Raw genomic sequence first — 456112 nt, 5'->3', positions numbered from 1 at the left:
ACCGTCTTCAAGCTCTGGCCTAGTTTGGAGGTCCGTCCTCTGGCAGCGGCTGGCCCTCACCATGAAAGGATTCTCTGCAACCACCGCCATCGGAGTGGCCGATGCGCTCATCCATTGGCAAATATTTTTCGTGCTCTGTCAGGCGGCCGCCCTGAGTCAGGCGGCCAGCAACTTTGCGGCGTTCTGCGTAGCTGCTGCGCTCTCTTTCTATCTGAACATGCTTTATATCTTTGAAAGGGAAACGCCGGTATTTCCCTATCTGATGTTCATCGGCCTGATGGGCGGCGTCAGTTTTGGCGTGGGTGTCATCGGGGACGTCTGGCGCTTGTCCGGGCTTGTGACGGTCGCTTCGTTTTCGCTGGTGAATATTGTTTTAGGGTACTGCGTTTTCCGCTTTGTCCTTTTTCCAGGGCGACGGGCATGAACGTCTCTCCGCCTGACGTACTGCCGATGTCAGCGTCCTGCGCTGCTTCAATGCCCTTCGTAGTTGATCTGGACGGTACCCTCGTCAAATCTGATCTGCTGTTCGAATGCGTGATGTCCTTTGTCCGCAGCAAACCATTGCACTGCCTGAAACTCTTTCCCTGGCTCTGGCACGGCAAGGCGTATCTGAAAGATCGACTGGCAATGACATCGGACGTCGATCTCGCGACTTTGCCCTATGATCCCGACGTACTCCGGATGATCGAGGAACAGCGCAACGCCGGTCGGAAAATTGTTCTCGCCACAGCCAGTCATTACACATTGGCAGTGCGGATCGCCGAACATCTGCAGGTGTTTGATGACGTTCTGGGTTCAACCCTCGAGCAGAACCTTTCGGGAACGAACAAACGTGATGCGCTGGTGGCGTTATATGGGGAGAAAAGTTTCGATTACATCGGCAATTCGCTGGACGATCTGCCGATCTGGCTGTCGGCCAGGCAAGCTTATATCGTCAATCCGCTAGCGGGAGTCCAACGTGCCGCCCGGCATCTGGATAACGTAGTCCAGGTGGTTCACTCTCGCGTTACGTATTTCAGAAGTTTGTACAAAGCCTTGCGCATTCATCAATGGATGAAGAATGTGCTGATTTTCGTTCCCCTGCTTGCAGCGCATCAAGTGGCCAACCCGCTGCTATTGGGGCGCGGCTTGCTGGCCTTCATGCTTTTCGGCTTGTGTGCATCCAGCGTCTATCTTCTGAACGACTTGCTCGACCTGAACGATGATCGCAGGCACCCGAGCAAACGCAATCGACCCTTCGCCAATGGTTCGTTATCCATCCAGTCCGGTCTGCTGATTTTCCCCCTGCTGTTGTCAGTGTCGTTCATCGGCGCGTGGTTGTGGCTGCCTCACCCATTCATTGCCGTGCTGGCCTGCTATTACGGCCTGACGCTGGTGTATTCGCTGGTGCTCAAGAGGTTGATGGCGCTGGATGTCATCGCTTTGGCGCTGCTTTACACCTTGCGCATCATTGCCGGTGGCGCCGCTTTCGGGCTCGACCTGACGGGGTGGATGCTGGCTTTTTCCATGTTCATGTTTTTGAGCCTCGCGCTGGTCAAGCGCTATGCCGAGCTGTTGCTGGCGCTGCACGGCGGCATCACCGGTAAGACCGGCGGCCGCGACTACTTTCCTGCGGACCTGGCAATGCTCTCCTCTTTGGGGGCCGCATCCGGTTATCTCGCTGTCCTGGTGCTGGCGCTTTACATCCATGACAGCGCAACTACCGAGTTGTATGCATATCCCCGATGGCTCTGGTTTGCCTGCCCATTGATGCTGTTCTGGATCACTCGTATCTGGCTGCTGACGCATCGCGGCCGCATGAATGAGGATCCGGTGGTTTTCGCACTGCGTGATCGCTTGAGTCTGGTGATGGGAACAGTGTTCTGTCTGATTTTCTGGGTGGCGGCATGATGGCCTCGCTGGCTTCCTGGGGAAACTATCCCTATGCCCCGCAGAGTGGTCGTCCCTGCCACTGGCAAGCGGATATCGGACCGCAGTGGCAGCAGTTGATCGAATCACACGGGACAACTTTGCCGTTTGGCAATGGGCGCAGCTATGGCGATAGCTGCATGGCCGCAAGCGATCATGTGCTGCAATTACGTCCCCTGAACCGCTTCATCGAAGCCGACTGGGAAAAGGGTGAGATCTGCGCTGAGGCCGGCGTGACACTGGGCGAGATTTTACAACTCGCCATTCCCCGTGGCTGGTTTTTGCCCGTCACACCCGGTACGCGGCATGTAACGCTGGGTGGGGCGGTGGCCAATGACGTCCACGGGAAAAATCACCATCGCTGCGGCACGTTTGCCCATTCGCTGGTGTGTTTCGGGCTGCACCGTTCCATGCAATCGCCGATGGTGTGCTCGGCGACGCTAAACCCACAGTGGTTTGCCGCCACCATCGGCGGGCTCGGCCTGACGGGCGTGATTACCTGGGTGCGCATTCGTCTGCGCAAAATCCAGTCCAGCCTGATCGACAGCACACGGGTGCGTTTTGACTGTCTGGATGACTTTTTTGCCCTGTCGGCCGACATGGATGCGCGGCATGAATACAGCGTCGCTTGGATCGATTGCCTGGCCAAGGGCAATGCGCTAGGGCGCGGATGCTTCACGGCTGGGGATCATTGCGAGGCGGGGCCGCTTGAGGTCGCTGCACCACGTTCTCTGTCTGTCCCGATCCGCCCTCCGGTATCGCTGATCAATTCGCTCACCTTGAAACTGTTCAACGATCACTACTGGAAACGGCAGCCAACGAACGGACAACATCAAAAGGTTGGTTACAGCTCGTTCTTCTATCCGTTGGACCGTATCGAAAACTGGAATCGCATCTACGGACGCAGAGGTTTCCAGCAATTTCAGTGCGTATTGCCGGCCTCGGTTGCAGCCGTGGCACTGGCCGAATTACTCAAGTCGATTGCGCGTAGCGGCAGTGGCTCCTTCCTCGCGGTGCTCAAGCGTTGTGGCGACATTCCTTCGCCGGGATGGCTTTCCTTTCCTATGCCCGGTACTTCATTGGCGCTGGACTTTCCACACGACATAGATCTGCCGAAAAAACTTCTGCCGCGTCTCGACGCCATCGTGCGGGAAGCAGGCGGTCGTTTGTATCCAGCCAAGGACGCTCACATGAGCGGCAGCGATTTTCGCCAGGCCTATCCCGCCTGGGAGCAGTTGGAAGCGATGCGCGATCCGACCCTGATGTCCCGTTTCTGGCAGCGAGTCACTCGATGAAAAAAATACTGATTGTGGGCGCCACCTCGGCGATTGCCTGCGCTTGCGCACGATTGTGGGCGGCTGATCGCAGCGAATTGTTCCTGGTCGGCAGGGATGCGCAAAAACTCCAGCAAACCAGCGTCGATCTTCAGGCTCGAGGTGCCAGAGCCGTGACCACGTACGTCATGGACGCCAGTGATATCGCCGCACATCCGGTCATGTACGAGAAATGCCTGGCGACGTTGCAGACGGTGGATATCTGTCTGATTGCCTATGGCTCGCTGCCAGATCAGTACGCGTGCGAAAAACACGTTGAACAGGCTATGGAGCAGTTCGCCAATAACGGCAGTTCAATGATCGCGCTGTTGACGCTGTTGGCAAATCGCATGGTTGTCCAGCAGCACGGCACGCTGGCGGTCATTTCCTCGGTGGCCGGGGATCGAGGACGACCTTCCAATTACCTGTACGGCGCGGCAAAGGCGGCGGTTTCCACGTTCTGCGAAGGCTTGCGGGTACGCTTGTTCAAAGCGGGTGTGCATGTGATCACGATAAAGCCTGGGTTAGTCGACACGCCCATGACGCGAGGGTTGGCGCTGCCCTCCGTGCTTGTAGCGCAACCGGATACGGTTGCCCGGCGAATAGTCAGAGGGATCAATCGACAGGTGGCGGTGCTGTATGTGCCCGGCTTTTGGGCGGTGATCATGTGGCTGATTCGGGTGATGCCGCAGCCGCTGTTCAAGAGGCTGAACCTGTGAATCAGACGCTGATGTTATCCGGGTGGCGTTACCGCGTTTTGATTGGCTCGGTGATCTGCTCCGCCCTCGCTTATCTCGCTGTTTCCCTGTGGGGTGGGTGGTCGGCGGTGAGCGCGGCGGTCAGTCGAGTGGGTTGGTGGCAGTGCGGGCAAATCGTCTGCGTGGTTTTGCTTGGATACGGTCTGCGTTTTTTGCGTTGGCAGGGTTATCTGTCTGCCCTGGGCCACCGGTTGCCCTGGCGGGCGAGCTTGAACATCTACCTGGCCGGATTCGCCCTGACGACTACTCCCGGCAAGGCCGGGGAGGCGTTGCGCGGTGTTTTGCTCAAACGTTTGGAGGTGCCTTACGCACAGAGCTTTGCCGCGCTGTTCAGTGAGCGGCTTGCGGACCTGCTGGCGATGACGGGCCTGGCGTTGTTCGGCTTGAGCGCGCATCCGCAATGGTTGTCGATGGTCGTTGCCAGTCTCGTCCTCCTGGCATGCGGTGCATCGATGATGTTTTCGCCAAGCCTTGCCAGCGCGATTGATCGTCGCACTGAGCAACGGCACGACAGATTCTCGCGGTTGCTGGGGCATGCCGTTCAGGTATTGCGTCAGTCGCGCCGCTGTCATTCCCCTCGTCGCTTCATGGGCGCAACGCTATTGAGCCTGCTGGCCTGGGGGCTTGAAGCATTGGCGTTTTACTGGATTTTGCAGGCGATGGGCGCGGACGTGGGCCTAACGTTGGCGATCTTTATTTATGCGGTGGCCATGTTGGCGGGGGCTCTGAGTTTCATGCCGGGCGGTTTGGGCAGTGCCGAAGCAGCGATGCTAGCGCTGCTGGTTTCAGGCGGAGTCGGGTTGGCAGATGCGATCGCGGCGACGGTTTTGTTACGGCTGGTAACGTTGTGGTTGGCGGTCGGGGTGGGAATGCTTGCACTTTTATGGAAGAGGTCGGTAGCCGGTTTTGATCATGGCTGAGTAACTACTGAGGAGATGACAATGGACACTGCGTCGCGAAAGTACAAATTGGCAATGTACCTGTGTCTGATTGGCGCAATTGGATTTGGCCTGTATGTAAGGTTGCGCAACATCGATGCTACTGGCCTGTGGCTGGATGAGGCCTTCAGTGTATCGGTAAGCGATCCGCAAAATGGATTCTTTGACGTGTATCGAACTACATTGAGTGACGTTCATCCTCCCTTTTATCAGATTTTACTGTGGACTTATTATCAGGCTGTCGGGTTTGGCGAACACACAGGGCGGTATCTCTCTGCGGTAATCGGCGTGCTGTTGATTCCCTCTGTATTCCTCCTCGGGCGCAAATTGTTTGATGAACAAGTAGGGCTCATCGTTGCGTGGTTGGCAGCGGTCAATAGTTTCTTGGTTCAGTATTCGCAAGAGACTCGCTCTTATGCGCTTCTGTCGTTGCTTACCGTTTTGTCTTTTGTGATCTTCTTGCGCTGCTTAAGTCGAGGCAGAGGGCAGGATTTTTTTGCTATTGGCTGACTTCCGCCGCGCTGATAAATACTCATTACTTCGGTTATCTGCCGGTCTTTGCTCAAGTGCTTGTGTTGCTTCACATGATCTTGCGCAGCGAGGTCCACAGCCAAGTTATATACAGGTTCATTTGCGCCGGATTTTTTGCCGCATTAACCGTAATTCCTGGTTTATCGTACGCTGAGAGTAGCTTTTCACGGGATTTCTGGATTCAACCACCCGAAACTGTTTTTTTCTTCAAGGTTTTCCTGTTGTATTTCGGAGATACGTTTCTGGCCGCTTTGCTCGCTGTAATTTTAATTTCAGGGCTGGCGTCGATGGCTCAAAATCCTGAAAGCGCAATTGCTTGCAGGCTGATTGTGTTCTGGGGGGTAGTAGGAATTGTGGTGCCCTATGTCTGTTCTGTTTACTTACGCCCGGTGACAACTCAACGCAATTTTATTTTTCTTCTGCCCGCCGTATTGCTGGTGGCTGCGTACGCAGTTGGCAATATAAGAGATGTGCCAGTAAAAGTGTTAATGCTGGTGGTATTGATGACATTTTCTGCTACGCCTTTATTCAGGGATATCAGTTATCTGAGGGATCCTGAAAATCCGTACTCACGCGAGACGCACATGAGAGATATCGTCATCTCTGTAATGAATAAGTCAAACGTGTTGCCAATCTATTCGCTTGATGCGATTCAGTTTGGTGTCTATTTCAAGTTGCTGGGATCTCCGCTGCTTGTTAGTAATTTAGAGAAGCTGAAAACTGATTTGTCGTTGCCCAGTCACCCGAAAGAATTTTATGTTCTGGAGACGAACTATGGTCCTGGTTTTGCTCAGGGAATCAAAAATCTAGAAAGGTACGAAGCAAAAATTATCGATAAGGAAGAAATAGGTCATGTGCGATTATTCAAGATCCGTACATTTGAACCATGATCGGTAGCGGTGGGCATTCCGAATGGAAATGCACACCTTTGAGCAGTTACGCAGCGACGACCTCGCTCGGCTCAAAACTGTCCGCCCGCGCCATCTGCCACATCCGCGAATAGAACTCGCCATTCACTTCACCGGTGAGCAATTCCCCCGGTTTCAAAAACACGTGCAACTGCGAGAACAGTTTGATCTCGGTCGCCGACATGCGTCGTACCAGATGCTTGGCCGACAGTTGCGAGGGATGCTCAAGGCCTGCTGCAGCGAGCATTTCCGCCAGTGCTTTGAGCGTGCTGCGATGGAAGTTGTAGACGCGCTGGGCTTTGTCCGGTACCACCAGAGCGCGTTGGCGCAAGGCGTCCTGGGTGGCAACGCCGGTCGGGCATTTGTTGGTGTGGCACGACTGCGACTGGATGCAGCCGATGGCGAACATGAAGCCGCGCGCGGAGTTGGCCCAGTCAGCGCCGATGGCCAGCACGCTGGCGATGTCGAAGGCGCTGACGATCTTGCCGCTGGCGCCGAGTTTGATCTTGTCGCGCAGGTTCAGGCCGACCAGCGTGTTGTGCACGAACAGCAGACCTTCGCGCATCGGCACGCCGATGTGGTCGGTGAACTCGACAGGGGCGGCGCCAGTGCCGCCTTCCTTGCCATCGACGACGATGAAATCGGGAAGGATGCCGGTTTCCAGCATGGCCTTGGCAATGCCCATGAACTCCCACGGATGGCCGAGGCAGAATTTGAAGCCCACCGGTTTGCCACCGGACAATTCGCGCAGTTGCTGGATGAACTGCATCATCTCGATCGGCGTTGAAAACGCACTGTGGCGCGACGGCGAGACGCAGTCCTCGCCCATCAGGATGCCGCGTGTTTCCGCAATCTCCCTGGTGACCTTGTGCTTGGGCAAGATCCCGCCATGGCCGGGTTTGGCGCCCTGGCTCATCTTGATTTCGATCATGCGCACTTGCGGATTCTGCGCCTGCACGGCGAAGCGCTCAGGGTCGAAACGGCCGTCGCTGGTGCGGCAGCCGAAGTAGCCGCTGCCCAGCTCCCAGGTCAGATCGCCGCCGTGTTCGCGGTGATACGGGCTGATGCTGCCTTCGCCTGTGTCGTGGGCGAAGTTGCCGAGTTTGGCGCCCTGGTTCAAGGCGCGGATGGCGTTGGCACTGAGCGAGCCGAAGCTCATCGCCGAAATATTGAAGATCGACGCCGAGTAGGGCTGCGTGCACTGCGGACCCCCGACAATGACGCGGAAACCGTTCGGGTCACTCAACGGCGCCGGGCGCATCGAGTGGCCGATGAATTCGAAGCCGGACTGGTAGACGTCGATCAGCGTGCCGAACGGTTTGTCGGCAGTTTCGTTTTTCGCTCGCGAGTACACCAGCGAACGCTGCGCGCGGGAGAAGGGCAGGGCATCGCTGTCGGACTCGAGCAGATACTGGCGAATCTCCGGGCGGATGCCTTCGACCAGATAACGGATGTTGCCCAGAATCGGATAATTGCGGCGCACTGCATGGCGCGTCTGCAACAGGTCGAACACGCCGAGCAGGCTCAGCACAGCGGTGGCGGCGGTGATCGGCCACAGCCAGTCATGTTCGAGAAAGGGCAGGCTGGCGAGGGTGAACATCACACAGACGGCAAAGAAGGCGTAGCGGCTCAGCAGCGACAGGCTCATACGGTTTCCTTGGTTCGGATTGTTTGTGGCTGGCAGGCATATTGCGCCAACGACGGAACCGTGAACAGGCAGATTTCCCTCTCCTCGCCTACATCGGAGCCGTCTCGCTTACGATGCCAGTTGACTTGGCTGTTGAACGCGAGAAGCAGCCATGCAGCAATACTGGTGGGCAAACTTGTGGCATTGACGAACGCCTTCGCGAGCACGCTCGCACAAGGAATTGCAGTGAAAGGTGGAAGCGAACTTGCACGCGAAATCGACGATTGCCTTTTTGTTTATGCCGCGACCGATTCCTGAGGCGTTTGCCGTTTCTGGTCATGTTTGTGCTTGGCCCTGGCCATATCGTTGATGCAGTAATTGATGTGATAGAAGGTGAACAGGACTGAATACAAGCGGTTCATTCGCGGTTCGAAGTTGTGTTTGGTCAGTGTGTAGGCGCGCAAGGCTCTGCGAACTCGAAAGCACCAAGCAATGGCGATGAGCTGGGCAATGACCGTCATCGCATACCCCGTGGCTATGAACCGCGGATCAGATACGGTGAAAAAGATCCCTCCGATACCACAGAGCGCCAGATAAACGACCAGACCGGTCTGGCTCAGTGTCTTGATTTGAGTGACCTCCTCAACCACGGTTGTTGTTTTGTGCAGCCATACAACCGAGTAGAGCCCCATGGTGACTACGGTCAGGAGAATGAAATGGAGCGTCTTGAGATTGTTCTTTTCCTTGAGCGTTGAAATGTCAGACATGCAGCGTTTTCCCTCTTAGGCGATGTAGCGAATGGCTGCCGGGCAGCGATGAATAACGCTACCAAATTCGCGAGTGGGAAATTTCCGAGCCTTTGGGCGGACTTGTCGTCAGAGTCAGGCTGATCACGGATGCTCCTTGTAGGGATCTTCTGATGACGCAGGCGCGTCGGGCGTGGGATCCTGCGATCTTTTCGCACAAGGCATTTTTCGACTCATGACGCCGACATCCGCCGTTTCGCCCTGCATCATCCATATCGCCGCCGCCCTGTTGCTCAACGCCCAAGGCCAGACCCTGCTGGTGCGCAAGCGCGGCACCACGGCCTTCATGCAACCGGGTGGCAAGATCGAAGCCCACGAGTTGCCAGTACACGCATTGGCCCGTGAGCTGGAAGAAGAACTCGGGTTGCAGATCGACCCGGCGCAGGCGATTTTCCTCAACAGTTTTTCCGCCCCCGCCGCCAACGAGCCGGGCTTCATCGTGCACGCGGAGATTTTCCAATTGACCATCGATACTGACGTGTGTCCGGCGGCGGAAATCGAGGAAGTCATATGGGTCGATCCGGCCACTGATCCGGCGCTCGAGCTGGCGCCATTGACACGCGAGCACATCCTGCCGTTTTATCGCCGTTCACTGACTGCACTCGCCTGATCATTCCCGCAAAGGACGTTGCCATGATCCCGTTGCAAGACCTGCTGATCTTCGCCGCCGCCGCGCTGCTGATGGTGCTGACGCCGGGGCCGAACATGATCTACCTGATCTCGCGTTCGATCTGTCAGGGACGCCGCGCGGGGGTGACGTCGCTGCTCGGCGTGGTCGGCGGGTTCTTCGTGCATATGTTCGCTGCGGCGGTCGGTTTGACGGCAGTGTTTCTTGCCGTGCCGATGGCTTATGAAGTGTTGAAATGGGCCGGTGCGCTGTACCTGCTGTGGCTGGCCTGGCAAGCGCTGAAACCCGGCGCGCGTTCACCGTTCGAAGCGCAGCAATTGCCGCCGGACTCGTCGCGCAAGCTGATCACCATGGGCTTTCTCACCAGCGCGCTGAACCCGAAGATCGCCGTGTTCTATCTGTCGGTGTTTCCGCAATTCATCAGCCCTGAGCACGGCTCGGTGTTCACCCAAAGCATCGTCCTCGGGCTCACGCAGATCAGCGTCAGCTTCAGCGTCAATCTGTTGATCGCGCTGTTCGCTGCAGGCATCGCCTCATGGTTTGTGCGCAACCCGACGTGGCTGGCGATGCAGCGTTATTTCATGGGCATGGTGCTCGGCGGCCTCGCCGTACGGCTGATGCTCGAACAACGGCGGACTGCCTGACATGTGGATCGAACGGCTGGACGCCAGCCATGCCCTGGCTTACCGCGAACTGATGCTGCAAGCCTATGACCGTCATCCGCAGGCGTTCACCTCCAGCGTGCGCGAACGCGCGGTGATGCCATTGAGTTGGTGGGAAGGGCGCCTGACCAGCAAGCTCGATGTGGTATTGGGTGCACTCGATGCCGGGACGTTGGCCGGGATTGTCGGCCTGGCCTTTGAACCGCGCGAGAAGGCACGACACAAGGCCACGCTGTTCGGCATGTATGTCTCGGCGGATTTTCGTCGCAAGGGGCTGGGCTTTGATCTGGTGCAGGCGGCACTGGTCGAAGCGCAAAAGCATCCGGCGCTGAAATTGCTGCAGCTCACCGTGACTGCCGGTAATGACGCGGCTTTTCAGTTGTATCAGCGTTGCGGCTTCATTCAGTTCGGCCTCGAGCCACTCGCCGTGCGGGTGGGCGAAGACTACTTCGACAAGATCCACATGTGGCGCCAGCTCTGACCCACCACGACAATCCTTGTGGGAGCGAGCCTGCTCGCGAAGGCGTCCGTCCAGCCGACATCATCGCTGAATCATCCACCGCTTTCGCGAGCAGGCTCGCTCCCACAGGGAGATCTCTTGTTCTGGAGAATCAGCGTACGGCACTGACCCCATCGAGGGTCGAGAACGAGGTGTCCTTGGCGGTCAGCAGGAAATCGCGCATGTACGGCGCGTCGAGCATGTCCGTGCGAATCGCCGCGTACAGCGTCGCGAACAAGCCTTTCTCACCCAACCGTTTGCCCTTCACATAGCCGCGCGAGCTGTATTCATGCAGCGCCCAGTGCGGCATCCCGCAGACGCCACGGCCGCTGGCGACCAGTTGCATCATCATCACCGTCAGTTCCGAAGTGCGCACCTGCGCAGGTTCGATGTCGGCCGGTTCGAGGAAGCGGGTGAAGATGTCCAGGCGATCACGCTCGACCGGGTAGGTGATCAGCGTTTCCGTCAGCAAATCTTCAGGAACGATGTACGGCTTGCTCGCCAGCGCATGCTGATTGGCCACCGCGAGCATGGCTTCGTAAGTGAACAGCGGCACGTAAGTGATGCCGGCAATTTCCAGCGGATCGGAGGTCACCACCAGATCCAGATCGCCACGGGCCAGTGCCGGCAGCGGGGCGAAAGCGAAACCCGAAGCCAGGTCCAGCTCGACTTCCGGCCAGGCATCGCGGAACTGGTCGATGGTCGGCATCAGCCACTGGAAGCAGCTGTGGCATTCGATCGCCATGTGCAGACGCCCGGCGGTGCCACCGGCCAGCCGACCGATGTCCCGTTCAGCGGCGCGCAACAGCGGCAGGGTGGCGTCGGCCAGTTGCAGCAGGCGCAAACCGGCGCTGGTGAAGCGCACCGGTTTGGTCTTGCGCACGAACAACTGCATGCCCATGCGCTCTTCCAGCTCTTTGAATTGATGCGATAGAGCGGATTGCGTCAGATGCAGGCGATCAGCGGCATCCACCAGGCTGTCGGCCTCGCGCAGGGCATGCAGGGTTTTCAGATGTCGGATTTCAAGCACCGGCGGGGCTCCATGAAGAAAACTTGTGACGAATGCGGGGAAGGTGAGTTTGTCTCATGAGGCACGCTTTGTCGATCTGTCGGCGAGGATCCGGCGGGCATTCGACAGACGACCGCTCGGCACTCTTCATCAAACTGTCATGCAACTGTGGCAGCGCGCTCGTACGAACTTCATCAGACTCGCGCTCTACTGGGGTGCTGCGTTTTGGTGTTTTTCATGTTCAAGAGAGTTTTTTCAGTCGCGGCCGCGTTGGCCGCGCTTTTGTTCGGGGCCGGCTCGTTTGCAGCCGGGCGCTGTGATGTCAACATGCCGACCGAGCACGCCGAGCTGGCGCAGGTCAGTCTTGCCTATCAAAGTATCGGCCGTGCATCAGACCCGGCGCTGTTGCTGGTCATGGGCCTGGGTGGGCAGTTGATCCACTGGCCGGACGAAGTCGTGGTCGCGCTGTGTCAGCAGGGTTTCCGGGTGATCCGTTATGACAACCGCGACGTCGGATTGTCGACCTGGCGGCAGGCGCCGATCGAGGCCAACCTGACCTTCGAAGTGCTGCGTTACAAGCTCGGTTTACCGGTGTCGGCACCGTACAGCCTGACTGACATGGCCGACGATGCGCTGGGTTTGATGACGGCGCTGAAGGTTGAGCAATTCCACGTGCTCGGCGCGAGCATGGGCGGGATGATCGCCCAGCGCATGGCGGCGATGGCGCCGCAGCGGGTGGAAAGCCTGACGCTGATCATGACCACTTCCGGCGCTGAAGGCCTGCCGGCACCAAGTGCGGCGCTGGTGCAGTTGCTCTCGCGCCGAGGTGCGCCGAACCGCGAAGTAGCGCTGGAGCAACAGGCCGATCTGCTCGCGGCACTCGGTAGCCCGGCGGTGACGGATGATCGACAGGCCTTGCTGCAACAGGCGGCGGCGTCCTACGACCGCGCGTTCAACCCCGAAGGCGTCAAGCGCCAGATCATGGCAATCCTTGCCGAACCGAGCCGGGTGGCATTGCTCAATCAGCTGCGCGTACCGACCCTGGTGGTGCACGGCACGGCAGATCCGCTGCTGCCGGTGATGCACGGCGTGCATCTGGCGGCGCACATTCAGGGCAGTCAGTTGAAACTGATTCCGGGACTGGCGCATCGCTTTCAGGAGGCGTTCAAGGAGCCGTTGCTGGCGGCGGTGCTGCCGTATTTGCAGGCGCATCGCGAGGACACTTCGCATTGGGCTCGGGTCGATCCGCCGGCGCCGAACAATCTGCTGTAAGAGTGCGCCAGCATCCTGTCGCCAAAAAAATATCAATGTGCCACTATTGTTTGCCGCGTTGTTGCCGATAAGGCGCAGGAACGTTTTCAGACATAGGGACTTGATCCATGATTTTTCGCGCTACACGTCAATGGGCCGCGCTGGCCCTGCTCGCCGTACTGACTCTCACCGGCTGCGCCCATGTGCAACCGCCCGTGGCCCTGGACAAACAGTTCTGGGATGCCAAAGAGCCGACCATCGGTGTGGCCATTACCGTCGTACCGTCGCCGGTGCTGGCGCTGACCGGCAATCAGGGCATCCTCGATTACGCCATCAATGCCGGCGTCAACAGCAAGCTCAGCGCCAACGTCGAGACCTGGCAGGTGCGCGATCTGGAAACCCTGCCCGACGCCATCGTCGCCAAGTTGCAGGCCAAGGGCTACAAGGCCAAGCGCATTGATGAAAAGGTCGATCTGAAGACCTTCAAGGAAGTCGATTTCCGCGAGGGCTACATGACCAAGGACCTGTCGCCGATGAAAGCTGCCCACGGCATCGACCGTCTGTTGCTGGTGTCGATTTATGCCACCGGTGCCACCCGCAGCTACTACAGCATCGTGCCCACCAGCGTGCCGATGGCCCAGGTCGGCGGCCAGGGCATGGTGATCGATCTGTCGGACAACAAACTCTTGTGGTACCAGCCATTCGCCGCTGTGCAAGCCGCGCAAGGTGAGTGGGACGAGCCGTCCTACACCAATCTGTCCAACGCGTTTTATCAGGCGATGGATAACAGCCGTCAGCAAATGATCGCCCCGTTCGCGCAATGAAACGTCTGGCGCTGACCCTCGCGGCGATCTCGCTGCTGGCGTTGCCTGGCTGTGCGCAGAAACCGCCACCCGAGGCCGGTTTCAAGGATCAGGCGGCCATGAGCTATGTGCAGGCACACGGGCTGAAGGTCGACGTGCAACTGCCGGCGGAGTTTGTCGGCGCCAGCACGGTGATCGACAGCAAGGCGGCGGTGAACGCGGCCAATTCCAGTTACACGCTGGTGTCGAGCTCCGGCGCGGGCGCCGGGCTGGCGGGCATTCTGGTGGCCAGCCTGATCAACACGCAAATGGGTTCCGGTGCGTTACAGCGCGATGCCGAAAAAGCCGCGCTGAACGAATCGCGGCCGCTGGCCGACCTGCTCGCCGGCGTGCCGTTGCAGGAGCGCTTGCAACAGCGTTTTCAGGCGGCGTCGCAAGTCTCCGGATTCAAGCAGGGGGCAGGTGCGGTGACGGCACGGTTGCTGATCGAACCGAAGCTGATGCTGACGCCCGATCGCGGCAGTTTCGTGCTGGTCAATCAGGTGCAATTACAGGATATCGCCGGCTCGCCGCTGTACCGCATGCGCATCGAAGTGGCCAGTCAGCCGATTCGTCGTTGCGGCAAGCAATGCATTGATGACGGCGCCCTTGACCTGGCCAAGGTCACCGCCGTGCTGGATGAATGCATTGACGAATCCATGCGCGTGTTGAGCGCCGATCTGATGCAACCGACGCCACCGCCGGCCGCGCAGGAAACCCTGCGTTACGTGCTCGACGGCCAGCGCGTGGTCGAGCGCGGTTATCAACTGGCGCAGAACGGCGACTACTGGCGCTACCGCAATCTCTACGGTGCGGTGAAGTCAGTGCCAGTGCCGTTCGAGGATGCTCTGTCGTCCGCGCAACTGGCCAGAGTCTACGGTCGCTAGAGGCTGATGCACGTGGGTTCAGGCATGCAGCCGGACCCACACGCTCACCAATACCGTTGCCGCCATCAGCCACGCCACCGCCGCCACGGCCAGCGATGCTTCCAGGCGCATGCGGTCGACCATCACATACAGCGTCGCCAGATACACGAAGTAGGGAATGATCGACCACATGCCGAACACGATCGTGGTTTTCAGATCGTCGACCGAGCGGCCCTTGCCGACGATGTAGTGCGCAATCAGGGCAAAGGTCGGGAACAGCGGCACCAGACCGGCGATGTAGTAGTTTCTGGTCTTCGACAGCGCAGCGAGGATCAGCACGACTGCGGCGCCGATGGCGGCTTTGAGAATCAGATCCATCAGTGGCTCAGCCCGTACTTTTTGACTTTATCGAACAGCGTGGTCTTGGCCATGCCCAGTTCCTGGCTGGCCTGGGTCAGGTTGCCGCCGCTGCGTTGCAAGGCGTCGACCAGCAGATTGCGCTCGAACGCTTCCACCGCTTCGGCAAACGCCAGACCCTGGCCGGCGCTGGCTCCGGATTTCTTGAAGGCCGGCAGGCCGAGGGCGAAGCGTTCGGCGACGTTGCGCAGTTCGCGCACGTTGCCCGGCCAGTCGTGGCTCATCAGGTTCGACAGGGTCTGGTTGTCCAGCTCCGGCAGCGCGCGGTCGAAGCGCAGCGCCGATTGCTGGGTGAAATGCTCGAACAGTTGCAGGATGTCTTCGCGGCGTTCGCGCAGCGGTGGCAATTCCAGGGTCACGACGTTGAGGCGGTAGTACAAGTCGCTGCGAAATTCCCCGGCCTTGCTCGACTCATCGAGGTCGGATTTGGTCGCCGCGATCACCCGGCAATCCACCGCCACGCTCTGGTTTGAGCCGAGACGTTCGAGGGTGCGTTCCTGCAGTACGCGCAGCAACTTGATCTGCAACGGCAGCGGCATGCTTTCCACTTCATCGAGGAACAGCGTGCCGCCGTCGGCGTGCTCGATCTTGCCGATGCGCCGTTTGCCGGCGCCGGTGAAGGCGTTGGCTTCGTGGCCGAAGATTTCGCTTTCAAAAAGGTTTTCCGGCAGGCCGCCGCAGTTCAGCGCGACGAACTGTTTGCTGTGGCGCCGACTGAAATCGTGCAGGCAACGAGCGACCAGTTCCTTGCCGGTGCCGGTCTCGCCTTCGATCAAGACGTTGGCCGAGGTGTCGGCGACGTTGGCGATCAGCTCGCGCAGGTTCTGCATCGCCGGTGAGCGGCCGATAATCCGCCCTTCCAGCGAATCGCGTTCAGCCAGTTGCCGGCGTAGCGATGACACTTCACGGGCGAGGCTGCGTTGCTCCAGCGCCCGCCGCGCGACATCGACCAGGCGTTCCGGCGAGAACGGTTTTTCCATGAAATCGTAGGCGCCTTTCTGCATCGCGCCGACGGCCATGGAAATGTCGCCGTGGCCGGTTATCAGCACCACCGGCAGGCTGCGATCACGCTGCTTGAGGCGGGTGAGCAATTCCAGGCCATCGATGCCCGGCAGGCGGATATCGCTGATGACGATGCCGGCAAAGTTGTCGCCGACCTGCGCCAGCGCCTCTTCGGCACTGCCGACGCCGATGCACGGAATGTCTTCGAGGGTCAGCGCCTGTTGGCAGCCGAGCAGCACATGGGGGTCGTCTTCGACAATCAGCACACTGAGTTCGGGGTTCATATTGGCTCGGCAGAAAGAGGGCTTACCAACGGTAAACTGAGGACGAAAGTGGTGCCACCGCCGGCCGGGTGTTCGACACCCAGGTGCCCGCCGGTGGCGGCGGCGAGGCTGGCGGACAGGGTCAGGCCCAGTCCCAGGCCTTGCTCGCCGGGTTTGGTGGTGAAGAACGGTTCGAACAGATGCTTGCGCGCTTCGGCGTCGATGCCGTGGCCGTTGTCACGCACCCGCAAGCGATACTTGCCGTTGAATTCTTCACCCTCCAGCCACAGCTGCGGCTGCGGTTGCGCGTGCATGGCGTCGAGGGCGTTGCCGATCAGGTTGACGAGGATCTGTTCGAGGCGGGTCTGATCGATCAGCAACTGCACATCGGCAAACTGCCGGTGAATCTGCAGCGCGGTGTTTTCCACGCGCGCGCCGAGCACTTGCAACGCGGCGTCGACGGCTTTGCCGAGACTGGCCTGACCCTTGTTGTCACCACGCCGGGCAAACGAACGCAGGCTGGCGGTGATCCGACCCATGCGGTCGATCAGGTCGTTGATGGTCTTGAGGTTGGTGCTGGCGACGTCGAGCTGGCCGCGCTCAAGAAAGCGCACGGTGTTGCCCGACAACGTGCGCATGGCCGCCAGCGGCTGGTTCAATTCATGGGCGATGCTGGTCGACATCTGGCCGATGGCCGCGAGTTTGCCCGCCTGAACCAGTTCATCCTGAGCGCGGCGCAACGTCTCTTCGGCCTGGCGGCGCTCGCGGATCTGACTCTTCAGACGTTCGTTGCTGGCGCGCAGATCGGCGGTGCGTTCGGTAATCCGACGTTCGAGTTGGCTGTTGGCTTCCTGCAATGCTTCGCGGGCGGCGAGGCGGGTGGCGAGGACTTTGCGCCGCTCGTTCCAGGCAATCAGCAGGAAGGCGAACAGGGCAAACGCCACCGCCACCAGAATGCCTTGGTTGATGGCTTCGCGGCGCAGGTCCTGCAATGGCGTGAGCAGGGTGAAATTCCACGGCGTGTCGCTCAGCAGTCGGGTTTGCGCCAGATAACTGATGTCGTCTTCGTCGGGCTGCAATTCGCTGTTGGCGGGGAAGGTCAGTTTCTCCACGCCTTCGGCCAGTGTCTCGCGGGCCAGCGGTTGCAGTTCGTTGAGTGGAAACCAGTAATACTGCAGGCTGCGGGCGAGTTTTTCCTTGATCTCATCGCTGAGCGGGATCACCGATTTCAGCCGCCTGGCAGGATCGCTGGACAGAATGATGATGCCGTTCTCATCGCTGACGAACGCTTCCAGACGCGCCCGTTGCCAGCGCTCTTCCATGGCTTCCAGACGCACCTTGACCACCGCGACACCGATGATCTTGCCGTGCTCTTCGAGGCCGTGGGCGAGGTAGTAACCGGGTTCGCCGTTGGTGCTGCCAATGCCATAGAAGCGCCCGGGCTGGCCGCGCACGGCGTCTTTGAAATAGGCGCGGAAGGACAAGTCTTCACCCAGATAACTGTCGACATCGCGCCAGTTGCTGGTGGCCATGACCCGGCCGGTGGTGTCCATCACGTAGATGGCGCGGCTGCGGCTGCGGCGGTTCAGGCCTTCGAGGTAATCGTTGACCGTCTGCCGGTGCTCCGGGGTCGGATCGGCCAGCAACTGCGGCACACTGGTTTCGAGTTCCAGCAGGCTGGGCAGGTAGGTGTATTTGCTGATCTCGCTTTCGACCGCGCGGGCGTGCAGTTCCAACTGACGCTGACCGTTCTCGCCGAGGCTGCGGATGCCGAAGTGTTCACTGGTCCAGAAGCCGATGAAACCCAGTCCGACCATCAGGGCGATGATCAGCGGCGGCAGGAACAGATGACGGATCAGACGGGGCTTCACGGCAAGTGATGGCTCTGCAGCGCGATAAAGAGTGGGGTCGCATTTCATCACAGATGCCTTGGGTCAACCACAACACTTGTTTGTGCCTGTGGCGAGGGGATTTATCCCCGTTGGGCCGCGAAGCGGCCCCAAAACCATCACTGCGGTTTAACTGAAAGACCGCATGCACAGGGTTTACGACTGCTGCGCAGCCGGACGGGGATAAATCCCCTCGCCACAAGGGATCTCATTGTCAGGCTGCCCGCACCCCACAGACAGGGTGCGGGTGTGTTGCTTTTAGTGCTGCAGGATTTTCTCGAGGAAGTGCTGCGCGCGTTCGGAGCGGGCGCTGATGTCGCCGAAGAATTCCTCTTTCGGGCAGTCTTCGATGATCTTGCCCTGATCCATGAAGATCACCCGGTCGGCCACTTTACGGGCGAAGCCCATTTCGTGGGTCACGCACATCATGGTCATGCCTTCGTGAGCCAGTTGCACCATCACGTCGAGCACTTCGTTGACCATTTCCGGATCGAGCGCCGAGGTCGGTTCGTCGAACAGCATGACGATCGGGTCCATCGCCAGCGCACGGGCAATCGCCACACGCTGTTGCTGCCCGCCGGACAGTTGCCCCGGGTGCTTGTGGGCGTGCGCCGACAGGCCGACGCGCTCAAGCAACTGCAGACCCTTTTTGGTCGCCTCTTCCTTGCTGCGGCCGAGCACCTTGATCTGCGCGATGGTCAGGTTTTCGGTGATGGTCAGGTGCGGGAAAAGCTCGAAATGCTGGAACACCATGCCCACACGCGAACGCAGTTTCGGCAGGTTGGTTTTCGGGTCGGCGATCGACGTGCCGTCAACCACGACATCACCTTTCTGGAACGGCTCCAGGGCGTTGACGCATTTGATCAGCGTCGACTTGCCGGAACCCGACGGGCCGCAGACCACGATCACTTCGCCTTTCTTGACCTCGGTGCTGCAATCAGTCAGCACCTGGAAGTCCCCATACCACTTGTTGATGTTTTTGATAGAGATCATACGGCGAACCTTTTTTGCAGACGCTTGACCAACCGCGAGGCGGCGAAGCTGATGATGAAGTACACGAGACCGGCGAAAATCAGGAACTCATTGGAGCGGCCGATGATGTCGCCGCTGGCACGCGAGGCGTTGAGGAAATCCACCAGGCCCACGGTGTAGACCAGCGAGGTGTCCTGGAACAGGATGATGCTCTGCTGCAGCAGCAGCGGGGTCATCTTGCGGAACGCCTGCGGCAGGATGATCAGGCGCATCATCTGCCCGTAGTTCATGCCCAGTGCCTGAGCAGCACCCATCTGGCCCTTGGAAATCGACTGCACACCGGCCCGGACGATTTCGCAGAAGTACGCCGCTTCGAACATCATGAACGCCACGACGCACGAGGTGAACGCGCCGATCGGCGTGTCTTCGCCGGTGATCCAGCGCAGCACGAACGGCACCGCCAGGTAGAACCAGGTGATCACCAGCAACAGCGGGATCGAGCGGAAATAGTTGACGTAGGCGCCAGCGATGCTCGACAGCAGCTTGTTGTGTGACAGACGGCACAGCGCGAGGATCGTGCCGAGAATCATCCCGCCGATCACGCCCATGGCCATCAGCTTGAGGGTCATCACCATGCCGTTCCACAAACCGGGAATGGCCGGGACGATGCCACTGAAATCGAATTCCATTATTTACCCCCCACGGAGATCAGGCCGGGCACCGCGACTTTTTTCTCGACCAGGCGCATCAGCAGCATCAGGCTCATGTTGAGGGTGAAATAGATCAGGGTCGCCAGGGTGAACGCTTCGAACAGGTTGGCCGAGAACTCGGCGGTCTGTTTGGTCTGCGCCAGCAATTCCATCAAACCGATCAGGGACGCCACGGAGGAGTTCTTGAACACGTTGAGGAATTCCGAGGTGAGCGGTGGAATGATGATCCGGTAGGCCTGGGGCAGCAGCACGTTCCAGTAGATCTGCGGCAGCTTGAAACCCATCGCGCGGGCGGCGGATTCCTGACCACGGGGCAGCGCCTGGATACCGGTGCGCACTTGCTCGCAGACACGGGCAGCGGTGAACAGACCGAGGCAGACGACAACGCTCAGGTAGGCCGAGGTGGTCGGATTGAGGTCCTGCTTGTACCACTCCTGCAGATCCGGCGGCAGCAGATCGGGCACCAGGAAGTACCAGATGAACAGCTGCACCAGCAGCGGCACGTTACGGAACAGCTCGACGTAGCAGGTCGCGATGCCCGATACGATGCGATTCGGCACGGTGCGCATGATGCCCAGCAGCGAGCCGAGCAGCAGGGCGATGATCCACGCCACGACGGCGATGGCGATGGTCCAGCCCAGACCGGAGATGAACCAGTCGAGATAGGTCTCGCTGCCCACGCCGGTGGACTTGAAGAACACGCCCCAGTCCCAGTTGTAATTCATTAGGGTCTCCCCTCGATTCGATCGATGTACAAGTGCCCGCCTGGGGAACTCCGTTCCCTCCCCAGTCTTTTTTCAAAGACCGGGCACACGCGATCGGCTCGACAGCCACCGGTTCGAGTGTTTCCAGAAAAATGCCAGCAGGGAGTGACCATCCCCTGAAAAGGCAGGCGCCTCCTCAGGGGATAAGGTTAGTCAGAAAATCAGGACTTCTTGTCGTCAGCCGCTTTGTCGGTCGGATTGGCGATCAGGGTCTTGAGCTCGTCGCTCATCGGGAAGTTCAGGTTCAGGCCTTTTGGCGGAATCGGCTGCATGAACCACTTCTCGTAGATCTTGTTGATTTCGCCCGAAGCGTAAGTGGCCTTGATCGCGTCATCCACAGCCTTTTTGAACGGCTCGTCGCCTTTGCGCATCATGCAGCCGTAGATTTCGTACGACTGTGGCGTGCCGGTCACTTCCCAATCGGCGGCTTTCTTGGCCTTGGCGGCTTCGCCGGCCAGCAGTGCGTCATCCATCATGAAGGCAACGGCACGGCCCGATTCCAGCATCTGGAAGGACTCGCCGTGGTCTTTGGCGGAGATGACGTTCATGCCCATCTGCTTGTCGGCGTTCATCGCCTTGAGGATGCGCTCGGAGGTGGTGCCGGCGGTGGTTACGACGTTCTTGCCTTTCAGATCGTCGAAATCCTTGTACTTGGAGTCTTTCTTGGACAGCAGACGGGTACCGATTTCGAAGATGCCGACGGAGAAGTCGACCTGCTGCTGACGCTCGACGTTGTTGGTGGTCGAACCGCACTCGACGTCCACGGTGCCGTTCTGCACCAGCGGGATACGGGTCTGCGAGGTGACGAGGTTGTATTTGACTTGCAGGTTCGGCAGGTCGAGGTCTTTCTTGATCGCTTCGACGATCTTCAGCTGGATATCGTGCGAGTAGCCGACCGGCTTGCCGGACGCATCAGCGATATAGGAGAACGGAATGGAGGCGTCACGGTGGCCCAGGGTGATGACACCGGACTCTTTGATCTTCTTCAGGGTGCCGGTGAGTTCGGCGGCGAAAACTGGCGTGCTGATCAGAGCGGCAGCAATGGCTGCGCCCAGGATATGGGGAACGATGCGCATCAAATTTTCCTCGACATTGTTTTTTTTATGGAGCCAGTTTGTCGGCCCTTTTTGTGCTTCGAATGCCTGACGGCTCCTGAAGTGCTGGCACAGCAGGCATTCGTCGAGAGAGTGTAGAGCATGACTCGTGCCAGAGCAGTCGAACTCAGTTAAGCGGTTGTTTTATAACGTTATTAAAGTTTTATGGCGGTAATTTTATGAAGGCATGATCCGGTTAACCGAATCGACTGTGGAGTCGCGTTCGGAAAACCGAACGATCAAAAGCCCCTCACCCTAACCCTCTCCCGGAGGGGAGAGGGGACTGACTGCGGTGGATGGTCGAGTTACGGCGACGTGAGATACCGAGTCGACCTCGGACTTTGGAACCCACAGAGATCGGCTCCCTTTCCCCTCTACCCCTGGGGGAGAGGGCTGGGGTGAGGGGGAAAAGATCCAACTGCCCCAATCAGGTTCAACAAAGTCCACATAACAAAAAGCCCCTGAATCTCACAATTCAGGGGCTTTCGTTCAAGCGATGGGGCGAAGATCAAGCCGCCTCGATCTTCCGGTTCTGCTCAACCTTGCCCAGATACGTCGACAGCGTCTGCTGTTCCTCCGGTGTGGTGAACAAGCCTAGCTTGGTGCGGCGCCACAGGATGTCGTGCGCCGTAGTGGCCCACTCTTCGCTGCACAGGTAATCGACTTCGCGGGTGTAGAGCCCGCCGCCGATGTGCTCACCCATGTCGGCCAGGCTTTCCACGCCTTCAAGCATGCGCCAGGTGCGGCTGCCGTAGGTGACGGCCCAGCGCCGGGCGATTTCGGTCGGGACGAAATCGAACTTGTCGCGAATCCGCGCGCTCAGGGCCTCTGGCGTGGTCATGTCTTCGCCGCCGGGCAGGGTGGCGGTCGCGGTCCAGCTCGGGCGCATCTGGGTGAAGAACGGCATCAACTGCGCCATCGCCGACTCGGCGAGCTTGCGGTAAGTGGTCAGCTTGCCGCCGAACACCGACAGCAGCGGCGCTTCCTCGGCGTTGCCCGACAGCGCCAGGGTGTAATCGCGAGTGACCGCAGACGGGTTGTCGGATTCGTCGTTGCACAGCGGCCGAACGCCCGAGTAGCTGTGCAGGATGTCTTCGCGGCTGAGCTGCTTCTTGAAGTGGGCGTTGACCACTTTCAGCACGTAATCGGTTTCGCCTTCGGTGATCGCTACTTTCGCCGGGTCGCCGGTGTATTCGCGGTCGGTAGTGCCGATCAGAGTGAAGTGGTTCAGGTACGGAATAGTGAAAACGATGCGCTGATCTTCGTTTTGCAGAATATGCGCATGTTCGCCTTCGTACAGTTTCGGCACGATGATGTGGCTGCCCTGGATCAGACGGATGCCATACGGCGATTCCATCTTCAGGTCGTCACGGATGAACTTGGCCACCCATGGGCCGGCGGCGTTGACCAGTGCTTTGGCGGTGATCGAAAACAAACTGCCGTCGGCGCGCTCCAGATGCAGATGCCACAAACCTTTGGTGCGGCGGGCACTGACACAGCGAGTCTGGGTATGCACATGCGCGCCTTTTTCCCGGGCGGCCATGGCGTTCAGGACCACGAGGCGGGCGTCATCGACCCAGCAATCGGAGTATTCGAAGCCTTTCTTGATTTCGCTTTTCAGCGCGCTGTCGGCGCCGAACTTCAGGCTTTTCGAACCTGGCAGCTTTTCACGTTTGCCAAGGTTGTCGTAGAGGAACAGGCCGGCACGAATCATCCACGCCGGACGCAGGTGCGGGCGGTGTGGCAGTACGAAACGCATCGGTTTGACGATGTGCGGCGCCTTGGCCAGCAACACTTCACGCTCGGCGAGCGCTTCACGCACCAGACGGAATTCGTAATGTTCCAGATAGCGCAGGCCACCGTGGATCAGCTTGCTGCTGGCCGACGAGGTGTGGCTGGCCAAGTCGCCTTTTTCGCAAAGGAACACCGAAAGACCGCGACCGGCGGCATCCGCTGCGATCCCCACGCCGTTGATCCCGCCGCCAATCACGGCAATGTCATAGATCTCGGAGAGAGGGGGCGTACGCAAGGTAGAGGTGGACATCGGCTGGCCTCGGTTCTTTTGATTTTGTATTGGAAATCGAACATAAATGTTCATTTGCGAAAATGGTAGCCCATAAACACGCGCGCAGCCAGTCGCGTTCGATTGAAAAAACTCATCGAAGGGCGATTAAAAGAAAATTTTCGAACATGAACGCGCGCAGGGGCGCAGAAGATGTGTTGTTTGATCGATTGTTTTCGCGAGCAGGCTCGCTCCCACATTTTGCAATGCATTCCAAGAGTGGGAGCGAGCCTGCTCGCGAAAGCGTCGGTTCGGTCAGCGAGGGAGAGGAATCAGACGACTTCCAGACGAATCTTGTGCTGACTCAGCAATTGCGCCAGCGCCGGTACCGGCTGCTGATCGGTGACAAGGCAATCGATCAGGCTGATCGGCCCCAGTCGAATCATCGCGTTACGCCCGAACTTGCTTGAGTCCGCCGCGAGAATCACCTGTCGCGCGTTGGCGATGATCGCCTGGCTGACCCGGACTTCCTGATAATCGAAGTCGAGCAGGCTGCCGTCCTCATCGATCCCGCTGATCCCGACCAAGGCGAAATCGACCTTGAACTGATTGATGAAGTCCACACTCGCCTGACCGACCACACCACCGTCGCGGCGCACGTTGCCGCCGGTCAGCAGCACATCGAAATCATCCTTGGCGCTGAGCATCGAGGCGACGTGCAGGTTGTTGGTGATGATCTTCAGGTGACTGTGATTGAGCAGGGCGCGAGCGATCGATTCGGTGGTGGTACCGATATTGATGAACAGCGAGGCGTGATCGGGGATCTGCGCGGCAATGGCTTCACCGATGCGTTGCTTTTCATCACGCATCTGATCGGCACGCATGGCATACGCGGTGTTTTCAACACTGGAATCGTAAGCGGCGCCACCGTGGTAGCGACGCAGCAGATTGGCTTCCGCGAGCTGGTTGATGTCGCGGCGGATTGTTTGCGGGGTGACAACGAACAGCGTGGCCATTTCCTCGATGCTCACATAGCCGCGTTCGCGGACCAGCTCGAGGATTTGCTGCTGACGGGGAGGCAGATTCATGGGGCTTCCTTTGGGCTGCCGTGCAAAATTTGCCCATGATGCCGCAGGAATCCGCTCCCGACCAGTTAGATACCTATGTGTAACTCAAGGCTGGCTTATTCAGCGTCCTCACGCGCCCAGTCACGGGTGCGGCTGACGGCTTTTTTCCAGCCTTTGTAGAGTTTCTCTTTCTCGGTTTCGTCAAGGCTCGGTTCGAACTCGCGCTCGATCACTGCCTTGCCGCGCAGTTCTTCCAGGCTGCCCCAGAAACCGCAGGCCAGGCCGGCCAGATAAGCCGCGCCGAGTGCGGTGGTTTCGCGCATTTGCGGGCGTTCGACCTGGGTGCCGAGGATGTCGGCCTGGAACTGCATGAGGAAGTTGTTCGCCACCGCACCGCCGTCCACGCGCAGGGCTTTGAGGCGTTCGCCGGAATCCTGTTGCATGGCGTCGAGTACGTCGCGGGTCTGGTAGGCGATCGACTCCAGCGCGGCGCGGATGATGTGATCCACGCGGACGCCGCGCGTCAGGCCGAACAGTGCGCCACGGGCATACGGGTCCCAGTACGGCGCGCCGAGACCGGTAAACGCCGGCACCAGATACACACCGTTGCTGTCCTTGACCTTGTTGGCAAAGTATTCGGTGTCGTGGGCGTCGTTGACGATTTTCAGTTCATCACGCAGCCACTGCACGGTCGAACCGCCGTTGAACACGGCACCCTCCAGTGCGTAGGCAACTTCGCCGCGCGGGCCGCAGGCGATGGTGGTGAGCATGCCGTGCTGGGATTTCACCGCTTTGTCGCCGGTGTTCATCAGCAGGAAACAACCGGTGCCGTAGGTGTTTTTCGCCTGGCCCGGCTCGACGCACATCTGCCCGAACAGTGCCGCTTGCTGGTCGCCGGCGATACCGCCGATGGCGATGCCGCTCTTGGTGCGACCGTAGATTTCCGAGGACGCTTTGACTTCCGGGAGCATCTCGCGGGGGATGTCGAGGATCTCCAGCATCTTCGAGTCCCACTCCAGCGAATGGATATTGAAGAGCATGGTGCGCGAGGCGTTGGTGTAGTCGGTGACGTGCACCTTGCCGCCGGTGAATTTCCAGATCAGCCAGCTATCGACGGTGCCGAACAGCAGCTCGCCGTTGCGCGCACGCTCGCGGCTGCCTTCGACGTTGTCGAGGATCCACTTCAGTTTGGTGCCGGAGAAGTACGGGTCGGTGACCAGGCCGGTGGTGTCGCGGATGTAGTCTTCGTGGCCATCGCGCTTGAGCTGCTGGCAGATCTCGGTGCTGCGGCGGCACTGCCAGACGATCGCGTTATACACGGGGCGGCCGGTGGTCTTGTCCCAGACCACGGTGGTTTCACGCTGGTTGGTGATACCGATCGCGGCAACCTGGTCATGGTGCAGGCCGGCCTGGGCCAGCGCTTCAACCATCACCGCGCTCTGGGTGGCGAAGATTTCCATCGGGTCGTGCTCGACCCAACCGGCCTGCGGGTAATGCTGAACGAATTCGCGCTGCGCGGTGCAGACTACGTTCGCGTCGCGGTCGAAGATGATCGCGCGCGAACTGGTCGTACCCTGATCAAGGGCAATGATGTAGTTCTTGTTCTGAATGTCGGTCATGTCGATTGCCTTGGACGAAAAAAACGAGAGTGGGCCGTGGCGCCGGCTCGGATGGGCAGGAGCCGGCGCCGACTGTTTCAAGAAGTTCTTGGTTTGCCGTCAATGGCCGGTTCTGCATCCTTTGTAGCAGGTGTGGCGCCGGTCAGGTGACGGGCGATGAGCCCGCGATACCCGGCAGCGCCGAGGCAGGCACCGACAATCGGTGCAAAAATCGGAATCAGGAAATACGGAATATCACGACCACCGGTGAAGGAAATTTCACCCCAACCGGTAAAGAAAGTCATCAGTTTCGGACCGAAGTCACGCGCAGGGTTCATCGCGAAACCGGTCAACGGACCCATCGCACTGCCGATCACGGCAATCAGCAGACCGATCAGCAGTGGCGCCATGGGGCCGCGTGGCAGGCCGTTGTTGTCATCGGTCAGGGCCATGATTACGCCCATCAGGATCGCGGTGATGATCATCTCGACCAGAAATGCCTGGGCCGTCGACAGCACCGGGTTCGGGTAGGTGGAGAACACCGACGCCAATTCAAGGCTGGCGGCCGAGCCACGAATCATCTGGTGGGTTTGTTCGTAATCGAAGAACAGATTGCTGTAGAGCGTGTAGACCAGCAATGCGCCGCAGAAGGCGCCGGCAATCTGCGAAAGGATGTAGAACGGCAGTTTGCGCTTTTCGAAGTCAGCGAAGATTGCCAGAGCAATGCTCACTGCCGGGTTCAGGTGCGCGCCGGAAACCCCGGCGGTGAGGTAGATCGCCATGCTCACGCCGACGCCCCAGATGATGCTGATCTCCCACAGGCCGAAGCTGGCACCTGCGACTTTGAGCGCGGCGACACAACCGGTGCCGAAGAAGATCAGAAGGGCGGTGCCCAGAAACTCGGCCATGCATTGGCCGGAAAGCGATGGTTGCGGTAAAGCAGCTGTCATTGAAAACCTCGGTTCTTTTTCTTGTGTGGCGCCTTGCCAACGGAGCAGGGCGCGATCTTCACCGGGTCGGAATCCCCATTCGGTTCCCGGGTTACTGCTGGGTACTGCGCGAAGCATGATTCTTACATTATTCAGATTCGAAAAAATATAGACAAGAAACAAACCTGTCAAAGGTCGAAAGTGAACTGTCGGTCACAATAAAACTATTCGCCATGTGAATGATCAGCGCGGCGATCAGCTTGAATGCGGCGCGAAGCCACGGGATTCGCGGCTTGGAATAGAGCCTTTTGCCCAACGATGACCTAGAATCTGCCGCAGGTTTTTCAAAGATTGCCGAACCCGGAGCTGCCATGACCCCAGCGTTGGACTTGTTGAAAAAAGTTCGTGCCGAACATCGCGTGCACAGTTACGAACATGATCCGAAGGCCGCGTCCTATGGGCTGGAGGCGGCGGAGAAGCTCGGGCTCGCACCGGCGCAAGTGTTCAAAACCTTGCTGGCCGCCAGTGAAAAAGGCGAACTGCTGGTGGCTGTGGTGCCGGTCGTCGGAACGCTCGACCTCAAAGGGCTGGCCCATGCCGCTGGAGTGAAGAAAGCCGAAATGGCTGACCCGGCTGCCGCGCAACGTTCAACCGGCTACCTGTTGGGCGGCATCAGCCCGCTCGGGCAGAAGAAACGCCTGCGCACCTTCATCGACAATTCCGCTCAGGGGTTCGCGACTATCTATGTGAGTGCCGGGCGGCGAGGACTGGAAGTGGAATTGGCACCGGCGGTGCTGGGCGAGCACACTCAGGCGCAGTTCGCCGATATCGGCCGGGCTTAAAATGCGCGCCAGCTGTATGAAGAAAAAATTGCGCTTCTGTCACTGGCACTGATCCGGGCCGCCGTTGCATGCTCGGTCGACCAATTCAGGGAGAAAATCATGCAGCTTGCGTTTCATCAGGTCGACGCGTTCAGTGATCGGCCGTTCAGTGGCAACCCGGCGATGGTCTATCGGCTCGACAGCTGGCTGGCCGATGACTTGATGCAGAAAATCGCCGCCGAACACAACCTGGCGGAGACTGCGTTTCTGGTGCGCGAAGGGCAGGCCTGGCATATCCGCTGGTTCACCCCGACCACCGAAGTGCCGCTGTGCGGGCATGCGACCCTGGCCAGCGCGTTTGTACTGTTCGAAATCTATAAGGAAAGCGCCGAGCGCATCGACTTCATCTGCAAGTCCGGGCCGCTGAGTGTCAGCCGCGAAGGCGACCGGCTGTGGCTGGATTTCCCGACCATCGTGCCTTCGGAAATCGGCGTGACGCTGGATGTCGAGCGGGCGCTGGGTGTCGAGGCTGTTGATGTGCTCGGCTCCAACGAACTGTTCGTGGTGCTGGAATCGGAGCAGGCCGTGCTCGACTGCAAACCGGACATGGCGGCGCTGGCGAAACTGCCATGGCTGGGTGCAATCGTCACCGCGCGTGGCAACCAGCATGATTTCGTCTCGCGCTATTTCGCCCCGGCGATCGGTATCAATGAAGATCCGGTGACCGGTTCGACGCATTGCAGCCTGATTCCGTACTGGTCCAAGCGTCTGGGCAAAACGAATCTGACCGCGTGCCAGCGCTCGGCGCGGGGCGGCGAGTTGTTTTGTCGGCTGGAAGGTGAGCGGGTGAAGATTGGCGGCAATGCGACGCTGGTGGCCAGCGGTACCCTGTTTTTAGGCTGAGGCAATACCAACTGTGGGAGCGAGCCTGCTCGCGAAAGCGCTCTTTCAGTCAACATCTTCGGCGACTGAAACACCGCATTCGCGAGCAGGCTCGCTCCCACAATTTTTATCCAGTGCGGATCAAAGGCTGGTGCTGAACCGACGTACGCCGTTTTCCACCGCCGGAATCTGCGCCGCGGTGCTGCCGGATGCCTGGAACAGCACCAGGTGATCCGCCGCTACGCGAATCCCGACCTGCGCGCCAACCAGATGATCGGCGTGGCTGGGGAAGATCGATTCCAGCTGCGCGCCGGTCGGCAGTTGCAGGCGATACAAGGTCGCCGCGCCGAGGAATGTCTTGCCGACAATCTGCGCCTTCAATGGGCTGTCCGGCGCGTAAACAATGTCATCCGGACGCAACAGCACATCCACCGCACCGCCAATCGGCCAGGTGTAAGCACGGTTGCCACGCAGTTCACCGAGTTCGGTCTGCACCGATTCCGGGGTGACGAGCTGGCCGCGAATGAAATAGCCCTGACCGATGAAACTGGCGACATACGGCGTCGCCGGTTCGTGATAGAGGTTATAGGGCGTATCCCACTGTTCCAGCCGACCTTCCTTGAACACGCCAACGTGATCGCTGACGGCGAAGGCTTCTTCCTGATCGTGGGTGACCAGAATCGCACTGGTACCACGGGCCTTGAGGATGTCGCGCACCTCATGGCTGAGCTTGCGACGCAGTTCGCCATCGAGGTTGGAGAACGGCTCGTCGAGCAGCAGCAACTGCGGCTCCGGCGCCAGGGCGCGGGCGAGGGCGACGCGCTGTTGCTGGCCGCCGGACAATTCGTGGGGGAAGCGCTTGCCGAGGTTTTTCAGGTTGACCAGTTCCAGCAGCTCTTCGACCACGCGCGCCTTGTTCGGGTGCTTGCGAATGCCGAAAGCGATGTTGTCGGCCACGCTCAGGTGCGGGAACAGCGCGTAGTCCTGAAACACCATGCCGATCCGGCGTTTCTCCGGTGCCAGGGTGAAACCGGCGCTGGAGAGGGTTTCGCCACCGAGGGTGATTTCGCCTTCATGCACCGGTTCGAAACCGGCGATTGCGCGCAGGGTGGTGGTCTTGCCGCAGCCGGACGAGCCGAGCAGGCAGCCGATGTCGCCGGCGTTGAGGTGCAGATTGAGGTTCTGCACCACGCGTTGATCTTGGTAGCCGCAAGCGAGGTTGCGCAGGTTCAGCAGTAATTCATGGCTCATGCGTGGTGATATGCCGGTTCGACGAGGAACTCGAGCAGGGCCTTCTGTGCGTGGAGACGGTTTTCTGCCTGATCCCAGGCGACGGAGCGCGGGTCATCGAGCAGGTCGAGACTGATTTCTTCGCCACGGTGCGCCGGCAGGCAGTGCATGAACAGCACGTCCTCGGCAGCGAGGTCGAGCAAGGCACGGTTGACCTGAAACGGCGCGAACAGCTTGAGGCGCTTGGCAGTTTCCTCTTCCTGACCCATCGAAGTCCAGACATCGGTGCTGACCAGATGCGCGCCACGCACGGCGTCTTGCGGATCGCGGACAATCGTCACGCGATCGCCAGCCTGAGCGACGAATTCCGGGTTCGGCTCGTAGCCTTCCGGGCAGGCAACGCGCAGCTGGAAGTCGAACTGGATCGCCGCTTCTATATAGCTGTTGCACATGTTGTTGCCGTCACCGATCCAGGCCACGGTCTTGCCCTGGATCGAGCCTCGGTGTTCGAGGAAGGTCTGCATGTCGGCGAGCAACTGGCACGGGTGCAGATCATCGGACAGGCCGTTGATCACCGGCACGCGCGAGTTGGCGGCGAATTCGGTGAGGGTGCTGTGGGCGAAGGTGCGGATCATCACCGCATCGAGCATGCTCGACATGACGATGGCGCAATCGCTGATCGGCTCGCCACGGCCCAGTTGGGTGTCGCGCGGGGACAGGAAGATTGCCTGGCCGCCGAGCTGGATCATGCCGGCCTCGAAGGAGATCCGGGTACGGGTCGAGGATTTTTCGAAAATCATCCCCAGCACGCGGTTTTTCAGAGGCTCGAACAGTACGCCGCGGTTACGCAGGTCCTTGAGCTCAACGCCTCGACGGATCACGCTGACCAGCTCTTCGGGCGTGCAATCCATCAGGGAGAGAAAGTGCCTTGCGCTCATCATTGACTACCTTTTTGCTACAGACCGCAGATGCTCAAAGCCTTGTTTAACGGAACAACGGGCGAGACCTGCGGCGTAAGCCGCACGGGGCGACGAAATAGGGGAAGGCGCGATATTGACACTAAATGTCGCGTTTTTCCAATAGGGTACTTTTTCAGCGGGATTCGGAGCGCGGACCGAGCATTTCGATCACGCATGTTGAAGCCGGATTCAGTACAGCGGTGAGCCTCTTTGTACACTGGCGCCGCCGCGCTTGGCAATGCGCCGCGACGGCAACGCAGCGATCCTGGTCGGTTTGCGAACGCTGCGCCACCGATTCGCTTGGTCGGATGTTCAGACTGAAACATTTGCTAAAGCAAAGTGCTGGGTTATAAATAAGTTTCGAGCGACGCAGGAAGCCTCCGCATGGAATCGAAAGAACAACTGTTAATGGAGCTGCTGGGCCACACGGCTCGCTCTCTGACCCATCTCACCGCGTCAGTCACCTCGATGTCTTTCGAGTTGCTGCGCAGTGACGACGAAGTGGTCAAATCCGCCGGCCGACACATGATCGATCGCATGGCCACCATCAGCGCCGGGCTCGATGAGCACTGGCGGTTGATCGGCGAGCTCACCGGCGTCCACGTCGCCCACGAGCAGATCGAAACCATCCAGGAAATCCAGCTGGCCGCACCGCCGCAGTTGCCTTCGAACTGATCGCGACGGTTTATCGGCTGCCCTGATAACCATCGATTCACGAGACGAACGTCGCTGGCGCCTGCTCCGCGCACGGGCCATAGTTTTGTTCCCGCGGGCGTGATCGCCTGCCCCCGAACAAGACAGAGACTGGCCATGACCAAGACTCTTCACCACCGTGCGTGCCACCTGTGCGAAGCCATTTGCGGGCTGACCATCGAAACTACGGAAACCGATGGCGATGTCGCGATCACCTCGATCAAGGGCGATGCCCTCGACACCTTCAGCCGCGGCCATATCTGCCCGAAAGCCGTGGCCCTGCAAGATATTCAGAACGATCCCGACCGGCTGCGTCAGCCAATGCGCCGCGTCGGCAGCGAATGGCTGCCGATCGAATGGGACGAGGCGTTTGCGCTGGTGGCCGAGAAACTCGCGGCGATTCAGGAACGTCACGGCCAGAACGCCGTTGCGGTGTATCAGGGCAATCCGAGCGTGCACAACTACGGCCTGATGACCCACAGCAATTACTTCCTGGGGTTGCTGAAAACCCGCAATCGTTATTCGGCCACTTCAGTCGATCAATTGCCGCATCACCTCAGCAGCTATCTGATGTACGGCCACGGTCTGCTGTTGCCGATCCCGGACATCGACCACACCGATTTCATGCTGATTCTCGGCGGCAATCCGCTGGCGTCCAACGGCAGCATCATGACCGTGCCGGATGTCGAGAAGCGCCTGAAGACGATTCAGGCGCGCGGCGGCAAAGTGGTGGTAGTCGATCCGCGCCGCAGCGAAACCGCAGCGATGGCTGATCAGCACGTGTTCGTCCGCCCGGGCGGCGATGCGGCGCTGTTGTTCGGCATGCTCAATACGCTGTTCAGCGAAGGCCTGACCCGCGACAGCCATTTGCCGGTCGATGGCCTCGACGAAGTGCGAAACGCCGTGGCGGCGTTCAGCGCCGAAGCCATGAGCCCACTTTGCGCGGTGCCTGCCGAGCAGATTCGGCAGCTCGCCCGCGACTTCGCTGCCGCGCCAAGCGCCGTCTGCTATGGACGCATGGGCGTCTCGACCCAGGCCTTTGGCACCTTGTGTCATTGGGTGGTGCAGTTGATCAACCTGGTCACGGGCAACCTCGACCGCGTTGGCGGTGCCCTGTGCACCGAGCCAGCGGTGGACCTGGTGGCGTCGACCTCGGGCGGGCATTTCAACAAATGGCAGAGCCGGGTTTCCGGGCGTCCTGAATACGGCGGCGAGTTGCCGGTCTCGGCGCTCGCTGAAGAAATGCTCACGGAGGGCGAGGGGCAGATCCGCGCGCTGATCACCGTGGCCGGCAACCCGGTGTTGTCGACACCCAACGGCCGGCAACTGGAACAGGCGCTGGACGGCCTCGACTTCATGCTCAGCATCGACCTGTACATCAACGAAACCACGCGCTATGCCGATCTGATCCTGCCGTCGACCTCGGCGCTGGAAAACGATCACTACGACACCACTTTCAACCTGTTTGCGGTGCGTAACGTGACCCGCTTCAATCGCGCGATCCTCGCCAAGCCCGAGGGTGCGCTGCACGACTGGGAGATCTTCGTCGGTTTGGCCAAGGCCTTCGCCGAGAAAACCGGCAAGGAGCTGAAACCGACGATGCCGCCGGCGAAGATGATCGACATGGGCCTGCGCATGGGCCGCTACGGCGATGCGTCCGAGCACAAGTTGTCGTTGGCGACGCTGTTCGATCATCCGCATGGCGTGGATCTGGGTGCGCTGAAGCCGAATCTGGCATCACGTCTGAAAACGCCGAATCAGCGTATCCAGGCCGCACCGCCGGAAATTCTCGCTGATCTCGCACGCTTTGCCGCGTTGCAGGCGCCGGCTGCCGATGAGTTGTTGATGATCGGCCGCCGCCATGTGCGCAGCAACAATTCGTGGATGCACAACTTCCATCGACTGGTGAAGGGCAAGCCGCGGCATCAGTTGCTGATGCACCCGGATGATCTGGCCAGCCGTGGCCTGGCCGACGGGCAACGGGTTCGGGTGAGTTCGCGGGTCGGGCAGATCGAGGTGGAAGTGCTCGCCAGTCTCGACATGATGAAAGGCGTGGTCAGCCTGCCGCACGGCTGGGGCCATGCGCGCCCGGGCGTGCAGATGGCGATCGCCAGCGGCCAGCCGGGGTCGAGCGCCAACGACCTGACCGACGAGTGTCAGCTTGACGAACTGTCGGGCAACGCGGCGTTGAACGGTGTGCCGGTGACAGTGGCGGCGGCTTGAGCGGGTCTGTCGGGGAGACCGAGCATGGCGCTCGGGATTCCGTTACAATGCGCCACCGTGCCGACCTCTGAGTCGGAAAGTTCAGCCGAGGTGCTCCATGGATATCATCGAAACGATTAAAGAGCAGATTGCCAACAACACCATTCTGCTTTACATGAAAGGCTCGCCGAATGCCCCGCAGTGCGGCTTCTCCGCAAAAGCTGCGCAAGCCGTGATGGCCTGTGGTGAAAAGTTCGCGTACGTGGACATCCTGCAGAACCCGGAAATCCGCGCCAACCTGCCAAAGTACGCCAACTGGCCGACTTTCCCGCAACTGTGGGTCGGCGGTGAGCTGGTCGGCGGCAGCGACATCATGACCGAGATGGCTGCAGACGGTTCGCTGCAAAGCACCATCAAGGCGGCTGTCGAAGCGGCAGCGGCGAACAAGTCCGAAGCCTGATTCTACGTTCATAGAGTTTCGCTCGACGACGCGTCTCCCGTAGGAGCTGTCGAGTGAAACGAGGCTGCGATCTTTTGATCTTCGGCCAGCAAAAAGCCCCGCACCTCGAAAGAGGGCGGGGCTTTTTGTTGGTTATACGAGTTGACTGAGTATCAAGGCTGAAATCGATAAAGATCGCAGCCTCGTTTCACTCGACAGCGCCTACTCTTCGCCCATCTGCGACTGCAGATAGTTTTCCAGACCGATCTTGTCGATCAGGCCGAGCTGGGTTTCCAGCCAGTCGATGTGTTCTTCTTCCGACTCGAGAATGTCTTCGAGCAGTTCACGGCTGCCGAAGTCGCCAACGGTTTCGCAATGGGCGATGGCGGCTTTCAGGTCAGCGTGGCCGGTCTTTTCGATGCGCAGGTCGCATTCGAGCATTTCGCGGGTGTGTTCGCCGATGTGCAGCTTGCCCAGGTCCTGCACATTCGGCAGGCCTTCAAGGAACAGGATGCGCTTGATCAGCTTGTCCGCGTGCTTCATCTCGTCGATGGATTCGTGGTATTCGTGCTTGCCGAGCTTGTTCAGACCCCAATCTTCATACATGCGCGCATGCAGGAAGTACTGATTGATCGCGACCAGCTCATTGGCGAGGATCTTGTTGAGATGCTGGATGACTGTAATGTCGCCTTTCATGATCGGAGTCCTGCCCTGTATTAACCGTATATAAGGCGGAGTTTGAGCTGGGCAGTTATAAGTGTCAAACCTAAGTTATTGAATAATAAATGAAAATTAATCGGAATAAGAATGTTTGTGTTCCGCGTCTGGACGCTAAGCAATTGATTTTCAGGCATAAAAAAACCGGACGCGAAGTCCGGTTCTTTGAAATGGGGGCATTTACGCAGCAGTAAATTCTACAGGGTAAGGGATCGCGGCCTGGGCGGTTTGCAGCTTGGTCAGGGTTTCGCGCACCACTTCCTTGGCAAGGCAGGCGCATTTGCCGCACTGGCTGGCGACGCCGGTGGCCTGGCGAACTTCTTTGTAGCTGCAGCAACCTTCATAGATCGCTTCGCGGATCTGTCCGTCGGTGACGCCAGTGCAGAGGCAAACATACATAAGTAAGAACCGTCGCTGGTTGTGACTCAATTGCGATGGATCTTAATGTTAACGAGAATGATTGTCAAAGTGCTTTCGGAACGCTTCGCAGCCAATTTCCCAGCGACTGACGAACGGTATTTGCCAGGCGCTCCCTTGACCCAATGAATACGCAGTGGATAACCGAACAGGGAAAATCCGTTACGGACAGGCCAAACACGCAGTGTATGATGGTCGTCCCTTGCGAAGAGGGTTCGTGTCACAGGGCTGTCGCCTGAGGGTGACAGGCTGGCCCGGACCCTGAACTTCAAGTTTCTACACCAGGAGATATCAATGAGCGTACTCGTAGGCAAACAAGCCCCAGACTTCACCGTCCCGGCCGTACTCGGCAATGGCGAGATCGTTGACAGCTTCACCCTGTCCTCGGCCATCAAAGGCAAATACGGCCTGGTGTTCTTCTACCCGCTGGACTTCACCTTCGTCTGCCCGTCCGAGCTGATCGCTCTGGACAACCGCATGGCTGACTTCAAGGCGCGCAACGTTGAAGTGATCGCTGTGTCGATCGACTCGCACTTCACCCACAACGCCTGGCGCAACACTCCAGTGAACAATGGCGGCATCGGCCAGGTGAAATACACCATGGCTGCCGACATGAAGCACGACATCGCCAAGGCTTACGACGTTGAATCCGAAGGCGGCGTGGCTTTCCGCGGCGCGTTCCTGATCGACGACAAAGGCGTGGTTCGCTCGCAGATCATCAACGACCTGCCGCTGGGCCGTAACATGGAAGAGCTGATCCGTCTGGTCGACGCGCTGCAATTCCACGAAGAGCACGGCGAAGTCTGCCCGGCCAACTGGAAGAAAGGCGACAAAGGCATGAACGCTTCGCCAGAAGGCGTTGCGGCTTACCTGACCGAAAACGCTGCTGCCCTGTAAGGCGCAACGTCGAGGTAGAAAAAAACCGGCCCATGTGGCCGGTTTTTTTATGCGCGGGATTTGTTCGCCGAGGATCAGTCGTCGAAGTCTTCCCAGCCGCCCATCTGTTTCCAGCGATTGACGATGCCGCAGAACAGCTCAGCGGTCTTTTCGGTGTCGTAGCGCGCCGAGTGCGCCTCACGACCGTCGAAATCGATGCCAGCGGCCTGACAGGCTTTCGCCAGCACGGTCTGACCGTACGCCAGACCCGCCAGGGTCGCGGTGTCGAAACTGGAGAACGGGTGGAACGGGTTGCGCTTCATGTCCAGCCGCGCGACTGCGGCGTTGAGAAAGCCCAGATCGAAGCTGCTGTTGTGCCCGACCAGAATCGCCCGTTTGCAACCGTTGGCTTTGAGGGCCTTGCGGATGCCACGGAAAATATCGGTCAGCGCGGTTTCTTCACTGACGGCCATGCGCAGCGGATGATCAAGCTTGATCCCGGTGAACTCCAGCGCTGCCGCTTCAACGTTCGCACCTTCGAATGGCTCGACGCGGAAGAAGTAGGTGTGATCCGGGTAGACGAAACCCTTTTCATCCATGGCGATGGTGGTCGCGGCAATCTCCAGCAGGGCATCGGTGGCTGCGTTGAAGCCACCGGTTTCTACGTCGACGACAACCGGCAGGTAGCCGCGAAAACGCGCTGCCATCGGGTGACGGGAACCGCCGCCACCACCTTGACCGTCCAGCTCATCGTCGAAATGCTCTTCACTCACGCGTGTTCCTCCAGCAGGCGCCAGCGCAGTTTTTCACCGGCGCGCAGCGGGATAACGGTCAGCTCGCCAAATGGCAGGCTGGTTGGGGCGGTCCATTCTTCGCGAACCAGGGTGATGCGATCGGTGTTTGCCGGCAGGCCGTAGAAACGCGGGCCGTTGAGGCTGGCGAAGGCTTCGAGCTTGTCCAGCGCATTACGCTGTTCAAACGCTTCGGCATACATCTCGATGGCGGCGTAGGCGGTGTAGCAACCGGCGCAACCGCAGGCGGCTTCCTTGGCGTGCAGGGCGTGGGGCGCCGAGTCGGTGCCGAGGAAGAACTTGGCGCTGCCGCTGGTGGCGGCATCGAGCAAGGCTTCCTGATGGGTGTTGCGCTTGAGGATCGGCAAGCAATAGAAGTGTGGCCGAATCCCGCCCACCAGCATGTGGTTACGGTTGTACAACAGGTGGTGCGCGGTGATGGTCGCGCCGACGTTGGCCGAAGCCTCGTTGACGAATTGCACGGCGTCACCGGTGGTGATGTGCTCGAACACCACTTTCAGCGTCGGGAAGCGCTCGACCACGCGGCGCATGTGCTCATCGATGAAGATTTTTTCGCGGTCGAACACATCGACGTCGCCACGGGTGACTTCACCGTGGATCAACAGCGGCATGCCGACTTCGGCCATGGCTTCGAGCGCCGGGAAGATCTTGTCGATGCTGGTCACGCCGGAATCGGAATTGGTGGTCGCGCCGGCCGGGTAAAGCTTGGCGGCGTAGACGAAACCGCTGGCCTTGGCCTGACGAATTTCTTCCGGTTGGGTGCGGTCGGTGAGGTACAGCACCATCAACGGCTCGAACTGACTGCCGGCCGGGCGGGCAGCGAGAATGCGCTGACGATAGCCGTCGGCTTCAGCGGCGTTGCGCACCGGCGGTACCAGGTTCGGCATGATGATCGCGCGCCCGAAGGTGCGGGCCACATCGGCAACGGTATTGGTCAACACGGCACCATCGCGAAGATGAATGTGCCAGTCGTCGGGACGCAGCAGGGTCAGGCGGTCGGACATGAGGGGATTCCAGGCGGGTCAAACTGAGGCGAATGCTACCGGAAAAGACTCTTGCAGGCACCCGCTATCAAGTTTTGCCACAAGCGTCCGATATCCCGAAGGTATGCCGTAAACATTGTGTGAATCGGTGTTTGTGTTTCACAAGCCAATGGAGCCTCCCGTGCGCCAGCGTTATTTAGCCCTGCTCAGTGTGTTTGCCAGCCTTCCCGCGATGGCGCTGACTTACCAGACCCGTCTGGAGAACATTGAGTGGACGGTCGCCGGCGACCAGTTCGAATGCCGCCTGACGCAACCGATCACTGATTTCGGCTCGGGCGAGTTCGTGCGCAAGGCCGGTGAGCAGGCGATCTTTCGCCTGAACGCCTACAACGCCATGCTTGGTGGCGGCTCGGCGACGTTGCTCGCTGCCGCTGCACCGTGGCAGCCGGGGCGCGGCGACATCAATCTGGGCTCGGTACGGCTGGGCAGCGGCAATGTGTTGTTCAACAGCTCGCAATCCCAGGCCGGTGGGCTGATCAGCGGTCTGCTGGACGGCCGCAGCCCGGTAGTTCGCCGTGCGTCTGGCGATGGCCGGGTGTCGGAAGTGCGTTTGCTGCCGGTCAAGTTCAGCAAGGCGTTCAACGACTATCAAGGCTGCGTGGCGAAATTGCTGCCGCAGAATTTCGACCAGATCAAGCAGTCGCAGATCGGCTTTCCCGGCGAGGGCGTCGAGCTGGACCCGGCTGCCAAGGCCAAGCTGCAAGTGATGCTCGAATACATGAAGGCCGACCCGACGGTGAACCACATTGACCTCGACGGCCATTCCGACAACAGCGGCAATCGTCTGACCAACCGCGAATTGTCGCGCCGCCGCGCGCTGGCGGTAGTCGATTTCTTCAAGGCCAACGGCATTCAGGAATCGCAGATCACCGTGCGTTTCCACGGCGAGCAGTATCCGATCGTGCCGAACACCAGCAAGGCCAATCGTGCGAAGAACCGTCGGGTCAACGTGAAACTGTCGCGTGCGGCTCCGACCACAGCTCCTGCGCCAGCGCCGCAAGCGAGTACGCCAGCCACCGCCGCAGCGACTTCCTGACTCGCCGGTCATCGTCGCGCTCTCGACAGATTCTGTCGCTTTGTCGTCTTAAGCTGTCGCGCCTCTGTAAATTATCGCGTTTGAGCGGTAGACTCCCCGGCTTTCCGTAGAACCCCGTGGAGTGATGGCATGGCGGACGTAAACAAGGTCGTTCTGGCGTATTCCGGCGGCCTGGACACTTCGGTGATCCTCAAGTGGCTGCAGGATACTTATAACTGTGAAGTGGTGACTTTCACCGCCGATCTCGGTCAAGGCGAAGAGGTCGAGCCGGCCCGCGCCAAGGCTCAGGCCATGGGCGTCAAAGAAATCTTCATCGACGATCTGCGCGAAGAGTTCGTGCGTGATTTCGTGTTCCCGATGTTCCGCGCCAACACCGTTTACGAAGGCGAGTACCTGCTGGGTACTTCCATCGCCCGTCCGCTGATCGCCAAGCGCCTGATCGAAATCGCCAACGAAACCGGCGCCGACGCCATTTCCCATGGCGCCACCGGCAAGGGCAACGACCAGGTGCGCTTCGAACTGGGCGCCTACGCGCTCAAGCCAGGCGTGAAAGTCATCGCCCCTTGGCGCGAGTGGGACCTGCTGTCGCGCGAGAAGCTGATGGACTACGCCGAGAAGCACGCGATCCCGATCGAACGCCACGGCAAGAAAAAATCTCCGTACTCGATGGACGCCAACCTGCTGCACATCTCCTATGAAGGCGGCGTGCTGGAAGACACCTGGACCGAGCACGAAGAAGACATGTGGCGCTGGACCGTCTCCCCGGAGAAGGCTCCCGACACCCCGCAATACCTGGAACTGACTTACCGCAACGGCGACATCGTCGCGCTGGACGGCGTCGAAATGACCCCGGCCACCGTACTGGCGACGCTGAACAAGATCGGCGGCGAGCACGGCATCGGTCGTCTCGACATCGTCGAAAACCGTTACGTCGGCATGAAGTCCCGTGGCTGCTACGAGACCCCGGGTGGCACCATCATGCTGCGCGCTCACCGCGCCATCGAATCGATCACTCTGGACCGCGAAGTCGCTCACCTCAAAGACGAGCTGATGCCCAAGTACGCCAGCCTGATCTACACCGGCTACTGGTGGAGCCCTGAGCGTCTGATGCTGCAACAGATGATCGACGCTTCGCAGGTCAACGTGAACGGCGTAGTGCGCCTGAAGCTGTACAAGGGCAACGTCATCGTCACCGGCCGCAAGTCCGACGATTCGCTGTTCGACGCCAACATCGCCACCTTCGAAGAAGATGGCGGCGCTTACAACCAAGCCGATGCGGCGGGCTTCATCAAGCTCAACGCGCTGCGCATGCGCATTGCTGCCAACAAGGGCCGCAAGTTGTTCTGAGTGGCTCAGACCGACGCGCAATAAAAAAGGCGGCCTGTTCAGGGCCGCCTTTTTTTCATCTTTTTTTCTGGTTCATCAGGCTCCCTCGTGTATCTGCGCGCAGTCTTGACCCGGTTCAGCTGGTTCGTCCCAGTAATGTCACCGTCTGCGAACACAGGTTATATACGATGCACAGTGTGGCTCCTGAGCCTTTCTTGGCCTGCCTGATCTGCTGCAATGCGGAGTGGGCAAGCGCGTCCGACGCATGATTACAAAGAAATACGAGAACCCGCGCGTGCTTTTTATCGACGCCTTTTAGCGTTTCGAAGATGGCATCGAATTCCTTCGCTGCATCAACTTCTCTTGCGTCAATGATGTTCAGTTCACTTACCCAGGGTGACAGCTTGATATTCTGCATAACCGGATGGGTTGGGTCGCGTGGACCGAGCGGTGGGTCCGGCGCGTTGTGAACTCTGCAGGGAATCGGCACTCGGCCTGGTCCGGTTTTGCCCGACACGATGCAACTGGTCAGCTCAAAAGCACAACGCTCGCCTGCTTCGCGAAAGGATTCGTCCCTCTGGTTATTTTGAGTGGTTTTCAAAAAGCTTTTGTCTTTGCCGAAGTCTGAAGGCGAGTAAAGCGAGCGATGATTGAAGTTGAGAGTGATAAAGAACAGGAATAACAAGTAAAAGGGGAAACTGATCAGGAACCAGACGTAAATTTCCCGGTCCTTGTTATCGAGAAATGGTAACGATACCGCCGCCGAGGTTTCCGAAAGAATTGCAAATATGGCGATGACTGTCATGGGGTTGGTGATTTTGTTTTTTATCTTTAGCATTGTTTTGCTTCTACATGGTTTGTCTAGTTTAAGTTGGTTGTTTCAGCGATAGTAAAGGCGCTTGTGTAAGTGCGCGGCTGTTAACTAAAGTTTTATAGAATCAACGATGTTGTGTCGAACAGGTGGTTGTGTCGGTTCGTTACGTCGTATGTCCCAGTGCTTGCCCAAGGCCAATTTGACAGGTAAATCATCGTGTATGAAGGTTCGTAATTGCGCCTGTTGAAGTTTTCCAACGACCCACCATGGCGTAGGACTCGACTGCATGAAGATCAAACTCCGCCGGTGTATGAAAGATCGGAAGGCGGTTGCAATGGGGCAAGGGCAGCGAATTTGTGGGAATTATCCTCAATGCCTGTAGGGAATGTCTCTGGATGCAAATGCGTGTAAAAGTTGCCATGCCTTGAAGCAAGTGACTGGGATATCGTGCGTGTTCTAAAAATTCGAACAGCGAAAACTGGACTTGCCCATGAATAAAGTGCTGATCGTGGATGACCACCCCGTCATTCGACTTGCGGTACGTATGCTGATGGAACGGCATGGCTACGAAGTCATTGCAGAAACGGATAATGGCGTTGATGCACTACAAATTGCTCGTGAACAAATACCCGATCTTGTCATCCTGGATATTGGAATACCCAAACTCGACGGACTGGAAGTTATTGCGCGCCTGACCTCCACTGCCATGCCGGTGAAAGTGCTGGTGCTGACTTCCCAGGCTCCCGGGCATTTTTCAATGCGTTGCATGCAATCGGGCGCAGCGGGTTACGTGTGCAAACAGCAGGATCTGACCGAATTGCTCAGTGCGATCAAGGCAGTACTGTCCGGCTACAGTTATTTTCCCAATCAGGCGCTGCACACCGTGCGCACCAGTCTGGGCAATGCGAGTGAAGCGGACATGGTTGATCGTCTGTCCGGGCGGGAAATGATGGTGTTGCAGCAGTTGGCGCGCGGCAAGACCAACAAGGAAATCGCCGATGGCATGTTCTTGAGCAACAAGACTGTAAGCACTTACAAGACTCGCCTGTTGCTGAAACTCAATGCGCGTTCTCTGGTTGATCTGATCGAGTTGGCGCAGCGCAACGGCCTGGTTTGAACGATTCGACAGCTGAGAACGTCATGGGCCGATCAAGCTCGGTTGTCGCAGAAAATGAAAAGCCTCCGTCTAGGGAGGCCTTCAGATATCACAGATCATAATCGTAGTCGGCCAATTGCCTTTGCAGTCGGCGCTCCTCAAGCAGGTTGTCGATTGTGCGACGCTTGCTAAGGTTGGTCTTGGCCACTTCAACCACCGGTTCGACCTCATCGGCGTCGGTGGTAATAAGATCCTCTTCTACATCCAGTTGCTCTGTGTCGGTACTCATGAAGTCAACTCCCGGCTAAGACTGCCTTTGGCGCTCCTTATATCGACATTACTGCGGCGGGTAAAAAAGATTTTTTCAATCGATGGATGCGAAAAACCGATGACCGCTCAATCGTCAGAAGTTTTATGTTTGTATTCGCATAGATCTTCGATGCGGCAGCTGCCGCAGCGCGGTTTACGCGCCAGGCAAACATAACGGCCGTGCAAAATCAGCCAGTGATGAGAGTCGAGCAGGAATTCTTTCGGTACAAACTTCATCAACTTCATTTCTACTTCCACCACATTTTTCCCCGGCGCGATGCCGGTGCGATTGCTGACGCGGAAAATGTGCGTGTCGACCGCCATGGTCAATTGGCGGAAAGCGGTGTTGAGCACCACGTTGGCGGTCTTGCGTCCGACGCCCGGCAGGGCTTCCAGTTCTTCCCGGGTTTGCGGGACTTCACCGCCATGATGCTCAACCAGCAAACGGCAGGTTTCAATGACGTTTTTCGCCTTGCTGTTGTAGAGGCCGATGGTCTTGATGTACTCGGACAGCCCCTCGACACCCAGCGCATGAATCGCGGCGGGTGTATTGGCGACGGGAAAGAGTTTGGCGGTCGCCTTGTTGACGCCGACATCGGTGGACTGCGCCGAAAGAATCACCGCAATCAGCAGCTCGAACGGCGAAGAGTAGGCCAGTTCGGTTTTCGGCTCGGGATTGTCTTCGTGCAGTCGGCGAAATATCTCAAGACGTTTTGCAGCATTCATGGGCGATGCGTTTCCTTGATGACAGAATTGTGGCGTGTCCACGCCTGACGGGCGGCGAGAAGCAGGCCCAGTAAAACCAAAGCGCCGGGAACCAGCGTAATCAGACGCAGCCCTTCGGGGAACAAAACCAGACCTGGCCAATGCTCCGAAAGGCCTCGGCCAAGGCTGCCATAACCGATGATCTCGCGGAGCCCGCCGACTACCAGCATGAGCGCGCCGAACATTGCGCAGCGTTTGAAGCTGACAGCGACGGGCTCGCGGAAGGCACCGTGGTATTCAAACACGACGCAGTGCAAGGCGATCAGCCCTATGTAGAGCTCAGACGTCTGCTGCCATGGCAAAAACCAGCGTTGCGCCACAATATCCGCGCAACTGGTCAACGTCGCGGCGATTATCAGGCTGGCGAGCAATGCACGGGTGCCCGTGAGGCGCTCGCGTAGCGGCGACATGCAGACGGCAAATACACCGAGTACCGCGCTGAGCATCAAGGTTATCCCCAGTGCAGCGCTGAATGTTGGTGTGGCGCCCAGTAGCGGCACCAGCATCAATAAATTCACCGTGCGCTTCATGGGCCAGTCCCCAACAGCAGCGCCCGATGCTCATCGAAATAACGCAGTGCGTCATGAATTGCGTCAATGGCGGCACGGGAGGTAATGGTCGCGCCAGCGATCTGATCGAACTGCCCCTGATCCTTTTTCAGCGCCCAGCCGGCGTCTGTCGGCTCAGTACGGGATTTGCCGATGAAGGCCTGAAGCCAGGCATTCGGCCATTCACCGATGTAACCACCCAATCCTGGCGTTTCGCGCTGCTCAAGGGTTTTCACGCCTAAAAGTTTGCCATTAGCATCAATGGCAATCAGCAGTTCCAGAGTACCTGCGTAACCTTCTCTGCGACTGCGCAACAGCACCGCGACTGTCTGACCGGAGCGGGTCGCTCGATAGCCGCCCGACAGCGTGCTATGGCGCAAAGCAGGCTCGGCGAGCGTCAGCGGTTGCTCCAGCGGCTGATTGTCGTAGAGCGCGGCAGGCATGACATCAAGCAATTTTCGGCTGTCGAGCAAGCGCTGCTCGCTGGCAATCTGCGGTGCACTGCTGCGCTGCAACACGTATGTCGCACTCACGCCAACGAGTGCCAGCAGCACCACCGTCGCGACACTCGCTGAGCGATTCACGCGTTCACCTTCGACTGGCGGCTGAGGGCGAAGCGTTCGAGTGCCGGCACCAGAAGATTCATCAGCAATACCGCAAACGCGACGCCGTCCGGGTAACCACCCCACGTGCGAATCAGATAAGTCAGCAGGCCGACGCCAACACCGAACAGCAGGCGGGCAAGGGCGCTTTTCGCGCCGGACACCGGCTCGGTCACAATAAAAAATGCACCGAGCATGGTCGCGCCGCTGAGCAGGTGAAACAGCGGCGAACCATGGGAATCCGACCCAGAGCCGTTCCAGCACAACAGGCTGATGACGAATAGACTGGCGAGCATGCCCACCGGTGCGTGCCAGGAAAAGATCCGCCGCTGCAACAGCCATAGGCCGCCGAGCAGAAACGCCAGATTCACCCATTCCACACCGCGCCCGCCGAAGCGGCCGAAGGCCGGGTTGCTGGCGAACAGCTCCTGCATGGTCAGGCTTTTATTGATGCGCAGACTGTCGAGTGCCGTGGCTTGCACCCACGCGTCCGGCGCCTGCGCTGGACTGAAAACCTGTTGCAGCGCCGCAAGAAAGTCCAGGCCATGAGCGGGCCAATGGGTCATCGCTTGCGGGAACAGCACCATGCTCAGGACAAAGCCAAGCATCGCCGGGTTGAACGGGTTTTTGCCGACGCCGCCATACAGATGTTTGCCGAACAACAGACCTGAAGCGGTCGCAATGACCGTCAGCCACCAAGGGCAATAAGCCGGCAGCGCGGCGGTCAGCAACATCGCACTGACCAGCGCGCTGCCATCAAGCATTGCCGCTTGCACCGCTTGCCGACGCAGACAGGCGACGCCCGCTTCGACGAGCAAAGCACTGACAACCGCCAGGGAAAGGTTGATCAACACGCCCCAGCCATACAGCCAGAATAAAGCGAGCAGACCCGGCACAGCGGCCAGCAGCACGGTGTTCATCGCCTGTTGCAGGCGATCGTCCACTGGCTCAAGGGGCGGCATGGTCTTGCACCCGGCGCTCGGCGTCACTCACGGCTTGCTCCAGTGCTGCGATCTGCTCCGGCGCAGCCTCCGCTGCCTGAGCCTTTTTCAACTCGGCGCGGCGCATGGCCAACTGGATCTTGGCTCGCTTCAGTTCGGCGTCGTTGGTAGTTGCGGGAACGGCGGGAATCACCGTTTGGCTGCTTTCCAGATTCGCCAGCGCCTGCTCGGCGGCTTCGAATTGTTGCTGCAGGACGATCAATTGCGACTGCTGCTCGAACGTCGGCGGGTGACCGAAGGCTTTCAGCGATTTGTGCAGTTGCGCTCGACTCATCGCCACATCGACCTTGGCCTTCTTCAGCGCCGCATCAGCGTTCGCGGCTTTTTGTGCACGCACCCGCTCCAGCGCAGCCTGCACCGGGTCGGCGGTCGATACTTGCGGTTGTGCCGCACGCGCGGCTCGCGCTTCACGTTCAGCCTGCTTTTGCTGTTCTTCATGCAACAAGCGCTGGTTGCGGCGCTCGAAACGCTGGCGCGCATGGTCACGCTTTTCAGCGCGGGCGCGCTGTTCTTCGAGATCGAATGCGAGACCGCCAACCACTGGTATCGTGTTCGCAGGCAAAGGATGCATTTCGATGCAGTCGACAGGGCACGGCGCAACGCACAGATCACAACCGGTGCACTCGTCGATCAGCACCGTGTGCATGAGTTTTGCCGCGCCGACGATGGCGTCGACCGGGCAGGCCTGAATGCACTTGGTGCAGCCGATGCATTCGGCCTCGCGGATAAAGGCGATTTGCGGCGGTGCCGGGCCACGGCTGATGTCCAGTTCCAGGACCGGTATTTTCAACAGCTCGGCCAGGGCGGCGATAGTCTCCTCGCCGCCCGGCGGGCACTTGTTGATCGGCTCGCCGTCAACAATGCCTTGCGCATACGGTTTGCATCCGGGATGGCCGCACTTGCCGCATTGGGTCTGCGGCAGCAGGGCATCGATGCGTTGAATCAGACTCATGTTTTGATCAATCCACTGAATCCGAGAAAAATCACTGCGACCAGTCCGGCGCTGATCAGATCGATCGGCAGGCCGCGAAAGGGCAGGGGAATATCGTTGTCGACCGTGCGCTCGCGCAGGTCGCAGAACACGCTCAGCACCAGCCAGAAACCCAGCCCTGCACCCAGACTCAAAGCTGTCGCGTGCAGCAGGCCATGATCGTTTTGCGCATTGATCAAGGCCAGCCCGAGTACCCCGGCATTGCCCAGCAGCAGCGGCCACAATCCAGCGAACGGCCAATCGGGCAGGCCGCGCGCCAGCAGTTTCAGCAGCGGCGCGATCAACAACACACTCAATGGCAGAAACACGAACAGGCGCAGCGCTTCAAGCTGCAACGGCACCAATATCCACTGCCAGATCGCCTGACCGATAACGCCGACCACCACCATCAGGCACAACGTCGCCAACCCCAGCGCATGGACCTGGCGTCGGCTGCCCGCCAGCAGCGGAGCGACGCCCAGCGGCCAGTGCAACACGAAGTTGTTGAGCAGCGCAGCACTGATCAGCGTTAACACGAGTTCGGTCATGGTTCTGCCAGCGAAACGGGCGGGTGTCTCTTAAGGGTAGGCACTATCGGGCCAGATATGAAAAATCCCACCGGCATGCAGAGCACGTCGGTGGGATCGTTTTACGGCAACCTCTTACTTGATGCGCTGACCCGGCTTGGCGCCGCTGTCCGGGCTCAGCAGGTAGATCTCTTCGCCGCCGGGACCGGCTGCCATCACCATGCCTTCGGAAATACCGAACTTCATTTTCCGTGGCTTGAGGTTGGCAATCATCATGGTCAGGCGACCGTCGAGCTTGGACGGGTCCGGATACGCGCTCTTGATCCCGGAGAACACGTTGCGTTGTTCGTCACCGATGTCGAGGGTCAGGCGCAGCAGCTTGTCGGCGCCTTCGACGTGTTCGGCCTTGACGATCAAAGCAACGCGCAAATCGATGGCGGCAAAGGCGTCGAAATCGATTTCCGGCGACAGCGGATCCTTGGCCAGTTCGCCGTTGCCCGCAGGCTTGGCTTCGCCGGTGTCGGTCTGGCTGGCGGTCAGGTCTTCTTTCGATGCGTCGGTCATGGCTTGCACTTTTACCGGGTCGATGCGGGTCATCAACGGTTTGAATTCGTTGAGCTGGTGATTAGCCAGCAGGGTGGTGTGGTCATTCCAGGTCAGCGGCGCGACGTTGAGGAACGCCTCGGCATCAGCGGCCAGCAGCGGCAGTACCGGTTTGAGGAAGATCACCAACTGGCGGAACAGGTTGATGCCGGTGGCGCAGATCGCCTGGACTTCATCCTGCTTGCCTTCCTGCTTGTTCAGCGACCACGGGGCCTTGTCGGCGATCCACGCGTTGGCGCGGTCAGCCAGGGCCATGGTTTCACGCATGGCGCGGGCAAAATCGCGGGCCTCGTAGGCGTCGGCAATGCTCGGCGCGGCGGCGAGGGAGGCCTCGGTCAGCTCCGGCGCGGCATTGTTGTCGACCAGCAGGCCGCCGTTGCCTTTGTGGATAAACCCGGCGCAACGGCTGGCGATGTTGACCACTTTGCCGACCAGGTCGGAGTTGACCTTCTGCACGAAGTCTTCGAGGTTCAGGTCGAGGTCGTCGACGCCACGGCCAAGCTTGGCCGCGTAGTAGTAGCGCAGGTATTCCGGCGACAGATGATCCAGATAAGTGCGGGCCTTGATGAAGGTGCCGCGCGACTTGGACATTTTCTGGCCGTTGACGGTCAGGTAGCCGTGCACATTGATGCCGGTCGGCTTGCGGTAGCCGGCGCCTTCGAGCATGGCTGGCCAGAACAGCGCGTGGAAATTGACGATGTCCTTGCCGATGAAGTGATACAGCTCGGCGGTCGAGTCCTTGCCCCAGAACGCGTCGAAGTCCAGCTCCGGCGTACGGTTGCAGAGGTTCTTGAAGCTGGCCATGTAACCGATCGGCGCATCCAGCCAGACGTAGAAATACTTGCCCGGCTCGCCCGGGATCTCGAAGCCGAAGTACGGCGCATCGCGCGAGATGTCCCACTGCTGCAGGCCGGCATCCAGCCATTCGGCGATCTTGTTGGCCACGGCGTCCTGCAGGGTGCCGCTGCGGGTCCAGGCCTGAAGCATTTCCTGGAAATCCGGCAGCTTGAAGAAGAAGTGCTGGGAATCCTTGAGCACCGGGGTGGCGCCGGAGATCGCCGACTTCGGATCCTTCAGGTCGGTCGGTGCGTAGGTCGCGCCGCATTTTTCGCAGTTGTCGCCGTACTGGTCTTCGGTGCCGCATTTCGGGCAGGTGCCCTTGATGAAGCGGTCGGCCAGGAACATTTTCTTTTCCGGGTCGAAATACTGGGTGATCGAGCGCTGGGCGATGTGCCCGGCGTCGCGCAGCTTGAGGTAGATCTGGCTCGACAGCTCACGGTTTTCTTCGGCGTGAGTGGAGTGGAAATTGTCGAAATCGACAAGGAAGTCGGCAAAGTCGGCGCTGTGTTCAGCCTGCACGTTGGCGATCAGTTGTTCCGGGGTGATGCCTTCCTTTTCCGCGCGCAGCATGATCGCCGAACCGTGGGCGTCGTCGGCGCAGACATAAATGCATTGGTTGCCGCGATGCTTCTGGAAGCGCACCCACATATCGGTCTGGATGTATTCCAGCATGTGGCCAAGGTGAATCGAACCATTGGCGTAGGGCAGGGCGCTGGTGACGAGGATCTTGCGTGGCTCGGACATGGGGCTTCGCTACTTGATGAAACGGAGGTCGGCCACTATAAAGCGCCGGCGCATATTTTTCACCCCTGCGCCACTGGGTACTTTGAGTGTTCTTGTGGCGAGGGGATTTATCCCCGCTGGGTGGCGAAGCCGCCCGAAAACCGCAAACTTCGATGTATCAGATAGTCCGAGTGCAATGGCTTTACGACTGCTGCGCAGCCGAACGGGGATAAATCCCCTCACCACGGTGGCTTTTCAGCGCAAGTAATCTGTTCGCCTCAAATCGGTGTCCAGCGTACGATAGCCGCCATCTTTTCCAGTCTTGTTATCGGAGTTGCCCATGAGCGCCGTCACTCGCGCAGCGGTGGAAGCCGTCCTCAGCCAATACACCGACCCTTACCTCAACCAGGACCCGGTCAGCGCCGGTTGCGTGAAAAACATCGAGATCATCGGTGACCGCGTCAATGTGCAGCTGGAGATCGGCTACGCCGCCGGACTGTTCAAGAGCGGTTGGGCGCAATTGCTGCAACTGGCCATCGAAAACCTCGACGGCGTGGTCATCGCCCGTGTCGAGGTCACCAGCGTGATCGCCGCGCACAAGGCCCAGGCGCAGATTCCCGGGCTGGCCAACGTCAAGAACGTCGTCGCCGTCGCTTCCGGCAAGGGCGGCGTGGGCAAATCCACCACCGCTGCCAATCTCGCGCTGGCGCTGGCGCGCGAAGGCGCCAAAGTCGGCATCCTCGACGCCGATATCTACGGCCCGAGCCAGGGCATCATGTTCGGCATTCCCGAGCGCACCCGTCCTGAGGTCAAGGATCAGAAGTGGTTTGTGCCGCTCAAGGCCCACGGCGTGGAAGTCATGTCGATGGCCTTCCTGACCGACGACAACACGCCGATGGTCTGGCGCGGGCCGATGGTTTCCGGGGCGCTGCTGCAACTGGTTACGCAAACCGCGTGGGGCGATCTGGATTATCTGGTCATCGACATGCCGCTAGGCACCGGCGACATTCAGCTGACCCTGGCGCAGAAAGTCCCGGTGGCGGGTGCGGTGATCGTCACCACGCCGCAGGATCTGGCACTGCTCGACGCACGCAAAGGCGTGGAAATGTTCCGCAAGGTCAACATTCCGGTGCTGGGCGTGGTGGAAAACATGGCCGTGCACATCTGCTCGAACTGCGGGCATGCCGAGCATCTGTTCGGTGAAGGTGGTGGCGAGAAACTGGCCACCCAGTACGGCGTCGAATTGCTGGCCTCGCTGCCGCTGTCGATGCTGATCCGCGAACAGGCCGATGGCGGCAAGCCAACCGTAATCGCCGAGCCGGACAGCCAGATCGCCATGGTCTATCAGGAACTGGCCCGCCACGTCGGCGCGCGCATTGTCTTGCAGGAAGCGGCCACGCCGGCGATGCCGAATATCACCATCAGCGACGATTGATCCATCGGCAGCGCTGAAAAACCTGTGGGAGCGAGCCTGCTCGCGAAAGCGGTGTGTCATCCAACTCATCAGTTGCCTGATACGACGCCTTCGCGAGCAGGCTCGCTCCCACATTGGCTTGTGTAATGGGACTTAGATACGCAACCCGCCATCCATCTCCAGAATCCGCCCGGTGTAGTAGTCGTTCTCGAAGATATACGCCGCCGAATGGGCGATCTCTTCGGGCTTGCCCATGCGCTTGAGCGGAATGCCCGACGTCATCTTCTCCAGCGCTTCCGGTTTCATGCCCAAAGTCATTTCGGTTTCGATGAAGCCCGGTGCGATGCCCGCCACGCGAATGCCGTAACGCGCCAGCTCCTTCGCCCAGGTCACGGTCGCCGCTGCGACGCCGGCCTTGGCTGCGGAATAGTTGGTCTGCCCGACGTTGCCTGCGCGGGAGATCGACGAAATATTGATGATCGCGCCGCTGTTCTTCAGCTCGACCATCTTCGCCGCGACTTCACGGGTGCAGAGGAACACGCCGGTCAGGTTGACGTCGATCACTGCCTGCCACTGCGCCAGGCTCATCTTGGTCATCTCACCGTCCTTGACCTTCAACAACAGACCATCGCGCAGAATCCCGGCGTTGTTGATCAGGCCGTGGATGGCGCCGAAGTCTGCGGCCACTTGCGCGACCATGTGCTCGACCTGTTCTTCATTGGCGACGTTGCACAGGTAGCTGCGCGCTTCGACACCCTTGGCTTTACAGGCGGCCACGGCGGCGTCGAGTTTTTCCTGATTCAAATCGACCAGGGCCAGCTTCGCGCCCTTGCCGGCGAAATACTCGGCCATGGAACGGCCCAAACCCTGGCAACCGCCGGTGATAATGATTACTTTGTCGTTGAGTTGCATTCGCATGTCCCGCTGGCAGGTCTGAGTTGTTTTTGTTGTCGGCAACGCTCGATCGGCACCGGTCAGGCCTGGTAGCACACGAACATTTGCCCGATGCGCGCCGGTTACTTTTCGCTGCGCGCCTGTCCGTTTTCTAGACGGAACCTAATTAAGGAGTCACAAATTGAGCGCTGAAGTGGCGAAGAATGCCCGAGAATTGCTTCTCAAGGAATACCGAGGAGTGCTGTCGACCCACTCCAAATCGATGCCGGGTTTTCCCTTTGGCTCGGTTGTGCCGTATTGCCTGGACGAGCAGGGCCGGCCGCTGATCCTGATCAGCCGCATCGCCCAGCACACGCATAACCTGCAGAAAGATCCGAAGTGTTCGATGCTGGTGGGCGAGCGCGAGGCCGACGATGTGCAGGCGGTCGGGCGGCTGACTTATCTGGCCGAAGCGCAGAAGCTCGCAGAACCGGCAGCGATTGAGGCTGCCGCCGAACGCTACTACCGCTATTTCCCCGACTCGCAGAATTATCACCAGGCCCACGACTTCGACTTCTGGGTGCTCGATCCGGTGCGCCATCGCTACATCGGCGGCTTTGGTGCGATCCACTGGATCGACGATCTGACCTTGGCCAACCCGTTCGCCGGCAAGGCTGAAATCAGCATGGTCGAGCACATGAACAGCGATCATGCCAAGGCCATCGCCCATTACGTCGAGCTGGCCGGGCTGCCGAACAGTGTGCCGGCGCAACTGGCCGGCATCGACAGCGAGGGCATGCACCTGCGCATCGGTCAGGCCGTCTACTGGTTGCCCTTCGCGGCGCCATGTAATACGCCGACACAAGTGCGCGAGGCCTTGGTTTCTCTGGCTCACGCCCAGTCCTGGCCGAAAAAAGCGCAAAGTTAAGCTTGAATTCACGCAAGGGCGACGTCATCTAGGGCTTACTGCAAGGCATTTCTTGCGTTGAGGAAACTTTGATGCGCCCTTTTCTGTTGCTCTTTCTGCTGTTTCCAGTGCTGGAGCTGTTCGTATTCGTCAAAGTGGCAGGCTCTATCGGGTTCTTCCCGGCCCTGCTGCTGATCATTCTCGGCTCGATGTTCGGTGTGTTCGTGCTGCGCGTCGCCGGTCTGGCCACCGCATTGCGTGCCCGGGAAAGCCTGAATCGCGGCGAGTTGCCCGCGCAGACCATGCTCGAAGGCCTGATGCTGGCGCTGGCTGGTGGCCTGTTGATCATTCCCGGCTTCATCAGTGACGTCGTCGGTCTGGTGATGCTGTTGCCGGTCACCCGTCGTCTGCTGGCGAACAAGATGCGCCAGCGCGCCGAAGATCAGGCCATGCGTCAGCGCGCCTTCGCCGACGACCTGCAACCCCGTGGCGGCCCGGCCCCGCGCGAGCCGCTCGGTCGAGAGCCGAATGTGATCGAAGGCGAGTTCGAACACCGCGACAACAAGTGATATCAGCATCGACACGGCACCCTCGGGTGCCGTGCTCGTTTATGGCGCTTTTTTACGGTGTGGCGATGAAAATTTTTTTCCGCCAGCCCTTGTAATCGGCTTGTACGCCCCTATGTATCGGTCACCGAAAGGTTTCCGGTATTCAAACCGGACAGACTTGCGCGGTTCGCTCGACGGACCGCAACCGGCGCAGGCCGGATTCGTTAAACCCGCCGGGACTACACCGGCCGATGAAAACCACAATTAGGAGAGATCGACAATGAAGCTTCGTCCTCTGCATGACCGCGTCGTCATCCGTCGCAGCGAAGAAGAAAAGAAAACCGCTGGCGGTATCGTCCTGCCAGGTTCGGCTGCTGAAAAAGCCAACCACGGTGTGATTCTCGCTGTAGGCCCGGGCAAAGCTCTGGAAAACGGTGAAGTGCGTGCACTGTCCGTGAAGGAAGGCGACAAGGTTGTGTTCGGTCCTTACTCCGGCAGCAACACTGTGAAAGTCGATGGCGAAGACCTGCTGGTAATGAGCGAGAACGAAATTCTCGCGGTTATCGAAGGCTGATACTCCCGTTCATTTTCCCGTTACTACAAAGTATTTAAGGAATATCGATCATGGCTGCTAAAGAAGTTAAGTTCGGCGATGCCGCCCGCACCAAGATGCTCAAAGGCGTCAACGTTCTGGCTGACGCGGTAAAAGCGACCCTGGGCCCGAAAGGCCGTAACGTGGTTATCGAGAAGAGCTTCGGCGCTCCGACCATCACCAAGGACGGCGTTTCCGTCGCCAAAGAAATCGAACTGGATGACCGCTTCGAAAACATGGGCGCGCAGCTGGTCAAAGACGTTGCCTCCCGTGCCAACGATGACGCTGGTGACGGTACTACCACCGCTACCGTTCTGGCTCAGTCGATCGTCAACGAAGGCCTGAAAGCCGTCGCTGCCGGCATGAACCCGATGGACCTTAAGCGCGGCATCGACAAGGCAACCATCGCCATTGTCAAAGAGCTCAAAGCCCTGTCCAAGCCATGCGCTGACTTCAAAGCCATCGCTCAGGTCGGCACCATCTCGGCCAACTCCGACAACTCCATCGGCGACATCATTGCCGAAGCCATGGAAAAAGTCGGTAAAGAAGGCGTGATCACCGTCGAAGAAGGCTCGGGCCTGGAAAACGAACTGTCGGTTGTAGAAGGCATGCAGTTCGACCGTGGCTACCTGTCGCCATACTTCGTCAACAAGCCGGACACCATGGTTGCCGAGCTCGACGGCCCGCTGATCCTGCTGGTCGACAAGAAGATCTCGAACATCCGCGAAATGCTGCCAGTGCTGGAAGCCGTTGCCAAAGCCGGCCGTCCACTGCTGATCGTGGCCGAAGACGTTGAAGGCGAAGCCCTGGCGACTCTGGTTGTGAACAACATGCGTGGCATCGTCAAAGTCGCTGCCGTCAAGGCACCGGGCTTCGGCGACCGTCGCAAGGCCATGCTGCAGGACATCGCTGTTCTGACCGGCGGTACCGTTATCTCCGAAGAGATCGGTCTGAGCCTGGAAAGCACCACCCTGGAGCACCTGGGTAACGCCAAGCGCGTAACCCTGTCCAAGGAAAACACCATCATCGTTGACGGTGCTGGCGTGCAGGCAGACATCGAAGGCCGTATCGCTCAGATCCGCGCCCAGGTTGCCGAAACTTCCTCGGACTACGACCGTGAAAAACTGCAAGAGCGTCTGGCCAAGCTGTCCGGCGGCGTTGCAGTGATCAAGGTTGGCGCTGGTTCCGAAGTTGAAATGAAAGAGAAGAAAGCCCGCGTTGAAGACGCCCTGCACGCAACCCGCGCAGCCGTTGAAGAAGGCGTGGTACCTGGCGGCGGCGTGGCGCTGATCCGTGCTCTGGAAGCACTGACCGAGCTGACCGGCGACAACGCTGACCAGAACGTTGGTATTGCTGTGCTGCGTCGCGCTGTTGAAGCGCCGCTGCGTCAGATCGCTGCCAACTCCGGTGACGAGCCAAGCGTAGTCGTCAACGAAGTGAAGAACGGCAAAGGTAACTTCGGTTACAACGCTGCTTCCGGCGAATACGGCGACATGATCGAAATGGGCATCCTGGATCCAACCAAGGTAACCCGTTCGGCTCTGCAAGCTGCAGCCTCGATCGGCGGTCTGATCCTGACCACCGAAGCAGCGGTTGCCGACGCACCGAAGAAAGAAGGTGCAGCTGGCGGCGGTATGCCAGACATGGGCGGCATGGGTGGCATGGGCGGCATGATGTAAGCCAGCCCTGGCCCTGTAACGCAAAACCCCGCCTGTGCAAGCAGGCGGGGTTTTTTATTGCCCGGATTCCGGGGTGGGCTACAGACCGAGGTGTGGCCATCGCTGGCAAGCCAGCTCCCACAGGAATCCAAGGTCAGGCACATAGTGTGTGAACACCCTCAGTCCCTGTGGGAGCTGGCTTGCCAGCGATGGCGTCCGATCAAGCGCTGACGGGGAGTGCTTTGACAACCGTCGAAGTCTTGCCAGCCGGGCGATACAGCACCCAGTAATAAGCCCCCAGGCAAATCAGCCAGCAGAAAATCGCCGTCCACACGTTGTGCGAGAAGAAGTGCGCGCCCTGCATCATGCGGCTGATCGAGAACACCGAGCCCAGTGCAAAGGCGAACACAAACGCCTGCCGCGCCAGTCGTGGACGTCGGTCGCGCAGCACGAAGAACAGTGCAAACAGGGTGAACCCGGTCGCCGCATGGCCACCCGGCCAGCAACGTCCCGGCTTGTCCGTGGCGGGGCGATGTTCCATGAGTTTGCTGTAGGTCTCGTGACCGCCGAATTGCTCCAGGCTCCATGGGCACTGCACGGCGGTGACGGCTTTGACTGGAGTAACAAACGAAGTCGCCAGCCCCAGCGACAGCACCAGGCAGCCCAGTTCGCGCTTGAACGGTTTCAGCCGTTCGATGAAAAACGCGCCGATGAAACCCAGAATGGCAAACACCGAGAAGCCGATCACCAACTGTTTTGCCCGGTCATGCAGGATGTCTTCAAGCACATAGCTGTGCCGCCCGATGAAATCCCCCGCGACCGGGTCGTAGAACATCTGCGCCAGAACCATGTCCAGATCGGTCAGTTCGAGCAACAGCAGAATGATCGCCGCCGCTGCGGGAATGCCCAGACACAACCACCAGTTCAGCGGTCTTGAAGCGGGAAGGGCAGAGGTCGACACCATGGCAGGTTCCTTGGTCGATGAACGGAGGAGAGAGCGTAATCGCGCGGAGTCTGCGCGCGCTGGCGTCGGCGATTTGTTAACCGAAAGTGAAAAAAACGTCGTCGCGCGCGCAGTGCAGGTTTATCGAAAAACGCCCCTAGCCCTGAGCCACACTTGGCCGTAAGCTGCGCGGGCCAAGACGGCCGTTACCCCGTTCGGAGGAGATGTCCATGCGAATTCTGCTGGTCGAAGACAACCGTGACATCCTGGCCAATCTGGCCGACTACCTGGGCCTCAAGGGCTATACCGTCGATTGCGCCCAGGATGGTCTGTCCGGTCTGCATCTGGCGGCGACCGAGCATTACGATCTGATCGTGCTCGACATCATGCTGCCCGGCATCGACGGCTACACCTTGTGCAAACGCCTGCGCGAAGACGCCCGGCGTGACACGCCGGTGATCATGCTCACCGCCCGCGATCAACTCGACGACCGGCTGCAAGGCTTCAAGTCCGGCGCCGACGATTACCTGATCAAACCGTTTGCGCTGTCCGAGCTAGCGGCCCGCGTCGAAGCGGTCATGCGCCGTGCTCAGGGCGGCGGTCGCCGGGCGTTGCAGGTCGGTGACCTGAGCTACGACCTCGACACCCTGGAAGTGACCCGCGAAGGCAAGCTGCTCAAGCTCAACCCGGTCGGCCTCAAGCTGCTCGCGGTGTTGATGCAGAAGAGCCCGCACGTGCTGCGTCGGGAGATTCTTGAAGAAGCGCTGTGGGGCGATGACTGCCCGGACAGCGACAGCCTGCGCAGCCATGTCCACCAATTGCGCCAGGTGATCGACAAGCCATTCGCCAAGCCACTGCTGCACACCGTGCACGGTGTCGGTTATCGCTTGGCCGAGGGGCGAGATGGAGTTTAAGCAGAGTCTTTCCCAGCGGATCATCATCGCCTTTGCGCTGATGAGCGCACTGGTCGCCGGCGCTTTCGCCATGGGCATCGTTGCGACGGTGCACCTGGTGGAAGAGAAACTGATTTCCGCAGGGCTGGGCGGCGACCTGCAACGTTTGCTGCTGATGGACAATGTCTCCGACTGGAGCCATCGGCCCGAGCCGGATCAGTTGTTCTACTTCAGTGGCGGGCCGGGGGATTTTGACCTGCCCAAGGATCTGCGTCACCTCGATGCCGGTTTCCATGAGGTCTTTCGCGAGCAGCTGTCCTATCACGCCATGGTCGAAGTGGTGGATGGTCGGCGTTATGTCTTGCTGCAGGACCAGAGCGATTTCGAAGAGCGCGAGCGCGTGCTGTTTGCGGTGGTGCTGGTGGGCTTCGTGCTCAGTCTGGCGCTGGCGGTGTTTCTTGGCTGGGTGCTCGCGCGCAAGGTGATGGCGCCGGTGGTGCGCCTGGCGCGGCAGGTCCGTCATCGCGACCAGCTGCTCGGGCTGGCGCCGCCCTTGGCGCCGGACTACGCGGCGGATGAAGTCGGTGAACTGGCGGTGGCGTTCGATGCCACCTTGGGGCGCTTGCGTCAGGCACTGACCCGCGAACGTCTGTTCACCAGCGACGTCAGCCATGAATTGCGCACGCCGCTGATGGTCCTGGCCAGTTCCTGCGAACTGCTGCTGGAAAACCCCGGAATCGATCAGCGCGGTCGCGCCCAGGTCGAGCGCATTGCCCGGGCCAGCGAGGAGATGCGCGAACTGGTACAGACCTTCCTGATGCTGGCGCGCACGCAGAACGAAGAGGCCGCAGCGGCGCCCCAGCAGAACCTCACACAAGTGGCCGAGAGCCTGCTGTGCCTGTGGCGTGAGCCGATCGAGCGCAAGGGGCTGACACTGATATTCGAGCCGGGCACACCAGCGGATACTCGCTACAACGCGACCTTGCTGAACGCGGTGATGGGTAACCTTCTGCGTAACGCACTGCATTACACCGAACAGGGTTTCATTCGCCTGACGCTCACCGCCAACGGTTTCGTCGTTGAGGATTCGGGCGTGGGCATTCCCGAGGAAAAACGCGAGGCGATGTTCGAGCCCTTTGTGCGCGGCAGCGAGAAGCGTGGCGAAGGGCTGGGCCTGGGTTTGTCGCTTGTGCAGCGTATCTGCGAAAACCAGGGCTGGACGGTCAGCTTGAGCACGATGGACCCCAATGGCTGCCGATTCGAGGTAGATCTTGGCGTGAATGCCAGCAAATAGTGGCTCGAGGCTACTCCCGTACACCTGTCTGAATCCTGTATAACGTTGTAATAATTTACGGATTTACCTGACAGATTTTTCACAATTGGATGACCTGACGCTGACACGCCGCTGTTTAAGGTGGCGTCATCAGAACAGGAGTCCAGATGATGGCCGGCCCGATCAAGCTCGATTTTTCCGAAAAGTACGACGACCAACACGCACAACGATATCTGCGCAAGCACCAGCAAAGCCTTGGTCGCCGCCTGTCGCACTTGCGCGATGAGCAAGTCGGTCGCAAGGCCTTGGCGCTGGCGGGAGATCCCGGGCTGGTGCTGGATCTGCCCTGCGGTGCCGGGCGTTTCTGGCCAATGCTCGCGGAGAAGCCCAACCGGGTGATCATCGGCGCGGACAATTCCGAATCGATGATCAAGACCGCGATGCAGGGACAACCGGCCGAGGTGGTCAAGCGTGTACAACCGCTGCACACCTCGGCATTCGATATCGCTCTGCCGGATAACTCGGTCGACAGCATCTTTTGCATGCGTCTGTTGCACCACATCGGCGAGGCCGAGCACCGTCGGGTGATCCTGCGCGAGTTCGAGCGGGTGACCCGCGACAGCGTGATTGTTTCGTTGTGGGTCGACGGCAATTTCAAGGCCTGGAAGCGCAAGCGTGCCGAGCGGGATCGGCCAAGTCATGATTACCAGAATCGGTTTCTGATTCCGGCGGCGACGATCGAGAAAGAATTTGAACAGGCGGGTTTCCGCATTCAGGAACAACTGGACTTCATACCGCTCTATGCGATGTGGCGAGTTTACGTATTACGCAAGAGGTAGAGGATGGCAGTGCAAGCAGCGGTTGAAGCGGATGTCGCTCCCCAGGATCGTTTCGATTATTACTGGAACCAGCGCGGCGAATGGGTTGAAGAGCCCAATGTGCGCCGTGGTGGCGAAAGCGGGGTGCAGCGCATCGTCGACCGTGACGGTCAACTCTTGTACGCCAAGCGCCAGACCGGGCACATCTATCGCAGTTGGTTGCACCCCTTCGGTCGCCCGACCGTATTGCGCGAACTCGACGCCCTGACTGGCGTTAGCAAACTCGGCGTGCGCGTACCGCAAATCGTCTTTTGTGGCGCTCAGCCTGATCCGCAGCACAAATGGCGCGCACTGCTCGTCACCAAATCCCTCGATGGTTTCCAGGAACTGGAACACTGGCTGGCCGCCGCCGGTGGTCGCGATCAGTGTGGCGACGTGGTTTACGAGAAAGTCCTCAAGGACCTCGCCGAGAACCTGGCGCGCATGCACAAGGGCCGCTGGCAGCACAGCTGCATTTACATCAAGCACGTTTTCGTTCGCGTCACCGGCGAGGGCGAAGCAGCGCAGGTTGAAGTGGCGTTGATCGATCTGGAGAAGTGCCGCCAGCGTCTGACCCCCTATCGCGCCGCGCAGCATGACATGAAGCAACTGCGTCGCCATTCGTCGTTCCGCGATGCCGACTGGAAGAAACTCGTCTACTTTTATGAGACGGCGTTTGGCAGCGCTATCAAAGGTTTATAGCGATGAAACTCGAAATTGCACGAGGTTTGTTCCTGATCGGGGCCTTGGCAGTTGCTTCACTGGCGGTGGCTGCCTGGGAGCAGCCGCGCATGCAGGTCATAGGGGCGTCCGGGAACGACGCTCATTGTTCGGTTCCACGGGTGGCGAAAGCCTCTGTGGCAACCCAGCCCGATCATGATCTGCTGTTGTTCATGTTCGGACTGTCCCAAGGGATGAGGCCAGCCAGTTGACACGATTCAAGCCCAAATAAAAGGCCTCGCAATTGCGAGGCCTTTTTTTGGAATACGGATTGTGTAGGAGCTGCCGAAGGCTGCGATCTTTTGATCTTGCTTGATCGTTCCCACGCTCTGCGTGGGAACGCCTCAAAGGACGCTCCGCGTTCCAATGGGACGCGGAGCGTCCCGAGCTGCATTCCCACGCAGAGCGTGGGAACGATCAATCAAAGATCGCAGCGTTCGGCAACTCCTGCAGGGTCACGTCCTGGCATCCGGTTTCGCCAGGAAGGTATAGACACACGGCAGCACGAACAGCGTAAACAGCGTGCCAATCGACATCCCTGTGGCAATCACCATGCCGATATCAAAACGGCTCACGGCTCCCGCCCCGGTGGCCAGAATCAGCGGCACCATGCCGAACACCATTGCCGCCGTCGTCATCAGCACCGGGCGCAAGCGAATTGCTGCCGCTTCCTCCACCGCGTCACGGGCGCTCAGGCCCTTGTCCTTACGCAACTGGTTGGCGAATTCGACGATCAGGATGCCGTGCTTGCTGATCAGGCCGATCAGCGTCACCAGCCCGACCTGGGTGTAGATGTTCATGCTCGACCAGCCGAGGAACAACGGGATCAGCGCGCCGCAGATCGACAGCGGTACGGTGACCAGAATCACCAGCGGATCGCGGAAGCTTTCAAACTGTGCGGCCAGCACCAGAAAGATGATCGCCAGCGCCAGAGCGAATGTGACCCACAATGCGCTGCCTTCCTGCACGTACTGGCGCGAGGCACCACCGTAATCGAAGGCAAACCCGGCCGGTGCTTCTTCGCGGGCAATCTGCAGCACGGTATCGATGGCTTCGCCCATGCTCACCAGCGGGAAACCGGAAATCTTCGCCGCGTTGAGCTGCTGGAACTGATTGAGCTGGCGCGGCCTTGCGCGGTCGCTGACCTTGATCAGCGTCGACAGCGGCAGCAATTCGCCCTGGGTGTTTTTCACGTAGTAATTGTTCAGCCAGTCCGGGTTGTCGCGGTAGGCCCGTTCGACCTGGGCGATGACCTTGTAGCTGCGCCCGTCGATGGTGAAGCGGTTGATCTCCGCCTCGCCCAGCAAGGTCGCCAGCGTGCTGCCGAGGTCTAGCATCGACACGCCCATCTGCGCAGCCTTGTCGCGGTCGATATCGACCACTACTTCCGGCTTGTCGAACGCCAGATCGAGGTCGACGAAGGCGAACTTGCCTGACTCCATGGCGCGTTTCTCGATGCGCTCGGCGACTTGCAGCAGCAGTTCATAGTCATTGGCGGTGTTGACCACGAATTCGAAGGGCAGGCCTTCACCGGTGCCGGGCAGGGAGGGCAGGTTGAAACCGAAGATCTGCAGGCCGGGAATGCTCTCCAGTTTGCTCTGCACCTCGGGAAGGATTTCCATCTGCGTGCGGCTACGCTCATTCCATGGCTTGAGCAGGAAGCCGCCGATACCGGCCTGCACGCCGTTGTAGCCGTTGATCTGGAACGAGGAGTAGTACTCGGGAAACTCCTTGAAGATGGTGATGAATTCGTCGGTGTAGGTGCTCAGGTAGTCGAGGTTGGTCGGCTGCGGCGCGCTGGCCATCATGAAAATGATGCCCTGGTCTTCGTCCGGGGCCAGTTCCGACTTGGTGAACTTGAGAAACACCGGAATCAGGCACAGCACGATCACCGCAAACACCAGCACCACCGGCCGAGTATTCAGCGTGCCATGCAGCATGCTTTGATAACGGCGCTTGAGGCCTTCAAAGACTCGGTCGAGACGATGGGCCAGGCCGCCGGGATTCTCTTCGTGGCGCAGCAGAAACGCGCACATCATCGGCGACAGCGTCAGGGCGACGACGCCGGAGATCACCACCGCGCCGGCCAGGGTCAGGGCGAACTCCTTGAACAGCGCTCCGGTCAGCCCGGTGAGAAAACCGATCGGCGCATACACCGCCGCCAGGGTGATGGTCATCGACACCACCGGCATCGCAATTTCCCGGGCGCCTTCCAGGGCTGCGTCGAACGGCGTCTTGCCTTCCTCGATGTGCCGGTGGATGTTTTCCACCACGACGATCGCGTCGTCCACCACCAGACCGATGGCCAGCACCATCGCCAGCAGCGTCAGCAGGTTCATCGAGTAACCCATCATCTGCATGAAGAACATCACGCCGATCATCGACAGCGGAATGGTCACCACCGGGATCACCACCGAGCGCAACGCGCCGAGGAACAGGAACACCACGACGATGACGATCAGTACCGCTTCGAACAAGGTCTTCACCACCTCGTCGATCGAGGCCTGAATGAACAGCGTGGCGTCGTAGGCGATCTCGCTTTTCAGATTCGGCGGCAGCTGCGCTTCCAGCTCGGGCATCAGCTTGCGCACTTCCTTGATCACGTCCAGCGGGTTGGCGCCGGGGGTGGCCTTGATGCCGATATACACCGACGGCGTGCCGCCGAACGAGCTGATCGAATCGTAGTTTTCCGCGCCCATTTCCACCCGCGCCACATCACGCAGTAACACGCGGCTGTCACCATCGACCTTAAGCGGAATCGCCGAAAAGGCCTCGGCGGATTTCAGTTCGGTGTTGGCGTTGATGCTGGTGACGGTGTACTCGCCTTTCACTTCGCCGGCGGCGGAGAGGAAGTTGTACTGGCGCACCGCTGCGGTCACGTCGGCGGCGCTGAGGCCGAAGCCGGCGAGTTTCACCGGGTCGAGCCACAGGCGCATGGCGAACACCTGATTGCCGAGAATCTCCGCTTCGGCCATGCCCGGCAGCGTCGCCAGTTTTGGCTGGATGACCCGCGACAGATAGTCAGTAATCTGCGGGTTGCTCAGGTCCTTGCTGAAGAAACTGATGTACATCAGCGCCGAAGCGTCGGCGGATTCCTTGCTCAGCACCGGGTCTTCGGCGTCCTGCGGCAGCTTGTTCTTCACCTCGTTGGCCTTGGCCAGCAGTTCGGTGAACAAGCGGTCGGTGTTGGCACCGATGCGCGCGTAAATCGAAATCACCGAGAAGTTCTGCCGGCTGACCGAGGTCATGTAATCGATGCCTTCGGCGCTGGCCAGGCTCTGTTGCATCGGCTGGGTGATGTAGCCCTGAATGGTTTCGGCGTTGGCCCCGGGATAAGCGGTGGTCACCGTGATCAGGGCGTTTTCCATTTGCGGGTACTGGCGCAGCGGCAGCTTGCTCCAGGCCTGAAAGCCCAGCAGAACAATCAGCAGGCTGACCACGGTGGCGAGCACCGGGCGGCGGATGAACGGATCGGTAAAAGCCATGGGGATTCCTTGATCAGTCGGCGCGAGGCGGACTGTTCTGCTCGCCGAGGGTCTTGTCGTCGCTGATGGCGATAGGGGCACCGTTGTCCAGTTTGATCTGGCCAGCCGTCACCACTTGTTCGCCGCTCTGCACGCCCTTGTTGATCATCACCAGGCCATCGCGGCGTTCGCCGGTCTCGACGAAGCGCCGCTCGGCAATCAGCAGCGGTTGGCCGTTGTCATCCTTGGCGACGCTGCCGTCCTCGGCCTTCTTCTGCCCGACCACGTAAACCGAGTTGCCGTACAGGGTGTAGGTGATCGCGCTTTCCGGCACGACGATGTGGTTCTGGGGATTCGGCAGCAGCACTTCAAGGCTGGCGAACATCCCCGGCAGCAGCTTGCCGTCGGGGTTGGCGAGGGTGGCGCGGACCAGAATATTACGCGTGGTGCTTTCGACGATCGGGTTGATCGCGCTGATCTTGCCAACAAAGTTCTGTCCCGGATAAGCGGCGACAGTGAACTGCACGGGCTGGCCGATAGCGAGTTTCGGCACCGCTTGTTCGGGCACGTAGAAGTCGGCGTAAAGGCTGCTCAAGTCCTGCAACGTGGCGATTTTGGTGCCACTGGCGAGGTAGTCGCCGACGTCGACCTGGCGGATGCCGATAGTGCCGCTGAACGGCGCGAGGATGCGCTTTTTCGCCAGCGATGCGTTGAGCTGATTGACCGTGGCCTTGTTCTTTTGCAGCACGGCGGAGAGGCGGTCGTACTCGCCTTTGGAGATCGCGCGGCTGTCGACCAGTTGCGCGCCACGGCCGAAATCAAGCTGCGCCAGGCCGAGGTCGGCGCGGGCAGTTTCCAGCAGGGCGGATTCGACGGCGCTGTCGAGTTGCAGCAACGGTTGCCCGGCCTTGACCTTCTGCCCGGATTCGAATTTGAGTTCAGTGACGGTGCCGGCGACTTCCAGACTCAAGTCGACACCTTGCAGCGCCTTGAGCGTGCCGACGGTGGGCAGGCGCATCTGCCACGGCTGTTCGCCGGCAGTGGCCACAGCGACGCTGATCGGCGGCTTGGGCTTGGAAAAGCCCTGGATCATCGTGTAGATCGAAAAGGCTTTGTATCCGCCCAGTACCAGGACGATCAGCAAAACAACACCCAACATGATCAGCATGCGGCGACGCAGCATATGTCCAGTTCCTTGGATAAATCATGAGACAGGCGGGCACATTACTCCGAGTCAGGTGGGGATTCCAACTGGCAGTGTTTACAGGTGCAGTGGGACACAATCCTGTGGTGAGGGGATTTATCCCCGTTGGGCTGCGAAGCGGCCCCCTGAATCCTTCAGTCATACCGAAATTGCAGTTTTAAGGGCGGCTGCGCCACCCAACGGGGATAAATCCCCTCGCCACAGGATGGGGGGCCATCTCAAAAATGGGGGGTATCAGGCCATCAAGTGCAGATGGTTGTCCCAGAGCCCCGCCGGCAATTCCAGCGGCTTGGCCAGCAGTTGTTCCTGGCGGCAATCGTAGTAACGGCAACGGCCCTGCCCCGAGGTCACGACAAAGCCATCCTTTACCGCACCAACGCCGGCGCAATCAGGCAAAGGCGCATCGAGGCGCAGTTCGCCGCTGTCCAGATCCCAGATAAAGAAGCGATTGCCGCGCGGCGCCGTCAACGCGACCAGACGCAGATCGCTGTGCACCGCGACGCTGGCGGTGTAGTGCCCCATCGCCTGCAACTGCTGCTCGGCCACCGGGAACGCCACGAACGCTTGTCCCGGTCGCTTGATCGCCAACAGCTCCGAGCGCTCGTGGGACGGCCCCATGAATTGCTGACCGGCGACGATGGTGCCGTCACTGGCGATGCCCAGGTGGCGGACGCTGTTCATCTGCTGGGCGAGGGTTTCCTTGCTCAGCAACGTGCCGTCGCGCTGCATCAACACCAGGCTCGGTTCCATGGCGTTAAGGTTCATGTCGACGCGGCTTTCCGCCTCGGTGCGAATCCCACCGTTGGCCACTACCAGCGTCTCGCCGTCGGGCATCCAGGACACCTGATGCGGGCCGAGACCGTGAGTGGAAATCTCGCCCGTGTGCACCAGCCGTTCGCCTTCGAACTTGTACACGCCGAGCAGGCCACGGCCGGGATCGCTCGTGTCATTCTCGGTGGCGTACAGGTATTCGCCGTCCTTGTGCACCACGGCGTGGCCGTAGAAGTGCCGGTCCGGCTGCGAGGTCACGGTCTGCAGCAGCTTGCCGTCGCGCAGGTCGATCAGGTAACTCTCGGTTCCCGGACGCCGCGCGACGAACAGCGCCAGCGGCTGCGTCGGATGATTGATGATGTCGTGACAACGCTGGCCGACGTGGGTGGCGAACACTCGCGTACCGTCGAGCCGATAGCCGACGGCGTAATGCTTGCCGTCAGTATCGTCGCGCGCCGAGAGCAGCAGCGGGCTCTGATCCTTGCGTTTGAACAGCGTCCAGCCGCCCAGCGTCACTGCTCCCAGCAGTGCACTACCTAAAGTCAGAACCTGACGTCGCAGCATGGCACTCGCCCTCATCAGTCACCGTCGTTGGCGTTGAAGCCCAGTTGGATGCCCAGCGCCTTGGCCAGCTCGCCTTCATGCAGGCGATGGACGACGTTGAGGCTGTCGTAGATATCGTTGAGTTGCTGTCGACCGGCGTCGTCCTCGAGCATTTCGCCGAGCGAACGCTGGGTGCTGTCGAACAGTTTAAGCGAGGCGGCATAAGCAGCGTCGATCTTGTCCGCCAACGGTTTCTGCTCGGCCGGCAGCAGACCGCGCAGGCCTTTGTTGTCGACGCCTTCCCAGACGGTTTTGGCTGCGGCAAGGCTGGCTTCCAACGCCGACAGCGACGACTGGCTGCGCCACGCATCCGCCTGGAATGGCTGCGGCACGCCTTTGCTTTGCCGGCCCATCGGCGTGCCGAGTTTTTTCTTCAGGGTATCCAGTGCCGTCACTTGTACGCGCAGCAGATCGGCGATCGCTTCGTGGGAGTCGGCGTAGCGCTGGTTAGGGAACTTGCTCATCTGCGCGAGCATGCCGTCGGTGTTGTTCCAGCCCTGCAGGATTTCTTCCGCCAGTTGCTTCTGGCGTTCGCCGATGGCGATCAGCAGCGGGCAGTATTTGGCTTTTTGCGCGTCGTTGGCGACGTCAGGCTTGGCGTCGAAGAGGATGTATTCGTAAGCCGACAGGCCCTGCACCACGACGCTGGATTTGGCCAGCGCTGCGGCATCGATCTGCGGCTGGGCCACGACCAGTTGCTCGACCTGACGGCCAACCAGGTTTTTCTTGTCCGGCCAGAACTGCACTTGCCACGAGCGATTGCCCTCGGCCAGCGGCCCGATCAACAGCGGTTGCAACTCGGCCCAGGCTTTCTGCGCGTGAAGGAAGTCGGCACGGGCGGTTTCCAGGGTCTCTTTGCCCTGGCAGTAGGCGAGGGCGCTGACCGCCAGTTGCCGGTCGGCTTCGACCCAGCGAGTGTAGGTCGGCAGGATCACCGATTTGGCGATCGCCGCCGAAGTGACCGCTTGCGGGTCCTGCGGCGAGCAGGCGCCGAGGGCGAGCGCGGCAAGGCTGGTGAACAGTAACTTGGGACGGAACATGTCGGGCTCCCGATGCTTTTACAGTATTTAAAGTGAGTTCAGAAAAGCCAGCAACGCAGCGCGCTGCTCGGCATTGAAAGACAAAACCTGTTGCTGCGCCGCCGTCGCCTCGCCGCCATGCCAGAGCACCGCTTCGAGCAGGTTGCGTGCGCGACCGTCATGCAAAAACTGGGTGTGCCCGCTGACCGCTTGCGTCAGACCAATCCCCCACAACGGCGGCGTGCGCCAGTCGCGGCCGGAGGCCTTGAATTCCGTGCGGTTGTCCGCCAGGCCTTCGCCCATGTCATGCAGCAGCAAGTCGCTGTATGGACGAATCACCTGATTGGCCAATTCCGGTTCGGCGGCATCGGCGGCGGTGGTGTATTTCGGCGTGTGGCACGACTGGCAACCGGCCTGGAAAAACAGATTCTTGCCGGCCAGCACCTGTGGATCGTTGACGCCACGGCGCGCCGGCACTGCGAGATTGCGGCTGTAGAACAGCACCAGCCGCAGGATGTTGTCGCTCACCTCCGGTTCACCGTCCGGGCCATTGCCGTTCGGCGCCTGTTTGCAGGCAGTCTGCGCCTCGGTGCAATCGTCGAACGGCCGCAGGCTGGTGGTCAGGCCCATGTCACCGGAGAACGCGTGAACATTCTGTTGATTGAGATTCGGTTGCCCGGCTTTCCAGCCGAACCGGCCGATGACGGTTTTCTGCAACTGGTCATCCCAGACCTGGTTGGGTCGGCCATTGATGCCGTTGCTCTCTTTCGCCTGGGCGGCGGCGTTGGCGAGGATCGCCTCTTCGGGGATCGCTTCGAGCAGGCCCAGACCAATCATCGGCGGCGCCACCCGCGCGGAAAAACGCGTGTCCGGGTGCATCGACCCGTAACCGAGTTGAGTGATCTGCAAGGTCGGTTTGCGCAGCTCGACTTCAGTGCCGTCCTTGAAGCGTACCGGCACCGGCGTGTAGTCCACCCGCACCTTGCCTTCCGGGGCAACGCCGGGCACGGCCATGTCCTGGAACTGCCCGCCATACACCGGCTCCGGCACTACGCCGAGCTGTTGGATGACTTTGGCGTATTGCGGCGTGTCGGGAATCGACAGGCGCACCAGCATCGACACTGCATTGCTTGCATCAGGTGCCGGCGGATGACCGCGACCGTCCTTGATGTGGCAGTTCTGGCAGGCGTTGGTATTGAACAACGGGCCGAGACCGTCGCGCGCCGTGGTGGTCGACGGCGCGATCACCCACGGGCTGCGAAAGAAACTGTTGCCGACACTGAAGTCCACGCGCCGCGAGGGCGGCAAGTTGGCCGATGGCAGGGAGAAGGCGTTCTGATCGCTCTTGCGCACGGTCGCCGCACCGCCCGAACGCGCTTCCCCCGGCTCGGCCTTGGTGAAACGCGGGGCGTCATCGCAGGCACTCAGGCCCAGGGCCAGCAACAGTGCGGACAAGCGAAGAGGCAGCGAGGGCATCAGACATCCTGCGGACGGGCAAAAATGAAGGCGCAAAGTCTAACAGGGCGGGGGAGTTTGAATAAGAGGAATTATCGTTTGCTTGATACAGCGCAAATCTGCAGAGCGATGCAAACCCCCTGCAGGAGCTGCCGAAGGCTGCGATCTTTTGATTTTGATCTTCAAAAATCAAGATCAACAGATCGCAGCCTTCGGCAGCTCCTACAGGGGACTGTGAACATGGGGTATGAAAAAGGCGACCCGAAGGTCGCCTCTTTTTGACGCGGACGCTGCGATCAGAATTCGTGATCGGCGCTGTCCGGGTTCAGGTCGCTGATGCCCAGTTTGCCCGCAGCGGCTTCGATCGAGCCGGTCTGCTTGACCAGCGCGGCGATGGCGTCGCGAACGACCTGGTTGCCAGCGGTGTTGCCGGCAGCGATCAACTGGTCGTAGTGCTCACCCTTGTTGGCGTGATCGACCATGACCTGGATCTTCGCTTCGGTCGCGGCCAGATCGGCTTTCAGCGCGGTGTCGGCAGCCGGATCGGCCTTGGCCACCAGCGACGACAGGCTGGCGCCGGTCATCTTGGTGCCGTCAACACGGGTGTACTCGCCCAGGTAAACGTTACGCACGCCTTTGGCGTCGTAGAAGTGCGAGTAGTGGGTGTTGTCGCTGAAGCAATCCTGCTCGTCTTCAGGGGAGTTGGCTTCCAGGGAAACCTTCATGCGCTCGCCCGCCAGTTCACCCAGGGACAGGCTGCCCATGCCGAAGAGCATTTTGCGCAGGCCGGTTTCGCCTGGCTCGGCTTCCAGGGTGGCGCGGTAGTTGTCGGCCACGTTCGGCTTCCAGTTGGCGACCATTTCTTCCAGATCGCTGACCAGCAGTTGGGTCACGGCTTTCAGGTAGGCGCGACGACGCTCGTTGTGACCACCGGTGGCGCCGGCGCCTTCCAGGTAGTCCGAGGCCGGACGGTTGCCAGCGCCAGGGCCGGTGCCGTTCAGATCCTGGCCCCAGAGCAGGAATTCGATCGCGTGGTAGCCGGTGGCGACGTTGGCTTCGGAACCGCCCAGCTCGTTGAGGCTGGCGAGTTTTTCCGGGGTGATCTCTTTCACGTCGACTTCGTCTTCGCCGACCTGCACTTCGGTGTTGGCAATGATATTGGCGCTGGCGCCCGGGTTACCCAGTGCGTGCTCGTAGGATTTGTCGACGTAGTCGATCAGGCCTTCGTCCAGCGGCCAGGCGTTAACCTGACCTTCCCAATCGTCAATGATGGTGTTGCCGAAGCGGAACACTTCGCTCTGCAGGTACGGCACGCGCGCGGCAACCCAGGCAGCCTTGGCGGCTTTCAGGGTGTCAGCATTCGGCTTGGCGAGGAACGCGTCGACCGCAGTTTGCAGGGTTTTCGCAGTGGATTCGGCATCGCTGTAAACGGCGAAGACCATGTCGGCATAGTGCGCGACCACGGCCTTGGCGGCAGCATCGTCAACTTTACCGGCAGCAGGAGCCGGTGCAGCGGCAGGGGCTGGAGCAGCGCTGCTGGAAGCCGGAGTCATTTCGGAGGCTTTTTCTTTGTCCTTGCCTTCGCCGCAACCGGCGAGGGAAATAGCGATGGCCAGCAGACTGGCGGTAGCCAGAGGCATACGAATCATGGCGAACATCCTGCTTCGGTAGTTGAATGGACTGGCGCCGGGGGCGCGCAAAACTGCGACATAATGCAAATCTTTCGCATTATGTGTAAAGGCGTGCTTGGAAATATTTCTTATTTGCGCATGAAAATCAAAAGATCGCAGCCTCGTTGCACTCGTCAGCTCCTACAGGGGGAACGCATTTCAAATGTAGGAGCTGCCGAAGGCTGCGATCTTATAAAATAGCCGCGTTGCTGCGTTGCGCCTGCTTGAGGTAAATACCCAGCTCCCGCGCCGGCAGCGGTTTGCTGTAGTGGTAGCCCTGACCCTCGTGGCAACCCTCGGAAATGATGTAGGTTTCCTGCTCGGCGGTTTCCACGCCCTCGGCAATCACCTGCATGCCAAGGCTCTTGCCCAGTTGGATGATCGCGCGAACGATGGTCGCGTCATCGTCGTCATCGAGCAGGTCCTGCACGAAGCTCTTGTCGATCTTGATCTTGTCCAGCGGCAGGCTTTTCAGATAACTGAGGGACGAGTAGCCGGTGCCGAAGTCGTCGATCGCGATCAGCGCACCGGAGCGGCGCAGGCTGAGCAGATGCTGGGCGGCGGTGGTGATGTCTTCCATCAGGCCGGTTTCGGTGACTTCCAGTTCCAGACTGCGCGGCGGCAAACGGTACATCTGCAACAGGTTGTTGACCACCCGTGGCAGCTCGGCGTGGTGCAGTTGCACGGTGGACAGATTGACCGCCATGCGCAAATCGACAAAACCTTGATCGTGCCATTCGCGCAATTGCTTGCAGGCCTGATCGAGCACCCACTCGCCGATGGCGATGATCGTGCCGTTCTGTTCGGCCAGCGGAATGAACAGGTCCGGCGGCACCAGCCCGTGTTCCGGATGTTGCCAGCGAATCAGCGCTTCGACGCCAACCACGCGGTGATCGCGATAACTGATCTGCGGCTGATAGACGAGGTAGAACTGGTCGCGGATCAGCGCATCGCGCAAATCCTTTTCCAGCTCGCGACGACGGCGCATCTCGCTGTCGACGCTGGCGATATAGAACTGATAGCGATTGCGCGAGCGGGTCTTGGCCAGGGTCATGGTCTGCTCGGCTTTCTGCAACAGCTTCTCGGTGCTGTCGCCGTCCTCGGGGAACAGGGTGATGCCGATGGTCGCGCGCAGGCGGATTTCCTGATCGTCGAGGGCGAAGGGCGCCTCGAGGTCATCGAGAATGCTCTGCGCCAGTTCTGCTGCTTCGTAAGGCTGTTCAATGTCGGCCTGCACCAGCGCGAACTGATCGCCGCCCAGGCGAGCGAGGGCGCCCAGGCGACCGCTGTGGGCGCGCAAGCGATCGGCCAGGGCCAGCAGCAATTGGTCGCCGGTCTGGTAGCTGAATTGCTCGTTGATGCCCTTGAAGTCATCCAGGCCGACGCACAACACCGCGACGCGGCGCTGCAGCTTGCCGGCATCCACCAGAATCTTGTCCAGTTGCTGCTGCAATTGCTGGCGGTTCGGCAGGCCGGTGAGGAAGTCGTACTGGGCCATGCGCAGCAGGCTGTTTTCCGCTTCGTGGCGCAGGTGGGTGTTGCGTTCGATGGACTCGAGCAACTGGTTGGCAGTGTTGATCCACAGGCCCAGTTCGTTCTTTTCGTGGCCCTTGATCTGCGGAATCTTGTGCTCGCTGGGACGATCCGGGTTGATTTCGGTGAGGTGCTCGATGATTCGTGACAGCGGTTTGGTCAGCAACCAGTGATAGACCAGATACAGCACCAGCCCCAATGCGAGTGCGCGCAGCACGCCGGAAATGAAAATGATCACTGAGCTGACGATAAACCCTTCGCCATAGGTGGCGGTGTCGAGGGTGATGCTCAGGTCGCCGTAGTATTCGCTGTAGGGGCCGCGGCCGACCAGTTGCGTGGTGAAGGTGCGTTCCTGGCCGAGAATCAGGTCGGTCAGCCAACGGCTATTGGAATGCTGCAGTTCGCGGGATTTCTGCGCGAGCATGGCTTCGTTGGGGTGGCCGATGGAGGCCTGACGCACGGCGTCGTCCTGGAACAGCCCTTCGATCACCTGCATGCCCATTTCCCGGTCCAGGCTGTACACGGCCTGGGTCGATGGATCGCGGAACATGTCGAGGATGCGCTCGGCGTCGCCGGCAACCGCCTGACGGGTCTTGTAGGCATCGAAGACAATCTGCGCGCAGCTCAAGACTACGCCTACGATCAATGCCGACAGGAGCACGACCCGGAGCAACTTCACCGACAAGCTGTTCTTGAGTTCCAGCTTCAAAGGGTTATTCCTTGTTCCGTGCGGGTAGCGTCAAGTTGCCATGAGTATTGGCAATCCCGGGTTGGCAGTCAAAGGGACAATCGGGCACGGGAAAAGTCGCCGTGATCCTGGCCGCAATGTCGTCATTTGAGTAATAGCTCTGAATTAACTGTGTCGGTTGCAATTGCCTTCAACTTGAGCACTGGGCCAAAGATTTTTTCCTGTCTGTGATGGTAGACCGCTGGGGGCTGGCGGCAAACGGCGCGAAGCTGCTTTTACCGTGCGAGAAACGCCATGCGCCGGGCATAAAAAAACCCGGCAGAAGCCGGGTTTTTCATCTGGCGCGCAGCTTAAGCGGTGAAGGTTTTGCCTTCGAACTGCTCGGCCACGAACTTCCAGTTGACCAGGTTCCAGAACGCTTCAACGTACTTCGGACGCAGGTTGCGGTAGTCGATGTAGTAAGCGTGTTCCCAGACGTCGCAGGTCAGCAGCGGGGTGTCGCCGCTGGTCAGCGGGTTGCCGGCGCCGATGGTGCTGGCCAGGGCCAGGGAACCGTCAGCCTTTTTCACCAGCCAGCCCCAGCCGGAACCGAAGGTGCCGATCGAGGTTTTGCTGAATTCTTCCTTGAACTTGTCGAACGAACCGAACGCTGCGTTGATGGCATCTGCCAGGGCGCCGGTTGGTTGACCGCCGGCGTTTGGCGCCAGGCAGTTCCAGTAGAAAGTGTGGTTCCAGACCTGAGCGGCGTTGTTGAAGATGCCGCCCGAAGAAGTCTTGACGATTTCTTCCAGGGTCTTGCCTTCAAACTCGGTGCCCGGCACCAGGTTGTTCAGGTTCACGACGTAGGTGTTGTGGTGCTTGTCGTGGTGGAACTCCAGGGTTTCCTTGGAGATGTGCGGCTGCAGGGCATCGTGTGCGTAAGGCAGCGGCGGCAATTCGAAAGCCATGATGATTCTCCTAATCAGGTCTGTTGCGGTGAGCGCAAGGCCGATCACGGGCGGCCGGAAATGCACCGGCGAGTTTTTACTCTTTGCGGCGCAGGGTTCGGATCATAGCACCGGGGTCGCGCCTTAACCACGCAACAACTGTGTGGGATAGAGGTTCCAGAGCCTTTGGCAATTATTCATCCGGCGATGATCAACTGCGCGGCGACGGCGAACATCATCAACGCCACCACCAGATCGAGAATGCGCCACGTGCTCGGGCGTGCCAGCCATGGTGCCAGCCACGCCGCGCCGAGGGCCAGGGTGAAAAACCACAGCAACGATGCACTCGCCGCACCGACCACATAAGCGCCCGGCACCGATTGCTGCGCGCCCAGCGAGCCGATCAGCAATACCGTATCGAGATAAACGTGGGGGTTGAGCAAGGTCACCGCCAGCGCGCTGAGCATCACTGCACGCAGCGAACGCACGGTCTGGTTTTCGCCTTGCTCAAGGCTCTGCTTCGAACAGGCCCGGCGCAGTGCCTGGCTGCCGTACCAGATCAGAAACGTCGCACCGCCCCAACGGGCGATCGCCAGCAGGGTCGGGTTCTGCGCGAGGATCGTCGCCAGGCCGAACACCCCGGCCGCGACCAGAATTGCGTCACACACCACGCACAATGCCGCCACCGGCAAATGGTGTTCACGGCGCAGGCTTTGCGCCAAGACAAAAGCGTTCTGCGTGCCGATCGCCATGATCAGGCCGAACGCCACCAACAGGCCGTTTACGTAGCTTTGCCACATGGGAGAGATCCTTGAAAGAGAGTGCTTGCTGGCTATTCTCCGGTGTGACGCTGTATAAGAAAAACCAATAGTGCTGATCGCCCATTAGGAAAACTGATGTTCGACTATAAATTGCTTTCCGCGCTCGCCGCTGTGGTCGAGCAGGCCGGATTCGATCGCGCCGCACAGGTGCTCGGCCTGTCGCAGTCGGCGATTTCCCAGCGCATCAAATTGCTTGAAGCGCGGGTCGGCCAGCCAGTGCTGGTGCGCGAAACACCGCCATCGCCGACCGAGATCGGCCGACGCTTGCTCAACCATGTGCAGCAGGTGCGTCTGCTCGAGCGCGACTTGCAATCAGTGGTGCCGGCGCTGGACGAAGAAGGCCTGCCCGATCGCCTGCGCATCGCCCTCAACGCCGACAGCCTCGCCACTTGGTGGGCCGAGGCCGTCGGCGATTTCTGCGCCGAGCAGCATTTGTTGCTCGACCTGATCGTCGAAGACCAGACCGTTGGCCTCAAGCGCATGCGTGCCGGTGAAGTGGCCGCATGCCTGTGTGCCAGCGAGCGGCCGGTGGCGGGAGCCCGCAGCGTATTGCTCGGCGCCATGCGTTATCGGGCGCTGGCCAGTCCAGCCTTCCTCGCTCGGCATTTTCCCGAAGGCGTGCGCGCCGAACAGCTGCCGCGCACCCCGGCGCTGGTGTTCGGTCCGGACGATTTCCTTCAGCATCGCTATCTGGCGCTGTTGGGCGTCGACGGCGCGTTCGAGCACCATTTATGCCCGTCCTCCGAAGGCTTCATCCGCCTGATCGAAGCCGGTCTGGGCTGGGGCCTGGTGCCGGAACTGCAGGTGCGCGAGCAGTTGCAACGCGGGGTGCTGCGCGAATTGCTGCCAGATAAACCGATCGACGTGCCGCTGTACTGGCATCATTGGCGCAATGGCGGCCAGTTGCTGAATCTATTGACCGAACAACTGCTGCGCTCCTCAAAGCAATGGCTAGTGGCTTGAACGCAGCAACAAGCGTCAAGCTGCAAGCGGCAAGAATACGTACCGTTTCAACTTGCAGCTGAAAGCTCGAAGCTTGCAGCTGCTTCCCTGGAGTTTTTGATGAAGATTTTGGTTACCGGCGCCAGTGGCTTTATTGGCGGGCGCTTTGCGCGTTTCGCCCTGGAGCAGGGCCTTGAAGTGCGGGTCAACGGTCGCCGGGCCGAGAGCGTCGAGCATCTGGTGCGCCGGGGCGCGGAGTTCGTGCCGGGCGATCTGAGCGACGCCGATCTGGTGCGCGACCTGTGCCGTGACGTCGAAGCCGTGGTGCATTGCGCCGGTGCGGTTGGCGTGTGGGGGCGTTATCAGGACTTTCATCAGGGCAACGTCGAAGTCACCGAAAACGTCGTCGAAGCCTGCCTCAAGCAGCGGGTGCGGCGGCTGGTGCATCTGTCGTCGCCGTCGATCTATTTCGATGGCCGCGACCATGTCGGTCTGACCGAAGAGCAAGTGCCCAAACGCTTCAAGCATCCCTACGCCGCGACCAAGTATCTGGCCGAGCAGAAAGTCTTCGGTGCCCAGGAATTCGGTCTGGAAACCATCGCCCTGCGCCCGCGTTTCGTCACCGGTGCCGGCGACATGAGCATCTTTCCGCGCCTGCTGAAGATGCAGCGCAAGGGCCGGCTGGCGATCATCGGCAATGGCTTGAACAAGGTCGATTTCACCAGCGTGCAGAACCTCAACGAAGCCATGCTCAGCAGCCTGTTGGCGCAAGGTTCTGCGCTCGGCAAGGCTTACAACATCAGCAACGGTACGCCGGTGCCGCTGTGGGACGTGGTCAATTACGTGATGCGGCGGATGGACGTCGATCAGGTGCGCAAATATCGCTCCTACGGTCTCGCGTACAGCGTCGCGGCGCTCAACGAAGGCGCGTGCATGCTCTGGCCGGGACGCCCGGAGCCGACCCTGTCGCGCCTGGGCATGCAGGTCATGAAGAAAAATTTCACCCTCGACATCAGCCGCGCCCGGCATTATCTCGACTACGATCCGAAAGTCAGCCTCTGGGCTGCCCTCGATGAGTTCTGTGCGTGGTGGAAAGCCCAGGACATCCGTTGAAACGATTCGGCTGGGCGGCAATGAACCGCCTTGCGGGTTGAGGGTCAATGCCTGCGGCTGCGGCGGTTATACTTCGCAGCATTTAGCCATCACCGCGTTTGCCAAAGGTTGCCTCAATGTCCATGCGAAACGATGCCCACGACGACGATTTCGATAACGTGCCAAGCCTGCGCGCTGACCCGTTCGACGACGATGACATCGCGCCCAGCCCCCGTACTTCCGTGCATTCGCGCAGCGCGCCAGTGGTCAAGGTCAGGGCCGCCAGCACCGGGCCGCTGTGGGCGCTGGTCGGTGCGTTGTTTTTCGCCTTCATCGGTCTGGCCTGGTGGAGCTTCCAGCAGATCTCGCTGATGGAACAGCAACTGGTCGCCACCCAGGAAAGCTTCGCCCGCATCAGCGAGGAAGCGGCGGGGCGCCTGCAGGATATTTCCGGCAAGGTCGTCGCCAGCCAGAGCAACGTCAACAGTGACAGCGAAGCGCTGAAGCTCCAGATCAAACAACTCGAAGGCAAGCTGCTCGACCAGAGCAAGCAACAGCAAGGCGTGGCCGGGCAGGCCAGTGAGCTGGACAAGCGGCTGGCGCAAATGACCGCGCAGACCACCGAACAGCAGAACGCCAATACGCAGTTGCAGGCTCAGGTCAAAGCCTTGAGCGCCGAGCTGGCGACCATCAAAAGCACCCCGGCCGATACCAGCAAGGTCGATGCGCAGTTGAAAGCTTTCGACGCCCAGTTCAAAAGCCTCGGTGCCGATATCGCCGCGCTGAAGAAACAGGGCAACCCGAGCGCGGCGATCGATCGTCTGGAGCAGGACATCGTCGTGCTGAAAAGTCAGCAGGACAATCGCCCGGCAGCGCCGCAGGGTGGCGGCAATACCGCCGAGTTCGATGCGTTCCGCGCGCAGATGACCCGCAACCTCAACACCTTGCAGGCGCAGATCCAGAACCTGCAGCAGCAGATCAATTCCCGCCCGTAGCGACTGATCTGTTGTCCGGAGGGCTTTGTCCCCCCACCACAGGGGTCTGTAATCCCCTGCATCATTCTGAATACTCGTACATCAGCCCAAGCCGTCTACGCTCTTGAGACACCAAAAAGAACGAGGGATGCGCTATGGGGTTTTTGCATAAAGTGGCCTGGCTCGGCCTGATTCTGCTGGCCGGTTTCGGCCAGGCCAGCGCCGCCACCGCCGCCAAGGATGACAGTCAGGCGGCCATCGCCCTGCTGGAAAAAGCCTTGGCCTACTACCACGACAATGGCGACAAGGCCTTCGCCGCCTTCAGCCGCCAGGGTGAGTTCGTCGACAAGGATCGCTACGTCTTCGTCCTCGACACCAAAGGCGTCATGCTTGCCAGTGGCGGGCCGTCATCGGCGCTGATCGGCCGTGATGTCAGCGAAGTGCTCGGGCCGGATCTGCAGAAGGCGTTCAAGGATGCGCTGAAAGTGCCGGAAGGCAACGGCATCCAGCAGGCCGAATACCGCTGGCAGAACTGGGCCGACGGCAAGGTCGAGCGCAAGCATGTGTTTTATCAGCGCGTCGGGCAGCGGATTCTCGCGGTGGGTTACTACTTGCCACGGGCCTCGGCTGAGCAGGCCAAGGCCTTGCTGGACAAAGCCGCGACGGATCTGGGCAAGGACGAGAAGGGCACGCTGGTTGCGATCAACTCGCTCAAGGGCGGATACCTGCAGGATGACCTGTATGTCTTCGTGGTCGATCTGAACAACCAGCGTTATGTCGCCCACGGCACCAATCTGCGCTTGATCAACACTGATTTTGGCAAGGTCAAGGACCCGGAAGGCAAGCCAGTGGGCGAGCCGATTCTGGCGCTGATCGGCAAGCAGGATGAAGGCGAATACGAATACCGCTGGAAAAACCCGGTAACCGGCAAGATCGAGGACAAGCATGCCTACCTGAAAAAGGTCGGGCACTTCCTCGTCGCGGTGGGTTACTACAGCCCTTGAGCGAACACCGTTCCCTTGTGGGAGCGAGCCTGCTCGCGAAGCGGTGTGTCATTCAGCTATGTGTCGGCTGACACCGCGCATTCGCGAGCAGGCTCGCTCCCACAGTGGTATTTGTTGCGGCAATTATTTCGCGCCGTGCTCCCGTCCGCGCAGCAGGTTGTTCGGCATGGCAATCGCCGCTGCCAGCCCCAGCAACGACACTGCCGTGCTGACCCAGAGCAAGTGGCGGAAGGTCACCAGCAGCTCCGCGCGCAAAGCGTTCTGCGCTTCGCCGGGTGCGGCGTTCAGGCCATCGAGCAGGACGTTGCCCGAATGCCCTTCGCTGATCAGCGAACTGTTCGTCAGGTGGGCGAAACTGGAATCGTGCAGCAACGCCAGCAGCAGCGCCGACATCAACGCCACGCCCACCGCGCCGCCCAGTGAGCGGAACAGGTTGGTGGTGCTGGTGGCGACGCCGATGTCGCGTTGTTCCACCGAGTTTTGCGTGCCGACCAGCGAGGTCGGGAACTGCATGCCGCCGGCGATGCCGCTGAGCAGCATGAACAGACCGCTGAGCAGCGTTGCTTGTGGCGGACTGAAGGCCATGCCGAGAATCGAGATCGGCATGAGGATCGCCCCGGTGAGAATCTGCGGTTTGTAGCGTCCGGTAATCGAGGTGCGGCGGCCGGCGAAATAGGCACCGATCGGCAAGCCCATCGCCAATGGCAGCAAGTGCAGCGCTGCGCTGTCGGCGCCAGCGCCGGTGACGCTTTGGAAACGCAATGGCATCAGCACGATCAGCGAGATGGCCTGGAAACTGGTGAAGAAGATCGTGCACCAGCACAGCAGCGCGCTGCGATTGGTGAACAAGTGCATCGGCAGCAATGGCTCACGTGCACGGCGTTCATGCCAGACGAACAGCGCCAGCACCACCACGGCGCAGGCGAACAGGCCGAGCACTTCGCCGCTGCGCCATGAATGACCCTGGCCGACTTCGGTGATGCCGAGCAGCAACGCCGTGAGACCAATGATCATCAGCACCGTGCCGAGGTAATCGATCACCGGTTTGCGCTGCGGAATCGGCAAGCCGCGCAGGTTGCGCCGTGCCACCCACCACGCGCCAAGCCCCAGCGGCAGGTTGATCAGAAACACCCAGCGCCACGATAGGTATTCGGTCATGTAGCCGCCGAGCACCGGGCCGGCGACGCTGGCCACGGCGTACATGCTGCTGAAGTAACCCTGATAGCGCCCGCGTTCACGTGGCGGGACGATGTCGCCGATGATCGCCTGACTCACCGAGATCATGCCGCCGGCGCCGATGCCCTGAAGGATCCGCGCCAGCACCAGTTGTTCCATGCTCTGCGCCATGCCGCAGAACAGCGAGGCGAGGGTGAACAGGCCCATGCCGAACAACATCAGTTTGCGCCGCCCGTACAGGTCGCCGAGTTTGCCGTAGATCGGCACCGCCACGGTCATCGCCACCATGTAACCGGAAATCACCCAGGCCAGCAGGCTGACGTCCTTGAATTGCGCGGAGATCGCCGGCATCGACACGGCGACGATGGTCTGGTCCAGCGCACCGAGGAAGATCGCCATCATCAAGGCGACCAGCACGCTGCGAATGGCCGGTTTGGGCGTTTCAGGTTGATTGAGAGTGGTCACGGGCGAGCCTGCGGGCATTGATGGACCCGCGCGGCCATCGCGCGCGGGTGGATGCTCGCAGTGTAAGTCGGTAGGAAGCTATTCGATAGCCTCGTACGGAAGCCCGACGTAATTTTCTGCAATGGTTTTTTGCCCGGCTTGCGAGCTGACAAAATAGTCCAGTTCCGAAGCGCTGATGCGCTGGCTGAACTCATCGTGATCGTCGAAGCGATGCAGCATCGAAGTCATCCACCAGGAAAACCGCTCGGCTTTCCACACCCGGCGCAGGCAGATTTCCGAGTATTTTTCCAGCAGATCAGTGCGGCCTTCGCGATACACCTTCAGCAGAATATTGAACAACGTGCTGACATCGCTGGCCGCCAGGTTCAAGCCCTTGGCGCCAGTGGGCGGGACGATGTGGGCGGCGTCGCCGACCAGGAACATCCGGCCGTATTGCATCGGTTCGACGACAAAACTGCGCAGCGGCGCGATGCTTTTTTCGATCGAAGGGCCGGTCACCAGTTTTTCCGCGAGGGCATCCGGCAGGCGTTTTTTCAGCTCATCCCAGAAACGCTGATCGCTCCAGTCATCGACGTTTTCATCTGCCGGGACTTGCAGGTAATAGCGGGTGCGGGTGGCCGAACGCATGCTGCACAAAGCGAAGCCACGCTCGTGGCGGGCATAGACCAGTTCGTCGTGAACCGGCGGCGTGTCGGCGAGAATGCCCAGCCAGCCGAACGGGTAGACCCGTTCGAAGATCTTCAGGCAATCGGCCGGAATCGACTGCCGCGCGACGCCGTGGAAACCATCGCAACCGGCGATGTAATCGCAATCGACGCGCCAGCTTTCACCGTCCTTTTCGAAGGTGACGAAAGCTTCGTCGCTTTTCATGCCGTGGGGAACGACATTGCTCGCCTGATAAATTGTCGGTGCCCCCGCGTCCCGACGAGCGGCCATCAGGTCGCGGGTGACCTCGGTCTGACCGTAGACCATTACTGTTTTTCCGCCGGTCAGAGCGTGCAGATCGATGTGCACCTGACGCCCGTCCAGCGCCAGATCGAAGCCGCCATGAACCAGACCTTCGGCATCCATTCGCTGACCGACGCCGGCCTGACGCAGCAGCTCTACCATGCCTTGTTCAAGCACACCGGCACGGATGCGCCCAAGAATGTAATCAGGCGTCTGGCGTTCGAGGATCAGGGTTTCGATGCCAGCGTTGTGCAGCAACTGGCCGAGGAGCAGTCCGGAAGGACCGGCGCCGATAATGGCGACTTGGGTTTTCAGGGTTTTCATTGTTTTTATGACTCGCAAGCTTCACGCAGCAACAGCCGGTGAATGATTTTATGGATCGAGTGCTTGCATTTTTCCCTTGCGGGTCTGTCAATTGAAGGTGAAAACTGAGCCGATACCTGTACATTCTGCCAATCGGTGCGATTATCGCCCAAAAACCAGAGGCCTGGATTGAAGTATGAACAAGCCTGCCCTGCCTTCTATTCCGGTGTTCAAGCTCTACGGTGAAAGCCTGGACTGGCCGACCCCGGACTTGCTGCACTGTGAAACCATTTCCTCGCGCAGTCGCGAACATCATTGGGAAATCAAACCTCACCGCCACGCGGATCTGTGCCAGCTGCTGTTCGTTTTCAAAGGTCAGGCGGAGCTCGAAATCGAAGGCCAGCGCACGCAACTCGAGACGCCAGCGATTCAGGTGCTGCCACCGTTATCGGTGCACGGGTTTCGTTTTTCCGAGGATGTTGAAGGCTTCATCGTCACCTTGGCCACGCCGCTGATCAATCATTTGCAGGCGCAATTGGGCGATTCGGTACACGCGCTGGCTCGGGCGGAAAATTACCCGGCCGGCAAGGATGGCGATTATCTCAACAGCCTGTTTTCAGCGTTGCAGGCCGAGTACAACGGCCATCAACCGGCGCGGGAAATGCTCATGCATTCGCTGGTCAGCGTGATCATGGTCTGGGTCAGCCGCCAGGCGATCGTCCGCCACAAGGCCAGCCAACGGCCGCAACGCCAGCGCGAATACCTCAACGGTTTCATTCAGTTGGTGGAAGAGACTTACCGCCAGCACGTCAAGGTCGAAGACCTCGCCCATCGCCTGGGCATCTCCGTGTCGCATCTCAACGGCACCTGCCGTGAACTGGCCGGGCAACCGGCGTTGCAGATCATGCACGAGCGTCAGTTGCTGGAAGCCAAGCGCCTGCTGACCTACACCAGCATGACGATTTACGAGATGTCGGAGTTGCTTGGTTTTTCCGATCCAACCAACTTCACGCGCCTGTTCCGTCGCCGGGTGGGGATTTCGCCAAAGGCATTCCGCGACCGCTTGAAGGCCGAGCAACAATCCTGATGCGCTGATGAGCCCTGTGGGAGCGAGCCTGCTCGCGAATACGGTTTTTCATTCAGCAACTAGGCTGGCTGACACAGCGCATTCGCGAGCAGGCTCGCTCCCACAGCAGTTGCATTCCAGCGCAGGTCTATCAGCGCAATGCGTTCAGCGTGGCATTGTGCGGAATACACCGCTCATAGTTGCAGCTCGCATACTCACGCGGCAGCTGGCGCAACTGCTCGACCCGCCAGGCAGCGGTGCCGTACAGCGCCAGTGTGGCGGCGCAGGTGATGAAGATGGCGGCGTATCTTTTTGTTTTGATGTTCATGGTGTTCGACCTCTGAACGTCTACCTTGCGGTATTACTTTGAGCATAGGTCAGCGGCGCGTACTTGCCAGCGAGTGCGCTTGAGGATTTAGCCGGCCATTCAGCGAATTGATGCCTATGTGGGAGCGAGCCTGCTCGCGAAGGCGGTGGTCCAAGCGACATCAATGTTGAATGTACTGGCCTCTTCGCGAGCAGGCTCGCTCCCACAAGGGATCGGGTTTACAGGCCGGCATCCCAGGCCGGGGCCTCGGGAAAGCGCTGCACAAGAAAGTCGAGCATGCTGCGCAGTGCCGCCGGCATGTGTTTGCGTGAGGCGTACACCGCGTAGATATTCATCTGGCGCGGTTCTGCGTGTGGCAGCAAACGCAGCAGTTCGCCGCTGTGAATATGCACGCCAGCCTGGTAGCTCGGCAGCATCGCCACGCCCGCGCCGGCCAGGGTTGCGCGCAGGAGGGTGCTGGCCTCGTTGGCGCTGATATTGCCCTGCACCGGCACCGAAACCGGTTCGCCATCCTCCTCGAAATGCCACAGGCTCTTGCCGAAATAGGAATGAGTCAGGCAGTTGTGTCGGCTCAGTTCCTCCACCCGCAACGGCGCCGGATGCTCAAGCAGATACGCCGGTGCTGCGCAGACCACCGAGCGGCACACGGTCAGGCGCCGGGCGATCAGATTCGGATCAAGATCATTGCTGGTGCGAATCGCCAGATCGATGCGTTCATCGACCAGATTCACCGTGCGGTCGAGCATTTGCAGATCGATGCTCACGCCGGGGTAAAGCCTGACGTACGCCGCGACCGCATCGGCCAGTTGCGCTTGGCCAAACGAGGTGCTGACGCTGATCCGCAGCAGTCCGCGCGGCGCTTCATGGGGTTCGCTGACGGCGGCCTGCATGTCGTGCGACAGGTCGATCATCTGCCGGCAGCGCGGGAGGATTTCGCTGCCGGCGGCGGTCAGGCTCAATTTGCGCGTGGTGCGGTGCATCAGTCGCGCACCGACCCAGTCTTCCAGCTCCGCCAGATAGCGCGACACCACCGGCCGCGACAGGTCGAGGTGGTCGGCCGCCGCCGACTGGCTGCCCAGGTCCACGACCGTGACGAATACCCGCATTGCTTGAAGCCGATCCATGATTTGCCCGCTTTCAGAAACAAACTATGTCCAAGCATCGCATTTTTTGTACTGAGTCTGGCAACTAAGCTCTGTTGCATCGCCAGACTGGCATTCGCAATCCGGAGCAACACATGATCGGCTTCACCCCCTTCAAACGCGTTCTGCTCGCCGCAGCATTTTTCGGCTTTGCCGCCCATGCATCCGCTGCCGAGCTGAGCCTTGATGTCTACAACCCGGGCACCCAGGCGATTTTCCCGGTCAGCTCGGTGCTGGTCAGCGGTGAGAAAGAAGCGATTCTGGTCGATGCGCAATTCGGCAAATCCCAGGCCGAGCAAGTGGTGGAAAAAATCCGCGCCAGCGGCAAGCAATTGACCACCATCTACATCAGCCATGGCGACCCGGATTACTACTTTGGCCTCGACACCCTGACCAAGGCATTCCCGCAAGCCAAAGTATTGGCTTCGCAGCCGACCGTCGATCACATCAAGCACACCGTCGACGGCAAACTGGCCTACTGGGGGCCGAAAATGGGCGCCGATGTGCCGGCGAAAACCATCGTCCCGGACGTGCTCAAGGGCGACAGCCTGACCCTCGAAGGCAAGCAATTGCAGGTGATCGGCCTCGACGGCAAGCAACCGGATCGCAGCTTCGTATGGATCCCGTCGCTCAAAGCAGTGGTCGGTGGCGTAGTGGTCGCCGAGAACATTCATGTGTGGATGGCCGACACCCAGACCGCGCAATCCCACGCCGATTGGCTGCACACCCTGCACACCATCGAAAGCCTGAAACCGCAAACCGTGGTGCCCGGTCATTACCTGGGTGACAGCAGCCGCTCGCTGGCCAGCGTGAAATTCACCGCCGATTACATCAAGGCCTTCGATGCCGAAACCGCCAAGGCCAAAGACTCCGCTGCACTGATCGCGGCGATGAAAAAACGCTACCCGCAACTCGGCGAGGAAAGTTCGCTGGAACTCAGCGCAAAAGTCGCCAAGGGCGAGATGCAATGGTAAGCCGAACCTGAACATGCAGCCTTTTCAAGCCAACTGGAGAATGTCATGAGCAAGATCGCAATCATTGGCGCCACCGGCCGTGCCGGTAGCCAATTGCTGGAAGAAGCCCTGCGTCGCGGCCACAGCGTCACCGCCATTGCCCGCGATACCTCGAAGATCGGCAGCCGTGCCGGTGTCGTCAGCAAGAGCCTCGACGTACTGGATTCGGCAGCGTTGCAAGCGGCGGTGGCCGGTCACGACGCAGTGATCAGCGCGGCGCATTTCGCCTCCGTCCCGGCCTCGGCGATTGTCGGACCGGTAAAACAGGCGGGCGTGAAGCGCTTGCTGGTGGTCGGCGGCGCCGGTTCGCTGTTGCTGCCGGATGACACGCGGGTGATCGACAGTGCCGGTTTCCCGGCCGAATACAAAGCCGAGGCGAGCGCAGGTGCTGAGTTTCTTGATGCGCTGCGTCAGGAGCAGGAACTGGACTGGACCTTCCTGTCGCCGTCGGCGGAGTTCGTCGAGGGTGAGCGCAGTGGCACATTCCGCGTCGGCAAGGATCATCTATTGGTCAGTGCCGAAGGACGCAGCTGGATCACATTTGCCGATTACGCGATTGCGCTGATTGACGAAGTGGAAACGCCGAAGCATTCGCGGCAGCGTTATACCGTCGGGTATTGAGTCAAGCCTTTTCCCCTCACCCCAGCCCTCTCCCGGGGGAGAGGGAGCCGACCGAGTTGTCTTGCGTCACACATTGACCTGAACGACCGTGTCGATTGTGGATTCGGCGTGGCTGTGTCAGGTCGATGAATTTCTTGAGTATCCCCAATCAGTTCCCTCTCCCTGGGGAGAGGGAGCCGACCGAGTTGTCTTGGGTCACGCATTGACCTGAACGACCGTGTCGATTATGGATTCGGCGTGGCTGTGTCAGGTCGATGAATTTCTTGAGTATCCCCAATCAGTTCCCTCTCCCTGGGGAGAGGGCTAGGGTGAGGGGAGAGGCTTCAGCGCAAATGAGCCTGCTCAACCAGCCAGAGCATCAGTTCCTCAAGTTGCGGCGAGGGTTCGGCTCCAGCAGGCACCACCACGTAATACGCCAACCCCGTCTTCACCTTCAACGTAAACGGCATCACCAGTCGTCCAGCGTTCAGATCATCACCAATCAGCGACCAGTCCCCGATCGCCACCCCCGTGCCGTGCGAGGCCATCGACATCGCCTGATCCAGCGTTTCGAAATGCTGCCCGCTGCCAAGGTTGCCCAGTCGCAATCCCGCCGCGTCGAGCCACACCGACCAGTCCTGAATGTCGTGGGTCGGGTGCAATAACAAGTGTTCCTGCAGGTCCTCTGGTGAATTCAGCGCCGGCGAGCCTTTGAGCAGTTGCGGCGAGCAGACCGGTGTCAGTTGCTCGTCGAACAGATGCAGTGCGCCTGGCGAATTGTCCGGCGGCGGACCGTAGATCACCGCGGCGTCGAATTGCTCGCGCTGGAAATCCACACCGTGTTGCAGTGACGCCGTCAGTTTCACCGGCACGTCCGGGCGTTCCTTCTGCCATTGCAGCAGACGCGGCAGCAGCCAACGCATCACGCAGCTTGGGGCCTTGAGTTGCAACGTCTGGTGTCTGAGCCCGATCTGCTCGGTCGCTTCACTGATCAGCCCGAAAACCTTCTCCACTTGTGGCAGCCATTCGCGGCCTTCGGCCGTCAGCGCCAGACCTCGGGCCAGACGGATGAACAGCGGATAACCGAGCTGTTCTTCCAGCCCGGCGATCTGCCGGCTCACCGCGCCCTGAGTGATGTGTAACTGCTCGGCGGCGCGAGTGAAATTGCAGCATTGCGCGGTGATCCAGAACGTATGCAGAGCGGGCAGGGGTGGCAGGCGTTTCATGGCGATCCGAGGTATGACGTGGCGACATGGCTAGTATGACTTTTAATCGATTGTTGCTGCCAGTTGCGCACCGTTCCAATGGGCACTCCACGGACCCTGTGGGAGCGAGCCTGCTCGCGAAGACGGTTCAAGGTTCGACACGGATGTTGGCTGGACCGCTTATTCGCGAGCAGGCTCGCTCCCACAGGGAGTGTTCAGTGAATGAAAGGGCAATCAACATGGCAACGTGCGGCGAAGTACTGGTCAGGCTGTTGGAAAATTACGGGGTCGAGCAGGTGTTCGGCATTCCCGGTGTGCACACCGTCGAGCTGTACCGAGGCCTCGCGCGTTCAAGCATCAACCACGTCACGCCTCGCCACGAACAGGGCGCCGGGTTCATGGCTGACGGCTACGCGCGTACCAGCGGTAAACCCGGTGTGTGCTTCATCATCACCGGCCCGGGCATGACCAATATCACCACGGCCATGGGCCAGGCTTACGCCGATTCGATTCCGATGCTGGTGATCTCCAGCGTGCAGTCGCGCAGTCAGTTGGGCGGAGGGCGCGGCAAGTTGCATGAGCTGCCGAACCAGAGCGCACTGGTCGGCGGCGTCGCAGCGTTCTCGCACACGCTGATGTCGGCTGCCGAATTGCCGGCGGTGCTGGCACGTGCGTTTGCCTTGTTTCAGGCCGGACGACCACGACCGGTGCACATCGAAATTCCGTTGGACGTGCTGGTGGAAGAGGCCGATGAATTGCTCGCCAGCCTGCCGGTGAATATCGATCGCGCCGGCGCCGCACCGGCTGCCGTGAGCCGCATGAGCGAAATGCTGGCCAGCGCGCAACGTCCACTGATTCTTGCTGGCGGCGGTGCTATCGACGCGGCGCCGGAGCTGACCCGACTCGCCGAACTGCTCGACGCTCCAGTGGCGCTGACCATCAACGCCAAAGGCATGCTGCCGACCAGCCATCCGTTGTTGATCGGTTCGACGCAAAGCCTGGTCGCCACTCGCGCACTGGTCGCTGAAGCCGACGTGGTGCTGGCGATCGGCACGGAGCTGGCCGAGACCGATTACGACGTCACTTTCGCCGGCGGCTTCGAGATTCCCGGCAAGCTGCTGCGCATCGACATCGATGCCGATCAGACCGTGCGCAACTACCCGCCGCACGTCGCACTGGTCGCTGATTCGCGCAACGCCGCGCAAGCCTTGCTCAGCACGCTGACGCAAAAGCCGCTGGCCGAGCGCCGCAATGATTGGGGCCATGTTCGCGCCGCGCGCCTGCGTAATGAATTGGCGGCGAGCTGGGATGCACCGACGCTGGCGCAGACGCGTTTCCTCGAAACCGTGTTGCACGAGCTGCCTGACGCGGTGTTCGTCGGCGATTCCACGCAACCGGTGTACACCGGCAACCTCACTTTCAACCCCGAGCGTCCACGTCGCTGGTTCAACGCATCCACCGGTTACGGCACCCTCGGCTATGCGTTGCCGGCGGCGATCGGTGCGTGGCTCGGTGGACAACTCGATAACGGCGCGCGCCCGCCGGTGGTGTGCCTGATCGGTGACGGCGGCTTGCAATTCACCCTGCCGGAACTGGCCAGCGCCGTTGAAGCACGGGTGCCGGTGATCGTGCTGCTGTGGAATAACCAGGGTTACGAGGAGATCAAAAAGTACATGGTCAACCGCGCCATCGAACCGGTTGGCGTGGACATCTACACCCCGGACTTCGTCGCCGTGGCCAAGGGCCTCGGTTGCGCCGCGCAAGCCATCAGCAGCATCGACGAATTGCGCGCAGCGCTGCGTAAAGCGACGGACCGGCAAGGCCCGACGCTGATTGAAATCGACCAGAACCAGTGGATGCAGGCGGTGGCCCAATGATCAGCTTTCCAACCACACTCGACGGGCTCTACATCAATGGCCAATGGTCGTCGGGCCGCGAACATCTGCGGGTGATCAACCCCGCTACCGAAGCGCTGCTGACCACCGTCAATGGCGGCGACGAACAGGCCGTCGACCAGGCGATCAGCGCGGCGACCGAGGCGTTCAAACACTGGTCGACAACCACCGGCGCCGAACGCGCTGCGATCCTGCGCAACATTGCCAACGGCGTGCGCAACGGTCGCGATCACTTGATGAATCTGCAGTCGAGTAATAACGGTAAACCGCAGTACGAAGCGGCCATCGATGTCGATGACGTGATCGCCACTTTCGACTATTACGCCGAACTCGCCGAAGGCCTCGACGCCGGTCAGGACAGCAACGTGCCGTTGCCCAGCGATGATTTCAGTGCGCGCCTGCGGCGCGAGCCGTGCGGCGTGGTCGGGCTGATCGTGCCGTGGAATTTCCCCATGGTCACCACCGCTTGGAAGCTCGCCCCGGCGCTCGCCGCCGGTTGCTGCGTGGTGCTGAAACCTTCTGAAGTGACGCCGCTGCCGGAGCTGGAACTGGCCGCGATCATCGCTGCATCCGGGCTGCCCGACGGCGTGTTCAATCTGGTCTGCGGCACCGGGCTGGCGGTGGGCGCGCCGTTGTCGGCCGATCCTCGCATCGCCAAGATCTCCTTTACCGGCAGCAACGCTGTGGGTGTGCAGGTGATGCAACGCGCTGCTGAAACCGTGAAGGGTGTGAGCCTGGAGCTGGGTGGCAAATCTTCCTTGCTGGTGCTGGCGGATGCCGATTTGGATCTGGCGGTGGAACTGGCTTGTGGCGGGGCGTTCTTCAACGCCGGGCAGATGTGCTCGGCCACCAGTCGGGTGCTGGTTGCCGAGGAATTGATGGATGAGTTTCTTCAGCGTCTGCAAAAGCGCGCAGAGGAGATTCGAGTGGCCGATCCGTTCGATCCGGACGTGGAGATGGGCGCGCTGGTCAATCAGGCGCAGTACCAACGGGTGCTTGGGCATATTGATCGCGGCCTGAGTGCGGGGGCGCGTTTGCTCTGTGGCGGCAATCGTCCGGCGCATTTGCCGCGCGGTTATTTCCTGCAACCGACGGTGTTCACCGACGTGCCGCTGGACAGCGCGTTATGGCGTGAAGAGATTTTCGGCCCGGTGGTGTGTGTGCGCGGTTTCGGCAGCGAGGCTGAAGCAATTGCCTTGGCCAACGACAGCCAGTTCGGCCTGGTCGCGAGCGTAGTGACACGCGATGCCACCGCAGCAGATCGCGTGGCCAATGCCTTGCAAGCGGGGCTGGTGTGGATCAATGCTCCGCAGGTGATCTTCCCGCAGACGGCTTGGGGCGGTTACAAGCAGAGCAGCGTCGGGCGCGAACTGGGGCCTTGGGGGTTGGCGGCGTTTTTGGAGATCAAGCACGTCGTGCGCGCGGTGTAGAAGCCTGCCCTCACCCCAGCCCTCTCCCGGAGGGAGAGGGCTGGGGTGAGGTGTCTTGCGTTCTCCGTCGACCTGAAAAACCGAGTCGATTATGGATTTGAAGGTCATCAACCCAACGCCGGGTTGGCCTGGCTTGGCTGATTCCGGATTCAGCACCGATATCGCAAGTCGCTGAACCTCTCCAATATCCCCCAATCGGTTCCCTCTCCCTCTGGGAGAGGGCTAGGGTGAGGGGCTTCTATGGAGTCACACCGAAAGCCGCAACCGCGCCAGATCCCGCAACGGCGGCGCACCAAACAGTCGGCTGTACTCGCGGCTGAACTGCGACGGACTTTCATAGCCCACCCGATACCCCGCCGCCGACGCTTCCAGCCCTTCGGTCAACATCAGCCGACGCGCCTCTTGCAGGCGCAACTGTTTTTGATACTGCAACGGACTCATCGCAGTCATCGCCTTGAAACGATGATGCAGAGTCGACACGCTGAGGTTTACTTCCCGCGCCAGATCATCGATGCGCAGCGGTTGCTCGAAATTGCCGTTGAGCCATTTGATGGCCTGGCTGATGCGATGGCTCTGACTGTTGGCAATCGCAATCTCATACAGACGATGGCCCTGTGGGCTGCGCAGCAGGCGATAGAGAATCTCCCGGCGAATCAGCGGCGCGAGCATGGCGATGTCTTTCGGCGCGTCGAGCAGCCGGGCCAGCCGCAGCACTGCGTCGAGCATGGCGCTGTCGATTTTTTCCACGTACAGACCGCGTCCGGTCGGCCGCGTCGGTACGCCCATCGGGCCGGCGTCGGCGATCAGCGCGGTGATTTCGGTCGGATCAATGTCGAGGCGCACGGCGAGGATCGGTTCTTCCGGCGAGACATTGACCACGCGCCCGCTGAGCGGCATCGAAACCGACACCACCAGATAATTCAGCGGGTCGTAGTTGAAGAACTCGTCGGCCAGGCGGACCTCTTTGCGCCCCTGCGCCATGATGCACAGCGCCGGCTGCGCGAGCACCGGGGCAAAGTCATGGGACTGGGTGTGACGCGACATCACCAGTGAGCCGATGGCGGTCTGGTAGCTGCCATCGTCGCTGGTGTTGCGGCGGATGATCGCCGCCAGCTCCGCGCGCTGTTTTTCCATGTCGGCGCTGGGTTCGGCTTGAAAACGATCGAATGACGTCATGCACGGCATCCTCGGCAAGTGAGGGGGAATGCAGCAGAGCATATGTTTGTGCAAGCGGCGGCGGTAGACACATTCTGCCAAATGCTTGCCTGATTCTGCCCGCAGGTGCGCACATGCCTCCCGCCATACGATTCCGTAGGAGCTGCCGAAGGCTGCGATCCGTTGATCTTCGAGGCAAAAGCCAAAGATCGCAGCCTTCGGCAGCTCCTACACAAAACGCGTATGACAGACGTGTTGCGCGGGTTTACAGGTTGTTACAGGTCGTCTGCGCAGTCTCGCAGGATTGTGCAACGCGAAGGCAGGAATCGACTAACGGGGCAGCCGCCCCGGCCCTTAATCTTTGCTTCAGTCGCAGCCCGTCCCCCGGCTGCCACGCGATTTCATGGAGGGTTGATCATGTCCAAGCAAATGCCTGTCAGTCATATGGCCTTCGTTCGTGCCCAGGCCGGGCGCTCGGCGGAACTCGGTGTGCGCCTGAGCGCTTTGATCGAGGTCTCGCGCGCGGCGCCCGGCTGCCTGAGTTTTTCCTTGCAACAATCGCAGTGCGACGCCGACCTGTGGCTGGTCAGCGGCTACTGGAGCAGTCAGCAAATGATGACGGCGTATTTCAACAGTCCGTCGATGGAAGTCTTCGCCGAGCTGGTCCAGGACCTGGTGGTCAACAGCCTCGACTTCCACACCTTCAGGGACGTTTCCGCCGCGCAGGCCCTCGGTCAATGCGCGGCGCCGATACACAAACTCGCCGGTTGAGGGTTTAATGTCCGGCTTATTTGATTGAGCCAGGATCCGCGACATGGCACGTAAAGAGTTTGAACGCTTCGAAGCAGTCTCCGCAGTCGTCCCCGTCGAGCTGGGCGGCAACAAGGGTTATTACGCGGCGATCGCGGTCAAAGCCCTGGTCGATGGCGGCGCCCCACGCTTTCACAAATTGCTCAATGAGCAGGTGTTTCCTGGCGCCATTGCTGCCGATGACGCAGCCATCAACGAACTGGACAAGCTCAAGGGCGTCACTGATGACGCCGAGCTGATCTGGTAATTACTTCTGCGCCCCGGGGCGCCACATTTTGAACAGCGCCTCAGGCCCCAGCTGGAAATAATCCGCCGGCCCGCCGCCGCGCAGAATCGGTTGTGCGGCGGCGGTGTCGTAGATGCCGTCTTTCAGCAGCCATTTGGCGATGTGCACCGCGACCACCTCGCCGAGGATCAGCCAGCTCGGCACGGTTTCGCCATCGGCGCGTTGCAGCTGGATGATCTGCGTGACCTTGCACTCGAAGGACACTGGACTCTCGGCGACCCGGGGGACCGAAATCACCTTTGACGCCACGGTCGTCAGCCCCGCCAGTTCAAACTCGTTGACCTCAGGCGCGACCATCGCGCAGCTCTGGTTCATCTGCTCGGCCAACGGGCGGGTGGCGAGGTTCCAGACGAACTCACCGGTCTGCTCGATGTTGTTCAGACTGTCTTTGCGCCCGACACTGGAAAAACCAATGATCGGCGGCACGTAGTTGAAAGCGTTGAAGAAACTGTACGGCGCGAGATTGAGCCGGCCTTCGGCATCCTGCGAGGAAATCCAGCCGATGGGGCGCGGGCCGACGATGGCGTTGAACGGATCGTGAGGCAGGCCGTGGCCGTTGGCGGGTTCGTAGAAGTGGATGTCATCGGGCATGGGGAGCGGATTCCTGAGCTGCATTCGGATGCAGCCATAGTGCAAGGACCCAGCGCATATTTCCAGCCAGACGCGAGACCCCGTAGGGTTCGTGGCAGGACACAGATTTTGTGGCCTGCCAGCGATGCGGTGCGATCAGTCAGTGACGATCCGCGAGTGCTTCTGGGTATCTTTCATGGTGATGTACACCAGCAGCGACACGGCAATGCACGCGGTGACGTACCAGTAGTAACCGGTTTCCATGCCGATGCTCTTGAACCACAGCGCGATGTATTCGGCAGTGCCGCCGAAGATCGACACGGTCAGCGCGTACGGCAGGCCAACGCCCAGGGCGCGGATTTCGGTCGGAAACAATTCGGCTTTGACCACCGCGTTGATCGAGGTGTAGCCGCTGACGATGATCAGCGCCGCCATGATCAGGAAGAACGCGCCCCACCAGGTCTGGATGGTGTGCAGGGTCATCAGGATCGGCACGGTGAAAATCGTACCGAGCACGCCGAACGCGATCAGGATCGGGCGACGACCGATCTTGTCCGACAGGCCGCCGATGATCGGTTGCAGGCACATGAACAGGAACAGCGTGGCGGCGGAAATGGTGGTCGAGTCGGAGATGCTCATGCCGACCGTGTTCACCAGGTATTTCTGCATGTAGGTGGTGTAGGTGTAGAACGCCAGGGTGCCGCCCATGGTCAGGCCGACCACGGTCAACAGCTCTTTCGGGTGGCGCATCAAGGTGCGCATGGCGCTTTCCTTGGATTTCTCTTTTTTGGTGAACGACTCGGTTTCTTCCATGCCGCGACGCAGGTACAGCGCCACGACCGCACACAGCGCACCGATGGCGAATGGGATGCGCCAGCCCCACGCGTAGAGCTGTTCGGTGGTCAGCATGTTTTGCAGCACGATCAATACGCCAAGGGCGATGAGCTGCCCGGAGATCAGGGTCACGTACTGGAAGCTGGAGAAGAAGCCGCGACGTTCCTTGGTCGCCATCTCGGACAGATAAGTCGCCGAGGTGCCGTACTCGCCGCCGACCGACAGGCCTTGCAGCAGGCGGGCAAACACCAGCAGGATCGGCGCGCCGATGCCGATGGTTTCATAATTCGGGCTCAGGGCGATCAGCAGCGAGCCGAAGCACATCAGGTACACCGAGGCCATCAGCGCTTTCTTGCGCCCGACCTTGTCGGCGTACATGCCCATCAGCCAGCCACCGATCGGACGCATCAGGAAGCCCACGGCGAAGATCGCTGCGGTGTTCATCAGTTGCGCAGTGGTGGAACCGGCGGGGAAAAAGGTTTTCGCGAAGTACAGGGAGAAGGCGGCATACACATACCAGTCGTACCACTCGACCATGTTGCCGACAGAGCCGCTGAAGATCGATTTGATCCGGCTCGCGGTGGTTCTCGGTTTGGCCGGCACGGCAGCCGACCCAAGGGGCAGGGCGTTGGAGTTATCCATTGAAGGATCCTTCGTTTAATTGTTTTTGTGGAGCGCGTCGGAACGCAGCCTGCCAGGGCTATAGCAGGAGGTGTGCCAAGGGGTGAGGGGCCGGTTTAGAGGGGGTGGCGGGGAAGAGTGAGCGGATTTGTGCCGACTGATTGGGCTGAGTGAGCGGATTTCCGCTTACCGCGTGAAGATCAAAAGCCCCTCACCCTAGCCCTCTCCCAGAGGGAGAGGGGACTGACCGAGGTGTTCTGGTGGGTTACATCGACCTGCAACATCGAGTCGAATACAGATTCGGGAAAGCATGGAGATCGGCTCCCTCCCCCCTCGCCCCCCTGGGGGAGAGGGCTGGGGTGAGGGGGATGGATTTCAGCTACACCACAAATCTCTGCCTCACTCCGCCAGAAACATCTCCCGACTCAACCCATGCCGCTGCATCTTTTCATTGAACGTGCGGCGCGGCAGTTGCAGTTCTTCGAGCACGGCTTTGACATCACCTTTGTGCCGGGTCAACGCCGCGCGCAGGCATTGCGCTTCGAACGCTTCCTGCTGCGCCGCCAGCGATTGCCCCGGATCGATTCCGGCGACCGGTTCATCCAGCCCCAATACCTGACGTTCCGCGACGTTGGCCAGTTCGCGCACATTGCCCGGCCAGTCATGGCTGAGCAGATGGCTCAACTGCGCGCCTGTCAGCGGCGGAAATGTTCTGCCCAGACGTTGGGCCGCATTGTGGGCGAAGGTTTCAAACAGCAACGGAATGTCTTCGCGGCGATCGCGCAGCGGCGGCAGGCGCAGTTCGGCGACGTTCAGGCGATACGCCAGGTCCTCACGAAAACGCCCGGCGCGAGCTTCGTCGAGCAGGTCCGGTTTGGTCGCCGCGACAATCCGCAAATCAACGCGAATGCTCTGGTTCGACCCCAGCCGCTCAAGCTTTTGCTCCTGCAAGACCCGCAGCAATTTCACCTGCTGGGCCAGCGGCATGCTTTCGATCTCATCGAGAAACAGCGTGCCGCCATCGGCGTATTCCAGCTTGCCGATGCGCTTGCCCGAGGCGCCGGTAAACGCGCCGCTCTCATGGCCGAACAGCTCGGCCTCGAACAGTTGCTCCGGGATCGCCGCGCAGTTCAGCGCCACGAAAGGTTTGCCGGCGCGCGGGCCGAAATCATGCAGGCAACGCGCGACCAGTTCCTTGCCGCTGCCGGTTTCGCCACGAATCAGCACGTTGACCGGCAACGTCGCCAGATCCAGCACTTGCCGACGCAATGTCTGCAAGCCACGGGACACGCCGAGCAATGTTGCATCGAGCTTCGCGCGATTGTCGGCCAGTTCGTGCAGGGCGCGGTTTTCCAGGACCAGGCGGCGTTTGTCCAGCGCCCGGCGCAGGCTGCCGAGCAGGGTTTCCGGGCTGAACGGTTTTTCCAGAAAGTCGTAGGCGCCGTCGCGCATGGCTTCGACCGCCATCGGCACGTCGCCATGGCCGGTGAGCAGAATCACCGGCAGATCGGCGTCGCGCTTTTGCACTTCGGCGAGCAATTGCAAACCGTCCATGCCGGGCATGCGCACGTCGCTGAGGATCACCCCGGCAAAATGTTCCGGGAGCGCGGCGAGGCATTCTTCGGCGCGGCTGAACAATTGCACCTGAAACCCCGACAGGCTCAGCCACTGTTCAACGGCGTTGCGAATGCTGCTTTCATCGTCGACCACCATCACCGAGTCGAGCATCAGATGTGTGCCTCCAGATCGATTGGCAGGGTCAGGCTGAACACCGCGCCAGTGTCGCCGTTCTCGGCGCTCAGGCGTCCGCCGGATTCATGCACGATGGCGAAGGATACTGCCAGCCCCAGGCCCAGACCGTCACCCACCGGTTTGGTGGTAAAGAACGGATCGAACACCTGGCCGAGATGTTCCTCGGCAATGCCGCCGCCGTTGTCGCTGACGCTCAGCCGCCACAATTGTTCATCAGCCTCCAGACGGATTTCCAGACGCTTGCAGGCTTTACCCTGCATCGCATCCAGCGCGTTGCGCAGCAAATTGATCAACACCTGTTCCAGACGAATCGCATCACCGCGCACCCACGCCGGTCGGGTCAGATGCAGGACCAGACTGACCTGTTCGTCACGCAGTCGCGCATCGAGCAGTTGCAGCGATTGATCGACCACCGTCGCCAGATCCAGACGTTCGCGCAAGCCGCTCGGGCTTTTGCGGGCGAAGGTCTTGAGGTGGCCGGTGAGGGCGGCCATGCGCGTGAGCATGTCGTCCACCGGTTTCAGCGCCTTGTAGGCGTCATCGACGCGGCCATGTTCGAGCAGCAGGCGCAGGGTTGCCAGTTGCATGCGCTGGGCGGTCAGCGGTTGATTGATTTCGTGAGCCAGCGCCGCAGACATCTGCCCCAGCGCGGCGAGTTTGGCCGACTGCACCAGACCTTCCTGCGCGGTACGCAAGTCGCGGGTGCGCTCCTCGACCAAGCGCTCGAGTTCTTCACGATTGCGCTGACGGACCTTGGCCAGCCGCCAGCGCTGATTGAGGAACAACAACAGGAACACCAGCGCCAGCCACACGCCAGCGGCGGCCAGCGCGGCGTTGCGCAAATCCTCGAAGGCCACTTGCGGACGACGCAGCAGGTGCAGGGTCCAGCCTTCGGTCGCCAGCGGCAGTGATTCCCACAGATAGTCCGCCGTGCCTTGTGGACCTTCGACCCGGCGCAGATCGCTGTTGTCATCGAAGCGCCGCAGCGGCAAATGGGTCAGCGGAATCAGCGATTGCTTGTCGTACTGGCGGGTGGTTTTGATCTCGGCCAGATCATCAGCGCTCAACGGCCGCAAGGCGCGATAACGCCAGCCCGGCTGATTGGCGATAAAGATGATCCCGCGTGCATCGCTGACCAGCAGCGTGTCGCTGCCCTGGCTCCATTCGCGCTCCAGTTCGGGAAACTCCAGCTTGACCACCATCGCGCCGAGAAACTCGTCGTTGTCGCCAAGTACGGCGCTGGAAAGGAAATACCCGGGAATGCCGCTGGTCACGCCTACCGCGTAAAAACGCCCGGTGCCTTGGGTGCGGGTCTGGCTGAAATAGGGGCGGAAGCCGTAATTGTGGCCAACGTAACTGCTGGGCAAGCGCCAGTTGCTGGCGGCCACGGCCAGGCCGGTGCGATCGAGCAGTTCAAGGGTCGAGGATTGCGCGGCGCCGTTGATCTTTTCCAGCTTCACATTCAATGCCGCTTGCTGCGCAGCATCGACCGGGCCGGCCAGGGCCGAACGCAATTGCGGATCCAGCGCCAGTACGGCGGGCAGGGCGCGATAGCGGTCGATCAGGGTGTGCAAGGAGTTGGCGTACAACCCCAGTTGCTGATTGGCGCGGGCGGCGTCTTCTTCCAGCGCCTGACGTTCCGCGTGGCGCATCGCGAGCGTCGCGGCAATGACCGTGCCGGCGATGATCAGCAGGGAATACAACGACAGACGCAGGGTACGGGAAGTCGGCAGCATGCTGGATGAAAGGTCGGCAGGACGGGCGGGCACGATAGCATGGGCCGAGGTGGCCGGGCGCACTGTTCGCGCCGGCCGTGTCTGCTAGACAGCTGTCTCCTGTACCTGACGTCGATGCACAAGATTCAACCTCGGCTTCGGCACCGGTCTTGCCTGAGGTTCGGCAGCGAGCGAGCGCTCCAGTTGCTGCAGGCGTTCAGTCACGCCTTGCGCCTCGCTTGGCGCTTCGATAGTCGCCTGGGCGGTTTGCATGACCTTGTCGATGGCTTCGAACGGGTCTACACCATTCCTGGACAGCTTCATGACCTGACGCTGTTTTTCTGCATCCAGTGCGTCCAGTTGGGCGTAGAACATCTTCTGGATGTGCTCGGAGTAGCTGTTGAGGTTATCCGTGAAAGTCTTGATGCTGTCGATAAGCGCAGCACCTCCATCGAGAAGAGCCCTCGCGCCGTCTACGGCTTTTGCAGCGCCGTCGCCCAGCGTTTTCAGCCCGTCCTTGAGCTCTTGGGTGTGCAGTGTCTGCGCTGCTTTCAAACCCTTCTTGAAAAAGTGGTAACGCAATACCGGAAACACTATTGCCCCCGCGATTGCCCCTGCGCCGGAACCGATGGCGTTGCCGATTCCGGGTACCACGGTGCCGATGACACTGCCGATGGCGATGCCTTTGCCGATACCGTAAAAGACCGATTTGATGCCGGCCCGGGAGGTGATGAATTTGCCGAACGTCATGCTTTTGCGCACCTCCTCGATGTTCTGGCCTTCAGGAATCAGGCCATCGAACTCGGTAGTCAGGTTGTGCAATTGCTCCGCCGCAGTTTGCGCTTGATCAAAGATACCCACCGCTTTTCTGATCAGGTCAAACACCACTTTGAAGGCACCGGTCTGGTCGACATGGACGATCGGGTTGTTACCGACAAAACCATACAGATTCAACCCATCCACATCCCCCGCCGGATCAGCACTGACCCAACGCTGCAACCACGGCGCGTAATAACGGGCGCCGTAGTAGTACAAACCGCTGACATCCATTTCCTTGCCGGAATAACGGATAAAGCGGTATTCGATTTCCGATTCCGGCGCCATCCATGCGGTTTCGCCGAACGGGTAATAGCCTTCTGCGCTGGTGACCACAGCGTCTTCATTGAGCTCCATCACGCAAGAGCCTAGGTGGTCTTCGAGGGTGTAGCGCATCTGGTCGTCTATCGGCGCTGAACGTTGCGCCCAATGCAGGCAGCGCGCGTTACCGAGGCTGATGATGTGCAGCTCTTCGCCGTTGTCTTTGCTGCGGATTTCCAGCCCTGGCAGGTAACGCACCTGGTGGAAGTGGCGGACCTTGTCGGTGAACCATTCATGACATTTGAGGACCCGCTGGCCCGCGCTGTACTGGTAATACTCGGCATCGTTATCGCTGTCCTGACGGATAACCAGATCCACGCGCTCCAGTTCATCACGGCTGTTCCAGTGCAATGACGGACCGTGGCGCAGCTTGCGTTGATTGCCGTGCGGGTCGAACCAGATGTCGAAGTCCGGCGGCTCGTCACCTGTTTGCCAACGCACCCCGCGATTGCTTTTGTCGTCGATGCGCATCGTGCGGGTGCAACTGTTGCCGTCGCGCTGATGACGCAACTCGGTCAGATTGCCGCCATCGTCGTAGCTATACGTCTGGGTGTAGTTGAGGCGGTTTCGCTCGTCGGGCGGTCGCGGCAGGCCGGGAATGTCCGGGGGCAGGGCGTCGTCATGACCGGTCGCGCGGATCAGGCGATACAGGGAGTCGTAGCTGAATTCACGGTGGCCGTCGACCCGTTGATTGGCGAACCAGGTTGGCTCGAAGACGTGGTCTTCGATGCGGATGATATTGCCGACGCGATCGTAGAAATATTGCAGATCCTGCAATGCGGGTTGGCCGGGCTTATGGCTGATCCGGGTGCGCAAGCGTCCGTCGGCTGGCTCGTAGGTCCATTCGCTGAGCACGCCGTTGCCGTCCTCTTGCTCGATGAGCTGGCCATTGGCGTTGTAGTGCGCAGCCAGCAATACGTGGTGTCGTTCTGTGCCGCCGATCAGCAGATCTACTGTTTTGAGCTGTCCTGCGACTCCGTAGCGCGATTGCCGACAATGCCCGCCGGCGTCGGTTTGCTCGAGCATGGTACCGAGCGGGCTGAATACCTGATGGCTGGCGAAAGACGCGCCGTCGTGAAACAGGCGGGTCTCTTGCAGTGGTTGGCCGGTGAGAGCGTAGCTGGCAACTTCGAACGAACCGGAGGCATCTGTCCGTTGGATCAACTGGCCACGGAGGTTGTTACCTGTATCGGCAGAACCGTCGGCATAGGTGAAGGTGTCGAGCTGTGTCTTGTCGTTGCCGGTCATCTCGAGCTTCACCACGCGCAGTTGCTCGTCGAACGACGACAGCCAATGCTGGTGGCGGCCGTCCCATCGCTGCACTGGCTCGCCGGCCAACCCGGGCAGCATCAAACGCTGGCCGCTGTCCACGCTGGTGGTGTACAGCGCATCGCCGTTCAGCGCGTAAACGGTGCTGATGTTGGCAACGGCCAGACGCGGATCCTGCTGCAATGCCAGACGGCCGGCCAAATCGTATTGCTGGCGAGTCACGAGGGCTTTGGGGGAGGCGCCGGCCAGGTTGCGCAGGTAATCGATCTGCCGGACAGTTAAGCCTCGACCGTCAGTAGCCGACAAGGACGGCGTGCGCGAGTGCATGGTTTCATCGTCCATTTTTAAACTTGGCAACCAGTGGACTGCCAGGTTTTTCGATGCCAGATGTCGCTGCCTTGCCAAATACTGGTTGTCCGTCGACCCCATCTCTTTGTAATGCGCGAGGCCGGCCTGCGCTTGCGCGATGTTCGCAAGTACAGCCCGGTTCCTTTGCTGCAGGCCGGAACGCGTGATGACCGCCAACGTTTCGCTGGACGTGTTGCTATTCGCATTCGGCAGCACATTGGCGGGCGAAACACTGTCAACGCCCAGTGCATCAAAGGCATTCTCTGCCCATGCAGACCGTTCTTCGATGGCTGCTTTCCACTCGCTGAGCATTTTCTCGATCTTTTCGATTTTCACCGGGTCGAGGCGGTTCTTGATGTCCTGTGCTTCCTGCGCCCGACTTCCCATATTGAGTGCGCCGGGAATGATGGCGATTACCGATCCGAATACTCTGTTCATCAAAAACACTGGGTTGGTGATCGCATTGAGTGCCGGATGGAGCAGCTCCCTCCTGAAGTCTTTCCAGGAGTTGATCTCCCTGACCGATTCCTGAATTCCCAGACTTTGATCAATCGCGCTGACGGACATCTGCGAGGTCTGCGGTATCAAAGGACCGACGCGAAGCCTGACATGGTCAGCCAGTGGTTCGCCGATAGCTGCGGCGACATCTCCACCGATGTTGCCGCCGATCAAGCCTGAGGGTTTCAACACATTCGGCTTTACTTCAAGAGCGGGGATCATGGTGTCAAATTGCGTACCACCGATGGATCCACCCTCATAACCGATAACGCCTCTGAGGGTTTCTCCCGCCAGATTCATTGCCATGCTCAGTGCAACATCCTGATGAATGATGCTGTGCAGCTGTCCCAGGACTTCTTCGGAATGCCCTTCCACGGCGGATGCGAACGCCGAATACAGCATGATCACGCCTTCTGCACGCTTGTTGCCGTCCGGATCGATGAAACGGATCGGGTTATTTCCCACGAATGCATATAAATTCAGGCCGTCCGCCTGCTCGGCGTCAGTACTGACCCAGCGCTGCAACCACGGCGCGTAATAACGGGCGCCGTAGTAGTACAAACCGCTGACATCCATTTCCTTGCCGGAATAACGGATAAAGCGGTATTCGATTTCCGATTCCGGCGCCATCCACGCGGTTTCGCCGAACGGGTAATAGCCTTCTGCGCTGGTGACTACGGCGTCTTCATTGAGCTCCATCACGCAAGAGCCTAGGTGGTCTTCGAGGGTGTAGCGCATCTGGTCGTCTATCGGCGCTGAACGTTGCGTCCAATGCAGGCAGCGCGCGTTACCGAGGCTGATGATGTGCAGCACTTCGCCGTTGTCCTTGCTGCGAATTTCCAGCCCTGGCAGGTAACGCACCTGGTGGAAGTGGCGGACCTTGTCGGTAAACCATTCATGACATTTGAGGACCCGCTGGCCCGCGCTGTACTGGTAATACTCGGCATCGTTATCGCTGTCCTGACGGATAACCAGATCCACGCGCTCCAGCTCGTCACGGCTGTTCCAGTGCAATGACGGACCGTGGCGCAGCTTGCGTTGATTGCCGTGCGGGTCGAACCAGATGTCGAAGTCCGGCGGCTCGTCACCTGTTTGCCAACGCACCCCGCGATTGCTTTTCTGGTCGATGCACATCGTGCGGGTACGACTGTTGCCGTCGCGCTGATGACGCAACTCGGCCAGATTGCCGCCATCGTCGTAGCTATACGTCTGGGTGTAATTGAGGCGGTTTCGCTCGTCGGGCGGTCGCGGCAGACCGGGAATGTCCGGGGGCAGGGCGTCGTCATGACCGGTCGCGCGGATCAGGCGATACAGGGAGTCGTAGCTGAATTCACGGTGGCCGTCGACCCGTTGATTGGCGAACCAGGTGGGCTCGAAGGCGTGGTCTTCGATGCGGATGATATTGCCGACGCGATCGTAGAAATATTGCAGATCCTGCAATGCGGGTTGGCCGGGCTTATGGCTGATCCGGGTGCGCAAGCGTCCGTCGGCTGGATCGTAGGTCCATTCGCTGAGCACACCGTTGCCGTCCTCTTGCTCGATGAGCTGGCCATTGGCGTTGTAGTGCGCATCCTCCAGGACTTGCGTGATGTTTGCCTTCACTTGCAAGTGCATTTGCCTGAGTTGCCCGGCAAGACCATAGCGCGAGGTTCTGCGATGGCCGCCGGCGTCGGTCTGTTCAAGCACGGCGCCAAGCGGACTGAACACCTGATGGCTGGTGAACGCTTGGTGATCATCAAATGTGCGCTTTTCCACCAGTGCCTGTCCGGTGAGGGCATAGCTGGTGATATCCAGCGAACCTGACGGATCTGTCTGCTGGATCAACCGGCCGCGCAGGTTGGAGTCTGCTCCGGCAGAGCCCGGAGCGTAAGTGAAGGTATCGAGCTGATTTTCGCCGTTTCCCGAAACTTCGAGCTGCACCACGCGCAATTGCCCGTCAAAGGTCGATTGCCAGACATGGCCGCGCGCGTCCCAACGGTGTCCGGGCTCCCCGGCCCTGCCCGGCAGCAGCAGGCGCCAGCCGCTATCCCGGCTGCTGGTAAACACGGCGATATCGTTCAGCGAAAACACGGTAGTTGTGTTCGCGATCGGCAGGCGCGGATCCTGTTGCGCGACCAGGCGCCCGGCGACATCGTGGTGCTGGCGGGTCACGAGTGCGCTAGGCGTGTCGCCCGCCACGGTACGCAAATAAGCGACCTGACGGACTGGCAGGCCACGTCCGTCGCTGGCTGTCAGCGAAGGTGTGCGCCAATGTGTGGAGGCGCTCATGCGCCTGACCCTCGCGTAGACACCACCTCTTCAGCGGTGTCGTTGAAGTCTTCGCTGGTGTGATACCAGGGATGATACGTCTCGCGGGAAAAGTCGCCCTTGGCGTTGATCAGCTTGATCGGACGTGCCGTTGCGTCATAGAACAGCTGATCGAAGAGCCCGAGTTGGCGCAGCGATTGATCATTGACGTAGCGGTGCGTGTTGGCGAAAAACGGCCGGTATTGGCGCTGCGGCAGACCTTTGTTGTTGTATTCGACGCGTTCACTGATGCGCCAGCGTGTCTGCGTCGGTTGCTCACCTTCTTCGATCAGCAATTCACCATCCTCACCCACCACATAAGCCAGCCCGGGGTCGACCTTCTGCTGGGTTTGCAGTACCCGACCAAAGCCATCGATGCAGGTTTTGACGATCTGGATCTGTGCCTTGACGGTGTCGTAGGGATAGCGGTCGGCACTGAGCACCACGGTGTGTACCGGCTCTCGGTACGCCAGTTCAATGGCCTCGAGCAATTGCTGGTCTTCAGGCGTCAGATTGAGGCTTTGCGCGAGCCGGCGACGTGCGCTGGCGCGGATCTGCCCGCCGGGCAACAGATCGCCCTGCTTGATTGACAGGGTTTGAAGTGTGGAGGCGGGTATCAGGCCCATCCAGCTGAACAGGTTTTTGTGCAGGGTGCTGGCTGCGTTTTTTACAGTGTCCTCCGGATACTGGATGGCCTGTTCCGGACTGGGGGCCGGCAAGGTCCAGTCATCGGTCAGCTTGTCGAATCCGGCAGGTTGGCCATTCTCGGTACCGTGAAAGCTGATGACCAGCGGCTGACCGGAAGGCTCATGGATGACTTCTTCAGTGTTGTCGTTGGCGTCGGTGATTCGCTTGGGTTTCAGGGCGTGGTAATCGAATTCCGCGACCTGCACGGCACAACCGTCGGGCAACTCCATGCGCATGACCGTCAGCCAGTGTTGATCGTATTCGGCTTTGGTCACGCCATGGCTTGGCGTTTCGTTGAAATCGAGCACTTTATAGAACGCTTGCAAGTCGCCGTACCGAGCCAGATTGAACCGCGATGACCAGAGGTTTGGTTCTTCGCTGGGCGGTGCTTCGAACAGCAGCGGCATGGGTGAGTAACCAATTGCCTCGAGGGCTTCGCGAATGTTCAGGTCGGGCACAATGCTGTAAGCGTCCAGCGCGTTCTTGTCCAGCAAGGCAAGCTCCAGAGAATGCGACAGGGCTTCGAATCCGGCGACGCCGTCCTCCAGTTCAATACCCTCTACGTCCACATAACGCTGTATGGATTGGGAAGTCAGTACCCTTTCCATGGCCCATTCTTGCGTATCCTGCAGCTCTCTCAGTGATTCGAAAGACACCCGTGCCGGGTTCAACTCGCCGGGGAGCGTACCTTTGGCCAATTTCAGCGCATCGCCCCGTTCCAGATACGGCAAGCCCAATCGCCATTGCTGTGGCTCTGGCAGATTGATCAGACGTGCACGGGTTTCACTGATGTAAAAGTATTGCTGCGCCTCGTCGTGAGCGTCGGACCACCATTGATTCAGATGGTCTTCGGTGAAGGGGGCGGGCTCTGGGCGGTCAACCTGCGCGCATAGCTCACCGTAAGTGCGTGGGTCGCGGCGCCATAAGCGTTCCAGCGCAGGGTGACATCGTGGCGGCACAGCGGGTCGTTGATAAAACCGTCGTACTGATAGCTGATGGCTTCGACCTGAAGGGGCAGCAGAACGGCTGCGGCATATGGCCCCTGCGGCCGCACCTCGCGAACCAGATAGCGCTTCTCTTCTACCGAGTACAGTGCGGCTGCACCGGGCGCCTGCGCATCGGCGCGGTAGGGAAAAATTTCTGTTCGAGCGACCGAGCCAACCAGTGCCTGCGCAATCCGATAGCGACTGTCGGAGCCCTCCGGGGTGACGGGCTCATCGATTTCACCTTTGGGGTGGTAACGACTGAACAGGGTTTCGCCCAACGGGCAGGCGTCCACATCCGCGCTGAAATAATCGTCGCGGGAGCGATTGATTTCCTGACCGTTGTGAAACCAGGTGCATGTTTGCACCGGCTCGCTGAAGCCAGGCTCTGAAGGATCGGTTCCAACCTCGCAGTCAAGTTGCTGCAAGTAGCCGAACCCGCGAAATTCCCTCTCCCTGCCGTCGTAGAACCCTTCGCGCCAAGTGAACGACTGGGTCAACCGGTTGCCGGTGATCTCGTCGTGCTGCTCCTGTTTTTTCACCACGGCCAGCGGAAATGGCAGGTGACATACCGGTGCACGCTCAAGTGCCAGCAGCCGCTCCTTTTCATCCAGCCATTCCTGAGCCGAGCTGCGATAAGTCACGCTGCTGGAACAGCCCATGTTGTTGTTACTGTTGACCAGCAGGTAGGGCTTGGCTGCAACAAAATCGTAGCGCCAATGCCGCGGCTGGATATGCGGCACCGTCAGAATCAGGCTGGCGCAACCGAGGCCTTGCAGGTCGGCGAAACTGACCTGGCACAAACGGTCATAACGCACTTCTTCAGGCCACGGCACGCTGACGGGAATCTGCTCCAGGCCGTTGCCGCCCCGGTTCAGGTAAATGTCGAACCCTTCGGATCGCAGATAGATCAGCGCGGGCGCGCCGGAGCCATCGAGATCGGCCAGACGTACTCGCGAGGCGTCGAATTCTTCATGGGTGAAGGGCAGGGCGCTGATCTTGCGACCTTTTCCGAATTTGCCATGACCAAGATTCGGCCAGCAGCGGACCTCGTCATGGCGGATGCGGCACAGCTCGGGCATGTCGCTGCCGAGCAGGTTGCCCAGAAGCACCAGTTCGGTCCGCGAGTTGCTGAACACCGGCAGACGGTCGTCTTCGTATGCATGGGGTATTTCCTGTGCAGCGGCGAAGCCTTTTTCGCGCAGGCTGGCATAGAGCCTCACACGATCGTGGCTGATGCTGGCCGCTGACATCAGGCCGTCCCCGCTGAAATCCCCCATGGTCAAAGTCAGATCCTGGTGTTCCCGGGGAAACGTGTCGAACGCGCTGAACAATTCGAATTGTCGCTGCGCATTCAGCGCATGGAACCCGCAGTAACCCAACCGGGCGATGATCAGGTCCAGGCGCCCATCGCCGGTCAGATCCAGCAGTTGCGCCACGGCGCGGTTACGATCTGCCACCGGGATCTTGTCCAGCAGAGCCCATGGGCCGTAACCGATCAGTTCGGTACCAGGCGCCGCGCGCAGCGGCTCGCGGTAGTACCAGGCGTTGTCATAGCGGCAGAGAAAACCCGGCACGCCCTCGCCATACAGATCGACACATTGGTAGAACCCGCCGTCATCGATGCCCGGTTGAGTTTCGTTTTCCAACAGGCGTGCAGGTGTCTTGTTGATCTCGAAGGGCGAGTATTCGAACTCTAGCGGCGGTGAATGCTCGACATTGCCTTGCGCATCGAAGGCCTGAAAGTGCGCCGCGCTGATCTGGCTGTAGGCCCACGGCGCAGAGTTCTGGATCGGTCGATATTCCAGCAGCAGGCGACGGGCAAGTTTCGCCTCTGTCGCCAGGCCCTCGGGGAAGTGATGAAACATCAACACCTGCTGGCACAGCCTGCGGGTGCTCAGCTCAAAACCCTGGCCATAGGTGGAAAACGGATCCGGTCGCAGTCGCCAGCGGTTCACTTCTTCGTAGCTCGGAATCTCCGTCAGCGAATTGCTGCGTTCGCCGTAATCGAACACCAGTTGAAAATGCCAAGGCAAATCCGTCGGCCGGTCGGTGTCCCAGCTATAGAGACGATCGCTCGCCGTGGCATTGCCATAACACACCCGTCGCAGATAGCGCTGGGCGCGGTAGTCGTGAATCGGATCGTGCTCGTCAGGCTGATCGTCGGGCTTGTACTCGTAGCAGATGTGTTCGCCATGGGCGTTCATGCTTTCACACAGCAGCCAGCTACTGATGCGCGATTCGTCGTCGGGGTCGGCACGGCGTGAGGCGCTGGTTTTGCCGTAGACATGCAACGTACCGTCGGCACCATGTACCAACCAGAACGGGGCTCCACCGTCAGCCGGATGCCAGCATTCGCGCAGGGAAAAATCGCTTTCGATCCGCGCCCGGTAAGACACGACGTTGTGTTCGGGAATGGGGCGGTCTCTGTAGCTGTGTTCCGTGCGTGACTTCAAGTCTCCGGCATCATCGAGCTCCGGCATCCACACCTCGCCGTCATGCCCGATGATTTCATCGTGCTCTGTATAACGTGGAACACCTTTGTTGGTGCGGCGACTGATCTGGCTCAGGCCCAGGTGGCAACCAAGGCCAAACGGACCGTTACCGCTCTGGCTGTTGATTGCCAAGGGTATTTGCGGGTCGTAGCCACGACCGCTCGATAGCGGGATCAGCAATTCGCATCCAGCCGAGGCGGTCGGCCCGACGGCGCTCCAGCTTTTGCCGATGGTGGCGATCGATGAGCTTTTGGCGATGGAAGGAGCTGTGATGCTGAGGTCTTGATCGGCCATGGTCGAGTCCATTCGCGCTACATAGGGCGTATGGATAGACGCTAACAGGAGTGGGCCAGAGATGGACCTGTCAGATCTGACAGGTGCGCAAGATCATTTTCTGTGCTTGGGACATTCTGTTATCGCGATTGGTTTGAACAAGCAAAAACGGCCGGGGCATCTTTGCGGATGCGCCGGCCGTCTTCATGACGCCAGAGGCTTACTGCACTTCTACCGCCAGGCTTTCGCTGATCTTCTGTTGCCAGATCGCCGGGCCAGTGATGTGTACCGACTCACCTTTGCTGTCCACCGCTACGGTGACCGGCATGTCCTTGACCTCGAACTCGTAGATCGCTTCCATGCCCAGCTCGGCAAATGCCAGCACCTTGGACTTCTTGATCGCTTGCGCAACCAGGTACGCAGCGCCGCCGACTGCCATCAGGTACACGGCCTTGTTGTCCTTGATCGCGTCGATCGCGGTCGGGCCGCGCTCGGACTTGCCGATCATGCCCAACAGGCCGGTCTGCTCGAGGATCTGACGGGTGAACTTGTCCATCCGCGTTGCGGTGGTAGGACCCGCCGGGCCAACCACTTCGTCACCGACCGGATCAACCGGGCCGACGTAATAGATGAAACGACCTTTCAGATCCACCGGCAGGGTTTCACCCTTGTTCAGCATCTCGACCATGCGCTTGTGCGCGGCGTCGCGACCGGTGAGCATCTTGCCGTTGAGCAGCACGGTTTCGCCCGGCTTCCAGCTCTGCACGTCTTCCGGGGTCAGGGTGTCGAGGTTGACACGACGCGCCGACGGGCCGGCTTCCCAGACTATTTCCGGGTAGGCGTCCAGCGGTGGCGCTTCCAGCGAGGCCGGGCCGGAACCGTCGAGCACAAAGTGTGCGTGACGGGTGGCGGCGCAGTTGGGGATCATGCACACCGGCAAGGATGCGGCGTGGGTCGGGTAGTCCATGATCTTCACGTCGAGCACGGTGGTCAGGCCACCGAGGCCCTGGGCGCCGATGCCCAACTGGTTGACCTTTTCGAACAGCTCCAGACGCATTTCTTCGATGCGGTTCTGCGGGCCACGGGCCTTGAGCTCATGAATGTCGATGGATTCCATCAACACTTCCTTGGCCATCACCGCGGCTTTCTCGGCGGTGCCGCCGATGCCGATGCCGAGCATGCCCGGCGGACACCAGCCGGCGCCCATGGTCGGCACGGTCTTCAATACCCAGTCGACGATCGAGTCGGACGGGTTGAGCATGGCCATTTTCGACTTGTTCTCGGAACCGCCGCCCTTGGCCGCCACGTCCACTTCCACGGTGTTGCCCGGGACGATGGAGTAGTGGATCACCGCTGGAGTGTTGTCCTTGGTGTTCTTGCGAGCACCCGCCGGGTCGGCGAGGATCGAGGCACGCAGGACGTTTTCCGGCAGGTTGTAGGCGCGACGCACGCCTTCGTTGATCATGTCGTCCAGGCCCATGGTGGCGCCATCCCAGCGCACGTCCATGCCGACACGGACGAACACGGTGACGATACCGGTGTCCTGGCAGATCGGGCGATGGCCGGTGGCACACATGCGCGAGTTGATCAGGATCTGCGCCATCGAATCACGGGCCGCTGGCGATTCTTCGCGCAGGTAGGCTTCGTGCATCGCCTGGATGAAATCCACGGGGTGGTAATAGGAAATGAACTGCAGGGCGTCGGCAACGCTCTGAATCAGGTCATCTTGCTTGATCACGGTCATGAGTCGCGCTCCTCTAAAACACGATGGGGCAGCTACAAGCTTCTAGCTTCGAGCGGCAAGTTAAAGCATTACGCGGACAGCTTGAGCTTGCCGCTTCAGGCTTGCGGCTTGTAGCTGTCCCTTTGTGGCGCGACGCTAAAAAGGCGCGGCAGTATACCGCGCCTCGGTGGTGGGGGCACATTGGCTTTTGGTCGGATGACCCTGTGACGATGGGATTTATCCCCGCTCGGCTGCGCAGCAGTCGTAAAACCTGTGAGCTCAGTGTGATTGACAGGTTGCAAGCGGCAACTTCGCAGCCCATCGAAGATGAATCCCCTCACCACAGGGACCTGGTGCGGGCATCAATGCAGCTCAATCAGGTCATGCATTTGACGTCAATTTTCGAGCCCGAAAATCGGTGGTCATTTAGCGACCGGCCCTCTAAAGTGGCATCCGGTCTGTAGAGTAGGACACTCGGTCAGCCTCCTATCGCACGGTGAGTCAACGATTGACCCATAACGCCATTCAACGCCTTTTGCTCAAACGCTTCGCCCTCGCTGCGGCCACCTACGGATTGGCTCTGCTGCTGCTGTGGCTGGCGTTTTTCACCGGGCATTACCAGCAATCGCTCAGTGGCGTGGCCATCGGCAGCGCGCTGGTAGTGATCAGTCAGGCGAGCCTTTTCGCCATGTTCTGGAGCGGGCGCAACCAGCGCTTCGCCGACCCCAGCCTGACCGAAGCGCAAGTGCTGATGGGCCTGGGCTGGCAGACGTGGCTGATCGCCCATGTCGACGAAGCGCGCGGCGCGTTTCTGGTGTTTTACGTGCTGATCCTGCTGTTCGGCCTGTTCCATCTCACCCGACGAGTATTCATCCGCTGCGCGTTGTTGGTGTTCTTCAGTTTTTCCGCGATTACCCTGTGGGACGCCTACCACTTCCGCTTGGCCGAGCCTGCGCTCGCAGCGTTGCAGGTGTGCATTCTGGCGATGGTCTTGGCGTGGCTGGTGCTTTACGCACGTTTTGTCCAGGTTTCCCGACAACGTCAGCGCCAGCGTCGGTTTGCCTTGCAGGCGCATCAGGACACCCTGCGCGGGATGATGCGCCAGCTTGAAGATCTGGTCGCCACCGACGAACTGACCGGGCTGTTCAATCGCCGGCATTTCCTGCGCATCGCTTCCCGCGAGCTGAACGCGCTGGACAGCGACGTGATGCACGGGCTGGCGCTGATCGATCTGGACCACTTCAAGCGCATCAACGACCTGCACGGCCACGCCGCCGGCGATCAGGTATTGCAGGCGTTTGCCGGGGTGGCGCAAGCCTGTCTGCGCGACGGTGACGTGCTGGCGCGTTATGGTGGCGAGGAATTCGTCGTGCTGGTGCCCGACTGCGATGCCGAACGCCTGACCGCGTGTTGCGAGCGTTTGCGCATCGCCTTCAGTGAGGTGGAATTGATGGGCCTGCAAGTGCGCAACCTGAGCCTGTCGGCGGGCATGACCCTGCTGTCCGTTGGCGATGATCTGGATGAGGCGTTGCAGCGTGCCGATCAGGCGCTGTATCGGGCCAAGCGTGACGGGCGCAATCGTTGTGCCGCCGCGTGGGAGAACATTGATGCCTGAATTGCGCGTCGGTGATCGGCAGTGGACGGTTGAGGCGGGCAGCAACCTGCTCGAGAGTCTCAATCAGAACGGCGTCGCCGTGCCCTACAGCTGCCGCGCCGGCAGTTGCCATGCCTGTCTGGTGCAATGCATCCAGGGCCTGCCCGCCGACAATCGTCCGGATGCCTTGAGTGCCGAGCAACGTCAGGACGGTTGGCGCCTGGCTTGTCAGTGTCAGGTGGTCGAAGACTTGCAGGTACACACCTTCGACCCGATCAGCGACGGCCGCCCGGCCGTGGTCGAAGCGCTGGATTGGCTCAGCGACAGCGTTCTGCGCCTGCGCTTGACCCCGCAGCGGCCATTGCGCTACAGCGCCGGCCAGCATCTGGTGTTGTGGATCGGCCACATCGCCCGCCCTTACTCGCTGGCGAGCCTGCCGCAAGAAGACCGCTTCCTCGAGTTTCACCTCGATTGCCGCCAGCCCGGCGAATTCATCGATGCCGCACGCCAGCTGCAGATCGGCGACTCGATCCGCCTCGGCGAACTGCGCGGCGGTGCCTTGCATTACGATCCGGACTGGCACGCCCGGCCGCTTTGGCTGCTGGCTGCCGGTACTGGTTTGGGTCCGTTGTTCGGGGTGCTGCGTGAGGCCTTGCGTGAGGATCACCAAGGCGCCATCCGCGTCATTCACCTGGCCCATGACGAACGCGAACACTATCTGGCCAAACCCCTTGCCGCACTGGCCGCGCAGCGCGAAAACCTCAGTGTCGAGCTGTGGGCAGCGGCCGACTCGGCCGCCGCTTTGGCGCAACTGCGCCTTGTTTCCCGGCAGACCCTGGCCTTAGTCTGCGGCTCGACGACCAGTGTCGACGCATTCGCCAAGCGTCTGTACCTGGCCGGATTGCCGCGCAATCAACTGCTGGCCGACGTGTTTGTGAGCCGTGGTTGAGCGCTGATTTTCAGACGCGAGACACGCCATGACCGAAGCCATCCTGCTGGAACGCGAACGCGGTTTGCTGACCCTGCGCCTCAACCGCCCGGACAAGAAAAACGCCCTGACGCGCGCCATGTACAGCCGCCTCGCCGAAGCACTGAAACAGGCCGACAGCGACCCCGAAATCAATGCCGTACTGATCAGCGGCAGCGCCGAGTGCTTCACCGCCGGCAATGACATCGCCGACTTCATCGAACAACCGCCGAGCGACCTCGACAGCCCGGTGTTTCACTTCATGCTCAATCTGCTCGAATGCCGCAAACCGGTGATCGCCGCCGTGGCCGGTGCTGCGGTGGGTATCGGCACGACCCTGCTGCTGCATTGCGATCTGGTCTATGTCAGCCGCGACGCCCGGCTGCGCATGCCGTTCGTCAACCTCGGATTGTGCCCGGAATTCGGCTCCAGCCTGATCCTGCCGCGTTTGCTCGGGCAAGCGAAAGCGGCTGAGTTGTTATTGCTCGGCGAAGGCTTTAGCGGCGCACAGGCTGCGCAATGGGGAATTGCCACAGACGCGCTGGACAGTGGCGCGGCTGCGTTGAGCAAGGCCCGGGAAATGGCGCTGCGTTTTGATGAGCTGCCGGCCGAAGCGGTGCACATCAGCAAGCAACTGATGCGAGCGCCCGATCGCGAGCTGCTGCGCAAAGTGATCGAGGAGGAGGGCGCATTGTTTACCCAGCGGCTGCGTTCGCCAGAGGCGGTGGCGGCGTTGAGCGGGTTCTTTCGCTGAGTGTCAAGACGCCTTCGCGAGCAGGCTCGCTCCCACAGGAGATTGCATTTCAAGTGTGGGAGCGAGCCTGCTCGCAAAAGGGCCTTACCAGACAAAATATCTGTTGAATCATAAGCAAAAAAGCCCCGCCATTCACATGGCGGGGCTTTTGCGTTTCAGCTGCCGGTCACTCAGACCTGCGGATCACCGACATGCAGGATCTTCATGCCATTGGTGCCGCCGGTGGTGTGGTAGCTGTCGCCCTTGGTCAGGATGACCCAGTCGCCTTTTTCCACGACGCCGCGCTTGGTCAGCTCGTCGATGGCTTTCTGGCTGACTTCGTGCGGTTCCAGCGAGGCCGGGTCGAACGGGATGGTGTAGACGCCACGGAACATTGCTGCGCGGGCCTGGGCTTCGCGGTGCGGGGTGAACGCGTAGATCGGCACCGAGGAGCGGATACGCGACATGATCAGCGGGGTGAAGCCGCTTTCAGTCAACGCGATGATCGCTTTGACGCCCGGGAAGTGGTTGGCGGTGTACATGGTCGCCAGCGCGATGCTCTCGTCGCAGCGGCTGAATTCCTTGCCGATGCGGTGGCTGGAGGTCTTGCCGGTCGGGTGTTTCTCGGCGCCGACGCAGATGCGCGCCATCGCCTGCACGGCTTCCAGCGGGTAGAGACCAGCGGCGGATTCGGCCGAGAGCATCACGGCGTCGGTGTAGTCGAGCACGGCGTTGGCCACGTCGGATACTTCGGCGCGGGTCGGCATCGGGTTCTGGATCATCGACTCCATCATCTGCGTCGCGACGATCACGGCCTTGTTGTGGCGACGTGCGTGCAGAATGATTTTCTTCTGAATGCCCACCAGTTCGGCATCGCCGATTTCCACACCGAGGTCGCCACGGGCAACCATCACCGCGTCGGAGGCCTTGATCAGGCCGTCGAGGGTTTCGTCGTCGGCCACGGCTTCGGCGCGTTCGATCTTCGCCACCAGCCAGGCAGTGCCGCCGGCCTCGTCACGCAGTTGACGGGCGTATTCCATGTCGGCGGCGTCGCGCGGGAAGGATACGGCGAGGTAGTCGACTTCCATTTCGGCGGCGAGCTTGATGTCGGCCTTGTCTTTTTCAGTCAGGGCCGGCGCGGTCAGACCGCCACCGCGACGGTTGATGCCTTTGTGGTCGGACAGCGGGCCGCCGATGGTCACCACGCAATGCAGTTCAGTGGCGGTGGCGGTTTCAACGCGCATCACCACACGGCCGTCGTCGAGCAGCAGCTCGTCGCCCACGCCGCAGTCCTTGACCAGATCCGGGTAGTCGATGCCGACCACCTGCTGGTTGCCTTCGGTCAACGGATGGCTGGTGGAGAAGGTGAACTTGTCACCGATCTTCAGCTCGATCTTCTTGTTGGCGAATTTGGCGATACGGATTTTCGGGCCTTGCAGGTCACCGAGCAGGGCGACAAAGCGGCCGTGCTTGGCAGCGAGGTCACGCACCAGCTTCGCGCGAGCCTTGTGCTCGTCGGGGGTGCCGTGGGAGAAGTTCAGACGGGCGACGTCCAGACCAGCCAGAATCAGCTGTTCGAGAACTTCCGGCGAGTTACTGGCCGGGCCAAGGGTAGCGACGATTTTGGTACGACGGACGGACATGCAAAGACTCCTGAGTTCAAGCGCAGGCAGAGGCTACTATGCTCGAAGGGTGTAGTCATTGTTCGAATGCACTACTTATCGTTTTCTTTATTGAACGCGGCAACTTTGCGACCAGCGCGTCTGAAGTTTTCCGACCTGGGGTCGATACAGAGCACAAGACAGGAGAACCCCCATGCGATTGTTGCCCATTGCCGCCCTTTCCCTCAGCGTCCTCGCCGCGACGGGCTGCACCCGTTGGTCGATGAACCACCATTTGAACAACGCCTACAGCGCCTATGAACGCGGCAATTGCGAGCAGGTCATGCTCGAACTGTCCAAGGTCGAACGCGCCAGCCGCGCCCGCCCGTACGTGTGGCCGGAAGTGTCGATGATGCGCGGTCAGTGCCTGGAACGACAGAAGCTCTACATCGACGCGGTGCAGACCTACCAGTTCATCATCGCTTCGTACCCCAACAGTGAATACGCCTACCGCGCCCGCGCGCGTCTGGAAACGTTGCAGAGCCTGGGCCATTACCCGACACGCAGCGCCGCTGCGGTGGTTCGGCCGACGCGCTTCTGACGCGGTTTTCGTACAAAATCTGGCCGTCTGTACAAGCTCCGCTATAGTCAAGGAAACCGTTTCGAGCCGTGTCTCGATAACGGCGCAACACCTGCGACTGGCAGTTACAAGGTGACGGCGATTGTCGCGACCGTCACACCGGAAGCGGGGAGAGCGGGCCTGTCGCACAGGTTCGTTCCGAAGCACAGGTGCGGCTCCGTGACGGAGCCCTGCATGGCGAACAGCACATCATGTTTACCGACCGCCGGATCGAACGGCATCAATTGCCGTATTACCTCAGAGTGTTCAACAGCGTCACCGACAAACCCGTCGGCTTTCTCGGCAATGTGTCTGCGGACGGGCTGATGCTGATCAGCCAGTTGCCGATGATGATCGGGGTGGATTTTCAGTTACGCCTCAAGGTCCCCGCCCGCGATGGCAGCCAGCAAGTCATCGATTTCAGCGCCTGTTGCGTGTGGTGCCATGAAGACGCCACGCCGCTGCATTACGACGCCGGTTTCATCCTGCGCCGCGCTCCCCCGGAGTTCGGCCAACTGGTGCTGGCGCTGAAGCAGTATTTCAGTTTTCAGCCGTTGCCCGCTTCTGCCTGAACAGCAAAAGATCGCAGCCTTCGGCAGCTCCTACAGGGGGAGCGCATTCCAAATGTAGGAGCTGCCGAAGGCTGCGATCTTTTGATTTTTACGTCACGCCACCGCGATCGCCCGCTCCTGATCCAGCGCCTTTTCCGCCAGCAATAGGCCCATCTCGCTCAACTGATAGATCGCCATCGCCAGATGTCGCGGCTTGTCCTCGAGGCTGTCCGCCAGGTCGAGCAGCAGAATGCTGACCGAAGAAAAGGTTTCGTAGGTTTGAATGGCCATCGCTTCGGGGTTGATGTCGGGCGCGACCATGAACATCTGCATGCCGCGATCGACGGAATTGCACGACGGCGCAGCGGCGGGTTTTTTCAGGTAGTGATCGAGGGCTTTTTCAGCGGCCTCGTGGAGTCTGGTGGAATCGGGGGAAGCGTAGGGGGAGGTCGAGTCTTCGGTTTCGGGGGGATTGGGTGTTGGTTTGATCATTGTCTGCACACTCATAGTTGGGGCATCCACCTCTTCGCGACTAAACGAAAGGGTGGCGGCTGTAAGCAGGTTAGTCGACCGGGAGTGCACAAACCGGCGCGCCCTGAGGCGCCCTGCGAACAGCCACCATCGAGTGCGGGGATAGGGATTACCCGACTTGATGACGCTTATGCGCAATGCACGACCCGGGCGACTAAACCCGACCACTGATTGGCAGCGGCACGGATCACGTTACGGGGCAGCTTCAAAGCGCACAAGCCGGCGGATTCTGAGTGATGTGTAGGCAACGGCGCAAGCCGATGTAGCCGCGTGTTAATGACTGAAGGACGTCTGCATGTTGCAGCGTGGGAATAGTTACCGCTGATCGGGACTGTCAGGTTTTACAGGTGTCATTTCGTGCTTACGGTTCTTCAATGAGGCACCCAGGTACCGACGGTATAAGGAAGCTCGATCATGTCCGACCATGAGAACCCAGGCTCCAATCCTCCAGAAGATGGCCCGTTTCCTGAGGACCATCGCCCTTCCCAAAAATCCGATGATCCGATTTCCGAAGAGCCGGGAATCCTGGTCGCGGATTTGGAGTATGAGGCCGGCTCCGAGTCACTGTTAGTAGATACCACGATGGACTTCAAGTTTCGTATACCGGTAAACGATGGCCGTTATCACAACGTTCATCTGGATTTTCACGGAGCCGATAATTACTACCGACGTATCACTGAAAGTGCATGGTTGGGGGGCGTCTGGCACAGTATTCGAGTCGAAGACCTTCCCGAGAGTGACCTGCAAGTCAGAGTTGATGGAAGATGGGATTACATTGATCAATGGTCAAGGTGGACACCGCGGACTTTGCTGGTCAGAAAGGCTGCTCGCATTGCCAGCAATCGTACTGTGACTACAACGGTTCCAGGCCTCGCCGGTAAAGGCAGCAAAATCACGCTTGTGCGTCCCAATTCAGGCACTGTACTGAGCACAACGGCCATTACCAATGGCTACGGAAATTGGACTGTCACGCTCCTTGATAATGTCCCTCAGGGTTTACAGGATTTCATTATCCGTGAGGAGTATGGAAATACGCAGGGGCGCTACGCGGGGAAAGCGTCACTGACCGTACTCAAGCCTGTAACGCTCAGTCCGTTGCCGCAGGTTATAAGTACACAAACGCCGCAATTTGCGGGTACAGGCGGTCTGCACCAAGAGTTGACAAGAGTGGATGTTTACATCAAAGACACATCGATCAAAGTATTGGCCTACGCAAAGATCGAAATTGATGGGTCATGGGGTGGTACCAGCACTTATAAGTTTGCGTTCGGCAAAAATTATTCTCTAGTCGCCAGTCAAAGATACGATGGCGCAACATCTGTGCCGTCAGTCCAACGAAATTTTTATGTCATTGACCCCCCCGAATAACGTCTCCAGGATTGACGCAGACGGTGGACATGACATCGACGTTCACAGGCACTGTCGTCGCCGGGATCTCCAGTGCTGTTGCTGTGCGTTCGGAAAACACCCAAGCTCAAATCAGCACCCCAACCGATGCCGCCACAGGCGCATGGTCTGCATCTTTCACGCTGACACCTGGTCCGCATTCAATTGTCGGCACGCATACCTATTTGGGAACGACATCACTGACCAGCCAACCCTTCGGCATACGAGTACGCACGGGCAAGCCGACGGTCACATATACGCAAGCCAATGAAACGATCACATTTTCCGGCACCGGACATTTCGACGAGAAGCTCAGAACCGAAATCGAGTTCACTATCCTCGAAAGTCCAGCCGACCCAATGCCGGTCGCGCCTCCAAATGCACAAGTACAGCGCAACGGCACTTGGAGCACCACCGTAACGGGCTGGAAATTTGGCACCTATAAAATCAACGCCGTCCAGAAGATCAGAGACAACGCCAGCGGCTGGATCGACTCGCTGCCGCTGACCTTCGAAGTAAAGAATGTCCTCCCCGATGTCAGTGATGTGCAATTCACCAACGACTACCAACCGACCTTCAGCGGCAAAGGCTTCAACAGAGCCTTGGTTCAGCCACGCAGGCCCAATAGCCCATATCTTGAAGCGCCTGAAGTGGAGGTCGTCGGCGGGCGGTGGTCCACCCAGGCTTCGAGCGTTTGGGGACCCTCGTTCGAACGTGAAGTACACATAAAGCAATTTCTCGACGGGCACCAGTCGCCAAACTGGTTTGTCCTCAAAGTCACCATCCCGCCGCAGGCCCCTGGCTTGAACGAGCCTGAAGATGACGGACTTTCGCCCAGGTTCAGCGGCACGTGCTGGCCGGGTGCAACCGTGAACATTGAGTACAGCGACGAAACCGGCATTGTGCACAAGGGCATCGTCAGTGCTGACACGTGGCAGTTCAGGCGCGACAAAGAATTTGCCCGGGATATCACACATACCGTCACGGTAACCCAAGTCGCCGCGCAGCAAACTTCGCAGCCGACGTCCACGACCTTCATAGTCAGGAGAGCGATGGTCACGCCAGTGATTACCCAGCCGCCGGACGGCTCGGAAGTCGGTCGTGCTGTAACGGTCGAGGGCACGATGGGGATGGTGGGCGCCACTTTGCAACTGCGCGACAAGCAGTTTGATCGTCCCTTGGGCGATCCGAAAATATTGAGCCAGGATGGCGACTGGTCGATTGACCTGAGCCTCGAGCAATTCAGGCTCTACACGTTTGACGCCCAGCAGACACTGGACGGTCGACCGTCGCTACACAGTGACGAGCATGAATTGACGGTGGTGCTGCTACCGCCAGAATTTCTCCAGCCGATACAACACGGCAAGTTGCCACGAACCGCGTTGCTCAAGGGTACGGGCATGAGGGGCGGGGTTGTCGAAGTCTGTCTGCAAGGGCTTGCCGAACCTCTGCTCAGTGATGTCATTGTGGATTGGGCGGGCAATTGGCAAGCCGAAGTGACGTTGCCGGTGGGCAGCAAAACGATCTGGGCCCGGCAAAGTTTCATGGATGAAAGCGGCAAACTACAAGAGTCGAAAGACAGCGAGCCGCTGCACTTTGACATTGTGCCAGCGGCACCCTTCATTGAAACCCCGATCGAGGGCGATGCCATCGGGCAGCAGGTGGTGGTGTGCGGTTTTGGCGTGCCGGGCGATACGGTTACGGTGACGCTGGTCGGTGCCGCGCGTTCCGAGCCGGCAAGCGCCGTCGTGCAGGAAAATCGCACCTGGTCAGTGATGCTCGATGCAAGTCTGCTCGGCGGGGGGCTTTACCGGCTCGAGGCAGTCGCATCTCTGGACGGGTTCGAATCATTTGAAACCCTGCGCTCGGTCATTCTGGGTACTTTCCGACCTGTGCTCGACGGGCCTGCAGCCGGACGCTGGGTCAGTCATCCAGTGCAGTTCAGCGGCAAGGGCCGTCCGGGCGTGGGCGCCATCGCGAGTTGGTACAACCCGGATGTTCAGTGGCTGGCTCAGGTACCCGTGGTCGATGAGCACTGGCGCGGGGCGGCGACAAGGGCACTGCCTCTGGCGGGCAACTGGTACCGATTCCGGCAGACGCTGACTGACGCGGCGGATGACGCAACGATGTCCGATTGGGCCGACAGTGCGCGTTTTGAAGTCGAAGCCGCGCGACTTATCAGCCATGCCGGGCGGCGTTATTCAGGTGTACAAGCTGGTGGACTCTGAGTGATGTGTGGCAACGACGCAAGCTGATGCAGTCGCGTTTAATGGCTGAAGGACGCAAGGATACTAAGGCGTGGAATAGTTACCGCTGGTCGGGACTGTCAGGTTTTACAGGTGTAGCGATGTGAGGCACCGGTATTCAATGAACTTACCTGTTGCATCAATCAGCCACCTTGCCCTTTCTGAGATCCGGCCATGGAACAAGATGATGGTATTAAAGATCCTTCCGACAGCTTGCCCCCGAAACAAGAGGTAGTCTGCGCTGAGGAGATCGGAACGGATGTGACATTTGTAACCCATGAGCTTCACGCGGAAGAAGACGGTAGGTGGGCGCAGCTTCGAGTGAGCTATGCCTACTCCTACGATGGTTCGACATTTACTTGCATCGTGTCAGCGTACAGAGCAAAAGAGAATCGACGTTATGAAGGGAATGTAAAATTCTATCTTTCTTTGGTTAGCGGTGAAGGTGATGTAAGAGAACTGACGGGCAGTGCTCGCCAGACCGGTGAGTGGATTGATCTTGATGAACCCTATCGAGAAACGATTATCGCCAATCAAAGAAACGTAACAGTGGGGTTTGATTATATTTATGATGTGGGTAACGCAAGTGATCCGGTTCTGAAAACCTACAAGGTTGCCAATTATCGGATGCCCATTCCAACCATCAGTGCAATCCGAAACTTCACATCTTCAACTTTCTCTGTCAAGGGCACGGGAGCAATATACCGTTATACTGTTGTCTTGGATGATGGGCGCGGTACGATTGGGGCAGAAGAGGCTTTCTACGATCCTTGGTCAGTGCCCGTCACCGTGGCAGAAAACAAGAATTCTCTAAGTTTTCAAGCATATCAAATGTATGCCGGTAAGGTTTCCGAGCGGACGGCTTATGTAACAGTCTACCGCGCTCGAATTACTTTCCCGGCAGCTAATGCTTTGGTGTTGGCAAAGGATCTGGTTTGTTTCAGAGGTATGGCTGCGCCGGGTACTGTTATCAGAGTGGTTGGGCATTTGGATCATTATGAAAACTGGAGTGAGGTTATTACTGTCGGAAAGTCCGATACGACTTGGGAGGCTCCGGCAATAAAGGTCTCTGGCAGCGGGACGTTCTCGGTTGTCGCCCAACTTAAATCACCCAATATCAATCATTTTTATACCGATGCCATAACTTTCAGAGTCATGGGGCTGCCGTTAATATCCAAGCCACCTGCGGGAACAGTTTATGAACAAGACTTCCTTCTGACAGGAAGCAACGGCTTGGCTGGGGCGCGATTGAGAGCATTTTTTGATCTGACGAATGATCCTGTTCGTGATTGGGAAGTCGTTAGCAATGCAGACGGGGCGTGGGAGGGGATGATCAACGTGCCGCCAGGGCCGATCAGCCTGGTCGTCGAACAGGATCTGGATGACGTGTCATCCGGACGCAGTGCACCACAAGCCTTCAGGATTCGCCCCCCACTCTGAAACAGCCCAACGTCACCATCTCCGGCACCACGGTGACCTTTGCCGGTAACGGTTATTACGATCGCGATCTCAAATCTGAAATCCAGTTCACCGTCAGCGGGGGCGCGGTGCAAGTTCCCGCGCCTGCAAATGCTGAAGTGATGCCGGGAGGCATCTGGGAAACCGCAGCGCAGTGGCCTTTGGGTACCTACAACGTCTCTGTCATTCAAAAAATTGCCGACAACGCCAGCGGCTGGATCGACTCGCTGCCGCTGACCTTCGAAGTAAAAAATATTCTCCCCGATGTCAGTGATGTGCAATTCACCAACGACTACCAACCGACCTTCAGCGGCAAAGGTTTCAACAGAGCCTTGGTACAGCCACGCAGGCCCAATAGCCCATATCTTGAAGCGCCTGAAGTGGAGGTCGTCGGCGGGCGGTGGTCCACCCAGGCCTCGAGCGTTTGGGGACCCTCTTTCGAACGTGAAGTACACATAAAGCAATATCTCGACGGGCACCAGTCGCCAAACTGGTTTGTCCTCAAAGTCACCATCCCGCCGCAGGCCCCTGGCTTGAACGAGCCTGAAGATGACGGACTTTCGCCCAGGTTCAGCGGAACGTGCTGGCCGGGTGCAACCGTGAACATTGAGTACAGCGACGAAAGCGGCATTGTGCACAAGGGCATCGTCAGTGCTGACACGTGGCAGTTCAGGCGCGACAAAGAATTTGCCCGGGATATCACACATACCGTCACGGTAACCCAAGTCGCCGCGCAGCAAACTTCGCAGCCGACGTCCACGACCTTCATAGTCAGGAGAGCGATGGTCACGCCAGTGATTACCCAGCCGCCGGACGGCTCGGAAGTCGGTCGTGCTGTAACGGTCGAGGGCACGATGGGTATGGTGGGCGCCACTTTGCAACTGCGCGACAAGCAGTTTGATCGTCCCTTGGGCGATCCGAAAATATTGAGCCAGGATGGCGACTGGTCGATTGACCTGAGCCTCGAGCAATTCAGGCTCTACACCTTTGACGCCCAGCAGACACTGGACGGTCGACCGTCGCTACACAGTGACGAGCATGAATTGACGGTGGTGCTGCTACCGCCAGAATTTCTCCAGCCGATACAACACGGCAAGTTGCCACGAACCGCGTTGCTCAAGGGTACGGGCATGAGGGGCGGGGTTGTCGAAGTCTGTCTGCAAGGGCTTGCTGAACCTCTGCTCAGTGATGTCATTGTGGATTGGGCGGGCAATTGGCAAGCCGAAGTGACGTTGCCGGTGGGCAGCAAAACGATCTGGGCCCGGCAAAGTTTCATGGATGAAAGCGGCAAATTGCAGGAGTCGAAAGACAGCGAGCCGCTGCACTTTGACATTGTGCCAGCGGCACCCTTCATTGAAACCCCGATCGAAGGCGATGCCATCGGGCAGCAGGTGGTGGTGTGCGGTTTTGGCGTGCCGGGCGATACGGTCACGGTGACCTTGGTCGGTGCCGCGCGTTCCGAGCCGGCAAGCGCCGTCGTGCAGGAAAATCGCACCTGGTCAGTGATGCTCGATGCAAGTCTGCTTGGCGGAGGGCTTTACCGGCTGGAGGCAGTCGCATCTCTGGACGGGTTCGAATCATTTGAAACCCTGCACTCGGTCATTCTGAGTACTTTCCGACCTGTGCTCGACGGGCCTGCAGCCGGACGCTGGGTCAGTCATCCAGTGCAGTTCAGCGGCAAGGGCCGTCCGGGCGTGGGCGCTATCGTGAGTTGGTACAACCCGGATATTCAGTGGCTGGCTCAGGTACCCGTGGTCGATGAGCACTGGCGCGGGGCGGCGACAAGGGCACTGCCTCTGGCGGGCAACTGGTACCGATTCCGGCAGACGCTGACTGACGCGGCGGATGACGCAACGATGTCCGATTGGGCCGATAGCGCGCGTTTTGAAGTCGAAGCTGCGCGCTTGCCCCACGCCGACTCCTGAAATCCGGCTTCCGACGAACGGCTATCAAAACTGTCAGAACTGACAGTGGACTTGACGGCGTTCGAAGCGCTCAATCGTACTCACTGAATGTGCAGCCTGACGAAGGACGTCAGGTTGCGCGGGCCAGTTGTCGCCTAAAGGAATCTGATCATGGTTGATTCGCGCCGTCCCGCCCTGCAACTGTTCGATGAGTTGTTCAGCGAGGAACAACGAGCACAGAACGTCGGACTGCAGAACCTCGAGACATACCTGCAAAACGGTGGATCAATTTATCCACTGGTTGAAAGGGGTGTTCAATGCATGGTCCGAGAGCATCAGCTCAGCGTTGAGCAAGCGCAACAATATTGGCGCGGCGCCAATAGCATAGCCACGTCTCAGCGGCGCCAATTTATCGAGCAGACGCTGCAGGGCACCAGGCCCGCGCCAAAGCGCAGCTCCAGCGGTTTGTTATCGATCGTGGACGGTCCCAATTATCACGCTCTGATCGGTACCGATTTTTCCGCGTTGTGCCCGCCAGATGCACTGGAGTCCATCTGGTCGCCAGTGGCGTATCTGATCGACTTGTTGCGCTGGGTTCGTGACCGTCTGGAGGGTATCAGAGAGGAAGACGATTTCTCGCTGCATAACCGGCGCACAGATCTCTTGGCACTGAAGGTCGACTTCAATGCGGTTTATCAATCGATCTCTTCTGTGGACATCATCGTTGAGGTGCTGGAGAAATTCATCGCGGCGCAAACGGATATCGAATCCATCGAAGACGCGCTGATCGCAGCCCGCTACCCCAATGGTCTGCCTTATTACCAGCATTGGGTCACAATTGATGGTATCGCGCAGTTTCATGACTTGTCGGTGGGCGACTTCGAGCACCGGGTCGACCTGGCTTATCCCTATTTTCTGCAAGCCAATGCTCGAGGTGCCAATACTGCACAGGGTTTCGCCCATGCCTCGCGGCTTGGCCCTTATCAGCGCCAGTTGCTGACCGAACCGCGTGCGGATTTCGCCCTTCGCGAAGATTTTTTTGCGCACAACTTTGGTACCTATACCGAGATGTATTCGAATCTCAATCAGGTGGAGTTTTTCGGTCAGCGCACCAAGCTCGACAGCCGACAGATCGAGGCGCTTCTGTCGATCGGCGACTTTGCTCCTGTGCGCTCGGCCAATGTGACCTACCCGGATGAAACGCCCAAGCAGGCTGAAAGCGAGCGCTCGGGTTCGGTTTACATCAATGACGGTACTGCGCCGGCGGTGGGTTTCGATCCTGCAACCAAGCCTCGCATTCGAATGACGGCAAACCCCGACGAACTCATCGGGTTCAACCGCTATACCCGGATGAATCAGATGGTGCGTCTGGCCAACTGGACAGGATTGCCGTTCGAACAGCTGGACGCAGTGTTGACATCGGTCATCCGGGCAACAGGGCGCGGCAATTCAACGAAAGGTCACAGCAACGAGATGGACATCTCCAGTGGCGCGGTTCATGCGCTTGGGTTGTTCCAGACGTTGCGCGAGCGCTACGAATGCACCGCCGCGGACTTTGCTGTGTTTGTGGGTGAGCTGTCGGTTTATGGCCGCGGTGAAGCGCTCTCGCAATTCGATCAGGTGTTCAATTTTCAAACCGGTTATCGCGAGCCTTTCAAGCTCGACAACGATGAGTTTGCGGTGGCGCCGATACCGGGCGTGGTGGATCTGACGATCAGCCAGCTCTGCAGTGGTCTGGCGATTGATCCGCAGACTTATTACGTGCTGGCGAACGCTGTGGCCAAGGCTCATGGCTTTACCGACAAATTGAAGCGCAACGCAGCGATCATCTCGAGCTTCTACCGTTTGGTGAGGCTGGCCCGGCTGTTGAACATCACTCCGGTTGAAGGCGTGCTGATGCTATCGATCCTGGGCGGCGATGACTGGGTCAATGGCTTGGCCGGTACTCCTGTCATCCACGATGTACCGGAGGGTTCACCGGATGCGCTGGAACTGATCGAGGCTATGCAAAGTTGCGTGCAGTGGTGCGCGCAAAACAATCTGCCGGTGTTGTGGGTGTTGCAGCATGCGGTCGCTGCGCCAGCGGCTCAGGATCCATCCGAACAGGATGAGCAGTTTTTCGAGCAGGTTCGCAATTTGCTGCCGACTGCACAGTTGTCCAATAGTACGTTTCTCATGGCAGGCGTTCCGGCAGCCGGGGCCGCGGACTGGATCGAATTTCTCGCGACATCCGCCGACAGCCTGGGGCCGATAACCGACGGGCATGGTTTGATCCTGCCTCCGGAGGGAAGCGCTGAGATGTATCTGGCCTCCGTCCATAAAAAAATCGCCTGGGCGGTCGACAGCGCCTTGGGTGAGATCGAGCCAGCGTTGCGGCAGAGCATCATCGACAGCATGGTCAGCGCGTTTTTACAGATGCGCGATGCGCAGACTTCGCTGGTCAAGGAGACGCTGGCGGCATACGCCGGCGTTGGCGTGGATCAGGCATTGCCGGTCCTGAACTGGGCAGACGTCACGGTGCATCAGTTACTGCTGCATGTGCTGGAGCAAGCGGATGCGGGGAGCGAAGGGGGCGGCCGGACTCGCCCCCGAGTTGCCGACACATCATTCGATCTACTGGCTGAAGTTCGCCGGCGCAGTGAGGTGGTGTCGACCCTGGGGTTAAGCGCGGCGCTGTTGCAGGATTATCTGGATAGCGGCTACAAGGACTGGCTGGTTCAGGACGACAAGCATGCGTTGACGGTGCGCACGCTTTATTACCTGACCATGCTCACTCGCGCTTTTGCCCTCGCCTCAGCCTCGAGCGGCCAACCGCCACAGAAGCTGTTGGACTACCTGCGCCAGGTCAACGCATTGCCGGATGTCACCGGAGATGCGAGATGGCTGGCACAACAGGCGGCGGCGATCAAACTGGCCGATTTTTTTGGCTGGAGCGTTCAGGAAGTGCGCGAATGTGTGAGCCGCATCGATCCCGACCTGAAGGTGTTGAAAAACCTTCCCCAGCTCGATTTGTTGATGCGCGTGCTGGCGCTGTCCACCGAGAGCGGCATGGATGCGTTAACGATTTTTCTCATTGGTAATCTGCCCGAAACCGTCGACAAAAAATCCTATGCCGATGCCGCCGAACATGCCCTGCTCGGCGAGTCCGATACTCGTGCCCCGATCGTGCATGTTCCAGGCGACGTCAAAGGGCTGGTCACAATCACGTGCGAAGTGGTGGATGACAGCACCGTCGTGGCTAACAAGCCAGACGAAAAAGTCACTTATAAAGTGACCCTCAAAGACGCCAATGGAAAGTCGCTGAGTGGCGTCAATGTTTATTGGCGCGCCACATTGGGCACCATTGAATACAAGGCGACGGGAACGGACGGGACACTTTTGGCCGAGTTTATCCCCGGCAAGGTCATGGGCCGCGACACGCCAATGCTTTGGTTGGACTTGTTCGAGCCGCAATACGCCCCTCCCATAGAAATAACTGCCGACTTCACTACGTTGTCGTTCCCTATTGCAGAACTTTCACCTACGCCTTTGGAAACAGTGAAATACGGTCATGAAGTAGAACTGTATGCGGTGCTGGAGGACGACTACGGAAACCGCGGACAAAACTCGCTCGTGGAGTGGTTCGGCAAGAGCGTTCCGCCCGCGAAGATGGATGCCGTCACTATTCGGCCGGCGCAGGGGTTCACTGATCAGCAGGGGCTTACCCGGGTTTTTGTCTCAAGCAAGACGGGCGGCACATTCGTGTTCAGCGTTCGCTCTCAGTCTGGGGAAAGCGAAAGAATATTCCCCCATGCCATTACCTTTGCCAGGGAGTAGCGGCAGGGCGTTGCATACCGCCTGGCGAACGTTTTTCCCCGGGCCATATTCCAAGGAGCAAGATCATGGCACTGAGTAATATTGGCGGGCTGCTGGAAAAACGTCGCTCGGCACTTCTTGAGTACTGCATCGGTCAAGTGGCCAATGATAAATACCCTTTTCTGAAAACACCTGAAGACTTGTTTGAATTGCTGCGCATGGATCCTCTGGATACTTATCAGGTCAAGAGTTCCAGAGTTGCCGAAGCGATAAGTTGTGTGCAGCAGTACATCCATGCGGTGTATCGAAAGCTGGAACCAGGATTCCGGGATCACGAGTTCGACAAGCGTCATCTGCGCGAATGGGAGATTTTCAGCAATTATCCCGACTGGACCGTGCCCCACCAGATTTCATGCTATGCGGAAAACTTCATCGTTCCATCGGTGCGATTGCGCAAAACCAGTCTGTTCAAGAATCTGGAAAACAACCTGAACCAGGCCCGTCTGGACAAAGATACCGTGCAGGCGGCGCTGCAGGATTATTTGCAGGCATTCGAACAAGTCTGCGATCTCGATGTGATCAGCTGTTTCATGGACGGCGTGACACCGGCCAAAGCTGATTACTACTTTCTGGGGCGGCAGCGGGTGCAGCCGTTCCAGTATTTCTGGCGCAAGGCCGAGATCGAACTGGGCGCAACCAGCGTTTCGGTCAATCCGGCGGTCTGGAGTGAATGGCAAGCCGTGGAAATCCCGACCGCCGATCAGGTGCTGGATATCCGCCCGGTGTTCTGGAATGGCCGGTTGTGTGTGGTCTGGGCCGAATGGCGCGACGCGGTAGTCGCGAGCGCAGCGGAGTCGCTCAGCCCGAGCAAACTGGTGATCAATCTGGCATTCATGAAGCAGAACGGGCAGTGGTCTGCGCCGTTGTGTGTGCACAGTTCAGAACACAAGGACGAGGGTTTGGCGAGCTCCAGACTGATTGCGACGGTGCAGGTCGATTATCTGAATCCGAAGGGCAAGTTGGGGATTTTACTGACGGGCAACCTATCTTCGCCATCCGCCAGTCTGCGGGTGCATGGTGTCTACGACGTTCTGATGCGCCCCCTTCTGGACGGTGGCGCATGGCTGGATCTGGCGCTTGAGGAGCGATTTGTCAGCAACGATACGGTTCAGCACCCACTGAACAGTCAGGTGACTGTTGTCACTCGCATACAGACCCATGGTTCCCTGACGCCCTATCTCGACCTGCACGTTATGGCAACGCGCGCGGATGACAAAGATGTGCTGACGGTGCAGGGTTTTTGCAGCCCCACGGGCCTGGACAGCGCTCGGTTGAAAATGGAGCTGCAAATTGCAGGTCTGCCTTCTGATAGTGACCCGCCGCCGATCCTCGAAGAACAGGATGCAGGCGGGGGCTGGGTAACTCAGTCGTGGACTTCCTCGCGGACGAAAGGCACCTGGCCCACGCCAGTCATTTTTTCATTCGCCTCTCCCACTTCCCCGACAGGACAGAAAGAGTTCGACCTGACGATTGTCGATCTCATGGATTTCGTCCCGCCAGCTCTGCACAAGAACAGTACCGACGGGGCACAGTTTCTTTCATTCAATCAAACTGGACTGGCGTTGAAATTCATTCGGCTCAATTCCTTGTTTGGCTCGGAACTGGTGAGATGCTCGAATATTTCCGTGGACGCCGTGCTGGACTGGTCCAACCAGTTCATTCGCGAGCCGTCGCCGATCGGCGCAGAGTTCGTTGAACCACCCAATGGTGCCTTCGACGGTGCCAATGGTCTGAACTTCTGGGAGCTGTTTTTTCACCTGCCGCATTTGATCGCCACCCGGTTGCGCGACGAAGAACGCTTTCAGGAAGCGCAGAGCTGGCTGCATTACGTATTCGATCCACAGGCCACCGCAGATCCGGCCAATCCGCCGGTTCCGATCGCGAACCCGAAACCGGCGTATTGGCGTTGCCGGCCTCTGGATATCGCAACAGCGCCGGGCAATCCAGGGTGGGAAATTCAGAATCCCCTCGATCCGGATGCCATTGGCTATGCCGCACCCGCACATTTTCAGATCCTGATGTTCACCGACTACGTAGAAAACCTGATGGCGTGGGGCGATTGGTATTACCGACAATTGACCCGTGACAGTCTGGTGGCCGCCAAGCTTTGCTATGTCCAGGCCGGGTTTCTGATGGGCAAGGCGCCCACCGCCGACACAGCGACTCGTTGGCAGACCGACACCGTGGAAAACCTCTTGGACAATTGCGAATCGCGACCCCTGCTTGAAGCGCTTGAAAAAACGCTGGATTTCAACCTGGCAGATTACCCGATCGCTTCCGACACCCCGCCGATCCTGGGTTTGTTGGCCTGCGAACCTTTTAGAATTCCGATCAATCAATCGCTGCTCGACCTGTTCGCAAAGCCGCAGCAACGCCTTGATAACCTGCGCAACAATCTCACGATCGATGGCAAACCGCTGGACGTGTTGCTGTTCAGCCCGATGACCGATCCCAGGCAATTGCTCCGCGATCTGGCCGCTGGTAGCGCGGCCGGGCCCAGACCGATGGGCGGGCGCCTGGTGGTCAATGCGTATCGCTGGCGGGTCACGTTCGAAGTCGCGTTGCGCGGGGTACAGAGCCTGCGGGATTTCGGCAGTCTGGTGCTGCGTCTGCTCAAGCAACGCGACCGTGCCGAGCAGGAAGAATCGCAGCAGAACCATTTGCTCGAGCTGGGTCGCTATGCCGAAACGGTACAGGAACAATCCATCGCCCAATTGGAGGCGAATGTCACAGCGCTGAAGCAGAGTCGGGCAATGGCGCAGGACCGGGCCGACGCCTATGCAATGCGTTACAGCGAAAACGTTTCGCCGATCGAGTATCAGGTCATGGCCAGTCTGCAGCAGTCGAAGACATCAGCACTGCAGGCCAAAGTTGTCAGGGTGGCAGGGGGCGTCATCGCGGCGTTGCCAAAAATCTATGGTACTTCCAACGGTGGCTTCAAACCCGAACACACTTTCGATGCGGTGGCTTTCGGCCTGGAGGTTTCTTCGTCATTGCTGCAAATCGACGCCGACCGACAGGCCACCACTGAAGGTTATCGCCGTCGCCGCAGTGAGTGGGCGCTGCAACGCGATCAGGCGCTGGCGGAGGTGGGCGCAATCGATGCGCAGATCGAAGCGCAAAGCCATGCGATCAACGCGGCGAGATCCAGCCTTGAACAGACGCTCAGGGCCAACAGCCAAGCGTTGACCATGTACAACTTCCTTAAAAAACGCGCGAGCAATGCCGAGCTGTTCGGCTGGATGCTTGGCCAGCTCAAGGCTCTGCACTATCAGGCGTACGACGCAGTCGTCAGCCTGTGCCTTAGTGCTCAGGCTTCACTGGCTGCCGAAACCGGGGATTATGATGCCCCCGTCCCTTTGCCTCAGGCCTGGCTCGATCACCGTTATGGTCTGGGCTCGGGTGAACAACTGCATATGTACCTGCTGGACCAGGAGCGCAGGCGCTTGCAAAGCTACGAGCGGCGGCCGGAACTGATCAAAACCATTTCCTTGCAGCAGTTGTACGACGACAGAATCGAGCCTCAAGAGGGCATAGCCAGCTGGGCAGATGCACACGCGCAATTGATGGCAACAGGTGTGTTGGAGTTCAGACTGACCCAGTTGTTGTTCGACCGTGATCATCCTGGCCATTTCTGCCGGCAGATCAGTTCGGTGGAAGTCGATCTGCCTGTGCTGGCCGGTCCCTACGAGGATGTGCGGGCAACGTTGCAGCAGATCAGTAGCGTGACCGCGACCCGACCGACCACACAGTCTGTGCAGTATTTGCATAAGCCCACCGCAATCGCACCTGGCGATCTGCTGTTCAACCTGCGCAGCGGTCAGCAGATCGTTTTGTCGGTCGGGCTTGGCGATAATGGCCAGACCCACCAGAAACCCGACGAAGGATTGCTCAACCCGTTTGAATACACGGGTGCCGTTTCCCATTGGCGGCTGAGTTTTCCTCGCCCGCTTAATCAGCCGCAAGCTGCAATGCTCAAATCCTTGACCAATATCATTCTTCGCGTGCGGTACTCCATCAAGGCCGGCGAGCCGACGTACGTCCAAAAGGTCACAGACCTGGTGACCGAGGCTGAAAACACCTACCTGGCGCGCCAACGCAACGGAGCCAGCGATCATGAATGAGCCCGTTGTGCAAAAAAATGAAAGCCTGCTGCTCAATGGTGACTTCAATGATCGGCTCAAAGAGTGGCGTACCAGCGGTAGGGTTGGCCTGGCGAGCGAGTTTTATGATGGCGAGTTAGTCAATTTCATGGAGGTCGGTGTCGGGGCTTCGGCCACACAGGAAGTCAAAGCTCCCAAAACCCCCGGTGCACAAGCCGGTTACGAACTGACGTTTTTATGTGAACTGCGGCCCGGCGTTTCATGGTCGGGCGAATCGGGCTGGTTGCACATCCGCAAGCGCGGTGAAGTGTTGATGAGCATCGAGCTCACGGCGCCAGAAGGTCGGAATCCGGAGCTCGAAAACGCCCGACCGCTGGCGGGACAGCCGCTTGAATTCAAGCCGCGCGCGTATCAACGGTCGCTGGATCAATTGGAATTCGTGAGCGATGACGCATTGAGCTTCGAGGTCAGCGGTGTCCCTGACAACACGGGCGACAATCGTTCGGCAATCTGCATCACTCGAATCGACCTGCAACTGAAGCTTGAACCGCTGCAACTGCAGACGGTGCGACTGGATAGCGAAGATCTGCCACCAGGCCAGACGTTATACCTTTGCCTGGGCGCTTCCCTTGGCGATGACCCGGACGACTCTCTGTTCATTCCCCACGGCCTGTCTTTTATTCCGGCAGACGGCAGCGCCTGGCTGGATACGAATATCGCATTGATCATTCACGGCAACCCGATGGAGTCAGTCAAGGCGACCCCCGACTGGGGCGCCTATCAACCGCTATTGTCGCAGTGGTCGCTCGATTGCCCGGATATGGGGGAGGAAAAGGCTCATGACTTCACGATAAGTCTGGTGAACCAGTACAACGCCGAGCCTTACACGATTGACGTATCGTTGGGGCATCATCGATTAGCGCTTCGCGAAGTACAGTGCGCGGCTTATTACCCGGTCCTGGAGTATGCGCAAAGCGTCCGTTTGGGTGTGCAGGTTCTCTCTTACTACACCAGTCAGGCGCTTGATGGCCGGGAAGTCAGGTGGACGACTGCCGGGCAAGGTGTGCTGGGCACCAGCATCACTGATGAACAAGGCTTGGTCTACTTCGATTTCGTTCCTGAGCAAGCAGGCGATTTCGTCCTCACAGCTTCGGTCGACAGTCCTTATTACCCTAGTGGCGAGGTGACTCTCGAGTTTTCGGTCACGGTGCTGGCGACCGATCCCTGGATGGACTTGCGTTGCGTTGTCGAATCGCAGGTAACCCTGTGGAGCGCGACCGGTTATCCCAATCGCGGCACTGATTACCCCTTCATTGTGCGCTTGCCCGCCGACAGCCCTTTGCTGGCGACTGATCTATCGCTGCACTGGAGCGGCGTCGGGCATGAAGAGCTGAAGGTCACGGTCAACCCGCCACTCCAGCAACCGGTCGCTTTCGATGGGGACGATAGTCTCTGGACGCTGGCCTGCGAGGACTGGCTGGACGGTCGCTTCGAACTGTCATTGGTCTGCTCGAAGCTGTTACTGCCATCGCCGCGTAAACCCATGTCGCTGGCGCGCAACAAGGTCAGGATCGCTGACACGCGCGGCCCGAATATTTCACCGGTTGTCGAGGACTCCGAAAAGACGTTGATGCGGGTGCAGGTGGTGCATGTCACTGACAAAGGTGCCGGTGAGCCAGTGATTGATGCAATCGTCGACTGGCAAACCCCCGAGGGCATTGTCGAGTCTCGTACCGGCAGTGGGGGCTGGGCCAGCCTGTATTACCGACCGTTGACGGCTTTGAGCAACGAGACGATTACCGCCAGTGTGAGTGCCTACGAAGGCGGACCGGCAGATGAACACTCATTTTCGGTCACGGCGTTTGCACGAGACGAATGGAAGGACAAGGTCAGCATCACGTTTGATGCCGTTCCGATTGCCCATGACGGAATCGCATGCAAGCGCGGCCAGAGGCATATCCTGACGGTCCGGGCATTAGCGGGCAGCCCGTTGATTGGCGAGGCAATTACGCTCGGATGGCGGAACGAAAATCCAGAGAACGGTCTGGCGGTGAGCGACCTTGACGTACCGAGAATATTGCGCGAAGGGGAAGATTTGAGTTGGTTGTTCAGCTCTGATCGTATCGAAAGTACCAGCAGTATTTTCGAGGTGAGTTTGCGCACCGACACTCTCACGAACAAGGATTTTTCTTGCCGACTGTTATCACCTGACCTCCATGAAGAAATGACCGTGGTCCTGGATCAGATGACCGATCTCAGGGGCCAGCCACTCTTTCCGTGTATCGGCGCTGTACATCGCTATATCTTCCGCACCAATGCGCTAAGCCCTTTAGTGGGTATTGCCATGGATCTGGTATGGAATGGAAGCCCGGCGGCAGAGCTCGGAATCGAATTGAGTCCACCCCGCGGAAGCGAAAATTTTGTGGATGACAGCGGGTTTATCTGGACGCTGGACTGTTCAAAAAGTACCAAACCCGGTGTCTTCGCACTTCGGTTCGTTATCGATACCCATGGTTTCAGCGACATCAATACGATGACCTTGGGCCACAATAAAATCACTATCGAAGACGCCCGTGCATCTGCGGTGGATCCGGTCATTGGGCAGGATCCTGCGTGGATGTGGCTGAAGGTACGCTCCCCTTATGGTCCCGACCTCGCTCTGGATCAAGTGCCTGTTCAATGGACAGGCGACGGCAGCACCGAAGAGCACAGGACGGCTGCCGATGGCTGGAGTGGTTTTCCCTTTGCGCCATCCACCGCAGGTGAACATGTGGTGACAGCGGCGGTTATCAGCCCTTATGACCGTTTTGAAGAGCGCCGAACCATGAAGGTTCTAGCGCTGGAAGGGGATCCCTGGGCCGGATTTGAATACAGTTTCGACTCCCAACCGTTTCAGCCACTGGGTCAAAGCGCTGAGTTCCCTCGGCGCAAGGGGCAGCACCAATTGCGCGTGAGTGCCCCGGCGGGCAGCGCGTTGTTTGACCATCACCTGACGCTGGGCATGACCGGCACCGGGCCGACGGAATTGGGCATGCGCTTCGAGGAGCCACGTCTGGGTGACCCCAGGCTTTTCTCGAGCGCTGGAATGACCTATCGGTTCAACGCGGGCGACATCAAGGACGGGCGTTTCGGCCTGCGCTTTTCCTCGGCGCGGTTGGCCAGGCTTTCTCCGGTTATTGCAATGTCGCTGGGGCAAGGCGCGCAGGTGGTAAAAATTGCGGATCGTTCACGCAGCAGTCAGACGCTGTTTTGGGGCGAGGCTGTATCTGAGCAGATCACCATTGTGTCGGGCATCAGTGGCAGACCGATGGTGGGGATGAAGGTTGTCTGGTGCAGTCCGGACCTTGGTGAGGTGACCACCACTACCAACTTCTACGGTGAAGCGCGGATACGGTTTGTGCCGACAACACCGGGTGCGGCGCAACTGACCGCCACGGTGGGCGATGCGCTGTATTCGGAGTCGATTTCTTTACCGTTTTTGCTGCACGAGCCCCGGGAGATCAAGGAACTGATCAGCGCTGATCCGAGCGGGTATCCGGGGCAGGTGATGACCGCGCAAGTCCTGGTAGTGTCAGCCAGTACCGCGCAACCCTTGGCCAATGTCGAAGTGATGTGGGAGTACGACCGCACCTCGCTGCCGACAACCCTGACGGATGCCGAAGGCAAGGCAACGGCGCGCATTGTCTTGGGAGGAGCAGGCGAGGCTGCATTGCGGGCGTCGGTAAAGGGTGGTTTGGCTGGCTGGGTGGTAAAAACGCTCTGGTTGACCGTCACTGAGTGTCCAGCAGCGGTGGAATCCGTTGTTGCGTCGCCTAATCCGGTTCCCTTGCAGACCTACGTCTCCATGACCGCGCTGATTGTGGCCAAGGAGGGGCGAGAGCCCATGCCCAGACGGAAAATCCTTGTTTCCACAAATGGAGCACCGTTCACTGAGTCGTTTACCGATCACCGCGGGCGATACCAGGCTCACTGGCGGCCGATGAACCTTACGGAGCAGATTTCGCTGGTCGTCAAAGTAGAAAACAGCGACGGCACTTCGGACAGCGGCGCTGTGTATGTTGCAGTCACCAACTGATCGAATCTGTCAGATCGCAGCGGTCTTTTTCCAGCTCATGTAACTTGTCACCAGTCCGGCCCCCAGCTCGGCGGGCCGAACATCCATCACTGCAACGCCATGAGCAGTCAGCCGCTCATGGAGTTGCGAGCGGGCATTGAGAAAATCGATGGTGCCGCAGTAGGCGAGTGCCTCGGGCAACGTTTGCACCGTGGTCTGGCGCAATGTATCCAACGCCTGTTCACGCAGGCTCGCCACCAGCACCCGATGTTGTGCGCTCAGGCGTTTGACTGCGGCCAGCAGTTGCTCGTCTTCATCGCGCAAATTGGTTACCAGCACTACCAGCGCCCGGCGCTTTTGGCGGGTTAATAGCTGGTTGGCGGCAGCCTGATAATCGGCGGGGCGCTGAGTGCTCCCAAGGTCATAAACAGCGTTGAGCAAGACATTCAGTTGGCCGCTGCCTTTGACCGGCGCGACATGGCGCGGCTTATCACCGGCAAAGGTACTCATGCCCACCGCATCCCCTTGGCGCAACGCCACATAACTGAGTAACAGGCAGGCATTGAGCGCGTGATCGAAGTGCGACAGCTCACCGTCCTGGCTGCGCATCTGCCGGCCGCAGTCGAGCATGAAAATGATCTGCTGATCTCTTTCGTCTTCGTACTCGCGGGCAATCGGTGTGCGCTGGCGGGCGGTGGCTTTCCAGTCGATCTGGCGCAGGCTGTCGCCCTCGCGAAATTCGCGCAACTGATGGAATTCCTGACCCTGACCGCGCCGTTGTCGCTGGCGCACGCCGAGCTGGCTGAGCCAGTTGTCGACGGCGCGCAACTCGCCGCCGTAAAGCCGGGCGAAGTCCGGGAAGACGCGGGTTTCGTCGCGGACGCTGAGCAGGCGTTTGCCGGACCATAATCCCAAAGGGCTGGGCAGGTTGACTTCGCACTGTTCGAAGCTGAAATGCCCGCGTTCGAGAGGGCGCAGACGGTAGCTGATCTGGCTGACATGGCCGGGTTGAAGCTCGACAAGCATCGGCAGATGGTCAAACGCCAGACCGTCGGGAACGTGGTCGAAGAGTCCAATGGCCAGTGGCTCGGCAAATTCATGGGCCACCTCCAGCTTCACCTCCGCCCAGCGCCCCAATGCCAGGCTGCCGGGCATCTGTCGCTTGATGCGCGGCGAGGGCAGGCGTCTGAGGCGCACAGCGTCGATCACCGCCAAGGCCAGCAGCGCCAGGAGCAAACCCCAGTTGATCGAAATCAGGCTGGACGGGAGGTCGATCTGCAACGCCTGCAACGCGCCGAGCACGATACTGATAACCACCAGCAGGGCCAGCCAGATCAGCAGCAGCCGAGACGGTTTCACAGGCGCGGCGCCGGCACTTGATCGAGCAATTGCGTGAGCACCTGATCGACCTGCAGGCCTTCGATATCCAGCTCCGGCGCGATGCGCACGCGATGACGCAACACCGCCAGCGCGCAGCCTTTGATGTCATCCGGGATTACAAACTCGCCGCCGCGCAACAACGCCCGGGCACGGGCACAGCGAACCAATGCAATCGAGGCGCGTGGCCCGGCGCCGAGGGTCAGCCCCGGCCAGGTGCGCGTGCTGCGCGCCAGGCGCACGGCGTAATCGAGGACCTGATCGTCCAGCGGCAAATCACTGGCGATGCGCTGCAAGGCTTGAACATCCTTGGCTTGCAAGACCGTGCGCAGCGGTTGCACATCGAGCATGTCGGCGCGGGTCGAACGACAGACCTGACGGACCATGTTCAGCTCCTGATCGGCGTCGGGGTAATCCATGCGCACCTTGAGCATGAAGCGGTCAAGCTCGGCTTCCGGCAGTGGATAGGTGCCTTCCTGTTCGATCGGATTCTGCGTCGCCAGCACCATGAACGGTTGCGCGATGGGCAGGGCGCGACCTTCGAGTGTCACCTGGCGCTCCTGCATGGCTTCGAGCAGCGCTGCCTGGGTTTTCGCCGGCGCGCGGTTGATCTCGTCGGCCAGCAGCAGGTTGGTGAACAGCGGGCCTTTGCGCAACTTGAACTGCTCGGTCTGCAAGTCATACACGGCGTGACCGGTGACGTCGCTGGGCATCAGATCAGGGGTGAACTGGATGCGCGCGAACTCGCCGCCGAAGCATCGCGCCAGTGCCCGCACCAGCAAGGTCTTGCCCAGGCCGGGCACGCCTTCAAGCAGCACGTGGCCGCCGGCAATCAGCGCGGTCAGCACGTCGTCGACCACTGCATCCTGGCCGATCAGCGCCTTGTTCAATTCGTTGCGCACCGCTTGCGCCAACTGGCTGGCACGCTGGCGCTGCTGGGCGGCGTGCGTCGCGCTGCCGGGCTCGATCTGTTCAGTCATAACGCGTTCCTCAAGGTTTGCAGATGAGCGACCTGACGGCTGAATTCGGCGCTGGACAAACGCTGCTTCGGTCGTGGGCTCAGGGCCTGGCTGATGGCGCGGGTGGGTTGCCGGGTCAGGCGCGATAACGCCAGCCATTGCTCGGCGACATTCAATTGATCGAAACCGGGATGGCGGCGGCGCGCGCGGCGCAGGATGTCTTGTTGCAAGGCTTGCAGCAGCGCCTGCTGGCCGTTGTGGCGCAGGAGGAAATCGGCACTGGCACGCAGATGCTCCAGCAGTTGGCGGCGACCCGCTGGCGCCGGCATTTGCACCGGGCCGTGACGCACGCCGGCCTGCCACAACCACAGGCCGATCAAGGCGAGCAGGGCGACGATGGCCTGCGGGAAGTAGCGCCAGAGCAACGTCCACAGACCATCGTGTGCGGTGTTGTAAATCAGCGTGACGTCGGTGTCGGCGCTCAGATACCAGAGCAGCCAGGCGTTGTCGTATTTGCCGATAGCCGGGGTTTTCCACAGCTCGGCATCGGTGACCACGGTGACCGTGCCGAGGCCGTACACCCGTTGCATCATGTGCGTGGCCTTGGCGCTGTTGGCCCAGGCTTGCGCGACATTGTTCGGGTCGTCGAGGTGGAAGTCGGTGTCGAAACCGGCGTAGGCCGGCGCGTCTTCATCTTCCAGATACAGTTTGGTCAGTTTCGGGAAGCGGTCCTTTTCCCCGTCCTCGGGAGGATCTTTCAAGTCCTTGCTCAGCGATTGGTGCAGTTGCACCTTGTCGAGCAGCAGATCATTGCTTTGCCCGGTTTGCGCATCCCACAACGATTCGGCGACGAACACCAGACGTCCTCCGGCGCGAGTCCAGTTCAGCACCTGATCGACTTCACGCGGCGTCATCCGTGCGCGCTCGCCGAACAACAACAAGGTGTGGCTGTGCGGATCAATCTGCGGCAGCACCGTCAAGGTCTCGGCGTGGCTGACCGCGAGGCCGCGCTCGCTCAGGAACATTTCTGCCGCAAGATAAGGATTGGCTTGCGCGGCAGGCGAGGGGCCGTGATCGATGACTTCCTGATAAGGGCGGGCTTTGAGGTAGAGGAACAGACTCAAGCCGCCAAGCAGCAAAAACGCCAGCGCAGCCAACGACCCGCCAATGCGCCGGTTCAATGCCCGGACCCTTTGCTGAACAATTCACGCCAGCCGTTACACAGCTCTGCTTGCAGGTGCGCGGCTGGAAGTCGGTGCCCGTAGGCCATGTTCTGCCAGTGAACAGTGAGGTTGCGGCTGTAGGCGAGCAGGTCCGGGCGTTGCAATTGCTCGATGCGGTTGAGGATCTGGCTCTCGGTGTCGGCGGCTTTGAGCGTCAGGTTGAAATCATGCAGCAGATGGCTGAGCAGGCCGCGATAGAGCAGGCCCAGCGCGGCGCGAGGTTCGCTCAGCCACAATTGTTCGGCACTGGCGGCGATGTCATCGGGAAGGGTTTCACGGTTCAGATCCAGCCCGAAGACGTGTGGCGGCGCCGGTGGTTTGCTGCGCGAGGGCAGGTTCGGGCGACGACTGACGAAGGCCCGGAGAAATTCGCGATAACGCCAGACCAGCCAGCCCAGCGCGGCAATCAGCGCGCCCCACAACAGCACTTCAATCACGTTCGCCAAGGCATCAAGGTGTCGACCGTCGAGCCAACCGAGAAGGGTTTTCAGCCACTGCGGAGCCTCACCCGGTTGCGCGTCCTTGGCCGGGCTTGCCGGGTCGTCTCCGAAACGATAGCGGGTGACGCTTTCCTTGTTCTTGAACGGCGGTTGTTCGAGCAGCGACTGGATGCTGTCGCGCGATGCCTGACTGGTCAGCGGCTGATTGAGCAACCGTGGAGCATCCGGCGTATCGCTGGCCCATACCGGTTGCAGGTTCGGCAGCAGCAGACACGCCGCCAGCAACACACCGAGCACGCTGCTGTTCAAACGCTGGCGCAAACGGCGGAAAACCAGCTCGATGTCCCAGGCTTCCAGTTGCGTGCGACGGTTCAGGTACAGGCTGAAGCCGCAGGCGACATACACCGGTCCCCAGGCCACCAGGATCAGCGCATAAAAAACGTTGGTCAGGTGCTCCAGCCAGCGCCAGTCCTGATCGGCGGCGAGCAGCAGCGACTGCCAGTCCCAGTCGGTTTCGATCTGCTGCGGCAAGAGCATGTAGAACAGCAGCATCAAGCCGATCCACAGTGCGGTTTCCAGATGCACGCCGATAATCGTCAGCCATTGCGCGGCGCCACCGTTGCGTTGCAGCAGCACCTGCAGACGTTGTTGTCTGGCCTCGCCATTCAGGCCTTCGAGTTGCGTCACCGGCAGCACAAAGCTGCGACTCAGACTCAGCCGTCGCCAGGTCAGACTGGCCAGCAGTTGCGGCTTGAGCAGGCGCGGCCACTCGCGCAAGGCTTGTCTGAGGGTTGGCGTTTCACCGAACAGCGCTTTGGAGAGGATGTACAGCGGCAGGCGTTCGTAGGCCGGTTTCAGCCACCAGAAAATGAACACCGCCAGTGATGGCCAATCCCACAGCAACAGGCTGAGCAGGGCGAACAGCGGCAGGGTGACGATCGCCCAACTGGTCATCAACAACCGGCGATGCTGCTGGCTCATCAACACGCCCAGGTCCATGGCTTCCCAGGTCGTGCGCGGGCGGATCACTACGCTGGCGTCACTCAGGCGCATGACGAATCCTTCCGGCCAACGACAGATAAACCGCGACGGCCAGCCACAGCGCGGCGCCGACGGCGTATTTGGTCAGCGGCGTGACACTGGTTTTCGACGACCAATAAGCCTCGATGAATGCTGCGATCAACAGGAACAACATCGCCCCACACACCAGCAACACGCTTTTGCGTGCGGCCAGACGCAGCGCCTCGCCCCATGTCAGACGTCCGGGGGCGATCAGCGCCCAGCCCAGCTTGAGGCCCGCCGCGCCGGCGAGGGCAATGGCGCTCAGTTCGAACGCACCGTGACCGATCACGAACGACCAGAAGGTCTGGCCGAAACCGATCTCGCTGAGATGCCCGGCCACCGCGCCGATGATCATGCCGTTGTAAAGCAGGAAAAAACCGCTGCCCACGCCCATCAGCAAACCGCTGGCGAACGTCTGAAAGGCGATGCCCGTGTTGTGCATCACGTAATAGCCGAACATTACCCAGTCTTCGCTGGCCGCACGTTCCGCCGAGCGGCCGAGGTGGCCGGCAACGGGGTCGTACATGCCTTGCATCTCGCGCACCTGCTCGGCCGGGATCAGGTTGTAGATCAGTTCCGGGAACAGATAAACCAGCACGCCAAAACCGATCAGGCTGCCGAAGAACAACAGGCTGGCGGCCGCAACGAAACGCCACTGTTCGCGCACCAGTCGCGGGAAGTCGGCGAGGATAAAGCTGATGATTTGCGCCCCGAGCCGACTGCGATGCCGATAGAGCTGTTGATGGCCGCGCAGTACTTGTTGTTGCAACGTATCGATCAGAAAGCTGCTGTAGCCGCGCGCCTGGGCCAGAGCCAGATGTTGGCAGAGACGCCGATAGGCCTTGGGAAAATCGCTGACTTGCGCTGTCTCCTTGCCTTTTTCCAGGCGTTCGAGCGCCACGGCGAAGCGCTCCCATTCGGCCTTGTGGCGACTTTCGAACAGGCTCTGCTTCATGCGCTCGGCCCCAACAGGCCGCGCGCGATGCCGTTGAGTTCAGACACGGCTTTGGGCGCAGAGATGTGCAACGGCTGCGCCAGCAATGCCGCCAGCTCGTTGACCCGTGCGGGAGAGAGCTCGGCCTGACGCTCGGCGAAACCGAGTACCGCGCGTTGTTCGCTCAAGGTCAGCGGAACGGGGCTGCGGCGAGGTTCAGCGTCAGGCAGTTGCGGGCGGCTCAGCGGGCGTTCGCTGTAAACCACCAAGGTGCCGGCGGCAATGTCGCCGAGGCGTTTGAAGGTTGGGTGTTGCAGGCAACTGAGCGCACCGAGGAAATAGCCGAAGGGCAGTAGATCGACAAAGCGCAGCAGGTTGCGCAATAGCGAGGCCGACCAGCCGATCGGCGTGCCGTCATCGTGCACCACGCGCAAACCCAGCCATTGCTTGCCCGGCGAACGGCCCTGACGCAGCACCTCGAACAGCACCATGTACCACCAGCTGATGGCAAACAGCAGCAAGGAACCGAGGCCCATGCCGAGCTTGCCGAGAAATGCCAGCGCGATAAACAGCACGCCGAGGATCAAGCCGCGAATGCCTAGATCGATGGCAAACGCCACGGCGCGCACCATCAACCCGGCGGGGCGCAGTGGCAGGTCGATGCCTTCCGGCGTTTCGACCTGATGCCGGGTATCCAGCGGTGCTTTCCTTCGCGGTGCTGTGGGCTCGAGCATGGGCTACCTGATGTTCGCCTGTTCGGGATGCAAGTGCGCCTGATGCTAGCAGCCTCTCGGGTGTGGGAGCGAGCCTGCTCGCGAATGTGGTGGATCAGTCAGCCTATGTGCACCTGACGGAAAGCCTTCGCGAGCAGGCTCGCTCCCACAAGGGCAATGCATTCCAGTTGTAGGAATCTGGAGAAATTGCTGTTCGAGGGCGACCAGGCTGGCCGTGGCAACCCTGAAACGCCTAGACTTCGCCGATCTTCTGTTCAGGATTCGCCCGTGACTTCAATCTTCTGGTACGACTACGAAACCACTGGCATCAATCCGCGCAACGACCGTCCGCTGCAGGTGGCCGGGATTCGCACTGACCACGCGCTCAACGAAATCGACGAGCCGGTCAATCTCTATTGCCAGCCCAGCGAGGACATCCTGCCGCACCCGGCGGCGTGCGCGATCACCGGCATCACCCCGGGCCAGCTCGCTGAAAAAGGCTTGAGCGAAGCCGATTTCATGACCCGCGTGCATGCGCAACTGGCCGCTCCGGGGACCTGTGGCGCCGGTTACAACACCTTGCGTTTCGACGACGAAATGACCCGCTACAGCCTGTATCGCAATTTCTTCGACCCCTATGCCCGTGAATGGCAGGGTGGCAACAGTCGCTGGGATCTGATTGATGTGGTGCGCGCCGCTTACGCATTGCGCCCCGATGGTCTGGTCTGGCCGACCGATGATGAAGGCCGCGTGACCCTCAAGCTCGAACGTCTCACGGCGGCCAACAATATCGATCACGGCCATGCCCACGAGGCGCTGTCGGATGTGCGCGCCACCATCGCGTTGGCGCGGCTGATTCGCGAGAAACAACCCAAGCTCTACGAGTGGCTGTTCCAGTTGCGCAGCAAACAGAAGGTGATGGATCAGATCCGCCTGTTGCAGCCACTGGTGCATGTGTCCGGGCGTTTCTCGGCGGCGCGCAGTTATGTCGGCGTGGTGTTGCCGCTGGCCTGGCACCCGAAAAATCGCAACGCCTTGATCGTCTGTGATCTGCATCTTGATCCGCAGGGGTTGCTGGACCTCGATGCGCAAGCCTTGCGTCAGCGTCTTTATACCCGTCGCGATGAGTTGGCCGAAGGTGAGTTGCCGGTGCCGCTCAAACTGATTCATATCAATCGCTGCCCGGTTGTAGCGCCGCTGGCGGTATTGCGCGCACAAGACCAGCAGCGCCTTGGGCTGGACATGGCGCTTTATCATGAGCGGGCAGTGCGACTAACTGACGCACAACAAGTCTGGAAAGATAAAGTCGCGGCGATTTATGCCAGCGAAGATTTCACGCCCAACGAAGATCCCGAGCAGCAGTTGTACGATGGATTTATCGGTGATCGAGATCGTCGTTTATGCGAACAAGTTCGAACGGCGGATCCTGCGCAGTTGGCGCAAGAGCAGTGGCCTTTCGATGATGAACGTTTGCCTGAATTACTTTTTCGATATCGAGCACGCAACTTTCCGGACACCCTGGACGTGGCCGAGCAAGAGCGCTGGAAATTATTTTGTCAGCAGCGCCTTACGCAACCTGAGGCCGGTGCGCCGAATACCGTGCAGTCATTTATCGAGGCGGCAGAGCAATGGTCGCTTAGTGCGACGCCAATGCAGCGAGAGGTACTCAATGACTGGCAGAATTATGTCCAGGCATTACGCAAACGTTTGAATCTATGAAATCGAACATACCCGTAATTAATCTGCGGGCATAAAAAAACGCCAGCGCTAGCTGGCGTTCTTTTGTTCGCGGATCGCTCTGCGAAGGTGTTGCGGCTTAGCCCAGCAGGGTAGCCCAGCCTTCAACCACGTCGCCGCCCCACTTGGCTTTCCACTCTTTCAGAGTCTTGTGGTTGCCACCTTTGGTTTCGATGACTTCACCGTTGTGCGGGTTTTTGTATTGCTTAACTTTGCGTGCACGCTTGGTGCCGGTAGTTTTCACTGCGCCGCCGCGTGGAGCCTTGGATTTGGCTTCCGGATCCAGCAGCGCGATGATGTCACGCAGGGACTTGGAGTATTCACCCATCAGCGTGCGCAGTTTGCCTTCGAATTCCAGTTCGGCTTGCAGTTTGTCGTCTTCGGACAGGTTCTTCAGACGGGCTTGCAGCTCTTTGATGGCTTCTTCGGTGGCGCGATATTCGTTGATCAAGGACATGAGTACTACCTTTTGTAGAATGCTGAATGACAGGGGACAGTGCCGCAATAATAGTCAGGCTGTTTCATCAAGTAAACATTTAGATCGGCTTTTTATTTAAATGAGTTACAGGAATTAGCCGCGCTTTGAATGTTCCGTTAAATAATGTGATGCAGTCAGCACAGATATTTACAGTTGTCTGACAAAAGCCCCGCTAAAGCGTCACGGTCTTGACGTAAGACCTGCGTCAGAAAGCCGTTTGACCATGCTTTGTCCCACCCGGCACGTATGCGTACTGCAGTTTTCCTGCGCAGTCGCTAGAATGGCGACCTTTGTGAAGTTCTGGAGTTTCCCCCTCATGCGCACTTTTCGGCTGGTGATCTCTTGCCCGGACCGCGTTGGCATCGTTGCCAAAGTCAGTAATTTTCTGGCCTCTCATAATGGCTGGATCACCGAAGCGAGCCACCACTCTGACAATCAAGTGGGCTGGTTCTTCATGCGTCACGAAATCCGTGCCGATTCCCTGCCGTTCGGTATTGAAGAATTGCGCGAGAAGTTCGCGCCGATCGCCGAAGAGTTCTCGATGGACTGGCGCATCACCGACACCGAACAGAAAAAACGCGTGGTGCTGATGGCCAGCCGCGAATCCCACTGCCTGGCCGACCTGCTGCACCGCTGGCACAGCGATGAACTGGATTGCGAAATCGCCTGCGTGATCTCCAACCATGACGACCTGCGCAGCATGGTCGAGTGGCACGGCATCCCTTACTACCACGTGCCGGTCAATCCGCAGGACAAGCAACCAGCATTCGACGAAGTATCGCGGCTGGTCAAACAGCACGACGCCGAAGTGGTGGTGCTGGCGCGCTACATGCAGATCCTGCCGCCGGACATGTGCCGCGAATACGCGCACAAAGTCATCAACATTCACCACAGCTTCCTGCCATCGTTCGTCGGCGCCAAGCCGTATCACCAGGCGTCCCTGCGCGGCGTCAAGCTGATCGGCGCGACCTGCCACTATGTCACTGAAGAGCTGGACGCCGGCCCGATCATCGAGCAGGACGTGGTGCGTGTCAGCCACAGCGACAGCATCGAAGACATGGTGCGTTTCGGCCGTGACGTCGAGAAGATGGTGCTGGCCCGTGGTCTGCGTTATCACCTGGAAGACCGCGTGCTGGTGCACGGCAACAAGACAGTCGTGTTCTGATCGAGCACGACACGCTTGAAAAACCAAGGGCCTAGGCGTTGAATCGCTCAGGCCCTTGTCATTTGAGCCCGAGGAAAAGTCATGAGCGATCCACTGGACAAAGCCACTTCCAAAGCGCCCGCCACTCTCGGCGAGGGTTGCCTGAGTCGTTACGACCCGGATGACATGAGCCCGGACGACGGCACCGAATTCCCCGGTGCCGCCGAGCTTTGGGAGCAGCTCCAGCAAGAGCAGGACGAACCTAAGAAGCCTGCCTGACGTTCATCAACTTCTTCAGCAACGGCTTGCCCAGCATCAACACGAACACCGGGCCGCCAACCAGCAGATAGAAGTAATACGTCACCACGCGCCAGATCAGGATCGCCGCCGCTGCGGTGGATTTGCCCACCATCGGCGCGAGCAGCGCAGCCGAGGTCAGCTCTGCCGCACCGGCACCGCCGGGTAACAGACTGAACTGGCCGGCGCCCAGCGAGAGCATCTGCACCAGAAAGCTCCACGCCCACTGCAAATCCGCGCCGAGCCCGCGCAGGGCCAGATACAGCACGCTGTAGCGCAGCAGCCAGTGCACGCAGGTCAGGGCGAACACCTGAACCAGCGTCTGCCAGGGCAACTTCAAGGTATCGGTAAACGCTGCGAGAAAGTGCAGCAACTTGCGCGCCCAGCGTCGACGAGTGCGTGCCGTCACGTTCATTCCTGCCAACAGCCGCCCGCTCAGGCGAATCAACGCTCGGTGATAACGCGCGATCAACACGCAACTGAACAACCCCCCAAACAACGAAACGGCGCTGACGGTCAGCAGCCACTCGAGGCGATCGCTCAGGTGCTGGAACAGCGCATAGATCAGAATCCCGCTGAGTGCGCAGAGAAAGAACAGCAGATCGCTGAGCTGATCCATGGCAAACACCGCGCTGCCCCGCGCCGGACGCACGCCGCACCGGGCGAGCAATGCCATGATCGTCAGCGGTCCGCCACTACCGCCGGGCGTGGCGCAGTACGCGAACTCGGCCGCCATCACCACGCCGAGGCTTTTCAAGGGCGCGACTTTTTCTCGCTGGTCGCCGAGCAACAAACGCAAGCGCAGCGTATTGATCCCCCAGCAGAGCAGAATCATGCCGAACATGATCAACAGCCAGTGCAGCGGAAAACTGCGCAGGCGCGACCACGTCTCGCCGCCGCCGAGCAGTACCGGAATCAGCACCGCCGCCAGCAGGCCGATCAGCAACAACAGGCTGCGCTTCATGCTGCGCGTTCCAGCTGACCGCGCTGTCGGGCCAGCCAGTCGATCTTGGTCAGCGGCACGCGTCCCTCCGCCAGCAGTCGTTGCAGCGTGTGCAACCAGTAATCGCGAGAAAACCGGTGACGCATGTCCACCGGATGCAGGCCCAGACGAATCACCGATGCCTCGCGCCAGCGCTGTTCACGCTGGTCGCTGACGATTTTCGACACGCCGCGCCGCCAGGCACTGCGCGCACTCCACACCAGCCCCGGTGCATCTATGGCGCTGAAGTCGGGCAAGCGATAAAGATGCTGCGGATCGCTGGTGTAGCTGAGCGGTAATTCGCGCAAGGCCTGACGGGTGCCGTCGCTCATCAGCCAGGCCGGGGCGACGAAACCCTGCACCGGCCAGTCGTAGCGCTGAAACATGTCCAGACCTGCGTGCAGGCGGGCAAGGGCAGCTTCGCGGGACAGGCGGTAAAACTCGCCTTCATGGGTGTAGACCCGGCGCATGAACCAGTCGCGCGGGGTGTTTGGCATGGGTTCCTGATCGTCGTGGTAGTAGCCGTGCAGCGCCAGTTCATCGCCTCGGGCGACCCTGGCATCGAGCACTCGGCGAAACGCCGGGTTGGCGTCAAGCGCATCGTGGCGATGGAAATCCGGCACCACCAGCCACGTCATCGGCACATCACCCAAGGCATCGACAGCCTCGACGAAGGGCTGGTAATCCGCCCACGTCGAGGGCGCCACATCATGCAACACCAGACATACGGCTTTCATGTGTTCAACCATTGGCCACCCGGGGCAGCGTATGGCCGAGCACGGCGTGATAGTGGCTGAGCAGGCTGTCGACCACGGTGTCCCAGGCATAACGCCGTTCGACGTGCTGGCGCGCCTGTTGACCGAGGCGGGCGCAGCCGCGACTGAACAGCTCGCGCACGGCATTGGCCATGGCCTGCGGATTGTTCGGCGCACAGAGCAGGCCGCAGGAATCGTTGACGATCTCTTCAAACGCCCCGGCCGCCACCGCCACCACGGGAATGCCGCAGGCCATGGCCTCAAGGATGACCAGGCCGAAGGTTTCCTGGTCGCCGGCATGCAGCAGCGCATCGGCGCTGGCCATCAGCCGCGCGACTTTCGGCGCCGGGCAGAATTCGTCGATGACGCTGACGTTGTCCGGCACCGCCGCAGGCATCGACGAGCCGACCAACAACAAGTGATAGCGCGGACCGAGGCGTTGCATGCACTTGAGCAGCACCGGCAGGTTTTTCTCCTTGGAACCGCGCCCGGCAAAGATCAGCAGGCGCGTGTCTTCGGCAATGCCCAGCTCGGCCCGCAGCCCGGGGTCGCGGGCGTCGGGATGGAAGGTGTGCAGATCCACGCCTAGCGGTTGCACATGGACATTGCGTACACCAAGCCCGATGAGCTTGTCGGCCATGACCTGGCTCGGCGCGAGAACGCGGTCGAAATTGCCGTAGAGACGCGTGACATAAGCCTCGACATTCGGTGTGACCCAATGGCCCATGCGATTGCCCGCCAGCAGCGGCAGATCCGAGTGATAAAAGCCGATCACCGGAACGTCCAGCTGCCGCCGCGCATCCAGCGCCGCCCATGCGGTGAGGTAGGGATCGCCGACTTCGATCAGATCCGGCTGCAGATCCTGCAGGACGTTTCGCCATGGCGCCAGCCGCAGCGGGAAGCGATAGCCTTTGCCAAAGGGCAGGGCGGGCGCTGGAACCGTATAAATGCCGTCATGTTCACCCAGTCTCGCGCCGGGGATCAGCAGGCTGTGGCGAATGGCGTTGCGCTCGCCAAGGCGACGGTGTTTGGCATCCAGATAAGTCCGCACGCCTCCGCTGGCCGGGGCGTAGAACATGGTGATGTCGGCGATATGCACGGTGAGCAACCCTCCGCTGTGTTGTTCTCCCTTGATTGACCGTTATCCAGAATAGATGTTCGGTCGGGATTGCGCGGTGGGGTGTCACTCGGGTTTTGTTGAAACGTAGATATTCGCGAGCAGGCTCGCTCCCACAATGGAGTGCATTTTCCCTGTGGGAGCGAGCCTGCTCGCGAAGCGGCCAGTCGTCGCAGCTTAAATCCTGAAGCTGCCAACCAACTGTTTGAGACGCGAAGCCTGCTGCTCCAGATCCGAACAAGCGCGCAACGTCGCTTGCAGGTTCTCCACGCCTTCCTGGTTCAGCGTGTTGATCTCGGTGATATCGACATTGATCGACTCGACCACAGCGGTTTGTTCTTCGGTCGCTGTCGCCACCGACTGGTTCATCCCGTCAATCTCGCCAATGCGCAGGGTCACGCTGTTCAGGCGTTCGCCGGCGAGGTTGGCGATCTCGACGCTGTCCTGGCTGTGACGCTGGCTATCGCTCATGGTGCTCACCGACTCACGGGCGCCGACTTGCAGCTCCTCGATCATGGTCTGCACCTGTTGGGCCGATTCCTGAGTGCGGTGCGCGAGGTTGCGCACTTCGTCGGCCACCACGGCAAAACCACGACCGGCCTCACCGGCGCGTGCCGCTTCGATCGCCGCGTTCAGCGCCAACAGGTTGGTCTGCTGGGAAATGCTGGTGATCACTTCGAGAATCTGGCCGATGTTGACGGTCTTGCTGTTCAGCGACTCGATGTTGGTGCTCGACGCGCTGAGCATGCTCGACAGCTGGTTCATCGCTTTGATGCTGCGCTCCACCACTTGCTGGCCATCTTCGGCCAGACCCCGGGCGTCGCTGGCCTGATTCGACGCTTGCGCGGCGTTGCGGGCGATTTCCTGGGCGGCGGCGCCGAGCTGATTGATCGCGGCGGCAACACTGCTGGTGCGCGAAGCTTGCTGGTCGGAGTTGTACATCGACGAGTTCGACGCAGCGACCACGCGCAGGGCGACCTCGTTGACCTGGCCGGTGGCCGAGGACACTTCGCGGATCGAACCGTGAATACGCTCGACGAAGCGGTTGAATGCGGTGCCGAGGATGCCGAATTCATCGTTATTGACGATGTTCAGGCGTTTGGTCAGGTCGCCTTCGCCGTCGGCGATGTCTTCCATGGCGCGGGTCATCACGTGCAGCGGCTGGATCAGCAGGCGGATGAGCATGCCGAGCAGGGCAATGATGATTACCACGGCAATGATGGTTGCGATTACCGCTGAGGTGCGGAATTCGCTGAGCATCGCGTAGGCCTGGTCTTTATCGATCGACAGACCGATGTACCAGTTCACCGACGGCAGGCCCTTGATCGGGGCGAAGGTGACGATGCGGGTTTTGCCGTCGACGCTCACTTCGCTGAAATCGCTGCTGATGCGCGGCGTGTCTTGTGGGTAGGCTTCTTTGAGCGACTTCATTACCAGGGCCTTGTCCGGGTGGACGAGGATCTTGCCGTCAGCGCTGATCAGAAACGCATAGCCCATGCCGTCGAAATCCCGCGCGGCGAGGGTGTCGATCAGCGATTGCAGGCTGAGGTCGCCGCCGACCACGCCGACGCTCTGCCCGGCCTTTTTCGACGCGGTGGCGATGGAAATGATCAACTGGCCGGTGGCCGCATCGATGTAGGGTTCGGTCAGGGTCGACGTGCTGCTGCTTTCGGCACCTTTATACCAAGGGCGCACGCGCGGATCGAAACCGTCCGGCATCTTCACGTCCGGGCGGATGGTGAAGTGGCCAGTGGCATCGCCCAGGTAGGTGGCCATGAACGTCGAGGTCAGGCTTTTCTGTTCCAGCAGGCTGGCGACCGTGGCAGGTTCCGGGTTGATGGCGATGTTCTGCGCGGCGTTCTCGATCAGCAGAATGCGCCCGCTGAGCCAGGTCTGGATGTTGCCGGCGGTGACCTCGCCCATTTCATTGAGGTAGTTGTTCAGATCATCGCGGATCGCATTGCGCTGCAGCCAGTCGTTGTACAACGTGAACGAGGCAAAAGCGGCAATGACGATGAGAGCGGCGGCAAGCAAAATCTTATGGCTGAAGCGCAGGTTTTTGTTCATGGCTTGGGGTTCCGCTAAGGTCTTAATGTCCTGGGCGTGCTTTGATAGAGACGCGCACTATGGGCAAGGTTGAAAAATTGATATTTCCGGCTCTCCTTAGGGAAATGTCCGACCCGGTTTTCTGGCGGGTCTGTCCAATTTATGTATCGGCCATGTGTCATCAAAGATTAACCATTGGGTGAGAAAATGCCTGACTCCTCGCAACTCGTTATCGGCGCTGATCCGGCCGCGCAACCCATCGCTCAGGCCATGCGCCTGGCCAACCGCCACGGCCTGATCGCCGGCGCCACCGGCACCGGTAAAACCGTGACGTTGCAGCGCCTGGCCGAAGCGTTCAGCGACGCCGGTGTGGCAGTGTTCGCTGCCGACATCAAGGGCGACCTGTGCGGCCTCGGTGCTGCCGGCAACCCGCAGGGCAAAGTGGCCGAGCGCATCGCCGGCATGCCCTGGCTCGGTCACACGCCGCAGGCTTATCCCGTGACGCTGTGGGACATCCACGGCGAATCCGGACATCCGCTGCGCACCACGCTGAGCGAAATGGGTCCGCTACTGATCGGCAGCCTGCTCGAGCTGACCGACAGTCAGCAGTCGGCGCTTTACGCGGCCTTCAAGGTGGCGGATCGCGAAGGGCTGTTGCTGCTGGATCTCAAGGATCTGAAAGCGCTGCTCAATCACCTCAAGGACAATCCACAGTTGCTCGGCGAAGACGCCGCGCTGATGACCACCGGTTCCAGCCAGGCGCTGCTGCGCCGGTTGGCGACGCTGGAACAGCAGGGCGCCGAAGCCCTGTTCGGCGAGCCGGCGCTGCAACTCGAAGACATTCTGCAACCGGGCGCCGATGGCCGTGGACGTATCCATCTGCTCGATGCCAGTCGGCTGGTGCACGAGGCGCCGAAGGTTTACGCAACGTTCCTGCTGTGGCTGCTGGCCGAGTTGTTCGAGCAACTGCCCGAGCGCGGCGACGCCGACAAGCCGCTGCTGGCGCTGTTTTTCGACGAGGCGCACTTGCTGTTCAGCGACACGCCCAAAGCTCTGCAAGAACGGCTCGAGCAAGTGGTGCGTTTGATTCGTTCCAAAGGCGTTGGCGTGTATTTCGTCACCCAGTCGCCGGCGGATCTGCCGGATGACGTGCTGGCGCAGTTGGGCTTGCGTATTCAACACGGTCTGCGTGCGTTCACCGCCAAAGAGCAGAAATCCCTGCGCGCCGTGGCGGATGGCTTTCGGCCGAATCCGGCGTTCGACAGTCTGTCGGTACTGACTGAGTTAGGTATTGGTGAGGCGTTGGTGGGCACCTTGACCGAGAAGGGCACGCCGGAAATGGTCCAGCGTGTGTTGGTGGCGCCGCCGCAATCGCGGATCGGCCCGCTGACTGAAACCGAGCGCACCGTGCTGATCGCCGGCTCGCCGTTCAAGGGCCGTTATGACAAGCCGATCGATCGCGAGTCGGCCTATGAAATCCTGATGGGACGCAAAGGGCTGGCGCCCGAGGCTGAAACACCAGCGGGCAAACCAGCGGCCGCAGAGCCAAGCCTGGCTGACCGCGCTGGCGAATTCCTCGGCACGGCGGCAGGGCAGGCGCTGAAATCGGCGATGCGCCAGGCGGCCAATAATCTCGGCAAGCAGTTGGTGCGGGGGTTGATGGGTTCTTTATTGGGTGGCAGCAAGCGCCGCTGATCTCAGGCGAATCGAAGATCAAAACTGTGGGAGCGAGCCTGCTCGCGAAAGCGCTGTGTCATTCAACATCAATGTCGTCTGACACGGCCTCTTCGCGAGCAGGCTCGCTCCCACACGGAATGGTGTGCGCGGTCAGGTCTTGCTTTTGGCATGCGCCGCCAGCCGCTCCAGCGCCGCGCGCAATCCCGGATCGCTGATCCCGTCGGCCGTCGACTGAATCGTCTCTGCCGCACTGCTCGACAGATCCATGGTGTGCCCAACCGCCCGATGCTGCACGATCGGCGGGCGCACGCTGAATTTGATCCGCGTCAGGTTGGCGAACTCTTCGAACAACTGCAGTTGTCGTTGCAGACGTTTCTGCTGATAGCGCAGGCGCGTTGCCCAATGGCCGTCAGTGACCACCAGCGACAGCTCGCCTTCGCGCCACTTGGCCACCCGGCAATGCTCGCGGGCAGCCGGTTGCAGCTGACTTTCGAGCAGGCGCTGCAAATGCTCCAGACGCTGGGCATGGCCGAGGATGGCTTTCAGCGGTTTGGCTTCACGTAACAGAGCGGCGGGTGCTCTGGCCGTGAGAGGGCGAAACGCCATGATCGAACACCTGAAGGAACAGAGGCGCCATGGTAGCAGAAAGCTGCGGAACCTCTGGGCCATTGCTTTTGTCCCTGATTTGCTCATTAAATCAACGCCTGACTTCTTTCCCCCGACGGGTTGAAGTTGAGCAAAACGCCCCTATTTTAAGTGAGCCCCGTCAAAGCGCAGTGCCAGCATCGTGGAACATCGCCACTTTCCTCACCACCGTTTCCGGGTAGAATGCTCGTTCGCATGCGGCCATGAGGGCTGCACGGGCGACTCACGGGGCCGCCCTCCATCCCTTTAGTGTGGAAGATCCTGCCGATATGTTTGCGCCTTTGTTAAAGAAACTTTTTGGAAGCAAGAACGAGCGTGAAGTCAAACGCATGCTCAAGACGGTGCAGCTCGTCAATGCCTTCGAAGAGCAAATGGTGGCCCTTTCGGACGATCAATTGCGCGCCAAGACCGCCGAGTTCAAGGCCCGTATCGCCAAAGGGGAGACCCTCGACAAGCTGTTGCCGGAAGCCTTCGCCGTCGCCCGCGAGGCCGGCAAGCGTGTGATGGGCATGCGCCACTTCGACGTGCAACTCGTCGGCGGCATGACCTTGCACGAAGGCAAGATCGCCGAAATGCGCACCGGTGAGGGCAAGACCCTCGTGGCCACCCTGGGTGTTTACCTCAACGCACTGTCCGGCAAGGGCGTGCACGTTGTGACCGTGAACGACTACCTGGCCCGCCGTGATGCCAACTGGATGCGCCCGCTGTATGAATTCCTCGGCCTGACCGTCGGCGTCGTGACGCCGTTCCAGCCGCCGGAAGAAAAGCGTGCCGCCTACGCCGCCGACATCACCTACGGCACCAACAACGAATTCGGTTTCGACTACCTGCGCGACAACATGGCGTTCAGCATGGATGAAAAATTCCAGCGCGAACTCAACTTTGCCGTGATCGACGAAGTCGACTCCATCCTCATCGACGAAGCGCGTACTCCGCTGATCATTTCCGGTCAGGCCGAGGACAGCTCCAAGCTGTACATGGAGATCAACAAACTGATCCCGCAGCTGGAACTGCACGTCGAGGAAGTCGAAGGCCAGGTCACCAAGGCCGGCCACTACACCGTTGACGAAAAGACCCGTCAGGTCGAACTCAACGAAGCCGGTCACCAGTTCATCGAAGAAATGCTCACCCGCGTCGGCCTGCTGGCCGAAGGCGAGAGCCTGTACTCGGCGCACAACCTTGGCCTGCTGACCCACGTCTACGCCGGTCTGCGTGCGCACAAGCTGTTCAATCGCAACATTGAATACATCGTGCAGGACGGTCAGGTCGTACTGGTCGACGAACACACCGGTCGTACCATGCCGGGTCGTCGTCTGTCCGAAGGCCTGCACCAGGCCATCGAAGCCAAGGAAGGTCTGAACATTCAGGCCGAGAGCCAGACCCTCGCCTCGACCACTTTCCAGAACTACTTCCGTCTGTACACCAAGCTGTCCGGCATGACCGGTACCGCCGACACCGAAGCGTTCGAATTCCACCAGATCTATGGTCTGGAAGTTATGGTCATTCCGCCGAACAAACCGTTGGCGCGTAAAGACTACAACGACCTGGTGTTCCTCACCGCCGAAGAGAAATACGCGGCGATCGTCGCGGACATCAAGGAAAGCATGGCCGCCGGTCGTCCGGTGCTGGTGGGTACCGCGACCATCGAGACGTCTGAGCACATGTCCGAATTGCTCGTCAAAGAAGGCATCGAACACAAGGTTCTCAACGCCAAGTTCCACGAAAAAGAAGCTGAGATCATCGCTCAGGCCGGTCGTCCGGGTGCGCTGACCATCGCCACCAACATGGCCGGTCGTGGTACCGACATCCTGTTGGGCGGCAACTGGGAAGTGGAAGTCGCTTCGCTGGAGAACCCGACTCCTGAGCAGATCGCGCAGATCAAGGCCGACTGGCAGAAGCGTCACCAGCAAGTATTGGAATCCGGCGGCTTGCAGGTAATTGCTTCCGAGCGTCACGAATCGCGCCGTATCGACAACCAGCTGCGTGGCCGTGCCGGCCGTCAGGGCGATGCCGGTTCGAGCCGCTTCTACCTGTCGCTGGAAGACAGCCTGATGCGCATCTTCGCCTCCGACCGCGTGAAGAACTTCATGAAAGCCCTGGGCATGCAGCCGGGCGAAGCGATCGAGCACCGTATGGTGACCAACGCGATCGAGAAGGCGCAGCGCAAGGTTGAAGGCCGCAACTTCGACATCCGTAAGCAACTGCTCGAGTTCGACGACGTCAACAACGAACAGCGTAAAGTGATCTATCACATGCGTAACACGTTGCTGGCCGCTGACAACATCGGTGAGACCATCGCCGACTTCCGTCAGGACGTGCTCAACGCTACCGTCAGCGCGCACATTCCGCCGCAATCGCTGCCAGAGCAGTGGGACGTGGCCGGTCTGGAAGCGTCGATCGAAAGCGATTTCGGCGTGAAACTGCCGATCCAGCAATGGCTCGACGAAGACGATCACCTGTACGAAGAAACCCTGCGCGAGAAGCTCATGACCGAGCTGATGGCGGCGTACAACGAGAAAGAAGACCAGGCCGGTGCCGAGGCGCTGCGCTCGTTCGAGAAGCAGATCGTCCTGCGCGTACTCGACGACCTGTGGAAAGATCATCTGTCGACCATGGATCACCTGCGTCACGGCATTCACTTGCGTGGCTATGCGCAGAAGAACCCGAAGCAGGAATACAAGCGCGAATCCTTCACACTGTTCTCCGAGCTCCTCGATTCGATCAAGCGCGACTCGATCCGCGTGCTCTCGCATGTTCAGGTTCGTCGCGAAGATCCGGAAGCCGAAGAGCAACGTCTGCGTCAGGAGGCCGAAGCACTGGCGGCGCGCATGCAGTTCGAGCACGCCGAAGCGCCTGGCCTGGATCAGCCGGAAGCGCTGGGTGAAGAGGTCGATGTGGCACTGGCCACCGCCGCTGCCCCGGTTCGCAACGAGCAGAAGCTGGGCCGCAACGAACTGTGCTACTGCGGTTCGGGCAAGAAATACAAGCATTGCCACGGGCAGATCCAGTAAAACCCGTTTCAATCGCTGAACACCCCGCGCCGCGACCGGCTCCTGCCGTCGCGGCGTTTTGCCATTTATCCCACCGTCCTTTCCCGTGGCGGTGCTGACATCATTGAGTAAGGAGCGCATTCATGGCTGTTGGTCTTGGTCCTTTGCCAACGTTGCACCCGGTTGCCGGTTTTGAACTCGGTATCGCCTCGGCCGGCATCAAGCGCCCGGGGCGCAAGGATGTAGTGGTGATGCGCTGTGCTGAAGGTTCCACCGTGGCTGGCGTGTTCACCCTGAACGCGTTCTGCGCCGCACCAGTGATCCTGGCGAAAAAGCGCGTGCACAATGCCGTGCGTTACTTGCTGACCAATACCGGCAATGCCAACGCCGGTACCGGCGAGCCTGGCTTGGCGGCTGCCGAGCGCACCACCGCTAAGTTGGCCGAGCTGACCGGCGTCGATGCCAGCCAGATTCTGCCGTATTCCACTGGCGTGATCGGCGAGCCGCTGCCGGTCGAGAAGATCGAAGGCGCACTGCAAGCCGCGCTGGATGATCTGTCGGAGAACAACTGGGAAGCCGCGGCCACCGGGATCATGACCACCGACACCCTGCCCAAGGGCGCCAGCCGCCAGTTCGAGCATGACGGCGTGACCGTCACTGTCACCGGCATCAGCAAAGGCGCCGGCATGATTCGGCCGAACATGGCGACCATGCTGGGTTACATCGCCACCGACGCCAAAGTCTCCCGCGAGGTGCTGCACAACCTGATGCTCGACGGCGCCAACAAGTCGTTCAACCGCATCACCATCGACGGCGACACCTCGACCAACGACTGCTGCATGCTGATCGCTACAGGCAAGGCCGCGCTGCCCGAGATCACCCGCGCTGAAGGCGAGCTGTTCGCCAAGCTGAAACAAGCGGTGTTCGAAGTGTGCATGGACGTCGCCCAGGCCATCGTGCGTGACGGCGAAGGCGCGACCAAATTCGTTACCGTTGAAGTGAATGGCGGCGGCAACCATCAGGAATGCCTGGACGTCGGTTACACCGTGGCCCACTCGCCGCTGATCAAGACCGCGCTGTTCGCCTCTGACCCGAACTGGGGCCGTATCCTCGCTGCCGTGGGCCGTGCCGGCGTGCCGGATCTGGACGTGAGCAAGATCGACGTGTTCCTCGGCGACGTGTGCATCGCCAGCCGTGGCGCCCGCGCCGCGACCTACACTGAAGCCCAGGGCTCGGCGGTGATGCAGCAGGAAGAAATCACCATCCGCATCGAACTGGGCCGCGGCGATTGCAGCGAAACCATCTGGACCACCGACCTGTCGCATGAGTACGTGAAGATCAACGCTGAATACCGTACTTGATTCAAGGTGTGGGAGTGGGCTGCCGGCCTCTTCGCGGGCAAGCCCGCTCCCACAGTGATTGCGGTCGTTCACAAATGCCGTGTACACCACCAAAACCTGTGGGAGCGGGCTTGCCCGCGATGACGGACGACCAGACGCCAGACATTCTGGATTGTTTCCCTGACGAAAAGGCGCCACACCATGTCCCTGCACCTGATCATCGGCGACAAACTGCTTTCCTCCTGGTCCCTGCGTGCGGCACTGGCGCTGGACCTGACCGGCGCACCCTACAGCGAAGAGCTGATCAAGCTCGGCAAACCCGACACCCGCGAGCGCCTGCTCAAGCACTCGCCGACCGGCAAGGTGCCGCTGCTGCATACCACCCGTGGCACCATCGCCGATTCGCTGGCCATTGCTGAGTACCTCGCTGAGCAGTTTCCGTCCGAGCAACTCTGGCCGAGCGATACCTTTGCCCGCGCCCAGGCCCGCTCGGCCTGCGCACAAATGCACAGCGGCTTCTTCGCCATGCGTAACCACATGCCGTTCAACCTGAGCCAGGACGCACCGCTGAACCCGGTGCCGCCAGAAGTGAAGGTCGATATCGAACGCATGCTCGCGCTGTGGGCCGAATGCCGCGCGGCAGCGACGGAAGAGGGGCCGTACCTGTTCGGTCGTGTCAGCCTTGCCGATGCCTTTTTTGCGCCGATCGCCGTGCGCTTGCGCACCTATCAGGTGAAGCTGCCGGCGGTCGACGAAGCCTATGTTGAAACCATCTACCAATGGCCCGCCTTCAAAGCGTGGCAAAAGGCTGGACTGGAGGAATTGAACCCGTGAAACGCGTCCACGTCGCCGCTGCCGTCATTCGTGACGGCGCCGGCAAAATCCTTATCGCCCGCCGTGCCGACACCCAGCATCAAGGCGGCTTGTGGGAGTTTCCCGGTGGCAAGGTCGAGGCTGACGAGTCTGTCGAATCGGCACTGGCTCGCGAGCTGCACGAAGAGCTGGGCATCATCGTTGATGCTGCGCGGCCGCTGATCAAGGTTCGCCACGATTACCCGGACAAACAGGTCTTGCTGGATGTCTGGGAAGTCTCGGCGTTCAGTGGCGAACCCCACGGCGCTGAAGGCCAGCCACTGGCCTGGGTCACTGCCAGGGAATTGATTGACTATGAGTTTCCGGCGGCCAATCAGCCGATCGTCGCGGCGGCGCGCTTGCCTGCCGAATACTTGATCACTCCCGAAGATCTGGAAGGCCCGGCCTTGTTGCGCGGCATCCAGAAAGCGATTGCCGGCGGAATCAAATTGATCCAGCTGCGCGCACCCAACGGCTACGACCCGAAATACCGGGATCTGGCGGTGGATGCGGTGGGCCTGTGCGCCGGCAAGGCGCAGTTGATGATCAAAGGGCCTTTCGAATGGCTCGGCGATTTCCCGTCTGCCGGATGGCACATCACCGCTGCCCAACTGCGTAAATACGCAGCGGCAGGACGTCCGTTGCCGGCGGAGCGCTGGCTCGCGGCGTCCTGCCATGACGCCGAAGAACTGGCGCTGGCCGAGCAGATGGGCGTTGATTTCGTCACTCTGTCGCCGGTGCAGCCGACGCTGACGCACCCGGATGCGCAGCCGTTGGGGTGGGAGCAGGCACAGGCGTTGATTGACGGTTTCAGTAAACCGGTGTTTCTGCTCGGTGGAGTAGGGCCGGCGGAACGCGAGAAAGCCTGGAGTGCTGGGGCTCAGGGTGTGGCGGGGATTCGGGCGTTCTGGCCTGATCCAGTGTAAGGGCTACCGACCTCTTCGCGAGCAGGCTCGCTCCCACAGTGGATTGCATTTCTCCAGTCAGAATGCAGTCAAATGTGGGAGCGAGCCTGCTCGCGAAGGCGCCCTGACAGGCGCTACTTTCCTCCAGGTTTCGCCGCCGGCTGCCACAAAATCTCCGCCACCCCTTGCCGCCGCGCAATCAACCGCGCCACAACAAACAGCAAATCCGACAACCGATTGATATACGCCAGGCCAACCCCGGCCAACGGCTCCAGCGCATTCAAATGCTGACAGCGCCGCTCGGCACTGCGCGCCAGACTGCGGCAGACATGTGCCTGCGCAATCAACATCGAACCACCCGGCAAGATGAAGTTTTCCAGCGGCCCCAGCTCTTCATTCCACACATCGATGGCCGCTTCCAGCCGCTCGATTTCGGCCTCGTTCAACGCCTGATATTCAGGCATCGCCAGTTCGCCACCGAGGTCGAACAGGCGATGCTGACAAGGCGCCAACACTTCGATGATTTCATTCAGCGCCGGATGCACTTCGCGCTCGGCGAGCAAACCGGCGAGCAACACGCCGACCTGACTGTTCAGCGTATCGACCTCGCCGATCGCCTCGATGCGCGGGTGATCCTTGGGGACGCGACGGCCGTCACCGAGGCCGGTTTCGCCTTTGTCGCCGGTGCGGGTGTAGATCTTCGACAAGCGAAAGCCCATGGGTTACCTCGGTAGTGAATTGGTTTCGGTGGTCAACGGCGCAGGCTGCACCAGCGGCAGACGCAGAGTGAAGCAAGTGCCCTGGCCGGGCGCCGACTGCACTTCCATCTGGCCTTTGTGATTGTTGGTGATGATGAAGTACGACACCGACAGACCAAGCCCCGTGCCCTGGCCGATTTCCTTGGTGGTAAAGAACGGCTCGAAAGTGCGCTTGCGCACGTTCTCGCTCATGCCGATGCCGTTGTCCTCGACCTGAATCTCGGCCCACGGCGGATTGAGTCTGGTACGCAAAATGATCCGGCCCGGCTCGCTGTCGTCTTCGCGCTGATGAATCGCCTGCGCGGCATTTTTCAGCAGATTGAGCAGCACCTGTTCCAGTTCGTTGGCGGTGCCCGGCACTGGACCCAGTGCCGGGTCGAACTGGCGGATGATCGCCTGGCCCTTGAAGTCGAAACCGATGGCCAGATCGAAGTCGTTGCCGGCGATCTCAACGGCTTGATCGATCAGCGCCGGCAGATCGCAGGGCGCCATTTGCCGGGTGCTGCGGCGGCTGAAGCTGAGCATGTGCGTGACGATTTTCGCCGCGCGGGCGCCGGCCTGTTGAATGCCGTCGAGCAGTTGCGGGACTTCGCGGCCTTGCAGGTAGCGGTTCACAGTGTCCAGTTCGATGCCCAGTTGTTCGGCAGTCTCGATGTTCTTCGGCAGATCCGCCGACAGACGCCGGCGAATGTTCTGCACGTTGTGCAGGATCGCGCCGAGCGGGTTGTTGATTTCGTGGGCCATGCCGGCCGCGAGGCCACCGACCGAGAGCATCTTCTCCGACTGCACCATCATTTCTTCCAGCGACAGACGCTGAGTGATGTCGTCGATACGGATCACCACGCCACGCCCGGCACCGCCCATCAGCGGATAAAACGTCAGCGCATAATGCTTGGGTTCATCGTCCTTGAACCAGGTTACCCGGTCGACTTTGGCCACGGTGTGCTGTTCGACGGTGGCCTTGAGCTGCGGCAAAAACGGCTTGAGCGGTTCGAAGGCGAGGAAGATCGGCTGGTTCAAAGCCTCATCCAGGCGTGTACCGGAGAGCGCGCTGGCCTCCTGGTTCCATTGAGTGACGTAGAGCTGCTCGTCGAGGGCGATCAGCGCCGAGGGCATCGAGTCGATGATGCTGTTGAGGTAATTCTGGAAGCCGGTGAGTTTCTTTTCGATCTTGCTGCGCACCTGGACTTCCAGTTCCAGTTTGCGGTTGGTGTGGCGGGTTTCCTCGGCCAGGCCTTGCGCCTGATCGTAGGCGGCCTGCGAGTCGTCGCGGGCGCGTTTCAATTGCTGCTCGCGGGCTTCGATGCGCGAAAGCATGGTGTTGAACGCCTCGGCCAGACTGCCGATTTCGTCGTGGTTGCCGCGCGCGGCGCGCAGGGCGTAGTTCTCTTCGCGGGTGACCTGCCGGGACAATTCCTCAAGCTGGTGAATCGGTCGGGTAATCAGACGTTTGATCTGCCGGGCGATGACCAGCCACAGCAAGACGCTGAAGATCAGGATGCCGAGGCTTGCGGTCAGAGTGCCGGTGTAGAACGCCATCGGCAGTTCGCTGCTGGCGACCAGCAACAGATGCCCCGGCGCGGCACCGGGGCGGGGCAGGGTGATCAGTTGGTTGCTGCGAAACTCGGTGAGTTGCCAGGCTTCGACATGGCGGTAGCGCTCGGGGAGGCTGAGTTTTTCGCCGCGCTGCACTTGCGCCAGGCGTTCACCCTTGCCGTCGTACAGGGCGGCGGCGCGCAGCGGTGAATAACTGTCGAGCTCCTTGAGCAGGCGCTCGGCGCTGCGCGGCGACTCCAGCGCATCGCTGACCAGACTCGGATTGGCGATCAGCCGGCCGATGGTCTGCAGGGCCTGTGGTGCCATGCTTTCCTGGGAAATGTAGTAGGCGGCGCTGATAAAGGTCAGGTTGGCGACCAGCAGAACCGTGGTTAACAACACCAGCAGGGCGGCCAGCAGTTTCTGGCCGACCGGCAGGTTTTCAAGGCGCTGGCGCAATGGCATCAGGTTTATCGCAGCAGGGGAACAAGTCGTCAGCCTAGCGGCTGCTCAGTCACTGGGCAATCCACGCTTGCGCAGATGCGCCACCAAACGTTGCTGCAACTGGTGCAGATGCGGCAGATACAACTGATGGCGCTCGGCGACTTTGCAGGCGTGGCCCAATAGATAGCTGATTTCGGTGCGGCGCTGGTTGGCGACGTCCTGATACATCGAAGAGTAATTGGCGGCGGTGGCGTGGATCACTCGTTCGACTTCCGCTTGCAGATTGTCCGCCGCAGCGGGTTGGCCGCAGCGTTCGAGCAGTTCGGTCAATTCGGCACAGAGTGTGGCAAGTTCGCAGTGATGCTCGCTCAGCCCGCCGTTGCGGCAATCGTGGAGCACGGTCAGCGGGTTGATCGCGCAGTTCAGCGCCAGTTTGCGCCACAGGCGGGTGAGGATGTCAGCGCTCCATTCATGGGGGATGTTCGCCGCTTGCAGGTCGTCCAGCCAGACCGGCGCCAGCGGATTTGCGCCATCGCCCAGCCAGTTGAAACCGTGACCGGCAAACACCACGCGCCAATCGCCATCGCGGAACGCGCCCTCGGTGCTGGAGGCGCTGATGCAGCGCGCTTGCGGCACGCGCGCGGCGACGGCGTCCTGACTGCCAAGGCCGTTTTGCAGGAGGATCAGTTCGGCGTCCGGAGCGAGGCGGGAAGCGAGGCGGGCGACGGCCTCTTCGGCGTCATAGGCCTTGCACGCAACCAGCAATCGGCGAATCGGCTCGGGGCTGTCCGGGGTTTCGCCGGGAACTGCATAGGTATGAGCTTGTCCGTTTTCTACCAGGGTCAAGCCGCCCACTGCCTCGTAGCTGTGCAAACGCGCCGCATCGCGCAGGATCAGTTGCACAGGCAAGCCGGCCCGGGCCAGACGTGTCGCCCAGAGTGTGCCGAGGCTGCCGGCGCCGAGTACGTGCCAGGTGGTCGACATCAGTTTTTTGCTCGATTGCTTGCAGGCATGTGCGGCTCGCCGTATCGGTAGGAAAAGACCCGTTATAATGAGCCCGATTTTAACCGCAAGCCAAGCGCGCTCCATCCACATCGAGCGCGCCTTTTTATTGGAGAGATTACATGCCGTCGTTCGACGTGGTATCCGAACTGGACAAACACGAACTCACCAACGCGGTCGAGAACGCCGTGAAGGAACTCGATCGTCGTTATGACCTGAAAGGCAAAGGCAGCTTCGAGTTCAAGGAAAAGGACCTGACCGTCAGCCTTACCGCCGAAGCTGCTTTCCAGCTCGAAGCGATGATCGAAATCCTCAAGCTGGCGCTGACCAAGCGCAAGATCGACGTGCAGTGCCTTGAGGTCAAGGATGCTTACGCTTCCGGCAAACTGATGAAGCAGGACGCCATCCTCAAGGAAGGCATCGACAAAGAGCTGGCAAAGAAAATCGTCGGCCACATCAAGGAGGCCAAGCTCAAGGTTCAGGCCGCCATTCAGGGCGAGCAGGTGCGTGTCACTGGCAAGAAGCGCGACGATTTGCAGGAAGCCATCGCGGCCCTGCGTGCCAAGGAATTCGGCATGCCGCTGCAGTTCAACAACTTCCGCGACTAAGCTTGGTCTGAAGGCTATGTGGGAGCGAGCCTGCTCGCGAATGCGGTGTTTCATTCAGCGAAAAGTTGACTGACACGCCGCATTCGCGAGCAGGCTCGCTCCCACAGTTGTTTGTGAATACACCCCGGGAAGCCGGAAATCAGGAGATAGAACATGGATTTGAATGCGGAAGTGGACCACCTGGTCAAGGCGTCCCAGGCGTGGATCCCGATGATCATGGAATACGGCAGCCGCGTACTGCTGGCAGTGATTACCCTGGCGATCGGCTGGTGGCTGATCAACAAGGTCACGCAGAAACTCGGCGGTCTGCTGGCTCTGCGCAATGCCGATCTGGCCCTGCAAGGCTTTATCAGCAGCCTGGCCAATATCATTCTCAAGGTGCTGCTGATTGTCAGCGTCGCGTCGATGATCGGCGTCGAAACCACCTCGTTCGTCGCGGCCATCGGTGCTGCGGGTCTGGCGATCGGTCTGGCCCTGCAGGGCAGCCTGGCCAACTTCGCTGGCGGCGTGCTGATTCTGCTGTTCCGCCCGTTCCGTATCGGTGACTGGATCGAAGCCCAAGGTGTAGCGGGTACCGTCGACAGCATTCAGATTTTCCACACCGTGCTGCGTACCGGCGACAACAAGACCATCATCCTGCCCAACGGCAACCTGTCGAACGGCATCATCACCAACACCAACCGTCAGCCAACCCGCAAAGTCGTGTTTGATGTCGGCGTGGATTACGAAGCGGATCTGCAGAAGGCCCGTCAGGTGTTGCTGGATCTGGCCAAAGATCCCCGCGTCATGCAGGACCCGGAGCCACAGGCAGTGATTTCGACATTGGGTGACAGTTCGATCACAGTTTCCCTGCGTGTCTGGGTTAAAACTGCGGATTATTGGGACGTGATGTTCATGTTCAATGAACAGGCGCGTGATCGTTTGAAGGCTGCGGGCATTGATATTCCATTTCCGCAGAGGGTTATACGTGTAGTGCAGGAATCTGCCACGCAGTAAGCGTCTTTGAAGTTGGCTTGGCAGTCAGCAACTAATATAGAACCCGAGCAGTGTGCACACTCTCGGGTTTTTTATCGGCGCGATGAAACTATGCTGGCTAATAAGTAGCTAGCTAATGTTTGTCTTTTTGGTTAGTTATTCATCCATAAAAAAACCGCCCACCTGATTCAGGCGAGCGGTTTTGTTAGAGCAGAGCTCTACAGTACGTCAGCTTCGCATCCTTATTAGAGGATGTTCAGTGGGTACTCGATGATCAGACGGGTGTCGTTGTTATCAGACGAGTAACCGCTGTAGGCACCGTTGGAGCGGTACATGGCGTAACGCAGACGGAACGACAGGTCTTTGGCCGGACCTTCCTGAACCACGTACTTGGACTCGGCGTTCCACTCGTTCTCTTTACCTTCACCCAGACCGTTGGTGGTGATGTGGTCACCCATTACGTAACGGGTCATGAAGCTCAGGCCAGGTACGCCGTAAGTTTTCATGTTCAGGTCGTAGCGAGCTTGCCAAGAGCGCTCGTCGCGGCCCACGAAGTCGGAGATCTGAATGGAGTTGGCGACGAAAATGGTGCTGTTGCCGTCAACGCCGTAGTAGTAAGCGTTGTCACCGCTGGAACGCTGGTGAGCGAGGGTGAATTTGTGAGCACCGATGCTGTACGCAGCAGCCAGGGACCACAGGTTGTTGTCTACACCGGTGGTGCCATCGCCAATTGCGTCAACCAGATCACCGCGGCTGTCGCCTTTGGTGTGGTAGCCGTTGAAGTCGAAGTTCAGCGACTGCTCGTCGTTGATCGGCAAGGTGTAGTTGAGGTTGACGTAGTACTTCTTGAAGTAGTCGTCAGCGTCGGAAGCCGCCAGTGCACCGGTGAAATTGTCGGTGAACGAGTAGCTGGCGCCAAAAATGTTGATGCTGGTCAGGCCTTTGCCGCCATTGCCATCTTCATCCGGCAGACCACCGATGCTGTCGCGGCCCATGCCGGTTTGCTTGCTGAGGGCGGTGAAGCGACCTGCGCTCAGTTCCAGACCTTTGATCTCTTTGGAAGTGATCAGGGTACCGGTGGCGACTTCTGGCAGCAGACGGCTGTCGTCAGTGGCGAAAACCGGGCTGGCAACGAATTGCTGACCGTATTTCAGAACGGTGTCGGATACACGGAATTTGACTGCGCCGCCGACCTTGCCCTGGGATTTCTCAGGGTTGCCATCGCTGTCGTTGGCGAACAAACCGTTACCACGACGACCCGAACCGCCGTCCAGTTTTACCGAACCCATGGCCATGGCGTCGAGACCGAAGCCTACGGTGCCTTGAGTGAAGCCCGACTCGTAAGTCAGCAGTTGGCTGAGACCGCTATCCTGGCGATAGCCACTTTTGAAAGTGCCGTCACCGTTGGAAACGTTGCCCGCGCCATTTTTGTAGTCGCGGTTCATGTATTCGAAACGAGTCTTCAGTTTCAGGCTCTGATCTTCCAGGAAACCTTTGGCTTCATCTTGAGAAGACGCCATTGCGAACTGCGAGGTGCCTGCTGCAACAGCCAGGGCGATCATGCTCCACTTCATCACGCGCATCGTGATTTGCTCCTTTGGTTTTTAGAAGAGTACTGCCGTCCCACCTGTTTTATTATCTGGGCGGCTCTTTCTTTTTGTGTCGGCGCAAACTTATATCACGCCGACATTGTTGGCGATACTTGCGAAATCAACCTTTCAGCTTCTTTACGGCGTTGTCGCAAAAGGAGCGCTGGATGTCGCAAATTCACAGTACCGATGCAGCCGGACTGACAACTTTATCGCTGTTTCCGGGCCTTTTTTGCATCGCTAAAAAAGAGTCCCTGGCAAAACACTTGAATCTCCATCGGGCAACCCTGCCACTGTTTTTATTGGCTTCAAGCGACCACTTCCAGTGGTGCGCTTATAGTCCATACGGTTACTAATGCAACAAGCGTGCACAAACCGCGAAAACGCTGCGGTTATTTTTCTATGGGCCGCTCGCAGATGTGAAAACCGTGTGAAAACGGGGCTCCGGAGCCTTTTTTGCTGCGGGCTTGACGAGGTTCTCCCAATGGTGTTGCAGCGTACCCAGGGTGCGCAGGACAGCAAAAAACGTTACCGGTTCACCCCTTACTGAGTATTTAGCGGATGCCCGACCCAGTGAGCGTAGTCGTGTTGTGCAGTTTTGGTGCAAAAAAATTATGAATCCAGCCTTGGCCAATCTGGCGGCGACTGACCTGAGGTACGGCAGATCAAGGATTTTCGTGCAGCTCTTCACGTCAAGGCTCATGTCGGGGCCTGTGTTGGTGCGCGGCCGGGATAAATGTTTCATGTCGGAGCGCCTGACGATTTACTGCTGGCAGCGGCGTGAAGCTCGCTGCATTCGCAGGTATGCTGCCGTTCTGTCGCTTGGCGCGCTGCTTCGAATGGGCCGCCGCTAAGCTGAGTTAGAGGATCAGCGGGAGTGCTCACAGTGTTTGCTTTGGATTCACGACTTCAACAGGACGCCCTGGTCATCGGCGACTTTCCGTTGTGCCGGCTGTTGCTGTCCAACGACAGCAATTACCCTTGGTTCATCCTGGTACCTCGTCGCGAGGATATAAGCGAGTTGTTTCAGTTGGATGTCGCCGATCAGCAGCAACTGTGGCAGGAAACCACCACCCTTGCCGAGTTACTCAAGGATTCGTTCGACGCCGACAAGCTGAACGTGGCAACCCTGGGTAACGTTGTCAGCCAGTTACATATGCATGTGATCGTGCGTAAGCGTGACGATGTCGCCTGGCCGGCTCCGGTCTGGGGCAGGCACCCGGCCAAGCCGTACAGCGCGGAACAGGTAGCAGCCATTCGCGAGCGCTTGCGTCTGGTGCTGACCGATGAATTCACTTTTTTGGAGGGCTGAGTCATGAGCCTTGAGGGACGCGTAACCGATCTGGAAAGCCGTCTGGCCTTTCAGGATGACACCATTCAGGCTTTGAACGATGTGCTGGTGGCCCAGCAGAAAGTCATCGAGCGCCTGCAATTGCAGATGGAAGCGCTGATCAAGCGTCACGAAGAAATGGTCGGGCAGTTCGGTGCTTTTGAGGAAGATGCACCGCCGCCGCATTATTGAGCCATTCGGCAGGCATAAAAAAACCGCGAACAGTCAGGCTGCTCGCGGTTTTTTTGCTTTGGATCAGCGACGCGGCAGGGCGGCGATCACGTCCTCGGCTTGCAGGCCCTTGTCGCGGTTCATTACCGAGAACTCGACGCGCTGGCCTTCGACCAGGACGCGGTGGCCTTCGCCACGAATGGCGCGAAAGTGCACGAAAATATCATCGCCGGAGTCCCGGGAGATAAACCCGAAACCCTTGGAAGTGTTGAACCACTTCACGGTGCCGGTATCGCGATTGCTCATGTCATAGGTGGTCGGCGCAGCGGCCGGTGACGATTTGTAGAAGCTCACGGCCAGATGCAGCAGCACGGCAACCAGGGCGATCACCAGACTGAACAACACCGCCGGCTGGCCAGCGATGACCGGCATTGGTGCGATCAGCGTCAGGGTTTGCAGGACGACAGTCAGCACCAGCAGGGCGCTGACCAGATTTTGCAGATGCTGGCGCGGGCCTTTGTTCCAGTACGGAATCACTGGAGCGATGACCAGGTTCAGCAGGCCGAAAAAGGCCAGGTAAAGTGCATCGGGCTGTTGCAGGTAAGGAACGGCTTCGGCTTTCAGGCTGGGTATGAACGACAGCAGCAAGGCTGCTGCGCCCATTAGCAGGTGGACGATTTTCAACATTTTGATTGGCTCACGTTATGACGGCTCACAAGGAAGAGCTGAAGGCGCACGGTTCGCTTCAGGACAAAATAAGAGGCGGTGGACACGTACACGGCATCAGCCTATGCGCAACACCCCGGAAAATAGGGCATGGCGACACACTGCCTATTTAACAGCAAAGCCTGCGGCTACTCAAATCAGCCCGGCCAGCGGCAGAAAAACGGTCGATTTGTCGCAGTCTGACCACGGATTCATAGCTGCGAGCCGGCTCTTGCCTTGCTACAGTGGGACCGAACCTGCTGGATGAATTCAATCACTGTTAGGGGGCAAGCATGGCAATTGATATCGGTATCAGTGAAGAAGACCGCAAATCCATCGTCGAAGGGCTGTCGCGACTGCTGTCGGACACCTACGTGCTGTATCTGAAAACCCATAACTTCCACTGGAACGTCACTGGCCCGATGTTTCGCACGTTGCACCTGATGTTCGAAGAGCAATACAACGAGCTGGCGCTGGCCGTCGATTTGATCGCCGAGCGTATCCGTGCGTTGGGCTTCCCGGCGCCGGGTGCCTACGCGACCTACGCGCGTCTTTCTTCTATTAAAGAAGAAGTCGGTGTGCCGAGCGCCGAAGACATGATCAAGCAATTGGTCGAAGGTCAGGAAGCGGTGACCCGTACCGCGCGCGGCATTTTCCCGCTGCTGGACAAGGTCAGCGACGAGCCCACCGCTGACCTGCTGACCCAGCGCATGCAAGTGCACGAGAAAACTGCGTGGATGCTGCGCGCACTGCTCGAGGAATGATCCAGGCGCTGCGGACGGCGTGAGGTCGTCCGCATGCTCTCCAGACTCTTACCGTTGTCGTTGGCTTATCCTACGAGGCTGGTCAACAAGTCGTATGGCGCTAACTTTGTCACTGGGTTTTTATGAAGGCGCAGGATGTTGCCTTATAAATCAGCAGTCATGGCAAAGGAGTGTCAACGCTATGGTAGAAGGAGACAGGCGAAGCGACAGGATGTCGGCTTCGCGGCATGTAATAAAGGTCGATCCGTTTGTCAGCGAGTTCGACATGAATCTGATCCGGCCGCTGTCGCGGTCGATTCGCCTCAATGGTTTTGCGACCTGCCTGCGACTCGAGCAGGTCTACTGGAACATCCTCGGCGGCATGGCCGAGGACAATCATTGCTCGATCAGCACACTGCTATCCCACGTTGATCGTGAGGTGCATCTGCGTTACGGCGGAGTGAAGAATTTCAGTGCGCTGGTGCGGGTGGTTTGCGTCATGAACGGGATCAAAGATCTCGCACCCGCAGTTTCGCGCTGAAACGGCGGTTGCAACGAGGTTGCGGGCCGTGCAGCGTTACGGCTGCACAGCCCGCATTTAATCGATATAATCCCGCGCTTTCGCCGCAAAGCCCTGCGCGCGGCAGCAATCTGATCGCCGAGACACCTCCATGCCAATGTACGATTACCTATGTGCTTCCTGTGGTCATCAGTTGGAAGCCATTCAGAAGATCAGCGACGCACCGTTGGTCGATTGCCCTGCCTGCCAGGCGCCCGAACTGAAGAAGCAGCTGTCCATGCCGGGTTTTCGCCTCAGCGGCAACGGTTGGTACGAGACCGACTTCAAGACCGGAGCCAAGAAGAATCTGGCCGGTGGCGACAAAGCTGACTAGGGTTCAAACCCTGAACGAACGACACGCGTGAGTTTCCGCCCTGCTTGATGGCGGCGGGATCTCCACCGAATTTCGAATTACGAGAAGCGAACCACACCATGATGCGCAGCCACTATTGCGGCCAACTGAACGAAAGCCTGGAAGGCCAGGAAATTACCCTTTGCGGATGGGTTCACCGTCGCCGCGACCACGGCGGGGTGATTTTCCTCGATATCCGTGATCGTGATGGTCTGGCTCAGGTGGTGTTCGATCCGGATCGCGCCGAGAGCTTCGCCGCCGCCGACCGCGTGCGCAGCGAATACGTCGTGAAGATCACCGGCAAGGTGCGTCTGCGTCCGGCCGGCGCGACCAACGCCAACATGGCCTCGGGCATGATCGAAGTGCTGGGTTATGAACTGGAAGTGCTGAACGAGTCGGAAACCCCGCCGTTCCCGCTCAACGAGTTCTCCGACGTCGGCGAAGAAACCCGCCTGCGCTATCGCTTCCTCGACCTGCGTCGTCCGGAAATGGCCGAGAAGCTGCGCCTGCGTTCGCGCATGACCACCAGCATCCGTCGCTTCCTCGACGAGAACGGCTTCCTCGACGTCGAAACGCCGATCCTGACCCGGGCCACTCCGGAAGGTGCGCGTGACTATCTGGTGCCGAGCCGTACCCACGCCGGTTCGTTCTTCGCCCTGCCGCAATCGCCGCAGCTGTTCAAGCAACTGCTGATGGTCGCCGGCTTCGACCGTTACTACCAGATCGCCAAGTGCTTCCGTGACGAAGACCTGCGTGCCGACCGTCAGCCGGAATTCACCCAGATCGACATCGAGACCAGCTTCCTCGATGAAAAAGAGATCATGGGCCTGACCGAGCAGATGATCCGCAACCTGTTCAAGGAAGTGCTGAACCTGGAGTTCGGCGAATTCCCGCACATGACCTTCGAAGAAGCCATGCGCCGCTACGGTTCGGACAAGCCGGACCTGCGTATTCCGCTGGAACTGGTTGACGTTGCCGACCAGTTGAAAGAAGTCGACTTCAAAGTCTTCAGCGGCCCGGCCAACGATCCGAAGTGCCGCATCGCCGCACTGCGTGTTCCAGGCGGGGCGAGCATGCCGCGCAAGCAGATCGACGACTACACCAAGTTCGTCGGCATCTACGGTGCCAAGGGCCTGGCGTACATCAAGGTCAACGAGCGTGCCGCCGGTGTTGAAGGTCTGCAATCGCCGATCGTGAAGAACATCCCGGAAGACAAGCTCAACGTGATCCTCGATCGCGTTGGCGCAGTCGATGGCGATATCGTGTTCTTCGGTGCCGACAAGGCCAAGATCGTCAGCGAAGCCCTGGGCGCGCTGCGTATCAAACTCGGTCACGACCTGAAGCTGCTGACCTGCGAGTGGGCGCCAATGTGGGTCGTCGACTTCCCGATGTTCGAAGAGAACGACGACGGCAGCTTCTCGGCGCTGCACCACCCGTTCACTGCACCGAAGTGCACCCCGCAGGAGCTCGAAGCCAACCCGGCCGGCGCACTGTCCCGTGCGTACGACATGGTCTTGAACGGCACCGAGCTGGGCGGCGGTTCGATCCGTATCCATCGCAAGGAAATGCAGCAAGCGGTATTCCGTCTGCTGGGCATCAATGAAGCGGAACAGGAAGAGAAGTTCGGCTTCCTGCTCGACGCGCTGAAGTACGGTGCACCGCCGCACGGTGGTCTGGCCTTCGGTCTGGACCGTCTGGTGATGCTGATGACCGGCGCCCAGTCGATCCGTGAAGTGATCGCCTTCCCGAAAACCCAGAGTGCTGCCGACGTGATGACGCAGGCTCCGGGCGTAGTGGATGCCAAGGCATTGCGCGAGCTGCACATTCGCCTGCGCGAAACGCCAAAGGCTGAGTAAGACGGGCCTGAAGGCGCATCTTCGGATGCGCCTTTTTTCTTTCTCAGGTCGAATTTTTCAATTGCCGGCCGCTGCCTCGGCGGGGCGGGCAAGGTTTCAAAGAGCATTCGGAGCAAGTTATGGCAGGTCATTCCAAGTGGGCAAACATCAAGCACCGCAAAGAACGTCAGGATGCCAAGAGGGGCAAGATCTTCACCAAGTGGATCCGTGAACTGACCGTTGCGGCCCGTCAGGGTGGCGGTGATCCGGGTTCCAACCCGCGTCTGCGTCTGGCTCTGGACAAGGCGTTGAGCGCGAACATGAGTCGCGACATCATCGACCGTGCCGTCGCGCGCGGTGCCGGCGCCACTGAAGCGGACAACGTTGAAGAACTGACCTACGAAGGTTACGGCCCGGGCGGTGTGGCGGTGATGGTCGAGTGCATGACCGACAACCGCAACCGCACTGCGGCGGCTGTGCGTCACGCGTTCAGCAAGTGTGGCGGCAACCTCGGCACCGATGGTTCGGTGGCGTATCTGTTCGAGCGCAAGGGCCAGATCAGCTTCGCTCCGGGCGTCGATGAAGACGCACTGACCGAAGCGGCACTGGAAGCCGATGCCGATGACGTGGTCACCCACGAAGACGGTTCGATCGACGTGTTCACCTCGTTCACCGGTTTCTATGCGGTGCGCAACGCGCTGGAAGCGGCCGGGTTCAAGGGCGATGATGCGGAAATCGTCATGCAGCCGACCACGAGCGCCGAGCTGGATCTGGAAGGTGCGGAGAAAGTGCTCAAGCTGATCGACATGCTTGAGGACCTGGATGACGTGCAGAACGTCTACTCCAACGCGGACATCCCGGAAGACGTCGCCGCTCAGCTTGGCTGATAAGCGACTAGTCTTCCTTGTGGGAGCGAGCCTGCTCGCGAAAGCGGTGTGTCATTCAGCACCTGTATCTGCTGACATACCGCCTTCGCGAGCAGGCTCGCTCCCACATTTGCTATTGGCTGTCAGGTAAATCGTTTTATGAATCTGCAGGCGTTATGACTCTAATCCTTGGTATCGACCCCGGTTCGCGCATCACCGGTTACGGGATCGTTCGCGATACCGGGCGGGGTGGCTGCATCTATGTGGCCTCGGGCTGCATTCGCACCGGCTCCGGCGAGCTGCATGAGCGTCTGCAGATCGTCTATCGCGGCGTGCGCGAAATCATCAAGACCTACGGCCCGGTGACCATGGGCATCGAAAAGGTGTTCATGGCGAAAAACGCCGACTCGGCGCTCAAGCTCGGGCAGGCGCGCGGCGCTGCGATTGTCGCCGGCGCCGAAGAGTGTCTGGAAATCGCCGAGTACACCGCCACGCAAGTCAAACAGGCGGTGGTCGGCACCGGTGCGGCCAATAAGGAGCAGGTGCAGATGATGGTCATGCACATGCTCAAGTTGACCAGCAAGCCGCAGATCGACGCCTCCGACGCCCTCGCGATTGCCATTTGCCATGCGCACACGCGCTCAAGCCTGCTGCCGCACGGGCTGGGAACCGCACGCAGTCGTGGCGGGCGCCTGCGTCTCTGATAGCATCAGCATCAATTTTCTCGAAAGTGACTTCGCGGTGCCTGTGTTGTCGGCGCGCAAGCCACCTTCAATCGTCGCCAGCCCACGGCTGGCCAGCGCTCAAGGATTCAAAACGTGATTGGACGCTTGCGCGGCACCCTGGCTGAGAAACAGCCGCCGCACCTGATTCTCGATGTGAACGGCCTTGGCTATGAGGTGGAAGTGCCCATGACCACCCTTTATCGTCTGCCGTCGGTCGGCGAACCGCTGACCCTGCACACCCATTTGGTCGTACGCGAAGATGCGCAATTGCTCTATGGTTTTGCCGGCAAGCGTGAGCGAGACTTCTTTCGCGAGCTGATCCGTCTCAATGGCGTCGGACCGAAACTGGCGCTGGCGTTGATGTCGAGCCTGGAGGTCGACGAGCTGGTGCGCTGCGTGCAGTCTCAGGACACTTCGGCGCTGACCAAGGTGCCGGGGGTTGGCAAGAAAACCGCCGAGCGTTTGCTGGTGGAATTGAAAGATCGCTTCAAGGCCTGGGAAACTTCGCCGGCGATGTTCGCGCTGGTGCCGAATCAGCCGGACGGCCCGGCGCCGGTCAACAGTGCCGAGACCGATGCGGTCAGCGCGTTGATCTCGCTGGGCTACAAGCCGCAGGAAGCGAGCAAGGCGATTTCCGCGATCAAAGACAAGAACCTGAGCAGCGAAGACCTGATCCGCCGCGCTCTGAAGGGAATGATTTAAGTGATTGAAGCTGATCGTCTGATCGCCGCCGCGCACAGCCCGCGCGAGCGCGAAGAAGTCCAGGATCGGGCCATCCGCCCGGTCAGCCTGGCCGACTACATTGGCCAGCCGACCGTGCGCGAGCAGATGGAGCTGTTTATCCAGGCCGCCCGTGGCCGCAGCGAATCCCTCGATCACACCCTGATCTTCGGCCCGCCGGGGCTGGGCAAGACCACGCTGGCGAACATCATTGCCCAGGAAATGGGCGTGTCGATCAAGAGCACCTCCGGGCCAGTGCTGGAACGCCCGGGTGATCTGGCCGCGTTGCTGACCAATCTTGAGCCGCACGATGTGTTGTTCATCGACGAAATCCATCGTCTGTCGCCGATCGTTGAAGAAGTGCTGTATCCGGCGATGGAAGATTTCCAGCTCGATATCATGATTGGCGAGGGGCCGGCGGCGCGCTCGATCAAACTGGACCTGCCGCCTTTCACTCTGGTCGGCGCCACCACCCGCGCCGGCATGCTGACCAATCCGTTGCGTGATCGCTTCGGTATCGTCCAGCGCCTGGAGTTCTACAGCACGGCGGATCTGGCAACGATCGTCAGTCGTTCGGCGGCCATTCTCGGTCTGCCGCTGGATCCGGAAGGTTCGTTCGAGATCGCCCGTCGCGCCCGTGGCACACCGCGAATTGCCAACCGTCTGCTGCGGCGGGTGCGCGATTTCGCTGAAGTACGCGCCAAGGGCCACATCACCAAAGCGGTGGCGGATCTGGCGCTGAACCTGCTGGACGTCGATGAACACGGTTTCGATCACCAGGACCGGCGTCTGCTGCTGACCATGATCGAGAAGTTCGACGGCGGCCCGGTCGGTATCGACAGTCTGGCGGCGGCGATCAGTGAAGAACGCCACACCATTGAAGACGTGCTCGAACCGTATCTGATCCAGCAGGGCTACATCATGCGCACGCCACGGGGCAGGGTAGTGACGCGGCATGCCTATCTGCATTTCGGTTTGAATGTTCCGTCACGCATGGGCGAGATGCCCGTGGCAGACGAGTTTCTGGACGCCGTCGACGATTGATACACATTTGTTGGTGATTTATTCAGGGTTTGTACTGTCAGACGACGGTACTTTTGCGTTAAAGCTTTGAAACCACGAAAAACAGTTGTCTGGCCGGATTGGCAACCTGAGGAGTAAGCACTAGAGTATGCGCGCGCAAAACGGGCTTGAGCCGTTCGCACATCGTTGTCGCGTTTATTACGAGGACACCGATGCGGGCGGCATCGTGTATTACGTTAATTACCTCAAGTTTATGGAACGGGCTCGAACCGAGCGGCTACGGGAACTGGGTTTTGCCCAATCTGTGCTTGCCGGAGAGGACCTGTTGTTCGTCGTGCATTCCAGCGAAGCGCGCTACTACGCGCCGGCGCGACTGGATGACGAACTGCTGGTAAGCGCTGATGTAATCGAATTGAACCGTGCCAGCCTGCGCTTCAAACAGCAGGTCAGGCGGGCCACGGATAATGTGCTGCTCTGCGAAGGGCAGTTTTTGGTGGCCTGCGTGCGCACCGACAGTTTGAAACCCCGGGCCCTTCCCGAAGACCTGCGTGCGGCCTTCGCCGACGCGGTCGGCCCGGGTACACACTCAAAGCAGGAGATAAAGCGTGGAAGCTAACGTCGTCGACCATTCCTCCATGTGGAGCCTGGTCAGCAATGCCAGCATCGTGGTGCAGTTGGTAATGTTGACCCTGGTGGCCGCATCGGTGACCTCATGGATCATGATCTTTCAGCGCAGCAATTTGCTGCGTGCCGGTCGACGTGCCCTGGAGAGCTTCGAAGAGCGCTTCTGGTCGGGTATCGACCTGTCCAAACTGTACCGTCAGGCCGGCAGCAACCCTGATCCGGATTCGGGCGTGGAGCAGATCTTCCGTGCCGGCTTCAAGGAATTCTCCCGTCTGCGTCAGCAGCCAGGTGTCGATCCTGAAGCCGTGATGGAAGGTGTCGCCCGTGCCATGCGCGTGGCCATCTCGCGCGAAGAAGAGAAACTCGAGCAGAGCCTGCCGTTCCTCGCCACCGTCGGTTCGGTCAGCCCGTACATCGGTCTGTTCGGCACCGTGTGGGGGATCATGAACTCCTTCCGTGGTCTGGCCAGCGCCCAGCAAGCGACGCTCGCCACCGTTGCCCCGGGTATCGCCGAAGCCCTCATCGCCACCGCGATCGGCCTGTTCGCTGCGATCCCGGCGGTCATCGCTTACAACCGTTTTGCTGCGCGCAGCGAAACCTTGCTGGGCCGCTACTACACCTTCGCCGATGAATTCCAGGCGATCCTGCACCGCAAAGTGCACACCAGCGAAGAATAAGCAGGTATTTCCCGATGGCTTTAATCGCTCGAGCTCGCAAAAAGCGCAAGCCGGTCGCCGAGATGAACGTGGTGCCCTACATCGACGTGATGTTGGTGCTGCTGGTCATCTTCATGGTGACCGCGCCGATGCTCAATCAGGGCGTGAAAGTTGATCTGCCCAAGGTTTCCAGCGAAGCCTTGCCGCAGGACAACAACACTCAGGTCCTGACCATTTCGATCAAGGCTGACAAGACCTACTACTGGAACCTTGGCAGCGAAGTCGACACCGAGAAGCAACAGGACAGGGCCATGACCCTGCCACAGATGACGGACGCGGTGACCAAGATCATCCGCGCCGGCACCGAGGGCGGCAAACGCACCCAGGTGTTCATTCGTGGTGACAAAACTGTCGACTACGGCGCCGTCATGGGTGCCATGGGCGGGTTGCAGAAAGCCGGGGTCGGTAACGTTGGTCTGATTACCGAGGCCCCCTGATGCAGCAACAGCGAGAGCCGTCCGCCTCGGAAAGCTACTTCTGGCCTAGTGTTCTGGCAATCGTCCTGCACGTGCTGGTTTTTGGCATGCTGTTCGTCAGTTTTGCCTTCACGCCCGAACTGCCGCCGGCCAAGCCGATCGTCCAGGCGACTCTGTACCAGCTGAAATCGAAAAGTCAGGCGACCACCCAGACCAATCAGAAGATTGCGGGTGAGGCGAAGAAATCCGCCGCGCGCCAGACCGAAGTCGAACAGATGGAACAGAAAAAGATCGAGCAGGAAGCGGTGAAGGCGGCGGAACAAAAGAAAGAGGAAGCGGCTCAAAAGGCCGAGGAAGCCAAGAAGGCAGACGAGGCGAAAAAAGCCGACGAGGCGAAAAAGGCTGATGAAGCCAAGAAAGCCGACGACGCGAAGAAAGCCGAAGCGAAAAAGGCCGAAGAGAAACAATTGGCTGATATAGCCAAGAAGAAGGCCGAAGACGAAGCGAAGAAGGCTGCTGAGGAAGAGGCGAAGAAGGCCGCTGCCGAAGAAGCCAAGAAGAAGATCGTCGAAGACGCGAAGAAGAAAGCCGCCGAAGACGCCAAGAAGAAAGCTGAAGCTGAAGAGGCGAAGAAGAAAGTCGCCGAAGACGCGAAGAAGAAAGCTGCTGCCGATGCTGCGAAGAAGAAAGCGCAGGAAGCGGCACGCAAATCCGCCGAAGACAAAAAGGCCCAGGCCCTGGCAGATCTGCTTTCCGACACGCCGCAGCGTCAGCAGGCCCTGGCAGATGAGCAGGGTGACGAAGTTGCCGGCAGTTTCGATGACCTGATTCGCGCTCGTGCAGCGGAAGGCTGGGCTCGTCCTCCTTCGGCGCGCAAAGGCATGACGGTCGTGCTGCAAATCGGCATGTTGCCGGACGGCACGGTGACTTCGGTCAGCGTCGCCAAGTCCAGTGGTGACGGTCCGTTCGATGCTTCGGCAGTCGCGGCAGTGAAGAATATTGGACGTTTGACAGAAATGCAGGGAATGAAGCCGAGCGATTTCGCTCCGTATCGTTCATTCAAGATGACATTCACACCTGAGGATCTAGCCTTGTGAGAAACCTTCTTCGAGGAATGCTGGTCGTGATCTGCTGCATGGCAGGGATCGCGACGGCAGATGAAAAGAACATTCTGGTCACCAGCGGCAGCGATCGGGCCACCCCGATCGCCGTCGTACCGTTCGGCATGCAGGGCGGCGCCGTGCTGCCTGATGACATGGCTGAAATCATTGGCAACGATTTGCGCAACTCGGGCTATTACTCGCCTATTCCGAAAGCCAACATGATCAGCCAGCCAAGCCAGCCGAGCGAAATCATCTTCCGTGACTGGAAGGCGGTGGGTGCTCAGTACATGATGGTCGGCAGCATCGCTCCAGCGGGCGGTCGCCTGCAGGTGCAGTGGGCGCTGTTCAACGTCGCCACCGAGCAGAAAGTGGCGGACGGCAGTGTTTCCGGTACGACCGACCAGATCCGTGACATGGCGCACTTCATTTCCGATCAGTCGTTCCAGAAGCTGACCGGCATTGAAGGTGCCTTCTCGACACGTTTGCTTTACGTAACGGCCGAGCGTTTTTCCGAGAAGAACACTCGTTACACGCTGCAACGCTCCGACTATGACGGCGCACGCGCAGTGACTCTGCTGCAATCGCGCGAGCCGATCCTGTCGCCGCGTTTTGCACCGGACGGCAAGCGTATCGCCTACGTGTCGTTCGAGCAGAAGCGTCCGCGTATCTTCATGCAGAACATCGACACCGGTCGCCGTGAGCAGATCACCAACTTCGAAGGCCTCAACGGCGCGCCAGCCTGGTCGCCGGATGGCAATCGCCTGGCGTTCGTGCTGTCGAAAGACGGCAACCCGGACATCTACGTGATGAACCTCGGTTCGCGTCAGATCAGCCGCGTAACCAATGGTCAGGGCATCAATACCGAACCGTTCTGGGGCAAGGATGGCTCGACCATCTACTTCACCTCCGACCGTGGCGGCAAGCCGCAAATCTATAAAACCAGCGTCGGTGGCGGTGGTGCCGAGCGTGTGACGTTCGTGGGCAACTACAACGCCAACCCGAAACTTTCGGCTGATGAAAAGACTTTGGTGATGATTCATCGTCAGGATGGCTTCACCAATTTCAAGGTGGCAGCTCAGGATCTGCAGCGAGGTAGTGTAAAGATCCTCACTGATAGCACTCTGGACGAGTCACCTACTGTTGCGCCCAACGGCACCATGGTAATCTACGCCACCCGCCAACAGGGCCGGGGAGTCTTGATGCTCGTGTCCATTAATGGACGCGTGAGGCTCCCGCTTCCTACCGCTCAAGGCGAAGTCAGAGAACCGTCCTGGTCCCCTTACCTGAAGTGAGCGGGCGCTACACGTTTTACTTAACACACTGGGGTTCATTAGGAGTTTCACGATGGAAATGCTGAAGTTTGGTAAATTTGCTGCGCTGGCTCTGGCCATGGCTGTAGCTGTAGGTTGCTCGTCCAAAGGCGGCGACAACGCCGGTGAAGGCGCTGTTGATCCAAACGCTGGTTACGGCGCAAACACCGGTGCCGTTGACGGTTCCCTGAGCGAAGAAGCTGCTCTGCGCGCAATCACCACCTTCTACTTCGAATACGACAGCTCGGACCTGAAGCCAGAAGCCATGCGCGCTCTGGACGTTCACGCCAAAGACCTGAAAGCAAACGGCGCTCGCGTTGTTCTGGAAGGCAACACCGACGAACGTGGTACTCGTGAGTACAACATGGCACTGGGCGAGCGTCGTGCGAAAGCCGTTCAGCGCTACCTGGTACTGCAAGGTGTTTCCCCAGCTCAGCTGGAACTGGTTTCCTACGGCGAAGAGCGTCCAGTTGCTACCGGCAACGACGAGCAGTCCTGGGCCCAGAACCGTCGCGTCGAACTGCGTAAGTAATTCGATATGCGAACGTGCCGTCGTGCTGTAACTGTTCTGGCTCTCAGCCTTGCGCCGCTTGCGGCGTGGGCTGCGGTTCCTGTGGTCGATGACAACTCCGGTTATAACAATAGCGGGAGCAGTTATCCGCCTGCGGGTTACGGTACGAACGGCGCCTATGCCGGGGGAGCGGCTTCGGCCCCTGCCTCGGCACAAGGCATGCTGTTCAACCAATTGCAACAGATGCAGGATCAGATCTCGCGCCAACAGGGCGTGATCGAAGAACTGCAGAATCAGGTTTCGCGCATGAAGCAGGAATCCCTGGAGCGATACCAGGATCTTGATCGGCGCATAGGATCCGGCGTTGCACCAGCCGCGACTCCCGAGAATTCTTCTGCCGGTGGCGATGCAAGTGCTGCTGCCGGTGCTGCCGGTGCTGCCGCAGGCGCGGGTGCTGCTGCGGCAGCCCAGGCCCCTGCTGCGGGTAGCGAACCGGCTGATCCGGCCAAGGAAAAGCTGTATTACGATGCCGCTTTCGACCTGATCAAAGCCAAGGATTTCGACAAGGCCAGCCAGGCCTTCGCCGCTTTCCTGCGCAAATACCCCAACAGCCAGTACGCGGGCAACGCTCAATACTGGTTGGGCGAAGTGAACCTGGCCAAGGGTGATCTGCAAGGTGCAGGTCAGGCCTTTGCCAAGGTTTCGCAGCTGTATCCCAAGCACAACAAAGTGCCGGATTCGCTGTACAAGCTGGCTGACGTAGAACGCCGCCTCGGTCATACCGACAAGGTCAAAGGCATTCTGCAGCAGGTGGTGTCCCAATATCCGGGCACTTCCGCCGCGCAGCTGGCCCAGCGTGATTTGCAGCGCATGTAAGCCTGTTCATCCGCGTTTTGAAGAAACCCGCGCTTGTCGCGGGTTTTTTCGTTAGAATTCACGCCCTTTTTCTGAAACACGCTTCTTGTGGTCTACGCGTTGGCGGGATTGCCTGAAGTGCCTGACGGAGGCGGACAGCCTGTTTAGCTGTTACGCCCGTGGCGACTATGCAAGACACATTGAGAATCACCGAAGTTTTCTACTCGTTGCAGGGGGAAACTCGGACTGCCGGGCTGCCCACGGTTTTCGTGCGCCTGACCGGTTGCCCGTTGCGTTGCCAATACTGCGACAGCGCTTATGCGTTCAGCGGCGGCACCGTCCGTACCCTCGACGACATCCTTGAGCAAGTGGCCGGATATCGTCCGCGCTACGTCTGTGTCACCGGCGGTGAGCCGTTGGCTCAGCCGAACGCCATTCCTTTGCTTGAACGGTTGTGTGATGCCGGTTACGAGGTGTCGCTGGAAACCAGCGGCGCCCTCGACGTATCCGCCGTCGATCCGCGTGTCAGTCGCGTCGTCGACCTGAAAACGCCGGGCTCGAAAGAAGCCCATCGCAACCGTTACGAGAACATCGAACTGCTGACCCGCAACGATCAGGTGAAGTTTGTCATCTGCTCGCGGGAAGACTATGACTGGGCGGTATCGAAACTGATCCAGTACGGGCTTGATAGACGTGCGGGTGAAGTGCTTTTCTCCCCAAGTCATCATGACCTCAATGCCAGGGATCTGGCGGATTGGGTGGTGGCAGATAACCTGCCAGTGCGGCTGCAACTGCAGTTGCATAAATATCTATGGAATGATGAGCCGGGGCGCTGAGATGATTGAACAACTGAACACTACCGAAAAACGTGCCGTTATCCTGCTTTCGGGCGGCCTCGACTCGGCCACCGTCGTGGCGATGGCACGCGCCGAAGGCTACGCCTGCTACACCATGAGCTTCGATTACGGCCAGCGCTCCCATGCTGAATTGCATGCCGCCGCCCGCGTTGCTCGCGATCTGGGAGTGGTCGAGCACAAGGTCATCGGATTGAACCTCAATGGCATGGGCGGCTCGGCGCTGACTGACACCAGCATCGATATTCCGGAAGAGCTGGGCGAAGGCATTCCGGTGACTTACGTGCCGGCGCGCAACACGGTGTTCCTGTCGTTGGCATTGGGTTGGGCCGAAGTGCTCGGCGCGCGCGACATCTTCATCGGCGTCAATGCAGTGGATTATTCCGGCTACCCGGATTGCCGTCCCGAGTTCATCGAGTCGTTCGAGCGCATGGCCAACCTGGCCACCAAAGCGGGCGTGGAAGGCAATGGCTTCCGCATTCAGGCGCCACTGCAAAACCTGAGCAAGGCGCAGATCGTCCAGGCTGGCGTGAAGCTGGGCGTGGATTATGGCCTCACGGTTTCCTGCTATCAGGCAGACGATGACGGCCGCGCCTGCGGCAAATGCGACAGCTGCCGCCTGCGTGCTGAAGGCTTCGCGGCGGCAGGTGTGAGCGATCCAACCCCTTATTTTTGATCTTTTTCAAAAAAGGTGTTGAATAGTCCTTAGAAATCAGTATTATACGCGCCACCACACAGCGGGTCGTTAGCTCAGTTGGTAGAGCAGTTGGCTTTTAACCAATTGGTCGTAGGTTCGAATCCCACACGACCCACCATATTTGGCGGTTTAGAAAATCCGGAAGGCCCACGAAAGTGAGGATTTCCGGGTTTTTTTTTGCCTGCAATTCGGGCGTTCGACGTTTCAGCGCGGGCGGCCTGACACAGGTCAGAATCATCTTTTGTATCAACGGGATATTCTGTAGCCTTGCGCAGCTTCAACGCTGTCCGTGCCTGATGATACTCACTCTCCCGGCGGTACCCTCTAACGGTCCGGAGCCGGGTGTATACTCGACTTTCGCGCGAATGCGCCTGCAGGTCTTGCGAACATGACGCAGATTTCCGAACGCCTTCTGGTTCAAGCCCACCTCGACGCCAAACAGCCCAAACCGCTGACGGCAGAAGAGGAGGCTTATTACCGTTCCGCCATCGCCGCCGAGCTCAAGGCTCAGGACGCGGTGCTGGTTGCCCACTTTTATTGCGATCCGGTGATTCAGGCCCTGGCCGAAGAGACCGGCGGCTGTGTATCCGATTCCCTGGAAATGGCCCGCTTCGGCAATGCCCATCCGGCCAAGACCGTGGTGGTCGCCGGCGTGAAGTTCATGGGCGAGACTGCAAAGATTCTCAACCCGGAAAAACGCGTGCTGATGCCGACCCTGGAGGCGACGTGCTCGCTGGACCTGGGTTGCCCGGTCGATGAGTTCTCGGCGTTCTGCGACCAGCACCCGGAACGCACCGTGGTGGTTTATGCCAATACTTCCGCCGCCGTGAAGGCTCGGGCTGACTGGGTGGTGACCTCGAGCTGCGCACTGGAGATCGTCGAAAGCCTGATGGACAACGGCGAGACGATCATCTGGGGCCCGGACAAGCATCTGGGCACCTACATTCAGCGCAAGACCGGCGCCGACATGCTGCTGTGGGACGGTGCTTGCATCGTCCATGAAGAATTCAAGTCCAAGCAGCTCGAAGACATGAAGGCGCTGTACCCGGACGCGGCGATTCTGGTGCATCCCGAGTCGCCGACTTCGGTGATCGAACTGGCGGACGCCGTCGGTTCCACCAGCCAGTTGATCGCTGCCGCGCAAAGCCTGCCGAACAAGACCCTGATCGTCGCCACCGACCGTGGCATCTTCTACAAGATGCAGCAGCTGTGCCCGGACAAGGTCTTTATCGAGGCGCCTACCGCCGGTAACGGCGCCGCGTGCCGCAGTTGTGCACATTGCCCGTGGATGGCCATGAACACCCTTGAGCGCACGCTCAAGAGCTTGAAAGAAGGCACCAACGAGATCTTTGTCGATCCGGCGCTGATTCCCCAAGCGATCCGCCCGTTGAAGCGCATGCTCGACTTCACCCAGGCAGCGCGGATGAAATTGGCCGGTAACGCCTGAGTGAACCCCTTGTATGAGTGAGCCCTGTGGTGAGGGGATTTATCCCCGTTCGGCTGCGTAGCAGTCGTTAGGAAGCGCACGCGGTGTGTCTGATACACCGCGGTGGTTGATTTTGGGGCGGCTTCGCCACCCAACGGGGATAAATCCCCTCACCACAGGCCGACTCTTGAGCATGGACATTATTTGCTCTTCTTCGGGATCCGCACCACACGCGTATCCGAATAGATGTCGTGCCAAGTGCGTTTCTGCTTGTCGAACAGCGACCAGAAGAATCCCAGCCCGACACACAACCACGACGCGATCGACACCATAAAGCGCAGCAGCGCCTGCCACAGGCTGATCGCTGTGCCGTTGGCGTTCTGCACGCGGATCCCCCACACCTGCATGCCCAGTGTCTGCCCGCCATGGGTCCAGAACTTGGCAAAGAAGCCGAACAATACCAACAGCAGCACCGTGGAGTAGAGCGGATCACCATCCAGCTGGCCGGCGTCGGTCATCACTCGCAGACGCTCTTCGCCAATGATCGCCGCCTGGATCAACTTATAGATGAATCCGGTGACGATCAGCAGGGCGGTGCACAGCAGGAAGTCGTAGAACATCGCCGCCAGACGACGACCGAGAGCAACGGGAGGAAAGTCCCCTTGCGGCGTGAGCAGGTGTTTCGACATGGCAGCCTCGGGACGCGAATGGAAGCGCCATTTTACGGATAAGCGCGCACAAAAAAGCCCCTGATATCAATATCAGGGGCTTTTTCGTATCAGAAGATCAGGCTTCTGCTTGTACTTCGTCAGCCTGCATGCCTTTCTGGCCTTGCACGGCAACGAAAGTCACCTTCTGGCCTTCTTTCAGGCTCTTGAAGCCGTTGCCTTGAATGGCGCGGAAATGTACGAACAGATCCGGACCGCTTTCTGGAGTGATAAAACCAAAACCTTTCTCGTCGTTAAACCACTTGACGGTACCGCTCTGACGTGTGGACATTTCTTATTTCCTTTGACGCATAAATTGATGACAGCCCCTTTCACATGAAAGAGTACTGGAGCTGGTTGCAAGGAGTAAGAAGACGTCGAGCGGGATGTAGCTAACTTGTAGGCTACTGCCCAGGTCACGATTCCAAGCTGACCCATGCAAACACAGTGGACAAACTCTACGCCAACTACGGGAGAAAAAACAAGCCCTGCGAAGGCCCCGGTTTTACTGCTCTTCGCGGAAATTAGTCAGTTCACTAGTGCAGTCTTAGACGATTGTCTGGTTCAGTTTTTTGCAGTCGTTATAAGCAACGTTCATATTCGAAACAGATGTTAAAAAACGCACTGTTTTATGGCGATTGCGTTACACATTAGTGCACGCATAACGCAATCGCGTTACTTATAGAAACAGTCAATCAACCGCGATAGTAGCGTTGTGGAACAAATGGCATTTTGCTTACAAGCATTTGCACCTTTTTCCCACGGACGATGGCCCACACAGGTGTATCGAGCGTGACGTAGGCGCTGTCGAGGTAACCCATCGCCAATGGCCCGCCCAAGGTCGGACCGAAGCCGCCGCTGCAGACGCTGCCGATGATCTCGCCGGCCTCGTTGACGATCTCTGCGCCTTCACGCACCGGGGTACGCTCCTGTGGCAGCAGGCCGACGCGTTTGCGTGCGACGCCGTTCTGTTGCTGCGCGAATATCTGCTCGGCGCCCGGGAAACCGCCGGCCCGCGCGCCATCGGCGCGGCGGGGCTTGGAGATCGCCCAAAGCAGGCTGGCCTCGATCGGCGTGGTTTCGGTGTTCATGTCATGGCCGTACAGGCACAGGCCGGCTTCCAGACGCAGCGAGTCGCGGGCGCCAAGACCGATGGCCTTAACCTCTGGTTCGGCGAGCAGGGCGCGGGCGAGTTTCTCCGCTTCAGCGGCCGGTACCGAGATTTCGAAACCGTCTTCACCGGTGTAGCCCGAACGGCTGACAAAACAGTCCACGCCGAGCAACGACACACGGTTGAACTGCATGAAGGTCATCTTCGCCACGTCCGGCGCAAGACGCGCCAGCACCGTGACGGCTGCCGGACCTTGCAGGGCGAGCAGGGCGCGCTCTTCGAACAGCGCCGTAATGGTGCACTGATCGCCGATGTGTTTTTGCAGATGCGCGAGATCCTGATCCTTGCACGCGGCGTTGACCACGAGGAACAGTTCGTCATTGCCCAGATTGGCAACCATCAGGTCGTCGAGGATGCCGCCGCTTTCGTTGGTGAACATCGCATAACGCTGCATGCCCACCGGCAGGTCGATGATGTCCACCGGCACCAGGGTTTCCAGGGCTTTGGCCGCATTGGCACCGGTCAGACGAATCTGGCCCATGTGCGAGACGTCGAACAGCCCGGCTTGCTCACGGGTGTGCTGATGTTCTTTCATCACTCCGAGCGGGTATTGCACGGGCATGTCGTAGCCGGCGAACGGCACCATGCGCGCGCCGAGTTCGAGGTGCAGTGCGTGCAGCGGGGTTTTCGAGAGTTGTTCGGTGGACATGCGTGGCTCCTTTGAATTTGGGTTGCGGGTGAGAGGCAAGATCAAGAGCCCCTCACCCCAGCCCTCTCCCGGAGGGAGAGGGAGCTAGTTACGTTTGGCTGAGTTCGTAATCAGCATTCGATAATGTTGACCGCCAGGCCGCCGCGGGCGGTTTCCTTGTATTTGCTTTTCATGTCGGCGCCGGTCTGGCGCATGGTGCGAATGACTTTGTCGAGGGAGACGAAATGCTGGCCGTCGCCACGCATGGCCATGCGCACCGCGTTGATGGCTTTCACCGAGCCCATAGCGTTGCGCTCGATGCACGGGACTTGTACCAGGCCGCCGATCGGGTCGCAGGTCAAACCGAGGTTGTGTTCCATGCCGATTTCCGCGGCGTTCTCGACTTGTTGCACGCTGCCGCCGAGCACTTCGCACAGAGCGCCGGCTGCCATTGAACAGGCCACACCGACTTCACCCTGACAACCGACTTCGGCGCCGGAGATCGAAGCGTTTTCCTTGTAAAGAATGCCGATTGCGGCAGCGGTCAGCAGAAATCGCACGACACCGTCGTCATTCGCCCCGGGGATAAAACGCATGTAGTAATGCAGCACCGCCGGAATGATCCCCGCCGCGCCATTGGTGGGCGCAGTGACCACGCGTCCGCCATTGGCGTTTTCTTCGTTGACCGCCAGTGCATAAAGATTGACCCAGTCGAGCACCGACAACGGATCGCGCAGGGCCGATTCCGGGTTCTTGCACAATTGCCGATGCAGCGCCGCCGCCCGGCGTTTGACCTTCAAACCGCCCGGCAAGATACCTTCGTTACGACAGCCAGCAGCGACGCAGTCCTGCATCACCTGCCAGATTTTCAGCAGGCCGGCACGGGTTTCGGCTTCCGGGCGCCAGGCGCTTTCATTGGTCAGCATCACCTGGCTGATCGACAGCCCGTACGTAGCGCAATGAACGAGCAAGTCCTTGGCGCTTTTGAAAGGGAAGGTCAGTGGCGTGGCGTCTTCGACGATGCGATCGGCACCGGCCGCATCTTCATCGACGACAAAACCACCGCCAACCGAGTAGTACTCGCGACTGCGAATCTGAATCCCCGCCGCATCGAAGGCGCGAAAGATCATGCCGTTGGGGTGATAGGCCAACGGCTTGCGGATCATCGCCAGATGTTCTTTCTCGTTGAACGCAATGCAGTGTTCGCCGAGCAGGTTCAAGCGGCCGTTGCCGCGAATTTCCTGCAGGCGCGCGGCGACGGTTTCGGTGTCGACTGTGTCCGGGTGCTCGCCTTCAAGGCCGAGCAGCACGGCTTTATCGCTGCCGTGACCTTTGCCGGTAGCACCGAGCGAACCGTACAGCTCGACACGCACGCTGGCGGTGCTGGTCAGCAGGTTTTCACGGCGTAGACCCTCGGCAAAGCGCGCAGCAGCGCGCATCGGGCCGACGGTGTGGGAACTGGAGGGACCGATGCCAATCTTGAACAGGTCGAACACGCTTAACGACATGAGTGGTTCTCCGGTTTCTTGTTATGGGGATTGGCGCAGTTTTTGAGATCGGTGCAGATCCCTTGTGGGAGCGAGCCTGCTCGCGAAAGCGTCGGATCAGCCACCATTTACGTTGACTGAAATGGCGCCTTCGCGAGCAGGCTCGCTCCCACAGGGGGATCTAGGGTATTGCTGAAATCGGGGCCGATATTCAGCCCCTCATTCCATTAAGCGTAGCTTTCGATCGACGGGCAGGCACAGACCAGGTTGCGATCGCCGAAGACGTTGTCGACACGGCCGACCGGCGGCCAGTATTTGCCTTCGATCAGCGACGCGACCGGGTAAACGGCTTGCTCACGGCTGTACGGGTGGGTCCATTCGCCGACCAGTTCCGCTGCGGTGTGCGGGGCGTTTTTCAGCGGGTTGTCTTCCTTGTCCAGCGTGCCGTTTTCCACTGCGCGTATTTCCTCGCGGATGCGGATCATGGCGTCGCAGAAGCGGTCCAGTTCTTCCTTGGATTCGCTTTCGGTCGGCTCGATCATCAATGTGCCGGCGACCGGGAACGACATGGTCGGCGCATGGAAGCCGAAGTCGATCAGGCGCTTGGCGACGTCATCGACGCTGATGCCGCTGCTGTCTTTGAGTGGACGCAGATCGAGGATGCACTCGTGCGCCACCAGGCCGTTGCTGCCGGTGTACAGCACTGGGTAATGCTCTTCGAGGCGGCGGGAAATGTAGTTGGCATTGAGGATCGCCAGCTGCGAAGCGCGTTTGAGACCGGCGCCACCCATCATGCGGATGTACATCCAGGTGATCGGCAAAATACTTGCGCTGCCGAACGGTGCCGCGCAGACCGCGCCTTCCTTGCGTTCCATCTGGCCGTGGCCCGGCAGGAACGGGGTCAGGTGCGACTTGACGCCGATCGGGCCAACGCCCGGGCCGCCACCGCCGTGCGGGATGCAGAAGGTTTTGTGCAGGTTCAGGTGCGAAACGTCGCCGCCGAACTTGCCCGGTGCGCAGAGGCCGACCATGGCGTTCATGTTGGCGCCGTCGATATACACCTGGCCGCCGTTGTCGTGAATGATCGCGCAGATTTCGCGGATGCCTTCTTCGAACACGCCATGGGTCGACGGGTAGGTGATCATCAGCGCGGCGAGGTGTTCGCGGTGCTCGATGGCTTTGGCGCGCAGGTCTTCGATGTCGACGTTGCCACGGGCATCGCACGCGGTGACGACCACACGCATACCAGCCATTTGCGCGGTGGCCGGGTTGGTGCCGTGGGCCGACGACGGGATCAGGCAGATGTCGCGGCGCTCATCGCCACGGCTCTGGTGGTAGGCGCGGATCGCCAGGAGACCTGCGTATTCACCTTGCGAACCGGCGTTCGGTTGCAGCGAGATCGAGTCGTAACCGGTGGCGGCGCAGAGCATCGCTTCCAGCTCATCGGTCAGTTGCTGGTAACCGGCGCTTTGTGCGGCCGGGGCGAACGGGTGCAGTGCACCGAATTCGGCCCAGGTCACCGGGATCATTTCACTGGCGGCGTTGAGTTTCATGGTGCACGAGCCCAGCGGGATCATCGTGCGATCCAGCGCCAGGTCTTTGTCCGCCAGTTTGCGCAGGTAGCGCATCAGCTCGGTTTCCGAGTGGTAACGGTTGAACACCGGGTGGCTGAGGATCGGCGACTGGCGCACCAGCGCAGCAGGGATGGTGCTCTGCACCGAGGCGGCCAGCGCAGCGAAGTCCGGCAGGGTCTTGCCGTCGGCGAACAGGCCCCAAAGGGTTTCGATATCAGCCTGAGTGGTGGTTTCGTCGACCGACAGGCCCAGACGTTCGGCGTCGATCACACGCAAATTGATCTGCTCAGCATGCGCCTTGTCGTGCAGCGCAGCGGTGTCTGCGCCGGTAGCGATGGTCAGGGTGTCGAAGAAACTGGCTTGTTCAACTTGAGTGCCGAGAGCAGTAAGGCCCTTGGCCAGGATCGCGGTCAGGTGATGCACGCGGTTGGCGATCTGCGTCAGGCCTTTCGGGCCGTGATAGACGGCGTACATGCTGGCGATGTTGGCCAGCAGCACTTGAGCGGTGCAGATGTTCGAGGTGGCCTTTTCGCGGCGGATGTGTTGCTCGCGGGTCTGCATCGCCAGACGCAGGGCCGGCTTGCCGAAACGGTCAACCGAAACACCGACCAGACGGCCGGGCATGTCGCGCTTGAACGCATCCTTGGTGGAGAAGTAAGCGGCGTGCGGGCCACCGAAGCCCAGCGGCACGCCGAAGCGTTGCGCCGAACCGATGGCGACGTCGGCACCGAATTCGCCCGGTGCGGTGAGCAGGGTCAGGGCGAGCAGGTCAGCGGCCACGGCCACCAGAGCGTTGGCGGCGTGGAAGCGCTCGGTCAGCTCGCGGTAGTCGAACACATCACCGTTGCTCGCCGGGTATTGCAGCAGCGCGCCGAAGAACGGCGTGACGTCAGTCAGTTCGCGCTCATCGCCCACGACCACGTCAATACCGAGCGGCTCGGCACGGGTGCGCAGCACGTCGAGGATCTGCGGATGGCTGTGGATCGAGGCGAAGAACTGGTGGCTGCCCTTGTTCTTGCTCAGGCGTTTGCAGAAGGTCATGGCTTCGGCAGCGGCGGTGGCTTCGTCGAGCAGCGAGGCGTTGGCGATCGGCAGGCCGGTGAGGTCGCTGATCATGGTCTGGAAGTTCAGCAGCGCTTCGAGACGGCCCTGGGAAATTTCTGGCTGGTATGGGGTGTAAGCGGTGTACCAGGCCGGGTTTTCCAGCAGGTTGCGCAGGATCGGCGACGGCGTGTGGCAGTTGTAGTAGCCCTGGCCGATGTAGGTTTTGAACAGTTGGTTTTTGCCAGCGATGGATTTGATCATCGCCAGGGCGTCGGCCTCGCTGAGGCCGTCGTCCATGCCCAGCACGCTGGTGCCCTTGATGCTTTCCGGGATGACGCTGGCGCTCAGCGCTTCGAGGGAATCGAAGCCGAGGCTGTTGAGCATGGCTTGCTCGTCACCGGCGCGCGGGCCGATGTGACGGGCGATGAATTCGTTGGCGGTGCCGAGATTGATGGCGGTCATGGGGTAATTCCTCAGGCTTCGGCTTGGGCTTTGATCAGGCGGTCATAGGCGTCCTGATCGAGCAGTTCGCCGACAGCGGCGGCGTCGCTTGGCTGGAAGCGGAAGAACCAGCCTTCGCCCAGCGGATCTTCGTTGACCAGTTCCGGGGCGTTTTCCAGCGCCGGGTTGACTTCCAGCACGTCGCCATCGAGCGGCATGTACACGCCGCTGGCGGCTTTCACCGATTCCACGGTGGCGGCTTCAGCGCCTTTTTCGTAAGCCTGCAGCTCAGGCAGTTGCACGAACACCACGTCGCCCAAGGCGTTCTGCGCGAATGCGGTGATGCCGACAGTGACACTGCCGTCGGCTTCGGTGCGCAGCCATTCGTGATCTTCAGTAAAACGCAACTCGCTCATGGAAACTCCTCAGGGGCCAGACTCGTCTGGTGGACGCGGTGGAAAGCTTGGGGCGGGGAAGCCCTTAATACATGAGGAGGCAGGTAGCAAGAATGCGGCCAAGGTTGATTTATCTATATAAATCAATGGCTTGGAGTTTTTAGGTGGGTGTCGGCAGGTTGCGCCTGTAGCGAAATCGCTACAGCTTGGGGCGAGGAGAAAAGCTTAATCGGATCAAAGCGTTGCGCAGCGCTGGTCACAGGCGGGTGTAGCGATATCGTTCCGCTGTAGCGCTTTCGGTACAGATAGAGGTCGTTTTTGAACGGATTTTGAATCCGCCATAAAACCTTGTGGGAGCGAGCCTGCTCGCGAAGACGGTGTGTCAGGCGCCAGCTATTTCGCTGATAGACCGCTTTCGCGAGCAGGCTCGCTCCCACATGGGGAATTTCCTGCAATAGGGATGCGCGGTGAGTCAGGGTTTATTGGGAATGCCGTATTTGCGCAGGCGATGGGCGATGGCGGTGTGCGAGGTTTGCAAGCGGCTCGCCAGTTGCCGGGTCGAGGGATAGCTGACGTAAAGCTTTTCCAGCAGCGCCCTTTCGAACGATTCGACCGCTTGTTCGAGACTTTCCACCTCAGTGTCGGTCTGGCGCGCGACGGAGGTGCCGGCGATGTCGAGGTCGCCGATATCGACCAGGCTGCTCTCGCAAATCGCCGCCGCGCGGAAAATCACGTTCTGCAGTTGCCGCACGTTGCCCGGCCAGCGATTGCCGAGCAGCGCCGGATAAGTCCCCGGCGCCAGACGACAGACCGGGCGTTGGATCTGCGCACAGGCCTGCTGCATGAAGTAGCGCGCCAGCAGCAGGATGTCCTGACCGCGTTCACGCAGCGGCGGCACTTCGACGTTTAGCACATTGAGGCGATAGAACAGGTCTTCGCGGAACAGCCCTTCACTGACCATTTTTTCCAGATCGCGGTGGGTAGCGCTGAGGATGCGCACATTGACCTTCACTTCACGATCACCACCGACGCGGCGGAAGCTGCCGTCGTTGAGAAAACGCAGCAATTTGGCCTGCAAGTACGGCGACATCTCGCCGATTTCGTCGAGAAACACCGTGCCCTGGTTGGCCAGCTCCATCAGCCCTGGCTTACCGCCACGCGCCGCACCGGTGAAGGCGCCGGGGGCATAGCCGAACAGTTCGCTCTCGGCGAGGTTCTCCGGCAGCGCCGCGCAGTTGAGGGCGAGAAACGGAGCGCTGTGCCGTGCACTGATGGCATGGCAAGCGCGGGCGACGAGTTCTTTACCGGTACCGGTTTCGCCTTGAATCAACAACGGTGCATCAAGGGCGGCAACGCGTTGCGCGCGGGCCTTGAGTGTGCGGATCGCCGGAGACTCGCCGAGCAGCGCGTCGAAGCCTTCGGCGTGATCGTGGTGCAGTGCCGAGAGTTGTTCGCCGATGCGGTTCGGTTGATACAGGGTCAGCAGGGCGCCGGCGTCGGTGATCGGCGTGGCGTCGAGCAGCAGGGTCTGGCCGTTGACGGTGATCTCGCGCAGCGGCAGGCGAAAGCCGTTTTCCAGCAGGGTATCGAGCAGGCCGGGATCATTGAACAGCGCCGAGACGCTTTCACCGGCCGGTTCGCGACCGTACAGGGCAATCAACGCCGGGTTGGCCAGCAGCACCTTGCCGGCGCTGTCGAGGGCCAGCACCGGGTCGGTCATCGCCGCGAGCAAAGCATCGAGCTGCAAGTGCCGGCGCTGGCCGGGGAGGATATCGACCACGGTCACCGCTTCCACGCCGAGCACGCGAAACAGCGCATCTTTCAGTTCTTCGAGCACTTGCGGGCTGAGGGTCGGCGCGTCGATGTAGACGTTCGGCGGGATCATCTCCACCGCATCCAGATTGAGATTGCGCCCACCGAGGATAGCCAGGACTTCCTGGGTGATGCCGACGCGGTCGATGAAGCTGACGTGGATACGCATGGGGGCGGTTCAGTGATCTGCATAGCGGAGGGGGGCAAGTATGCCTTAAATCAAAAGCCCCCTCACCCCAGCCCTCTCCCGGAGGGAGAGGGAGCCGACCGAGGTGTCTGGGGTTATGCATCGACCTGAAAGTACCGGGCGATTATGGATTCAGTGATGCAGGATCAGGTCGACGCAATGCTGCAGCATCCCCCAATCAGTCCCCTCTCCCCTCCGGGAGAGGGCTAGGGTGAGGGGCTTTTGATTTTTATTCGAAATGCTCGAGATTGACCGGATCCCCCGACTGCATATTCAACTTCTGCCGAATGTCTTCAAACATCAGATCGTAATGCTTGTGCACCGAGCCGATCTGGCTGTGGGTCTTGGGTATGCCGTACTTCTCGGCGATCCGCGTGACATCGCGGGCGAAGTTGTAGGCCTCTTCCTTGGGCAGGAAAAACGCCTCCTTCATGTCCTTGCCCTGCATGCTGCCGTGCAGGGTGAACTGAATCCCTTTGCCTTTCTGCGGATCGGTGAACACTTCATAGTCCAGATGCACGTTGTAATTGACGTCATCGTCGGTCAACGCGTGCCGCTCGATGTGCAGATGACCAGGTTCGAACTGGGCCATTGAGCTACTCCTTTCAAGGCATGGAAGCGGAGCAGGCCTTGAGCCTGCCCCGGCGTTTATTGTTATCGGTAGCTGATCCCCGGCTTCGCCGTGCTGACCCGCGTACCGGCGGTGCCCTGGACGATGGCTTCGATATCGGCCAGCGAACCGATCACCGCGACCTTGCCAGTATGGCGCGCGAATTCGCAGGCTGCCTGCACCTTCGGCCCCATCGAGCCGGCGGCGAAACCAAGGCGTTCGAGTTCGTCGGGGTGGGCTTCGGCGATGGCTTTCTGCGTCGGCTTGCCGTAATCGATGAACGCTGCGTTGACGTCAGTGGCGATCACCAGCAGATCGGCTTCCAGTTGCTCGGCGAGCAACGACGAGCACAGGTCCTTGTCGATCACCGCCTCGATGCCCTTGAGGTTGCGCTGCTCGTCGTACATTGTCGGAATACCGCCGCCACCAGCGCAAATGACGATGCTGCCCTTGTCCAGCAGCCACTTGATCGGACGGATTTCGAAGATGCGCTTCGGCCGTGGACTGGCGACGACGCGGCGGAATTTGTCGCCATCCGGGGCAATCGCCCAGCCTTTTTCGGCGGCGAGTTTTTCCGCTTCGGCTTTCTCGTAGACCGGGCCGATCGGCTTGCTCGGCTTCTTGAAAGCCGGGTCGTTGGCGTCGACTTCAACCTGGGTCAGCAGGGTGGCGAACGGCACTTCGAAGTCGAGCAGGTTGCCCAGTTCCTGTTCGATGATGTAGCCGATCATGCCTTCGGTTTCGGCACCGAGCACGTCCAGCGGGTATGGGGTGACAGAGGTGTAAGCCGCCGCTTGCAGCGACAGCAGGCCGACTTGCGGGCCATTGCCGTGGGCGATGACCAGTTGGTTGCCGGGATGGATCTTGGCGATTTGCTCGGTGGCGATGCGGATGTTGGCGCGCTGGTTGTCAGCGGTCATCGGCTCACCACGGCGGAGCAGGGCGTTACCGCCCAGGGCTACGACGATACGCATGGTGCAATCCTTCTAAGCAGAGGAATGACAAACGATTCGATCTCCCTGCTGGAACCGATATCCCTGTGGGAGCGAGCCTGCTCGCGAACGCGTCAGATCAGTCGACATCGCTGTTGAATGACCCACCGCTTTCGCGAGCAGGCTCGCTCCCACATTGGGTTTCCGGTTCCTTCAGTGGGAGCGCTGTGGCGTCAGAGATCAGCCAGGGTCGAGACCAGAATCGCCTTGATCGTGTGCATGCGGTTTTCCGCTTGCTCGAAGGCAATGCAGGCCGGCGACTCGAACACGTCATCGGTCACTTCGATGCCGTTTTTCAGGTGCGGATATTGTTCGGCGATCTGTTTGCCGACCTTGGTGTCGCTGTTGTGGAACGCCGGCAGGCAGTGCATGAACTTGGTGCGCGGGTTGCCGGTGGCCTTCATCAGCTCGGCGTTGACCTGATACGGCAGCAGTTGCTGAATGCGCTCGGCCCAGGCTTCCACCGGTTCACCCATCGATACCCAGACATCGGTGTGAATGAAGTCCACGCCTTTGACCGCTTCTTTCGGATCTTCGGTGAGGGTGATGCGTGCGCCGCTTTCCTCACCGTATTTTTTGCAACGCGCTACCAGATCGTCCAGCGGCCACAGCGCTTTCGGTGCGCAGATGCGCACGTCCATGCCGAGCTTGGCGCCGATCAGCAGCAGCGAATTGCCCATGTTGTTGCGCGCGTCGCCCAGGTAGGCGTAGCTGATTTCATGGATCGGCTTGTCGGCGTGTTCACGCATGGTCAGCACGTCGGCGATCATCTGGGTCGGGTGATATTCATCGGTCAGGCCGTTGAACACCGGCACGCCGGCGAACTTGGCCAGCTCCTCAACGATTTCCTGTTTGAAGCCACGGTACTCGATGGCGTCGTACATGCGCCCGAGCACGCGGGCGGTGTCCTTCATGCTTTCCTTGTGGCCGATTTGCGAGGAGTTCGGGTCGATGTAAGTGACGTTGGCGCCTTGGTCATAGGCCGCCACTTCGAAGGCGCAACGGGTACGGGTCGAAGTTTTCTCGAAAATCAGGGCGATGTTGTTGCCCTTCAGGTGTTGTTGCTCGGTGCCGGTGTATTTCGCGCGTTTCAGATCGCGGGACAGGTCGAGCAGGTAACGCAGCTCACGTGGGGTGTGGTGTTCCAGGCTGAGCAGGTTACGGTTGTGAATGTTAAAAGCCATGATGGATCTCCTTGGGTTTCGGTTATCCCCTTGGCCGCGCTCGATAAGTCGCGGCGAAGGCTCAAAGATTAGTAATCGATCGGGTCGCGGATGATCGGGCAGGTCATGCAGTGACCGCCGCCACGGCCCCGGCCGAGTTCGCCGGCGCTGATGGTGATGACCTCCACGCCAGCCTTGCGCAGCAGGGTGTTGGTGTAGGTGTTGCGGTCGTAGCCGATGACCACGCCCGGCTCCATCGCCACCACGTTGTTGCCGTCGTCCCATTGCTCGCGTTCGGCGGCGAAGCTGTTGCCGCCGGTTTCCACCACGCGCAGTTTCGGCAGGTTGAGCGCCGCAGCGACGGTGTCGAGGAAGCTGCCTTCTTCGCGGCGGATGTCGATGCCACCCTGTTTGCTTTCGTCAGGACGCAGGGTGAAGGCGACGATCTGGTTGACCACTTCCGGGAAGATCGTCACCAGGTCGCGGTCGCAGAAGCTGAACACGGTGTCCAGGTGCATTGCTGCGCGGGACTTCGGCAGGCCGGCGACGATGACTTTTTCCACCGCTTTGTTGTTGAACAGGTTCAGCGCCAGTTGGCCGATGGCCTGCCGCGATGAGCGCTCGCCCATGCCGATCAGCACCACGCCGTTGCCGATCGGCATGACGTCGCCGCCCTCAAGGGTGGAGTTGCCGTGGTCCTTGTCCGGGTCGCCGTACCAGATCTCGAATTCGGCGTTGGTGAATTGCGGATGGAATTTATAGATGGCGGTGGTCAGCAGGGTTTCCTGACGGCGCGCCGGCCAGTACATCGGGTTCAGCGTCACGCCACCGTAGATCCAGCAGGTAGTGTCGCGGGTGAACTGGGTATTGGGCAGCGGCGGCAGGATGAAGCTGGAGTGGCCGAGGAAGTCGCGGAACATCTGGATGGTCTTGCCACCGAAGCTGTCCGGCAGATCATCGGCCGACACGCCGCCAATCAGGAATTCGGCGATGTGGCGTGGCTCGAGGCTTTTCAGCCAGGATTTCACTTCGCTGATCAGGCCCAGGCCCACCGAGTCGGCAGTGACTTTGCGCTCAAGAATCCAGTCCAGCGCTTCGGGGATGGCAACGATGTCGGTCAGCAGGTTGTGCATTTCCACCACGTCGATGCCGCGCTCGCGCATCTTGGTGACGAAGTCGAAGTGATCGCGCTTGGCCTGCGCCACCCACAGCACGTCATCGAACAGCAGTTCATCGCAGTTGTTCGGGGTCAGCCGCTGATGGGCCAGACCTGGGGAGCAAACCATGACTTTACGCAGTTTCCCGGCTTCGGAGTGGACGCCGTACTTCACTTTTTCCGTGGTCATTTCTGTGTTCCTCCAGATGACAATTCAATCAGGGGTTACAGCGTCAGGAAGCCATCGTAGAGACCGTAGGCCGCCACCACGGCGCCCACGACCACTGCGGCGAAAATCAGCTTCTCGACGTTGGTGAAAACCGGTTGTTTGAGTTCCAGCTTGGCCTTGGCGAACAGGATCGCGCCGGGCGCGTAGAGCAGGGCCGACAGCAGCAGGTACTTGACCCCGCCGGCATACAACAACCACACCGCGTAGATCAGGGCGATACCGCCGATGATCAGATCCTTGCGCCGCTCGGCGGCGAAGCCTTCGTAGCTCTCGCCGCGCACCGCCAGCAGCAGGGCATAGGCCGCTGACCACAGGTACGGCACCAGAATCATCGAGGTGGCGAGGTAGATCAGCGACAGGTAAGTGCTGGCCGAGAACAGGGTGATGATCAGGAACACCTGCACCATCGCGTTGGTCAGCCACAGGGCGTTGACCGGCACATGGTTGGCGTTTTCCTTGCGCAGAAACTCCGGCATGGTGTGGTCTTTGGCGGCGGCGAACATGATCTCGGCACACAGCAGCACCCACGACAGCAGCGCACCGAGCAGCGAGATGATCAAGCCGACGCTGATCAGCACCGCACCCCAGTGCCCGACCACATGCTCAAGCACGGCGGCCATCGACGGGTTCTGCAGTTTCGCCAGTTCCGGCTGGGTCATGATGCCCAGCGACAGCACGTTCACCAGCACCAGAAACAGCAGCACGGTGATGAAGCCGATCACGGTGGCCTTGCCGACGTCCGAACGTTTCTCGGCGCGGGCAGAGAAGATGCTCGCGCCTTCGATGCCGATGAACACCCAGACGGTGACCAGCATCATGTTGCGCACCTGGTTCATCACACTGCCCAAGTCAGGGTTTTTCACGCCCCAGATGTCGGCGGTGAAGATGTCCAGTCTGAACGCGAAGACTGCGATCAACACGAACAGCAGCAGCGGCACGACCTTGGCGACGGTGGTCACCAGGTTGATGAACGCCGCTTCCTTGATCCCGCGCAACACCAGAAAATGCACGCCCCACAGCAGCAAGGACGCGCCGATCACCGCCGCCGGGGTATTGCCTTCGCCGAAGATCGGAAAGAAATAGCCGAGGGTGCTGAACAGCAGAACGAAGTAACCGACGTTGCCCAGCCAGGCGCTGATCCAGTAGCCCCAGGCCGATGAGAAACCCATGTAGTCGCCGAATCCGGCCTTGGCGTAGGCGTAGACCCCGCCGTCCAGGTCAGGCTTGCGATTGGCGAGGGTTTGAAAAACAAATGCGAGGGTGAGCATGCCGACGGCGGTGATGGCCCAGCCGATCAGCACTGCACCGACGTCGGCGCTGGCGGCCATGTTTTGTGGCAACGAAAATATCCCGCCACCGATCATTGAACCGACTACCAGTGCAACCAGTGCACCGAGTCTTAGTTTTCCGGGCGCTTCAGACATTTGCATGACTCCATTGCAGGAAAGGAGAGCTCACAGCCTAGTACCGTTGTCTGTTCGAATAGCTGACTTGGATCAGTGCATGGCCACATTCCATTGTTAATGAATGACTTATCCACCCGTTGCGGGCATAGCACTGTGCTCTGGAAGGCCCGTCCCAGAGCCGTTTCGCTTACGCAATTGGGAATAGCAATTAATGCTTTCGAACTATGACGCTAGTTGCTTTTCCGCGTTTGGCAAATGTCCGTCATCTGTTTTCAGTACAGAATTGAATAATCAAGATTGGCGCACAAAACTGACTTAACGTGCTAAGCGTTATCGTGGTCGGCTATATATAACGGTGCGAAATTGGCCATTACCTGATAAACGTCATCTACCCTTAGGCTTTTAGTCGGCAGTTGTTACAAATAAACAATAACGGCTCTTTCAAGGAGATCTGCATGTCGCAACCGACGCAAAAGCTGCGCCTTGGTGCGTTGATCGCGCTGGTGGTGGGGTCGATGATCGGCGGGGGGATTTTCTCGTTGCCGCAAAACATGGCGGCGCGCGCCGATGCCGGGGCGATCCTGATCGGCTGGGGCATCACCGCGATCGGCATGCTGACGCTGGCCTTCGTCTTTCAGACCCTGGCCAATCGCAAACCGGAGCTGGACTCGGGCGTCTACGCCTACGCCAAGGCCGGGTTCGGCGACTACATGGGCTTTTCGTCGGCGTGGGGTTACTGGATCAGCGCCTGGCTGGGCAACGTCGGCTATTTTGTGTTGCTGTTCAGCACCCTCGGTTATTTCTTCCCGGTGTTCGGTCAGGGCAACACGCCGATCGCCATCGGCTGCGCTTCGGTGCTGTTGTGGGCGGTGCATTTTCTGGTGATGCGCGGGATCAAGGAGGCGGCGCTGATCAACCAACTGACCACCGTGGCCAAGGTCGTGCCGCTGATCATGTTCATCGTCATCGCTGCCGTGGCATTCAAGGCTGACATTTTCACCCGTGACATCTGGGGCCGCAGCAACCCGAACTTCGGCGGGGTGATGGATCAGGTGCGCAACATGATGCTGGTCACCGTGTTCGTGTTCATCGGCATCGAAGGCGCCAGCGTCTATTCGGCCCGCGCAGAAAAACGCAGCGACGTCGGCCGCGCCACGGTGATCGGTTTTCTCGGCGTGCTGGCGCTGCTGGTGCTGGTCAACGTGCTGTCGCTGGGGATCATGAGTCAACCGGAACTGGCCAATCTGCAAAACCCATCACTGGCAGCGGTGCTCGAGCACATCGTCGGGCCGTGGGGTGCGTTGCTGATCAGCATCGGACTGGCGATTTCGCTGTTGGGCGCGTTGTTGTCATGGGCCTTGCTGTGCGCGGAAATCCTCTTCGCCACGGCCAAAGACAAAACCATGCCGGCGTTCCTGAAGAAGGAAAACAAGAACCACGTGCCGGTCAACGCGCTGTGGCTGACCAATGTGATGATTCAGATTTTCCTGCTGATCACATTGTTCTCGGCGGGTACTTACACCAGTCTGATTTACCTGGCCTCGTCGATGATTCTGGTGCCCTATTTATGGTCGGCGGCCTACGCGGTGCTGCTCAGCGGGCGCGGCGAAACCTACGAACACGCCTCGGCGGAACGTACCAAGGATCTGCTGATCGGCGGCATCGCCCTGGTTTACGCGGTGTGGCTGTTGTATGCCGGGGGAGTGAAATATCTGCTGCTGTCGGCGCTGCTGTATGCGCCGGGGGTGATCCTGTTTGCCAAGGCCAAGCGTGAACAGGGGCAACCGGTTTTCACTACGGTGGAAAAGGGGATTTTTGCTTGCGTGGTGATCGGGGCGGGGCTGGCGGCGTATGGGTTGTATAGCGGGGTGTTGTCGTTGTGATCTGAAAAGCAGCCCCTCACCCTAGCCCTCTCCCAGAGGGAGAGGGGACCGACCGAGGTGTCTGGCGCTGTACATCGACCTGAGCGATCGAGTTGATTATGGATTCGACGAAAATCTTTCACGTCGGCGTAACTCTCCAATATCCCCCAATCAGTCCCCTCTCCCTCTGGGAGAGGGGACCGACCGAGTTGTCTGGCGCTATACATCGACCTGAGCGATCGAGTTGATTATGGATTCGACGAAAATCTTTCACGTCGGCGTAACTCTCCAATATCCCCCAATCAGTCCCCTCTCCCCTCTGGGAGAGGGGACCGACCGAGGTGTCTGGCGCTATACATCGACCTGAGCGATCGAGTCGATTATGGATTCGACGAAAATCTTGCACGTCGGCGTAACTCTCCAATATCCCCCAATCAGTCCCCTCTCCCCTCTGGGAGAGGGCTAGGGTGAGGGGCTTCTCATGGCCAACACGGAGGATGCGAGCCCAACTCCGTCGCCGGCCAATTCCACCGCATCGCCGTCCCGCTGATCTGCAGCGGCACGCGCAACCTCCGCGCCGGCCCCCACGCGGTGTGTTCAATCGCCGGATCCTGATCCAGTGCGTCTTCAGCCCGCAGCGGGTCAAGCATCCCCGGCCCATGCTCAAGCAACAGCTTCGCCGTACGCGCCAGCGACAACCGCGCCGAACCCCCGCGACCGCTGGCCAGTCGTTCAGTCAGCAGCCTTATTGCACTCGCCGCCATCAGATACCCGGTCGCATGATCCAGTGCCTGCACCGGCAGTGGCGTCGGTTTATCGCTGTGCTTCCAGCGCTGTCCGGCCTCGGCGATGCCGCTGCTCATCTGCACCAGGCTGTCGAAGCCCCGGCGGTTCTGCCAGGGGCCGCTCCAGCCGTAGGCATTGAGGCAGACGTCGATCAGCCCCGGTACCAGTTGCCTTCGGCGTTCAATACCAAACCCCAGATGTTCCAGCGCATCGGCGCGATAGCCGTGGAGCAAGATGTCGGCGTCTTGCAATAAACCTTCGAACACTGCGCGATCCGCTGGCACTTGCAGATCCAGCCGCGCACAGCGCTTGCCGACAGTCATTTCCGGAACGACGCCGGGTTCGTTCCAGCTCGGTGGATCGATGCGCAGCACGTTTGCGCCGAGCCCGGCGAGAAAGCGGCTGGCGCTGGGACCGGCGAGCACGCGGGTCAGGTCGAGCACCTTGATCCCGGCCAGAGGTCGTGCGAGCGAGCCTTGCCATGGGCTGCGGTTCTCGTCCGTCTGCTCGATGAATTGCACCAGCGCTTCGGCATTCACCGCCAGCCCCTGCGGATGCTGCTGCCACTGCGCCCAACTGCGCATCTCGGCGGCGCAGCCGTTGGCGTCGACCACTGCTTGTTCCAGATCCGCACTGTCCCATTGCGCGACTTTTGCCGCCATTGCGGCGCGGTCGGCGCAGGCACCGAGCACGCGTTCAGCGGCGGCGCGGTGATGCGGAGCGTTGGTGTGCAGACGGATCCAGCCGTCCCGGGTCGCATAGTCGCCGGCGATCGCGTCCCATAACGGCGGCACCTGCCAGCCGATCGGGCGAAGCGAGGTGGAGAACCAGAACGAGGCCAGGCGCCGGTCGACTGCAACCGCAGGCAAGTGCCCGGTTTGCTGGTGAAGCAATTCGCTGAGCGCTTGGCCGGCAGCGGCGATGCTGGCGCAGGCCAGTTCAGTGACTGCGAACGCCGAGGGCAACGCGCCGTCACCGTTGAAGGGGATCGGCGTGTGGGGCAGGTCGAGTGCGGTTTGGATGGACGTGAGCAGATCAGTCATCGAAGGCCCTCCGGAACGAGAGGGCGATGATAGTGCAAAAGAATCGCGGTTTAGATGAAACCAGGATGTGAACCCGTTTCCCCAGTGGGAGCGAGCCTGCTCGCGAAGGCGTCGTGTCAGTCAACACGGATGTTGGATATGACGACCGCTTCGCGAGCAGGCTCGCTCCCACAGGGATTTATGCTGGATTGTTACACGCGGAACTGATCCATCAATTTCATCTGCTGGCTCGCCAGGCTGTTGAGCTGGCTGCTGATCGCTGCCGATTCGGTGGCCTGCTCGGTCAGGGTTTCGGTCACGGTGCGAATCGCCGAGACGTTGCGGTTGACCTCTTCGGCCACGGCGCTCTGTTCTTCGGCGGCACTGGCGATCTGCAGGTTCATGTCGCTGATCACCGTCACCGCGTCGCTGATCTTGCCCAGTGCATCAACGGCCTGACGAATCTGCCCGGCATTGTTGTGCGCCTGGGTCTGGCTCGAATGCATGGTCGCGACCACGCCACGGGTGCCGGTCTGGATGCGCTCGATGACGATGCGGATTTCTTCCACCGAATCCTGCGTGCGTTTGGCCAGGTTGCGCACCTCGTCGGCGACTACGGCAAAACCGCGACCGCTTTCGCCGGCGCGGGCGGCTTCGATGGCGGCGTTGAGGGCCAGCAGGTTGGTTTGTTCGGCGATGCTGCGGATTACTTCCAGCACCGAGCCGATCTGCTCGCTGTTGACCGCCAGCGCTTCGACTTCGGTCACCGCTTTGCTGACCTCATCGGCCAGTTGATTGATGTCGCGGGTGCTGCGCTCGATGATCGCCATACCGTCCTTCGCCGACTGATCGGCACCCTTGGCGGCGTTGGCCGCGTTCGAGGCACTGTTGGCGACGTCGTGGGCAGTGGCGCTCATTTCGTTGGACGCGGTGGCGACCTGATCGATTTCGCGGAACTGCACCTGCATGCCTTCGCTGGTCTGGCGGGCAATTTCCGACGACTGATCGGCCGTGCCGCGCGCTTCGGTGATGCTCTGTTTGATCTGCGCGATGGTCGGCTGCAGCTTGTCGAGAAAGCGGTTGAACCAGTTCACCAGTTCGCCCAGTTCATCTTTCTTGCTGTAGTTCAGGCGCTGGGTCAGATCGCCTTCGCCGCTGGCGATGTTCTTCAGCATCTCAGCAACGCTGTTGATCGGACGGGTGACGCCGGAGGCGGTGAGCCAGATCAGCAGGAGGCCGACCAGACCGGCCACGCCCGCCACCAGCAGGGCAGTGATGACGCCGGTTTGTTGCGCGTCATCCAGCACCGCTTGCAGTTTCACCGAGTCGGCCAGCAGCACGTGCTCGGGCAGATCGATGACCACGCCCCAGGCGCGCGAATTGCCGATCGGGTCGACCGGGTAAACCGCGCGAATCAGGTCGCCCTGTTGGAGGATTTTCGCCGTACCGCTGCCGACCAGTTGCAATACATCCTTGCCGTCAGCGCCGAGGGTGTCGCTGATTTTTTTGCCCACTCGCGTCGCGTCGGCACTGTCGGCCGCCAGCACACCGCTGCCGGAGACGATCAGCATGTGCCCGGCGTTGTTGAACAGGCTGCGCTGCGAGTCGACGGCGGCGGCTTGCAGGGCATCGAGCGCGATGTCGACACCGACCACACCGATCGCTTTGCCATCCACCAGCAGCGGTACGGAAATGGTCGTCATGAGCATTTCCTTGCCACCGACCGTGTCGGCATACGGGTCAAGCAGGCAGGTGCGTTTGTTGTCGCGAGGGCAGGTGTACCAACTGTTGTACGGCGTGCCGCTGACGCTGAGGGTGGTCTTGGTCAGGTCGTCCTCGACCATGATCGTATTCAGCGCGGCGCCGGCGGCACGGCTCCAGTACGAGGCGAAGCGCCCGGCTTCGTTGGACTGCCGCGCGGCATCGTTGGCGAATTCGCTGTCCTTGCCGTCGAGGCCGTTGGGTTCGAAGGCCAGCCAGATGCCGAGGACTTTATCGTTGCGCTCGAAGGCGGTTTTCAGGCTCTGGTTCAACTCTTCACGAACAGCGCCGGCTTCGAGCGAACGCTTGGCCGCCATCGTCCGCAGATCCTTGATCTGGTCGGCGAGGGCGGTGACCACGAGCAGGCTTTCACCAAAGGTTTTCTGCACCCGCACCGCTTGCTCGGCGGCCTTGGCCTGCAGCAGGTTCTGCACGCTGGCGGTCAGTAACTGGTTGCTGGATTGACTGACCAGCGCGTCGTTCTGGTTGGTCTGGTAGATGTTCATGCTGACAATCAGCACCACCACTCCGAGCAGGCAAAGGCCGGAGAGCAGGACGATTTTCAGGCGAATGGACAGAGAGTCGAACATGGGGCGATCTCGCGAATGGAATAAACAGGTGGCTGGGCCTGAAGCCCGGTTTGCCAAATCCATTCAGCGCCATTCAATCCTAATCGGCGTCGCGCGAAACGGCATGAGGCGCTCGCCGACGGACGGTCGCCGCTAAACGTTTGCGCAGGGGAAAGTGCTGAAAAGGCTTTAATTACAGGGATGTTTCACTACAGCGATGGGCGTCTCCGGGCGCGACCAGATCCACAGGTTGCCCAGGCCCATGCCGGCAATCGCCAGATAGATCGGCCAGCCGTGATCGAGCATCACCAGCATCAACGTCGCACAAAGCAGCATGCTGAGGGTGGCACTGACTTTGGCCTTGCGCGCGATGATCCTGCCGTTGCGCCAGTTACTGAGGATCGGCCCGAACAGGCGATGATTTTCCAGCCACGCACTCAGGCGCGGCGAACTGCGGGTCGCGGCCCACGCGGCTAAAAGGATGAACTCGGTGGTCGGCAGACCGGGCACGACGATGGCGACAAGGCCAATGCCGAGGCTGACATAGGCCAGCAGGCCGAACAGCAGACGGGCGAGTTTTGATGGGGCGGGTGCGGGCATGGGCTCAGCGGCGGCTTCTGAAGCGGAACGGGGATCTTACAGATTTGTGGTGAGCTCTGTGGGAGCGAGCCTGCTCGCGAAAGCGGTTGATCAGGCACATTGATGTTGAATGTGCTGCCGTCTTCGCGAGCAGGCTCGCTCCCACAAGTGATAAGAGTTGCTTCAGGCCACTTCGGCTTCTATGGCATAAGCCCGTTCCAGCAGCACGGTAAAGCGGTTGAACGCATCCAGCGCACCTTGCTCCACTTCAGCCTCTTCCTCAGCGGTGAACGGCAATGCATCGAGGGTGCGTACGAAGCTTTTCCAGCCCTCGGCGCGGCCACCTTGCGGTTCAGCCAGATGCCGGGCACCAAAGGTTTCGCTCAGATCGAGCGCCACCGCGCGCTTGATCAGGAACGCCGCGCCGAGCTTGGAACCCTCGGAAACAAAGATCCAGCCCAGCGCCCGTGCCTTGCTCGGGTTTTTCAGCGCGCCGGCCACCGGGGCCGGAACCTCGGTGTCGAGGTCGGCGAGGTCAGCCCTGGCCGCTTCGGCGCGGCAACGGGCCGGCAGATCCGGGACGATCGCGGTCAGTTCGGCATCGTTGTACAGCTCCACCAGTTCCGCCTGGAACAGGTATTGCGCGACGACGAAACGGGCGAAGCTGGCGCGGGTTTCGAACGGCGCGTGGGCTTTGACCAGCGCATCGAGTTTGCTGTGCGGCTCGTGGGTGATCTGGTTCAGGCGTTGCGAACGCAAGGTTTTTTCCGAGGCAGTCATGGGGTGTCCTTGATAAATGAGGCGCTTGATAACAAGACGTACGGGCGGACGCCGGACAGTAAAAAAACCTCACTGCGCGGCGCGAACACGCGCAGTGAGGCCGGGCGGATCAGATGTCCCAGATCAGGTTGATCGCGAAGTTGCGTCCCGGTTGGGTCAGGCGATCGAGGTTGGCCGGTTGCGTCACCGAGGCTTCGCCGACGCTGTCGTAACCGCGCACGTCATCCCATAGCCAGTATTTCTTGTCGGTCAGGTTGTAGACGCCGCCGCTGACGGTGACGTCGTCGGTCACCTTGTAATAGCCGGCCAGATCGAGAATGCCGAAGCCCGGGGTCTTGAACTGGCTGCTGACGCCGTCCGGCGACTTGAAGTTGCTGTCGTCGACGCGGTCCTTTTTCTTCACCACGGTCCAGCTCAGCAAACCGCCATAGTTGTCCTGGTCGTAACCGAGACCGAACACGCCGGTGAGCGGATTGACGCTGTTGATCGGCTCGCCGCTGTCGTTGTTGCGACCGTAGGCGTAGGCGATCGAGCCTTGGGTATACAGGCCTTGCGGCGCGCCCAGCGCATCCAGGTTCAAGTGACCTTTGACTTCCGCGCCCTTGATGGTGGCGCGCTTGATGTTGTTGCTCTGGAAGGTCAACTGATCGTCGCCCGGCTTGACCGCGTCCTCGTTGATGAAGTCGCGGTACTTGTTATAGAACACTGCGACGTCGAACGAACCCTGCTCGAAATTCCCGCGCAGGCCGGTTTCGAAGCCTTTGCTCTTTTCCGGCTCAAGGTCGGAGTTGGGCGCTACGGTGTAGCCGGTGGTGTTGTTCTCGAAACGCCCGTACAGCGATTTTGCCGTGGGCGTGCGGAAGCCTTCGGCGTACTGGCCGTACCAGGTGTAGTTGTCCGTCAGTGCATAGGTCAGGCCGAATTTCGGCGACACCTTGTGCCAGGTCTTGTTCTTGTCGCTGACCGTGCCCTGGCCGTCGGCATTCACGGTGTTGAGGAATTCCTCGGTGATGTGCGGCTTGAGCTGGGTGTAGTCGTAGCGCAGGCCCGGCAGGAAGGTCCAGTCGTTCCAGCTGATCTGATCCTGGGCGAACAGGCTGTAGGTGTTGATGGTCGGATCGGGGAAATCAGAGGCCTTGGCCAGCACGTCCGCCGCACTGGTCGCGCCAATCGCCGTGCAGCCGCGACCGACGGCCACGCAGGTGCCGTCGCCGCTGCGTGAACCGGTGACTTTCTGCTGTTTGATCGTGGTGCCGTAAGTCAGCAGGTGATCGGTGTCACCGATGGCGAAAGCCTTGTCCAGTTGGGCATCGAAAACCCACTGTTTTTCTTCGTAGATCGTGTCGCGGGTACGCAGCACTTTACGGGTGATCGGGTAGTACAACTCCTCGGTGCTCTGGTCGGTCTTGGCGATCTGGTGATTGAGGCTCCACTTGACGTTATCGGCGAGCAGGCTGTCGAGGGCGAACGCATGTTCGATGCCGAAACGCTCGCGGGTGATGGTGTCGTTACCGGTGCGCCACTGGTACATGCCGCCGGGCAGGACGCTGCTCGGAATGGTCGGCGCGCCGTTGAAATACGGGCCGCCGTAGGCACTTTTCTGGTCGGTGTCGCGATCGTCCTTGTACTTTTCGTAGGTCAGGCCCAGACGCGAATCGTCGTTGTAGTTCCAGCCGAGCTTGGCCAGGACGTTGGTCGCGCGCACGTCTTCCGGGTTGGCGGCGGTGCGCGCAAGGCCGATGCCGTTGTTGCCGCCGAAGGACTCGGTTTCGTGTCCGTCGCGCTGGCTGTAATGCAGCAAGCCGTCGAACTCACCGCTGCGGCCGGCGACGGTGGCGGACTTCAGCCAGCTGTCGTCGGCGGAGCTGTAACCGCTTTTCAGGCGCGCGCCGACGTCCTTGCCCGGTTTGATGATGTCGTCGGCGTCCAGCGTGTAGTAGCTGACCGCGCCGCCGATGGCGTTGCTGCCGTACAGCACCGAGGCCGGGCCACGCAGAATTTCCACGCGTTTGACGATTTCCGGGTCGACGTAGTTGCGCTGGCTTTTGGCGTAGGGGCCGTTGAAGAAGCCGTTGGGGATTTCCACGCCATCGACTTGAGTCAGGATGCGGTCGCCGTCGATACCGCGAATGTTGTAGCCGCTGATGCCGCCGCGCTGGCCGGCACCGCCAACGGAAACGCCCGGTTCGTAGCGCACCAGATCCTTGATGGTGTTGACGTTGTTGCGGTCAAGCGCTTGGCGATCATGCACGCTGACCGTCGAAGGCACGCTGTTGACCGACTGTTCCTGGCGAGTGGCGCTGATGGTCACCTGATCGAGATTGAGCGTGCCGCTGCCGCTGCGTTTTTCCAGCACGACATTGTTGTTGCTCAGTTTGCGAAAGCTCAGGTTGGTCCCCACCAACAGGCGCTCGAGGGCTTTCTCCGGCGGCAGCGAACCGCGCACGCCCGGCGACGAGACGTTCTGCCCCAACTCGGCCGGCAAGCCGACCTGCCAACCGGTCACGGCGGTAAAGGCATTCAATGCCGAAACCAGTGGTTGCTGGCCGATGGCGAAGGCGTAATCGCCCATGTTGCGTGTCGGTTGCTCGGCGGCGGCGAGCAGCGGCGCGGTGCCGGCCATGAGAATGGCCGCAGTCAGCAGCGACAGCACGCGGGAAGGGGAGGAAGTCTGGCGGGTAAGGCGTGAGGACATCGATAGCGCTCCGTGTCGCACGAATCTTTATAGGTGCTGATCGGCATGGTTAGATGCGAATCAATTGCATTGGCTATAACGAGACGTACTGCCATCGGCTATCGAGTAAAAATAATTCTCATTCAGTTCAGGATCACCAGCGCCGGGAATTCCTGCAGGCGCGCCGAGGTGATGTGGGCGAGGGAGCGGACCACGTCAAGCGGCTGGTCGAGACGGTAATTGCCGGTGACGGCGACGTCGGCCAATTGCTCGTTGTTGTTGATGATCCAGCCCGGGTAGTAGCGGCGCAGTTCGGCCAGCACCTGATTCAGCGGGCAGTTCTCGAACACCAGGCGGCCTTCAACCCAGGCCAGATCGGCATTGGCGTCAAGCTTGGCCGGACGATCAAAACCGTTGGGGCCGATGCGAATGCTCTCCCCGGCGCGCAGGCGCACCCTGGCATCGTTGTGGGTGGCGCGCAGATCGACATCGCCACGCTGCACATTCACTTGCGCGACCCCGTCGAGGTAGCGCACGGCGAATGCGGTGTCGTGCACGCTTGCCTGCACTGGGCCTGCGTCGATCTCCAGCGGCTGATTGCGCCCGCTGGCAATCTCGAAAAACGCCTCGCCCTGAAACAGTCGGGCCACGCGCTGTTGATCGTTGATGGTGCTGGAAAACGCCGAATTGGTATTGAGCAGGACCTTCGAACCGTCCTCCAGTTGCAGCCGCTGACGCTCGCCAACCACGGTGAGGTGATCCGCTTGAATGCGCATCGGCAAATTACTGAAACTGAACAGCCCAAGGATCAGCACCGCAGCGGTGGCCAGCGGTTTCCAGTGCGGGCGCAAGCGTTTGAGGAAGGTGATTTTTACCGGCTTTGTCGCCAGAGCCTCGGCGCACAGTGCGACTTGCGGGCCGTCCCAGATGGCCTGGGCCTTGGCGAACGCCTCGGCATTCAACGAATCAGCCGCCAGCCAGGCATGAAATTGCCGGGTCTGTTCCTCATCCGGGCTGCCGAGCACGATGAGCCAGTCCAGCGCCTGGTCCATTGCAGCTGCAGCGTCCCGCGCCGAATCGGGCGAAGGCGAGCGGTGGGTGTCCGTCACGGTGGTTCCTCAGGGCTTCTGGCGAAGCAGTTTCTAGCTTCAAGCTGCAAGCTGCAAGCCGGATGCGTTACCGCTTTTTGTTTTTACTTGTAGCTTGCAGCTCAAAGCTTGCCGCTGCCGTTATGTCGTTCGGCAACACCGATGCAGATCGACATGATCAGTTTCAGTTCTTTCTGCACGGTGCTCAGCGAAACATTAAGTTCATCAGCGATTTCCTGATAACTGTGCCCGTGCAGGCGGCTGAGGATGAAGATCTGTTGCTGGCGCGGGCTGAGTTGGCTGAGGCTCACGTTCAAACGCTCCAGCAATTGCTCGGCATGGGCGGCGTCTTCGGCGCTGCTGGCCGGCGCGGCGATGCTCTGTACGACATCTTGCGGCAAGTGGTCGACCATGGTCCGCGCATGAATCTTGCGCGCACGCAAATGATCCAGCGCCAGATTGCGCGCGGTCTGGAAGACAAAGGGTTCAAGGTGATCGATGGCCCGTTCGCTCAACGCCCGGGTCACGCGCAGGTAGGTCTCCTGCAACAGGTCTTCAGCGGTGCTGTGATTGTTGACCATCCGTTCCAGCGTGCGCAGCAGGGAAGTGCGCTGGGCGAGGAAGACGTGGTTGAAGCGCGATTGACTCACGGGAGGACCTGATCCATTTCGAGCGAATGATAATGCTTATCATCCAGCTAAATGGTCAAGCGCTGATTTCAAATTGAAATCGGATCTCCTGTGGGAGCGAGCCTTCTCGCGAAGGCGTTGTGTCAGTCAGCTCCATATTGACTGACATATAGCTTTCGCGAGCAGGCTCGCTCCCACAGGGATTGGGGACCGGCCGGGATTATTCGGCGTTACACAACGCCAGGCAGTTATCCAGCATGCGGTTGGAGAAGCCCCATTCGTTGTCGTACCAGGCCAGCACTTTCAGCAACTTGCCGCTGACCTTGGTGTGGTTGGCGTCGAAGATCGACGACAGCGGGTTGTGGTTGAAGTCGCTGGAAACCAGCGGCAAGGTGTTGTAACCGAGAATCTTCGAGTGCTGGCTGGCCGCTTTCAGCAGGGCGTTGACTTCGTCGGCACTGGCTTCTTTCTTCAGTTGCACGGTGAGGTCGACCAGCGACACATTGATCACCGGTACGCGCACAGCCATGCCGGTCAGTTTGCCCGCCAGTTCCGGCAGCACCAGGCCTACCGCTTCGGCTGCGCCGGTCTTGCTCGGGATCATGTTCTGCGTGGCGGAACGGGCGCGGTACGGGTCGCTGTGATAGACGTCGGTGAGGTTCTGGTCGTTGGTGTAGGCGTGGATGGTGGTCATCAGGCCGCTTTCGATCCCCAACTCGCGATGCAGCACCTGCGCCACTGGCGCGAGGCAGTTGGTGGTGCACGAAGCGTTGGAAATGATCTGGTGCGACTGACGCAGAATGTCGTGGTTGACGCCATAAACCACAGTGGCGTCGGCGCCTTTGGCCGGGGCCGAGATGATCACCTTGCGGGCGCCGGCGCTGATATGTGCGGCGGCTTTGGCACGGTCGGTGAACAGACCGGTGCATTCGAACACTACGTCGATTTTTTCTGCGGCCCACGGCAGGTCGGCCGGGTTGCGAATGGCGCTGACCGCGATGCGGTCGCCATTGACCGTCAGGCTTTCGTTATCGTGCGCCACTTCGGCGTCGAAAGTGCCGTGGACGGTGTCGTATTTGAGCAGATGGGCATTGATCGAACTGTCACCCAGATCGTTGATCGCGACGATCTGCAGGTCTTGACGATAGCCTTGGGTATACAGTGCGCGCAGGACATTACGGCCGATGCGGCCAAAACCATTGATTGCGATTCGAAGAGTCATGGAACAGCGCCGCCGTCGTTTTGTTGTTGGAATTACAAGATTATTCGCATAAAAATAGAAAACAAGCCTTTTTAGTGGCAATATTTTGTTTTATCTACAACGAGTGACCTGAATCAACTGGTCCGAATGGTCAAAAAAGCCGTCTGTCATTCCAACAACAACGGCGTTTGATCAGCATAGACAATCAGGTCGCCACATCCGTTAGCCTGGAGTTCTACACATGCATCCCCGCGTTCTTGAGGTCACCGAACGGCTTATCGCCCGCAGCCGCGCCACGCGTCAGGCTTACCTTGCATTGATTCGCGGCGCCGCCACCGATGGCCCGATGCGCGGCAAGCTGCAATGCGCCAACTTCGCCCACGGCGTGGCCGGTTGCGGCACTGAAGACAAGCACAGCCTGCGGATGATGAACTCGGCGAACATCGCCATTGTGTCTTCGTATAACGACATGCTCTCGGCGCACCAGCCGTACGAAGTTTTCCCCCAACAGATCAAGAACGCCCTGCGCGAAATCGGCTCGGTCGGTCAGTTCGCCGGCGGCACTCCGGCCATGTGCGATGGCGTGACCCAAGGCGAGCCGGGCATGGAACTGAGCCTGCCGAGCCGCGAAGTGATCGCGATGTCGACCGCCGTGGCGCTGTCGCACAACATGTTTGACGGCGCGCTGATGCTCGGCATCTGCGACAAGATCGTTCCGGGCCTGATGATGGGTTCGCTGCGTTTCGGTCATCTGCCGACCATTTTCGTACCGGGCGGGCCGATGGTGTCGGGGATTTCCAACAAGGAAAAAGCCGACGTCCGCCAGAAGTACGCCGAAGGCAAGGCGACCCGCGAAGAGCTGCTGGAATCGGAGATGAAGTCCTACCACAGCCCGGGCACCTGCACCTTCTACGGCACCGCCAACACCAACCAGTTGCTGATGGAAGTCATGGGCCTGCACTTGCCGGGCGCCTCTTTCGTCAACCCGAACACGCCGCTGCGCGACGCGCTCACCCGCGAAGCCGCGCATCAGGTCACGCGCCTGACCAAGCAGAACGGCAACTTCATGCCGATCGGCGAAATCGTCGACGAAAAGGCGCTGGTCAACTCCATCGTTGCCCTGCACGCCACCGGCGGCTCGACCAACCACACCCTGCACATGCCGGCCATCGCCATGGCCGCTGGCATTCAACTGACCTGGCAGGACATGGCCGACCTCTCCGAAGTCGTCCCGACCCTGAGCCACGTCTATCCGAACGGCAAAGCCGACATCAACCACTTCCAGGCAGCGGGCGGCATGTCGTTCCTGATCCGCGAACTGCTCGGCGCCGGCCTGCTGCATGAAGACGTCAACACCGTGCTCGGCCATGGCCTGAGCCAGTACACCAAAGAGCCGTTCCTTGATAACGGTGAGTTGGTCTGGCGTGAAGGCCCGACCGACAGCCTCGACGAAAACATCCTGCGTCCGGTGTCCCGTGCGTTCTCGCAAGAAGGCGGACTGCGGGTGATGGAAGGCAACCTCGGTCGCGGCGTGATGAAGGTTTCTGCGGTTGCGCTGGAAAATCAGATCGTCGAAGCACCGGCGATGGTCTTCCAGGATCAACAGGATCTGGCGGACGCATTCAAGGCCGGTCTGCTGGAGAAGGATTTTGTCGCCGTGATGCGCTTTCAAGGGCCGCGCTCCAACGGCATGCCGGAGCTGCACAAGATGACGCCATTCCTCGGCGTACTGCAGGATCGCGGCTTCAAAGTGGCATTGGTGACTGACGGGCGCATGTCCGGCGCGTCTGGGAAAATCCCGGCGGCGATTCACGTCAGCCCGGAAGCTTATGTCGGTGGCGCTTTGGCGCGCGTGCAAGAGGGCGATATCATCCGCGTCGATGGCGTCAAAGGCACCTTGGAACTGAAGGTCGACGCCGCCGAATTTGCAGCGCGCGAACCTGCCAAAGGCCTGTTGGGCAACAACATCGGCAGCGGCCGCGAGCTGTTTGGCTTCATGCGCATGGCCTTCAGCTCGGCGGAGCAGGGCGCCAGCGCCTTCACTTCTGCCCTGGAGACGCTTAATTGAAACTGGCTTTGGTCGGTGACATCGGAGGCACCAACGCGCGGTTCGCGTTGTGGCAAAACCAGCAACTGCAATCGGTTCAGGTGCTGGCCACGGCCGACTTCGCCAGCCCGGAAGAGGCAATCGCCTTGTACCTGAGCGGGCTCGGTCTGGCGCCGGGCTCGATCGGCTCGGTGTGCCTGTCGGTGGCAGGTCCGGTGAGCGGCGATGAGTTCAAGTTCACCAACAATCACTGGCGGCTCAGCCGCAGCGCGTTTTGCAAGACCTTGCAGGTCGAGCAGTTGTTGCTGACCAACGACTTCTCGGCGATGGCGCTGGGCATGACCCGCTTGCAGCCGGGCGAATTCCGTGTGGTTTGCGAAGGCACGCCGGAGCCGTTGCGCCCGGCGGTGGTGATCGGCCCCGGCACTGGCCTGGGCGTCGGCACCTTGCTCGATCTCGGCGAAGGGCGCTTCGCGGCGTTGCCGGGCGAGGGCGGCCACGTCGACCTGCCGCTGAGCAGTCCACGCGAAACGCAACTGTGGCAACACATCTACAACGAGATCGGCCATGTCAGCGCGGAAACCGCGTTGAGCGGCGGCGGCCTGCCTCGGCTGTACCGGGCGATCTGCGCGGTGGATGGTCATGAGCCTACGCTTGAAACGCCGGAAGCGATCACCGCCGCCGGCCTTGCCGGTGACCCGATCGCTTTGGAAGTGCTCGAGCAGTTCTGCTGCTGGCTCGGCCGCGTCGCCGGCAACAACGTGCTTACCACTGGCGCGCGCGGCGGGGTGTTTATCGTTGGCGGGGTGATTCCCCGCTTCGCCGATTTCTTCCTCGCCAGCGGCTTCGCCCGCTGCTTCGCCGACAAAGGCTGCATGAGCGACTACTTCAAAGGCATCCCGGTGTGGCTGGTGACGGCGCCGTACTCCGGCCTGGTCGGCGCCGGCGTGGCGCTGGATCAATCAATCCCGACCTGAAATGCAATCCAATTGTGGGAGCGAGCCTGCTCGCGAAAGCGGTGTGTCAGTCAACAGATCTGTTGAATGTTAAAACCGATTCGCGAGCAGGCTCGCTCCCACAAGGGTTTCTGTAGTGTCTGTTAGTTTGATGCTTAAGGCATAATCCGCCCCAACTCCAACAACAAGGATGCCTTCGAAGTGAGCTCAGTCAACAAGTCGATATTGTTGGTCGATGACGACCAGGAAATACGCGAGTTGCTGGAAACCTACCTGACCCGCGCAGGGTTCCAGGTGCGGGCCACCGCCGATGGTGCCGGTTTTCGTCAGGCGCTCAACGAGGCGCCGAGCGATCTGGTGATCCTCGATGTCATGCTGCCCGACGAAGACGGCTTCAGCCTGTGCCGTTGGGTACGCCAGCACCCGCGTCAGGCACAGGTGCCAATCATCATGCTGACTGCCAGTTCCGACGAAGCCGACCGCGTGATCGGTCTGGAGCTCGGCGCCGACGATTACCTCGGCAAACCGTTCAGCCCGCGCGAACTGCAAGCGCGGATCAAGGCCCTGCTGCGCCGCGCACAGTTCGCCCACGAACGCAGCGGCAGCGAAGTGCTGGCCTTCGACGACTGGCGCCTGGACACGGTCAGCCATCGGCTGTTCCACACTGACGGCGAGGAAGTGATCCTTTCCGGCGCCGATTTCGCTCTGCTCAAACTGTTCCTCGATCATCCGCAGCAAATCCTCGACCGCGACACCATCGGCAACGCCACCCGTGGCCGCGATCTGATGCCGCTCGATCGCATTGTCGACATGGCCGTCAGCCGTTTGCGTCAACGCTTGCGCGACACCGAAAAACCGCCACGGTTGATCCGCACCGTGCGCGGCAGCGGCTATCAGTTGGCAGCCAATGTGGTTGCCGGCAATGCTCACTGAGTCGCTGCGCAAATTCGCCAGTCGCATACCGGTGCCGCGCTCGCTGCTCGGGCGGATGCTGCTGCTGACTCTGCTCGCGGTGTTGTTCGCGCAGACGCTGTCGAGCGTGATCTGGGTCTCGCAGTTGCGCGCCACCCAGCTCGAAGGCCTGGTCACCAGTGCCCGCAGCCTGGCGCATTCGATGACCGCCAGCGTCAGCTATTTCCGTTCCTTGCCAGTGGCCTATCGACCGCTGGTGCTCGATCAATTGCGCAGCATGGGCGGCACCCGGTTTGTCGTGACGCTGAACGACAAGCCGCTGGGCATGGACGTGCTGCCGGTGACGCCGCGCAAGGCTGCGGTGATGCAAGCGGTGGACGAAGTGCTGCGCCAGTCTCTGGGCCATGACACGGATATTTCGGTGACCTTCGTCAGCCCCGAAGACCTGCGCATTTTCAACGCAGGGCTGAAACTTGATGAATTGCCGCGCTCCTGGGCGCACTACGCGTTGACGCTTGAACCGGTGAATCCGCCGGTGCTGGTCACGCAGATTCAAATGGCCCCGGGCGAATGGCTGTACATCGCCTCGTTGCTGCCCGAGCCGTATACCAGTCTCGAAGAACAAGGCCTGCCGGCGCAGCAGGTGTGGTTTATCGTCCTCACCAGCGGCTTTCTGTTGTTGTTCATCGGCCTGCTGGTGCACTGGCAGAGCCGGCCGCTCAAGCGTCTGGCGCGGGCAGCGCGGGATCTGTCGCTGGGCGCGGACGTCGAGCCAGTGGCGGAGGGCGGTGGCAGTGAAGTGGTCGAAGTTGGCCGCGCGTTCAACACCATGCGCGAACGCATCAGCCGTTACCTGACCGAACGCAGCCAGTTGTTCAGCGCGATTTCCCACGACCTGCGCACGCCGATCACCCGCCTGCGCTTGCGCGTCGAACTGCTCGAGGACGAACAGCTGCAAGCCAAGTTCGGCCGCGATCTGGATGAGCTGGAGCTGCTGGTCAAAGGCGCGTTGCAATGCGTGAAAGACACCGACATCCACGAGAACATCGAGCCGGTGGATCTCAATCATGTCCTCGATTGCCTGGTCGAGCCGTATCTGGCGCCGAACGGCAATGGCCGCGTCACTCAGCATGGCCGCGCGCTGTCGGCCTATCCGGGCAAACCGCTGGCGCTCAAGCGCTGCATCGGCAACCTGATCGACAACGCCTTGAAGTACGGGCAGAACGCGCACCTGCACATCGATGACGATGACAGCGCGTTCGTTTTGCACGTCGACGATGAAGGGCCGGGTGTGCCGCAGCAGCGGCTGGAGCAAGTGTTCGAACCGCACTTCCGTTTGGCGGGACAGCAGCAGGGCTACGGATTGGGACTGGGCATTGCGCGCAACATCGCCCATAGCCATGGCGGCGAGGTGACGTTGCAGAACCTGCGTGAGGGTGGGTTGCGGGTGACGTTGCAGTTGCCTCGGTCTGTGGATTAGCCCCGAAAAGCCCCTCACTAGCCCTCTCCCAGAGGGAGAGGGGACCGATTGGGGGATGCTGCTGAGGTGCGCTGACCTGTAAATGCGGTGGTGAATCCATAATCGCCAATATTTTTCAGGTCGACGGAGGACGCAAGACACCTCGGTCGGCCCCCTCTCCCTCCGGGAGAGGGTTGGGGTGAGGGTGCTTTTGCTCTTCTCTTTTGTCACGAGCCAGTGACAAACCCCGTCCCCTTCGTTACAAGCCCGCCCCGGCCCGTTGTTTAGACTGCCCGCAGTCCTAACAACAAAAAAGGGTCACGCCATGGACACCTTTCACCCAGACTTCAGCAGTTGGCTGAACGCCCCTGCCCACCAGCAATGGCTAGCCGCCGAAGGCCTGCGTCTGCTGGATTTTGCCAAGGCATCACGACTGCCCGAAGGCTTCGGCAACCTCGACGAACGCGGCCGTTTGCCTGCGCACGCACAAGCCGAGACCATGAACACCGCGCGCATGACCCACAGCTTCGCCATGGCGCACATTCAGGGCCTGCCGGGGTTTGCCGAACTGGTCGACCACGGTATCGCCGCGTTGCGCGGGCCGCTGCGTGATGCGCTGCACGGCGGCTGGTTTGCAGTTGCCGAACACCGCGACGACAACACCGGCAAGAACGCCTATCTGCACGCCTTTGTCGCGCTCGCCGCCAGCTCCGCCGTGGTTGCGCAACGGCCCGGCGCCCAAGCCTTGCTCGATGACGCAATCGACATCATCGACACTTATTTCTGGAGCGAAGAAGAGGGCGCCATGCGCGAATTCTTCAACCGCGACTGGAGCGAAGAAGAAGCCTATCGCGGCGCCAACAGCAACATGCACGCGACCGAAGCATTCCTCGCGCTGGCCGATGTCACCGAAGATCCGCGCTGGCTGATACGCGCCCAGCGCATCGTCGAACGAGTGATCCATGGCCACGCTGCAGCCAACGATTACATGGTCATCGAACACTTCGATCGCGATTGGCAACCGCTGCGCGAATACAACCACGACAATCCGGCTGACGGTTTCCGTCCTTACGGCACCACGCCGGGCCACGGTTTCGAATGGGCGCGCTTGCTCCTGCACCTTGAGGCCGCACGGGTGCAGGCCGGCATGCTGACGCCTGGCTGGCTGGCCGTCGATGCGCAAAAACTCTTCGAAAACAATTGCCGCCACGGCTGGAATGTCGATGGCGCGCCGGGCATCGTCTACACCCTCGACTGGGATAACCAGGCCGTGGTTCGCCATCGCCTGCACTGGACGCACGCCGAAGCCAGCGCCGCCGCCAGCGCCTTGCTCAAACGCACCGGCGACGCGCAATACGAAGCCTGGTACCGACTGTTCTGGGAATTCTGTGAGACGAATTTCATCGATCGTTGCAATGGCAGCTGGTACCACGAACTCAATCCGCAGAATGTGCCGAGCGCCGATATCTGGCCGGGCAAGCCCGATCTGTATCACGCCTGGCAGGCTGTGCTGATTCCACGATTGCCGCTGGCGCCAAGCATGGCCACGGCTTTGGCGCAGTCGTCCCGGCCTGTTGCTGTGTAACCATGTCGTGACATTTACGCGTCCCTTCGTTACCTGCGAAGCGAAACGCTCTGTTTAAACTCCGTGCAGCGCAAGCACCAGACTTGCAATGCATAACAACAAGAAAGGTACATCTCGAATGAATGCGATTTCTCGCCTCGCTACTGTCATTTCTGTCGCCTCCCTGTTCCCGCTCGCAATCCTGCCGCTCAGTGTCTCCGCCGCCGATTCCAAAGGTTCGGTCGAAGTCGTGCACTGGTGGACTTCCGGTGGCGAAAAAGCCGCTGTCGATGTGCTCAAGGCCCAAGTCGAAAAAGACGGTTTCACCTGGAAGGACGGCGCTGTCGCCGGTGGTGGCGGTGCGACTGCCATGACCGTGCTGAAAAGCCGTGCCGTTGCCGGCAACCCGCCAGGCGTAGCGCAGATCAAAGGCCCGGACATCCAGGAATGGGCGTCGACCGGCCTGCTCGACACCGACGTTTTGAAAGACGTCGCCAAGTCGGAAAAGTGGGACAGCCTGCTCGACAAGAAAGTCTCCGATACCGTGAAGTACGACGGTGATTACGTGGCCGTGCCGGTGAACATTCACCGCGTGAACTGGCTGTGGATCAACCCGGAAGTCTTCAAGAAAGCCGGCATCACCAAGAATCCAACCACCCTCGAAGAGTTCTACGCGGCCGGCGACAAGCTGAAAGCGGCGGGCTTCATTCCGCTCGCTCACGGCGGTCAGCCTTGGCAGGACAGCACCGTGTTCGAAGCCGTGGTGCTCTCGGTCATGGGCGTGGATGGCTACAAGAAAGCCCTGGTCGATCTCGACAACAAAGCGCTGACCGGCCCGGAAATGGTCAAGGCGCTCACTGAGCTGAAGAAAGTCGCGACCTACATGGACGCGGACGGCAAAGGCCAGGACTGGAACCTCGAAGCGGCCAAGGTCATCAACGGCAAGGCCGGCATGCAGATCATGGGTGACTGGGCCAAGTCCGAATGGACCGCCGCCAAGAAAGTCGCCGGCAAGGACTACGAGTGCGTAGCGTTCCCGGGCACCGACAAGGCGTTCACCTACAACATCGACTCGCTGGCCGTGTTCAAGCAGAAGGACGCAGGCACTGCGGCCGGTCAGCAGGACATCGCCAAAGTCGTGCTGGGTGAGAACTTCCAGAAAGTCTTCAGCATCAACAAAGGCTCTATCCCGGTGCGCAACGACATGTTGAACAACATGGACAAGCTCGGCTTCGATTCCTGCGCGCAGACCGCTGCCAAAGACTTCCTCGCGGACGCCAAGTCCGGCGGCCTGCAACCAAGCATGGCGCACAACATGGCGACCACGCTGGCGGTGCAGGGCGCGTTCTTTGACGTAGTCACCAACTACATCAACGACCCGAAAGCCGACCCGGCCGATGCGGCGAAGAAACTCGGCGCGGCAGTTCAGTCGGCCAAGTAATGCTTGGCCCCTGTAGGAGTGAGCCTTTGTGGTGAGGGGATTCATCCCCGATGGGTTGCGAAGCGACCCCGGAAAGTTGCAGCGGTGCAGTGTCTGAAATACCGCATGTAATGATTTCGCGACTGCTGCGCAGTCGATCGGGGATAAATCCCCTCGCCACAGGGCTCACTCCTGCAAGGGAATGCTTTCGTAAACCCTTATTGTGGATTTCCCCATGAGTTCTGTTGCTGTGTTCAGCAAGGCCTCGCCGTTCGATGCATTGCAGCGCTGGCTACCGAAACTGGTGCTGGCGCCGAGCATGTTCATCGTGCTGGTGGGCTTCTATGGCTACATCCTGTGGACGTTCATTCTGTCGTTCACCACCTCGACCTTCCTGCCCAACTACAAGTGGGCCGGTCTGGCGCAATACGCGCGGTTGTTCGACAACGATCGCTGGTGGGTGGCGAGCAAGAACCTCGCCGTGTTCGGCGGCATGTTCATCGGCATTACCCTGGTGATCGGCGTGTTGCTGGCGGTGTTCCTCGATCAGCGCATCCGTCGCGAAGGCTTTATCCGCACCATTTACCTGTACCCGATGGCGCTCTCGATGATCGTCACCGGTACCGCATGGAAATGGCTGCTCAACCCGGGCATGGGCCTGGACAAATTGTTGCGTGACTGGGGCTGGGAAGGCTTCCGTCTGGACTGGCTGATCGACCCCGATCGCGTGGTCTACTGCCTGGTGATCGCCGCTGTGTGGCAAGCCTCGGGCTTCATCATGGCGATGTTCCTCGCCGGCCTGCGTGGCGTCGATCAATCGATCATCCGTGCCGCGCAGATCGACGGCGCGAGCATGCCGCGCATCTACTGGAAAGTCGTACTGCCAAGCCTGCGGCCGGTGTTCTTCAGTGCCGTGATGATCCTCGCGCACATCGCGATCAAGAGCTTCGACCTGGTTGCGGCAATGACCGCCGGTGGTCCGGGTTATTCCTCCGACCTGCCAGCGATGTTCATGTATTCCTTCACCTTCAGTCGCGGCCAGATGGGCATGGGCTCGGCCAGTGCGATTCTGATGCTCGGTGCGATCCTCGCGATCATCGTGCCTTACCTGTACTCCGAGCTGAGGACCAAGCGTAATGACTAGTCTTGCTGCCAAACCCGCTATCAGCTTGAGCCGCATCGCAATCTACGCGGTGCTGATCCTTGCGGTGTTTCTGTATCTGGTGCCGCTGGTGGTGATGTTGCTGACCAGCTTCAAGACCCCGGAAGACATCAGCACCGGCAACCTGCTGAGCTGGCCGACCGTGGTCAGCGGCATTGGCTGGGTCAAGGCCTGGGCCACGGTTGACGGCTACTTCTGGAACTCGATCAAGATCACCGTACCGGCCGTCATCATCTCCACCGCCATCGGTGCGTTGAACGGTTACGTGCTGTCGATGTGGCGCTTCCGTGGTTCGCAGTTGTTCTTCGGTCTGCTGCTGTTCGGCTGCTTCCTGCCGTTCCAGACTGTGCTGCTGCCGGCCTCGTTCACCCTCGGCAAGATGGGCCTGGCGAGCACCACCACCGGCCTGGTGTTCGTGCACGTGGTCTACGGTCTGGCGTTCACCACACTGTTCTTCCGCAACTACTACGTGAGCATTCCCGATGCGCTGGTCAAGGCTGCGCGTCTGGATGGCGCGGGTTTCTTCACGATTTTCCGCCGCATCATTCTGCCGATGTCGACGCCGATCATCATGGTCTGCCTGATCTGGCAGTTCACCCAGATCTGGAACGACTTCCTGTTCGGTGTGGTGTTCTCCAGCGGTGATTCGCAACCGATCACCGTGGCGCTCAATAACCTGGTCAACACCAGCACCGGCGCCAAGGAATACAACGTGGATATGGCAGCGGCGATGATCGCCGGCCTGCCGACCCTGCTGGTCTATGTGGTCGCAGGCAAGTATTTCGTGCGCGGGCTGACGGCCGGCGCGGTCAAGGGGTAATCATGGCTACGCTTGAACTTCGCAACGTAAACAAGACCTACGGGGCCGGCCTGCCGGACACCCTGAAGAACATCGAACTGTCGATCAAGGACGGTGAATTCCTGATCCTCGTCGGCCCGTCGGGCTGCGGCAAATCGACCTTGATGAACTGCATCGCCGGTCTGGAAACCATCACCGGCGGCGCGATCATGATCGGTGATCAGGACGTCAGCGGCATGAGCCCCAAGGATCGCGACATCGCCATGGTGTTCCAGTCCTATGCGCTGTACCCGACCATGAGCGTGCGCGAGAACATCGAGTTCGGCCTGAAAATCCGCAAGATGCCGCAGGCGGCGATCGACGAAGAAGTCGCCCGTGTCGCCAAGCTGTTGCAGATCGAACACCTGCTCAATCGCAAGCCGGGCCAGCTCTCCGGTGGTCAGCAACAGCGCGTGGCGATGGGCCGTGCCTTGGCGCGGCGGCCGAAGATCTACCTGTTCGACGAACCGCTGTCGAACCTCGACGCCAAGCTGCGCGTCGAGATGCGCACCGAAATGAAACTGATGCACCAGCGTCTGAAAACCACCACGGTCTACGTGACCCACGACCAGATCGAAGCGATGACCCTGGGCGACAAGGTGGCGGTGATGAAGGACGGCATCATTCAGCAGTTCGGCACGCCGAAAGACATCTACAACAACCCGGCCAACCTGTTCGTCGCAAGCTTCATCGGTTCGCCACCGATGAACTTCATCCCCCTGCGCTTGCAGCGCAAGGACGGTCGCCTGCTGGCGCTGCTCGACAGCGGTCAGGCGCGTTGTGAATTGCCGATGAGCATGCAGGACGCCGGCCTCGAAGATCGCGAAGTAATCCTCGGCCTGCGCCCGGAGCAGATTGTTTTGGCGAATGGCGAGGGCAATGGTCTGCCGAGCATCCGCGCCGAAGTGCAGGTCACCGAACCGACCGGTCCGGACACGTTGGTGTTCGTCAATCTGAATGACACCAAGGTCTGCTGCCGACTGGCGCCGGACGTGGCACCGCAGGTGGGCGAAAGCCTGACGCTGCAGTTCGATCCATCGAAAGTGTTGTTGTTCGACGCCAATACCGGCGAGCGTCTGGGCGTTGCGGGCCAGGTGCAGACAGAGACCCGGTCGGCGAATGTGGCGCAGTTCAAAGGCCGCTGAAGTACAAAATGTGGGAGCGAGCCTGCTCGCGAAAGCGGTCTGACATCCAGCATTGATGTCGCCTGATACACCGCATTCGCGAGCAGGCTCGCTCCCACAGGGGGCAAGCAGTGCCCGGCCTGTCGAGCACTGCACTTTATGTAAACCGCGTTAGATAAAAACAGTTAATAACAATAAAGACGAGGATGTAGGGATGAAAAAGAAACACGTCAATGCCCGGTTGATCTGCCAGGTTTCAGCGGCAGCTGCACTGGTGCTGGCCGGTAATGCAATGGCGGCGGATGCGTTCAGCTCCGACTCCAAGTGGATGACCGGCGACTGGGGCGGCGAGCGCACCAAGCTGATCGAGCAGGGTATCGACATCAAGGCCGACTACGTTGGCGAGATGGGCGCCAACCTGAACGGCGGTTACAACGACGACAAGACTGCGCGTTACGCCGACCAGTTCGGTCTGGGCGTGGCCCTCGACCTGCAGAAGCTGTGGGGCTGGGACAACACCCAGGCGAAGATCCAGCTGACCAACCGTAACGGCTACAACATCTCCAACGACCGCGTTGGCGATCCGCGTGCCGGCACCCTCAGCTCCTCGCAGGAAGTCTACGGCCGTGGCCACATGGTGCGTCTGACCCAACTGTGGATTCAGCACCAGTTCTTCGACAACAAGCTCGACGTCAAGGCCGGTTACTTCGGCGAAGGCGAAGACTTCAACACCTTCCCGTGCGACTTCCAGAACCTGGCGTTCTGCGGTTCGCAAGTGGGTAACTGGGCGACCAACATCTGGTACAACTGGCCCGTCAGCCAGGCCGCGATCCGTGTGAAGTACAACATCAACGACGAGCTCTACGCGCAGATCGGTGCGTACAACCAGAACCCGTCGCAACTGGAACACGGCAACGGCTTCAAGCTCAGCGGCAGCGGCACCAAAGGTACCGTGCTGCCGGTTGAGTTGGTCTGGTCGCCGAAGGTCAACAGCCTGCCGGGCGAATACCGCGTCGGTTACTACAAGAGCACGGCCGATGCCGACGACGTTCGCGAAGACGTCAACGGTCTTGATGCGGCAACCACCGGTGATGACTACAAGTCGCACAACAGCAAAAGCGGTTACTGGTTCGTTGCGCAACAGCAACTCACCAGCCACAACGGTGATGCGACTCGCGGTCTGAACATCGCCGCCAACGCGACCTTCCACGACAAGGACACCAACTTCATCGACAACTACCAGTCGGTGATGTTTGTCTACAAAGGCCCTTTCGACGCGCGTCCGAAAGATGACATCGGTATCGGCGCGGCGCGTATCCACGTCAACAAGGACGTCAAGCGCAACGCTGAACTGCTGAACGCTTCCAACGGTGTGTCCGATTACGACAACGCCGCGTTCTCGCCGATTCGTGAGACCGAGTACAACTACGAGCTCAACTACGGCATCCACGTCACCAACTGGCTGACCGTGCGTCCCAACCTGCAATACATCACCCATCCGGGCGGTGTGGATGAAGTCGATAACGCTTTGGTCGCTGGCCTGAAAATTCAGTCAACGTTCTAACGCGTCTGCGATAAGCTCCTCTCTATGTGCGCATTTTGCGGACAGCCCAGGCTGTCCGCTTTTTTTTGTGACACAGGTCAGATGTGTTGCTTGATGATTTTTTGTGGCTGGAGAGCTTTTTGTGGCGAGGGGATTTAGCGAAACGTCGCACCGCCCCGCTGGGCTGCGAAGCGGCCCCAAAACCATCCACTGAGGTGTATCAGCGAGAGGCCGTTTTCCAGGTTTGCGACTGCTTCGCAGTCGAACGGGGATAAATCCCCTCGCCACAGTATTCAAGGGTCACAAAGGTAATTGTACCCCCATGATTTTCAGGACCGTAGCCAATGCATGAGCATCCGCTGCAACGCTTCTTCAAATCCCTGCGTGAACGACCGGTGTTCGCCTGGGAGCGCTATCAGATGCGCGACGTGCTGGTGATCGATCATCCGTTGTGTCAGGCGGTGTTCAGTCGGCAGGGTGCGCAGTTGCTGCACTTTCAGCCGCGTGGGCAGAAGCCGTGGTTGTGGTGCGCGGCGAAGTGGCCGCATGTCGGCGCGATTCGCGGTGGCGTGCCGGTGTGCTGGCCGTGGTATGGCCGTCATCCGAGCGAAAACGCCTGGCCGTCCCATGGTTGGGCGCGACTGCTCGACTGGAAACTGCTCGACAGCAGCAGCGCCGAAGACGGCGTGCGCCTGCACTGGCAACTGCAGCTATGCGATTGGCAGGTCGACCTGCACGCGCACCTGGGCGAACGCATGGAATTACGCCTGAGCACCGAGCATCAGGACGACATGCCGTGCCAGTTGAGCCAGGCTTTGCACGCTTACTGGCGTATAGGCGATGTTGGTGAGATAGCGCTGTCTGGGCTCGAAGGCGCGCAGGGTTATGACCAGTTGAATCGCCAGGTTTGCCAGCAGGAGGGTGAATTGCGCGTTGATGGCGGCTGTCAGCGGGTGTTTCAGCATGACGGCGAATTGCAGCTCAAGGATCACGCCTGGCAGCGCGAGTTGTGCATTGATACCGGTGACAGTGGCGACACCGTCGTCTGGCATCCCGGCGCGCGGCCGTTACTGGGGGTAAGTTGGGAGGAGATTTCCGAATTCGTCTGCGTGGAAGCAGCGGCGGGCGGCACGGACAGCCTGCACCTGGCGCCGGGGGAGAAGGCGCATTTGAGTTTGCAGGCGTGGGCGGCGGCTTAGTGCGTCAAGTACACCGATACCCTCACCCTAGCCCTCTCCCAGAGGGAGAGGGGACCGAATGGGGGATGCTCAAGAATTACGCCGACGTGAAAGTGCAGTTCTGAATCCATAATCGACTGGATATTTCAGGTCGATGTACCGCGCAAGACACCTCGGTCGGCTCCCTCTCCCTCCGGGAGAGGGCTGGGGTGAGGGGGCTTTTGATCTTTAGTTGAATTCATCCCCAACCGGATACCGGCTCGCATTCAAGCTCTCTTTGATCTTGCGCAGATGCGGCTGGAAATCCACGCCACGGCGCAGGGTCATCCCCGTTGCCAGCACATCCAGCACGGTCAACTGAATGATCCGCGAGGTCATCGGCATATAAATGTCGGTGTCTTCCGGCAGTGGAATGTTCAGGCTCAGGGTACTGGCTTTGGCCAGCGGTGAATTCTCCGCTGTCAGGCCCAAAACCGAAGCACCGTTCTCCCGGGCGATTCGCGCCACTTCCACCAGTTCGCGGGTACGCCCGGTGTAGGAAATGATCACGAACAGCTCGCCGGTGTGCGCCACCGAGGCAATCATCCGCTGCATCAGCACATCGGCGTGGGCAGTGACGGCGAGGTTGAAGCGGAAGAACTTGTGCTGCGCATCCAGCGCCACCGGGGCCGAAGCGCCGAGGCCGAAGAAGTGGATCTGCCGGGCCTGGATCAACAGGTCGACGGCGCGGCTGATCAGGTTCGGGTCGAGCGCCTGGCAAGCACTGTCCAGGGAAGCGATGGCGCTGCCGAAGATCTTCTGCGTGTACGCCTCGGGATTGTCGTCGGCCTCGACCGCGCGGCTGACATACGCCGCACCACTGGCCAGGCTCTGGGCCAATTGCAGCTTGAGTTCGGGGTAGCCGCTGACACCGAACGAGCGGCAGAAACGGTTGACCGTCGGTTCGCTCACCGAGGCGGCCTGGGCGAGGGCGGCGATGCTGAAGCGGGTGGCCTGCTGCGGATTGAGCAGAATCACCTCGGCGACCTTACGTTCGGCCTTGTTCAGCTCTTCAAGGCGACTCTGGATCTGTTCCAGTAAATTTCGCACGCGGTCCATATGGAATTCCTGATTCACCGACGCAGAGTTGCGTCGGGCTATGCAAATTGGGCCTTTGATATGGCCCGTGACGGTGGCCTATCCTACTGATGCGTCCGGGCGACCACCACTCGGATTGAGTATTCTGCGAAAATGTTGTGGTTATTACTACATTTTCCCTTGAGTGATGCCTTGAAAAAAGGTATTTGTAGCTTAACTTGATAAAAGAACAAACATCATGCCTTCCATTACGGTTGAACCGTGCACCTTTGCCTTGTTCGGCGCGCTTGGCGATCTGGCCCTGCGCAAGCTGTTTCCTGCCCTGTATCACCTTGACGGTGCCGACCTGCTGCACGAGGACACGCGCATCATCGCGCTGGCCCGTGAGCCCGGCAGCGAGCAGCAGCACATGGCGTTCATCGCCGCCGAATTGCGCCGTTATGTCGGCAAAGAGCTGAACGAAACCGTGGCCGAGCGCTTCCTCGCGCGCCTGACCTATCTGCACGTCGACTTCCTCAAGGCTGAGGATTACGTGGCGCTGGCGGAACTGGCCGGCAGCAGCCAGCGCATGATTGCCTACTTCGCCACCCCGGCGGCGGTGTACGGCGCTATCTGCGAGAACCTCGAGAAAGTCGGTCTGGCCGAAAACACCCGAGTGGTGCTGGAAAAACCGATCGGCTCTGACCTGGAGTCCTCGCGCAAGGTCAACGACGCCGTCGCGCAGTTCTTCCCGGAAGACCGCACCTACCGCATCGACCACTATCTGGGCAAAGAGACCGTTCAGAACCTGATCGCCCTGCGTTTCGCCAACAGCCTGTTCGAAACCCAGTGGAACCAGAATTACATCTCCCACGTGGAAATCACCGTGGCCGAGAAGGTCGGCATCGAAGGCCGCTGGGGCTATTTCGACAAGGCCGGCCAGCTGCGCGACATGATCCAGAATCACCTGTTGCAGCTGCTCTGCCTGATTGCCATGGACCCGCCGGCCGACCTGTCCGCCGACAGCATCCGTGACGAAAAGGTAAAAGTGCTCAAGGCGCTGGCGCCGATCAGTCCGGAAGGCCTGACCACACAAGTGGTGCGCGGCCAGTACATCGCCGGCCACAGCGAAGGCAAATCCGTTCCGGGTTACCTCGAAGAACCGAATTCCAATACCCAGAGCGACACCGAAACCTTCGTCGCCCTGCGTGCCGACATCCGCAACTGGCGCTGGGCCGGCGTGCCGTTCTACCTGCGTACCGGCAAGCGCATGCCGCAGAAGCTGTCGCAGATCGTCATCCACTTCAAGGAACCGTCGCACTACATCTTCGCCCCGGAGCAACGCCTGCAGATCAGCAACAAACTGATCATCCGCCTGCAACCGGACGAAGGCATTTCCTTGCGCGTGATGACCAAAGAGCAGGGCCTGGACAAGGGCATGCAACTGCGCAGCGGCCCGCTGCAACTGAATTTCTCCGACACCTGGCGTAGCGCGCGGATCCCCGATGCCTACGAGCGGTTGTTGCTGGAAGTGATGAACGGCAATCAGAACCTGTTTGTCCGTAAAGATGAAATCGAAGCCGCGTGGAAGTGGTGTGACCAGCTGATCGCCGGGTGGAAGAAATCCGGCGACGCGCCCAAGCCGTATGCGGCCGGTTCGTGGGGGCCGATGAGCTCCATTGCTTTGATCACGCGGGACGGGAGGTCGTGGTATGGCGATATCTGATGTGCAACTGCCGACGGGCGTGACTGCCCGCGAATTCAACAGCCCGGTGTTGCTCGCCGAAGGCCTGGCGCTGAACGTTGCCAAGCAACTGAGCGAGGCCATTGCCGCGCGCGGCAACGCGGTGCTGGTGGTGTCCGGCGGGCGCAGCCCGGTAGCGTTTTTCCAGCACCTGGCCAAGCAGAGGCTGGACTGGTCGAAGGTCGTTGTGACCCTGGCCGACGAACGCTGGGTACCGGTGGAACATGCCGACAGCAATGCCGGCCTGCTCAAGCAGTATCTGCTTAAAGGCCCGGCAGCCAAGGCACAGTTCCTCAGCCTCTACAGCGCGGCGGCCAACGTCGAGCAGGCTGCTGAACAGGCCGATCGCTTGCTCGCGGAATTGCCGCCGATTGACGTGCTGGTGCTGGGCATGGGCGATGACGGCCACACCGCATCGCTGTTCCCCGACAGCCCGAACCTCGCCGAAGCCCTGCAAGCCGATGGCACGCGCCGTTGCTGGCCGATGCTGGCGCCAAGCGTGCCGCGTCAGCGCCTGACCATGAGCCGCGCGCTGCTGGCCTCGGCCCGGCACAAGATTCTGTCGATTTCCGGTCAATCGAAACTGACCACCCTGAATGCCGCGCTGGCATCCGATGACGTTGCGGCCATGCCGGTGCGCGCGTTTCTGCAACCTACGTTAGAGATTTACTGGTGCCCATGAGCCAAGGAACAGCCGCTATGACAACCCCATCCCCGACCGTTTCCATGGCGGACAAAGTTGCCCTGATCGACAGTCTCTGCGCCAAGGCGCGGATCCTGCCGGTGATCACCATCGCTCGCGAACAGGACGTGCTGCCGCTGGCCGACGCCCTCGCCGCCGGTGGCCTGACTGCGCTGGAAGTGACCCTGCGCTCGCAGTTCGGCCTCAAGGCCATTCAGATCCTGCGCGAACAGCGCCCCGAGCTGATGACCGGTGCCGGCACCGTGCTTGACCGCAACATGCTAGCGGCGGCTGAAGCGGCAGGCTCGCAGTTCATTGTTACCCCGGGCATCACCCGCGACCTGCTCGAAGCCAGCGTCGACAGCCCGATTCCGCTGTTGCCGGGCATCAGCAACGCCTCGGGGATCATGGAAGGCTACAGTCTGGGCTATCGCCGCTTCAAGCTGTTCCCGGCGGAAGTCAGCGGTGGCGTGGCGGCAATCAAGGCCCTCGGCGGCCCGTTCGGCGAAGTGAAATTCTGCCCGACTGGCGGCGTCGGCCCGGCCAATATCAAGAGCTACATGGCGCTGAAAAACGTCATGTGCGTGGGCGGTAGCTGGATGCTTGATCCGGAGTGGATCAAGAACGGCGACTGGTCCCGCATTCAGGAATGCACCGCCGAGGCCCTGGCGCTGCTGGACTGATTGTTACCCGACACTTCGTTGTGTGCTTTACGGCTTTATGGTGCGCTTGGTCGGCGCACCTTTTTTTTGCGCTGAAAAAACTGCCGATACATGCGGCGATACATAGTTACTGCACGCTGACTTTTTCACGGGGTTAATCTGCGTCCATCTTATGGAAGAGAGAACGCCTCATGGACGACCTTCAGTCTCTGACCCTTACGCCACAATCCCGTTATCAACCGAAGCAACTTCCCCTCGGCCGCCCCGCAGCTGAATCTCAAGTGCGCAATATCAGCCAAGGTGTCCAAGGCTTGCCGCTGGTCCTGCGTCTGTCGCTGGTCGATGCTATGACCAGCGAGCCGGTCATCGGCGCGCTGGTGCGCATTCAACAGCGTGTCGATGGCGACACCAGCCTGGGCGGCAGTCAATCGACTGACAGCCATGGCATCGTCCGTTTCACCAGTGTCTATCCGGATCGGCCGGCGCGCGGCGCTGCTTGCCTGAAGCTGAACGTATTCATTCCCGGCGACGAAGCAGGAGCGCAAGCTCACCACGAGGCCTGGGCCGGCACCTTGCACGTCCCAGGCCGCTGCGGCTGTGAAGGTGCCGCCGAGGAGGCCTTGCAGTTGGTATTGCAGCCGATCGCCGGCGCCGATCTTGAAGACGGTGCTTTCGCCTGCCAGACCCTCGGCATCGACACCTTCGCCGTGTCGTCGCAGCTTGGCCTTGAAGGCTACGAAAAAAACTCCGGAGCGCCGTTCTAGCGCAGTTGGTCCAGCGCCCGAACCAACTGCTCCATCTCGCCAGCCGTGGTGGTCAGCCCCGGGGTGATGCGAATGCACGGCCCGCACGCGGCGCCGGTGCGCACCACGGTGAACAGGTTGAATTCGCTGAGCAGACGCTCGGCCATGGCCTGCTGATCGGCATGCCGGGTGAAGCGCAGCGCGGTGATCCCGCAATACAGTTGCGGGTCGTCCGGCGTCAGCACCTCGATGCCCGGCAGGTGCCGGACCCGGCTGACCCACAGGTTGCGCAGGTAACTCAGGCGTGGGCTTTTGGCGGCGGCGCCGCCGAGCGCGTCGTGCTCTTCGAACACCAGCGGCAAGGTCATCAGCGCCGGGATGTTCGGCGTGCTGTACGAGGTCCGCGCGCGAATATCGCTGACCGGGTAATGCATCTCGCCCATGTCCGGATCGATGTCGGCCAGACGCTGCGGGGCGATATAGATAAAGCCGAGGGTCAGCGGTGCGCCGATCCATTTGTGCAGGTTGTAACCGGCGAAAGCGATGCCCAACGCTTGCAGGTCGAATTCAATCTGGCCGAGGGCGTGGGCACCGTCGAGGATGATGTCGACGCCATGCTCTTTGGCCAGCGCGGCGATGGCCTGCACCGGCATGACCAGGCCGGTGCGATGGGTGACATGGGTCAGGGCCATCAGTTTGAGTTTTGGATGGCGGACGAACGCCTCGCGGTAGGTTTCGAGCAGGCTGTCGAAACTGGCCGGATGGTGGTGGGCAATTTCGATGACCTCCACGCCACGCTGCTTCGCCAGCCAGCGCATGGCGCCCTTGACCGTGTCGTACTCGAGGTCGCAGATCAGTACCTGATCACCCGGTTGCAGACGATTGTAATTGCGGATCAGCGATTGCAGGCCTTCGGTAGCATTGCGGGTCAGGGCCACGCTTTGCGCGCGCACGCCAATCAGTTCGGCCAGTTGCGCGCGGATCTCAAGGTTGTCGTGCTGTTCAAAGCGCTGGCGTGCATAAATCGAGTTGCTGGCGTTGATCAGCTCGATGTTGCGCTGGTATTCCTCGATCACTGTGCGCGACATGCGCCCGAAGTAACCGTTTTCCAGGTTGACCGGGCCGGGCTGCACATCGTATCGGTCGGCGAATGTCTGCCAGAAGGCTTCGTCACGGGCGCGGCGGGTGTTGTCAGGCATTGTCGGCAAGGCTCAAGAGGGAAGGGCGCGTCAGTGGCGCGGGGCGGGTTTGCCGTGTTTGGCGCGCAGCGGCTCGAGCAGGTCGGACAGGCCGTTGTGGTCGATCTCCTGCATCAGCGCCAGCAGGCCACCGAGTTCACCGTGGGGAAAGCCTTCACGGGCGAACCAGTTCAGATAGGGGCCAGGCAGGTCGGCAATGATCCGCCCTTTGTATTTGCCGAAGGGCATTTCGCGGGTGATCAGCAGTTCGAGTTTTTCCGGATTCATCAGCACGCTTCATCGATTCACATCACAGCCTGGAAAATACAGGCATTCTGCATGCAGGCCAAATGACAGATCATGCAAAAAACCAGCATGCAGATGGTTCAATCTTTTGTAAGTCACTGAAAAATAAGGTTCTATTATCAATAAGCAAACTGGCACGCACACTGCAATATCCCTTGCATCTTCAACCAACCGCAAGGAATTGGAAAATGACTGACGTAAACAAAGAATCCATCTCGGTACTCAATGACCTGATCGAAACCTCCAAGGACGGTCAGGAAGGTTTCAAGACTTGCGCCGAAGACATCAAGCACCCAGAGCTGAAAAGCCTGTTTGTGACTCGCGCAGCTGATTGCGCCGCTGCCGCAGCTGAGCTGCAAGCGGCCGTTCGTTCGCTGGGCGGCGATCCGGAAACTTCCACCAGCGTGAGCGGTGACCTGCACCGTCGCTGGGTCGACGTTAAATCCATGTTCACCGGTAAAGACGAAGAGGCTGTGCTGAACGAAGCAGAGCGCGGTGAAGACCACGCACTGAAGGCCTACAAAGAAGCCCTCGAGAAAATCACCAAGCACAACCTGGTGGGTATTCGTGATCTGGTTGAACGCCAATATCACGGCGTACAACGCAACCACGACCAGGTGAAAGCCCTGCGTAACCAGGCTCGTGCGAGCTCGTAAGAGTTAGTCGGCTGAAAAAAAACGCCAGCTTGTCTGGCGTTTTTTTGTGCCTGGCGAAAAGCCCCTCACCCTAGCCCTCCCGAAACGTCGGACCGCCCGGAGGGGAGAGGGGACTGACCGAAGTGTTCTTGAAAGTTACAGCGATGTGAAATATCCAGTCGAACTCAGGATTTGGAAAGCCAGGAAATCGGCTCCCTTTCCCCCTCGCCCCCGTGGGGGAGAGGGTTGGGGTGAGGGGGCAGCAATCTACCTGACACCCTGCAATCCATCAGCCGATACTGATCGCCGGCAATGTCGGCAACGTCACCGTCTGCTGTTTGCGCGGCGCGAGAATTTCCGCTTCACCATCCACCACCAACTCATCACGCTGATTGAACACGCGAGTGGCAATGCGCACGCGGAATTTCGGCAGTTTCTCCAGAATCTCCAGGCGCACTGTCAGCGTGTCGCCGATCTTCACCGGCTTCTGAAAGCTCATCTGCTGACCGATATAAATGGTGCCCGGCCCAGGCAATTCGCATGCAACGGCGGCGCTGATCAGCGCACCGCTGAACATGCCGTGGGCGATGCGTTCCTTGAACATGCTGGCGGCGGCAAACTCGGCGTCCAGATGCACCGGGTTGTGGTCGCCTGACATCGCGGCGAACAGCTGAATGTCGCGCTCTTCGACAGTCTTGCTGTAGCTGGCGGTCTGGCCGACTTCGAGGGCTTCGTAAGGGATGTTGGTAACCTGGGTCATCGGTTTCGATTCCTGTGACGGATTTCAGTCAATCCACAAAAAATTATTCGCTGCGCTGCGGGCGCCGGTGGCTCAGGGCTTGGTCGATCCAGGCGAGCACATCGGTGGTCACTTCGTCGCGATTGCTTTCATTGAACAATTCGTGCCGGGCCTGCGGGTAGATCTTCAGTTGCAGATGCTGGCTGCCGGCCCTGCGCAAGGCATTGGCCAGATCTGTCAGACGCTTGCCCTCGCTCAGCGGATCACATTCGCCACCAATCACCAGCAGCGGCAGGCCCGGATCGATCTGCGCGAGATTGGACGCTTTGCTGATTTGCTGCAAGCCGCCGAGCAGGTCGACCCACAGCTGATTGGTGCAGCGAAAGCCGCATAACGGGTCGGCGGCGTATTTGTCGACCTCGGCCGGATCGCGGCTCAGCCAGTCGAAACGGGTGCGCACCGGTTTGAATTTATTGTTGAACGAGCCGAACGACAGCCACTCGATCAACGCACTGCGGCCCTTGCCGCCCTGGCGCAGTTTTTCCAGCCGGGCTATTTGCCGCGCGATGCGATAGAGGGCCACCGGCTGGAAATTCGAGCCGCTGAGAATCGCCCCGTGCAGACTGGCGCTGTGGTGCAACAAATAGCCTTGGGCGATGTAGCTGCCCATGCTGTGGCCGAGCAGGATGATCGGCACGCCGGGATGTTGCTGGCCGATGTGCTGGTTGAGGCTGGCCAGATCGCCAACGACCTTGCACCAGCCGTCGTCATCGGCGAAATGGCCAAGGGTGCCGTTGTCGGCGGTGCGACCATGGCCGCGCAGATCCGGGGCGTACACGCCATAGTCTTTGTCGCAAAACGTGTCGGCGAGCCGCGCGTAGCGAGCGCTGTGTTCGGCCATACCATGGGCCAGCAGAATCACCGCTTTCAATGGCGTGGCCGGTAGCCAGCGGTTGACGTACAGGCGGCTGCGGTCACTCGCGTCCAGCCAGAAGGTGTCGTGGGTCATGGCGATTCCTTTGCTCAGCATCGCCACAGTGTATAGCGCGTCTGATCAGCTCACGCCACGGCTGGAAGATTCACGGGATCAATGAGGGCCTGCGTCATATTTGCCTCAATGGCCATAGCTGCTAGTGTCCGTGAAGCTCCGCTTTGTGCTTTTCGCCTTCCATGGACGAAGCAGAAACGACAGAAAGCGGCTCCCGGATCGGCTCAGGTAAAGAGGACAAGAACAATGCAACCTGATTTCTGGAATGACAAACGCCCGGCCGGCGTACCGCTGGACATCGACATGGGCGAGTTCAAGTCGGTCATCGAAGTGTTTGAGCGTTCCTGCAAGAAATTCGCTGACCGCCCGGCGTTCAGCAGCATGGGCATCACCCTGACCTACGCCGAACTCGAACGCCAGAGTGCGGCGTTCGCCGGTTACCTGCAGGCCCATACCGATCTGGTGCCGGGGGATCGCATTGCGGTGCAGATGCCCAACGTCCTGCATTATCCGATTGCCGTGTTCGGCGCGCTGCGCGCCGGGCTGATCGTGGTCAACACCAACCCGCTCTATACGCCGCGCGAGATGCGCCACCAGTTCAAGGATTCCGGCGCACGCGCGCTGGTCTACCTGAATCTGTTCGGGCAGAAAGTCCAGGAAGTGCTGCCCGACACCGACATCCAATATTTGATCGAAGCGAAGATGGGCGACCTGATGCCCACCGCCAAAGGCTGGCTGGTCAACACCGTGGTCAGCAAAGTGAAGAAACTGGTTCCCGAGTATTCGCTGCCGCAAGCGACCTCGTTCAAAAGCGCGCTGCGCATGGGGCGTGGTCTGGGCATCAAGCCGCTGAACGTCGGCCTCGATGACATCGCCGTGCTGCAATACACCGGCGGTACTACCGGCCTGGCCAAGGGCGCGATGCTCACCCACGGCAATCTGGTGGCGAACATGCAGCAGGTGCGAGCCTGTCTGGCTCAGCTCGGCCCGGACGGTCAACCGCTGTTGCGCGAAGGCCAGGAGGTGATGATTGCGCCGCTGCCGCTGTACCACATCTATGCCTTCACTGCGAATTGCATGTGCATGATGGTCTCGGGCAACCACAACGTGTTGATCTCCAATCCGCGTGACATCGCCGGCTTCATCAAGGAACTGAAGAACTGGCGCTTCTCGGCGCTACTGGGTTTGAACACCTTGTTCGTCGCGCTGATGGATCACCCTGACTTCAAGACCCTGGATTTCTCCAGCCTGAAGCTGACCAACTCCGGCGGCACCGCGCTGGTCAAGGCCACCGCCGAGCGCTGGGAGCAGATGACCGGTTGCCGTATCACCGAAGGCTACGGCCTGACCGAGACCTCGCCAGTGGCGTGCACCAATCCTTACGGCGATCAGTCGCGCCTGGGCACTGTCGGCCTGCCGGTGCCGGGCACGCTGGTGAAAATCATCAACGATGACGGCGTCGAACAGCCGCTGGGCGAGCGCGGCGAACTGTGCATCAAAGGTCCGCAGATCATGAAGGGCTACTGGAACAAACCCGAAGCCACCGCCGAAGTGCTGGACGCCGAGGGCTGGTTCAAGTCCGGCGATATCGCCGTGATCGACCCGGACGGTTTCGTGCGCATCGTCGATCGCAAGAAGGACATGATCATTGTCTCCGGCTTCAACGTGTACCCCAACGAAATCGAAGACGTGGTCATGGCTCACCCGAAAGTCGCCAACTGCGCGGTGATCGGCGTGCCGGACGAACGTTCGGGAGAGGCGGTGAAGCTGTTTGTGGTGGCGCGGGAGAGCGGGGTCAGCCTGGAAGAGCTGAAGGCTTACTGCAAAGAGAATTTCACGGCCTACAAGGTGCCGAAACACATCGTGTTGCGTGAGTCGTTGCCGATGACGCCTGTAGGGAAAATTCTGCGGCGCGAGTTGCGGGATATCGCATAAAGGTTACGAGCGAAAAGATCGCAGCCTTCGGCAGCTCCTACAGGAAACGCATTCCAAATGTAGGAGCTGCCGAAGGCTGCGTTCTTTTGCTTTTACACCCCATGACTACGGGGCTTTCACAGGGTAATAGGATTTTTGCTCTAAAATGACCGCTGGCAAGTCTTGAGTCATCAATATGACTGTAGGGGCCTCTTTTGGCTCTGGTCGACCCTTGGCAAAGCTGCTACTCTCGGCGCGCTTTGTGACTTCTCGGCCTGTAAAACGCCGGATTCACCAATACAAAACACACACCAATAATAATCGCATCAAATGCGGTGAAGAATTCGCGTTGCTGAGGAGTGGGCTTCCATGATCGAAGACTTTTGGAAGGATAAGTACCCGGCTGGAATCGCAGCCGAGATCAATCCAGACGAGTATCCGAACATTCAGGCAGTGTTGAAGCAATCCTGCCAACGCTTCGCCAACAAACCGGCTTTCAGCAACCTCGGCAAGACAATCACCTACGGTGAGCTGTACGAGCTGTCCGGTGCCTTTGCCGCGTATCTGCAACAGCATACCGACTTGCAGCCCGGTGATCGAATCGCCGTGCAACTGCCCAACGTCCTGCAGTACCCGGTCGCGGTCTTCGGTGCCATTCGGGCCGGGCTGATCGTGGTCAACACCAACCCGCTGTACACCGCGCGGGAAATGGAACACCAATTCAACGACTCCGGCGCCAAGGCCCTGGTGTGCCTGGCGAACATGGCGCACCTGGCCGAAGCCGTGGTGCCGAAGACCGGCGTCAAGCACGTCATCGTCACCGAAGTCGCCGACTTGCTGCCGCCGATCAAGCGCCTGCTGATCAACAGCGTCATCAAGTACGTGAAGAAAATGGTCCCGGCCTATCACTTGCCCAAAGCCATCAAGTTCAACGACGTCCTGAGCAAGGGCCACGGCCAGCCAGTGGCCGAAGCCAATCCGGACAGCGGCGATGTCGCGGTGCTGCAATACACCGGCGGCACCACCGGCGTGGCCAAGGGCGCGATGCTCACGCACCGCAACCTGGTCGCCAACATGCTGCAATGCAAGGCGCTGATGGGCTCCAACCTCAACGAAGGCTGCGAGATCCTGATCACGCCGCTGCCGCTGTATCACATCTATGCGTTCACCTTTCATTGCATGGCGATGATGCTGATCGGCAACCACAACATCCTGATCAGCAACCCGCGCGACCTGCCGGCGATGGTCAAGGAACTGTCGAAGTGGAAGTTCAGCGGTTTCGTCGGTCTGAACACGCTGTTCGTGGCACTGTGCAACAACGAAGGTTTCCGCAAGCTGGATTTCTCCGCGCTGAAAGTTACCCTGTCCGGCGGCATGGCCCTGCAACTGGCGGCGGCCGAGCGCTGGAAAGCCGTGACCGGTTGCGCCATCTGCGAAGGCTACGGCATGACCGAAACCAGCCCGGTGGCCACGGTCAACCCGATCCAGCACATCCAGATCGGCACCATCGGCATTCCGGTGCCGTCGACCCTGTGCAAAGTCATCGACGATGCCGGTGTCGAACAGCCGCTGGGCGAGATCGGCGAGCTGTGCGTCAAAGGCCCGCAAGTGATGAAGGGCTACTGGCAGCGTCAGGAAGCCACCGATGAAATGCTCGACAGCGACGGCTGGCTGAAAACCGGTGACATCGCGCTGATCCAGCCGGACGGCTACATGCGCATCGTCGATCGCAAGAAGGACATGATTCTGGTGTCTGGCTTCAACGTCTATCCGAACGAACTGGAAGACGTGCTGGCGACTTTGCCCGGCGTATTGCAGTGCGCGGCGATCGGTGTGCCGGACGAGAAATCGGGTGAGGCGATCAAGATTTTCATCGTCGCCAAACCGGGCGTGACCCTGACCAAAGAGCAGGTCATGGACCACATGCGCGCCAACGTTACCGGCTACAAAGTGCCGCGCTCGGTGGAATTCCGCGATGCGCTGCCGACCACCAACGTCGGCAAGATCCTGCGCCGCGAATTGCGGGATGAAGAACTGAAGAAGATCAAGGCCAAGTCTGCCGCGTAAATAAAAAGCCCCGCAGATGCGGGGCTTTTTGTTGGGAAAGATTGGTGATTTGCAGCGTCTGGTAAATCCTACCCCCTCACCCCAACCCTCTCCCCCAAGGGGGCGAGGGGGAAGGGAGCCGATCTTCAAGCTTTTCAGAACCTGAGTTCGGCTCGATATTTCAGGTCGGCGTATTCCGTAAGAACAACCCGGTCGGTCCCCTCTCCCTCTGGGAGAGGGCTAGGGTGAGGGGAAGGGCTGACGCCACAAATCCTACTGACGAAACGGCGCAAAATTCACGTTGGTCCCCGCCGGACGCATGTCCTGCAGGTACGAATCCTTGTCCGCACTCAATTCCAGGCTCAGCGCCGCCTTGCGCTTGCCTTCGTTGCGAATCACCAGGCCTTCGAGCTTTTCGCGCAGGAACACCGTCGGCACTTTCAGGTGCAGCAACTCATCGGTGGCCGGGGTGTGCAGCAGCAAGTGAATCCACTCGTACTGACCGATGGCCAGACGCGACACCGGCAGGTCGAACCACCAGATATTGCGGTTGCGGTTCAGTTCGGCGAAGTGGCAGTTGTTGGTGCCGAGCACGGCGCCGCCCAGTTCCTGGTTGCGACGGGCGATGGCCTGGGTTTTATTGAGCTTCATGACATTCCTGCGAATCGGTGTGCCGGGCGCGACGCCCGTAGGCTGAGCATTCTCGGGGCAACGCCGACAAACATAAAGCGCAACCTGCGCGCCACGACGAAATGCCGGCAAAATAAATGAAACTCGGCGCAAAGCGCACCGGTCAATCGTTACGTAATGACTTTTCTTCCCTATATGCATCACGGAGAAACACCATGAGTAGCACAGGCGATAAAGTAAAAGGCATGGCCAACGAAGCCGTCGGTAACGTCAAGCAAGGCGTCGGCAAGGTCACTGACAACGACAAGCTGCGCGCCGAAGGCAAGGTTCAAGAGAAAAAAGGCGAAGCCCAGCAAGCGGTTGGCAACGCCAAGGACGCTGTGAAAAAAGGCGTCGACAAGGCGTAAGCGAGCCTTGAACGAATCACACGAGCGGCCATCCAAGGATGGCCGTTTTTGTATCAGAACCCTGCGGTCATCCGCCGAAGGATCGCCAAGTAGGCTACCTTGAGGTAAAAAACGGCCCCTGAGTCGCCACGACTTCAACCTTTTGCGGCGCAAGGAGACGCGAATGATATTTCCGGACATGAAAGGTCTGCCCCTGCACCGGGTGATGGTGCGCACGGTCACTGAGTTCGTCGATGACGAAATGTCGACCTATGCCTCGGCATTGGCTTACCAGATGCTGTTCTCGCTGTTTCCGTTCATTCTTTTCCTGATTGCCCTTATCGGTTTCCTGCACCTGCCGGACTTCTTTTCCTGGCTGCGTCTGCAATCTGAACTGGTGCTGCCACCGCAGGCACTGGAGCAGGTCAACCCGGTGATCGACCAGTTGCAGCAATCCAAGGGTGGCCTGCTGTCCATCGGTATCGTTATTGCGCTGTACACCGCGTCCGCTGGCGTGCGCCTGATGATGAGCGCAATGAATGCCGCCTACGACGTGGTCGAAGGCCGGCCGATCTGGAAGCGCTTCCCGTTGTCGATCGTCTACACCGTCGGCATCGCCGGCATGCTCCTGATCGCCGCTGCGCTGATGGTGCTCGGGCCGCAGGTGATGGGCTGGATTGCCGCACAAGTGGGGCTGGAATACTTCATCGTCACGGTGTGGACGATCGCCCGCTGGCCGGTGATCGTGATTCTGATGATGGTCGCGGTGGCGCTGATCTATTACGTGATGCCCGACGTCAAACAGGAATTCCGTTTCATCACCCCGGGTTCGGTGCTGGCCGTGGTGGTGTGGATCCTCGCCTCGTTGGGGTTTGCCTTTTACGTGAAAACCTTCGCCAACTACAACGCGATGTATGGCAGCATCGGGGCGATCATCGTGCTCTTGCTGTATTTCTACATTTCCTCCGCAGTCCTGTTGCTCGGCGCGGAAATGAATGCAGTGATCGAGCACATGTCCGCCGAAGGCAAGGAAAAGGGCGAAAAAGCCCCTGGCGAGCCTGACGAATCCCCCAAACAACACGTCTCGGGCCTGGGCCGCGATCATTCGCTCAAGCCGGACACTGATGAAGCGCGACCATGATTCGTGAAATTCTCAAAATGGGTGACGAGCGCCTGCTGCGCATCGCCGCGCCGGTACCACCGGAAATGTTCAACAGCGCCGAGCTCTGGCAACTGATCGATGACATGTTCCAGACCATGGAAAGCGTCGGCGGCGTTGGCCTCGCGGCGCCGCAGATCGGAGTCGACCTGCAACTGGTGATCTTCGGCTTCGAACACAGCGAGCGTTACCCGGACGCCGAAGCAGTGCCGCAGACGATCCTGATCAATCCGCTGATCACGCCGTTGAATCCGTTGATGGAAGAGGGCTTCGAAGGTTGTCTGTCGGTGCCGGGCCTGCGCGGCGCGGTGGAGCGTTATCAGCAGATTCGCTACGAAGGCTTTGATCCGAAGGGCGAGCCGATCGTGCGTGTGGCCTCGGGGTTTCATGCACGGGTGGTGCAGCATGAATGCGATCACCTGATCGGCCGGCTGTATCCGTCGCGGATTACCGATTTCAGCAAGTTCGGCTTTACCGAAGTGCTGTTTCCGGATCTTGATCCCAACGCTGACGACTGATTGTCAGAACACCATCAACCCCTGTGGGAGCGAGCCTGCTCGCGAACGCGGAGTATCAGAACCAAATTCGGCGCTGACACACCGCATTCGCGAGCAGGCTCGCTCCCACAGGGTTTCAGCGTAAATCTGCGGGATTGAGTCCCATCGCAATCATCGGCTTGCTCCGCGCATACCGGCTCAACCGCTCGGCCATCGCCTGCGGCAGCGGCGGATCGAAGCTGAACCCACGCCGCTCATAAAACCCGCGCAAATCCGGATGGCAAAACAGCCACACCGGCTCGTCCACCTGGGCAACCGCCGCTGCGATCAACTGCGCAGCGACACCTTGTTCCCGACACTGCGGATCAACAAACAACCCCGTCAGCCAGTGTCCGCCCGAGACTGGCCGCAGACACAGCGCCGCAACGATCTCGCCGCGCCTTGCCACCCACAACTGCGCCTCACGCACGGCTTTCATCGACGACTGGTGGCGGCGGTAGAACTTGTTCATCAGCGGCCACAACGATTCGTCGAGCTGGCTGTAGTGGATATCGGACATGGTTCGGGCTGTCGCTGGGAGAAGCGCCGATTATAAAAGAACGCGCGCTTCGGGATAGGTGTATACCTGAACTCACACCCCTGTGAGTGGAGTACCGATCATGTCCAAAGGTATGGATTCAAAGAAAGCCGCGAAGAAAAAGCCGGCCAAGACCGCGATTGAAAAACGCGCAGAGAAGAAAGCCAAGAAGGTCGATATTTTCGGCCACTGATCAAACCATGCGGAAGCCCGGTTCACGGGCTCCCGCATCGCTGGCGAAAACGTCCGTTTTCACCACACTGTTTCCCGCGCTGAACCGTTTCTTGTGCAAAAAATGCCAGATACTGGCCGACTAGTGGCCTTGCGCCCGGCGTTCGGCTGGCTATGCTTTGCAGGTAACTAACCATGTCGACCGTCATGCCAACAGGCCGACGGCACAGGTTGGTCCGTGATTCATGCTGCCAGAGTGCGCAATTCAAGGCACCAACACTGAACCAACAAGGAGCGTCACTTAAATGGAAGTTCTTCTACGCGTTAGGGCTGGCCCGCATGCGGGCTATCAAGAAAAGGATGTCTTGATCAGAGCGTCGCTGCACGACGCATCCGATTGATCATCATTTATCACCTGACAACTTCCTCCCGTGGGGGAAGGCGTGTGCCTGTTCTGTGGAACGTAGTGATGGATCTTGCAAGACCTGAACTTTCATCAAATCAAAAGAACGCGCGGAAGGTGATACAACCATGTTCAACCTACATCACAAGGCTGACCTGCGGGAAATCGAGCGCTTCAGCTGTGCGCTGACTGAGGCCAACGCGAAAATCGAAGCGATCAGCCGCTCGATGGCGATGATCGAGTTCACTCCGGACGGCATCGTTCTCGACGCCAACGAGAACTTCTGCAAGACCATGGGCTACAGCGCCGATGAAGTGCGCGGCAAACACCATCGGATCTTTTGCGAAGAAAGCTTTTATCGCAGCGAGGACTACGCGAAGTTGTGGCGCGACCTGGCCCGTGGTGAACCCCTCAGCGGTACTTTCCTGCGTCTGAACAAGAGTGGCCGGGAAATCTGGCTTGAAGCCAGTTACATGCCGGTATTCGGTCCCGACAAACAGGTCAGAAGTGTGATCAAGGTTGCGGCGGACATCACCGCACGCATCAACAAAGAACATGAAGAAGAAGCCATGCTCGCGGCGATCGGCCGTTCCATGGCGGTGATCGAGTTCACCCCCGAAGGCAATGTCATCCGCGCCAACGACAACTTTTTGCAGACCATGCAGTACGCGCACCCAGAAATTGTCGGCCAGCACCACAGCCTGTTCTGTCACCGCGCCGAAGCCGAATCCGCGCAGTACAAGGCGTTCTGGGCTTCGCTCAATCGCGGCGAATATCACTCGCACCGTTTCGAGCGCAAGAACAAGTCCGGGCAGATGGTTTATCTGGAGGCTTCGTATAACCCGCTGTTCGACGCCAAGGGCCGCTTGTACAAAGTGGTCAAGTTCGCCAGCGACATCACCCGGCAGATGACCACTCTGCAGAACGCTGCGGAATCGGCCCACAGTACCTCGGTGCAAAACGACGCCTGCGCGCAGAAAGGTTCACAGGTGGTGCAGCAGACCGTGCAGATCATTCAGGACATTTCCCGCGATCTGAACGAAGCGGCGGTGAGCATTGATGCGGTCAGCAAACAGTCGGACATCATCGGCACCATCGTTCAGACCATTCGCGGCATTGCCGATCAGACCAACCTGCTGGCGCTCAACGCCGCGATCGAAGCGGCGCGCGCCGGTGAACATGGACGCGGTTTCGCGGTTGTCGCCGATGAGGTGCGCAGCCTCGCCGCGCGGACCAGTCAGGCCACTCTGGAAATTGTCGACGTGGTGCGCAAGAACCACGACCTGTCGCTGAGCGCAGTGTCGAGCATGCAGTCGAGTCTGAGCCGAACCGGGCTGGGCGTGGAACTGGCCAACGAAGCGGGTGAGGTGATCCTCGAGATTCAGCAAGGCTCGCGGCATGTGGTGGATGCGATCAGTCAGTTCAATGAAACCCTGCAATTGAACTGAGCTGTTTCAACGTCACCAATAACCAATGTGGGAGCGAGCCTGCTCGCGAAAACGTTTGTCAGCCAGCACATGCCTTTCTGACACGACGCCTTCGCGAGCAGACTCGCTCCCACGGGTGAGTCCTGTGGTGGCCGTCAGCGATGCGCAATGTTCTCCAGCGCCAGATTACGCGTACGCGGGCCGAACCAGCCGATGGTCAGCATCACGATCAGCATGCTGCTGACGATGAACGCCAGTACCCCCGGCGTGCCGAAATTATCCAGGAACATGCCGATCAGCAGACTGCTGAACACCGTCGACAAGCGACTGAACGAATAGCAGAACCCGACCGCGCGGGCGCGGATGTTGGTCGGGAACAGCTCGCTTTGATAGGAGTGATAACTGAAGCTCAGCCAGGCGTTGCAGAAGGTGATCATCACCCCGCAGAAAATCAGCCCGAAGGCGCTGGTCTGCAGGGCGAACAGGGTGCCGAAGGTCATCGCGCCGAGCGCCGAGCCGACGATTTGCCATTTGTTCTCGAAACGGTTGGCGAACTTCACAAACAGCAACGGCCCGAGCGGGTAGGCGAGGGTGATGATGAAGGCGTACATCAAACTGTGGGTGACGCTTACGCCCTGGCCTGAAAGCAGCGCCGGCAACCAGTTGCCGAAACCGAAGAAACCGATCGCCTGAAAGATATGAAAAACGATCAGCATCAACGCGCGGCGGCGGTAGGGCGGCTGCCAGATATCGGCGAAACGGCCCTTGCCTTCGACATCGACCGGCACCGGTTCCGGCGCATCCAGCGCTTTGCCGTAATCCTTGGCGCAGCGCGCTTCGAGATGGTCGAGGATCCGATTGGCCTCATCGAACCGACCGTGTTGCGCCAGCCAGCGCGGCGATTCCGGCAGACGCTTGCGCAGCCACCAGATAAACAGCGCAAACACCGCGCTGGCCAGCACCACCCAACGCCAGCCGGACACCCCGAACGGCGCTTGCGGCACCAGCCACCACGACATCAAGGCCACCGCCGGCACCGAGAGGAACTGCACGAAAAACGCAAAGGCGAACGCCGAGCTGCGCATGCGTTTAGGGACCAGTTCCGAGAGGTAGGCATCGATCGTCACCAATTCGATACCCAAGCCGATGCCGACCAGAAAACGCATGCCGATGATGCCCAGCGCTGAGGTCTGAATCCCCATCAGGACTGTCGCCACCGTGTACCAGATCAGCGCGAAGGTGAAGATTGCCCGGCGACCGAAGCGATCCGCCAACGGACTGAGCAGACTGGCGCCGAGGAACAGGCCGAGGAACGTCGCCGAGGCGAACGCCGCCTGATCGGAGAAGCCGAACACCCCCTGACTGCCAGTGGCGAACAGGCCGTCGCGAATCAGCCCGGGACTGATGTAGGCGGTCTGGAACAGATCGTAGAGTTCGAAAAATCCGCCGATCGACAGCAGCGCCACCAGACGCCAGATGGTGGCGACGGCGGGCAGACGGTCGATGCGGGCGGAAATCTCGGCGGCGCGTACCGGGTCGATACCGTCACTGTGCGCGGCGGCGGAAGCGTGAGCAGTCATAAGCTGATCCATTTTTTATTGATGGAAAAGCTTAGCCTGCTATCGGAATTGATGGGTTGTGAATATCAGCGGTTTACCCGGTCAAACCGCTGATTTCTCGCAATATCTGCTTACGAATTAGCGATTTATGCCGCAGCGGCAGAATCCGGCAGCGCCGAGTTCGGCAGGCCGAAGATCCGGTCGAACAGCCAGTTGAACACGAAGGTGTAGCACGGGATGAAAATGATCAGTGCCAGATCCAGCAGGAACGCCTGCACCAGACTGATGTTCATCCACCACGCGATCAACGGAATCAGAAACACGATCAGCGTCAGTTGAAAGCCGACGGCGTGGGCGATGCGCCGTTTGACCGTACGGGTGCGCGAGATCTGGCGACTTTCCCAGCGCTCGAACAACGAGGTGTAAATGAAATTCCAGGTCACGGCGATACTGGTGATGATCACCGCCAGCGGCCCGGTGCTGCCAGGAGATGTGCCCGAGAGCAACGCCAGACCGAGGGCCGAGAAGGTCATGCCGATCACTTCGTAGAGCGACACGTAGACCAGTTTGCGTTTCACGCCTTGCATGCAGATTTGCCTCTTTCTTGCCGAATGTTGGCCAGCGGGGCTGGCGAAGGCGAGCAAAGATAGCTTCAATAGACCTGACAGAAAAAGTCGCTAGCTTTCAGTTTTATTGATAGGTGAGGCATTTGAATTTCAGCAGCGACAGCATCGAATTATTTCTCGCGGTGATCGAGCGCGGCTCGTTTTCCGCCGCCGCGCGGCAGTTGGGCAAGGTGCCGTCGGCAGTAAGCATGGGCATCGCCAATCTTGAAGCGGAACTCGGTTACCCGCTGTTCGACCGCAGTCATCGTGAGCCGCAACCGACGGCGATGGCGCAGTCGTTGGTGCCCCACGCGCGACTGATCGCCGAGCAGCTCAAGCAGCTGCAGGTGCACGCGGTGGAGCTGTCGCTGGGGCTGGAAAGCAGGTTGTCGATTGGCGTGGTTGCGGACATGGATCGACACCGCTTGCTGGCAGCGATCAAGGTGATTGCCGAGCGGCATCCGTTGCTCGATATCGAAGTGCTGACTGCGCCACAGGATGATGTGCTGGCGATGTTGCACACTGGCCGGGTCAGCGTGTGTCTGGCGTTTGCCGGGTTAAGTGTCAATGCGCTGGAGCGGTTTCAGTTCGTCGGCAGCGAACGCATGATCGCGACGCTGGCGGCGGACAGCCCGTTGTTGCAAGGGCGGGATGTGTTTCTCGAAGATCTGGTGCAGGTGCGGCAGATCATCGTCGCCAGCCGCGACTTGCCGATCAGCGAGACGCGGCCATTGGTGGCTGAATCCTACTGGCGTACGGACAATCTCGAGACGGCAATGGAAATGGTTGAAGCGGGATTGGGTTGGGGGAATTTTCCGCTGTCGGTGGTGCAGCCGTGGCTGGACGCGGGACGCTTGAAACGGCTGAATTTTCGCAACATCGAAAATGGCCTGGTGCTGCCGGTGCATGCGGTGTGGCTCAAGAGCCAGCCCTTGCAGAAGGGCGCCCAGGCTTTGGTCGACCTGCTCAGCCATTGAGTTTGGTAGAGATCCCCTGTGGGAGCGGGCCTGCTCGCGAAGGCGTCGTGTCAGCTGTATCAATGCTGACTGACCCACCGCTTTCGCGAGCAGGCTCGCTCCCACAAGGGTTGTGTTTCAACTCAGCATTTGTGAAGGGTCAGGTACTCTCGCGCACCTTCAGCTCAAACCCCATATCCTCCATCGGGCGCGCCACTTTGTTGCCCGCCATCAACGTGAGCATCTGCTCCGCCGCGCGCCGGCCGATCGCCTCGCGCGGGGTGTTGATGCTGCTCAGGCGCGGGACCATGTGCTCGGACATCGGCAAGTCGTTGAAACCCAGAATCGCCACTTGTTCGGGAATCTTGATGCCGTTACGCAACGCTTCCAGGAGCGCACCCTGGGCCAGGTCGTCGTTGCCGAAGAAAATCGCATCAACATCCGGATGCGCCGCCAGCAATTGCAAAAACAACTCGCCACCCAGACCCACAGACGAAGCACGCGGTGTCAGCACTTCCAGATCCGGGTCGTAACGGCCTGCCTTCTGCAACGCCTTGCGGAAACCCTCACCGCGCAGCAAGGTGCGCTGGTCCAGCTGCGCGCCGATGTACGCCAGACGTTTACGCCCACGGGACAGGAGATGTTCGGCGGCAGTTTCACCCGCGCTCAACTGCGAAAAGCCTACGCAATTGACCCCGGCAGCACTGTCCAGCTCCATCATGTACACGCAGGGAATGTTGCTGGCCTCGATCATCCGCCGCGAACTTTCCGTGCGATCAAAACCGGTCAGCAGAAACCCGCGCGGCTGATAAGCCATGTAATTGCGCAGCAGGTTTTCTTCTTCATCGCGCGAATAGTGGAAGTTGCCGATCAGCACTTCGAAGCCTTTGGGCGTCAGCACCCGATGAATGGCTTCCAGCGTGTCGATGAACAGCAGGTTGGACAGTGACGGCACCAGCACCACCACCGAATGGCTCTGCGCCGAGGCCAGTGCGCGGGCGGCGGGGTTGACTACATAGTTGAGTTCAAGCGCAGCTTTCTGCACTTTTTCCACCAGTTCGGTGGCCACCGTGCTTACCCCGCGCAAGGCGCGCGAGGCAGTGATCGGGCTGACGCCGGCCAGGCGGGCTACTTCGTTGAGGGTCGGACGGCCGGTGGTGCGGGTATTTTTATCGTTCTTGGGGGAGGTCATCGGGCGGCTTGCCAAACAAAAATCAAGGCACTAAGGTAGCGCTGTCCTGATGCAGCTGCAAATGCGTGAGCGCGGTCCTGCCTGATCTGTGCTCTTTGGCGTCGGGAACAAACCTGCTGCAACCCAAAAAAACGACAAGAAGGCGTCGGCAACTTCTGCCTGTGCACTAGAGTCATAGCTAGCAAAGGTAGCGCTGTCTGCGCGCTGAGGTGTTATATGAGTCATCCCATCACCGCCCTGGTCATCATGGGCGTTGCCGGTTGCGGCAAGACGTGCGTCAGCCAGGCCCTGTGCCATTTGAGCGGCGCCACTGCCATTGAAGGCGATACTTTCCATCCGGCCGCGAACATCGAAAAGATGAGCGCGGGGATCCCCCTGAACGACGAAGACCGCGCCGGCTGGCTCGACAGCCTGTGCGATGAACTGCGTCGCGTCGATGCCCAAGGCCAGCGCCCGGTATTGACCTGCTCGGCCCTTAAACACAGTTACCGCGAACGTCTGCGCAGTGCCTTGCCGGGCCTGGGTTTCGTGTTTCTTGAATTGACTCCGGAAGTCGCCGCCGAGCGCGTATCGCACCGCCCGGGCCACTTCATGCCGGCGACGTTGATCGAAAGCCAGTTCGCCACCCTCGAATCGCCCAAGGGCGAGCCGCTGACTCTGCCGCTCAATGCCTCGATTCACAGCGTTGAAGAGCTGGCCCTGCAGGCTCACGTCTGGTGGCAGGCCAACGGCCTGAAACAGGCGATATGAGCATGTTGAAAAAGACAGCGCTGTCCTCCCGACTTCTGTTCAACCCGCTTTAATAACAACAACAATCCAGGAGACACCCCCCATGTTTGGCATGTCCCACGAGACGTTCCTGCTGCTCGATGCAGTGGTCACGGTAATCGGCCTGATTATCCTGATCACCAAATTCAAGATTCACCCTTTTATCGCCCTGACCATCGCCGCCGCCTTCCTCGGCCTGACTTCCGGCATGCCGATCAACACCATCATCAAGGCGTTCCAGGACGGCTTCGGTGGCGTGCTCGGTTTCGTCGGCATCATCCTCGCCCTGGGCACCATGCTCGGCAAAATGATGGCCGAATCCGGCGGCGCCGATCAGATCGCCCAGACCCTGATTCGCGCCTTCGGCAAGGACAAGGTGCAGTGGGCGATGATGTTCGCTGCGTTCCTGGTGGGTATCCCGCTGTTCTTCGAAATCGGCTTCGTGCTGCTGATTCCGCTGGTGTTCATCGTTGCCCGTCGTACCGGTGTGTCGATCATCAAGATCGGTATCCCGCTGCTCGCCGGCCTCTCTGCGGTGCACGGTCTGGTACCGCCGCACCCAGGCCCGCTGCTGGCCATCGGCGTGTTCGGCGCTGACATCGGCAAGACCATTCTCTACGGTCTGATCGTCGCGCTGCCGACCGCCATCATTGCCGGTCCGATCTTCGGTACATTCATCGCCAAGCACATTCCTGGCCACCCGAATCAGGAGCTGGTCGATCAACTGGCCCGCGAAAACGATTCGGCCAACCTGCCGAGCTTCAGCATCACCCTGGTCACCGTGCTGTTGCCGGTGTTCCTGATGCTGCTGAAAACCTTCGCTGACGTGGCACTGCCGGACGGCAACTTCTTCCGCATCTGGATGGACATGATCGGCCACCCGATCTCCGCATTGCTGCTGGCGCTGCTGCTGTCGCTGTACACCTTCGGCTACAAGCAGGGCATCGGTTCCAACCAGATGCTCAAATGGCTCGACGCAAGCCTGGCGCCAACCGCCGCGATCATTCTGATCATTGGTGCGGGCGGTGGCTTCAAGCAGATGCTGGTGACCAGTGGCGTGGGTGACGTGATCGGCCACATGGCGGTCAGCGCGCAGATCTCGCCGATCCTGCTGGCCTGGCTGGTAGCGGCGGTAATCCGTATTGCAACCGGTTCGGCGACTGTGGCGACCATCACTGGCGCCGGCATTGTGGTGCCGGTTGTCGGCATGATTCCGGGCGTCAACCGTGAGCTGCTGGTGCTGGCCACCGGCGCCGGTTCGCTGATCCTGTCCCACGTCAACGACGCCGGTTTCTGGCTGGTCAAGCAGTACTTCAACATGACCGTGGCCGAAACCTTCAAGACCTGGACCGCGATGGAAACCATTCTGTCGGTAGTGGGCCTGGGCTTTATCCTGCTGTTGTCGCTGTTCGTTTAAGCGGCAGTTTGCAGGCACAAAAAAACCGCAGTGATGCGGTTTTTTTGTGGGCGTGGACTTCCTGCTTGATCGTTCCCACGCTCCGCGTGGGAATGCCTCAATGGACGCTCTGCGTCCGCTTTGAGACGCAGAGCGTCTCGGGCTGCATTCCCACGCAGAGCGTGGGAACGATCAGAGATGTGCCACTTATTTCGAGGCCAGGCCATCCGCGCGGAACATCCCGCGAATCCCGCGCACGGCCTGACGAATGCGGTCCTGATTTTCGATCAGGGCGAAGCGCACGTGATCATCGCCGTACTCACCAAAACCCACGCCCGGCGAAACGCAGACCTTGGCCTCGGCCAGCAGTTTCTTGGCGAACTCCAGCGAACCCAGATGCGCATACGCCTCGGGAATCTTCGCCCAGACATACATCGACGCTTTCGGATTCTCGACCATCCAGCCCAGCTCATGCAGGCCTTTGACCAGCACGTTGCGACGCTGACGATACTGCTCGGCGATGTCGCGCACGCACTGTTGATCGCCTTCCAGCGCGGCAATCGCCGCCACTTGCAGCGGGGTGAACGTGCCGTAGTCGTGGTAGCTCTTGATCCGCGCCAGGGCGCTGACCAGTTCCGGGTTGCCGACCATGAAACCAATGCGCCAGCCGGCCATGTTGTAGCTCTTGGACAGGGTGAAAAACTCCACCGCAATGTCCTTGGCCCCTGGCACCTGCATGATCGACGGGGCTTTCCAGCCGTCGTAGACGATGTCGGCGTAAGCCAGATCGTGGATGACCAAAACGTCGTACTGCTTGGCGAGGGCGATCACCCGTTCGAAGAAATCCAGCTCCACGCACTGCGCGGTCGGATTGGACGGGAAACCGAGGATCATCATTTTCGGCTTGGGGATCGAGCCGCGAATGGCCCGTTCCAGTTCATCGAAGAAGTCCACCCCCGGCACCAGCGGCACCGAACGCACCTGAGCGCCGGCAATCACTGCGCCGTAAATGTGGATCGGATAGCTCGGGTTCGGCACCAGCACGGTATCGCCCTGGTCCAGGGTCGCCAGCATCAAATGCGCCAGGCCTTCCTTGGAACCGATGGTGACAATGGCTTCGCTTTCCGGGTCGATATCGACTTCGTAGCGCTGCTTGTACCAGTTGGAAATCGCCCGGCGCAGGCGCGGAATGCCCTTGGACGTCGAGTAACCGTGGGTGTCTTCACGTTGGGCGACCTGCACCAGTTTTTCGACAATGTGCGGCGGCGTGGCGCCGTCGGGATTGCCCATGCTCAGGTCGATGATGTCTTCACCACGGCGGCGAGCGGCCATCTTCAGCTCGGCGGTGATGTTGAACACGTAAGGGGGGAGTCGATCTATGCGCGCAAAGCGGCGCGGCGAACCTTGTTCGGCCATTGTTGCCTCGGATAACGTAAGCGCCCGGAACCGTCCGAGCGACGCTGGTCACTGCGGTGACCTGTGGCGGAAGATAAGTGCAGTGATGGCATACTGTCCAGCGCGGTTGTAAACATTTTTTTCAAGGAAAATCGGTCAATGGAATTCACCAGCGGCTTCTTGCTGAGCCTTTCGCTGTGCCTGGATATCGGCGTAGCCAACATCGCGATGATCACCCTGGCCATGCAGCGCGGCTACTTTCAGGGCTTCGCCCTGGGCCTGGGCACCTGCGTCGGCGACCTGATTTACGCGGTGCTGGCCTTGGCCGGCATGACTGTTTTGCTGCAATACGAAACCGTGCGCTGGGTCCTGTGGATTGGCGGTTCGGCGCTGCTGATCTACTTCGCGGCGAAGATGATTTATTCGGCGATCCACCACGAAGCGCTGCTGGCGGAAACCGCGGAAGTGGGGCAGAACTCCCATCGCAAGGAATTCTTTCGCGGCATCTTTCTCGCGATGTCGTCGCCGAGTGCGATTCTCTGGTTTGCTGCGGTCGGCGGCACGTTGATTGCGCGATCCGGTGGCGGTGGTCCGTTGAGTTCGGCGCTGTTTTTGGGCGGCTTTCTCTGCGCCGGGCTGCTGTGGTCGGCCGGTCTGTGCTTCGCGGCAAGCCACGGCGGCAAGCTGCTGGGCGACAAGCTGCTGCGTTACTCCTACTTGGCATCGGCGGCGATCTTCTGCTATTTCGCGGTCTACGTGATCGTTTCCGGGTACAACGAGTTTGTCGGCTCGGGCGCCGTCGAGCAGTTGCATGCGCTGTAAACGTGCGAAACGGATCGGGCTTTCTATACTCCCAGCCGAACCCACTTTTGCGTTCTGAGGAGTCGCGTCATGGATGAACAACCACGCGTCGAATTGGCTGGGCCGCGCTTCGAACACGGGCAATTTCTGCTGATTGCCGGTTTCGGCGGGCGATTCACTCAGGGGACCACCGACAACATTCCCGCGTTGTGGAAAAAACTGATCCCGCACTTGGGAAAAATCCCCGCGCAAGTCAATGAAGTGACCTACGGCGTTTGCTGCAACGCGGACGGCGAGGGCGGTTTCGAATACATCGCCGGGGTGCAGATCGACAAGCTCGACGACCTGCCGGAAAAGTACCGCTGGGTTGAAATCCAGCCGCAGAAATATGCGGTGTTCGAGCACAAAGGGTCACTGGCGCAACTCCCTGACACCTTCCAGTACATCTGGAACACCTGGCTGCCGCAGTCCGCTTACGAAGCGGCGGATGCGCCGGAATTCGAGCGCTACAGCGAGGATTACAACCCGAAACTCAATACCGGCACCCTGGAAATCTGGCTGCCGATCAAGGCTTGAGCGGTGTAACAATCGAGGCGGAGCATGTCCGCCCCGGTGGTTCTGCTTTATGCTGGCGGGCCTTGTTTCCACAGATTTTTGAGCTGCCATGAACACCGTGATCCGCAACGTCAGCGCCGCCGACCTCGACCGCTGCTACGCCATCGAAACCGACGCCTATGAAGGCGACGAAGCCGCTACCCGCGAAAAGATCGCCACGCGCATCGCCACCTGGCCGGACGGCTTCATCGTCGCAGAGGTGGACGGTGTGGTCGCCGGTTTCATCAATTCCGGCGCGGCGTTCGACGTGCAGATGTCCGACGAGGCCTTCAAGGAGCTGATCGGCCACGACCCGAAAGGGCCGAACGTGGTGATCATGTCGGTGGTGGTGCACCCGGATTACCAAGGGCAGGGCCTGGCCAAGCGCCTGCTCGGCGAATTCATCGAGCGCATGCGTGCGATGGACAAAGCGACAATTCATCTGATGTGCAAAGAGCAACACATTGCGTTGTACGCCGGGTTTGGCTTTGCTTACATCAAACCGTCGGAGTCCGACCACGGCGGCATGGCGTGGCACGAGATGATCCTGACCCTCTGAAGCCAACACCTATCGAAACTGCCTGATCGTTCCCACGCTCCGCGTGGTAATGCAGCCGGGGACGCTCCGCGTCCCAAAAGCGTGACGCAGAGCGTCACAAAGAGGCGTTCCCACGCGGAGCGTGGGAACGATCAGGGGATACTCAGAAGAACAGCCCCATCCGCCGCTCGTAACCGATCCGGCCCTTGTACGCTTCGCCGCTGTCGACATAGCCATGCTTGGCGTACAGCGCAATCGCCGCCTCGTTATCAGCGTCCACCGACAATTCCAGTCCTTTGATTTCCGGCCACGCTTCACGGGCGACAGCGGGCAGCGCTTGCAGGCAAGCCTTGCCGTAACCCTTGCCCTGCGCTCGGCGATCGACCTGCAGCGCATGCAACGTGGCGCTGTGTTCGTCGGCCCAGTCGGGCAACACCGGCGGGCGCTTGAGCAGCAGAAACGCTACCGGTACGTCGTCCGCCAGCAGGGCAAAACCCTTTACGCCGGGGCCGGGTTTCGACAGCAGGGTGTGCAAGGCACCGTGGATGTCGCCGGAGAATTTGATCTGCTCGGGGTGGATTTCAATGGCCTCGACTTGCTGACGCTGTAAAGGGCTGAGGCTGTCGTAAGGCACGAGTTGGGCTGACACGGGAATTTCCTTTTTCCTACAAAGAGTGAGCCTCGGATTCTAGCGAGATTGTCGTCGGCGAAATTTTTTTGTTTGCCCTGTCGATCCGCGCATTGGGCAAACGACTAAGGGTGTCTTCACAACAAAAACCACGGAGAACACCATGAGCGCACAGACTGATATCCAGACTCTGATCAACACCTATCGCGAAGCGGTAATGGCCAAGGACGTCGAGAAAGTCATGACCCTGTACGCCGACGACATCGTCTCGTTCGATGCGATCAAGGCCCTGCAATTCAAAGGCAAAGCGGCGTACCGCGCGCACTGGGTCGAGTGCATGGAAATGTGCCCCGGCCCGCACATCTTCGAGTTCCACGAAATCGCCATCGAAAGTGCCGACAACATCGCTTTCGCCCATTGGGTAGCCAACTGCGGCGGCACCAATGACAAAGGCGAAACCCAGAGTTGCTGGATGCGTGTCACCGCCTGTTACCGGCAAATCGGCGGGGCGTGGAAGATTGCCCACGAGCACTGGTCGGCACCGTTCGATCCGATGAGCGGCGCGACGCTGTTCGATGTGCAGCCCTGATCTTCAGCCATAGTTGATCCGTTCGAATCAGGAGATCGCCATGAAATATCTATGCCTGGTCTACAGCGATGAACGCCTGCTGCACACCTCGCCCGACAGCCCGGAGGACGCCGAATGCTGGGCCTACGCCGAGTCGATTCAGGGCAGCGGGCGGATGATCGCCGCCGAAGCGCTGGAGTCGGTGCAGACCGCCACCACGGTACGCATGCGCAACGGCAAGGTGTCGATCACCGACGGGCCTTTCGCTGAAACCAAGGAGCAACTGGCCGGTTTCTACCTGATCGATGCCAAGGATCTCAACGAAGCGATCCAGGTCGCCGGCAATATTCCGGCAGCGCGGGTTGGCAGCGTTGAAGTGCGCCCGGTGCGGCAGTTGAATGTCTGACGTCAGGGCGCGGGTCGAGCAGGTCTACCGCGAGGATTCGCGGCGGATTCTGGCCACGCTGATCCGCCTGCTCGGTGATTTCGACCTCGCCGAAGAAGCCTTGCACGAGGCGTTCTTCGTCGCGGTCGAGCGCTGGCAGCGCGACGGCGTGCCGGACAACCCGCGTACCTGGCTGGTCTCGACCGGACGTTTCAAAGCCATCGATGTGCTGCGCCGGCGCGCGCGGTTCAAGGCGTCGCAACCGTTGCTGCTGGCACAACTCGATGAGCTGGAACAGGCTGACTGGAGTGGCGAAGACGTGGAAGACGATCGCTTGCGGCTGATCTTCACCTGCTGCCACCCGGCACTGGCGGCGGATGCGCAGGTGCCGCTGACCTTGCGCGAAGTCTGCGACCTCACCACCGAGGAAATCGCCCGTGCTTTTCTCTCGGCGCCGGCGGCGATTGCCCAGCGTATCGTCCGCGCGAAAGCGAAGATCCGCGACGCGAAAATCCCTTATCAAGTACCCACGCTGAACGAATTGCCCGAGCGCCTCGACAGCGTGTTGCGGGTGATTTATCTGGTGTTCAACGAGGGTTATTCGGCATCGGTCGGCACTGAGCTGACCCGCGAGGACCTGACGCGCGAAGCGATTCGCCTCGGGCGCCTGTTGATGGAGTTGCTGCCTGAGCCGGAAGTCATGGGGCTGCTGGCGCTGATGCTGCTGCACGAATCACGTCGACCGGCACGAACCTCGCCGAGCGGTGAACTGGTATTGCTCGACGATCAGGATCGCTCGTTGTGGGATGCCGGGTTGATGGCTGAAGGCTGCGCGCTGGTCGAGCGCGCGCTGAGTACGCGACGCTTCGGGCCATATTGCCTGCAAGCGGCGATTGCAGCGGTGCATGCGGAAGCGCCGTCGGCGGCGGAAACGGACTGGGAGCAGATTGTCGGTCTGTACGACGTGTTGCTGCGCGCGGTGCCGTCGCCGGTGATCGAGCTGAACCGCGCGGTGGCGGTGGCCAAGCGGGATGGGGCGTTGGCCGGGTTGTTGTTGGTTGAAGGGATTTTGGCGCGTGGGGAGTTGCAGGATTACCACTTGGCGCATTCGGCGCGGGCGGAGTTTTGCCGGCAATTGGGCCGAGTGGAGCAGGCGCGGGCGGCGTATCAGCGGGCGCTGGAGCTGACGCGGCAGGAGCCGGAGCGGCGGTTTATCGAGGGGCGACTGAGGGACCTGGGTTGATCTGGAAGCTGCGTCGGTGCGGCTGGCCCTTTCGCGAGCAGGCTCGCTCCCACAGGTGAGCGCATTTCAAGTGTGGGAGCGAGCCTGCTCGCGAATGGCAGCACCGCTTATTCGAGCATCTTGCTGAGCAACCAGCTCCCCGCCGGCCCCGGCGGATACAAGCGCGACCACAAGGCGTCGACAAACACCGGTTTCGGCCAGCCGCGCACGTCGAGCTCTATCAGCAAGTCATTGGCATAGCGCTGTACCAGCCACCTCGGCAACGGTGCCCAGCCAAAGCCTTTTTCCGCCATTTCCAGCAGCATCAGATAACTCGGCGCCGACCACACCCGGCCTTTGCCACGACTGTCATACGGATTGACGATGGTCGCCAGGCGCAGCTCGCGATGTTGCTCGAGAATCTGCTGATCGACATGCTCAAGCTTCGCCAACGCATGCTCGCGGCTGACGAACAAGGCAATCTCCGTGCGCTCGGCCACCGTCGAGGTCACAAGGTCCGGCGGGTAGCTGTCCTGCATTTCCGCGAAGGCCAGATGCGCCCGGCCACGCTGGACCAGTTCGATCAGGTCTTCGCATTCGGCAATCAGGCACTCCAGCTCAAGCTCCGGATAACGCTGCTCGAAACCCACCAGTGCCGCCTCGAAACGATACGACTGATAAGTGTCGGAAATCGCCACGGTCAGCTTCGGCTCGATGCCCTGCGCTAATTGCCGCGCGCTCATTTCCAGACGACTGGTGGCGGCCAGAATCGCCTCGGCTTTTTGCAGCATGACGTGGCCGGCGGGAGTGAGTGTTGGTTTGCGGCTGCTGCGGTCGAACAGCTGCAAATCCAGATCAATCTCCAGACTGGCGACCGCCGCGCTGATGGTCGACTGACTGCGCCCCAACTTGCGCGCCGCCGCTGAGAACGAGCCTTGCGTCGCTGCCTGGACGAATGCCAACAGCACTTCCTGCGAAGCCATGAACTATCGCCTTGATCGATGGTTATTGGTTTTGAAGTATCGGTATTCAGTTGGATCATGGCAACCATCGTCAAACAAGGAGTCAGGCCATGACTGTCCACAAGTCCATTACCGAACGGGTTTTGCAGGCGGTTGGTTTCGAATTTCTCGCGATTCTGATCTGCACACCGTTGCTCGCCTGGATCATGCAAAAACCGCTGCTCGACATGGGCGCGGTGACCGTGTTGATCGCGCTGTTGGCGCTGGCGTGGAATGTGGTGTTCAACCGTTTTTTCGACCGTGCTCTGGCGCGGATGAATCTGGCGCACAACGCCTGGGTCCGTGTAGTGCATGCGCTGTTGTTCGAGGGTGGGCTGATCTTGATGGGCGTGCCGCTGATTGCCTGGTGGCTGTCGGTCAGCCTGTGGCAGGCGTTGTTGCTCGACATTGGCGTGTTGCTGTTCTTCCTGCCGTACACCTATGTCTATCACTGGGGTTATGACGTACTGCGCGAGCGCTTCATGGCCCGCCGCACATGTGAAAGCTGAGGTAAACCTGTGGTGAGGGGATAAATTCCCTCACCACAAAGGTGAGTCATCGGGCAGAAAGTCAGAGAAACATGCCGCCGGATGCCTCGACCCGCTGACCGTTGATCCACTGTCCGCCCTCTGACAGCAGCAGCGCCAATGCGCCGCCAATATCATCCGGCAGCCCCACACGACCCAGCGCGGTGTTGCTGGCAACCATCGCGTTGACCGCGCTGTTATCGCGCACCGTGCCACCGCCGAAGTCGGTTTCAATCGCACCCGGCGCCAGGATATTCACGCCAATCTGCCGTGCGCCAAGCTCTTTCGCCTGATAACGCGTCAGCACTTCCATCGCACCTTTCATTGCCGCATAAGCGCCATAACCGGGCAGGCTGAAGCGGGTCAGGCCGCTGGAAATATTGACGATGCGCCCACCATCATTGATCAGCGGCAGCAGTTGCTGAGTCAGGAAGAACGGTCCTTTCAACTGCACGTTCATCAGCAGATCGAACTGCTCAGGGGTGGTCTCGCTGAACAGCGCATGCACGCCGACCCCGGCGTTGTTGATAAGGAAGTCAAAGCGCTGGCGCTGAAAAGTCTGTTCCAGTGCTTGTTCAACCTGCTCGGCAAACGCGGCGAAGTTTTCGCTGCGGCCGACGTCCAGTTGCAGCATCGCCGCGTTCGCGCCGCGTGCCTGTAATTCGCTGACCAGAGTTTGCGCCTCGTCGGCGCGGCTGTTGTAGGTGCCGATGATGTCGATGCCTTGCGCGGCGAGGTGCAGGGCGGCGCTGCGGCCCAGGCCACGACTGGCGCCAGTGATCAGTGCGATTTTGCGGTTCATGCTGACTTCCTCGATTGCGTTGAGTGGGGATGGAAGAAGTTTATTTATCCGCCCTGAGGTGATAAACACGGCAAAAGCGGAATCACTGATCGGCTCAGCCGAACAATCACCGGGGCTTGTCATGAACAAACTGGAACTGCTGCGCACCTTCGTCCGGGTCAGCGAACTGTCGAGTTTCACTCTCGCCGGTGAAAGCCTCGGCCTGCCGCGCTCCACGGTGTCCGAACAGGTGCAGGCGCTCGAAGCCTTGCTCGGCACGCGGCTGTTGCAGCGCACCACGCGCAAGGTGCAGGCCACTCAGGATGGACTGGTGCTGTATGAGCGCAGCAAGGATCTGCTCTCGCACATGGATGAAATCGAGGGGCTGTTTCGTCAGGACGAGGCGTCGCTGACCGGGCGTATTCGTGTCGACATGCCGAACATCCTCGCGCGACGGCTGATCCTGCCGCGCCTGCCGGAATTCATGGATCGCCACCCGAATCTGCAGATGGAAATCAGCAGCACCGATCGCCGTGTCGATCTGCTCAGCGAAGGTTTCGACTGCGTGTTACGCATCGGCGCGCAGCCGGATCAGTCGGTGGTCGCCCGGCATCTTGGCGACTTCCCGATGGTCAACTGCGCCAGCCCGGCTTACCTGCAACGTTACGGCGTGCCGCAGACCATCGAGGATCTGGCGCAGCATCGGCTGGTGCATTACGTCGGCGTACTGGGCTCGCGTTCGGAAGGGTTTGTCTATGAGGAGGGTGGCGAAGTGCGGCGCGTGGCGATGGCCGGCAGTGTCACGGTCAACAGCACCGACGCCTATGAAGCGGCGTGCCTGGGCGGCTTCGGGCTGACCCAGGTGCCACGTACCGGCATGCAGCCGCATCTGGAAAATGGCGAACTGGTGACAGTGCTCGCGCAATACACCGCACCGCCGATGGCGATTTCCTTGCTGTACGCACGGCAACGGCATTTGCCGCTGCGGGTGCGGGTGTTTATGGATTGGCTCGGCGATGTCGTTCGTTCAACGCTCTGACTTCTCACCTTGGCCAGAACTGTGGGAGCGAGCCTGCTCGCGAAAGCGCCATGTCATTCAACATTGATTTATCTGACACACCGACTTCGCGAGCAGGCTCGCTCCCACAGTGAGGGCTGTGTTGTGTGTGGGATTTGCGCTCAGTAATCCCCACGCTTGCGAAACGCCCAACGCCCGGCAATCACGGTGAACGTCGCCACCAGCGCGACCAGCACCCAAAATCCATGCGGGTCCTGCGACAGCGGTACACCCCCCACATTCATGCCGAAAAAACCGGCAATGATGTTGATCGGCAAGGCCAGCACCGTTACCACCGTCAGGGTGAACAGCGTGCGGTTGCTTTGTTCGTTGAGGTTGGCGGCGATCTCTTCCTGCAGCAATTTGATCCGCTCGCCGAGGGCGGTGAGGTCGTTGATGATCAGCGCAAACTCCTCGGTGGATTTGCGCAACTCCTTGACGTCCTCCTTCTGCAACCACGGCGGCGGACGATTGAGCAAGCGCAGCAACGACCCCGGCTCCAACGCCAGCAGCCGTTGCAGTCGCACCAGCACGCGACGGTTGGCGCCAAGTTCGGCGCGGTTGGTCGACAGGCGTGAAGACAGCAATTCGTCTTCGACCTGATCGACACTCAGGCTGGTCTTGCGCACGATCTGCGTCAGCACCTCACCTTGATCGCGCAGCAGATGCACGAGCAATTCCGAGGGCGAGCGAAAGCACTCGCCGGCCTTTACCGACGAGCGCAATTTATCTACCGAATGCAGCGGTTGCAGGCGCGCGCTGACGATCAGTTTGCTGCGCACGCAGACCCACAGCGTCGACACGTCGGAGGAGACCATGCTGCTGAGGTTGAACACCACATCGTTGACCACCGCCAGCAGCGCCGAATCGACATGCTCGATGCGTGTCGAACGCGAACCTTCGTGCAACGCCTCGAAAAATTCCTCGGGCAATTGCAGATGACTTTTCATCCAGCGCTCGCACGCGGCGTGGGCCAGGTTCAGGTGCAGCCAGAGGAATTCGCCACTGTCGCTGTCGTCCTGCAAACAGCGCAACGCCGTCGCCGAATCGATCTCGCGACCGCGCTCCCCGGGCAGAAAACGAAAGCCGTAGAGCAAGCCAAACAGGTCCGGGTCGCGATGGCTGATATCGAGGCTGTGGTTCATGGCGGCTCGCTGCGAGGAGGGTGTCTGGGGCAGGATTTTCAGGTTCACCGGAGCGGCATCATCGCAAGCTCACATGACCGTTTTGTGACAGCAAAATGACTGCAAATCAAAGCGTTACCGGCTGTCGGAAGTTTCTCAAGGATGGCTCTGGCGCGCCGATCTCAGGTGAGTTAGGTTGCGCGCCATTGGCCTATGGCCATGGTACGTCGACAGGGAAGTCCGGCCATTTTTCACGTCCGTTCGGGCGTGCCTCATCCCTGCTTCGAGTACCTTGCAATGCTGCAAAAATCCCTGAGAGCGCAAATTCTCGCCCTGTTGAGCGGCAGTCTGCTGGCGATATTGTTGATCGCGCTGGCCTGCTTTCATTTCCTCTCCAACGGCGTGCAAAGCTATAGCCAGTTGATCGCCGGCCCGTTGCACACTTCGCAACTGATCGATGAAGCCAACCTGCAATTCAAGGTGCAGGTGCAAGAGTGGAAAAACGTCTTGCTGCGCGGCAAGCAACCAGCGGACCTGGCGAAATACTGGAGCCAGTTCGAAGAGCGCCAGCGCGACGTGCAGAATATTCTCGGCGAACTGGCCGGCCAGAAAGGCATCGAGGCAACTCTCAAATCCCGCATCGAACGCTTGCGCGACGAGCATCGCCAGTTGGGCGCGGCCTATCAGAAGGGCCGCGATGCCTACGTCGCTGCCGGTGGTGACCCGAGCGCTGGCGACGCTGCTGTCAAAGGCGTCGACCGCGCCACCAGCGAGCAGATGAGTGCATTGGTTGCCGAGCTGCGCGAGCAGGGCACCGCGCAATCGGCGTTGATCAGTGCCAGCGCTGAGCGCACCGTGTGGCTGGGGCTGTTGGTGATGCTCGCATCAGGCTTGCTGATCGGTCTGCTGAGCCTGTGGCTGGTCAGCCGCAACCTGATCGAACCGATCCGCAACCTCATCGATTACGTCACCCGCTTGAGCCGTGGCCAGTTGGCTGAACGTGTTGTCAGCGAGCGTCGCGATGAACTGGGCAACCTCGCTGCCGCAGCGAACACTCTGCGCGATTTTCTGGCGGACACCTTCACTCGCTTGCAACGCAGCGCCGGTGATCTGGACAGCGCCAGCGGCGAGTTGAACGCCATTGCCACGACCATGGCCGGCGGCACCAGCGAGCAATTCAACCGCACTGATCAAGTGGCCACGGCGATGAATGAAATGTCCGCCACGGCCCAGGAAGTCGCCCGTCACGCCGCCGATGCCGCACGTGCTGCCGACGATGCCGATCAGTCGGCGCAGCAGGGTGAAAAGGTCATGCAAACCACCATTCACTCGATCACGCAGATGCGCGGCGAAATCGCCAACACCGCCACGGTGATCCGTCGCCTGGAAACCGACAGCGGTCGTATCGGCAAGGTGCTGGAAGTGATTCGTGGCATTGCCGAACAGACCAACCTGCTGGCGCTCAACGCGGCCATCGAAGCGGCGCGGGCGGGTGAGGCCGGGCGCGGTTTTGCCGTCGTCGCCGATGAGGTGCGCAACCTCGCTCAGCGCACGGCGGAGTCGATCATCGAGATCAACCAGATCATTCAGAACGTGCAGACCGGCGCTGTCGATGCCGCGCAGGCTATCGAGAGCGGCCAGGCGCGCAGTGATGAAAGTGTCGAGCAAGTCACCCAGGCCGGCGCGATGCTGGAGCGCATCACCTTGGCGGTGGAGGCGATTCGCGACATGAACCGTCAGATCGCCACAGCGGCAGAAGAGCAGACTTCAGTGGCCGAGGATATCTCGCGCAACCTGACTGAAATCACCGCGATTGCCAGCACCAACCTGGACAACGTGCAGCGCACCGAAAGTGCCAGTCAGAATTTGCATGGGTTGTCGGGGCAGTTGAATGAGGTGACGGCGCGGCTCAGTGCCTGATTTTGGGTGGTGGTTTGTCAGCTCCTCACCCTAACCCTCTCCCGGAGGGGAGAGGGGACTGACCGTGTTGATTGTTCGAGATTCGCCGACCTGAAATGCCGAGGCGTACTCAGGCTGGTAGTTGTTTGTGATGGCTTTTTAATTTTGAGGCGAACTCAGGCTCCGAAATTTCCCCGATCTGCTCCCTTTCCCCCTCGCCCCCTTGGGGGAGAGGGCTGGGGTGAGGGGGATCGATTTCACAGACCACACAAAGTTTGCGCCTCAATCCGCAACCACAAAAAAGCCGCACGATCGTTAAATCGTGCGGCTCTTTAACAGTGGTCTATCAAGTGTCTTGCTTGTTGCTCAGCACTTTACCGGTGGTGGCATCAAAGTCCACGTCGAACTCTTTGCCGTCAGCAGTTTTAAGTTCAACTTCATACTCATAACCATTGAAGTGGTTATCCAGGTCGGTGTCGGTAATCGTTGCGCCCGGGTGCAGTTTCAGTGCTTCGGCGTTCATCGATTCCAGCGACTTGATCTTGCCGTCCTTGACCAGTTGCGGGATCTGGTCGATGCGAACATCAGCCTGAGCCAGGCCAGCGGTGAGGGTCAGGGCAGCGGCGGTAAACAGGGCAGTCAAAGTTTTCATCGGTTCATTCCTTGGCAGTGCGTTGAAGTGGTTGATCTGTGTAAGTGGGTTCAGATTAACCAGCGCAACTTAATTCACCCTTAAATCTCTGCTCCGCGATAAAACTGCTCTTTGCGGGAGCGAGCCTGATCGTGAAGCAGGCGACTCGATAACAAGTCAGAAACCGTTCTTCTTCAAAACATCGTCAATGCTGCCAGCCGCCGGACGCTTATAAAACTTCAACAGTTCACTGGCGCGGTTGGTAAAGATGCCGTCGACACCCGCCGCCATGACTTTCTCGTAGTCCACCGCCTCGTCGACCGTATAAACATGCACCAGCATGCCCTGATCGTGGGTGTACTGATTCATCCACGGTTGCACCAGGTCGGAATAGCTCTGATCACCACCATGAGTCAGCTTCGCCGAAGGGCCGGTGCCGATCGCGCCCTGGGCCTTGGCGTAATCGACCCATTGCTTGAATTCCGCTTCGGATTTTGGCTCCTGCTTGCCGTAGAAAACGTTTTTGTCTTTCTCGCCGGACGCGGCAAACGTCACCGCAGATTTCGGCTCGATGCTGCCTTCGCCGACCCACAACAGCAGGATCTTCGGCACTTGCGGCATTTCCTTTTCCAGCAATTGCAGGCTGTTCTTATCGAAGGTCTGCAGGATCACCTTGCCTTTGCCCTGACCGACGCCCAGCGCACTTTTCGCCAGTTTCGAACCGGCCGGACTGAGCCAGCCGCGATCCTGCAGTTTTTCCTTCAGGTCATGTTCGATGCCGGGAAACAGCTGCGGCTCTTTGGTTTCGATGTACAGGCCCGGCTTGTGCTGCGGGTTGGCGCGGGCGATGTCGATGATTTCATCGAGGGTAAGAATTTTCAGCCCGGCGTAGGACGGGCGTGCGCGGTCAGGGTATTTGGTGTTGAACCAGCTGCCGGCATCGAGGGTTTTCAGTTCGGCCATGGTGAACGCGGTGGCCGGGCTGTCCTTGCGCTCGGGGAATTTGCTGGCAACGTCGGTGGTGCGTTGCAGGTTGTCGTCGTGCAGGGCGAACAGCACGCCGTCCTTGCTGCGCTGCAAATCCATTTCCAGGTAATCGGCGCCGAGGTCACGGGCCAGTTTGTAGGCCGCAGCGGTGGATTCCGGGGCATCGAACGACGCGCCACGGTGGGCAATCACCGCCGGATGCGGAATGCCATGGGCGGCAGCGATTGCCTTGGGCTCGGGGTGGCTGGCGGCATGCGCCTGACCGAGGCCGAACAACAGACTCAGCACCAGAGCGCTTCGGGTAAAAGTGGCAGGCATGGTCGAGTTCCTTTCGCAGGTTTTTTTCGAGACGTACCTTTTAACAATTGACGCGCCGCAGGGCTATCGCCAGACCGACATAAAGCGAGCAAAACGGAAATTTCCTGCACTTTTGTGGCGCTGTTTGCAGTACGCTTGCCCACGGCAGACGCCCCGGCAGAGGGCGCACCGCTGCGTTGCCCTGCGTGTAAACCATCATCATCTTTCGTGAGGTTTACCATGCGCATCACCTCCCAACTCATCTGCCAGGCCGCCGACGACCTCAAAGGCTTCGTTGGCCTCAACCGCAAGACCGGCCAATACATCGTGCGCTTCAGCGAAGATTCGTTCGGCATGGACGTGGCCGACGACGGCATCATCCCGGCCAGTGAATTCGTCTGGGCGAGGGCGTCGGAAACCACCATGACGCTCAAGCGCGAGTTGATTCAGTTGCTGCTCGATCAACACATCGACGACCGCATCAACATCACCGAACCCTTACGGGTTTACATGAGCAAGGTTGAAGTGCCGGAGATTGTTGCGGTGCGGAGTCTGGTGCGCGGTTGAGGTTTTGCTGTGTGGTTGCGGGCCTCTTCGCGAGCAGGCTCGCTCCCACAGCGATCTTGTGAACGCCACAGATCCAATGTGGGAGCGAGCCTGCTCGCGAGGCGGCCTTAGTTCTGGCACACGTGAGCGTGCAATTCGCTGGTCAGTCCTTCGATGCGCCCGGTGAGGGTTTTCGTCATTTCGGTAAGGCGGGTGTTTTGTTCCAGCAATGCCAGCAATTGCGCGGAATTCTTCGCCGCCTCTGCCTGACGTTCGGTATTGGCCAATGCCAGAGCTTCGCGGTGCTGCGCATCGGCGTCGGCCTGCGCTTTGTCGCGCGCGGCCTGACGGGTTTGTGCAAGCAGGATCAATGGCGCGGCGTAGGCCGCCTGCAGGCTGAAGGCCAGGTTCAGCAGGATGAACGGGTAGACGTCGAATTGAGTCACGCCCCATACGTTGAGGCCGATCCATACCGCAACGATCAAGGTTTGCGCCCCAAGGAACAGCGGCGTGCCGAAGAACCGCGCAAAGGCTTCGGCGCGCAGGGCGAAGGCATCGTTGCCGAAGGTCGTATTCAGGTGGGCGTGGGGGCGGTGGAAGCGCAGGTGATCGATCGGGGCGTTGGATACTTCGGGTTTTTCGTTATTCATGGGGCACTCGGCGGGGCTTGGGACGTGTCGTCACTATAGCTCTGCGTTGTGGCGGCCGACCTTCGCGGACTGCCCACGAAGGTTGCGACTCGTTCTATCGACCCTGCACAAACCTCAACTCGGCACCCGCTCATTGGCAAACATGCTCACCGCATCCACCGCCTCACTGGCGCCGTCGCGAATCTGCAGAATCACCGTGCCGGCCTGATTGGCCAATTCCACGCCTTCTGCGGCGCGGTCGCGGGTGCCTTGCATGCTTTTGATCGCTTGCCGCGTTTCACTCTGGATCAGACTGATCATGTTCGAGATCTCGGCAGTAGAGCCGCTGGTGCGCGCTGCCAGTTGCCGCACTTCATCGGCGACCACGGCAAACCCGCGACCCTGTTCACCGGCGCGTGCCGCCTCGATGGCCGCGTTGAGGGCGAGCAGGTTAGTCTGATCGGCGATCGCGCGGATGGTGTTGACGATGGCGGTGATCTGCTCGGAGCGGTCGCCCAGTTGCGCGATCAACGTTGAAGATTGGCTGATGTCCTCGGCGATTTCGCGCATTTCGCTGGCAGCCTGTTGAATCACTTGCGTACCTTGCTCGGCGACTTTTCGCGTTGCTACCGAGATGTGGTAAGCGGTGCTGGCACTGCGCGCGTCCTGCTCGTGCTGCTCGACACGAGCGGTGACGTCAGACGCGAACTTCACGACTTTGTATAAGCGCCCCGAAGCGTCGTACACCGGGTTGTAATTGGCCTCCAGCCAGACGATCTGACCGCGCTTATCCACGCGCTCGAACTGTCCGTGGAAGAACTCGCCCTGATTCAGGCGCCGCCAGAAATCCTGATAGGCGCCGCTGTTGACCAGCGCCGGGGTGCAGAACAAGCGGTGATGCTGGCCCTTGAGCTCTGCGAGGCTGTAACCCATGCGCGTGAGAAAATTCTGGTTGGCGGTAAGAATGTTGCCGTCGAGATCGAATTCGATCACCGCCATCGCGCGATCGATCGCCTGCAGCTTGGCGTTGGCCTCGTTCTCCTGCTGCACCTTGGCGGTGACATCCATCGCGTACTTGACCACTTTGATCACCCGTCCCGACGCATCCTTGATCGGGTTGTAACTGGCCTCCAGCCAGATCGGCTGGCCCTTGCTGTCGACCCGTTCAAAGGTGCCGGACTGGAACTGACCGTTTTTCAGGCGCGACCACAGCTCGGTGTATTGGGCACTGCGACCGAACTCAGGTGTGCAGAAATGCCGGTGCGGCTGGCCAATCGCCTGGGCAGCCGTGTAACCCATGGTCTTGAGGAAATTGTCATTGGCACGCAACACCACGCCATCAAGATCGAACTCGATCACCGCCATCGAACGGTCGATCGCTTCGAGCATTGCAGCTTGGTCAAAAACGGTGTGTTGCAGTTCAGCGAGGGCGGCTTTCTGGCGATTGAAAAACATGCTTGCGGTACTCGGGAAGTGGGGAAAATCAAAAGAATTCAGTCCCTATTCCTGCGCCGGCAAACCGAAATGCACAGGCGGCATTCGGTGGTGACTGCTCAATGCCAACGTTCCGTTACTGGCAGATGGCTACTTATACAAAACTTAATAAAGTTGTACAAGAAAGTAATTTTTCGCGAGTTTGTATAACTTTTTACGAAATTAGTTGTACACGGCTCGACGAGCCGGTGATTCACCGCTGATACAGTGCCAGGAACATCGCCAGCGCCGACTCGGCAACTGCATTCTGCGCGTCTGGATCAAGGGCCACGCGACCCAGCGAGATCTGCGGCCAGAACGCGAATGCCTTGAGCAAACCTTGTACTTGATGCGCGGCAAATTCCGGATCCACCGGTTTGAGCCGTCCGTCGGCTTGCGCCGCGCGTATCCAGACGGTCAGGCCTTCCTCGCGCTCGCCCATGCGCTCGATCATATTCTGCGCACGTTCAGGGGAATGAATGGTTGCGGCAATCGCCACCCGGGCGAGGGTGAGAAAATTCTCGTCAGCCATCATCTGCACTTTTTCTCGCAGCATCAGGCGCAGCTGCTCATGCAGCGGTTGCTCTCGGTCGTAGCTCACCGATGGCTCGGCGATGATCCGCGCCCACAACTGATTCAGGATCTCGGCGAACAGCTCTTCCTTGCTCGGGAAGTGGTTGTACACCGTACGCTTCGACACGCCGGCCGTAGCGGCGATCTTGTCCATGCTGGTGATTTCGAAACCGTGGGCACGGAATTCGGCGATCGCCGCCTGGATGATGGCTTCGCGTTTGCGGTCAGTGAGGCGTTGTGGAGCGGTCATGAGCGGGCTTCGGCAGAGAGGAATGAAATTACACTCGGCAGTTTACTTGGCGTCGGCTTTGATGCAACCTAGAAACTACACCGCTCAGTGTAATGTTGCGTTAATCCTCGCACCTTACAAACCAGAGCGTTTGGCCCTTGCGTGCAGCTTGGCCATTTTCATTTCCCGTGGAATACCGTGCAGCACACGGTTTTTCGGAGTCGTTCAGTCATGGCCAATCCAGTCTCTCTCCCGGATAACACTCCCACGCCTGAAGCCTCGCGCCAGGATCAAGGGCTGTTTCGTAATCATGCGCCGGTGCAGCGCGAAGGGCTACGCAAAATGCTGCGGATCATGTGGAGCATGATTTTCCACAAACCGCGCGACACCCGTCCGAGCGCCGCCATTCCTGTGCAGCCGCTGACCCGTGAAGATCTGCTCGCAGCCCCCAATCACAGCCTTTACCGCTTGGGGCACTCGACGCTGTTGTTGAAGATGCGCGACAAATTCTGGATCACCGACCCGGTGTTCGCCGAGCGCGCCTCGCCGGTGCAATGGGCGGGTCCGAAACGTTTTCATCAGCCACCGATCAGCATCGACGAACTGCCACCGATCGACGCGGTGATCCTCTCGCACAACCATTACGACCATCTCGACTACCAAGCGGTACTCAAACTCGCCGCCAAAACCACTTACTTCCTGACTCCGCTGGGCGTGGGCGACACCCTGATCAAATGGGGCATCGACGCCAGCAAGGTGCGCCAGTACGACTGGTGGCAGGGCACCGAAATCGCCGGTATCCGCTTCATCGCAACCCCATCGCAGCACTTCTCCGGCCGTGGCCTGTTCGACGGCAACAGCACGCTGTGGGCGTCCTGGGTGATGATCGACGCCGACACACGAATCTTCTTCAGCGGCGACAGCGGTTACTTCGATGGCTTCAAACGCATCGGCGAACAATACGGCCCGTTCGACCTGACCCTGATGGAAACCGGCGCCTACAACGTCGAATGGCCCCACGTGCACATGCAACCGGAAGAAACCCTGCAAGCCCACATCGACCTCAAGGGCCGCTGGCTCTTCCCGATCCACAACGGCACCTTCGACCTGGCCATGCACGCCTGGCATGAACCGTTCGACCGCATCCTTGCCCTCGCGTGGGAACGCAGTATTGCGATTACCACACCGAGAATGGGGGAAGCGTTCAACATTGCGCATCCACAACGGGGGAGTGCGTGGTGGATGGCGGTTGAAGAGGAGAGTGATGCGGTGGTACAGAACGCATGAATCCGTTCAGTTGGTGAGGGGCGTCCCCCTCGCCAGCTTAATCAGCCATCGCAAAATCCCCACCCCCGACCGATTCCCCTGCCATACCCTGCGCCCTGACACTGCGCCCCGGTGCGAACCCCGGAAAGAACACCAACCCCTGCGCTTCAAACCGATAAGCCAGTGCCAGTCTCGCGGCGTCCGCTACGTCCTGCTGCGCTTCGAACCGCTGGATATCTGCCACCGCCACTTCGGCCTCGCGCGACAGTTGTTCAACGCTCCAGCCCAGCATGGCGCGGGCCTGGACGCAGTGGGTCGGGGTGAACTGGAAAAGGGCAATGCGTTCGAGGACGTGGTTCATCGCAAGAGAGGCCATGGTGTGCTCCGGGCTCAAAAGTGCTGATTGAAAATGTACTGTGTTTTTGTACAGTTGTTTTCGGCCGGGATCAAACGCATTTTTCGAATTTGCCTAGTTCGTCGGCTCCAACCAGACGGACGGTGCCTGTCCCAGCACTCGCCGAAACATCGTCGAAAACGCCGCCGGGCTCTCATAGCCGAAGTCCAGAGCAATCCGCGTCACGGCTTCCCCTGCCGCCAGCCGTGCCAGTGCCTGAATCACACAGGCTTGCTGACGCCACTGACGGAAGCTGAGCCCGGTCTGCTGCCGAAACAATCTGTTAAAGGTACGCAAGCTTATGTGTAACTGATCGGCCCAATCCTGCGGCGATTGGTGGGTGTTGGGCATGTTCAGAAAGGTCTGACACAGACTGAGGAGCTTTCCTTCGGCGGGCATGGGAATGTGTAGGGCAAGGGGCGCGCTGCGTGCCAGTTCATGCAACAGCAAGTTGATCAGCACACCGTCGCGTCCGGCCTGGTCGTACATCAGTGGCACGTCCACCGCTTCCATCAGTAGATGCCGCAGCAGCGGCGACACGTTGAGCACTTGGCAGTCCGGCCCAAATTCCACGTTTCCCGGCTCGATATACACGCTGCGCGTGCTCACCCCGAGCATCAATACCTCATGGGCCACGCCCGGCGGAATCCACACTGCGCGTTGCGGCGGAACCACCCAATTACCGTTCTGAGTGCTGACCTGCATCACGCCGGTGGCGCCGTAGAGCAATTGCCCACGGCGATGCGTATGAAACGGGAGTAGGTGGCCGTGGGAATAATCGGTACCGATGGCCACGACCGGGCGAGGCGTATCATCGAGCTGATTGATCGAAATATTGCGCATCAGGCGTGTTCCAGCGATTGGCGTAAACGCGAACATTATTGGCCCAACTACTGAAGCCGGCCAGTGCATCACGCTCTAATGTCCTGGGCTCCCCCGATCCTGGACGCCCACCATGTTCTACCTCCTGCTTACGCTGTTCGGTTGCCTCACCGGCATCAGCGCCGTGCTCTTCGGTTTCGGCGGCGGCTTCGTAATCGTGCCGCTGCTCTATCGCATGCTCACCGCCAGCCACGCAGCAGACGACCCCATCGCGCAATCGGCCATGCACATCGCCGTGGCCACCTCGACCTGCGTGATGATCGTCAACGCCCTGATCGCCACACGCAAACACCAACGCGCCGGCAATCTGCTCCGGGACTACCTCTGGCCATTGGGCGGGTTTATCGGCGTGGGCGCGGTCGTCGGCGCCATCGCTGCGATGTGGGTCAGCGGCCAAGTGATTCGCTACGCCTTCATCGCCTACCTGGGCGTGACCATCGTCGATTGCCTGCTGCGTCGCGGATTTCTCACCCAGTCCCAGACGACAATCCCACGGCGACTGACCACGACGGAAACATCCGCCGGCGGCGCAGGCATCGGCGCCATCGCGACCTTCCTAGGTGTAGGAGGAAGCGTCATGACCGTGCCGCTGCTGCGCCGCTGCGGGCTGAGCATGTCGCAAGCGACCTCCATGGCCAATCCGCTCAGCGTGCCGGTAGCGCTGGCCGGGACGCTGACGTACATGGCGCTGGCCGGTTTCACCGGGGCTGATCTGGGGGGTTGGTATATCGGGTATGTCGATGTGCTGGCGTTTGCGCTGCTGGCGGTTGGCTCGTTGCTGGGGATCAGATTGGCCTCGCGATGGATTGGGCGGATACCGGATCGGGTGCATGCCTGGATCTATATTGGTTTGCTGATCGTGGTGCTGCTGAGCATTTCGCTCAAATGAATCGTTGATTGGCGCAGGCGAAAGAAATCAGAATCAGCGGCAGAGCGTTGCCTCCAGTCTTCAGCAGAGAACCAGGATGTTGATCTTCAATTGCACCGAAGCCGCCAGCAAGTTTTTCAGCCGTGTTCATAAAGGCCAAACGATCACGCCGGTGGACACCAAACCGCCATCATCAGTTATTGAGGATGATGAACTGAACGGCGCGGACGAACAGTGGTTGGTTCATGCGATCACTGTGCAGCGCAAACATGTGTTGTTGGTCCTGCACATCAAAACCCGCTATTGCGTGATCCTGGCTGATGCCAAAAAAGCCGACGATCACGAGTTCGTTCTGCGCTTCACCGAGCGTTGGGTGAATGGCCTGATGATCAATGCCCAAAACCATGGCCTCGGACAATGGCTAGACCCCGAGGTGATGTTGGCGCGGATGCAACAGACTTGTGAGCACCAGCGATTCTATCGGCGCGGCCATCGCAGCGCGCAAAAACACATTGATGAAATTGCCTGGTGTTTTCGAGACAAGGTCGCTGGAACGGGTTGCTTACCACCCAATGAAGTCACGGCGATGGTTTTCGACGAACAAATGAACGACACGCCAAGAAACAGCAAGGGAGCCAAGTCCTACTACTTCCCGGACGAGGAAATGACGCTTCACTGGCTGCGCCATTATTGCTTTCTCGATGATGTCCAGCTGCATGCTGCGAAAGAGCGTCGGCATCAAGTCGCGCGGGAAATAGCGGAGATGGAGCGCAAGGCTTTTAGGGAAGAGTATGAGAGGCAAAATTCGAATGATTAAGCCGGGGCATGATGCACTCACAGGTTGAGTAACAACCCCATGTCCCCTCATTCCAACCCCGGCGCTTCACGAATAATGAAGTGATCCAGGTTCTCGATATTGGCATTGAAGACCTCGAAAGGTTTTTCCGGGTTCTTCTTGCCGGGCACCTGCTTCAGCTCCGGCGTTACGCCATAGAAGAAACAGAACAACGCCTTGTCGCTATCCACAGCGTGCTTGATCTCTTCCAGAAACGCCTTGCGCTTGCGGTAGTTGTCGATCAGCTTCTTGTTCAGATAAACACTGACCGGATACGGCTTTTTCTTGTTGTCTTCGGGCTTCTTGAACCAGACCTTGTCCTCGAAATCGATACGAAAACTGGCACTGTGGAAGTCCTCGATCTTCTTGATCCGCCCCCAGTAGATCAGCCCCTTGTTGTCCGTCAGATACTCGATCTTCTTGAAGAACGAACTATACGGCGCCGTATGCTCACCAATCTTCAACGGCATGCGCTTGAGCAAATCCTTGTCGGCGAAGTTGGAAACAAAACACTCCACCGGATGCGCAAACACACTGGTCTTGTCCGGCGCCGACTCACGACCCGCCGACTCTTTACCACTGTCCGCCGCCGCCCGCACCGGATCATCGCGCAACACATCCGCCGCCCCCGCTGGCGCGACAGGCTTGCGCACATACTCACGCCGGGTCAGTAACAACTCTGATGGGAAATGTTCCTCACGCCCGTCATCCACCTCGCCATCCGCCGTCTCAACGCCAGAAGCCGACGCCTTCAAACTCACATACGGACAACCCGCCACATGCTGCGTGGTGGGCAGATTCTTGAAGTGCGGCGTGCGCACGTAATTCACATTCTTGGCGTTGAACGTGCCCAACTCATTGGAAGCCTCGAACGCCGAACGACAGGCATCGTTGGGGCACTGGAAGTGTTCCTTCGCCGAGTCAAACGCCACCGTCTCATCGAAATTGAGATCGCGAACGTCATAGATCGACAACTTGTCGTCGAGGCTGAGGCAGTAGGCGAGATCGAATTTCATGGTGGGGCTCGGATCCTTGAGTGGGGGAGGGGTATTAATAGCGGGAGGCGGCGCGGGTTGCACTGATTGTTTTCAGGATGATGCGGGATTTGTGGGAGGCAGCCCGCTGGCGATTTGTGGCATCAACCTAATCTCGAATCCAGACACCGACCCAGCAGCAACACATTGAATTGTGGTGAGGGGATTTATCCCCGTTGGGCAGCGAAGCTGCCCCAAATCCAGCAAATGAGGTTAGCCAGACAAACTGCAATTATTCCTTTTCGAGTCTTCCAACGTTGTCATACAGCCAAGCAGTGAAAGCCTCTCTGTCGTCCGAATGATGGCAACGTTGGTGACAGTTGGGACACAACGCCACAACATTCGTCTCAAGGTCCGAACCCTTTTGCGACATGTGCTTAACGTGATGCACTTCTAAAAACGGTTTCCCATTTTTTTCAAATGGCGCTGCTTTGCCACAACCCTCGCACTTTCCATTGGCTTGCTGACGAACCCAGCCCCTCAATTCAGGATCGCGAAAGTAAACCTTTCTAGTGGAAGTCGTTTGGATTGGTGTTTTTATCCCTTTGGGGACGTAATCAAATTGCTTTTGCTCAAATTTAGCCGCGCGTTGCTCGAGCAATGCTTCGTCCGCCGTTGGATTGGAATCTTCAAGTGTCAGAACGGTAGAAGCATCAAGTGCCTTACGGATGCTGCTCGCTACATTCGCGCCAACATTCTTGGCAGGTTTATAGCCTTCAATACGCTTTCTATCCATCTCGACCAACACGGTAGAAATGTTCTGCATCCGGAACTCGACAGAGCCTTTAGTCCGACCGGCTAACGGGCCTTCGCGCAGGATGCGATTCTCCTCAGTCTTGACGAATTTCTGGCCGCTCTGCTCGCGTACAAGCATCTTCAGATAGGCATCGACTGCCGCCTGAATCTCGACCTCACTCCAATCGCTATTACTTTTTTCCGTGTCCATAAAATCGCCGAGGGTTGAAAACCCTCGGACGATACTGAGTGGCCATCACTGCTGTCTAGGAAATTTCCTACAGGGAAAAGCGACTGATCCTGCCAAATCCTACCAATGCATCGTTAACCTAATTACCGCTTATCGCCCATAAAAAAGCCCCGATAAAATCGGGGCTTTTTGCTTTCTCGACTTGTCGACTCAGGCAGCAATCGTCAAATCGCACCAAGCGACACTATTAGTCCCAGCTCAGAGCACCACCAGTTTGGTATTCGATCACGCGAGTCTCAAAGAAATTCTTCTCTTTCTTCAAGTCCATGATCTCGCTCATCCAAGGGAACGGGTTGGTGGTCCCTGGGTACTCTTCTTTCAAACCAATCTGCGACAAACGACGGTTAGCGATGAACTTCAGGTAGTCCTCCATCATCGCCGCGTTCATGCCCAGTACGCCGCGAGGCATGGTGTCGCGGGCGTATTCGATCTCCAGCTGGGTGCCCTGCAGGATCATCTGGGTCGCTTCTTCTTTCATCTCAGCATCCCACAAATGTGGGTTTTCGATTTTGATCTGGTTGATCACGTCGATGCCGAAGTTCAGGTGCATGGATTCGTCGCGCAGGATGTATTGGAACTGCTCGGCGACGCCGGTCATTTTGTTGCGGCGGCCCATGGAGAGGATTTGGGTGAAGCCGCAGTAGAAGAAGATGCCTTCCAGAACGCAGTAGTAGGCGATCAGGTTGCGCAGCAACTCTTTGTCGGTTTCCGGGGTGCCGGTTTCGAACTTTGGATCGGAGATCGAACGGGTGTACTTCAGGCCCCAGGCTGCCTTTTTCGCGACCGATGGGATCTCGTGGTACATGTTGAAGATTTCGCCTTCATCCATGGCCAGCGATTCGATGCAGTACTGGTAGGCGTGGGTGTGGATCGCTTCTTCGAAAGCCTGGCGCAGGATGTACTGGCGGCATTCCGGGTTGGTGATCAGGCGGTACACGGCCAGGACCAGGTTGTTGGCAACCAGGGAGTCGGCGGTGGAGAAGAAGCCGAGGTTGCGCATGACGATGCGGCGCTCGTCGTCGGTCAGGCCTTCCGGGTTTTTCCAGAGGGCGATGTCGGCGGTCATGTTGACTTCTTGCGGCATCCAGTGGTTTGCGCAACCGTCCAGGTACTTCTGCCAGGCCCAGTCGTACTTGAATGGCACGAGTTGGTTGAGGTCGGCGCGGCAGTTGATCATGCGCTTTTCGTCAACGGCGACACGGGCGGAAGCGCCTTCGAGTTCGGCGAGGCCTTCGGCGACGTCGAGGGAGTTCAGTGCAGCCTTGGCGCGGGCCACGGCGGCCGAGTCGTCGGCGGTGACGGCGCGGGCTTCCAGCGCTGCGGCGCCGCCGGCGTTGTCGAGGCGGTCCATGTTGGCTTCGCTTGCGTGGCCGGCGTTGGCGCCTTTCACGGTTGCGACTTCACTGTCTTCTTTATCGAATTCGTCCCAGCTCAGCATGACGTGTCGTCTCCTGCGTGAGGGCTTGTGCCCGTGTGAAACCTGATGGGTTGGTTTTTCACACGGCCAAACAAGCCGCGTTGGATGTCGTTTTTTGCAGCGCTGCACGCAGGCAAATAAACAGAAATTTTGACGGGTTCCGAGAGCCTCTGATGGGCGCAATCAGCATTGGGCACTGTTGCGGGGCTTCAGAATGGCTTTTGCTCCCTGTAAGGGAATATTGCTGACCCGTATAGGGCGGCATTATAGGGAAATTTTTACCGGCGTGGTGCGGCGAATCGGCTCATGGCGAGGCCGAGGAGGGGGTGGATTTCGGTCCGACCGAGGGATTACAGGGCTTTGCGCGGAATCGACCCGAGCAGATTTTTTTTCGTTAATTTTTTGGCAGGTGGTTTTTTGTTTAAAAAATAGCCAGAAAATCGGGTTTTTCACTATATCTAGTGTTTTGCAAGCCTTTTTCGCGGCTCCAGACACAACTGAGCCCGACCGTAGCCGGGCTGGAATCGACCCTCAATGTAGCGCTGAGCGATCCGATTCGGTGCAGTCTGGTTCAGTTCGTGCAGCCATTGCCCATGATGCTGTAGCGCAGGATGTGGCGTTGGCCTTTGGAGTCGTCGTATTCCATTTTCGCCGGTACTACTTCGCAGACATTTGGTACTTCGCTCATCGATACAACTTTGGCGATGTCCAGATGTGTAGAGTAAGTGTATTCCTCGATGACCGGTTGTTGCTGTGCGACATCAGTCGGGACCTCGTCTGCCATGGCGGTTGCGCACAGACTGCTGAGGGCCAGAACCAATAAAGCTTTCATTTCTAATTCACCTTTTTGAGGTCGAGTGGGGTCACGCAACCTTTTTAGGGTTGCGTGTGGAGCTTGAGTATTTGATGCGTTACTTGGAGAGCTGGATTAACGGCCTTCGTGGGGGCTGTAACGTTGTTAATCGCGGTTGCCTTGTTGGCGAGGTGAATTTTAGGGCGGTGGGATGCAGGTAAACAGGGGCGGTTTTGATAAACACTTTTGATAGATTTGGTAACAATCGATTGAGGTCTTGGTGTCTGGCCGGATGGGGTTTGCCTGAAGGACTGCGTTGACTGCATCGCTGGCAAGCCAGCTCCCACATGGAATGCGGACATTTTGTAGGGGCTTGTTACTACCATCGTCGAATGGTTCTATGGCCCCCACCCGGCTACAACAGGGTCATACAAAAACAACTATTACACCGAGGTAGGAAAGATGAGTGCGGCTTCTCTGTATCCCGTTCGTCCCGAGGTTCTGGCAAACACGCTGACTGACGAGGCGACCTACAAAGCCATGTACCAGCAGTCGGTCGTCAACCCTGACGGCTTCTGGCGCGAGCAAGCCAAGCGTCTGGACTGGATCAAGCCCTTCACCACGGTGAAACAGACCTCGTTCGACGATCACCATGTCGACATCAAGTGGTTTGCCGACGGCACCCTGAACGTTTCCTATAACTGCCTCGACCGCCATCTGGCCGAGCGCGGCGATCAAGTCGCGATCATCTGGGAAGGCGACGATCCTTCCGAGAGCCGCAACATCACTTACCGCGAACTGCACGAACAAGTGTGCAAACTCGCCAACGCCCTGCGCGGTCAGGACGTGCACCGTGGCGATGTGGTGACCATTTACATGCCGATGATTCCCGAAGCCGTGGTCGCCATGCTGGCCTGCACCCGGATCGGCGCGATTCACTCGGTGGTGTTCGGCGGTTTCTCGCCGGAAGCCCTGGCCGGTCGCATCATCGACTGCAAATCGAAAGTGGTGATCACCGCTGACGAGGGTATTCGCGCCGGCAAGAAGATTTCCCTCAAGGCCAACGTCGACGACGCCCTGACCAACCCGGAAACCAGCAGCATCCAGAAGGTCATCGTGTGCAAGCGCACCGGTGGCGACATCAAGTGGAACCAGCATCGCGACATCTGGTACGAAGACCTGATGAAGGTCGCGGGCACCGTTTGCGCGCCGAAAGAGATGGGCGCTGAAGAGGCACTGTTCATCCTTTATACCTCCGGCTCCACCGGCAAGCCGAAGGGCGTGCAGCACACCACTGGCGGTTATCTGCTCTATGCGGCAATGACCCACGAGCGCGTGTTCGACTACCGTCCGGGCGAAATCTACTGGTGCACCGCCGACGTCGGCTGGGTCACCGGCCACAGTTACATCGTCTACGGCCCGCTGGCCAACGGCGCGACCACCGTGCTGTTCGAGGGTGTGCCGAACTACCCGGATATCACCCGGGTGGCGAAGATCATCGACAAGCACAAGGTCAACATCCTCTACACCGCGCCGACCGCGATCCGCGCGATGATGGCTTCGGGTCAGGCGGCGGTTGAAGGCGCCGATGGCAGCAGCCTGCGTCTGCTCGGTTCGGTGGGCGAGCCGATCAACCCGGAAGCCTGGGACTGGTACTACAAGAATGTCGGCAAGTCGCGTTGCCCGATCGTCGATACCTGGTGGCAGACCGAAACCGGCGGCAACATGATGAGCCCGCTGCCGGGTGCTCACGCGCTGAAGCCGGGTTCGGCGGCGCGTCCGTTCTTCGGTGTGGTGCCGGCGCTGGTCGACAACCTCGGCAACATCATTGAGGGCGAGGCTGAAGGCAATCTGGTGATTCTCGATTCGTGGCCGGGTCAGGCGCGTACGCTGTACGGCGATCATGATCGTTTCGTCGATACCTACTTCAAGACCTTCCGTGGCATGTACTTCACCGGTGACGGCGCGCGTCGCGATGCCGACGGTTACTACTGGATCACCGGGCGTGTGGACGACGTGCTCAACGTTTCCGGCCACCGCATGGGTACCGCCGAAATCGAAAGCGCGATGGTCGCGCATCCGAAGGTGGCCGAAGCTGCGGTGGTGGGTGTGCCGCATGACATCAAGGGGCAGGGCATCTATGTCTATGTGACCTTGAAGAACGGCGAGGAGCCGACCGAGCAGTTGCGCCTGGAGCTGAAGAACTGGGTGCGCAAGGAGATCGGCCCGATTGCTTCGCCGGACGTGATCCAGTGGGCGCCGGGGCTGCCGAAGACCCGTTCGGGCAAGATCATGCGCCGCATCCTGCGCAAGATCGCCACGGCGGAATACGACGGGCTGGGCGATATCTCGACCCTGGCGGATCCGGGTGTGGTGCAGCATTTGATTGATACGCACAAGACCATGAATGTTGCTTAAGCGTTAGAAGCATAGGAGCCCTGTCCGGTAATGCCGGATGGGGCTTTTTTGTGCCTAGTGGATTTGTGTTGATCGGGCTGGCCTCTTCGCGAGCAGGCTCGCTCCCACAAGGAAACGGGCGCATTTCAAATGTGGGAGCGAGCCTGCTCGCGAAGGCGATCTGTCAGACACCGCAGTAGTCACCTGTAGGAAACCGCAACACCCCAACCAATAATTATCGATCTGCACCGTCAGACCTTTCCCGCTGTTACCCGCCACAACCCAATGTGTAACCGCCCGCGCCAAACCGGGGCGAAGGGAAACGCGGCGCCCCGTTTTAGAGCCTCACAACCTGCGCTAAAAAATAAGACATAACGCTGCGCTTGCCGGATTAGAAGGGTTTACGAATAATAGGCCCGCAACTTGCAATATGTATCGGTTCACTGTCTTTCGCTCTTGCATGAAATTGCAAGGCTGTCAATGAGCTCAAACCGCTTTCTCGGTGCATCTGTAATTAGTTGTCGCATTGAAGAAATATCGGCTTCGGGCCTGTCGTTAGAATGCCGATCACTCGCTCATCGTGGCTGACGTTGAAATCGCCTGCGGTTCCAATGGGAAATTTCCGCCGATGCGCAACCGATTTCCGATTCACCCATTCGCATATTGGGCTGTCGCTCACTCTGCCGTTTTTGCCCTTTACCGATGGAGTCCCAAGATGAAGAAACTTGTGCTGCTTGGCGCCCTGGCACTGTCCGTGCTGTCGATGAATGCCTTCGCTGACGAAAAACCGCTGAAGATCGGTATCGAAGCGGCTTACCCTCCGTTCGCTTCGAAAGCACCGGACGGCAGCATCGTCGGTTTCGACTACGACATCGGCAACGCGCTGTGCGAAGAAATGAAGGTCAAGTGCGTGTGGGTCGAGCAAGAGTTCGACGGCCTGATACCGGCTCTCAAAGTGCGCAAGATCGACGCGATCCTGTCGTCGATGTCGATCACCGAAGATCGCAAGAAATCGGTCGACTTCACCAACAAGTACTACAACACCCCGGCGCGTCTGGTCATGAAGGCCGGTACTCAGGTCAGCGAAGGTCTGGCTGAACTGAAGGGCAAGAACATCGGCGTACAGCGTGGCTCGATCCACGAGCGTTTCGCCCGCGAAGTTCTCGCTCCACTGGGCGCCGAGATCAAGCCGTACGGCTCGCAGAACGAAATCTACCTCGACGTGGCTGCCGGTCGCCTCGACGGTACCGTGGCTGACGCTACCCTGCTGGACGACGGCTTCCTGAAAACCGACGCCGGCAAAGGCTTCGCGTTCGTCGGCCCGGCCTTCACCGACGTCAAATACTTCGGCGACGGCGTAGGTATCGCGGTGCGCAAGGGCGACGCCCTGAAAGACAAGATCAACACTGCCATCGCGGCCATCCGCGAGAACGGCAAATACAAGGCAATCCAGGACAAGTACTTCGCCTTCGATATCTACGGCAAGTAACACGTCTCTGCGACAAGTCCGAAATGGCGCAAGCAACAGAATCTCTGCGGTTTGCGCCATTTTTTCATCCCAACTTTCGAGGACCTGAATCATGTTGAAAGGCTACGGGGCTGTCATCCTCGATGGCGCATGGCTGACGCTTCAGCTCGCCTTGTCGTCCATGGCTCTGGCCATCGTTCTCGGGCTGATCGGTGTCGCGTTGCGCCTGTCGCCGGTGCGCTGGCTGGCGTGGCTGGGCGATCTGTATTCGACGGTGATCCGCGGCATTCCCGACCTGGTACTGATCCTGCTGATCTTCTACGGCGGTCAGGACTTGCTGAATCGCGTTGCGCCGATGCTCGGCTATGACGACTACATCGACCTGAACCCGCTGGCCGCCGGTATCGGCACCCTCGGTTTCATCTTCGGTGCGTACCTCTCGGAAACCTTCCGTGGCGCGTTCATGGCGATCCCCAAGGGCCAGGCCGAAGCGGGCATGGCGTACGGCATGAGCAGTTTTCAGGTGTTCTTCCGGGTGATGGTGCCGCAGATGATTCGTCTGGCGATTCCCGGCTTCACCAACAACTGGCTGGTACTGACCAAGGCCACCGCGCTGATCTCCGTGGTCGGTCTGCAAGACATGATGTTCAAGGCCAAGCAGGCGGCGGATGCCACGCGCGAGCCTTTCACCTTCTTCCTCGCAGTGGCGGCGATGTACCTGGTGATCACCAGTGTTTCGTTGCTGGCACTGCGTCACCTTGAGAAGCGCTACTCGGTAGGCGTAAGGGCGGCTGATCTATGATCTTCGACTACAACGTCATCTGGGAGGCACTGCCGCTGTACTTCAGCGGCCTGCTGACCACCCTCAAACTGCTCGCGCTGTCGCTGTTCTTCGGTTTGCTCGCGGCGTTGCCGCTGGGGCTGATGCGCGTCTCGAAAAACCCGTTCGTCAATGGCGCCGCGTGGCTGTACACCTACGTGATTCGCGGCACGCCGATGCTGGTTCAGCTGTTCCTGATCTACTACGGTCTGGCCCAGTTCGAAGCGGTACGCGAAAGCTTCCTGTGGCCGTGGCTGTCCAGCGCAACGTTCTGTGCCTGCCTGGCTTTTGCCGTGAACACCAGCGCCTATACCGCGGAAATTATCGCCGGCAGCCTGAAGGCCACGCCGAACGGTGAGATCGAAGCGGCCAAGGCCATGGGCATGTCGCGCTTCAAGCTGTACAAGCGCATCCTGCTGCCGTCGGCCCTGCGCCGGGCGCTGCCGCAGTACAGCAACGAAGTGATCATGATGCTGCAGACCACCAGTCTGGCGTCGATCGTGACCCTGATCGACATCACTGGCGCGGCACGTACCGTCAACGCGCAGTTCTACCTGCCGTTCGAGGCGTACATCACTGCCGGCGTGTTCTACCTGTGCCTGACCTTCATTCTGGTCAAGCTGTTCAAACTGGCCGAGCGTCGCTGGTTGAGCTACCTCGCGCCACGGAAGCACTGATATGCAACGCATCGACCACGTATTGCCGTGGAGCCACCTGGGCAGCGAGCGCAAGGTTTCGGTTTTCCGGTTCGGTGAGGGCGAGCGCAAGGCCTACATCCAGGCCAGCCTGCACGCCGATGAACTGCCGGGCATGCGCACCGCCTGGGAGCTGAAAAAGCGCCTCGGCGAACTCGAAGCCCAAGGCTTGCTCAACGGCGTGATCGAGCTGGTGCCGGTGGCCAATCCGATCGGCCTCGGGCAATTGCTGCAAGGCAATTTCCAGGGCCGCTTCGAGGCGGGCAGCGGCAAGAATTTCAATCGTGATTTCGTCGAGCTCAGCGCGCCGGTCGCGGCGGCGCTGGGCGAAAAACTCGGTGATGATCCGCACGCCAATGTGCGCCTGATCCGTCAGGCAATGGCCGACCACCTGGCCGGATTGCCTGAAGCAAGCAGCCAGTTGCAAGGCATGCAACGTGTGCTGCTCAGCCACGCCTGCACCGCCGATGTGGTGCTGGATCTGCACTGCGATGCCGAAGCCGCGCTGCACATGTATGCGCTGCCGCAGCACTGGCCGCAGTGGCGTTCGCTGTCGGCACACCTGAACGTCAAGGTAGGTTTGCTCGCGGAAGATTCCGGCGGCAGCTCGTTCGATGAAGCCTGCTCGTTGCCATGGCTGCGCCTGTCGCGGCAGTTCCCCGAGGCGCAGATTCCGCTGGCGTGTCTGGCGACGACGATCGAGCTGGGCGGGCAGGCCGACACCGGCCGCGTCGAAGCCGAGGCTTATGCTGAAGGCATTCTGGCGTTCCTTGCCGAGCAAGGTCTGATCACCGGCGAGTGGCCGGACCCGGCCTTCGAACCGTGCGAAGGCATGCCGTTCGAAGGCACCGAATTGTTGTTCGCACCGCACCCCGGTGTGGTGAGTTTTTCCCGCAGGCCTGGCGAATGGGTCGAGGCGGGCGATGAGATTTTTCAAGTGATCGACCCTGTGTCCGATCGGGTCAGCACGGTATGTGCTGGTACGTCCGGGGTGCTGTTTGCCATTGAACGGCTGCGCTATGCCCAACCCGGTTTCTGGCTGGCCAAGGTGGCGGGGCGCGAAGCGCTGCGTCACGGGCGCTTGCTCAACGACTGACTGACTGTTTTTGTGAGAACCGACCGCATGTACAAACTTGAAGTCCAAGACCTGCATAAACGCTATGGCAGTCACGAAGTGCTCAAGGGCGTGTCCCTGAAAGCCGCCGCCGGCGATGTGATCAGCATCATCGGCTCCAGTGGCTCCGGCAAAAGTACTTTCCTGCGTTGCATCAACCTGCTCGAGCAGCCGCACGCCGGCAAGATCCTGCTCAACAACGAAGAGCTGAAACTGGTGGCGAACAAGGATGGCGCGCTGAAAGCCGCTGATCCAAAACAGCTGCAACGCATGCGTTCGCGCCTGTCGATGGTGTTCCAGCATTTCAATCTGTGGTCGCACATGACCGCGATTGAAAACATCATGGAGGCACCGGTGCACGTGCTCGGCGTACCCAAGTACGAAGCGCGCGAAAAAGCCGAGTACTACCTGAACAAGGTTGGCGTGGCCCATCGTAAAGACGCGTTCCCGGGGCACATGTCCGGCGGCGAACAGCAGCGCGTGGCGATCGCCCGTGCGCTGGCGATGGAACCGGAAGTGATGCTGTTCGACGAACCGACCTCGGCCCTCGATCCGGAACTGGTCGGCGACGTGCTGAAAGTCATGCAGGCGCTGGCGCAGGAAGGCCGCACCATGGTCGTGGTGACCCACGAAATGGGCTTCGCCCGTGAAGTGTCGAACCAGCTGGTGTTCCTGCACAAAGGCGTCGTCGAAGAAAGCGGCAACCCGCGCGAAGTGCTGGTCAACCCGCAGTCGGAGCGCTTGCAGCAGTTTCTGTCGGGCAGCCTGAAATAAATCAGGGCTGCCGTTGCGCACCAGATTAGGTCATGCTTCGCGATCTTCTGGCTGGCTCAGATCCCTGTGGGAGCGAGCCTGCTCGCGAAAGCGGTACAACAGCCAGCAATTATGTTGACTGGTACACCGCCTTCGCGAGCAGGCTCGCTCCCACATTCTGATCTTCACCGGTTTCAGGATTTGTGTTCATTTCCGGGCTAGCATTGGCCCATGCCTTCATCACCGTTGTTCGTTTCGGATTGCCCGCCCATGACTGCCCATCGAATTGGTTTCCTGATTTGGCCCAGCACTAAAGCGTTGACGCTGGCGCTGGCGGAGGAGGCCTTGCGTGTTGCGCAGCGGGTGCACCCGGACGTGGTTTACGAACTGTCGTTCTTGCAGGCCGAGCCGCAGAGCGAAGGTGCCTGGCAATTGCCCGGCGAGCCGTGGGCCGGCAAGCTCGAGAATTTCCAGAAACTGTTCCTGCTCGCTGACGAGCCACCGAGCACCCTGGCGCCGGCGCTGAGCAGTGCACTCAAGCAACTGGTGCGTGCCGGTTGCGTGATCGGTGGTCTGTCGGCCGGTGTCTATCCGCTGGCCCAGCTCGGTTTGCTCGACGGTTATCGCGCCGCCGTGCACTGGCGCTGGCAGGACGATTTCGCTGAGCGCTTCCCGAAAGTCATCGCCACCAGCCATCTGTTCGACTGGGATCGCGATCGTCTGACCGCTTGCGGTGGCATGTCGGTGCTCGACCTGTTGCTGGCGGTGCTGGCCCGCGATCACGGTGCGGAACTGGCCGGTGCGGTGTCGGAAGAACTTGTCGTTGAGCGCATCCGCGAGGGCGGTGAGCGTCAGCGCATCCCGTTGCAGAATCGCCTCGGCTCCAGCCATCCGAAGCTCACCCAAGCGGTGTTGCTGATGGAAGCCAACATCGAAGAGCCGCTGACCACCGACGAAATCGCCCAGCATGTGTGCGTGTCCCGTCGGCAGCTGGAACGGATCTTCAAGCAATACCTCAACCGCGTGCCGAGCCAGTACTACCTGGAATTGCGCCTGAACAAGGCCCGGCAGATGTTGATGCAGACCAGCAAGTCGATCATCCAGATCGGCCTCTCGTGCGGCTTCTCCTCAGGGCCGCATTTCTCCAGCGCCTATCGCAATTTCTTCGGTGCCACGCCGCGCGAAGATCGCAACCAGCGGCGCAGCAGCAGCCCGTTCGAATTGTCGTCAGTGCCGCCGGAGCGTGGCTGAGCGCGGATCGACCCTCAATCGGTTTCCATGCCGCCGGAGAAGTCATGGAAATCCTCAATCGTCTGATACGCGGTGTCGTTGCTCGACTGCTGCTCCAGCAGGCGCAATTGATACGCCGCCTCATACCGCTGCAGGCGCTGCAAACTTTCGGCAGTCAGCGGGTTGTCGCTGAAGTCGTATTCGGTCAGCACGTCGCCGGGCTGTAAAGGAAACTCGCCCGGCAACTCGGTGATCGCGTTTCCGGACAAGTCCGCGTACATCAATCGAGGCAGTTCGAGCAGGCCGTCAGGCACCTTGCTCAAGGCACAGTTGCCCAGACGCACATCGGTCATCTGCGGGAAATGACTCAGATCCGGAGCAAAGTTGAGCGGATTATCGCTCAGGTCCACCGATCTCAGGTTTCTCAGCGTTGCGAATGCTTGCGCGGTCTGCGCAGTCAGCGTGATCTCACAGTCAGGCAGATAGAGGCTGCGCAGCCTGTCCATAGCGAAGATCGGGTTGGGAATCTCGCCTAGCGGATAATTGCGGATGTCGATGCCTTTGAGCTTCGGGAACAGCTCCAGCAGACGATCGATCCGAGGCGCAACAGACGCTGTGGTGGTCAGTTTCAATTGTTCGATGTGGTCGAAACGCGCGGTCAGCGGCGGCAGCTCACCGGTAAACGACAACTCGCAGCTGACCCTTGGCCCTGTCAGGAACGAGGGGGCACGGCGCAGGTCGTCTTCGAGGTTTTGCCTGAAGTGCTGGCGGTTGAGTCTTTCCCTGGCTGCCGCTTCGGTCGCAAGCGGCATCTGCGTGTCAGTATCGTTGGGAGTCTCGTTGGCCCAGGTATCCAGGCGTTCGAGCAGGCTGGTGAGCTCGGTTTTGCGGCGCATCAGCTCAACACGTCCATCGGCCAGCGTGCCCGCAAGCTTGTAGACCAGATCGTTGGCATCGAAGCCGAACAGCGATGGATAAAGGCTTTGCGCCAGATCGATGTCTTGCTGTTGGACCCAGACACCGAAGTTGTCAGCCTTGGCCTGGAATGCGGCCTTGATCCGTTCTCTGGAAGCAACCGACAACGGGTTGCCGCCCAGTTCAATGCCGCGATCGGAATACTGCGTCAGTTGCGCCGGCAATTCGCTGATGTTGTTGTCGCTCAGCAACGCGACTTCCAGGTGCGGCAGCTGTTCCAGCCCGGCGGGAACGCTATCGATGCCGGTGTTGATCAGGTCGATGAACGTCAGGTTCTGCAGGGTCGATAGATCGGGCGTCACCTGCAGAGGGTTGCTATACAAGTCCAGAGATTTCAATCGGGTCATCGTGGACAGGATCGCTTGTCCGGCAGGATCCAGAGTGATCTGGCACTTGCTCAGCATCAATCTCTCAAGCAACGGCAGGCTTGGCAACGATTGGGGTATCCGGCCCAAGGCGAAATCCTGCAGTTCCAGTCCGCGCAGGCCGCTGAAGCTTCGGAAAAACCCATCGGGAATGTTCAGCCCCGGATTGCCCTGAAGGTTGAGATGCGTGATGTGGCTGAAGTCAGCGGTCAGTTCCGGCAATTCGCCGGTGAATGTCGCATCGGCTTCGAAAGTATTGAACCGCAGGGCTGAGTTTTCGTTTTGCCGGCCGCGCCAGAGTTTCTCAAGGTCGCTGCTGAATCTTTGTCTGGCGGCGAGTTCTGCAAATCTTTCCGGCGCAGTCCAGGGCAGCTCTGTCGAAGGGTTGTTGACCGGCAAGCGCGCGCTCCATGTGTTGAGATCACTGGTCATGCGGGCGATTTCCGCCTCCCATCTGATCAGTTGCGCCGTGCCGGTCTGTAATGTCCCGGGCAGGCGATAAATCATGTTGATCGCAGCGTTTTCGCCCAGTCGCGGGAACAGTCTCTGCGCCATGGCAATGTCAGCCGATGGCGGCTTGATCCGGAAGTTGCGCCCTTGTGCGGCGTAGTAGCGCTTGACGCGCTCGCGGGCATTCATGGACAGAGGATTGTCGTTCAGATAGACGCTGTCGGCCCGCTCGGGATGCAAACTGAAAACAGCGTCGGGCAGCACGGTTATCTGGTTGTTATTGAGATGGAGCTCTCGCAGCAGCGGATGCTCGGCGATGCCCTTCGGCACGCTCGTCAGTTCGCTATGGCCGAGCGAGAAGTTCGTCACCTTGGGCAGGATTGTCAGGTCTGGCGCGTTTGTCAGTGGGTTATGGCTCAGATCGAGCAACCGCAACTCGGGCAGCGCGCCAAGTACCTGCTGCCCGGCAGGGGTAAGCGTCAGCGCGCAGTCATTGAGTTTGAGCTCTTTGAGATAGTGCAGACGGCTGACGAATGAAGGGATGTCATAGAGTGTGAAAGCTTTCAGTTCCAGCATCTGAAGATTCGGGAACAAGGCAGCGAACGGCTCCAGTCCCGCGATCGTCACGTTGCCCGCCAGCTTGAGGCTGGTAACGTGATCGAAGTTGACCGTCAGGCGCGGCATTTCGCCGAGGAACTTGAGGTCTGCCGCGAAAGAAGTCGTGCGCCTGCCGGTGCCCATCGATCTTTCGCCCCAGAAATCCTTTATCAATTGCTTGAAGTCCGAGCGTGCGGATCGTTGCGCCAAACGCTCGCTTGCGCTCAAGGCCTGACCGGTAACCGGGTGCGCAGACGGCGTTGCCAAGGCCCAGCGGGTCAGGTCATCGCGCATCTGTTGCTGTTCTGCTTGCCAGCGAAGCAGCTGTTGGCGACCGTCGGCCAGGTCGCCGGGCAAGTCGTAAATCATCTCGCTGGCCTCTTGCTTGTTCAAACCGGGAAACAACTGCCGGGCGAGGCTCACGTCCGGCTCGGCCGCCAATACGTCGAAGTCGTTGCGATGGAGGCGGTAGTAGTTTTTGATCTGGTCGCGGGTGGCGGCCGATAGCGGGTTGTCGGCAAGGTCAATGCCGTCACTGCGCTCGGCGGGGAGGTCGAACAGCGCCTCGGGCAGTTGCGTGATGCGGTTGCCTGCGAGCACTGCGGTTCGCAACCCCGGATGGCTGGCCAGTCCTTCAGGCACGACGGTCAGCCCGCAGTTGGACAGATCGAGATAGATCAATTCGGGCAACAAATTCAGGTCGGGGAACGTACCCAACGGATTGTCGCTCAGGTCCAGCGAGTCGAGGCTGCCAAGTGACAGCAGCGCAGCCTGATTTTCCGGGGTCATGACCACGCCACAATTTTTCAGCTCCAGATCGCTCAGTTGAGGCAGTTTTGCTTCGCCCAGCGCAAGCGGTCCCAGTTCGAAACCGTTCATTTTCAGCTTGGCAAGGTTGGGGAAGCACTCCACGAAGCGCAGGGCAGCGGTGCTATTGGCGGTGCCGGTGAGGTTCAGCCGCGTCGCGCGCTCGAGACCGGCGCTGAGTATCGGCATATCCCCACTGAACGTCGCCGTTGCCCTGAGTTCTTCAAGGCGCGGGTACAGGGGCGGGCTGCGCCAGAATTGCTCGATCTGTTGCGCAAAGGATCGCCGGGCCTCCAGTTCGCGGGCCTGTGCCTCGAGGGGAAGACGTTCCCCCGACTCAGAGGCGGTCACGGTGGCCTGGTTGATCCATTGACTGAGTTCGAGATTCAGCACGCCGAGTTCATTTTCCCAGCGGGACAACTGTGCGCCGCACTCCGCCAATGGCCCGGGCAATCGGTACAACACCTGTGTTGCGCCTTCCGTGTCGAGGGATGGAAACAAGGCGATGGTGCGTTGCAGATCTTCCTGCACGGGCCGGACGCCGAAGTGCCTTCCGGTGTGCTCGTAGAACACTTTTACCCGCTCGCGGGAAGCCGCCGTCAACGGGTTATCGGCGAAGGTATAACCATCGCTGAGGGAGCTTGCCAGGTTGAAAAAACTGTCCGGTATCCGCGTGATGCGGTTGCGATCGAATTGCGCCGAAATCAGGCGCGGATGATCCAGCAGATCGTCGGGCACCGTGTGAATGCCGGTATCCGACAGGTTCACGTAGCGCAATGAAGGCAGTGTGTGCAGGTCCGGAGGCAGGCCCAGCGCATTGCCTTGCAGATCGAGCAGGGTGAGCTGCGGCATGGCCGCGAGCACTGACTCTGTGACCGTCGTCAGACTGATCCGACAATTGCGTAAGCGCAATTCGCGCAGCGAGCGCATCGAAGTCAGTGCTTGCGGCAGGCTCGACAGATTGAGATTGCGCGCATCGATATTCTGCAACTGGCTGAAGGACTGCAGAAAGCTGTCGACAGATGTGGTCATCGGGCTGCCATCAATGGCGAGCGAGGTGATATGGCTGAAGTCTGCTGACAACACGGGCAAGTCGCCCATCACCGCAGGTGTAAGGCGCAAGGCGTATCCGGCGGCAAAGCCCTGGTGATTGATACCCGTGACGTGCTCCCGTCTCCAGGCTTTGAGCAATTGCTCCCGTAGCAGCCTGCGATTCTGGATTTCGGCGCGCTTCTCCAGCGAGGTGAGCGCCGTGCCGGTTTCCGGGTGCACGGCGGGCGGATTGTTGGCCCAGACATGCAGTTCGTTCTGCAATTGCAGGTAGTCATTTTGCAAACGAAGCATTTCGGCGCGCGGGCCTGCGGGACTGCTTCGCATGCTTTCGGCGAGGAAGCGCACTTCATGGTTCGACATGCGTGGATAGAGCACCCGGATGTCTTCTTCGAGGGTGTGCGGCTGGTAAGCGGGGCGTGGCGGACGCGGAGCATGGGCGTAACCGTCGGTACCGAGCAGGCGCAGGGTGTCGATAGCCGGCGCTCGGGACGGCGCATCGGCAATCACCTGACGCCACTCGTTGCGCTCGAGCGTGCGTTCACGAATGGCCGCCTTCAGCGCCTGACCCTGGCCGATCCGCATGTCCAGGCTCTGGCGCTCGCTGTCGGGCAATGCGTACAACAGGCTGGAATAGAAATCAGCGAACGAATGCAGCTGCTGCCCACGATCGTCATAAGGTTGGTATTGGCCATCGTCGCGGCGAACCAGCACCTTGTATTCGGGCGCATCGTCACGGCCGATCATGTCCAGTAACCGGCCCTCGTAGCGCCCGTCACGGATTTCGATACGTACATCGCCGCTCCAGCCCGGCAACAATTTGAGGCTGTGCAGCGCCAGAGAGTCAGAGTCGTGATTGCTCACCGAATCCAGCTCAAGGCCTTCATACGCGCGGGTAACGCGCACCTCGTCACTGGCCATCTGCATGAGTGCCTGCTGGCGCGGGGGCAATCGTCCTTCGCTGATCTGCAACAGTTCGCTGCCGGTCGCGGTATCGAGCAGTTCGCGGGTAATGCTGGCCGGCAATTGCGGAGGGTGAATCTTGAGTCGTGCAGCCAGCGGGTCGTCGAGGTGCTGGAGGGCTTGATAGCGCGACTCGAACAGCGCGCTGGTGTTGCGTCTGGCGAGGTCGGCCAGTTGTTTGCGCAGGTTGTGGCTGCGGACCTCGATGGACGGCGTCGGTCCCGCGAAGGGCTCGTCCAGCAAGGTTTTGATCTGCGTCTCGTCGAGGGTGTAGAGCAGCGCTTTGAGCACGTCACCACCGACCAGTTCGCCTTGGCGCAGTTCGGTCACGGGCAGGCTTGCGTCAGTAGACGACTGCCACAGTTGCTCGCCTTGGCGATCGAGCAGACGCAGGCACTGGTCGCCTGGCCAGCGGCCGTATTCGCTGAGCACCTGCAGCTGCATGACCGGGTCGGCGCGCAAAAAAACTTCAGCGTCAGCGCTGTCGAGCTGGTCGATGAAGCGTTGCAACTGCTGATCAATCTTGAAGCGCTGGATGCTGTCGGCCAGCAGAGGCGGGACCTTTTCCTGCTCGACATGCATTTTGCGCAACGCGTCTTCGCTGGTTCCGCTGATCTGCAGCACGGTTTCGCGCTCGCTCGCGGACAAGCTCTCGACCGCAGGGCCGATACGGCGCAGCGCGGTTGCGCCATCCCATTCCAGCGGTTGCTCGAGTTCAGTGTGCCAGGCGCCTTCGCCATTGTGGTGCAGCACCGGTTGGTAAGCGTCGGGGCGACTCGGATGTTCGATGCGGTACTGCCCCGGCACCTGACTTTCCGTGACCGCAAAGTGCGCGTCCTCCAAGGGCAGCAGAAGCTTGTCCTCATGCGCATGCAAACCCAGGGCATCGGGTTGCGAATCGGCAGTCGGGCGCTGCGGATGTTTGTAGCGTTCGAGATCCGGTTGCCAGTAGCGGATGTCACCATTGGCCAGTTGTACCGGTTTGAAGCGGTCGATGAACGCCACGATTTCCTTGGGCAATACTTTGCGAAACTCGGCCGCGCCAATCGCGCCGCCGACGGCGAACATGCCCAGCTGGATCATCGATTCCACGGTGCCCATCAAGTGTTCGACCGCTTCGGTCGTGCGTCCCTGCGCCCACTCGACAATGCCTTCGAATACTTCATCGAGCATCTGATAGGCCATGTACGCCATCATCGCTTCACCGAGCACCGGCACGAAGGGCGCGACGATCATTGCGGCGGTCTGGGCGATGGAAGAGAGGATGTTGACCAGCGAATCCCAGAACGCCCAGCGCGCCCTTTGATCAACCAGGGCAGTCGGTACGGCAATGGTTCGGGCGTCATTGAAAATCTTGTTCAGTTTTGCCTGGTACAGGTGTTGCCACACATCGTCGTAAAACGGCGTCAGCGCAGTCTGCAGGTCGGGCCGCTCCACTGCGGCTTCGCGCCACGCCGGCCGAGGGTCGCCGGGTTCGTGCGGGTGCCAGCGGATTTCACTCAGCCGGCTGTTGAGGGTGCTGAAGAAGAAGCCGCGCTGGTCGTGGTTGACGAAGCGGCTGAAGAACTGCTGATAGTCTCTGGAGCGCAACTGGCGCGTCAGTTCCACGACCATTTCCAATGGCGAGGCGTACTCCTTGAACGGATGTTCGGGGTCATCCGGGACGTAGGCGACGACGCGCGCTGCATTGCGTGTCATGTACAGGTCCGGGGCGAATACCACGATGCCGGTGAGCGGTGCGCAAAGCATCGTCATGTCATGACACAGCAGCGGGGCGCCGTACACATGCAGGCCTTTCACACCGTCGAGCATGGCCTCGATCAGGCGCACCGCGTTTTCCGACACGTCGCGGTTCATCCGCGCCCATTGCAGGGCCGACTTCATCGCGGCCTTCTGGCTGGCGTCGATCTTGCCGCGCAAGACCGACGCGACCATCAGATCGGAGTAGCCCAGATTGTCTTCCAGACTGGCTTTGTATTTCGCGCCGATATCCAGTCGACGGCACAGTTTTGTGAAAGCGGAAATGCTCAGTTTCGCCTTGATCTCGGGCAGGGTTTCAAACTGTCCTGTGGCCGAGGGGGCGCTAGTGAATGTCGACTCGGCTTCGAAGGCGTCGTCTTCGGTTTCCCTTTCTTCGAAGTTATGCAGTGCCGCCTCAAGCAGTGACACGGACCAGGCGCGGGCGCCGGTGCGGATCGGAAACCATGGGGTGGTGGCAGGAATGTACAGGCGCACGTAGGTGTTTCTGACATCCAGTTCCAGATCGAAGCAGCTTTTCAGCTCGGCCTTGAGCAGGGGCTCGGCGAAGGCCGCAGCGTCCTGCAAGTGCGCAAGGCTCTTGTCGACCCGGCTCTGCGCGGTGATATGCGCCGCCCCAAGGCTTTTCATCAACGCGTGCTGTTCGGCTGGCGCGACCTTGAGCGCGGCCGGCTGTTGCGGGACGCTGTTCTTCAGCGCTTCGCGCCGCGTGGCTGAGGTGTCGCCCAGCCAGGCCGGAATCGCGTTTTTCAGTGGTTGGTAATGCTCGTCCGAATGTTGCGCGTCATGTGCGGCATCCGGGGTTGCCGATGGGGGTGCTTCAGACAAATGCATGGCCATTCCTTGGCGTTGGGAAGAACCCTCAGCAAATCAGCGGCAAGCGACCACCGTGCGGTAGATATTTATGTCTCTGCCGTGGGGGCTGACTTGGTATCCTGCGCGGCCTGCCGCAAATCGGCCGCGCCCGGTAAACTGCGCCTTTGCGACGCTATATGTCGCATTGCCGTAAACCCGGGAAAATCCGGGGTTTGCGCTATAAGAAGTTGTCGCTTGGCGACAAGGCCGGGCACCAAACTGTCCTTACAATCCCCTCATCGCTCGCCAGTTCCAGGCGGGTGTTCCTCTTCAGGAGACTCCGATGTCCGTTGAGCACGCTGCGGTACAACGCGCCGATTTCGACCAGGTAATGGTTCCCAACTACGCGCCTGCCGCTTTCATTCCGGTGCGTGGCGCCGGTTCCCGGGTCTGGGATCAGGCCGGCCGCGAGCTGATCGACTTCGCCGGCGGGATTGCCGTCAACGTTTTGGGCCACGCGCATCCGGCGCTGGTCGGCGCGTTGACCGAACAGGCGAACAAGCTGTGGCACGTGTCCAACGTGTTCACCAACGAACCGGCCCTGCGTCTGGCGCACAAGCTGATCGACGCCACGTTTGCCGAGCGCGTGTTCTTCTGCAACTCCGGCGCCGAAGCCAACGAGGCCGCGTTCAAGCTGGCTCGTCGCGTCGCATTCGACCGTTTCGGCACCGAGAAATACGAAATCATCGCCGCGCTGAACAGCTTCCACGGCCGTACCCTGTTCACCGTCAACGTCGGTGGCCAGTCGAAGTACTCCGACGGTTTCGGCCCGAAAATCACTGGCATCACCCACGTTCCCTACAACGATCTGGCCGCGCTGAAAGCCGCGGTGTCCGAGAAGACCTGCGCGGTCGTGCTCGAGCCGATCCAGGGCGAGGGCGGCGTGCTGCCGGCCGAGCTGGCTTACCTGCAAGGTGCCCGCGAACTCTGCGATGCGAACAACGCGCTGCTGGTGTTCGACGAAGTGCAGACCGGCATGGGCCGCAGCGGCAAGCTGTTCGCCTACCAGCATTACGGCGTGACCCCGGACATCCTCACCAGCGCCAAGAGCCTGGGCGGTGGTTTCCCGATCGCGGCAATGATGACCACCGAAGCGCTGGCCAAACATCTGGTCGTCGGCACCCACGGCACCACTTACGGCGGCAACCCGCTGGCCTGCGCCGTCGCCGAAGCGGTGATCGACGTGGTCAACACCCCTGAGGTGCTGAACGGCGTGAACGCCAAGCACGACAAGTTCAAGACCCGCCTGCAACAGATCGGCGAGAAATACGGCCTGTTCACTCAGGTACGTGGTCTCGGTCTGCTGATCGGTTGCGTGCTGAGCGAAGCGTGGAAAGGCAAGGCCAAGGACATCTTCAACGCCGCCGAACAGGAAGGCCTGATGATTCTCCAGGCAGGCCCGGACGTAATCCGTTTCGCCCCGAGCCTGGTGGTGGAAGATGCCGATATCGATGCCGGTCTCGACCGCTTCGAACGTGCTGCGGCGAAGTTGACGCAAGCCTGATGGACCTTTCGGCGCCTGGAGTTTTTCCGGCGCCGAACCAATTTTTGATACCGGGCACATCCACCTGTTGGATTGAACCTGTGGTGAGGGGATTTATCCCCGATGGGCTGCGCAGCGGCCCCAGATTTTTGGGGGTGCTTCGCCCCCCAGCGGGGATAAATCCCCTCGCCACAAGTCCCATTCCTGCATCGATCTTTATGTGGGCCCGGTTTTTTCTGTGAATATTGAAGAGAAAGGAGTGACACCATGCTGGTGATGCGCCCCGCGCAAATGGCTGATCTGGGCGAGGTACAGCGTCTGGCTGCGGACAGCCCGATTGGTGTCACTTCCTTGCCGGATGACGTGGAACGTCTGAGCGACAAGATCGCCGCGAGCGAAGCTTCGTTCGCCGCCGAAGTGAGCTTCAACGGTGAAGAGAGTTACTTCTTTGTCCTCGAAGACTCGAGCACCGGCAAACTGGTCGGCTGCTCGGCCATCGTCGCTTCCGCCGGTTATTCGGAGCCGTTCTACAGCTTCCGTAACGAGACCTTCGTCCACGCCTCCCGCGAGCTGAAGATCCACAACAAGATCCACGTGCTCTCGCAGTGCCACGACCTGACCGGCAACAGCTTGCTGACCAGTTTCTATGTGCAGCGCGAGCTGGTCGGATCGCCGTGGGCCGAGCTCAATTCCCGTGGCCGTCTGCTGTTCGTCGCCAGCCATCCAGAGCGTTTTGCCGATTCGGTGGTGACCGAGATCGTCGGTTACAGCGACGAGAATGGCGACTCGCCGTTCTGGGATGCGATCGGGCGTAACTTCTTCGACCTCAACTACGCCGAGGCCGAGCGCCTGTGCGGGCTGAAAAGCCGCACCTTCCTCGCCGAGCTGATGCCGCATTACCCGATCTACGTGCCGCTGCTGCCGGACTCCGCCCAAGAGGCGATGGGCCAGGTGCACCCGCGTGCGCAGATCACCTTCGACATCCTGATGCGCGAAGGCTTCGAAACCGATCACTACATCGACATCTTCGACGGCGGCCCGACCCTGCATGCACGGGTTTCCGGGATCCGTTCGATCGCCCAGAGTCGCGTGGTGCCGGTGAAGATCGGCGAGCCGGTCAAAGGTGCCGGACGTCAGTACCTGGTGGCCAATGCGCAGTTGCAGGATTACCGCGCGGTGTTGCTCGAGCTGGATTACGCGCCGGGCAAACCGGTGACGCTGGATATGGAAGCGGCCGAAGCCCTGGGCGTCGGTGAAGGTGCCAGCGTGCGCCTGGTGGCGGTTTAACGCCTTAGCGAGTTTCACGGGTGGCGCGAGCGGCCCGTTTGAGGAGATAGCATGATTGTTCGTCCCGTACGCAGCAGCGATTTATCCGCGCTGATCGACCTGGCCCGCAGCACCGGCACCGGCCTGACCACATTGCCGGCCAACGAAGAGCGCTTGACCCACCGGGTCGGCTGGGCCGAGAAGACCTTTCGCGGCGAAGCCGGGCGTGGCGATGCGGACTATCTGTTCGTGCTCGAAGACGATGACGGCCGCGTGGTGGGGATTTCCGCCATCGCCGGCGCGGTCGGCCTGCGTGAGCCCTGGTACAACTTCCGCGTCGGTCTGACGGTCAGCGCTTCGCAAGAGCTGAACATCTACCGCGAAATCCCGACGCTGTTTCTGGCCAACGACCTGACCGGCAATTCCGAGCTGTGCTCGCTGTTCCTGCACGCTGATTACCGCAACGGCCTCAACGGCCGGATGCTGTCCAAGGCGCGCATGCTGTTCATCGCTGAGTTCCCGGAGCTGTTCGGTAACAAGATCATCGCCGAAATGCGTGGCGTGTCCGATGACGCCGGGCGCTCGCCGTTCTGGGAAAGCCTCGGTCGGCACTTCTTCAAGATGGAATTCAGCCAGGCCGATTACCTGACCGGCGTCGGCAACAAGGCGTTCATCGCCGAACTGATGCCGAAATTTCCGCTGTACACCTGCTTCCTTTCGCCGGACGCGCGCAACGTCATCGGCCAAGTGCACCCGGACACCGAGCCGGCGCTGGCCATGCTCAAGAGCGAAGGCTTCAGCTACCAGGGTTACGTCGACATCTTCGACGCCGGCCCGGCCATCGAATGCGAAACCAGCAAGATCCGCGCGGTGCGTGACAGCGAAGCACTGGTGCTGGCCGTCGGCACGCCGGGCGATGACGCCACGCCGTTCATCATCCACAACCGCAAGCGCGAGGATTGCCGCATCACGGCTGCACCAGCGCGACTGGCTGCGGGCACCCTGGTGGTCGATCCGCAAACCGCGAAACGTCTTCAACTCAGCGCCGGCGATCAGGTTCGCGCCGTGGCGTTGTCCGCTGCACGGGAGTCGAAATAATGAATTCGCTATACATCGCAGGTGAGTGGCTGGCCGGTCAGGGCGAGGCCTTTCAATCTTTGAACCCGGTGACCCAGCAAGTGCTGTGGGCGGGCGAGGGCGCCACTGTCGCGCAGGTCGAATCGGCGGTGCAGGCCGCTCGTCAGGCCTTTCCCGGCTGGGCGCGCCGTACGCTCGAAGAGCGCATCAGCGTCCTCGAAGCTTTCGCCGCTGCGTTGAAAAACCACGCTGACGAACTGGCTCGCACAATCGGCGAAGAAACCGGCAAACCGCTGTGGGAAGCTGCGACCGAAGTCACCAGCATGGTCAACAAGATCGCGATTTCGGTGCAGAGCTACCGCGAGCGCACCGGCGAGAAGAGCGGCCCATTGGGCGACGCCACCGCCGTGTTGCGCCACAAGCCGCACGGCGTGGTTGCGGTGTTTGGTCCTTACAACTTCCCCGGTCACCTGCCTAACGGTCATATCGTCCCGGCGCTGCTGGCCGGTAACAGCGTGCTGTTCAAGCCCAGCGAACTGACGCCGAAAGTCGCCGAGTTGACGGTCAAGTGCTGGATCGAAGTCGGCCTGCCGGCAGGCGTGTTGAACCTGCTGCAGGGCGCGCGGGAAACCGGTATCGCGCTGGCGGCGAATCCGGGCATCGACGGTCTGTTCTTCACCGGTTCGAGCCGCACCGGCAATCACCTGCACCAGCAATTCGCCGGGCGTCCGGACAAGATCCTCGCCCTGGAGATGGGCGGCAACAACCCGCTGGTGGTCGATCAGGTCGCTGATCTGGACGCGGCGGTGTACACCATCATTCAGTCGGCATTCATTTCCGCCGGCCAGCGCTGCACTTGCGCCCGGCGTCTGCTGGTGCCGCAAGGCGCGTGGGGCGACAGCCTGCTCAAGCGTCTGGTTGAAGTCAGTTCGACCATTGAAGTCGGTGCCTTCGATCAGCAACCGGCGCCGTTCATGGGCTCGGTGATTTCCCTCGGCGCGGCGAAAGCGCTGATGGATGCGCAAGAGCAATTGCTGGCCAACGGCGCGGTGGCGCTGCTGGAAATGACTCAGCCACAGGCGCAGTCGGCTTTGCTGACCCCGGGCATTGTCGATGTGACGGCCGTGGCTGAGCGTCCGGACGAAGAACTGTTCGGGCCGCTGCTGCAAGTGATCCGCTATGCCGATTTCGGCGCGGCGATCACTGAAGCCAACAACACCGCTTATGGACTGGCCGCCGGTTTGCTCTCCGATTCCGAAGCGCGTTACCAGCAGTTCTGGCTGGAAAGCCGCGCCGGCATCGTCAACTGGAACAAACAACTGACTGGTGCCGCGAGCAGCGCGCCATTCGGCGGTGTCGGCGCCTCGGGCAACCACCGTGCCAGCGCCTATTACGCAGCGGACTACTGCGCATACCCGGTGGCGTCGCTGGAAACCCCGAGCCTGGTGTTGCCATCGGCTCTGACGCCTGGCGTGAAAATGGCGTAGCGCCCATTCGCGAGCAGGCTCGCTCCCACAGGTTCAGTGGTGTTCACACATTTTGTGTCCAACCTAAATCCTGTGGGAGCGAGCCTGCTCGCGAAGGCCGCACTGCGGTCGCAAAGAATAGTTACTGAAGCCTATAACAACAGATTCTCGTGGAGCCTCGCTGATGAAATCCTATGAAGTCAATTTTGACGGTCTAGTGGGGCCGACCCATAACTACGGTGGTCTGTCCTACGGCAACGTCGCCTCGCAGAGCAACAGTCAGCAATCCTCGAACCCGAAGGAAGCGGCGCTGCAAGGTCTGGCAAAAATGAAAGCGCTGATGGACATGGGCTTTCAGCAAGGCGTGCTGGCTCCGCAGGAACGTCCTGATGTGGCGGCGCTGCGCCGTCTGGGCTTCAGCGGCACTGACGCGCAAGTGATCGAGCGCGCCGCCAAAGAAGCGATGCCGCTGCTGGTCGCCAGTTGCTCGGCGTCGAGCATGTGGGTGGCCAACGCTGCTACGGTCAGCCCGAGTGCCGACACCGCTGACGGCCGCGTTCACTTCACCGCTGCCAACCTCAATTGCAAATATCACCGCAGCATCGAACACCCGACCACCAGCCGCGTGCTCGGCGCGATGTTCGCCGATCAACAGCACTTCGCCCATCACGCCGCATTGCCGGCGGTGGCGCAGTTCGGCGACGAAGGCGCGGCCAACCACACGCGTTTCTGCCGTGAGTACGGCGAGGCGGGCGTCGAGTTTTTCGTGTTCGGCCGCAGTGCGTTCGACAACCGTTTCCCGGCGCCGCAGAAATACCCTGCACGCCAGACCCTCGAAGCCTCGCAAGCCGTCGCGCGTCTGCACGGTCTGCGTGACGAAGGCGTGGTCTACGCGCAGCAGAATCCCAACGTCATCGATCAGGGCGTGTTCCACAACGACGTGATCGCTGTGGGCAACGGTGAAGTGCTGTTCTATCACGAGGACGCGTTCCTCGAGACCGACAAGATGCTCGCCGAACTGCAAGGCAAACTGGCCAAGGTCGGCGGTAACTTCCAGTCCGTTTGCGTGCCGCGTTCGGCAGTCACCGTGGATGACGCGGTGCGTTCCTACCTGTTCAACAGCCAGTTGCTCTCGCGTCCTGACGGTTCGATGCTGCTGATCGTGCCGCAGGAATGCCAGGCCAACGAACGCGTCTGGGCTTATCTGCAAAGCCTGACCAGCTCCGGCGGAATGATCCGCGAAGTTAAAGTCTTCGATCTCAAGCAAAGCATGCAGAACGGCGGTGGCCCGGCGTGCCTGCGTCTGCGCGTGGCGCTGAATGAAACCGAACTGGCGGCGGTCAACCCAGGCGTTATCATGACGGCCCCGTTGTACGGTTCGTTGACCGCATGGGTTGAAAAGCACTACCGCGACCGCCTGAGCGAAACCGATCTGGCGGACCCGCAATTGTTGCTTGAATGCCGGACGGCACTGGATGAACTGACGCAAATCCTTAAACTGGGCGCGGTTTATCCCTTCCAGATCAATTGATCGCCAGCGCGCTGCCTGAACGTGGCGCGCGGCGTGTCACCCCAAGAGAGTAAAAACATGAGCGATTCCCTGCAGCTGATCCTTGAAGACACCGACGGCACGCAATTGCAAACCTCGTGCACCCGCGTTGCGGTCATGTGGCAAGGCAAAGAGCTGTGGATCCAGCAGGACGGCCGTGGCCAGCTGCTGATCGGCGTGGACGTCGAGGAAGGTGACGAAGAGTACGCCAACCTGCTGCTGCGCCCATTGGCGACTAATCTGGTAAGTCTGCAACTGGAAATGGAACCGGCTGACCTCGGCGCTGACGAGGATCACGTACACGGCCCGGATTGCAACCACGACCACTAAGGAAACCGCTCTATGCTCGCCCTCGGCAAACTGCTTGAACTGACCCTCGCCGGCCGCGAACCGGCGGAGAAGACTCAACTGACTGTCGAAGGCGTGCGCATGCGCTGGTTGAGCGAAGGGGCGCTGGAAGTGCGGCCCCCGGAAGCGCGCGACAATGGCCTGGACCTGCTGCTGTCGGCAGGCATCCATGGCAATGAAACGGCACCGATCGAGTTGCTCGATCGGCTGCTGCACGACATCGCACGCGGCGATCTCAAGCCGCGCGCACGCATTCTGTTCCTGTTCGGCAACCCGGAAGCGATTCGCAAGGGCGAGCGTTTCGTCGAGCAGGACGTCAATCGACTGTTCAACGGTCGCCACGAACAAAGCAGCGGCTCGGAAGCGTTGCGCGCCTGTGAGCTGGAACGGCTGGCGGCGAGTTTCTTCAGCAAGCCCGAGCGCCAGCGTCTGCACTACGACCTGCACACCGCGATTCGTGGGTCGAAGATCGAACAGTTCGCCTTGTACCCGTGGAAGGAAGGGCGCCAGCATTCCCGTCGCGAACTGGCGCGCCTGCGCTCGGCCGGCATGGAGGCGGTGCTGCTGCAGAACAAACCGTCGATCGTCTTCAGTTCGTACACCTACGACAAACTCGACGCCGAGGCTTTCACCCTGGAACTGGGCAAGGCGCGGCCGTTCGGGCAGAACGACGGCGTTAACGTTTCACTGCTGGAAACCCGCCTGAAGCAGATCATCGAAGGCGCTGAGCCGGAGACAGAAGAAGGGCTGGATGGTTTGCAGCTGTTCAGCGTGGCGCGGGAAATCATCAAGCACAGCGATGCGTTCCGCCTGAACCTGCCGGCGGACATCGAAAACTTTTCCGAGCTGGAGCCGGGTTATGTGCTGGCCGAGGATCTGGCCAATACCCGCTGGGTGATCGAAGAGCAGGGCGCGCGGATCATCTTCCCCAACCCCAAGGTCAAGAACGGCCTGCGCGCCGGCATCCTGATCGTCCCGAGCACCGACGAAAACCTCGCCTGATAGCGACATCTGAATCGGCACAAAACCAATGTGGGAGCGAGCCTGCTCGCGAAAGCGGTCTACCAGTCAACTTGTCGTCGGCTGGCAGTCCCTCTTCGCGAGCAGGCTCGCTCCCACATTTGATTTGAGTGAGGTCAAAAACTCACTCGACGTTACACGGCTACCGCACGCGGCTCCGTGCGACGCAACGCGCGAATCTTCTGCAACGTATCCGCGCAAGTCCGCGCCGCTTCCTGACCCTTGTGCACAAAGTGCTCGAAGAAGAACTTCTGATGCTCTTCGCCCGAATGGAAGTGGTGCGGGGTGAGCGACACCGAGAACACCGGCACTTCGGTTTCCAGCTGCACCTGCATCAGGCCGCTGACCACCGATTGCGCGACGAATTCGTGGCGATAAATGCCGCCGTCCACCACCAGGGCGGCGGCGACGATGCCGGCGTAACGGCCGGACTTGGCCAGCAGCTTGGCGTGCAGCGGCATTTCAAAGGCGCCGCCGACTTCAAAAAAGTCGATGTCCGCTTCCTGATAACCCTGCACCAGCATTTCAGCGACGAAGCCTTTACGGCTCTGGTCGACGATTTCCTTGTGCCAGCAGGCCTGGATGAACGCGACGCGCTCGCCCTGGGGGTGTTTGCTTTTGCTGTCGATAGCGGTGGGTTGCATGTTCTGACTCCTGTTTGTGTGAAAAACAGGGCGTTATGAATCGAAAGGGATGCAAGGGTGCGAACGCAGGCACGGATGCACGCGGACGGCCCTTTGGCGTCGATCCCGTTCTCTCTTCATCCGGACTATGACCGTCGGCCCCGGAATCACACCGGGTCTGCTGACCTTGCCGATGCACCCGATCCAAGCCGTGTGCAGCGCCAAGCGCTCGCGGGCTATGCGCATTGCGCGCAATTACCGCCGGTGGGGAATTGCACCCCGCCCTGAGAACGTTTTCGCCGCCCATAGGCGGGCGGCGGCAAGTTTGTAACACATATTTCCCGGCCATGCACATGACACTGCGGGAGCGAGCCCGCTCGCGAAAGCGGCTTCACATTCAACGAAGATGCTGACTGTTACTCCGCTTTCGCGAGCAGGCTCGCTCCCACATGGGCTTTGTCTTCTCGAGGAAGAATGGGATTTTTCCTCGTTCTAGGGTTGATTAATCTGTGCGATGACCGCAGTAATCCCACTTCACAAAGGGATTTCCCATCTGACCAGAGGCCAGGTTCATGAGCGTTATCGATCTTCGCAGCGACACCGTCACCCAACCGACTCCCGCCATGCTCGACGCGATGACCGCAGCGGACACCGGCGACGATGTGTACGGCGAAGATCCGACGGTCAATCGCCTCGAGGCCGAACTGGCCAAGCGTCTGGGCTTTGCCGCCGCGCTGTTCGTGCCGACCGGGACCATGAGCAACCTGCTCGGCCTGATGGCGCACTGCGAGCGTGGCGACGAATACATCGTCGGTCAGCAGGCGCACACCTACAAGTACGAAGGTGGCGGGGCGGCGGTGCTCGGCTCGATTCAGCCGCAGCCGCTGGAGGTGCAGGCCGACGGTTCGCTGGATCTGGATCAGGTCGCCGCCGCGATCAAACCGGACGATTTCCATTTCGCCCGCAGCCGTTTGCTGGCGCTGGAAAACACCATGCAGGGCAAGGTGCTGCCGCTGGAGTACCTGGCGCGCGCGCGACGCTTTACTCAGGAACACGGCCTGCAATTGCACCTGGACGGCGCGCGGCTGTACAACGCGGCGGTCAAGCTTGGCGTCGATGCCCGGGAGATCACCCAGCATTTCGATTCGGTGTCGGTGTGCCTGTCCAAAGGCCTCGGCGCACCGGTCGGTTCGGTGCTGTGCGGTTCCGAGCAACTGATCGGCAAAGCGCGGCGTTTGCGCAAAATGGTCGGTGGCGGCATGCGTCAGGCCGGGTTGCTCGCGGCGGCTGGCTTGTACGCACTGGATCATCACGTCGAACGGCTGGCGGACGACCATGCCAACGCACAGTTGCTGGCCGAGGGCTTGCGTGAAGCCGGTTTCATCGTCGAGCCAGTGCAAACCAACATGGTTTATGTGCAAATGGGCGACAAGGCCGCAGCACTCAAGGATTTTGCCGGCGAACGCGGGATCAGGCTCAGCGCCGCTGCGCGCTTGCGCATGGTCACGCACATGGACGTCAGCCGCGCGCAAATCGAACAAGTGATCGCGACATTCGTCGAGTTTTCACGCAAGTGACAGCGTCAGCCGTCCAATTGACCGTTTCTATCGTATAAACACGCTGTACCCCGCGCGCAGGGCCGATATAATGCGGCCCTTTGCCGTCGCTTCGTCTCATGACGTTTCGAACAGGCCTTTGGCCGCAGCCTCCGTGGAAGAACCTAATGAAAAGCGCAGAAATCCGTGAAGCCTTCCTTCGCTTCTTCGAAGAGCAAGGCCACACCCGTGTAGCCTCCAGCTCTTTGATTCCGGGCAACGACCCAACCCTGCTGTTCACCAACGCGGGGATGAACCAGTTCAAGGACTGCTTCCTGGGCCAGGAAAAACGTGCGTACACCCGTGCCACCAGCAGCCAGAAATGCGTGCGCGCCGGCGGCAAGAACAGTGACCTGGAAAACGTCGGTTATACCGCGCGTCACCACACGTTCTTCGAAATGCTCGGTAACTTCAGCTTCGGCGACTACTTCAAGCACGACGCGATCACCTTCGCCTGGACCTTCCTCACTGGCGTGCTCAAGCTGCCGAAGGAAAAGCTCTGGGTCACCGTCTACGCCACCGACGACGAAGCGTATGACATCTGGACACAGAAAATCGGTGTGCCGGCCGAGCGCATGATCCGCATCGGCGACAACAAGGGTGCGCCGTACGCTTCCGATAACTTCTGGACCATGGGCGATACCGGCCCGTGCGGCCCGTGCACCGAGATTTTCTACGATCACGGCGAGCACATCTGGGGCGGCCCGCCGGGCTCGCCGGAAGAAGATGGCGACCGCTACATCGAGATCTGGAACAACGTGTTCATGCAGTTCAACCGCACCGCCGATGGCGTGTTGCATCCGTTGCCAGCGCCGTCGGTGGACACCGGCATGGGCCTGGAGCGGATCAGTGCGGTGATGCAGCACGTCAACTCCAACTACGACATCGACCTGTTCAAGAACCTGCTCAAGGCTTCGGCTGAAGCGATCGGCTGCGAAAACGGCGATCAGTCGTCGCTCAAAGTCGTTTCCGACCACATCCGTTCCTGCGGTTTCCTGATCGCCGACGGCGTACTGCCGTCCAACGAAGGTCGCGGTTACGTGCTGCGCCGGATCATCCGTCGCGCCTGCCGTCACGGCAACAAGCTCGGCGCCACCGGCAGCTTTTTCTACAAGATCGTCGCGGCGCTGGTCGCCGAAATGGGCGAAGCCTTCCCGGAACTGAAGAAGCAGCAAAGCAACATCGAGCGCGTCCTCAAGGCTGAAGAAGAGCAGTTCTCCAAGACCCTGGAGCACGGCCTGAAAATCCTCGAGCAGGATCTGGCCGAACTCAAAGGCACCGTGGTGCCGGGCGACGTGGTGTTCAAACTCTACGACACCTACGGCTTCCCGATGGACCTGACCGCCGACATCGCCCGCGAACGCGGCTTGACCGTTGACGAAGCCGGCTTCGAGCGCGAGATGGAAGCGCAGCGTGTTCGCGCGCGTTCGGCCAGCTCGTTCGGTCTGGACTACAACACCCTGGTCAAGGTCGACGTGGCCACCGAGTTCACCGGTTACGCCGCCACCAGCGGCTCGGCGAAAATCGTTGCCATCTATAAGGATGGTCAGTCGGTCGACGTGCTGAGCGAAGGTCAGGAAGGCGTGATCGTGCTCAACCAGACGCCGTTCTACGCCGAATCCGGTGGCCAGATCGGCGACTGCGGTTTCATTCAGGCCGGCAGCAGCCGCTTCGACGTGCGCGATACCACCAAGACCGGCGGCGCATTCCTGCACCACGGTGTGCTGGCCTCGGGCAGTCTGACCATCGGCGCACCGGTGGAAACTCACGTCGACGCCGAAGTACGTCACGCCACCGCGCTGAACCACTCGGCTACTCACTTGCTGCACGCCGCGCTGCGTCAGGTGCTGGGCGAGCATGTGCAGCAGAAAGGTTCGTTGGTCGACAGTCAGCGCCTGCGTTTCGACTTCAGCCACTTCGAAGCAATCAAGCCAGAGCAGATCAAGCAGCTGGAAGACATCGTCAACGCCGAGATTCGCAAGAACTCCGCCGTTGAAACCGAAGAAACCGACATCGAAACCGCGAAGAACAAAGGCGCCATGGCGCTGTTCGGCGAGAAGTACGGCGACAGCGTGCGCGTGCTGAGCATGGGCGACTTCTCGGTCGAACTGTGCGGCGGTATCCACGCCAACCGTACCGGCGACATCGGCCTGCTGAAAATCATCAGCGAAGGCGGTGTGGCATCGGGCGTGCGTCGTATCGAGGCAGTCACCGGTGCTGCGGCGCTGGCCTACTTGAACGCGGCGGAAGAACAACTCAAGGAAGCGGCCAGCCTGGTCAAGGGCAGCCGCGACAACCTGATCGACAAGCTCTCGGCGGTACTGGAGCGCAACCGTCTGCTGGAGAAACAACTCGAGCAGTTGCAGGCCAAGGCAGCCAGCGCTGCGGGCGACGATCTGTCGGCCTCGGCGGTGGACGTCAAGGATGTGAAGGTGCTGGCTGCCCGTCTGGACGGTCAGGATGGCAAGGCGCTGCTGGCGCTGGTCGATCAGCTGAAAAACAAACTCGGCCGCGCAGTGATCCTGCTCGGCGGTGTCCATGAGGAAAAGGTCGTACTGGTTGCAGGCGTAACCAAGGACCTGACTGGCCAACTCAAAGCCGGTGATTTGATGAAACAGGCTGCTGCGGCAGTGGGCGGGAAGGGCGGTGGTCGTCCGGACATGGCGCAGGGCGGTGGTGTCGATGCCGCTGCGCTGGATGGCGCACTCGCGCTGACCGTTCCATTCGTCGAGCAGGCTTTATAAGACGGCTCGCCAGGCCCGCAGTCTAGTGGCGGGCCTGGCGACTGTTCGAAAGATTATTGGGCGCCCTTCATGGGCAGAGGCGGCTTTGAAATGGCTTTGATCGTACAGAAATTTGGAGGCACCTCGGTCGGCACTGTCGAGAGAATCGAGCAGGTCGCCGACAAGGTTAAGAAATTCCGCGATGCCGGCGATGACCTGGTGGTTGTGCTGTCTGCAATGAGCGGCGAAACCAACCGTCTGATCGATCTGGCCAAGCAAATCAGTGGCGAGGCGCAACCGGTTCCGCGCGAGCTGGACGTGATCGTGTCCACCGGTGAGCAGGTGACGATTGCCCTGTTGGCCATGGCGCTGATCAAGCGCGGTGTGCCGGCGGTGTCGTACACCGGTAATCAGGTGCGGATCCTGACCGACAGTGCGCACAATAAAGCGCGTATCTTGCAGATTGATGACCAGAAGATTCGCGGTGATCTGAAGGCTGGTCGCGTGGTGGTTGTCGCCGGTTTCCAGGGCGTCGACGAGCACGGCAACATCACCACCCTCGGTCGCGGCGGTTCCGATACCACCGGCGTGGCACTGGCTGCGGCCTTGAAAGCGGATGAATGCCAGATCTACACCGACGTCGACGGTGTCTACACCACCGACCCGCGTGTGGTGCCGGTCGCTCAGCGTCTGGACAAGATCACCTTCGAAGAGATGCTGGAAATGGCCAGCCTCGGTTCCAAGGTCCTGCAGATCCGTGCGGTGGAATTCGCCGGCAAGTACAACGTTCCGCTGCGCGTATTGCACAGCTTCAAGGAGGGTCCGGGCACCCTCATTACTATTGATGAAGAGGAAACCATGGAACAGCCGATCATTTCCGGCATCGCTTTCAACCGCGATGAAGCCAAGCTGACCATCCGTGGCGTGCCAGACACCCCGGGCGTGGCGTTCAAGATTCTCGGCCCGATCAGTGCCGCGAACATCGAAGTCGACATGATCGTGCAGAACGTCGCGCACGATAACACCACCGACTTCACCTTCACCGTGCACCGCAACGACTACCAGGCTGCACAGACCGTGCTGGAAAACACCGCTCGCGAAATCGGTGCCCGTGAAGTGGTTGGCGACACCAAGATCGCCAAGGTCTCGATCGTCGGCGTCGGCATGCGTTCCCACGCAGGCGTGGCCAGCCGCATGTTCGAATCCCTGGCGAAAGAAAGCATCAACATCCAGATGATCTCGACTTCGGAAATCAAGGTTTCCGTGGTGATCGAAGAGAAGTACCTGGAACTGGCCGTGCGCGCGCTGCACACGGCTTTCGAACTGGATGCTCCGGCCCGTCAGGGCGAGTAATCCGATTCTGTGAAGGGCGCGGTCTGACCGCGCCCTTTATTTTTGAATGGCGCGAGCCCCGGAACTGTTCTTTTGCTCGCGCTGGTCAATACTCAGGCATGTAGGGCTACGATCGCTGCGGTTGTAGGTCGGGTGCCTTTTTTTTGCAGACTGTTGTCCCTGAAATGAATGGCGTAAGGAGAAAGGTATGCTGATTCTGACTCGTCGGTGCGCGGAAAGCCTGATTATCGGTGACGGCGAAATCACCGTGACCGTGCTCGGCGTCAAAGGAAACCAGGTGCGTATCGGCGTCAACGCTCCGAAAGAGGTTGCGGTGCACCGTGAGGAAATTTACCTGCGTATAAAGAAAGAGAAGGACGAAGAACCAAGCCATTAATTTTTATCGATTTTTATGTTTGCAAACGGGGAAGAAGCTGGTTAATATACGCCCCGTGTTGCGGAGAGCTGGCCGAGTGGCCGAAGGCGCTCCCCTGCTAAGGGAGTACACCTCAAAAGGGTGTCGGGGGTTCGAATCCCCCGTTCTCCGCCATTATTTGCTTAGTACGTCGTAATCTGGCTTCTTCTGTAAGTTGTTGAAATTACTAGAAAAAGTGTTTGACATAGAGATTAGACGGCCTATAATGCGCGGCAACAAATGCACTCGTAGCTCAGCTGGATAGAGTACTCGGCTACGAACCGAGCGGTCACAGGTTCGAATCCTGTCGAGTGCACCATTTAAGAGTTATTTGCTGTAAGGTGAGTAACTCGGCTTCAGCCAGTTGTGGTCTGGTTTAAAAACACAAAATGCACTCGTAGCTCAGCTGGATAGAGTACTCGGCTACGAACCGAGCGGTCACAGGTTCGAATCCTGTCGAGTGCACCATATACCAAGAAGCCCGCGTTTAACGCGGGCTTTTTTGCTGTCCGGGATTTGGCTTTTCCCTTCACGCAGCCTCTTTCATCAAAATCAATTTGAGCACTGCGGCCTCGCTTGAGGTCGTAACGATAGCTCGTGGTCGATGTGCGGGTGTTGATCTTGTCGGGCTTGCCCAGTGCGCTTTCGACGTCCCGCTGACTCATGCCGGCAATCACTCGACGGTTGATGATCGCTTCGCGCCGCTGTCTGTTGTCGATCAGGTTTCCACATTTATGTTCAGTGCCGCCGACGATGCCCGGTTCGCGTCCGCTGTCTTTCATGCCGGTCACAGCTTCGTGATTGAACTCCGGCATGATTGCGACCCAGCCGGGTGAATACGGGTGGACCTCCTGAGTTGAGAGTTGCTCGCCAGTTGCGCAGCTCATCGACGTAAACGTGACGCTGCCGTCAGCAGCCTGGCAGCGATGAAGTGTGGTGGCGTGGGCAGGCGTGATGTGGAGCAGGGCGGTCAGTAGAAAAAGCGCTGGTTTTGCTGGCATTCGATGTCCTCCATGACGATCTAAGCTCAAGGGTAGTCGCTGCTTTTTGCATTGCCGGTGTGTTTTCTTTTCAAGATGAGTCGTCGCATTTGCACGGGTCAGGCAGGCGCTCAGGTTTGTTTCGCAAGCGCTTGTTTCAGCCGTGATTTTTTCAACGTTTTAAACCGTCAGGCGTGTATCATTGCGCCCGTCAGCCCCGCCGGGGCTTATGGAAAACCTCCATGGACTTACCCAGTAGTTGTTCAGTAAACCGTTTCACCAATCATGAATTGACTGATTGATCCTTCCGGCGTGCCCCGCTGCTGGGAGTGGAGTTCGCCTATGTCCGAAATCGAAGTAAAAAAAACACAGGAAAGCCTGCAGGACCGCCTGGCTCAGGTCGTCGAGTTGCTGCAGCGCCAGCGTGTCGTTGAAGACCTGACTCATCGCCAGGAAGGTCCGCACCACGACCGCGTGGAAAACCTGGTTCACCGGCAAAACCTCGTCGAGCTGCAACGCAAGCTCGATGATCTGCACTCCGCCGACGTCGCCTACATTCTCGAAGCCTTGCCGCTGGACGATCGCCTGACGCTCTGGCAACTGGTCAAGGCCGACCGCGACGGCGACATTCTTCTCGAAGTATCCGATTCCGTCCGTGAAACGCTGATCGCCGACATGGATGATCACGAGCTCCTGGCTGCCGCCAAGGACATGGACGCCGACGAACTCGCTGACCTGGCCTCCGAGCTGCCGCGAGACGTTGTCCATGAGTTGATGGAGAGTCTGGATAACCAGCAGCGCGAACGCGTGCGCTCGGCGCTGTCCTATGACGAGGATCAGGTCGGTGCGCTGATGGACTTCGAGATGGTGACGATCCGTGAGGACGTCAGTCTTGAAGTGGTTCTGCGCTATCTGCGTCGCCTCAAAGAGCTTCCCGGTCATACCGATAAATTGTTCGTGGTCGATTACGACGGCGTGCTCAAGGGCGTGCTGCCTATCAAACGTCTGCTGGTCAACGATCCGGAGAAGCAGGTCGCGGAAGTGATGGCCAGCGATCCGGTGAGCTTCCACCCGGACGAAGATGCCTACGACGCTGCTCAGGCGTTCGAGCGTTACGACTTGATCTCCGCGCCGGTGGTCGACAAGAACGGCAAGCTGATCGGGCGTCTGACCATCGATGAAATGGTCGACCTGATCCGTGAGGAAAGCGAAAGCGAAGTCCTCAACATGGCCGGTCTGCGCGAAGAGGAAGATATCTTCGCCTCCGTGTGGAAATCCCTGCGTAACCGTTGGGCGTGGCTGGCGGTGAACCTGATCACTGCATTTGTGGCATCGCGGGTGATCGGTCTGTTCGAAGGTTCGATCGAGAAATTGGTGGCACTGGCGGCGCTCATGCCGATCGTGGCGGGTATCGGTGGCAACTCCGGTAACCAGACCATCACCATGATCGTGCGCGCCATGGCGCTGGATCAGGTCAGCACCGGCAACACTTCGCGCTTGATGCGCAAAGAGCTGGCGGTCGGTTTGATCAATGGTCTGGTCTGGGGCGGGGTGATCGGTGTGGTCGCGTACATGCTCTACGGCAGTTGGTCACTCGGCGTGGTAATGACGGCGGCGATGACACTCAACCTGTTGCTGGCGGCGTTGATGGGGGTGTTGATTCCGATGACGCTGGCGAAGATGGGCCGCGATCCGGCGATGGGTGCCAGTGTGATGATCACCGCAATGACCGACAGCGGTGGCTTCTTCATCTTCCTCGGGTTGGCGACAATCTTCCTGCTCTGACCTTGTGCAATGAAAAGCCCGTCAAATCGACGGGCTTTTTTGTGCCTGCCAAACAAATACGGGCGCAAGTACAAGTAACGGTGGCGAGGGGATTTATCCCCGCTGGACTGCGCAGCAGTCCCATTGTTTTTGGGGCTGCCATGCAGCCCAGCGGGGATAAATCCCCTCGCCACACTCCATTGCCAAGCGGCCATCTGTCATATCGCGGGCAAAAAAAAGCCAGCAATCATGCTGGCTTCAATATGTTCGGTATAACTCAGGACGCGTCTGCGGCCATTTCAGCGTCGTGGGCGATCAGCGACACCAGGGCGTTCTGCTGACGGTGCGACAGCTGACGGAAGCGCTGCAACAGCTCGCGCTCGTGCAGTGACAGCTCCGGGCTGTCCAGGCGCATGCTCAGCTCTTCGCCCAGTGCGCCTTCCTGAATAAGACTCTGCTCAAGGCGCGCAATGATTTCGGAGTTCATGCTGCGATGATGATTGCGAGCCACCTCGGCAATGCGTTCACGCATTCCGTCTGGCAGACGTACGACAAACTTGTCAGCCGTACGGCTGGAATAAATTGCCTGTTTCAATGGGCGCATATATTTAACCGGTTAGTTCAGGGGAGCGGTTCTCGGGATTGGCCGCAGGATGTGTGGTAGGACAAGCATCCGGACCAATTGGTTCAACCTGAATTGTTAAGAGGCCGGCATCATGCCTCAAAATTGCCAGATCATTGGCGTCAATTCTGTGACAAATATTGAGCCGGGTAAAGGCGTAATGCCAGCACCAGTTGTCAGAAATGCGGACTGGTTGGAAAACTTTCCATCCTTCCGTATCGCTGCCCGCTTTCGCATGCACATCTGTTGATGTCCGAAGACCTTAGAACGTGCATGCTATGCGGCTCGCTATTCTTGATCCCTATGTGTACAGGATAGTGGCAATTTGCCGATTTACTAGAGGCAGGACCCGTCGGAGGGCGTTTTCGGGATGGATGGCAAGCTTTTTTACCTGATGGGGCCGTCCGGTTCGGGCAAGGACAGCCTGATCGAAGCAGCGCGTGAGCCACTGCGTGAGTTGAACTGTGAAGTGATGCGCCGGGTGATTACCCGATCGGCGGAGTCAGTCGGCGAAGATGCAATCGGCGTGACGCCTGAAGAGTTCGACCGGCGACAGCACGCTGGCGCTTTTTCCTTAGCCTGGCAAGCCAACGGCCTCTCTTACGGCATTCCAAGGGAAATGGATGAATGGTTGCAAGCGGGCCGGCACGTATTGGTTAACGGTTCGAGAGCGAACCTGCGTCAAGCAATGGAGAAATATCCAACGCTGGTTCCGGTTCTGCTGACAGTCAACGATGAGGTCCTGCGTAAGCGCCTGCTCAAGCGTGGCCGGGAAACCCCTGAGCAAATCGACGCAAGACTCGCGCGCAACGCACTGTTCAAAGACCGCAGATCCAGCGACAGCCCCGTTCATCAGATCGAAAATTCTGTTGATCTTGCTGAAGCTGTCTCTGCATTACTTGAGCTGATCCGGCTCAACGCAGAACCGGATCAAACTTGATCTTGCGCCCTGCAATCAGCGCCAGCACAAACAGCACCGCAAACACGCCACAGCCAACCAGAGGCAAGGTGACTTCCGTCTCCTCGAACAGCGCCAGATGGGTAACGCCACTCAGTAAAGCGAGGATCAGAAATCCCGTCGCTGATTTGGACATGTTGTACTCCTGAAGATATTTCAAAAAACCAGACGTTCGGTGGTCGGCGCCGAGGCTAGCTCAGGCTCGCTGACCATTTGCGTAGAGGCATCGCTGCGATCACTCAGCACCGCCCACTGCGGCGCTTTCTGCACCTGCAAGTAATGCGGCATGCGCTGCGCCACTGCCTGCTCGATGTCAGCCTTGGGAAAAAAATGCGATCCGAGCAAGAAAGCCAATGCCGCTGCGTTTGCAAGCAAGAGGGTGCTGTTCATGGCACGACGCTCCAAATTGTTCTTTTTGATAGAACAGCCATAGCAGTCGCCGTGCCAACAGTGTAACGGTTGATAAGTCCTTTAAAAACAAGGGTTTGGTAAGGTTTTTCGGGCGCCGCTGATTGCAATCTGCAATGACCGCTTTTTCGCGTAGTGCAAATTGCCCGGTAAAAGTTCCCGCAATCTTGCACGGCGCCTGCCTACACTTAAAAAGCCCTAAGGACGACATGACAAACCAGGGGCCGGCCGTTAACATGCACGCCGTCTGTCGCGCCGCGTACAGCGCGCTTCAATCAGTGTCTCAGTAGCTCAATTGGATAGAGCATCCCCCTCCTAAGGGGAAGGTTGCAGGTTCGAACCCCGCCTGGGACACCACTTCTTGAAAACGAAAAGCCCCGTCGCATTTATCCATTGCGACGGGGCTTTTTGGTTTGGTCGACGAACAGGCGTTTTGCACTGTTACAAACTCCGGGGTTCCACCTCTGCGGTTGCAGCGGATCATTCTGCGCCGGTGCTGACTGACGATCAGTCGCCGTTCAGTTCGACTTTGCCGAGCGTGCTGCTGATGTCGGTGACTTGCGCAATCCATTGCCGCCGCACTCATTGGCTGGATAAACAACAGCAAAAAGGCCGACAGGATGTAGCGTCCCTTGATGTACACGATTCAGTCCTTATGCAAATCCTTGAGCAGGCGCGCAGAGTAATACTCCAGGCAACATTCTTGAAGCTCCACCCTCAGGCCCCGGCACTTTTGGCCGATAACCCGAACGGTGAGTTCAGGCTCGCGCGAAATCGCTTGATGGCGCATCGCCTCCAGCTATCATCTGCGCGCCTGAAATCGCCTCGGTTCGTTTTCTTCAATTGCCTGGAAATCTTCGATGTCGTCGTATCACCAAAAAAGCTTTCTGATCGTCGATGATTTTTCCGATTTCCGCAGTTCCGTGCGTTCGATGTTGCGTGAGCTCGGCGTCAAGGATGTCGATACTGCCGACACTGGCGAGCAGGCGCTGAAGATGTGCTCGCAGAAGTCCTACGATTTCATTCTTCAGGACTTCCACCTCGGCGACGGCAAGAAGAACGGCCAGCAGGTACTCGAAGACCTGATGTCGGAAAAGCTCATCAGCCACGAAGCCGTTTTCGTCATGGTCACCGCCGAGACCAGTCAGGCGATGGTGCTCAGTGCGCTGGAGCATGAGCCGGATGCGTACCTGACCAAGCCGTTCAACCGTTCCGGGCTGGCCCAGCGCCTTGAGCGTCTGGAGCAACGCAAGACTTTGCTCAAACCGATTCTGCAGGCCCTTGATCGCGGTAAGCCGGTCGAGGTGCTCAATGCCTGTATTGCCTTGTGCAAGCAGGACATCCGCTATTCGCCGCTGTGCCTGCGCTACCGCGCCGACGCCCTGCGTGACATGAACCAGAACGAAGCGCTGGAGCGGCTCTATGACGGCATCATTGCCGACCGGCCGTTGCCGTGGGCATTCGCTGGATTGGGCAAGTTGCTGTTCAAGCGCGGGCAGGTCTCGCAGGCCAAAGAAGTTTATGAAAAAGCCTTGAAAGTCTTTCCGATGATGCCGGCGCTGTATGACGGCATGGCCGATGTGCTGGTGGCCGAAGGCGATAGCAAAGGCGCGCAGCGAGTGCTCGAAGAAGCGATCCGTCTGTCGCCGCTGGCGGTGCGCCGTCAGGCGCTGCTCGGCAAACTGGCGATGGCCAACGAAGATTTCGAAACCGCCTCGCGGGCTTATCGTCAGGCCGTGGCGCAGGGCGCGCAGTCGCGTTTCAAGGACCCGGAAAGCAATCTCGGCCTGGCGCACGCGCTGATCAGCAAGGGTAGCGATCGCGGGCTCGACACGCGTACGCGACTGGAGATCAACACCACCCTCAGCGCTGTGGCCAAAGAAAACCCGAGCGACCCCGGTCTGCAGATTCGCGCGCGTTTGATGAAAGCCACCAGCCTGTTGCTCAACGACGCCGAAACCGCCGACAAGCTCACCGAACAGGCGCTGATGCGCCTCGATGGCATGGAGCAATTCATGAGTCCCGAGGCGGCGTTGCTGGTGGCCAAGCAGTTGCAGATGCTCGGTCAGGCCGAGGCGGGCACTTCGATGCTCAAGAGCTGCGCGGAGATCTACGGTGATGACCCGGCGGTGATGAAAGACATTGCCAAGCTCACCGACGATCCGACGATTCTCAGTTCGAGCAACGCTGCGGCCGATCTCAACCGTCAGGGCGTGCGCGTGTACAAGACCGGCAATCTGGTCGAGGCCCGCGAAGTGTTCCGCAAGGCGCTCAAGCTGCAACCGAAAAACATCAGTATCGCGCTGAACCTGGCCCAGTCGCTGCTGCACGGCACCGACACCAGTGTGCCGTCGGCGGAGCTGGAAGAATGTCGGGCCTGCCTGAAACTGGTGGGCCTGATGCCCGACACCGACGCGCGGTTTGCGCGTTATCAGAAGCTGAAAAGCAAGGCGTTTGGCGAATGAACCCAATAGATCCGGCGCTGGATTTTTCCACGGTGATTGCCTCCACCGTTCACGACATGAAGAACTCTCTGGCCATGCTGATGCAGGCGCACAGCCAATGGCTGGCGCGTCTGCCGAAAGAGCTGCGCGACGGCTCGGAGCAGGGCGTGATCGACTTCGAGTTCGCCCACCTCAACGGCATGCTCGTGCAGTTGCTCGGGCTGTACAAACTCGGCGTCAACCAGTTGCCGCTGCAGCCGGCGTATCACGAACTCGACGATTTCATCGAGGCGCAACTGGCCGCGCATCAGGAAGTGTTCGCCAGTCGCGGCATCATCGCCACTTATGAAGTCGACCCGTTGAGCCCGCTGGGTTTCTTCGATCGCGAGCTGATCGCTTCGGTGCTCGGCAACTGCATCAACAATGCGATTCGCTACGCCCGCGAGTCGTTGCTGATTACTGTCAGCGACGAAGCCGGGCAATTGGTGCTGAGCATCAACGACGACGGCGACGGCTATCCAGCAGAGATGCTCGAGCGTCAGGCCGATTATGTGCAGGGCATCAATCACAGCAGCGGCAGCACCGGCCTCGGTCTGTATTTCGCCAATCGCATCGCGGCGCTGCATCAGCGCAACGGCGTGGAAGGGCGCACCGAAATCAGCAATGGCGGGCCGTTGGGCGGTGGGGTGTTCAGCCTCTACTTGCCCTGACATGACCTGTAGGAGCTGACGAGTGCAACGAGGCTGCGATCTTTTGATCTTGAAAAAATCAAGGGCAAAAGATCGCAGCCTCGTTGCACTCGTCAGCTCCTACGGCTCCTGCACAAGATCGGGATTTTTGTGGGCGCTGCTTGATATTCCGAACAGCCGCAGCCTATTTTGTCCGGGTCGCCGTTCGCGGCTCGCACAACAACAAGGATTGCGTCATGACAACCGATGGCCAGGGTTCACTCGCGCAGCGATTGACCGGCATTGATGAGATTGAATGTGTCACCCCGGATCTGAACGGTGTGCCACGGGGCAAGGTGATGACCGCCGAGGGTTTCCTCGAGGGGCGGCGTTTGCAGTTGGCGCGGGGTGTGCTGCTGCAATGCATCATGGGCGGCTATCCGCCGGCGCGGTTCTACGGCAGCGATGACGGCGATCTGGCGCTGGTCGCCGATCCTGCGCAGATTCACCGTTTGCCCTGGAGCGACGAGCCGCGTGCCATGGCGATTTGCGACGCCGACGAACTGAGCGGGGGGAGCTCAAGTCTCTCGACCCGTGGCCAGCTCAAAGCGGTCATCGCCCGTTACGCCGCGCACGGTCTGGCGCCGGTGGTGGCGACCGAACTGGAATTTTTTGTCTTCGCACCGAACACCGATCCGACTCAGCCGTTCCGTCCGCCGGTGGGCCTCGACGGCCGTCGCGAGGATGGTCAGTCGGCGTTCAGCGTCAGTTCCAACAACGGCCTGCGGCCGTTCTTCAGCGAAGTATATAAATGCATGGCCGCCCTCGGCCTGCCGCGCGACACGTTCATGCATGAAATGGGCGTCAGCCAGTTCGAGATCAATCTGCTGCACGGCGATCCGCTGCTGCTGGCCGATCAGACGTTCCTGTTCAAGCATCTGCTCAAGGAGGTCGCGCTCAAGCATGGACTGAGCGTGGTGTGCATGGCCAAACCGCTGGCGCACACGCCGGGCAGTTCGATGCATATTCACCAGAGCATCGTTGAGATCGGCAGCGGCAAGAATGTCTTCACTGACTCGAACGGCGAGCCGACGTCGATGTTCCGCCACTTCATCGGCGGGCAACAGGCAGGCCTCGCCGATTTCACCGCACTGTTTGCGCCCAACGTGAATTCCTATCAGCGCCTGTGTCATCCGTACGCGTCGCCGAACAATGCCTGTTGGTCCCATGACAATCGCGCCGCCGGCTTGCGTATTCCCGCCAGCTCGCCGGCCGCACGTCGGGTCGAAAACCGCTTGCCGGGCGCCGACGCCAATCCGTATCTGGCGATCGCCGCCAGTCTGGCCGCGGGTTTGCACGGCATCGAACAGGAGCTGGAGCCGAGCGCGGCAATCCAGGGGGAGTTCGCCGTGCCGGATAATCTGGCCTTGCCGTGTACCTTGCACGCCGCGCTTGAGCGTCTGAAACGTAGCCAGTTGGCGAGGGAACTGTTCGGGTCGGAGTTCATCGAAGGCTACATCGCTTCGAAGACCATGGAGTTGACCAGCTTCTTTGATGAAATCACTCCCTGGGAGCGCCGTGTGCTGGCCGCCCAGGCCTGACGTATCGCTGCTGCCGGGCTGTCGTTCTGACCGCCCGGTATTTACTGCAAGGAGCCGCTCGGAACGCCGATGCGCCAAATCTGGAAATCCTTTCGAGCGCTGTATTTCGCCTCGCTGATGATGTTGATCGGCTCAGGCCTTCTTTCTACTTATCTGGCTTTGCGTCTGGCCGCCGACAATGTCGACGGGCTGTGGGTCGGTGCGCTGATGGCGGCCAACTATTTCGGTCTGGTGCTGGGCGGCAAGATCGGCCATCGCCTGATCGCCCGGGTCGGGCATATCCGTGCCTACTCGGCGTGTGCGGGGATCGTCGGCGCGGCGGTGCTCGGTCATGGTCTGGTGGACTGGCTGCCGGCGTGGCTGGTGCTGCGGACGATCGTCGGTCTGGGCATGATGTGTCAGTACATGGTCATCGAGAGCTGGCTCAACGAGCAGGCCGATGCCAATCAGCGTGGCCTGGTGTTCAGCGGTTACATGATCGCCTCTTATCTGGGCCTGGTGCTGGGCCAGCTGATTCTGGTCATGCATCCCGGCCTCGGGCTGGAACTGCTGATGCTGGTGGCGCTGTGCTTTGCCCTGTGCCTGGTGCCCGTGACGCTGACTCGACGGATTCACCCGGCGCCTCTGCACCCCGCGCCGATGGAGCCGCGCTTCTTTATCAAACGTGTGCCGCAATCGCTGAGCACGGTGCTCGGCGCCGGTTTGATCATCGGTTCGTTCTACGGTCTGGCGCCGCTGTACGCCTCGCAACAGGGGCTGACGACCGAGCAGGTCGGTCTGTTCATGGGTAGCTGCATTTTTGCCGGCTTGCTGGTGCAGTGGCCGTTGGGCTGGTTGTCCGACCGTTATGACCGCGCATTGCTGATTCGCTGCTTTGCCGGGTTTCTGGCGGTGGCGGCGTTGCCGTTGGCGATCATGCCGCAGGTGCCGCTGGAGGTGTTGTTCGTCGTCGGCTTCTTCTGTTCGCTGGTGCAGTTCTGCCTGTATCCGCTGGCGGTGGCGTTCTCCAATGACCACGTCGAAGGCGATCGCCGGGTGTCGCTGACCGCGATGTTGCTGGTGACCTATGGCGTCGGCGCGAGCATCGGGCCGCTGCTGGCGGGTGTGCTGATGAAGTTTCTCGGCAGTCAGAGCCTGTATGCGTTCTTCAGTTTCTTCGCGTTGGTGCTGGTCTGGCGGATTCGTCCGAAAGCAGTCACCAACCTGCATCAGGTCGACGACGCACCGCTGCATCACGTGGCAATGCCGGACAGCATGTCGAGTTCGCCGCTGGTGGCGGCGCTTGACCCGCGTGTTGATGAGCAGGTGGTGCAGGAGCAGATGGTGCAGGATCCGGCGCCGGTCACTCCTGAGCCAGAGCCCGAAGTGCAGCCGGAAGCAGTCGTTGAAACCGAACTGGACAGCGGCAATGACGATAAGCCTGCGCCGGATATCAGTGGTGGCAGGCCTTGAGTCGCACATAAACATCGGCGCATAAAAAAGGGCAGTCCCGCACAGGACTGCCCTTTTTATTGGTCGCTGCGACTCAGAGATCGTCTTTGTCGAAACGCCGTGCTTCACGCTGCAACTGGTAAACGAAACGCTCGACGTTGCGCGCAGCCTGGCCACTGATGTTGTGGAAGCGCAGACCGGCGAAGGTGATGTTGAGTTTTTCTTCGAAGTGCAGGTAGCGCAGCTCGACCGATGTTGGCTGATTGCCGAACAGCGGCGGGGCGATCAGGCGGTCGTAGACCTGGCCCAGTTGCAGGCGATCAGTGATGTCGCCTTCGAAACGGAATTTGCAGCCGGTGGCGGAGATGTCCAGCAGCTTGCCGTGCAGAGGAACCTTGAGCTTTTCGCCGCCCAGTTCAACGCTGACCAGGTCGGTGAGTTTCAACGCAGCGCGGAAGGCGTTGCGGCGCTGGTGGTAGACCACTTCGCTCGGCAGGTCGCCGGTGTAGAAACGGTCGCCGTCGGATTCTTCGATGTTCAGCGTGCCGTTGCATTCCCAAGCGATGCGCACGCCGTCATGAAAGCCTTCGACCTTGAACGGTTCGCCCGCTTGCAGGAAGCGCTCGCCATCGCGCGGGATCATTTCGTCCAGGGCGATCGTCGCGGTTTCGCGGTCGACCTTGATCAGGTAACTCTGAAAACGCTGGCTGCGTTCATGGAAGGTGATGATCAGTGGATCGTGGCTGTCTTGCAGCTGGCGCAGGTTGCTGGAGATTTCCAGTGGCGTGGTGAGCACCTTCGGAGGCTGCGGAGCATCATCCGCGCTTAGGGTGTTGGACACGGTTCTTCAATCTCCAGACAAAATAAGACGACTGGCCAGTATTTTGCCAGCATGTTGCGCAGGTGGATAGTACAGGGTCACCGAATGGCTCATGCCTGGCTGAGCGTTCGCGGCTTGACCGGTTTGGCAAAGGTCCCGCTGGCGTCGTAAAGCGCTGGCGGCTCACCGCCGGTGAGGATCTTCAGCTGATTGGCCGTGGTTGCCTGCTGGATCTGGATCGACTGGCCGTTCTTGATGTTGGCCGCCTGGCATTGGGCGATCAGCGCGGTCAGGGCATCGCCCTGGGTCAGCAACTGGTCGCCAATGCTCGACTGGCTGGCCAGTTGCTCAAGACCTGTGCGATCGGTCGGCAGGTTGAGGCTGGCGAGGATTTCGCTGCGCTTGCGGCCATGCTGCTCGAGCAGAATGATCAACGCTTGCTTGGTCGCCAGAATTTCTTCCAGCAACGGCATGTCACGACCATGCAAAGCGAGGGATTCGGTTTGCAATAACTCCAGCAATTGTTGCGCTGGAGCAAAGTCGTCGTTGATCAGTTGCAATAAGTTAGTGTCGTGCATGGCTGGCCTTGGGGTTTAAGCGTCCAAAAGCCTGGCGCCGGCAAAAGCCTAGCGCTGGGCTTCGAAGTTGAGCAGTTTGCTGGCTACACGGTTGCTGTCGACTTTATAGCTGCCATCGGCAATCGCGGCTTTCAACTCGGCCACACGGGCTTTGTCGACAGCAGGCTGATCGCGCAGCTTGTCAGTGACCTTCTGCAACTGTTGAGCCTCATTGCTGAGGTGTACCGACTCCCCGCTTTTGGCGACATTGGCCTGTTCGGCCTGGGTATTCAGCGGCGCGGAGGGGCTGTTTTCAGCGCTTTCCTTGGCGTTGCTGGTACGTGTGCTGCCGGTTAGTGACGAGGAACTGTTCAATCGGTTGAAATCGATAACCATGATAAAAAACCTCTGGGAATTTGGACGCTTGCCATGTTTTCGGCTATCCCCTGAAAAACTTTAGGCCCAATCAACCATAAGCTTGCATGCGCCGTTGCGAGACCTGCTGCGGCACAGTTTAGGGAAGCGACGGGATCGGCGCCAGTTTTCTCCACGAGGCTTTTACATGGCCACTTCGACCTGTCCCGGCGCAATCACCTGCGCCTTGATAACTCTTTGAGAATTAAGGTTTTTTACTCGAATCTGTTCTTTCATTCCGCCATTGGAGAGCGCTTCCCCCGGCATGCGTACGGCAAGGGTGCCGCTGCGCGCAGTGATCACCACCTGGTCACCCTTGCGGACCACTTCGGCCTGTTCCAGATGCACCAGAGTTATGACCTGATCGGCGACCGTTGGTCGGGTAAGTTTCTGCCCGATCGCTTCGTCGACGGAGGTCAGGAAACCCTGGTTGATCGTGCTGACGTCGCGCTCGCGCAAGGTCACATCCTGCGGCTCGATAATGCCGGCGCGTTTCAGCGGACGAGTGGTCGTCACGATCTCGCGAAACAGGCGGACTTGAGCGGGTACGAACACCGTCCAGGGCGAACTGCCTTCGCAGCGAACCTTCACCGTGACGCGGCCCAGCGGGCGTGCCGGGCTCTCCAGCGTGGCTGTCAATTCCTTGTCGCACATGGGCATGCGCATGCGCGGGTCGAGCTGGTTGACTTCGATTTCGTAGCGGCCTTCGGTTTGACTGGAAGCCAAATAGTCTTCTACGGTGAATTCAAGAAAGCCCTGAGTCACGCCGATAAGCATATCAGGCAAGGTAACCGCATCTGCATGGGCAGGACTGCCAGCAAGCAAGCAGCAAACGGCGGACACCGCGCAAAGCCCTTTGCGAAGGGAAGATGTCAGGCGTCGGGAAAATGTCGTTTGAGCGTTCATACGAGTTAAAAAGCAAGCGCCGTGCCGTTTAGCAATGAATGTGCGTCGCAACAACACTTGGCGTTGGTGTAGGAGTCTGGGCATGGCTGGTGTAATGGATTCGGTGAACCAGCGCACGCAACTGGTAGGGCAGAATCGCCTCGAGCTGCTGTTGTTCCGTCTCGACGGGCCGCAGCTCTATGGGATCAACGTGTTCAAGGTACGGGAAGTGTTGCAATGCCCGTCCCTGACGTTGATGCCCAAATCCAGTCCTGTCGTGTGCGGGGTAGCGAATATACGGGGAGCGACCATTCCGATCCTGGATCTGGCAATGGCAACGGGCTCCGGTGCGTTGAAAGACAAGAACAGTCCGTTCGTGATCATCACGGAGTACAACACCAAGACCCAGGGTTTCCTGGTCCGCTCGGTGGAGCGCATCGTCAACATGAACTGGGAAGAGATCCATCCGCCACCCAAGGGCACCGGTCGCGATCACTACCTGACCGCTGTGACCCGGGTCGACAACCAGTTGGTCGAAATCATCGACGTCGAGAAGGTGCTGGCCGAAGTGGCGCCGACGCCGGAAGCGATTTCGGTGGGCGTGGTCGATGTCGAGACGCAGACCAAGGCATTGTCGCTGCGGGTGCTGACGGTCGATGACTCGTCGGTGGCGCGCAAGCAGGTCACGCGTTGTCTGCAGACCATCGGTGTCGAAGTGGTGGCGCTGAACGACGGCAAGCAGGCGCTGGATTACCTGCGCAAGCTGGTCGACGAGGGCAAGAAGCCGGAAGAAGAGTTCCTGATGATGATTTCCGACATCGAGATGCCGGAGATGGACGGGTACACCCTGACGGCGGAAATCCGCGGCGACGCACGCATGCAAAAGCTCCATATCATCCTGCATACTTCGTTGTCGGGGGTATTCAATCAGGCGATGGTGAAGAAAGTCGGTGCTGATGACTTCCTGGCCAAATTCCGTCCTGATGACCTCGCATCCCGGGTAGTCGACCGGATCAAAGCAGCAGATATCAGCTAGGGGCCTTCTGCCCCTGGCGGTCAACACGATTTAAGAGGCGGCATCATTGTCTACGGGTAATTTGGATTTCGAACAGTTCCGGGTCTTCCTGGAAAAAGCCTGTGGCATTCTGCTCGGTGAAAACAAGCAGTATCTGGTCTCGAGCCGTCTCAACAAACTGATGGAGCAGCAAGGCATCAAGTCCCTGGGTGAGCTGGTACAGCGCATCCAGACCCAGCCGCGCAGCGGTTTGCGCGAGCAGGTGGTCGATGCCATGACGACCAACGAAACTCTGTGGTTTCGCGACACCTATCCGTTTGAAGTCTTGAAGAACAAGGTACTGCCGGAAGCGATCAAGGCCAGCCCCAACCAGCGTCTGCGGATCTGGTCGGCGGCCTGCTCGTCGGGACAGGAACCGTACTCGCTGTCGATGTCGATCGACGAGTTCGAGCGTAGCAACCTGGGTCAGTTGAAGATGGGCGTGCAGATCGTTGCCACTGATCTGTCGGGCCTGATGCTCAACAACTGCAAGACCGGCGAGTACGACAGCCTGGCGATCGGTCGCGGTCTGTCGCCGGAACGCCTGCAACGCTACTTCGACCCGAAAGGGCCGGGGCGCTGGGTGGTCAAGGCGCCGATCAAGAGCCGGGTGGAATTCCGCTCGTTCAACCTGCTCGACAGCTACGCGGCGCTGGGCAAGTTCGACATCGTGTTCTGCCGCAACGTACTGATCTACTTCTCTGCCGAAGTGAAGAAGGACATCCTGTTGCGCATTCACAGCACGTTGAAGCCGGGCGGGTATCTGTTCCTTGGCGCTTCGGAAGCGCTGAACGGATTGCCGGATCATTACCAGATGGTTCAGTGCAGCCCGGGGATTATCTACAAGGCGAAATAAGCGGTTTGCGCTGATACAAAAACGGGAGGCCCGCAAAGGCCTCCTTTTTTTATGCCCGAATTATTTTCCACGAATCCCCTGTGGGAGCGAGCCTGCTCGCGAAAGCGGTCTGTCCATAAGACAGTTGGCGCCTGACACGCCGCCTTCGCGAGCAGGCTCGCTCCCACAGGGATCTGCGCTGACCTGGCAACGACGGCAAGCGGCAGAAAAGCGGCATCCGGCGGTAACCGGTTGCCGCTTTTCTGGCATTGCCGCTTTGCCTGTCAGGCGCAAAGCCCCGGAATACGGGGCTTTGATCATTTGGCACGGCGCTTGCTAAAGCTCAGATACGAAAAACCGGTCACCTGAAGGTTCCCGACATGAGCATCAGCTTCGACAAAGCGCTGGGCATTCACGAAAAGGCATTGGGCTTCCGCGCCCAGCGTGCCGAAGTGCTGGCCAACAACATCGCCAACGCCGACACCCCGAACTACAAAGCGCGGGATCTGGATTTCTCCAAAGTGCTCGAAGCACAGACCGAGAAGACCAAGACCGGCGGCCACTTTGCCCTGAACATGACCAACAGCCGGCACATCGAGGCTGAAGGGCTGGGCAACGGCGACGAGTCGCTGATGTATCGCACGCCGATGCAGCCTTCGATCGACCAGAACACCGTTGACGCTCAACTGGAGCAGTCGAACTACGCGGAAAACGCCGTCGGCTTCCAGGCCAGCTTCACCTTGCTCAACAGCAAATTCAAAGGGCTGGTGTCAGCCCTGCGCGGAGAATAATCCATGTCCCTGTCCAGCGTTTTCAACATTGCCGGCAGCGGCATGAGCGCGCAGACCACGCGTCTGAACACCGTGGCCTCGAACATCGCCAACGCCGAAACCGTTTCGTCGAGCATCGACCAGACCTACCGCGCCCGTCATCCGGTGTTCGCCACCATGTTCCAGGGCGGCCAGGCCGGCGGCAGCAATTCGCTCTTCCAGAACCAGGACGCGGCCGGGCAGGGCGTGCAGGTGCTTGGCGTTGTCGAAGACCAGAGCAACCTCGAAGCGCGCTACGAGCCGAACCATCCGGCTGCCGACGCCAAGGGCTACGTCTACTACCCGAACGTCAACGTGGTGGAAGAAATGGCTGACATGATTTCCGCGAGCCGCTCGTTCCAGACCAACGCGGAAATGATGAACACCGCCAAAACCATGATGCAGAAGGTACTGACCCTCGGTCAGTAATAAGGGGCGACTGCAATGAGCGTTACGGATACCACCAGCAGCCTGAGCATGAACGACATCCTGGCCAACTCGTCGAAGAAGGCCAGCAGCACGACGTCGGGCGGCATCGCTTCGGCGACCAACAGTGCCACAGGCGGCCAGGCGCTGGGCAAGGATGCTTTCCTGCAATTGCTGGTCACCCAGCTGAAAAACCAGAACCCGCTCGACCCGCAGGACAACAGTGCCTTCGTCGCGCAGTTGGCGCAGTTCAGCAGCCTTGAAGGCATCACCACGCTGAACTCCACTGTCAGTGGCCTTGCCGGCAACTACAACTCGTCGCAGGCGTTGCAAGCGTCGTCGCTGGTCGGTCGCAACGTGATCGTGCAGACCAACACCGCCCAGCTCGATGACCCGAGCAAAGGCCTGACCGGTTCGGTCACCGTGCCGTCGTCGATTGCCGGCGGCACCGTGACCATCACCGACAAGGACGGCAAGACCGTGCGCACCATCGACCTGGGCAGCCGCGCTGCCGGCGATGCCAGTTTCACTTGGGACGGCAAGGACACCGCCGGCACCGTGGTTCCGGTCGGCACTTACACGTTCAAGGCCAACGCACCGATCAACGGCACCGCGACCGACCTGGCGACCTACCTGCCGGCGACCGTCAACAGCGTGACGATCAGCCAGACCGGTGGCGAGCTGATGCTCAACCTGGCCGGCAAGGGCACCGTTGCCCTGTCCAAAGTACAAACCATTGGTATATAGAGCCGACTAACCCGGCACGAAGGAGTGGAACATGTCTTTTAACATCGGCCTTAGCGGTCTCTATGCCGCCAACAAACAACTCGACGTCACCGGCAACAACATCGCCAACGTCGCCACCGCCGGTTTCAAATCCTCGCGCGCAGAATTCGAAGACGTCTATTCGTCGACTCGTCTGGGCAGCGGCAGCAAAGTGATCGGCAACGGCGTGCGCCTGGCCAACGTTTCCCAGCAGTTCACCCAGGGTGACATCAACAACACTGGCAACGTGCTGGACATGGGCATCAACGGTTCCGGCTTCTTCACCATGAGCAACAACGGCTCGATCTCTTACACCCGTGCCGGTACGTTCAAGGTCGACAACGCCGGTTACATCACCAACACCGACTACACCTCGCGTCTGCAGGGTTACGGTGTGGATGCCAACGGCAAGATCATCAACGGCGTGTTGACCGATCTGAAGATCGACACTTCGAACCTGGCGCCGAAGTCGTCTTCTGCGGTGACCTCGAGCATCAACCTCAATTCGTCTTCGCCAGTGATCGTTGATACCGGCGCCAGCGCCGTCAAGTTTGATCCGTCGAAGCCTGAGACTTACACCAAGTCCTTCAGCACACCGATCTATGACACCCAGGGCAACGCCCACGTCATGGACCAGTACATGGTCAAGACTGGCGGGAACACCTGGAAGGTTTACACCCTGGTCGATGGCCGTAACCCGGACGCTACCGGCAGCAACCCTGTGACCACTGCGCCGGTTGCCTCGACATTGTCGTTCGACAGCTCCGGCAAGCTGGTTCAGGTGAGCACGCCTAACCCGGCGGATCCAGCCAACCCGATCATCAGCAGCGATCTGAAGATGACCGGCTGGGTGCCGGGCACTGTGACCAATGGCGTGTTTACGCCTAACGGCGCGGCAGCGAACCCGAATGGCGTGACCATCTCGATGGCCAACACCACTCAGTACAACGCTGATACCTCGCGTACGATCCCGACTCAGGATGGTTACGCCACTGGCCAGATCACTAATCTGACCATCGACGGCACCGGTACGCTGTTTGCCAACTTCAGCAACAACCAGAGCAAGGCGATCGGCCAGGTTGCGCTGGCCAGCTTCACCAACGAACAGGGCTTGCAGGCTGTTGGTGGCACTAGCTGGAAAGAGACTTTCGCTTCGGGTATTCCGGGCTACGACGCGCCGAAGACCGGTACGTTGGGTGAGGTGGTGTCCAACTCGCTGGAAGAGTCGAACGTTAACCTGACCAATGAGCTGGTTGATCTGATCAAGGGTCAGAGCAACTATCAGGCGAACGCCAAGACCATTTCGACTCAGAGCACGATCATGCAGACCATTATTCAGATGACCTGATTCGGGTTTCTGACTGGTTTTTTTGGGCCCCTCGGTTTTTGAGGGGCTTTTTTTTTGGCCGTGGCGGCCTTTGGGCCGACCAGGCTGTTGGGGGTTTGGGTGAATATCCGTTGCTTCGGTAGCGGCTGCTGGCGGTTTCGCCTGACGGCGACTTACTTTTTTACAAGCGCCTAAAAAAGTAAGCAAAAAACGCTAGCTCCTGCGTTCGGCCCTCGCAGGCTCGGGTTCCTTCGCTGCGGGATCGATCCGGTCGCAGCGGCTCCGGTTTGCTTCGCTGCACCTCCTTCCGCTGTGTCTGGCTGCGCCAGACGGTCGCTGCGCTCCCACGCCCGGATCAATCCCTCCGCTCAGCCTTCCGACGTCGCCGGTGGATCAAGATCAAGAGCACTCGAGCTTGCGCTCATTGTTGAGTGGGGCGGCTTCGCCGCGGGCAGCTGCGCTGCTTTTGCCTTTTTGTGGGAGCGAGCTTGCTCGCGAAGGCGGCATGTCAGCCGACCTGTTCTTGAAGTGGTACCCAATCCAACTGTAGGAGCTGCCGAAGGCTGCGATCTTTTGATCTGGCTTTTGCTTTTGCTTTTGCTTTTGCTCTGGCTTTTGATCCGGCTTTTGATCTTTTGCCCCTTCGGCAGGCTTCGTTACGGGATCGATCCGGGGGTGGGAGCGCAGCGACCGTACGACGCAGTCGTACACAGCGAGTGTAGGTGCAGCGAAGCCAACCGGAGCCGCTGCGCCCGGATCGGTCCCGTAACGAAGGTACCCCGAGCCCCAGCGAGCGGGCCGTACGCCGGGGCAAAGCCTTTTGGGTTACCTTTTTGGCGTCTGAAAAAGGTGACTCGCTGTAAGAGCGAAACCGCCAGCCGCAGCACCGAGAAAACGGATATTCACCCAAAACCCCAAGAGCCTGGTCGGCCCAGAGGCCGCCAAGGCCGCCAAAAAACAAAACCCCCAACAAACCTGAAGTCTGTCGAGGGTTTTCTTTTGTCTCGAGATCTCAGGCGTCTCGCAACGCCTGATCTCAGCTCAGCTTATTGGCAAGCTTCGCAATCCGGCTCGTCGATCGCGCAGGCCTTTGGCACTGGCGCCGGACCTGCCGGAGCGGCCAGGACCGAATCGTCGCCGTGGTTGCCGCCGCTGGAAACAGCGTTCAGCTTACCGGTGTTGATGGTCGACTTCTCGGTGCTGGTCGCGGCCAGGGCACGGAGGTAGTAGGTGGTTTTCAGACCGCGGTACCAAGCCATGCGGTAGGTCACGTCGAGCTTCTTGCCCGATGCGCCGGCGATGTACAGGTTCAGCGACTGGGCCTGGTCGATCCACTTCTGACGACGGCTGGCGGCGTCAACGATCCACTTGGTGTCCACTTCGAACGCGGTCGCATAGAGCTCTTTGAGTTCTTGCGGAATGCGCTCGATCTGCTGCACCGAACCGTCGTAGTACTTCAGGTCGTTGATCATCACCGAGTCCCACAGACCGCGAGCCTTCAGGTCGCGAACCAGGTACGGGTTGATCACGGTGAATTCGCCCGACAGGTTCGATTTCACGTACAGGTTCTGGTAGGTCGGTTCGATCGACTGCGAAACGCCAGTGATGTTGGCGATGGTCGCGGTCGGTGCGATGGCCATGATGTTCGAGTTACGGATGCCTTTCTGTACACGGGCGCGAACCGGTGCCCAGTCAAGGGTTTCCTTCAGGTCGACATCGATGTACTTCTCGCCGCGCTGTTCGATCAGGATCTGTTGCGAATCCAGCGGCAGGATGCCCTTGGACCACAGCGAACCGTTGAACGTCTCGTAGGCGCCGCGCTCGTCGGCCAGGTCGCAGGAAGCCTGGATCGCGTAGTAGCTGACCGCTTCCATCGACTTGTCGGCAAACTCGACGGCAGCGTCGGAGCCGTAGGCGATGTGCTGCAGGTACAGAGCGTCCTGGAAGCCCATGATGCCCAGACCGACCGGGCGGTGGCGGAAGTTGGAGTTCTTCGCTTGCGGCACCGAGTAGTAGTTGATGTCGATCACGTTATCGAGCATGCGCACGGCGGTGTTCACGGTGCGTTGCAGCTTGGCGGTATCGAGCTTGCCGTCGACGATGTGGTTCGGCAGGTTGATCGAGCCCAGGTTGCAAACGGCGATTTCGTCCTTGTTGGTGTTCAAGGTGATCTCGGTGCACAGGTTCGAGCTGTGGACCACGCCGACGTGCTGCTGCGGGCTGCGCAGGTTGCACGGGTCCTTGAAAGTCAGCCATGGGTGGCCGGTTTCGAACAGCATGGACAGCATCTTGCGCCACAGGTCTTTGGCCTGGATGGTCTTGAACAGCTTGACCTTGCCCGGGTACTCGGTCAGCGCTTCGTAATACTCGTAGCGCTCTTCGAAGGCTTTACCGGTCAGGTCGTGCAGGTCCGGTACTTCGGATGGCGAGAACAGGGTCCACTTGCCGTCATCGAAGACGCGCTTCATGAACAGGTCAGGGATCCAGTTGGCGGTGTTCATGTCGTGGGTACGACGACGATCGTCACCGGTGTTCTTGCGCAGCTCGATGAACTCTTCGATGTCCATGTGCCAGGTTTCCAGGTAGGCACACACAGCGCCTTTGCGCTTGCCACCCTGGTTCACGGCCACAGCGGTGTCGTTCACTACTTTGAGGAACGGCACAACGCCTTGCGACTTGCCGTTGGTGCCCTTGATGTACGAACCCAGCGCACGCACCGGCGTCCAGTCGTTGCCCAGACCGCCGGCAAATTTCGACAGCATGGCGTTGTCGTGGATCGCGTGATAGATGCCCGACAGGTCATCCGGCACGGTGGTCAGGTAGCAGCTCGACAGCTGTGGACGCAGGGTACCGGCGTTGAACAGGGTCGGGGTCGAAGCCATATAGTCGAACGAGGACAGCAGGTTGTAGAACTCGATCGCACGGTCTTCTTTCTGCTTCTCTTCGATCGCAAGGCCCATGGCCACGCGCATGAAGAAGATCTGCGGCAGCTCGAAACGTACGCCATCCTTGTGGATGAAGTAACGGTCGTACAGGGTCTGCAGGCCCAGGTAGGTGAATTGCTGATCGCGCTCGTGGTTGATCGCCTTGCCCAGTTTTTCCAGGTCGAAGGTGGCCAGCACAGGGTTCAGCAGTTCGAACTCGATACCTTTGGCGATGTAGGCCGGCAGTGCCTTGGCGTACAGGTCGGCCATTTCGTGATGGGTGGCGCTTTCGGCGACTTCGAGGAAGTTCAGGCCTTCGGCACGCAGGGTGTCCATCAGCAGGCGGGCGGTAACGAACGAGTAGTTCGGCTCGCGCTCGACCAGAGTACGGGCGGTCATCACCAGGGCGGTGTTGACGTCGGTCAGGGCCACGCCGTCATACAGGTTCTTCAGGGTTTCGCGCTGGATCAGGTCGCCGTCGACTTCTTCCAGACCTTCGCACGCTTCGATGACGATGGTGTTCAGGCGGCCCATGTCCAGCGGCGCGAGGCTGCCGTCGGCGCGGGTGATGCGGATCGACGGGTGAGCGTTGACCGCAGCTTCGGCAGGAGCGTGAGCTGCGCGCTCTTTCGAACGGCCGTCACGGTAGATCACGTAGTCGCGTGCAACTTTCTGCTCGCCGGCACGCATCAGGGCCAGTTCGACCTGGTCCTGGATTTCTTCGATGTGGATGGTGCCGCCCGATGGCATGCGACGCTTGAAGGTCGCAGTGACCTGTTCGGTCAGGCGCGCAACGGTGTCGTGGATTCGCGACGAAGCGGCAGCGGTGCCGCCCTCAACTGCGAGGAACGCTTTGGTGATAGCGACGGTGATCTTGTCATCGGTGTAAGGAACGACAGTGCCATTACGCTTGATCACGCGCAGCTGGCCAGGCGCGGTGGCTGCCAGATCCGAAGTCGAATCGGCGGCCTGCGGCAAGGTGCCCTGCGGGTTCTCGCGAGTTGTGTCGGTTTGCATGGGGGGTGGTCTCCACATTCTCTATGTTTGTTTGGCACCGTCATGGTGCTCACCGTTCTGTACCGAAGCACTGCAACCGACGGGCGTCGGCATTACAAACTTCGGAACAGTAGGAAAAAGGCTGCAACGCCGCATCCTTGCCGAAGTTTTGGTTACGAGCCGAAGCTCGCCACCGGATTCCTTCGCGGGTGGCAGTCATGACTGCAACACCCATACCGTTTTGTCCGTTTCGGACCAAATAAAACGGTGCCATCCGCCAGTGCGGTTTGGGCTTGAAAAAACTCGCTTGTTCTACCGGAAACCGGCCATAAAGCACTTGAGTTTCAGGTCTGAAATGTGGTTGGGCGTTTTAGGTGAAAACCCTATATGTAGGGTCTCCGTTTTCGCCGTGCTACAAGATAATGCGTTTCAGGGGGGATTGCAATGTACTACCTGTGGATAAGCCTGTGCGTAATTTGTGTAAGAAACAGGGAAAACGCGTGTAGGCCGCGAACCTGCTGAGCCAGACCGTTTGTCACTGTTTTTTTGCCTGGAAAAACGCTTCAGCGGTTTTTTAAGGGCGCGAACCCTATCACAGAATTCCGCCTTGTCCGAACGCATTTACCGACTTGTTTTCCGGGTGATCGGCGTTTATACAATCGCTGGGTGCACGGGCATTTTTATCCTCCTGAAACATGACAGATGATCGGGAGATACACGCAGGATTGTGGGAGCGAGCCTGCTCGCGAATCGGTTGACCACTGAGCATTCAGGTTGAAGCAACAGACGCTTTCGCGAGCAGGCTCGCTCCCACAGGTTTTGTCCGTGTCAGGCGATTGTCTTTCTTCTTTTAATAAAAACAGCAAGCAGAGGTCACCGGTGGAGCAACAAACCTGGCAGGTATTGATCGTCGAGGATGACCAGCGACTGGCCGAGCTCACCCGCGATTACCTGCAAGCCAATGGCCTGCGCGTGGAGATCGAAGGCAACGGTGCGCTGGCGGCGGCGCGGATCATCAAGGAGCAGCCGGATCTGGTGATCCTCGATCTGATGCTGCCCGGCGAAGATGGCCTGAGCATCTGCCGCAAGGTGCGCAGCCAGTACGACGGGCCGATCCTGATGCTCACCGCGCGCACCGACGATGCCGATCAGATCCACGGCCTCGACCTCGGTGCCGACGACTATGTGTGCAAACCGGTGCGCCCGCGCTTGTTGCTGGCGCGCATCCAGGCGTTGCTGCGACGCAGTGACACACCGGAGCCGGTCGCGGAAAAATCCCGGCGGTTGCAATTCGGTCCACTGGTGGTCGACAACGCATTGCGCGAAGCCTGGCTGAGCGACAACGGCATCGAGCTGACCAGCGCCGAGTTCGACCTGCTCTGGCTGCTGGTGTCCAACGCCGGGCGGATACTTTCCCGGGAAGAAATCTTCACTGCATTGCGCGGCATCGGCTATGACGGCCAGGACCGCTCGATCGACGTGCGCATCTCGCGCATCCGCCCGAAAATCGGCGACGACCCCGATCATCCGCGCCTGATCAAGACCATTCGCAGCAAAGGCTACCTGTTCGTCCCTGAGGCCTGCGCAGACCTGGCGCTGTGAATTCGATCTTCCTGCGCATCTACGGCGGCATGTGCGCCGCGCTGATTCTGGTGGCGGTGCTCGGCGTGCTGGCGCTGAACCTGCTCAATCAGGTGCGCAGCGAGCAATATCGCGAACGCCTGGCCCACGGCACCTTCTCGCTGATGGCCGACAACCTGCAGCCGATGAACCAGACCGAACGCCATCGCGCGTTGCTGGTGTGGGAGCGGCTGCTCGGTATTCCGCTGACGCTGAAGAAGTTCTCTGAAACCGACCTCGATCTGGCCCAGCGCACCCGTGTGTTGCGCGGTCAGGCGCTGGTCGAGCAGACCGGGCCACATGCGGCCAAGGTCTATCGGCTGATCAGCGAAAAAGAGCAGCTTGTACTGGTAGGAGAGGTGCAGCAGATCAGCGAGCAACTGGCTCGGGCGACCATTTACCTGCTGGCCGATGAACTGGTGCGGGTACCGGTCGGCGAACAGCCCAAGCGTCTGGCGCAGATAAAGCAGGAAAAGGGCTTCGGCTTCGATCTGCGTCTGGTCACGGTAAATGACGCCGACATGGACGAAGACCAGAGTCGTCGCGTGGCCGAGGGCGATACGGTGATGGCGCTGGGCAAGGGCGGCGATTCGATCCGCGTGTTCGCCGGCATGGTTGGTACGCCGTGGGTGCTGGAAATCGGCCCGCTGTACCAGATGAATCCGTACCCGCCGGAATGGCTGGTATTGATTGCCGCGCTCGGTCTGACGCTGATCGGTCTCATCGTTTATCTGCTGGTGCGTCAGCTTGAGCGACGTTTGCGCGGCCTCGAAGCGGCGGCCACGCGCATCGCCAAGGGCAGCCTGGAAACCCGTGTGCCGGCGCGCGGCGCTGACTCGGTCGGGCGGCTTGCGTCGGCGTTCAATGGCATGGCTGAGCACTTGCAACAGTTGCTGGCGATCCAGCGTGAACTGGTGCGCGCGGTGTCTCATGAACTGCGTACCCCAGTGGCACGGCTGCGTTTCGGGCTGGAAATGATCGGCACGGCCACCACCCCGCAGGCACTGGAGAAATACCGTGAAGGCATGGATCACGACATCGAGGACCTCGACAAGCTGGTCGACGAAATGCTCACCTACGCACGACTGGAGCAAGGCTCGCCGGCGCTGACTTTCCAGCGAATCGATCTGGATGCGCTGGTCAATCAGGTGATCGCAGAATTGGCGCCGCTGCGCGCCGAGGTCACGGTGCAGCGCGGTTTGTGTCTTTCATCTGCCGACAATGACGGCGCCTGGGTCGAGGCTGAACCGCGTTATCTGCATCGGGCGCTGCAGAATCTGGTGGGCAACGCGATGCGCCATGCGCATTCGCAGGTGACGGTGAGTTATCAGGTCGGCCAGTTGCGTTGCCGGATCGACGTCGAGGATGACGGGCCGGGCGTGCCGGAAGTGGCGTGGGAGCGGATCTTCACGCCGTTTCTGCGCCTCGACGATAGCCGCACGCGGGCCTCGGGCGGGCATGGTCTGGGGTTGTCGATTGTGCGGCGGATCATTCACTGGCACGACGGCCGCGCGATCATTGGCAAGAGCAAGAGCCTCGGCGGGGCGTGTTTCAGTCTGAGTTGGCCGAGGAATCAGGAGCGCCGCTGAGATTCGGTATACCGCCTTCGCGAGCAGGCTCGCTCCCACATTTGAAATGCAATCCCCTGTGGGAGCGAGCCTGCTCGCGAAGGCGCCATAACAGACAATGCAAATCCTCAGGCTTGAATACTGACCAGGCTCAACAACTGCCCATCCTGCACGCCGAACTGCGCCTCCAGCTCCGATCCATTGCGCCATTCGCTCGACAGATCCGTCAACAACCGCAGCCTGACCTGTCCCGCCTCAGTCCACTCCAGCACTTCGGCATGCTCGAAATAAAAGCGCTGCTGCACGATCGGGTACAGCGCCTTGAACAAACTCTCTTTGACCGAAAACGTCAGGGTCACCCGCAGCGCCAGTTGCTCCTGAGAACCCGCCGCCATGCGTTGCAGTTCCGCTGGCGTGAGGATTTCCCCGGCCAAGCGTTCGGCGCGCTCATGGCTCAACAGGTTTTCCAGATCCATGCCCAAGCCGCGCCAGTGCTGCTTGTTGGCAACAATCGCCGCCGCACGGCCGGTGCTGTGAGTGATCGAACCGCAGATATGCGCCGGCCACACCGGGGCGCGGTCTTCGCCGATCGGCGGGACGATACACAGACCTTCGAGTTGTTGCAGCGCGGCCCGGGCGCAGATGCGTCCAGCGAGAAACTCGGCCTGGCGCTTGGCCACCGAGCGCTGAATGCTCGGCGGCGCCAGCACAGCGCTGCGCTGAAAATCATCGCCAAGCAGGCGTGCCGGGTCGAAGTGGGTACTGAGCAGCACGGTATCGGCCAGGACCGTCGGCAACGGCCAGTGGCTGTCGAGCGCAGTGCAGCAGGCGGGCAGGGCGGGGGTGGTATGCATGGCGGGCATTTTGCCGGTTAGTCGGGGCGAGGTCGAGATCGGCGGTGAAGCCTTCGCGAGCAGGCTCGCTCCCACAAGGGATCTTCTGCGCGACAGATATCCGGTGTGGGAGCGAGCCTGCTCGCGCAAGCCGCGCCTCGGCGTTACTGACTCAACCGAAAATCTTCTTGAAGAACGCCTGCATATCCGCCCACGACTTCTCGTCCGCCGCCTTGTTGTAACCAATGTCCGGCCCGCCATGCTCGCCATGGCTCAAACGATCGGCATCCGGATTGCTGAAGCCATGCTTGGCGCCATCCAGACTGACGAACTGGTAGTCCGCCCCGGCCTTGTCCATTTCTGCCTTGAACGCGGTGACATTGTCCTGAGTGACCATGCTGTCCAGCGCCCCATGCTCGACGAGGATTTTCGCCTTGACGCTGCCCGGAGTCGCCGGGGTCTTGGTCGCCAGCGCGCCATGGAAACTCACCACACCGGCCAGCGGCACACCCTGACGCGCCGCATTCAGCACCACGGCGCCACCGAAGCAATAGCCGATGGCGGCGATTTTGTTCGGGTCGGTCTGCTTTTGCTTCTTCAACAGATCGAGCCCGGCGGCGAAGCGTTTACTGGCGGCATCGGCATCCTTGGTCGCTGCCTGCATGAAGGCCATGGCGTCTTTCGGGTGCTCGGTGTTCTTGCCTTCGCCATACATGTCGATGGCCAGCGCGCTGTAGCCGAGTTCGGCGAGATCCCGCGCGCGGCGCTTGGCGTAATCGTTCAGCCCCCACCATTCGTGGACCACGACAACGCCGGGGCGTGGGCCTTTGATCGCGTCGTCGTAGGCGTAGTAGCCGATCAGTTTGCTGCCGTCGGCGCTTTGGTAGGGGATTTCTTCAGTCTTGATCGCAGCCTGGGTGAGGCTGCTGACCGCCAGCAAAGTGAGGGCGAGGAACAGGCGCATGGTCGGGTGTCCTTATTGAAAGTGGTCAGAACAGCCTAGTCGATCTGGTTCAGGTCAGGTTCAGAGACGGTTCAGGGGCCGTACAGGGGCGGCTCAGTAACCTTGCGCCATACCCAAACAGCACTGTGAAAGAGGAAATACCCATGACTCGTTTAAACAAATTGCTGCTGGCTTTTACCCTGTTAGGCTCCAGCATCGCGGCGAATGCCGACGACACCAGCAACTTCGCCGGCCTGACATTCGGCCAGACCAGCGACAAGATCGACAAGTCCCACGCGCTCAACAACAACCTCGGCAACCCCAACGTCACTGGGGCCATCGACGGCAACAACACCTACGGCATGCGCCTCGGTCAGCAAAACAGCCAGGGCCGCTACTACGCCACCTACGACAACGTTTCCGGCTCGCACAATGGCGTTAAACTGCGCCAGGAAAATCTGCTCGGCAGCTATGACCTGTTCTATCCGGTGGGCGGCAGCACCAAATTGTTCGGCGGCGCCACGGCCGGTCTGACCAAACTTACGCAGGATTCGCCCGGCTTCAGCCGTGACAGCGACATCGGTTACGCCATTGGTGGCCAGGTCGGTGTGTTGCAGCAAGTTTCGCAGAACACCTCGGTGGAACTCGGTTACCGTTACCTTCGCAGCAACGCCAGCACCGAAATGAAAGAAAGCGGCGGCAGCAAACAGGGCTCGCTGGACTTGACCAGCAGCGCGCAGACCTACCTGTCGGCCAACTACTATTTCTAAGCGGTTGTCGCAGTTTGAAGTGTGGGAGCGAGCCTGCTCGCGAAATGGGTGTATCGGCCGACACTTGCTTGGCTGATCCACCGTATTCGCGAGCAGGCTCGCTCCCACAGGTAGTTGCCTGGAGAGTTCAAGTGATAGGGAGAAAGGCATGAAACTGTTGGTCGTCGAAGACGAGGCGCTGTTGCGTCATCACCTGCAAACCCGTCTGACGGAAAGCGGTCACGTGGTCGAGTCCGTGGCCAATGCCGAGGAGGCGCTGTACCAGACCGGTCAGTACAACTTCGATCTGGCGGTGATCGATCTCGGCCTGCCGGGCATGGGCGGCCTCGACCTGATCCGCCAGTTGCGCTCGGGCGGCAAGACCTTCCCGATCCTGATCCTCACCGCGCGCGGCAACTGGCAGGACAAGGTCGAAGGGCTCGCCGCCGGTGCCGACGATTACGTGGTCAAGCCGTTCCAGTTCGAAGAACTCGATGCGCGCCTGAACGCATTGCTGCGCCGCTCCAGCGGCTTCACCCAGTCGACCATCGTCGCCGGGCCGTTGCTGCTCGACCTCAATCGCAAACAGGCCAGCCTCGATGAACAACCGCTGGCGCTGACCGCTTACGAATACCGCATCCTCGAATACCTCATGCGCCACCATCAGCAAGTGGTGCCCAAGGATCGCTTGATGGAGCAGCTCTATCCGGACGATGACGAGCGCGATCCGAATGTCATCGAAGTGCTGGTCGGCCGTCTGCGCCGCAAGCTCGAAGGCCCGGCCGGGTTCAAGCCGATCGACACCGTGCGCGGCCTCGGCTACCTATTCAATGAGCGCTGCACTTGATCCGTTCCCTTCGCGTTCGCTTGATGCTCGCCGCCACCACGTTGGCGGTGTTGTTCATGCTTGCCTTGCTGCCGGCGATGCAGGGTGCCTTCAGCCTTGCCTTGCAGGACTCGATCGAGCAACGTCTGGCCTCCGATGTCACCACATTGATTTCCGCCGCACGGGTGGAAAACGGTCGGTTGGTGATGCCGTCGCAATTGCCGGACGAACGCTTCAACCTCACCGACTTCCGTTTGCTCGGCTATATCTACGACCGCGACGGCAAACTGGTGTGGCGCTCGAAAGCCACCCAGGAAGAACAGATCAACTACAAACCGCGCTACGACGGCCTCGGCAATGAGTTCGCGCGGATCCGTGAAGCCAGCGGTCAGGAATTTTTTGTCTACGACGTCGAAGTCAAATTGCTCGGCGGCAAAAGCGCAGCGTTCAGCATCGTCGCCCTGCAACCGGTACGCGAATACGAAACCACCCTCGAAGGCCTGCGGGAAAATCTCTATCTGGGCTTCGGTGCGGCGTTGCTGGTATTGCTGGCGCTGCTATGGATCGGCCTGACCTGGGGCCTCAAGGCCTTGCGCCGCTTGAGCCAGGAACTCGACGAAATCGAAGGCGGTACTCGCGAAAGCCTGACGGAAAAACACCCGCGTGAACTGCTGCGCCTGACCGGCTCGCTCAACCGCTTGCTGCTCAGCGAGCGCCAGCAACGCAGCCGCTACCGCGACTCCCTCGACGACCTCGCCCACAGCCTGAAAACCCCGTTGGCGGTGCTGCAAGGCGTCAGCGAAGACATGGCCCAGCGCCCCGAAGACCGCGACCAGGCCTGGGTTCTGCAAAGCCAGATCGAACGCATGAGCCAGCAGATCAGCTACCAACTGCAACGGGCCAGCCTGCGCAAAAGCGGCCTGGTCCGCCATCAGGTGCGCCTGCGACCGGTGCTCAAAAGCCTGTGCGATACGCTGGACAAGGTCTACCGCGACAAACACGTACGCGTGACCTTTGATCTGCCCGAGCACTGTTACGTGCCGATCGAGCAGGGCGCCTTGCTGGAAATGCTCGGCAACCTGCTGGAAAACGCCTATCGCCTGTGCCTCGGCGAAGTGCGGGTCAGCGTGCGCGAATCACTGGCCGGGATCGAGTTGTGTGTCGAGGATGATGGCCCGGGTGTTCCACTCGATCAGCGTGCGCGGATTCTCGAACGCGGCGAACGCCTGGATGCCCAACATCCGGGGCAGGGCATCGGGCTGGCGGTGGTCAAAGACATCATCGAAAGCTACAACGCGCGTTTGGCCTTGGGTGATTCACCGATGGGAGGGGCGGCGTTCAGGATTGATTTTCCTGCGGTGTGATTGCGAGCTGCCCTCACCCTAACCCTCTCCCAGAGGTAGAGGGGACTGACCGAAGTGTCTTTGGAAAATTATCGACCTGAGCGATTTGCAGCGAATATGGATTCAATAGAGAGCTTGCAGGTCGGCGTATTTCTCAAGCATCCCCCAATCAGTCCCCTCTCCCCTCCGGGAGAGGGTTAGGGTGAGGGGCTTTTGATTTAGCGCCTCATTGCTCCTGCGCCCGATAAGCCCCCGGTGTCAGCCCCGTCCATTTCTTGAACGCCCGATGAAACGCCGAAGGCTCAGAGAACCCGAGCTGCTCGGCAATCTGTTGCAACGACAGCTCCGCCCGGCCCAGATGATAGATGGCGATATCCCGCCGCAGCTGATCCTTGAGTTCCTGAAAACTGGTGCCTTCCTCGCGCAAATGCCGGCGCAAGGTTTGCGGGCTGATATGCAGATGCGCGGCGACGGCTTCCAGATCCGGCCAACTCGCAGCGTCGCGACTGAGCAAGCGGCGCAGGCGGCTGCTCAGGCTGTCGCCGTCGTCCGGGCGCGAGAGCAGGTCGGCGGGGGAGCGTTCGAGAAAATGCTTGAGCGTGCGTTCGTCCTGCAACAGCGGCATGGCCAGATAGCGACTGTGAAACAGCAGACTGCTCTGCTCGGCATCAAAGGTCAGCGGGCAGGGGAACAGCAGGTCGTATTCGCTGCCGTGCTCGGGGCGCGAATAGCTGAAGGTTGCCTGCTCGAGGCGAATGCGCTGGCCGATCAGCCAACTGCCGAGGCGGTGCCAGATCACCAACAGACTCTCGCTGAGAAAATGATCCGGGTCCCACCACTGCGCGTCGTCCAGGCTCAAACGCACCCATTCGTCTTCGCGACGCAGGGTCAGGCGTGGGGCGTCGGGGAACAGGCTGTAAAACAACAAGCCACGTTGCAGAGCCTTCTCCAGGTTGCGGCAGTGAATCGAGGCGTGGCACATCATGGCGAAGCTGCCGGGCTTGCTCGGGGCGTTACCGAAACCCAGGTATTCGTTGTCCAGCGCCAGCCACAGCCCTTGAATCAGCCGGGTGAACTGCTCAGGGGCAATCCGCGCGCGGGGCTCGTCGAGCAACTCCGGGCTGATTCCCAGTTGCTGTAACAGGCCTGAATAATCCAGGCCGCGCCGGCGCGCACCGCCAAGGGCGGCGCGGGCGAAATGGCTGGCGATGGTGCGTTCGCGCATAAGCGGCAATCCTTGTTCAGGCACCGATCGTAATGGCGGGCCGGCAACGCCACAAGGCGGATTTCCGCCAAATTGCAGGACGCTGAACGCTCAGTTGGCGGAAATCCGCCATGACTCAAGTCGCTGATTGGTGACAGGAAAATCCCGCAGGTCCTGATATCAAAAGGCTTGCTGCCGTTCGCACCAATCTGGCACGACGTTTGCGATACAAGCGACAGAAGCGTGCACTTCTTCCGCCCGGGAGGATGCCGTTCCAACAACAAATCCCTCCAGTGCAGGAGGGTTCGCAATTAAGGTTCGGCGCTCGACAGATGGATGTTGCCGCTGGACGCTTGAGGAAACCTGCAATGACGACTCGTCAGCCACTGTACAAATCCCTGTATTTCCAGGTGATCGTTGCCATCGCCATCGGCATCCTGCTCGGTCACTTCTATCCGCAGACCGGTGTGGCCCTCAAGCCACTGGGTGACGGCTTCATCAAGCTGATCAAAATGGTCATCGCCCCGATCATCTTCTGTACTGTTGTCAGCGGCATCGCCGGCATGCAGAACATGAAGTCGGTAGGCAAGACCGGCGGCTACGCGCTGCTGTACTTCGAAATCGTTTCGACCATTGCCCTGCTGATCGGTCTGGTCGTGGTCAACGTTGTGCAACCGGGCGCCGGCATGCACATCGACGTCACCACCCTCGACGCCTCGAAAATCGCCACCTACGTGACGGCCAGTAAAGACCAGAGCATTGTCGGTTTCCTTCTCAATGTGATCCCGAACACCATCGTCGGCGCGTTCGCCACCGGTGACATCCTGCAAGTGCTGATGTTCTCGGTGATCTTCGGCTACGCCCTGCATCGCCTCGGCTCGTACGGCCGTCCGCTGCTGGACATGATCGATCGCTTCGCCCACGTGATGTTCAACATCATCAACATGATCATGAAACTGGCGCCACTGGGTGCGTTCGGTGCCATGGCGTTCACCATCGGTGCCTACGGTGTCGGCTCGCTGGTGCAACTGGGCCAGTTGATGATCTGCTTCTACATCACCTGCGTCCTGTTCGTCGTGCTGGTGCTGGGTGCGATCTGCCGGGCTCACGGTTTCAGCGTGTTCAAACTGGTGCGTTACATCCGTGAAGAGCTGTTGATCGTACTGGGTACGTCCTCGTCGGAATCGGCACTGCCACGCATGCTGATCAAGATGGAGCGTCTGGGCGCGAAGAAATCCGTCGTGGGTCTGGTGATCCCGACCGGTTACTCGTTCAACCTTGACGGTACTTCGATCTACCTGACCATGGCCGCCGTGTTCATCGCCCAGGCGACCGACACGCACATGGACATCACCCACCAGATCACCCTGCTGCTGGTGCTGCTGCTGTCCTCCAAAGGCGCGGCGGGTGTGACCGGTTCGGGCTTCATCGTCCTGGCCGCGACACTGTCGGCAGTAGGTCACCTGCCGGTTGCCGGTCTGGCGCTGATCCTCGGTATCGACCGCTTCATGTCCGAAGCCCGCGCACTGACCAACCTGGTCGGTAACGCTGTAGCGACCATCGTCGTCGCCAAGTGGGTCAAGGAGCTGGACACCGATCAACTGCAGACCGAGCTGGCTTCCGGCGGTCGCGGTATCTCCGATGAGCGTGAAGAAGACGACCTGGGTGTGGCTGAAGGCCCAACCCCGAGCAATGTGAAGTAAGCATCGCTTGCACAGAAAAACCCGCTTCGGCGGGTTTTTTCTTGCCCGGAATTTGAGCGCAACGGTCACACCTGCTGACATTTGCGGTGATTGCCGCATCGCCGATGGCTGCCTAGGCTGAGTACATCGCCCAAGGAGTTCGCCCATGTCTGCACCGCTGGCCTCACTGAAGATTCTCGATTTCTCGACCTTGCTGCCGGGGCCGTTCGCCTCGTTGCTGCTGGCGGACATGGGCGCCGAGGTGCTGCGCATCGAATCGCCGACGCGTATGGATCTGCTGCGGGTGCTGCCGCCGCATGATGGCGGGGTCTCAGCCAGCCACGCCTATCTGAACCGCAACAAGCGCAGTCTGGCGCTGGACCTGAAACAGCCCGAAGCGCTGCAGATCATCAAGCAACTGCTGGGCGAATACGACATCGTGCTCGAGCAGTTTCGCCCCGGGGTGATGGAGCGCCTGGGCCTGGGTTATGAAGCGTTGAAAGCGATCAATCCAAAGCTGATTTATGTGTCGATCAGCGGTTACGGCCAGACCGGGCCGTACAAGGAGCGCGCCGGGCATGACATCAATTATCTGGCGCTGGCGGGACTCGCCAGTTACACCGGACGCGCCGACAGCGGGCCGTTGCCGCTGGGCATGCAGGTGGCGGACGTGGCGGGCGGCTCGCTACACGGCGTGATCGGCTTGCTGGCAGCGGTGATTGCCCGTCAGCAAACCGGGCAGGGCACCCATCTGGATGTGAGCATGACCGACTGCGCGTTCAGCCTGAACGCCATGGCCGGCGCTGGCTATCTGGCCTGCGGCGCGGAACCGGGCCGCGAAGATCAGATGCTCAACGGCGGCAGTTTCTATGACTATTACCGCACCCGGGATGGGCGCTGGATGTCGGTGGGCAGTCTGGAGCCGGCCTTCATGCAGCAATTGTGCACGGCGCTGGGCCGGCCGGAGCTGGCGGCGCAAGGGTTGTCGCCCAGGCCTGAGCAACAACAAGCCTTGAAAGAGGCGTTGCGCATCGAATTCGAGCGGCACGATTTTGCAGAACTGTGTGAATTGTTCGCCGGGGTCGATGCCTGTGTCGAGCCGGTGTTGAGTTTGGGCGAGGCGTTGCGCCATCCGCAGTTACAGGCGCGGGAGCTGGTGACCCAGGTGCCGCGCGGCGATGGTACGACGCAGGCGCAGATGGCCTGTCCGTTGAAATTCTCTGAAGCATTGCCGGCGCCAAGGCATGTTGGCGCGGGGTTGGGGCAGCATACGGATGAGGTGTTGAGGGAGTTGGGACTTAGCCCTTCGAAAATTGAAGACCTGCGTCGCGCCAAAGTCATTCTTTAGCGCCTGTAACGGCCTCATCGCTGGCAAGCCAGCTCCCACAGGTTCCCAGGTGTTCACAAAACCTGTGGGAGCTGGCTTGCCAGCGAAAGGGCCAGTCAGGGCACCGCAGGAACCAACTATTCCACCCGCATTTCACCACTGAACACCAAGGTACTGCGGCAGCGCCGGCACAGATACCGCCGCCCTTGCCGCACCAGGCCATGGCGCTGGGCGGTAAACGGGAAATCACTGTCGGGGCACGGGCATTTGTAGATATAGCGGGTCACGCTGCGCCGCTTGATTTCATAGGTGTGGCAGCGATCCGGCGGCAATTCGTAGACGCCGCGCATGATCAGTTGCCACTCCTCGCCATGGGGCTGGATGCGGTCGCCGAACAGTTGATGAGCGATCAGGTGGGCGACTTCGTGGGCCACGGTCTGCTTGAGGAAGTGTTCGGTGTTTTCCCGGTACAGCTGCGGGTTGAAGCGCAGCAGGTTCTCGTGCAGATGCGCGACACCGGCTTTCTGCCCGCGCAGCTTGAGACTGACCACGGGGCGTTTGAAGGAACGTTTGAAAAAGGATTCAGCGAGTTGGTAACAATCTTCGACGCGGGTATTGAGTTGCTCGGGCATGCTTGATGGATCTCCAGAGACGCCGAGTATGCCGCAACCCCGGCGACTTGCGAATCGCCGACCTGCCGAATGGTCGTCGCCCCAACGAGAAGGCCGCCTTGCGGCGGCCTGTATTGGCAGATGTTGTTTTTCTCAGGGAGGAAACAGGTCAGTTGGTATAGACCGGGCCGACACCCAGGCCCCAGACAATCACGGTGAACGCCATGATCGCCACCAGCACCACCAGCCCAACCGCGAGCACCGAGCTGGAAAACAGAAAACCTTCATCCGAAGGGATGTTCATGAACGTCGGCAGACCGACGTACAGCAGATACACCGTGTAGCAGATGGCCGCCGTACCGACGATCATCCCCAGCCACATGTGCGGATAAAGCGCCGCCAGGCCGCCGACAAACAACGGTGTCGCGGTGTAAGTGGCAAATGCCACGCAACGGGCCAGGCTTGGATTGGCGTCATAGGTGCGCGCCATCCAGTGCACGAAGGCGCCCATTACCGCGACCCCGCCGAGCATCGCCAGGTAGGACATGATGGTCATCCACAGAGCGCTTTCAAACGTGAGCATTACCGGCGCGCGATTGCCGATCACCCAGCCGACCTGGGTCGTGCCGATGAACGCCGACACAGCGGGGATCGCCGCCAGAATCAGCGTGTGCGTCAGGTACATGTGGCTGATGCTTTCCTCTTGGTCGCCACGGATCTCCTTCCATTCCTGATCGGGGTGGGTAAACAGTCCCACTACGTGATGGATCATGCCATTCACTCCTCTTGTCATTGCCATCGCCCCCCAACGGAGCGCCTACGGGCCAAGATGGCCGAGCAAATACAGGTCTTCAGATGTGTGCGACCTTATGTCGCAGTATAGAAAGGACTCCAACGCACCGGTATGCCGGGCTTAGAGCAAATCGCGCTGTAAACATTGCAGGTAATCGCCTCGGGGTCTTGCGGGGAAGGCATTTTTGGGGTTGAAACACTTTTGTGGCGAGGGGATTTATCCCCGTTCGGCTGCGCAGCAGTCGCCAAGCCATACACCGCGCAGTGTCAGGCAATACGAGTTCTCAGGTTTTGGGGCTGCTTCGCAACCCAGCGGGGATAAATCCCCTCGCCACAGATGCTTCGCGCTACCAGGGTTTTTGCGTAAAATGCCGGCCTTTCGTCACACCTCACGGATTTCGCGTCATGGGCACTCTTACGGTCAACCAGAACAAACTGCAAAAGCGCCTGCGCCGCCTGGCCGGCGAAGCGGTCGCCGATTTCAACATGATCGAAGATGGCGACAAGGTCATGGTCTGCCTGTCCGGGGGCAAGGACAGCTACACCATGCTCGACGTGCTGATGCACCTGCAGAAGGTTGCACCGATCAAGTTCGACATCGTCGCGGTGAACATGGACCAGAAACAGCCGGGCTTTCCTGAGCACGTGCTGCCGGCCTACCTGAAAGAACTGGGCATCGAGTACCACATCGTCGAGAAGGACACTTACTCGGTGGTCAAGGAACTGGTGCCGGAAGGCAAGACCACCTGTTCGCTGTGCTCGCGCCTGCGTCGCGGTACCCTGTACACCTTTGCTGACGAAATCGGCGCGACGAAAATGGCCCTCGGTCATCACCGCGACGACATCGTCGAAACGTTCTTCCTCAACATGTTCTTCAACGGCACCCTCAAAGCGATGCCGCCGAAGCTGCGCGCCGACGATGGCCGCAACGTGGTGATTCGTCCGCTGGCGTACTGCAACGAGAAGGACATTCAGGCCTACTCGGACCTCAAGCAATTCCCGATCATCCCGTGCAACCTCTGCGGCTCGCAGGAAAACCTGCAGCGCCAGGTGGTCAAGGAAATGCTTCAGGACTGGGATCGCAAGACCCCGGGCCGTACCGAATCGATTTTCCGCAGCCTGCAGAACGTGGTGCCGTCGCAACTGGCCGACCGCAACCTGTTCGACTTCACCAGCCTGAAGATCGACGAGACTGCAGCTTCGCGCTTCGTTAACGTCGTCAATCTGTAAACACCTTCAAATGTGGGAGCGAGCCTGCTCGCGAAAGCGGTGTGTCATTCAACTGATTGGTTGACTGAGACTCCCTCTTCGCGAGCAGGCTCGCTCCCACATTGGTTTCTTCGCTTCATTCAATAGGAGAGGGCATGCGCGATTACAAGTGGCTGCACGAATACTGTCTGAACCGTTTCGGTTCGGCGGCTGAACTGGAAGCCCATCTGCCCGTTCCCAAGACCCCCGCACAACTGCGCAAGATCCGCGACGACCGCTACCTCTCGACCATGGCCCTGCGGGTTTTTCGCGCCGGGATCAAGCACAGCCTGGTCGACGCCAAGTGGCCGGCGTTCGAAGAGGTGTTCTTCAAGTTCGATCCGGAAAAAGTCGTGCTGATGAGCGCCGAGCACCTTGAGCGGCTGATGCAGGACGCGCGGATCATCCGCCATCTGGGCAAGCTGAAAAGTGTGCCGCGCAATGCGCAGTTCATTCTCGATGTGGAAAAGGACAAGGGCAGCTTCGGCGCATTGATCGCCGACTGGCCGGTGACCGATATCGTCGGCCTGTGGACGTACCTGAAAAAGCACGGCCACCAACTCGGCGGGCTGTCGGCGCCACGCTTTTTGCGCATGGTCGGCAAGGACACGTTCGTGCCGAGCTACGACGTGGTCGCGGCGCTTAATGCGCAGAAGATCGTCGACAAAGTGCCGACCAGTCAGCGCGATCTGGCGACGGTGCAGAACGCGTTCAACCAGTGGCATGAGCAGAGTGGCGGACGGCCGATGAGCCAGATTTCGATGATGCTTGCCTATACCGTCAACCATTAAAACCGCGTCGCTGCATTCGCGAGCAGGCTCGCTCCCACCTCTGGAATGCATTCCCTGTGGGAGCGAGCCTGCTCGCGAAAGCGGTTGGTCAGGCGACGCTGATCTCGCCTTCGCCAGCCAATTTGCGATTCAACTGATAGCGCCAGCGCACATACAGCAGCGCCGAGCAGAACACCGCCAGGCTCGCGGCCATTTCCAGCAGGCCGAACAGCTGCCGGTTGGGGTCGTACGCCGCCAGAGCGCCTTTGATGAAGTACAGGTTCACCACAAAACACATCCACGAATGGCCACGGGCGCTGCCCATGATCATCGCCGGGGCGAGGACCAGCCACGGGATCAGCTCGACCAGCAGAATCACCCAAGGCCGCGCGCCATGCAGGTCGGCGAACAGCAGGTAATAAGCCGCCAGCAAGCCGGCGAGGGCGAAAAAGCTCAGCAGGCTGAGCACGCGCATCGCCTTCACCCGTGGCTCAAGCCACTCTATCGAGGGCAGGACTTTCGGCTTCTTCGCCATCAGCCCACCAGCTTCTGTGCGGTTTTCGCCAGGCGCAGACCGAGTGCGCGACACAGCGCCACTTCGTGCTGATCAAGACCGTTCTTGCCGTCGGCACCGGCGTGATGGCTGGCCCCGTAAGGCGTGCCGCCACCTTCGGTTTCGAGCAGGGCCGATTCGCTGTAGGGCAGGCCGGTGATCAACATGCCGTGATGCAACAGCGGCAACATCATCGACAGCAGCGTGGTTTCCTGACCGCCGTGCAGGCTGGCGGTGGAGGTAAACACGCCGGCCGGTTTGCCGACCAGCGCGCCAGTCAGCCAGAGGTTGCTGGTGCCGTCGAGGAAGTACTTGAGCGGCGCGGCCATGTTGCCGAAACGCGTCGGACTGCCCAAGGCGAGGCCGGCGCAGTTCTTCAGATCATCGAGGCTGGCGTAGAGCGCGCCTTCAGCGGGAATCTCCGCCGCCACCGCTTCGCACTCGGTGGAAATCGCCGGCACTGTGCGCAGACGCGCTTCCATTCCGGCCTGCTCGATGCCACGGGCGATTTGCCGGGCCATCTCGTTGGTCGAACCGTTGCGGCTGTAATAGAGAACCAGAATGTACGGCGTGCTCATGGCAACAACTCCAGCACGTTTTCCGGTGGGCGACCGATGACGGCTTTGTCGCCTGCTTCAAGAATCGGCCGCTCCATGAGTTTCGGGTGCGTGGCGATGGCGTCGATCAGCTGCTGCTCGCTGAGGCTGGCGTCGGCCAGGTTCAGGGTTTTGTATTCCTCTTCACCGCTGCGCAGCAGCTGTCGCGCGCTGATCCCGAGCTTGCCGAGCAGGGCCTTGATCTGCGCGGCGCTGAGCGGCGTTTCCAGGTAGCGCACGACATTCGGATGCAAGCCGCGGGCTTCGAGCAGTTCCAGCGCGCCGCGGGATTTCGAGCAGCGCGGATTGTGATAAAGCGTCAAATCGGTCATGGCGGGTCGCTTCTGGCGTAAAGTGGCGGCTATTCTAACTGTGCGGCGCGCAATCCAGAACCGTCAGAGGCGATGGGTCGCAGGCGCTTTCGAATTTTCACAAGGAACACGACATGACACGGCGATTGGCAGCGGCATTGACGATAATCGGGGCGTTGATGCTGGGGGGCTGCGGTAATGATTACGGCATCGACCAGAACGGCCAGAAGGTAGCGTCCGAACGTCTGGACAAGCAGTGGGTGGTGCTCAATTACTGGGCCGAATGGTGTGGCCCATGCCGCACGGAAATTCCCGAGCTGAATCATTTGGCTGATGAGCTCAAGAGCAAGAACGTCGGGGTGTTCGGGGTCAATTTCGACAACGTGCAGGGCGCGGAGCTGAAAGAGGCAAGCGAGAAACTCGGCATCAAGTTCACCGTGCTGGCGCAGGATCCGGCCGAGCTGTTCGACCTGCCGCGCAGTGAGGCGCTGCCGGTGACGTTCATCATTGATGACAAGGGCAAGGTGCGTGAGCAGTTGCTGGGTGAGCAGACGGCGGCGGGGGTGATGGCGAAGCTGGAGGCGTTGCGGAACAAGTAACCTGTGGCGAGGGGATTCATCCCCGTTGGGTCGCGAAGCGGCCCCATGCGCAGTTCCAGGCGAACTGCAAACTCAGGGCTGCTACGCAGCCCAACGGGGATGAATCCCCTCGCCACAGGTAACCCCTGTGGGCACAGAAGGGGCTTAGCCCTCTTCCAGCCACCAGCGCAACGGTTTGCCTTGAGCCGGCCAGAAGCGTATCTGCTCGATGGGCGAAATGTCCCAGCGCTCGACTTTTTCCAGCGCCTGCAGGAACCGTTGTTCCTGCTCCATCAGCGCCGGGGCGCATAGCTTGCGGGTCTTGCCGATCTTGCCGAAGCTCAGCTTGTCGCCGTCCTGCGTGTAGGGTGCGAACCAATGATTACAGCCGCCGTTGCCGTAGGCGCGGCCGTCATCGCCGAGGGTCACGGTCAGATGGCTGTAATCCATCAGCGGTCGCTCGCCGATCCATTCCAGAATGTAGCTGCGGTTGTGCTGCAGTTGCACCGGCTCTGCGGCGCAACCAGCCAGGCCGACACCGATCAGTGCGGTCAGGGCGAGGCGTTTCATCATGCAGGCTCCTGGCATTTCGGGCACAGGTGCTTGTCGCCGACGGCTTTCCAGCCGAGCTCGGCGATGCGCGCGGTGGCGGCGGGTTTCTCGGCGGTCTTGCCGAGTTTGGCATCCACAGCGAATTCGAAACTCAGCTCTTTCGCGCAGCTGTCGCAGTTGACCTGCCAGGTGTGAATGGCCAGTTCGCCGAACACCGGGCCTGTGGTCATTGCGGTCCATTGGCCTGGCGGATTGATCAAGTGGCGGACCGTGTCGACGGTCAGGCGCATGGACAAATCCTTGCTGCCTTTGAGGGTGACCAACAGGGCATCGCCGATGCGGATCGAGCCACCGTTACCGGTCACCTGATAGCGGCCCGGAACGAGGGCGCGGCATTCGGTGAGGGTGTGTTGCGGGTTCATCAGGGTGTAGCGGAAATCGTGTTCGACCATGGGTCCTCCAAATATGCGCGACATGCTAGCACGGGCTCGATTGCAGAATGATGCACGCGTGCGACCTTCGATCCGGTTCAAATGCAGCGACAGTCATGGCAAACTGCCGGCCCCCGAATCTGAAGGAACGGAACATGGCGCTGATCGAATGTTATGAATGCAAGCGGAGCATCAGTTCCGAAGCGCTGGTGTGCATTCACTGCGGCGCGCCGATGGCCGAACATGCCGCCATGCAGGCGCAATCGACGGCGGCACCGGTGCAGGCCGCGACGATTTCCTTCGGCAGCCTGCCACGCAACAACGCAGTGCCCGAGGCGGTTGCGCCGCCAGTGTCCGAGCCTTTACCCAAAGTGATGCCGGCAGCAGCAGGGCGTCGCCGTCGTCAGCAGGCCGCAGAACAGGCCCGCGAGGAGCAGCAACCGCTCAACACCGATGGCAGCCGCCCGGTGGAGGGCTGGCTGAAAATCATGGTGTTTCTGCTACCGGCGTTTTTCGTCTGGTTCCTGCTGCGCAACGGCCATTCGAGCAAGCAGCGCCTGCTCGGGTTCGGCTGGCTGGGCTTGCTGATCCTGGCGTCTTCGCTGTCCAAGTAAGCGCTTCAACCCTCGACCTGGTTCTGCGGCGCACCTGCCGCCCAGGTCGCGATGTTGTGCAGGGTGGTCGCGGCAATCGCGCCCAATGCTTCGCGGGTCAAAAACGCCTGATGCGCGGTGATGATCACGTTGGGAAACGTCAGCAGACGCGCCAGCACATCGTCCTGCAACGGCAGGTCGGAGCGATCCTCGAAAAACAGCTGCGCCTCTTCCTCGTAAACATCCAGCCCCAGATACCCGAGTTGACCGTCCTTGAGCGCGTCGATCAGCGCCGGCGTATCCACCAGCCCGCCACGCCCGGTGTTGATCAGCATCGCCCCCGCCTGCATGTGCGCCAGTGAATCGCGATTGATCAGGTGCTTGCTCTGCTCGTTGAGCGGGCAATGCAGGCTGATGATCCGCGACTGCGCGAGCAACTCCGGCAGGCTCAGATAACGTGCGCCCAACGCCAGCACCTCGGGATTGGGATACGGATCGTAGGCCAGCAATTCACAGCCGAAGCCGTGCATGATTTTCGCGAACGTTGCACCGATCTGTCCGGTGCCGACGATGCCGACGGTCTTGCCGACCAGATCGAAACCGGTCAGGCCATGCAGGCTGAAATCGCCTTCGCGGGTGCGGTTGTAGGCACGGTGCAAGCGACGATTGAGGGCGAGGATCAGCGCCACCGCATGTTCGGCCACGGCATGCGGCGAGTAGGCCGGCACACGCACGACGGCCAGGCCGAGGCGTTTCGCCGCCGGCAGGTCGACATGGTTGTAACCGGCCGAACGCAGGGCAATCAGCCGCGTACCGCCAGCCGCGAGGCGTTCGAGCACCGGGGCGCTGAGGTCGTCATTGATGAACGCGCAGACCACCTCGTGCTGCTCGGCCAGCGCCGCCGTATCGAGGCTCAGTCGCGCCGCTTGAAAATGCAATTCGAGCCCGGCCGGGCAGTCGGCGCCGAGAAAGCTGTCGCGATCGTAGGTCTGACTGCTGAAAAAGATTGTGCGCATGAATCCTCCTGGAACATCGACGCGGGCCGCAATGGCCCGCGACAACTGTAGCGCTTTGCGCGTGCAGCGCCTTGCCGTGGATCAGGCGCTGATGCGCGCCTGCGCTGCGAGTCGATTGATCGAGCGCTCCAGTTCATCCAGCGCGGCGGCGGCTTTCGGATCGTCCTGCTTGAGCAGGGTTTCGCTGCGCTGGCAGGCGGCGCGCAGTTGCGGCACGCCGCAATAACGGGTCGCGCCGTGCAAGCGGTGCACGCGTTCAAGCAGGGCATTCTGGTCGTGGCTGTCACGCGCGGCGCGAATCGCTTCACGGTCGGCTTCCAGCGAGGCCAGCAGCATGGCGAGCATGTCTGCCGCCAGATCCGCTTTGCCCGCCGCCAGGCGCAAGCCTTCTTCGTGATCGAGCACCGGCAGTTCCTGCTGACTCGCCGCGCTGTCGCCGTTGCGCTCCGGCGCCTGATTGCGCAAGGCCAGCCCGGTCCACTTCAACACCACCTGCGCCAGTTGCCGCTCGCTGATCGGTTTGGTCAGATAGTCGTCCATGCCGCTTTGCAGCAGCGCGCGTTTTTCGTTGGCCATGGCGTGGGCAGTGAGGGCGACGATCGGCAGCGGCGTGCAATGCCGCTCGCTTTCCCACTGGCGAATGGTTTCAGTGGTCTGGCGACCGTCCATGCCCGGCATCTGCACGTCCATCAGCACCAGATCGAAAGATTCGGTTTGCACCGCTTTGACGGCCGCGTAACCGCTTTCCACTGCGAGTACGCGGGCGCCCATGTCTTCGAGCAGGGTTTGCACCAGCAACAGATTGGCCGGGTTGTCGTCGACACACAGCACGCGCGGCGCACGGCTGGACAGCGGCTCGCCCGGTTCGCTGCGGGTCTGGCGCGGATTGACCAGATCGGACAACGCCCGGCGCAGCTTGCGCGTACACGCCGGTTTGGCTTGGAGCTGGCTGTGCGGGTTGGGCACCGACAGATGAAACAGCGTCTGTTCGGTGGTCGGGCACAGCACCAGCACTTTGCAGCCCAGATGTTCAAGGTCCCAGATGTGCTGGTTCAAACGCTCCGGGAGCATGTCGTTGCTGGTGATGCCGATCACCGCCAGATCGATCGCCTGATCGGTCTGATGCGCGCCGGTAACGCCATTGCTCAGGCTTTCCAGGGTATTGAACGGCGTAACTTGCAGTCCGCAGTCTTCCAGCTGATGTTGCAAGGCCTGACGCGCCAGTTCGTGGTTTTCCAGCACCGCCACACGGCGCCCGAGCAATGGCGCGGCGGGCAGGTCTTCGGCGTCGTCGCGAGTCTTGGGCAGGCTCAGGCTGATCCAGAATTCCGAGCCCTCGCCCGGGGTGCTGTCGACGCCGATCTCGCCGCCCATCTGTTCGATCAGACGCTTGGAAATCACCAGCCCCAGCCCGGTGCCGCCGGGTTGACGCGACAGCGAATTGTCGGCCTGACTGAAAGCCTGGAACAGCGCGCGGACATCCTGACTCGACAGACCGATGCCGGTGTCCTGAATGCTGATGCGCAGTTGCACGCTGTCTTCGTGTTCGTCTTCGAGCATCGCCCGGGCGACGATGGTGCCTTCGCGGGTGAACTTGATCGCGTTGCTGACCAGATTGGTGAGGATCTGCTTCAGGCGCAGCGGATCGCCGACCAGCGACAGCGGCGTATCGCGATAGACCAGGCTGACCAGCTCGAGCTGCTTGGCATGCGCTGCCGGGGCGAGAATGGTCAGGGTGTCTTGCAGCAGGTCGCGCAGGTTGAACGGAATGTGATCGAGCACCAGTTTGCCGGCCTCGATCTTCGAGAAGTCGAGAATCTCGTTGATGATTCCCAACAGGCTGTCGGCAGACTTTTCGATGGTGCCCAGATAGTCGAGCTGGCGCGGGGTCAGTTCGCTTTTCTGCAACAGGTGAGTGAAGCCGAGAATGCCGTTCAGCGGCGTGCGGATCTCGTGGCTCATGTTGGCGAGGAATTCGGATTTGATCCGACTGGCTTCCAGCGCTTCTTTGCGTGCCAGGTCCAGTTCGATGTTCTGGATCTCGATGGTTTCCAGATTCTGCCGCACGTCTTCGGTGGCCTGATCGACGCTGTGCTGCAATTCTTCGCGAGCATTCTGCAGGGTGCCGGCCATGCGGTTGATGCCCGAGGCCAGTTCGTCCAGCTCCTGGCTGCCGAGGGGCGGCAAGCGGGTTTCCAGATGACCGTCCTTGAGCTGCGCAACTGCTTGTTTGATCTGGCTCAGCGGACGGTTGATGGTGCGGCCCATGCGCAACGCGAGGAGGGCGGCGCCAGCAAGTCCGGCGGCGATCAGCAGCAGGCTGGCGAACAGGCTGCGATAGCCGCGCAGCAACATGCCGTTGTGCGACAGCTCCAGCTCGACCCAGCCGAGCAGGCGTTCGGATTCTTCGGGAATGATTTCACCGGCGAGGTTGCGGTGTTTGCCGAACACCGGCATCAGGTAGCGCGTCGCGTCATTGCCGCTGCGTCGTTGCAACAGCGCGCTGTCGCCGCTTGGTGCCTGATTGAGCATGGTCGGGCCGGCGTGGGCCAGTGGCGAGCGGTCCGCCGCGAGGAAGGTCACCGCGCGCACGTCGGGTTGTTCAAGGGACTGGGTGGCGATGCGTTCAAGCAGATCGGCGTCGCCGTGACCCATCGCCGGCGCCACCAGCGGCGCCAGTTGCTCGGCGATCATTTCGCCGCGCTGCATCAATTGGCTGTGCAGGTCGGTCTGCTGCGTCCAGGTGAAATAGCCACCCAGCACCAGCGCCATCAGGCTGGTCGGCAACAAGGTCAGCAACAGCACGCGACCTTTGATTCCCAGTTTCTTGAGCACGCCTATCTCCCGCATCCCGCTGATCTGTTGACACATGCGTGCATCCGGCACGCGACATGGGCGCAGTGTAGCGATTTGCAGGCGGGCAATCTTGCGGAAAATGCAGCGCCGCCGACGCACTCGTTCGTCCGACAGGCCAAGCTTGTGTTGCCCGCTGTCGGACAATCTTGAATAATCCGCCAACTGAGAATTACTTGCAGATACTCATGACTCCTGTTTCCGTTGGCCAGCCACGCATCCTTTCCATTGAAGACGACCCGGTCCTCGGCGCGTATGTGCACGAGCATCTGGGCCGCAGCGGTTTTCAGGTGACCTGGTGCCAGAACGGCCAGGAAGGTCTGAACATCGCCCAGTGCCAGCCTTTCGACGTGGTGCTGATGGATATTCTGCTGCCGGGGCTCGATGGTCTGCAGTTGTTGACGCAATTGCGGCAGAGCCATTCGACGCCGGTGCTGCTGATGTCGGCGCTGGGTGCCGAGGCCGATCGCATCAGCGGTTTCCGCCTCGGTGCCGATGACTATCTGCCCAAGCCGTTCAGCATGGCCGAGTTGCATGTGCGCATCGAAGCGATCCTGCGCCGGGTGGCGCTGGATCGGCGCCCGCCTGCGGTTACCGCTGCGGTGGTCAGCGGCACCCTGCGTTTCGATGACGAACACTGCGACGTGTTCTTCGGCGAGCAAGCGGCCGGGTTGACCCGCAGCGAATTCCGTCTGCTGGAAACCCTGCACCGCAACACCGAGGAAGTGTTGAGCAAGGCCTTCCTTTATCAGCACGTCCTGCAACGCGGCTTTGCGGCGCACGACCGCAGCCTCGACATGCACATCAGCCAGATCCGCCGCAAACTCAAAGCCATCGGTTATACCGAGCGCGAAGTGCGCACGGTGTGGGGCAAGGGCTACGTCTTGAGCGGCGCCGATGAAACTGTCTGAGCTGCCGGGGCGGCATTCGCTGTTCTGGAAACTGGCGTGCCTGCTGGTGGCATTCTGTCTGCTGATGATCTGGTTGAGCTGGTCGTGGGGCCGCTACATGGAGGAGCGCAATCAGTTCCTCTCCAGTGACGCCCGCAGCACCCTCAGCCGTTACGCCGCGCAAGCCGAACAGGCGTGGCAGCGCGGCGGGCGCAATGGCGTCGATGACTGGTTGCAGAGCATGGAATTGCGCGAGGCCAGTTGGGTCGGGGTGATCGGCGCTGATTTGCAGTCGCTGAGCAGCCAGCCGTTGAACGCCGCGGAGGTGCAGCACCTTACCTTTTTGCGCGGCCTCGACTGGCCGATCCACAAGAAGGGCCGACCTTGGCTGCGGGTACCGTTCCCGCAGGATCCGGCCGCCGGCATTCTGGTCATCGAGTTGCCCGAGCGCTTTGTTCCGGGCAAGTACCGGGTGTTCTGGCGGGTGATCACCAACGGCGTGATTCCCGGGCTGTTCACCCTGTTGCTCTGTGTCGGCCTGTATCGCCTGCTGGTGGTGCCGCTGAACAACCTGCGCGAACAGGCCAACGCCTGGCGCGCCGATCAGTTGAACGTGCGCCTGTCGAGCGGCATCACCCAGCGCCCGGATGAACTCGGTGAGCTGGCGCGGGCCTTCGATTCCATGTCCGAGCGCCTGCAAAGCACAGTCGCCTTGCAGCAGCAGTTATTGCGCGACTTGTCCCACGAACTGCGCACGCCGCTGAGCCGTCTGCGTGTGGCCAGCGAAAGCGAACAAGGTCTGCCGCAGCTACGCGAGCGCATCGGCCGCGAGGTCGACGGCATGCAGCGGCTGGTCGAAGACACCCTGCAACTGGCCTGGCTCGACACCGACCGCTCACCGTTGCCGGATGAAGCGATCCAGATTCAGGCGCTGTGGGAAATGCTCACCGACAACGCCTGTTATGAAAGCGGCTGGCCGAGCCTGCAATTGCAATGCTCGGTCGAAGCTTCGTGTTGGGTGCGCGGCAACCTCAATACCCTCGCGCAAGCGCTGGAAAACATCCTGCGCAACGCCATTCGTCGCTCGCCCGAGGGCGGGATTGTGCGGCTCGATGGACGGCGCGATGGCGAGTATTGGCATTTGTGGCTGGAGGATGAGGGCGGCGGCGTGGCTGACGAAGATCTGCAGCGGATCTTTTCGCCGTTCATTCGATTGGACGGATCGAGACCCGGGGATGGTGGCTTTGGCCTGGGCTTGAGCATTGCGCGTAATGCGGTGCAGCGCCAGGGCGGGTTGCTCTGGGCGCAAAACACCGGGGCGGGGCTGCGGTTGAATTTGCGCTTGCTGGCGGATGATGGCGTCGCCCATGCGGACGCCTTCGCGAGCAGGCTCGCTCCCACAATGGCTGTGCATTCACCGCAGATCGCATAAGCAAAATTCATCCCCTGTGGGAGCGAGCCTGCTCGCGAATTCAAGCATCACCACAAGAACTGAGTGTTACTCAAATAAAAGTCGCACCACTGGCGCGACTTTTATTTGCTTATTCCCATAAACCATAAGCACCGCACTTTGCGTGATATGGCCTGCGCGGGTTTGCCGGTATGATAGGCGCCCCCGCACGTCTGGATTGCGAATACGCCATGACCTTGCAGTACCCAACCATCGCCGATTGCGTCGGCAACACGCCGCTGGTGCGTTTGCAGCGCCTGCCCGGCGCCACCAGCAACACCCTTTTGCTCAAGCTCGAAGGGAACAACCCGGCGGGTTCGGTCAAGGACCGCCCGGCGTTGTCGATGATCACTCGCGCCGAGTTGCGCGGGCAGATCAATCCCGGCGATACGCTGATCGAGGCGACCTCCGGCAACACCGGCATCGCGCTGGCGATGGCCGCTGCGATCAAGGGTTACAAGATGATCCTGATCATGCCGGACAACTCCAGCGCCGAGCGTAAAGCGGCGATGACCGCTTACGGTGCCGAGCTGATTCTGGTGACTCAGGAAGAGGGCATGGAAGGCGCCCGCGATCTGGCCCAGCGTATGGAAGCCGAAGGCCGTGGCAAGGTGCTCGACCAGTTCGCCAATGGCGACAACCCGGAAGCGCACTACACCACCACCGGTCCGGAAATCTGGCGTCAGACCCAGGGCAGCATCACCCATTTCGTCAGTTCGATGGGCACCACCGGGACCATCATGGGCGTGTCGCGCTACCTCAAAGAACAGAGCGACAGCGTACAGATCGTCGGCCTGCAACCGATGGAAGGCTCGGCCATTCCCGGCATCCGCCGCTGGCCGCAGGAATACCTGCCGAAGATTTACCAGGCTGACCGCGTCGATCGCATCGTCGATATGGCGCAAAGCGAAGCCGAAGACGTGACCCGGCGTCTGGCCCGCGAAGAAGGCATCTTCTGCGGCGTGTCCTCGGGCGGTGCGGTGGCAGCGATGCTGCGCCTGTCCAGAGAAGTTGAAAACGCGGTGATCGTTGCGATCATCTGCGACCGTGGCGACCGTTATCTGTCGACCGGCATTTTCGACGCGCCGAACTGATGGCCAAGCACGAACGAGGCCTGCGCTTCCAGCCCACCGGCGGCAGCAAGGCGCCACAGATCCCGACCGGCAAAAAGCAGCGCTTGAGTATCGAGCGCCTGGCCAATGACGGTCGCGGTATCGCGTTTTTCGAAGGCAAAACCTGGTTCGTCCTCGGCGCCCTTGCCGGTGAAGAGGTCGAAGCACGGGTGCTCGGCGCCCACGGCAAAGTGGTCGAGGCGCGTACCGAGCGCGTGTTCACGGCCAGCGACGTGCGGCGCCCGGCAGCATGCCCACACTTCGGCCGCTGTGGCGGTTGCAGCGTTCAGCACTTGCCCCACGCTGAACAACTCGCCCTGAAACAGCGCATGCTCGCCGAGCAATTGTCGCGGGTGGCCGGTGTCGAACCTGAAGAGTGGGCGGCGCCGCTGAGCGGCCCGGAATTCGGCTACCGTCGGCGCGCGCGCATCGCCGTGCGCTGGGACATGAAGGCAAAAAAACTCGAAGTGGGTTTCCGCGCTGCCGGCAGTCAGGACATCGTCGCGATCAGCGAATGCCCGGTGCTGGTACAGCCCTTGCAACCGATCATGACCCGCTTGCCAGAGATGCTGCGGCGCTTGAGCAAACCGCAGGCGCTGGGCCATGTCGAGTTGTTCAGCGGCTCATCTCTGGCGCTATTGCTGCGGCACATGGCGCCGTTGTCCGAAGCGGATCTGACCATTCTCAAGGATTTCTGCCAGTTCCATGAAGCGCAGTTGTGGCTGCATGGCGAAGGTGAACCGCAACCGGTCGAAGCCGGTCAGAGCCTCGGCTATCGCCTGGAACAGTGGGATCTCGAGCTGGCGTACCGGCCGGGTGACTTCGTTCAGGTCAACGCCGGGGTCAACGAAGCGATGATCGCTCAGGCGCTGGACTGGCTTAAACCGACGGCTGAAGAACGCGTGCTCGACCTGTTTTGCGGGTTGGGAAATTTTGCGCTACCGCTGGCCAAAAGCGTCCGTGAAGTGGTGGCGGTGGAGGGTGTGCAGACCATGGTCGAGCGTGCCGCTGCAAATGCCATCAGTAACAATTTGCATAACACAAAGTTTTTTCAAGCCGATTTATCCCAGCCTTTGACCGATGCCCAGTGGATCGGAAACGGCTTTTCTGCGGTACTCTTGGACCCACCGCGTGACGGTGCTTTCGAGGTGGTGCGCAAGCTCGCGACCCTGGGTGCCAAACGGCTGGTATATGTGTCGTGCAATCCGGCCACGCTGGCGCGCGACACGCAGGAATTGATCAAGCAGGGCTACCGGTTAAAACGTGCCGGGATTCTCGATATGTTTCCTCAGACGGCACATGTCGAGGCCATGGCGTTATTTGAAGCGAGCCAGGACGGCTCGTCTGAATCCGTCTGATCTGTCCGCGCAGCGCTCGCCTGAGCCCCGCGAGCGCGAACGGACACTGAGGATCAGCGATTTGACGCATTGAATCTGCGTCGTAGGGAAGGTAAAGCAGCATGGTACAGGTGAGAGCACACCAGCCGATCAACACCGACGGCAGTATCAATCTCGAGGCCTGGCTCGATCACGCGGTCAGTGTCGATCTGGCACTGGATCGCGAGGCCTTGAAAGAAGCCTGCGAGTTCGCTCGCGAGGCCGAACAGCAGTCCAATGCGAAGAAGAATCTGTGGGCCGAAGGCTCCGGCAGTTTCAGCACTGGCCTTGAGATCGCCGAGATCCTCGCCGACCTCAAGCTCGACCAGGATTCGCTGGTCGCAGCCGTTTTGTATCGCGGCGTGCGCGAAGGCCAGATCGAGCTGGCGGCCATCGGCCAGCGCTTCGGTCCGGTGGTGGCCAAGCTGATCGACGGCGTGCAGCGCATGGCGGCCATCAGCGCCAGCCTCAGCCCACGGCAATCGATGGTCATGGGCACCCAAGGGCAGGTCGAGAACCTGCGCAAGATGCTCGTGGCCATGGTCGATGACGTACGCGTTGCGCTGATCAAACTGGCCGAACGCACCTGCGCCATCCGTGCGGTGAAAACCGCCGACGATGAAAAGCGCAACCGCGTCGCTCGCGAAGTCTTCGACATCTATGCGCCGCTGGCCCATCGCCTCGGCATCGGTCACATCAAATGGGAACTGGAGGACTTGTCCTTCCGTTATCTGGAACCCGATCAATACAAGCAGATCGCCAAGTTGCTCCACGAGCGGCGGCTGGACCGCGAGCGCTTCATCAGCGACGTGATGACCCAGCTCAAGGACGAACTGCAGGCCACTGGTGTCGATGCCGACATCAGCGGCCGGGCGAAACACATCTACTCGATCTGGCGCAAAATGCAGCGCAAGGGTCTGGAATTCAGCCAGATCTATGACGTTCGCGCCGTGCGCGTGCTGGTGCCGGAAATGCGCGACTGCTACACCGCGCTCGGTATCGTCCACACCCTGTGGCGCCACATCCCGAAAGAATTCGACGACTACATCGCCAACCCGAAAGAGAACGGCTACCGCTCGCTGCACACGGCGGTGATCGGCCCGGAGGGCAAGGTCCTCGAGGTGCAGATCCGCACCCACTCCATGCACGAAGAAGCCGAACTCGGCGTCTGCGCGCACTGGCGCTACAAGGGCACCGACGTCAAATCCGGCTCGAACCATTACGAAGAGAAAATCTCCTGGCTGCGTCAGGTGCTCGAATGGCACGAAGAACTGGGTGACATCGGCGGTCTGGCCGAGCAGCTGCGCGTCGACATCGAGCCCGATCGGGTGTACATCTTCACTCCCGACGGACACGCCATCGACTTGCCGAAAGGCGCGACGCCGCTGGATTTCGCCTATCGGGTGCACACCGAAATCGGCCACAACTGCCGGGGCGCGAAGATCAACGGGCGTATCGTGCCGTTGAACTACAGCCTGCAGACCGGCGAGCAGGTCGAGATCATCACTAGCAAGCACGGCACGCCGAGCCGCGACTGGCTGAACCCGAACCTCGGTTACGTCACCACCTCGCGGGCGCGGGCGAAGATTGTTCACTGGTTCAAATTGCAGGCTCGCGATCAGAACGTTGCGGCCGGTAAAACCCTGATCGAGCGCGAACTCAATCGCCTCGGCCTGCCGGCGGTGGATTTCGACAAGCTGGCCGAAAAGGCCAACATGAAAACCGCCGAAGACATGTTCGCCGCCCTCGGTGCCGGTGACCTGCGTCAGGCGCATCTGGTCAACCTCGCGCAGCAACTGGTCGAACCGGAGCGCGGCAACGAACAGTTGGAACTGATCCCGCGCAAGGCGACCGGTTACAAGCCGGGCAAGCGCGGCGATATCCAGATCCAGGGCGTCGGCAACCTGATGACGCAAATGGCCGGTTGCTGCCAGCCACTGCCGGGCGATGCGATTGTCGGTTACATCACCCAGGGCCGTGGTGTGAGCATTCACCGCCAGGACTGCGCCTCGGTGCTGCAACTGGGCGGGCGCGAGCCGGAGCGGATCATCCAGGTCAGCTGGGGCCCGGTGCCGGTGCTCACCTATCCGGTGGACATCATCATCCGCGCCTACGACCGTTCCGGGCTGCTGCGTGACGTCTCGCAGGTGCTGCTCAACGAGCGCATCAACGTGCTGGCGGTCAACACCCGCTCGAACAAGGAAGACAACACCGCGCTGATGTCGCTGACCATCGAGATCCCCGGTCTGGATGCGCTGGGGCGGCTGCTGGGGCGGATTTCGCAATTGCCGAACATCATCGAAACACGGCGTAACCGTACCCCGTGATGCAATTGATTGTTCCCTGTGGGAGCGAGCCTGCTCGCGAAGAGGGCGTGTCAGTCGACATCTTTGTTGCAGACACAGCGCTTTCGCGAGCAGGCTCGCTCCCACAATGGTTTTGTGGTGAGACAGAAAAATGATGTACAGCCTCGAAGACCTGCTCCATTTGATGAGCCGTCTGCGCGATCCGCAGTTCGGTTGTCCGTGGGACATCAAGCAAACCTACGTGACCATCGTCCCGCACACCCTCGAAGAAGCCTATGAAGTGGCCGATGCCATCGAACGTGGCGATCTCGACCATTTGCAAGGCGAGTTGGGCGATCTGTTGTTTCAGGTGGTGTATTACAGCCAGTTGGCCAAGGAAGAAGGGCGGTTCGAATTTGCCGGGGTGATCGACAGCATCACGCGTAAACTGATCCGCCGTCATCCGCATGTGTTCCCGACGGGCGACCTGTACGCGCCGCTCGACGTGCCGCGCTTGAGCGAAGAGCAGGTCAAGCAGCGCTGGGAAGAGATCAAGGCCGAAGAGCGTGCCGAGAAAGCCTCGGCGCCCGAGCAGTTGTCCTTGCTCGACGACGTGCCGGCCACCTTGCCGGCACTGTCGCGCTCAGCCAAGTTGCAGAAGCGCGCCGGGCAGGTCGGTTTTGACTGGCCGGACGCTTTGCCGGTGCTCGACAAGGTGCGCGAAGAGCTCGATGAAGTGCTCGAAGCCATGTCCGAAAACGATCCGGTGGCGGTGGCCGACGAGATCGGCGATCTGCTGTTTTCCGTGGTCAATCTGGCCCGGCATCTGAAGGTCGATCCGGAAACCGCCTTGCGCGGCGCCAACGGCAAGTTTGAAAGACGTTTCCGTTTTATCGAACAGGCATTGCGCGACACCCACCGTCCCATGGAAGATTGCACCCTCGAAGAGTTGGACGCCCTGTGGGGCGAAGCCAAACGCCAGGAAAAGAATGAGCCCAGCTGCGGCTGAGCCGTTGCCCAAGTGAGTAAGCATTGATGAGCCTTTCCCTTCGCGACCAGTTGCTCAAAGCAGGCCTGGTCAACCAAAAGCAGGCCAAGCAGGTCAGCAAAGACAAGCAGAAGCAACAGCGCCTGGCCCACAAAGGCCAGGCCGAGCTGGACGATTCGCAGCAGCGCGCCGCCCAGGAAGCCATGGCCGAGAAGGTCAAGCGCGACCAGGAGCTGAACCGTCAGCAGCAGGAAAAAGCCGAGGCCAAGGCTCGTGCCGCGCAGGTCAAGCAGTTGATCGAAGTCTCGCGTCTGCCCAAGCTGACCACCGAGGACTACTACAACTTCGTCGACGACAAGAAGGTCAAGCGCATCTCGGTCAACACGCTGATGCGCAACAAGCTCAGCAGCGGTTCGCTGGCGATCGTGCACCACAACGGCGGCTATGAAGTGATTCCCCGTGAAGCGGCGCTGAAGATCCAGGAGCGCGACCCGCAGCGCATCGTCCAGCTCAACGTGCAGACTGAAGAGGTCAACGCTGAGGACGATCCGTACGCGGCGTACCAGATCCCTGACGATCTGATGTGGTAAATCCACGGCTGTAAAAACGACGAACCCCGCTCATGGCGGGGTTTGTCGTTTTCAAATGCTGTGTTGTTTCAGGCGGACTTCAGTTCTCTTTGCTGTTCCTGCACTTCCAGTTCAGCCTTGTAGTTGTGGGCATCGATCTCGTTGTGAAACATACCGACCAGCAAGTCTTGTTGATGCACATCCCAGATACGGATGCCGGCGGCCAGGCCTTCGTGGGACATGTGTGAATCGTCGCGTTCAGTTACTTTTACAGTCATCTGCTAGCTCCAGATCTCAAGTTACTGCACCAAGGCATGTGCAGGACTCTGTTATAGGATTTGGTAGCCAGCTAAGTAAACCGCCAATTGGCGCAAGGTGTTGTTGCGAATTTCGCAACAAAGCTGCAGGCCGCGTAAACCGCGACATTCGGTCGCAGGGCGGTAAGTTTCATGACAGAAGTTTCATCTTGAGGGTACGCAATTTGATCCTTCCCACGCTCCGCGTGGGAATGCCTCTGGGGACGCTCTGCGTCCAGTGACGCGGAGCGTCACGGGCTGCATTCCCACGCAGAGCGTGGGAACGATCTAGATCAGCGGTGTCCTAGCTAATTTTCAGGCAAAAAAAACGCCCCGAACCAGTCGGGGCGTTTTCAGGTGTGGCTCAGCAGCGGGGAATTACTTGCCTTCCCAGCGCTTCAGCACCAGCGTGGCGTTGGTGCCGCCAAAGCCGAAGCTGTTGCTCATCACGGTGTTGATGGTGGCGTTCTCGCGGGTCTTGGTCAGCACCGGCAGATCGGCCACTTCCGGGTCGAGCTCGTCGATGTTGGCGGAGCCGGCAATGAAGTTGCCTTCCATCATCAGCATGCAGTAGATCGCTTCGTGCACGCCGGCGGCGCCCAGGGAGTGACCGGACAGGCTCTTGGTCGAGCTGATCGCTGGAGCCTTGTCGCCGAACACTTCACGCACACCTTTCATTTCCGCGACGTCGCCGACCGGAGTCGAAGTGCCGTGGGTGTTCAGGTAGTCGATCGGGGTGTCGACGGTGGACAGCGCCTGCTGCATGCAGCGGATCGCGCCTTCGCCGCTCGGGGCAACCATGTCGTAGCCATCGGACGTTGCGCCGTAGCCAACGATCTCGGCGTAGATCTTCGCGCCACGGGCCAGAGCATGTTCCAGCTCTTCGACGACAACCATGCCGCCGCCGCCAGCGATGACGAAACCGTCGCGGTCCTTGTCGTAGGCGCGGGAAGCTTGTTCCGGGGTGTCGTTGCGCTTGCTGGACAGGGCGCCCATCGCGTCGAACAGGAACGACTGGCTCCAGTGCTCTTCTTCACCGCCACCGGCGAAGACGATGTCCTGCTTGCCCATCTGGATCTGTTCCATGGCGGTACCGATGCAGTGAGCACTGGTGGCGCAGGCAGAAGCGATGGAGTAGTTCAGGCCCTTGATCTTGAATGGCGTGGCCAGGCAAGCGGAAACGGTGCTGCTCATGGTCCGCGTTACACGGTATGGGCCAACGCGCTTCACGCCTTTCTCGCGCAGGATGTCCAGCGCTTCCATCTGGTTCAGCGTGGAAGCACCACCGGAACCAGCGATCAGGCCAGTACGCGGGTTGGACACTTGCTCTTCGGTCAGGCCGGAGTCAGTGATGGCGTCTTTCATGGCCAGGTAGGCGTAAGCCGCTGCATGACCGACGAAGCGATAGATCTTGCGATCGATCAGCTCTTCAAGGTTGAGGTCGATGGAGCCGGAAACCTGGCTACGCAGACCCATTTCAGCATATTCCGGGTTGAACCGGATGCCAGGGCGGCTTGCACGCAGGTTAGCGGAGACGGTCTCTTTGTCATTGCCCAGGCACGAAACGATGCCCAGACCAGTGATAACGACGCGGCGCATGCGAATAACCCTTAGAAGTTGTCAGTGGAGGTGAACACGCCGACGCGCAGGCCTTCGGCGGTGTAGATTTCGCGTCCGTCGACACTGACCGAACCATCGGCGATGGCCATGTTCAGCTTGCCCTTGAGGACGCGTTTGATATGAATGTTGTAAGTGACTTTCTTGGCGGTCGGCAGCACCTGACCGAAGAATTTCACCTCGCCCGAACCCAGCGCACGGCCGCGGCCCGGCAGGCCTTGCCAGCCCAGGAAGAAACCGACCAGTTGCCACATGGCATCCAGACCCAGGCAGCCCGGCATCACCGGATCGCCTTCGAAATGGCAGGCGAAGAACCACAGGTCAGGGTTGATATCCAGCTCGGCGACCAATTCACCTTTGCCGTACTTGCCGCCTTCTTCGCTGATATGGGTGATGCGATCCACCATCAGCATGTTCGGGGCGGGCAGTTGCGCGTTACCTGGGCCGAACAGCTCACCGCGACTGCAGCGCAGCAGGTCTTCCCGAGTAAAGGCGTTTTGTTTGGTCATGCGAGCTCCTCAATAATCCCATGCGGCAGGTGGGGCAGATCTTCCCGACCGTTCAAGGCATTCATGCCTCGAACCGGCAGCCTACTCATAGACTATTGCGTTGTGGTGAAAGTCACAGCACCAAGGACATGAATGTACACTTGTGCACTGAAATTTTTAATCAAGCCCCTTTTGGGGCTCGTTCGGGTGCCTAAGACTGCCGCACTTTCGCTTTTCACGCCAGTCGCAGATGGTCGAAAGGCCCACACTACGACACCCAGCGCTGCAAAATCTGCTGCAGGTCATTGCGTTTGAACGGCTTGGCCAGGTAATCGTTCATCCCCGCTGCCAGACAGGTTTCGCGATCGCCCTGCAAGGCGTTGGCGGTCAGCGCGATGATCGGCACATCGCGGCGTCCGGGGAGGGCGCGGATCTGCCGCGTGGCCTCGTAGCCGTCGATGATCGGCAGCCGGCAGTCCATCAAAATCACTTCGAACTCGCTGCCCTCGGCACTGCGCACCGCTTGCGCGCCATCGGTCGCCACGCTGACGGCAAAGCCGAGGCTGCGCAGCATCGCTTCGATCACGGTCTGGTTGACCGGGTTGTCTTCGACCAGCAACACATGGCGTCCTTCACCCTGACCACTACCGTTCGGCGCTCGCGGCGCGGCCAGCGCTGGCATTGCCTGCTTATATAGCGCCAATGGAATTTCCAGAGTGAATACCGAACCGCGTCCTTCCTCACTCTGCGCGCGCAACGTACCGCCCATGCGTTCGGCCAGCGTCCGCGCGATCGGCAGACCAAGACCGGTGCCACCGTAACGACGGGAGATCGAACTGTCGGCCTGCTGGAAGGCATTGAACATCAGCTCCAGACTTTCCGAAGAAATGCCGATGCCGCTGTCACGCACCGAGCAGGTGAACCACAGCAGTTCATGGTCCAGCGACTGCCATTGCGCCTCGATGCTGACCCGGCCCTGCTCGGTGAACTTCAAGGCATTGCCAACCAGGTTGACCAGAATCTGCCGGATCCGCGTCGGATCGCCCTGCACCTGCAAGCCGCGCATGTCGTCGGGAATGCGCAGATTCAGTGCCAGGCCTCGCTGCACCGCGCTGTGCTGGAACGATTGCGCGCAGGCGCCGATCAGCTCGGCGAGATTGAACGGGATGTGCTCCAGCTCCAGCTCCGAACGCTCGATTCGCGAGAAGTCGAGAATGTCATTGATGACCTTGAGCAGATGTTCGGTCGACTCCGAAGCAAGCGCGGCGTATTCGACCTGCTCCTCGGTCATCTCGGTGGTTTCGAGCAATTGCAACATGCCCAGCACACCGTTCATGGGCGTGCGTAGTTCATGGCTCATCATCGCCAGAAAATCCGATTTGGCGTTGTTGGCTTTTTCCGCCTCCTCGCGGGTCTGGATCAGTTGCGCCATCGCTTGCTGCTGTTCGCGACTGGCCTGCTCCAGCGCTTGGGCGAGGTTGTTGATGTGCTGCGACAGTGCGCCCAGTTCGGTGTCGTCGACAATCGGCAGCGGGGTTTTGTAATCGCCTTCCTGAATCGCCTTGACCGCATCGCCAATGTCACGGATCGGCTGCGACAGACTGCCGGCCAGACGACGGGCGACGACGAAGGTGAAGAGCAGGGCGAACAGCGCGAGAATCCCGGCCTTGAACAGGATCTCCTGCTGGCGCTGACTGAAAGCATCGTTGGACAGGCCGACGATCACTCGCCCCAGATAATCCTCGCCGGCGGCGCTGTTGCTAACCTTGCCGTCCTGGAAGAAGTCGTTGTGCAAGGCGATCCGCTGCAAACGCACCGGCGCCTGGAACACTTCGACCTGATGCGGGCGGCTGTGGCTATCAGCCGGTTGTTCGACATACACCAGAATCCGGTTGGCGCTGTCCTGCACTTCGAGAAAGCGCACGTTGGGCGTGGCCAGTGTCGCTTTGAGCAGGCTTTCCAGCACTTCGTTGTTGCCGGAGATCACCCCGTATTCCGTGGCCGGGGCGAGTTGGTTGGCGATCAACTGGCCGGTGTGGTTCAGCTCCTGGCGCAAATCCTGGATGCGCACGAAGGTAAAGAAGCTGATCAACAGCAACGTCAGCAGCAGCGCCGGCCCGAGGCTGATCAGCTGCGTGCGGGTGTTGATGTCCCAACGGCGACGAAAACTCATGGGCGGCGCTCTCCTTCGGCCAAGGCACTGGCGACAGATGCTTCATTCAGCGGTTCGATGCCTAAGGAACGAGCCACCTGCGCATTACTTGAGACTTTGAAACGAGCGGGGTAAAGCGTTCGCGGCCATGCGCTGGTCGGCTGATCGAGCAGATGGGCGAGAATCGCCAGCCAGTCGCTCTGGTCGCTGTAGGTGCTGGCGAGGCTGCCCGCGCGAACGAATGCAATGTTGGGGCCGATCAGCGCGACCTGCCGCGAGTAGCTGCTGAGCAAAAGGTTTTTCGCCGTTTGCGAGTTGTACAGATCGGGGTCATCGAGGCCGAGCAAGACGTCGCTGCTTTTCAGCACCGCTTGCAGCGGACGGCTGTCGTGAATGTTGTCCCAGCGCTGACTGACAATCTCCAGGTTCAATGGCCGCGCAGCCACGCGCAATTCGTCGAGCAGGAACTCGCCGTGTTCATCGAACAGCACACCGACCCGCCGGGCCTGCGGCAAGATCCGCCGGATCAGTTGCAATTGCCGGCTCAGCGGTGGGTCGCTCCAGAGCAGACTCAGGCGCGCCGGTTGGGCATCGGCGAAACGCTGGCGCGCCTGCAAGCGGCTGATGCGCAACACCAGCGTCGATGGGCCTTGTGAGTCTTGCAGGCGCCAGTCGAGGCTGGGCAGGTCGAGCAGAATCAAGCGCAGACTGGCCGGTAATTTGCCCGGTGCCGGCAAACTGGCCAGCGGCTGAAACCGCACATTGTCGGTCGGGCGCAGTTCACTCAGTGCTTGTACGAAAGCCTGCACGCCGGGGCTTTCCTCGGCGCCGGTCAACAAAATATCCGCCGCTTGCACCGCGACCCCGTGCAGCCACGCGGTCAAGAACAGGCAGAGCCCCGCCAGCCAGTGGCCAAGGGTTGGCGTCTTCCGTGACGGGCCGTTGCGCATCCTAGAACTCCAGCTCGGCACTGAAATACATCACCCGGCGTTCATCGTAATTATTGTCGATGAAGGTGTTCGGCTGATGGTCGAGGCGCTGTTGCAGCACGCCGGCCAATTGCAGCTGAGCTTTGCCAATGGCGATGCGTTTGGCGATGCGCGTGTCGACGCGTTCGAAGCGATAGCCGTTGAGCGCATTGTCACCGTAATAGAAGAGGGCGCTGTTCCAGCCATGCCCCCAGTTGCGCAGCCAACCGGCGGAACCGCTGTTGCGCGAGGTCAACTGCTGATCCAGCGGATTGCTCGCCTCGGCGTCGACGAAGGCGTAGGTCAAACGCAAACGGTCGGCGCTATTGAGGCGCCAGTCGAGTTGCGTTTCGGTGCCGCGAAAGCGCGAGCTGTTGGCATTGCTGGCGATGTACTGATTGTTGCGCAGCGGCTCGCTGATCATCCCAGTGATTTCGTCGTAGAACAGCTTCACGTCGACCGCCAGTCCGAGTTCAGCGAAGTAGCCGTTGTAGCCCAATTCCCGCGAGCGCATGTGTTCCTGATCGAGATCGCCGGGGCCGCGGGTCTTGACGAAATAACGCGCCGACGACTGGCCATAGGCCGAGGGTCGCAGGTTGCTGACCTGATAGCTCCAGTTGACGTTGTTTTCGAACATGTCCGGCGAACGGATTGCCTCCGAGTACACCGCGCGCAGGCCGTGACGCGGGTTGATCAGGTAGTTGACCGCGAAGCGCGGGGTCAGCGAACTGCCGATCAGTTGCGTGTCTTCGAACATCGCACCGCCCTGCACCAGCCAGTGCTCGGTAGCGCGCCATTCCAGTTGGCCGAAGGCGCGCCAGGTGGTGTCGTCGAGGGTGCCGTTGAAGTAGGTTTCGGAATCGGCGCGGTCGTAGCGGTAATTCAGGCCGCTGACCAGACGCAGGCTGTCGCCCAGGCTGAGGGTGTCCTGCAGTTCGAGGTCGTAACGCGACTCGCGGGCGCTCTGGTCGATATCGCCGCACAAGGTCTGGCTGGCGCCGTTGCGCCATTGCTCAAGCACTTGATTGGCCAGCGCCATTTCCTGCGGCGTGCCGGGCGCAGCGCCGGGGCCGGTGAACCGGGTGATGTTGCGCGCCAGCCGTTCGGTGTAATTCGGGTTGAGCTGCCACAGCTGCGTCAGTTCAGGGCTGAACGACACTTCGGCATCGCAGGCGCGCCAGACCTGCTGGCGATCCCAGTGCTGCGCCGAACCTTGCACATAGAGGCTGTGTTCGGGATTGATGTCGAGGTTCCAGCGCACCGAACCGGCGTAATCCTTGGCCACCACGTCGGAATTGTTCCCGGCGTCGGTAATCCCAGAGAACACCGGGCGGTAGGTATAAGGCCGCTGATTGCTGCCGTCTTTGGCGTTGAGCTGCCAGTCGAGGCTTTGATCTTCATTGAGATCATGGCTGACCGCCAAGCTCAGACGGTTCAAGCGCCGACTGTCGCGATAATCGGCGCCGTTGCGGTCGCTGTCGAAACCGTCGTCTTCCTGGCCGGACAGCGACAGGCGCAGATCGCCGCCATCCCAACCAGTGCCCTGGCTGGCATAAAAGTCGTTGATGCCACGCTGGCCACGGGTGATTTTCAAGCGCGTGCCGTGGCTGTCGGCCGGGTGGCGAGTGATGATGTTGATCACTGCCATCAACGCATTGGCGCCGTAGCTGACGGTGTTCGGACCGCGAAACACCTCGATCCGGTCAATGTCTTCCATCGCTACCGGGATATCGCTCCAGTCCACCGTCGCCAGCCCGGCGCGATACACCGAACGGCCATCGATCAACACCTGCATGCGCCGCGCTTCGCTGGCGTTGGTGCCGTGGTAATTCACCGCTGGCTGATTGCCGTTGATGCTGCCAACCATCATCCCCGGTACCAGTCGCAGCAATTCGCTGATGTCGCGGGCGCCGCTGGCGCTGATCAATTCGCTGTCGAGAACGGTCATGCTCCCCGGTACTTCGGCCGGGGTCTGCTTCAGGCGCGTGGCCGTAAGCACCGGCGGCAGCGTCTGGCTGTCGACGAACAGATCGTCCGCCAGCACCAGCGGGCTGAACATCAGCGCCAGTAGCAGGGGCGAGCGCGGGGAAGGAGGGCCAGAAAACACGACACAGCCTGCAGAGAGAAGAATTGGCGCGCATGTTAACCGAGGGCTGCGACTTTTCCAGTGACGTTGCAGGCATTTTCCTAGGTTTTATTGGTCTTCTTCCTACAAATGTCGGTAATTGTTGCTGGGGCTGGCCGCCACCGGGTCGCCCCGTATAATGCCCGGCATCGCCACTGGTATGGATTAACGGATTGCATATGACTGAACAGCGCCCGATTGCGGTCCTGGGAGGCGGAAGTTTTGGTACCGCCGTGGCCAATCTGCTGGCCGAGAACGGCCATCAAGTCCTTCAGTGGATGCGTGACCCCGAGCAGGCCGAGGCCATCCGGGTCAACCGCGAAAACCCGCGTTACCTCAAAGGCATCAAGATTCTCCCGGGGGTGACCGCTGTCACCGACCTGCAGGCCACTCTCGATGCCTGCGATCTGTGCTTTGTCGCGCTGCCATCCAGCGCCTTGCGCACGGTACTCGCCGCCCACGCCGAGCGCTTGAGCGGCAAGATGCTGGTCAGCCTGACCAAAGGCATCGAAGCGCAGACCTTCAAGCTGATGAGCCAGATTCTCGAAGAGATCGCCCCGCAGGCGCGGATCGGCGTGTTGTCCGGGCCGAACCTGGCGCGGGAAATCGCCGAGCACGCGCTGACCGCCACGGTGGTCGCCAGCGAAGACGAAGAACTGTGCAAAGCGGTGCAAGCCGCCCTGCACGGGCGCACCTTCCGCGTTTACGCCAGCGCCGACCGTTTCGGTGTCGAGCTGGGCGGTGCGTTGAAAAACGTTTACGCGATCATCGCCGGCATGGCGGTGGCGCTGGAGATGGGCGAGAACACCAAGAGCATGCTGATCACTCGCGCCTTGGCCGAGATGACCCGCTTTGCGGTGAATCAGGGAGCGAACCCGATGACCTTCCTTGGTCTGGCGGGGGTTGGCGATCTGATCGTCACCTGTTCATCGCCCAAGAGCCGCAACTATCAGGTCGGCTTCGCCCTCGGTCAGGGTTTGAGCCTCGACGAAGCGGTGTCGCGTCTTGGCGAGGTTGCCGAAGGGGTCAACACCCTCAAAGTGCTCAAGGCCAAGTCCCAGGAAGTCGGCGTGTACATGCCGCTGGTCGCCGGGCTGCACGCGATCCTGTTCGAAGGACGCACGCTGGAGCAGGTGATCGGTCTACTGATGCGTGCCGAGCCGAAAACCGACGTCGACTTTATTTCCACCAGCGGTTTCAACTGATTCAGCTGTTACACGGACAGGAAGCAAGCCATGAACGATCCGAAAAGCGAAACCCAGTACGAATCCATCCTCCTGCGGGTGTTGTGGATGATCGTTTATCTGCTGGTCTGGCAAGTCGCGCAGTTCATCCTCGGCGCGGTGGTATTGGTGCAACTGATCTACCGCCTGATCTACGGCGCACCGAGCGCCAGCCTGATGAATTTCGGCGACAGCCTCAGCCAGTTCCTCGCGCAGATCGGCCGCTTCGGCACGTTTCACAGTGACCAGAAGCCCTGGCCGTTCGCCGACTGGCCGGCGCCGCGCACCCCGGAAGGTGAGGCGCCGCACACCGTCGCCCCGGCCGCGCATCCGGTGCGCGATGAGGAGCCCAAACTATGAAACTGTGGGTATTGCGTCATGGTGAGGCGGTGCCTCACTCGAAAATCGATTCCGAGCGCGAGTTGACCGAGCATGGTCGTAAAGAAGTCCTGCGCAGCGCCGCGCATCTCATGGGCCAGCCGCTGACGGCGATTTACGCCAGCCCTTATCTGCGCGCGCAGCAAACCGCGCAGATCGTGCGCGACGCATTGGGTTTCGAGCCGGAGATCCGCACGGTCGAGTGGCTGACGCCGGATAGCGATCCGGACAAGGTCGCCGAGCAATTGGTGTCCGTCAGTAATGTTTTGCTGGTCAGCCACAACCCGTTGGTGGGCAACCTGCTCAGCTATCTGCAGCACGGTGCCGGACATCCGCCGGAGCGGGTGAGTACGGCGGGGCTGGCGGAGCTTGAGCACAGCGAGCTGCTGATTGGCTCGATGAAGCTCAATAGCCTCAAGCACCCTTAACGCCATATCCCTGTGGGAGCGAGCCTGCTCGCGAAGGCGGCGTGTCATTCACCCTTTTTTGGGGCTGACATACTGCATTCGCGAGCAGGCTCGCTCCCACATTGATTTCTGCCAACCCATGAAATTATTTGTTTGAAAATTCCAACCAAGCACTTGCTTGGTTGACTACGCTTGCTCCAGACCAAAAAAACAGGAGCGAGTCGCATGTCTGCCGCCTTCCGTTTGCCGCTGGACGTGTTCTACGAACGGGAAGCCCGGCACCCGCGCCAGCGCTTTCTTGTGCAGCCCATCGGCGGTGGTCAGGTCGAAACGCTGACGTGGGCCGATGTCGGCCATCAGGCCCGCTGCGCGGCGCACTGGTTACGGGCGCGGGAGTTGCCGCCCGGCAGCCATATCGCCCTGATCTCGAAGAACTGCGCGCACTGGATCATCGCCGACCTGGCGATCTGGATGGCCGGGCATGTGTCCGTGCCGCTGTACCCCAATCTCACCGCCGAGTCCGTGGCGCAGGTGCTGACTCACTCGGAAAGTGCGCTGGCGTTCATCGGCAAACTGGATGACTGGGCGGGCATGTCGCAAGGCGTGCCGACGGGTTTACCGACCATCAGCCTGCCACTGCATCCGCCGGGCGAGTTCGATTACAGCTGGGCGGATCTGCAGAGCTGTTCGCCAATCCAGGACGATCCACGTCCCGCCGCCGAGCAATTGGCGACGATCATTTACACCTCCGGCACCACCGGCCTGCCCAAAGGCGTGATGCACAGTTTCGCCAATCTTGGTTTCGCCACCAGTCGCGGCACGCAGTTGTTCGGGCTCAACGAGAACGATCGGCTGCTGTCGTATCTGCCGCTGTGCCACGTCGCCGAGCGCATGTTTGTCGAATTGGCCTCGATCTATACCGGCCAGACCGTTTTCTTCGCCGAAAGCCTCGAGACTTTCATCACCGATCTGCAGCGCGCGCGGCCGACGGCAATGTTCGGCGTGCCGCGTATCTGGACCAAATTCCAGATGGGTGTGTACAGCAAGATCCCGGCGCAGCGTCTGGATTTCCTTCTCGGGCTGCCCTTCATTGGCAAGCGGGTCGGCCACAAAGTGCTGGCCGGGCTCGGCCTGGATGCCTTGCGCGTGGCGTTGTCCGGTGCCGCGCCGGTACCGCAGACCTTGCTCGCCTGGTATCAGAAACTCGGCCTCGATGTGCTCGAGGTGTACGGCATGACCGAGGGCTGCGGCTATTCGCATATCTGTCTGCCGGGGCGATACAAACAGGGCTGGATCGGCCAGCCGTGCCCGGAAGTCGAGGTGCGCATCGATGAGTCCGGCGAAGTGCAGGTGCGCAGCCAGGCCAACATGCTCGGCTATTTCAAGGAACCGCAGAAAACTGCCGAGACGCTGACTGCCGACGGCTTTCTGCGCACCGGCGACAAGGGCGAGCAGGACAGCGAAGGGCGCCTGCGCCTGACCGGGCGACTCAAGGAAATCTTCAAGACCAGCAAGGGCAAATACGTCGCGCCGGCGCCGATCGAAAACCGTCTGGCCGTGCATTCACGCATCGAACAAGTATGCGTGGTGGGCGATGGCCTGAGTGCACCGCTGGGGTTGTGCGTGCTGTCGGCGGTCAATCAGCAAGAGCCTCGTGCCAGCCTGCACGCGAGCCTGGAAAAATTGCTGCAGGAGGTCAACGCCGCCCTCGACAAGCACGAACGCCTGCACCGACTGGTAGTGGTCAAGGACAGTTGGGCGGTGGACAACGGCTTCCTCACGCCGACCCTGAAAATCAAACGCAACGTCATCGAAGACCGCTACGGCGCGCGTTTCGAAGAATGGAGCGCGCGCAGCGAGGCAGTGCTGTGGCAGGATTGAGCGTCGATTACAACAACAAAGGAAGTCTGCGATGAGCTTGTGGCGTACTACTCCCGACATTGAACAGTTGAACGCAATCCAGAAGAACACCATTGGCGAAGTGCTGGATATTCGCTTCGAAGCCTTCGACGAACAGTCGCTGACCGCGAGCATGGTCATCGACCATCGCACCCACCAGCCTTACGGTCTGCTGCATGGCGGCGCATCGGTGGTGCTGGCGGAAACCGTCGGCTCGATGGCCAGTTATCTGTGCATCGATGCCAGCAAATTCTATTGCGTCGGCCTGGAGATCAACGCCAACCACTTGCGCGGCTTGCGTAGCGGAAGGGTGACGGCGGTGGCCACGCCAATTCATATCGGCCGCACCACGCATGTCTGGGACATCCGTTTGACCAGCGACGAAGGCAAGGCCAGTTGCGTGTCGCGCCTGACCATGGCGGTGGTGCCGCTGGGGGAACAGCCGCCGCTGCGTTGACATCTATCGGGTTCCGTCAGGTCGAGCCCTCACCCCAGCCCTCTCCCAGAGGGAGAGGGAGCCTACCGTGTGGTTTTCGCGATCCTCGTCGACCTGATAATTCGAGTCGAGCTCAGGTCCCGGACACTCCCCCGATCTGCTCCCTTTCCCCCTCGCCCCCTTGGGGGAGAGGGCTGGGGTGAGGGGGCAGCGGTCTCGCTGATGCACATCACCCTGACCGGACTGTCATCATTCCTGGCACTTACAGTCATTGCTGCGACGCCGGGTCTTGCGGACAATCAACGCCACGTTTCCCGCCCATGGATTTCCCCGCATGTCGCAACCGATTTTTTTCGCCCACGCCAACGGTTTCCCCTCGGGGACCTATGGCAAGTTGTTCGCGGCGCTGGCGCCGGAGTATCGGGTCGCGCATCTGGAGCAGCATGCCCATGACCCGCGTTTTCCGGCGGACGACAACTGGTACAACCTCGTCGACGAACTGATCCATCACCTGGAGCAGCAAGAGCAGCCGGTGTGGGGCGTCGGCCATTCCTTTGGCGGTCTGCTGCACCTGCATGCGGCGTTGCGTTGTCCCGAGCTGTATCGCGGCGTGGTGATGCTCGACTCGCCGGTGCTGACCCGTACCGATCAGTGGGTGATTCGCGCGGCCAAGCGCTTTGGTTTCATCGACCGGCTGACTCCCGCCGGGCGCACCCTCGGGCGGCGTGAAGAATTCGCCGATCTCGACAGTGCACGCAGTTACTTTTCCGGCAAAACCCTGTTTCGCGGCTTCGATCCGGAATGCTTCGATGCCTACCTGCAACACGGTTTGCATCAGGTCGACGACAAGCTGCGTCTGCGTTTTGATCCGGCCACGGAAATCAGCATTTATCGCGGCGTACCGCACACCAGTCCCGGGCGCACCCGGCAGTTGCAGGTGCCGCTGGCCATCGTGCGCGGGCACAAGAGCCGGGTGGTCATGCGCCATCACACACGTTTCGTCTCGCGCCTGCCCCAGGGCGAGGCGCTGAGCATGCCCGGCGGGCACATGTTTCCGCTGGAGCGCCCGCAGGACACGGCGCGATTGCTCAAGAGCCTGTTCATGCGTTGGGAACAGCGGCAGAACAAGGATTGCGCATGAGCCCGACCTGCGAAGAAGTGCGCCTGAACCTGCCGCATATCGAGTTGGCCGCTCATCTGTTCGGCCCCGAGGACGGCTTGCCGGTGATCGCGTTGCACGGCTGGCTCGACAACGCCAATAGCTTCGCCCGGCTGGCGCCCAAGCTTGATGGCTTGCGCATCGTCGCGCTGGACATGGCCGGCCACGGTCATTCCGCTCATCGACCAAGCGGCGCCGGTTATGCGCTGTGGGACTACGCCCATGATGTACTGCAAGTCGCCGAGCAGCTGGGCTGGAAGCGTTTCGGCCTGCTCGGGCATTCGATGGGCGCGATTGTCTCGATGGTGCTGGCCGGTTCGCTGCCCGAGCGCATCAGCCATCTCGCGCTGATCGACGGCGTGATTCCTCCGACAGACAAGGGCGAAAACGCTGCCGAGCGCATGGGCATGGCGTTACAGGCGCAACTCGCTCTGCGGGACAAGCGCAAACCGGTCTATACCACCCTCGAGCGTGCCATCGAGGCGCGGATGAAAGGCCTGGTGGCGGTCAGTCGCGAAGCCGCTGAACTGTTGGCCCAGCGCGGTTTGATGCCGGTGCCCGGCGGTTACACCTGGCGCACCGACAATCGCCTGACCCTGCCATCGCCGCTGCGCCTGACGGAAGAACAGGCAATGGCGTTTGCCTCGCGCGTCAGTTGCCCGGCGCATCTGGTGGTCGCGGCGGATGGCATGTTGGCCAGGCATCCTGAGTTGCTGGAGCGTCTACCCTTCAGCCACGAACAGTTGCCGGGCGGGCATCATTTGCACTTGAATGACGAGGCTGGCGCAGGTCTTGTAGCAGACTGTTTCAATCGCTTCTTCGCCATGCCTTGACTTGCAGCGGGCAACTGTCGAGGCTGGGCGGGTTGAAATGGGAGACAAACTCGATGGATTTCTATACCGCTGCGACCCCGACCCGCCCAGCCATGACCGTCCGGTGAGGCTGACTATGCGGTCACTCAGTCTCTTCGCGCTGTGCTGCTTCAGCTCCTTGTCCTTCGCTGCCGATGTGCCGGGCAGCCAGGATCTGCAAATCGTGCCGCGTCTGGCCGATGCTCAGATCGTCGACTATCGCCCGGCGGCCGAGCTGGAGCGCATCTACCCGCTGGGCTCGATCCGCAAGATCAGCGGCCAGTTGCGGTTCGACGGTCAGGTCACCGCCCGCGGCCAGACTACCTCGGTGACCTACGAGTTGCCGCCGGAACATTCCGCCACCGAAGCCTTTACTGCCGCCCGCGAAGCCCTGCAACAGCAGGATGCCGAATTGCTGTTCTGGTGCCAGGCCCGCGATTGCGGCGAAAGCAGCCTGTGGGCCAACGAGGTCTTCGGCAACGCCAAGCTGTATGGCTCTGACGAGCAACAGGCTTATCTGTTGTTGAGGCTGGCGGCGCCAAAGGACAACACGCTGGTGGCGCTTTACAGCATCACTCGCGGCAATCGCAAAGCCTATCTGCATGTCGAGCAATTCGAGGCTGCGGCGCCGTTGGGCGAATTGCTGCCGACCTCGGCGACCCTGCTGCGTCAGTTGAAAAGCACCGGCGAGCTGGATTTTCCGAAACTGGTCGATGAACCGGATGCCACCTGGTTGCGCCTGATTTCCCGTGGTCTGAATCTCGACACGACCTTGCGGGTTACGGTTTCCGGGCCCAAGGCCGAAGCCTGGCGCCAGGCGCTGATCAATCAGGGCGTACGGGCGGCACGTCTGGAAGCCGGCAATCTCGAAGGCTCGGGCCTGCGCATCGACTTGTTGCGATAAGCTGTGCCGGGCGAGCACGCACACAGTGTTCGCCTACTCTTTCGCTGACTGACTTTGCCGGGACTTCCCATGCTCAATAACGATCGCCTGCTGGTGCAGATTCTGCTGCTGGTGTTGTTTGGTGCCAGCCTTTGGGTGATGGCGCCGTTCTGGTCGGCGCTGTTCTGGGGCGCGGTGCTGGCGTTTGCCAGTTGGCCGCTGATGCGTTTGCTCACGCGCTGGCTCAATGGCCGCGAATCGCTGGCCGCGTTGATCCTGACACTGGGCTGGATGTTGCTGGTGGCGGCGCCACTGGTGTGGCTGGGTTTCAACCTCGCCGATCATGTGCGCGATGCCACGGCATTCATCAAGGATGTGCAGGTCGACGGTTTGCCGGAAGCACCGACCTGGCTTGGCAGCGTGCCTTTGGTTGGTGAGCGGCTGGTGTCGATGTGGGATAGCATCGATCAACAGGGCGCGGCGTTGATGGTCTCGATCAAGCCGTATCTGGGGCAGGTCGGCAACTGGTTGCTGGCACGCAGCGCGCAGATCGGCGGGGGGATTCTCGAGCTGACGCTGAGTCTGGTGTTCGTGTTCTTTTTCTACCGTGACGGGCCGCGACTGGCGGCGTTTGTGCACAGTCTGCTGCAGCGCTTGATTGGCGATCGTGCCGGTTATTACATCGAGCTTGTCGCCGGTACGGTGCAGCGCGTGGTCAACGGTGTGATCGGTACGGCGGCGGCGCAGGCGGTGCTGGCGTTGATCGGCTTTTTCATTGCCGGGGTTCCCGGGGCGCTGGTGCTGGGGATCGTCACGTTTCTGCTGAGTCTGATTCCGATGGGGCCACCGCTGGTGTGGGTGCCGGCCACGGCGTGGTTGGCGTGGAAGGGCGAGTACGGGATGGCGGTGTTTCTCGGGATCTGGGGGACGTTCATCATCAGTGGCGTGGACAACGTGCTCAAGCCGTATCTGATCAGCCGCGGCGGTAATCTGCCGTTGGTGATTGTGTTGCTCGGGGTGTTTGGCGGGTTGATTGCGTTTGGCTTTATCGGGTTGTTTATTGGGCCTACGTTGTTGGCGGTGGCTTATAGTCTTTTGACGGATTGGAGTAAGAGTCAGGCTCGGGTCTAGGGGGGGCTTGGCGGCCTTTGGGCCGACCATGCTTGGGTTTGTTTGGTGTGAATATCCGAATGTTTCGCTGCGGCGGCTGGCGGTTCCGCCCTTACGGCGGGTCACCTTTTTCAAACGCCAAAAAGGTAACCCAAAAGGCTTGCTCCTGCGTTCGGCCCTCGCAGGCTCGGGTTCCTTCGCTGCGGGATCGATCCGGGCGCAGCGGCTCCGGTTTGCTTCGCTGCACCTACACTCGCTGTGTACGACTGCGTCGTACGGTCGCTGCGCTCCCACGCCCGGATCAATCCCTCCGCTCAGCCTTCCGACGTCGCCGGTGGATCAAGATCAAAAGCAGTACTCGAGCTTGCGCTCATTGTTGAGTGGGGCGGCTTCGCCGCGGGCAGCTGCGCTGCTTTGCTTTTGATTTTGATTTTGTGGGAGCGAGCCTGCTCGCGAAGGCGGCCTGACAGCCGACCCATCTCTCTCTGAAATTACTCGATCCCTGTGGGAGCTGGCTTGCCAGCGATAGCGCCCTCACATCCAGCCAATATCTACCGAATACAATCAGTTTCATTGTGGGAGCGAGCCTGCTCGCGAAGGCGGCCTGGCAGCCACCCATATCTATCTGAAACCACTCGATCCCTGTGGGAGCTGGCTTGCCAGCGATAGCGCCCTCACATCCAACCAATATCTGCCGAATACACTCAGTTTCATTGTGGGAGCGAGCCTGCTTGCGAAGGCGGCCTGGCAGCCACCCATATCTCTCTGAAACCACTCGATCCCTGTGGGAGCTGGCTTGCCAGCGATAGCGCCCTCACATCCAGCCAATATCTGCCGAATACACTCAGTTTCATTGTGGGAGCGAGCCTGCTCGCGAAGGCGGCCTGACAGCCAACCCATCTCTCTCTGAAATCACTCGATCCCTGTGGGAGCTGGCTTGCCAGCGATAGCGCCCTCACATCCAGCCAATATCTACCGAATACAATCAGTTTCATTGTGGGAGCGAGCCTGCTCGCGAAGGCGGCCTGACAGCCGACCCATCTCTCTCTGAAATCACTCGATCCCTGTGGGAGCTGGCTTGCCAGCGATAGCGCCCTCACATCCAGCCAATATCTACCGAATACAATCAGTTTCATTGTGGGAGCGAGCCTGCTCGCGAAGAGGCCGGTACATTCAACAGATGTATTGAATCATCAGACGCTTTCGCGAGCAGCCTCGCTCCCTCTTCAAGTCGGCTGAGCCTCAGCCCCGTGGCAAGCGGACAATGGCGGTCAGCCCACCCCCCGGTGTTTCCTCCAGATTCAATTGCCCTCCCAATCGCTGCGCGGCTTCGCGGGCGATGGTCATGCCTAGCCCTACGCCGCCGGAGTTGCGGTTGCGCGATCCTTCCAGTCGGTAGAACGGTTCAAACACGGCTTCCCGCTGTTCTTCAGCAATACCCGGTCCGTGATCAATCACCCGAATCAGCAGTTCTTCGCGCTGTTCCAGCAGTTCAATCCGTGCCTGTCCGGCGTAGCGCAGGGCGTTGTCCAGCAGGTTGTTGATGCACGAGCGCAGCGCCATCGGTTGTACTGGCAAAGGCGCGCAGTGGCCGCTGACCTGTACATCGGCGCCCTGGTCCTGGGCGTTTTCGCTCAGCGATTCGACCAGCGCCTGCACGTCCAGCAACTGCAAGGCTTCGCTGGTGCGTTGTTCGTGCAGATAGGTGAGGGTGGCGTCGAGCATGCCGATCATGTCGTCCAGGTCCTGGCGCATCTGGCTTTGCAGCTTGTCGTCGCTGATGTTTTCCAGGCGCAGTTTCAGCCGTGACAGTGGCGTGCGCAGGTCGTGGGAGACGGCGCCGAGCATGCGCGCGCGTTGCTGGACCTGTTCGCGGATGCGCCGTTGCATGAGGTTGAAGGTGTGCGCCGCTTGCCGGGCTTCGCGCGGGCCGGATTCGTCGAGGGGGTCGCTGTCGAGGTCTTCGCTCAGGCGCTCGGCGGCGTCGCTCAGGCGCTGGATCGGCCGGGTGAGCAGTTTGGCGCCGTACCAGGCGGCGATCATCAGCGTGATGAATTGAAAGGTCAGCGGCACCACCGGGCCACCGAACCAGGGGCGCGCTTGCCTCGGTGGATAAGCGGCGTCGCGCATGGGCGGTTGGCCGTCGATGTTCGCTGAGAACTCGGGCGGTGGTGGGGGCGGAGGAGGGCCGTAGAGCCTGAACCAGGCGAAGGCCAGCAGGTGCGCCAGGACAATCGCCGCGAACAGCACCCCGAACAGGCGACCGAACAGGGTGTCCAAGCGCGCCTTCATCAGCCGATGTCCCGCGCGTCGAACAGGTAACCCTCGCCGCGCACGGTCTTGATCAACTGCGGGGCTTTCGGGTCGTCACCGAGTTTTTGCCGCAGGCGCGAGACCAGCAGGTCGATGCTGCGGTCGAAGGCTTCGATCGAGCGACCGCGAGCGGCGTCAAGCAGTTGTTCGCGGCTGAGCACGCGGCGCGGGCGTTCGATGAAGACCCAGAGCAGGCGGAATTCGGCGTTGGACAAGGGCACTACCAGGCCGTTGTCGGCGACCACTTGGCGCAGGACGCTGTTGAGGCGCCAGTTGTCGAAGCGAATGTTGGCGCGCTGGTCAGTGCGGTCGTCGCGCACGCGGCGCAGGATGGTCTGGATGCGGGCGACCAGTTCGCGTGGTTCGAACGGTTTGGCCATGTAATCGTCGGCGCCCAGTTCCAGGCCGATGATGCGGTCGGTGGGTTCGCAGCGGGCGGTGAGCATCAGGATCGGGATGTCCGATTCGGCGCGCAGCCAGCGACACAGCGACAGACCGTCTTCGCCGGGTAGCATCAGGTCGAGGACGATGACGTCGAAATGTTCGCCCTGCAGCGCCTGGCGCATCGCTGCGCCGTCGGTGACGCCGCTGGCGTGGATGTTGAAGCGGGCGAGGTAATCGATCATCAGCTCACGGATCGGCACGTCATCGTCGACGATCAGCGCGCGGATGCTCCAGCGCTTGTCGTCTTTGCTTTCATCCGTCACGGTTGTCGGGGCGTTGTGCATGGGGCTGTTCACTGCCAGGGGTGGTTTCAGCATAGGCGTCCGGCCGGGGGGCGGGAAGTGCTGTTGTAAGGACGTGTTGCGCCGGGCGAGGCTAACCCGGGTGCGTGTTGCCGGCGTGTCGGTTGTGTATCGGAGTCGACACAATAGCCGCGCCGGCTAAGCTGATAACCGCCAGCGCGACGATTTACCGATCATCGGGTGCCGCGCCGCCGCCGGTTCCGCTACAATGCGCGCCGTTTTCGACCAGCCTGAGAGCCCATCCATGTCCGCCTGCCAGACTCCTATCATCGTCGCCCTGGATTTCCCCACCCGTGACGCCGCACTGAAGCTGGCCGACCAGTTGGACCCGAAACTGTGCCGGGTCAAAGTGGGCAAGGAACTGTTCACCAGTTGCGCGGCGGAAATCGTCGGCACCCTGCGTGACAAGGGTTTTGAAGTGTTTCTGGATCTCAAATTCCACGACATCCCCAACACCACTGCGATGGCTGTGAAAGCCGCTGCCGAGATGGGTGTGTGGATGGTCAACGTGCACTGCTCGGGCGGTCTGCGCATGATGGCCGCCTGCCGTGAAGAGCTGGACAAGCGCAGTGGTCCGCAACCGTTGCTGATTGGTGTGACCGTGCTGACCAGCATGGAGCGCGAGGATCTGGCCGGTATCGGTCTGGATATCGAGCCGCAGGAACAAGTGCTGCGTCTGGCGGCACTGGCCGAGAAGGCCGGGATGGACGGTCTGGTGTGTTCGGCGCTGGAAGCGTCGGCGCTGAAAACCGCGCACCCGTCGCTGCAACTGGTGACGCCGGGGATTCGCCCGGCGGGCAGCGCGCAGGATGATCAACGGCGCATTCTGACCCCGCGTCAGGCGCTGGATGCCGGTTCCGATTATCTGGTGATCGGCCGTCCGATCAGCCAGGCGACAGATCCGGCGCAGGCGTTGGCCGCAGTCGTAGCCGAAATCGCCTAAAGCTTATTGAAGATCCAACTGTGGGAGCGAGCCTGCTCGCGAAGAGGGAGTGTCAGTCGGCATCATTATCGACTGATCCACCGCTTTCGCGAGCAGGCTCGCTCCCACATTGGTTTCAGGCTGGCCTTAAACCTTCAGAACCAACTTGCCAAAGTTCTCGCCGTTGAACAGTTTCATCAGCGTCTCGGGGAACGTCTCCAGCCCATCAACCACATCTTCCTTGCTCTTGAGCTGCCCGTTGGCCATCCAGCCGGCCATCTCCTGCGCGGCGCTGGCGAACTGCGCGGCGTAGTCCATCACCACAAAACCTTCCATGCGCGCGCGATTGACCAGCAGTGACAGGTAATTGGCCGGGCCTTTGACCGCTTCTTTATTGTTGTACTGGCTGATGGCGCCGCAGATCACCACCCGCGCTTTCATGTTCAAGCGGCTCAGCACCGCGTCGAGAATGTCGCCGCCGACGTTATCGAAATACACGTCCACGCCCTTCGGGCATTCGCGCTTCAGACCGGCCACGACGTCTTCGGCCTTGTAATCAATGGCGCCGTCGAAGCCCAATTCGTCGATGAGGAATTTGCACTTGTCGGCCCCGCCGGCAATGCCAACGACGCGGCAGCCTTTGATTTTGGCGATCTGCCCGGCCACGCTGCCCACCGCACCTGCGGCGCCGGACAGCACCACGGTGTCACCGGCTTTCGGTGCGCCTACGTCGAGCAAGGCGAAGTAGGCGGTCATGCCGGTCATGCCCAGTGCAGACAAATAGCGTGGCAATGGCGCGAGTTTCGGGTCGACCTTATAGAAGCCGCGCGGCTCGCCGAGGAAATAATCCTGCACACCCAGAGCGCCGTTGACGTAATCGCCGACGGCAAAGCCGGGATTGTTCGAGGCGATGACTTTTCCCACGCCCAGTGCGCGCATGACCTCACCGAGACCGACCGGCGGGATGTAGGACTTGCCTTCGTTCATCCAGCCACGCATGGCCGGGTCGAGGGACAGGTATTCGTTTTTCACCAGGATCTGTCCCGCCTGTGGCTCGCCGACCGGAACTTCCTGATAAGTGAAAGTCTCGCGGGTCGCGGCGCCCACCGGGCGTTTGGCGAGCAGGAACTGGCGATTGGTCTGGTTGGTCATGACAGGCACTCGAATGGAATGAAGCCTTGTTGATAGCTCTTCAACGCCGATGTCGCAAGGTTGGCTGATACGGCGAATGCGAGTCGATCCAGTGCAGTGATGGTTACGGGGCGGGTTTTATCACTGCGGCGCATGGGCCTGTAAACAGCGATTGCATAGTGCTGACGCGCTTTCGCTGCCCTTGGCTATGCTGCGACGCCAACATCTTCCAGTTTTTGCGTTCGAGGACATACCCATGAGCATGACGTTTTCCGGTCAGGTGGTTGTAATCACGGGGGCCGCCCACGGCATCGGCCGCGCGACAGCCCTGGCGTTTGCCGCCGAGGGCCTGAAAGTGGTGGTGGCTGACCTGGACGCGGCCGGCGGCGAAGGCACGGTGGCGCTGATTCGTACAGCCGGTGGCGAAGCGTCCTTCGTGCGCTGCGACGTGACATTGGAAAGCGATGTGAAAAATCTGATGGATGAGGTGATCAATACCTACGGTCGTCTCGACTATGCCTTCAACAACGCCGGGATCGAAATCGAGAAGGGCAAACTCGCCGACGGTACGCTGGACGAATTCGACGCGATCATGGGCGTCAACGTCAAAGGCGTCTGGCTGTGCATGAAGTATCAGTTGCCGCTGCTGTTGGCGCAGGGCGGTGGCGCGATCGTCAACACGGCGTCGGTGGCCGGGCTGGGTGCGGCGCCGAAGATGAGCATCTACGCGGCGTCGAAACATGCGGTGATCGGCCTGACCAAGTCGGCGGCGATCGAATACGCGAAGAAGAAAATCCGCGTCAACGCAGTGTGCCCGGCAGTGATCGATACGGACATGTTCCGCCGTGCCTATGAAGCCGACCCGAAGAAGGCCGAGTTCGCCAACGCCATGCACCCGGTCGGGCGCATTGGCAAGGTCGAGGAAATCGCCAGCGCGGTGCTGTATCTGTGCAGCGATGGCGCAACGTTCACCACTGGGCACTCATTGGCGGTGGACGGCGGCGTGACAGCGTTCTGAAAGTTGCCGAAATACAAAGAACCCGCCTGCGTGCGGGTTTTTTTGTACCTCGCGGTCGGTCCCTGTGAATACCGTTAAACAATGTGTATCAAACCGTTAGAACTGGCGCATTTGGCGGTGTTGTCGCACAGCCTCGGCGGTGCGGCTGTGATTTACTGCTGCCAGCAAAACTGACAGGAGTTTGCGAGCTCATGGAACTGAGAATTGACCGACAGGCAATGGTGCCGGTCGTGCAGCAGATCGTCGACGGAATGACTGACTGGATTGTGCAAAGCGGCATCCCGCCGGCCACCCGGTTACCCTCCGTACGGCAAATCGCCCGGGGGAATCTGCTCAGCCAGTCGTGCGTTGTCGAAGCCTGCGAGCGCCTGGTCTCGCAAGGCGTATTGACCACGCGCCAGGGCGCGGGATTCATCGTCGCGGCCTCGCCGGCATTGCGCGAAGCGGACTCGGAATGGGCAGCGTGCGAGGGCCGCCCCGCATGGCGTGATGAGGTGGACGCCGCAACGAGTCGCTTGATTTTGGGGCAAGGAGGCTTGCCGCCGAGTTGGCGTGAGCCCGACGACCTCAGCTACGCGCTGCGCGAGGTGGCACGCACCGACATGGCCAGCCTGTTCAACTACAGCTCGCCACTGGGCCTGCCAGCGCTGCGCGAGCAAATTGCCAAGCGTCTGAAACTGCTGAATATCGACGCCTGCAGTACCCGGCTGATGAGCACCAGCGGTGCCAGTCATGCGCTCGATCTGATCGTGCGCACCCTGTTCAAGGCTGGCGATTGCGTGGTGGTGGAAACGCCCGGTTATGCACCGTTGTTTGACCTGTTGCGTCTGCACGGCGTACAGATGCTCGAAGTTCGTCGTACGCCGAGCGGGCCGGACATCGACATGCTCGAGTCGGTGCTGCGTCAGTTTCGTCCCGGCGCCCTGTTCATCGGCAGTCATCACCACAATCCCACCGGCAGTTGCCTGACGCCTGCGGTGGCCCAGCGTATCGTGCAGTTGAGCAAGACCTACGACCTGCGCGTGATCGAAGATGACGTCTACGCTGATCTGCACACCGGCAACGGTACGCGGTTGGCGGCGCTGGACCATGGCGGCCGGGTCATTTATGTCGGCAGCTTTTCCAAGACACTGAGCAGTTCGTTGCGGATCGGCTTTGTCCTGGCGGACAGCGAGCTGCTGAAGCGCCTGGCGGAGGTCAAGATGATCAGCGGCCTGGGCTGTTCGAGGCTGGCCGAGGCGGTGCTGGCCAGGCTGATGGCGACCGGTGCGTATCGCAAACTGGTGCAGCGTCAGCGCCAGCGCTTGAATGCCGATCGCGCGGCGGCCTTGCAGGCCCTGGAAGATGCCGAGTGGGAAGTGTTCGGCAAGCCGGTTGGCGGGCTGTTCATCTGGGCGCGGGCACGCTTGCGCGACCAGACGTCGGTGCGCAGGCAGGCCCAGCACTGCGGGCTGGAGTTGTCAGCAGCGGACGCCTTCAGTCCCAGCGGTGAGTGCGGTGACTGGCAGCGCATCAATGTGGCCTGTGCCTGCGACCCACGGGCCCGGCAGTTTTTTCGCAATACTTGCGCGGATCGACCTCCAGCATTCTGAAAACGACGCGGGCGTAGCTTTTTGCCATTATTCCGACGCCAGAGTCTTGTGCTGGTTCGAGCCCGTTGCGAATCTTCGGCAATAGACTTTGGCAGGGGACTACGCGCAATGATTTCGGCCGTGCAAGGACGTTTTGCCAACCTCGGTATGGCGAAAAAACTGGGTATCGGATTTGTGCTGGTCTTGTTGCTGACTGCGTTGGTGGCGGCGATCGGCGTCTGGTCGCTGCAAACCATCAGTCTGCGTTTCGACGGCTTGAAGCAGATGTCCGCGCTCAACAGCGGCCTGCTCAAGGTGCGCCTCCTCGAGCAGGAATACGCCCTGCGCGGCAATCCGAAAACCGCCGATGCCTTGCGCGAAGGCGTCGATGGGCTGATCGTTCTTGCCGGCGAGCTCAAGGCACATTCCCCGGCCAATGTGCCGGTGATGAGCGATGTCGAGCAAGCGCTGGGCGCGTATCGCAAGGCCTTCGATGAATTCGTCTCGCTGAGCCAGGCCAAGGACCTCGCGCTGGAGATGGCCAGTTGGTCGGTGTCCAGCGTGGCCAATAACCTCGACGTGTTGCAGAGCGGCCTGGCCGATGATGGCGCCTACACGTTGAAAGACACCGAGGGCAAGGACGGCGCCCAGTTCATCGAACAGGCGAATCAGGTCAGTCAGGTCTCGCGACTGATGCTGCAGGCGATGAACGAAGCGCGGGTGCGGCTGGATCAAAGCCGCAAGGGCGATGCCGACAATGCCGGCCAGGGCAACATCGAGCAGGCCGCGCAAGCGCAGGAGCAGGCCGAGGCGCTTAAAACCACGGTCAAGGACGAGGGCTATCTGACGGTGCTCAACGAAGTGTCGGGGCATATCGCCGGATTCAACGAGAAACTGGCTGAATACACCGGTTTGCTGGCGCAAGAAAAAACGGTTTATGACCAACTGCATCAGCGCGCGGCGCAGGTGGTGGACCGGGTCAATCAGGCCTACGTCGCCGAAGATGCTTCGATGCAGGCGGAGCTGAAAAAGAACACGGTATTGATCATTGGCTCTTCGGCGCTGGCCTTGTTGGTCGGATTGCTCGCCGCGTGGGTGATCACGCGCCTGATCGTGGCGCCGCTGCGCAGTGTGATTCGCGTGGCGCAGCAGATTGCTGCGGGTGATCTGACGGCGAAGGTCGAGGTGACGCGCCGCGATGAAATGGGGCAATTGATGTTGGCCATGCAGCAGATGGCTGCCGGTCTCGGATCGATTGTCAGTGGCTTGCAGGCCGGTATCGAGCGCTTGGCCGGTTCCGCGCAATCGCTGTCGGCGGTGACCGAGCAGACCAATCTGGAGGTCAACAGCCAGAAGGAGGAAACCGAGCAGGTCGCCACCGCCATGAACCAGATGACCGCCACGGTACATGACGTCGCGCGCAATGCCGAAGAGGCGGCGCTCGCGGCGCAGACGGCGGATGACAAGGTCGAGAGCGGCCAGCAGGTGGTGCGTCAAAGCATGGCGCGGATCGAGCAGTTGGCGGATTCAGCGACCTCGGCCAGTTCCAGCATCGAGAGCCTCAGCGCCGAAATTCAGAATATCGGCACGGTGCTGGAGGTGATCAAGAGCGTGGCCGAGCAGACCAATCTGTTGGCGCTGAACGCGGCAATCGAAGCCGCGCGGGCCGGGGAGCAGGGCAGGGGGTTTGCGGTGGTGGCCGATGAAGTGCGTGCGCTGGCACGGCGTACGCAGCAATCGACCGAGGAGATCGAACGCTTGGTCAGTGCCCTGCGCGCGGCGGCGCAGTCGTCGGTGCAGCAGATTCGCAGCAGTGGCGAGCTGGTGAAGCTGGCGGTCAGTGATGCGTTGCAGACCGAGAGTGCGCTGGGGAGTATTGCCGCGGCGGTGTCGTTGATTCAGCAGATGAATCAGCAGATCGCGGCGGCGGCGGAGGAGCAGAGTTCGGTGGCGGAGGAGATCAATCGCAGTGTTACGCAGATTCGTGCGAGCGCGGATCACTCTTCCGTGGCGATGCGCGGGAATGCGGCTTCGAGTGTTGAGCTGGCGCAGTTGGGCGGCGAGTTGCGCTCGATGGTTGGGCATTTTCGGCTTTGAGCCTTGGCGGCCTTTGGGCCGACCAGGCTCTCGGCTTCGCCGCGTGGGGATGGCCCGGTTTTGCTTTTGCTGTTCTCTGGGAGCTGGCTTGCCAGCGAAGGCGGCCTGACAGCCGACCGATTTTTACCTGAGAACACTGCTTCCCAATGTGGGAGCGAGCCTGCTCGCGAAAGCGGTCTTCAATTCACACCTCTTTCAAGTCGCCCACAAAAAAGCCACCCATGAAGGTGGCTTCTTTACCGGCATTCCCGACTCAGTCGTAAATCACTTTCTTCTTCCAGTCCGCATCGGCTTCGACATCCTTCAAACCGGCAGTCAGTTGGTTTTCTTCACCTTCAACCGGGGCAATCTTGTCCATGACCTGGGCGTTGGCTCGGGCGAGGAGTTTTTCCAGGTATTGCAGTTGCTCGGCATACATCTGCGGGTCCTGCTGTTTACGCAGATATTGCACGCCGCGTTCGAAGGCGAGGCGGGCCTGGCCGGGTTGGTTTTGTTGCAGGGACTGTTGGCCGAGGTTGTTGAAGAATTCGATGTGCAGCAGCACGAGGATGTGGCGCACTTCGCGGATCCATTGTTTGGCTTCGTTCGGTGGCAGGAAGCCGTCGTGGGCGGCGCGGGTGATCTGGCCGTGCAGGGCTTCGAGGAGGAAGCGCACGTCTTTGGCTTTGGCTTCGGTGAGGATCGGCGCGGGCGGGTTGTTCACCGGGATCGATTCGCCTTGGGCAACGAGGGCGCTCAGTTCGGTAATGCGGGCCTTGGTGGTCGCGCTGGTCTTTTCCAGATTGAGCAGGCGCTGGCAGACGTTGAGTTCCAGGCGGGTCAGCAACAACTTGAGCGCCGGGGTCATGAACTGGCCGGGGAAGGTTTCGGTCAGTTCGCCGCAGCGGCGCAGGCGGTCGTTGAGTTCGACTTTGGTGCGGGCCTTCTCCAGTTTGTTGTTTTCCACCACATGGTTCATGTAGCCAATGGCGATCAGAATTGCGATCCCGGCTACGACTAGCAGGGTGATCATGAGTGGTGTCACCGGTAAGACCTCTTTATAGGGTTCGCATGCGAGTGTAGTGGCTGGACATTTAGGCGCCTAGCGCCGCTCGACGGGTTTGATCGGCTGCTGCAATCTGTATCGGCCGCCAGCGGTATAGATGAATGCTGGCGCTTGATGTGCAGATTGCCATCACTGTGCGGTGACTATAACGTCTTGGCGAGTGGCGGAATATAGGCGTCAGGTTTCGGACGACGGAAAAGCCTTACGCGGCCCGTAATCCGGGTCGAAGTCATTGATTTAAATAAATTTATATCAGGGGGTTGACGACCTCTCAATCCATCCATAGAATGCGCGCCACTTGCAGCGTAAAGCACACAGCGAAACGCGGCAGGGAGTGAATGTTGTAGTGTGTCCCCTTCGTCTAGTGGCCTAGGACACCGCCCTTTCACGGCGGTAACAGGGGTTCGAGTCCCCTAGGGGACGCCAATGCGGGAATAGCTCAGTTGGTAGAGCACGACCTTGCCAAGGTCGGGGTCGCGAGTTCGAGTCTCGTTTCCCGCTCCAATTTTAAACAGCAGTGCTTTCGGGCGGTGCTGAGTGAAACCAGAACCAAATCTTCGGATGCGGATCTGGACACCGAAACACACACCATGTGTTCCGGGTAGCGTGTCCCCTTCGTCTAGTGGCCTAGGACACCGCCCTTTCACGGCGGTAACAGGGGTTCGAGTCCCCTAGGGGACGCCATTTGCGGGAATAGCTCAGTTGGTAGAGCACGACCTTGCCAAGGTCGGGGTCGCGAGTTCGAGTCTCGTTTCCCGCTCCAATTTCACAAAAACGCCGATCAGTGATGGTCGGCGTTTTTGTTTGTGCGCGTTTTATGGCGGCAACAAAAAGGACCTTTTCACAGGTCCTTTTTTATTTTGAGCCCGGTCATCAATGATCGGGCTCAGGCCGTGCTTACAGCTTCGGCAACTGCCCGACACGCCCCATCATTTCCGTGACGATCTGCAGATCCAGCATGAACTGATCGACGGTCTTGAATTCGCCATCGGTGTGGCCGGTGTATTTGGCCTCAGGTCGCGCCAGGCCGAATTGCACGCCGTTCGGCAATTCGTGAACCGACGTCGCGCCAGCGGAAGTACCGAATTCCGACTTCATGCCGAGGTTTTCGCTGGCCACCGCGAGCAGCGCCTTGACCCACTCACCCTCGGGGTTGCGATACATCGGTTCGGCTACGGAATAGTCGAACGCTACAGCGACATGAGTCTTCTTGCTCCAGGCATCCAGTTTCTCAGCGATCTCAGCCTTGAGCTTTTCCGGGGACTTGCCCTTCGGTACGCGCAGATTCACCGCCAGTTTGAAGGTTTTGTCATCCTCACCGACGTAGGTCAGCGAGGTGGTCAGCGGCCCCATGAACGAGTCGGAGAAGCCCACGCCAAGTTTTTTGCCCAGATAATCCAGGCCCCAGTTGTCATCGGCATAACGTGCGGCATCGGTGAACTGGTTTTGCTTGAGCGCGACTTTGCCGTCCAGGCTGTTGATGAAGCTCAGCATCCGTGCGACCGGGTTGACGCCGGACTCAGGCTCGGAGGAGTGCGCAGAAACCCCCGTCACGGTCAGTTTGACGTCTTTGCCATCAATCTTTGCCGCGACTTCGAAGTCGCCGCCGTTGGCTTTGGCATAGGCATCGCCGGCTTTTTGCAGACTGGCGGCGAGCTCGGCAGGCTTGTCGGTTACCAGCGTGACCACCGAAGCGGACGGAATCTGGTTGGTCGCCTTGCCGCCGGTCATCGAAATGATTTCCGCGCCGTTGCCTTCGCCTTTGCGTTTGGCAAAGTTGGCCATGACGGTGCCGTAACCTTTTTCGGCGATCACTACCGGATAACCGCCGTCCAGCGCCATGTTGTAGTTCGGCGTCGGGTTGCGCTCGAAGTAATAGGGAATGGCGTCGCCGCTGGTTTCTTCGGTGGTGTCGACCAGCAGCTTGAAGTTACGCGCCAGTGGCAGTTTCTCGTCCTTGATCACTTTCATGGCGTACAGCGCCACGACGATCGCGTTCTTGTCATCCTCTGTGCCACGACCGTACATGCGATCGCCAATCAGCGTGACTTTGAACGGGTCGAGTTTGGTGCCATCTTTCAGCACCCAGTTTTCCGGCGTCACCGGCACCACATCGGCGTGGGCATGAATGCCAACGACTTCGTCGCCTTTGCCATCCAGAGAGATTTCGTAGACACGGTTATCGATATTGCGGAATTTCAAACCAAAGGATTCGGCGAGTTTCTGGATCTCGCCGGCAATCTTGATGAATTCCGGGTTGTCGTGTTGCTCCACGCCGTCCTTGCGGAAGGTCGGGATCTCGACGAGTTGGCGCAGGGTTTCCAGCGCGGCCTTGCCATATTTCACGCGGGTATAAATGCCCAGCAGACGGTGAATTTCATTCTGCTGTTCGGCGTTCAGGGTCTTGTTGTCGAGGAAGGCGCTGATGGACGGGGTGAGATTATCCGTCTTGGCCAGGTCGCTTTTCGCCAGGCTGCCAAGAAAGCTACGGAAGTCCGTCAGGTTCTTGCCGTCAAAGGATTTCAGAATCGCTGCACTTTGCTCGGCAGTGATGTTGGCTTGTGCTGCGCTGGTAAATGCGGTGAGGCTGGCCATGACGAGCGTGGCAGCGGCCAGTTTTTTCAGGGAAAAGACCATGTAACAGGCATTCCTTTGCTAGAGATTGGGAAAATATGTCTGACGCTTGCGGCAGAAACATTTTGCAACCTACCACCATGAGCAGGTGAAGAGGGAGTCACAAACTTGATCTGTCGCACAGAAATGCAAAAGAGGCGCACAAATGAAAAAGTCCCGGCAGCTGATGCCGGGACTTTTTTGTGTGGGTTACATCGACAGCATCAGGCGTCCGGCAAATAGAATGAGGATGACGCCCATGCTGCGCTCGAACCAGTGTCCAAGGCGCATGAACAGCAGGCGCACTTTATTGCTGGAGAAAAACAGCGCGACGATCACAAACCACAGCGCGTTGACGAAGCACATCCACAATCCGTAGAACGCCTGGATCTGCAGCGGTGTGCTGGCGCTGATGATCGTGGTGAAGATGGCCAGGAAAAACAGCGTGGCCTTGGGGTTGGTCGCATTGGTCAGAAAACCGGTGCTGAATGCCTTGAACAGTGACTGTTCAACCAGCGGCTCATCGGCGTTTTTTTCACCTTCGACGCTGCTCTTCGGTTTGCTGCGGATCAGGCTGACGCCCAGATAGAGGATGTAAGCCCCACCGACCACTTTGGCCACAGTCAGCAGCCACGGCGTGGTGTGCATCAGGGCGCCGACGCCGAGCAGGGTATACAGCACATGCACGGAAATCCCCGCGCCGATGCCCAGCGCGGTGCAGATGCCGACGAGGCGACCGAAGCGCACGCTTTGGCGGATGGTCACGGCGAAGTCCGGACCGGGCGCAACCACGGCGAGAAAGTGGATGGTGGCCAATGCGAGAAATTCGCCCAGGTAATTGGAAAGCATGTCAGCTCCAGAAAGTCAGAGGGGAGGCATTGCCGCGATAGCCGACAAAGAACGATAGGCTCAAACGCGGATCCGTGACCCCCGGAGTTACCGAGTGCATGCGCCGCGAATTGAACATGATGAAATCGCCGGGCTGCGGTCGTACCTCGAGGGCGGGCGGCCCCAGCAGCGACGGCTCGATGCCATAACTGTCGCCGCGCATTTCGTCGAATTGATCGGGGGTGATGTGGTCATTCCACATCTGCAAGGCGCCACCCTCGGCGGGCATGTTCAGGTAGACGTTGCAGGCAAATTGCGCCTCGAGACTGCGCGCCTGAAAACTGTCCGGGGCGTCCTTGGCGAAGATGTCGTGATGAGCAAGAAAGCACACGCCCGGTTTGACCACCCGCGACAAACCGACATACATCTTGCGCCCGTAGAGATTTTCCAGATGCGCGCCGGCAGGCCAGGACTCGTCGAGCATGCAGCGCAAAGTGTCGATGGGCGAGGAGTAGGGCGCGCAGCGCTGACGCAGTTCGTCGATGTTGCGGGTGGCGCGTTCGAAGTAATCCTCGATCAGCAGCGGCTGGTTTTCCGCCTCGTAGAAGGCCATGCCGATGCGGCCGATGCTCGGTGCGTTGATGTAGCCTTCAAAGCCCGGGGCGAGGATCTTGTTGCCAATTTCGATCGCCAGCGGCTCGGGCAGAAAGCGTTTGACGCGGATGGCGAGGACTTCTTCGTTGGCCAGTTTTTTTATGCACGTCTCATCGAGACGCTCGACGTCTAGCATCATTTGTTTTAGGTCCATCTATCGATAGTCAACGGAACCGGCGAATGCGGTTCCCCGGCGTCGGACGCTGCGCGATGGCAATGTCCGAAATGCTCAATCCACGCTGTAGTGGACGGAAAGCGTGCCCTTCTTCTGCGAAAGGGACGCGATCGTGACTGTGCCCAGATCCTTCAGGCTTCGTACGTGGGTGCCACCGCAGCCATAGGCTGGCAGCTCACCGAAACTGATTTCCCGCGCGCCTTCGCGCAGCGAGGTCAGGCGCGGCAGATCATGTTCGATCCACTGCTCGATACCGGTTTGCACGGTTGGCGCATCGATTTCTTCAGCGCTATCGCCCGGCTTGAATTGCACCCGGCCTTCGTCCGGCCAGTGGTGCGCCTTGATCGGCATCCAGCCCATGGCCTGAATGAAATGACCGATCAGGTGCCCGGCCGAGTGCATGCGCGTATTGAAGCGGCGGCGCTCTTCATCGATACGGATGACGGTCATGCCCAGCGGCAGCGGGCGGTCGACGAAATGCACAATGCGCTCAGGTTCCTGTACCACGCGCGACACCCGGCTTTCACCGATCCAGCCGGTGTCGCAAGGCTGACCGCCGCCCTGCGGGTGAAACAGGGTAGCGCGCAGCACTACGGCGAATTCGTTCTCGTGGGGTGTGCAGTCGAGGACTTCGACATTCGCCTTGAGGTCGTCACTGTGAAAAAACAGGCGAAGCGTCATATTCCATGCCCTGATCGAAGTTCTGTTTTTATTATATGAATCGTGCAATAACGTGATAATCCGTTCGAACATCAAAGGACTTGTGCGTCGTGAGCATCAATCTTCCGCTGCCGTTGTTGGGTGAAATGGCGATTTTCGTCAAGGTTGTCGAGACCGGCAGCTTCTCTGAAGCGGCGCGGCAGATGGGTTCCTCACCCTCGGCGGTCAGTCGCAGTATTTCCCGATTGGAAAAGGCGTTGGCCACGCGCTTGCTGCAACGCACCACGCGCAAACTGCGCTTGAGCGATGGCGGTGAGGAGGTGTTCAAGCGTTGCCAGGAAATGGTCAGCGCGGCCAGGTCGGTGATGGAAATAAGCGGTCAGTTCACCCACGAAGCCGAAGGCCTGGTGCGGGTCAGCGTACCGAAAGCAGTGGGGCGTTTTGTGATTCATCCGCACATGCCGGAGTTTCTGCGCCGCTATCCCAAGGTTGATGTGGAGTTGCTGCTGGAAGATCGTCAGGTCGATCTGATCGATGATCATGTCGATCTGGCAATTCGCATCACTGATCGTCCACCGGCCGGTCTGGTCGGGCGGCAGTTGCTGACCATCGATCATTTGCTTTGCGCCACGCCGCAATACCTGGCCGAACACGGCACGCCGACGCATCCTCACGATTTGCTCAATCACAGTTGTATTTATCTGGGCGAAACGCCGAGCGATGCGCGCTGGAAATTCAAGAAGGGCAGCAAGGCGGTGACGGTCGGCGTGCGTGGGCGCTATGCCGCCAATCACACGGGTGTGCGCTTGGGGGCGGTGTTGCAGCACATCGGGATTGGCAGTCTGCCGTATTTCACGGCGCGTTATGCGTTGGAGCAGAAGTTGATTGTGCAGGTGTTGCCGGACTGGACGTTTCTTGCCTCTTATCACGGTGGGTTGTGGCTGCTGCATTCGCCGACGCGGTATCTGCCGCCGAAATTGCGGGTGTTTATTGATTATCTGGTGGAGTGTTTGCAGAAGGAGCCGACGTTGGGTAGGCCCGGGAAATCTGCCGGTGGGAGCAATGCGGCTGTGGCGTATGAGCTGCCGGAGAGTGAGGGGTTGCTTTGAGGTTCTTTGTGGGGGGGCTTGGCGGCCTTTGGGCCGACCATGCTCTGGTGGTTTGAGTGAATATCCGTTTCTGCGGTAACGGCTGCTTAGGGTTTCGCCCTTACGGCGACTTACTTTTTTACAAGCGCCTAAAAAAGTAAGCAAAAAACGCTAGCTCCTACGTTCGGCCCTCGCAGGCTCGGGTTCCTTCGCTGCGGGATCGATCCGGGCGCAGCGGCTACGGTTTGCTTCGCTGCACCTACACTCGCTGTGTACGACTGCGTCGTACGGTCGCTGCGCTCCCACGCCCGGATCAATCCCTCCGCTCAGCCTTCCGACGTCGCCTGTGAATCAAGATCAAAAGCGGTACTCGAGCTTGCGCTCATTGTTTTGAGTGGTGAGGGGCGGGTGGTGTCTGGCTGTTTTTGTGGTGAATTTTCCCCTCACCCCAGCCCTCTCCCGAGGGAGAGGGGGCCGGTTTGTGGGTTGTTCATAATCTGCATTCGACTCGGTAATTCAGGTCGACGTACCTCATCCAAACAGCGCGGTCAGTCCCCTCTCCCCTCCGGGAGAGGGCTAGGGTGAGGGGGCTTTTGATCTTGAAAAAAGGCCCGCATGGAATCTCCATGCGGGCCTTTTCAGTAGTGTTCGAATATCAGTGCTTGCTGTCCTGCGCGGACATGGCCAGCAGTTGTTTTTCCTGGTTCCAGTCGAACGGTTCGTCGTTCTGTTCGGCTTCGTAGCGGCGTTCTTCGAGGGCCTGGTAGAGGTCGATTTCTTCGTCGGAGAGGTAGTGCAGGCAGTCGCCGGCGAAGAACCACAGCAGGTCGCGTGGGATCAGGTGGGCGATTTGCGGGTAGCGGGTGATGACTTGGGTGAGGATGTCCTGGCCCAGGTATTGGCTTTCGATAGGGTCGATAGGCAGGGAGGCCAGCAGTTCGTCGAAGCGCTCGAGGAACAGGGCATGGCTTTCTTCGGGCACTTGTTCGGCCTCACCTACGGCGACCAGGATACTGCGCAGGTGGTCGAGCAACACGAGATGATCGGCAACGACGTTGGACACGAGATAAGTCCTCAAGAGCAAAACGGGCGCGGGAGTATAAAGCCCTCGCGCCGTTTTTTCACATAAACCGGGTTCAGCGGACTTTGCCCTCTGCCTGGGTCAGTTCTTCTTTGGCGAAATCGTCGACGTCGATCACCTTGCGGCGGGCCGCTTCGGCGTCGCGCAGGCTTTGCGCTTCGACGGCTTGCAGCACGCCGGCTTCCAGCGCGGCATCGATGGCGTGTTCGCCGGCTGCCGGTTTGACCTGGCCGCTCTTGAGTGCGGTGTGCAGTTTCTTGTGGAGCGGTTGCGCGGCATTGAGCAGGTCGCTGGCGTGTTGCAGCGCGCCCACGGCATCGTCCGCCGATTGCGGGCGGTAGCAGCCGGCGAGCAATTCTTCGAGGGCCGGATCGCCTTTGGCGCGACCGATGACCGCAGCGACTTCGGCGCCGAGTTTGTCCGATGGGCCTTTGTGACGGCGACCGAACGGGAAGACGATGACCCGCAGCAGGCAGCCGAAGACTTTGTTCGGGAAGTTGCTCAGCAGTTCATCCAGCGCACGCTCCGACTGGCCGAGGCTTTCTTCCATGGCCCAGCGGAACAGCGGTTCCATGTACGCCGGCGAATCCAGGTCGTGATAACGCTTGAGCGCCGCAGAGGCCAGATACAGGTTGCTCAGCACGTCGCCGAGGCGCGCCGACAGGCGTTCGCGGCGTTTCAGTTCGCCGCCCAGGAGCATCATGCTGAAGTCGGCGAGCATCGCGAATGCGGCGGCCTGACGGTTCAGCGCGCGGAAGTAGCCTTGGCTGATCCTGTCGCCCGGCGCATGTTCAAAGTGACCAAGGCCGAGGTTCAGCACCAGTGTGCTGGCGGCATTGCTGACGGCGAAACCGATGTGCTTGAGCAACAGACCGTCGAATTCCTTGAGTGCCTGATCCTTGTCCTCGCGACCGGCCAGGGCCATTTCCTTGAGTACGAACGGATGGCAACGGATCGCGCCCTGACCGAAGATCATCAGGTTGCGCGACAGGATGTTCGCGCCTTCGACGGTGATGAAGATCGGCGCGCCGTTCCAGCTGCGGCCCAGGTAGTTGTTCGGCCCCATGATGATCGCTTTACCACCATGCACATCCATGGCGTGGCTGATGCATTCGCGGCCGCGTTCGGTGAGGTGGTATTTGAGGATCGCCGACAGCACCGAGGGTTTTTCACCCAGGTCCACCGCGTTGGCGGTGAGCATGCGGGCGGCGTCCATCATCCAGGCGTTACCGCCGATGCGCGCCATGGCTTCCTGGATACCTTCGAAAGCGGACAGCGGCACATTGAATTGCTCGCGAATCTGCGCGTACTGACCAGTGACCAGACTGGTGAACTTGGCCGCGCCGGTGCCCACGGCTGGCAGCGAGATCGAACGCCCGACGGACAGGCAGTTCATCAGCATCATCCAGCCTTTGCCGAGCATTTCCTCACCACCGATGAGGTAGTCCAGCGGAATGAACACGTCCTTGCCGGAGTTCGGGCCGTTCATGAACGCGGCGCCCAGCGGCAGGTGACGACGACCGATTTCCACACCTGCGGTATCGGTCGGGATCAGCGCCAGACTGATGCCGAGGTCCTCTTCTTCACCGAGCAGGTGATCCGGGTCATAAGCCTTGAATGCCAGGCCAAGCAGAGTCGCGACCGGGCCGAGGGTGATGTAGCGCTTTTCCCAGTTCAGGCGCAGGCCGATGACTTCCTGTCCTTCCCACTGGCCTTTGCAGATGATCCCGGTGTCGGGCATCGCGCCGGCGTCGGAACCGGCCAGCGGACCGGTCAATGCGAAGCACGGAATATCGTCGCCACGGGCCAGGCGCGGCAGGTAGTGATTACGTTGTTCGTCGGTGCCGTAATGCAGCAATAGTTCGGCAGGGCCGAGGGAGTTGGGCACCATCACGGTGGAGGCGAGGTCGCCGCTGCGTGTCGCCAGTTTCATTGCCACTTGTGAGTGAGCGTAGGCCGAGAAGCCTTTGCCGCCGTATTCCTTGGGAATGATCAGGGCGAAAAAGCCATGTTCCTTGATGTGCGTCCAGGCCTCGGGCGGCAGGTCCATGGACTGGCCGATCTGCCAGTCGCTGACCATTGCGCAGAGTTCTTCGGTCGGGCCGTCGATGAAGGCTTGTTCTTCTTCGCTCAGTTGCACTTTTGGATAGGACAGCAGTTTGTCCCAGTCCGGACGGCCGCTGAACAGCTCGCCGTCCCACCATACGGTGCCAGCATCGATCGCGTCGCGTTCGGTCTGTGACATGGGCGGCAGGGTTTTCTGGAACCAGTTGAACAGCGGCGCGGTGAAGTGCTTGCGGCGCAGGTCAGGCAGCAACAATGGCGCGGCGACCACCGCCAACAGGACCCAGAAGACAAACAGCAGCCAGCCCGGCGCGTGACTGAAAATCCCCATGGCGACGAGATAGGCCGCAACGATGCCCAACGCGGGCAGCGGGGCGATGCGTCGATGGGCGAGATACGCCACGCCGACGATCAAAACCAGTATCCACAACAACAGCATATTCAGTCCTCCGTGAACCAAGGCAAATCGACCCTCCAGAGCTTAGACGGCATCTGCAAACAAGGGTGGTCAGAGCATGGTGATTGAAATCGTGGGAAACCCCGGATGGTTTTCGTAGGTTCGGTGGGCAACACGTGTGGGAAATCGTTCGTTGCTGCGCAGCTTTGCTTTCAGGTTTGGCCGAAACGTCGTTATCTCTGTGCTCAGGCTGTCGCTAGACTCGTGGCTTACCCAGGAGATTGCCGTCATGCACGAGTATCTGAGCCCCGGCCGCTTCATCGATAGTGACCACCCGGCGGTGGTGGAGTTCGCCGAGCAGCATCGCGGCGCCAGTAACCATCCGCGTGAGCAGGCGATCAGTCTGTATTACGCCGTGCGTGAGGCAGTGCGCTACAACCCCTACACCTTCAGCCGTGATCCGCAAACCTTGCGCGGCAGTTACGCACTGGCGGCGGGGGAGAGTTATTGCGTGCCGAAAGCTACGCTGCTCGCCGGTTGTGCCCGGCATTGCGGGATTCCGGCGCGCATCGGTCTGGCCGATGTGCGCAATCATTTGTCGACGCCGCGTTTGCTCGAGCTGCTGAAAAGCGACGTGTTCGCTATGCATGGCTACACCGAGCTGTTTCTCGACGGCCGCTGGGTCAAGGCGACGCCGGCGTTCAACCAGCAACTGTGCGAGCTGTTCAACGTCGCAGCGCTGGAATTCGACGGGGTCAACGACAGCGTTTTCCACCCGTTCAACCGTGATGGCGCGCAGTTGATGGAATATCTGCTCGATCACGGCCAGTTCACCGATGTGCCGGAAACGTTCTTCTTCGAGCACCTGCAAAAGTGCTATCCGCATCTGTTCAGTGAGCAACTGCCGGTGCTGCTGGGCGATATGCAGGCGGATTTGAGTCGCACCTGATCCGGCGTATGCTGGCCGTCCACTCACTTGCAAAGAGGCGGTCATGCTGAAGATCTGGGGACGAAAAAATTCATCGAACGTCAGAAAGCCATTGTGGGCTGCCGAAGAGTTGGGCCTGGCTTACGAGGCCATCGATGCCGGCGGCGCGTTCGGTGTAGTCGATACGCCCGAGTACCGCGCGATGAACCCCAATGGCCGGGTGCCGGTGATCGAGGATGACGGTTTCGTGCTGTGGGAATCCAACGCCATCGTTCGCTATCTGCTGGCCAAACACGCCCCGGACAGCGCCTGGTATCCGGCGGATGCGCAAGCCCGCGCCACGGCGGACAAATGGATGGACTGGACCACGTCGAGTTTCGCCGGGCCGTTTCGCACGGTGTTCTGGGGTGTGCTGCGCACGCCCTCCGAGAAGCAGGACTGGAAGGCGATCAACGCCGCGATCAACGCCGCGATCAAGGAATGCGATGAATTGCTGAACATGGCCGACCATGCCCTGATCAGCCAGCCTTATCTCTCCGGCAATGACATCGGCATGGGCGACATCCCGCTGGGCAGCTTCATTTATGCCTGGTTCGAAATGCCCATCGAGCGCGCCCCGCAACCACATCTCCAAGCCTGGTATGAACGTTTGAAGCAGCGTGTGGCCTATCAGAAAGCGGTCATGACCGCGTTGACTTGATAATTACTATCGACACACTTGACTGTACTTGTGCGGCGGCGGCAAGCACCATTGCGAACTTGCGCCGCGGTTGTTTCCCTCGCCGCCCGCCCTTATTTACTTCTTTCCTTCCTTCTTGGTGCGTAAATCCGATATGAGTTCCGCTCTGTCCATCCGGCAGCTAACCAAAACCTACGGCAACGGGTTCCAGGCCTTGAGTGGTATCGATCTGGACGTCGCCGAAGGTGATTTTTTCGCCTTGCTCGGCCCCAACGGCGCCGGCAAATCCACAACCATCGGCATCCTCTCGACCCTGGTCAACAAGACCAGCGGCACCGTGAATATTTTCGGCAATGACCTGGACAAGAACCCGGCGGCGCTCAAGCGCTCGATCGGCGTGGTGCCGCAGGAATTCAACTTCAACCAGTTCGAAAAGACCTTCGACATCGTCGTAACCCAGGCCGGCTACTATGGCATTCCGGCGAAAGTCGCCAAGGAACGCGCCGAGCAGTACCTGACCCAGCTCGGCCTGTGGGACAAGCGCGATGTGCCGTCGCGTTCACTGTCCGGCGGCATGAAACGTCGTTTGATGATCGCTCGTGCACTGGTGCACGAACCGCGTCTGCTTATTCTTGATGAACCGACTGCGGGCGTCGACATCGAGCTGCGCCGTTCGATGTGGACCTTCCTCACCGAGCTGAACCAGAAAGGCATCACCATCATTCTGACCACGCATTATCTGGAAGAGGCCGAGCAGCTGTGCCGCAACATCGGCATCATTGACCACGGCACCATTGTCGAAAACACCAGCATGAAACAGTTGCTGGGCCAGTTGCACGTGGAAACCTTTTTGCTCGACCTGAAACACGACTTGCACGTTGCGCCGCAATTGCTCGGCTACCCGGCCCGATTGCTCGACGGCCACACCCTGGAAGTGCAGGTCGACAAATCCATGGGCATCACGGCGTTGTTCACCCAGTTGGCGCAGCAGAACATCGAAGTGCTGAGCCTGCGTAACAAAACCAATCGCCTCGAGGAGTTGTTCGTGTCCCTGGTGGAGAAAAATCTGTCGAAGGTGGCGGTATGAGTTCCGAGTTCGGTCCCAACCTCGTCGCCCTGCAAACCATCGTCTACCGCGAGGTCAAACGCTTCATGCGGATCTGGCCGCAGACGTTGCTGCCGCCGGCGATCACCATGGTTCTGTACTTTGTGATCTTCGGCAACCTGATCGGTCGGCAGATCGGCGACATGGGTGGTTTCACTTACATGGAGTACATCGTGCCGGGTCTGATCATGATGTCAGTGATCACCAACTCGTACGGCAACGTGGTGTCGAGCTTCTTTGGCAGCAAGTTCCAGCGCTCGATCGAAGAGCTGATGGTCTCACCGGTGTCACCGCACACGATCCTGATCGGCTTCACCATTGGTGGGGTATTGCGCGGTCTGGCGGTGGGTCTGATCGTGACGATTCTGTCGCTGTTCTTCACAGATTTGCAGGTGCATCATCTCGGCGTGACCATCCTGGTGGTGGTGCTGACCGCGACAATCTTCTCGCTGCTGGGCTTTATCAACGCGGTGTTTGCGCGCAACTTCGATGATATTTCGATCATCCCGACCTTTGTGCTGACCCCGCTGACTTACCTTGGCGGCGTGTTCTACTCGATCACTTTGCTGCCACCGTTCTGGCAGACCGTGTCGCTGGCCAACCCGGTGCTGCACATGGTCAACGCCTTCCGCTACGGCATCCTTGGTGTCTCGGATATCCGTATCGGCATCGCCATCACCTTCATGCTGGTGGCGACCGTGGTGCTGTATCTCGGCTGTGCGCGGTTGTTGGTGAGCGGGCGCGGGATGCGTACCTGATCCCGACCGCGTCGCTTTCTTCGCGAGCAGGCTCGCTCCCACATTGGAATGATGTTCTCTGTGGGAGCGAGCCTGCTCGCGAAGGGGCCAGCCCAGACACAACAAAAAACGGCCTCCCATCGCGGAGGCCGTTTTGCTTTCATTTCTGCCGACTTTGCTTGCGCCGCCGCCATTGCCGCGCCACCCACCAGCGCCAGTAAAGCATCACCAGAAAATAGGCGAGGACGCCCAGCACCAGGCCGACAACCACCGAGCCCAATAAAAACGGCTGCCACAATGTCGACAGCTCACCGCTGATCCATTCCCAGGTCAACTCGTCCGGCAGATGCCGCGCCGGCACATCCATCAGGAACGCCCCGGCCTGGTAGGTGCAGAAAAACACCGCCGGCATGGTGATCGGATTGGTCAGCCAGACCAGGCTCACCGCGATTGGCATATTGCCGCGCACCATCACCGCCAATGCCGCCGCTACCAGCATCTGTGCCGGGATCGGCAGGAATGCCGCAAACAGGCCGACCGCCATCGCCCGGGCGACCGAGTGGCGGTTGAGATGCCAGAGGTTAGGGTCATGCAGCAACGTGCCGAGAAAGCGTAAGGATTTGTGTTCCCTGATGCTCGTCGGGTCGGGCATGTAACGTTTGAATAAGCGCCGGGGCATAGGGCTTCTCGGTCGGTTAAGGCGGCAAGTATGTCTGGATTCTACGAACCGCCCATTCAGACTTTGTGACAATTGTTGACGACGGTGGTGCCGCAGACCGGCTATGCCTAGTGGGGGGACTCTCAAGGACGGGCATATGCGCACAGGGATGATGGCGCTGGCAGTCGGTCTGCTGGCCCCGGTTTTTTTGCCGGCCTTGCCGCCGGTCGGTTGGTTGCTGGTGCTGCCAATGGTGGCGCTGATGTTGCTGCCGTTTCGCAGCTATCCATTGGCATGTTTGCTGTTTGGTTTCACGTGGGCTTGTTTCAGTGCGCAGTGGGCGCTGAATGACCGCTTGCCACCGAGCCTGGACGGCGAAACCCGTTGGCTTGAAGGGCGTGTGGTCGGCTTACCGCAGCACAGCGATGGCGTGGTGCGTTTCGAGCTGGCTGATGCGCGCTCACGCCACGAAAAACTGCCATCGCTGCTGCGCCTGGCCTGGTACGCCGGGCCGCCGGCCAACAGCGGCGAACGCTGGCGACTGGCGGTGAACTTGAAGCGCCCGGGTGGCCTGCTCAACCCGCACGCCTTCGACTACGAGGCCTGGCTGCTCGCGCAACGGATCGGCGCAACCGGCACGATCAAGGATGGCCAGCGCCTGGCTGAGGCCCGGCATGCATGGCGCGACGGCGTTCGCCAACGCCTGCTGGCGGTGGATGCGCAAGGACGCGAGGGCGCGCTGGCAGCGCTGGTGCTCGGTGATGGCTCTGGGCTCAGTCGCGAGGATTGGCAGGTACTGCAAGACACCGGCACCGTGCATCTGCTGGTGATCTCCGGCCAGCACATCGGTTTGCTCGCCGCAGTGATGTATCTGCTGGTTGCCGGGCTGGCGCGTTTCGGAATCTGGCCGTTGCGCTGGCCCTGGTTGCCGTGGGCGTGTGGCCTGGCATTCGCGGCGGCGCTGGGTTACGGCTTGCTCGCCGGGTTCGATGTGCCGGTGCAGCGCGCCTGCGTGATGGTGGCGCTGGTATTGTTGTGGCGCCTGCGTTTTCGCCATCTCGGCGCGTGGTGGCCGTTATTGCTGGCGTTCAATGGCGTGCTGTTGTTCGATCCGCTGGCCAGTTTGCGTCCAGGTTTCTGGCTGTCCTTCGCGGCCGTTGCAGTACTGATTTTCACCTTCGGCGGGCGGCTTGGGGCCTGGCGCTGGTGGCAGACCTGGACCCGCGCGCAGTGGCTGATCGCGATCGGCTTGTGTCCGGTGTTGCTGGCGCTGAGCTTGCCCATCAGCGTCAGCGGGCCTGTAGCCAATCTGCTGGCCGTTCCGTGGGTCAGCCTCGTGGTGCTGCCGCCGGCATTGCTCGGCACGCTATTGCTGCCCGTGCCTTATGTTGGCGAAGGACTGTTGTGGCTGGCCGGTGGTTTGATCGACTGGCTGTTTATCGGGCTGGCGCTGATTGCCGGGCAATGGCCGGCGTGGATACCAGCCGCCATTCCACTCTGGGCGTTGATCCTGGGCAGCCTTGGCGCGATTTTATTGCTGTTTCCCCGTGGCGTGCCGATGCGTCCATTGGGCTGGCCGCTGATGTTGCTTTTGATATGGCCGCCTCAAGAGCGAATAGAAGAAAGGCGAGCCGATGTCTGGCAAATCGACGTCGGCCAAGGCTTGGCGATTCTTGTGCGCACGCGACATCATGCACTGCTCTATGACGCCGGCCCGCGCTTCGGCGATTTCGATATCGGCGAACGAGTGGTGTTGCCAGCGTTACGCAAACTCAACGTGCAACAGCTCGACCTGATGCTGCTCAGCCACGCTGACGCCGATCACGCTGGCGGCGCCCGGGCGGTCATGCGTGGATTGAACGTGCACCGCGTGGTCAGCGGCGATCCGCCAAACCTGCCGCCGGAGCTGAACGCCGAAGCCTGCGCAAGTGGCGAACAGTGGCAGTGGGATGGCGTGCAGTTCCAGCTCTGGCAATGGTCGGCGGCCGATGACAGCAACCAGCGCTCCTGTGTATTGCAGATCGAAGCCAACGGTGAACGCCTGCTGCTCACCGGCGACATCGACATTCACGCCGAGCGCGTTCTGCTCGACAGCCCACTGGCCGTGCCGACGCAGTGGCTGCAATCGCCACATCACGGCAGTCGCAGTTCATCGTCGATGGCGCTGTTGAAAGCCTTGCAGCCGGAATCAGTGCTGATCTCCCGTGGCCACGGCAACTCCTTCGGTCATCCGCATCCCACCGTGCTGGCGCGCTACCGCAAGCAAGGTCTGCGCATCTACGACAGCGCCGAACAAGGTGCCATTCATTTGCAACTGGGCAGCTTCAAGCCGCCGTGGACGATGCGGCAACAGCGGCGTTTCTGGCGCGATCCGCCGGTCCCGGGCCGTTGATCGGTGCCAGCATGGGTGCCACCTCACGGTCGTCGGGGCGGCGGGTCTTAATCGCGGATCGGTATGGTAAAGTGGCGCACTTTTTCGAGGGGACTGTCACTGTGTGGGAATTGGTCAAATCCGGCGGCTGGATGATGTTGCCGATCATTCTGAGTTCCATCGCGGCCATGGCGATCGTCGCCGAGCGCCTGTGGACACTACGCGCCAGTCGCGTCACCCCCGAGCATCTGCTGGGTCAGGTCTGGGTCTGGATCAAGGACAAGCAGCTCAACAAGGAAAAACTCAAGGAGTTGCGCGCCAACTCGCCGCTGGGGGAAATCCTCGCCGCAGGCCTGGCCAATTCCAAGCATGGTCGCGAGATCATGAAAGAGTGCATCGAAGAGGCCGCCGCGCGGGTCATTCATGAGCTCGAACGTTACATCAACGCCCTCGGCACCATCGCCGCCATGGCGCCGCTGCTCGGCCTGCTCGGCACCGTGTTGGGCATGATCGACATTTTCAGTGCCTTCACCGGCTCTGGCATGACCACCAATGCCTCGGTACTGGCCGGCGGTATTTCCAAAGCGCTGATCACGACCGCAGCGGGCCTGATGGTCGGTATTCCGGCGGTGTTCTTCCACCGCTTCCTGCAACGTCGTATCGACGAGCTGGTGGTCGGTATGGAGCAGGAAGCGATCAAACTGGTGGAAGTGGTGCAGGGCGACCGTGATGTCGATCTGGCCGAGGGCAAAGCGTGAAATTCCGTCGAAAGCCCCGGGAAACTGTAGACATCAACCTCGCGTCGCTGATTGACGTGGTGTTTATCCTGCTGCTGTTTTTCGTGGTGACTACCACCTTCACTCGGGAAACCCAGCTGCGCGTGGATCTGCCGGAAGCGGTCAGCGGTTCGCCCGCCGAAGATCAGCAGGTCAAACAGCTGGACGTCGCGATCAGTGCCGAAGGCGTGTTCTCGGTGAACAACAAGATTCTGCCGAAGAATGATCTGCCGACGCTGATGGAAGCCATGCAGAAAGAATCCAACGGCGACACCAACATGCCGCTGTCGATCAGTGCCGATGGCAAGGCCCAGCATCAATCGGTGATCACCGCCATGGACGCGGCCGGCAAGCTCGGTTTCAGCCATCTGCGCATGACCACGGTCGAGGCGGCGCCGAAATCCTGATGAGCCTGTCCGATCGCCTGCTCGCAGCGTGGTATCAGGGGCACCCGGCCCTGACGCTGCTGCGGCCGCTGGAAATGCTGTATCGCCGCGTGGTGATCAACAAGCGTCAGCGCTTTCTCGACGGTGACGGAGAGATCTACCAATCGCCCGTGCCGCTGATCGTGGTCGGCAATATCACCGTCGGTGGCACCGGCAAGACGCCGATGATTCTCTGGCTGATCGAACATTGCCGACGCCGTGGACTGCGCGTCGGCGTGGTCAGCCGCGGTTACGGCGCCAAACCGCCGCACCTGCCGTGGCGGGTCGAGGCCGAGCACAGCGCCGAGGTTGCCGGTGACGAGCCGCTGCTGATCGTCCAGCGCACTGGTGTGCCGCTGATGATCGACCCTGATCGCAGCGCCGCCGTCAAAGCCTTGATTGCCAGTGAGCCGCTGGACCTGATTCTGTCTGACGACGGCATGCAGCATTATCGCCTCGCGCGGGATCTGGAACTGGTGCTGATCGATGCCGCGCGCGGACTGGGCAATCAGCGCTGTCTGCCGGCCGGGCCGTTGCGTGAGCCGGTCGAGCGCCTGCAAAGTGTCGATGGCGTGCTGTTCAACGGTGCCCTTGATGATCGCGACGATGGTTTCGCCTTCCGCCTGCAACCCACGGCCCTGGTCAATCTGCGCAGCGGCGAACGTCAGTCACTGGAGCATTTCCCGCCGGGGCAAGCGCTGCATGCGGTGGCCGGGATCGGCAACCCGCAACGTTTCTTCAATACCCTCGAAGCGCTAGACTGGCGGCCAGTCCCGCATGCGTTTGCCGACCACGCCGAGTACAGCGTGCAGGCGTTGAATTTCACCCCGTCATTGCCGTTGGTGATGACCGAAAAGGACGCGGTGAAGTGCCGTGCCTTTGCTGCTGCCGACTGGTGGTATCTGGCGGTCGATGCCGTGCCGTCGCCGGCCTTCGTGGCCTGGTTCGACACTCAGCTGATGCGCCTGCTGCCGGATCGTCTGCTGCCTTAACTCTTTTATTTCTGGGAATGTTCATGGACACCAAATTGCTCGACATCCTCGCTTGCCCCGTGTGCAAAGGTCCGCTCAAGCTCAGTGCCGACAAGACCGAGCTGATCAGCAAGGGCGCTGGTCTGGCGTACCCGATCCGCGACGGCATCCCGGTGATGCTGGAAAGCGAAGCGCGCACCCTGACCACCGACGAGCGCCTGGATAAATGACCACAGCCTTCACCGTTGTCATCCCGTCGCGGTTCGCCTCGACCCGTCTGCCGGGCAAGCCGTTGCTGGATATTGCCGGCAAGCCGATGATCCAGCATGTCTGGGAACAGGCGAGCAAAAGCAGCGCCAGCCGTGTGGTTGTCGCGACTGACGATGCGCGCATCGTCGAGGCCTGCAGAAGCTTCGGCGCCGAAGTGGTGCTGACCCGTGAAGATCACAATTCCGGCACCGATCGTCTGGCCGAGGTCGCAGCGAAACTCGGTCTTGCGCCTGATGCGATCGTGGTCAACGTCCAGGGCGATGAGCCGTTGATTCCGCCGAGCGTGATCGACCAGGTCGCCGCCAACCTTGCTGCCCATACCCAAGCGCGCATGGCCACGCTGGCCGAGCCGATCGAAGACGTGGAAACCCTGTTCAACCCGAACGTTGTGAAGGTTTCCAGCGATATCAACGGTCTGGCCCTGACGTTCAGTCGTGCAACCTTGCCATGGGCACGCGATGCATTTGCCAAGAGCCGCGAGCAGCTGCCGGAAGGCGTGCCCTATCGCCGCCACATCGGTATTTATGCCTATCGCGCCGGGTTCCTCCACGACTTCGTGAGCTGGGGGCCGTGCTGGCTGGAAAACACCGAATCCCTCGAGCAACTGCGTGCCTTGTGGCATGGCGTGCGCATTCATGTCGCTGACGCGCTGATCGCGCCGCCGACCGGTGTCGACACCGTCGAAGACCTTGAGCGGGTTCGTCGCCTGCTGGGGGCCTGATGCGCGTTCTGTTTGTGTGCCTGGGCAACATCTGCCGTTCGCCCACCGCCGAAGGCGTGTTGCGCCACAAGTTGCGTGAAGCCGGGCTGGCAAATGTGGTCGAAGTAGCCTCCGCCGGCACCGGTGACTGGCACGTCGGTAACCCGCCGGACAAGCGCAGCCAGGCGGCAGCGAAACTGCGCGGTTATGACCTGTCGACGCAACGCGCGCAGCAGGTCAGCCGGGCCGATTTCGCCAGCTACGACCTGATTCTCGCCATGGACAACAGCAATCTGCGCAACCTCAAGGCTTTGCAGCCATCCACAGGCAGGGCCGAGCTGGATCTGTTCCTGCGTCGTTATGCCGGGCTGGTCGATGAAGTGCCGGATCCGTATTACGACGGTGATCAGGGTTTCGAGCAGGTGCTGGATCTGATCGAAGCGGCCTGCGACCAGTTGCTGATCGAAGTGAAGGGCCGTTTATGAGTTTGCAGGTGCAACCGCAAGTATCGTTGCAGGCCTTCAATACGTTCGGCGTCGATGTGCGCGCGCAGCTGTTTGCCGAAGCCCACAGTGATGACGATGTCCGCGAAGCGCTGGCCTATGCCGAGTCCCATGACGTGCCGTTACTGGTGATCGGCGGCGGGAGCAACTTGCTGCTGACGGCGGATATTCCGGCGTTGGTATTGCGCATGGCCACGCGCGGCATCCGCCTGCTCAGCGATGATGGCAGTCGCGTGGTGGTCGAGGCGGAAGCGGGCGAACCGTGGCATCCGTTCGTGCAGCACACGCTGGCCCAGGGTTTTGCCGGGCTGGAAAACCTCAGCCTGATCCCTGGCACCGTCGGCGCCGCGCCGATGCAGAATATCGGCGCCTATGGCGTCGAGATCAAGGACGTGTTTGCTGGCCTGACCGCGCTGGACCGCGAGAGCGGCGAGCTGCGTGATTTCAGTCTGGAAGACTGCAATTTCGGCTACCGCGACAGCCTGTTCAAGCAGCAGCCGGGACGTTGGCTGATTCTGCGGGTGCGCTTCAAGCTTGATCGCGCCGCGCACCTGCATCTGGAATACGGCCCGGTGCGTCAGCGCTTGAGCGAGCAGGGCATCGAGCAGCCAACGCCCACCGATGTCAGCCGCGCCATCTGCAGCATCCGCAGCGAAAAACTGCCGGACCCGGCGGTGCTCGGCAACGCCGGCAGCTTCTTCAAAAACCCGCTGGTGCCCGCCGCTGTGGTCACGCAGATCAAAACGCAGCACCCGGATCTGGTGGCTTACCCGCAAGCCGATGGGCAGATGAAACTGGCCGCTGGCTGGCTGATCGAACGCGCCGGCTGGAAAGGCTTCCGCGATGGCGATGCCGGCGTGCACAAGTTGCAGGCGCTGGTGCTGGTCAACTACGGCACGGCCACCGGCCTGCAACTGCTCGACCTGGCGCAACGTATCCAGAAAGACATCGCCGAGCGCTTCCATGTCGAACTGGAAATGGAGCCCAATCGGTATTGAGGCTACGCTTGCCTGACGCCATCCAAAGCCCTGCACTGATGAAAAAAGTGCAGGGCTTTTTTGTTAATGCTGGGTTAACTTAGCGACCTAACGATACCTACCATTTGCTCCACCCAAAGGCCCGGTGCAGACGTTCCCGTCGGCGCAAGAGAGCCTGATTAGCCTGAGTCGATCTGCGCGAACCCACCGCTGATTTTCCGGCGGCAGATTGCTCGACCCCATAACCACTAAAAATATGCGGGCGTGCCCATGATTACCCTGAAACTCAACGGTCAAGACCACTCCCTCGATGTCACCGAAGACATGCCGCTGTTGTGGGCAATTCGTGACGTCGCCGGTTACAACGGCACAAAATTTGGTTGCGGCATGGGCCTGTGCGGCGCCTGCACCATCCATATCGACGGCTTGCCGGCACGCAGTTGCATCACGCCGATCGGCTCGGTGATCGGTCAGAACGTGACCACCATCGATAATCTCCACGCCGACCCGGTAGGCAAGGTCGTGCAGCAAGCCTGGCTCGACAGTGCCGTGGCCCAATGTGGTTATTGCCAGGGCGGGCAGATCATGTCGGCCACCGCTCTGCTGAAAACCAATCCGAACCCGAGCGACGAGCAGATCGAAGAAGCCATGGTGGGCAACATCTGCCGCTGCGGCACCTACAACCGGATCAAAACCGCGATCCGCCAGGCCTCCACTCAACTGAAGGAGGTGAAGGCATGAGCCGCGTCCCGAATGATTTCGCCCTGAGCAACCTCAGCCGCCGTGGCTTTCTCAAAGGCGTCGGCGCCACCAGTGCGCTGGTCCTCGCCGCGAGCTGGGGCTGGCAGGATGCGCTGGCCGATGACGCTGCGAAGAAGTTTGGCGCCGATGGCATGCCCAATGGCTGGATCGACGATCCCAAGGTTTACGTGAGCATTGCTGCCGATGGCAGCGTCACCGTGGTGTGCAACCGTTCGGAAATGGGCCAGGGCGTGCGCACCAGCCTGAGCATGGTAGCGGCCGATGAACTCGAGGCCGATTGGGCGCAGGTCAAAGTGCAGCAGGCGCCGGGCGACGAAGTGCGCTTCGGCAACCAGGACACCGATGGTTCGCGCAGCATGCGTCACTGGTACGAGCCGATGCGTCGTTGCGGCGCCGCCGCGCGGACCATGCTCGAACAGGCGGCCGCTGCGCAGTGGAAAGTGCCGGTTGGCGAATGCCATGCGCAACTGCACAAGGTCATTCACAAACCGTCCGGCCGTGAATTGGGTTACGGCGAACTCGCCGCTGCGGCCAGTGCGCTGGCAGTACCGGCGCGTGACAGCCTGCGTCTCAAGCAGCCGTCGGAATTTCGCTACATCGGTAAGGAAGGCACCAAGGCCATCGACGGTGCCGATATCGTCAATGGCCGCGCAGTGTACGGCGCCGACGTGCATTTCGACGGCATGCTCTACGCGACTATCGCTCGTCCGGCAGTGTATGGCGGCAAGGTCAAAAGCCTCGATGACAGCGCCGCGCTGAAAGTCCCCGGCGTGCTAAAAGTCATGCAGATCGAAGGCCGGCCGTTGCCGTCAGAGTTCCAGCCACTGGGCGGCGTCGCGGTTGTGGCCAGCAATACTTGGGCGGCGATCAAGGGCCGCGAGGCGCTGAAGATCGAGTGGGACGACGGCCCGAATGCCAGTTATGACTCGATTGCCTATCGCAAGGAGCTTGAAGCGGCGTCGCTGAAGGCCGGCAAAGTGGTGCGCAACACCGGTGATATCGACAAAGCCTTGAGCGGTGCCGCCAGCACCCTCGAAGCCTCGTACTATCTGCCGCATCTGGCGCAGGCGCCGATGGAACCGATGGTTGCCATTGCCCGTTACAAGGACGGCGTGTGCGAAGCCTGGGCGCCGAGTCAGGCACCGCAGGTCACCCGCGAGCGCATCGCCGAGCGCCTGGGCGTACCGTTCGAAAAGGTCACCTTCAACGTAACGCTGCTGGGCGGTGGTTTCGGGCGCAAGTCGAAACCGGACTTCGTCGTCGAAGCGGCGATTCTCGCCAAGGAGTTTCCGGGCAAGGCTGTACGGGTGCAGTGGACGCGCGAAGACGACATCCACAATTCGTATTTCCACACCGTGTCGGCGGAATATCTGAAGGCGGGCATCGACAAGAACGGCATGCCGTCCGGCTGGCTGCATCGTACCGTGGCGCCGAGCATCACCGCGTTGTTTGCGCCGGACATGAACCATGAGGCGGCGTTCGAGCTGGGCATGGGCTTTACCAACATGGCCTATGCGATTCCCAACGTGCGCCTGGAAAACCCCGAAGCCAAGGTACACACGCGGGTTGGCTGGTATCGCTCGGTGTCGAACATTCCCCACGGCTTCGCGATTCAGAGTTTCGTCGATGAACTGGCGCACAAGGCCGGGGAAGATCCGCTCATGTACCAGATCAAATTGCTCGGCCCGGACCGGCAGATCGATCCTCGCACCTTGAGCGAAGAGTGGAACTACGGCGAATCGCCCGAGCGTTATCCGATCGACACCGGGCGCATGCGCACGGTGCTGGAAACTGCCGCCAAGGCCGCCGGTTGGGGGCGCAAACTGCCCAAGGGCCGTGGTCTCGGTCTGGCGGTGCATTACAGCTTCGTCACCTATGTCGCGGCAGTGATCGAAGTCGAGGTCAAGGACGACGGTTCGCTGATCGTGCACAAGGCCGACATCGCCGTGGACTGCGGGCCGCAGATCAACCCTGAGCGCATCCGTTCGCAGTTCGAAGGCGCGTGCGTCATGGGCCTGGGCAACGCTGTGCTCGGTGAGATCAGCTTCAAGGACGGCAAGGTCCAGCAGGACAACTTCCATATGTACGAGGTCGCGCGCATGTCGCTGGCGCCCAAGGAAGTCGCGGTGCATCTGGTCACGCCGCCGGGTGACGTGCCGTTGGGTGGCGTTGGTGAGCCGGGCGTGCCGCCGATTGCTCCGGCGCTGTGCAACGCGATCTTCGCCGCCACCGGCAAGCGTATCCGCAATCTGCCGGTGCGTTATCAGTTGCAAGGCTGGCAGAAGGCGGAGGCTTAAATGGACAGCGTCGATCTCAACGTCCTGCGCAGCGTCCTCGAGTGGCGCCGTGCCGGGCAGCGGGTGGTGCTGTTCAGCGTGGTGCAGACCTGGGGCACCGCGCCGCGCTCGCCCGGCGCCATGCTCGCCTTGCGCGAGGACGGCGTGGTGATCGGTTCGGTGTCAGGCGGCTGTGTCGAGGATGACTTGATCGCGCGGCTGCACGATGGTCCCATCGCCACCGACGGCCCGCCGGTGCAGATGATCACTTATGGCGTGACCCGCGAGGAGGCCGCGCGTTTTGGCCTGCCTTGCGGCGGCACCCTGCGCCTGACCGAAGAGCGCGTCGGCGACCCGGCGTGGGTGGCCGAGCTGCTGCAGCGTTGCGAAAACCACGAAATCGTTGCCCGTGAACTCAACATCGAAACCGGCGAGGTGCGGCTGGCTCCGGCGAGTAAAACCGATTCGCTGGTGTTCGACGGCAAGGTTCTGCGGGCGATTTACGGTCCGCGCTGGCGCTTGTTGCTGATCGGTGCCGGGCAGTTGTCGCGCTACGTCGCCGACATGGCGCGGCTGCTGGATTTCGAAGTGCTGATCTGCGATCCGCGCACCGAGTTCGTTTACGGCTGGGAAGAGCAGCATGGCCGTTTCGTCCCCGGCATGCCGGACGAGGCGGTGTTGAACATCCAGACCGACGAGCGCACGGCGATTGTCGCCTTGACTCACGATCCACGTCTGGATGACATGGCTTTGCTCACCGCGCTCGATTCGCCGGCGTTCTACGTCGGCGCGCTCGGTTCGCGGGTCAACAGCCAGAAGCGCCGGGAAAATCTGGCTCAGCTAGGCTTGTCGCAAGCATCGATTGATCGCTTGCACGGGCCGATCGGCCTGCACATCGGTAGTCATTCGCCGGCAGAGATCGCTTTGTCCTTGTTGGCGGAAATTGTTGCGATCAAGAACGGTGTGGAGTTGAAGCAGAAAAAACCGCTGGAGGGTGCATGAGCCATTCCATCGCAGTGGTCGTGCTGGCAGCAGGCGAGGGCAAGCGTTTTCGCCAGATCGCCGGTCCCGACAAAGACAAGTTGCTTGCTGATTGCACCGGGCGTGACGGCGCGGTGCGTTCGGTCATCGAGCAGGTGCTGGTGAACCTGCCGGCCAGTCTCGACAAGCGCGTACTTGTCACCACCGAAGCGCGACCCCAGGCGATGCGCATGGCCCAGGCATATGGCTGCGACGTGGTGTCAATCGAGTCGACCGGCATGGGCGACAGCATCGCCGCAGGTGTTGCCGCTTGCCCTGACGCTGATGGCTGGTTGATTGTGCTCGGCGATATGCCGTTTATCTTGCCATCGAGTATTGAGCGAGTGGTCGCGGCGATGGCTGATGATGCGGTGAGCGTGCCGGTGCTGGGTGGTGAGTTTGGCCATCCGGTGGGGTTTGGTCGTTCATTTGGCGCGCAATTGCAGGCGCTGACCGGCGATCGTGGCGCAAGGCCGTTGTTTGCGCAGGGCAGGGTGGTGGAAGTGGCGGTGGATGATCCAGGTGTGTTGTGGGATATCGATGTGCCTGAATCTTTGGGATTTCCTCATTCCTGAGCCATGTTGAAATCCCTTGTGGGAGCGAGCCTGCTCGCGAATGCGCTGGTTCAGCTACATGAATATTGTCTGACCCAGCGCTTTCGCGAGCAGGCTCGCTCCCACAAAGGTTGTGGATGATGCTGGTATCTCAGGCAATAAAAAGCCCCGCCAGGCTTTCACCGGGCGGGGCTTTTTATTGGCTTCAGGAATTACACGAGTGGTTTAGGCTCGTGCTCTTTTTCCTGGGCTTCTTCGCGCTGTTCAACCGCGTCCTGAACGGAGCGTGGTGCTTCAGCGATCACCGCTTCAACCGATGCTTCTTCCGCGACCGGGGCAGGGGCTGCCTCGATCACTTCAGCCGCAGCGGCTGGTTCGGCAGCCACTGGCGCTGCAGCGGCAGCCAGTTCGGCTTCCTTCTGCAGGCGCTCGGCTTCACGCTTGCGACGACGCACTTCACGCGGGTCGTTTGGCGCACGGCCGTTTGGCGTCAGGGCGCTGACCGGAGCCGGAGCTTCAACCACCGGGTCTGGCGCTTCGACTGCGGCTGGTGCTTCTTCAGCCTGAGCTTTTGCAACTGGTGCTTCGACAGCTGGTGCTTCAACCACTGGCTCTGGAGCCGGTTCGGCCGCTACAACTACTGGCTCGGAAACCATGGCCTGCGGTACTTCGGCTTCAGCGACTGGCGCTGGAGCTTCGGTGACGGCTGGCTCGGCAACCCAGTTGAACGCAGTCTGCTCTTCGCGAACTTCACGCACGGTTCTGGTCACGTTTTCGCTGACGGTTTCTACAGCTGGCTCAGTGATGGCCGCTGGTGCTTCGACGACAGCTTCCGGTTCGGCAGGCGCTTCAACCTGAGGCTGAGCTTCGCGGACCGGAGCGACTTCGATTTCCGGTGCAGCAGTCACTTCCACTGGAGTGGTGGCTTCGACAACCGGCGCTTCGACTGGAGCAGTTTCCAGTGTGGCGGCAGTGGCGCGTTCAGCCTGCTCGTGAGCTTCGGCTTCTGCCGGAGCGCTGATGGTGCTGCTGGCTACGGCGGCGGTGACGGCCAGGCCAGCGGCCAGATCGGCAGTGCTTGGCTCGCCAGCGTTTTCAGCGGACTCGGATTCTTCCGAACCTTCGATCACATTGCCGTTGGCATCACGTTGACGCTCGCGACGGTTGCTGCGACGACGCTGGCCACGGGAGCGACGACGTGGACGATCGCCTTCGGCGTTGTCCTGACCGTCTTCCGGCAGTTGCTCTTCGTTGTTGCTGTTCACTTCTTCTTCAGCAACGGCAGCAGCGGCCTGCTCGGCACGCGGTTGACGCTCTTCACGCGGCGGACGCGGGGCGCGTTCTTCGCGTGGCTGACGGGCCGGACGCTCTTCAGCGGTCACGGCAGCAACAGCTGCGGCTGCGGCTGGCGCGGCGTCCAGCGGCTCGCGCAGTTCACGCACGCGTTCTTCACGCTCGCCACGCGGCTTGCGATCTTCACGCGGTGCACGCGGTGCACGTTCTTCACGCGGGGCACGTGGTGCGCGCTCTTCGCGGGCTACCGGCGCTTCGCTGCGGGTTTCACGCGGCTCGCGGGCTTCGCGTGGCTGGCGCTCTTCGCGCGGCTCGCGTGGTGCGCGCTCTTCACGTGGAGCACGTTCTTCGCGCGGCTTGCGTTCTTCATCGCGGCGACCGTTGCGGTTGCGGCTCTGCTGACGACCGTTGCGACGCTCTTCGTTGCGGGCAGGACGCTCGGTGGCAGCCGGTTTCGCGACAGCGACCGGTGCGGCTGGCTCTTCCTTGGTGGCGAACAGGCTGACCAGCGACTTCACCAGGCCCTTGAACAGGCTTGGCTCAGGTGCGGCAACCGATGCCGGAGCAGGTGCGGCAGGTGCAACTTCAGTCGGCACCGGTGCGTTGGCACGGGCCGGCGCAGTTTTCACTGCAGCTTCCTGGCGAACCAGAGTGCGGGTCGCAGCGGCTGGCTGGACTTCTTCGACTTCGGCAGCGGCCGCAGCGATTTCGTAGCTGGACTGGTTGGTCGCGGCTTCCGGGCTGTCGTCACGCAGGCGCTGAACTTCGAAGTGCGGCGTCTCGAGGTGATCGTTCGGCAGAATGACGATACGGGCACGGGTGCGCAGTTCGATCTTGGTGATCGAGTTGCGTTTTTCGTTGAGCAGGAACGCAGCGACCGGGATCGGCACTTGCGCGCGAACTTCGGCGGTGCGGTCTTTCAGGGCTTCTTCTTCGATCAGGCGCAGGATGGCCAGCGACAGCGATTCAACGTCACGGATGATGCCGGTGCCGTTGCAACGCGGGCAGACGATGCCGCTGCTTTCGCCCAGCGATGGACGCAGGCGCTGACGGGACATTTCCAGCAGACCGAAACGCGAGATGCGGCCGATCTGCACACGGGCGCGGTCAGCTTCCAGGCATTCGCGGACTTTCTCTTCCACGGCGCGCTGGTTCTTGGCCGGGGTCATGTCGATGAAGTCGATGACGATCAGGCCGCCGATGTCGCGCAGGCGCAACTGACGGGCGATTTCTTCGGCGGCTTCAAGGTTGGTCTGCAGCGCGGTTTCTTCGATATCGCTGCCTTTGGTGGCGCGCGCCGAGTTGATGTCGATGGACACCAGGGCTTCGGTCGGATCGATGACGATGGAGCCGCCGGAAGGCAGTTCGACGACGCGCTGGAACGCGGTCTCGATCTGGCTTTCGATCTGGAAACGGTTGAACAGTGGCACGCTGTCTTCGTACAGCTTGATCTTGCTGGCGTACTGCGGCATCACCTGGCGGATGAAGGTCAGGGCTTCGTCCTGGGCTTCAACGCTGTCGATCAGCACTTCGCCGATGTCCTGGCGCAGGTAATCGCGGATGGCGCGGATGATCACGTTGCTTTCCTGGTAAATCAGGAATGGCGCGGAGCGATCCAGCGAGGCTTCTTTGATGGCGGTCCACAGTTGCAGCAGGTAGTCGAGGTCCCACTGCATTTCTTCGCTGCTGCGGCCCAGGCCGGCAGTGCGCACGATCAGACCCATGTCGGCCGGAGCAACCAGACCGTTCAGCGCTTCACGCAGTTCGTTGCGTTCTTCGCCTTCGATGCGACGGGAGATGCCGCCGGCACGCGGGTTGTTCGGCATCAGTACGAGGTAACGACCGGCCAGGCTGATGAAGGTGGTCAGGGCGGCGCCCTTGTTCCCACGTTCTTCTTTCTCGACCTGAACGATGACTTCCTGGCCTTCGCTCAGGACGTCCTTGATGTTGACGCGGCCTTCGGGGGCTTTCTTGAAGTATTCGCGGGAGATTTCTTTGAGGGGCAGGAAGCCGTGGCGCTCGGAGCCGAAATCGACAAAGGCAGCCTCAAGGCTTGGTTCGATGCGAGTGATACGGCCTTTATAGATGTTGGCCTTTTTCTGCTCGCGTGCACCGGATTCGATGTCCAGGTCGTAGAGGCGTTGGCCATCTACCAGTGCAACACGCAACTCTTCGGGTTGAGTTGCGTTAATCAGCATTCTTTTCATGTAGTACCGTCGGTTTCCGGGCTGCCGGAAACGGCGTTCGGCACACACGACTTCTCACGGTCGGTGTCAGGTGCGTCGGGAGTGGTTGGCCATTCCCGTGTCCAGCGATGTGCGGCCAATTGGGCCGATACCGCGACGTACGCGTCCTGCTTGCTGTGGCTACTTAAGCACTCAGTCAGGAGGAGGAATCAACCAGCGGCTGTGGACGAGATGAAGCGTCTTGATCAAAGCTTGTTGCTACACAGTCCGGCGGTTGTGCATCTCCACCCTACACGTATCCCTGATAATTCGGGTGCTGCCGCGCGCAGAATCCGCAGCGGGTTGGCATTTACCGTGAGCTCCGAAAGGGGAGGTCACGCATCATGGCTAATTCAGGCGATGTTTCCGAAGCAATCGCTCGGGGTCATTCGCAGTCGACTGCACTTTGTGAACTGGCCTCGAATGTCGCCTGCCTGGCGAGTCAGAACTCTGCCCGGCGGTGTAATTCAGGCCTCATGTCACCTGCGCTCGTTACAACCGCAAACTCCACCGTTACGTAGCGAAAGCCCCGTAGGACGGCCTCGCGCCCTGGTGAATTGCGTTGGTCAGGGCCGGTCTTTGACCGTGGTTCCGCTGTCCAGGCCGCTTTTGGCGGCGTTCGCGACTATAGCAGCAATGATTAAGTGCTTCAATTCCATAAAAATTGTTATCATCCGCGGCATGACAACTACTGCCCCTTCGACTCCAGGCGTTCAACTGCTTGAAGTCTCGCCGGAGTATGCCGGCCAACGAATCGACAACTTTCTCCTCGCCCGGCTCAAAGGCGTGCCCAAGACCTTGATTTACCGCATTTTGCGCAAAGGCGAAGTGCGCGTGAACAAAGGTCGGATCAAGCCCGAATACAAGCTGCAGGCCGGCGATATCGTGCGCGTGCCGCCGGTTCGCGTGCCTGAGCGCGACGAACCGGTGCCGCTGGCCCAGGGGCTGTTGCAGCGCCTGGAAGCCTCGATCGTCTTCGAAGACAAAGCCCTGATCGTGATCAACAAGCCCGCCGGCATTGCGGTGCATGGCGGCAGCGGGCTGAATTTCGGCGTGATCGAAGCCTTTCGTCAGTTGCGTCCCGACGCCAAGGAACTGGAGCTGGTTCACCGTCTCGACCGTGACACCTCCGGCCTGCTGATGATCGCCAAAAAACGCAGCATGTTGCGCCACCTGCACGAGCAGTTGCGCGGCGATGGCGTCGACAAGCGCTACATGGCGCTGGTCCGTGGCAACTGGGCAACCTCGATCAAGCAGGTTCGCGCTCCGCTGCTCAAGAGCAATCTGCGTTCCGGCGAGCGCATGGTCGAAGTCAATGACGAGGGCAAAGAAGCCCTGACGCTGTTCAAGGTGCTGCGCCGCTTCGGTGATTTTGCCACCATGGTCGAAGCTAAACCGGTTACCGGTCGTACCCACCAGATTCGCGTGCACACCTTGCATGCTGGCCATTGCATTGCCGGTGACAGTAAGTATGGCGACGAGGATTTCACCAAGGAAATCCGCGATCTGGGCGGTAAGCGCCTGTTCCTGCACGCTTACATGCTGACCGTGCCGCTACCCGACGGCGGCAAGCTGAATCTGCAAGCGCCCGTCGATGAAATGTGGGCCAAGACCGTGGAGCGATTGAGTGCGCCCATCTGATTACAAGCTGCTGATTTTCGACTGGGACGGCACCCTTGCCGATTCCATCCATCGGATCGTCGAGGCCATGCACTCGGCGTCCGGGCGTTCCGGTTTCGAGCTGCGCGATGACTTCGCTGTCAAAGGCATCATCGGTCTCGGCTTGCCGGAGGCGATTCGCACGCTGTACCCCGAAATCAGCGCCGCAGAAATGCTCGCGTTTCGTGAGTATTACGCCGATCACTACATCGCTGCCGAAGCCGTGCCGTCGCCGCTGTTCGAGGGCGTGGTCGAGTCGATGGCATCGTTTCGCGAGCAGGGTTATCACCTGGCGGTAGCGACGGGCAAGAACCGTCGCGGACTGGATCGGGTGCTCAAGGCCAATGGCTGGGAAGATTATTTCGATATCACCCGCGCCGCCGATGAAACTGCCAGCAAGCCACACCCTCTGATGCTTGAGCAGATCGTCAGCCACTGCGGCGTACGTCCGGAGCAGGCGTTGATGGTCGGCGATTCGTCGTTCGATCTGCTGATGGCACGCAACGCGGGGATGGATTCGGTGGCGGTCAGTTACGGCGCGCAATCGATCGAGTCCCTGCAACAGTTCGAGCCGCGCCTGTCGATCGACCGTTTTTCTGAATTGCACGCCTGGCTGGGTCAGCAGGCTTAATACGTTTTTGCTGGGGTAGATGGCATGACCGACGAATGGAAAGCACCGGCCAAGGCAAGTGCCGACGACGGTGACGCGAAAAGCTGGAAGCTGTTGGAAAAGACTTTGCTGGCCGGCGTGCAGGAACAACGCCGTTCGCGGCGCTGGGGGATTTTCTTCAAGCTGCTGACGTTTGTTTATCTGTTTGTTGCGCTGCTGCTGTTCACGCCGCTGATGGACATGGAAAAAACCGCCACCCGCGGCCCGAACTACACGGCGTTGATCGAGATCGACGGTGTAATCGCCGACAAGGAGCCGGCCAGCGCCGACAATATCGTTGGCAGCCTGCGTGCGGCGTTCGAAGACAAAAAGGTCAAGGGCGTGGTCCTGCGCATCAATAGCCCGGGCGGCAGTCCGGTGCAGTCTGGCTATGTCTATGACGAGATCAAGCGTCTGCGTGGGTTGCATCCGGAGATCAAGCTTTACGCAGTGATTTCCGATCTTGGTGCTTCGGGCGCCTATTACATCGCCAGCGCGGCGGATCAGATCTATGCCGACAAGGCCAGTCTGGTCGGCTCGATCGGCGTGACGGCGGCGGGTTACGGTTTCGTTGGCACCATGGAAAAACTCGGGGTTGAGCGCCGCACCTATACCTCGGGCGAGCACAAGGCATTCCTGGATCCGTTCCAGCCGCAAAAGCCTGAAGAAATCGCATTCTGGCAAAGCGTGCTGGACACCACGCACAAGCAGTTCATCAACAGCGTCAAGCAGGGCCGTGGCGATCGTCTGAAGGACAAAGAGCATCCGGAGCTGTTTTCCGGGCTGGTCTGGTCGGGTGAGCAGGCGCTGCCGCTAGGCCTGATCGATGGCTTGGGCAATGCCAGTTCGGTGGCGCGTGATGTGATTGGCGAGAAGGAGCTGGTGGACTTCACCGTGCAGGAATCGCCGTTCGATCGCTTCTCGAAAAAGCTCGGCGCCAGCGTGGCCGAGCAGTTGGCGATGTGGATGGGGTTTCACGGGCCTTCGTTGCGGTAAATCGTTTCAAGGTCGGAAGATCGCAGGTCAACGGCAGCTCTTGCACAATCGGTGTAGGAGCTGCCGAAGGCTGCGATCTTTTGCTTTTAAGGGATTTGCACACCCTCGACCAACAACATATCGATCAGGCGAATCAGCGGCAGGCCGATCAGGCTGGTGGCATCCGGGCCTTCGGTCGATTGAAACAGGCTTACGCCGAGTCCCTCGGCCTTGAAGCTGCCGGCGCAGTCGTACGGCTGCTCGATGCGCAGATAGCGCTCGATGCGTGCCTGATCCAGCTGGCGCATGTGCACGGTAAACGGCACGCAGTCGACCTGGCATTGCCCGGTCTGGCTGTTGAGCAGCGCCAGGCCGGTCAGGAAGGTCACGCTCGCGCCGCTCGCCGCCATCAATTGCTCGCGAGCCTTCTCGAAGGTGTGCGGCTTGCCGATGATCTGTTCGCCGAGGACGGCAACCTGATCCGAGCCAATGATCAGATGAGCAGGGTGGCTGTCCGCCAAGGCCCGGGCCTTTTCTTCGGCGAGACGTTTGACCAGATCGATTGCGGACTCGCCCGGGCGGTGGCTTTCGTCGATGTCCGGCGAGCTGCAGACGAACGGCAGGTGCAGGCGGGCGAGCAATTCGCGGCGATAAGTCGAGCTTGAAGCGAGTAATAAAGGCAGCATGGACGTCTCCTGAGGCAGGTGCGGATTCTAGCGGAGGCGCGCAAGTGACGGACAGGGCACAATTTCCTTTGACATGGTTGGGTGCATCCCTATAATGCTGCGCCTATGTTGAATGACCCGATTCCACCTCACGTTGACCCGCGCAAATTGGCTGACCGTGGCACCACCCTTCAAGGTGAACTGCTGCTGGCCGATTTGAAGAGACTCTGCGACCCGCTTTCCGACGATGTCGGTACGGTGCAGGCCAAATTCGTTTTTGAACGAGATGAACGTAAGTCTGTGGTCATCCACAGCTTTATCGACACCGAAGTCAAAATGGTTTGCCAGCGTTGTCTTGAGCTGGTCACCCTGCCGATCCACAGCGAATGCAGTTACGCGGTGGTGAAGGAGGGTGCGAATACCCAGTCGTTGCCGAAAGGTTATGACGTGCTGGAACTGGGCGAAGATCCATTGGATCTGCAGTCACTGATCGAGGAGGAGCTTCTGCTCGCCTTGCCCATTGTGCCTGCTCATCATCCGGAAGAATGCCAGCAGCCGGCGGGAGCAGATGAGCCCGAACCGAGCGAGGACGAGGTAACGCGGTCCAACCCGTTCAGTGTATTGGCGCAGTTAAAGCGTGACCCAAACGTTTAGGAGTTAATCAATTATGGCTGTTCAGCAGAACAAAAAATCCCGCTCTGCCCGTGACATGCGCCGTTCGCACGACGCTCTCGAGGCTAGCACCCTGTCTGTAGAAAAAACCACTGGTGAAGTTCACCTGCGTCACCACGTATCGCCAGAAGGCGTTTACCGTGGCCGTAAAGTGATCGACAAGGGCGCTGACGAGTAATCACTTGTCTGCTCAAGTCATCGCGATTGACGCAATGGGCGGGGACTTCGGTCCCCGCAGCATTGTTCAGGCCAGTCTCGCTTGCCTGTCTGCTACACCCTCGCTGCACCTGACCCTCGTCGGTCAACCCTCCCTTCTTGAAGAACTGATCCACGGCCAGTCGGCTGCCGATCGCGCGCGCCTGACGATTGTCGCGGCGAGCGAAGTCATCACCATGGACGAAAAACCCGCCCAAGCCCTGCGTGGCAAGCCGGATTCGTCGATGCGTGTAGCCCTTGAACTGCTGCGCGATGGCAAGGTGCAGGCCTGTGTCAGTGCCGGCAATACGGGTGCGTTGATGGCCTTGTCGCGATTCGTGCTGAAGACATTGCCCGGCATTGATCGGCCGGCCATGGTCGCGGCGATTCCGACGCAGACCGGTTATTGCCAGCTGCTCGATCTGGGCGCCAACGTCGATTGCAGTGCCGAGCACCTGTTGCAGTTTGCGGTGATGGGCTCGGTCGCTGCGCAGACCCTGGGTATCGCCCGTCCGCGTGTGGCACTGCTGAACATCGGCACTGAAGACATCAAGGGCAATCAGCAGGTCAAACTGGCCGCCACGTTGTTGCAGGCTGCGCGCGGGATCAACTACATCGGTTTTATCGAGGGCGACGGCTTGTATCGCGGCGAGGCCGATGTGGTGGTGTGTGACGGCTTCGTCGGCAACATCCTGCTCAAGTCCAGCGAAGGTCTGGCGACGATGATTGCTGCGCGGATCGAGGCTTTGTTCAAGAAAAACTTCGCTTCGCGCGCTGTCGGCGTTCTCGCGCTGCCGTTGATGAAGCGTCTGCAGGCCGACCTGGCCCCGGCGCGGCATAATGGCGCAAGCTTTCTCGGCTTGCAGGGCATCGTCGTGAAAAGCCACGGATCGGCCGGGGTACAGGGCTTTCAGAGTGCCATTCAACGGGCGCTGATCGAGATTCAAGAGAACCTCCCCGAGCGTCTCCACGGTCGTCTGGAGGAGCTGTTGTCTTAGGCGTTTTCGTCGGACAATGCTTAAATGTGACCGCCCGGTTCAAAGGGCCATCCAAACTGTCAGTTTCTGGCGTCCCCAACAGGGCGTTATTTTCCGACGACAAGATCATTAGGGGCTTGTTACATGTCTGCTTCCCTCGCATTCGTCTTTCCAGGACAGGGTTCGCAGTCCCTCGGCATGCTGGCCGAGCTGGGCGCGCAACATCCGCTGATCCTCGAAACCTTTCAAGAAGCCTCTGCTGCGCTGGGCTACGACCTGTGGGCACTGACCCAACAGGGTCCGGAAGAGCTGCTCAATCAAACCGACAAAACCCAACCAGCCATTCTGACCGCTTCGATCGCCCTGTGGCGTCTGTGGCTGGCCGAAGGCGGCGCGCGTCCGGCGTTTGTCGCCGGCCACAGCCTGGGTGAATACAGCGCGCTGGTTGCCGCCGGCAGCCTGACCCTGGCTGACGCGGTCAAGCTCGTCGAGCGCCGTGGCCAGTTGATGCAGGAAGCGGTGCCGGCCGGGCAAGGCGGCATGGCCGCGATCCTCGGCCTGGAAGATGCCGACGTGCTGGCTGCCTGCGCCGAAGCGGCGCAAGGCGAAGTCGTCAGCGCAGTGAATTTCAACTCGCCGGGCCAAGTGGTGATCGCCGGTGCCAAGGCGGCCGTCGAGCGCGCCATCGAGGGTTGCAAGGCCCGTGGTGCCAAGCGCGCCATGCCATTGCCGGTGAGCGTGCCGTCGCACTGCGAGCTGATGCGTCCGGCTGCCGAGCGTTTCGCCGTATCCATCGCCGCCATCGACTGGCAGGCGCCGCAGATCCCGGTGGTGCAGAACGTCAGCGCACAAGTGCCAGCCGATCTGGAAACCCTCAAGCGCGATCTGCTCGAACAGCTCTACAAGCCAGTGCGCTGGGTTGAATCGGTGCAGACTTTGGCCGCCAAGGGCGCGACCAATCTGGTTGAATGCGGCCCGGGCAAAGTCCTCGCTGGCCTGAACAAACGTTGCGCCGAAGGCGTTTCGACTTCCAATCTCAATACCCCAGACGCCTTCGCTGCCGCTCGCGCAGCGCAGGCCTGAATCAGGAGAAACTTGCATGAGTCTGCAAGGTAAAGTTGCACTGGTTACCGGTGCAAGCCGCGGCATCGGCCAGGCCATCGCGCTGGAACTGGGTCGTCAGGGCGCCATCGTTGTCGGCACCGCGACCTCCGCGTCGGGCGCCGAGCGCATTGCCGCGACCCTGAAGGAAAACGGTATCCAGGGCGCCGGTTTCGAACTCAATGTCACCAGCGACGAATCGGTCAGCGCCGTGCTGGCAGGCATTCAGGAGCAGTTCGGTGCGCCGGTGGCGATTCTGGTCAATAATGCCGGTATCACCCGCGATAACCTGATGATGCGCATGAAAGACGACGAGTGGTACGACGTGATCGATACCAACTTGAACAGTCTGTATCGCCTGTCCAAGGGCGTTTTGCGTGGCATGACCAAGGCGCGCTGGGGTCGAATTATCAGTATTGGCTCGGTAGTGGGTGCCATGGGCAACGCCGGCCAAGTAAACTATGCAGCCGCCAAGGCCGGTCTGGAAGGTTTCAGCCGGGCGATGGCGCGTGAAGTCGGTTCGCGTTCGATTACGGTCAACTCGGTAACCCCAGGGTTCATCGACACCGATATGACCCGCGAGCTGCCTGAAGCACAGCGTGAAGCCTTGCAGACGCAGATTCCGCTGGGTCGTCTGGGGCAAGCTCAAGAGATCGCGTCCGTGGTCGCTTTTCTTGCATCCGACGGTGCGGCATACGTTACCGGGGCTACAATCCCGGTGAACGGTGGGATGTACATGTAAGTAAAATGTGACGGATTGCTTCAAAAAATGTCATACGAGCTGTCTAAAATCCGTTATAAAGCTGCAATCTATTTATAGGCAGAGGGCCGCAGGGTTTGAGGAGTGAAGCTTTCAGTTGAAAAACTGAAAAGGCTTTCTATACACTTACCCACTGGCCAGCTGCCTGAATTTGTCCATTAGGAGTGAAAACAAGGTATGAGCACCATCGAAGAGCGCGTCAAGAAAATCGTTGCCGAGCAACTGGGTGTTAAAGAAGAAGAAGTGGTCAACACCGCTTCCTTCGTAGAAGACCTGGGTGCCGACTCCCTTGACACCGTTGAGCTGGTGATGGCTCTGGAAGAGGAATTCGAGACCGAAATCCCTGACGAAGAAGCTGAAAAGATCACTACTGTACAAGCTGCAATCGACTACGTTACCAGCCACCAGGCGTAATAGTTTGTAATCGTTGCTTGCTGTCATGGAAAAACCGCACTGCCATCATGGCGTGCGGTTTTTTCTTTAGGCCTGATGCAAAGTCGTCATTTGAAAAAGGAGAGTGCTGTGTCGCGTAGACGCGTCGTAGTCACCGGTATGGGTATGTTGTCGCCACTGGGCACGGATGTGCCGAGCAGTTGGCAGGGCATTCTGGCTGGCCGCAGTGGCATTGGTCTGATCGAACACACCGACCTTTCTGCCTATTCGACCCGCTTCGGTGGTTCGGTCAAAGGCTTCAATGTCGAGGAATACCTGTCGGTCAAGGAAGCGCGCAAGCTCGACCTGTTCATTCAGTACGGCCTCGCCGCAGGCTTTCAAGCCGTGCGCAACGCCGGTCTGGAAGTCACCGATGCCAACCGTGAACGCATTGGCGTGGCCATGGGTTCGGGTATCGGCGGTCTGACCAACATCGAAGAAACCAGCCGCACCCTGCACGAGACCGGTCCGCGACGGATCTCGCCGTTCTTTGTGCCTGGCTCGATCATCAATATGATTTCCGGCTTCCTGTCGATCCATCTGGGCGCACAGGGACCCAACTACGCCATCGCCACCGCGTGCACCACCGGTACGCACTGCATTGGCATGGCCGCGCGCAACATCATGTACGACGAAGCCGACGTGATGATTGCCGGCGGTGCGGAAATGGCTGCCTGCGGTCTGGGCATGGGCGGCTTCGGCGCATCCCGTGCGCTGTCGACCCGCAACGACGAGCCAACCCGCGCCAGCCGTCCGTGGGACAAGGGCCGTGATGGCTTCGTCCTGTCCGACGGCGCCGGTGCGCTGGTCCTTGAAGAACTGGAGCACGCCAAGGCTCGGGGCGCGACGATCTACGCCGAGCTGATCGGTTTCGGCACCAGTGGCGATGCGTTCCACATGACCTCGCCACCCGCCGATGGCGCCGGTGCCGCGCGCTGCATTACCAATGCCCTGCGTGATGCGAAAATCAACGTCGATCAAGTGCAGTACATCAACGCCCACGGCACCTCGACCCCGGCCGGCGACCTTGCCGAAGCCAATGCGATCAAGTCTGTGTTCGGCGATCACGCCTACAAGCTGGCCGTCAGCTCGACCAAGTCGATGACTGGCCACCTGTTGGGTGCGGCGGGCGCGGTCGAAGCGATTTTCAGCGTGCTGGCGATCAACAGCCAGGTGGCACCGCCGACCATCAACCTTGATGAACCGGACGAAGGCTGCGATCTCGATTTCGTTGCGCACACCGCGCGTAACATGGACATCGATGTCGTGCTGTCCAACTCCTTCGGTTTTGGCGGCACCAACGGCACTCTGGCGTTTCGCCGGTTCGCCAGTTGATGGACAGCTGGGTCGACGGTCAACCGGCTGAAGCGCTGTCGCTGAAAGATCGCGGCCTGGCTTACGGCGATGGTCTGTTCGAGACCATTGCCGTGCGCAGCGGTCAGCCGGTCCTGCTGGATCGGCACCTGGCGCGCCTGGCCGATGGCTGTGCGCGTCTGGCCATTGCGACCGATCTCGAGCTGGTTCGCCATGAACTGCTCAGCTATGCAGCAGCGATGGGTGAGGGCGTGCTCAAGCTCATCCTCACGCGTGGCGACGGCTTGCGCGGTTATGCGCCCGATCCTGCGGCGCAGGGCCGACGTATTCTGCAAGGCAATCCGCCGGCGGCTTATCCCGCTACCCATGCCGAGCACGGCATCCGCCTGTTTCCCTGCAACACGCGTTTATCTACGCAGCCGTTGTTGGCCGGGCTCAAACATCTGAATCGACTGGAGCAGGTACTCGCCCGCGCCGAATGGCAGGACAGCGAGCATGCCGAAGGCTTGATGCTCGATCAGGCCGGGCGCGTCGTCGAAGGTGTGTACAGCAATATTTTCCTGGTGCGCGACGGTGGCTTGATCACGCCCGACTTGAAGCGCTGCGGCGTCGCAGGTGTGATGCGCGCGGAAATATTGTTTCAGGCCGAGTCGCTGGCCATCCCCACGCAAATCGCCGATATCAGCCTCGAACAGCTGCAATGGGCTGATGAAGTGTTTGTCTGCAACAGCGTTTATGGCGTCTGGCCGGTACGCGCCTGTGCTGCACTGAGCTGGCCGGTTGGCCCGCTCACCCGTAAACTGCAAACCATTGCCCGCGCGCTACTGGATGCTTGATTCGTGAGACGTAAACTTTTGCTGCTGCTGGAAACCGGACTGGTTCTGGCAGGGCTGCTGTTGGGCGCCAGCGCCTGGAAAATTCATTCGGCGCTGGAACAGCCCCTGAACATTCCGCAGGAACAACTGCTGGATGTGCCGAAAGGCTCTACACCGACCCGTACCTTCCTTGAACTCGAAACCGATGGCGTCATCAAGGACGCGTTCTGGCTGCGCGTCTATTGGCGCTTCAATCTTGCCGGCACACCGATTCACAGCGGCGAGTACCGTATGCAGCCGGGCATGACCGTCAACGGTCTGATCGATTCGTGGAAGCGCGGCGACGTGGTTCAGTACAGCCTGACCCTGGTCGAAGGCTGGACTTTCCATCAAGTGCGCGCCGCCCTGGCCAAGGACGACAAGCTCGAGCAGACCCTCAATGGCCTGAGCGACAGCGACGTGATGGCGAAGATCGGCCACAAAGGCTTGTTCCCGGAAGGTCGGTTTTTCCCGGATACCTATCGCTTCGTGCGTGGCATGTCCGATGCCGAGCTGCTGAAAAAGGCCTTTGATCGTCTCGATGAAGTGCTCGCCAAAGAATGGGCGCAGCGTTCTGCCGATGTGCCTTACAGCGAACCTTATCAAGCTCTGATCATGGCCTCGCTGGTCGAGAAAGAGACCGGCGTTCCGCAGGAGCGCGGGCAGATTGCCGGGGTGTTTGTGCGGCGCATGGCGTTGGGCATGCAGTTGCAGACCGATCCAACGGTGATTTATGGCCTCGGTGATCGCTACACCGGCAAACTGACCCGCGCACATTTGAAAGAGCCGACGCCTTACAACACCTACGTGATTCCAGGCTTGCCGCCGACGCCGATTGCGATGGTCGGGCGCGAAGCGATTCATGCTGCGCTCAACCCGGTGGAGGGCAGCAGCCTGTATTTCGTCGCCCGTGGCGATGGCAGCCATGTGTTCTCCGATGATCTGGATGCGCACAACAACGCGGTGCGCGAATACCAGCTCAAGCGCCGTGCCGATTACCGTTCCAGCCCGGCACCAGTAACCGCGCCGGCCACCGATGAGGCCATTCCGGCGGCCTCGCCGAACACCGCGCCCGAGGCGCTGCCGCAAGTGCCGCCGCAAGAACTTGCGCCAGCCCCGGAACCGGACGCCGCTGCACCACAGAACGCGCAATGACTTTGATGAAGGACTGCCTGTGACTGGCTTGTTTATTACCCTGGAAGGCCCGGAAGGCGCGGGCAAGAGCACCAATCGCGAATACCTCGCCGAGCGCCTGCGCGCCGCCGGTATCGAAGTGCTGCTCACCCGTGAGCCTGGCGGTACGCCGCTGGCCGAGCGGATTCGTGACGTGTTGCTGACCCCGGCCGACGAAGTGATGCACCCGGACGCCGAGCTGTTGCTGGTGTTCGCCGCCCGCGCCCAGCATCTGGCAGAGGTGATTCGTCCGGCGCTGGCCCGTGGCGCCGTGGTGCTGTGCGATCGTTTCACCGATTCAACATACGCCTATCAGGGCGGCGGTCGTGGTTTGTCGCTGGAACGCATTGCTACGCTGGAAACCTTCGTGCAGGGCGACTTGCGGCCCGATCTGACCTTGATTTTCGACCTGCCCGTTGAAATCGGCCTGGCCCGCGCCAGTGCCCGTGGTCGGCTGGACCGGTTCGAACTCGAAGGCCGGGCGTTTTTCGAGAACGTGCGCAATGCGTTCCTGAAACGCGCCGAAGCCGACCCGTCGCGCTACGTGCGCATCGATGCCGGTCAGCCATTGGCCAAGGTGCAGCAATCGCTGGACACCTTGCTACCGAATTTGCTGGAGCTGGCCCGTGGCTGAGGCCTATCCATGGCAGGACAGCCTCTGGCAGCAACTGGCCGGCCGCAGTCAGCATGCTCACGCTTATCTGCTGCACGGTCCGGCCGGGATCGGCAAGCGTGCACTGGCCGAGCGCTTGATGGCCAGCCTGCTGTGTCAGCGCCCTACGCCTGAGGCGTGCGGCGAGTGCAAATCCTGCTTGCTGCTCAAGGCCGGCAGTCATCCGGACAATTACATCCTGGAGCCGGAAGAGGCGGACAAGGCGATCAAGGTCGATCAGGTTCGTGATCTGGTCAGTTTCGTCGTGCAGACCGCGCAGCTCGGGGGGCGCAAAGTGGTGTTGATCGAGCCGGTCGAGTCGATGAACATCAACGCTGCCAACGCCTTGCTCAAAAGCCTTGAAGAGCCGTCCGGCGATACCGTGCTGCTATTGGTCAGCCACCAGCCGAGCCGTTTGTTGCCAACCATCAAGAGCCGTTGCGTGCAGCAGGCCTGCCCGCTGCCGGGCGAGGCGATGAGCCTGCAATGGCTGGCCCAGGCGCTGCCGGATTGCGCGGAGGAAGAGCGCGTCGAACTGCTGGCCCTCGCAGCCGGGTCGCCGCTGATGGCGGTCAGCCTGCAATCGCAAGGTGTGCGTGAACAACGTGCACAAGTGGTCGAAGGCGTGAAGAAGTTGCTCAAGGGCCAGCAGTCGCCGACGCAGCTGGCGGAAGAGTGGAAAAGCATTCCGATGCTGCGTCTGTTCGACTGGTTCTGCGACTGGTCGAGCCTGATCCTGCGCTATCAACTGACTCAGGACGAAGCCGGCCTCGGCCTGGCCGATATGCGCAAGGTCGTGCAGTACCTGGCGCAGAAAAGCGCGCAGGGCAAAGTGCTGGATATTCAAGACTGGATTCTCGCCCAGCGACAGAAAGTGCTGAGCAAGGCCAACCTCAATCCGGCCCTGTTGCTGGAAGCATTGTTGGTGCAATGGGTGGGATTGCCTGGTCAAAGATAAGAATGTGTACCTAGACTCTGAAGATCAGCAGTGGAGGTGAACATGATTGAGCCTGTCAGCCCGGGGCCGCGTAATGGCATCTTGTCCCTGACCATCAAGGACAAGTCGGTGCTCTACGCCGCCTACATGCCGTTCATCAAGAATGGCGGACTGTTCATCCCGACCAACAAAAGCTACCGGTTGGGCGACGAGGTGTTCATGCTGTTGCACCTGATGGATGAAGCGGAAAAAATTCCGGTCGCCGGCAAAGTCGCCTGGATCACCCCCAAAGGCGCACAAGGCAATCGCGCCGCCGGTGTCGGTGTGCAATTCAACGACGGCGACGACACCGCGCGCAGTCGCATCGAAACTCATCTGGCCGGAGCGCTGAAATCCGACCGTCCCACTCATACGATGTAAGTTGCAGTCCTTTTTATGCTCGTAGATTCCCATTGTCACCTTGACCGTCTCGACCTCGCCGCCCATGACGGCTCGCTGGATGCCGCACTCGCTGCGGCCCGTGAGCGCGGGGTCGGACACTTTTTGTGCATCGGCGTCAGCGCCGACAACGCCGCCGACGTCAAAGGCCTCGCCGAGCGGTATGCCGATGTTGATTGTTCGGTCGGCGTGCATCCGCTGGATGTGCAGCCGGGCGCGGCACCGGCGCTGGATTGGCTGCTGCACGAACTCGATCACCATAAAGTGGTGGCGATCGGCGAAACCGGCCTCGACTATCACTACGAGCCGGAAGCTGCCGAGTTGCAGCAGGAGTCGTTTCGCCTGCACCTGCAAGCGGCGCAGCAGACCGGCAAACCGGTGATCATCCATACTCGCGGCGCCCGTGCCGACACCCTCGAACTGCTGCGCGAAGCGGCGCTGCCCCAGGCTGGCGTGTTGCATTGCTTCACCGAAGACTGGGACATGGCCAAAGCGGCGCTGGACATGGGCTATTACATTTCCCTCTCGGGCATCGTCACGTTCCGCAATGCCGACGCCTTGCGTGACGTGGCGAGCAAAGTGCCGGCCGATCGCCTGCTGGTGGAAACCGATTCGCCGTATCTGGCGCCGATTCCGTATCGCGGCAAGCCGAACCTGCCGCAGTACGTGCGCGAAGTGGCGGAGTTTCTGGCGATGCTGCGTGGTGAGAACTACGAGCGCTTTGCCGAGCAGACCACGGAAAACTTCAAGCGCTTGTTCCCGCTGGCGAGTGTTAAATCTGCCGTATGACGGCAGGCCAAATCGCAGGCAAAAAAAACCCGGGTTCTGGGGGGTGAATCCGGGTTAAGACCATTAGGAGTAAAACAAAGGCACGCGGTCCGTTGGTACCTTTACCGGCACGACACTTGGGGGAGATGTCGCCCGACAGTTCAAGTATTGATCAGTCTGGCGTGCAGTCCAGTGAGCGGGTCGGGGTTTTTAAACAAATTTGGAATACGTTTGCTTCAGTTGAGTTCTCATTGCACCCGATTCGTTCTTGAAATGAACAAGAAACACAGATTTGGTCGATGAACCGTGCTTTTTTGCGCAAGTTAGGCATAATACGCGGCTTCGAATTTTGACCCTTCAGACCTTTTTCTTATGCATAAAGAACCTCGTAAGGTCCGTGAATTTCGTCGCCGCGAGCAGGAAATTCTCGATACCGCGCTCAAGCTGTTCCTCGACCAGGGTGAAGACAGTGTCACCGTCGAGATGATTGCTGATGCCGTGGGTATCGGCAAAGGCACGATCTACAAGCACTTCAAATCCAAGGCCGAGATCTACTTGCGCCTGATGCTCGATTACGAGCGCGATTTGAACGAGCTGCTGCATTCGGCCGATGTCGACAAGGACAAGGAAGCGCTGTCCCGCGCCTACTTCGAATTCCGCATGCGCGACCCGCAGCGCTATCGCCTGTTCGACCGCCTCGAAGAGAAAGTGGTCAAGGGCAATCAGGTGCCGGAGATGGTCGAGGAACTGCACAAGATCCGTGCCTCGAACTTCGAACGCCTGACCCTGCTGATCAAGGGTCGCATCAGCGAAGGCAAGCTCGAAGACGTGCCGCCCTACTTCCACTACTGCGCATCCTGGGCGTTGGTGCACGGCGCGGTGGCGTTGTATCACTCGCCATTCTGGAGCAATGTGCTGGAAGATCAGGAAGGCTTCTTCCAGTTCCTGATGGACATCGGCGTGCGCATGGGCAACAAGCGCAAGCGCGACCCGGAAACGCCGAGCACATAAGTCATTCAGCGGGCTGATTGCGCCGTGTTTTCACAACATGGCGCAATAGCACAGGAATATACTCAGGCATAGGGCTTGCTAAAACCTGATTTCTCAGTCAAGTTTTGCTCGCTCGATTTTCTTTCGCCGGAGTGTTTCATGATCGTTGACCGTCAAGGCAGGCGTTTTCGCAATCTGCGCATCAGCCTGACCTCTGCCTGCAATTACGCCTGTACCTACTGCGTGCCCAACGGCAAGCGGTTGGTCGCTGCGCAGGATGAACTGTCGGCCGAAGCCATGGCGCGCGGCGTCGAATACCTGATCGAAGCGGCCGGCATCGAGCGCCTGCGCATCACTGGCGGCGAGCCACTGGTCAGCCCCAAACTCGAATCGTTCATGACTGCCGTCGGCCAGATGGGCCTCGACGACATCAGCCTGACCACCAACGGTCAACTCCTTGCGAAAAAACTGCCGCTGCTGGTCGATGCCGGTCTGCGCCGGATCAACGTTTCCCTCGATACTCTTGATGCCGCGGCTTTTCGCAGCATCGCCCGTGGCGGCGATCTGGCCAGCGTGCTCGATGGCATGGATCAGGCTGCTGCTGCCGGGATGAAGATCAAGGTCAACATGGTGCCGTTGCGCGGGCAGAACCTCGATCAGGTCATGCCGCTGCTTGATTACTGTCTGGAGCGCGGCTTCGAACTGCGCTTCATCGAGCTGATGCGCATGGGCCACCTGGCCAAGGATTCCAATGCCTTCCTGCAGCAGTTCGTCAGCCTTGAGCAGTTGCTCGGCCTGATCGGCGAACGTTATGAATACGCCCAGACCGACGCACCGGTGGACGCCACGGCTGTGCGCTATGCGATTCCCGGTCGCGGCAATTTCGGAGTAATCGCCAACGAAAGCGTGCCGTTCTGCCGCACCTGCTCGCGCTTGCGCCTGTCGTCGACCGGTTGGCTGCATGGCTGTTTGTCGTCGAGCAACCGCCACTATGTCGGCGATCTGCTCGACAAGCCGCGCCACCAGGCGTTGCCGGCGCTGCAACGTTTGCTGGTCAAGGCGTTGGGTGACAAGCAGGAGGTGGCGTTCTCTGGCGGCGCTACTGTCATGAAGATTATTGGCGGTTGAACAACGGCCTTCGCGAGCAGGCTCGCTCCCACATTTGGAATGCATTTCAATTGTGGGAGCGAGCCTGCTCGCGAATGCCTCTATCACTGAATTTGCCGAGCTGGCGCAAAAGCTGCATCCAACGGCCATTCGCCGGTTTTCCGACACCGGCTTCTGGAGGAATAGGATGCGTAGCCTGGTTTTGCTGCTGGCCGTTTTGGCGCTTGGTGGCTGCATGAATGTCAGCGATATGGCCGAAGGTACTCGTTATCACATGAGCGATGCGGGGCTTCTGGACCACAGTGACAGCCGCCGGGTGAACAATCTCCGCATTCAGCCGGACTCGTTCATCTTCATCGCCCAGGGCGCGTTCGCGCCACCGGGTGGTTCCTATCCACGGCCGAACGTGGTCGCCGAAGAAGCCTTCAAGGGCTTTGTCGAATACTTCCCGATGGTCCGCCGCGCCCGTGCGCCGGAAGGCCTCGACCAGGCCATGGGTGAAGCCCGTGATGCCGGCGCGCATTATCTGCTCTACACACGATTCGCCAAGGCAGACGACCGCATCGGCAACTCCGATGAGTGGCTGGACCAGGAAGCCGTGGATCGCCTCGGTATCGATGGCGGCGTGATTCAGATCATGTTGATCGAGACCAGCACCCAGTATTTGATTGATACTGCACGGATCAAGAGTCGTGGCGGTTTACTGACGTTCCATGATTCCAAACCCGAAGACCTCATCGGTCCGCCGCTGGCGCAATACGCACGCAGCCTGCTGGGGATCGGCGACCAGTAATCAAGGAGTACGCCATGAGTGACCCGCAAACAGCCAATGACCTGCTGGGGCAGATCCCCAAGACCAAAGGCCTGCCACCGGTGCATTTGTGGAACCCGGATTTCTGCGGCGACATCGACATGCGCATTGCCCGTGACGGCACCTGGTACTACCTGGGTACGCCGATCGGGCGCAAGCCGATGGTCAAACTGTTCTCCACCATCATCCGCCGCGACGGCGATGATTATTTCCTGATCACCCCGGTCGAGAAGGTCGGGATCAAGGTCGATGACGCGCCGTTCGTGGCGGTTGCCGTTGACGTGCAAGGCGAGGGCGAGGCGCAGGTTTTGCGCTTTACCACCAACGTCGAGGAAACCACCGAAGCGGGGACTGAGCATCCGCTGCGTGTCGAGATCGATCCTGAGACCCAGGAGCCTGCGCCCTATGTGCATGTGCGCAGCAACCTTGAAGCGCTGATTCACCGCAATGTGTTTTACCAGTTGGTGGAACTGGCGGTGAGCCGCGAGATTGATGGCCAGCGCTGGTTGGGCGTGTGGAGCGGCGGCGAGTTCTTTCGCATCGGCCTGGAACCCTGACACAACATCAAAATGTGGGAGCGAGCCTGCTCGCGAATGCGCTGTATAAGTCGCCAGCAATGTTGACTGACACGACGCTTTCGCGAGCAGGCTCGCTCCCACAATGGTTTGCGCAAGCTGAAAAAATCCGATTGACTGTTATTCGTATGATGATTAGCGTAGGTACCCATCGCGATTCGCCTTGAGGTGTACATGTCCAGCAGCTTTCATGCGTCGACCGTTGACTGGCTGGGCAGTTGGATTGCTGCCGGTCAGGTCAAGCCGGGGCAGACCATCAAGGTCGAGGCGGATCTGGGCGAGCAGCTTGGTGTCAGCCGTACGGTGATTCGCGAAGCAATCAAAACCCTCGTCGCCAAAGGCATGCTCGAAGTCGGTCCGAAAGTCGGCACGCGGGTGTTGCCGGTACGGCGCTGGAATCTGTTCGATCCGCAGGTGGTGGGTTGGCTATCGCGCAATGGGTTGCCGGAAAACTTCGTCGATGACCTGCTGGATTTGCGCCGCACCATTGAACCGATGGCGGTGCGCTGGGCCTGTGAGCGGGCGACACCGGAGCAGATCGAAGCGGTGCAACTGGCTTTCAATGCGCTGGAACGTGCAGTCGACAGCGGCATTGATTACAACCGTGCCGACCAGGCTTTCCACGAATGCATTCTTGCCGCCAGCCATAATCAGTTCATCGAACAAATGGTCCCGGCCCTCGGTGCGTTACTGGCGGTGTCGTTCGAAGTCTCCGCCGCCGACCCCGATGAACTGCGCCGCACCTTGCCGATCCATAAAGACATGGCCGATGCCATCGCCGCGCGCGATTCGACCCGTGGCGTTTGGGCGTGCATGACCTTGATCGACAATGCCGATCTGGCGATAAAACGCTTTTACCCGAAAGTCATGGCGGACCGCAAAGCCAGCTAAGACCGAAAATTCCCTGTGGGAGCGAGCCTGCTCGCGAATGCGTCAGGTCAGATACATCATCATTGACTGACACGCCGCCTTCGCGAGCAGGCTCGCTCCCACATTGGAAACAACAAGAACATGAAGGATTCCAGATGATTTGCACCGCCCTGACCCAACACCGCGCGCAACTCGGCGAAGGCCCGTTCTGGGATGCGCCGACCCAGGCGTTGTACTGGGTGGATATCGCCGGTAAACAAGCGTTGCGCCTGATCGGCCAGAACGTGCAGATCTGGCAGATGCCCGAGCACATCTCCGCCTTCATTCCCTGCGCCAGCGGCGATGCGCTGGTGACATTGAGCAGTGGTGTCTACCGGCTCGATCTCGATTCGCCCGGCCTCGAGCCACGTTTGACGCTGTTCTGTGTCGCCGACCCGCAACCGGGCAACCGGCCCAACGAAGCCCGTTGCGATGCCTTGGGCCGCTTGTGGCTTGGCACCATGCAGAACAACATCGGCGAGCACGGTGAGGATCTGCCGCTGGTGCGCCGTTCCGGTGGCCTGTTCCGTATCGATCCCGATCAACGCGTGACACCGCTGCTGCTCGGCCTGGGCATTCCCAATACCTTGTTGTGGAGCGACGACGGCACCACGCTGCTGTTTGGTGAAAGTCTCGACAGCACGCTCAATCGATATTTCATCCGCACCGACGGCAGTCTCGATGCTCCGCAGGTGTTCTACTCGTCCGATCAACACGGTGGTCCCGATGGCTCGGCGATGGACGCCGAAGGCTACGTGTGGAATGCACGCTGGGACGGCAGGTGCCTGTTGCGCCTGACGCCGGACGGGCAGGTGGACCGCAAGATCGATCTGCCGGTCAGTCGCCCGACCAGTTGTGTGTTCGGTGGCGAAGACTTGAAAACCTTATTCATCACCAGCGCCAAGAGTCCACTGAATCATCCATTGGATGGCGCGGTGCTGAGCATGCGCGTCGACGTTGCAGGAAAACTCTGTACGCGTTTTGCTGGCTAGATCCCAAAATATGGGATGCAAAATTATATATTGAGATTATTTGGCGGTCGGGTTTATAGTCGGCTCCAGCAGTAACACGCACTCACACTTAAAAAGAACAAAACAGGTGAAGTGATGCAGCGAATTCTTGTTGCCCGCGCCAGCGGGATCCGCCTTTCGTCACGGCTCAATGCCGTTGACGACGCATGCCTGTCTGTTTTTCCCAGCCGTCAGAACCGGACATCCACCGATGGCCGGTTTTTTTGCGCCTGCGTGCGGGAGGCCTGAGCCATGGCTGAAGCGCTGACATTGCCGCAAGTGTCGGCCCCGCCGAAAGGCGAGCGTCTGAAAAACAAGGTCGTGCTGTTGACCGGGGCCGCTCAGGGCATCGGCGAAGCGATTGTCGCCGCCTTCGCCGCGCAGCAAGCCAGATTACTCATCAGCGACATCCAGGCCGACAAGGTCGAGCAGGTCGCCGCTCACTGGCGCGATCAGGGCCATGACGTGCAGGCGCTCAAGGTCGACGTATCGAATCAGCAGGATCTGCATGCCCTGGCCCGACGCGCCGTGGAATTGCATGGCCGCATCGATGTGCTGGTCAACTGCGCCGGGGTCAATGTGTTCCGCGATCCTTTGCAGATGACCGAAGAGGACTGGCGCCGCTGCTTCGCCATCGATCTGGACGGCGCCTGGTATGGCTGCAAAGCCGTGCTGCCGCAGATGATCGAGCAGGGCGTGGGCAGCATCATCAACATCGCCTCGACCCATTCCAGCCACATCATTCCCGGCTGCTTCCCGTACCCGGTGGCCAAGCACGGCTTGCTCGGCCTGACCCGCGCGCTCGGCATCGAATACGCGGCCAAAGGCATTCGCGTCAACGCCATCGCGCCGGGCTACATCGAAACGCAGCTGAACGTCGACTACTGGAACGGCTTTGCCGATCCGCACGCCGAGCGGCAGCGCGCCTTTGACCTGCACCCGCCCAAGCGCATCGGCCAGCCGATCGAAGTGGCGATGACGGCGGTGTTTCTGGCCAGCGATGAGGCACCGTTTATCAATGCTTCGTGCATCACCATCGATGGCGGCCGCTCGGTGATGTACCACGACTGAATAAAACGGATTTCCAGCGCTGAACTACGCTTGAAATCCAATCATCATACGATATGACTATTTTCAAACAGCTTCACTGAGAACACGCTTCAACGCTTTTCAAACCTTGCTCAAAAAAAATAACAAGGAGTCATCTGATGAAACGTCGTTTCGGGATTCGTACCCTGTGCAGCACTGCCCTGGCGGTCACTGCGTTCAGCCTGAGCAGTGCGCTGCTCGCCGCCGACGCGGTGAAGATCGGTTTTCTGGTCAAGCAGGCCGAAGAACCGTGGTTCCAGACCGAATGGGCTTTTGCCGAAAAAGCCGCCAAGGACAAAGGCTTTGAACTGATCAAGATCGCGGTACCGGATGGCGAGAAGACCCTCTCGGCCATCGACAGCCTCGCCGCCAACGGCGCCAAGGGTTTTGTGATCTGCCCGCCGGACGTGTCCCTCGGCCCGGCGATCATGGCTAAAGCCAAGATCAACGATCTGAAAGTGATTGCGGTCGATGACCGTTTCGTCGACGCCAACGGCAAATTCATGGAAGACGTGCCGTACCTGGGCATGGCCGCGTTTGAAGTGGGCCAGAAGCAGGGCGCCGCCATGGCCGCCGAAGCGAAAAAGCGTAACTGGGACTGGAAAGACACCTACGCGGTGGTCAACACCTATAACGAACTCGACACCGGCAAGAAGCGCACCGACGGTTCGGTCGATGCGCTGAAGAAGGCCGGCATGCCCGAGGATCACATCCTCTTCGCCGCACTGAAAACCCTCGACGTACCGGGCAGCATGGACGCCACCAACTCGGCGCTGGTGAAACTGCCGAGCGCGGCGAAGAACCTGATCATCGGCGGCATGAACGACAACACCGTGCTCGGCGGCGTGCGCGCCACCGAAGCGGCCGGTTTTGCCGCGAGCAACGTGATCGGCATCGGCATCAACGGCACCGACGCCATCGGCGAGTTGAAAAAGCCTAACAGCGGCTTCTTCGGTTCGATGCTGCCAAGTCCGCACATCGAAGGCTACAAGACCGCCGAGATGATGTACGAGTGGATCACCGCCGGCAAAGAGCCGCCGAAGTACACCGCCATGGATGACGTCACCCTGATCACCCGCGAAAACTTCAAGCAAGAGCTGGAAAAAATCGGCTTGTGGAACTGAGGCAGCGACGGCCCGGGCAGCCGGGCCGTTTTTCGGTGTGAAGAGGTGGCTTTATGCACGCGCAAGTACAGACACAAGAACAACACGGCGCCAGCGGCAGCCTGCGCTTCAACGGGATCGGCAAAACCTTTCCCGGCGTGAAAGCGCTCGACGGTATCAGCTTCGTCGCCCACCCCGGCCAGGTTCATGCCTTGATGGGCGAGAACGGCGCGGGCAAATCGACCCTGCTGAAAATCCTCGGTGGCGCTTACATCCCAAGCAGCGGCGAACTGCAGATCGGCGAGCAGGCGATGGCGTTCAAGTCCACCGCCGACAGCATCGGCAGCGGCGTCGCGGTGATTCACCAGGAACTGCATCTGGTCCCGGAAATGACCGTGGCCGAGAACCTGTTTCTCGGCCATCTGCCGGCCAGTTTCGGCTTGATCAATCGCGGTGAGCTGCGTCAGAAGGCCTTGAATTGCCTGAAGGGTCTGGCGGACGAAATCGATCCGCAAACCAAGGTCGGACGCTTGTCGCTGGGTCAGCGGCAACTGGTGGAAATCGCCAAAGCGCTGTCGCGCGGCGCACACGTCATCGCTTTCGACGAACCGACCAGCAGCCTTTCGGCGCGGGAGATCGATCGCTTGATGGCGATCATCGGTCGTCTGCGCGACGAAGGCAAAGTGGTGCTCTACGTTTCCCATCGCATGGAAGAAGTCTTCCGCATTTGCGACGCCGTCACCGTGTTCAAGGACGGCCGCTACGTTCGTACATTCGACGACATGAGCCAGTTGACCCACGATCAACTGGTGACCTGCATGGTCGGTCGCGACATTCAGGATATCTACGATTACCGCCATCGCCCGCGCGGTGCCGTGGCGTTGAAGGTCGATGGTTTGCTCGGCCCGGGCCTGCGTGAGCCGATCAGTTTCGAAGCGCACAAGGGCGAAATCCTTGGCCTGTTCGGGCTGGTCGGGGCAGGGCGTACCGAGCTGTTTCGCCTGCTCAGCGGCCTGGAGCGCAACACCGCTGGCCGTCTCGAACTGCGCGGCCATGAGCTGAAACTGCGCTCGCCGCGTGACGCGATCGCCGCCGGCATTTTGCTCTGCCCGGAAGACCGCAAGAAGGAAGGCATCATCCCGTTGGCCAGCGTTGCCGAGAACATCAACATCAGTGCCCGCGGTGCGCATTCCGGGCTCGGCTGCCTGATTCGCGGCCTGTGGGAAAAGGGCAACGCCGACAAGCAGATCAAGGCCCTGAAAGTGAAAACCCCGCACGCCGGCCAGCAGATCAAGTTCCTTTCCGGCGGCAATCAGCAGAAGGCCATTCTCGGCCGCTGGCTGTCGATGCCGATGAAAGTCCTGCTGCTCGACGAACCGACCCGTGGCATCGATATCGGCGCCAAGGCCGAGATCTACCAGATCATTCATAACCTCGCCGCCGACGGTATTTCGGTGATCGTGGTGTCCAGCGATCTGATGGAAGTGATGGGCATTTCCGACCGCATCCTGGTGCTGTGCGAAGGCGCCCTGCGCGGCGAAGTCAGCCGCGACCAGGCCAATGAATCCAACCTGCTGCAACTGGCTTTGCCACGCCACCGCGCTGACGGCGTGGCGAACTGAGAGGTGACTATGATGACTACGCAAAACGAAACCCTGCCGACCGAGCGCAAACCGCTGGACATGCGGCGCTTCCTCGATGACTGGGTCATGCTGCTGGCGGCGATCGGCATCTTTGTCGCCTGCACACTGCTGATCGACAACTTCCTCTCGCCGCTGAACATGCGTGGCCTGGGTCTGGCGATTTCCACCACCGGCATCGCCGCGTGCACCATGCTTTATTGCCTGGCATCCGGACACTTCGACCTCTCGGTCGGCTCAGTGATCGCCTGTGCAGGCGTGGTCGCGGCAGTGGTAATGCGTGACACCAACAGTGTATTTCTCGGGGTCAGCGCGGCGTTGGCGATGGGCCTGATCGTCGGGCTGATCAACGGCATCGTGATTGCCAAGTTGCGCGTCAATGCCTTGATCACGACGCTGGCGACCATGCAGATCGTTCGCGGTCTGGCCTACATTTTTGCCAACGGCAAAGCGGTCGGTGTTTCGCAGGAATCGTTCTTTGTTTTCGGCAATGGCCAACTGTTCGGTGTGCCGGTGCCGATCCTGATCACCATTGTCTGCTTCCTGTTTTTCGGCTGGCTGCTGAACTACACCACCTACGGGCGCAACACCATGGCCATCGGTGGCAACCAGGAAGCGGCGCTGCTGGCGGGCGTCAACGTCGACCGCACCAAGATCATCATCTTCGCCGTGCACGGTGTGATCGGCGCGCTGGCGGGTGTGATTCTGGCCTCGCGGATGACTTCCGGGCAGCCGATGATTGGTCAGGGTTTTGAACTGACAGTGATCTCGGCTTGCGTGCTGGGCGGAGTTTCGTTGAGTGGCGGCATCGGCATGATTCGTCATGTGATTGCCGGGGTGTTGATTCTGGCGATCATCGAGAATGCGATGAACCTGAAGAATATCGACACGTTTTATCAGTATGTGATTCGTGGTTCGATTCTGTTGCTGGCCGTGGTCATTGACCGCTTGAAACAACGGTAACGTCAAAAGCTGCCCCTCACCCCAGCCCTCTCCCAAAGGGAGAGGGGGCCGACCGAGGTGTCTTGCGTTCTACATCGACCTGAAAGATCGGGTCGATTGTGGATTCGCTAAAGCAACATCAGTTCGGCGCATTTCCTGAGCACTCCCCAATCAGTTCCCTCTCCCAAAGGGAGAGGGGGCCGACCGAGGTGTCTTGCGTTCTACATCGACCTGAAATATCGGGTCGATTGTGGATTCGCTAAAGCAACATCATTTCGGCGCATTTCCTGAGCACTCCCCAATCAGTTCCCTCTCCCAAAGGGAGAGGGGGCCGACCGAGGTGTCTTGCGTTCTACATCGACCTGAAATATCGGGTCGATTGTGGATTCGCTAAAGCAACATCATTTCGGCGCATTTCCTGAGCACTCCCCAATCAGTTCCCTCTCCCAAAGGGAGTGGGGGCCGACCGAGGTGTCTTGCGTTGTACATCGACCTGAAATATCGGGTCGATTGTGGATTCGCTAAAGCAACATCATTTCGGCGCATTTCCTGACCACTCCCCAATCAGTTCCCTCTCCCCTCCGGGAGAGGGCTAGGGTGAGGGGCTCTTGATTTTGCTCTCTCCACCGGTCACCTCCCTCAAATTTTTGTTGCCCGCCACGTCCCGTTTCGGTTATCAATTTGTACATGATTAGACAGGTACGATTCGACAAGAAACAACGGGTGGTCGACGAGCTCGTCCGACGCATCGAAAGCGGCCTCATGGAGGACGGCTTTCTGTTGCCCGGCGAACATCAGTTGGCTCAAGAATTCCAGGTCAGCCGTGGCACCTTGCGTGAGGCGCTGGCCGAACTGAAGCGGCGTAATTACATCGCCACGCAGAGCGGTGTCGGTTCCATCGTCACTTTCGACGGTGTCGCGCTCGATCAGCGCAGCGGCTGGGCGCAGGCGCTGGCCGACAGCGGGGCGCTGATCAATACCGAAGTGTTGCGCCTCGAGGCGGTGACTCGCCCGGATCTGCTGGTGCGTTTCGGCACCGATCAATTCATCACCCTCGACCGTCGCCGGCGCGCCACCGACGGTACACTGGTGTCTCTCGAACGATCCTTGATGCCGGCCAACGGCGGCCTGGAAAGCCTGCCCCGCGTCGGCCTGATCGACAATTCCCTGACCATCACCCTGGCCGCCTACGGCTATATCGGCGAGCGCGGCGATCAGTGGATCGGCGCCGAGCCGCTGAATGCCGAAGACGCCGAGCTGCTCGGTCGCCCGGTCGGCACGGTGTTTCTCAAAGCCCTGCGCACCACCTACGACCGGCAGAACCGTTTCATGGAGCAGGTCGAAAGCCTGCTCGACCCGGTGCACTTTCGTCTGCACCTGCAATTCGGAGAATCGAAATGACCGCGCTCAACCGTGCGCTTGGCGCTTTCTATGGTCTGGCCCTGGGTGACGCGCTGGGCATGCCGACACAGTCGCTCGATCGTGAAACGATCAAGGCGCGCTTCGGCCAGATCACTGATTTGCAGGACGCAGGTCCCTTGCAACCGATCGCCGCGAACATGCCCAAAGGCTCGATCACCGATGACACCGAGCAGGCGATCCTGGTCGGCGAATTATTGGTCGAAGGTCACGGCCGTATCGAGCCGGCGGTTCTCGCCCAGCGCTTGATCGAATGGGAAGCCGAGATGCAGGCCAAAGGCTCGCAGGACTTGCTCGGCCCCTCGACCAAACGCGCTATTGAAATGATCCTCGCCGGGCATTCCCCGGAAGAAGCCGGGCGCTACGGCACCACCAATGGCGCGGCGATGCGCATCACCCCGGTGGGCATTGCCGCGAACGTGGCCGATCCGCAGCGCTTCATTGCGGCGGTCGTGCAGGCTTGCCAGGTGACGCATAACACCACGCTGGGGATTTCCAGTGCGGCGGCGGTGGCGGCGGTGGTTTCCGCTGGCATCAATGGCGTCGATCTGGGCGAGGCGCTGAATCTTGGCCAGCAGATTGCCCAGCAGGCCGAAGCCCACGGGCATTGGGTTGCTGGCGGGCGCATGGCCTCGCGCATCAGTTGGGCGCGCAGTATCAGCGTCGACAGTGACAAAGCACTGCTCGCCGATCTGCTCTACGACGTGATCGGCACATCGGTGGCGTCGCAGGAGTCGGTGGTGGTTTCATTCGCCCTGGCCCAGCAAGTGGCCATCGGCGAGATGACGGCATTCGAGGCGTTGTGCATGGCTGCCAGCCTGGGCGGCGACACGGATACCATCGCGGCGATTCTCGGCGCCATGCTCGGCGCTTGCCTGGGTCTTGAGTGCTGGCCGCAGCCGATGATCGAGACGGTGAAAGTCGTTAATCAACTTGAGCTGGAACCGTTAGTGCAGGGGCTGTTGGCCTTGCGTTGACTGGCTGGCCTCTTCGCGAGCAGGCTCGCTCCCACAATTGGAATGCATTTCCTTGTGGGAGCGAGCCTGCTCGCGAAAGGGGCGGCGCATTTCTAAAGAATTCACACAGCAATGGATCGCACAGACAGGCCTCGGAAGGCCGGTTGTCTTGTCGTTTTGCATCATTGCCACAACCACAAAAAAGGCAAACAGGAGCATTTTCATGAGTTCATCAACCGCCGGGCAGAGCGTCGGGCAACTGGAAACCCGGGGTATCGAGCCGGTGCCGGAAGCCGAGTGCAACGGTCATCCGCTGCAGCTGTTCTGGGTCTGGTTCGCCGCCAACATTTCCATCCTCGGCCTGCCGTTGGGCGCCACGCTGGTGGCATTTCGCGGGCTGGCAATCTGGCAGGCGATCATCGTCGCCATCCTCGGTGCCGCCGGCTCATTTGCCGTGGTCGGGATCATCTCGATTGCCGGGCGGCGTGGCCGCGCGCCGAGCTTGACGCTGTCGCGGGCAATCTTCGGCGTACGCGGCAACATCGGCCCGACGCTGGTTTCGCTGATGTCGCGTCTGGGTTGGGAAACCGTCAATACCACCACTGCGGCGTTTGTCCTGCTGTCGCTGTGTTCGATCCTGTTCGGCTCGCCGGTCGAGGCGAAAAGTGCGCCGGTCCTGACGCTGATCTTTATCGCCATCTTCGTCCTGCTGACCTTGTCGGTGTCCGGCCTCGGCCACGCGACCCTGCTGGTGATCCAGAAGTGGGCGACCTATGTGTTCGGTGCGCTGAACATTCTCGTCGGTGGTTTCCTCTGCGCGACGATCGACTGGAGTGCGGTGTTCAACGCCACGCCAGCACCGCTGAGCGCAATGATCATAGGCATCGGCACCATGGCCGCCGGCACTGGTATCGGTTGGGCCAACGCTGGTGCCGACATGTCGCGCTATCAGCATCGCAGCGTCAAGGCTGTGCGCCTGGTGGCGTCGGCGGCGTTCGGCGCAGGGATCCCGCTGGTGCTGCTGATCACCCTCGGCGGCTTGCTCTCTGTGGGCAACAATGATCTGGCGTCGGCGACTGACCCGATCGTGGCGATTCGCGACATGCTGCCGACCTGGATGGCCGTGCCGTACTTGATCACCGCGTTCGGCGGCCTGCTGCTGTCGAACAACCTGTCGGTATATTCCGCCGGCCTGACCACGCTGACCCTGGGCCTCAAGGTCAAACGCGTCTACGCGGTAGTGGTCGACATCGTCGCGATCTTCGCCGGCTCGATCTACTTCATGCTGATCGCCGACAGTTTCTACGGCCCGTTCATTACCTTCATTTCCCTGCTGGCAGTGCCGATCACTGCATGGGTGGGGATTTTCGTCGTCGATCTGATTCACCGTCACTACTACAGCCCCAAAGACCTGCTCGATGTCAGCCCGAGCAGCGCCTACTGGTATCGCGGCGGCATCGAGTGGCGCGCGTTTGGCGCCTGGGCGATCGCCATCGTCCTTGGTTTCAGCTTCACCACCATCGGCACCACGGCAGAAAACGTCTGGTTCAAGGGCTTTCTGTCCGACTCCTGGCTGGGCCACAACGGCCTCGGCTGGATCGTGACCTTCGTCGTCGCCGGTGGCATTTACCTGATACTTGGCGGTGCGAAAGATCGCCGCGCCGCGCACCCCGAGAATGCTCATGCCTAAGATGCTGCACACCGGCCAGGTCATCATCGACCTGGTCATGGCCGTGGATAAACTGCCGCAGATTGGCGGCGACGTGCTGGCGCAGTCGGCGGGGTTCGAAGCCGGCGGCGGTTTCAACGTGATGGCCGCTGCGGTGCGTAACGGTCTGCCGGTGGTTTACCTCGGTCGCCATGGCATGGGGCGTTTCGGTGACTTGGCGCGCCAAGCGATGCAGGCGGAAGGTATCTGCATCGGCATCCGCGAACCGGCCGAGCGCGATACCGGTCTGTGTGTGGCGCTGACCGATGCGTCGGCTGAACGCAGTTTCATTTCCTACATCGGCGCTGAAGGTGAGGTGACCGAAGACGATTTGAACAATGTGGCTGCTGAGCCCGGCGATTACGTTTATCTCAGCGGTTACAGTCTGCTGCACGAGGGCAAGGCGCAGGCGTTGCTCGACTGGACGCTGGCGCTGCCGGCGTCGGTCAATGTGGTGTTCGACCCGGGGCCGTTGGTGGAGTCACCTGACGCGCCGATGATGCAGGCGTTGCTACCGCGCATCAATGTGTGGACCAGCAACAGTGTTGAGGCGCTGCGATTTACCGTGGCTGATGAAATTGGCGCGGCAATGGATCGGCTCGCGAAGCTCCTGCCGGAAAATGTGCTGATGGTGGTGCGCGACGGGCCGCAGGGTTGCTGGATTCAACAGCGTGGCGAGCGTCGACAAGTGCCGGGGTTTGCTGTCAATGCAGTGGACAGCAATGGCGCCGGTGATGCGCATGCCGGGGTGTTTGTTGCTGGATTGGCGCAGGGGCTGGATGCACTGGAAGCGGCGCGGCGGGCGAATGCTGCGGCGGCGCTGGCGGTGACGCGCTGGGGGCCGGCGACATCGCCGGGGGCGGGTGAGGTGGATGCGTTTATCCGCGAATCCTGCGGCGACTGATGCACCGCAATCGCTGGCAAGCCAGCTCCCACAGGGTCTTCGTGTGTAAGTGCAATAGTGCAACCACCCGAAAAATCTGTGGGAGCTGGCTTGCCAGCGATGAGGCCATCAGACTTAACCGGCCTTGCGCAACGCCTCGATCAACTCCTGCTTGCGCATCGACGAGCGTCCCGGAATATTCTTCGCTCGGGCTTCCTTCATCAGGCTATCGACAGTCTGCGCATTCTTCGAAGTCTCGCTATTGCGCGAATGGCCCTTGCGACTGGCCACCGCGCGGCGGGATGACTCTTTGCGCTCTTCCGACTTGGCACTTGCAGGCTTCTTGCGCCCTGAGCCGCCGGACTTTTCGCCACCGCCGGATTGCTTGTTCACCGTCGCCCAGGCACGCGCCTCAGCTTCATCTTTCGACACGCCCTTTTTCTCATAGCTGTCTTCGATGTGCTGGGCTTTGCGCTTCTGTTCGCTGGTGTATTTGTCTCTGCTTCCACGAGGCATGGGATTTCTCCTTGCGTCAGGATGTGCTGCGTTACGCCGAAGGCTGCGAATCACTCGAGACGAATTACCCGTTCGAAGTCGAAGATCCGCAGCCCCAACCAGCGTCAGCTATCGAGTTTCTTCGCCGCTTCAACCCCGGCTGAACTGAGCTTGATCGGCAGGTTCAGCGAGTGCTCACCGGCTTCGCTGCAGGTCACATGACCATGGTGAATCAGCCCGCGATCCTGCAGGGCGGCGAGGGCGCTGGCCACGACTTTCTCGCCCCGGTAATTGTCCAGCACCTCCTTGCCCAAGCCGTTGGGATGCGCGTGCAGCAGGCGGGTGAGAACTTCTTTTTCCAGGTCTTTGTCGACGTTCATGGTTACCTCTTCATGGGAGTGAATAGGGCGCTCGCGTCGGCGAACTACTGACCGGCACCTTCGGAACCGGAGCCACCGGTGGTGGTTTTCGAGCCGACACCGGGGCCGGCATTGTCAGGCGGAGTGGCAGGAGAGTCAGGCGTGTTCATGCCACCCTGACGGCCCGGATCGCTGCCTTGTGTGCGCGGATCGGTGCCGGTGGCGGGTGGCTGATTGATCAGCGGCACGCCGGAACCATCGGTATTCATACCGGGAGCACTGTTGATGGCGGGCGCGCGTGGCGGGGTCGGATCGGTAGGGCCAGTGCCCGCTGCCGTGGACGAGGCGGCGAACACCGCAGGGCAAAGCAGGGCGCTGAAGACTAAAGCGGTCAACCTTGACGGGATCATAGGGCTTCTCCAGTGATTGGAATCCTTACACTGGGTTGGTCAGCCCTGATGACGGATTGGTGCCTGATGATCGACGAACGGTCTTCGCCAGGGTCAGGTGACTGCTGTTCAGACGATGCCGAGCTTTAGCGTTTCCATCGGTGCAAAACAGTTAACGGTCATAAGCATGCTTTCAGAATTTGCGATATCAACTGTGGGAGCGAGCCTGCTCGCGAAGGCATTCTGTCAGTTGACTCGAGGCTGACTGGAAGGACGCATTCGCGAGCAGGCTCGCTCCCACAGGGGCAACGGCGTTCGCCCGATCGGGCAGGTCAGTATGTTTGCCATGTGACGAGCGCCGCTGCGCGCCTTAGTATGGCGCTTTAATTTGCAGACAAGGCCCGTCCATGACGATCGAAATCCGCCCGGCGACCCCCAGCGATGCGCCGCAAATCCTCGCCTTCATCACCGAACTGGCAGATTTCGAAAAGGCCCGTCACGAAGTCATCGCCAGCGTCGCCGACATCGAACGCAGCCTGTTCGGCGAAGGCGCGACCGCCCATGGCCTGATCTGCCTGCGCGACGGCTTGCCGATCGGCTTCGCGGTGTTCTTCTTCAGTTATTCAACCTGGCTGGGCAGCAACTGCCTGTACCTCGAAGACCTTTACATCACCCCCGAACAACGCGGTGGCGGCGCCGGCAAAACCCTGCTGCGCCACCTGGCGAAAATCGCCTGCGCCAACGACTGCGGCCGCTTCGAATGGAGCGTGCTGGAATGGAACACCCCGGCCATCGAATTCTACAAATCCCTCGGTGCACAACCGCAGGAGGAATGGGTGCGGTATCGCATGGATGGCAAGGTGTTGCGAGAGTTTGCCGAGGGCTGAGCACAATGATGGCAATCTACTGCTGATTCAGTTGTCGCCACCGCTCTGGTCCGGCATTCTGTGCGCCATTTTTGCGCGCTCACGGACGACACCTGCAATGCATCTGGCAAAATTTCTCCGCGCCTGTGGAGCCCTCGCTGCGTCAATGAGTGACCAGCTATGAGCGGACTGCAGGCGTCCATGCGTCTGTATGGTCTGGTGAAAACTACCGGCTCTTCTGACGACCCGAATCGACAGGCTGTCGAAATTCTCTGCATGGCCCAGCGCACCGGCGGCCTGGCTATTCGGGCTTTCGTGTCGCGGCTCGACGCCGAGTTGATGTCGCGCAGCGCCGGCCTCGGCGAATACCGCGTGGTAGCGCTGAGAACCTTTGATCCCACAGCGATTATCGACGCCCATCAAGGCTGGCTGATGCTGCACATCTGTTGCGGCTTCGTCGCTCTCGCCGGCCATTCTCTGTTGAAAAACGGTGCGTTGATCCCGATGGGCTGGCACGTCTACTCCGAAGTGGGGCGCTGGACCTCCAGGCATCATCTGGACCTTGGCGTGGAAATGGTCGAGTTGCTGCAATCGACTTTCGAGCGCAATCACCTGCGCAACTACAACGCCTGGCTCAACGAACTTGATGATGCAACGCCTGCCGAGTTGAGTTGGCAAGCCAACGAAGCCTGGCGTGCCATACAAACCGCGACATCACCTGAAAGCCGTGAGCATTGTCATGCTCTGTTCGACCCGGTCGATAATCGCTGGTGCTTTGCCGCGACCGACATCGACATCTATCAGCCATCCCCGGCACCCCTTAAGCAAGGAGCTTTGAATTGAGTGGTAAACCCGCAGCTCGCGTCACCGACCCAACCGCCTGCCCACTGCCAGGTCACGGCACCAACCCGATTGTCTCCGGCTCGCCGGACGTATTCTTCGACGGCCTCGCTGCTGCACGCATGACCGATAAATCAGCGTGTGGCAGCCCTATCACCGGAGCGGTCTCCGGCACTGTTTTCATTAACGGTCTGAATGCCGCGATGCTCGATAGCACTGGTGGGCATGGCAATGTCGTGATCGGTGGCTCGGGCACGGTGATCATCGGCCAAAGTGGGGGAGGGGCCGCATTTAGTGGGCTGTTGCCGATGCCGGTGCATTTCACTGACAGGTTGCAAGTAGTCAATCAGGACACCGGAGAGCCGGTCTCTTATCACCCTTACATCATTCAGCGGGGTGACGGCAGTGAAGAGTCAGGCGTGACGGATGCGGCGGGGTTTACCCATACCGTCAGTTCGCACCTGGCTGAGACGATTAAATTATTTGTGGAGTAATTAGAGATGGCAAATGGAAGTGCTACAGCAGAGGCTCCACCACCGCCAATGGCGACAAGGGATCCCGTGAGTCATACACTTACTTGCAAGACAGATCAATCGGTCAAGCAAGTAACAGTAAGCATCCGCGATGCAATGGTTTTTCTTGTTGGTGGAGCTGGCGATCAGGAACGGTATTACGTTGATGGTCCCAATCACAATGTCGACTATGTGCGAGACATGGTCGACGCGGACATCGAAGCGCTGGAAATACAGAAATCTTGTACGACGTTGCCTCTTGGTTATAACTCATTTATGAGTGAGGAGGATTTGGAGCGTAACGTTATTCGAAAAATTCCAAGTTGCAATACTGCGATTTATATCATTGGCCACAGTTTGGGTGGCTGGAACGGTGCTCATTTGTCTGCCGTTTTAACCGAGCGCGGTTTCAAAATAAAAATCTTGGTGACCCTGGATCCCGTAGGACACGGCAAAATCGTATATGGTATTTCGAAAATATATCGTCAGGTTCCCAAGCCTAAAGCGCAGTATTGGGTAAATATCAGGGCAGCTGCGGTCGATTGGAACCTGTCAGATCTGGTTGCAGACTTCGGTGAGCAATGGGAGATCTCCGAAGGACCGAACGTCATGGGGCGGCTCGATATCAATCACGCAGATGCCAACTCTATGTATGCTCACGCCTTGCCCGGTGGAAAGTCAGCGCGACAGATTGTAGCGGAGTCAATATTCAAGTGGATTAAGGGGTAACAACCTGTGAAGGTTTTAATCTTGACAATATGTATGTCGGTGCTCTCGGCTTGTTCTTTGAATCATGGTCGGCCCATTGCTGACCTCAAATACGAAAAGACAGAGCGGCTTCGTACTACCGGAATTTATCAAGTTTATTTCAAGTCCGACGTGGAACTTCTCGGCCTGTTCAAGTCGTCTATAGGGCGTGGGCTGGTCTGCTCGTTGACAAATGACCTTGATTTTTCTCAGGCACATCGAATTAAACAGTCCGGCTTCGGGTTTATCGAGAGGGTTTCGCCGGACTCGTTAATTTACAGGGCAGATGTCATTTTTGACGAGTCGGTAGACGATGAGGGGGGAGAAAGACGCCTGAAAGGGGAAACACTGGATCCCTTTTTAAAAGCCAGAGATTCCTTTTCCTGTGTGTATAGAGTCCACTCCACTACATACAAGACGTATTTTTCCAAGATTATGCGGGTACCTAGCGCGGATTTGCTGACAACTGGACCTGCAAAATAAAAACTATCCCGTCCGGCCTTGCCTCTTTCGTGGGCCGGTCTCCCTGAGTATTTCCCGACCGCAGCGGCATGGCGAACCTTGCATTTTTGCCCGTGCAAGCCTGACTCGGTCCTTCCCGGCATTCGATCGCCATCGTTGCAGCCCAAGGGCGGCGTTTTGAGCGAGGTGATACCGTTACTGTTGGCTCTTCCCATAATGTGGGATTGATATTTATATATTGAGATTTCCCGTCCCTCGGGTTTATAGTCCATCGCACTCATTGCCAAAAACAAAACAGGTGAAGCGATGCAGGCGCAATTGATCGCGCTCGATTGGGGGACGACCTCATTACGTGCTTACAAACTCGCGGCCGACGGTGTGGTGCTGGAGCCGCGTGCGCTGTCGTCCGGGATCATGCAGTTGCCCAAGACCCCGCGAATCATCCACGGCCGTGAATGCGCCGATGGTTTTGAACTGGCCTTCGACGAGGCCTGTGGTGACTGGCTCGATGCGCAGCCGGATCTGCCGGTGATCGCTTGCGGCATGGTCGGCAGTGCGCAGGGCTGGCGCGAAGCGCCTTACTGCGAAACGCCAGCCGACGTCGCCCATCTCGGAAATTCCCTACAAACCGTTGTCAGTCTGCGCGGTACGCCGGTGCATATCGTCCCGGGCGTGATCCAGCGTTCGCGTCTGCCGAATGTAATGCGCGGCGAAGAAACCCAAGTCCTCGGCGTGCTGCAAAGTCTGCCGGCCGAGGCAGGTAACGACCTGCTGATCGGCCTGCCCGGCAGCCATTCGAAGTGGGTGGAGGTGGTCGATGGCCGCATCACCCATTTCGACACGTTCATGACCGGCGAAGTGTTTGCCGTGCTCAGCGAGCACAGCATTCTCGGCCGTACCCAACAACCGAGCGCGACCTTCGATGCGCAGGCGTTCGATCGCGGCGTGCAAATCGCGCTGTCGACAGATGCCGAGCTAGGTGTGCTCTCGACCTTGTTCAGCGCCCGCACCCTCGGCCTGACCGGTGAACTGAGCCCGACTGCTCAGGCGGATTATCTCTCCGGTCTGATGATCGGCCATGAGCTGGCCGCGCTCGCCAATGTGCAGCGGCGCCGGCGCAATCAAGCGAATCTTCCAGCAATCGTGCTCATCGGCAATGCGCAATTGTGCACGCGCTATCAACGCGCGCTCGATGCCTGCGGCTTTGCTCGGGTGACGCTGGCCGAGCAGGCGACCGAGCGTGGCCTGTGGCAACTGGCGCGTGCCGCCGGACTGATCGATTCCTCATCCCGTTAACCCTGACTGGAGGCCTGACATGCTCAAGCAAGCACTGGCACAAAACGGTCTGATCGCGATTCTGCGTGGCCTGCAACCGCAGGAAGCGGCGGCTGTCGGAGAAGTCCTTTATTCCGCCGGATTTCGCGTCATCGAAGTACCGCTCAATTCCCCATCGCCGTACGAAAGCATCCGCATCCTGCGTGATGCGCTGCCCGCCGATTGCCTGATCGGTGCTGGCACGGTGCTCAGCCCCGAGCAGGTCGAGCAGGTCAAAGCTGCTGGCGGCCAAGTGATCGTCATGCCGCACAGCGATGCCAAGGTGTTGCGCGCGGCGAAAGCGGCGGGGCTGTACCTGTCGCCGGGTGTGGCCACGCCGACCGAAGCCTTCGCCGCACTGGCTGAGGGCGCGGAAATTCTCAAGCTGTTTCCGGCCGAGCAAATGAACCCGGCGGTCGTCAAGGCCTGGCTGGCGGTGTTGCCAGCCGGCACGGTGCTGGCGCCGGTCGGCGGGATCACACCGGACAACATGCAGGCCTTTATCGATGCCGGTGTGAAAGGTTTCGGCCTCGGTTCCGGTCTGTTCAAACCGGGCATGACGCCCGAGCAGGTGGCGGTCAATGCCAAGGCCTACGTGACTGCCTGGAAAGCCCTGCGTTAAGAATTTTGGCGCTGTGTGCGCTGCATCTAATAAAAGCTGCATTTACAAAAGAGAGCAGAGATGAAAATCACCAAACTCACGACCTTCATCGTTCCGCCGCGCTGGTGCTTCCTCAAGGTCGAAACCGACCAGGGCGTGACCGGTTGGGGCGAGCCTGTGGTCGAAGGGCGCGCGCATACCGTAGCTGCTGCGGTGGAAGAATTGTCCGACTACCTGATCGGCAAAGACCCACGCAATATCGAAGACATCTGGACCGTGCTCTATCGCGGTGGCTTCTACCGTGGCGGCGCGATCCACATGAGCGCGCTGGCCGGTATCGACCAAGCGCTGTGGGACATCAAGGGCAAGGCCCTCGGCGTGTCGGTCAGCGATCTGCTCGGTGGCCAGGTGCGCGACAAGATTCGTGTGTATTCGTGGATCGGCGGCGACCGTCCGGCCGACACCGCGCGTGCGGCGAAAGAAGCAGTGAGCCGTGGTTTCACTGCGGTGAAAATGAACGGCACCGAAGAACTGCAGTTCCTCGACACTTTCGAGAAAGTCGACCTCGCCCTGGCCAACGTTGCCGCCGTGCGTGATGCGGTCGGGCCGAACGTCGGTATCGGCGTCGACTTCCACGGCCGCGTGCACAAGCCGATGGCCAAGGTGCTGATGAAGGAGCTCGACCCGTACAAACTGATGTTCATCGAAGAACCGGTGCTCAGCGAAAACTACGAAGCATTGAAAGAACTGGCGCCGCTGACCAGCACGCCGATTGCCCTCGGCGAGCGTCTGTTCTCGCGCTGGGACTTTAAACGGGTGTTGAGCGAAGGCTACGTCGACATTATCCAGCCGGATGCCTCCCACGCTGGCGGCATCACCGAAACCCGCAAGATCGCCAACATGGCCGAAGCCTACGACGTCGCGCTGGCGCTGCATTGCCCGCTGGGACCGATCGCCCTGGCTGCCTGTTTGCAACTCGACGCGGCTTGTTACAACGCGTTTATCCAAGAGCAGAGCCTGGGCATCCATTACAACGAGAGCAACGACTTGCTCGACTATGTGAAGGATCCGCGCGTGTTCGACTACGACCAGGGCTTCGTGAAGATTCCGAACGGCCCGGGGCTGGGCATCGAGATCAACGAGGAATACGTGATCGAACGCGCCGCCGTCGGCCATCGCTGGCGCAACCCGATCTGGCGTCATGCCGATGGCAGCTTTGCCGAGTGGTGATCTCCTGATTCAGCACTGATCCCTGTGGGAGCGAGCCTGCTCGCGAATGCAATGTCACATCCGCCATCCATGTGACTGACCCGACGCTTTCGCGAGCAGGCTCGCTCCCACAGTTTGATCTCCAGGGAGAGGAGATCTGCGTCATGACCTCAACAAACATAAAAAGAGGCATCTCTCATGCAAACGCATACCCTCTCCGGGCAGGCGTCTTTAGTCACGCCTAGCCGCAAGCGATTTTTCATCATGGTGTTGCTGTTCATCACCGTGGTCATCAACTACCTGGACCGCAGCAACCTGTCGATTGCCGCGCCGGCGCTGACCAGTGAGCTGGGCATCGATCCGGTTCACGTCGGTCTGATCTTCTCCGCCTTCGGCTGGACTTACGCTGCCATGCAGATCCCCGGCGGCTGGCTGGTCGATCGCGTGCCGCCGCGCATCCTTTACAGCGTCGCGCTGCTGCTGTGGTCGGTGGCCACGGTGATGCTCGGTTTCGTCAGCAGCTTCATCGCGCTGTTCGTGCTGCGCATGGCCGTCGGTGCGCTGGAAGCGCCGGCCTATCCGATCAACAGCCGCGTGGTCACCACTTGGTTCCCTGAGCGCGAGCGCGCCACGGCGATCGGTTTCTACACTTCCGGACAGTTTGTCGGTCTGGCTTTCCTGACCCCGGTGCTGGCGTGGCTGCAACATGAGTTCGGCTGGCACATGGTGTTCGTCGCCACCGGCGCGGTGGGCATTCTGTGGGCGCTGATCTGGTACGCGGTGTATCGCGAGCCGCGCGATTTCAAAGGCACTAACCAGGCGGAAATCGACCTGATCCGCGAAGGCGGCGGGCTGGTCGATATCCAGGCCGAGGCGGCCAAGGTAAAAGCCAAATTCAGCTGGACCGATCTCGGCATCGTCCTCAGCAAACGCAAGTTGTGGGGTATCTACCTCGGCCAGTTCTGTCTGAACTCGACGCTGTGGTTCTTCCTCACCTGGTTCCCGACCTATCTGGTGAAATACCGCGGCATGGACTTCATCAAGTCCGGCCTGCTTGCATCGCTGCCGTTTCTCGCCGCGTTCGTCGGCGTCCTGTGCTCGGGATTCTTTTCCGACTTCCTGATCCGGCGCGGCTACACCGTGGGCTTCGCACGCAAGTTGCCGATCATTGGCGGGCTGCTGATTTCGACCTCGATCATCGGCGCCAATTTTGTCGAGTCGACGCCGCTGGTGATTGCCTTCCTCGCCCTGGCATTTTTCGGCAACGGGCTGGCGTCGATCACCTGGTCGCTGGTCTCGACGCTGGCGCCGGCGCGTTTGCTCGGTCTGACCGGTGGCGTATTCAACTTCATCGGCAATCTTTCGGCGATTGCTACGCCGATTGTGATCGGCTTCCTTGCCAGCGGCGATTCGTTCGCGCCGGCGATCACCTACATCGCCGTGCTCGCGCTGGTCGGTGCCTTGTCCTACGTGCTGCTGGTGGGCAAGGTCGAGCGTATCGAGTTGTAGTGCTCAGCGTCGGGCGACCATAATGCCGCCCGTTCCTTCGCTCAACGGTAAAAAGGCTGGATATGCAGGAAGACGCCCCGGAAAAAACCAAGGACGCCGCGCCCACCGGCACCCAGACGCTGCTGCGCGGCCTCGGTGTAGTCCAAGCGGTGGCCAGCGGCGCGCGTGATCTCAAGGAGATCGCCCGGCTGATCGGCACCACGCGCAGCACTACCCATCGTCTGGCCAGTTGTCTGGTCGACGAGCG

Annotated in this window: 403 protein-coding genes, 9 tRNA genes, 6 pseudogenes and 1 riboswitch (1 of these 419 running past the window's edge); of the genes and pseudogenes, 254 read left to right on the top strand and 164 right to left on the bottom strand. The window is 60.1% G+C overall.

Features of this window, described 5'->3' with window-relative positions:
• The first annotated feature begins 61 nt into the window (after positions 1-61).
• The 7 genes from AB4O45_RS07565 to AB4O45_RS07535 all read left to right on the top strand — a co-directional run bounded on the left by AB4O45_RS07565 (position 62) and on the right by AB4O45_RS07535 (position 6338).
• Positions 62-424 carry a GtrA family protein gene (locus AB4O45_RS07565; protein WP_095181734.1) on the top strand — a complete coding sequence of 121 codons (363 nt, stop codon included), beginning with the start codon at positions 62-64 and terminating at the stop codon, positions 422-424.
• A complete protein-coding gene (locus AB4O45_RS07560; RefSeq protein WP_460161269.1) occupies positions 421-1890 on the top strand; it encodes a UbiA family prenyltransferase in 1470 nt (489 codons plus the stop codon). Before AB4O45_RS07565 ends, AB4O45_RS07560 begins: the two co-directional genes overlap by 4 nt.
• Positions 1887-3203: an FAD-binding oxidoreductase gene (locus AB4O45_RS07555; RefSeq protein ID WP_460161268.1), complete on the top strand. Its 1317-nt coding sequence runs from the start codon at positions 1887-1889 to the stop codon at positions 3201-3203. Before AB4O45_RS07560 ends, AB4O45_RS07555 begins: the two co-directional genes overlap by 4 nt.
• The gene (locus AB4O45_RS07550) at positions 3200-3940 is read left to right on the top strand and encodes an SDR family oxidoreductase (RefSeq protein ID WP_460161267.1); all 741 of its coding nucleotides are present in this window, start codon (positions 3200-3202) and stop codon (positions 3938-3940) included. The genes AB4O45_RS07555 and AB4O45_RS07550 overlap by 4 nt, the downstream gene beginning before the upstream one ends.
• The gene (locus AB4O45_RS07545; RefSeq protein WP_056790077.1) at positions 3937-4899 is read left to right on the top strand and encodes a lysylphosphatidylglycerol synthase transmembrane domain-containing protein; all 963 of its coding nucleotides are present in this window, start codon (positions 3937-3939) and stop codon (positions 4897-4899) included. Before AB4O45_RS07550 ends, AB4O45_RS07545 begins: the two co-directional genes overlap by 4 nt.
• A 21-nt stretch (positions 4900-4920) precedes the next feature.
• Positions 4921-5427 carry a glycosyltransferase family 39 protein gene (locus AB4O45_RS07540; RefSeq protein ID WP_460142298.1) on the top strand — a complete coding sequence of 169 codons (507 nt, stop codon included), beginning with the start codon at positions 4921-4923 and terminating at the stop codon, positions 5425-5427.
• A 74-nt stretch (positions 5428-5501) separates the two neighbouring features.
• Positions 5502-6338: a hypothetical protein gene (locus tag AB4O45_RS07535; RefSeq protein ID WP_460161266.1), complete on the top strand. Its 837-nt coding sequence runs from the start codon at positions 5502-5504 to the stop codon at positions 6336-6338.
• A gap of 46 nt (positions 6339-6384) precedes the next feature.
• Here the strand turns inward: AB4O45_RS07535 and AB4O45_RS07530 are convergent, their stop codons facing one another.
• Positions 6385-8004 (bottom strand): FMN-binding glutamate synthase family protein, encoded by a 1620-nt coding sequence (locus AB4O45_RS07530; protein ID WP_252886745.1) that lies wholly within the window; start codon positions 8002-8004, stop codon positions 6385-6387.
• A gap of 275 nt (positions 8005-8279) precedes the next feature.
• Complete coding sequence (locus tag AB4O45_RS07525) at positions 8280-8750, bottom strand: DUF4234 domain-containing protein (protein WP_056790069.1); 471 nt, start codon at positions 8748-8750, stop codon at positions 8280-8282.
• Between the two features lie 214 nt (positions 8751-8964).
• On the opposite strand from AB4O45_RS07525, the gene AB4O45_RS07520 reads away from it, so the two are divergent.
• Genes AB4O45_RS07520 through AB4O45_RS07510 form a run of 3 tightly spaced genes read left to right on the top strand, consistent with a single transcriptional unit; the run spans position 8965 to position 10560 of the window.
• Positions 8965-9399, top strand: coding sequence for an NUDIX hydrolase (locus tag AB4O45_RS07520; RefSeq protein ID WP_095181775.1), 435 nt, complete (start codon positions 8965-8967; stop codon positions 9397-9399).
• A gap of 23 nt (positions 9400-9422) precedes the next feature.
• Complete coding sequence (locus tag AB4O45_RS07515) at positions 9423-10061, top strand: LysE family translocator (RefSeq protein ID WP_460161265.1); 639 nt, start codon at positions 9423-9425, stop codon at positions 10059-10061.
• 1 nt (position 10062) lies between these two features.
• Positions 10063-10560 (top strand): N-acetyltransferase family protein, encoded by a 498-nt coding sequence (locus AB4O45_RS07510; protein WP_460161264.1) that lies wholly within the window; start codon positions 10063-10065, stop codon positions 10558-10560.
• Between the two features lie 130 nt (positions 10561-10690).
• Here the strand turns inward: AB4O45_RS07510 and metR are convergent, their stop codons facing one another.
• Complete coding sequence (gene metR, locus AB4O45_RS07505; protein WP_016773382.1) at positions 10691-11608, bottom strand: transcriptional regulator MetR; 918 nt, start codon at positions 11606-11608, stop codon at positions 10691-10693.
• A 216-nt stretch (positions 11609-11824) separates the two neighbouring features.
• Between metR and AB4O45_RS07500 the strand changes: the two genes are divergently transcribed.
• From AB4O45_RS07500 to AB4O45_RS07490, 3 genes are all read left to right on the top strand, one after another.
• Positions 11825-12859: an alpha/beta fold hydrolase gene (locus AB4O45_RS07500; protein WP_460161263.1), complete on the top strand. Its 1035-nt coding sequence runs from the start codon at positions 11825-11827 to the stop codon at positions 12857-12859.
• A 107-nt stretch (positions 12860-12966) separates the two neighbouring features.
• The gene (locus tag AB4O45_RS07495) at positions 12967-13662 is read left to right on the top strand and encodes a hypothetical protein (RefSeq protein ID WP_024014168.1); all 696 of its coding nucleotides are present in this window, start codon (positions 12967-12969) and stop codon (positions 13660-13662) included.
• On the top strand, positions 13659-14567 hold the full coding sequence (locus tag AB4O45_RS07490; protein ID WP_252876834.1) for a hypothetical protein: 909 nt from the start codon (positions 13659-13661) through the stop codon (positions 14565-14567). The genes AB4O45_RS07495 and AB4O45_RS07490 overlap by 4 nt, the downstream gene beginning before the upstream one ends.
• Before the next feature lie 18 nt (positions 14568-14585).
• Here AB4O45_RS07490 and AB4O45_RS07485 read toward each other — a convergent pair whose 3' ends face one another.
• The 11 genes from AB4O45_RS07485 to AB4O45_RS07435 form a co-directional block, all read right to left on the bottom strand.
• Entirely contained in the window at positions 14586-14915 is a 330-nt protein-coding gene (locus AB4O45_RS07485) for a GlpM family protein (protein ID WP_177342732.1), read from the bottom strand.
• Between the two features lie 8 nt (positions 14916-14923).
• Entirely contained in the window at positions 14924-16201 is a 1278-nt protein-coding gene (gene aauR, locus AB4O45_RS07480; protein WP_231507471.1) for a two-component response regulator AauR, read from the bottom strand.
• A 44-nt stretch (positions 16202-16245) separates the two neighbouring features.
• Positions 16246-18147, bottom strand: a complete 1902-nt coding sequence (gene aauS / locus AB4O45_RS07475; protein ID WP_041479880.1) for a two-component sensor histidine kinase AauS — start codon at positions 18145-18147, stop codon at positions 16246-16248.
• Positions 18148-18375: 228 nt separating this feature from the next.
• Positions 18376-19110, bottom strand: a complete 735-nt coding sequence (locus tag AB4O45_RS07470) for an amino acid ABC transporter ATP-binding protein (protein ID WP_016773390.1) — start codon at positions 19108-19110, stop codon at positions 18376-18378.
• On the bottom strand, positions 19107-19778 hold the full coding sequence (locus AB4O45_RS07465) for an amino acid ABC transporter permease (RefSeq protein ID WP_016773391.1): 672 nt from the start codon (positions 19776-19778) through the stop codon (positions 19107-19109). Before AB4O45_RS07465 ends, AB4O45_RS07470 begins: the two co-directional genes overlap by 4 nt.
• Positions 19778-20524: an amino acid ABC transporter permease gene (locus AB4O45_RS07460; RefSeq protein WP_056790046.1), complete on the bottom strand. Its 747-nt coding sequence runs from the start codon at positions 20522-20524 to the stop codon at positions 19778-19780. Before AB4O45_RS07460 ends, AB4O45_RS07465 begins: the two co-directional genes overlap by 1 nt.
• 200 nt (positions 20525-20724) lie before the next feature.
• Positions 20725-21639, bottom strand: coding sequence for a glutamate/aspartate ABC transporter substrate-binding protein (locus AB4O45_RS07455; RefSeq protein ID WP_095181779.1), 915 nt, complete (start codon positions 21637-21639; stop codon positions 20725-20727).
• A 526-nt stretch (positions 21640-22165) separates the two neighbouring features.
• Positions 22166-23701 (bottom strand): glycerol-3-phosphate dehydrogenase, encoded by a 1536-nt coding sequence (gene glpD, locus AB4O45_RS07450; protein WP_460161262.1) that lies wholly within the window; start codon positions 23699-23701, stop codon positions 22166-22168.
• Positions 23702-23991: 290 nt separating this feature from the next.
• The gene (locus tag AB4O45_RS07445; RefSeq protein WP_007953179.1) at positions 23992-24747 is read right to left on the bottom strand and encodes a DeoR/GlpR family transcriptional regulator; all 756 of its coding nucleotides are present in this window, start codon (positions 24745-24747) and stop codon (positions 23992-23994) included.
• A gap of 95 nt (positions 24748-24842) precedes the next feature.
• The gene (gene glpK / locus AB4O45_RS07440; protein ID WP_024014162.1) at positions 24843-26345 is read right to left on the bottom strand and encodes a glycerol kinase GlpK; all 1503 of its coding nucleotides are present in this window, start codon (positions 26343-26345) and stop codon (positions 24843-24845) included.
• Positions 26346-26422: 77 nt separating this feature from the next.
• Positions 26423-27274 (bottom strand): MIP/aquaporin family protein, encoded by an 852-nt coding sequence (locus AB4O45_RS07435; protein WP_041479875.1) that lies wholly within the window; start codon positions 27272-27274, stop codon positions 26423-26425.
• Positions 27275-27624: 350 nt separating this feature from the next.
• On the opposite strand from AB4O45_RS07435, the gene ybaK reads away from it, so the two are divergent.
• Together ybaK and AB4O45_RS07425 are read left to right on the top strand one after the other, a co-directional pair.
• Positions 27625-28095, top strand: a complete 471-nt coding sequence (ybaK, locus tag AB4O45_RS07430) for a Cys-tRNA(Pro) deacylase (protein ID WP_406227304.1) — start codon at positions 27625-27627, stop codon at positions 28093-28095.
• Between the two features lie 99 nt (positions 28096-28194).
• Positions 28195-28977 carry a PhzF family phenazine biosynthesis protein gene (locus tag AB4O45_RS07425; protein ID WP_095181784.1) on the top strand — a complete coding sequence of 261 codons (783 nt, stop codon included), beginning with the start codon at positions 28195-28197 and terminating at the stop codon, positions 28975-28977.
• A 120-nt stretch (positions 28978-29097) separates the two neighbouring features.
• Here the strand turns inward: AB4O45_RS07425 and AB4O45_RS07420 are convergent, their stop codons facing one another.
• A complete protein-coding gene (locus AB4O45_RS07420) occupies positions 29098-30207 on the bottom strand; it encodes an ABC transporter ATP-binding protein (protein WP_095181785.1) in 1110 nt (369 codons plus the stop codon).
• On the bottom strand, positions 30204-31124 hold the full coding sequence (gene argF, locus AB4O45_RS07415; RefSeq protein ID WP_024014160.1) for an ornithine carbamoyltransferase: 921 nt from the start codon (positions 31122-31124) through the stop codon (positions 30204-30206). Before argF ends, AB4O45_RS07420 begins: the two co-directional genes overlap by 4 nt.
• Positions 31125-31529: 405 nt before the next feature.
• Between argF and AB4O45_RS07410 the strand changes: the two genes are divergently transcribed.
• From AB4O45_RS07410 to grxD, 3 genes are all read left to right on the top strand, one after another.
• On the top strand, positions 31530-31820 hold the full coding sequence (locus AB4O45_RS07410; RefSeq protein ID WP_041479870.1) for a hypothetical protein: 291 nt from the start codon (positions 31530-31532) through the stop codon (positions 31818-31820).
• Positions 31821-31955: 135 nt separating this feature from the next.
• Positions 31956-34061 carry a molybdopterin oxidoreductase family protein gene (locus AB4O45_RS07405; RefSeq protein WP_460161261.1) on the top strand — a complete coding sequence of 702 codons (2106 nt, stop codon included), beginning with the start codon at positions 31956-31958 and terminating at the stop codon, positions 34059-34061.
• A gap of 97 nt (positions 34062-34158) precedes the next feature.
• Positions 34159-34500 (top strand): Grx4 family monothiol glutaredoxin, encoded by a 342-nt coding sequence (grxD, locus tag AB4O45_RS07400; RefSeq protein WP_016773402.1) that lies wholly within the window; start codon positions 34159-34161, stop codon positions 34498-34500.
• A gap of 201 nt (positions 34501-34701) precedes the next feature.
• Here grxD and bfr read toward each other — a convergent pair whose 3' ends face one another.
• Complete coding sequence (bfr, locus tag AB4O45_RS07395) at positions 34702-35175, bottom strand: bacterioferritin (protein WP_016773403.1); 474 nt, start codon at positions 35173-35175, stop codon at positions 34702-34704.
• 201 nt (positions 35176-35376) lie between these two features.
• Positions 35377-35595, bottom strand: a complete 219-nt coding sequence (locus AB4O45_RS07390) for a bacterioferritin-associated ferredoxin (RefSeq protein WP_003227725.1) — start codon at positions 35593-35595, stop codon at positions 35377-35379.
• Positions 35596-35907: 312 nt separating this feature from the next.
• On the opposite strand from AB4O45_RS07390, the gene AB4O45_RS07385 reads away from it, so the two are divergent.
• On the top strand, positions 35908-36510 hold the full coding sequence (locus AB4O45_RS07385) for a peroxiredoxin (protein WP_003227723.1): 603 nt from the start codon (positions 35908-35910) through the stop codon (positions 36508-36510).
• Positions 36511-36584: 74 nt separating this feature from the next.
• Here AB4O45_RS07385 and rnt read toward each other — a convergent pair whose 3' ends face one another.
• Both rnt and pyrC read right to left on the bottom strand, forming a co-directional pair.
• Positions 36585-37262, bottom strand: coding sequence for a ribonuclease T (rnt, locus tag AB4O45_RS07380; protein WP_252868210.1), 678 nt, complete (start codon positions 37260-37262; stop codon positions 36585-36587).
• Complete coding sequence (gene pyrC, locus AB4O45_RS07375) at positions 37259-38305, bottom strand: dihydroorotase (protein WP_353188138.1); 1047 nt, start codon at positions 38303-38305, stop codon at positions 37259-37261. The genes rnt and pyrC overlap by 4 nt, the downstream gene beginning before the upstream one ends.
• Before the next feature lie 160 nt (positions 38306-38465).
• Between pyrC and AB4O45_RS07370 the strand changes: the two genes are divergently transcribed.
• Both AB4O45_RS07370 and AB4O45_RS07365 read left to right on the top strand, forming a co-directional pair.
• Positions 38466-39380 carry a flagellar protein MotY gene (locus AB4O45_RS07370; RefSeq protein ID WP_460161260.1) on the top strand — a complete coding sequence of 305 codons (915 nt, stop codon included), beginning with the start codon at positions 38466-38468 and terminating at the stop codon, positions 39378-39380.
• Positions 39381-39509: 129 nt separating this feature from the next.
• Positions 39510-40727, top strand: coding sequence for an argininosuccinate synthase (locus AB4O45_RS07365; RefSeq protein ID WP_460161259.1), 1218 nt, complete (start codon positions 39510-39512; stop codon positions 40725-40727).
• Positions 40728-40842: 115 nt separating this feature from the next.
• Here the strand turns inward: AB4O45_RS07365 and AB4O45_RS07360 are convergent, their stop codons facing one another.
• Positions 40843-41544, bottom strand: a complete 702-nt coding sequence (locus tag AB4O45_RS07360) for a hypothetical protein (RefSeq protein ID WP_150741897.1) — start codon at positions 41542-41544, stop codon at positions 40843-40845.
• Between the two features lie 466 nt (positions 41545-42010).
• On the opposite strand from AB4O45_RS07360, the gene AB4O45_RS07355 reads away from it, so the two are divergent.
• Positions 42011-42637, top strand: a complete 627-nt coding sequence (locus AB4O45_RS07355; RefSeq protein ID WP_016773408.1) for a response regulator transcription factor — start codon at positions 42011-42013, stop codon at positions 42635-42637.
• An 88-nt stretch (positions 42638-42725) separates the two neighbouring features.
• On the opposite strand, the gene AB4O45_RS07350 is transcribed toward AB4O45_RS07355, so the two are convergent.
• The 8 genes from AB4O45_RS07350 to metG all read right to left on the bottom strand — a co-directional run bounded on the left by AB4O45_RS07350 (position 42726) and on the right by metG (position 49525).
• Positions 42726-42905 carry a PA3496 family putative envelope integrity protein gene (locus AB4O45_RS07350; protein WP_252878819.1) on the bottom strand — a complete coding sequence of 60 codons (180 nt, stop codon included), beginning with the start codon at positions 42903-42905 and terminating at the stop codon, positions 42726-42728.
• A 107-nt stretch (positions 42906-43012) separates the two neighbouring features.
• Positions 43013-43651 carry an endonuclease III gene (gene nth, locus AB4O45_RS07345; protein ID WP_150741898.1) on the bottom strand — a complete coding sequence of 213 codons (639 nt, stop codon included), beginning with the start codon at positions 43649-43651 and terminating at the stop codon, positions 43013-43015.
• On the bottom strand, positions 43648-44220 hold the full coding sequence (locus AB4O45_RS07340; protein WP_460161258.1) for an Rnf-Nqr domain containing protein: 573 nt from the start codon (positions 44218-44220) through the stop codon (positions 43648-43650). The genes nth and AB4O45_RS07340 overlap by 4 nt, the downstream gene beginning before the upstream one ends.
• Entirely contained in the window at positions 44217-44822 is a 606-nt protein-coding gene (locus AB4O45_RS07335; RefSeq protein WP_460161257.1) for an RnfABCDGE type electron transport complex subunit G, read from the bottom strand. The genes AB4O45_RS07340 and AB4O45_RS07335 overlap by 4 nt, the downstream gene beginning before the upstream one ends.
• On the bottom strand, positions 44819-45802 hold the full coding sequence (locus tag AB4O45_RS07330) for an RnfABCDGE type electron transport complex subunit D (protein WP_460161256.1): 984 nt from the start codon (positions 45800-45802) through the stop codon (positions 44819-44821). The genes AB4O45_RS07335 and AB4O45_RS07330 overlap by 4 nt, the downstream gene beginning before the upstream one ends.
• Complete coding sequence (rsxB, locus tag AB4O45_RS07325) at positions 45789-46793, bottom strand: electron transport complex subunit RsxB (RefSeq protein ID WP_353188140.1); 1005 nt, start codon at positions 46791-46793, stop codon at positions 45789-45791. Before rsxB ends, AB4O45_RS07330 begins: the two co-directional genes overlap by 14 nt.
• Complete coding sequence (locus AB4O45_RS07320) at positions 46790-47359, bottom strand: Rnf-Nqr domain containing protein (protein ID WP_150637387.1); 570 nt, start codon at positions 47357-47359, stop codon at positions 46790-46792. The genes rsxB and AB4O45_RS07320 overlap by 4 nt, the downstream gene beginning before the upstream one ends.
• 114 nt (positions 47360-47473) lie before the next feature.
• Entirely contained in the window at positions 47474-49525 is a 2052-nt protein-coding gene (gene metG, locus AB4O45_RS07315; RefSeq protein WP_460161255.1) for a methionine--tRNA ligase, read from the bottom strand.
• Between the two features lie 319 nt (positions 49526-49844).
• Here metG and apbC point away from each other — a divergent pair, with 319 nt between their 5' ends.
• The gene (apbC, locus tag AB4O45_RS07310; RefSeq protein WP_460161254.1) at positions 49845-50939 is read left to right on the top strand and encodes an iron-sulfur cluster carrier protein ApbC; all 1095 of its coding nucleotides are present in this window, start codon (positions 49845-49847) and stop codon (positions 50937-50939) included.
• A 132-nt stretch (positions 50940-51071) separates the two neighbouring features.
• On the opposite strand, the gene AB4O45_RS07305 is transcribed toward apbC, so the two are convergent.
• Positions 51072-51830: an SDR family oxidoreductase gene (locus AB4O45_RS07305; RefSeq protein WP_095181795.1), complete on the bottom strand. Its 759-nt coding sequence runs from the start codon at positions 51828-51830 to the stop codon at positions 51072-51074.
• Positions 51831-51993: 163 nt separating this feature from the next.
• Here AB4O45_RS07305 and AB4O45_RS07300 point away from each other — a divergent pair, with 163 nt between their 5' ends.
• The 4 genes from AB4O45_RS07300 to groL all read left to right on the top strand — a co-directional run bounded on the left by AB4O45_RS07300 (position 51994) and on the right by groL (position 55517).
• On the top strand, positions 51994-52719 hold the full coding sequence (locus AB4O45_RS07300; RefSeq protein WP_122880719.1) for a HugZ family pyridoxamine 5'-phosphate oxidase: 726 nt from the start codon (positions 51994-51996) through the stop codon (positions 52717-52719).
• Positions 52720-52790: 71 nt separating this feature from the next.
• The gene (locus tag AB4O45_RS07295; RefSeq protein ID WP_016773418.1) at positions 52791-53267 is read left to right on the top strand and encodes an FxsA family protein; all 477 of its coding nucleotides are present in this window, start codon (positions 52791-52793) and stop codon (positions 53265-53267) included.
• Between the two features lie 259 nt (positions 53268-53526).
• Complete coding sequence (locus AB4O45_RS07290) at positions 53527-53820, top strand: co-chaperone GroES (RefSeq protein WP_007916610.1); 294 nt, start codon at positions 53527-53529, stop codon at positions 53818-53820.
• A 50-nt stretch (positions 53821-53870) separates the two neighbouring features.
• A complete protein-coding gene (gene groL, locus AB4O45_RS07285; protein WP_016773419.1) occupies positions 53871-55517 on the top strand; it encodes a chaperonin GroEL in 1647 nt (548 codons plus the stop codon).
• A gap of 199 nt (positions 55518-55716) precedes the next feature.
• Here the strand turns inward: groL and AB4O45_RS07280 are convergent, their stop codons facing one another.
• Complete coding sequence (locus tag AB4O45_RS07280; RefSeq protein WP_252878813.1) at positions 55717-56460, bottom strand: phosphatase PAP2 family protein; 744 nt, start codon at positions 56458-56460, stop codon at positions 55717-55719.
• Between the two features lie 209 nt (positions 56461-56669).
• Between AB4O45_RS07280 and colR the strand changes: the two genes are divergently transcribed.
• The 5 genes from colR (at position 56670) to AB4O45_RS07255 (ending at position 60394) form a co-directional block, all read left to right on the top strand.
• Positions 56670-57353, top strand: coding sequence for a two-component system response regulator ColR (colR, locus tag AB4O45_RS07275; RefSeq protein WP_041479855.1), 684 nt, complete (start codon positions 56670-56672; stop codon positions 57351-57353).
• A complete protein-coding gene (locus tag AB4O45_RS07270) occupies positions 57343-58626 on the top strand; it encodes a sensor histidine kinase (protein WP_041479854.1) in 1284 nt (427 codons plus the stop codon). The genes colR and AB4O45_RS07270 overlap by 11 nt, the downstream gene beginning before the upstream one ends.
• Positions 58627-58775: 149 nt before the next feature.
• Entirely contained in the window at positions 58776-59444 is a 669-nt protein-coding gene (locus AB4O45_RS07265; protein ID WP_041480029.1) for a class I SAM-dependent methyltransferase, read from the top strand.
• Positions 59445-59447: 3 nt separating this feature from the next.
• The gene (locus AB4O45_RS07260) at positions 59448-60164 is read left to right on the top strand and encodes a lipopolysaccharide kinase InaA family protein (protein ID WP_024014147.1); all 717 of its coding nucleotides are present in this window, start codon (positions 59448-59450) and stop codon (positions 60162-60164) included.
• 2 nt (positions 60165-60166) lie between these two features.
• Positions 60167-60394, top strand: coding sequence for a hypothetical protein (locus tag AB4O45_RS07255; RefSeq protein WP_041479852.1), 228 nt, complete (start codon positions 60167-60169; stop codon positions 60392-60394).
• A gap of 243 nt (positions 60395-60637) precedes the next feature.
• Here AB4O45_RS07255 and AB4O45_RS07250 read toward each other — a convergent pair whose 3' ends face one another.
• The 9 genes from AB4O45_RS07250 to AB4O45_RS07210 all read right to left on the bottom strand — a co-directional run bounded on the left by AB4O45_RS07250 (position 60638) and on the right by AB4O45_RS07210 (position 74315).
• On the bottom strand, positions 60638-63667 hold the full coding sequence (locus AB4O45_RS07250; RefSeq protein WP_460161253.1) for a multidrug efflux RND transporter permease subunit: 3030 nt from the start codon (positions 63665-63667) through the stop codon (positions 60638-60640).
• A gap of 13 nt (positions 63668-63680) precedes the next feature.
• Entirely contained in the window at positions 63681-64829 is a 1149-nt protein-coding gene (locus AB4O45_RS07245) for an efflux RND transporter periplasmic adaptor subunit (RefSeq protein WP_460161252.1), read from the bottom strand.
• A 255-nt stretch (positions 64830-65084) separates the two neighbouring features.
• Positions 65085-66185, bottom strand: coding sequence for a DUF1513 domain-containing protein (locus AB4O45_RS07240; protein ID WP_056789981.1), 1101 nt, complete (start codon positions 66183-66185; stop codon positions 65085-65087).
• Positions 66186-66199: 14 nt separating this feature from the next.
• Complete coding sequence (locus AB4O45_RS07235) at positions 66200-67264, bottom strand: imelysin family protein (protein ID WP_252876822.1); 1065 nt, start codon at positions 67262-67264, stop codon at positions 66200-66202.
• A gap of 27 nt (positions 67265-67291) precedes the next feature.
• Positions 67292-68719: a di-heme oxidoreductase family protein gene (locus AB4O45_RS07230; RefSeq protein WP_460161251.1), complete on the bottom strand. Its 1428-nt coding sequence runs from the start codon at positions 68717-68719 to the stop codon at positions 67292-67294.
• A gap of 275 nt (positions 68720-68994) precedes the next feature.
• Positions 68995-70347 carry an imelysin family protein gene (locus AB4O45_RS07225; protein WP_460161250.1) on the bottom strand — a complete coding sequence of 451 codons (1353 nt, stop codon included), beginning with the start codon at positions 70345-70347 and terminating at the stop codon, positions 68995-68997.
• A 211-nt stretch (positions 70348-70558) separates the two neighbouring features.
• Positions 70559-72610 carry a putative bifunctional diguanylate cyclase/phosphodiesterase gene (locus AB4O45_RS07220; RefSeq protein WP_016773430.1) on the bottom strand — a complete coding sequence of 684 codons (2052 nt, stop codon included), beginning with the start codon at positions 72608-72610 and terminating at the stop codon, positions 70559-70561.
• Positions 72611-72939: 329 nt separating this feature from the next.
• Entirely contained in the window at positions 72940-73536 is a 597-nt protein-coding gene (locus tag AB4O45_RS07215) for a superoxide dismutase (protein ID WP_016773431.1), read from the bottom strand.
• A 176-nt stretch (positions 73537-73712) separates the two neighbouring features.
• Positions 73713-74315 (bottom strand): LysE/ArgO family amino acid transporter, encoded by a 603-nt coding sequence (locus AB4O45_RS07210; RefSeq protein ID WP_016773432.1) that lies wholly within the window; start codon positions 74313-74315, stop codon positions 73713-73715.
• 96 nt (positions 74316-74411) lie between these two features.
• On the opposite strand from AB4O45_RS07210, the gene AB4O45_RS07205 reads away from it, so the two are divergent.
• The 4 genes from AB4O45_RS07205 to AB4O45_RS07190 all read left to right on the top strand — a co-directional run bounded on the left by AB4O45_RS07205 (position 74412) and on the right by AB4O45_RS07190 (position 78348).
• Entirely contained in the window at positions 74412-75299 is an 888-nt protein-coding gene (locus AB4O45_RS07205; protein WP_150741911.1) for a LysR family transcriptional regulator ArgP, read from the top strand.
• A gap of 99 nt (positions 75300-75398) precedes the next feature.
• Entirely contained in the window at positions 75399-76391 is a 993-nt protein-coding gene (locus tag AB4O45_RS07200; protein WP_460161249.1) for an NAD-dependent epimerase/dehydratase family protein, read from the top strand.
• 116 nt (positions 76392-76507) lie between these two features.
• Positions 76508-77365 (top strand): ATPase, encoded by an 858-nt coding sequence (locus AB4O45_RS07195; RefSeq protein ID WP_252878805.1) that lies wholly within the window; start codon positions 76508-76510, stop codon positions 77363-77365.
• Positions 77366-77499: 134 nt separating this feature from the next.
• Positions 77500-78348 carry a cache domain-containing protein gene (locus AB4O45_RS07190; protein WP_095181439.1) on the top strand — a complete coding sequence of 283 codons (849 nt, stop codon included), beginning with the start codon at positions 77500-77502 and terminating at the stop codon, positions 78346-78348.
• 123 nt (positions 78349-78471) lie between these two features.
• On the opposite strand, the gene AB4O45_RS07185 is transcribed toward AB4O45_RS07190, so the two are convergent.
• Positions 78472-79989 carry an MDR family MFS transporter gene (locus AB4O45_RS07185; RefSeq protein WP_150637410.1) on the bottom strand — a complete coding sequence of 506 codons (1518 nt, stop codon included), beginning with the start codon at positions 79987-79989 and terminating at the stop codon, positions 78472-78474.
• Between the two features lie 78 nt (positions 79990-80067).
• Positions 80068-81261, bottom strand: a complete 1194-nt coding sequence (gene pobA, locus AB4O45_RS07180) for a 4-hydroxybenzoate 3-monooxygenase (RefSeq protein ID WP_460161248.1) — start codon at positions 81259-81261, stop codon at positions 80068-80070.
• A 175-nt stretch (positions 81262-81436) separates the two neighbouring features.
• Here pobA and AB4O45_RS07175 point away from each other — a divergent pair, with 175 nt between their 5' ends.
• The gene (locus AB4O45_RS07175; protein ID WP_460064975.1) at positions 81437-82327 is read left to right on the top strand and encodes a helix-turn-helix domain-containing protein; all 891 of its coding nucleotides are present in this window, start codon (positions 81437-81439) and stop codon (positions 82325-82327) included.
• A gap of 130 nt (positions 82328-82457) precedes the next feature.
• Here the strand turns inward: AB4O45_RS07175 and AB4O45_RS07170 are convergent, their stop codons facing one another.
• Both AB4O45_RS07170 and AB4O45_RS07165 read right to left on the bottom strand, forming a co-directional pair.
• On the bottom strand, positions 82458-82634 hold the full coding sequence (locus AB4O45_RS07170) for a hypothetical protein (RefSeq protein WP_016773438.1): 177 nt from the start codon (positions 82632-82634) through the stop codon (positions 82458-82460).
• 218 nt (positions 82635-82852) lie between these two features.
• Positions 82853-83758 carry a LysR family transcriptional regulator gene (locus AB4O45_RS07165; RefSeq protein WP_460161247.1) on the bottom strand — a complete coding sequence of 302 codons (906 nt, stop codon included), beginning with the start codon at positions 83756-83758 and terminating at the stop codon, positions 82853-82855.
• Positions 83759-83871: 113 nt separating this feature from the next.
• On the opposite strand from AB4O45_RS07165, the gene AB4O45_RS07160 reads away from it, so the two are divergent.
• Together AB4O45_RS07160 and AB4O45_RS07155 are read left to right on the top strand one after the other, a co-directional pair.
• Positions 83872-84750 carry an MBL fold metallo-hydrolase gene (locus AB4O45_RS07160; protein ID WP_056789950.1) on the top strand — a complete coding sequence of 293 codons (879 nt, stop codon included), beginning with the start codon at positions 83872-83874 and terminating at the stop codon, positions 84748-84750.
• A gap of 45 nt (positions 84751-84795) precedes the next feature.
• Positions 84796-85410 carry an NAD(P)-dependent oxidoreductase gene (locus AB4O45_RS07155; RefSeq protein ID WP_041479836.1) on the top strand — a complete coding sequence of 205 codons (615 nt, stop codon included), beginning with the start codon at positions 84796-84798 and terminating at the stop codon, positions 85408-85410.
• 323 nt (positions 85411-85733) lie between these two features.
• On the opposite strand, the gene AB4O45_RS07150 is transcribed toward AB4O45_RS07155, so the two are convergent.
• Positions 85734-86615, bottom strand: a complete 882-nt coding sequence (locus AB4O45_RS07150) for a LysR substrate-binding domain-containing protein (RefSeq protein ID WP_460161246.1) — start codon at positions 86613-86615, stop codon at positions 85734-85736.
• A 218-nt stretch (positions 86616-86833) separates the two neighbouring features.
• On the opposite strand from AB4O45_RS07150, the gene AB4O45_RS07145 reads away from it, so the two are divergent.
• Together AB4O45_RS07145 and AB4O45_RS07140 are read left to right on the top strand one after the other, a co-directional pair.
• Positions 86834-88471: a 5-guanidino-2-oxopentanoate decarboxylase gene (locus tag AB4O45_RS07145; RefSeq protein WP_460161245.1), complete on the top strand. Its 1638-nt coding sequence runs from the start codon at positions 86834-86836 to the stop codon at positions 88469-88471.
• Complete coding sequence (locus AB4O45_RS07140) at positions 88468-89919, top strand: aldehyde dehydrogenase family protein (protein WP_460161244.1); 1452 nt, start codon at positions 88468-88470, stop codon at positions 89917-89919. The genes AB4O45_RS07145 and AB4O45_RS07140 overlap by 4 nt, the downstream gene beginning before the upstream one ends.
• A gap of 246 nt (positions 89920-90165) precedes the next feature.
• Here AB4O45_RS07140 and AB4O45_RS07135 read toward each other — a convergent pair whose 3' ends face one another.
• Positions 90166-91095 carry an AraC family transcriptional regulator gene (locus tag AB4O45_RS07135; RefSeq protein ID WP_016773445.1) on the bottom strand — a complete coding sequence of 310 codons (930 nt, stop codon included), beginning with the start codon at positions 91093-91095 and terminating at the stop codon, positions 90166-90168.
• Between the two features lie 396 nt (positions 91096-91491).
• Between AB4O45_RS07135 and AB4O45_RS07130 the strand changes: the two genes are divergently transcribed.
• Both AB4O45_RS07130 and AB4O45_RS07125 read left to right on the top strand, forming a co-directional pair.
• On the top strand, positions 91492-91845 hold the full coding sequence (locus AB4O45_RS07130) for a putative quinol monooxygenase (RefSeq protein ID WP_056789930.1): 354 nt from the start codon (positions 91492-91494) through the stop codon (positions 91843-91845).
• A gap of 43 nt (positions 91846-91888) precedes the next feature.
• The gene (locus tag AB4O45_RS07125) at positions 91889-92131 is read left to right on the top strand and encodes a hypothetical protein (protein ID WP_041479831.1); all 243 of its coding nucleotides are present in this window, start codon (positions 91889-91891) and stop codon (positions 92129-92131) included.
• Here the strand turns inward: AB4O45_RS07125 and AB4O45_RS07120 are convergent, their stop codons facing one another.
• The 7 genes from AB4O45_RS07120 to AB4O45_RS07090 all read right to left on the bottom strand — a co-directional run bounded on the left by AB4O45_RS07120 (position 92132) and on the right by AB4O45_RS07090 (position 109382).
• Positions 92132-92761, bottom strand: a complete 630-nt coding sequence (locus tag AB4O45_RS07120; protein WP_071173402.1) for a flavin reductase family protein — start codon at positions 92759-92761, stop codon at positions 92132-92134.
• A 135-nt stretch (positions 92762-92896) separates the two neighbouring features.
• Positions 92897-94216 (bottom strand): MFS transporter, encoded by a 1320-nt coding sequence (locus AB4O45_RS07115; RefSeq protein WP_024014128.1) that lies wholly within the window; start codon positions 94214-94216, stop codon positions 92897-92899.
• A gap of 378 nt (positions 94217-94594) precedes the next feature.
• The gene (locus AB4O45_RS07110) at positions 94595-95923 is read right to left on the bottom strand and encodes a sigma-54-dependent transcriptional regulator (protein WP_252882587.1); all 1329 of its coding nucleotides are present in this window, start codon (positions 95921-95923) and stop codon (positions 94595-94597) included.
• On the bottom strand, positions 95923-97683 hold the full coding sequence (locus tag AB4O45_RS07105) for an ATP-binding protein (protein WP_460161501.1): 1761 nt from the start codon (positions 97681-97683) through the stop codon (positions 95923-95925). Before AB4O45_RS07105 ends, AB4O45_RS07110 begins: the two co-directional genes overlap by 1 nt.
• A gap of 84 nt (positions 97684-97767) precedes the next feature.
• Positions 97768-103182, bottom strand: coding sequence for an RHS repeat domain-containing protein (locus tag AB4O45_RS07100; RefSeq protein WP_460161243.1), 5415 nt, complete (start codon positions 103180-103182; stop codon positions 97768-97770).
• Between the two features lie 1543 nt (positions 103183-104725).
• Entirely contained in the window at positions 104726-107659 is a 2934-nt protein-coding gene (locus AB4O45_RS07095) for a SpvB/TcaC N-terminal domain-containing protein (RefSeq protein WP_460161242.1), read from the bottom strand.
• A gap of 199 nt (positions 107660-107858) precedes the next feature.
• Complete coding sequence (locus AB4O45_RS07090) at positions 107859-109382, bottom strand: fumarate hydratase (protein WP_016773454.1); 1524 nt, start codon at positions 109380-109382, stop codon at positions 107859-107861.
• A 487-nt stretch (positions 109383-109869) separates the two neighbouring features.
• Here AB4O45_RS07090 and AB4O45_RS07085 point away from each other — a divergent pair, with 487 nt between their 5' ends.
• From AB4O45_RS07085 to AB4O45_RS07075, 3 genes are read left to right on the top strand one after another with little or no spacing between them, the layout of a single operon-like run.
• A complete protein-coding gene (locus AB4O45_RS07085; RefSeq protein ID WP_041479822.1) occupies positions 109870-110976 on the top strand; it encodes a GGDEF domain-containing protein in 1107 nt (368 codons plus the stop codon).
• Entirely contained in the window at positions 110969-111904 is a 936-nt protein-coding gene (locus AB4O45_RS07080) for an iron-sulfur-binding ferredoxin reductase (protein ID WP_252876807.1), read from the top strand. The genes AB4O45_RS07085 and AB4O45_RS07080 overlap by 8 nt, the downstream gene beginning before the upstream one ends.
• Positions 111905-111932: 28 nt before the next feature.
• The gene (locus AB4O45_RS07075; RefSeq protein WP_056787833.1) at positions 111933-112676 is read left to right on the top strand and encodes an enoyl-CoA hydratase-related protein; all 744 of its coding nucleotides are present in this window, start codon (positions 111933-111935) and stop codon (positions 112674-112676) included.
• Between the two features lie 170 nt (positions 112677-112846).
• Here AB4O45_RS07075 and pyk read toward each other — a convergent pair whose 3' ends face one another.
• Positions 112847-114298 carry a pyruvate kinase gene (gene pyk / locus AB4O45_RS07070; RefSeq protein ID WP_024014116.1) on the bottom strand — a complete coding sequence of 484 codons (1452 nt, stop codon included), beginning with the start codon at positions 114296-114298 and terminating at the stop codon, positions 112847-112849.
• A 172-nt stretch (positions 114299-114470) separates the two neighbouring features.
• On the opposite strand from pyk, the gene AB4O45_RS07065 reads away from it, so the two are divergent.
• Together AB4O45_RS07065 and AB4O45_RS07060 are read left to right on the top strand one after the other, a co-directional pair.
• Positions 114471-114857 carry a tetratricopeptide repeat protein gene (locus AB4O45_RS07065; RefSeq protein ID WP_056787835.1) on the top strand — a complete coding sequence of 129 codons (387 nt, stop codon included), beginning with the start codon at positions 114471-114473 and terminating at the stop codon, positions 114855-114857.
• A 230-nt stretch (positions 114858-115087) separates the two neighbouring features.
• Entirely contained in the window at positions 115088-115447 is a 360-nt protein-coding gene (locus tag AB4O45_RS07060; protein ID WP_236168306.1) for a PilZ domain-containing protein, read from the top strand.
• 93 nt (positions 115448-115540) lie between these two features.
• Here AB4O45_RS07060 and AB4O45_RS07055 read toward each other — a convergent pair whose 3' ends face one another.
• Complete coding sequence (locus AB4O45_RS07055) at positions 115541-115918, bottom strand: DUF6124 family protein (RefSeq protein WP_133339801.1); 378 nt, start codon at positions 115916-115918, stop codon at positions 115541-115543.
• 453 nt (positions 115919-116371) lie between these two features.
• Here AB4O45_RS07055 and AB4O45_RS07050 point away from each other — a divergent pair, with 453 nt between their 5' ends.
• The 7 genes from AB4O45_RS07050 (at position 116372) to AB4O45_RS07020 (ending at position 134984) form a co-directional block, all read left to right on the top strand.
• Positions 116372-117325 (top strand): hypothetical protein, encoded by a 954-nt coding sequence (locus AB4O45_RS07050; RefSeq protein ID WP_460161241.1) that lies wholly within the window; start codon positions 116372-116374, stop codon positions 117323-117325.
• Positions 117326-117354: 29 nt separating this feature from the next.
• Positions 117355-119571 carry a hypothetical protein gene (locus AB4O45_RS07045; protein ID WP_460161240.1) on the top strand — a complete coding sequence of 739 codons (2217 nt, stop codon included), beginning with the start codon at positions 117355-117357 and terminating at the stop codon, positions 119569-119571.
• 192 nt (positions 119572-119763) lie between these two features.
• Positions 119764-121029, top strand: coding sequence for a hypothetical protein (locus tag AB4O45_RS07040; RefSeq protein ID WP_460161239.1), 1266 nt, complete (start codon positions 119764-119766; stop codon positions 121027-121029).
• 32 nt (positions 121030-121061) lie between these two features.
• Positions 121062-122972, top strand: a complete 1911-nt coding sequence (locus tag AB4O45_RS07035) for a hypothetical protein (protein WP_460161238.1) — start codon at positions 121062-121064, stop codon at positions 122970-122972.
• Between the two features lie 150 nt (positions 122973-123122).
• A complete protein-coding gene (locus tag AB4O45_RS07030; RefSeq protein ID WP_460161237.1) occupies positions 123123-126767 on the top strand; it encodes a Tc toxin subunit A in 3645 nt (1214 codons plus the stop codon).
• A 65-nt stretch (positions 126768-126832) separates the two neighbouring features.
• The gene (locus tag AB4O45_RS07025) at positions 126833-130930 is read left to right on the top strand and encodes a Tc toxin subunit A-related protein (RefSeq protein WP_460161236.1); all 4098 of its coding nucleotides are present in this window, start codon (positions 126833-126835) and stop codon (positions 130928-130930) included.
• A complete protein-coding gene (locus AB4O45_RS07020; protein ID WP_460161235.1) occupies positions 130923-134984 on the top strand; it encodes an Ig-like domain-containing protein in 4062 nt (1353 codons plus the stop codon). The genes AB4O45_RS07025 and AB4O45_RS07020 overlap by 8 nt, the downstream gene beginning before the upstream one ends.
• 9 nt (positions 134985-134993) lie before the next feature.
• Here the strand turns inward: AB4O45_RS07020 and AB4O45_RS07015 are convergent, their stop codons facing one another.
• Genes AB4O45_RS07015 through AB4O45_RS06990 form a run of 6 tightly spaced genes read right to left on the bottom strand, consistent with a single transcriptional unit; the run spans position 134994 to position 141692 of the window.
• A complete protein-coding gene (locus AB4O45_RS07015) occupies positions 134994-136322 on the bottom strand; it encodes a DUF58 domain-containing protein (RefSeq protein WP_406227253.1) in 1329 nt (442 codons plus the stop codon).
• Positions 136319-137320, bottom strand: coding sequence for an AAA family ATPase (locus AB4O45_RS07010; RefSeq protein ID WP_133339789.1), 1002 nt, complete (start codon positions 137318-137320; stop codon positions 136319-136321). Before AB4O45_RS07010 ends, AB4O45_RS07015 begins: the two co-directional genes overlap by 4 nt.
• Positions 137317-138480 carry a DUF4350 domain-containing protein gene (locus tag AB4O45_RS07005; protein WP_460094844.1) on the bottom strand — a complete coding sequence of 388 codons (1164 nt, stop codon included), beginning with the start codon at positions 138478-138480 and terminating at the stop codon, positions 137317-137319. Before AB4O45_RS07005 ends, AB4O45_RS07010 begins: the two co-directional genes overlap by 4 nt.
• Positions 138477-140015, bottom strand: coding sequence for a DUF4129 domain-containing protein (locus AB4O45_RS07000; RefSeq protein WP_305381427.1), 1539 nt, complete (start codon positions 140013-140015; stop codon positions 138477-138479). Before AB4O45_RS07000 ends, AB4O45_RS07005 begins: the two co-directional genes overlap by 4 nt.
• On the bottom strand, positions 140002-140979 hold the full coding sequence (locus AB4O45_RS06995) for a stage II sporulation protein M (RefSeq protein WP_406227250.1): 978 nt from the start codon (positions 140977-140979) through the stop codon (positions 140002-140004). The genes AB4O45_RS07000 and AB4O45_RS06995 overlap by 14 nt, the downstream gene beginning before the upstream one ends.
• On the bottom strand, positions 140976-141692 hold the full coding sequence (locus AB4O45_RS06990; protein WP_041479810.1) for an RDD family protein: 717 nt from the start codon (positions 141690-141692) through the stop codon (positions 140976-140978). Before AB4O45_RS06990 ends, AB4O45_RS06995 begins: the two co-directional genes overlap by 4 nt.
• Positions 141693-141959: 267 nt before the next feature.
• Here AB4O45_RS06990 and sbcB point away from each other — a divergent pair, with 267 nt between their 5' ends.
• On the top strand, positions 141960-143390 hold the full coding sequence (gene sbcB / locus AB4O45_RS06985) for an exodeoxyribonuclease I (protein WP_323621628.1): 1431 nt from the start codon (positions 141960-141962) through the stop codon (positions 143388-143390).
• A gap of 97 nt (positions 143391-143487) precedes the next feature.
• Here the strand turns inward: sbcB and mvaT are convergent, their stop codons facing one another.
• Positions 143488-143865 carry a histone-like nucleoid-structuring protein MvaT gene (mvaT, locus tag AB4O45_RS06980; protein WP_016773476.1) on the bottom strand — a complete coding sequence of 126 codons (378 nt, stop codon included), beginning with the start codon at positions 143863-143865 and terminating at the stop codon, positions 143488-143490.
• A 337-nt stretch (positions 143866-144202) separates the two neighbouring features.
• Between mvaT and purU the strand changes: the two genes are divergently transcribed.
• Positions 144203-145051 carry a formyltetrahydrofolate deformylase gene (gene purU, locus AB4O45_RS06975; protein ID WP_041479808.1) on the top strand — a complete coding sequence of 283 codons (849 nt, stop codon included), beginning with the start codon at positions 144203-144205 and terminating at the stop codon, positions 145049-145051.
• 81 nt (positions 145052-145132) lie between these two features.
• Positions 145133-145309 carry a hypothetical protein gene (locus AB4O45_RS06970; protein ID WP_016773478.1) on the top strand — a complete coding sequence of 59 codons (177 nt, stop codon included), beginning with the start codon at positions 145133-145135 and terminating at the stop codon, positions 145307-145309.
• Here the strand turns inward: AB4O45_RS06970 and AB4O45_RS06965 are convergent.
• From AB4O45_RS06965 to AB4O45_RS06945, 5 genes and pseudogenes are all read right to left on the bottom strand, one after another.
• Positions 145293-146291, bottom strand: coding sequence for a lysylphosphatidylglycerol synthase transmembrane domain-containing protein (locus tag AB4O45_RS06965; RefSeq protein WP_252878782.1), 999 nt, complete (start codon positions 146289-146291; stop codon positions 145293-145295). The two genes, AB4O45_RS06970 and AB4O45_RS06965, sit on opposite strands and share 17 nt — an antisense overlap.
• Positions 146288-147058 (bottom strand): DUF2334 domain-containing protein, encoded by a 771-nt coding sequence (locus AB4O45_RS06960; protein ID WP_406227245.1) that lies wholly within the window; start codon positions 147056-147058, stop codon positions 146288-146290. Before AB4O45_RS06960 ends, AB4O45_RS06965 begins: the two co-directional genes overlap by 4 nt.
• Positions 147051-148142: a glycosyltransferase family 4 protein gene (locus AB4O45_RS06955; RefSeq protein ID WP_460095546.1), complete on the bottom strand. Its 1092-nt coding sequence runs from the start codon at positions 148140-148142 to the stop codon at positions 147051-147053. The genes AB4O45_RS06960 and AB4O45_RS06955 overlap by 8 nt, the downstream gene beginning before the upstream one ends.
• Before the next feature lie 216 nt (positions 148143-148358).
• Positions 148359-149123 (bottom strand): methyl-accepting chemotaxis protein, encoded by a 765-nt coding sequence (locus tag AB4O45_RS06950; protein ID WP_425375757.1) that lies wholly within the window; start codon positions 149121-149123, stop codon positions 148359-148361.
• Positions 149124-149264: 141 nt separating this feature from the next.
• Positions 149265-150104 (bottom strand): annotated as a pseudogene (locus AB4O45_RS06945) (HAMP domain-containing protein); the annotation flags it as partial.
• 330 nt (positions 150105-150434) lie between these two features.
• Here AB4O45_RS06945 and AB4O45_RS06940 point away from each other — a divergent pair.
• A complete protein-coding gene (locus AB4O45_RS06940; RefSeq protein WP_460094846.1) occupies positions 150435-151922 on the top strand; it encodes a helicase HerA-like domain-containing protein in 1488 nt (495 codons plus the stop codon).
• Between the two features lie 132 nt (positions 151923-152054).
• Here the strand turns inward: AB4O45_RS06940 and AB4O45_RS06935 are convergent, their stop codons facing one another.
• On the bottom strand, positions 152055-152510 hold the full coding sequence (locus AB4O45_RS06935; protein ID WP_256809007.1) for a DUF721 domain-containing protein: 456 nt from the start codon (positions 152508-152510) through the stop codon (positions 152055-152057).
• 308 nt (positions 152511-152818) lie between these two features.
• Between AB4O45_RS06935 and secA the strand changes: the two genes are divergently transcribed.
• The 4 genes from secA (at position 152819) to AB4O45_RS06915 (ending at position 158657) form a co-directional block, all read left to right on the top strand.
• A complete protein-coding gene (gene secA, locus AB4O45_RS06930) occupies positions 152819-155560 on the top strand; it encodes a preprotein translocase subunit SecA (protein WP_038861039.1) in 2742 nt (913 codons plus the stop codon).
• Between the two features lie 122 nt (positions 155561-155682).
• A complete protein-coding gene (gene argJ / locus AB4O45_RS06925) occupies positions 155683-156900 on the top strand; it encodes a bifunctional glutamate N-acetyltransferase/amino-acid acetyltransferase ArgJ (protein ID WP_423663378.1) in 1218 nt (405 codons plus the stop codon).
• 180 nt (positions 156901-157080) lie between these two features.
• A complete protein-coding gene (locus tag AB4O45_RS06920) occupies positions 157081-157713 on the top strand; it encodes a glutathione S-transferase family protein (protein WP_056787884.1) in 633 nt (210 codons plus the stop codon).
• Positions 157710-158657, top strand: coding sequence for a Nudix family hydrolase (locus tag AB4O45_RS06915; protein WP_460161234.1), 948 nt, complete (start codon positions 157710-157712; stop codon positions 158655-158657). The genes AB4O45_RS06920 and AB4O45_RS06915 overlap by 4 nt, the downstream gene beginning before the upstream one ends.
• A 113-nt stretch (positions 158658-158770) precedes the next feature.
• On the opposite strand, the gene AB4O45_RS06910 is transcribed toward AB4O45_RS06915, so the two are convergent.
• The 3 genes from AB4O45_RS06910 to AB4O45_RS06900 are packed head-to-tail and all read right to left on the bottom strand — an operon-like array spanning position 158771 to position 162358.
• Complete coding sequence (locus tag AB4O45_RS06910) at positions 158771-159355, bottom strand: cob(I)yrinic acid a,c-diamide adenosyltransferase (RefSeq protein ID WP_150637464.1); 585 nt, start codon at positions 159353-159355, stop codon at positions 158771-158773.
• 3 nt (positions 159356-159358) lie between these two features.
• Positions 159359-161395 (bottom strand): sensor histidine kinase, encoded by a 2037-nt coding sequence (locus tag AB4O45_RS06905; RefSeq protein WP_076563949.1) that lies wholly within the window; start codon positions 161393-161395, stop codon positions 159359-159361.
• A 45-nt stretch (positions 161396-161440) separates the two neighbouring features.
• Positions 161441-162358, bottom strand: a complete 918-nt coding sequence (locus AB4O45_RS06900) for a putative 2-dehydropantoate 2-reductase (protein WP_460161233.1) — start codon at positions 162356-162358, stop codon at positions 161441-161443.
• Positions 162359-162498: 140 nt separating this feature from the next.
• On the opposite strand from AB4O45_RS06900, the gene AB4O45_RS06895 reads away from it, so the two are divergent.
• Both AB4O45_RS06895 and AB4O45_RS06890 read left to right on the top strand, forming a co-directional pair.
• A complete protein-coding gene (locus tag AB4O45_RS06895) occupies positions 162499-162984 on the top strand; it encodes a YajQ family cyclic di-GMP-binding protein (RefSeq protein ID WP_016773491.1) in 486 nt (161 codons plus the stop codon).
• Between the two features lie 153 nt (positions 162985-163137).
• Complete coding sequence (locus AB4O45_RS06890) at positions 163138-163980, top strand: mechanosensitive ion channel family protein (protein WP_016773492.1); 843 nt, start codon at positions 163138-163140, stop codon at positions 163978-163980.
• 224 nt (positions 163981-164204) lie between these two features.
• Here the strand turns inward: AB4O45_RS06890 and AB4O45_RS06885 are convergent, their stop codons facing one another.
• Positions 164205-165542 carry an OprD family porin gene (locus AB4O45_RS06885; protein WP_016773493.1) on the bottom strand — a complete coding sequence of 446 codons (1338 nt, stop codon included), beginning with the start codon at positions 165540-165542 and terminating at the stop codon, positions 164205-164207.
• A gap of 892 nt (positions 165543-166434) precedes the next feature.
• On the opposite strand from AB4O45_RS06885, the gene AB4O45_RS06880 reads away from it, so the two are divergent.
• A complete protein-coding gene (locus AB4O45_RS06880) occupies positions 166435-166860 on the top strand; it encodes an HIT family protein (RefSeq protein WP_056787907.1) in 426 nt (141 codons plus the stop codon).
• 3 nt (positions 166861-166863) lie between these two features.
• Positions 166864-167070, top strand: a complete 207-nt coding sequence (locus tag AB4O45_RS06875) for a SlyX family protein (protein WP_041479795.1) — start codon at positions 166864-166866, stop codon at positions 167068-167070.
• Between the two features lie 63 nt (positions 167071-167133).
• Here the strand turns inward: AB4O45_RS06875 and AB4O45_RS06870 are convergent, their stop codons facing one another.
• Positions 167134-167736, bottom strand: coding sequence for a cold-shock protein (locus AB4O45_RS06870; RefSeq protein ID WP_016773496.1), 603 nt, complete (start codon positions 167734-167736; stop codon positions 167134-167136).
• 311 nt (positions 167737-168047) lie between these two features.
• Here AB4O45_RS06870 and AB4O45_RS06865 point away from each other — a divergent pair, with 311 nt between their 5' ends.
• The 19 genes from AB4O45_RS06865 (at position 168048) to nadA (ending at position 183110) form a co-directional block, all read left to right on the top strand.
• Positions 168048-168518: a Dps family protein gene (locus AB4O45_RS06865; RefSeq protein WP_041479794.1), complete on the top strand. Its 471-nt coding sequence runs from the start codon at positions 168048-168050 to the stop codon at positions 168516-168518.
• Between the two features lie 181 nt (positions 168519-168699).
• Positions 168700-169038, top strand: coding sequence for a ribbon-helix-helix domain-containing protein (locus tag AB4O45_RS06860; RefSeq protein WP_024014091.1), 339 nt, complete (start codon positions 168700-168702; stop codon positions 169036-169038).
• A 130-nt stretch (positions 169039-169168) separates the two neighbouring features.
• A complete protein-coding gene (locus AB4O45_RS06855) occupies positions 169169-169390 on the top strand; it encodes an FmdB family zinc ribbon protein (RefSeq protein ID WP_056787910.1) in 222 nt (73 codons plus the stop codon).
• A gap of 98 nt (positions 169391-169488) precedes the next feature.
• Complete coding sequence (gene aspS, locus AB4O45_RS06850) at positions 169489-171264, top strand: aspartate--tRNA ligase (protein WP_041479793.1); 1776 nt, start codon at positions 169489-169491, stop codon at positions 171262-171264.
• A gap of 119 nt (positions 171265-171383) precedes the next feature.
• Positions 171384-172130, top strand: coding sequence for a YebC/PmpR family DNA-binding transcriptional regulator (locus AB4O45_RS06845; RefSeq protein ID WP_024014089.1), 747 nt, complete (start codon positions 171384-171386; stop codon positions 172128-172130).
• A 155-nt stretch (positions 172131-172285) separates the two neighbouring features.
• On the top strand, positions 172286-172813 hold the full coding sequence (ruvC, locus tag AB4O45_RS06840; protein WP_016773501.1) for a crossover junction endodeoxyribonuclease RuvC: 528 nt from the start codon (positions 172286-172288) through the stop codon (positions 172811-172813).
• 114 nt (positions 172814-172927) lie between these two features.
• Complete coding sequence (ruvA, locus tag AB4O45_RS06835; protein WP_024014088.1) at positions 172928-173536, top strand: Holliday junction branch migration protein RuvA; 609 nt, start codon at positions 172928-172930, stop codon at positions 173534-173536.
• Positions 173537-174598 (top strand): Holliday junction branch migration DNA helicase RuvB, encoded by a 1062-nt coding sequence (gene ruvB / locus AB4O45_RS06830; protein ID WP_024014087.1) that lies wholly within the window; start codon positions 173537-173539, stop codon positions 174596-174598.
• Positions 174599-174725: 127 nt separating this feature from the next.
• Positions 174726-175193 (top strand): tol-pal system-associated acyl-CoA thioesterase, encoded by a 468-nt coding sequence (ybgC, locus tag AB4O45_RS06825; protein WP_150637475.1) that lies wholly within the window; start codon positions 174726-174728, stop codon positions 175191-175193.
• Positions 175183-175878 (top strand): protein TolQ, encoded by a 696-nt coding sequence (gene tolQ / locus AB4O45_RS06820; protein WP_008080223.1) that lies wholly within the window; start codon positions 175183-175185, stop codon positions 175876-175878. Before ybgC ends, tolQ begins: the two co-directional genes overlap by 11 nt.
• 23 nt (positions 175879-175901) lie before the next feature.
• Positions 175902-176354, top strand: a complete 453-nt coding sequence (tolR, locus tag AB4O45_RS06815; RefSeq protein ID WP_160767866.1) for a protein TolR — start codon at positions 175902-175904, stop codon at positions 176352-176354.
• Positions 176354-177430: a cell envelope integrity protein TolA gene (gene tolA / locus AB4O45_RS06810; RefSeq protein ID WP_016773505.1), complete on the top strand. Its 1077-nt coding sequence runs from the start codon at positions 176354-176356 to the stop codon at positions 177428-177430. Before tolR ends, tolA begins: the two co-directional genes overlap by 1 nt.
• A gap of 17 nt (positions 177431-177447) precedes the next feature.
• Positions 177448-178728, top strand: coding sequence for a Tol-Pal system beta propeller repeat protein TolB (gene tolB, locus AB4O45_RS06805; RefSeq protein WP_164488347.1), 1281 nt, complete (start codon positions 177448-177450; stop codon positions 178726-178728).
• Between the two features lie 52 nt (positions 178729-178780).
• Positions 178781-179278, top strand: coding sequence for a peptidoglycan-associated lipoprotein Pal (pal, locus tag AB4O45_RS06800; RefSeq protein WP_003178634.1), 498 nt, complete (start codon positions 178781-178783; stop codon positions 179276-179278).
• A gap of 6 nt (positions 179279-179284) precedes the next feature.
• On the top strand, positions 179285-180133 hold the full coding sequence (gene ybgF, locus AB4O45_RS06795; RefSeq protein ID WP_460094850.1) for a tol-pal system protein YbgF: 849 nt from the start codon (positions 179285-179287) through the stop codon (positions 180131-180133).
• 167 nt (positions 180134-180300) lie between these two features.
• Complete coding sequence (queE, locus tag AB4O45_RS06790) at positions 180301-180948, top strand: 7-carboxy-7-deazaguanine synthase QueE (RefSeq protein ID WP_041479789.1); 648 nt, start codon at positions 180301-180303, stop codon at positions 180946-180948.
• Between the two features lies 1 nt (position 180949).
• Positions 180950-181642, top strand: a complete 693-nt coding sequence (gene queC, locus AB4O45_RS06785) for a 7-cyano-7-deazaguanine synthase QueC (protein WP_041479788.1) — start codon at positions 180950-180952, stop codon at positions 181640-181642.
• Positions 181643-181705: 63 nt separating this feature from the next.
• Positions 181706-181781, top strand: a tRNA-Lys gene (locus AB4O45_RS06780).
• A gap of 270 nt (positions 181782-182051) precedes the next feature.
• Positions 182052-183110 (top strand): quinolinate synthase NadA, encoded by a 1059-nt coding sequence (gene nadA / locus AB4O45_RS06775; protein ID WP_016773509.1) that lies wholly within the window; start codon positions 182052-182054, stop codon positions 183108-183110.
• Between the two features lie 179 nt (positions 183111-183289).
• Here the strand turns inward: nadA and AB4O45_RS06770 are convergent, their stop codons facing one another.
• The 12 genes from AB4O45_RS06770 to arcD (AB4O45_RS06715) form a co-directional block, all read right to left on the bottom strand.
• The gene (locus AB4O45_RS06770) at positions 183290-183778 is read right to left on the bottom strand and encodes an RDD family protein (protein WP_024014082.1); all 489 of its coding nucleotides are present in this window, start codon (positions 183776-183778) and stop codon (positions 183290-183292) included.
• Positions 183779-183875: 97 nt separating this feature from the next.
• Positions 183876-184088 carry a cold-shock protein gene (locus AB4O45_RS06765; protein ID WP_003227496.1) on the bottom strand — a complete coding sequence of 71 codons (213 nt, stop codon included), beginning with the start codon at positions 184086-184088 and terminating at the stop codon, positions 183876-183878.
• A 403-nt stretch (positions 184089-184491) separates the two neighbouring features.
• The gene (gene gcvT, locus AB4O45_RS06760) at positions 184492-185616 is read right to left on the bottom strand and encodes a glycine cleavage system aminomethyltransferase GcvT (protein ID WP_460161232.1); all 1125 of its coding nucleotides are present in this window, start codon (positions 185614-185616) and stop codon (positions 184492-184494) included.
• Between the two features lie 110 nt (positions 185617-185726).
• On the bottom strand, positions 185727-187103 hold the full coding sequence (locus AB4O45_RS06755) for an L-serine ammonia-lyase (protein ID WP_056787927.1): 1377 nt from the start codon (positions 187101-187103) through the stop codon (positions 185727-185729).
• 206 nt (positions 187104-187309) lie between these two features.
• Positions 187310-190162 carry an aminomethyl-transferring glycine dehydrogenase gene (gcvP, locus tag AB4O45_RS06750; RefSeq protein ID WP_460161231.1) on the bottom strand — a complete coding sequence of 951 codons (2853 nt, stop codon included), beginning with the start codon at positions 190160-190162 and terminating at the stop codon, positions 187310-187312.
• Between the two features lie 11 nt (positions 190163-190173).
• A complete protein-coding gene (gene gcvH / locus AB4O45_RS06745) occupies positions 190174-190557 on the bottom strand; it encodes a glycine cleavage system protein GcvH (protein WP_150741947.1) in 384 nt (127 codons plus the stop codon).
• A gap of 451 nt (positions 190558-191008) precedes the next feature.
• The gene (locus AB4O45_RS06740; protein WP_095181474.1) at positions 191009-192517 is read right to left on the bottom strand and encodes a sigma-54-dependent transcriptional regulator; all 1509 of its coding nucleotides are present in this window, start codon (positions 192515-192517) and stop codon (positions 191009-191011) included.
• 247 nt (positions 192518-192764) lie between these two features.
• Positions 192765-193127 carry a DUF5064 family protein gene (locus AB4O45_RS06735; protein ID WP_041479784.1) on the bottom strand — a complete coding sequence of 121 codons (363 nt, stop codon included), beginning with the start codon at positions 193125-193127 and terminating at the stop codon, positions 192765-192767.
• Between the two features lie 62 nt (positions 193128-193189).
• The gene (arcC, locus tag AB4O45_RS06730) at positions 193190-194119 is read right to left on the bottom strand and encodes a carbamate kinase (protein ID WP_136492856.1); all 930 of its coding nucleotides are present in this window, start codon (positions 194117-194119) and stop codon (positions 193190-193192) included.
• Positions 194120-194310: 191 nt separating this feature from the next.
• Entirely contained in the window at positions 194311-195321 is a 1011-nt protein-coding gene (locus AB4O45_RS06725) for an ornithine carbamoyltransferase (protein ID WP_041479782.1), read from the bottom strand.
• 68 nt (positions 195322-195389) lie between these two features.
• Complete coding sequence (gene arcA / locus AB4O45_RS06720) at positions 195390-196646, bottom strand: arginine deiminase (RefSeq protein WP_016773516.1); 1257 nt, start codon at positions 196644-196646, stop codon at positions 195390-195392.
• 35 nt (positions 196647-196681) lie between these two features.
• Entirely contained in the window at positions 196682-198109 is a 1428-nt protein-coding gene (gene arcD, locus AB4O45_RS06715; protein ID WP_016773517.1) for an arginine-ornithine antiporter, read from the bottom strand.
• Positions 198110-198546: 437 nt separating this feature from the next.
• Between arcD (AB4O45_RS06715) and arcD (AB4O45_RS06710) the strand changes: the two genes are divergently transcribed.
• Complete coding sequence (arcD, locus tag AB4O45_RS06710; protein ID WP_076563934.1) at positions 198547-199974, top strand: arginine-ornithine antiporter; 1428 nt, start codon at positions 198547-198549, stop codon at positions 199972-199974.
• A gap of 458 nt (positions 199975-200432) precedes the next feature.
• On the opposite strand, the gene AB4O45_RS06705 is transcribed toward arcD (AB4O45_RS06710), so the two are convergent.
• The 9 genes and pseudogenes from AB4O45_RS06705 to gap all read right to left on the bottom strand — a co-directional run bounded on the left by AB4O45_RS06705 (position 200433) and on the right by gap (position 211063).
• Positions 200433-201782 (bottom strand): CoA transferase, encoded by a 1350-nt coding sequence (locus tag AB4O45_RS06705; RefSeq protein ID WP_460161230.1) that lies wholly within the window; start codon positions 201780-201782, stop codon positions 200433-200435.
• Positions 201783-201973: 191 nt separating this feature from the next.
• A pseudogene (locus AB4O45_RS06700) lies at positions 201974-202501 on the bottom strand (methyl-accepting chemotaxis protein); the annotation flags it as partial.
• Between the two features lie 378 nt (positions 202502-202879).
• Positions 202880-203839 (bottom strand): annotated as a pseudogene (locus tag AB4O45_RS06695) (methyl-accepting chemotaxis protein); the annotation flags it as partial.
• A gap of 441 nt (positions 203840-204280) precedes the next feature.
• The gene (locus AB4O45_RS06690; RefSeq protein ID WP_056787946.1) at positions 204281-204691 is read right to left on the bottom strand and encodes a YbaN family protein; all 411 of its coding nucleotides are present in this window, start codon (positions 204689-204691) and stop codon (positions 204281-204283) included.
• Between the two features lie 162 nt (positions 204692-204853).
• A complete protein-coding gene (locus AB4O45_RS06685) occupies positions 204854-205450 on the bottom strand; it encodes a biliverdin-producing heme oxygenase (RefSeq protein WP_056787948.1) in 597 nt (198 codons plus the stop codon).
• A gap of 109 nt (positions 205451-205559) precedes the next feature.
• Positions 205560-208145, bottom strand: coding sequence for a TonB-dependent receptor (locus AB4O45_RS06680; protein ID WP_460161229.1), 2586 nt, complete (start codon positions 208143-208145; stop codon positions 205560-205562).
• A gap of 122 nt (positions 208146-208267) precedes the next feature.
• Positions 208268-209233 carry a FecR family protein gene (locus tag AB4O45_RS06675; RefSeq protein WP_460161228.1) on the bottom strand — a complete coding sequence of 322 codons (966 nt, stop codon included), beginning with the start codon at positions 209231-209233 and terminating at the stop codon, positions 208268-208270.
• A 101-nt stretch (positions 209234-209334) separates the two neighbouring features.
• A complete protein-coding gene (locus tag AB4O45_RS06670; protein WP_460161227.1) occupies positions 209335-209862 on the bottom strand; it encodes an RNA polymerase sigma factor in 528 nt (175 codons plus the stop codon).
• A gap of 199 nt (positions 209863-210061) precedes the next feature.
• Positions 210062-211063, bottom strand: a complete 1002-nt coding sequence (gene gap, locus AB4O45_RS06665; protein ID WP_016773526.1) for a type I glyceraldehyde-3-phosphate dehydrogenase — start codon at positions 211061-211063, stop codon at positions 210062-210064.
• Positions 211064-211283: 220 nt separating this feature from the next.
• Here gap and edd point away from each other — a divergent pair, with 220 nt between their 5' ends.
• From edd to AB4O45_RS06610, 11 genes are all read left to right on the top strand, one after another.
• Entirely contained in the window at positions 211284-213110 is a 1827-nt protein-coding gene (edd, locus tag AB4O45_RS06660; RefSeq protein WP_016773527.1) for a phosphogluconate dehydratase, read from the top strand.
• On the top strand, positions 213107-214066 hold the full coding sequence (locus AB4O45_RS06655; RefSeq protein WP_056787957.1) for a glucokinase: 960 nt from the start codon (positions 213107-213109) through the stop codon (positions 214064-214066). Before edd ends, AB4O45_RS06655 begins: the two co-directional genes overlap by 4 nt.
• A gap of 180 nt (positions 214067-214246) precedes the next feature.
• Positions 214247-214978 carry a response regulator gene (locus AB4O45_RS06650; protein WP_039758123.1) on the top strand — a complete coding sequence of 244 codons (732 nt, stop codon included), beginning with the start codon at positions 214247-214249 and terminating at the stop codon, positions 214976-214978.
• On the top strand, positions 214968-216437 hold the full coding sequence (locus tag AB4O45_RS06645) for an ATP-binding protein (RefSeq protein ID WP_056787959.1): 1470 nt from the start codon (positions 214968-214970) through the stop codon (positions 216435-216437). Before AB4O45_RS06650 ends, AB4O45_RS06645 begins: the two co-directional genes overlap by 11 nt.
• 304 nt (positions 216438-216741) lie before the next feature.
• Positions 216742-218001 carry a D-mannose isomerase gene (locus tag AB4O45_RS06640; RefSeq protein WP_460161226.1) on the top strand — a complete coding sequence of 420 codons (1260 nt, stop codon included), beginning with the start codon at positions 216742-216744 and terminating at the stop codon, positions 217999-218001.
• A 118-nt stretch (positions 218002-218119) separates the two neighbouring features.
• Entirely contained in the window at positions 218120-219421 is a 1302-nt protein-coding gene (locus tag AB4O45_RS06635; protein WP_024014061.1) for an ABC transporter substrate-binding protein, read from the top strand.
• Positions 219422-219635: 214 nt separating this feature from the next.
• Entirely contained in the window at positions 219636-220544 is a 909-nt protein-coding gene (locus AB4O45_RS06630) for a carbohydrate ABC transporter permease (protein ID WP_042607263.1), read from the top strand.
• The gene (locus AB4O45_RS06625) at positions 220537-221382 is read left to right on the top strand and encodes a carbohydrate ABC transporter permease (RefSeq protein ID WP_039758116.1); all 846 of its coding nucleotides are present in this window, start codon (positions 220537-220539) and stop codon (positions 221380-221382) included. The genes AB4O45_RS06630 and AB4O45_RS06625 overlap by 8 nt, the downstream gene beginning before the upstream one ends.
• Before the next feature lie 2 nt (positions 221383-221384).
• A complete protein-coding gene (locus tag AB4O45_RS06620; protein ID WP_073472036.1) occupies positions 221385-222545 on the top strand; it encodes an ABC transporter ATP-binding protein in 1161 nt (386 codons plus the stop codon).
• A 193-nt stretch (positions 222546-222738) separates the two neighbouring features.
• Complete coding sequence (locus AB4O45_RS06615; protein ID WP_252886693.1) at positions 222739-224088, top strand: carbohydrate porin; 1350 nt, start codon at positions 222739-222741, stop codon at positions 224086-224088.
• A 323-nt stretch (positions 224089-224411) separates the two neighbouring features.
• The gene (locus AB4O45_RS06610; protein WP_460161225.1) at positions 224412-225266 is read left to right on the top strand and encodes a D-hexose-6-phosphate mutarotase; all 855 of its coding nucleotides are present in this window, start codon (positions 224412-224414) and stop codon (positions 225264-225266) included.
• A gap of 207 nt (positions 225267-225473) precedes the next feature.
• Here the strand turns inward: AB4O45_RS06610 and AB4O45_RS06605 are convergent, their stop codons facing one another.
• Positions 225474-226334: a MurR/RpiR family transcriptional regulator gene (locus tag AB4O45_RS06605; RefSeq protein ID WP_169842436.1), complete on the bottom strand. Its 861-nt coding sequence runs from the start codon at positions 226332-226334 to the stop codon at positions 225474-225476.
• 226 nt (positions 226335-226560) lie between these two features.
• On the opposite strand from AB4O45_RS06605, the gene zwf reads away from it, so the two are divergent.
• The 4 genes from zwf to AB4O45_RS06585 all read left to right on the top strand — a co-directional run bounded on the left by zwf (position 226561) and on the right by AB4O45_RS06585 (position 230153).
• Positions 226561-228027: a glucose-6-phosphate dehydrogenase gene (gene zwf, locus AB4O45_RS06600; RefSeq protein ID WP_016773537.1), complete on the top strand. Its 1467-nt coding sequence runs from the start codon at positions 226561-226563 to the stop codon at positions 228025-228027.
• Positions 228014-228727 (top strand): 6-phosphogluconolactonase, encoded by a 714-nt coding sequence (pgl, locus tag AB4O45_RS06595; RefSeq protein ID WP_460161224.1) that lies wholly within the window; start codon positions 228014-228016, stop codon positions 228725-228727. The genes zwf and pgl overlap by 14 nt, the downstream gene beginning before the upstream one ends.
• A gap of 17 nt (positions 228728-228744) precedes the next feature.
• Positions 228745-229410, top strand: coding sequence for a bifunctional 4-hydroxy-2-oxoglutarate aldolase/2-dehydro-3-deoxy-phosphogluconate aldolase (locus AB4O45_RS06590; protein WP_460161223.1), 666 nt, complete (start codon positions 228745-228747; stop codon positions 229408-229410).
• Positions 229411-229580: 170 nt separating this feature from the next.
• Positions 229581-230153, top strand: coding sequence for a hypothetical protein (locus AB4O45_RS06585; RefSeq protein WP_460161222.1), 573 nt, complete (start codon positions 229581-229583; stop codon positions 230151-230153).
• Here AB4O45_RS06585 and AB4O45_RS06580 read toward each other — a convergent pair.
• Positions 230150-231331 (bottom strand): aminotransferase class V-fold PLP-dependent enzyme, encoded by a 1182-nt coding sequence (locus AB4O45_RS06580; RefSeq protein ID WP_460161221.1) that lies wholly within the window; start codon positions 231329-231331, stop codon positions 230150-230152. The two genes, AB4O45_RS06585 and AB4O45_RS06580, sit on opposite strands and share 4 nt — an antisense overlap.
• 30 nt (positions 231332-231361) lie before the next feature.
• Positions 231362-231598, bottom strand: a complete 237-nt coding sequence (locus AB4O45_RS06575; protein WP_003227425.1) for a DUF3820 family protein — start codon at positions 231596-231598, stop codon at positions 231362-231364.
• 206 nt (positions 231599-231804) lie between these two features.
• Between AB4O45_RS06575 and AB4O45_RS06570 the strand changes: the two genes are divergently transcribed.
• Positions 231805-232272: a PA2169 family four-helix-bundle protein gene (locus tag AB4O45_RS06570; protein WP_460161220.1), complete on the top strand. Its 468-nt coding sequence runs from the start codon at positions 231805-231807 to the stop codon at positions 232270-232272.
• 268 nt (positions 232273-232540) lie between these two features.
• Here the strand turns inward: AB4O45_RS06570 and AB4O45_RS06565 are convergent, their stop codons facing one another.
• Entirely contained in the window at positions 232541-233011 is a 471-nt protein-coding gene (locus tag AB4O45_RS06565) for a MaoC family dehydratase (RefSeq protein ID WP_003227420.1), read from the bottom strand.
• A gap of 43 nt (positions 233012-233054) precedes the next feature.
• A complete protein-coding gene (locus AB4O45_RS06560) occupies positions 233055-233999 on the bottom strand; it encodes an alpha/beta hydrolase (protein WP_460161219.1) in 945 nt (314 codons plus the stop codon).
• Positions 234000-234224: 225 nt separating this feature from the next.
• On the opposite strand from AB4O45_RS06560, the gene fadD2 reads away from it, so the two are divergent.
• Positions 234225-235913: a long-chain-fatty-acid--CoA ligase FadD2 gene (gene fadD2 / locus AB4O45_RS06555; RefSeq protein WP_024014054.1), complete on the top strand. Its 1689-nt coding sequence runs from the start codon at positions 234225-234227 to the stop codon at positions 235911-235913.
• 348 nt (positions 235914-236261) lie between these two features.
• The gene (gene fadD1 / locus AB4O45_RS06550) at positions 236262-237959 is read left to right on the top strand and encodes a long-chain-fatty-acid--CoA ligase FadD1 (protein WP_024014053.1); all 1698 of its coding nucleotides are present in this window, start codon (positions 236262-236264) and stop codon (positions 237957-237959) included.
• Between the two features lie 252 nt (positions 237960-238211).
• On the opposite strand, the gene AB4O45_RS06545 is transcribed toward fadD1, so the two are convergent.
• On the bottom strand, positions 238212-238589 hold the full coding sequence (locus tag AB4O45_RS06545) for a hypothetical protein (RefSeq protein ID WP_016775519.1): 378 nt from the start codon (positions 238587-238589) through the stop codon (positions 238212-238214).
• Positions 238590-238783: 194 nt separating this feature from the next.
• On the opposite strand from AB4O45_RS06545, the gene AB4O45_RS06540 reads away from it, so the two are divergent.
• From AB4O45_RS06540 to def, 3 genes are all read left to right on the top strand, one after another.
• A complete protein-coding gene (locus AB4O45_RS06540; protein ID WP_041479186.1) occupies positions 238784-238975 on the top strand; it encodes a CsbD family protein in 192 nt (63 codons plus the stop codon).
• A gap of 163 nt (positions 238976-239138) precedes the next feature.
• Positions 239139-240095 (top strand): YihY/virulence factor BrkB family protein, encoded by a 957-nt coding sequence (locus AB4O45_RS06535; RefSeq protein ID WP_041479188.1) that lies wholly within the window; start codon positions 239139-239141, stop codon positions 240093-240095.
• Entirely contained in the window at positions 240092-240631 is a 540-nt protein-coding gene (gene def / locus AB4O45_RS06530; protein ID WP_076563914.1) for a peptide deformylase, read from the top strand. The genes AB4O45_RS06535 and def overlap by 4 nt, the downstream gene beginning before the upstream one ends.
• Before the next feature lie 115 nt (positions 240632-240746).
• Here the strand turns inward: def and AB4O45_RS06525 are convergent, their stop codons facing one another.
• Positions 240747-241169: a GNAT family N-acetyltransferase gene (locus AB4O45_RS06525; RefSeq protein WP_423664079.1), complete on the bottom strand. Its 423-nt coding sequence runs from the start codon at positions 241167-241169 to the stop codon at positions 240747-240749.
• A 720-nt stretch (positions 241170-241889) separates the two neighbouring features.
• On the opposite strand from AB4O45_RS06525, the pseudogene AB4O45_RS06520 reads away from it, so the two are divergent.
• A pseudogene (locus AB4O45_RS06520) lies at positions 241890-242615 on the top strand (PAS domain-containing protein); the annotation flags it as partial.
• 54 nt (positions 242616-242669) lie between these two features.
• Positions 242670-243209 carry a methyl-accepting chemotaxis protein gene (locus tag AB4O45_RS06515; protein ID WP_223259141.1) on the top strand — a complete coding sequence of 180 codons (540 nt, stop codon included), beginning with the start codon at positions 242670-242672 and terminating at the stop codon, positions 243207-243209.
• A 134-nt stretch (positions 243210-243343) separates the two neighbouring features.
• On the opposite strand, the gene AB4O45_RS06510 is transcribed toward AB4O45_RS06515, so the two are convergent.
• Positions 243344-244768: an MFS transporter gene (locus tag AB4O45_RS06510; protein WP_150741963.1), complete on the bottom strand. Its 1425-nt coding sequence runs from the start codon at positions 244766-244768 to the stop codon at positions 243344-243346.
• 125 nt (positions 244769-244893) lie between these two features.
• Complete coding sequence (locus AB4O45_RS06505; protein WP_041479195.1) at positions 244894-245334, bottom strand: PACE efflux transporter; 441 nt, start codon at positions 245332-245334, stop codon at positions 244894-244896.
• Between the two features lie 122 nt (positions 245335-245456).
• Here AB4O45_RS06505 and AB4O45_RS06500 point away from each other — a divergent pair, with 122 nt between their 5' ends.
• Positions 245457-246329, top strand: coding sequence for a LysR family transcriptional regulator (locus tag AB4O45_RS06500; RefSeq protein ID WP_056787986.1), 873 nt, complete (start codon positions 245457-245459; stop codon positions 246327-246329).
• A gap of 139 nt (positions 246330-246468) precedes the next feature.
• Here AB4O45_RS06500 and gntR read toward each other — a convergent pair whose 3' ends face one another.
• Entirely contained in the window at positions 246469-247500 is a 1032-nt protein-coding gene (gene gntR, locus AB4O45_RS06495; RefSeq protein ID WP_056787988.1) for an HTH-type transcriptional regulator GntR, read from the bottom strand.
• Positions 247501-247716: 216 nt separating this feature from the next.
• On the opposite strand from gntR, the gene AB4O45_RS06490 reads away from it, so the two are divergent.
• Together AB4O45_RS06490 and AB4O45_RS06485 are read left to right on the top strand one after the other, a co-directional pair.
• On the top strand, positions 247717-248250 hold the full coding sequence (locus AB4O45_RS06490) for a gluconokinase (RefSeq protein ID WP_041479197.1): 534 nt from the start codon (positions 247717-247719) through the stop codon (positions 248248-248250).
• Between the two features lie 82 nt (positions 248251-248332).
• Positions 248333-249685 carry a GntP family permease gene (locus AB4O45_RS06485; RefSeq protein ID WP_016773551.1) on the top strand — a complete coding sequence of 451 codons (1353 nt, stop codon included), beginning with the start codon at positions 248333-248335 and terminating at the stop codon, positions 249683-249685.
• Between the two features lie 186 nt (positions 249686-249871).
• On the opposite strand, the gene alaC is transcribed toward AB4O45_RS06485, so the two are convergent.
• Entirely contained in the window at positions 249872-251080 is a 1209-nt protein-coding gene (gene alaC, locus AB4O45_RS06480) for an alanine transaminase (protein ID WP_071173329.1), read from the bottom strand.
• Between the two features lie 138 nt (positions 251081-251218).
• Here alaC and AB4O45_RS06475 point away from each other — a divergent pair, with 138 nt between their 5' ends.
• From AB4O45_RS06475 to AB4O45_RS06465, 3 genes are all read left to right on the top strand, one after another.
• Complete coding sequence (locus AB4O45_RS06475) at positions 251219-251881, top strand: LysE family translocator (protein ID WP_041479200.1); 663 nt, start codon at positions 251219-251221, stop codon at positions 251879-251881.
• A gap of 69 nt (positions 251882-251950) precedes the next feature.
• The gene (locus AB4O45_RS06470; protein ID WP_252876770.1) at positions 251951-252436 is read left to right on the top strand and encodes a GyrI-like domain-containing protein; all 486 of its coding nucleotides are present in this window, start codon (positions 251951-251953) and stop codon (positions 252434-252436) included.
• Positions 252437-252524: 88 nt separating this feature from the next.
• Complete coding sequence (locus AB4O45_RS06465) at positions 252525-253013, top strand: GNAT family N-acetyltransferase (RefSeq protein ID WP_150741966.1); 489 nt, start codon at positions 252525-252527, stop codon at positions 253011-253013.
• Between the two features lie 142 nt (positions 253014-253155).
• Here the strand turns inward: AB4O45_RS06465 and AB4O45_RS06460 are convergent, their stop codons facing one another.
• Positions 253156-253641 carry a GNAT family N-acetyltransferase gene (locus AB4O45_RS06460; protein WP_150637515.1) on the bottom strand — a complete coding sequence of 162 codons (486 nt, stop codon included), beginning with the start codon at positions 253639-253641 and terminating at the stop codon, positions 253156-253158.
• Positions 253642-253783: 142 nt separating this feature from the next.
• On the opposite strand from AB4O45_RS06460, the gene AB4O45_RS06455 reads away from it, so the two are divergent.
• The 3 genes from AB4O45_RS06455 to AB4O45_RS06445 are packed head-to-tail and all read left to right on the top strand — an operon-like array spanning position 253784 to position 255816.
• Entirely contained in the window at positions 253784-254209 is a 426-nt protein-coding gene (locus AB4O45_RS06455) for a YybH family protein (RefSeq protein WP_460161218.1), read from the top strand.
• A gap of 40 nt (positions 254210-254249) precedes the next feature.
• The gene (locus tag AB4O45_RS06450; protein WP_056788006.1) at positions 254250-254594 is read left to right on the top strand and encodes a YciI family protein; all 345 of its coding nucleotides are present in this window, start codon (positions 254250-254252) and stop codon (positions 254592-254594) included.
• A complete protein-coding gene (locus tag AB4O45_RS06445; protein ID WP_460161217.1) occupies positions 254587-255816 on the top strand; it encodes an RNA polymerase sigma factor in 1230 nt (409 codons plus the stop codon). Before AB4O45_RS06450 ends, AB4O45_RS06445 begins: the two co-directional genes overlap by 8 nt.
• 107 nt (positions 255817-255923) lie before the next feature.
• On the opposite strand, the gene AB4O45_RS06440 is transcribed toward AB4O45_RS06445, so the two are convergent.
• A complete protein-coding gene (locus AB4O45_RS06440) occupies positions 255924-256778 on the bottom strand; it encodes a LysR family transcriptional regulator (RefSeq protein WP_236168346.1) in 855 nt (284 codons plus the stop codon).
• Positions 256779-256867: 89 nt separating this feature from the next.
• Here AB4O45_RS06440 and AB4O45_RS06435 point away from each other — a divergent pair, with 89 nt between their 5' ends.
• On the top strand, positions 256868-257305 hold the full coding sequence (locus AB4O45_RS06435) for a multidrug/biocide efflux PACE transporter (protein WP_236168347.1): 438 nt from the start codon (positions 256868-256870) through the stop codon (positions 257303-257305).
• A 61-nt stretch (positions 257306-257366) separates the two neighbouring features.
• On the opposite strand, the gene AB4O45_RS06430 is transcribed toward AB4O45_RS06435, so the two are convergent.
• Entirely contained in the window at positions 257367-258125 is a 759-nt protein-coding gene (locus tag AB4O45_RS06430; protein WP_460161216.1) for an SDR family NAD(P)-dependent oxidoreductase, read from the bottom strand.
• 121 nt (positions 258126-258246) lie between these two features.
• Between AB4O45_RS06430 and AB4O45_RS06425 the strand changes: the two genes are divergently transcribed.
• Positions 258247-259143, top strand: coding sequence for a LysR family transcriptional regulator (locus AB4O45_RS06425; protein ID WP_252876766.1), 897 nt, complete (start codon positions 258247-258249; stop codon positions 259141-259143).
• A gap of 140 nt (positions 259144-259283) precedes the next feature.
• Here the strand turns inward: AB4O45_RS06425 and AB4O45_RS06420 are convergent, their stop codons facing one another.
• Entirely contained in the window at positions 259284-260306 is a 1023-nt protein-coding gene (locus AB4O45_RS06420; protein ID WP_039758494.1) for a transporter, read from the bottom strand.
• Between the two features lie 192 nt (positions 260307-260498).
• Between AB4O45_RS06420 and AB4O45_RS06415 the strand changes: the two are divergent.
• Both AB4O45_RS06415 and AB4O45_RS06410 read left to right on the top strand, forming a co-directional pair.
• A pseudogene (locus tag AB4O45_RS06415) lies at positions 260499-261272 on the top strand (methyl-accepting chemotaxis protein); the annotation flags it as partial.
• 165 nt (positions 261273-261437) lie between these two features.
• Positions 261438-262205, top strand: coding sequence for a methyl-accepting chemotaxis protein (locus AB4O45_RS06410; RefSeq protein ID WP_408005036.1), 768 nt, complete (start codon positions 261438-261440; stop codon positions 262203-262205).
• Between the two features lie 325 nt (positions 262206-262530).
• Here the strand turns inward: AB4O45_RS06410 and AB4O45_RS06405 are convergent, their stop codons facing one another.
• Together AB4O45_RS06405 and AB4O45_RS06400 are read right to left on the bottom strand one after the other, a co-directional pair.
• Positions 262531-262836, bottom strand: a complete 306-nt coding sequence (locus AB4O45_RS06405) for a PepSY domain-containing protein (protein ID WP_030142484.1) — start codon at positions 262834-262836, stop codon at positions 262531-262533.
• Positions 262837-262992: 156 nt separating this feature from the next.
• On the bottom strand, positions 262993-264120 hold the full coding sequence (locus AB4O45_RS06400; RefSeq protein ID WP_353188040.1) for a glycerophosphodiester phosphodiesterase: 1128 nt from the start codon (positions 264118-264120) through the stop codon (positions 262993-262995).
• 219 nt (positions 264121-264339) lie between these two features.
• Between AB4O45_RS06400 and AB4O45_RS06395 the strand changes: the two genes are divergently transcribed.
• A complete protein-coding gene (locus tag AB4O45_RS06395; protein WP_056788026.1) occupies positions 264340-264666 on the top strand; it encodes a DUF2025 family protein in 327 nt (108 codons plus the stop codon).
• Between the two features lie 107 nt (positions 264667-264773).
• On the opposite strand, the gene AB4O45_RS06390 is transcribed toward AB4O45_RS06395, so the two are convergent.
• The 3 genes from AB4O45_RS06390 to AB4O45_RS06380 form a co-directional block, all read right to left on the bottom strand.
• A complete protein-coding gene (locus AB4O45_RS06390) occupies positions 264774-265295 on the bottom strand; it encodes a DUF1003 domain-containing protein (RefSeq protein ID WP_460161215.1) in 522 nt (173 codons plus the stop codon).
• 114 nt (positions 265296-265409) lie between these two features.
• Entirely contained in the window at positions 265410-266729 is a 1320-nt protein-coding gene (locus AB4O45_RS06385; protein ID WP_460161214.1) for a methyl-accepting chemotaxis protein, read from the bottom strand.
• Positions 266730-266961: 232 nt separating this feature from the next.
• Positions 266962-267570, bottom strand: a complete 609-nt coding sequence (locus tag AB4O45_RS06380; protein WP_460161213.1) for a TetR/AcrR family transcriptional regulator — start codon at positions 267568-267570, stop codon at positions 266962-266964.
• A gap of 210 nt (positions 267571-267780) precedes the next feature.
• On the opposite strand from AB4O45_RS06380, the gene AB4O45_RS06375 reads away from it, so the two are divergent.
• Entirely contained in the window at positions 267781-268836 is a 1056-nt protein-coding gene (locus tag AB4O45_RS06375; protein WP_460161212.1) for an MBL fold metallo-hydrolase, read from the top strand.
• A 37-nt stretch (positions 268837-268873) separates the two neighbouring features.
• On the opposite strand, the gene AB4O45_RS06370 is transcribed toward AB4O45_RS06375, so the two are convergent.
• Both AB4O45_RS06370 and AB4O45_RS06365 read right to left on the bottom strand, forming a co-directional pair.
• Positions 268874-269191, bottom strand: a complete 318-nt coding sequence (locus AB4O45_RS06370; RefSeq protein WP_460161211.1) for a helix-turn-helix domain-containing protein — start codon at positions 269189-269191, stop codon at positions 268874-268876.
• 93 nt (positions 269192-269284) lie between these two features.
• A complete protein-coding gene (locus AB4O45_RS06365; protein ID WP_460161210.1) occupies positions 269285-270052 on the bottom strand; it encodes an AraC family transcriptional regulator in 768 nt (255 codons plus the stop codon).
• A 112-nt stretch (positions 270053-270164) separates the two neighbouring features.
• On the opposite strand from AB4O45_RS06365, the gene AB4O45_RS06360 reads away from it, so the two are divergent.
• Both AB4O45_RS06360 and AB4O45_RS06355 read left to right on the top strand, forming a co-directional pair.
• The gene (locus tag AB4O45_RS06360) at positions 270165-270980 is read left to right on the top strand and encodes a sulfite exporter TauE/SafE family protein (RefSeq protein WP_460161209.1); all 816 of its coding nucleotides are present in this window, start codon (positions 270165-270167) and stop codon (positions 270978-270980) included.
• A gap of 76 nt (positions 270981-271056) precedes the next feature.
• Positions 271057-271776: a DUF6933 domain-containing protein gene (locus AB4O45_RS06355; protein ID WP_460161208.1), complete on the top strand. Its 720-nt coding sequence runs from the start codon at positions 271057-271059 to the stop codon at positions 271774-271776.
• 47 nt (positions 271777-271823) lie between these two features.
• Here AB4O45_RS06355 and AB4O45_RS06350 read toward each other — a convergent pair whose 3' ends face one another.
• From AB4O45_RS06350 to AB4O45_RS06335, 4 genes are all read right to left on the bottom strand, one after another.
• The gene (locus AB4O45_RS06350; RefSeq protein WP_460161207.1) at positions 271824-272810 is read right to left on the bottom strand and encodes a hypothetical protein; all 987 of its coding nucleotides are present in this window, start codon (positions 272808-272810) and stop codon (positions 271824-271826) included.
• A 250-nt stretch (positions 272811-273060) separates the two neighbouring features.
• Complete coding sequence (locus AB4O45_RS06345; protein WP_150637540.1) at positions 273061-273774, bottom strand: HNH endonuclease; 714 nt, start codon at positions 273772-273774, stop codon at positions 273061-273063.
• Between the two features lie 226 nt (positions 273775-274000).
• Entirely contained in the window at positions 274001-275251 is a 1251-nt protein-coding gene (locus AB4O45_RS06340; protein WP_016773579.1) for a ribonucleotide-diphosphate reductase subunit beta, read from the bottom strand.
• Positions 275252-275801: 550 nt separating this feature from the next.
• Entirely contained in the window at positions 275802-276062 is a 261-nt protein-coding gene (locus AB4O45_RS06335) for a DUF2790 domain-containing protein (protein WP_007912695.1), read from the bottom strand.
• A gap of 423 nt (positions 276063-276485) precedes the next feature.
• Here AB4O45_RS06335 and acs point away from each other — a divergent pair, with 423 nt between their 5' ends.
• The 7 genes from acs to argR all read left to right on the top strand — a co-directional run bounded on the left by acs (position 276486) and on the right by argR (position 284521).
• Complete coding sequence (gene acs, locus AB4O45_RS06330) at positions 276486-278441, top strand: acetate--CoA ligase (protein WP_056788049.1); 1956 nt, start codon at positions 276486-276488, stop codon at positions 278439-278441.
• A 694-nt stretch (positions 278442-279135) separates the two neighbouring features.
• On the top strand, positions 279136-279909 hold the full coding sequence (locus AB4O45_RS06325; protein WP_041479236.1) for an ABC transporter substrate-binding protein: 774 nt from the start codon (positions 279136-279138) through the stop codon (positions 279907-279909).
• Positions 279910-280000: 91 nt separating this feature from the next.
• On the top strand, positions 280001-280690 hold the full coding sequence (locus AB4O45_RS06320; protein ID WP_016773583.1) for an ABC transporter permease: 690 nt from the start codon (positions 280001-280003) through the stop codon (positions 280688-280690).
• Positions 280687-281385, top strand: coding sequence for an ABC transporter permease (locus AB4O45_RS06315; protein ID WP_024014019.1), 699 nt, complete (start codon positions 280687-280689; stop codon positions 281383-281385). The genes AB4O45_RS06320 and AB4O45_RS06315 overlap by 4 nt, the downstream gene beginning before the upstream one ends.
• 1 nt (position 281386) lies before the next feature.
• Positions 281387-282499 (top strand): succinylglutamate desuccinylase/aspartoacylase family protein, encoded by a 1113-nt coding sequence (locus tag AB4O45_RS06310; RefSeq protein ID WP_056788052.1) that lies wholly within the window; start codon positions 281387-281389, stop codon positions 282497-282499.
• A 27-nt stretch (positions 282500-282526) separates the two neighbouring features.
• Positions 282527-283291 (top strand): ABC transporter ATP-binding protein, encoded by a 765-nt coding sequence (locus tag AB4O45_RS06305; RefSeq protein WP_007912705.1) that lies wholly within the window; start codon positions 282527-282529, stop codon positions 283289-283291.
• Between the two features lie 249 nt (positions 283292-283540).
• A complete protein-coding gene (argR, locus tag AB4O45_RS06300) occupies positions 283541-284521 on the top strand; it encodes a transcriptional regulator ArgR (RefSeq protein ID WP_460161206.1) in 981 nt (326 codons plus the stop codon).
• A gap of 14 nt (positions 284522-284535) precedes the next feature.
• On the opposite strand, the gene AB4O45_RS06295 is transcribed toward argR, so the two are convergent.
• Entirely contained in the window at positions 284536-292299 is a 7764-nt protein-coding gene (locus tag AB4O45_RS06295; protein ID WP_460161205.1) for a dermonecrotic toxin domain-containing protein, read from the bottom strand.
• Between the two features lie 304 nt (positions 292300-292603).
• Here AB4O45_RS06295 and AB4O45_RS06290 point away from each other — a divergent pair, with 304 nt between their 5' ends.
• From AB4O45_RS06290 to astE, 7 genes are all read left to right on the top strand, one after another.
• Positions 292604-293824: an aspartate aminotransferase family protein gene (locus tag AB4O45_RS06290; RefSeq protein WP_016773586.1), complete on the top strand. Its 1221-nt coding sequence runs from the start codon at positions 292604-292606 to the stop codon at positions 293822-293824.
• Positions 293825-294070: 246 nt separating this feature from the next.
• Positions 294071-295090, top strand: a complete 1020-nt coding sequence (gene aruF, locus AB4O45_RS06285) for an arginine/ornithine succinyltransferase subunit alpha (protein ID WP_024014015.1) — start codon at positions 294071-294073, stop codon at positions 295088-295090.
• 51 nt (positions 295091-295141) lie between these two features.
• Positions 295142-296167, top strand: coding sequence for an arginine N-succinyltransferase (gene astA, locus AB4O45_RS06280; protein WP_024014014.1), 1026 nt, complete (start codon positions 295142-295144; stop codon positions 296165-296167).
• Positions 296164-297633, top strand: a complete 1470-nt coding sequence (gene astD, locus AB4O45_RS06275) for a succinylglutamate-semialdehyde dehydrogenase (RefSeq protein WP_460161500.1) — start codon at positions 296164-296166, stop codon at positions 297631-297633. Before astA ends, astD begins: the two co-directional genes overlap by 4 nt.
• Before the next feature lie 163 nt (positions 297634-297796).
• On the top strand, positions 297797-299143 hold the full coding sequence (gene astB, locus AB4O45_RS06270; protein WP_056788059.1) for an N-succinylarginine dihydrolase: 1347 nt from the start codon (positions 297797-297799) through the stop codon (positions 299141-299143).
• 57 nt (positions 299144-299200) lie between these two features.
• A complete protein-coding gene (locus tag AB4O45_RS06265) occupies positions 299201-299491 on the top strand; it encodes a hypothetical protein (protein WP_016773591.1) in 291 nt (96 codons plus the stop codon).
• 12 nt (positions 299492-299503) lie between these two features.
• Entirely contained in the window at positions 299504-300511 is a 1008-nt protein-coding gene (gene astE, locus AB4O45_RS06260) for a succinylglutamate desuccinylase (protein ID WP_460161204.1), read from the top strand.
• A 152-nt stretch (positions 300512-300663) separates the two neighbouring features.
• Here astE and AB4O45_RS06255 read toward each other — a convergent pair whose 3' ends face one another.
• On the bottom strand, positions 300664-301173 hold the full coding sequence (locus AB4O45_RS06255) for a 6,7-dimethyl-8-ribityllumazine synthase (RefSeq protein WP_024014011.1): 510 nt from the start codon (positions 301171-301173) through the stop codon (positions 300664-300666).
• A gap of 103 nt (positions 301174-301276) precedes the next feature.
• A riboswitch (FMN riboswitch) is annotated at positions 301277-301448 on the bottom strand.
• A 276-nt stretch (positions 301449-301724) separates the two neighbouring features.
• Between AB4O45_RS06255 and ltaE the strand changes: the two genes are divergently transcribed.
• From ltaE to mgtE, 8 genes are all read left to right on the top strand, one after another.
• Complete coding sequence (gene ltaE, locus AB4O45_RS06250) at positions 301725-302729, top strand: low-specificity L-threonine aldolase (protein WP_460161203.1); 1005 nt, start codon at positions 301725-301727, stop codon at positions 302727-302729.
• Positions 302730-302875: 146 nt separating this feature from the next.
• Positions 302876-305491 (top strand): alanine--tRNA ligase, encoded by a 2616-nt coding sequence (gene alaS, locus AB4O45_RS06245; protein ID WP_056788068.1) that lies wholly within the window; start codon positions 302876-302878, stop codon positions 305489-305491.
• A 90-nt stretch (positions 305492-305581) separates the two neighbouring features.
• Complete coding sequence (locus AB4O45_RS06240; RefSeq protein WP_016773595.1) at positions 305582-306823, top strand: aspartate kinase; 1242 nt, start codon at positions 305582-305584, stop codon at positions 306821-306823.
• A gap of 187 nt (positions 306824-307010) precedes the next feature.
• On the top strand, positions 307011-307199 hold the full coding sequence (csrA, locus tag AB4O45_RS06235) for a carbon storage regulator CsrA (RefSeq protein WP_002554426.1): 189 nt from the start codon (positions 307011-307013) through the stop codon (positions 307197-307199).
• Positions 307200-307261: 62 nt separating this feature from the next.
• Positions 307262-307352: transfer RNA gene (locus tag AB4O45_RS06230), tRNA-Ser, on the top strand.
• A gap of 107 nt (positions 307353-307459) precedes the next feature.
• Positions 307460-307536: transfer RNA gene (locus tag AB4O45_RS06225), tRNA-Arg, on the top strand.
• 72 nt (positions 307537-307608) lie between these two features.
• Positions 307609-307685 (top strand) — tRNA-Arg (locus AB4O45_RS06220).
• 854 nt (positions 307686-308539) lie between these two features.
• Complete coding sequence (mgtE, locus tag AB4O45_RS06215; protein ID WP_016773597.1) at positions 308540-309982, top strand: magnesium transporter; 1443 nt, start codon at positions 308540-308542, stop codon at positions 309980-309982.
• Between the two features lie 256 nt (positions 309983-310238).
• Here mgtE and AB4O45_RS06210 read toward each other — a convergent pair whose 3' ends face one another.
• Positions 310239-310565: an Arc family DNA-binding protein gene (locus AB4O45_RS06210; protein ID WP_003178899.1), complete on the bottom strand. Its 327-nt coding sequence runs from the start codon at positions 310563-310565 to the stop codon at positions 310239-310241.
• A gap of 388 nt (positions 310566-310953) precedes the next feature.
• On the opposite strand from AB4O45_RS06210, the gene phnN reads away from it, so the two are divergent.
• Complete coding sequence (gene phnN, locus AB4O45_RS06205; RefSeq protein ID WP_056788074.1) at positions 310954-311523, top strand: phosphonate metabolism protein/1,5-bisphosphokinase (PRPP-forming) PhnN; 570 nt, start codon at positions 310954-310956, stop codon at positions 311521-311523.
• Here phnN and AB4O45_RS06200 read toward each other — a convergent pair.
• Together AB4O45_RS06200 and AB4O45_RS06195 are read right to left on the bottom strand one after the other, a co-directional pair.
• On the bottom strand, positions 311498-311677 hold the full coding sequence (locus AB4O45_RS06200; RefSeq protein ID WP_016773599.1) for a PA3371 family protein: 180 nt from the start codon (positions 311675-311677) through the stop codon (positions 311498-311500). The two genes, phnN and AB4O45_RS06200, sit on opposite strands and share 26 nt — an antisense overlap.
• Before the next feature lie 20 nt (positions 311678-311697).
• A complete protein-coding gene (locus tag AB4O45_RS06195) occupies positions 311698-311931 on the bottom strand; it encodes a hypothetical protein (protein ID WP_315435897.1) in 234 nt (77 codons plus the stop codon).
• Between the two features lie 298 nt (positions 311932-312229).
• Here AB4O45_RS06195 and AB4O45_RS06190 point away from each other — a divergent pair.
• From AB4O45_RS06190 to AB4O45_RS06165, 6 genes are all read left to right on the top strand, one after another.
• A tRNA-Arg gene (locus AB4O45_RS06190) sits at positions 312230-312306 on the top strand.
• A gap of 4 nt (positions 312307-312310) precedes the next feature.
• Positions 312311-312850 (top strand): hypothetical protein, encoded by a 540-nt coding sequence (locus AB4O45_RS06185; protein WP_460161202.1) that lies wholly within the window; start codon positions 312311-312313, stop codon positions 312848-312850.
• Positions 312810-314414 (top strand): tetratricopeptide repeat-containing response regulator, encoded by a 1605-nt coding sequence (locus AB4O45_RS06180; protein ID WP_016773603.1) that lies wholly within the window; start codon positions 312810-312812, stop codon positions 314412-314414. The genes AB4O45_RS06185 and AB4O45_RS06180 overlap by 41 nt, the downstream gene beginning before the upstream one ends.
• Entirely contained in the window at positions 314411-315103 is a 693-nt protein-coding gene (locus tag AB4O45_RS06175; protein WP_016773604.1) for a sensor histidine kinase, read from the top strand. Before AB4O45_RS06180 ends, AB4O45_RS06175 begins: the two co-directional genes overlap by 4 nt.
• 317 nt (positions 315104-315420) lie before the next feature.
• The gene (locus tag AB4O45_RS06170) at positions 315421-316662 is read left to right on the top strand and encodes a glutamine synthetase family protein (protein ID WP_191637002.1); all 1242 of its coding nucleotides are present in this window, start codon (positions 315421-315423) and stop codon (positions 316660-316662) included.
• 69 nt (positions 316663-316731) lie between these two features.
• Positions 316732-318114 carry an MFS transporter gene (locus tag AB4O45_RS06165; RefSeq protein WP_056788086.1) on the top strand — a complete coding sequence of 461 codons (1383 nt, stop codon included), beginning with the start codon at positions 316732-316734 and terminating at the stop codon, positions 318112-318114.
• 73 nt (positions 318115-318187) lie between these two features.
• On the opposite strand, the gene AB4O45_RS06160 is transcribed toward AB4O45_RS06165, so the two are convergent.
• The 4 genes from AB4O45_RS06160 to flgA all read right to left on the bottom strand — a co-directional run bounded on the left by AB4O45_RS06160 (position 318188) and on the right by flgA (position 320790).
• Complete coding sequence (locus AB4O45_RS06160) at positions 318188-318934, bottom strand: flagellar brake protein (RefSeq protein ID WP_041479276.1); 747 nt, start codon at positions 318932-318934, stop codon at positions 318188-318190.
• 89 nt (positions 318935-319023) lie between these two features.
• The gene (locus tag AB4O45_RS06155; protein ID WP_016773608.1) at positions 319024-319491 is read right to left on the bottom strand and encodes a flagella synthesis protein FlgN; all 468 of its coding nucleotides are present in this window, start codon (positions 319489-319491) and stop codon (positions 319024-319026) included.
• Positions 319492-319539: 48 nt separating this feature from the next.
• Entirely contained in the window at positions 319540-319866 is a 327-nt protein-coding gene (gene flgM / locus AB4O45_RS06150) for a flagellar biosynthesis anti-sigma factor FlgM (protein WP_016773609.1), read from the bottom strand.
• A 162-nt stretch (positions 319867-320028) separates the two neighbouring features.
• A complete protein-coding gene (gene flgA / locus AB4O45_RS06145) occupies positions 320029-320790 on the bottom strand; it encodes a flagellar basal body P-ring formation chaperone FlgA (RefSeq protein WP_073472167.1) in 762 nt (253 codons plus the stop codon).
• 82 nt (positions 320791-320872) lie between these two features.
• Here flgA and AB4O45_RS06140 point away from each other — a divergent pair, with 82 nt between their 5' ends.
• The 6 genes from AB4O45_RS06140 (at position 320873) to flgE (ending at position 326006) form a co-directional block, all read left to right on the top strand.
• A complete protein-coding gene (locus tag AB4O45_RS06140; RefSeq protein ID WP_016773611.1) occupies positions 320873-321805 on the top strand; it encodes a chemotaxis protein CheV in 933 nt (310 codons plus the stop codon).
• 46 nt (positions 321806-321851) lie between these two features.
• On the top strand, positions 321852-322679 hold the full coding sequence (gene cheR, locus AB4O45_RS06135; RefSeq protein WP_016773612.1) for a protein-glutamate O-methyltransferase CheR: 828 nt from the start codon (positions 321852-321854) through the stop codon (positions 322677-322679).
• A 359-nt stretch (positions 322680-323038) separates the two neighbouring features.
• Positions 323039-323449, top strand: coding sequence for a flagellar basal body rod protein FlgB (gene flgB, locus AB4O45_RS06130; protein ID WP_016773613.1), 411 nt, complete (start codon positions 323039-323041; stop codon positions 323447-323449).
• A gap of 3 nt (positions 323450-323452) precedes the next feature.
• Complete coding sequence (flgC, locus tag AB4O45_RS06125) at positions 323453-323896, top strand: flagellar basal body rod protein FlgC (RefSeq protein WP_016773614.1); 444 nt, start codon at positions 323453-323455, stop codon at positions 323894-323896.
• A 15-nt stretch (positions 323897-323911) separates the two neighbouring features.
• Positions 323912-324640, top strand: coding sequence for a flagellar hook assembly protein FlgD (gene flgD / locus AB4O45_RS06120; RefSeq protein WP_016773615.1), 729 nt, complete (start codon positions 323912-323914; stop codon positions 324638-324640).
• 31 nt (positions 324641-324671) lie between these two features.
• Positions 324672-326006, top strand: coding sequence for a flagellar hook protein FlgE (gene flgE / locus AB4O45_RS06115; protein WP_041479563.1), 1335 nt, complete (start codon positions 324672-324674; stop codon positions 326004-326006).
• Between the two features lie 1025 nt (positions 326007-327031).
• On the opposite strand, the gene AB4O45_RS06110 is transcribed toward flgE, so the two are convergent.
• Positions 327032-329926, bottom strand: coding sequence for a ribonucleoside-diphosphate reductase subunit alpha (locus AB4O45_RS06110; protein WP_460161201.1), 2895 nt, complete (start codon positions 329924-329926; stop codon positions 327032-327034).
• Between the two features lie 858 nt (positions 329927-330784).
• Between AB4O45_RS06110 and AB4O45_RS06105 the strand changes: the two genes are divergently transcribed.
• Together AB4O45_RS06105 and AB4O45_RS06100 are read left to right on the top strand one after the other, a co-directional pair.
• Positions 330785-331507 carry a response regulator gene (locus AB4O45_RS06105; RefSeq protein WP_056788095.1) on the top strand — a complete coding sequence of 241 codons (723 nt, stop codon included), beginning with the start codon at positions 330785-330787 and terminating at the stop codon, positions 331505-331507.
• Positions 331504-333114, top strand: a complete 1611-nt coding sequence (locus AB4O45_RS06100) for an ATP-binding protein (protein ID WP_041479566.1) — start codon at positions 331504-331506, stop codon at positions 333112-333114. The genes AB4O45_RS06105 and AB4O45_RS06100 overlap by 4 nt, the downstream gene beginning before the upstream one ends.
• A 107-nt stretch (positions 333115-333221) precedes the next feature.
• Here the strand turns inward: AB4O45_RS06100 and AB4O45_RS06095 are convergent, their stop codons facing one another.
• Positions 333222-333947, bottom strand: coding sequence for a 4'-phosphopantetheinyl transferase family protein (locus AB4O45_RS06095; RefSeq protein ID WP_460161200.1), 726 nt, complete (start codon positions 333945-333947; stop codon positions 333222-333224).
• Positions 333948-334098: 151 nt separating this feature from the next.
• Entirely contained in the window at positions 334099-334890 is a 792-nt protein-coding gene (locus tag AB4O45_RS06090) for a dienelactone hydrolase family protein (RefSeq protein WP_460161199.1), read from the bottom strand.
• A 143-nt stretch (positions 334891-335033) separates the two neighbouring features.
• Between AB4O45_RS06090 and AB4O45_RS06085 the strand changes: the two genes are divergently transcribed.
• The 3 genes from AB4O45_RS06085 to AB4O45_RS06075 all read left to right on the top strand — a co-directional run bounded on the left by AB4O45_RS06085 (position 335034) and on the right by AB4O45_RS06075 (position 337808).
• Complete coding sequence (locus tag AB4O45_RS06085; RefSeq protein ID WP_041479569.1) at positions 335034-335639, top strand: membrane protein; 606 nt, start codon at positions 335034-335036, stop codon at positions 335637-335639.
• Between the two features lie 148 nt (positions 335640-335787).
• A complete protein-coding gene (locus tag AB4O45_RS06080) occupies positions 335788-336465 on the top strand; it encodes a response regulator transcription factor (protein ID WP_016773623.1) in 678 nt (225 codons plus the stop codon).
• Positions 336462-337808: an ATP-binding protein gene (locus AB4O45_RS06075; RefSeq protein ID WP_150637571.1), complete on the top strand. Its 1347-nt coding sequence runs from the start codon at positions 336462-336464 to the stop codon at positions 337806-337808. Before AB4O45_RS06080 ends, AB4O45_RS06075 begins: the two co-directional genes overlap by 4 nt.
• A 205-nt stretch (positions 337809-338013) precedes the next feature.
• Here AB4O45_RS06075 and AB4O45_RS06070 read toward each other — a convergent pair whose 3' ends face one another.
• Complete coding sequence (locus AB4O45_RS06070; protein ID WP_460161198.1) at positions 338014-339012, bottom strand: AraC family transcriptional regulator; 999 nt, start codon at positions 339010-339012, stop codon at positions 338014-338016.
• Positions 339013-339359: 347 nt separating this feature from the next.
• Between AB4O45_RS06070 and AB4O45_RS06065 the strand changes: the two genes are divergently transcribed.
• Together AB4O45_RS06065 and AB4O45_RS06060 are read left to right on the top strand one after the other, a co-directional pair.
• On the top strand, positions 339360-340694 hold the full coding sequence (locus AB4O45_RS06065; protein WP_024013978.1) for a dicarboxylate/amino acid:cation symporter: 1335 nt from the start codon (positions 339360-339362) through the stop codon (positions 340692-340694).
• A 145-nt stretch (positions 340695-340839) separates the two neighbouring features.
• A complete protein-coding gene (locus AB4O45_RS06060) occupies positions 340840-342021 on the top strand; it encodes a CaiB/BaiF CoA transferase family protein (RefSeq protein WP_460161197.1) in 1182 nt (393 codons plus the stop codon).
• A gap of 116 nt (positions 342022-342137) precedes the next feature.
• Here AB4O45_RS06060 and AB4O45_RS06055 read toward each other — a convergent pair whose 3' ends face one another.
• Positions 342138-342632 carry a SprT family zinc-dependent metalloprotease gene (locus AB4O45_RS06055; protein WP_024013976.1) on the bottom strand — a complete coding sequence of 165 codons (495 nt, stop codon included), beginning with the start codon at positions 342630-342632 and terminating at the stop codon, positions 342138-342140.
• Positions 342633-342780: 148 nt separating this feature from the next.
• Complete coding sequence (locus AB4O45_RS06050; RefSeq protein WP_016773629.1) at positions 342781-343383, bottom strand: Yip1 family protein; 603 nt, start codon at positions 343381-343383, stop codon at positions 342781-342783.
• A 425-nt stretch (positions 343384-343808) separates the two neighbouring features.
• Here AB4O45_RS06050 and ttcA point away from each other — a divergent pair, with 425 nt between their 5' ends.
• A complete protein-coding gene (gene ttcA, locus AB4O45_RS06045; RefSeq protein ID WP_024013975.1) occupies positions 343809-344633 on the top strand; it encodes a tRNA 2-thiocytidine(32) synthetase TtcA in 825 nt (274 codons plus the stop codon).
• Positions 344634-344767: 134 nt separating this feature from the next.
• Positions 344768-345442: a DNA-3-methyladenine glycosylase I gene (locus AB4O45_RS06040; RefSeq protein ID WP_460161196.1), complete on the top strand. Its 675-nt coding sequence runs from the start codon at positions 344768-344770 to the stop codon at positions 345440-345442.
• Between the two features lie 88 nt (positions 345443-345530).
• On the opposite strand, the gene AB4O45_RS06035 is transcribed toward AB4O45_RS06040, so the two are convergent.
• The 3 genes from AB4O45_RS06035 to arsC are packed head-to-tail and all read right to left on the bottom strand — an operon-like array spanning position 345531 to position 346902.
• Positions 345531-345956 carry a DUF2069 domain-containing protein gene (locus AB4O45_RS06035; RefSeq protein WP_073472188.1) on the bottom strand — a complete coding sequence of 142 codons (426 nt, stop codon included), beginning with the start codon at positions 345954-345956 and terminating at the stop codon, positions 345531-345533.
• Complete coding sequence (gene wrbA, locus AB4O45_RS06030; RefSeq protein ID WP_041479575.1) at positions 345956-346552, bottom strand: NAD(P)H:quinone oxidoreductase; 597 nt, start codon at positions 346550-346552, stop codon at positions 345956-345958. Before wrbA ends, AB4O45_RS06035 begins: the two co-directional genes overlap by 1 nt.
• On the bottom strand, positions 346549-346902 hold the full coding sequence (gene arsC, locus AB4O45_RS06025; protein WP_041479576.1) for an arsenate reductase (glutaredoxin): 354 nt from the start codon (positions 346900-346902) through the stop codon (positions 346549-346551). Before arsC ends, wrbA begins: the two co-directional genes overlap by 4 nt.
• Before the next feature lie 113 nt (positions 346903-347015).
• Here arsC and AB4O45_RS06020 point away from each other — a divergent pair, with 113 nt between their 5' ends.
• On the top strand, positions 347016-347480 hold the full coding sequence (locus AB4O45_RS06020; RefSeq protein WP_073472190.1) for a TlpA disulfide reductase family protein: 465 nt from the start codon (positions 347016-347018) through the stop codon (positions 347478-347480).
• A 144-nt stretch (positions 347481-347624) separates the two neighbouring features.
• Here the strand turns inward: AB4O45_RS06020 and AB4O45_RS06015 are convergent, their stop codons facing one another.
• Entirely contained in the window at positions 347625-348029 is a 405-nt protein-coding gene (locus tag AB4O45_RS06015) for an META domain-containing protein (RefSeq protein WP_073472192.1), read from the bottom strand.
• Positions 348029-348463 carry a hypothetical protein gene (locus AB4O45_RS06010; protein WP_039757838.1) on the bottom strand — a complete coding sequence of 145 codons (435 nt, stop codon included), beginning with the start codon at positions 348461-348463 and terminating at the stop codon, positions 348029-348031. The genes AB4O45_RS06015 and AB4O45_RS06010 overlap by 1 nt, the downstream gene beginning before the upstream one ends.
• Positions 348464-348597: 134 nt before the next feature.
• Here AB4O45_RS06010 and AB4O45_RS06005 point away from each other — a divergent pair, with 134 nt between their 5' ends.
• Positions 348598-349056 carry a hypothetical protein gene (locus AB4O45_RS06005; RefSeq protein WP_460161195.1) on the top strand — a complete coding sequence of 153 codons (459 nt, stop codon included), beginning with the start codon at positions 348598-348600 and terminating at the stop codon, positions 349054-349056.
• Positions 349057-349061: 5 nt separating this feature from the next.
• Here AB4O45_RS06005 and AB4O45_RS06000 read toward each other — a convergent pair whose 3' ends face one another.
• Complete coding sequence (locus tag AB4O45_RS06000) at positions 349062-350051, bottom strand: 2-hydroxyacid dehydrogenase (RefSeq protein WP_150637580.1); 990 nt, start codon at positions 350049-350051, stop codon at positions 349062-349064.
• 81 nt (positions 350052-350132) lie between these two features.
• Positions 350133-352886 (bottom strand): response regulator, encoded by a 2754-nt coding sequence (locus tag AB4O45_RS05995; RefSeq protein ID WP_460161499.1) that lies wholly within the window; start codon positions 352884-352886, stop codon positions 350133-350135.
• Positions 352887-353092: 206 nt separating this feature from the next.
• On the opposite strand from AB4O45_RS05995, the gene AB4O45_RS05990 reads away from it, so the two are divergent.
• From AB4O45_RS05990 to AB4O45_RS05960, 7 genes are all read left to right on the top strand, one after another.
• A complete protein-coding gene (locus tag AB4O45_RS05990; protein ID WP_460161194.1) occupies positions 353093-353815 on the top strand; it encodes a response regulator transcription factor in 723 nt (240 codons plus the stop codon).
• Positions 353802-355226 (top strand): histidine kinase sensor domain-containing protein, encoded by a 1425-nt coding sequence (locus AB4O45_RS05985; protein WP_460161193.1) that lies wholly within the window; start codon positions 353802-353804, stop codon positions 355224-355226. Before AB4O45_RS05990 ends, AB4O45_RS05985 begins: the two co-directional genes overlap by 14 nt.
• Positions 355227-355435: 209 nt before the next feature.
• On the top strand, positions 355436-356338 hold the full coding sequence (cysM, locus tag AB4O45_RS05980) for a cysteine synthase CysM (RefSeq protein ID WP_041479583.1): 903 nt from the start codon (positions 355436-355438) through the stop codon (positions 356336-356338).
• Positions 356338-357714: a 23S rRNA (uracil(1939)-C(5))-methyltransferase RlmD gene (gene rlmD, locus AB4O45_RS05975; protein WP_236168374.1), complete on the top strand. Its 1377-nt coding sequence runs from the start codon at positions 356338-356340 to the stop codon at positions 357712-357714. Before cysM ends, rlmD begins: the two co-directional genes overlap by 1 nt.
• Positions 357715-357815: 101 nt before the next feature.
• On the top strand, positions 357816-360059 hold the full coding sequence (relA, locus tag AB4O45_RS05970; protein ID WP_041479585.1) for a GTP diphosphokinase: 2244 nt from the start codon (positions 357816-357818) through the stop codon (positions 360057-360059).
• A gap of 133 nt (positions 360060-360192) precedes the next feature.
• On the top strand, positions 360193-361026 hold the full coding sequence (gene mazG, locus AB4O45_RS05965) for a nucleoside triphosphate pyrophosphohydrolase (protein ID WP_460161498.1): 834 nt from the start codon (positions 360193-360195) through the stop codon (positions 361024-361026).
• A 26-nt stretch (positions 361027-361052) separates the two neighbouring features.
• Entirely contained in the window at positions 361053-361595 is a 543-nt protein-coding gene (locus tag AB4O45_RS05960) for a DUF2058 domain-containing protein (RefSeq protein WP_016773645.1), read from the top strand.
• A 68-nt stretch (positions 361596-361663) separates the two neighbouring features.
• Here the strand turns inward: AB4O45_RS05960 and AB4O45_RS05955 are convergent, their stop codons facing one another.
• The 6 genes from AB4O45_RS05955 to AB4O45_RS05930 all read right to left on the bottom strand — a co-directional run bounded on the left by AB4O45_RS05955 (position 361664) and on the right by AB4O45_RS05930 (position 369154).
• Positions 361664-361852, bottom strand: coding sequence for a hypothetical protein (locus AB4O45_RS05955; RefSeq protein ID WP_016773646.1), 189 nt, complete (start codon positions 361850-361852; stop codon positions 361664-361666).
• Between the two features lie 396 nt (positions 361853-362248).
• Positions 362249-363469, bottom strand: coding sequence for a beta-ketoacyl-ACP synthase I (gene fabB, locus AB4O45_RS05950; protein ID WP_016773647.1), 1221 nt, complete (start codon positions 363467-363469; stop codon positions 362249-362251).
• 11 nt (positions 363470-363480) lie between these two features.
• The gene (fabA, locus tag AB4O45_RS05945; RefSeq protein ID WP_024013962.1) at positions 363481-363996 is read right to left on the bottom strand and encodes a 3-hydroxyacyl-[acyl-carrier-protein] dehydratase FabA; all 516 of its coding nucleotides are present in this window, start codon (positions 363994-363996) and stop codon (positions 363481-363483) included.
• 247 nt (positions 363997-364243) lie between these two features.
• Entirely contained in the window at positions 364244-366148 is a 1905-nt protein-coding gene (locus AB4O45_RS05940; protein ID WP_460161192.1) for an ATP-binding protein, read from the bottom strand.
• Positions 366145-367077, bottom strand: coding sequence for an ABC transporter substrate-binding protein (locus AB4O45_RS05935; RefSeq protein WP_460161191.1), 933 nt, complete (start codon positions 367075-367077; stop codon positions 366145-366147). Before AB4O45_RS05935 ends, AB4O45_RS05940 begins: the two co-directional genes overlap by 4 nt.
• Position 367078: 1 nt before the next feature.
• Positions 367079-369154: a TonB-dependent receptor plug domain-containing protein gene (locus tag AB4O45_RS05930; protein WP_460161497.1), complete on the bottom strand. Its 2076-nt coding sequence runs from the start codon at positions 369152-369154 to the stop codon at positions 367079-367081.
• 245 nt (positions 369155-369399) lie between these two features.
• Here AB4O45_RS05930 and AB4O45_RS05925 point away from each other — a divergent pair, with 245 nt between their 5' ends.
• From AB4O45_RS05925 to AB4O45_RS05885, 9 genes are all read left to right on the top strand, one after another.
• Positions 369400-370425, top strand: coding sequence for an NAD(P)H-dependent glycerol-3-phosphate dehydrogenase (locus tag AB4O45_RS05925; RefSeq protein WP_024013958.1), 1026 nt, complete (start codon positions 369400-369402; stop codon positions 370423-370425).
• Between the two features lie 30 nt (positions 370426-370455).
• Positions 370456-370803 (top strand): DUF4389 domain-containing protein, encoded by a 348-nt coding sequence (locus AB4O45_RS05920; RefSeq protein ID WP_016773653.1) that lies wholly within the window; start codon positions 370456-370458, stop codon positions 370801-370803.
• A complete protein-coding gene (gene sixA, locus AB4O45_RS05915) occupies positions 370800-371249 on the top strand; it encodes a phosphohistidine phosphatase SixA (protein ID WP_353189032.1) in 450 nt (149 codons plus the stop codon). Before AB4O45_RS05920 ends, sixA begins: the two co-directional genes overlap by 4 nt.
• 204 nt (positions 371250-371453) lie before the next feature.
• Positions 371454-373109: an AMP-binding protein gene (locus tag AB4O45_RS05910; RefSeq protein WP_460161190.1), complete on the top strand. Its 1656-nt coding sequence runs from the start codon at positions 371454-371456 to the stop codon at positions 373107-373109.
• Between the two features lie 31 nt (positions 373110-373140).
• Positions 373141-373584: a hotdog fold thioesterase gene (locus tag AB4O45_RS05905; RefSeq protein WP_016773655.1), complete on the top strand. Its 444-nt coding sequence runs from the start codon at positions 373141-373143 to the stop codon at positions 373582-373584.
• Between the two features lie 313 nt (positions 373585-373897).
• On the top strand, positions 373898-374704 hold the full coding sequence (locus AB4O45_RS05900; RefSeq protein WP_056788154.1) for an alpha/beta fold hydrolase: 807 nt from the start codon (positions 373898-373900) through the stop codon (positions 374702-374704).
• Positions 374701-375555, top strand: coding sequence for an alpha/beta hydrolase (locus AB4O45_RS05895; protein WP_056788155.1), 855 nt, complete (start codon positions 374701-374703; stop codon positions 375553-375555). The genes AB4O45_RS05900 and AB4O45_RS05895 overlap by 4 nt, the downstream gene beginning before the upstream one ends.
• Before the next feature lie 115 nt (positions 375556-375670).
• Positions 375671-376477: a DUF4892 domain-containing protein gene (locus tag AB4O45_RS05890; RefSeq protein ID WP_056788158.1), complete on the top strand. Its 807-nt coding sequence runs from the start codon at positions 375671-375673 to the stop codon at positions 376475-376477.
• 69 nt (positions 376478-376546) lie between these two features.
• Complete coding sequence (locus tag AB4O45_RS05885) at positions 376547-377587, top strand: AI-2E family transporter (protein WP_041479597.1); 1041 nt, start codon at positions 376547-376549, stop codon at positions 377585-377587.
• A gap of 1221 nt (positions 377588-378808) precedes the next feature.
• Here AB4O45_RS05885 and AB4O45_RS05880 read toward each other — a convergent pair.
• Together AB4O45_RS05880 and AB4O45_RS05875 are read right to left on the bottom strand one after the other, a co-directional pair.
• On the bottom strand, positions 378809-379858 hold the full coding sequence (locus tag AB4O45_RS05880) for an ATP-binding protein (RefSeq protein WP_460161189.1): 1050 nt from the start codon (positions 379856-379858) through the stop codon (positions 378809-378811).
• Positions 379858-380607 (bottom strand): response regulator, encoded by a 750-nt coding sequence (locus AB4O45_RS05875; RefSeq protein ID WP_041479472.1) that lies wholly within the window; start codon positions 380605-380607, stop codon positions 379858-379860. Before AB4O45_RS05875 ends, AB4O45_RS05880 begins: the two co-directional genes overlap by 1 nt.
• A gap of 262 nt (positions 380608-380869) precedes the next feature.
• Here AB4O45_RS05875 and pyrF point away from each other — a divergent pair, with 262 nt between their 5' ends.
• On the top strand, positions 380870-381568 hold the full coding sequence (pyrF, locus tag AB4O45_RS05870) for an orotidine-5'-phosphate decarboxylase (protein ID WP_122746841.1): 699 nt from the start codon (positions 380870-380872) through the stop codon (positions 381566-381568).
• A gap of 126 nt (positions 381569-381694) precedes the next feature.
• On the opposite strand, the gene AB4O45_RS05865 is transcribed toward pyrF, so the two are convergent.
• Positions 381695-382699, bottom strand: a complete 1005-nt coding sequence (locus tag AB4O45_RS05865) for an NADP-dependent oxidoreductase (protein WP_041479470.1) — start codon at positions 382697-382699, stop codon at positions 381695-381697.
• Between the two features lie 235 nt (positions 382700-382934).
• Here AB4O45_RS05865 and AB4O45_RS05860 point away from each other — a divergent pair, with 235 nt between their 5' ends.
• The 4 genes and pseudogenes from AB4O45_RS05860 (at position 382935) to AB4O45_RS05845 (ending at position 387364) form a co-directional block, all read left to right on the top strand.
• Positions 382935-383696 carry an SDR family oxidoreductase gene (locus AB4O45_RS05860; protein WP_460161188.1) on the top strand — a complete coding sequence of 254 codons (762 nt, stop codon included), beginning with the start codon at positions 382935-382937 and terminating at the stop codon, positions 383694-383696.
• A 191-nt stretch (positions 383697-383887) separates the two neighbouring features.
• Positions 383888-385288: an aminotransferase-like domain-containing protein gene (locus tag AB4O45_RS05855; RefSeq protein WP_457262327.1), complete on the top strand. Its 1401-nt coding sequence runs from the start codon at positions 383888-383890 to the stop codon at positions 385286-385288.
• A 108-nt stretch (positions 385289-385396) separates the two neighbouring features.
• A pseudogene (locus AB4O45_RS05850) lies at positions 385397-386455 on the top strand (HAMP domain-containing protein); the annotation flags it as partial.
• 15 nt (positions 386456-386470) lie between these two features.
• Positions 386471-387364 (top strand): methyl-accepting chemotaxis protein, encoded by an 894-nt coding sequence (locus AB4O45_RS05845; protein ID WP_460161496.1) that lies wholly within the window; start codon positions 386471-386473, stop codon positions 387362-387364.
• A 253-nt stretch (positions 387365-387617) separates the two neighbouring features.
• On the opposite strand, the gene AB4O45_RS05840 is transcribed toward AB4O45_RS05845, so the two are convergent.
• On the bottom strand, positions 387618-388376 hold the full coding sequence (locus AB4O45_RS05840) for a hypothetical protein (protein ID WP_039764159.1): 759 nt from the start codon (positions 388374-388376) through the stop codon (positions 387618-387620).
• Between the two features lie 383 nt (positions 388377-388759).
• Between AB4O45_RS05840 and AB4O45_RS05835 the strand changes: the two genes are divergently transcribed.
• The 4 genes from AB4O45_RS05835 to AB4O45_RS05820 all read left to right on the top strand — a co-directional run bounded on the left by AB4O45_RS05835 (position 388760) and on the right by AB4O45_RS05820 (position 389172).
• Positions 388760-388835, top strand: a tRNA-Glu gene (locus AB4O45_RS05835).
• A 2-nt stretch (positions 388836-388837) separates the two neighbouring features.
• Positions 388838-388913 (top strand) — tRNA-Gly (locus AB4O45_RS05830).
• 104 nt (positions 388914-389017) lie between these two features.
• Positions 389018-389093 (top strand) — tRNA-Glu (locus tag AB4O45_RS05825).
• Positions 389094-389096: 3 nt separating this feature from the next.
• A tRNA-Gly gene (locus tag AB4O45_RS05820) sits at positions 389097-389172 on the top strand.
• Positions 389173-389306: 134 nt separating this feature from the next.
• Here AB4O45_RS05820 and AB4O45_RS05815 read toward each other — a convergent pair.
• From AB4O45_RS05815 to AB4O45_RS05800, 4 genes are all read right to left on the bottom strand, one after another.
• Positions 389307-391046 carry a dipeptidase gene (locus tag AB4O45_RS05815; protein WP_460161187.1) on the bottom strand — a complete coding sequence of 580 codons (1740 nt, stop codon included), beginning with the start codon at positions 391044-391046 and terminating at the stop codon, positions 389307-389309.
• A 186-nt stretch (positions 391047-391232) separates the two neighbouring features.
• The gene (locus AB4O45_RS05810) at positions 391233-391871 is read right to left on the bottom strand and encodes a LysE family translocator (protein WP_042610677.1); all 639 of its coding nucleotides are present in this window, start codon (positions 391869-391871) and stop codon (positions 391233-391235) included.
• 1 nt (position 391872) lies between these two features.
• Entirely contained in the window at positions 391873-392643 is a 771-nt protein-coding gene (locus AB4O45_RS05805) for a 2OG-Fe(II) oxygenase (protein ID WP_315435995.1), read from the bottom strand.
• Between the two features lie 90 nt (positions 392644-392733).
• Positions 392734-393360 carry an alanyl-tRNA editing protein gene (locus tag AB4O45_RS05800; RefSeq protein WP_056788187.1) on the bottom strand — a complete coding sequence of 209 codons (627 nt, stop codon included), beginning with the start codon at positions 393358-393360 and terminating at the stop codon, positions 392734-392736.
• An 89-nt stretch (positions 393361-393449) separates the two neighbouring features.
• On the opposite strand from AB4O45_RS05800, the gene AB4O45_RS05795 reads away from it, so the two are divergent.
• On the top strand, positions 393450-394448 hold the full coding sequence (locus AB4O45_RS05795) for a LysR family transcriptional regulator (RefSeq protein ID WP_024013940.1): 999 nt from the start codon (positions 393450-393452) through the stop codon (positions 394446-394448).
• 634 nt (positions 394449-395082) lie between these two features.
• Here the strand turns inward: AB4O45_RS05795 and AB4O45_RS05790 are convergent.
• Positions 395083-395490, bottom strand: coding sequence for a PA2817 family protein (locus tag AB4O45_RS05790; RefSeq protein WP_007967565.1), 408 nt, complete (start codon positions 395488-395490; stop codon positions 395083-395085).
• Positions 395491-395563: 73 nt separating this feature from the next.
• The gene (locus AB4O45_RS05785; RefSeq protein WP_460161186.1) at positions 395564-398011 is read right to left on the bottom strand and encodes an acyl-CoA dehydrogenase; all 2448 of its coding nucleotides are present in this window, start codon (positions 398009-398011) and stop codon (positions 395564-395566) included.
• Between the two features lie 247 nt (positions 398012-398258).
• Between AB4O45_RS05785 and AB4O45_RS05780 the strand changes: the two genes are divergently transcribed.
• From AB4O45_RS05780 to AB4O45_RS05765, 4 genes are all read left to right on the top strand, one after another.
• Positions 398259-398918, top strand: coding sequence for a transglutaminase-like domain-containing protein (locus AB4O45_RS05780; protein WP_252878709.1), 660 nt, complete (start codon positions 398259-398261; stop codon positions 398916-398918).
• A gap of 43 nt (positions 398919-398961) precedes the next feature.
• Complete coding sequence (locus AB4O45_RS05775) at positions 398962-399597, top strand: glutathione S-transferase family protein (RefSeq protein WP_460161185.1); 636 nt, start codon at positions 398962-398964, stop codon at positions 399595-399597.
• Between the two features lie 133 nt (positions 399598-399730).
• Positions 399731-400663 carry an ABC transporter ATP-binding protein gene (locus AB4O45_RS05770; protein ID WP_095181611.1) on the top strand — a complete coding sequence of 311 codons (933 nt, stop codon included), beginning with the start codon at positions 399731-399733 and terminating at the stop codon, positions 400661-400663.
• Positions 400660-401439, top strand: a complete 780-nt coding sequence (locus AB4O45_RS05765; protein WP_039760202.1) for an ABC transporter permease — start codon at positions 400660-400662, stop codon at positions 401437-401439. The genes AB4O45_RS05770 and AB4O45_RS05765 overlap by 4 nt, the downstream gene beginning before the upstream one ends.
• A 139-nt stretch (positions 401440-401578) precedes the next feature.
• On the opposite strand, the gene AB4O45_RS05760 is transcribed toward AB4O45_RS05765, so the two are convergent.
• Entirely contained in the window at positions 401579-402097 is a 519-nt protein-coding gene (locus tag AB4O45_RS05760; protein ID WP_039760200.1) for a DUF2062 domain-containing protein, read from the bottom strand.
• Positions 402098-402233: 136 nt separating this feature from the next.
• On the opposite strand from AB4O45_RS05760, the gene AB4O45_RS05755 reads away from it, so the two are divergent.
• The 12 genes from AB4O45_RS05755 (at position 402234) to AB4O45_RS05700 (ending at position 413702) form a co-directional block, all read left to right on the top strand.
• On the top strand, positions 402234-404468 hold the full coding sequence (locus AB4O45_RS05755; protein ID WP_460161184.1) for a DNA internalization-related competence protein ComEC/Rec2: 2235 nt from the start codon (positions 402234-402236) through the stop codon (positions 404466-404468).
• Between the two features lie 101 nt (positions 404469-404569).
• Positions 404570-405205 carry a MotA/TolQ/ExbB proton channel family protein gene (locus AB4O45_RS05750; protein ID WP_016771007.1) on the top strand — a complete coding sequence of 212 codons (636 nt, stop codon included), beginning with the start codon at positions 404570-404572 and terminating at the stop codon, positions 405203-405205.
• Positions 405202-405630 carry an ExbD/TolR family protein gene (locus tag AB4O45_RS05745; RefSeq protein ID WP_041479458.1) on the top strand — a complete coding sequence of 143 codons (429 nt, stop codon included), beginning with the start codon at positions 405202-405204 and terminating at the stop codon, positions 405628-405630. Before AB4O45_RS05750 ends, AB4O45_RS05745 begins: the two co-directional genes overlap by 4 nt.
• Positions 405630-406640 carry a tetraacyldisaccharide 4'-kinase gene (lpxK, locus tag AB4O45_RS05740; protein ID WP_252886646.1) on the top strand — a complete coding sequence of 337 codons (1011 nt, stop codon included), beginning with the start codon at positions 405630-405632 and terminating at the stop codon, positions 406638-406640. Before AB4O45_RS05745 ends, lpxK begins: the two co-directional genes overlap by 1 nt.
• Before the next feature lie 23 nt (positions 406641-406663).
• Positions 406664-406849: a Trm112 family protein gene (locus AB4O45_RS05735; protein WP_003179363.1), complete on the top strand. Its 186-nt coding sequence runs from the start codon at positions 406664-406666 to the stop codon at positions 406847-406849.
• Positions 406846-407610, top strand: a complete 765-nt coding sequence (kdsB, locus tag AB4O45_RS05730) for a 3-deoxy-manno-octulosonate cytidylyltransferase (protein ID WP_236168395.1) — start codon at positions 406846-406848, stop codon at positions 407608-407610. The genes AB4O45_RS05735 and kdsB overlap by 4 nt, the downstream gene beginning before the upstream one ends.
• Positions 407610-408074, top strand: a complete 465-nt coding sequence (locus AB4O45_RS05725; protein ID WP_095181615.1) for a low molecular weight protein-tyrosine-phosphatase — start codon at positions 407610-407612, stop codon at positions 408072-408074. The genes kdsB and AB4O45_RS05725 overlap by 1 nt, the downstream gene beginning before the upstream one ends.
• Entirely contained in the window at positions 408071-409090 is a 1020-nt protein-coding gene (gene murB, locus AB4O45_RS05720; protein WP_460161183.1) for a UDP-N-acetylmuramate dehydrogenase, read from the top strand. The genes AB4O45_RS05725 and murB overlap by 4 nt, the downstream gene beginning before the upstream one ends.
• 249 nt (positions 409091-409339) lie before the next feature.
• Positions 409340-409810: a (2Fe-2S)-binding protein gene (locus AB4O45_RS05715; protein ID WP_041479453.1), complete on the top strand. Its 471-nt coding sequence runs from the start codon at positions 409340-409342 to the stop codon at positions 409808-409810.
• Positions 409807-412128: a xanthine dehydrogenase family protein molybdopterin-binding subunit gene (locus AB4O45_RS05710; protein ID WP_460161182.1), complete on the top strand. Its 2322-nt coding sequence runs from the start codon at positions 409807-409809 to the stop codon at positions 412126-412128. The genes AB4O45_RS05715 and AB4O45_RS05710 overlap by 4 nt, the downstream gene beginning before the upstream one ends.
• The gene (locus tag AB4O45_RS05705; RefSeq protein WP_460161181.1) at positions 412129-413109 is read left to right on the top strand and encodes an XdhC family protein; all 981 of its coding nucleotides are present in this window, start codon (positions 412129-412131) and stop codon (positions 413107-413109) included. It abuts the gene before it with no gap.
• Positions 413106-413702: a nucleotidyltransferase family protein gene (locus tag AB4O45_RS05700; protein ID WP_460161180.1), complete on the top strand. Its 597-nt coding sequence runs from the start codon at positions 413106-413108 to the stop codon at positions 413700-413702. Before AB4O45_RS05705 ends, AB4O45_RS05700 begins: the two co-directional genes overlap by 4 nt.
• Positions 413703-413893: 191 nt before the next feature.
• Here the strand turns inward: AB4O45_RS05700 and rne are convergent, their stop codons facing one another.
• Positions 413894-417181: a ribonuclease E gene (rne, locus tag AB4O45_RS05695; protein ID WP_460161179.1), complete on the bottom strand. Its 3288-nt coding sequence runs from the start codon at positions 417179-417181 to the stop codon at positions 413894-413896.
• A gap of 699 nt (positions 417182-417880) precedes the next feature.
• Between rne and rluC the strand changes: the two genes are divergently transcribed.
• Genes rluC through sppA form a run of 3 tightly spaced genes read left to right on the top strand, consistent with a single transcriptional unit; the run spans position 417881 to position 420503 of the window.
• A complete protein-coding gene (gene rluC, locus AB4O45_RS05690; RefSeq protein ID WP_016770994.1) occupies positions 417881-418840 on the top strand; it encodes a 23S rRNA pseudouridine(955/2504/2580) synthase RluC in 960 nt (319 codons plus the stop codon).
• Positions 418827-419489, top strand: coding sequence for an HAD-IA family hydrolase (locus AB4O45_RS05685; RefSeq protein WP_460161178.1), 663 nt, complete (start codon positions 418827-418829; stop codon positions 419487-419489). The genes rluC and AB4O45_RS05685 overlap by 14 nt, the downstream gene beginning before the upstream one ends.
• 24 nt (positions 419490-419513) lie before the next feature.
• Positions 419514-420503: a signal peptide peptidase SppA gene (gene sppA, locus AB4O45_RS05680; RefSeq protein WP_460161177.1), complete on the top strand. Its 990-nt coding sequence runs from the start codon at positions 419514-419516 to the stop codon at positions 420501-420503.
• Between the two features lie 86 nt (positions 420504-420589).
• On the opposite strand, the gene AB4O45_RS05675 is transcribed toward sppA, so the two are convergent.
• Positions 420590-421168 (bottom strand): Maf family protein, encoded by a 579-nt coding sequence (locus AB4O45_RS05675; protein ID WP_071173215.1) that lies wholly within the window; start codon positions 421166-421168, stop codon positions 420590-420592.
• Positions 421169-421273: 105 nt separating this feature from the next.
• Here AB4O45_RS05675 and AB4O45_RS05670 point away from each other — a divergent pair, with 105 nt between their 5' ends.
• From AB4O45_RS05670 to AB4O45_RS05540, 27 genes are all read left to right on the top strand, one after another.
• Entirely contained in the window at positions 421274-421801 is a 528-nt protein-coding gene (locus AB4O45_RS05670; RefSeq protein ID WP_003204262.1) for a YceD family protein, read from the top strand.
• Positions 421802-421814: 13 nt separating this feature from the next.
• The gene (gene rpmF, locus AB4O45_RS05665; RefSeq protein ID WP_003179396.1) at positions 421815-421997 is read left to right on the top strand and encodes a 50S ribosomal protein L32; all 183 of its coding nucleotides are present in this window, start codon (positions 421815-421817) and stop codon (positions 421995-421997) included.
• A gap of 4 nt (positions 421998-422001) precedes the next feature.
• Entirely contained in the window at positions 422002-423012 is a 1011-nt protein-coding gene (gene plsX, locus AB4O45_RS05660; RefSeq protein ID WP_082530305.1) for a phosphate acyltransferase PlsX, read from the top strand.
• 123 nt (positions 423013-423135) lie between these two features.
• The gene (gene fabD, locus AB4O45_RS05655; RefSeq protein ID WP_460161176.1) at positions 423136-424074 is read left to right on the top strand and encodes an ACP S-malonyltransferase; all 939 of its coding nucleotides are present in this window, start codon (positions 423136-423138) and stop codon (positions 424072-424074) included.
• A 16-nt stretch (positions 424075-424090) separates the two neighbouring features.
• Positions 424091-424834 (top strand): 3-oxoacyl-ACP reductase FabG, encoded by a 744-nt coding sequence (gene fabG, locus AB4O45_RS05650; RefSeq protein ID WP_016770989.1) that lies wholly within the window; start codon positions 424091-424093, stop codon positions 424832-424834.
• Between the two features lie 195 nt (positions 424835-425029).
• Complete coding sequence (acpP, locus tag AB4O45_RS05645) at positions 425030-425266, top strand: acyl carrier protein (protein ID WP_003175607.1); 237 nt, start codon at positions 425030-425032, stop codon at positions 425264-425266.
• Between the two features lie 108 nt (positions 425267-425374).
• Positions 425375-426619: a beta-ketoacyl-ACP synthase II gene (fabF, locus tag AB4O45_RS05640; protein ID WP_252868088.1), complete on the top strand. Its 1245-nt coding sequence runs from the start codon at positions 425375-425377 to the stop codon at positions 426617-426619.
• Positions 426619-427434, top strand: coding sequence for an aminodeoxychorismate lyase (gene pabC / locus AB4O45_RS05635; RefSeq protein WP_460161175.1), 816 nt, complete (start codon positions 426619-426621; stop codon positions 427432-427434). The genes fabF and pabC overlap by 1 nt, the downstream gene beginning before the upstream one ends.
• Before the next feature lie 3 nt (positions 427435-427437).
• Positions 427438-428607, top strand: coding sequence for an endolytic transglycosylase MltG (gene mltG, locus AB4O45_RS05630; protein ID WP_252876724.1), 1170 nt, complete (start codon positions 427438-427440; stop codon positions 428605-428607).
• A gap of 19 nt (positions 428608-428626) precedes the next feature.
• A complete protein-coding gene (gene tmk, locus AB4O45_RS05625; protein WP_016770985.1) occupies positions 428627-429259 on the top strand; it encodes a dTMP kinase in 633 nt (210 codons plus the stop codon).
• Positions 429252-430235 (top strand): DNA polymerase III subunit delta', encoded by a 984-nt coding sequence (locus tag AB4O45_RS05620; protein ID WP_460161174.1) that lies wholly within the window; start codon positions 429252-429254, stop codon positions 430233-430235. Before tmk ends, AB4O45_RS05620 begins: the two co-directional genes overlap by 8 nt.
• A gap of 42 nt (positions 430236-430277) precedes the next feature.
• Positions 430278-430634, top strand: coding sequence for a PilZ domain-containing protein (locus AB4O45_RS05615; RefSeq protein ID WP_016770983.1), 357 nt, complete (start codon positions 430278-430280; stop codon positions 430632-430634).
• 15 nt (positions 430635-430649) lie between these two features.
• Positions 430650-431441: a TatD family hydrolase gene (locus AB4O45_RS05610; protein ID WP_460161173.1), complete on the top strand. Its 792-nt coding sequence runs from the start codon at positions 430650-430652 to the stop codon at positions 431439-431441.
• A 351-nt stretch (positions 431442-431792) separates the two neighbouring features.
• Positions 431793-432431: a TetR/AcrR family transcriptional regulator gene (locus tag AB4O45_RS05605; RefSeq protein WP_016770981.1), complete on the top strand. Its 639-nt coding sequence runs from the start codon at positions 431793-431795 to the stop codon at positions 432429-432431.
• A gap of 138 nt (positions 432432-432569) precedes the next feature.
• Positions 432570-433538: a GTP 3',8-cyclase MoaA gene (locus AB4O45_RS05600; protein WP_076563802.1), complete on the top strand. Its 969-nt coding sequence runs from the start codon at positions 432570-432572 to the stop codon at positions 433536-433538.
• Positions 433539-433704: 166 nt separating this feature from the next.
• Positions 433705-434310 (top strand): DUF4823 domain-containing protein, encoded by a 606-nt coding sequence (locus AB4O45_RS05595; protein WP_016770979.1) that lies wholly within the window; start codon positions 433705-433707, stop codon positions 434308-434310.
• Positions 434311-434324: 14 nt separating this feature from the next.
• On the top strand, positions 434325-434885 hold the full coding sequence (locus AB4O45_RS05590; RefSeq protein ID WP_041479438.1) for a DUF1285 domain-containing protein: 561 nt from the start codon (positions 434325-434327) through the stop codon (positions 434883-434885).
• A gap of 192 nt (positions 434886-435077) precedes the next feature.
• Positions 435078-435794: a FadR/GntR family transcriptional regulator gene (locus AB4O45_RS05585; RefSeq protein ID WP_039760144.1), complete on the top strand. Its 717-nt coding sequence runs from the start codon at positions 435078-435080 to the stop codon at positions 435792-435794.
• Positions 435795-435928: 134 nt separating this feature from the next.
• The gene (locus AB4O45_RS05580) at positions 435929-436804 is read left to right on the top strand and encodes an SMP-30/gluconolactonase/LRE family protein (RefSeq protein WP_460161172.1); all 876 of its coding nucleotides are present in this window, start codon (positions 435929-435931) and stop codon (positions 436802-436804) included.
• Positions 436805-437074: 270 nt separating this feature from the next.
• Positions 437075-437893 carry an SDR family oxidoreductase gene (locus tag AB4O45_RS05575; RefSeq protein WP_056788270.1) on the top strand — a complete coding sequence of 273 codons (819 nt, stop codon included), beginning with the start codon at positions 437075-437077 and terminating at the stop codon, positions 437891-437893.
• A gap of 137 nt (positions 437894-438030) precedes the next feature.
• Positions 438031-439035, top strand: a complete 1005-nt coding sequence (locus AB4O45_RS05570) for a substrate-binding domain-containing protein (protein ID WP_016770973.1) — start codon at positions 438031-438033, stop codon at positions 439033-439035.
• A 53-nt stretch (positions 439036-439088) separates the two neighbouring features.
• A complete protein-coding gene (gene araG, locus AB4O45_RS05565) occupies positions 439089-440636 on the top strand; it encodes an L-arabinose ABC transporter ATP-binding protein AraG (protein WP_236168407.1) in 1548 nt (515 codons plus the stop codon).
• A 12-nt stretch (positions 440637-440648) separates the two neighbouring features.
• Complete coding sequence (gene araH, locus AB4O45_RS05560) at positions 440649-441617, top strand: L-arabinose ABC transporter permease AraH (protein WP_056788625.1); 969 nt, start codon at positions 440649-440651, stop codon at positions 441615-441617.
• Positions 441618-442283: 666 nt separating this feature from the next.
• Positions 442284-442997 carry a GntR family transcriptional regulator gene (locus AB4O45_RS05555; protein ID WP_016770970.1) on the top strand — a complete coding sequence of 238 codons (714 nt, stop codon included), beginning with the start codon at positions 442284-442286 and terminating at the stop codon, positions 442995-442997.
• Positions 442994-443992, top strand: a complete 999-nt coding sequence (locus AB4O45_RS05550; protein WP_056788274.1) for an ADP-ribosylglycohydrolase family protein — start codon at positions 442994-442996, stop codon at positions 443990-443992. The genes AB4O45_RS05555 and AB4O45_RS05550 overlap by 4 nt, the downstream gene beginning before the upstream one ends.
• A gap of 202 nt (positions 443993-444194) precedes the next feature.
• A complete protein-coding gene (locus AB4O45_RS05545) occupies positions 444195-445661 on the top strand; it encodes a purine-cytosine permease family protein (RefSeq protein ID WP_258707059.1) in 1467 nt (488 codons plus the stop codon).
• Entirely contained in the window at positions 445654-446583 is a 930-nt protein-coding gene (locus AB4O45_RS05540; RefSeq protein ID WP_460161171.1) for a PfkB family carbohydrate kinase, read from the top strand. The genes AB4O45_RS05545 and AB4O45_RS05540 overlap by 8 nt, the downstream gene beginning before the upstream one ends.
• A 114-nt stretch (positions 446584-446697) precedes the next feature.
• On the opposite strand, the gene AB4O45_RS05535 is transcribed toward AB4O45_RS05540, so the two are convergent.
• The 3 genes from AB4O45_RS05535 to AB4O45_RS05525 form a co-directional block, all read right to left on the bottom strand.
• Entirely contained in the window at positions 446698-447078 is a 381-nt protein-coding gene (locus AB4O45_RS05535; protein ID WP_460161170.1) for a Rho termination factor N-terminal domain-containing protein, read from the bottom strand.
• Between the two features lie 104 nt (positions 447079-447182).
• Entirely contained in the window at positions 447183-447437 is a 255-nt protein-coding gene (locus tag AB4O45_RS05530; protein WP_041479421.1) for a hypothetical protein, read from the bottom strand.
• Between the two features lie 44 nt (positions 447438-447481).
• A complete protein-coding gene (locus tag AB4O45_RS05525; protein ID WP_076563793.1) occupies positions 447482-447826 on the bottom strand; it encodes a hypothetical protein in 345 nt (114 codons plus the stop codon).
• A 386-nt stretch (positions 447827-448212) separates the two neighbouring features.
• Here AB4O45_RS05525 and AB4O45_RS05520 point away from each other — a divergent pair, with 386 nt between their 5' ends.
• From AB4O45_RS05520 to AB4O45_RS05480, 9 genes are all read left to right on the top strand, one after another.
• Positions 448213-448692 (top strand): GNAT family N-acetyltransferase, encoded by a 480-nt coding sequence (locus tag AB4O45_RS05520; RefSeq protein ID WP_041479417.1) that lies wholly within the window; start codon positions 448213-448215, stop codon positions 448690-448692.
• Positions 448693-448851: 159 nt separating this feature from the next.
• Positions 448852-449514 carry a hypothetical protein gene (locus AB4O45_RS05515; protein WP_460161169.1) on the top strand — a complete coding sequence of 221 codons (663 nt, stop codon included), beginning with the start codon at positions 448852-448854 and terminating at the stop codon, positions 449512-449514.
• The gene (locus AB4O45_RS05510; protein WP_039760120.1) at positions 449511-450005 is read left to right on the top strand and encodes a PAAR domain-containing protein; all 495 of its coding nucleotides are present in this window, start codon (positions 449511-449513) and stop codon (positions 450003-450005) included. The genes AB4O45_RS05515 and AB4O45_RS05510 overlap by 4 nt, the downstream gene beginning before the upstream one ends.
• A 6-nt stretch (positions 450006-450011) precedes the next feature.
• Positions 450012-450752, top strand: a complete 741-nt coding sequence (locus AB4O45_RS05505) for an alpha/beta hydrolase (protein ID WP_150742567.1) — start codon at positions 450012-450014, stop codon at positions 450750-450752.
• A 786-nt stretch (positions 450753-451538) separates the two neighbouring features.
• The gene (locus AB4O45_RS05500) at positions 451539-452528 is read left to right on the top strand and encodes a 2-dehydro-3-deoxygalactonokinase (protein ID WP_460161168.1); all 990 of its coding nucleotides are present in this window, start codon (positions 451539-451541) and stop codon (positions 452526-452528) included.
• A 19-nt stretch (positions 452529-452547) separates the two neighbouring features.
• Positions 452548-453168: a 2-dehydro-3-deoxy-6-phosphogalactonate aldolase gene (locus AB4O45_RS05495; RefSeq protein WP_460161167.1), complete on the top strand. Its 621-nt coding sequence runs from the start codon at positions 452548-452550 to the stop codon at positions 453166-453168.
• A gap of 60 nt (positions 453169-453228) precedes the next feature.
• Positions 453229-454377, top strand: a complete 1149-nt coding sequence (dgoD, locus tag AB4O45_RS05490) for a galactonate dehydratase (RefSeq protein WP_460161166.1) — start codon at positions 453229-453231, stop codon at positions 454375-454377.
• Between the two features lie 177 nt (positions 454378-454554).
• Positions 454555-455865, top strand: a complete 1311-nt coding sequence (locus AB4O45_RS05485) for an MFS transporter (protein WP_041479405.1) — start codon at positions 454555-454557, stop codon at positions 455863-455865.
• A gap of 62 nt (positions 455866-455927) precedes the next feature.
• On the top strand, positions 455928-456112 hold the start of the coding sequence (locus AB4O45_RS05480; RefSeq protein WP_016770958.1) for an IclR family transcriptional regulator. It continues 619 nt past the right edge of the window; 185 of the gene's 804 nt are visible here — the first part of the coding sequence; the start codon lies at positions 455928-455930; its stop codon lies off the right edge, out of view.

It is taken from the genome of Pseudomonas sp. S2_B10 (assembly GCF_054668425.1).
Note: the sequence above shows the minus strand (reverse complement) of the source record. Positions and strands in the feature narration are given on the sequence as shown.

Excerpts from the sequence above, each read along its gene's own strand:
- AB4O45_RS07320 (WP_150637387.1), bottom strand. The coding sequence starts at position 47,359 with ATGACCGAACTCGTGTTAACGCTGATCAGTGCTGCGCTGCTCAACAAC.
- gntR (WP_056787988.1), bottom strand. The coding sequence starts at position 247,500 with ATGACCTCCCCCAAGAACGATAAAAATACCCGCACCACCGGCCGTCCG.
- AB4O45_RS07455 (WP_095181779.1), bottom strand. The coding sequence starts at position 21,639 with ATGCGCATCGTTCCCCATATCCTGGGCGCAGCCATTGCTGCCGCTCTG.
- rne (WP_460161179.1), bottom strand. The coding sequence starts at position 417,181 with ATGAAAAGAATGCTGATTAACGCAACTCAACCCGAAGAGTTGCGTGTT.
- AB4O45_RS07215 (WP_016773431.1), bottom strand. The coding sequence starts at position 73,536 with ATGGCTTTCGAATTGCCGCCGCTGCCTTACGCACACGATGCCCTGCAG.
- AB4O45_RS05495 (WP_460161167.1), top strand. The coding sequence starts at position 452,548 with ATGCTCAAGCAAGCACTGGCACAAAACGGTCTGATCGCGATTCTGCGT.
- AB4O45_RS07265 (WP_041480029.1), top strand. The coding sequence starts at position 58,776 with ATGGCCGGCCCGATCAAGCTCGATTTTTCCGAAAAGTACGACGACCAA.
- AB4O45_RS06590 (WP_460161223.1), top strand. The coding sequence starts at position 228,745 with ATGACAACCCCATCCCCGACCGTTTCCATGGCGGACAAAGTTGCCCTG.
- AB4O45_RS05860 (WP_460161188.1), top strand. The coding sequence starts at position 382,935 with ATGAGCATGACGTTTTCCGGTCAGGTGGTTGTAATCACGGGGGCCGCC.
- AB4O45_RS06575 (WP_003227425.1), bottom strand. The coding sequence starts at position 231,598 with ATGAATCCGGAAAAACTCGAACTGCTGATCACCCGCGAAATGCCCTTC.
- AB4O45_RS06040 (WP_460161196.1), top strand. The coding sequence starts at position 344,768 with ATGCGCGATTACAAGTGGCTGCACGAATACTGTCTGAACCGTTTCGGT.
- AB4O45_RS06870 (WP_016773496.1), bottom strand. The coding sequence starts at position 167,736 with ATGTTGAAAATCGTCCACCTGCTAATGGGCGCAGCAGCCTTGCTGCTG.
- apbC (WP_460161254.1), top strand. The coding sequence starts at position 49,845 with ATGAGCGCCGTCACTCGCGCAGCGGTGGAAGCCGTCCTCAGCCAATAC.
- nth (WP_150741898.1), bottom strand. The coding sequence starts at position 43,651 with ATGAATGCTGCAAAACGTCTTGAGATATTTCGCCGACTGCACGAAGAC.
- flgB (WP_016773613.1), top strand. The coding sequence starts at position 323,039 with ATGAGCATCAGCTTCGACAAAGCGCTGGGCATTCACGAAAAGGCATTG.
- AB4O45_RS06315 (WP_024014019.1), top strand. The coding sequence starts at position 280,687 with ATGATCTTCGACTACAACGTCATCTGGGAGGCACTGCCGCTGTACTTC.
- AB4O45_RS06015 (WP_073472192.1), bottom strand. The coding sequence starts at position 348,029 with ATGAAACGCCTCGCCCTGACCGCACTGATCGGTGTCGGCCTGGCTGGT.
- AB4O45_RS07175 (WP_460064975.1), top strand. The coding sequence starts at position 81,437 with ATGAACAAGCCTGCCCTGCCTTCTATTCCGGTGTTCAAGCTCTACGGT.
- AB4O45_RS06920 (WP_056787884.1), top strand. The coding sequence starts at position 157,081 with ATGTCCCTGCACCTGATCATCGGCGACAAACTGCTTTCCTCCTGGTCC.
- AB4O45_RS07390 (WP_003227725.1), bottom strand. The coding sequence starts at position 35,595 with ATGTATGTTTGCCTCTGCACTGGCGTCACCGACGGACAGATCCGCGAA.
- AB4O45_RS06370 (WP_460161211.1), bottom strand. The coding sequence starts at position 269,191 with ATGGCCTCTCTTGCGATGAACCACGTCCTCGAACGCATTGCCCTTTTC.
- AB4O45_RS06740 (WP_095181474.1), bottom strand. The coding sequence starts at position 192,517 with ATGCGTATCCACGTCAGCTTCATCGACCGCGTCGGCATCACCCAGGAA.
- AB4O45_RS06395 (WP_056788026.1), top strand. The coding sequence starts at position 264,340 with ATGCGCATCACCTCCCAACTCATCTGCCAGGCCGCCGACGACCTCAAA.
- AB4O45_RS06890 (WP_016773492.1), top strand. The coding sequence starts at position 163,138 with ATGGATTTGAATGCGGAAGTGGACCACCTGGTCAAGGCGTCCCAGGCG.
- AB4O45_RS05930 (WP_460161497.1), bottom strand. The coding sequence starts at position 369,154 with ATGTTCAGCCCGCTGGTGCTGGCGGACGATCTGTTCGTCGACAGCCAG.
- AB4O45_RS05505 (WP_150742567.1), top strand. The coding sequence starts at position 450,012 with ATGGCAAATGGAAGTGCTACAGCAGAGGCTCCACCACCGCCAATGGCG.
- purU (WP_041479808.1), top strand. The coding sequence starts at position 144,203 with ATGCGCACTTTTCGGCTGGTGATCTCTTGCCCGGACCGCGTTGGCATC.
- AB4O45_RS05605 (WP_016770981.1), top strand. The coding sequence starts at position 431,793 with ATGCATAAAGAACCTCGTAAGGTCCGTGAATTTCGTCGCCGCGAGCAG.
- AB4O45_RS06885 (WP_016773493.1), bottom strand. The coding sequence starts at position 165,542 with ATGCGCGTGATGAAGTGGAGCATGATCGCCCTGGCTGTTGCAGCAGGC.
- AB4O45_RS05525 (WP_076563793.1), bottom strand. The coding sequence starts at position 447,826 with ATGATCCCGTCAAGGTTGACCGCTTTAGTCTTCAGCGCCCTGCTTTGC.
- aspS (WP_041479793.1), top strand. The coding sequence starts at position 169,489 with ATGATGCGCAGCCACTATTGCGGCCAACTGAACGAAAGCCTGGAAGGC.
- AB4O45_RS06765 (WP_003227496.1), bottom strand. The coding sequence starts at position 184,088 with ATGTCCACACGTCAGAGCGGTACCGTCAAGTGGTTTAACGACGAGAAA.
- AB4O45_RS07435 (WP_041479875.1), bottom strand. The coding sequence starts at position 27,274 with ATGACAGCTGCTTTACCGCAACCATCGCTTTCCGGCCAATGCATGGCC.
- AB4O45_RS07420 (WP_095181785.1), bottom strand. The coding sequence starts at position 30,207 with ATGAGCCATGAATTACTGCTGAACCTGCGCAACCTCGCTTGCGGCTAC.
- AB4O45_RS06955 (WP_460095546.1), bottom strand. The coding sequence starts at position 148,142 with ATGTTCTACGCCCCGGCCAGCGGAGGCGTGCGGACTTATCTGGATGCC.
- AB4O45_RS07365 (WP_460161259.1), top strand. The coding sequence starts at position 39,510 with ATGGCGGACGTAAACAAGGTCGTTCTGGCGTATTCCGGCGGCCTGGAC.
- AB4O45_RS06210 (WP_003178899.1), bottom strand. The coding sequence starts at position 310,565 with ATGCGCCCATTGAAACAGGCAATTTATTCCAGCCGTACGGCTGACAAG.
- AB4O45_RS05840 (WP_039764159.1), bottom strand. The coding sequence starts at position 388,376 with ATGATCACCCTGCTAGTCGTAGCCGGGATCGCAATTCTGATCGCCATT.
- AB4O45_RS05775 (WP_460161185.1), top strand. The coding sequence starts at position 398,962 with ATGCTGAAGATCTGGGGACGAAAAAATTCATCGAACGTCAGAAAGCCA.
- AB4O45_RS06035 (WP_073472188.1), bottom strand. The coding sequence starts at position 345,956 with ATGGCGAAGAAGCCGAAAGTCCTGCCCTCGATAGAGTGGCTTGAGCCA.
- AB4O45_RS05550 (WP_056788274.1), top strand. The coding sequence starts at position 442,994 with ATGACCGCGCTCAACCGTGCGCTTGGCGCTTTCTATGGTCTGGCCCTG.
- AB4O45_RS07055 (WP_133339801.1), bottom strand. The coding sequence starts at position 115,918 with ATGATCAAACCAACACCCAATCCCCCCGAAACCGAAGACTCGACCTCC.
- AB4O45_RS06240 (WP_016773595.1), top strand. The coding sequence starts at position 305,582 with ATGGCTTTGATCGTACAGAAATTTGGAGGCACCTCGGTCGGCACTGTC.
- AB4O45_RS06155 (WP_016773608.1), bottom strand. The coding sequence starts at position 319,491 with ATGCACGACACTAACTTATTGCAACTGATCAACGACGACTTTGCTCCA.
- AB4O45_RS06865 (WP_041479794.1), top strand. The coding sequence starts at position 168,048 with ATGGCAATTGATATCGGTATCAGTGAAGAAGACCGCAAATCCATCGTC.
- AB4O45_RS07270 (WP_041479854.1), top strand. The coding sequence starts at position 57,343 with ATGGAGTTTAAGCAGAGTCTTTCCCAGCGGATCATCATCGCCTTTGCG.
- AB4O45_RS05765 (WP_039760202.1), top strand. The coding sequence starts at position 400,660 with ATGAGTTCCGAGTTCGGTCCCAACCTCGTCGCCCTGCAAACCATCGTC.
- AB4O45_RS07045 (WP_460161240.1), top strand. The coding sequence starts at position 117,355 with ATGACATCGACGTTCACAGGCACTGTCGTCGCCGGGATCTCCAGTGCT.
- AB4O45_RS07020 (WP_460161235.1), top strand. The coding sequence starts at position 130,923 with ATGAATGAGCCCGTTGTGCAAAAAAATGAAAGCCTGCTGCTCAATGGT.
- AB4O45_RS05575 (WP_056788270.1), top strand. The coding sequence starts at position 437,075 with ATGGCTGAAGCGCTGACATTGCCGCAAGTGTCGGCCCCGCCGAAAGGC.
- AB4O45_RS06080 (WP_016773623.1), top strand. The coding sequence starts at position 335,788 with ATGAAACTGTTGGTCGTCGAAGACGAGGCGCTGTTGCGTCATCACCTG.
- rlmD (WP_236168374.1), top strand. The coding sequence starts at position 356,338 with ATGGCCAAGCACGAACGAGGCCTGCGCTTCCAGCCCACCGGCGGCAGC.
- AB4O45_RS07280 (WP_252878813.1), bottom strand. The coding sequence starts at position 56,460 with ATGGTGTCGACCTCTGCCCTTCCCGCTTCAAGACCGCTGAACTGGTGG.
- AB4O45_RS07110 (WP_252882587.1), bottom strand. The coding sequence starts at position 95,923 with ATGCTCGACTCGGTGATGGTGGTCGACGATGAAAGCAGCATTCGCAAC.
- AB4O45_RS05815 (WP_460161187.1), bottom strand. The coding sequence starts at position 391,046 with ATGGTCTTTTCCCTGAAAAAACTGGCCGCTGCCACGCTCGTCATGGCC.
- AB4O45_RS07550 (WP_460161267.1), top strand. The coding sequence starts at position 3,200 with ATGAAAAAAATACTGATTGTGGGCGCCACCTCGGCGATTGCCTGCGCT.
- AB4O45_RS06050 (WP_016773629.1), bottom strand. The coding sequence starts at position 343,383 with ATGATCCATCACGTAGTGGGACTGTTTACCCACCCCGATCAGGAATGG.
- argF (WP_024014160.1), bottom strand. The coding sequence starts at position 31,124 with ATGAGCGCAAGGCACTTTCTCTCCCTGATGGATTGCACGCCCGAAGAG.
- mgtE (WP_016773597.1), top strand. The coding sequence starts at position 308,540 with ATGTCCGAAATCGAAGTAAAAAAAACACAGGAAAGCCTGCAGGACCGC.
- acpP (WP_003175607.1), top strand. The coding sequence starts at position 425,030 with ATGAGCACCATCGAAGAGCGCGTCAAGAAAATCGTTGCCGAGCAACTG.
- arcC (WP_136492856.1), bottom strand. The coding sequence starts at position 194,119 with ATGCGTATCGTCGTAGCCCTGGGCGGTAACGCCCTGCTCCGCCGTGGT.
- AB4O45_RS06580 (WP_460161221.1), bottom strand. The coding sequence starts at position 231,331 with ATGCCTGACAACACCCGCCGCGCCCGTGACGAAGCCTTCTGGCAGACA.
- flgM (WP_016773609.1), bottom strand. The coding sequence starts at position 319,866 with ATGGTTATCGATTTCAACCGATTGAACAGTTCCTCGTCACTAACCGGC.
- AB4O45_RS06365 (WP_460161210.1), bottom strand. The coding sequence starts at position 270,052 with ATGCGCAATATTTCGATCAATCAGCTCGATGATACGCCTCGCCCGGTC.
- AB4O45_RS07535 (WP_460161266.1), top strand. The coding sequence starts at position 5,502 with ATGATCTTGCGCAGCGAGGTCCACAGCCAAGTTATATACAGGTTCATT.
- AB4O45_RS05885 (WP_041479597.1), top strand. The coding sequence starts at position 376,547 with ATGCTCAATAACGATCGCCTGCTGGTGCAGATTCTGCTGCTGGTGTTG.
- AB4O45_RS06390 (WP_460161215.1), bottom strand. The coding sequence starts at position 265,295 with ATGAATAACGAAAAACCCGAAGTATCCAACGCCCCGATCGATCACCTG.
- AB4O45_RS06910 (WP_150637464.1), bottom strand. The coding sequence starts at position 159,355 with ATGGGCTTTCGCTTGTCGAAGATCTACACCCGCACCGGCGACAAAGGC.
- AB4O45_RS07225 (WP_460161250.1), bottom strand. The coding sequence starts at position 70,347 with ATGATTCGTATGCCTCTGGCTACCGCCAGTCTGCTGGCCATCGCTATT.
- pabC (WP_460161175.1), top strand. The coding sequence starts at position 426,619 with ATGGACAGCTGGGTCGACGGTCAACCGGCTGAAGCGCTGTCGCTGAAA.
- AB4O45_RS06385 (WP_460161214.1), bottom strand. The coding sequence starts at position 266,729 with ATGTTTTTCAATCGCCAGAAAGCCGCCCTCGCTGAACTGCAACACACC.
- AB4O45_RS06990 (WP_041479810.1), bottom strand. The coding sequence starts at position 141,692 with ATGCTCGAGCCCACAGCACCGCGAAGGAAAGCACCGCTGGATACCCGG.
- fabD (WP_460161176.1), top strand. The coding sequence starts at position 423,136 with ATGTCTGCTTCCCTCGCATTCGTCTTTCCAGGACAGGGTTCGCAGTCC.
- AB4O45_RS07030 (WP_460161237.1), top strand. The coding sequence starts at position 123,123 with ATGGTTGATTCGCGCCGTCCCGCCCTGCAACTGTTCGATGAGTTGTTC.
- AB4O45_RS06545 (WP_016775519.1), bottom strand. The coding sequence starts at position 238,589 with ATGAAGCTCAATAAAACCCAGGCCATCGCCCGTCGCAACCAGGAACTG.
- flgA (WP_073472167.1), bottom strand. The coding sequence starts at position 320,790 with ATGAACGCTCAAACGACATTTTCCCGACGCCTGACATCTTCCCTTCGC.
- AB4O45_RS05845 (WP_460161496.1), top strand. The coding sequence starts at position 386,471 with ATGGGGCAATTGATGTTGGCCATGCAGCAGATGGCTGCCGGTCTCGGA.
- queE (WP_041479789.1), top strand. The coding sequence starts at position 180,301 with ATGCAAGACACATTGAGAATCACCGAAGTTTTCTACTCGTTGCAGGGG.
- AB4O45_RS06485 (WP_016773551.1), top strand. The coding sequence starts at position 248,333 with ATGTTTGGCATGTCCCACGAGACGTTCCTGCTGCTCGATGCAGTGGTC.
- AB4O45_RS05540 (WP_460161171.1), top strand. The coding sequence starts at position 445,654 with ATGCCTAAGATGCTGCACACCGGCCAGGTCATCATCGACCTGGTCATG.
- ybaK (WP_406227304.1), top strand. The coding sequence starts at position 27,625 with ATGACCCCAGCGTTGGACTTGTTGAAAAAAGTTCGTGCCGAACATCGC.
- AB4O45_RS05700 (WP_460161180.1), top strand. The coding sequence starts at position 413,106 with ATGAGCCATTCCATCGCAGTGGTCGTGCTGGCAGCAGGCGAGGGCAAG.
- AB4O45_RS05555 (WP_016770970.1), top strand. The coding sequence starts at position 442,284 with ATGATTAGACAGGTACGATTCGACAAGAAACAACGGGTGGTCGACGAG.
- AB4O45_RS07060 (WP_236168306.1), top strand. The coding sequence starts at position 115,088 with ATGTTTACCGACCGCCGGATCGAACGGCATCAATTGCCGTATTACCTC.
- AB4O45_RS07200 (WP_460161249.1), top strand. The coding sequence starts at position 75,399 with ATGAAGATTTTGGTTACCGGCGCCAGTGGCTTTATTGGCGGGCGCTTT.
- AB4O45_RS07155 (WP_041479836.1), top strand. The coding sequence starts at position 84,796 with ATGAGCAAGATCGCAATCATTGGCGCCACCGGCCGTGCCGGTAGCCAA.
- AB4O45_RS06350 (WP_460161207.1), bottom strand. The coding sequence starts at position 272,810 with ATGAAATTCGATCTCGCCTACTGCCTCAGCCTCGACGACAAGTTGTCG.
- AB4O45_RS07470 (WP_016773390.1), bottom strand. The coding sequence starts at position 19,110 with ATGATCTCTATCAAAAACATCAACAAGTGGTATGGGGACTTCCAGGTG.
- AB4O45_RS06875 (WP_041479795.1), top strand. The coding sequence starts at position 166,864 with ATGAGCCTTGAGGGACGCGTAACCGATCTGGAAAGCCGTCTGGCCTTT.
- def (WP_076563914.1), top strand. The coding sequence starts at position 240,092 with ATGATTCGTGAAATTCTCAAAATGGGTGACGAGCGCCTGCTGCGCATC.
- AB4O45_RS05905 (WP_016773655.1), top strand. The coding sequence starts at position 373,141 with ATGAGCTTGTGGCGTACTACTCCCGACATTGAACAGTTGAACGCAATC.
- AB4O45_RS06635 (WP_024014061.1), top strand. The coding sequence starts at position 218,120 with ATGAATGCGATTTCTCGCCTCGCTACTGTCATTTCTGTCGCCTCCCTG.
- AB4O45_RS07000 (WP_305381427.1), bottom strand. The coding sequence starts at position 140,015 with ATGCGCCTGAGTGACGCCAGCGTAGTGATCCGCCCGCGCACGACCTGG.
- AB4O45_RS06090 (WP_460161199.1), bottom strand. The coding sequence starts at position 334,890 with ATGCGCCTGTTCCTCGCCCTCACTTTGCTGGCGGTCAGCAGCCTCACC.
- secA (WP_038861039.1), top strand. The coding sequence starts at position 152,819 with ATGTTTGCGCCTTTGTTAAAGAAACTTTTTGGAAGCAAGAACGAGCGT.
- AB4O45_RS07445 (WP_007953179.1), bottom strand. The coding sequence starts at position 24,747 with ATGAATCTGCCTCCCCGTCAGCAGCAAATCCTCGAGCTGGTCCGCGAA.
- AB4O45_RS07520 (WP_095181775.1), top strand. The coding sequence starts at position 8,965 with ATGACGCCGACATCCGCCGTTTCGCCCTGCATCATCCATATCGCCGCC.
- fabA (WP_024013962.1), bottom strand. The coding sequence starts at position 363,996 with ATGACCAAACAAAACGCCTTTACTCGGGAAGACCTGCTGCGCTGCAGT.
- murB (WP_460161183.1), top strand. The coding sequence starts at position 408,071 with ATGAGTTTGCAGGTGCAACCGCAAGTATCGTTGCAGGCCTTCAATACG.
- AB4O45_RS07355 (WP_016773408.1), top strand. The coding sequence starts at position 42,011 with ATGAATAAAGTGCTGATCGTGGATGACCACCCCGTCATTCGACTTGCG.
- AB4O45_RS05615 (WP_016770983.1), top strand. The coding sequence starts at position 430,278 with ATGATTGAGCCTGTCAGCCCGGGGCCGCGTAATGGCATCTTGTCCCTG.
- AB4O45_RS06630 (WP_042607263.1), top strand. The coding sequence starts at position 219,636 with ATGAGTTCTGTTGCTGTGTTCAGCAAGGCCTCGCCGTTCGATGCATTG.
- AB4O45_RS06585 (WP_460161222.1), top strand. The coding sequence starts at position 229,581 with ATGGACGACCTTCAGTCTCTGACCCTTACGCCACAATCCCGTTATCAA.
- csrA (WP_002554426.1), top strand. The coding sequence starts at position 307,011 with ATGCTGATTCTGACTCGTCGGTGCGCGGAAAGCCTGATTATCGGTGAC.
- AB4O45_RS06620 (WP_073472036.1), top strand. The coding sequence starts at position 221,385 with ATGGCTACGCTTGAACTTCGCAACGTAAACAAGACCTACGGGGCCGGC.
- AB4O45_RS07425 (WP_095181784.1), top strand. The coding sequence starts at position 28,195 with ATGCAGCTTGCGTTTCATCAGGTCGACGCGTTCAGTGATCGGCCGTTC.
- AB4O45_RS07120 (WP_071173402.1), bottom strand. The coding sequence starts at position 92,761 with ATGCCCGATGACATCCACTTCTACGAACCCGCCAACGGCCACGGCCTG.
- AB4O45_RS07010 (WP_133339789.1), bottom strand. The coding sequence starts at position 137,320 with ATGACTGAACAGATCGAGCCCGGCAGCGCGACGCACGCCGCCCAGCAG.
- AB4O45_RS06140 (WP_016773611.1), top strand. The coding sequence starts at position 320,873 with ATGGCTGGTGTAATGGATTCGGTGAACCAGCGCACGCAACTGGTAGGG.
- AB4O45_RS05600 (WP_076563802.1), top strand. The coding sequence starts at position 432,570 with ATGATCGTTGACCGTCAAGGCAGGCGTTTTCGCAATCTGCGCATCAGC.
- AB4O45_RS07145 (WP_460161245.1), top strand. The coding sequence starts at position 86,834 with ATGGCAACGTGCGGCGAAGTACTGGTCAGGCTGTTGGAAAATTACGGG.
- AB4O45_RS05800 (WP_056788187.1), bottom strand. The coding sequence starts at position 393,360 with ATGACGCTTCGCCTGTTTTTTCACAGTGACGACCTCAAGGCGAATGTC.
- AB4O45_RS05735 (WP_003179363.1), top strand. The coding sequence starts at position 406,664 with ATGGACACCAAATTGCTCGACATCCTCGCTTGCCCCGTGTGCAAAGGT.
- argJ (WP_423663378.1), top strand. The coding sequence starts at position 155,683 with ATGGCTGTTGGTCTTGGTCCTTTGCCAACGTTGCACCCGGTTGCCGGT.
- AB4O45_RS05585 (WP_039760144.1), top strand. The coding sequence starts at position 435,078 with ATGTCCAGCAGCTTTCATGCGTCGACCGTTGACTGGCTGGGCAGTTGG.
- AB4O45_RS07080 (WP_252876807.1), top strand. The coding sequence starts at position 110,969 with ATGCCTGAATTGCGCGTCGGTGATCGGCAGTGGACGGTTGAGGCGGGC.
- AB4O45_RS05920 (WP_016773653.1), top strand. The coding sequence starts at position 370,456 with ATGAACGATCCGAAAAGCGAAACCCAGTACGAATCCATCCTCCTGCGG.
- AB4O45_RS07195 (WP_252878805.1), top strand. The coding sequence starts at position 76,508 with ATGTCCATGCGAAACGATGCCCACGACGACGATTTCGATAACGTGCCA.
- AB4O45_RS06290 (WP_016773586.1), top strand. The coding sequence starts at position 292,604 with ATGTCCGTTGAGCACGCTGCGGTACAACGCGCCGATTTCGACCAGGTA.
- AB4O45_RS06060 (WP_460161197.1), top strand. The coding sequence starts at position 340,840 with ATGTCTGCACCGCTGGCCTCACTGAAGATTCTCGATTTCTCGACCTTG.
- AB4O45_RS06505 (WP_041479195.1), bottom strand. The coding sequence starts at position 245,334 with ATGCAAGGCGTGAAACGCAAACTGGTCTACGTGTCGCTCTACGAAGTG.
- AB4O45_RS05990 (WP_460161194.1), top strand. The coding sequence starts at position 353,093 with ATGACTCCTGTTTCCGTTGGCCAGCCACGCATCCTTTCCATTGAAGAC.
- AB4O45_RS06175 (WP_016773604.1), top strand. The coding sequence starts at position 314,411 with ATGAACCCAATAGATCCGGCGCTGGATTTTTCCACGGTGATTGCCTCC.
- AB4O45_RS06615 (WP_252886693.1), top strand. The coding sequence starts at position 222,739 with ATGAAAAAGAAACACGTCAATGCCCGGTTGATCTGCCAGGTTTCAGCG.
- AB4O45_RS06560 (WP_460161219.1), bottom strand. The coding sequence starts at position 233,999 with ATGACCCACGACACCTTCTGGCTGGACGCGAGTGACCGCAGCCGCCTG.
- AB4O45_RS07170 (WP_016773438.1), bottom strand. The coding sequence starts at position 82,634 with ATGAACATCAAAACAAAAAGATACGCCGCCATCTTCATCACCTGCGCC.
- AB4O45_RS07245 (WP_460161252.1), bottom strand. The coding sequence starts at position 64,829 with ATGCTGCGTCGCCGCATGCTGATCATGTTGGGTGTTGTTTTGCTGATC.
- AB4O45_RS07025 (WP_460161236.1), top strand. The coding sequence starts at position 126,833 with ATGGCACTGAGTAATATTGGCGGGCTGCTGGAAAAACGTCGCTCGGCA.
- AB4O45_RS06995 (WP_406227250.1), bottom strand. The coding sequence starts at position 140,979 with ATGAAGCAGAGCCTGTTCGAAAGTCGCCACAAGGCCGAATGGGAGCGC.
- AB4O45_RS06295 (WP_460161205.1), bottom strand. The coding sequence starts at position 292,299 with ATGCATTTGTCTGAAGCACCCCCATCGGCAACCCCGGATGCCGCACAT.
- AB4O45_RS06935 (WP_256809007.1), bottom strand. The coding sequence starts at position 152,510 with ATGGCGTTTCGCCCTCTCACGGCCAGAGCACCCGCCGCTCTGTTACGT.
- AB4O45_RS05610 (WP_460161173.1), top strand. The coding sequence starts at position 430,650 with ATGCTCGTAGATTCCCATTGTCACCTTGACCGTCTCGACCTCGCCGCC.
- araG (WP_236168407.1), top strand. The coding sequence starts at position 439,089 with ATGCACGCGCAAGTACAGACACAAGAACAACACGGCGCCAGCGGCAGC.
- AB4O45_RS05670 (WP_003204262.1), top strand. The coding sequence starts at position 421,274 with ATGTTGAATGACCCGATTCCACCTCACGTTGACCCGCGCAAATTGGCT.
- AB4O45_RS06540 (WP_041479186.1), top strand. The coding sequence starts at position 238,784 with ATGAGTAGCACAGGCGATAAAGTAAAAGGCATGGCCAACGAAGCCGTC.
- AB4O45_RS07040 (WP_460161239.1), top strand. The coding sequence starts at position 119,764 with ATGGAACAAGATGATGGTATTAAAGATCCTTCCGACAGCTTGCCCCCG.
- AB4O45_RS06435 (WP_236168347.1), top strand. The coding sequence starts at position 256,868 with ATGACTGTCCACAAGTCCATTACCGAACGGGTTTTGCAGGCGGTTGGT.
- arcD (WP_076563934.1), top strand. The coding sequence starts at position 198,547 with ATGTCGCAACCGACGCAAAAGCTGCGCCTTGGTGCGTTGATCGCGCTG.
- AB4O45_RS06440 (WP_236168346.1), bottom strand. The coding sequence starts at position 256,778 with ATGGCTTCGCAGGAAGTGCTGTTGGCATTCGTCCAGGCAGCGACGCAA.
- fabB (WP_016773647.1), bottom strand. The coding sequence starts at position 363,469 with ATGCGCCGCGTCGTTATCACTGGTCTGGGCATCGTTTCGTGCCTGGGC.
- AB4O45_RS06430 (WP_460161216.1), bottom strand. The coding sequence starts at position 258,125 with ATGAACCGCAAAATCGCACTGATCACTGGCGCCAGTCGTGGCCTGGGC.
- AB4O45_RS05880 (WP_460161189.1), bottom strand. The coding sequence starts at position 379,858 with ATGAAGGCGCGCTTGGACACCCTGTTCGGTCGCCTGTTCGGGGTGCTG.
- AB4O45_RS05515 (WP_460161169.1), top strand. The coding sequence starts at position 448,852 with ATGAGCGGACTGCAGGCGTCCATGCGTCTGTATGGTCTGGTGAAAACT.
- AB4O45_RS07295 (WP_016773418.1), top strand. The coding sequence starts at position 52,791 with ATGCGCCCTTTTCTGTTGCTCTTTCTGCTGTTTCCAGTGCTGGAGCTG.
- glpD (WP_460161262.1), bottom strand. The coding sequence starts at position 23,701 with ATGTCCACCTCTACCTTGCGTACGCCCCCTCTCTCCGAGATCTATGAC.
- AB4O45_RS05940 (WP_460161192.1), bottom strand. The coding sequence starts at position 366,148 with ATGAGTTTTCGTCGCCGTTGGGACATCAACACCCGCACGCAGCTGATC.
- metG (WP_460161255.1), bottom strand. The coding sequence starts at position 49,525 with ATGTCCGAGCCACGCAAGATCCTCGTCACCAGCGCCCTGCCCTACGCC.
- AB4O45_RS06310 (WP_056788052.1), top strand. The coding sequence starts at position 281,387 with ATGCAACGCATCGACCACGTATTGCCGTGGAGCCACCTGGGCAGCGAG.
- AB4O45_RS05900 (WP_056788154.1), top strand. The coding sequence starts at position 373,898 with ATGTCGCAACCGATTTTTTTCGCCCACGCCAACGGTTTCCCCTCGGGG.
- AB4O45_RS06725 (WP_041479782.1), bottom strand. The coding sequence starts at position 195,321 with ATGGCTTTTAACATTCACAACCGTAACCTGCTCAGCCTGGAACACCAC.
- AB4O45_RS07125 (WP_041479831.1), top strand. The coding sequence starts at position 91,889 with ATGGCACGTAAAGAGTTTGAACGCTTCGAAGCAGTCTCCGCAGTCGTC.
- AB4O45_RS05960 (WP_016773645.1), top strand. The coding sequence starts at position 361,053 with ATGAGCCTTTCCCTTCGCGACCAGTTGCTCAAAGCAGGCCTGGTCAAC.
- AB4O45_RS07160 (WP_056789950.1), top strand. The coding sequence starts at position 83,872 with ATGATCGGCTTCACCCCCTTCAAACGCGTTCTGCTCGCCGCAGCATTT.
- AB4O45_RS05500 (WP_460161168.1), top strand. The coding sequence starts at position 451,539 with ATGCAGGCGCAATTGATCGCGCTCGATTGGGGGACGACCTCATTACGT.
- flgE (WP_041479563.1), top strand. The coding sequence starts at position 324,672 with ATGTCTTTTAACATCGGCCTTAGCGGTCTCTATGCCGCCAACAAACAA.
- AB4O45_RS07050 (WP_460161241.1), top strand. The coding sequence starts at position 116,372 with ATGTCCGACCATGAGAACCCAGGCTCCAATCCTCCAGAAGATGGCCCG.
- arcD (WP_016773517.1), bottom strand. The coding sequence starts at position 198,109 with ATGTCTGAAGCGCCCGGAAAACTAAGACTCGGTGCACTGGTTGCACTG.
- pgl (WP_460161224.1), top strand. The coding sequence starts at position 228,014 with ATGGCGATATCTGATGTGCAACTGCCGACGGGCGTGACTGCCCGCGAA.
- AB4O45_RS05715 (WP_041479453.1), top strand. The coding sequence starts at position 409,340 with ATGATTACCCTGAAACTCAACGGTCAAGACCACTCCCTCGATGTCACC.
- AB4O45_RS07065 (WP_056787835.1), top strand. The coding sequence starts at position 114,471 with ATGCGATTGTTGCCCATTGCCGCCCTTTCCCTCAGCGTCCTCGCCGCG.
- AB4O45_RS05810 (WP_042610677.1), bottom strand. The coding sequence starts at position 391,871 with ATGCTTTCCAATTACCTGGGCGAATTTCTCGCATTGGCCACCATCCAC.
- AB4O45_RS07095 (WP_460161242.1), bottom strand. The coding sequence starts at position 107,659 with ATGGCCGATCAAGACCTCAGCATCACAGCTCCTTCCATCGCCAAAAGC.
- queC (WP_041479788.1), top strand. The coding sequence starts at position 180,950 with ATGATTGAACAACTGAACACTACCGAAAAACGTGCCGTTATCCTGCTT.
- pyk (WP_024014116.1), bottom strand. The coding sequence starts at position 114,298 with ATGTCCGTCCGTCGTACCAAAATCGTCGCTACCCTTGGCCCGGCCAGT.
- ttcA (WP_024013975.1), top strand. The coding sequence starts at position 343,809 with ATGGGCACTCTTACGGTCAACCAGAACAAACTGCAAAAGCGCCTGCGC.
- gap (WP_016773526.1), bottom strand. The coding sequence starts at position 211,063 with ATGACTCTTCGAATCGCAATCAATGGTTTTGGCCGCATCGGCCGTAAT.
- AB4O45_RS07260 (WP_024014147.1), top strand. The coding sequence starts at position 59,448 with ATGGCAGTGCAAGCAGCGGTTGAAGCGGATGTCGCTCCCCAGGATCGT.
- ybgF (WP_460094850.1), top strand. The coding sequence starts at position 179,285 with ATGCGAACGTGCCGTCGTGCTGTAACTGTTCTGGCTCTCAGCCTTGCG.
- AB4O45_RS07560 (WP_460161269.1), top strand. The coding sequence starts at position 421 with ATGAACGTCTCTCCGCCTGACGTACTGCCGATGTCAGCGTCCTGCGCT.
- mvaT (WP_016773476.1), bottom strand. The coding sequence starts at position 143,865 with ATGTCCTTGATCAACGAATATCGCGCCACCGAAGAAGCCATCAAAGAG.
- AB4O45_RS06625 (WP_039758116.1), top strand. The coding sequence starts at position 220,537 with ATGACTAGTCTTGCTGCCAAACCCGCTATCAGCTTGAGCCGCATCGCA.
- AB4O45_RS06510 (WP_150741963.1), bottom strand. The coding sequence starts at position 244,768 with ATGACTGCTCACGCTTCCGCCGCCGCGCACAGTGACGGTATCGACCCG.
- cysM (WP_041479583.1), top strand. The coding sequence starts at position 355,436 with ATGACCTTGCAGTACCCAACCATCGCCGATTGCGTCGGCAACACGCCG.
- kdsB (WP_236168395.1), top strand. The coding sequence starts at position 406,846 with ATGACCACAGCCTTCACCGTTGTCATCCCGTCGCGGTTCGCCTCGACC.
- rpmF (WP_003179396.1), top strand. The coding sequence starts at position 421,815 with ATGGCTGTTCAGCAGAACAAAAAATCCCGCTCTGCCCGTGACATGCGC.
- AB4O45_RS05890 (WP_056788158.1), top strand. The coding sequence starts at position 375,671 with ATGCGGTCACTCAGTCTCTTCGCGCTGTGCTGCTTCAGCTCCTTGTCC.
- AB4O45_RS06405 (WP_030142484.1), bottom strand. The coding sequence starts at position 262,836 with ATGAAAACTTTGACTGCCCTGTTTACCGCCGCTGCCCTGACCCTCACC.
- AB4O45_RS06770 (WP_024014082.1), bottom strand. The coding sequence starts at position 183,778 with ATGTCGAAACACCTGCTCACGCCGCAAGGGGACTTTCCTCCCGTTGCT.
- wrbA (WP_041479575.1), bottom strand. The coding sequence starts at position 346,552 with ATGAGCACGCCGTACATTCTGGTTCTCTATTACAGCCGCAACGGTTCG.
- araH (WP_056788625.1), top strand. The coding sequence starts at position 440,649 with ATGACTACGCAAAACGAAACCCTGCCGACCGAGCGCAAACCGCTGGAC.
- AB4O45_RS06455 (WP_460161218.1), top strand. The coding sequence starts at position 253,784 with ATGAGCGCACAGACTGATATCCAGACTCTGATCAACACCTATCGCGAA.
- gcvP (WP_460161231.1), bottom strand. The coding sequence starts at position 190,162 with ATGACCGCCATCAATCTCGGCACCGCCAACGAATTCATCGCCCGTCAC.
- AB4O45_RS05910 (WP_460161190.1), top strand. The coding sequence starts at position 371,454 with ATGTCTGCCGCCTTCCGTTTGCCGCTGGACGTGTTCTACGAACGGGAA.
- AB4O45_RS07165 (WP_460161247.1), bottom strand. The coding sequence starts at position 83,758 with ATGGATCGGCTTCAAGCAATGCGGGTATTCGTCACGGTCGTGGACCTG.
- pal (WP_003178634.1), top strand. The coding sequence starts at position 178,781 with ATGGAAATGCTGAAGTTTGGTAAATTTGCTGCGCTGGCTCTGGCCATG.
- aruF (WP_024014015.1), top strand. The coding sequence starts at position 294,071 with ATGCTGGTGATGCGCCCCGCGCAAATGGCTGATCTGGGCGAGGTACAG.
- AB4O45_RS06900 (WP_460161233.1), bottom strand. The coding sequence starts at position 162,358 with ATGTCGACCACCTGGCACGTACTCGGCGCCGGCAGCCTCGGCACACTC.
- rluC (WP_016770994.1), top strand. The coding sequence starts at position 417,881 with ATGACAACTACTGCCCCTTCGACTCCAGGCGTTCAACTGCTTGAAGTC.
- AB4O45_RS06335 (WP_007912695.1), bottom strand. The coding sequence starts at position 276,062 with ATGAAAGCTTTATTGGTTCTGGCCCTCAGCAGTCTGTGCGCAACCGCC.
- AB4O45_RS07330 (WP_460161256.1), bottom strand. The coding sequence starts at position 45,802 with ATGCCGCCCCTTGAGCCAGTGGACGATCGCCTGCAACAGGCGATGAAC.
- AB4O45_RS07205 (WP_150741911.1), top strand. The coding sequence starts at position 74,412 with ATGTTCGACTATAAATTGCTTTCCGCGCTCGCCGCTGTGGTCGAGCAG.
- AB4O45_RS06970 (WP_016773478.1), top strand. The coding sequence starts at position 145,133 with ATGAGCGATCCACTGGACAAAGCCACTTCCAAAGCGCCCGCCACTCTC.
- sixA (WP_353189032.1), top strand. The coding sequence starts at position 370,800 with ATGAAACTGTGGGTATTGCGTCATGGTGAGGCGGTGCCTCACTCGAAA.
- AB4O45_RS05705 (WP_460161181.1), top strand. The coding sequence starts at position 412,129 with ATGGACAGCGTCGATCTCAACGTCCTGCGCAGCGTCCTCGAGTGGCGC.
- AB4O45_RS07490 (WP_252876834.1), top strand. The coding sequence starts at position 13,659 with ATGAAACGTCTGGCGCTGACCCTCGCGGCGATCTCGCTGCTGGCGTTG.
- AB4O45_RS06320 (WP_016773583.1), top strand. The coding sequence starts at position 280,001 with ATGTTGAAAGGCTACGGGGCTGTCATCCTCGATGGCGCATGGCTGACG.
- AB4O45_RS07540 (WP_460142298.1), top strand. The coding sequence starts at position 4,921 with ATGGACACTGCGTCGCGAAAGTACAAATTGGCAATGTACCTGTGTCTG.
- AB4O45_RS06845 (WP_024014089.1), top strand. The coding sequence starts at position 171,384 with ATGGCAGGTCATTCCAAGTGGGCAAACATCAAGCACCGCAAAGAACGT.
- AB4O45_RS05780 (WP_252878709.1), top strand. The coding sequence starts at position 398,259 with ATGCACGAGTATCTGAGCCCCGGCCGCTTCATCGATAGTGACCACCCG.
- tolB (WP_164488347.1), top strand. The coding sequence starts at position 177,448 with ATGCTGGTCGTGATCTGCTGCATGGCAGGGATCGCGACGGCAGATGAA.
- AB4O45_RS06085 (WP_041479569.1), top strand. The coding sequence starts at position 335,034 with ATGACTCGTTTAAACAAATTGCTGCTGGCTTTTACCCTGTTAGGCTCC.
- AB4O45_RS07360 (WP_150741897.1), bottom strand. The coding sequence starts at position 41,544 with ATGCTAAAGATAAAAAACAAAATCACCAACCCCATGACAGTCATCGCC.
- AB4O45_RS07340 (WP_460161258.1), bottom strand. The coding sequence starts at position 44,220 with ATGAAGCGCACGGTGAATTTATTGATGCTGGTGCCGCTACTGGGCGCC.
- AB4O45_RS06680 (WP_460161229.1), bottom strand. The coding sequence starts at position 208,145 with ATGTCCTCACGCCTTACCCGCCAGACTTCCTCCCCTTCCCGCGTGCTG.
- AB4O45_RS05570 (WP_016770973.1), top strand. The coding sequence starts at position 438,031 with ATGAAACGTCGTTTCGGGATTCGTACCCTGTGCAGCACTGCCCTGGCG.
- AB4O45_RS07115 (WP_024014128.1), bottom strand. The coding sequence starts at position 94,216 with ATGGATAACTCCAACGCCCTGCCCCTTGGGTCGGCTGCCGTGCCGGCC.
- AB4O45_RS05485 (WP_041479405.1), top strand. The coding sequence starts at position 454,555 with ATGCAAACGCATACCCTCTCCGGGCAGGCGTCTTTAGTCACGCCTAGC.
- AB4O45_RS06860 (WP_024014091.1), top strand. The coding sequence starts at position 168,700 with ATGGTAGAAGGAGACAGGCGAAGCGACAGGATGTCGGCTTCGCGGCAT.
- gcvH (WP_150741947.1), bottom strand. The coding sequence starts at position 190,557 with ATGAGCGAGTTGCGTTTTACTGAAGATCACGAATGGCTGCGCACCGAA.
- AB4O45_RS05530 (WP_041479421.1), bottom strand. The coding sequence starts at position 447,437 with ATGAACGTCGACAAAGACCTGGAAAAAGAAGTTCTCACCCGCCTGCTG.
- AB4O45_RS05865 (WP_041479470.1), bottom strand. The coding sequence starts at position 382,699 with ATGACCAACCAGACCAATCGCCAGTTCCTGCTCGCCAAACGCCCGGTG.
- sppA (WP_460161177.1), top strand. The coding sequence starts at position 419,514 with ATGACCGACGAATGGAAAGCACCGGCCAAGGCAAGTGCCGACGACGGT.
- alaS (WP_056788068.1), top strand. The coding sequence starts at position 302,876 with ATGAAAAGCGCAGAAATCCGTGAAGCCTTCCTTCGCTTCTTCGAAGAG.
- alaC (WP_071173329.1), bottom strand. The coding sequence starts at position 251,080 with ATGGCCGAACAAGGTTCGCCGCGCCGCTTTGCGCGCATAGATCGACTC.
- AB4O45_RS07075 (WP_056787833.1), top strand. The coding sequence starts at position 111,933 with ATGACCGAAGCCATCCTGCTGGAACGCGAACGCGGTTTGCTGACCCTG.
- fadD1 (WP_024014053.1), top strand. The coding sequence starts at position 236,262 with ATGATCGAAGACTTTTGGAAGGATAAGTACCCGGCTGGAATCGCAGCC.
- AB4O45_RS06570 (WP_460161220.1), top strand. The coding sequence starts at position 231,805 with ATGACTGACGTAAACAAAGAATCCATCTCGGTACTCAATGACCTGATC.
- AB4O45_RS06535 (WP_041479188.1), top strand. The coding sequence starts at position 239,139 with ATGATATTTCCGGACATGAAAGGTCTGCCCCTGCACCGGGTGATGGTG.
- lpxK (WP_252886646.1), top strand. The coding sequence starts at position 405,630 with ATGAGCCTGTCCGATCGCCTGCTCGCAGCGTGGTATCAGGGGCACCCG.
- AB4O45_RS06195 (WP_315435897.1), bottom strand. The coding sequence starts at position 311,931 with ATGAACAGCACCCTCTTGCTTGCAAACGCAGCGGCATTGGCTTTCTTG.
- zwf (WP_016773537.1), top strand. The coding sequence starts at position 226,561 with ATGCCTTCCATTACGGTTGAACCGTGCACCTTTGCCTTGTTCGGCGCG.
- groL (WP_016773419.1), top strand. The coding sequence starts at position 53,871 with ATGGCTGCTAAAGAAGTTAAGTTCGGCGATGCCGCCCGCACCAAGATG.
- AB4O45_RS07500 (WP_460161263.1), top strand. The coding sequence starts at position 11,825 with ATGTTCAAGAGAGTTTTTTCAGTCGCGGCCGCGTTGGCCGCGCTTTTG.
- acs (WP_056788049.1), top strand. The coding sequence starts at position 276,486 with ATGAGTGCGGCTTCTCTGTATCCCGTTCGTCCCGAGGTTCTGGCAAAC.
- AB4O45_RS05770 (WP_095181611.1), top strand. The coding sequence starts at position 399,731 with ATGAGTTCCGCTCTGTCCATCCGGCAGCTAACCAAAACCTACGGCAAC.
- AB4O45_RS07350 (WP_252878819.1), bottom strand. The coding sequence starts at position 42,905 with ATGAGTACCGACACAGAGCAACTGGATGTAGAAGAGGATCTTATTACC.
- AB4O45_RS07405 (WP_460161261.1), top strand. The coding sequence starts at position 31,956 with ATGACCAAGACTCTTCACCACCGTGCGTGCCACCTGTGCGAAGCCATT.
- arsC (WP_041479576.1), bottom strand. The coding sequence starts at position 346,902 with ATGACCGATTTGACGCTTTATCACAATCCGCGCTGCTCGAAATCCCGC.
- AB4O45_RS05545 (WP_258707059.1), top strand. The coding sequence starts at position 444,195 with ATGAGTTCATCAACCGCCGGGCAGAGCGTCGGGCAACTGGAAACCCGG.
- AB4O45_RS06755 (WP_056787927.1), bottom strand. The coding sequence starts at position 187,103 with ATGTCGTTAAGCGTGTTCGACCTGTTCAAGATTGGCATCGGTCCCTCC.
- AB4O45_RS07255 (WP_041479852.1), top strand. The coding sequence starts at position 60,167 with ATGAAACTCGAAATTGCACGAGGTTTGTTCCTGATCGGGGCCTTGGCA.
- AB4O45_RS05985 (WP_460161193.1), top strand. The coding sequence starts at position 353,802 with ATGAAACTGTCTGAGCTGCCGGGGCGGCATTCGCTGTTCTGGAAACTG.
- colR (WP_041479855.1), top strand. The coding sequence starts at position 56,670 with ATGCGAATTCTGCTGGTCGAAGACAACCGTGACATCCTGGCCAATCTG.
- AB4O45_RS06525 (WP_423664079.1), bottom strand. The coding sequence starts at position 241,169 with ATGTCCGATATCCACTACAGCCAGCTCGACGAATCGTTGTGGCCGCTG.
- astA (WP_024014014.1), top strand. The coding sequence starts at position 295,142 with ATGATTGTTCGTCCCGTACGCAGCAGCGATTTATCCGCGCTGATCGAC.
- AB4O45_RS06055 (WP_024013976.1), bottom strand. The coding sequence starts at position 342,632 with ATGCCCGAGCAACTCAATACCCGCGTCGAAGATTGTTACCAACTCGCT.
- AB4O45_RS06010 (WP_039757838.1), bottom strand. The coding sequence starts at position 348,463 with ATGGTCGAACACGATTTCCGCTACACCCTGATGAACCCGCAACACACC.
- AB4O45_RS07130 (WP_056789930.1), top strand. The coding sequence starts at position 91,492 with ATGTCCAAGCAAATGCCTGTCAGTCATATGGCCTTCGTTCGTGCCCAG.
- AB4O45_RS05595 (WP_016770979.1), top strand. The coding sequence starts at position 433,705 with ATGCGTAGCCTGGTTTTGCTGCTGGCCGTTTTGGCGCTTGGTGGCTGC.
- relA (WP_041479585.1), top strand. The coding sequence starts at position 357,816 with ATGGTACAGGTGAGAGCACACCAGCCGATCAACACCGACGGCAGTATC.
- flgD (WP_016773615.1), top strand. The coding sequence starts at position 323,912 with ATGAGCGTTACGGATACCACCAGCAGCCTGAGCATGAACGACATCCTG.
- AB4O45_RS06475 (WP_041479200.1), top strand. The coding sequence starts at position 251,219 with ATGGAATTCACCAGCGGCTTCTTGCTGAGCCTTTCGCTGTGCCTGGAT.
- AB4O45_RS07385 (WP_003227723.1), top strand. The coding sequence starts at position 35,908 with ATGAGCGTACTCGTAGGCAAACAAGCCCCAGACTTCACCGTCCCGGCC.
- AB4O45_RS07140 (WP_460161244.1), top strand. The coding sequence starts at position 88,468 with ATGATCAGCTTTCCAACCACACTCGACGGGCTCTACATCAATGGCCAA.
- pyrF (WP_122746841.1), top strand. The coding sequence starts at position 380,870 with ATGTCCGCCTGCCAGACTCCTATCATCGTCGCCCTGGATTTCCCCACC.
- AB4O45_RS05855 (WP_457262327.1), top strand. The coding sequence starts at position 383,888 with ATGGAACTGAGAATTGACCGACAGGCAATGGTGCCGGTCGTGCAGCAG.
- ybgC (WP_150637475.1), top strand. The coding sequence starts at position 174,726 with ATGCGCGCGCAAAACGGGCTTGAGCCGTTCGCACATCGTTGTCGCGTT.
- AB4O45_RS06895 (WP_016773491.1), top strand. The coding sequence starts at position 162,499 with ATGCCGTCGTTCGACGTGGTATCCGAACTGGACAAACACGAACTCACC.
- AB4O45_RS07530 (WP_252886745.1), bottom strand. The coding sequence starts at position 8,004 with ATGAGCCTGTCGCTGCTGAGCCGCTACGCCTTCTTTGCCGTCTGTGTG.
- AB4O45_RS05875 (WP_041479472.1), bottom strand. The coding sequence starts at position 380,607 with ATGCACAACGCCCCGACAACCGTGACGGATGAAAGCAAAGACGACAAG.
- AB4O45_RS07235 (WP_252876822.1), bottom strand. The coding sequence starts at position 67,264 with ATGTTCCGTCCCAAGTTACTGTTCACCAGCCTTGCCGCGCTCGCCCTC.
- AB4O45_RS07100 (WP_460161243.1), bottom strand. The coding sequence starts at position 103,182 with ATGAGCGCCTCCACACATTGGCGCACACCTTCGCTGACAGCCAGCGAC.
- AB4O45_RS06640 (WP_460161226.1), top strand. The coding sequence starts at position 216,742 with ATGGACACCTTTCACCCAGACTTCAGCAGTTGGCTGAACGCCCCTGCC.
- fabG (WP_016770989.1), top strand. The coding sequence starts at position 424,091 with ATGAGTCTGCAAGGTAAAGTTGCACTGGTTACCGGTGCAAGCCGCGGC.
- mazG (WP_460161498.1), top strand. The coding sequence starts at position 360,193 with ATGTACAGCCTCGAAGACCTGCTCCATTTGATGAGCCGTCTGCGCGAT.
- AB4O45_RS05755 (WP_460161184.1), top strand. The coding sequence starts at position 402,234 with ATGCGCACAGGGATGATGGCGCTGGCAGTCGGTCTGCTGGCCCCGGTT.
- AB4O45_RS06685 (WP_056787948.1), bottom strand. The coding sequence starts at position 205,450 with ATGACTGCCTCGGAAAAAACCTTGCGTTCGCAACGCCTGAACCAGATC.
- AB4O45_RS05935 (WP_460161191.1), bottom strand. The coding sequence starts at position 367,077 with ATGCGCAACGGCCCGTCACGGAAGACGCCAACCCTTGGCCACTGGCTG.
- AB4O45_RS06735 (WP_041479784.1), bottom strand. The coding sequence starts at position 193,127 with ATGGCCCAGTTCGAACCTGGTCATCTGCACATCGAGCGGCACGCGTTG.
- glpK (WP_024014162.1), bottom strand. The coding sequence starts at position 26,345 with ATGACCGACATTCAGAACAAGAACTACATCATTGCCCTTGATCAGGGT.
- AB4O45_RS07230 (WP_460161251.1), bottom strand. The coding sequence starts at position 68,719 with ATGCCCTCGCTGCCTCTTCGCTTGTCCGCACTGTTGCTGGCCCTGGGC.
- AB4O45_RS07510 (WP_460161264.1), top strand. The coding sequence starts at position 10,063 with ATGTGGATCGAACGGCTGGACGCCAGCCATGCCCTGGCTTACCGCGAA.
- AB4O45_RS06360 (WP_460161209.1), top strand. The coding sequence starts at position 270,165 with ATGTTCTACCTCCTGCTTACGCTGTTCGGTTGCCTCACCGGCATCAGC.
- pyrC (WP_353188138.1), bottom strand. The coding sequence starts at position 38,305 with ATGTCCGACCGCCTGACCCTGCTGCGTCCCGACGACTGGCACATTCAT.
- nadA (WP_016773509.1), top strand. The coding sequence starts at position 182,052 with ATGACGCAGATTTCCGAACGCCTTCTGGTTCAAGCCCACCTCGACGCC.
- AB4O45_RS07090 (WP_016773454.1), bottom strand. The coding sequence starts at position 109,382 with ATGACCGTGATCAAGCAAGATGACCTGATTCAGAGCGTTGCCGACGCC.
- AB4O45_RS05710 (WP_460161182.1), top strand. The coding sequence starts at position 409,807 with ATGAGCCGCGTCCCGAATGATTTCGCCCTGAGCAACCTCAGCCGCCGT.
- AB4O45_RS07105 (WP_460161501.1), bottom strand. The coding sequence starts at position 97,683 with ATGCTGCCGACTTCCCGTACCCTGCGTCTGTCGTTGTATTCCCTGCTG.
- AB4O45_RS06855 (WP_056787910.1), top strand. The coding sequence starts at position 169,169 with ATGCCAATGTACGATTACCTATGTGCTTCCTGTGGTCATCAGTTGGAA.
- gcvT (WP_460161232.1), bottom strand. The coding sequence starts at position 185,616 with ATGTCCACCGAACAACTCTCGAAAACCCCGCTGCACGCACTGCACCTC.
- AB4O45_RS06965 (WP_252878782.1), bottom strand. The coding sequence starts at position 146,291 with ATGAAGCGCAGCCTGTTGTTGCTGATCGGCCTGCTGGCGGCGGTGCTG.
- argR (WP_460161206.1), top strand. The coding sequence starts at position 283,541 with ATGACTGCCCATCGAATTGGTTTCCTGATTTGGCCCAGCACTAAAGCG.
- AB4O45_RS05590 (WP_041479438.1), top strand. The coding sequence starts at position 434,325 with ATGAGTGACCCGCAAACAGCCAATGACCTGCTGGGGCAGATCCCCAAG.
- AB4O45_RS05760 (WP_039760200.1), bottom strand. The coding sequence starts at position 402,097 with ATGCCCCGGCGCTTATTCAAACGTTACATGCCCGACCCGACGAGCATC.
- AB4O45_RS06255 (WP_024014011.1), bottom strand. The coding sequence starts at position 301,173 with ATGCAACCCACCGCTATCGACAGCAAAAGCAAACACCCCCAGGGCGAG.
- ltaE (WP_460161203.1), top strand. The coding sequence starts at position 301,725 with ATGAGCGTTATCGATCTTCGCAGCGACACCGTCACCCAACCGACTCCC.
- AB4O45_RS06565 (WP_003227420.1), bottom strand. The coding sequence starts at position 233,011 with ATGACCCAGGTTACCAACATCCCTTACGAAGCCCTCGAAGTCGGCCAG.
- AB4O45_RS06070 (WP_460161198.1), bottom strand. The coding sequence starts at position 339,012 with ATGCGCGAACGCACCATCGCCAGCCATTTCGCCCGCGCCGCCCTTGGC.
- AB4O45_RS06170 (WP_191637002.1), top strand. The coding sequence starts at position 315,421 with ATGACCGCCGAGGGTTTCCTCGAGGGGCGGCGTTTGCAGTTGGCGCGG.
- AB4O45_RS06450 (WP_056788006.1), top strand. The coding sequence starts at position 254,250 with ATGAAATATCTATGCCTGGTCTACAGCGATGAACGCCTGCTGCACACC.
- AB4O45_RS06345 (WP_150637540.1), bottom strand. The coding sequence starts at position 273,774 with ATGGACACGGAAAAAAGTAATAGCGATTGGAGTGAGGTCGAGATTCAG.
- AB4O45_RS06305 (WP_007912705.1), top strand. The coding sequence starts at position 282,527 with ATGTACAAACTTGAAGTCCAAGACCTGCATAAACGCTATGGCAGTCAC.
- AB4O45_RS06110 (WP_460161201.1), bottom strand. The coding sequence starts at position 329,926 with ATGCAAACCGACACAACTCGCGAGAACCCGCAGGGCACCTTGCCGCAG.
- AB4O45_RS07515 (WP_460161265.1), top strand. The coding sequence starts at position 9,423 with ATGATCCCGTTGCAAGACCTGCTGATCTTCGCCGCCGCCGCGCTGCTG.
- AB4O45_RS06165 (WP_056788086.1), top strand. The coding sequence starts at position 316,732 with ATGCGCCAAATCTGGAAATCCTTTCGAGCGCTGTATTTCGCCTCGCTG.
- AB4O45_RS07465 (WP_016773391.1), bottom strand. The coding sequence starts at position 19,778 with ATGGAATTCGATTTCAGTGGCATCGTCCCGGCCATTCCCGGTTTGTGG.
- arcA (WP_016773516.1), bottom strand. The coding sequence starts at position 196,646 with ATGACCACGGAAAAAGTGAAGTACGGCGTCCACTCCGAAGCCGGGAAA.
- AB4O45_RS07250 (WP_460161253.1), bottom strand. The coding sequence starts at position 63,667 with ATGGCTTTTACCGATCCGTTCATCCGCCGCCCGGTGCTCGCCACCGTG.
- AB4O45_RS05520 (WP_041479417.1), top strand. The coding sequence starts at position 448,213 with ATGACGATCGAAATCCGCCCGGCGACCCCCAGCGATGCGCCGCAAATC.
- AB4O45_RS06400 (WP_353188040.1), bottom strand. The coding sequence starts at position 264,120 with ATGCCTGCCACTTTTACCCGAAGCGCTCTGGTGCTGAGTCTGTTGTTC.
- AB4O45_RS06490 (WP_041479197.1), top strand. The coding sequence starts at position 247,717 with ATGAGTCATCCCATCACCGCCCTGGTCATCATGGGCGTTGCCGGTTGC.
- AB4O45_RS06380 (WP_460161213.1), bottom strand. The coding sequence starts at position 267,570 with ATGACCGCTCCACAACGCCTCACTGACCGCAAACGCGAAGCCATCATC.
- AB4O45_RS06020 (WP_073472190.1), top strand. The coding sequence starts at position 347,016 with ATGACACGGCGATTGGCAGCGGCATTGACGATAATCGGGGCGTTGATG.
- AB4O45_RS06645 (WP_056787959.1), top strand. The coding sequence starts at position 214,968 with ATGCTCACTGAGTCGCTGCGCAAATTCGCCAGTCGCATACCGGTGCCG.
- ruvC (WP_016773501.1), top strand. The coding sequence starts at position 172,286 with ATGACTCTAATCCTTGGTATCGACCCCGGTTCGCGCATCACCGGTTAC.
- AB4O45_RS05580 (WP_460161172.1), top strand. The coding sequence starts at position 435,929 with ATGATTTGCACCGCCCTGACCCAACACCGCGCGCAACTCGGCGAAGGC.
- astE (WP_460161204.1), top strand. The coding sequence starts at position 299,504 with ATGCTCGCCCTCGGCAAACTGCTTGAACTGACCCTCGCCGGCCGCGAA.
- fadD2 (WP_024014054.1), top strand. The coding sequence starts at position 234,225 with ATGCAACCTGATTTCTGGAATGACAAACGCCCGGCCGGCGTACCGCTG.
- grxD (WP_016773402.1), top strand. The coding sequence starts at position 34,159 with ATGGATATCATCGAAACGATTAAAGAGCAGATTGCCAACAACACCATT.
- AB4O45_RS06065 (WP_024013978.1), top strand. The coding sequence starts at position 339,360 with ATGACGACTCGTCAGCCACTGTACAAATCCCTGTATTTCCAGGTGATC.
- edd (WP_016773527.1), top strand. The coding sequence starts at position 211,284 with ATGCATCCCCGCGTTCTTGAGGTCACCGAACGGCTTATCGCCCGCAGC.
- AB4O45_RS05725 (WP_095181615.1), top strand. The coding sequence starts at position 407,610 with ATGCGCGTTCTGTTTGTGTGCCTGGGCAACATCTGCCGTTCGCCCACC.
- rsxB (WP_353188140.1), bottom strand. The coding sequence starts at position 46,793 with ATGAGTCTGATTCAACGCATCGATGCCCTGCTGCCGCAGACCCAATGC.
- AB4O45_RS07150 (WP_460161246.1), bottom strand. The coding sequence starts at position 86,615 with ATGAAACGCCTGCCACCCCTGCCCGCTCTGCATACGTTCTGGATCACC.
- AB4O45_RS07495 (WP_024014168.1), top strand. The coding sequence starts at position 12,967 with ATGATTTTTCGCGCTACACGTCAATGGGCCGCGCTGGCCCTGCTCGCC.
- flgC (WP_016773614.1), top strand. The coding sequence starts at position 323,453 with ATGTCCCTGTCCAGCGTTTTCAACATTGCCGGCAGCGGCATGAGCGCG.
- AB4O45_RS05925 (WP_024013958.1), top strand. The coding sequence starts at position 369,400 with ATGACTGAACAGCGCCCGATTGCGGTCCTGGGAGGCGGAAGTTTTGGT.
- AB4O45_RS05675 (WP_071173215.1), bottom strand. The coding sequence starts at position 421,168 with ATGCTGCCTTTATTACTCGCTTCAAGCTCGACTTATCGCCGCGAATTG.
- AB4O45_RS07240 (WP_056789981.1), bottom strand. The coding sequence starts at position 66,185 with ATGCTGCGACGTCAGGTTCTGACTTTAGGTAGTGCACTGCTGGGAGCA.
- AB4O45_RS06940 (WP_460094846.1), top strand. The coding sequence starts at position 150,435 with ATGCCTGACTCCTCGCAACTCGTTATCGGCGCTGATCCGGCCGCGCAA.
- AB4O45_RS06000 (WP_150637580.1), bottom strand. The coding sequence starts at position 350,051 with ATGCGCACAATCTTTTTCAGCAGTCAGACCTACGATCGCGACAGCTTT.
- AB4O45_RS07410 (WP_041479870.1), top strand. The coding sequence starts at position 31,530 with ATGGAATCGAAAGAACAACTGTTAATGGAGCTGCTGGGCCACACGGCT.
- AB4O45_RS06960 (WP_406227245.1), bottom strand. The coding sequence starts at position 147,058 with ATGGTTGAACACATGAAAGCCGTATGTCTGGTGTTGCATGATGTGGCG.
- AB4O45_RS06375 (WP_460161212.1), top strand. The coding sequence starts at position 267,781 with ATGGCCAATCCAGTCTCTCTCCCGGATAACACTCCCACGCCTGAAGCC.
- AB4O45_RS07290 (WP_007916610.1), top strand. The coding sequence starts at position 53,527 with ATGAAGCTTCGTCCTCTGCATGACCGCGTCGTCATCCGTCGCAGCGAA.
- AB4O45_RS07305 (WP_095181795.1), bottom strand. The coding sequence starts at position 51,830 with ATGCAACTCAACGACAAAGTAATCATTATCACCGGCGGTTGCCAGGGT.
- AB4O45_RS06425 (WP_252876766.1), top strand. The coding sequence starts at position 258,247 with ATGAACAAACTGGAACTGCTGCGCACCTTCGTCCGGGTCAGCGAACTG.
- AB4O45_RS06950 (WP_425375757.1), bottom strand. The coding sequence starts at position 149,123 with ATGTACAACTCCGACCAGCAAGCTTCGCGCACCAGCAGTGTTGCCGCC.
- AB4O45_RS05805 (WP_315435995.1), bottom strand. The coding sequence starts at position 392,643 with ATGATGCTAGACGTCGAGCGTCTCGATGAGACGTGCATAAAAAAACTG.
- AB4O45_RS06445 (WP_460161217.1), top strand. The coding sequence starts at position 254,587 with ATGTCTGACGTCAGGGCGCGGGTCGAGCAGGTCTACCGCGAGGATTCG.
- AB4O45_RS06325 (WP_041479236.1), top strand. The coding sequence starts at position 279,136 with ATGAAGAAACTTGTGCTGCTTGGCGCCCTGGCACTGTCCGTGCTGTCG.
- AB4O45_RS06515 (WP_223259141.1), top strand. The coding sequence starts at position 242,670 with ATGACCACTCTGCAGAACGCTGCGGAATCGGCCCACAGTACCTCGGTG.
- phnN (WP_056788074.1), top strand. The coding sequence starts at position 310,954 with ATGGATGGCAAGCTTTTTTACCTGATGGGGCCGTCCGGTTCGGGCAAG.
- AB4O45_RS06610 (WP_460161225.1), top strand. The coding sequence starts at position 224,412 with ATGCATGAGCATCCGCTGCAACGCTTCTTCAAATCCCTGCGTGAACGA.
- AB4O45_RS06705 (WP_460161230.1), bottom strand. The coding sequence starts at position 201,782 with ATGACTGATCTGCTCACGTCCATCCAAACCGCACTCGACCTGCCCCAC.
- AB4O45_RS06200 (WP_016773599.1), bottom strand. The coding sequence starts at position 311,677 with ATGTCCAAATCAGCGACGGGATTTCTGATCCTCGCTTTACTGAGTGGC.
- AB4O45_RS05785 (WP_460161186.1), bottom strand. The coding sequence starts at position 398,011 with ATGCTGTTGTTGTGGATACTGGTTTTGATCGTCGGCGTGGCGTATCTC.
- AB4O45_RS06905 (WP_076563949.1), bottom strand. The coding sequence starts at position 161,395 with ATGCCATTGCGCCAGCGCCTTGAAAACCTGCCGGTCGGCCAGAAACTG.
- AB4O45_RS06410 (WP_408005036.1), top strand. The coding sequence starts at position 261,438 with ATGGCCGGCGGCACCAGCGAGCAATTCAACCGCACTGATCAAGTGGCC.
- AB4O45_RS05535 (WP_460161170.1), bottom strand. The coding sequence starts at position 447,078 with ATGCCTCGTGGAAGCAGAGACAAATACACCAGCGAACAGAAGCGCAAA.
- AB4O45_RS06265 (WP_016773591.1), top strand. The coding sequence starts at position 299,201 with ATGAGCGATTCCCTGCAGCTGATCCTTGAAGACACCGACGGCACGCAA.
- pobA (WP_460161248.1), bottom strand. The coding sequence starts at position 81,261 with ATGAAAACCCTGAAAACCCAAGTCGCCATTATCGGCGCCGGTCCTTCC.
- AB4O45_RS06355 (WP_460161208.1), top strand. The coding sequence starts at position 271,057 with ATGTTGATCTTCAATTGCACCGAAGCCGCCAGCAAGTTTTTCAGCCGT.
- AB4O45_RS06095 (WP_460161200.1), bottom strand. The coding sequence starts at position 333,947 with ATGCATACCACCCCCGCCCTGCCCGCCTGCTGCACTGCGCTCGACAGC.
- AB4O45_RS06005 (WP_460161195.1), top strand. The coding sequence starts at position 348,598 with ATGGCGCTGATCGAATGTTATGAATGCAAGCGGAGCATCAGTTCCGAA.
- dgoD (WP_460161166.1), top strand. The coding sequence starts at position 453,229 with ATGAAAATCACCAAACTCACGACCTTCATCGTTCCGCCGCGCTGGTGC.
- AB4O45_RS06340 (WP_016773579.1), bottom strand. The coding sequence starts at position 275,251 with ATGCTGAGCTGGGACGAATTCGATAAAGAAGACAGTGAAGTCGCAACC.
- AB4O45_RS07460 (WP_056790046.1), bottom strand. The coding sequence starts at position 20,524 with ATGAATTACAACTGGGACTGGGGCGTGTTCTTCAAGTCCACCGGCGTG.
- AB4O45_RS05955 (WP_016773646.1), bottom strand. The coding sequence starts at position 361,852 with ATGACTGTAAAAGTAACTGAACGCGACGATTCACACATGTCCCACGAA.
- tolA (WP_016773505.1), top strand. The coding sequence starts at position 176,354 with ATGCAGCAACAGCGAGAGCCGTCCGCCTCGGAAAGCTACTTCTGGCCT.
- AB4O45_RS06180 (WP_016773603.1), top strand. The coding sequence starts at position 312,810 with ATGTCGTCGTATCACCAAAAAAGCTTTCTGATCGTCGATGATTTTTCC.
- AB4O45_RS07210 (WP_016773432.1), bottom strand. The coding sequence starts at position 74,315 with ATGTGGCAAAGCTACGTAAACGGCCTGTTGGTGGCGTTCGGCCTGATC.
- bfr (WP_016773403.1), bottom strand. The coding sequence starts at position 35,175 with ATGAAAGGCGACATTACAGTCATCCAGCATCTCAACAAGATCCTCGCC.
- AB4O45_RS06690 (WP_056787946.1), bottom strand. The coding sequence starts at position 204,691 with ATGCCCGCACCCGCCCCATCAAAACTCGCCCGTCTGCTGTTCGGCCTG.
- AB4O45_RS06465 (WP_150741966.1), top strand. The coding sequence starts at position 252,525 with ATGAACACCGTGATCCGCAACGTCAGCGCCGCCGACCTCGACCGCTGC.
- AB4O45_RS07555 (WP_460161268.1), top strand. The coding sequence starts at position 1,887 with ATGATGGCCTCGCTGGCTTCCTGGGGAAACTATCCCTATGCCCCGCAG.
- AB4O45_RS06470 (WP_252876770.1), top strand. The coding sequence starts at position 251,951 with ATGGATGAACAACCACGCGTCGAATTGGCTGGGCCGCGCTTCGAACAC.
- AB4O45_RS05895 (WP_056788155.1), top strand. The coding sequence starts at position 374,701 with ATGAGCCCGACCTGCGAAGAAGTGCGCCTGAACCTGCCGCATATCGAG.
- AB4O45_RS07525 (WP_056790069.1), bottom strand. The coding sequence starts at position 8,750 with ATGTCTGACATTTCAACGCTCAAGGAAAAGAACAATCTCAAGACGCTC.
- AB4O45_RS07190 (WP_095181439.1), top strand. The coding sequence starts at position 77,500 with ATGGGGTTTTTGCATAAAGTGGCCTGGCTCGGCCTGATTCTGCTGGCC.
- AB4O45_RS07565 (WP_095181734.1), top strand. The coding sequence starts at position 62 with ATGAAAGGATTCTCTGCAACCACCGCCATCGGAGTGGCCGATGCGCTC.
- aauS (WP_041479880.1), bottom strand. The coding sequence starts at position 18,147 with ATGAAATGCGACCCCACTCTTTATCGCGCTGCAGAGCCATCACTTGCC.
- AB4O45_RS07135 (WP_016773445.1), bottom strand. The coding sequence starts at position 91,095 with ATGACGTCATTCGATCGTTTTCAAGCCGAACCCAGCGCCGACATGGAA.
- AB4O45_RS06420 (WP_039758494.1), bottom strand. The coding sequence starts at position 260,306 with ATGAACCACAGCCTCGATATCAGCCATCGCGACCCGGACCTGTTTGGC.
- astB (WP_056788059.1), top strand. The coding sequence starts at position 297,797 with ATGAAATCCTATGAAGTCAATTTTGACGGTCTAGTGGGGCCGACCCAT.